Raw genomic sequence first — 450413 nt, 5'->3', positions numbered from 1 at the left:
CCGGCATCGAGCAGGGCCGCGGCTTCGTCGATCTGCGCGGCGCTCGGATAGATGATGGTCATTGCTTCTACTACGAAAAAACTCAATCGAGCGGGATATGCAGCATGCGCGCGCAGTCACGCGCCGCCGTGCGCGCTTCCTCGAGCGTCGCCGCCGTGAAGTTGATGTGGCCCATCTTGCGGCCCCGGCGCGCCTCTTCCTTGCCGTACAGATGCAGCCGCGCCGCCGGCATCGCGGCGACTTCCGCCCACGCGGGCGAACGCGCCTTGTCGCCATCGAACCAGATATCGCCGAGCAGATTCAGCATCGCGGCCGGCGAATGCTGGCGCGTGTCGCCGAGCGGCATGCCGGTCATCGCGCGCACCTGCTGCTCGAATTGACTCGTGGCGCAGGCATCGACGGTGTAGTGGCCGGAATTGTGCGGGCGCGGCGCCATTTCGTTGGCGATGAGCGAGCCGTCTTCCAGCACGAAGAATTCGACGCACAGCACGCCGACGTAACCGAGCTTCGCGGCGATCGTCAGCGCGGCGTCCTGCGCCTGCGCGACGAGCGCATCGGGCGCATCGGGGGCGGGCACGACCGTCCTCGCGAGAATGCCGTTCACATGCACGTTCTGCGCGAGCGGAAACACGGCCGATTTGCCGTCGCCGCCGCGCGCGATCAGCACGGACACTTCGTACTTCAGCGGCATGCGCTTTTCCAGCACGCACGGCACGCCCGACAGCGACGCATGCGCGTTGCGCAATTCCGCGACGTTGCGCACGCTGACCTGCCCCTTGCCGTCATAGCCGAGACGCGCGGTCTTGAGAATGCCCGGCAGCACGGCCGCGATCTTCTCGTCGGGCAGCGCGGCGAGCGCTTCCGTCGATTCGATCACGACATGCGGCGCGACCGGCACGCCCGATTCCGCGATGAAGCGTTTCTCCGCGACGCGATCCTGCGCGATCGCCACGCAACTCGCCGCCGGGCTCACGAACGTGCACGACGCGAGAAATTCGAGGCTGGCGGACGGCACGTTCTCGAATTCCGTCGATACTGCCGCGCACAGTCGGCCGAGTTCCGTGAGCGCGGCGCGGTCGTCGTAGGCGGCGCGGATATGGCGATCCGCGACGGCGCCAGCGGGGCTCGTCTCATCCGGATCGAGAACGGCGACGCGATAGCCCATCGATTGCGCGGCGAAGCAGAACATGCGGCCGAGCTGGCCGCCGCCGACCATGCCGAGCCATGCGCCCGGCAGGATGGGAGAGATCGGGGAGTTTTGTGGATTCATCGTTGGGCCAGATTGCGAAGTGGGATCACAGCGGCGGCAGCGTCATGTCCCGCGCCGCCTGATTCTGCTTCACGCGAAAAGCGGCGAGCGCATCGGCGAATTTCGCATCGGTGACGCTCAATATCGATACCGCGAAGAGCGCCGCGTTCGCCGCGCCCGCCTCGCCGATGGCGAACGTCGCGACCGGCACGCCCTTGGGCATCTGCACGATCGAATGCAGCGAATCGACGCCCTTCAGATACTTGCTCGCCACCGGCACGCCGAGCACCGGCACCGTGGTTTTCGCGGCCAGCATGCCCGGCAGATGCGCCGCGCCGCCCGCGCCCGCGATGATCGCGCGCAGGCCGCGCTCGCGCGCGCTTTCCGCGTAGGCGAACATCTCGTCCGGCATCCGGTGCGCCGAGACGACCTGTGCCTCGTACGGCACGCCGAATTCCTGCAGCATCGCGACGGCATGCTTCATCACGTCCCAGTCGGAACTGGAGCCCATCAACACGCCGACGAGCGGCGCTTCGTTCTTGTGTACTTCGTTCGTCATCTTTCTTACTCAGTCGAGCGTCTTGCCGGTCAAACGCTGGAGCGCTTCCTGATACTTCTCCGACGTCTTCGCGATCACGTCGTCGGGCAGCTTGGGCGCGGGCGGTTCCTTCTTCCACGGCTGCGTTTCGAGCCAGTCGCGCACGAACTGCTTGTCGAACGACGGCGGATTCGTGCCCACCTGATAGCCATCGGCGGGCCAGAAGCGCGACGAATCGGCGGTCAGCACTTCGTCCATCAGATAGAGATCGCCCTTGTTGTCGAGGCCGAACTCGAACTTCGTATCCGCGATGATGATGCCGCGCGTCGCCGCGTACTCGGCCGCTTCCTTGTACAACTGGATGGAAATGCGCTTGATCGTCGCGGAAAGCTCCGTGCCGATGCGGCGTTCCATCTCATCGTAGGTGATGTTTTCGTCGTGATGGCCCATTTCGGCCTTGGCCGCAGGCGTGAAAATCGGCTCGGGCAGCTTCTGCGCGTTCTGAAGGCCCGGCGGCAGTTCGACGCCGCACACCGCGCCCGTCGCCTGATAGTCCTTCCAGCCGCTGCCCGCGAGATAACCGCGCACCACGGCTTCGACGAGAATCGGCTCCAGGCGCTTCACGACGACCGCGCGGCCCTTCACCTGCTCGGCTTCGTCCGCTGCGACGACCGTCGCCGGATCGATGCCCGTGTTGTGGTTCGGCACGATGTGGCCGAGCTTCTCGAACCAGAAATCGGCCATCGTGTTGAGCACGCGGCCCTTGTTCGGAATCGGCTCGCCCATGACGACGTCGAATGCGGAAAGCCGGTCGGTCGTCACGATAAGGAGCTTGTCGTCGCCGACGGCGTAGTTGTCGCGGACCTTGCCGCGGCCGAGCAGCGGCAGCGATTTGATCGTGGATTCGTATAGCGTGGACATCGTCATGTACCGGAAAAAAGTGATTCGCCGCTTCGACGTGGGAAGCGGCGAGGAGAAAGACGAACGGGTTCCGAACCCGGAACCCGTTGATTTTACTTTACAAAACCCGGCTGATTCAGATCAGTCTCATTTCACGATCTGAGCCAGCGCGCCGGACTTGTACTTTTCGGCGATCTTGTCGAGCGAAACCGGCTTGATCTTGCCGGCCATGCCCTCGCAGCCGAACTGCATATAGCGCTGGCGGCAGATTTCCTTCGCCGCTTCGCGCGCGGGCTTCAGATAATCGCGCGGATCGAACTTCGACGGATTTTCGAACAGATAGCGGCGGATCGCGCCGGTGATCGCGAGGCGCAGATCGGTGTCGATGTTCACCTTGCGAACGCCGTGCTTGATGCCTTCCTGAATCTCCTCGACCGGCACGCCATAGGTTTCCTTCATGTCGCCGCCGAATTCGCGGATTTCGGCCAGCAATTCCTGCGGTACCGACGACGAACCGTGCATCACGAGGTGCGTGTTCGGAATGCGCTGGTGAATTTCGCGGATGCGGTCGATGGCGAGGATATCGCCCGTCGGCTTCTTCGAGAACTTGTACGCGCCGTGCGACGTACCGATCGCGATCGCCAAAGCATCGCATTGCGTCTGCTTGACGAAATCGGCGGCCTGCTCGACGTCGGTCAGAAGCTGCTCGCGCGTCATCGTGCCTTCGGCGCCGTGGCCGTCTTCCTTGTCGCCCTTCATCGTTTCGAGCGAGCCGAGCACGCCCAGTTCGGCTTCGACCGTTACGCCGATCGAATGCGAGAACTCCACGACCTGCTTCGACACCGCGACGTTGTACTCGTAGGAAGCGACCGTCTTGCCGTCGGCTTCGAGCGAGCCGTCCATCATGACGCTGGTGAAGCCCGAGCGGATCGCGGCCATGCACACCGCGGGCGACTGACCGTGATCCTGATGCATCACGACCGGAATATGCGGATACGACTCGACCGCCGCTTCGATCAGATGACGCAGGAACGCTTCGCCCGCGTACTTACGCGCGCCAGCGGACGCCTGCATGATGACGGGCGCGTTGACTTCGTTCGCCGCCGACATGATCGCCTGCACTTGTTCCAGATTGTTGACGTTGAACGCCGGGAGACCGTAACCGTTTTCCGCAGCGTGATCCAGCAGTTGACGCATTGATACGAGAGGCATTGTGGTGAGACTCCATAAGTGAAACGAATTCTTCAGCGCGCGAACTCGCTCTCGGGCGGTTTTCGGCTTCATCGTCCTGCGCGCTTGACGAAACGAGCGCGGGTGCTGGGACCGCGCTCGCTCCGGACTTGCGACAAATCGCGCGGCGTTTGACCGCGCAGCGTTCTCAAAAACGCTTAGAAGTGATCGCCCACGCGCACGATCTTGAGCGTGTTCGTGCCGCCTGCCTGGCCCATCGGTTCGCCGACCGTCAGCACGACCATATCGCCGCGCGCCGCGTAACCCTTCGACACGACCACTTCCAGCGCCTGATTCAGCGCCGTGTCGCGGTCCATGTTGGTGTCGACGTGCAGCGGCGTCACGTTGCGGTACAGGGACATCGTCCGTTCGCTCGACACGCGCGGCGTCAGCGCGAAGATCGGCACGTGCGTCCAGTGACGCGACATCCACAGCGCGGTCGAACCGGATTCCGTCAACGCGACGACGGCCTTCGCGCCGAGATGGAACGCCGTGAAGAGCGCGCCCATCGCGATCGACTGGTCGATGCGCGTGAACGTGCGGTCGAGGAAATCGCGATCGAGCTGCGATTCTTCCGACTTCTCCGCTTCGATACAGATGGCGGCCATCGTTTCGATCGTCGTCACCGGATACTTGCCGGCCGCGGTTTCGGCGGAAAGCATCACGGCGTCGGTGCCGTCGAGCACGGCGTTCGCCACGTCGGAGACTTCGGCGCGCGTCGGCACGGGCGCGTGGATCATCGATTCCATCATCTGCGTGGCGGTGATCACGAGCTTGTTCGACTCGCGCGCCATGCGGATCATGCGCTTTTGCAGCGCCGGAACCGCCGCGTTGCCGACTTCGACCGCGAGATCGCCGCGCGCGACCATGATGCCGTCCGATGCGTCGAGAATGCCTTGCAGCGCCGGAATGGCTTCGGCGCGCTCGATCTTCGCGATCATCTTCGGCTTGATGCCGTACGGCGCGCCCGCGATGTTCGCGAGCTGACGCGCCATTTCCATGTCGGTCGCGTTCTTCGGGAACGACACCGCGACGAAATCCGCGCCGAGCGACATCGCCGTCTTGATGTCCTCCATGTCTTTCTCGGTCAGCGCGGGCGCGGTGAGACCGCCGCCCTGACGGTTGATGCCCTTGTTGTTCGAGAGCTCGCCGCCGACCTTCACCGTCGTGTGAATCTCTTCGCCGATGACGCGCACCACGTCGAGCACGATGAGGCCGTCGTTGAGCAGGAGCACGTCGCCCGCGCGCAGGTCGCGCGGCAGATCCTTGTAGTCGAGCCCGACGCGCTCGTTGTTGCCGAGCGTGCAGTTCGCATCGAGGATGAACGGATTGCCCGCGACGAGCATCGTCTTGTTGTTCTCGAACTTGCCGACGCGGATCTTCGGGCCCTGCAGGTCCGCCATGATCGCGACTTCCCGGCCCACCTGACGCGCCGCCTCGCGGACGATTTCGGCGCGCTGGCGGTGATCGTCGGCGGTGCCGTGCGAGAAGTTGAAGCGAACGACGTCGAGGCCCGCCTGCAGCATTTGCAGCAGGACGTCCGGGCTCGTTGAAGCCGGGCCGATGGTGGCAACAATCTTGGTAGCGCGATGCATGTCTTTCCTCGTCTCTGTAGGAACGCCCGTGTTGAGGCCGCGAGCACGTTGCGCTTGCAGTGAGGTGTTGCTCACCGGTTGCGCGCGCGCGCCGGTTCGTGCCGGCGTCGCTTTGTCGATTTCATTCAGGGCATGGGCGGGCACGCCGCCGATGATGACCGGAGGCGTTTCCGGAATCACCGATTCGTCTTCGGGCGCCGTCTGATCGGGTTGAGCCGCTTCCGCGATCACCCGCGCTGCTTCGGCGGCCGCGTCGAGCGCGGCGCCGCTTCCCATTTCTTCGGTTTGCGCGCCGCCGGCTGGCGCGCCCTTCTTTCCTGCTTTCGCCGGATTGTTTCGGGCGGCCAACGCCTCAAGCCCCGGCGCGGGATTCGAGCACTTCGACCGCGGGCAGCTTCTTGCCTTCGAGGAATTCCAGGAACGCGCCGCCGCCGGTCGAGATGTAGCTCACCTTGTCGGCGATGTCGTACTTCGCGATGGCCGCGAGCGTGTCGCCGCCGCCGGCGATGGAGAACGCCGACGAATTCGCGATGGCCTGCGCGAGCGTCTTGGTGCCGTTGCCGAACTGGTCGAATTCGAACACGCCGACGGGCCCGTTCCAGACGATCGTGCCGGCCGTTTCGAGTTGCGCGGCGAGCGCCTTCGCGGTGTCCGGGCCGATATCGAGGATGAGGTCGTCGTCGGCGACGTCGGCGACGGGCTTCGTTTCCGCCTTCGCAGTCGCGGCGAATTCCTTCGCGGTGACGACATCGCTCGGAATCGGCACCGATGCGCCGCGCGTGCGCGCCTGTTCGATGATTTCCTTCGCCTCGCCGACGAGATCGGCTTCGGCGAGCGACTTGCCGATCTTCAGGCCCGACGCGAGCATGAACGTGTTGGCGATGCCGCCGCCGACGATCAGCTGATCGACCTTCTCGGCGAGCGACTTGAGAATGGTGAGCTTGGTCGACACCTTCGAGCCCGCGACGATCGCGACGAGCGGACGCTTCGGGTTGCCGAGCGCCTTGCCGAGCGCATCGAGTTCAGCGGCCAAGAGCGGTCCCGCGCACGCGACAGGTGCGTACTTCGCGATGCCGTGCGTCGTGGCTTCGGCGCGGTGCGCGGTGCCGAACGCATCGTTGACGTAGACGTCGCAGAGCTTCGCCATCTTCTGCGCGAGGCCGTCGTCGTTCTTCTTCTCGCCCTTGTTGCAGCGGCAGTTTTCCAACAGCACGACGTTGCCCGGCTGGACCTGAACGCCGTCGACCCAGTCGGCGACGAGCGGCACGTCGCGGCCGAGCAGCTCCGACAGACGCTTCGCGACCGGCGCGAGCGAGTCTTCCGGCTTGAACTGGCCTTCGGTCGGACGGCCGAGGTGCGACGTGACCATCACGGCCGCGCCCGCGTCGAGAGCGGCCTTGATCGCCGGGACCGAGGCGCGCACGCGCGTATCTTCGGTGATGTTGCCGTTATCGTCTTGCGGCACGTTGAGATCCGCGCGGATGAACACACGCTTGCCGGAGACTTTGCCTTCGGCGATCAGATCGGTGAAACGCAGTACTTTCGTCATGGGAGTCAACGTAGATAAAGAAGCGGTTCGGGCGGGAACGGCCGTCGGGGCGGGCCGGTTCGTGGAGTCGCCGCGCGCAGGCCGCCGGGCAGGACGGCTCGCGCGCGGTTCAAGCTGGGGGCGAAGGACGCGCGCTTAAGCCGAACGCGCGCGCGGGATGCGGGAGAAAGGGATGAGACAGATGAATCCGGAGAGGCGCGCAAGCCCTGCCCGGGCGCGGCGATGGAGCCGGGAGCGGCGTGTTGCAAAATGAATTGCAAAACCGTAGCGCGGTGACTGCCGGACACACTTTCGACCTCGCTCACTCGGGAAAGACCCTCATTTTAACCGATCAACCCGGCCGCTTTTAGCGGGCAATCGTTGATGACGCGTATTTGACGCGGCGCGTAGCCATCTCCACGCCGCGGTCAGGCCACGAGCCGCAGCAGCGTGAACACCACCATGCCGACGGCGATCGTGCCCATCATGCCGCGCCGCCACAGGTAATACGCGAGTCCCGCCGCCGATGCCCACAACGCATGGTTCGACAGCCACAGCGAAATGCCCGCGGGCGTTTCGAGCAGATCCGGCACGACGACGCCCGCGAGCGCGGCGGCCGGCGCATACCGCAGCACACGCTGCACGCGCGGCGGCAGCACCATGCGCTCGCCGCCGATCAGAAAGAGCGCGCGCGTCACCGCCGTGACCACGCCCATGCCGATGATCGCGAGCCAGACTTGCAGCGCGCTCATCGGCTGGACCTCGTGGCATCGGATGCGGATTTGGGCGCGGCCCGCTCGGCGACGACATCCGCGAGCGTGCCCGCGATAAGCGCCGCGAACACCGCGAGCGGCAAGCCGAAACGATACGGCAGATCGAATGCCAGCAACGCGACGACGCTCGCCACCGCGACCGCCGCGAGCGTCGAACGCGTCGCGATAGCGGAAACGATGAGCGGGATCAGCGCGAGCGTGCCGGCGAGTTCGAGGCCCCAGTCATCGGGAATCAGGCTCGCGAGCAAGATGCCGAGCACCGACGATGTTTGCCATGACAACCAGCTCGATACCGCCAGTCCCCAGAAGAACGCCTCCTTGCCGGGCTGCCAGCCGGCAGGAAAATTCCGCTTCGAGAACATCAGATAGATGATGTCGCCGTTGAAATAGCCGAGCAGCAGACGCCGCTTCAGCGGCAGCCACGAGAAATGCGGCGCGAGCCCCGCGCTGAAGATCACGAAGCGCAGATTGACCATCGCGGCGGTCAGGAGAATCGTCCAGAGCGGCAGCTTCGCGGCGAAGAGCGGCAGCACCGCGAGCTGCGACGAGCCCGCGTACACCGCGAACGACATGCCGAGCGCCTGCGGCACGGTGAGCACGGACTTCGTCATCGCGACGCCGGTCACGAGACCCCAGGAAAACGTCGCCAGGACGGCGGGAGAAAAGGTACGCACGCCCTCGAAAAACGCGCGGCGATTGGTGTCGGACAGCCGGTCAAGCATGAGCGAATGCGAGGCGATGAAGACCACCCGTGATGCCAATGCGCGGCCTCGAGCGATTGCGCGATGGATCGGGAAAAACCGGGAAAATCGGGAATGGCGGGCTTCGCCGTTTCGTCCCGCTGTTTTCAGCGGACGGCGAAAGGCAAATTATAGCGTCGTGAAAGGCGCTCCAAGATCGGTTTCGTCGCGAAAAGACGCTAAAATGACGGTCTTTCACAGCCTTTGCGCCTCCGATGCGCGCGTTCGCCGGCAATCGCCGATGCACGAACGCGGCGCGAGATGCGCGAGCGCCGCCGCCCGGAAGTCTTTGGCGGCCTGCCCCGAACTCACTTGAACGAGACAGCTAGGAGAACCGTATGTCAATGGCCGACCGCGACGGCAAGATCTGGATGGATGGCAAGCTGATCGACTGGCGTGATGCCAAGATCCACGTTCTGACCCACACGTTGCACTACGGCATGGGTGTCTTCGAAGGCGTGCGCGCGTACAAGACCGCGCAGGGCACGGCCATTTTCCGCCTGAAGGAACACACGAAGCGCCTGCTCAACTCGGCGAAGATCTTCCAGATGGACGTCCCGTTCGATGCCGCGACGCTCGAAGCCGCGCAACTCGAAGTCGTGAAGGCGAACGCGCTCGAGTCGTGCTACATCCGCCCGATCATCTGGGTCGGCTCGGAAAAGCTCGGCGTGTCGGCGAAGGGCAACACCATCCATGTTGCGATCGCCGCGTGGCCGTGGGGCGCGTATCTCGGTGAAGACGGGCTCGCCAAGGGCATCCGCGTGAAGACGTCGTCGTTCACGCGCCATCATGTGAACGTGTCGATGGTCCGCGCGAAGGCGTCCGGCTGGTACGTGAACTCGATTCTCGCCAACCAGGAAGCCGTCGCCGACGGCTACGACGAAGCGCTGCTGCTCGACGTCGACGGCTACGTGTCGGAAGGCTCCGGCGAAAACTTCTTCCTCGTGAACAACGGCAAGATCTACACGCCGGATCTGGCTTCGTGCCTCGACGGCATCACGCGCGACACAGTCATCACGCTGGCGCGCGATTTCGGCATCCCGGTGATCGAAAAGCGCATCACCCGCGACGAGGTCTACACCTGCGACGAAGCGTTCTTCACCGGCACCGCCGCCGAAGTCACGCCGATCCGCGAGCTGGACAACCGCACCATCGGTTCGGGCGCGCGCGGTCCGATCACGGAAAAGCTGCAAAGCGCGTTCTTCGACGTCGTCGGCGGCAAGAACGAGAAGTACGCGAGCTGGCTCGCGAAGGTTTAAACAATCTCATGCGACGCGGCGGGCCGTTCGCTCGCCGCGCGACGTACATCACGAAAAGAGATAGCAATGAGCGACCTGAAGGAAATGCCGCTGGTGGAATTGTCGGCGAAGGATCTGCCCGCCTTCTGCCCGAACCCGAAGATGCAGCGCTGGAGCACGCATCCGCGCGTGTTCATCGACGTGACGCACGGCGAGGCGCGCTGCCCGTATTGCGGCACGCGCTACAAGCTGAAAGACGGCGAAGTGCTCAAGGGCGGTCACTGAAGCCCGCGGGGCGCTGGCCGCGCCCTGGCTCACGCGCGCCGTACGCGGCGCGAAACATACCCACGACAATCGACGGCTCGCCCCAAGGCGGCGGGCCGCGTTCATTTTGAGATCGGATAACAACAGATGCGCCGCGCGCTGGTTATAGCACCGAACTGGATCGGTGACGCATTGATGGCGCAGCCGCTCTTCACGCTCTTGCGCAAGCTTCATCCGCGTATCGCGATCGACGCCGTCGCGCCCACCTGGGTCGCACCCGTGCTCGAGCGCATGCCGGAAATCCGCGATGTCTACGCGACCGACCTCGCCCACGGCAAGCTGCAACTGCTGCGCCGCTGGCAGCTCGCGAGTGATTTGCGCGATGTCGGTTACGACGCCGCCTATGTGCTGCCCAACTCCGTCAAATCCGCGCTGATTCCGTGGATGGCGGGCATCAACCTGCGCATCGGCTACAAGGGCGAGAGCCGCTACGGGCTCTTGAACGTGCGCCACGCGAATCCGCCGAAGACCGACCGTCCGCCGATGACCGCGCATTACGCGGCGCTCGCCTATGCGCCGGGCGCGAAGCTGCCGTTCGTCGACCGGTTCGCGCAGCCGGAAGCCGCCGCGCTTCCCGACGCGCAGACGCTGCCCGTGCCGCGCCTCGAAGCCGATCCGAACGAAGCCGCGCGCGTCTCGACGCGCTTCAACCTCGACACGCGCGCGCCGCTCGTCGTGTTCTGCCCCGGCGCGGAATACGGTCCGGCCAAGCGCTGGCCGCCGGAGCATTTCGCTTCGCTCGCCCAGTTCATCGCGCAGTCGTTTCCGTATGCGCGCATGATCGCGCTCGGTTCGAAGAAGGATGCGCCGATCGCGCAGGCCATCGCGGAGCGCGCGCCGATGGTGCGCAACCTGTGCGGCCAGACTTCGCTCGGTGAGGCGTGCGCGCTGATTTCGCGGGCGAGCGCCGTCGTCACGAACGATTCGGGGCTGATGCACGTCGCGGCCGCCTCGCGCCGGCCGCTCGTCGCGGTCTACGGCTCGACCGATCCGCGCCACACGCCGCCCTTGTCCGATCTCGCAAAGGTACAATGGCTGCATCTTGAATGCAGTCCGTGCTTTGCCCGCGAGTGTCCGCTCGGCCATCTGAACTGCCTTCGCGAACTCTCGGCCGAACAGGTCTTCGCCGATGTGCGCGGCATGCTGCTCGCGCATCGTTGATGTTGCGCTCACGCGTCGAAACGCGTGTTCGTACCGGCGGTTTCCGGCCGTGTGTGCGGGTGCGGACACGCGAATGTCTCCGAACGGGGGCATGCTTTGACCAATGACCGTTGCAGCGCGCCGTTTCGTTGGCGTGAAGCATCGAATGCCAGAGACCCACGAGCCATGCCACGTTTCGCCCGCCTCTTCGAAGCCGCCGCCGATACCCTCAACGCTTACTATCAGGCAGTCGCGGACAACAGCATCGACACGGTGATGTCGTTGTGGATCGACGAGGAGTTCGCCACCTGCGTGTGCGCGGACGGCACGCATCTGCACGGGCTGGAAAGCATCCGCGCGGGTCTCGCGAAGCAGTTCGAGACGCAGCCCGTGACCGTCGAGCCGCTCGATATTCGCGTGTACGACAGCCTGGGCACGGTCGTCTATGCGATCGCCGAAGCGCATCAGCCGGCCGAGCCAGCCAGCGCGCCGCGCATGATCTACACGACGTATGTGATGGTTCACGAACGCGGCGAGTGGCGCATCGCGCATATTCACGCAAGCGAGATGCCGATCGAAACCGCGGGCCAGTTCGCCGCGAAGCTGCGTCACGGTCAGGGACCGCTGCACTAAGAAATTCGAAGAAGACGTCTGTCGGGAGGGGCCATGAAGCGCGATCCGTTGTTGAAGCACGATTCGTCGTTCGTGGACAAAGCGCCCGCCGTGGCACTGAAGGAAACCGCGCGCCTGCTTTCGCCGGGCGCCGCCGAATGGCTCTACAGCGCGCCGCGCTGGCTGCCCACGAGCCATGCGCAAACCATCGTCCCGGCGCTCTTCGGCCGCAAGCCCGACGTGCGTTACCGGCGCGAGCGCTGGAATACGCCCGACGGCGATTTCATCGATCTCGACTTTCTCGCGCACGATCCCGCCGATCCCGCCGATCAACCCGCCGCGAACGCCCCGCTCTTCGTGCTCTTCCACGGCCTCGAAGGCAGTTCCGATTCGCACTACGCTCGCACGATGATGGCCGCCGCCCGGGCGCGCGGCTGGCACGGCGTCGTGCCGCATTTCCGCAGTTGCAGCGGCCCGCTCAATCTGCTGCCGCGCTTCTACCATCTCGCGGACAGCGCCGAAGTCGACTGGATTCTGCGGCGGCTCGCGCAAGTGCATCGCGGGCCGATCGTCGCGGCGGGCGTGTCGCTCGGCGGCAACGTGCTGCTGCACTGGCTGTGCCAGCGCGGCACGGACGCGTCGATCATCAGCGCGGCGGCGGCCATTTCCGCGCCGCTCGACGTCCACGCGGGCGGCCTCGCGATCTCGCAAGGCTTCGGCATGGTCTATACGCGCAGCTTCCTGAAGTCGCTCAAAAAGAAGGCGCTCGCGAAGCTCGGGCAGTATCCCGGTCTCTACGACCGCAACGCCGTGCTCGCCGCGCGCACGCTGTACGAGTTCGACAACGTCGTCACCGCGCCGCTGCACGGCTTTCGCGACACCAATCACTACTGGTCGACGGCGACGATCCGCGCGCATCTGAAGCACATCGAAGTGCCCGCGCTGCTGCTGAACGCGCGCAACGATCCGTTCCTGCCCGAGTTCGCGTTGCCGTCGACGGCGGAAGTATCGGCGCGCGTGACGCTCGATCAGCCGAACCACGGCGGGCACGTCGGCTTCATGACGGGACCGTTTCCGGGCCGGATCGACTGGCTGTCGCAGCGCGTGTTCGGTTATCTGGAGAACTTCGTTTCGTGAACCGTCATGGATGACATCGTCAAGCAGGCGCTCGCCAAATGGCCCAACGTTCCGCACTGCACGGGCTGGCTGCTGCTCGACCGGCGCGGTCAGTGGCGTATGCGCGACGACGCCGCGCAAGCCGCCGGCGAACTCGGCACGCCGATCCGGCATGAGGCGCTGCTGGGCTTCATCAACCGCAACTACGAAAGCGATGCCGACGGCCAGTGGTTCTTTCAGAACGGCCCGCAGCGCGTGTATGTTGAGCTCGTGTACACGCCGTGGATCGTGCGTCTGCATGCGGCGGACGGCGCATTGCGGCTGATCGATCAGGGCGGCGCGCCGTTCGAGCCGGCGCATGTCTGGATCGACGACGCAGGCGGCATTCTCCTTTCCGATGACGCCTCGCCCGCACGCATCGCCGCCCTTCACGATCACGATCTCGAACTGTTCGCGGACCACGCGTCGCTCGACGATGCCGGCACACGCGGCGTGTTCCACTGGCGCGACGGCGTCGATCTGACCGTGCAGCCGATCGCCCGCGCCGATGTCGCCGCGCGCTTTGGCTTCGTCGCGAGTCCGGCCGAACGCGCCGCCGCGAAGAAAGACTGAGCTAGCTAGCCGTTCTTCTCCATCTCGCGCTCTTCCTTGTAGCGCGTCTCGAAATCGCGCAGCCGGGCGGAAATCGTCGAAAGATCGTAGAAACTCGCGGTCTTGACGTCGCGCGCTTCCTTCAGTTGCCGGATCGCGGATGCCCACGCGCCATCGAGCGCGAACTTTTCCGCCATCGCCTGATGCTGTTGCAGCGGATCGTTGAGACCCGCGCTTGCCTGCGCGAGATAGAACCACCAGTCGGGGCGCGTCGGCTCGGCGCGTGTTTCGCGGCGCGCGAGCATCTGGGCGTCGGCGAAGCGGCGCGCGGAAAGCAGCGTCTGCAGATGCACGTCGATGGCGGCGTGCGACGCCGGCCAGCGCTTTTGCGCGAGGTCCGCGAGGCGGATCGCATCGTCGTTGCGACCGGCGCGGCGCGCGATGTCGGCGGCGAGCACGTCGAGGCTCGGCGTGCTGCGCAGCGCCGGCGGTGCGGATTGAGGTTTCGCCGGCGGAGCCGATCGGGCTTCGACGCGAACCGGTGGAAGCACGATGTCGCTCTTCGCGCGCAATGCATTGCCGTTGCCGGAGTCTCCGAGATTGAGCGGCGTGCGCGCGTTGTCGAGCGGCGTCGCGATCGTCGACGCATCCGCGTTGCGCAGCGACGGCTCGCCGCTCTTCTTGCGCGGAGCCGGCTGCGTTTGACCAACCGCGCGATCCTCCTTTTGCACTTGCGCCGATGCCGCCGCCGCGCTCGCCTCCTCGCCCTCGAATAGCGCGCGCGCCTTCGCGAGCGCGTCGCTGGCCGCGTCGTGATTGCCCAGCAGCGATTGCGCGAGCGCGATGCCGTACCAGTTGGACGCGGGATTGAGCGCCGTCTGATCCTCGATTTCCGATTTGAGCCGGCTCGCGACCTCGCGATAATCACTCGCGTAATTCACCTGCAGCACGCGCGCCCGGGCGCGCACGAACGCATATTCGGCCGACTGACGCGGCTGCCGGTACGGCACGCGCCGCGCGCGGCCTTCCATGTCGGCGATGCGGTCGATCGTGAGCGGGTGCGTGCGCACGTACGGCGGCACGCCGTTATCGGCCATCGACGCGCGATCGAGACGCTCGAAGAACGCTGCCATCGCGTAAGGATCGTAGCCGGCGGCCGCGAGCATCTGGAAACCGACGCGGTCGGCCTCGTGCTCGGCCGCGCGCGAGAAGCGCAACTGATTGTCGACGGCGAACGCCTGGCCGCCCATCGCGATGCCCATGCCGAGATCGCCGCTATGGGCGAGCAGGCCCGCGAGCAGGCCGGCGAGCATCCCGGCGAGTGCGGCGTAGGAACTCTTTTCCTGCGTGCTGAGCATCCGCGCGATGTGCCGCTGAAGGACGTGCCCCATTTCATGGCCGATGACCGACGCCAGCTCCGATTCCGTTTGCGTCGCGGCAATCAGCCCCGTGTTCACGCCGATAAAGCCGCCCGGCATCGAAAACGCGTTGATCTGCGCGTCGCGCACGGCGAAGAGATCGAAATCCGGCCGATAGCCGCCGAGATACTGCGTCGCCGCCGCCGCTGAAAGCTTCGACGAGATCGAGTCGAGATAGTCGCGCAGCAGCCAGTCGTCGAGATAATCGGGATCGGCGCGCACTTCGCGCATCATCTTCTCGCCGACCTTGCGCTCGGCCTGCGGCGTGAGGGAGCCGCCGGAGCCGTCGCCGAGATCCGGAAGCTGCACCGACGACAGCGGCGCGCGCAAACCGGACATCGTCCCGGGGCGGTTCGCGAAACGGCTTTCCGCGCCGCCGTAGACGCCGAACACGCCTTCCGCGATGTTGCCCGGCACGTCGCCGCTGGCGCTTTCCTGCGACGCGCGCAGTTGCGCGGCCGCGAGCGTGCCGGTCGAGCCCGCGGAAGGCGAGTTCGATTGCGCCAGCGCCGCGGGCGGCATGGCGAGGGCGACGCAAAGGAGGGAGGCGAGCGCGCGGCTCGGACGTGTGAAATGCATGGCGCGAAGCGCCGATAGTCGGCTCGAGAATCGAAACGGGCTTATCGTATCAAGTGTTGCGCGCGGCGCGTCTCAGGTCGGCGGTGCGTCGCGCCGGACCGTGGCGTTCTGCGGAAAATCGCGCGGATTCACGCTGGTATGATAGGCGCCCATTCGAAGGAGACGCTATGTCCGGACTCACCCATTTCGATGCCGCCGGCGAGGCGCATATGGTCGATGTCGGCGCGAAAAACGAAACGCGCCGCGTGGCCGTTGCACGCGGCTCGATCGCGATGCTCGCGCCCACGCTCGCGCTGATCCGCGAAGGCCGAGCGAAAAAAGGCGATGTGCTGGGCGTCGCGCGCATCGCCGCGATTCAGGGTGCGAAGCGCACGGCCGATCTGATTCCGCTGTGTCATCCGCTGGCGCTGACGCGCGTCGCGGTGGATTTCACGATCGATGAAGCGCTACCCGGCGTGCACTGTGAAGTGCGCGTGGAGACGGTCGGGCGCACGGGCGTGGAAATGGAAGCGCTGACCGCCGTGCAGGTCGGATTGCTCACGATCTACGACATGTGCAAGGCGGTGGATCGGGGGATGACCATCACCAATGTGAAAGTGATGGAAAAGCACGGTGGGAAGTCGGGGGATTGGGTGGCGGACGACCAGCCGTCGCCCGCGCCCTGACCGCTCACTCTTCTTCCTCATCCTCCGAAGGCTCCTGATTCGGCAGCGGCACACCATACAGCTTCACCAGATCCGCCTTGAACGACGCCAGCGGCTTGCCCGCTTCGTCCGCCAGATCGTAGACGGCCAAAAGCTGCTTCGGCCAGTCGTGCAACTGCGTCGCGAAGATCTTCAGGCGCGCCATCGTGTCGAGCGCCTCGGCCTTCTGCCCGGCGAGCGCCTGCAACACCGCGTAGCGGCGCAGCACGGTCTCGCCCGGCAACAGCGCAATCGCCTTCCGATGCGCCGCGAGTTTCTCCTCGACGTTCTGCGCGTTGATCGGCAGCAAGGTCGCCGCACCGTATTCGCCCCACGCCGTGAACAGGAAAGACGGATTTTCACGATACTGCTCGGCCGGGCGCGAGCCGTAGTACAGCACTTCCGCGCGGTTGTAGTCGCGTAAGGTCGGATACAACGCCGCGAGCCCGCCGAGCACCAGCACGACATATACGCCATAAGAGAGCGGACGCGGAACCAGCCGCAAGGGACGCGTCTCCAGTAGGCCGATGACGAGCATCGCCGGCATCAGAAAGAACATGTACTGCTGCGGATACTCGACGAGCGCATGCATCATCAGGACGCCGAGCAGCGACAATCCGAAAATGCGCGCCGGCGTCTGCGGCGCGCGCAGCACGCGAATCAGCCAGAAGACGACGCTCGCGACCAGAATCGCGACGCCGAGCGCACCCGTTTTTGCGAGCAGATCGATGAAGATGTCGTGCGCGTTGTTCGCGATCTCGACGCCGCCCAGATCGCGCACGAGGTCGAACTGATAGCGCGGAAACTCGCCCCATCCGACGCCCAGCAGCGGATGCGTCTTGAACATCGTCCAGCCGTACTTCCAGAGCGCGAGGCGCGGCGCGATCTGACTCGCTTCCTGCATGCGCTCCGCCGCCGATTGCGCGAGCCCGAAATCGAAGTGCACGTTCGCCCAGCGCACGGCCGCGTTCACCGCGAAAAAGACGATCGCGAGCAGAATCGGGACGATCCACGCGCGCGCATCGCGGCGGCCGGGGCCGTCGAAGCCTTCCGACGCGACCGGCCGCCCGAGCACGAACGCCATCCAGAAGCCGGCGACGATTATCACCGCCGTCTGCAGCCACGGCCCGCGCGATACGGTCAACGCGAGCCCGAGCGAGTAGATCGCCGACAAGATCAGCCACAGAACGAGCGGCAGCCGACGCGCCTGCACGAAATAAAGCGCGCCCGCCAGCGCGAACGCGATCACGGTCGCGAGGTGATTCGCCTGCGCCATGTTGCCGAACGGGCGCCGTTCGATCATCACGTTGTACGCGACCACGAACGGCGTGAATTTCACTTCGAGATGCAGCAACTGCACGATCTGGCAGAAGACCGCGAACAGTCCGCCGACCATCAGCGCAGCCGCGCCGATACGCAGCGTCTTCTCGCCGAGCCCCGCCCGCACGAGACCGAAGCCCGTATGCACCGCGAGAAACGAAGCGAGCAGATACGCGCCGCCGAGCCAGTTCATCGATGGCTGCGCGATCGGCAACAGCACCGTCTGCGCGACGAGCAACAGGCCGAACGCAAGCGGCATCAATGCGACGACCGGCGATGCGAACGGCACCTTCGGCTCGGAGACGCGCACGAGGAGCGCAACCGTCGCACCGAGCGCCAGATAAAGCGCGAGCGCGCTGTATTCGGCGTAGAAGGTCGGAATCGGATACGTGTGGTTGACGACCGCGAAGGGAAACGTCAACGCAAGGCACAGAACGGCGAAGCAGAGAAAGCGCGCGTATTGGGAAGGCATGAGGAACTGGGAACGTCGGCGACCGGCGCACTATACAAAACTTTGCCCCCGCTGTCCGTCGAACGGCCGGTTTTGCTACCAAATCGCCAACTTTCGCGCAAAAACGACGGCGCGACGGCGCGGCGGCGACGTAAATCCTCCCGCCGCGCTTCGCCTCAGTGCTTACGCGCGGCACTCCGGCGGTGCGAGATTGCCTGGCAATGTCGGTGCCTGCGCAGGCGTCGGACCGGCGCCCGGCGCGGGCAGCGACGACTCGGTCTTCTTGCCCGCGAAGCATTCCCACGTCACCGACCCCGATTGCACGGAACCGCGGCTGAGCGACACGCGCGCCGTAGGTGTATCGGCGTTGTCGGGTGTCGAAGGCACGAGCACGAGCGTGTTCGAACCCGCCGGCGCGACGCGCGTCGTATAGGCGATCGTGATCTGCCCGTTGTCGCTGTCGACGTGAATCGACTCGACGTTGCGCGTGCCCGGCGGCGACGCGAATCCGCCCGCCAGATCCGCGCCGCTCGCCGCGTTCTCCGCCACTGCGAGGCGCGCGGCCGCCGCGAGCGTCATGCCCTCGCCCACGCGGCTTCGGGCAAGATAATCCTGATACGCCGGTATCGCATACGCCGCGACCACGCCGACGATCGCAAGCACGATCATCAGTTCGATCAGTGTGAAGCCGCGTGTCAGCGCATCTTTCGTGCGCCCGAACCACCATGCGCGCCGTTCGCGCGGCACGTCCAAAACCGAAGCCTTCGTCGTCATTGCTACTCCCTGAAAAACAGAAAAGCGCCCTTCCGCGCAATGCGGTCAGGACGCTTCGATCGTATTCAGGGAGCCGCTCCGGCGGCAGTCAGCCGAACGGCCTAGGAGAAATCAACCCGCCGCGCGATTGCCGTCGGCGAGCGCGCGCCGCTTGAGCAGCCAGCCCAACGCGACGACAAGCAACGCGCCCGCCAGACGCGCCGCATATCCGACGAGTTCGGTATTGAGCGCGGGCCATCGGTCGATGAATGGATCGTCGATGATGAGGCCGCCCGCGATCCAGCCGAGCAGACCCGCGCCGAGCAGCACGACGGCGGGCAAGCGGTCGAGCAGCTTCAGCACCAGCGTGCTGCCCCAGACGATGAGCGGAATGCTCACGACCAGGCCGAAGATCACCAGCGTGAGCCTATGACGCGGATCGGCGGCTTCGGCCGCGCCCGCGATCGCGATGACGTTGTCGAGGCTCATGACGGCATCGGCGACGATGATCGTCTTCACCGCCGCCCACAGCCGGTCGGATGCGTCGATCTGATGATCGTCGTGGTCCGGCTGCATCAGCTTTACGCCGATCCACAGCAGCAGCAAGCCACCGAGAAACTTGAGAAACGGAATGTCGAGAAGAAAGACCGCGAACGCGATGAGCACGACGCGCAGGATGATTGCGCCGAGCGTGCCGAACACGATGCCGCGCGTGCGCTGCCGATCCGGCAAATTGCGGCAGGCGAGCGCGATCACGACGGCGTTGTCGCCGCCGAGCAGAATGTCGATCACGATGATCTGAACGACCGCGCCCCAATGGAGCGTCGAAAAGAATTCAAGCATGAGGCTGAAATGAAAAAAGCGAGGAAGCAGCGCTCCCTCGCTTTTCAATGGCTTTTACGAAAGGAATCAGTAAGAGTACCAAACCCTCGCGTAATTTGCCTGCTTCGATCAGAGAACCGACTTCAGCAGACGTGCCATCTCCGACGGATTCTTCGTGACCTTGATGCCGCACGCGTCCATGATTTCGAGCTTGGCGTCAGCCGTGTCCGCACCGCCCGAGATCAGCGCGCCTGCGTGGCCCATGCGCTTGCCCGGAGGCGCCGTCACGCCCGCGATGAAGCCGACGACCGGCTTCTTCATGTTGTCCTTGATCCAGTAAGCGGCGTTCGCTTCGTCCGGACCGCCGATCTCGCCGATCATGATGACGGCGTCCGTTTCCGGATCGTCGTTGAACATCTTCATCACGTCGATGTGCTTCAGACCGTTGATCGGATCGCCGCCGATACCGACCGCCGACGACTGGCCGAGGCCCAGCGCCGTCAACTGGCCGACCGCTTCATACGTCAGCGTGCCCGAACGCGACACGACGCCGATGCGGCCCTTCTTGTGGATGTGACCCGGCATGATGCCGATCTTCAGCTCGTCCGGCGTGATCGTGCCGGGGCAGTTCGGTCCGAGCAGCAGCGTCTTGCGATTTTCGCGGCGCATGCGGTCCTTGATTTCGAGCATGTCGCGAACCGGAATGCCTTCCGTGATGCAGATCGCGAGATCGAGATCGGCCTCGACGGCTTCCCAGATCGCGGCGGCAGCGCCCGCGGGCGGCACGTAGATGACCGAAACGGTCGCGCCGGTTTCGGCCTTCGCTTCCTTCACGGACGCGTAGATGGGAATGCCTTCGAAGTCTTCGCCGGCCTTCTTCGGGTTCACGCCCGCGACGTACGCTTCGCGGCCGTTCGCGTATTCGCGGCAGGCGCGCGTGTGGAACTGGCCGGTCTTGCCGGTGATGCCCTGCGTGATGACCTTCGTGTCTTTGTTGATCAGAATCGACATGTAGTGACCTCTGTTCGTTTGGCGTCGCCATGCAAAAAGCCAGGCGCCGCCATTCGTATCTGGTGGAACGCTCTCTTAAGGCAACAAGCGAACGCGCTTACTTGCCTTCGGCCGCCGCGACGACCTTCTGCGCGGCTTCTTCCATGCTGTCCGCCGAGATGATCGGCAGGCCCGAGTCGGCCAGCATCTTCTTGCCGAGGTCTTCGTTCGTGCCCTTCATGCGCACGACGAGCGGCACCTTCAGGTCCACGGCCTTCGACGCAGCGATCACGCCTTCGGCGATCACGTCGCAACGCATGATGCCGCCGAAGATGTTCACGAGGATCGCCTTCAGGTTCGGGTTCTTCAGCATCAGCTTGAACGCTTCGGTCACTTTCTCGGTCGTCGCACCGCCGCCGACGTCGAGGAAGTTCGCCGGCTCGCCGCCGAACAGCTTGATGGTGTCCATCGTGGCCATCGCGAGGCCTGCGCCGTTCACGAGACAGCCGATGTTGCCGTCGAGCGAGATGTATGCGAGGTCGAACTTCGACGCTTCGACTTCAGCCGGATCTTCTTCGTCCAGATCGCGGTACGCGACGATTTCCGGATGACGGAACAGCGCGTTCGAATCGAAGTTGAACTTGGCGTCGAGCGCGATGACCTTGCCTTCGCCGGTCACGATCAGCGGGTTGATTTCCGCGAGCGATGCGTCGGTTTCGAAGAACGCCTTGTACAGGCCTTGCAGGATCGCGCGCGCTTGCGGGATCGATGCATCGGGAATGCCGATCTTGCGTGCGAGATCATCGGCGTCCGCGTCTTGCAGACCGGTCGACGGCTCGACGGCGAACTTGTGCAGCAGTTCCGGCGTCTTTTCCGCGACTTCTTCGATGTCCATGCCGCCTTCGCTCGACGCCATCACGACGATCTTCTGCGAAACGCGGTCGAGCACGAGGCCGACGTACAGTTCCTTCTTGATGTCCGCGCCTTCTTCGATCAGCAGGCGATTGACCTTCTGGCCTTCGGGGCCGGTCTGGTGCGTGACGAGCTGCATGCCGAGGATCTGGTTCGCGTATTCGCGGACCTGTTCGATCGACTTCGCGACCTTCACGCCGCCGCCCTTACCGCGGCCGCCGGCGTGAATCTGCGCCTTGACGACCCAAACCGGGCCGCCCAGCTCTTCCGCGGCCTTGACCGCATCATCCACCGAGAACACGGGTTTGCCGCGCGGGACCGCGACGCCGAATTTCCGCAGGATTTCCTTACCCTGGTACTCGTGAATCTTCATGCGTGATTCCTTCAGTCTGAGAGTTGGAGTGAACTTCTGTTTGCTTGAACCGCTGATTCTTTTCTTGTTTGAATTCCGTGCGTGAGCGCGAGCGCTGCTTGCGCGCTACGAGGCGGACTTTGTCTCCGGCCTGTCTTGCACCGTTGTTCCGGATCTGGATGGTTCGCCGGGCGCGTGGCCGAACCAGCGCGGGTAGTGTTCCCTGACCGCGGGTCCGTCGAAACGCAGCGCGTGGCATCGGCCGAGCTGAAACGGCGGCTCGTCGCGCTGCGCGTTGGCGTCGGCTTGCTTGAATGGATTGCCGTCCTCGATCTTCCAGACGTCGCCCGCGAATGCCTGAATGGCTGCGGTCGGCAAGACCCCGCACAACTCGGTGAGATGCGTGCAGCCGGCAGTGCCGCGCAGCAGCGTGTTGGCTTCGCGGCGAAAATTCTGGAGGAGATTGAGCCCGATGAGCTTGCGATAGACCGCATTGGACTCGGCGCACAAACCGCCATACGGCGCCCAGTCGGACGACGCTTCGACGTCGACGATGCTGAGTGTGCGATCGATGGTGATGCGCAGCCAGAGTTCATGGATCGGCAGGCCGTGCGGCCGGACGCCCGTCGCGAGCTGGAAGTCGCGCGGCTTCTCATCGGTTAGACAGGCTTCGATATCCCACAGGCCGTCGTCGCGTTCGAACGCTTCCACTCGAATCGCGCGGCTATGACGCAATTGTCGGGGAGCGGGAGGCGAGAGAGGCATGCTGGAGTGAGCCGGTACGGGGAAAACCGTGGAATTTTAGCATATCGGGTATTTCGAGCCGGGCATGTGCCTGACGAATGGAACGCGCGTGCGGATCAAGCCGAACGGGCGCTCAGTCGTCGACGATTTCCTCGCTCCAATCTTCGTCACCGCCCTTCAATATCTTGCCGATCGTACCGCTCGAAAAACCGCGCGCAGCCAGAAAGCGCGCCTGCTTGGCGCGCTCGGCGGGCGTCTCCGGCGGCACGCCGTATTTCTTTTCCCACACCGCCCTGGCGCGCGCGGTTTCGGACTGTGCGAGCTTGTCGGCGGTTTCGCTGATGAGCGTTTCGCCGACGGCATGCCGCTTCAGCTCGCTGATGATCCTGCTGCCGCCCATGCGCGACGCCCGCCGATGCACGACGCTCTCGACGAAGCGCTCGTTCGACAGCCAGCCATCGCGCTCGAGACTGTCCAACAGGGATTCGAGCGGAGCGGCTTCTTCGACGTACGGACGCAGCTTGCGCGACAACTCCGCGCGGCTGTACTCGCGACGCGACAGGAACGCGAGCGCGCGGCCCTTCAACGAGCGTTGCGGACGTTTGGGATTGTTGACTTCGTTTGCCGATGTCTTGCGGGTGCGCTGGCTGGAGCGGCTATAAACCGTTTCGCCGGAAACGGCTGGCGATGGCTCGGAAGGCACGCATTGTTCGAAGGGCTCGAATGGATCGGCGTCTTCGAATGGGTCCGGGGGGTTAGCGGACGGCGGGCTGCGATCGGCGGGGGGCGCCTTCGGCTGCGCTGTCGCCTGCTTCAGTAAGGCGCGAGCTTGTTCCAGGCGGGCCGCGCGATCATTCGCATCTACGCTGCTTTCATCCCTTTTAACAGGCTCGAAAACGCGACGCGCCGACGCGAATGACTTCGCGCCGGCGCGTTCCTTGTTGCTGCGCCTGAAGCCGCCTGACTTCGACGATGCACCGCGCCGCTCGCTGCTTCGCTCGTAGCGATCGACGGAATCGGAATCGTCGCCGGTTCCGTTATCCGCCGGGTCTGCCTTGGATCCGAGCCGGCGCGTCTGCATCTTCCTTCAGGCTCGATGCTTACTCGTCGTCGGCCGCTGCGGCGCTTGCGACGACAGCTTCGCCCAATGCAGCGACGCCCAGCGATTCGCGGATCTTGTTCTCGATCTCGCGCGCGATGTCCGGATTTTCGCGCAGGAATTCCCGCGCGTTGTCCTTGCCCTGACCGATGCGATCGCCGTTGTAGCTGTACCAGGCCCCCGCCTTGTCGACCAGCTTCGCCTGCACGCCCAGATCGATGATTTCACCCTGACGCGAAATGCCTTCGCCATAAAGAATGTCGAAGATGGCTTCGCGGAACGGCGGCGAGACCTTGTTCTTCACAACCTTCACGCGCGTCTCGTTGCCGATGACTTCGTCGTTCTTCTTGATCGAACCGATACGGCGGATATCCAGACGCACCGACGAGTAGAACTTGAGCGCGTTGCCGCCCGTGGTGGTTTCCGGGTTGCCGAACATCACGCCGATCTTCATGCGGATCTGGTTGATGAAGATGACAAGACAATTCGTGCGCTTGATCGTGCCGGTGAGCTTGCGCAGCGCCTGCGACATCAGACGCGCTTGCAGACCCGGCAGCGAGTCGCCCATTTCGCCTTCGATTTCCGCCTTCGGCACGAGCGCCGCGACCGAGTCGATCACGATCATGTCGATGGAGCCGGAGCGCACCAGCGCGTCCGCGATTTCGAGCGCCTGCTCGCCCGTGTCCGGCTGCGAGATCAGCAGTTCGGGCACGTTCACGCCGAGCTTGCCGGCGTACTGCACGTCGAGCGCGTGTTCCGCGTCGATGAACGCCGCCGTGCCGCCGAGCTTCTGCATCTCCGCGATCACCTGCAGCGTGAGCGTGGTTTTACCCGACGACTCCGGACCGTAGATTTCCACGACACGACCGCGCGGCAAGCCGCCGACGCCGAGCGCGATGTCCAGCCCGAGCGAACCGGTGGAAACCACTTGAATGTCTTCGACCGCCTCACCTGCGCCGAGCCGCATGATCGACCCTTTGCCGAATTGCTTTTCGATCTGCGAGAGCGCGGCGGCCAGGGCCTTGCTCTTCTCCGCAGTCATGCCAGCCGGGCCTTTCTTGCTTTCTTCCATGAATCGTCCTTTGCTATGATGAACGGCGTCTGAGGCAGTGTTCACGGGGTTTTTCGCCGCTCGATCGAGCATACGAAACCGCCCTTCCCACTCACGCAGACACTGTATAAAAAAACAGTAGTTTTTGCAAGCCTGTCGCGGCGTGGCGCAGCTTTTTTTCCACGTCGCCCAAGCACGCAAGAACCACGAACACCTGGAGACCGCCGCGCCGGGCGACACACGGTGCCGGCAATGCCGATGCGCTTGATCGCGCATGCATGGCGTACAAAGGCGCACACGACGATGCGAATCCTCATTGCCGAAGACGACAGCATACTCGCGGACGGGCTCGTCCGATCACTCCGCCAATCGGGATACGCCGTCGACCATGTGAAGCATGGCGTCGAAGCGGACACCGCCCTTTCCCTGCAAACTTTCGACCTGCTGATCCTCGATCTCGGCCTGCCGCTGATGCCCGGTCTCGAGGTGCTGCGCCGCCTGCGCGCGCGCAATTCGCAGATGCCCGTGCTGATCCTCACCGCCGCCGATTCCGTCGACGAGCGCGTGAAAGGTCTCGATCTCGGCGCGGACGATTACATGGCGAAGCCCTTCGCGCTCAACGAACTCGAAGCGCGCGTCCGTGCGCTCACGCGCCGCGGCGCGGGCGGCGGTCCGACCGTCGTCCGGCACGGCTCGCTCGCCTTCGATCAGATCGGGCGCATTGCGACGATCGGCGATCAGGTCATCGATCTGTCCGCGCGCGAACTCGGCGTGCTCGAAGTGCTGCTGCAGCGAACCGGCCGGCTCGTATCGAAGGAGCAGCTCGTCAATCACCTGTGCGAGTGGGGCGAGGAAGTCAGCAATAACGCGATCGAGGTCTACGTGCATCGGCTGCGGAAGAAGATCGAGCCGAGCGGCGCGAAGATCATCACGGTACGCGGTCTCGGTTACACGCTGGAGAAAGCGGCCGCCACGACGAACGGCGCGGGCGGGCCGCACGCCGGCGAGTCCGCCAGCCATCACTATAAGTAGGCCGCATGGCGTCGCCCGTTTCCCACGAAACTCAGCGAAACGCACAAGCGAACGACGACTCCGACGCGCTGCGCGACGCGCGCTACGCGAATCCGTTCGCGCCGCCCGACGAGCTCGAGCCCAACGCCGAAACGCATCCACGCTCGCTCTTCGGCGAGATTCTCGACTGGATGCTCGCGCCGCTGCTGCTGCTCTGGCCGATGAGCATCGCGGTGACGTATCTGGTCGCGAAATCGATCGCGAACGGGCCGTTCGACCGCGCGCTCGAAGCCGACGCCTACGTGCTTGCGCGCCAGATTCAGCCGGTAAACGGCGTCGCGGAACTCCGCCTGCCCGACGCGACGCGCGATTTCCTGCGCGCCGATAACGTCGACAGCGTGTTTTTCCAGGTGCTCGGCACGCGCGGCGAACTCGTCGGCGGCGATCGCGACATGCCCTTGCCGCACGACGACGATCGTCCGCAGCCGGGCATCGTCGAGTTTCGCGACGATGTGCTGCGCGGCAACGATATCCGCGTCGCATACACGACGGTCGATCTGCCCGGCCTCGCGCCCGGGCGCGATCCGCACAGCGCGCAGCCGGTGCTCGTGCAGGTTGCGGAGACGCTCGACAAGCGCAGCCAGCTCGCCAACGACATCATCAAGGGCGTGATCCTGCCGCAGTTCGTGATCCTGCCGCTCGCGATCATCCTCGTATGGTTCGGGCTTTCGCGCGGGCTCGCGCCGCTGCACGCGCTGCAGTCGAACATCCGCGCGCGCCGCCCCGACGATCTCTCGCCGCTGCAGGCCGGCAGCGCGCCGCCGGAGATCGCGCCGCTCGTCGCGTCGTTCAACGACCTGCTCACGCGCCTCGAACAGAACATGGAGTTCCAGAAGCGCTTCATCGCCGATGCCGCGCATCAGATGAAAACGCCGCTCGCGGGCCTGCGCATGCAGGCGGAACTCGCGATGCGCCAGGACGTCTCGACGGAAGTGCAGCGCTCGCTAGAACAGATCGCGATGAGTTCCGAGCATGCCGCGCGTCTCGTCACGCAATTGCTCGCGCTCGCGCGCGCCGAGAATCGCGCGACGGGGCAGATATTCACGCGCATCGTCCTGACCGATCTCGCGCGGCTCGCGGTGCGCGACTGGGTTCAGGCGGCACTCGCGAAACGCATGGATCTCGGTTATGAGGAGCCGCCGTTTGCGGTCGAAGTGGAAGGCAATGTCGTGATGCTGCGCGAGATGCTGTCGAACCTGATCGACAACGCGATCCGCTACACGCCGGCGGGCGGGCGCATCACCGTACGCGTGCGGACCGACGACGACGATCTCGATCTCGTGCATCTGGAAGTGGAAGACACGGGACTCGGCATTCCGGCGGCGGAACGCGAGCGCGTGGTCGAGCGCTTCTATCGCATTCTCGGGCGCGACGGCGACGGCAGCGGACTCGGTCTTGCCATCGTCAAGGAGATCGCGGCGATGCACGGCGGCGCGCTCGCCATCGAGGATCACGTGTATCAGGACAGCCCGCGACTCGCCGGAACGCTTGTCCGCGTCAGTCTTCAGCGGGTTTTTCCTGCCCGGGACAAACCCTGAGCGCGAGCGCGGCAGATTCGCATTTCGCGCGCACGAAGCACGAGCATAGACGAATTTAGACGGTCGTTCGCATCACATATGCGCGGCTTAGGCGTAAATCGTCGTTTCGGACGTCGCTCGCGTCCGGACACGCGGCGTCAGAACGCCGTAAGTTTTCGTTCCAATAATCCTTTGCACCGGAGCCGCCTTATCGCGGACCGATGTAATCGAAAATCAGAACAGGAGACGATGCATGGCTACGGTCGAAGGGCGCGTGTCACACGCACCGATGACGGCGGAGGAGAAGAAGGTCATCTTCGCTTCGTCGCTCGGCACGGTGTTCGAATGGTATGACTTCTATCTGGCGGGCTCGCTCGCCGTCTATATCAGCAAGACGTTCTTCTCGGGCGTCAATCCGACGGCCGGCTTCATCTTCACCTTGCTGGGCTTCGCGGCGGGCTTCGCGGTGCGTCCGTTCGGCGCGATCGTGTTCGGGCGGCTCGGCGACATGGTCGGGCGCAAGTACACGTTCCTCGTGACGATCGTCATCATGGGTCTGTCGACGTTCCTGATCGGCTTCCTGCCGGGATACGCGACCATAGGCATCGCGGCGCCGATCATCTTCATCGCAATGCGGTTGTTGCAAGGCCTCGCGCTCGGCGGCGAATACGGCGGCGCGGCGACGTATGTCGCGGAACATGCGCCGTCGAACAAGCGCGGCGCGTGGACGGCGTGGATCCAGACCACGGCGACGCTCGGCCTCTTCATCTCGCTGATCGTGATTCTCGCGGTCCGCACGATCATGGGCGAAGAGCAGTTCGGCGCTTGGGGCTGGCGCATTCCGTTCCTCGTATCGATCCTGCTGCTCGCGATCTCGGTGTGGATTCGGATGAAACTGCATGAATCGCCGGTGTTCGAGCGCATCAAGGCGGAAGGCAAGACCTCGAAGGCGCCGCTCAAGGAAGCGTTCGGCGAGTGGAAGAACCTGAAGATCGTGCTGCTCGCGCTCTTCGGTCTGACGGCGGGACAGGCGGTCGTGTGGTACACGGGCCAGTTCTACTCGCTCTTCTTCCTCACGCAGACGCTCAAGGTCGATGGCACCAGCGCGAACATCATGGTCGCGGTGGCGCTGCTGATCGGTACGCCATTCTTCGTGTTCTTCGGGTCGCTGTCGGATCGTATCGGCCGCAAGCCGATCATCATGGCGGGCTGCCTGATTGCCGCGCTCTCCTTCTTCCCGCTCTTCAAGGCGCTCGCGCACTACACGAATCCGACGCTCGAAGCCGCGACGCAGAAGTCGCCGATCGTCGTCATCGCCGATCCGGGCGAGTGCTCGTTCCAGTTCAATCCGGTGGGCACGGCGAAGTTCACGAGCTCGTGCGATATCGCGAAGAGCGCGCTGTCGAAGGCCGGTCTCAACTATGAGAACGTGGCGGCGCCGGCGGGCACGCAGGCGCAGATCAAGGTCGGCGAAACGGTGGTGAACACGTACGACGGCAAGGCCGCCGACGCGAAGACGCAAGGCGCGGCGTTCGACAAGACGCTCGCCGGCACGCTGAAGAGCGCGGGTTATCCGGCAAAGGCCGATCCGGCGCTGATCAACTGGCCGATGGCGATCGTGGTGCTGACGATCCTCGTGATCTTCGTGACGATGGTCTACGGCCCGATCGCGGCGATGCTGGTCGAGATGTTCCCGGCGCGCATCCGCTATACGTCGATGTCGCTGCCGTATCACATCGGCAATGGCTGGTTCGGCGGCTTCCTGCCGGCGACCGCGTTCGCGATCGTCGCCGCGAAGGGCGATATCTACTCGGGCTTGTGGTATCCGATCGTGATCGCGTTGATCACCTTCGTGATCGGCATGCTGTTCGTGAAGGACACGCGCAAGTCGAATGTGTATCACGAGGATTAATCGACGGGCTTCTGCGCGATTTGTTAAATAAATCGCGCAGAAGGGGTTGACACCCGCTTCGACGCTCGCCATAATCTCGTCTTCTTTCGGCGAATTAGCTCAGTCGGTTAGAGCGACGGAATCATAATCCGCAGGTCCGGGGTTCGAGTCCCTGATTCGCCACCAGCTTCAAGAAAAAGCCGCTGTTCCACAAGGACAGCGGCTTTTTTGTTTTCTGCGCGCGACCGCTCTCCACGTCGCGCTCATGCTTAAATAGCGCGTCCGCTTCCTCAAGCATCCAGAACGTGCCCACCTTCGACCAACTCGCGGCGACGATCCGCGACCGCTTCCCCGATCTGAGCCCGCAATTCCAGGCCGGCGCCGCCTTCCTTCTCGACTATCCCGACGAAGTCGCCGTCCTCTCGATGCGCAAGGTCGCCGAGCGCGCCAAGGTCCAGCCCGCCGCGATGGTCCGTCTCTCCCAGCAACTCGGCTTCCCCGGCTGGAACGAGTTGCGCGAAATCTTCGTGAGCCGCGTACGCACGCGCCCCGAGCCGCTGACGACGCGCGCCCGTTCGCTCGTCAAAGGCGGCGCCGACAATCACCTGAGCCGCGATCTCGCACACGCGCAATCGCACAATCTCGAACTCACGCTCGCGCAAAACGCGCAGAGCGTCGTCGATACGGCGAAGACGCTCAAGAAAGCGCCGCATGTGCACGTCGCGGGCTTTCGGTCGTGCTATCCCGTCGCGTTCGGCCTGCTTTATGGATATCGCCTGTTTCGGCCGTCGGTGAGTTTGATCAGCGGCGAAGCGGGCACGCTCGAAATGCAACTGCGCGGCATCGAGAAAAAGCACGCGGTGGTCGTCGTCAGCTTTGCGCCGTATTCCGTCGAAGCCGTGCGCGTCGCGCAGGCGGCGATCGAGCGCGGCGCGAAACTCATCGCGCTCACTGACAGCGCCGTGTCGCCCATCGCGCTGAACGCCGATCACACGCTGATCTTCGCGCACGAATCGCCGTCGTTCTTTCCGTCGCTCGTCGCGGCGTCGGCGCTGGCGGAGATGCTCGTCGCGCATCTGCTCGCGCTCGAAGGCAAGGACGCCGTCGCCCATCTCGAACAGGCCGAAGCCGCGCTGCACGCGCACGGCGCCTACGCGGCGAGCTAATCGGCCGAGCGTTGCGTCACACGCGATATTGACAACATGTGTTGTTATCACGCTAGAATGCCACATCGCGTGTTGCACGCGCATTCCGCATTCGAAAGGCAGGCACCATGACCACGGTATTTCATCGCGCGCCGCGCGCCACGCTTCCGGTCGCCGTCCGCGGCGACGGCATCGAGATCGTCGATTCGACCGGCAAACGCTACATCGACGCATGCGGCGGCGCAGCCGTCTCGTGTCTCGGACACAGCCATCCGCGCGTGATCGAAGCCATCCAGCGGCAAGTGCAGCAGTTGCCGTACGCGCACACGTCGTTCTTCACGACCGAGCCCGCCGAAGAACTCGCCGACCGGCTCATCGATGCCGCGCCGAAAAATCTCGGCCACGTCTACTTCGTGTCCGGCGGCTCCGAAGCGATGGAAGCCGCGCTCAAGCTCGCGCGCCAGTATTTCGTCGAGAAAGGCGAACCCGCGCGCCGGCATTTCGTCGCGCGCCGGCAGAGCTATCACGGCAACACGCTCGGCGCGCTCGCGATCGGCGGCAACGCGTGGCGGCGCGAGCCCTTCCTGCCGATGCTGATCGAAGCGCATCACGTCACGCCCTGCTTCGCGTATCGCGAACAGCGGGCGGGCGAAACCGACGAAGCCTTCGCGCAACGTCTCGCCGATGAACTCGAAGCGAAGATTCTCGAACTCGGAGCCGAATCGGTGGCGGCGTTCGTCGCGGAAACGGTCGTCGGCGCGACGGCGGGCGCGGTGCCGCCTGTGCGCGAATACTTCCGCAAGATCCGCGCGGTCTGCGACAAATACGGCGTGCTGCTGATCCTCGACGAAGTGATGTCGGGCATGGGCCGCACCGGTCATCTGTTCGCGTGCGAGGAAGACGGCGTGTCGCCCGATATTCTCGCGATCGCGAAGGGTCTCGGCGCGGGCTATCAGCCGATCGGCGCGACGCTCGTCAGCAACGCGATCTTCGATACGATCGTCGGCGGCTCGGGCTTCTTTCAGCACGGCCACACGTATATCGGTCACGCGACGGCGTGCGCCGCGGCGCTCGAAGTGCAGAAAGTCATCGCCGAAGAGAAACTGCTCGACAACGTGAGGGCGCGCGGCGAACAACTGCGCGCGTTGCTGCGCGAGCGGCATGCGGATCATCCGTTCATCGGCGATGTGCGCGGCCGCGGCCTGTTCACCGGCGTCGAACTGGTTCAGGATCGCGCGGGCAAGATGCCGTTCGATCCGAAGCACAGGCTGCACGCGGTCATCAAGAGCGAGGCGATGAAGCGCGGCCTCATGGTGTATCCGATGGGCGGCACCGTCGACGGCCGCATCGGCGATCACGTACTCATCGCGCCGCCGTTCATCACGACAAGCGCGCAAATCGAGACGATCGTAGAGCGGCTCTCCGATGCAATCGATGGCGCGCTTTCCGTCATCCAGTGAGAACAAACATGAAGAAGCGACTTCCCGATTTCGACATCGCGCACGCTTCCGATGCGCAAAAAGCCGTGTTGCAGGACATCCTGAGCGGACCGCGCGGCAATCTCAACGGGCCGTTTCTCGGTTGGATCTTCAGCCCGGAACTCGCGCAGCACGCGCAAAAACTCGGCGCGTTCTGCCGCTACGAGACCGGCCTGCCGCTGCGCCTTTCCGAGCTTGCGATTCTCGTCACCGCGGCGCGCTGGCGCTCGCAGGCGGAATGGCACATTCATCATCCGATCGCGCTCGATGCCGGCCTGCCCGCCGATCTCGCCGAAGCGCTGCGCACGGGAAAGACGCCGACATTCGCCGATGCCGACGACAAGCTCATCTTCGATTTCGCCAGCGAACTCTACGACACGAAGCGCGTGAGCGATGCGACCTACGACGCCGCCGTCGCGCGCTTCGGGCACACGGTCGTCGTGAATCTCGTCGGCTTGCTGGGCTATTACGCGCTCGTCGCGATGACCCTCAACACGTTCGCGATGCGCGCCGAAGGGCAGACGGATCTGCCCTTCGCGGAATGACGCGCGCGCCGTCGCGCTATTCGAACGCCTTGTCGTTCGGTTCGGCGTAGAGCTTCTGCATCGCTTCGCTCATCGGAAAATCGAAGTTGATGTTCTTCGGCGGCACCGGCTTCATGAACCACTTGTCGTACATCGTCTTGATCTCGGGGCTTTTCATCACCTGACTCATGGCGTCGTCGACGAGCTTTTTGAACTCGGGATCGTCGCGACGCATCATGAAGCCGTACGCCTCCGACGACTGCGGCGTGCCGACGAGCACCCAGTCCGACGGCTTCGCCGTCAGCGAGCGCGTGCCGGCGAGCAGCACGTCGTCCATCATGTAGGCCACCGCGCGGCCGGTTTCGAGCGTCGCGCGCCCTTCGCCGTAATCCTTCGCGCTGATGATGCTCATGTTCATCTTCTTCTCTTCGTTCATCTTGCGAAGAATGCGCTCGGACGTCGTGCCCTGATTCGTCACGACGGTCTTGCCCGCGAGATCGGGAAAGTCCTTGATGCCGGAATCCTTTTTCGTCAGCAGACGCGTCGTCGCGACGAAGAACGTGTCCGAAAACGCAACCTGATTCTGCCGCGACGTGAGATTCGTCGTCACGCCGCATTCGAGATCGACCGTGCCGTTCTGCACGAGCGAAATCCGATTCTGCGATGTCACCGGAATGAAGCGCACGCGTAGATCCGGATGCTTCGTTTTCGCCTTGACCGCATCGATCACCTTGTTGCACAAGTCCTGCGAAAAGCCGATGACGTCGTTGTTCGCATCGACGTACGAAAACGGCACCGACGTCTCGCGATGCCCGATCGCGATGAGATTGGCGCTCTGGACCTTGGCAATCGTGGATTGGCCGTAGCTTGCGCCCGCAACCAGAGATAACGCGACAGTCGATGTGAGCAACGACGCAAATTTCATGACGTCCTCTTTGAGAGTGGAATGATACATATGTTGCCATCGACAAAATTAACGCAACATATGTATTCACCCTAGGCCACATCGCACGGCGGCCTCTTGCGACTTTTACTTACAAATGTCACAGCACATGCGTCCACCGCCGTCGTCGCGCGGCGTTATAGCTGGCAGGCATCCGGCGGTTACGCGCCTTAAGACACAGCTAATTTTCCGGTGCGATGATGCTTCCAACGTCAAACGCATCCAACGCATTCCGCGTCCCGGCGCGACAGACAGCACCGGCGTTAAGCGAACACCTTTTTCGGGAGCTCTGCCGTGAAGAAGAAATCGACGAACATGAAATCCGCCCGTCCCGCGATGTCGCCGCTTCTGCGCGCGCTGACCTACAGCCGCGCCGCCCGCGAACCGATGATCGACGCGATGCTGCTGCGCTGCTATGTGGCGCTCGACGCGTTTCATCGCGGACACGGATCGCAGCCGCTCTTCATGACGCTATGCCGTCACATGTTGGTCGCGGAAGAGTTGTGCCAGTTGGGCCACGCGGCGGAATGCGACCACGACATCACGCTCGCGCACGAAGCGCTCGTCGAACTGGACGCGCGTCATTCGGACGAAGGCGTCTGGACGCTCGATGCCGGTCAGCACGCACGTCTGTGCACGGCGCTCGCCGTTTTCGCGGCGCAACTGGAAGAAGCGACGCTCGAGCACATCGCGCAGGCGGAAGCGCGCATGGTCACGCAATCGCTCGTCGCGGCGAACATGCGTTCGGGTATCGGGCGTGTGGAAACGGTGTCGTCGGCCGACTGAAGATCGCTTCGCGGATCGGGACTTCCCCGCAGATGCTTATCAATTTGCGAATGTGTTTGCGAGCGTACATTCTTAGGAATGGCCATTTGCAATACTTTTTCCAGCGCACGGGGGGCAGCAGCAAAACGCGCTGAGAGACCGACAAACAGGATGGGCGGCACTCGATCAGGTCGTGGGTAAAAGCAAAGCGCAAGAATAAAAAAGCAAAGCGCGAGTTTTTGCCAACGGCGCGACGAGTCGCAGGCGAAAGAGGCCAGCGCCCCGACAAAGAAGCTCAAAAGCCGGCATTCGCCGGCTTTTTCTTTGATGCCGTTGGATCGGTCAGCGGACGGCCGCGAACACGGTGCGCGCGCACTCGCTGCACCAATGGCGCGACACCGCATCGGGAGTCGCATCCCAAACGTGACCGTACGCGCATCGCCAGCTCAAGGGCGTCGCGGCATCGACATAGCGGTGCGAAAGCAGCGCGCCGCCGCGCGCTTGCGCGATGTCCTGCAGACGCTTCGTCTCCAATTCGCGCCGCTCGGTCGCGCAATTCATGCAGCGCACGTTCTGCGCGATGTCGAGCGTCTTGTCCCAGCGATGCCCGCGCCCGCAATCCCAGAGCACAAGCTGCTTTGCGCCGGCCTGGCGCGACGCCTGATCGCGATAGCGCGACGCTTCGTCCATCAGGCGAAGGCGCGTGTCGTATGTCACCGAATCACTCATCGTCGTCATGCCCGGAATCAGCGTTGACCGCCGCGGATCGCTTCGGAACGCGACGTCGTCACCACGGTGCCATCCGGTCCGAAGTGCACGTTGAACATGGCGTCCTGATTCACGCCGTCTTCGAGCCAGTGCCAGCTCCAGACGCGCTCCTTCTTCAGCCGATACTCTGCGATTTCGGTCGGCTTGCCGAGCAGTCTGCGCACTTCGTCCATCGTCATGCCGAGGCGCACTTTCGCGAAGTTCTCGGCGGTCAGCATCTGCGTCACGGAAACGAAATGCCCGCGGGGGTCGAGATCGACCATGTAGGTGTTCGTGCCCGCCGGGCCGCGCGGATATTCGAGGCGCTTGCTTCCGTCGGTGAACGTGCGCTCCGTCTCGGGTTCGCCCATTTGGTCGCGGATCTGCGCCTCGGTCGTCACGCCGGGCTGCAGGTTCTTGAGCAGCAAGTTGTCCGGCTTCACTGCATTGAAAAATGCCTTGAGCTTGTTCAACGCTTCCTCGCTCTGCTGCTGCTCGCAGCCGGAAAGCAGCGACGTCAGCGACGCCGCGGTCAGCGCGGCGATCATGATCTTCTTCACCTTTCGGCTCCCTTCCCGCCCGGCCAGGAATCAGCCGCCGGCCGCGCCGAGCAACGGCATCGGATCGACCGCGGTGCCCGACTTTCTCACTTCGAAATGCAGCGCGGGCGTGCCGCCCGGGCCGGTGCCCATGTCGGCGATGGTCGCGCCCTGCTTGACGGAATCGCCTTCCTTCACGAGCAGCTTCTCGTTGTACGCGTAGGCGGTCAGATAATCGTTGCCGTGCTTGACGATGATCATGCGCCCGTAGGAACGCAAGCCGCTTCCCGCATACACGACCTTGCCCGACGCCGCTGCCTTGACTGGCTGCCCGACCTTGCCTTCGATGTCGATGCCCTTGTTGCCGCTCGCGCCGAACTTGCGCACGACGTCGCCGTGCGCGGGCCAGACGAAGGTGCCCTTGGATGCAGTCGCGGTGACTGCGGATGGATGTTCTTCGCTGGCCGCAGCGGCGGGCTTTTCCGCCGCTGGCTTCTGCGCCACAGATTTCTCCGGCGTCGGCAGAAGCGGCGGCTGCGCCATCTTCGATCCGGCGGTCGCCGAACTCACCGTCGTTGACGACGCACCCGGCGGCATCACGCGCAACACCTGCCCGACGTTCACCTGCCTGCTTTCCGGCAACGTGTTCCACTTGGCCAGATCAGCGGGCTTCTGCTTGAAGGTGCGCGAAATGCCGTAAAGCGTGTCGCCCGGCTTAACGCGATAAAAGCCCGGTTCGACGGGCGCGGGTGTCGTCGGCCCGAGCGGCACGACTGGCGCGGGCGTCACGATCGGCGACCCGCTCTGCACCACCGGCGGCGCGCTCAGCGCGGAACTTTCGACGATCGGCGCGGGCTCGCGCGGCGTCGATGAACATCCCGTCAATCCGGCAGCCAACCCCGCTGCGAGCGCCACGCCCGCGATCGCCCCGCGCGGGCCCGATCCGAAACCTTCCTTGTGCATCACCACCAGCTTTCTCATGCTTGTCGTCTTGAACTTTTTCAACCAATTCCGCCAGCATAAAACATTACAGATACAAATTCGCCTCAGTGACCTAAACGACACACTTCGCCCAAGCGCCGACCGAACCTTTTGGCAATCCAAATTTTTGACGTATTTTGCCCCGGCCATGTGTCATCTGTCGTCCGCGCTGTTTGCCGACGCTGCATCGACAATCCTTGACAGTTGACAATCCCCCGCCACGGTCATTTCCGCTACATTGCCCGCGCCCGATTGCAGGTCCCGCCTGCGTCCCGCATCTCTCAATTCGACTGGAGTCTCAACGCATGCAAATCATGCAACACGGAATCATCCTCAGCCTCATCATCGGCGGCGTGGCGGGCTGGCTCGCCGGCCTCATCATGAACGGCAGCGGCTTCGGCGTGATCGTCGACATTCTCGTCGGCATCGTCGGCGGCGTGATCGGCGGATGGCTCTTCAGCACGCTCGGCATCTCATTCGGCGGCGGCATCCTCGGCACGCTGATCACCGCGGTGATCGGCGCGGTCGTGCTGCTTTTCGTGATCCGCCTGTTCCGGCGCCGTTAAGCGGTTTCGCGGCGTGAGCGAGGCCGGCATCCGACGGCCTCGCGCATCCCGCTCTTCCTCAAGCCTTCGAATTGCGACGGCTCATCTTCCATAGCGCGCCGATCGCCACCGGCACGATGGCCGCGCCGATCCCCACCAGCACGATCACGTTCAGATACTGCTTGATGAACGGAATATTGCCGAAGAAATAGCCGAGCAACACGAGCAACAGCACCCAGATGAGCGCGCCCAGAATATTGAAGAGCTGGAAGCGCCCGTGACTCATCGACGACACGCCCGCGACGAACGGCGCGAACGTCCGCACCACCGGCACGAAACGCGCGATCACGATCGTCTTGCCGCCGTGCTTCTCGTAGAAGTTGTGGGTTTTCTGCAGCGCGGCGCGGTCCAGAAAGCGCTCGAGCACGGGAATGTTCGTATCGAAAACTTTCGGCCCGATGGCGCGGCCGATCCAGTAATTCACCGTGTTGCCGGTCACGGCCGCGATGAGCAGGAGCGCGATCAGCGCGAAGAGATCCATTTCGTGCGACGCGGCGAACGCGCCGCCGATGAACAGCAGCGAATCGCCCGGCAGGAACGGAAACACGACGAGCCCGGTTTCGCAGAACACGATCAGGAACAACACCGCGTACACCCAGGCGCCGTAATTCTGGATGAAGACACCGAGCGACTTGTCGATGTGAAGGATGAGTCCCAGGAATTGCAGCAACGTGTCCAAAAATCTTTCCTCAAAAAGTAAGCCGGCGCCGGAAAAGCGGCGCATCGGCAACAAATGCGGGAGTCGCGCCATGATACCGAAGTGGCGCGGCGCCGGGCTCGCTCACACGAATGTTCACCCGGAAGCGCGCGCAACCCGGCGCCCGAAAGCCCCACAGGAAAGATCAGGCTCCGGCCGGGTCGCTAAATTGGCAGCGCCTTGTTATAGGCCGCGATTTTCCCAAAAAATTCCTCCAGCCACTCGAGCGTCGTGCTGCCGACCGGCTGCACGATGCCGATATGATCCACGCCGGCGATCGGAGGATGAACGTACCAGACGCCCTTCTTCGGCGGATGAGCGGGGTTGTCCCCGACGAACTCGTGCGCGTGCCCGATCGGGTACTGCGCCGACGGAACTGGGACGCAACCGTCATTGGGACGCCAGTTCAGGAATCCGCCCGCAAGATCCCTTTCATTGAGGCCGAGCGCCGCGCCGCCGCCGAGGAGCAACGGGTTCATGTTCGACATCGGAACACGCGTGTCGGCGAGGCCGGGCACCGTTCCATCGGCGCAATACGAAGCGTAATAAGTGTGCGGCGACGTCTTTACCCAGATATTCTGCAGTCGGGCCGCGGCGAAGGAAAGATCGTAGATTGCGCTGTCAGTCGTCTTCCAGGCCTTGCTGAGCATGATCTTTTTGGCGTATTCGACCAGATCCTCGCCCTTCTCGCGGTGGATGCCCCACTGCTTCAAGTCGAAGTCGAAAAGCAGATCGCGGTTATCGGCGCCGCACAGGCTCGCCAGGCTCAATAGCAGGTCGGACATCGGCTCGCCGAGATCGTCTGCGACCGGGGTGCCGTTGTTGACGCCAGCGATGGACGTGATGCTATGTACCCATTGCTTGCCGCCCTTGAAGAGTTCGGAGGTGCCGGCTTCTCGCGAACTCGGCGCGAAGGCAATTTCATCCGGATCGCCATGTTCCAGCAATTGCACGAGAGTGCGGATGGTCGGACCGCCCATGCTGTGTCCGATCAGATGAACCTTGTGTTGTTCGCTCCATTCGGGAAATACGCCGGGGTACGAACGTCCATAACGTTCGTGGCCGTAACGCGCCGAATGCACCGCGCCGTAATCCACCACGCCGCCCTTCAAGAAATAATAAAGCTCGCAGGCCCGGTCCCAGTTACTGGATAACGGTCCGACCGCAGCGGTGAAAGTCTGGTAACCCCTATTATTGAGATATTCCTGAATATCGCCTGTGCCGCCGAAATAGTGATAAATCTTGCTCGTCAGCGTTTCGCGACCCCAACCGCAAAACCCATGCACGAGCACATTCGGAAAGTTGTTTCCGCTTTTACCGTTTGCCGCCACACGACTTTTCTGAGTTTTTGCTTCCGCGTTCTTATGACTGGAATGCGCGCCTGCCTGCTGGCCTTTCGTCGGCGGCGCTTCGGTCACGGCATGATTTCCAGTCGGTTTCTTTTTTTCTGAAGCGATACGGGACATGAATTATCCTTTTTCTGAAGTTTCGAAAACATTACCCAATACATTTGGCCTCCGGCGGAATCCCGTGGCTGAATCGCTCCGCATTTGCGGATAACCGGCATGATCAAAATCGTCGCGGCCATACGAAAACTCTTAAACAATTAATGCCCGAAATGATTATTAGGCCGTGACGATTACCCGATTCAACGCTCGCGAACGCGGCATTCGAAACACAAACGAATTCATACTCAGCAGGAATCGCCGCCTCGATGGCAAACAAATTGGCGGTGCGAGCGAAATATTGCGTGAGTGAGATCGACGGATTGATTGCGCGCGGCCCGGCAGAACTCTCTTGCGGCGGCGTAATGCATTGTACGCGTGGACCCGAAAAAAACTCAGTAATGCAAATAAATTGCGGCGCAAGAAAGTCCCGCTCTGGCCCGCGCTCTTGGATACGTGCGCGCCCGGACCGATGCAGCCGGCCACCCGAAGCCCGAACGTTGCGAATCGTTATAATTTCGCCATGTCCGACCTAAACGAAACCTCCGCTGGCGCTTCGACAGCCGATGCCGGGCGCCGTCCGCGCGCCATCGCCCCGCTGCCCGATCAGCTCATCAGCCAGATTGCCGCTGGCGAAGTGGTGGAGCGGCCTGCGTCGGTCGTCAAGGAACTGCTGGAAAACGCACTCGACGCCGGCGCGACGACACTGCGCATCACGCTCGACGAAGGCGGCGTGAAACGCATCGTGATCGCCGACGACGGCTGCGGCATTCCGCCGAACGAGCTTCCGCTCGCGCTGATGCGCCACGCGACCAGCAAGATCCGCTCGCTCGCGGAACTCGAAGCCGTCGCGACGCTCGGGTTTCGCGGCGAGGCGATTGCGTCGATCGCGTCGGTTGCGGAACTGTTCATCACGAGCCGCACCGAAAGCTGCCCGCACGCGACGCGCATCGACGCGCAAACCGGCGCCATCTCGCCCGCCGCGGGCACCGTCGGCACGACAATGGAAGTGCGCGAGCTGTATTTCAACACGCCCGCGCGCCGCAAATTCCTGAAGAGCGAGCAGACCGAGCTCGGGCATTGCCTCGACGTGATTCGCCGCACGGCGCTCGCACGGCCCGACGTCGCGATTTCAGTGATGCACAACGGCAAAGCCGTCGAGCACTGGAACGCGAGCGATCCGCAGACGCGCGTCGCGAAGATTCTCGGCGAGGTGTTCGAAACCGCGCATCTGCCGCTCGACGAACGCGCCGGGCCGCTTGCGGTCTACGGCTGCGCCGGTTTGCCGACCGCGAGCCGCGGGCGCGCCGATCAGCAATATTTCTTCGTGAACGGCCGCTTCGTGCGCGACAAGCTGCTCACGCACGCCGTGCGCGCCGCGTATGAAGATGTGCTGCACGGCAATCGCTATCCGGCGTACGTGCTGTTTCTCGATTTGCCGCCCGAATCCGTCGATGTGAACGTGCATCCGTCGAAGATCGAAGTGCGCTTTCGCGATTCGCGCTCGATTCATCAATACGTCTTTCACGCCGTGCAGCGCGCGCTGGCGCGGCATGCGGGCGCGTCGCCGGAAACGACGGCGGGCGGACACGCGGCGCAATTGCAGCCGACCGGCCCGGCTTCGTTCAGCGCAAAGCCTTTCGCCGGCACGCCGGATTCGCTCACGCTGAAAAGCGAGAACGGCACGAACTGGATGCGCCAGTCGCGCATGACGCAGGGCACGCTGCCCGTCGCGCAGCCGCTCGCGCTTTACGACGCGCTGTTCGGTCGCAAGGACATCGGCGCGGGTACGTCAGGCGCGACGACGACCATCGACACGCCGTATCCGACGATGAACGAGCGCCCTCCCGCGCCGCTGATCGCCAGTGACAGTGCGGACAGTGCGCTCGATCACGCCGATGAACAGCCGCTCGGTTTCGCCGTCGGCCAGATTCACGGCATCTATGTTTTGGCGCAGAACGCGCGCGGCCTCGTGATCGTCGACATGCATGCCGCGCACGAGCGCATTCTTTACGAGCAATTCAAGCACGCGCTCGCCGATCGCGCGATCGCGGTGCAGCCCCTGCTGATTCCCGTGTCGATGACAGCGGAGCCGGTCGAGATCGGCATCGTCGAGGAAGAGCGCGCGACGCTCGATGCGCTCGGCTTCGATCTCGCGGTGTTGTCGCCGACGTCGATCGCGATCCGCGCCGTGCCCGCGTTGCTGAAGGACGCCGACCTGCAATCGCTCGCGCGCGCCGTGCTCGCCGATCTGCACGCGTATGGCGGCTCGCGCGTGCTCACCGAACGTCAGCACGAATTGCTCGGCACGCTCGCGTGTCATAACGCGGTGCGCGCGAATCGCCGGCTCACGCTCGACGAGATGAACGCGCTCCTGCGCCAGATGGAAGCGACCGAGCGCGCCGATCAGTGCAATCACGGCCGTCCGACGTGGTATCAGCTCACGCTCGCCGATCTCGACCGACTCTTCATGCGCGGACAATGAGCGCTTCCGCCTTGCCTGTTGCGTGTCTTCTCGGGCCGACGGCGTCGGGAAAGACCGCGGCCGCGCTGGCGTTCGCGGCGCTGCATCCGGTGGAAATCGTCAGCGTGGATTCGGCGCTCGTCTATCGCGAGATGGATATCGGCACGGCCAAGCCGAACGCCGAGGAGCGCGCGGCGGCGCCGCATCATCTGATCGATATCATCGATCCCGCCGAAACGTATTCCGCCGCGCAGTTTCGTGCGGATGCGCTGCGGCTCGTCGGCGAGATCGTCGCGCGCGGCAACGTGCCGTTGCTGGTCGGCGGGACGATGCTGTACTACAAGGCGCTGACGCAAGGTCTGAACGATCTGCCGACCGCCGATGCCGACGTGCGCGCCGCCCTCGACGCCGACGCCGCCCGCGATGGCTGGCCCGCGCTGCATGCGCGGCTCGCGGCGGTCGATCCGCAAACCGCCGCGCGGCTTGCGCCGAACGACTCCCAGCGCATCCAGCGCGCGCTCGAAATCTTCATGCTGTCCGGCCAGCCGATGTCCGCGCTGCTCGCCGCGCCGCGCGTTCAGGATGCGGATGCGCCGTATCGCTTCGTGCCGGTCGCGCTGGAGCCGTCGGATCGCGCGGTGCTGCATGCGCGCATCGCCGCACGTTTCGATGCGATGCTCGCGCACGGCTTCATCGACGAAGTGCGCGCGTTGCGTGCGCGCGGCGATCTGGATCTTTCGATGCCGTCGATGCGCTGTGTCGGCTATCGGCAAGCGTGGGACTATCTCGACGGCGCGACGGGTTACGACGAGATGCGCGACAAGGGCGTTTTCGCGACGCGGCAGTTGTGCAAGCGGCAGTTGACGTGGCTGCGCGCGATGCCGGAGCGAGTCGTGGTGGAGTGCTGCGCGGGGGACGCGACGGAGCGGGCGGTAGCAGCGATTAGGAAAACTTCGAAAGTCTGAAAAGTCATACTGAAATTTTGCACACGATCGTTCTATAAGCTCAGTATCAAAAGGCTTCGCTGAGCGGCGCCACTGCGCCACGGGCTTGCCAATGTCAGACAGTCACGGCCGCGACCGAAAGCTTCCAAGGCAGGAAGGACACTTTAACGCTCCTGATGCCGCGGCCGTCGTTTCCGTCCGGCGATACAGCGTTGATGCCACCTGGCTCGAAGATGTACGTGCCGCGCTACGAGGCGCTTACGACGTTCCTTCGGGTCGATCTATCCGAAAAATACAGCGACCCACGCACGCTCGATCAATTGAGCGTGTGGTACAAGCGAAAAATCCAATCGTTTGGCGGCCATCGCTACATGTGGGTGCAGGGGACCTCTATCGGGCTGCTCACGGAGAGCGCGAACTGGATCGTCGAATACAACGGCGCGTTGTACAAGGGCGAGTTGCTTACACCCGGATTGCGCCCGCCTTACCTGCCCAACGGCGTTTCGCACGTCGATCCAAGACCGGCCTATAACAAGACAGCTATGGACTTCCTCCTCACGCAACTGGGGCCGAATCCGCAGCAAATTCGGTCGCCTTACATGCGGCCGATGTAATCCCCAAACAAAAAACCCTCGCACTCCGCGAGGGTCTTTCTTATCAGCGCGACAACGGCACTATCAAACCACCACCGTCTGCGCCTCACCTTCCTTGCTCTCGCGCACGACGCCGATCTTCCACACCTGCTCGCCCGCGCCCGACAACAGGCCGGTTGCCGCATCGGCATCTTCCGCCGCAACGATCACCGCCATGCCGATACCGCAGTTGAACACGCGATGCATCTCCGCATCCGCGACGCCGCCGTGCTTCTGCAGCCACGCGAACAGCGGCGGCAGCGGCCACGCGCGATGATCCAGCTCCGCCGTCAGCCCATCGCGCAGCACGCGCGGAATATTCTCGACGAGACCGCCGCCTGTGATATGCGCCATGCCCTTCACCGTGACGCTTTGCATCGCCGACAAGAGCGGCTTCACGTAGATGCGCGTGGGCGCCATCAGCGCGTCGGCAAGCGTTCGGCCGTCGAAATCGGCGTTGAGATCCGGATTCGCGCGCTCGATGATCTTGCGCACCAGCGAATAACCGTTCGAGTGGATGCCGCTCGATGCCAGGCCCAGCACGACATCGCCCGGCTTGATCGTGCTGCCGTCGATGATCTTGCTCTTTTCCACCGCGCCGACCGCGAAGCCCGCGAGGTCGTATTCGCCGTCCGGATACATGCCCGGCATTTCCGCCGTCTCGCCGCCGATCAGCGCGCAGCCCGCCAGCTCGCAGCCCGTGGCGATGCCCTTCACGACGTCCGCCGCGGTGTCGACATCCAGCTTGCCGCACGCGAAGTAATCGAGGAAGAAGAGCGGCTCGGCGCCCTGCACGAGAATGTCGTTGACGCTCATCGCGACGAGATCCTGGCCGACCGTGTCATGCCGGTTCAGCGTGAACGCGAGGCGCAGCTTCGTGCCGACGCCGTCCGTGCCCGATACGAGCACCGGCTCCTTGTACTTCTTCGGCACCTCGAAGAGCGCGCCGAATCCGCCGATGCCGCCCAGCACGCCGTCGCGCAACGTTTTCTTGGCAAACGGCTTGATCCGGTCGACGAGCGCGTCGCCCGCGTCGATGTCCACGCCCGCGTCGCGATACGACAAACCTTGGGCGTCCGGTGCGGATTTCGGTTGATTCATGGAGGGAGGAGCAAGAAGGTCGGTAAAATGCGATTTTACCCGATGATGACCCGTCGACGGTCGGCCAGCCGGATTTTCCCGCGCACGCCAGAATCCGCGAAGGCGCTTTTTTCGAGATCGCAGACAATCTCAGAAGCGCCCGAGCCATTGGCGCGCAAGGCCGTCCGCCGCGGCTTTGCGCGTATACCCGCAGCTCATCCGGCAGTTTTCAAGATTCGCCCGACTCAAGGCCCGACGATACCGATCTCCCGTGCAACGCCAACTGACGCTCGATCTGGGCACGCCGCCGCCCGCCACCTTCGATAACTTTTTCGCCGCCGGCAATCACGAACTGATCGCGCGGCTGCGCGAACTCGAAGGCGCGCTCGCGGCCGGGCCGGTCGCCGACCGCACGTTCTACGTGTGGGGCGAGCCGGGCAGCGGCCGCAGCCACCTGCTGCAGGCGCTCACGCACGAGGCGAACGGCCATGCGCGCTATCTCGGCCCGCAGAGCGCGCTCAACGCATTCGGGTTCGATCCGCGCGTGACGCTTTACGCCGTCGACGATTGCGACCGCCTTTCCCCCGCGCAGCAGATCGCCCTTTTCAATCTCTTCAACGAAGTGCGCGCATATCCGGCGAGCGCGCTCGTGGCCACCGGCAACGACGCGCCGCTCGCGCTCACGGTCCGCGAAGACCTGCGCACGCGGCTCGGCTGGGGCCTCGTGTTCCATCTTCAGCCGCTTTCCGACGAAGCGAAGGCATCGGTGCTGAAGCACGCGGCGCGCGAACGCGGCATCGTGCTCGCCGACGACGTGCCCGCCTATCTGCTCACGCACTTTCGCCGCGACATGCCGAGCCTCATGGCCCTGCTCGACGAACTCGACCGCTTCTCCCTGGAACAAAAGCGCGCGGTGACGCGAGCGCTGCTGCGCACGATGCTCCAGCAAACCGGCCGGGCCGCGCCCCTCGTTCCCGTATCGGCGCCGGAAGAAACGCCCGCCGATCCGAACGGCCCCGAATCCGGCCCCGCCGCGCCGGACAACGATCCGACCCGCTTCAAGTAGAATGCGCTCCCATGAACCTTGCCCTCTTTGATCTCGATCACACGCTCATTCCCACCGACAGCGACCACGAATGGGGCCGCTTCATGGTGAAGCTCGGCATCGTCGAGGCGGAATCCTTCGCGCGTCAGAACGACGCCTTCTACGCCGATTACAAGGCGGGCGTGCTCGACATCAACGCGTATCTGCACGCGATGCTGGCCCCGCTCGCAAAATACTCGCGCGAACAGCTCACCGACTGGCACGCGCAATTCATGCGCGAAGTGATCAACCCGCGCATCGTGCCGGCCGCCGTCACGCTCGTGCGCGAGCATCAGGACGAAGGCGATCTCTGCTGCCTCGTCACCGCGACGAACGCGTTCATCACCGCGCCGATCGCCGAAGCCTTCGGCATCGAAACGCTGATCGCCTGCGAAGTCGAAACGGTCGACGATCATCCGCTCGGCGCGCTCACCGGCCGGCCGATGGGCACGCCGAGTTATCGCGAAGGCAAGATCGTGCGCGTCGAGCAATGGCTCGCGACGCTCGGCAAGACGCTCGACGACTTCAAGCACAGCTATTTCTACAGCGACTCGCACAACGACATCCCGCTGCTCGAGCGCGTCACGGATCCGGTCGCGACCAATCCCGACGACACCCTGCGCGCGCACGCGCAAGCCAAAGGCTGGCGCATCCTGAACCTGTTCGACACTCGTGATTAAAAAACTCATCCGCAAGCTGTTCGGGCAAGAAACCGCCTCTGCCGACGAAGGCCACGACATCCCCGCCGCTGCTTCCGAAGCCGCGCCGAAACCCGCTCGCAAGAGCACGCGCAAGAAAGCCGCCGCGCCCGTGAAGCGCGATCCGAACGTGCCGGTCATCCTGTCGTCGGAGATTCACGGCATCGATCCTTCGCTGATCTCGAAGAACGCGATACGCGTGACCGACGGCCTGCAGCAGGCCGGGCATCGCGCGTTCATCGTCGGCGGCGCGGTGCGCGACCTGCTGCTCGGCGTCGCGCCGAAAGACTTCGACGTCGCCACCGACGCCACGCCCGATCAGGTGCAGAAGCTCTTTCGCCGCGCGCGCATCATCGGCCGGCGCTTCCAGATCGTGCATGTGCAGTTCGGGCAGGAGATCATCGAGACATCGACGTTCCGCGCGCTCATGGACGCGCCGCCGGAGCCTTCCGCCGAACCGCCGCGACGCCTCAAGCGCGGCGAGCTCGATGCGCGCACGCACGCCGTCGATGCGAGCGGCCGCGTGCTGCGCGACAACGTCTGGGGCGAGCAGCACGAAGACGCCACGCGCCGCGACTTCACCATCAACGCGATGTACTACGATCCGGCCACGCAAACGGTGCTGGATTATCACGACGGCATGGCCGACATCCGCGCGCGCCTGTTGCGCATGATCGGCGATCCGGCCACGCGTTATCGCGAAGATCCGGTACGCATGCTGCGCGTCGTGCGTTTCGCGGCGAAGCTCGGCTTCGAGATCGACGAAGCCACGCGCGCGCCGATCAAGGATCTCGCCGACCTGATGAACAACGTGCCGGCCGCGCGTCTCTTCGACGAGATGCTGAAGCTGCTCTTGTCCGGCCATGCGCTCGCGTGTCTCACGCGGCTGCGTCAGGAAGGGCTGCATCACGGCGTGTTGCCTCTGCTCGATGTCGTGCTCGAACAGCCGCACGGCGAGAAGTTCGTCACGCTCGCGCTCACCAGCACCGACGAGCGCGTGCGCGCCGGCAAGGGCGTGTCGCCGGGCTTTCTCTTCGCGACGCTCCTGTGGCACGACGTGCAGACGCGCTGGCAGCAATACACCGCGAACGGCGACTATCCGGTGCCCGCATTGCATCGCGCGATGGACGATGTCCTCGATATGCAGACGGAGAAACTCGCGATCCACAAGCGCTACTCGTCCGACATGCGCGAGATCTGGGGTCTTCAGCATCGGCTGGAAAAACGCGGCCGCAGCGCGCTGAAGCTGCTGGAACACCAAAGATTCAGAGCGGGGTATGATTTCCTGCTGTTGCGTTGCGAATCGGGCGAGCTCGATGCGGCCATCGGCCAATGGTGGAGCGACTTCATCGACGGCGATCACGCCGAGCGCGAAGCACTCCTGTCGCAAGGCGGCAAGGATCGCAACGCACCGAAGAAGCGCCGGCGCCGCAGCAACGCGAAGCGTCGCTCGGGCGAACCCGGCGCGCAGGACGAGCAAGCCGCGCAGGCAGGCAATGACGACGCGGTATCGAGTGCGGCGAACAGGCGCGAAGCCGCCGACGACGAGTAACGCCGGATTTGGTTACAGTAGCGAAGAGCGATCCTGTTCTCCCGCTTTCCGCTGTGACCCACGCGTAGGACTTCTGCCATGACGATTGCTTATCTGGGCCTGGGGGCGAATCTCGGCGATGCGCGCCAGACCCTGAAAGACGCAGTCGTGTGTCTCGCCCAGCAGCACACGATCACCGTGCTCGCGAAATCGAGCGTCTATCGCACCGCGCCGATCGATTCATCGGGCGACGATTACTTCAATTGCGTCGTCAAGCTCGAAACGAGCCTGCCCGCGCGATCGCTGCTGCGCCTGTGTCATCACATCGAGTTGCAGTTCGGGCGCGAGCGGCCGTATCGCAATGCGCCGCGCACGCTCGATCTCGACATCCTGCTGTACGGCGCATCGAGCATCGACGAAGCCGATCTCGTCGTGCCGCATCCGCGCATGACCGAGCGCGCCTTCGTGCTCGTGCCGCTCGTCGAGCTCGAGCCGGATCTCATCCTTCCTCAACGCGGTCGCGCCGATGCGTTCATCGACGGCGTCGCCGATCAGCGCATCGAGAAAGTCGCGACGTGTCAGTGCATGGTCGCGACGCAACCGCGCGGCTCCAACGCAACCGACTCCCCTTCCACGAAGACAGACTGCCGATGAGCGTTCCGCCACTCACCGTCACCGCGCCTCAACTGCGGCCGCCGCATCGTTACATCGCGATCGAAGGGCCGATCGGCGTCGGCAAGACCACGCTCGCGACGCTGCTCGCCGAACGGTGGTCGATGCGCACGCTGTTCGAGCGCCCGCAGGACAATCCGTTTCTCGAGCGCTTCTATCGCGACACCACGCGGCACGCGCTCGCCACGCAGTTGAGCTTCGCGTTGCAGCGCGCATCGCAGACGCAGGAAGCCGCCGATATCGTCACGAGCGGCGCCGCGCTGATGACCGACTTTCTCGCGCAGAAGAGCGAGCTCTTCGCGCGCCTCACCCTGCCCGACGACGAGTTCCAGCTCTACAAGGACATCGCCTCGCGTATTCATGCGAGCGCGCCCGCACCCGATCTCGTCGTCTATCTGCAGGCGAGTCCGGAAGTGCTTTTTTCGCGCATCCAGAAGCGCGCGCTGCCGATGGAGCTGCAAATTTCCGATTCGTATCTGCGCGCGCTCTGCGATGCTTATAACGACTTCTTCTATCACTACGACGCGACGCCGTTGCTCACGGTGAACGCGGAGCACCTGAACCCGCTCGCCTCGGATGACGACCTCGCGCTTCTGATCGAGCGCATCGGCGCCATGCGCGGGCGCAAGGAATTCTTTGTCAAAGGCGTATCGGTCTGAATTCGCAGCCCGGCCACGCTCTCTTCAGTGAAACGACCATGACGTATCTGCAGGAAACGAATCGCGCGACGATCACCGTCCCCAAGCTCCAGACCATGCGCGAAAACGGCGAGCGCATCGCGATGCTCACGTGTTACGACGCGAGCTTCAGCGCGCTGCTCGAACGCGCGGGCGTCGATGTCATGCTGATCGGCGACTCGCTCGGCAATGTGCTGCAAGGCCACAACACGACACTGCCAGTGACGCTCGCGGACATCGCGTATCACACGGCGTCGGTCGCGCGCGGCAATCGCAGCGCGCTGATCGTCGCGGACATGCCGTTCGGCACCATCGGCTCGAAGGAAGACGCCTATGCGAACGCCGTGCAACTGATGCGCGCGGGCGCGCAGATGGTGAAGATCGAAGGCGGCGAATGGCTCGCGGATACCGTGCGCTTTCTCGTCGAGCGCTCGATTCCGGTGTGCGGGCACGTCGGTCTCACGCCGCAATCGGTGCACGCATTCGGCGGCTTCAAGGTGCAGGGCAAGTCCGAAGCGGCGGCCGAGCAGATGAAGCGCGACGCCATCGCGCTGCAGGAAGCCGGCGCGCAACTGCTCGTGATCGAAGCCGTGCCGACGTTGCTCGCGCGCGAAGTGACCGCAGCGCTCGCGATTCCGACGATCGGCATCGGCGCGGGCGTCGACTGTTCCGGACAAGTGCTCGTGCTGCACGACATGCTCGGCATCTTTCACGGCAAGCGGCCGCGCTTCGTCAAGGATTTCATGCAGGGTCAGCCGAACATTTTCGCCGCCGTCGAAGCCTATGTGCGCGCGGTGAAGGACGGCAGTTTTCCCGGGCCGGAGCACACGTTCTGAGCGAATGCGGCCCCGCGCGGGCCGCGCTTCACGATCTGCGTTTTCTCGTACATACTGGCGAGCTTCTTGCGCATACGCTGCCGATAGTCACCAAAAAAGCGAGAACAATCATGTGGCAGGTCCTTCCCGATGAATACGTCCGTGCCCAGCTCGCGGTCGGCTCGCTCGTCGCGCTGGGCGTGGCGCGCGTGGTGGCCGCGGGAATCGGGGCGCAGCGCGGCTGGCGCATCGCGGCCGTGACGCGCTGGTTCATCGGTGCGGCGGTCGTGTTCTGCCTGCCGCAACTGGTCGAAGTGATCTTCGTCGGCGGTTCGCATACGGCGTTCGTCGAGTTGCAGGGCAAGATCATCGGCTGCGCGGTCGCGCTGTTTTGCGCGCCGATCGTCAGTCACAGGCTCGGCTACGAGTAACGCCGCGCGTCGCCGTTTTCATCCCGCGAGCGACGAACCCGGCACGCTGTGCGACAGCACCGCCGCCGCCACGAAGACACCCGCCATCATCAGCGCTTCGACGCGCATCACGTTGATGACCGTATGCGCGTCCATCGTCGATGCCGAGCGCGACAGGCGCGGCAACGCCGACCAGCGGTTGAGCGCGCCGAACGCGAGCGCCGCCGCAACCAGCAGCATCTTCACGATCAACGCATGACCCCACGCGCTCGCGGTCAGCACCGCGGCCGATCCGCCGATGCCGCGCCACGCGTTGAACACGCCCGTCAGCACGACGAACGCGACCGCGACCGACGCCGCTCGCGACATGCGCGCGACCGTGCGGATCAGATATGCGCGCGCAAGCGATGTATCGAGCGCCGGCAACACGAACGCACCCGCGATCACAATGCCGCCCCACGCCGCCGTCGCGAGCAGATGCAGCGTCTGAACCGCTTCGGCGAGCGAGAACGCGCCGGCATCGGCGGCATGGCCGATCGCCGATTTGCCCGCCGCGACGATCAGCGCGGCAACGAGCGCCATGCCGATCCGCGTACCGGAAAGCGCGCCGCCGCCCGCCGACGCGAGCAGCAACAGCACGCTGCCCGCCAGTGCCACCGACCAGCCGATGCCCGCGTGCGTGCCCGTCGCGACGAGCCACAACGCGCCGCCCGCCTGCACGATCGGCGCGCCGCTCATCGCCGCCGCCTGCAGCCACAACGAAGCGAAGTTGCACAGAACGAGCGCGATGGCTGCGATCGGACCGCCGCGCGCCGCCCGCAGCCAGCCGCGCCGCGCGGGCGATACGGTCGCGAACGCCTGTTCGCGCGACAGCCACACGTTCAGCAGCAGCGCGCCGAGTACGCAGGCGAAGGCCAGATCGGCGAGCGCGGCGAAGGCCGTCTGCGCGAGCGAGAGAGGATCGTCGTTCATCATGCGGAACCCGGCGCGGCGTGAACGCGCATTGCTAAAGGGAAGGTCATCGAAGGAATTTTGCGGAGTCTGAATGAAGGTCCACGGTGCAGCACAGCATCGAACACGAGCGAAACGCCTTGAATTTTTGCCGGACGCTTCCGAAACTGCATGAAGCACGTCGATCGGGCGTCTCGCATCGAGTCGAATATTTGTCGAGAGGCAATGAACCACACGCGCCTATGAAGTTCGTCGCGGGTGGTCAATAGCCGCGCGGCATATTGTCGCGAATGCGCTGCAGCGGGACTTAGAGCGAGATTGTGTCAAATAGTCATCATCATGCATCGATGATAGAATGCCGCGTCGCATCAGAGGCTCGTCGAGCCGCTGTGGCCGTGGTCCGCCACCCACCGCCCCCTGCGTGGCCGTGGTTCGCCACCTTCGCACCGAGCCGCACGAAGCTCGGCAGGTCCCCGAATTTCATGGAGTGTCGCGTGTTTTCAAGACGCATTTTTCGTCCGCTGCTCGCTATGGCTTTTGCCTCGGCTCTGGTAGGCAGCGCTGGCGTTTTCAGCTCCGCCGCGCAGGCGCAGAACCAGCCGATCGCACCGGACACGATGGCCGCGCGCGTGCAAGGCTGTACCGCGTGCCACGGCGTTCACGGTGAAGGCACGGACAACGATTACTTCCCGCGTCTTGCCGGCAAGCCTGCCGACTATCTGTACAACCAGCTCCAGAATTTCCGCGAAGGGCGGCGCAAGTACCCGCCGATGAACTACCTCGTCACGTATCTCTCGGACGATTACCTTCATCAGATCGCGACGTACTTCTCGAACCAGCGCCCGCCGTATCCGACGCCCGTGAAGTCGAACGTGTCGGCCACGACGCTCGCGCGCGGCCAGCAGCTCGTGCTGAACGGCGATGCATCGAAGAACATTCCCGCGTGCGCGGCCTGCCACGGCAAGGGTCTGACCGGCATGCAGCCGGCCATCCCGGGTCTCGTCGGCCTGCATTCGGACTACATCAGCGCGCAAGTCGGCGCATGGAAGTCGGGCACGCGTCACGCGAAGGCGCCCGATTGCATGCAGCAGATCGCCTCGCGCCTGACGGACGACGACGTGACCGCCGTCGCCGCATGGCTCTCTACGCAAACCGCACCCGCCAACCCGGTGCCCGCGCCCGCTGGCTCGTTGAAGATGCCGCTCAAGTGCGGCAGCGAACCGCAATAAGGCGTCTGGAGCGACAACACAATGAAACGCAAGTCCCTGTTCGCACTTTCCTCGGCTGTCGTGGTGGCAGCCGTCGCAGCCGGCGCCGTCCTCTGGTCGGGCGGCGACAACCTGCATTCGGGCGGCGCCATCGCGGCGACGCCTGCCGACAAAGCCGCGCTCATCAAACAAGGTGAGTACCTCGCCCGCGCCGGCGACTGTATCGCGTGCCACACGGTTCGCGGCGGCAAGGAATTCGGCGGCGGCCTGCCGATGGCCACGCCGTTCGGCACGATGTTCACGCCGAACATCACGCCGGACGATCAATACGGCATCGGCAAGTGGACCTCCGACGACTTCTATCGCGCGATGCACACGGGCCGCTCGAAAGACGGTTCGCTGCTCTATCCGGGCTTCCCGTTCACGAGCTACACGAAGGTCACGCGCGCGGACTCGGACGCGATCTACGCGTATCTGCGCTCGGTGCCGCCGGTTTCCGAACCGAGCCGTCCGCATGAACTGCGCTTCCCGTTCAACAACCGCAACCTGCTGATCGGCTGGCGCACGCTGTTCTTCTCGGAAGGCGAGTACAAGCCGGATCCGACCAAGTCGGTCGAATGGAACCGCGGCGCGTATCTCGTCGAAGGCCTCGGTCACTGCGGCATGTGCCACACGTCGATCAACGCGATGGGCGGCCCGGTCAGCTCGGCGGCCTTCGCCGGCGGCCTCATCCCGCTGCAGAACTGGTACGCGCCGTCGCTGACGTCGAACAAGGAAGCCGGTCTGGGCGACTGGGACCTGAAGGACATCAACGATCTGCTGAAGACCGGCGTGTCGCAGCGCGGCGCGGTGTTCGGCCCGATGGCGGAAGTGGTTCACAACAGCCTGCAGTACATGACCGACGCGGACATCAACGCGATCTCGACGTATCTCAAGTCGATTCCGCAAAAGAAGGAAGCGCCGGAAGTCATGCAGCTGGAGACGTCCGAGAAGTTCGGCGGCGAACTGCTCACGCTCGGCAAGAAGGTCTACACCGAAAACTGCGCGAAGTGCCACGCGGAGAACGGTCTCGGCAAGCCGCCTGCATACCCGCCGCTCGCGAACAACCAGTCGATCCAGATGCAATCGGCCGTCAACCCGATCCGTATGACGCTGAACGGCGGTTATCCGCCGAGTACGGAAGGCAACCCGATGCCGCACGGTATGCCGCCGTTCGCACAGTCGCTGTCGGATACGGAAGTCGCCGCAGTCGTGACGTACATCCGTATGTCGTGGGGCAACCACGGCACGCCGGTGTCGCCGCAGCAGGTGAGCAACCTGCGTTCGGCGCCGCTCGACTGATGGCTTCATAGGTCCTTCGCCGGGACAGCGTACAATACGCATATGGGGCGCAGCCTTCGTGGCCGCGCCCCTTGTCTTTTGGTGAATTCGATATGCATGTCGGCGAGCGTTTCAACAGCATCAGCCATTTGATCGGCGCGCTGCTGTCGGTTGCGGGTCTGGCTGCGCTCGTCACGATGGGCGCGCTCGACGGTGACGCGTACAAGGTCGTGAGCTTCGCGGTGTACGGCGCGATGCTCTGCGCGCTCTACGTGATCTCCACGCTGTATCACTGCGCGCGCTCGCCGCGCATGAAAGCGATACTGCAGAAGTGCGATCACTCGGCCATCTACTTGTTGATAGCCGGCAGCTACACGCCGTATACACTAGTGACCTTGCGCGGTCCCTGGGGCTGGTCGCTCTTCGGCGTGAGCTGGGGGCTCGCCGCGCTCGGGATCGTGCAGGAACTCACGCTCGGGCGGCGAACCCGCAGCGTTTCGATGGTGCTGTACGTGTTGATGGGATGGCTCGCGCTCGTAGCCATTCATCCGCTCGTGACGGCGCTGCCGCCCGCGGGAACCGCGTGGCTGGTGGCGGGCGGCGTCGTGTACACCGCGGGCATCTGGTTTTTCATCAACGACGAGCGCATCCGGCACGGACATGGCATCTGGCATCTGTTCGTGCTCGCAGGCAGCCTGTGCCAGTTCGTGAGCGTCGCGCGCTATGTCGCGTGAGCGCCGGCTGGAACGGGTGCCGCAGCGTCGAAGTGTCCATCGATGCAACTAAGCGCCAGATGACGTGTCTTGATAGCACGTCGAACCTCGCGGCAACGCCCGGCGATCGCTGATCGCCAACTGGCCCGCCGCCCGATTTTCCTTCGAGCGATGCACATGCGCTCTGCCGGCCGAAACTTTTCGCCGTGGCCCATTCGCATGCGCGCCGTTCGACACAACGAATAAGCATCCAATTTATGTCCTTTGATTCACTCGGCCTGTCCGAACCTCTGCTTCGCGCCGTCAACGAACTCGGCTATTCCAGTCCCACTCCGATCCAGCTTCAGGCGATTCCTGCCGTTCTGAAAGGCGGCGATCTGCTCGCGGGCGCGCAGACCGGCACCGGCAAGACCGCCGGCTTCACGCTGCCTATCCTGCAGCGCCTGTCGCAACTCGCGCCCGTCACGGGTGGCGCCAAGCGTCCGGTGCGCGCGCTCATCCTCACGCCCACGCGCGAACTCGCCGCGCAGGTCGAAGAAAGCGTGCGCGCGTACGGCAAATATCTGAAGCTCAAGTCGACGGTGATGTTCGGCGGCGTCGGCATCAATCCGCAGATCGACGCGTTGAAGCGCGGCGTCGATATCGTCGTGGCGACGCCGGGACGTCTGCTCGATCACATGCAGCAAAAGACGATCGACGTTTCGCAGCTCGAAATTCTCGTGCTCGATGAAGCCGACCGCATGCTCGACATGGGCTTCATCCACGACATCAAGCGCGTGCTCGCGCGCCTGCCGGCGAAGCGCCAGAACCTGCTGTTCTCGGCGACTTTCTCCGACGAGATCAAGGCGCTCGCCGACAGCCTGCTCGATTCGCCCGCGCTGATCGAAGTCGCGCGCCGCAATACGACGGCTGAGACCGTCGATCAGAAGATCCATCCGGTCGATCGCGATCGCAAGCGCGAGTTGCTCACGCATCTGATCCGCGGCAACAACTGGTTCCAGGTGCTCGTGTTCACGCGCACGAAGCACGGCGCGAACCGGCTCGCCGAGCAGCTCACGAAAGACGGCATCAGCGCGCTCGCGATTCACGGCAACAAGAGCCAGTCGGCCCGCACGCGCGCGCTCAGCGAATTCAAGGCCGAGACGCTGCAGGTGCTCGTCGCCACCGATATCGCGGCGCGCGGCATCGACATCGATCAGTTGCCTCACGTCGTCAACTTCGATTTGCCGAACGTGCCGGAAGACTATGTGCATCGCATCGGCCGCACGGGTCGCGCGGGCGCGGAAGGCGAAGCGGTGTCGCTGGTGTGCGTGGACGAGCATCAACTGCTGAAGGACATCGAGCGCCTCATCAAGCGGCCGATTCCGCGCGAAGTGATTCCCGGCTTCGAGCCGGATCCGAACGCGAAGCCGGAGCCGATCCAGCGCCGCAGTCAAGGACGCGGCCAGGGACAAGGTCAAGGTCAGGGACGCCAGAATCCGCGTAACGGCGAGGGACGTTCGAGTGGCGAAGCACGCCGCGAAGGCGGCCGTCCGAACGGCGATGCACGCGGCGCGCGTCCGGCGAAGCCGAACAACGGCGGCGCGCAGCCTTCGCGCGATGCGCGCACTCACAGCAAGCCGAACGTGAACGCGGGTTCCGCGCCGCGTCGTCAGGAGCCGGTTCAGGCCGGTCAGGTCGCGAACTCGCGCAAGCCTGGCGGCAATCCCGGCGCATTGCTCGGCGGACGGCGCGACGCATTGCGATCGGGCGATCGCAGCCGTTGATGCATCTGTCGTGATTCAGGCGGCGACGCTCGCCGCCCGCTTCAGCCAGTCGAGTTGCTCGCGCCAGCGCGCGAGCGCCGATTGCGCTTCGGTCAGTTCGAAGGCAATTCCGTTCGTGAGTCGCGCATATCCCACCCGTTGAACCTCACCGCTCTCGATCGTGCCGACGAAGCACGCGAGCGGCACATCGTCGAGCGGCACGCGACGCACGTCCAGATGCACTTGATAAAACGCCTCATCGGATACGAAGGCGAGTGTCGCGCGTCCGCTCGCGGTGACAGCCTGCGCCGTCCGCGACGACGGCCACAACGCGAACGCGAGTCTGCGCGCATCCGGCGCGTACAGCTCACCGGCGCTCAACAAAGCGGTTCGCACGCGATGAGCCTCATCCGCCGCGCATAGCGAAACGGTGAAGCCGTCGTCGGCGCGAGCGAGCGCGCCGTCGAAGCGCGCGCGCAGCTCGGGCGGCCATTCATCGAAAACGGATTGCGACGAAAGCGACGGTCGGGGCGTGTTGTGATCGGTCATGAAAAGATGCCGGCTTTGCGCCGGCATCGTCGAACAAGGTTAGCGGAAGAATAACTGCGTCATCTTCGACAGCGGATAGTGCACGCCGGGTTGAATGCGCGCGGGCAGATCGAGCGGCTTGAGCAGCATCTTGATGGCCTGATCCGCCGACAGATTGCGCCGCACGAGCGCATTCACTCGCGCGGAGAGCTCGCGGTTGTACTCGACATCCTGCGCGCGCTCCGGGTAACGAATCGCGAAGACGTGCCGCAGCGCGATCTCCGAATCCTCGCTTTTCAGTTCCACGACGCGCCGCACGAGCGCGCCGAGCACGGCCATGCGGCCATTGCCCTCGATCTTGTTCCACTTCTTGAAGAAATGGAAAAAGTGCTTGTAATGCCGCACTTCGTCCGTGCGGATGTTGTCGGTGATTTCCTTCAGCACCGGTTCATCCGAACAATCGTTGATCGCGCGATAAAGCGTGGCCGTTCCCGTCTCGACGACGCAGCGCGCAACCATCTCGAGCGCGCGCTTCTTCTCGAACTCCTCGTATGAACAAGTGAGCGAGTATTCGTCGAAGAAATTCCTGAACGCAGTGTCCCAGTCGAACTCGGGCCAAACGTGGTTGATGTAGGTCTTGAGCGCCCTGCCGTGCTGCATCTCTTCGGGCTCCCATTCGTTGTTGAGCCACGCCGAGATTTCGGGATCGTCGTGAAAATACTTGCTGAGATTGCTCGTATAGAGGTCCGTCCCGCTCTCGATGAACGAGCAGGCGCACAACAACAAGAGAAGGTGCTCGTTGGATGCCGCCTTCTGACGATCGATTCGCGTGAGATCGATGTCTTCGATGCGCCAAGGCATCACATGTGTACTGTCCGTATGCATATATCGCGCTCCCTGGCTGGACTGAACGCGCCATCGGCCGATGAGAAACGGCCGAGGTTCAGGCGACGCCGTGATTGGATCGACCCCGGCGCTGTTGACTTCAAGTGTCAGCGGCTTGTTTTCATCTTAGCCGCCCTGCAATGAGTTTGCAGACATGGGGACAGACTCACCCGCGGCCCGCCAGTTCCATGCGTTCCAAATTCTTACGATCCGGCGCGGTCGAGTCGTCGGTGCGCTGCAGCATTATTCATGCCGGTCGGCTCTGTATATGGTTGCGTCGTGTTCGAAATGCAAAAGGCGGCCGAAGCCGCCTCGATTGTTTCGCGCGATGCCGTCGCGCAGCGCGCCGTTACGTTGCGCGTCGTGCCGCGCGCATGCGCCAGGCGACGATCGCCAGCGAGATTCCCGACAAGACGGCAGCCAGCAACACGTAGTAACTCGGCGCGAGCTTGTCCCCCGTGACATGGATGAAGGCTTCCACGATGGTCGGCGCAAAACCGCCAAACAGCGTGACGCCGAGCGCATAGCCGATGGAAAGACCCGTCGAACGCACGCGAGTCGGGAAGATTTCGGACATAAGCGCGGGCATTGGACCGGAATACGCGGCCTTGAGAATGCCCGCGACCGATTGGAGAACGACCAGCGACGCGACTGTCGGATGCGCTTGCAGCCACGCAAACATCGGATAAATCGTGACGCCCATGAAAATCGATGTACCGAGCATGATGTGGATGCGCCCGAGCCGGTCGGAGAGCGCGCCCATCAACGGAGAGAAGATGAACTGAAGTCCGCCATTGAGCACCACGACGGCGAACGATGCGGTCGCCGGCAGGTGCAACTGCTTGACTGCGTACAGCGGCATATAGAGTTGCAGGACGTACACGCCGACCGTCGATTGCGCGACGATGCCCACGGCCAGCAAAAGATTCAGCCATTGATTCGCGAACGACACGCCTGGCGCGCTCGCCTTCTGCGCGGAGCGCGTCGCGAGAAACTCCGGCGTTTCGTCCAGATGCGAGCGGATGTAATAGCCAACCGGCCCGACGAGCAGACCGAAGACAAACGGAATGCGCCAGCCCCAGCTTTCGAGTTGCGGCTGCGGCAGCCAGGCGCTGAGTACCGAGCCGAACGCCGCGGCCATGATCGCGGCAAGCCCTTGGCTCGCGAACTGCCAGCTCGCGTAGTAGCCGCGCCGCGCTTCGCTGTGCTCGACCATGAACGCGGTCGCGCTGCCGAACTCGCCGCCGACCGCGAAGCCCTGCACGAGACGCGCGAGCAAGATCAAAAGCGGCGCGGCGATTCCGATGTGCTGATACGAAGGCATCACGGCCATGGTGAGCGTGCCGACCATCATCAGCAGAATGGCGAGCGTGAGCGCGGCCTTGCGCCCTTTGCGGTCGCCGTAGATGCCGAGCACGATCGCGCCGAGCGGGCGCATCAGGAACGAGATGCCGAACGTGCCGATGGCAAGCATCGTCGAGAGCCATTCGTCATTCGACGGGAAGAACGCCTTCGCGATGACCGTCGCGAAATAGCCATAGACGAGAAAGTCGAACCACTCGAGCGCGTTGCCGATCGACGACGAGAACACGATGCGGCGGATCATCGCCTTGGATGGCGCCGGGTGCGGCGCGGGCGTTTGCGCCTGCGTCGGAGCAGCGCCTTGATACACGCGTTCGTTCATGATTTCTCCTATCCCGCTTCCATGTCGTGATGTCCGACCGAGGCCACGAGGCGCGGGCGCGCGGCCCCCTCGCCTGCACAATTGCGGCGATCGGATGCGTGGTTTTTTATCGACGGAGACCGGCCGACGGCGCGGCCTCCGATGGCAGCCTCAGAAGCCTGCGGCGAGTCCGTCGCGCCGGCTGTCGCTCGCCGCGACATAGCCGCGCTCCGGATCATTGCGATCCAGCTTCCAGATGTACTGGCCGGAGCCGAAGTCCATGTAGGGATCGTCGATGGACTTGATCGTGTGGCCGAGACCCTCGAGCGCGCGCGCGGTTTCGAGATCGAGCGTGGCTTCGATGTCGATCGTGAAGTCGCGGTTCACCTTCCAGCGCGGCGCGTCGCACGCGGCCTGCGGCTGCTGGCCGTAGTCGAGCATGCGTACGATGGATTGCAGATGGCCTTGCGGCTGCATGTCGCCGCCCATCACGCCGAAGCTCATGACGGCTTCCTGCCTGCCATCGACCTGCTGAGTGAGAAAAGCCGGAATGATGGTATGGAACGGACGCTTGCCGCCTTCCACGACGTTCGCGGACTTCGGATCCATCGAAAAGCCGCAACCGCGGTTCTGCAGCGCGATACCGGTGTCGGGAACGACCACGCCCGAACCGAAGCCCATGTAATTCGACTGGATGAAGCTCACCATCATGCCGCGCTCATCGGCGACGGACATATAGATGGTGCCGCCCGCCTTGGGCATGCCGAAGTCGAAGTGCGTCGCCTTTTTCGGATCGATGAGCTTCGCGCGTTCGGTCAGATAGGCGTCGTCGAGCATGTGTTCCGGCGTGACTTCCATCGAGCGCGGATCGGCGACGTAGCGATAGACATCCGCGAAGGCGAGCTTCATCGCCTCGATTTGCAGATGCTGCGACTCGATGCGATCGACGTTCAAAGCGCTCACGTCGAACTTGTCGAGAATGCCGAGCGCGATGAGCGCCGCGATGCCCTGTCCGTTCGGCGGAATCTCGTGCACCGTGTAGCCGCGATAATCCTTGCTGATCGGCTCGACCCAGTCCGCGCGATAGTTGCGCAGGTCGTCCATCGTCAACGCCGCGCCGCCCGCGCGCGCGAACGCGGCGATGCGCTCGGCGATCTCGCCTTCGTAGAACGCGCGCGGACCTTGCTGCGCGAGCAGGCGCAGCGTTTTTGCGTGGCCGGGGAAGCGCACGAGTTCGCTCACGTCAGGCGCGCGGCCGTGCGGCATGAATACATCGGCGAAACCCGGCATGTCCTTGAGCTCCGGCACCGCCGCCGCCCACTTGTAGGCGACGATGCTCGCCACCGCATGACCGCGCTCGGCGATTTCGATGGCTGGCTCCATCAGATCCGCGAAGGGCAGCGTGCCGAACTTCGCGTGCAACGCTTCCCACCCGGCGATGACACCCGGCACCGTCACGGCGTCCCAGCCGCGCTTGGGCTGGCGCGCGAGACCGTTTTCCTCGCCGTACTTGCGCCGGAAATAATCGACGTTCCACGCCGCCGGCGATACGCCCGAAGCATTCAGCCCGTGCAGCTTCCGACCGTCCCAGACGAGCGCGAAAGCGTCGCCGCCCAGCCCGCATGACACGGGTTCCACCACGGTAATGGCCGCCGCGGCCGCGATGGCTGCATCGACCGCATTGCCCCCCTTCCATAGCATGCGCAGACCGGCCTGCGCGGCGAGCGGATGAGATGTCGAAACGATATTGCGGGCGAACACCGGAAGGCGCGGGGTGGGATACGGGTTTTGCCAGTTGAAGCGAGTCATTGAATGAAGTCCGAAATTCCAGCGGGCAGAACGTGCCGGCCGACCTTGTGGCCGATCCGGGCAAAGGGGGAATATTGCATTGTCCGCTTAATCCAAAACAAATTCATTTATCGTATAAATTAATGCGCATTGCGCATTAACCGGGCGATCAGGCGTCGCTGATTGCGTGTGCTCGCATGCCGATCCTTGTGTGCGCCGCCGCACGAACCTCAAGTGGATTCTTCGAATTCGCGTGAGCGATAAACCGCTTCTGCATTGATAAAAAGTCAAAGCCAAAATTTTCTCGGCAAATTTGGCACTTGTCAGACGCTTGCCTACAATCCCAATTCCCGGCATCCGCAGCACAAAATCGACGCGTTTGCCCGGCAATTTTTCAGTTTTCCCGTACAACGTTTCGAAGCAAAAAGACCCGGCTTACAAGGCCGGTTGCTTATGCCGTTCGGTCGTCATGGAGAACACAATGCTGAGTCCGCACGAATTCGCCACGCTGCTATTGGTTCAGGAAGCGCCTAATCAGGTCGACATGGAACGCGAAGAGCTCGACGCCCTGCTCGAACGTCAGCTCGTCCAACTCGAAAATCTCGCATCGGGACGTCAGCAATGGCGCCTCACCGCCACCGGCGACTCCACAGTCAAGGCTTTCAAGCGTTACTCGTAGCACGCGGCAGGACTCGGGACGCGGTGCAAGGCCGCGTCCGCTTCACTCTCCCTTCACCTAGCGTCAAGTCGCGTCAGCCGGCCCGCAGTGTCGGGTCCACTGCCGCGCGCCAGCTCAGCGCCTGCGCGCGCTGCTCCAGGAAGAACTTCGCCCACGCGCTTTGCGCTTCGGGGCCGGGATTCGCGCGATAAGCACGATACCGTTCTGCAATCGCCGCCTGGAACGCGCAGAAGCGCTCCTTCTGCAACCCGCCGCGCCGTTCGGCCACATAGGCATCGTAGAAGGCTGAATAGACCGATTGCGCGTCCGCGCCGTAGTCGACGGGCGAGGTCCCGCACATGTCCTGCAGCGCGCTGAACGACGGCGCGCCCAATGAGCCGTCCAGGCTGGGCGTGCCCACGCAGCCCGTCAGAAGCGCCGCGCCCAGCACGCCGGAAATCAACAGCATACGCATCGCACTCACCCTTCAATCGGTTTCGTGCCGCCAGTATCGGACGAACACGAACGCCGCGCCACTCGGCCGAATGGCATAGGCCAAATCCGCATTCGAGCGGTCGATGTCGCGCGGCTTATGCCGTTCGGCCAGCTTGTCCGCGTCGCCTCGCTCCGATAGATTGCGCAAACGGACAGCGGCTTTGCTGCCCGAAACGTCGATGTCCGTTCGAACCGGAGGAGACCATGCAGGATCAGTACGTTCTCGCGCTCGATCAGGGCACCACCAGCTCACGGGCCATGCTGTTCGACCGGAACGGCAACATCGTGTCCTTGGCGCAGAAGGAATTCCAGCAGATTTATCCCGAGGCGGGCTGGGTCGAACATGATCCGCGCGAAATCTGGTCGACGCAGGCAGGCGTCGCCGCGGAAGCCGTCACGCGCGCCGGCGCGAGCGCTGCTTCGATCGCGGCAGTCGGCATAGCGAACCAGCGCGAGACTACGATCGTCTGGGATCGCGAGACGGGCGCGCCGATCTATAACGCGATCGTCTGGCAGGACCGCCGCACGGCCGGCTTCTGTGACGAGCTCAAGTCGCGCGGCCTCGAAGCGATGGTTCGCGCGAAAACCGGTTTGCCTATCGACGCATACTTTTCGGCGACGAAAATCCGCTGGATTCTCGATAACATAGAAGGTGCGCGCGACAAGGCGAAGCAAGGGCGGCTCGCGTTCGGCACCGTCGATAGCTGGCTCGTGTGGAATTTCACGCGTCACGGCTTGCATGTCACCGACGTCACGAACGCCTCGCGCACGATGCTCTTCAACATTCACGAACGCCGCTGGGACGACGAACTGCTCGACGCGCTCGACATTCCCCGCAGCATGCTTCCCGAAGTGCGGACGTCGTCGGAACGTTATGGCACGGCGCGAGGCACCGTGTTCAACGCCGATGTCCCGCTTGCAGCGCTTGCCGGCGATCAGCACGCCGCGCTCTTCGGCCAGATGTGCACGGATTCCGGCATGGTGAAGAACACCTACGGCACCGGCTGCTTTCTCGTCATGAACACGGGCGACAAGCCCATCGAGTCGCGCAACAACCTCGTCACCACGATTGCCTGGCAGATCGGCGATCACGCCAGCTATGCGCTCGAAGGCAGCATCTTCATCGCGGGCGCGGTCGTTCAATGGCTGCGCGACGGCCTCGGCCTCATCCGGCGCGCGAGCGAAATCGAGACGCTCGCGCGCGGCGTGCCGCACGGCGACGGCGTCTATCTCGTGCCTGCGTTCGCCGGGCTCGGCGCGCCGCACTGGAACGCGCGCGCACGCGGCACGCTCTTCGGCGTCACGCGCGGAACGACATCGAGTCATGTCGCGCGGGCGGCGCTCGATTCGATCGCCTATCAGTCCCTCGACGTCTTGAAAGCCATGGAAGCGGACTCGGGCATCCGCATCGGCGAATTGCGTGTCGATGGCGGCGCCTGCGCGAACGATCTGCTGATGCAATTCCAGGCCGACATTCTCGGCGTCGATGTCGCGCGTCCGCGCATCGCCGAGACGACGGCGCTCGGCGCGGCTTATCTGGCGGGGCTCGCGGTCGGCTACTGGAAGGACGTCGACGAACTCAAGGCGCAATGGCAACTGGAGCGCCGCTTCACGCCGTCGATGCCGAAACCGGAGATCGATTCCTGCCTCGCCGGGTGGCGCCGCGCGGTCAACGCCGCGAAGGCATGGGCGGACAGCTAACGGCTATGCATGGCGTATCGCACCCTTTCGCGTCATGCGGCGGTGCAAAAACCGCCGGCGTGCGGTATCCTAAAAAAGCTCGCGAGCCTTGCGGCTTGCGGCATCGAGTACGTCTTCAGGGCGGGGTGCAATTCCCCACCGGCGGTATGTGGCGAGGCTTCGCGGCCGGACCACGAGCCCGCGAGCGCCCGCGCAGGATTCACGCGCGGGGTCAGCAGATCTGGTGAGATGCCAGAGCCGACGGTCATAGTCCGGATGAGAGAAGATGTGCAGATGGTCATGTCCGTCCCCTTGGCGATTTCCGCATCGTGCCGAACCGGACGCCGCCGCGCCTCTTGGCGCGTCGCCGTGGGGTGCCGTTCTGTCTGTTTGCAATGCCCTGAAACGTTTTTCGCTTACATTTCCTGCGAGAGCGTTTCACATGTCCCAGTCCCAAGCTGCCAGCCTGTCGTTCGCCACACCGGCCGTCATCGCCGATGACGCTTCTGCCGACCTTCCCCAGCTCGCTTCGTTCGACGTTCCGCCGCGCATCGCCGCCGCGCTCGACGCCATGCGCGAAGGCCGTCCGGTCGTGCTTCAGGACGACGACGATCGCGAGAACGAAGCCGATCTGATCGTCGCCGCCGAAAAACTCACCGACGCCACCATGGCCCTTCTGATCCGCGAATGCAGCGGCATCGTGTGCCTGTGTCTGCCCGACGACAAAGTACGCGCGCTCGAACTCCCGCCGATGGCCGCCGCGAACGGCAGCCGCTACGGCACGGCGTTCACCGTGTCGATCGAAGCGCGGGAAGGCGTGACGACGGGCGTATCGGCGGCGGATCGCGTGACGACGATCCGCGCGGCGATCGCCGAAAACGCGAACCCGGCGGACATCGTGCGGCCCGGCCACGTCTTTCCGCTGCGCGCGATGCCCGGCGGCGTGCTCGCGCGGCGTGGTCACACCGAAGGCACGGTCGACCTGGCGATCCTCGCCGGCCTCAAGCCTGCCGGCGTACTCTGCGAACTGATGAACGCCGACGGCACCATGACGCGCGGCGCGCAAGTCGAGCGTTTCGCGCAGGAGCGCGGCCTGCCGATGCTGACCATCGCGGAACTGGTGGAATTCCGCGCGGCGCTGGCGGCCGCGCGTGAATCCGTCGAGGAAGCGGCGTAAGGATCAGGAGAGCACGTCGCCGAAATCCCCGCGCACGCCCGCCGCGACGAGCGCGGGCAGCTCGTCCATGTGCTCCATGATTCGCGTGATGCCGGTTTCGCGCAGCACTTGCGCGTAGCCGGACGGAATATGACTCGCGCCGACGAACGCGATGGTCTTCATGCCCGCCGCGCGCGCCGCCGTCAGTCCGGCGACGCTGTCCTCGACGACGAGGCAGCGCTCGGGCGCGACATCGAGCGTGCGCGCCGCGAGCAGATACACGTCGGGATAAGGCTTCGGCCGCTCGACTTGCTGCGCGCTGAACACGCGCGCGCCGACGATCTCGGAAAGCCCCGCCCGCCGCACCGACGCGCGCACGCGCTCCATGCGGCTGTTCGACACGACCGCCACCGGCAGGCCGCAGCCTTCCAGCGCGGCGCGCACGCCGGCGATCGGTCCGACCGAGCGCGCGAGTTCCACCGAGACGCGCGCCTCGATCGTATCGACGAAATCGGGCGGCATCACGATGCCGAACTTCGTCTCCAGATGAGTCAGGAAGCGCGAGGTCTGCTGTCCGAAAGCCGTCTTGACGACCGGTCTGAAGTCGATGCCGGGAAACGTCTCGGTGAGCACGTCCAGCATCACGCGATCCGCGATGACTTCGCTATCGACGAGCACGCCGTCGCAATCGCAGATGAGATGATCGATCATGTTGGCTCGAATTACGTTGAGCCAACATGATAAGCGCTCAGCAAGCGTCGGCTGCTTTTATGTCCGAGGTAACGCGCGGGACATCCAGGCGCGCGGCGAACCACGTCACCGCGAGCGCGGCCAGCGCGACCGCCGCCGCGGCCCACGGAAGCGCGTCGAGACCGTGACCGTGCGTCAGCACCGCGCCGCCGAGCCACGCGCCGCCCGCATTGCCGACGTTGAACGCGCCGATATTGAGCGTCGAAGCGAGATTCGGCGCGTCCTTCGCTTTCTCGACGACGCGCGTCTGCAACGGCGGCACCGTCGCGAACGCCGCGATGCCCCAGACGAAAATCGTCAGGATCGCGCCGGTCTGGCTGTGGCTCGTCTTCGCGAACACCGCCATCACGACGGCGAGCGCGAACAGAATGCCCATCAGCGACGGCATCAGCGCGCGGTCCGCGAGCTTGCCGCCGATCGTGTTGCCGATCGTCAGCCCGACGCCGAACAGCACCAGGATCAGCGTGACGGCGCGCGGCGAGAAGCCGCCCACCTGTTCGAGAATCGGCGCGATGTACGTGAACACGACGAACACGCCGCCGAAACCGAGCACCGTCATCGTGAGCGCGAGCCAGACCTGGCCGTCGCGCAGCACGCGCACTTCCCGGCCGAGCGTGCTCGGCGCGGCGTCGTGGCGGTTCGGCACGAGCGCGGTCACGCCGAGCGCGGACAATACGCCCAAGCCCGCGACGATCCAGAACGTCGCGCGCCAGCCGAGCTCCTGCCCGATGAACGTCCCGAACGGCACGCCCAGCACGTTCGCGAGCGTGAGCCCGGTGAACATCAGCGCGATGGCGCTCGCGCGCTTTTCCGCCGGAACGAGCGACGCGGCCACGACCGCGCCGATGCCGAAGAACGAGCCGTGCGCGAACGACGTCACGACGCGCGCGACCATCAGCAGGCCATAGCCCGGCGCGAGCGCGCACAGCACGTTGCCGACGATGAACACGAGCATCAGCAACTGCAGCGCGAGCTTGCGCGGCAGCTTGCTCGTCAGCACGGCGAGCAGCGGTGCGCCGACCGCGACACCGAGCGCGTAGCCCGTGACGAGCAGCCCCGCCGATGGAATCGTCACGGAGAGATCGTGCGCGACGTTGGGCAAGAGGCCCATGATGACGAACTCCGTCGTGCCGATGGCGAATGCGCTGATCGCAAGCGCGAGAAGTGGAAGAGGCATGATGAGATGGAAGGGTTTACACGTAGCGCATTGTGCAAGCCACGCAGCGATTTGAGAATTGGCCTACCCTTTGAATTATTCTCAAACCGGATTTGAAAATGACGATGGATCGGCTCGGCGACATGCGCCTGTTCGTGGAAGCTGCGTCGGCGGGAAGCCTGTCGGCGGCGGGCCGCAAGCTGGGCCTGTCGCCGGCGGCGGCGAGCGCGCGGCTCATCAAGCTGGAAAAAGCGCTGCACACGCGGCTCTTCGAGCGCACGACGCGCCAATTGCGCGTAACCGACGAAGGCCGCGTGTATTTGCAGCATTGCCGGATCGCGCTGCAGGCGATCGACGATGCCGAAGCCGCGCTGCAGGCCGGCCAGAACGTCGTGCGCGGCAAGGTTCGCATTTCGGCGACATCGAATTTCGGTCGCTCCATGCTGAACGGCTGGCTCGACGAATTCAGCGCGCTGCATCCGGACGTGAAATTCGCGCTCACACTATCGGATTCGGTGTCGAATCTTTTGCTGGAAGAGATCGATCTCGCGATCCGCTTCGGCGCCCCGCCCGACAGCGGCCTCGCCGCCCGCGCGCTCGCGCCGAATCGCCGCGTGCTGTGCGCGTCGCCCGCGTATCTCGCGTGCATGGGCGTGCCCGAAACGCCCGCCGATCTGACCGGGCATGACTTCCTCGTCGTCGTTACGGCGAACGGGCCGCTCAACGAGCTCGTCTTCGTGCGCGGCGACGAGCGTTACGCGTACACGATTCCGCTCGCCGACGCCTGGGAAACCAACGACGGCGCGCTGCTGCGCGAATGGGCGCTCGCGGGCCACGGCATCGCGCATAAATCGATCTGGGATATCGCCGCCGACGTGCGCGCCGGCACGCTGCAGATGGTGTTGCCCGACTGGTGTACGCACGAAGCCGCCGTGCACGCGCTTTTTCACGCCAATCGCTACATGGCGCCGCGCGTGCGGGTGCTGCTGGACTTTCTCGTCGAGCGTTTCGAAAAAACGACGAACGACCTGCTCGGCGACCTGGCGTATCCGCCCGACGCGCGCGGGAAGCGTCGGGAATGGCGGCCAGAGCTATAATATTGGGTCAAATACAGTAAAAAGCGGTGCAGATCAGTGTAATTGCGCCGCAAATTCCCTCTTTAATCTCTTTTACAGCGCCCCCAGGTTAACCACTGCGACCGGCGACGATTCATGACCAAGAAAGTTTATGTAAAGACCTTCGGCTGCCAGATGAACGAGTACGACTCCGACAAGATGGTCGACGTGCTCGGCGCGGCGGAAGGACTCATCAAGACGGATACGCCCGAAGACGCGGACGTCATTCTGTTCAATACGTGCTCGGTGCGCGAAAAAGCCCAGGAGAAGGTGTTCTCCGATCTCGGCCGTGTGCGCGAGCTGAAGGAAGCGAACCCGAATCTGCTGATCGGCGTCGGCGGTTGCGTCGCGAGTCAGGAAGGCGCGTCGATCGTCGCGCGTGCGCCGTATGTCGATCTCGTGTTCGGTCCGCAGACGCTGCATCGTCTGCCCGCGATGATCGATCAGCGCCGCGCGACCGGCCGCGCGCAGGTCGACATCACGTTTCCGGAAATCGAGAAGTTCGATCATCTGCCGCCGGCGCGCGTCGATGGCCCGAGCGCGTTCGTGTCGATCATGGAAGGCTGCTCGAAATACTGCAGCTACTGCGTCGTGCCGTACACGCGCGGCGAGGAAGTGTCTCGCCCGCTCGACGACGTGCTCACCGAAGTCGCCGGTCTCGCGGACCAGGGCGTGCGCGAAGTCACGCTGCTCGGCCAGAACGTGAACGCTTATCGCGGCGCGCTGACGCTCGGTTCGAGCGAGATCGCGGATTTCGCGACGCTCATCGAATACGTCGCGGACATTCCGGGCATCGAACGCATCCGCTATACGACGTCGCATCCGAAGGAATTCACGCAGCGCCTGATCGACACTTACGCGAAAGTGCCGAAGCTCGTCTCGCATCTGCATTTGCCGGTGCAGCACGGCTCGGATCGCATTCTGATGGCGATGAAGCGCGGCTACAGCGTGCTCGAATACAAGTCGGTCATCCGCAAGTTGCGCGCGATCCGCCCGGATCTGTCGCTGTCGACGGATTTCATCGTCGGCTTTCCCGGCGAGACCGAAGACGATTTCAACAAGATGATGGCGCTCGTCGACGAGATGAGCTACGACACGAGCTTCTCGTTCATCTACAGCCCGCGCCCCGGCACGCCGGCAGCGAATCTGCACGACGACACGCCGCGCGAAGTCAAGCTGAAGCGTCTGCAGCATTTGCAGGCGACGATCGAGGAAAACGTGCAGCGCATCAGCGAATCGATGGTCGGCAAGGTCGAGCGCATTCTGGTCGAACGCCCGGCGCGCAAGGATCCGAACGAACTCGCGGGACGCACGCAGAACAATCGCGTCGTCAATTTCCCGGCGCCGGCAGAATCGCACGCGCGGCTCATCGGCCAGATGATCGACGTGAAGATCGTGCATGCCTATCCGCACTCGCTGCGCGGCGAACTGGTCATGGCGCCCGAGCTTGCGCACTAAAGACAGGAACTCAAGTTCACTTTGAAGAACGCTCCCACGCAGCATCTGGAATTCACCGCTCCGCGCGACGACAACGCGCGGCTCGCCAACCTCTGCGGCCCGCTCGACGAAAACCTGCGGCAGATCGAGCAGGCGCTCGATGTGACGCTTTCGCGACGCGGCCACAAGATCGCGATTCGCGGACGCGGCGCCAAAGTCGCGCTCGCGGCGCTCGAAAACTTCTACAACCGCGCGCGGGATCCGATTTCCGTCGACGACATTCAGCTCGCGCTCGTCGAAGCGCGTCATGCGACGCGTCGCGCGAAGGATGCGCGCGAAGCTAACGGCGAAGAAGGCGAAATCGATCCGCGTTTTCGTGGCGATCCCGATCATCCGTTCGATGAACCGAGCGCGACGATCGATCTCGGCGAAGACGAAGACCACGGTCCGAAGCTCTACACGCGACGCGCCGATCTGCGCGGACGCACGCCCGCGCAGCGCGAGTATCTGAAGCAGATCATCGCGCACGACGTGACCTTCGGCATCGGGCCGGCGGGCACGGGCAAGACGTATCTCGCGGTCGCGTGCGCGGTCGATGCGCTCGAGCGCGATCAGGTCAAGCGCATCGTGCTGACGCGCCCTGCCGTCGAAGCGGGCGAGCGGCTCGGTTTTCTGCCGGGCGATCTCGCGCAGAAGGTCGATCCGTATCTGCGTCCGCTTTACGACGCGCTTTACGATCTGCTCGGCTTCGACAAGACCGCGAAGATGTTCGAGCGCCAGATGATCGAAATCGCGCCGCTCGCGTACATGCGCGGGCGCACGCTGAATCACGCGTTCATCATCCTCGACGAAGCGCAGAACACCACGCCCGAGCAGATGAAGATGTTCCTGACGCGGATCGGCTTCGGCTCGAAGGCGGTCGTCACCGGCGATACGACGCAGGTCGACTTGCCGCGCGGCCACAAGAGCGGCCTGATCGAGGCGCAGCATGTGCTGTCGGAAGTGCGCGGCATCGCGATCACGCATTTCACGTCGGCGGACGTGGTGCGGCATCCGCTCGTCGCGCGCATCGTCGAGGCTTACGACGCGCAATCGCAGAAAGACGCCGCGCTCGCCGAGGCCGCGCGCGCTGCGCAACAGCAAGCGCAGAAGCCCGAATAATGCCGCGCCTCACGTTGACCCTGCAGTTTCCAGCGGCGAAGGCGTATCCGTCGCACAAGGCGATCCTGCCGCGCGCGACGGTCGCGCGCTGGATCAAGGCGTCGCTGTTCGCGGACGCCGAACTGACCGTGCGCTTCGTCGACGAAGAAGAAGGCCGGATGCTCAACCGCACGTATCGGCAGAAGGATTACGCGACGAACGTGCTGACTTTCGCGTATGCAGAATCGGAGGACGATCCGGTCGCGGGCGATCTGATTCTGTGCTGCCCGGTCGTCGAGCGCGAGGCGGCCGCACAGGGCAAGCCGCTCGCCGCGCATTACGCGCATCTGATCGTCCACGGCACGCTCCATGCGCAGGGCTACGACCATGAAGTCGAGAGCGAAGCGCAAGAGATGGAATCCATCGAGACGGATATCATGCAGTCTCTGGGATTTTCCGATCCTTACGTGCCTTCGACCTGAAGCCGGTCCGATGTCCCCGATGTTCCCAACGCGCCGTGAACGACAAGCTGCCCGAACCCACGCATCCCGAGTCACTTCCTGACATCGCGCCCGAGCCGTGCGCCGGCTATCCGCCCGCGCTCGGCGAATCCGCATTGTGGACGGATGCCGAACTTGCGGCATCGCGCGAGGCGGCGTTCGCGCATTGGGACGGCGAGTCGGACGTGTGGCTCTTCGGCTACGGTTCGCTGATCTGGAACCCCGGGCTGCCGACAGTCGAAGCGGTGCGCGGCAAAGTGCATGGCTATCATCGCGGGCTTTATCTGTGGTCGCGCGTGAATCGGGGCACGCCGCAGCAGCCGGGTCTCGTGCTTGCACTCGATCGCGGCGGCTCGTGCACCGGCATGGCGTTCCGGCTCGCGGGCGTCGGTGCGATCGAGCATCTCGACGTGCTGTGGCGCCGCGAAATGGCGATGGGTTCGTACCGCCCCGCGTGGCTGCCCTGTACGCTCGCGGACGGACGGCGCGTCGATGCGCTCGCGTTCGTCATGCGGCGCGATGCGGCGTCTTATACCGGCAAGCTCGCCGATCCGGTCGTGCGAACGGTGCTCGGCTGCGCGAGCGGCCGATATGGGACGACGCTGGATTACGTCAGCCGGACGGTGGAGGCGCTGCGCGAGAGCGGCATGCCGGATCGGGCGCTGGAGGCGTTGTTGAAGCGTTGCCAGGCGCAGGGCGGACGCTGACGTTGGCGCTTTTTGCCTCCATATGATTTTCGCGCCTGATATCGTCCATTCGGCCAACGCTTTCCGCTGGACATACTTCTCGCACATTTATCGGCTAGCATGGCTGAAGTCATGCGCGCCGCGCCACGCAGCCCGCTTTTTGCCTTGGTGTATGCTTAACTTTCCGCTAACCTGCGCCCGGGAACTCCCGGGCGCTCCGCTATGAACGATCCCTATCCCAGTCGACGCCACACCGACAAACCGCAAGAAAAGCGCTCGCTCCTCGAACGCCTGACCGATTTCATCTCGCACGAGCCGGAATCGCGCGACGAACTTCTCGAAGTGCTTCAGGACGCGCACGAGCGCAACCTGCTCGACGCCGACTCGCTCTCGATGATCGAAGGCGTCTTTCAGGTGTCCGACCTCTGCGCGCGCGACATCATGGTGCCGCGCGCCCAGATGGACGCCATCAACATCGCGGAAACGCCCGCGGAATTCATCCCCTTCGTGCTCGAAAAAGCACACTCGCGCTATCCGGTGTACGAAGGCAATCGCGACAACGTCATCGGCGTGCTGCTCGCGAAAGACCTGCTGCGCTACTACGCCGAAGAAGAATTCGACGTGCGCGGCATGCTGCGCCCCGCCGTCTTCATCCCCGAATCGAAGCGTCTGAACGTACTGCTGCACGACTTTCGCGTGAACCGCAATCACATCGCGATCGTCGTCGATGAATACGGCGGCGTCGCCGGCCTCATCACGATCGAGGACGTGCTCGAACAGATCGTCGGCGACATCGAGGACGAATACGACTTCGACGAGGAAGCCGGCAATATCATCGCGACGCCCGACGGCAAGTATCGCGTGCGCGCGCTCACCGGCATCGAGCAATTCAACGAGGAATTCGGCACCGATTTCTCCGACGAAGAAGTCGACACCATCGGCGGACTCGTCACGCATCGCTTCGGGCGCGTGCCGCATCGCGGCGAAAAAGTACGCATCGACGATTTCGTGTTCGAGATCCTGCGCGGCGACGCCCGCCAGATTCACGTTCTTCTCGTGCGGCGCGTGCCGAATCTCGCGCAGCAACATCACCACGCGGGCGACGACGAAGACGAACTGCGCGACTAAGCGCTTCGCGGGCGCCGCAGCCGAACGGCGCCCGCTGTCAGTCCTACACTCGCTTTTGCCGTTTCATCTCGACCGTCATCAATGGCCGATTCATCGTTTCGCTTTCTCTCCCGTCAACGCGACGTCTCCGTGACACCCGATACGCGTCGCGCATTGCCGTTCTGGCATTACCTCGTCGCCGCCGTGCTCGGCGCGATCAATACGCTCTCCTTCGCGCCGACGCCGCACGGCGGATGGATCGAGCTCGCCGTGTTCGCGTTGTTCTTCTCGTGGCTCTCGCGCACGAACGGCTGGAAAAGCGCCGCCGCGACAGGCTGGGCATTCGGCTTCGGCAACTTCGTGACGGGCGTGTGGTGGCTCTACATCAGCATGCATGTCTACGGCGGCATGGCCGCGCCGCTCGCCGCCGCCGCCGTCGCACTGTTCTCGCTGTATCTCGCGATCTATCCGGCGTTGTCGAGCGTGGTCTGGTCGTTCGTCGCGGGGCGCGCGCGCTTCGGCGATGAAGACGCCGCCACCGCACGCGACATCGAAGCATCGCCGCGCTATGCGCCGACATGGCACGGCGCGTTCGCGTTCGCGAGCGCCTGGGCGCTCGGCGAATGGCTGCGCGGCCTCGTGTTCACCGGCTTTCCCTGGCTCGCGAGCGGTTATGCGCAAGTCGACGGTCCGCTCAAGGGCTTCAGCGCGATCGTCGGCGTGTACGGCGTCGGCTGGGTGCTCGCGCTCGTCGCCGCGCTGATCGTGCAGGCCGTCTATCACTTGCGCAAGACGCGGCGGCTCGCGTTCGCGCCGGGCGTCGTCGCGGTTGCGCTGATCGTCGCGGGCATGCTGCTGTCGCTCGTCCAATGGACGACGCCCGCCAACGCACCGCTCGACGTGCGTCTCTTGCAAGGCAACGTGAAGCAGGAAATGAAGTTCGAGCAGTCGGGCGTCGATGACTCGCTCGCGCTCTACAAGCGCCTCATCACCGAGAAGCCCGCTGATCTGATCGTCACGCCGGAAACCGCGCTGCCGGTGCTGTCGGTGCAGATTCCGCAGGATTTCGCCGTCGCGATCCGCAATTTCGCCGACGACACGAACTCGTCGATTCTCTTCGGCGCGATCGGCGTCACGATTCTGCCCGATGGCCGCGCAACCGATTTCACCAACAGTCTCTTCGGCGTCACGCCGCATGTGAACGGCGTGTATCGCTACGACAAGCATCATCTCGTGCCCTTCGGCGAATTCGTGCCGCCCGGCTTTCACTGGTTCGTGCGCATGATGGGCATTCCGCTCGGCGATCTCGCGCGCGGGCCGATCGCGCAGAAGGCATTCGTCGTGCACAACCAGCCGGTCGCCGTCGATATCTGCTACGAGGACATCTTCGGCGAAGAGATCGCGCGCACGATCCGCGAGCAGGAAACGCCCGCGGGCATTCTCATCAACTCGACGAATCTCGCGTGGTTCGGCAATACCATCGCGCTCGATCAGCACTTGCAGATCGCACGGATGCGGTCGATGGAAACCGGCCGGCCGATGCTGCGCGCGACCAACACCGGCATGACGGCGGCGATCGCGGCCAACGGCGATGTCATCTCGAAGCTGCCGACGTTCGCCACGGGCGTGCTCGAAGCGCGCGTGCAAGGCACGTCGGGCAGCACGCCGTATGTGACGAGCGGGAACATGACGGTGATCGCGGTATCGCTGATTCTGCTGGCGTTCGCGTTTGCATTCGCGCCGAATCGGAAACGTTCGGGCGAGCGTTGAACATCGGCTGAAACAAAGCCGCGTCGCGCGATGCGACGCGGCCCGCCTTCTCCCAAAAAGCCGCACCCGCCCGTCCGTTCGGCTAAAATTCTCCGTTTAAGTACTTCGGCCGAGCCTCCGAGTCGCGTCGTCACGACGATGGCCGCGCCGCGTTCGCCCGCAAAAGGCAATCATGCTCACTTTCCAGCAAATCATTCTGACGCTGCAGTCCTACTGGAACGAAAAGGGCTGCGCGCTCCTCCAGCCGATCGACATGGAAGTCGGCGCAGGCACCTCGCACGTCCACACGTTCCTGCGCGCGATCGGCCCGGAGCCGTGGCGCGCGGCCTACGTTCAACCGTCGCGCCGCCCGAAGGACGGCCGCTATGGCGAGAATCCCAACCGCCTGCAGCACTACTATCAGTATCAGGTCGTGCTGAAGCCCGCGCCGGAAAACATCCTCGATTTGTACCTCGGCTCGCTCGAAGCGCTCGGCTTCGATCTGAAGCAGAACGACGTGCGCTTCGTCGAGGACGACTGGGAGAACCCGACGCTCGGCGCCTGGGGACTCGGCTGGGAAGTGTGGCTCAACGGCATGGAAGTGACGCAGTTCACGTACTTCCAGCAAGCGGGCGGCATCGACTGCAAGCCCGTGCTCGGCGAAATCACCTACGGTCTCGAACGCCTCGCCATGTACCTGCAGAAGGTCGAGAACGTGTACGACCTCATCTGGACCGAATGGGAAGAAGACGGCCCGAACGGCCGCGAACTGCGCCGCCTCACCTACGGCGACGTGTATCACCAGAACGAGGTCGAGCAGTCCACGTACAACTTCGAGCACGCGAACGTCGATCTGCTGTTCACGTTCTTCAAGAGCTACGAAGAAGAAGCGAAGAAGATGATCGATGCGAAGCTCGCGCTACCCGCGTATGAGCTCGTGCTGAAGGCCGGCCATACGTTCAATCTGCTCGATGCGCGCGGCGCCATTTCCGTGACTGAGCGCGCGGCGTATATCGGCCGCATCCGTGCGTTGTCGCGCCTCGTGGCGCAGGCTTATTACGATTCGCGCGAAGCCCTCGGCTTCCCGATGCTCGGCAATCCGGTCAAGGGCGATCGCGATCTCGTCAGCGACGAGCAGGAAGCGCAGCGTCCGGCATGGGCGCCGCCGCTCAAGGTGGAAAGCACGCCGCCGGGCGAACCCAGCAACAACGAACAGGCTTGACGAGGCTCGCTAGAACAATGACGCAATCCAACCACGCTTCGCTCCTCGTCGAGCTGCTCACCGAAGAACTGCCGCCGAAAGCGCTTGCGCGTCTCGGCACCGCTTTCGCCGATGGCATCGTCGAGCGTCTCGCCGCGCGCGATCTCATCGACGGCGCGCCTTCGTTCGAAAAGTACGCGACGCCGCGCCGCCTCGCCGTGCTCATCCGCAATGTGCGCGATGTCGCGCCGGAAAAGCAGGTGCGCGAGAAAGTCTTGCCGGTAACGGTCGCGCTCGATAAGGAAGGCAACCCCACGCCGCCGCTCGCGAAGAAACTCGCGGCGCTCGGCTTCCCCGACTTTCCCATCGCCGAACTCGAACGCGCGCAGGACGGCAAGGCCGAAGCCTTCTTCCTGCGCTACGCCGCGCCCGGCGCGACGCTCGCCGACGGCCTGCAAGCCGCGCTCGACGAAACCCTCGGCAAGCTGCCCATTCCGAAGGTCATGACGTATCAGCGTCCGGACGGCACCAGCGTGCAGTTCGTGCGTCCGGTGCAGCGCCTGATCGCGATGCACGGCCGCGACGTCGTGCCGGTCAGCGCGCTTGGCGTCGATGCGGGCGATACGACCATCGGGCATCGCTTCATGTCGGAAGGCTTCGTCGCGATCGCTCATGCCGACGACTACGCCGACACCCTGCTCGACAAAGGCCGCGTCGTCGCGAACTTCGACGATCGCCGCGAATCGATCCGCACGCAACTGCAGGCGTTTGCGGGCGAAGATCGCGTCGTGATGCCCGAAGCGCTGCTCGACGAAGTGAACGCGCTCGTCGAATGGCCGGTCGTCTACGAATGCCGCTTCGACGAGGAATTCCTGCAGGTGCCGCAGGAATGCCTGATCCTCACGATGCAGACGAACCAGAAATACTTCGCGCTCACGGACCAGAACGGCAAGCTGCGCTCGCGTTTTCTGATCGTGTCGAATATCGATACGAAGACGCCCGGCGAGATCGTCGAAGGCAACGAGCGCGTCGTGCGCCCGCGCCTCGCCGACGCAAAGTTCTTCTTTACGCAGGACAAGAAGAAGCGCCTCGAAGATCGCGTGCCGCTGCTCGCGAACGTCGTCTATCACAACAAGCTCGGCTCGACGCTGCAGCGCGTCGAGCGTCTCGAAGCGCTCGCGGGCGAAATCGCGCCGATGGTCGGGGTCGATCCCGCGCTGACGCGCCGCGCCGCGCGTCTCGCGAAGGCGGATCTGCTGACCGACATGGTCGGTGAATTCCCCGAGCTGCAAGGCACGATGGGCACGTACTACGCGCGTCACGACGGCGAGCCGGAAGAAGTCGCGCTCGCGTGCTCGGAGCACTATCAGCCGCGCTTTTCGGGCGACGAAACGCCGTCGACGGGCGTCGGTGCCGCGGTCGCGCTCGCGGACAAGCTCGAAACGATCGTCGGCATCTGGGGCATCGGGCTCGCGCCGACGGGCGAGAAAGATCCGTTCGCGCTGCGCCGTCACGCGCTGGGCGTGCTGCGCATCCTGCTCGAAAAGAAGCTGCCGGTCGATCTGCGCGATCTCGTCGGCGCGGCGCAACGTCAGTTCGCGGGCATGCCGCAAGTCGCCGATTCGACCGAAGCGGTCTACGCCTTCTTCCTCGATCGTCTGCGCGGACTGTTGCGCGAGCGCGGCTTCGAAGCGAACGATATCGAAGCGGTCCTGAGCCTGAACCCGACGCGCCTCGACGACATCGTCGCGCGCCTCGACGCCGTGCGCGAATTCGCGGCGCTGCCGGAAGCCGCGGCGCTCGCGGCGGCCAACAAGCGCATCTCGAACATTCTGAAGAAGTCGGAGCAAGGCGCGCCTTCGGTGGTCGACAAGGAACTGCTCGTCGAAGCGGCCGAGAAGGATCTGTACGCGCAGATCGAGCAAGTGACGCCGCGCGTGCAAAGCCAGCTCGCCGCGCGCAACTATACGGAGGCGCTCACCGCGCTCGCCGCGTTGCGCGAATCCGTCGATACGTTCTTCAACGACGTGATGGTGAACGCGGAAGACCCGGCGCTGCGCAACAATCGTCTTGCGCTGCTCAACGCGCTGCATCAGCAGATGAACTGCGTCGCCGACATCTCGAAGCTCGCTGCTTAAGAAACGCCGCCCATGGTCATGAACCGCAAACTGGTCATCCTCGATCGCGACGGCGTCATCAACGTCGATTCGGATGCCTTCATCAAGTCGCCGGACGAATGGGTCGCCATTCCCGGCAGTCTCGAAGCGATCGCGCGGCTGAACCAGTCGGGCTATCGCGTGGCGATCGCGTCGAATCAGTCGGGCATCGGGCGCGGTCTATTCGACATGGCCGCACTCAACGCAATGCATCAGAAGATGAATCGCGCGGTCGCGGCCGTCGGCGGGCGCATCGACGCGGTGTTTTTCTGCCCGCACACGGCCGAAGATCAGTGCGATTGCAGAAAGCCCCGGCCCGGCATGCTGCAACAGATCATCGACCGCTTCGAGATCGATCCGGAAGATACGCCGGTCGTCGGCGATTCTTTGCGCGATCTCCAGGCGGGCGCGGCGCTCGGCTTTCCCACGCATCTCGTGCTGACCGGCAAAGGCGAAAAGACGCTCAAGGAAGGCCAGTTGCCCGAAGGCACCCTCGTTCACAAGGACTTGCGCGCATTCGCGCTCGATTTCCTCGCGCGGCATCAGGATCGCGCCGCGGCTCAGTAACAGATATTCCATGCGCTTCATCCGTTCGTTGCTGTTGATGCTTTACTTCGTCGTGTACACGGTGCCGTACGCGATCGCCTGCTTCATCGCGTTTCCGTTCATGCGCGCAGACAAGCGTTACTGGATGGCCGCCGGCTGGTGCAAGTCGACGATCGTCGTGCTGCGGCATCTGATCGGCATTCGCTACACGATCGAAGGCATGGAGAACCTGCCGAATGGTCCGGCCGTGCTGCTGTCGAAGCATCAGTCCGCATGGGAGACGCTCGCGTTTCCCGCGCTGATGCCGCGGCCGCTCTGCTACGTGTTCAAGCGCGAGCTGCTCTATGTGCCGTTCTTCGGCTGGGCGCTCGGACTCCTGAAGATGGTGCACATCGATCGCAAGCAGGGCCGCGACGCCTTCGTCTCCGTCACCAGGCAAGGCCGCGCGCGCATGGACGAAGGCGCGTGGATCATCATGTTCCCCGAAGGCACGCGCACACGCGTCGGCAGCCAGGGCAAGTACAAGACCGGCGGCGCACGCTTCGCGGTTGCAACCGGCGCGCCGGTCGTGCCCATCGCGCACAACGCCGGTCACGTGTGGCCACGCAATTCGTTCATCAAATATCCGGGTATAGTCACGGTGTCGGTCGGCAAGCCGATCGATACGGCCGGTCTCACGCCTGAGGAAGTGAACGCGCGCGTCGAAAGCTGGATCGAGACGGAAATGCGCCGCATCGATCCGCACGCTTACGCCGTGCCGAACGCGCAGCCGGCCAAAGCCGGCGCTGCGGGCGCGGGCCGCTGACGCGGCGGCGTTCGATTCGAGCCGAGGCGTGCCCTACTCTTTCTTCTCGTCATTCCTGCGCCGTGAGCGCAAAGCGGAGCCGATGCAGAAAGCCCCTTCGCGACAGCGCCCCGCCGTCGCGCTCGATACCCTGCAACTCGATCTGCCGTTCGAGCATGCGCCGGCTTACTCCGGCGCGCCGCCCGCGAACGGACCGGCTCCGCTGCGCGGCGATGTTCCCCCCGCCGATCCCGTTCCCGTCCTCACGCCCGCCGCACCGAACGCGCCCACCGCACCGCTGCCCGATGGCGTGCGCCTGCGTCGCATCGTGCTCAAAGCGGGCGCGCTCGAATACCGGTTGCGTCGTTCGTCGCGGCGCACGATCGGCTTTTGCATCGACGGAACCGGGCTCGCGATCACCGCGCCGCGCTGGGTGACGATCGCCGATATCGAAAGCGCGATTCTCGACAAGCAGAACTGGATCGTCAGGAAGCTCACCGAATGGCAGACGCGCGTGGAGCAGCGCGCGCTGCCGCGCATCGAATGGAAGGACGGCGCGCAGTTTCCGTTTCTCGGCAAGACGATCAGCGTGTCGCTCAACTCTGCGAGCGCGCTTTCGTTCGATGACGAAACCAGCGTGCTCACGCTTCCGCTGCCAGCATCCGCCGACGCGCAGCAGATCAAGGATCGCGTGCAAGGCTGGCTGCAAAGCGAAGCGAAGCGCATCTTCGGTGCGCGGCTCGCGGTCTATGCGGCGAAGCTCGGCGTCGAGTACCGCGCGTATGCGCTGTCGTCGGCGGCGACGCGCTGGGGCAGTTGCTCCAGCGACGGCAAGATTCGCCTCAACTGGCGGCTCATCCATTTTCCGATGTCGATCATCGATTACGTCGTCGCGCACGAGCTCGCGCATCTGCGCGAGATGAATCACAGCCCGCGTTTCTGGCAGACGGTGGAATCGATCTTCCCCGAGTTCCGCGAGGCGCGGCATACGCTCAAGCATCATCCGCCGGACTTGCTGCCGGCACTGTGAGCGCGGTCAGCGCGTAAAAGGCGCCGACGGTACAATTTCATTCCTGTCCCCGCAAACCTACAAACAGGAATCCCACCATGCGACTCCTCCACACGATGCTGCGCGTCGGCGACCTGCAGCGTTCCATCGATTTCTACACGCGCATTCTCGGCATGCATGTGCTGCGTCAAAGCGAAAACACCGAGTACAAGTACACGCTCGCGTTCGTCGGCTACGGCCCGGAAAGCGAGAACAGCGTGCTCGAACTGACCTACAACTGGGGCACCGACAAGTACGATCTCGGCACGGCTTACGGTCATATCGCGCTCGAAGTCGATAACGCCGCCGATGCGTGCGAGCGCATCCGTCAGGCGGGCGGCAAGGTGACGCGCGAAGCCGGTCCGGTGAAGGGCGGCACGACGGTGATCGCGTTCGTCGAAGATCCGGACGGCTACAAGGTCGAACTGATCGAAAAGCATTCCTGAACCGCGCTCAATCCACGCTTTCAAAGCGCGCGCCGCACGCTCGTCGCGGCGCGCAATCTCCACGGGCTCGTCCCGACCTTTCGTTCATCGCAGCGGTTCGCTGGCACAATCGACGCTCCAGATCAGTGCACGCTTAACCGACAGCCGATGAGCTCGCCATCCCTCTCCCTGCGCCGCGCCCCCGACGCCACCGCCGTCATCGTGATGATCGCCCTCTGCGGCGCGTGGGGATTCCAGCAAGTCGCGATCAAGGAAGCCAACGCCTCGATTCCGCCGATGCTGCAGGCCGGCATCCGCTCGCTGATCGCGACATTGCTCGTATGGGTCTGGACGCGCACGCGCGGCGTGCCGCTCTTTCAGCGCGACGACACGCTGCCCGCCGGACTGCTCGCGGGCGTGCTGTTCGGCGGCGAATTCGTCTGCATCTTCTTCGGCCTGAGTCTCACGACGGCCACACGCATGGCCGTGTTTCTCTACACCGCGCCCTGTTTCACCGCGCTCGGGCTGCACTGGTTCGTCGCGGGCGAGCGGCTTTCGCGCACGCAGTGGAGCGGCATCGTGCTCGCGTTCTGCGGCATCGCGCTCGCGTTCGCGGACGGCTTTCTGCACGGCAATCCGAATAGCGCATCGACGTTGCAAGGCATCGCTGGCGATGCGCTCGGCATCATGGCCGGCATCTTCTGGGCCGCGACGACGGTCGTCGTGCGCGCGTCCGCGCTCTCCCATGCGAGTGCGAGCAAGACGCTGTTCTATCAGCTGGCGGTATCGGCGGTTCTGCTGCTCGTGCTCGCGGCGGGCATCGGGCAGACGCACGTCGAAGCCGTGTCGCCCATAGCGATCGCGAGTCTCGCGTATCAGGCGATCGTCGTCGCGTTCATCAGCTATCTGACGTGGTTCTGGCTGCTCACGCGCTACATGGCGTCGCGGCTTTCCGTGTTCTCGTTTCTCACGCCGATCTTCGGCGTCACCTTCGGCGTGCTCTTGCTCGGCGAGCATTTCACCGCGCGCTTCATGGTCGCCGCCGCGATGGTCCTCGCGGGCATCGCGCTCGTGAACCGGCCGGCGCGCCGCAGCTAGGGTCGGCTCATTCCGGCGCGGTCGCGCGGATCGTCACCATATCGTGATCGATGTCGTCGTGATCGGCGGGCGCGCGCAAGTGCTCGGGCGGAATCGGCTCGGTCGGATAGCCGTGCTTTTCCCACGCATCGAGCCCGCCCTTCAGCGGCCGCACGTGTCTGAAGCCCTTCGCCCGCAATTGACGCGCGATGGTCTTCGCCGTCGCCTCGTTCGGACACACGCAATACACGACGACCTCGTGCTCCGCATACAACTGATCGACGCGATCCGGCGAATCGAGATCGAGCGCGATCGCGCCCGCGATGCGATACGGCTCGCGACGGCGAATGTCCGCCGGACGCGCGTCGTAGATCACGGGTGGCGTGTCGGAGTGCATCATCGCGTCGAGCTGATCGGGCGTGATGTGATACTTGGCGAGCCACTGACGAAACTGCTCGCGCCGGATCCATCGATACAGCACGAAGCCGAGCGCGATGATCACGAGCACGTCGATCAGCGTCGTGCCGTTCGCGCGCACCAGTTCGATGAGCCGGCCGATCTGCGCCTCGAGCGCCGCGCCGCCGAGCATCCAGAAGCTCGCCCACGCCGTCGCGCCGATCAGATCCCACAACACGAAGACGCGCACTTCGATCTGCGTGGTGCCGAGCAGCGGCGCCGACACGAGCCCGAGCCCCGGCACGAACTTCGACAGCGCGAGCAGCGGCACGCCGAAGCGCTCGAACCATCGGCGCGCGGTGCGCAGCGTGGTATCGATCGACAGTGAGAAGCGCACGAGCGAATTGAGAAAGGTTCGGCCGTAGAGACGGCCCGCGGTGAACCACAAGGAATCGGCGATGAGCACCGCGAGCACTGCGGCCACCAGCATTTGCCAGAACGGCACGTTGCCGGCGGCGACGAGCGTGCCGGCGAGAATGAGCATCGGCGCGGCGGGGACCGGCACGCCGAGCTGCGTCGCGAGGACGCTGACGAACACGGCCCACGCGCCCCAGGACGACGCGAGCGCGGTCGGGACGTGCGGCATTCAAACCTCTCGATGGAGCTTTCGCGAAGACGACGGCCGGCGCATCGATGCCCGGCGCAAAGGGTTACACTGTATCGCGATCCTGACAAACACGCCCAATCCATCCGGGCCGCAAAAGCACAGGATCGCGTGACGCACCGGGGGAATCAACGTGCAAGCGATCATTCAGCCCTTCTTCGACATCAACACCGGCACGATGACGTACGTCGTCTACGAAGCGCCCGGCTCCGCCGCGGCTATCGTCGATCCGGTGCTCGACTACGATCCCAAAGCCGCCCGCACATCGACGAAATCCGCCGATGCGGTCGTCGCGTTCGTGCGGGACCAGCGGCTTTCCGTCGAATGGATTCTGGAGACGCACGCGCACGCCGATCATCTCTCGGCGGCGCCGTATCTGAAACGCACGCTCGGCGGGAAGATCGGAATTGGCGAGTCGATACGCACGGTGCAGGGCGTGTTCAAGAAGATCTTCGATCTCGAGCCCGAGTTCCAGCTCGACGGCTCGCAGTTCGATCATCTGTTCGCCGACGGCGAGCGGTTCATGATCGGCGCGCTCGAAGCAACCGCGCTCTTCGTGCCGGGACATACGCCCGCCGACATGGCGTATCGCGTCGGCGATGCGGTGTTCGTCGGCGACACGCTCTTCATGCCGGATCTGGGCACCGCGCGCTGCGATTTCCCGGGCGGCGACGCCCGCGCGATGTATCGATCGATTCAGCGCCTGCTCGCGCTCGATCCCGACACGCGGCTTTTCGTGTGTCACGACTATCCGCCGGAGACGCGCGCTCCGCAATGGCAAGCCACGGTGCGCGAGCAGCGTGAGAAGAACATCCACGTCGGCGGCGGCAAGACCGAGGACGAGTTCGTCGCGATGCGCGAGGCGCGCGACGCGACGCTCGGCATGCCGACGCTCATCTTGCCCGCCATTCAGGTCAATATCCGCGCGGGCCACTTTCCCGACGCGGCGAGCAACGGCACGACCTATCTGAAGATTCCGCTGAACGCGTTCTAGCCCTCAATCCGGCCGCGTGTCACACCAAGCAGACCGGCCATCGCGCGGCGCGCGCCGTTCGAATCGCGCGCGATGATCGCTTCGAAAACCGCCGTATGTTCCGCGAGCGACGCGTTGTAGACGTCGGCGCGCTTCGCGTTCAGGCGCAACTGGCCTTCGAGCGTGCGCTCGATCAGCGCGCCGAGCGGAATCAGCAATTCGTTGCTGCACGCGGCGAGCACGCCCAGATGGAAGTCGAGATCGGCGCGCACCCATTCATCGACGTTCTGCGCGTCCGCCATCGCCTGATGCGCGCGCGTGAGTCGTTCGCGCGTGCGTTCTTCGTGGTTGTCGGCGGCGAGCGCGGCGGCGTACGGCTCGATCATCTCGCGCATTTCCTGAAGCTTGAGTGCGAATTGCAGCGGCGGCGCGACGCGCGAGTACCAGTCGAGCATGTCGGCATCGAGCAGATTCCACGCGTCTTGCGCGCGCACGCGCGTACCGACTTTCGGCCGCGACTCGATCAATCCTTTCGATGTCAGCGTGCGCAACGACTCGCGCAACACCGTGCGGCTCACGCCAAAGCGCTCCATCAGTTCCGCTTCGCGCGGCAATGGCGAACCCGGCGCAAAGTCGCCGCGCAGGATCGCCATGCCCAGTTCATGCGTCACACGGCCATGCAGATCGCGGTAAATGATGGTCTCCCTTCATATTTTGAGCACGATTATCGGGCATTCGACTGATGTTTCGTAAGTCTTAATCTTTACGCGAATAATACTATTAATATGCCCAGACATCGCCTTTTTGCTACCATGTAAAACCCTTCAGGAGACGCTCAATGAAAATCACGAAACTCGAGACCTTCATCGTTCCGCCGCGCTGGTGCTTCCTCAAGATCGAAACCGACGAGGGCATCACGGGCTGGGGCGAGCCGGTTGTGGAAGGCCGCGCGCATACGGTCGCCGCAGCCGTCGATGAACTCGCCGACTATCTCGTCGGCAAGGACCCGCGCCATATCGAAGACTTGTGGCAGGTCATGTACCGCGCGGGCTTCTATCGCGGCGGGCCGATCGGCATGAGCGCGATCGCGGGCGTCGATCAGGCATTGTGGGACATTCTCGGCAAGCATCACGGCGTGCCGGTGCACGCGCTGCTCGGCGGCCAGGTGCGCGACAAGATCAAGGTGTATTCGTGGATCGGCGGCGACCGTCCGAGCGACGTCGCGAACAACGCGCGGGCGGTGGTCGAGCGCGGCTTCAAGGCCGTGAAGATGAACGGCTCGGAAGAGCTGCAGATCATCGATACCTTCGACAAGGTTCAGGGCGTGATCGACAACGTGCAAGCGGTGCGCGAAGCGGTCGGGCCGAACGTGGGCATCGGCGTCGACTTTCACGGACGCGTGCACAAGCCGATGGCGAAAGTGCTCGCGAAGGAGCTCGATCCGTTCAAGCTGATGTTCATCGAAGAGCCGGTGCTTTCGGAAAACGTCGAGGCGCTGCGCGATATCGTCAACCAGACAAGCACGCCGATCGCGCTCGGCGAGCGGCTCTACTCGCGCTGGGATTTCAAGCACATTCTGGCGGGCGGTTACGTCGACATCATTCAGCCGGACGCGTCGCACGCGGGCGGTCTCACCGAATGCCGCAAGATCGCGACGATGGCCGAAGCCTACGATGTCGCGCTCGCGCTGCACTGCCCGCTCGGTCCGATCGCGCTCGCAACCTGTCTGCAGATCGATGCGGTCAGCTATAACGCGTTCATCCAGGAACAGAGCCTCGGCATTCACTACAACAAGGGCAATGACCTGCTCGATTACATCAGGAATCCGGAAGTCTTCAAGTACGAAGACGGGATGGTGTCGATTCCGCAAGGGCCGGGCTTGGGAATCGAGGTGAACGAGGAGAAAGTGCGCGAAATGGCGAAGGTCGGCCATCGCTGGCGCAATCCGGTGTGGCGTCACGCGGATGGCAGCGTCGCCGAGTGGTGATTCTGGCTAACGCTTGAGGCGCGCTTCGACCGCGCCGCGCAGGGCGTTGCTGATCAGCAGGCTCTGCGCGTTGTCGAGTTCGTTCGGCGTAAGCGCGCGTTCGCGCGCGCCGAGTTCTTCCATCAACACCGCGCGCATCACGCCCGGCAGCACGCCGGCATCGATGGGCGGCGTGAACCACTCGCCGTCGAGCTTCACGAACACGCTCGAGCGGCCGCCCTCGGTCAACTCGCCGCGCTCGTTGACGAACAACATGTCGAACGCGCCTTCGGCTTCGGCGGCTTTCCACGCACGATCGTAATCCGCGCGACGCGTCGTCTTGTGTCTGAGCAGCGGATCGGCCGAGCTTTGCGGCGCGAATCCGCGCTCCGAAGCGAGCAGCACGTTCACCGTATCCGATGGCAACGGCGCAAGCGGCGCGCTCGTCATCGTGATGCGCCCGCTCTTGGCCAGCGCGATACGCATTCGATACGGTTTCTGGCCTTCGAAGTCCGCGATATGTTGCGCGGTCTGCTCGTGCAACGAAGCTTCGTCGAACGTGAAACCGAGATACGCCGCGCTCGCCTTCAACCGCGCGACGTGGCGCGCGTAATGGCGCACGCCTTCATCGCGTGTCGCGTATGTCGTCTCGAACAGTTCGAAGCCGGGATCCGCGCCCGTCAGAAAACGCGCTTTCAACAGACACTCCTCGTATTCGTCGGCGGCGACACTATCGAGCACGATGCCCGCGCCGATGCCGAGCACGCCGCGCCGCGCGGCCGCATCGATGACGAGCGTACGAATCGCCACCGACATGCAGAAGTCGCCGCTCGCATCGAGCCAGCCGATCGCGCCGGTGTAAAGCCCGCGCGGCGTGCTCTCGATTTCGTCGATCAGTTGCATCGTCCGATACTTCGGCGCGCCGGTAATCGAGCCGCACGGAAAGAGCGCGCGCACGATGTCCGCGAACGACGTGCCGGGTATGACGCGCGCTTCGATCGTCGACGTCATCTGCCACACCGATGCGTACGGCTCGACCGAGAACAGCGCGGGTACGTTGACCGAACCCGTGACCGCCACGCGCGACATGTCGTTGCGCAACAAGTCGACGATCATCACGTTCTCGGCGCGATTCTTCGGGTCGAGGCGCAGCGATTCGGGATCGGCATCCCGCGGCGCGGTGCCTTTCATCGGCCGCGCGCGCAACAGATCGCCATGTTTCTCGACGAACAATTCCGGCGAGCACGACACGACCGACCTGCCGTCCGGCAACGCGATGAACGCGCCGAAATGCACGGCTTGCCGCTCGCGCAATCGCCGATACAGCGCGAGCGGCGTGCCGAATACATCGAAATTCAGCCGATACGTGTAGTTGATCTGATACGACTCGCCTTCCTTCAACGCCTCCTGAACCGTGGCGATGGCCTTGTCGAACTCGTCGCGGGTGACGCTCGGCGCAATGCCCGCGACGCCTGCAACGTCGTCATCGGCGAGCCAGGCGCTCACTTCCTTACGCGACAGAAACACGCACGAGCGAAACATCAGCACGCGAAGCGCGTGATCTTCACCACGCCCGATTTCACCGAACTGGAGATTGCGTCCGAACTCGTAATCCGCGACGACAAGCGCATGCAGGCCGCTCTGCAGATCGCGCTCGATTTCGGCGCAAACGGCATCGAGATCGCGCGCGTTCACGCACACGCGTTCGCGCACGAAGTCTGTGTACAAACGACTCGACCGCCTTTCGGCGGTCGCATCGCAATCGTCGAGCAGCGCGAACACCGCGCTGCGCTCTTCGGTTTTCATCGTCATACCTGCCCGACGTACGACGCACTCGACCGCATCAATCGAAGAAGCTCTTCACGCGGTCGAACCAGCTCTTGCTTTGCGGACTATGCCGCGCGCCACCCTCGACGAGCGACTTCTCGAACTGCTTGAGCAAATCGCGCTGCGCGTCGGTGAGCTTGACCGGCGTTTCCACCTGGACATGCACATACAGATCGCCGGCGATGCTCGAACGCAAGCCCTTGATGCCCTTGCCGCGCAAACGGAACGTCTTGCCCGACTGCGTGCCTTCCGGCACCGTGAAGCTCGCGCGGCCCGCGAGCGTCGGCACTTCGATCTCGCCGCCGAGCGCCGCCGTCGTGAACGGAATCGGCATCTGGCAATGCAGGTCGTCGCCGTCACGCTCGAACACCGAATGCTGCTTGATGTGGATTTCCACATACAAGTCGCCGGCCGGACCACCGTTGATGCCCGGCTCGCCATTGCCCGCCGAGCGGATTCGCATTCCGTCGTCGATGCCCGCCGGAATCTTCACTTCCAGCGTCTTCGTTTCCTTCACCTTGCCCGCGCCGTGGCAGTTCGCGCACGGATCGGGGATGTAGCTGCCGCTGCCGTGACACTTCGGGCACGTCTGCTGGATGCTGAAAAACCCTTGCGACATGCGTACCTGGCCCTGACCATGACAGGTCGGGCAGGTTTCGGGCTTCGTGCCCGGCTTCGCACCGGAGCCGTGGCAGACGTTGCAGTTCACCCAGCTCGGCACGCGAATCTGCGTGTCGTAGCCGTGCGCCGCCTGCTCCAGCGTGATTTCCATGCTGTAGCGCAAGTCCGCGCCGCGATACACCTGCGGACCGCTGCGGCCGCGCGCGCCGGCGCCACCCGCCGTCTGTCCGAAGATGTCGCCGAAGATATCGCCGAAGGCATCGGCGAAACCGCCGAAACCTTGCGCGCCCGCGCCCGCCATGTTCGGATCCACGCCCGCGTGGCCGTACTGATCGTAGGCGGCCCGCTTCTGCTGGTCGGAGAGCATTTCGTAGGCTTCCTTCGCCTCCTTGAAATTCTCTTCCGCCTTCTTGTTGTCCGGGTTGCGGTCAGGGTGATACTTCATCGCGAGCTTGCGATACGCCTTCTTGATCTCGTCGTCGCTCGCATTTTTCGCGACGCCCAGAACGTCGTAGTAATCCCGTTTCGCCATGTCGGTTCGATGCCGCCGCGCTTGAGCGCCGCGGTTCCTGTCAGATGCTGCGAGATGCTGCGGATGTCGCTCGCAACCCGCGCGTAAAACTTTTTGCGCCTCGCCAGAAGCAACGCGCCTCTAAAAACAACGTGCCCGGAGAGCCGAAAGGCTCGCCAGGCGCGCTCCACGTCAGACGCCAACGCGTCCCGGTGATACCACCGAAAAGCGCGTGAATGTCGCCACTCACGCGCCCGATTCGGCGTTAGTCCTTCTTCACTTCCTTGAAGTCGGCGTCGACGACGTCATCGTGATGCTGGCTCGCGCCCGCATCCGCCGACGCGCCCGCGCCTGCCGCACCCGCGGCCGCGCTCGCCGCGCCTTGCTGCGCCTGCATGTCGGCGTACATCTTTTCGCCGAGCTTCTGCGAAGCCTGAGCCAGCGCCTCGACCTTTGCTTCGATCGTGGCCTTGTCGCTCGAGCTGCTCTTCAGCGCCTCTTCGAGGTCCTTCAGCGCCGCTTCGATCTTTTCCTTCTCCGAAGCGTCGACCTTGTCACCGTACTCCGCGACCGCCTTCTTCGTGCTGTGAACCAGCGCATCGCCCTGGTTGCGCGCGTCGGCCAGCTCACGCAGCTTGTGATCTTCCTCGGCGTTGGCTTCGGCGTCCTTCACCATCTTGTCGATTTCCGCGTCCGTCAGACCCGAGTTCGCCTTGATGGTGATCTTGTTTTCCTTGCCCGTCGCCTTGTCCTTCGCGCCAACGTGCAGAATGCCGTTCGCGTCGATGTCGAAGGTCACTTCGATCTGCGGCACGCCGCGCGGTGCGGGCGGAATGCCTTCGAGGTTGAACTCGCCGAGCAGCTTGTTGCCGACGGCCATTTCGCGCTCGCCCTGGAACACCTTGATCGTCACGGCGCCCTGGTTGTCGTCCGCCGTCGAATACACTTGCGAGTGCTTCGTCGGGATGGTCGTGTTCTTGTTGATCATCTTCGTCATCACACCGCCGAGCGTCTCGATACCGAGCGACAGCGGCGTCACGTCGAGCAGCAGCACGTCCTTGCGGTCGCCCGACAGAACCTGGCCTTGAATCGCGGCGCCCACGGCGACGGCTTCGTCCGGGTTCACGTCACGGCGCGGATCCTTGCCGAAGAATTCCTTCACCTTCTCCTGCACCTTCGGCATACGCGTCATGCCGCCGACGAGAATCACGTCGTCGATGTCGCCGACCTTCACGCCCGCATCCTTGATCGCGATGCGGCACGGTTCGATCGTGCGCTCGATCAGCTCTTCGACGAGCGCTTCGAGCTTGGCACGCGTGAACTTGAGGTTCAGGTGCTTCGGACCGGACGCGTCCGCCGTGATGTACGGCAGGTTGATGTCGGTCTGAGCCGTCGACGACAGTTCGATCTTCGCCTTTTCAGCGGCTTCCTTCAGGCGTTGCAGCGCGAGCACGTCCTTGGACAGGTCGACGCCCTGCTCCTTCTTGAACTCGCCGATGATGTAATCGATGATGCGCTGGTCGAAGTCTTCACCGCCGAGGAACGTATCGCCGTTCGTCGACAGCACTTCGAACTGCATTTCGCCGTCCACGTCCGCGATCTCGATGATCGAGATGTCGAACGTGCCGCCGCCCAAGTCGAACACGGCGATCTTGCGGTCGCCCTTTTCGGCCTTGTCGAGACCGAACGCGAGCGCGGCCGCGGTCGGCTCGTTGATGATGCGCTTCACTTCCAGACCGGCGATGCGGCCCGCGTCCTTCGTTGCCTGACGCTGGCTGTCGTTGAAGTACGCCGGAACCGTGATGACGGCTTCCGTCACCGGCTCGCCGAGGTAGTCTTCAGCGGTCTTCTTCATCTTGCGCAGGACTTCAGCCGAAACCTGCGACGGCGCGAGGTTCTTGCCGTGCGCTTCGACCCATGCATCGCCGTTGTCGTGCTTGACGATCTTGTAGGGCATCAGGTTGATGTCCTTCTGCACTTCCTTCTCGTCGAAGCGGCGGCCGATCAGGCGCTTGACCGCGTACAGCGTGTTCTTCGGATTGGTGACCGACTGGCGCTTCGCAGGCGCGCCGACGAGGATCTCGTTGTCATCCATGTACGCGATGATCGACGGCGTGGTGCGCGCGCCTTCCGAGTTCTCGATGACCTTGACCTGATTGCCTTCCATCAGCGCCACGCACGAGTTCGTGGTGCCGAGGTCGATACCGATGATTCTGCCCATTTTTTATCCTCTCCTAGCTTTGATCGCAGTGGCGTTGCGGCCGGCCTTTCGATGCCGGCTTTTGCCGATTTACCGGGCCGAACGCCCAAAATTCATACCTGTACGCAAGATAAGAGCGTCAGTTTCGATTTCAAGACCCTGCAAACGATACGGTCTATAAGTTTTTTTGTGCGGCGACCGACACGGCCGGCACGTACGCCGCGAGACCGATTACTTCGGCGCGGCGACGGTCACGAGCGCCGGACGCAGCACGCGGTCGGCGATGACGTAGCCCTTCTGCAGCACCGTGACGACAGTATTCGGGTCTTGTTCCGCCGGAACCATCGAGATGGCCTGATGGCGATGCGGATCGAATTTTTCGCCGACCGGGTTCACCGCGATCACGCGGCCTTTCTCCAACGCGCCCGTCAGTTGACGCAGCGTCAGTTCGACGCCTTCGCGAACCTTGGCGACATCCGTCGACTGGTCGGCGAGCGCGGCTTCCAGGCTGTCGAGCACCGGAAGCAGGTTCTCCGCAAAATTTTCGATGGCGAATTTATGCGCCTTCGCGACATCTTCCTGACTGCGGCGGCGCACGTTCTCGGTTTCGGCCTTCGCGCGCAGGAAGTCTTCCTTGAGCGCGGCGATGGTGGCCTGCGCTTCGGCGAGCGCAGCTTCGGCCTCATTCGGCGCGGCTTGCGGCGCGGCGGCGGCATCAGCCGGTGCGCCTTGGGACGCGGGAGCCGCCGCGCTGGTCGGGTCGGCGGACTGGCGCGCGTTATCGTCGGCGGGCGTTGCGTTCTGGCTCGCTGGATTCTCTTGCGTGTTTTCCATGTCGCTGAATATGTATTGCAGTGAGTTGAATCGGCTGCGAAAGCGGCCAGACCGAAAGTCGGACGCATTTTTCGCACTAACGGCCGAAATGAGGGCGCCGAAAGCTTTTTCAAGCCTTCGAAACGGTTTTTCGGACAAATCTCGACAGCAAGGTGGCGCCGCAATGGCTCGTAATACAGACTTCGCCGCGGCGCGCGATTTTCGGATTGAGGGAAAGCCCTGAGTCGCCTACACTTCAAAAAAGCAGCGCAGGACGCACGTTAACCCTAATCCTACGAATTGCTTCAAACCGCTTTCAGCCCTTGCCCGTTTCCTGATCCGGCCGCCTTCTGACCGGGCAACCCGCTTCCCGGGGATACCATGAAACTGACCTTTGCTATCGCGGTGGTCGCCCTGGTACTCGTCGCGGGAACGACCACCATCTGCATGTCCGGCGTCGTGACCGAACGTACCACCGAGTACGGCGGCGTTCACGCGACCATCGAAAGCTACTTCAATCCGAACGAGAAAATTTGTCGATAGTGCGCCGGTCGCGCTTCGTCGGCCTTCCCTGCAGTTCCGCTGCGGGCTCGCGGAAATTCTTGCGGCGCTCGGCCTCGGCCATGCGTTTCGCACGGCCTTCCCCGGTTTCGGCATAGAGCGTCTGGGCGACCGGCGCCGGGCCGCGCACATCGCATATCCCGAGCACTTCGACCTGCCACACCAGCCGTTCGATATCGATCTCGACGATATCGCCGACGCGCACGTCCTTAGACGGCTTCACATTCGCCCCGCCGATCTTCACGCGGCCTTTCTCGACCGCATCGCTCGCGAGCGAACGCGTCTTGAAGAAACGCGCTGCCCAAAGCCACTTATCGATGCGCAAACGCGCGCCAGGTTCCGTCGAAATCTTGTAGTTCATGGGTGAATGCCTGAAAAAGCCGCGCTCAGGCCACTGCGCTGAGCGGCTGCACAGTCTGCACGGGCCATCCCTGAAGATGTTGCGCGGCGATCTCGCCCAGTGCCTTGATCCACGCGGGCGCTGAGTTCAGGCAGGCAATCCGGTGAAAATGCTTGCCGCCCGCCTTCAGAAATTCGTCGCGCACCTCGATGCCGATTTCCTCGATCGTCTCGAGACAATCCGCCGTGAAGCCGGGACAGAACACGTCCACACGAGAAACGCCGCCCGCGCCGAGCTCCGCGACCGTCGGCGCGGTGTACGGCTGAAGCCACTCCGCCCGCCCAAAGCGCGACTGGAACGTCACGCGGCATTCGACCGGCGTAAGCCCGAGCGCGGCCATGAGCAACGAACCGGTCAGCTGGCACTGGTCGTGATACGGATCGCCGAGATCCATCGTGCGCTTCGGCACGCCGTGGAAGCTCAGCACAAGCTTGTCGCCCGCGGCGAAATCCGGCTGGCCGTGATGCCGCCAATAGTCGCGCACCTGCTCCGCGAGCGCCGCGATATACGCCGGATGATCGGCGTAATGGCGGATCGTGCGGATTTCCGGCTGATTGCGCACGCGCTTGAGCGCGGCGAACGCGTCGTCGAACGCGGTGGCCGTCGTGGACGACGAGTATTGCGGATACATCGGCAACAGGAGAATGCGGTCGGCGCCTTCGAGCTTCAGCTGATTGAGCATCGCGCCGATGCCCGGCGTGCCGTAGCGCATCGCATAGTCGACGATGACGTGATAGTCGTTCGCCGCGAAGAGCCGCCGCAAGCCGTCGACCTGCTTTTCCGTATGCACGCGCAGCGGCGAGCCTTCGGGCATCCACACTTGCGCGTACTTCTTCGCCGATGCGCGCCCGCGAAACGGCAGGATCAGGCCGCGCAGAATGAATTGCCACACGAATGACGGAATTTCGACGACGCGCGGATCGGACAGGAATTGCGCCAGATACTTGCGCACCGCCCGCGGCGTGGGCGCGTCCGGCGTGCCGAGATTGATCAGCAGCACCGCGACGCGATGCGAAGCGCTGGGCTGCGAGGGCAACTCGAGGTCGAAACGCATAAGGGAAGCGAGCCTGAAGATGGTCGTCGGAAAAGTTGAGGACCATTATAGCGGCGCGTTTCCGGACGCATCATTGGCCGAACGGCCTAGTGGCGCGCTCTTTCGCGGCGCGCCAAGATGGCGTCACTGATGACTGAGCGACATCGACAGCAAACGCGCGGTGATATCGACGATCGGAATCACGCGGTTGTACGCCATGCGCGTCGGGCCGATCACGCCGAGCGTGCCGACGATCTTCCCGTTGACCTCGTATGGCGCCGTCACGACGCTCATTTCCTCGATCGGCACGAGATTGCTTTCTCCGCCGATGAAAATCTGCACGCCTTGCGCGTGACTCGATACATCCAGCAATTGCAGGAGGCTCGTCTTTTGGTCGAACAAATCGAAAAGCTTGCGCAGCCGCGCCATGTCGGACGAAAGGTCCGCCACTTCGAGCAGGTTGCGCTCGCCGGAAATCAGCACGGTGTCAGTGGGGTCCGTCTCGGCGGTGCTCGCGACCACGGCCGCCTGCATGAGCGCGGTCATGTCGCCGCGCAACTGGTCGATTTCCTCGCGCAAACGGCGGCGTACTTCGTCGAAGGACAGGCCCGCGAAATGCGCGTTGATGTAATTGGAGGCTTCTACGAGTTGCGAAGGCGAATAGTCGCGTTGCGTGGCCATCATGCGGTTCTGCACGTCGCCTTCGGGCGTCACGATGATGAGCAGAATGCGCTTGTCCGACAGCCGCATGAACTCGATCTGCTTGAACATGTGGCTCCGGCGCGGCGTGAGCACGACGCCCGCGAACGAAGACAGATTGGACAGCACGCTCGCCGCCGCCGCGACGATCTTCTGCGGCTCCTCGCCTTGCAGGCGAGTCTTGACCGCGGTGGTCATGGCCTCGTCTTGCGGTGCTTCTACAGTCAGCATCGTGTCGACGAAGAGCCGGTAGCCGCGCGGCGTGGGAATGCGTCCCGCCGACGTATGCGGGCTCGCGACCAGCCCGAGGTCTTCGAGATCCGACATGACGTTGCGGATGGTCGCGGGGCTCAGTTCGAGGCCGGAATGACGTGATAACGTGCGCGAACCGACCGGCTGACCTTCGGCGATGTAGCGCTCGATCAACGTTTTGAGGAGGGTTTGTGCACGTGGGTCTAGCATGGGGAAATTTTAGCTCAACGTGTCGGATAGCGGCGAGCCGCGCCGGGTGGTCGGCATTCAACGTCCGCTCCATTCTAGCGACAAACGGCGAGCCTGCCCGCGTCATGCCGCACGGTCTCGTCGCGGCGCGCCCGGCGGCCATCGCCCACGGTTCTTTTCGCTCTCTGACTATGGTGTAATGCCGGCATGGAAATTGGCCAATTCAAGACCGTCGCCCTCGTGGGGCGCACCAACACGCCGGGCATCGAGGCGCCGCTGAGATCGCTCGCCGATCTCCTCAGGAGCCAGGGCTTCGAGGTCGTCTTCGAGGCGGGCACCGCGAAGGACGTCGGCGTGACGGAGTTCCCGGCGCTCTCCATCGCGGAGATGGGCGCGCGCGCGGACGTTGCAATCGTGCTCGGCGGCGACGGCACGATGCTCGGCATCGGACGGCAGCTCGCGCCGTATAAAACACCGCTCATCGGCGTGAATCATGGCCGGCTCGGCTTCATCACCGACATTCCGCTCAAGGCGATGCAGGAAATCGTCCCGCAAATGCTCGCCGGCCAGTTCGAGCGCGAGGAACGCAGCCTGCTCGAAGCGCGCATCGTGCGCAACGACAAGCCGATCTACCACGCGCTCGCGTTCAACGACGTCGTGGTGAATCGCAGCGGCTTCTCCGGCATGGCGGAGCTGCGCGTGTCGGTGGACGGCCACTTCATGTACAACCAGCGTTCCGACGGACTGATCGTCGCGACGCCGACCGGCTCGACCGCCTACGCGCTGTCGTCGGCGGGGCCGATCCTGCATCCGCAATTGCAGGGCTTCGTGCTCGTGCCGATCGCGCCGCATTCGCTGTCGAACCGGCCGATCGTGCTGCCCGACGATTCGAAAGTGACCATTCAGATCATCGGCGGTCGCGACGTCAACGTGAACTTCGACATGCAGTCGTTCACCGCCGTCGAACTGAACGACGCGATTGAAGTGCGGCGCTCGAAGCATACGGTGCCGGTGCTGCATCCGGTCGGCTACAGCACGTACGCCACGCTGCGCAAGAAGCTGCACTGGAACGAGCATCCGTCGCAGGATTCGTCCGCTCTCTGATCTGCCAGAACTTCCTTCCCCGAAGCGTCCATGCTCCGTCATCTTTCCATTCGAGATTTCGTCATCGTCGCCACGCTGGATATCGATTTCGATCCAGGCTTCACGGTCTTTTCGGGTGAAACCGGCGCGGGCAAGTCGATCCTCATCGACGCCCTCGCGCTAACGCTCGGCGCGCGCGGCGACGCGAGCGTCGTGCGCGCCGGTCAGGCGCGCGCCGACATCACCGCCGAATTTTCGACGCATCCGCTCGTCGTGCGCTGGCTGGACGAACACGCGCTCACGCAGGATGCCGATTCGGTCATGCTGCGGCGGGTGATCGATTCGGGCGGCCGCTCGCGAGCGTTCATCAATGGCACGCCCGCGACGCTCGCGCAGTTGCGCGAAGTCGGCGAAATGCTCGTCGATATCCACGGCCAGCACGCGCATCAATTGTTGATGCGACCGGACGCGCAACGCGAACTCTTCGACACGCACGCGCAGTTGCTCGACACGGCCGGCGCGGTGAATCGTGCCTGGCGCGCGATGCGCGACGCGCAGCAAGCCGTCGAGACCGCCCAGAATCGCGACCGCGAGCTGCAACTGGAACGCGAGCGTCTCGCGTGGCAACTGAGCGAGTTCGACAAGCTCGCGCCGCAGCCCGGCGAATGGGAAGAAGTGAGCGCGGAGCATCATCGGCTGTCGCATTCGGCGAGTCTCATCGACGGCGTGCAGGGTGCGCTCGGCGCGCTCTCCGAATCCGACGAAGCGATGATCTCGCAGCTCGGCGCTATCATCTCGAAGCTGCGCGGCCTGTCCGATATCGATCCCGCGTTGAACGACGTGCTCGCGTCGCTCGAACCGGCGGAAATCCAGTTGCAGGAAGCGTCGTATTCGCTATCGCACTATGCGCAGCGGCTGGAGCTCGATCCTGACCGGCTCGCGCAAGTCGAAAGACGCATGGAGCAACTGCACTCGACCGCGCGCAAGTTCCGCCTTCAACCCGAAACGCTGCCGGAAGAACACGACGCGCGCCGCCGCCAGCTCGCCGAACTCGATGCCGCCGCCGATCTCGATGCGCTCAACGCCGCCGCCGAGAAAGCGAAGAGCGAATATCTCGCGCAAGCCAAGGTGCTGTCCAAGGCGCGCGCGAAGGCCGCGAAAAATCTGTCGAAAGCGGTCACGGAAGGCATGCAGGAGCTGTCGATGGCAGGCGGCAGCTTCGAGGTCGCGCTCGTGCCGCTCGCCGAAGGCGGCGCGAACGGGCTGGAGCAGATCGAATTCCGCGTCGCGGGACACGCGGGCGTCGCGCTGCGGCCGCTCGCGAAAGTCGCGTCGGGCGGCGAACTGGCGCGCATCAGTCTTGCGCTCGCCGTCATCGCGAGCACGGCGAGTCCGACGCCCACGCTCATCTTCGACGAAGTGGACACGGGCATCGGCGGCGGCGTCGCGGAAGTGGTCGGGCGTCTGTTGCATCAGCTCGGCCGCGACCGTCAGGTGCTGTGCGTCACGCACTTGCCGCAAGTGGCCGCGCGTGGCGATCAGCATTTCCAGGTCGCGAAATCGTCGGACGATGCGGGCGGCACGGTGAGCACGGTAAAGCAACTCGATCGCGCAAAACGCGTGGAAGAAGTCGCGCGCATGCTCGGCGGTCTCGAAATCACCGCGACCACCCGCAAGCACGCGAAGGAAATGCTGGCGGCTTAAGCATCCGCGTCAGCCCGCCGACGCCACTGCGAACACGCGGTCCCACAGCGCCGTCACCGCGTCGCGTTCGGTCTGAACCGTGGCCGGATCGACGCGCGCCTTTTCCATACCGTCGAGCCGCAGCGTGTGCTGCAGCTTGCGGTAATGGCGATACGCCGCGCCGATCGCATCGGCTTCTGCTTCGGCGATCAATCCGCTTTTCGCGGCGATCTTCAACAGCGTGATATTCCCCGCGTTGCGCAGAAACTCGCGATGCTCGCGCGCGTGCAGCAACACCCAGTACTGAACGATGAACTCGATATCGACCATGCCGCCGCGATCGTGCTTCAGATCGAACAGGTCGCTGCGATTCGGATGGCCATCGGCGACGCGCTGGCGCATCGACACGATCTCGCGCGCAAGCGCGGCCGCGTCGCGTTCCATGACGAGCACGTCGGCGCGAATCTGCTCGAACTCCGCGCCGATTTCGGCATCGCCCGCGCTGTAGCGTGCGCGCGAAAGCGCCTGATGCTCCCAGACCCACGCCGTGTTCGCCGCGTCGCCCTCGCGAATCTGATAGCGGCGAAACGATGCGAGGTCGGTCACGAGCAGGCCCGATTCGCCATTCGGCCGCAGACGCAAGTCGACGTCGAAGAGCGTGCCCGCGCCCGTCGCCGACGTGAGCCACGTAATGAGGCGGCGCGTGAACATCGCGTAGATGTCGGAGGCCGCGTCGTCGGGATCGTCGTACAGAAAGATGAGGTCGAGGTCCGACGCGTAGCCCAGTTCCTTGCCGCCGAGCTTTCCGTACGCGATGACCGCAAAGCGCGGCGTCTCGCGATGCCGCTTCGGGAACTGCTTCCACACGGTCTGCACGGTGACGTCGAGCACGGCGTCGGCGAGTTCGGAGAGACGGTCGCTCACGTGCTCGACGCTCAGATGCCCGGCGAGATCGATCAGCAGAATGCGAAATACTTCGGCCTGATGCGCGTGACGCAGCAGATCCATTTGATGTTCCGCGTCCTCGGCGGCATCGAGCCGTGCGATCAGCGAGCGTTTGAACGCGGCCCAGTCGAACGGGCTGGCGATGGCTTCGTCGTCGAGCAATTCATCGAGCAATTGCGGATGGCGGATCAGATAGCCCGCCGCCCAGCGCGACCCCGACAGCACCGAGAGCACGCGCGCGAGCGCCGCCGGATATTCGGTCAGCAGCGCGAGATACGCGCCGCGCTTGGCCGTCGCTTCGAGCAGATCGAAAAGCCGCATGATGGTGTCGGCGCGGCGCGGCGCATCGATCGACTGCACGGCTTCTATCGAGCGTTGAGCGACGATATCGAAGCGTTCGCGGCTCTGCGACGGCAAGCCGGCGTAACGCGCCGAATTCCACACGCCCGTCAGACGTGCGAGCACCGGCGCCGGGTCCGCGAAGCCGAGTTCCATGAGGCGCGCGGCGAGCTCTTCCTGCGCGGAATCGTCGGCGAGCGCGCCGCTCCAGATCCACGACGCCACCGAATCCTCCGCGACGCCGCAGCCGCCCTGCCCGCTCACCTTGTCGGCGAAGATCGCGTCGAACTGCTGCTCGACGAGCTCGCGATGCGCGTCGAGTGTTTCCATCAGCGCGGCGTAGTCCGCGAAGCCGAGCGATTTCGCGAGCAACGCGCGCTCGTCGTCGGCGACGGGCATCGCGTGCGTCTGTGCATCGTTGCGGTATTGCAGCCGGTGCTCGACCGTGCGCAAAAAGAGATAAGCGTCGGACAGCGCCTTGCACACCTGCGGCGCGAGCAGGCCATGCGCAGCGGCGCGTTCGAGCACCGCGAGCGTCGGACGAATGCGGAAATCCGCTGCCTGTCCGCCTCGAATCAACTGAAATACTTGCGCGCTGAATTCGATCTCACGAATGCCGCCGCGTCCGAGCTTGATGTCGTCGGCCTTGTCGGGGCGCATCGACGCGCGCCGCCGCGCTTCCTGCCGAATCTGCTGATGCAGCGAGCGGATCGCGGCGATCACGCCGTAATCGAGATAGCGCCGGTAGATGAAGGGCGTCGCGATGGCTTCGAGCTGCTTCGCGAGACGCTTCGCCGAATCGCTCTTCGTCTCCGAGATGAGCCGGCCCTTGATCCACGCGTAGCGCTCCCATTCGCGGCCCTGCACGTAGAAATACTCTTCGAGCATGCCGAGACTGCACACGAGCGGGCCGGAGTCGCCGTTGGGACGCAGCCGCATGTCGACGCGAAAGACGTAGCCGTCTTGCGTCATTTCCGCGAGCGCGCCGATCAGCCGCCGGCCGAGCCGTGTGAAGAATTCCTGCGTCGGGAGTGCCGAGCGCGTGCCGCCCGAGGTTTCGCCGTCCTCTTCGTAGACGAAGATCAGATCGATATCCGACGATGCGTTCAGCTCGCGCCCGCCCAGCTTGCCCATGCCGACGACGCCGAGCGTGAGCCGCTCGCCGTCCGGTCCGCGCGGCTCGCCGAAGAGCGCTTCGAGATCGGCCGACAGCACCGCCAGCGCGCGCTGCACCGTGACTTCGGCGAGATCGGTCATCGCGCCGGTGACTTCGGCGACATCGGCGGTGCCCGCGAGATCGCGCTCCATCACCGTGCAGAAGACTTCGGTCCGCAAGCGGCGCAACGCGGTCTTGAGCGCGGCTTCATCGAGCACGCCGCTTTCGGTGCAAGGCGTGCAGTGCGCGTCCAGCCGCGCTTCGATCCACCCACGCGTGATGCGCGTCTGCGCCCATTGCGCGACATTCGACGCCAGTTCGGGACGCGCCGAGTACGCGCGCGCCGCATAGTTGGAATAATCGGAACTGAGAAGAGTTGCGTCGGTCATGAAAGGTTAGGTTCGCTCATTGCTTCCGGAAAGGCATCGCGGTATAACACCGCGCCGCAAGTCTTGCCGGGCGCGGCTCAGCGAGCCTCCACGAGTGCGCAGGCAGCGGCCGTCGCCGCAATGCCCGTGTTACATTTCAGCGTCAAACACGCAAAACTACCATATCGCCGAACAGCAGCAGCATGTCCGACAGCAGACGATCCGTCGACCCGACCGAAGTTGGACAAGCCAGGCCCAGCGGCAACGCCGAGCGCGTGCTTGCGCGCGTCTTCAAATTCCTTCTCGTCATTGCGGCCATCGCGTATTTCGCGGTGGCGGGCGTGTATGTCGGCCTGCGCTATATCGTCATGCCGCAGGTCGATTCGTTCCGGCCGCGGATCGAGCAACTCGTCTCATCGCAGATTCACGCCCAGTTGCGCATCGGCAGGATTTCCGCGCGATGGTCCGGGCTCTCGCCGACGATCGATATCGACAACCTGCGCATCGACGCCGCCGATGGCTCGCCGGGCCTCGCCGTGCCGCACGCGAGCGCGAGCATCGCGTGGGGATCGCTGCTGCATCTGCGGCCCAAGCTCGCCGATCTGACCGTCGACGGACCCGATGTCATCATCGCGCGCAACGCCGATGGCGCGGTTACTGTCGCGGGCGTGCCGATTCCCACGCATCGCACCGGTTCGAACGCATTCACGACCTGGCTGCTCGGCCAGGACCGCATTCTTCTGCGCGATGGCACGCTGCGCTGGCGCGACGCGCAGCGCGCCGCGCCCGAGATCGCGTTCAAGCGCCTGCACCTCGCGATCGTCAACGACGGCGCGCGTCATCGGCTTGCGCTCAAGGCGCCCGCCGATGGCGACGTGCTGCACGGCCCGCTCGATTTCCGCGCGGACTTCCGTCATCAACCCTTCTCGGCGATGGGCGCGCCCGCGAACTGGACCGGCCGTCTCTACGTTTCGACCGGTCCCGTCGATCTGCCGACGCTCGCGCGCTACGTGAAGCTGCCGTTCCAGATGTACAGCGGCCGCATCAACAACCAGATCTGGCTGAACTTCGCGGGCGGCCAATTGCAGAACGCGACCGGCGACCTGACCGGCGCGAACGTCGCGCTGCGCACGCGCCCGACGCAGCCGCGCCTCGATCTTCCGATCGCCAGCTTCAACTGGAACATCGACAAAAGCGACAACGCGTACACGCTCGATCTGCGCGACCTGCACGCGGAGTTCGGCCAGTTGCCGCTCGACGACGGCACGCCGGTCGCGCGTCTGCTCGTGTCGCGCGCGCTGACGGCCACGTACCGGCTGCCTTCGGTCGGCAAGGGGCAATTGCTGCGGCTGACGGGCGATAGCGTCGATATCGGCATCCTCGCGGAATTCGCGCGTGCGCTGCCGCTGCCGGCGAAGATCCTCAACGAGCTCGTGCGCTTCAATCCGCGCGGCCAGGTGTCCGATTACACGATCTACACCGAGCGCGCCGCGCCGAAGACCGAGGAAGAAGCGCAGCAGCAGCGCAAGAAAGGCGACGCGCCGCTTCTGCACTACGCGTTCAAGGGCGATCTCAACGGCCTGAGCGTGCAGGCGCAGGAGCCGCCGCCCGGGCTCACGATCAACAACCATCCGCGCGCGGGCATTCCGGGCGTCGAGAATCTGTGGGGCAGCGTCGACGCGAACGAGAAAGGCGGCCACATCACGATCGACACGAAGAACGTCGCCGTCACCGTTCCCGGCGCGTTCGACGATCCGCGCCTCGTCTTCGATTCGCTGCAAGGCCGCGCGCGCTGGACCGTCGCCGATGCGATCGCGCCCGGCGAACTGCGCCGCGCGTTCACGCTGCATCTGGAGACGCTGCGCGTGAAGAACGCGGATGCCGAAGGCGAGGCCACCGCGGACTACTGGAATCAGGGCCACGGGCGCGGCAATCTCGATCTGAAGGCGAAGGTCTCGCATCTGAAAGTGACGAGTCTCGTGCGCTATCTGCCGACGAGCCTCAACGAGCGCGTGCGCGTCTATCTCGGCCATGCGCTGCAGGCGGGCGTCGCGAAGAACGGGACGATCGAAGTGCACGGCGATCTCACGCGCTTTCCGTACGCGAAATTTCCCGATGCGGGCATCTTCCGCATCGAGGCGCCGTTCACCGGCGGCAAGTTCGATCCCACGCCCTTCCCGCCGCGCAAGATGGCCAACGGCCTGCCGAACTTCTGGCCGGCGTTCGAGGGTATCGACGGGACGTTCACGCTCGCGCAGAACAAGCTCGGCTTCGATATCGGCCGCGGGCATTATCGTGGCGTGAAGGTCTCGAAGGTCGTCGGGCGCATCGACGATACGGGCAATCGCGAAACCAAGCTGTGGATCGACGGCAAGGCGCGCGGCCCGCTCGCCGACATGCTGAAGTACGTCGACGACAGCTCGCTCGGCCTGATGGCGAAGCACGCGACCCGCAAGATCGACGCAAAAGGCAACGCGGATCTCGCGCTCACGCTCGGCATTCCGCGCTATCGGCCGCCCGCGCCGCAGCCGCCGATCAAGCCGGAGTACAAAGGCTCGCTCACCTTCGCCGACAACGAAGTCAGGTACGCCAATCTGCCGCCGCTCTCGCATCTGCGCGGCCGTGCCGATTTCGCCGCGAAAACCGTCACGCTCAATGGCCTCTCGGCGCAATTGCTCGGCGGCGATGTGCGCGCCAAGGGCGGCGTGCAGGCGGACGGCAGCTATGCGTTCGACGTGAACGGACGCATCGGCGCGGATGCCGCGGGCCGCCTCAACAAGCCGATGACGCCGCAAGTCGCGGCTTTCATGAAGCGCATCGACGGCGCCGCGCCTTACGAGATGCACGTTCACGGCGCCAAGAACGCGCTGCCGGTCGTGCAGGCGAGTTCGGATCTGACCGGACTCGGCATCGATCTGCCCGCGCCGTTCGGCAAGGCGAAAGGCGCGCCGATGCCGCTCACCTTCAGCTTCCAGCCATCATCGGGCGGCGCGCCGGATCTGCATGACGCGCAGTTGAACGTCGGCCCGGTGGCCGCGCATTACGTGTTTCAGCAGATCGGCAAGGCTCAGGTCAAGATCGATCCGCAGAACGTCGCCGAGCCGATGAACATGCGCGCGCGCGTGAAGGTCGTGCGCGGCGCGATCGGCCTGAACAAGCCGGCGGATTTGCCGGCCGAAGGCGTGAGCGCGACCGCCGATCTGAACGAATTCGATGCCGATGCCTGGCGCAAGACTTTCGCCGAACTCAGCGCCGCGATGCCTGACTCGCCCGCCGACGCGAACGCGCCGCGCGCACCGATGAGCGAGAACGTGAAGCAATTCATCCCAACGCGCGCCGCCATCCATTTCACGACGCTCAATCTGCTCGACCGGCGCTGGGAGAACGTCGCGATTGCCGCGAGTGAAAGCGAGACCGGTCGCACATGGCAAGCGAACATCGCGTCGAATCAGATGTCGGGCGATGTCTCGTGGACGCCCGGCGCGAAGAAGGAAAGCCCGGGCGCGTTGCAGGCGCGCTTCGCGAAGATCGTGATTCCGGAGAAGAAGGAGCACGATGCCGCCGGCAAGCTCGTGATGAAGCCGCCGCGCAACATGCCGACGATCGATCTCATCGTGAACGAGATCGTGTTGCGCGACCACGACCTCGGCCGGCTCGAAGTCGACGCACATAACGAAGTCATCGCCGATGAGCCGATCTGGACGCTCGACAAACTCGAACTCGCGAACCCCGACGCGACGCTCACCGCGAACGCGACGTGGCGCACGCTGCCGGGCGGCGTCGTGCAGGCCGCCGCGCAACCGGACGCGATGCGCAGTCAGGCCGATGACGTCACTCCGCGCCGCACGTCGCTCAACTTCAAGCTCGACGTGAAGAACGGCGGCCAGTTGATCGACCGTTTCGGCGCGCCGCACGTGGTCGGTTCGGGCAGCGGAACCGTGTCGGGTCACGCGGCGTGGAACGGCGGGCCGACTGCCGTCGACGTGAACACGCTCGATGGCAACGTCGCCGTCGATCTGCGTCACGGGCAGATTCTGCGTGCGCCGGGCTCGGCGAAGTGGCTCGGCGTCTTCAGCCTGCGCAGTCTCGCGAGCCTGTTGACGCTGCATTTCGAGGATGTCGTCGGCAAGGGCCTGCCGTTCGAGAAGATCACCGGCAACGCGACGATCGTCGATGGCATCAGCCGCACGGACGACTTCCTGATGGTCACGTCGCCGGCGCGCGTGCAGATGCAGGGCATCGTCGATATGCCGAAGCAGACGCAAGACCTCCACGTCAAGGTGATTCCGACCGTCGGCGCCGGCGCGGTCGCACTGGGCGCGGCGGTCATCAATCCGCTGCTCGGCCTCGGCGCGCTCGCCGCCGATCTCGCGCTGTCGGCGTCGATTCAGAAAGCGTTCGCGCTCGACTATTCGATCACCGGCTCGTGGAGCAAACCCGTCGTTAAGCGGCTCACTGGCGATCAGGGTAAGATCGAAACACCCCCCGCCGCCGTGGCTCCGGCCGCTGCCCGCTGAAAACGGGCGTTCGGCGGCGCGGTTTTCGTCCCCTTTTTAGACAGCGCACCCAAGACATGAGCGAAAGATCGAGCGAAAGCGCGGCCCCGTTTCAGGTCGCCGCGCTGCAGATGGTCAGCGCGCCGGATCGCGACCGGAATCTCGCGGACGCCGGACGGCTTATCGCCCAGGCTGCGCGAAGCGGCGCGCAACTGGTGCTCCTGCCCGAATATTTCTGCTACATGGGCTTCAAGGACACCGATAAGCTCGCGATCCGCGAAACGCCGGGCGACGGGCCGATCCAGCGGTTCCTTTCCGACGCGGCGCGCGAACACGGCGTATGGATCATCGGCGGGACGTTGCCGTTGCAGTCGCCGGAACCGGATCGCGTGATGAACACGACGCTCGTCTTCGATCCGCGCGGACAGCAGGTCGCGCGCTACGACAAGATTCATCTGTTCAATTTCGAAAAGGGCGAGGAATCGTTCGACGAAGCGCGCACGATCTTTCCGGGGAACGAAGTACGCTCATTCGACGCGCCGTTCGGACGCGTGGGATTGTCGGTGTGCTACGACCTGCGCTTTCCGGAGTTGTATCGAAAGCTCGGCGATTGCGCGCTGATGGTCGTGCCATCCGCGTTCACTTACACGACCGGCCGCGCGCACTGGCAGACGCTGCTCACGGCGCGCGCCGTCGAGAATCAGTGTTATGTGCTCGCGGCGGCGCAAGGCGGCAATCACGAGAACGGACGGCGCACGTGGGGTCACAGCATGCTGATCGATCCGTGGGGCGAAATCGTCGATGTGAAGGATGAAGGACCGGGCGTCGTGATCGGCGGCATCGATCTGAAGCGCATCGCCGCCGTGCGACAGAGTTTGCCGGCTTACCGGCATCGCGTGCTCCGTTGAAGCGCGCGCGAACTTGAAGACGCGGGTTTCTCCCCGCACATGATGTGAGCGAATCGGAACGTAGAATAGGCTGCAAATCGTCTGCAAATATCATCGAACTCGTCACAGAACACGCAATAGGCACCGCATGAATATCATCGAACCCGGCATTCGTAACCTGGTCACGGCGAAGGACGTTTTGCTCACGCCCTACGGCCTCGACGAAGGCCTGATCACCCGCACGCTGGCGGAAATCTTCACGCATCGCGTCGATTACGCGGATCTCTATTTCCAGTCCACGCGCAGCGAAGCGTGGAGTCTCGAAGAAGGCATCGTCAAATCGGGCAGTTTCAGCATCGATCAGGGCGTCGGCGTGCGCGCCGTGTCGGGCGAGCGCACCGCGTTCGCGTATTCCGATGACCTCTCGCCCGAATCCATCCGTCAGGCCGCGATCGCCACGCGCGCGATCGCCAAGGCGGGCGGCGGCAAGCACAAGATCAAGCCGGCGAGCACGCTTACGGGCGTGTCGGGCCGCGATCTTTATCTCGCCGCCGATCCGCTGCATTCGCTCGACGCCACCGCCAAGGTGAAATTGCTGGAACGCGTCGAGCAAATGGCGCGGGCGAAAGATCCGCGCATTACGCAAGTGATGGCCGGCATGGCCGGCGAATACGATGTCGTGCTGGTCGCGCGCAGCGACGGCGCGCTCGCGGCGGATGTGCGCCCGCTCGTGCGCGTCTCCGTGACGGTGATCGCCGAGCAGAACGGCCGGCGCGAAATCGGCACCGGCGGCGGCGGCGGACGTTTCGACTACGGCTATTTCACCGACGCGATCCTCCAGAAGTACGTCGACGATGCCGTGCATGCCGCGCTCGTCAATCTCGAAGCGCGCCCTGCTCCGGCCGGCGCGATGACCGTCGTGCTCGGGCCGGGCTGGCCCGGCGTGTTGCTGCACGAGGCGGTCGGACACGGCCTGGAGGGCGATTTCAACCGCAAGGGCTCGTCGGCGTTCGCGGGACGCATCGGCGAGCAGGTCGCGGCGAAGGGCGTCACCGTCGTCGATGACGGCACGCTGCCGAATCGGCGCGGCTCGCTCAATATCGACGACGAAGGCAATCCGACGCAGTGCACGACGCTGATCGAAGACGGCATTCTCAAGGGCTACATTCAGGATTCGCTGAACGCGCGCCTGATGAAGATGCCGGTGACGGGCAACGCGCGCCGCGAATCGTACGCCGCGCTGCCGATGCCGCGCATGACCAACACGTACATGCTCAACGGCGACAAGGATCCGCAGGAGATTCTGGCGTCGGTGAAGAACGGCCTGTATGCGGTGAACTTCGGCGGCGGTCAGGTCGATATCACCAACGGCAAGTTCGTGTTCTCGGCGTCCGAGGCGTACATGATCGAGAACGGCAAGATCACGTATCCGGTGAAGGGCGCAACGCTGATCGGCAGCGGGCCTGAGTCGCTCAAGTACGTGACGATGATCGGCAACGACATGTCGCTGGATAGCGGCGTCGGCGTCTGCGGCAAGGAAGGACAGAGCGTGCCGGTGGGCGTCGGTCAGCCGACGTTGCGTATCGAGAAGATGACGGTCGGCGGCACGGTCTGATGGTTCATGCGGGATTTCCGCATCGGATGCGTGTCTTTGCGGTGTCGCCGCATGATCCGATGCGGATTGTCCGCGTTCTCGTAGCTGCGGGGTTGTCAACGCCGTGCGTTTGAGGTTATAAAAGCAGTCACAACTTTTTTGACACGCCTTCGATCCATCATGTCCGCCAAGTTTTATTTTTATTTTTTTTGGCATCTCAGACCGCTGGCGGATCGAGAGGGTGAGTCGTACACAGGTTGAAAGACCGAATTCCCGAAAAAACCGCCAGCGAGTCTGGCGGTTTTTTTTCGTCTCATAGTTTGATTCGCACGCTGCCGCTGGAGAACCGACATGCCCCCGCACAATACCGATGACGTTCGTATCCGTGAACTGAAAGAGCTGACCCCGCCCGCGCATCTGATCCGCGAATTCCCTTGCGCCGAGCCGGTTTCGGAGCTGATCTATAACGCACGGCAGTCGATGCACCGCATTCTTCATGGGATGGATGACCGGCTGATCGTCATCATCGGGCCTTGCTCGATTCATGATCCCAAGGCCGCTATGGAATACGCGGGGAGGCTGATCGAGCAGCGTCGTCGCTTTGCGGGTGAGCTTGAGATCGTGATGCGCGTGTACTTCGAAAAGCCGCGTACCACCGTTGGATGGAAGGGGCTCATCAACGATCCGTATATGGATAACAGCTTCAAGATTAATGATGGATTGAGGGCTGCGCGGGAATTGCTCATGCATGTCAATGAGCTTGGGCTGCCGGCTGGGACCGAATACCTCGACATGATTAGCCCACAGTACATCGCCGATTTGATTTCGTGGGGGGCGATTGGGGCTAGGACGACGGAATCGCAGGTTCATCGGGAATTGGCTTCGGGGCTGTCGTGTCCTGTTGGGTTCAAGAATGGCACTGACGGAAATGTAAAGATCGCCGTCGACGCGATTAAGGCGGCTTCGCAGCCGCATCATTTTCTTTCAGTGACCAAGGGCGGGCATTCGGCGATCGTTTCTACCGCGGGGAATGAGGATTGCCATATCATTTTGCGCGGAGGGAAAGCGCCTAATTATGATGCTGCGAGTGTGGATGCGGCTTGCTCGGATATCGGGAAGGCGGGGTTGGCGGCGCGTCTGATGATCGATGCGAGTCATGCTAATAGCTCGAAGAAGCATGAGAATCAAATTCCGGTTTGTGAGGATATTGGTAAGCAGCTTGCGGCTGGAGATGAGCGGATTGTCGGCGTGATGGTGGAATCGCATCTCGTTGCCGGGCGGCAGGATTTGAAGGAAGGGTGCGAGTTGACGTACGGGCAGAGTATTACCGATGCCTGTATCGGGTGGGATGAGAGTGTCGGCGTGCTTGAAGGACTGGCGGAAGCGGTCAAGCAGCGGCGGGTTGTGAGGGGTGGAGGAAACTAGTAACTCTACTCTTGCGGAGGTGCGGAAAAAGATAATTCGCACCTCGCCTAAAGATCCTTTTTCAAAACGGGATCTGATGCCTCAATCGCGCCTTAAAGTTAGTTAAATAAATCGCATGATCTTCGTACAGTTTGATTTTTATGCGCGACTCAACTGTCCGGAGAGTTGATTTTCGGCAATCTTGGCAGAGTGCAACATTAATATTTGCCTTCAACGATACAAGGACGAAGAATTTTTCTTGACTGAGCAAGACCCAGCCAATCTGAAAAAACGCTCACTGCCCCGCGAAGCTAACATGCCAAGTATTTCCGCATAGGTGAAACGCAAATCAGCATGCAGTTGATTCGCCCGCTCCGCTTCATGAATCGATAGATGAACTGGTAACGAGGTACGTACATGCTCAAGACCTAGCGCCGCCACAACGCATCCTCGCCACCGTCAGCACGGTTTAAGATCCTCGCCAGTACGAACATCAAATCCGACAACCGATTCACATACCTCCGCGGCGCCTCATTAACCCCAGCAGTTTCAATGCGCCGCAACGCGACAATAGCCCTCTCTGCCCGACGGCAGACAGTGCGCGCAACATGCGCCAGCGCCGCCGCCCTTGACCCACCCGGCAAAATAAATTCCTTGAGCGGCGGCAATGTCGCGTTGTACTCCTCCAGCCACGCGTCTAGTTGAGCGAGATGCGATTCCTGAATCATCGAATGCCCCGGAATCGACAACTCGCCGCCGAGATCGAACAAATCGTTCTGGATCCGAGTTAAAGCATCGCGCACATCTGAAGGCATCGGCTCACAAAGCAAAACGCCGATACACGAATTCAACTCATCCACATCCCCGATTGCAGCAATCCTCGCATCGTCCTTGGAAACGCGGCTTCCATCGCCAAGACCCGTCGTTCCATCATCGCCGGTACGCGTGGCGATCTTGCTCAAGCGGTGACCCATCATCGACTCCTGAAAAGCGGACAAAAACCCCGACCCATTATAGGCACGCGCCTCCGCGCGAAGCCCGCGGCGCCGACCGGCTCCCCGACGGCGTAAAATGAGATACAAAGCCACGCCCAGAACAGAAACCAAAGCCGCACCGCCCGGAGACACGCACGTGAATCACCCGACCGAACATCAGGCGCTTCAGAAACGCCCCTTCCCCGCCGCGCTTCTCGATGCCCTGAAGCAGCAATTCGCCGACCGCGTCTCCACTGCGCAAGCGGTGCGCGAACACCACGGCCGCGACGAATCGCCGTTCGATCCGCAACTTCCCGATGCCGTCGTCTTCGCGCGCAGCACCGACGAAGTGCAAGCCATCGTCAAGCTCTGCGCCGAACACGACGTCCCGATCATCCCCTACGGCAACGGCTCGTCGCTCGAAGGCCATCTCCTCGCGGTGCAAGGCGGCGTCTCCATCGATTTGTCGGAGATGAACCAGGTCGTCTCGATCAACGCCGAAGACCTCACCGTCACCGTGCAGCCCGGCATCTCGCGCAAGCAACTGAACGAAGCGCTCAAAGACACCGGCCTCTTCTTTCCGATCGATCCGGGCGCGGACGCGAGCATCGGCGGCATGTCCGCGACGCGCGCCTCCGGCACCAACGCCGTGCGCTACGGCTCGATGCGCGAAAACGTCCTCGCGCTAACCGTCGTCCTCGCCGATGGCCGCGTCATCAAAACCGGCACGCGCGCGCGCAAATCGTCGGCGGGCTATGACCTCACGCGTCTTTTCGTCGGCTCGGAAGGCACGCTCGGCGTCATCACCGAAATCACCGTGCGCCTCTATCCGCAACCCGAAGCGATTTCGGCGGCCGTGTGCGCGTTTCCGTCGATGGGCGACGCCGTGCGCGCCGTCATCGAAACCATTCAGATGGGCGTGCCGATCGCGCGCGTCGAATTCGTCGACAAGCTCGCCGTGCGCGCCATCAACAAGCATTCGAATCTGACGCTGCGCGAATCGCCGATGCTGTTCTTCGAATTCCACGGCACCGAATCCGGCGTCGCGGAACAGGCGCAGACGGTGCAGGACATCGTCGCGGAAAACAAAGGCGAGGACTTCGAGTGGGCGACGCGCCCCGAAGATCGCAGCCGTCTCTGGAACGCGCGCCATTCCGCCTACTTCGCGATGCTGCAACTGAAGCCCGGCTGCCGCGCCGTCACGACCGACGTCTGCGTGCCGATCTCGCGCCTCGCCGAATGCGTCGAGGAAACGGAGAAGGACCTGCAAGGCTCGTACTTGCCGAGTCCGATCGTCGGGCATGTGGGCGACGGCAATTTCCACGTCGCGATGCTGCTCGATCCGGCCAAGCCCGAAGAGCTCGAAGAAGCCGAGCGCATCAATCGGCTCATCGTCGGACGCGCGCTGAGGATGGGCGGCACCTGCACCGGCGAACACGGCGTCGGGCTGCACAAGATGGGCTTTCTGATCGACGAACACGGCGAGGACGCCGTCGACACGATGCGTGCCATCAAGCAGGCGCTCGATCCGAAGAATCTGATGAATCCGGGGAAAATCTTCGCTTTCGAAGGCTGACGAAGTCGCGCAAGATGCACGCATGAAGACGCGGCGCCGACCGCGCGGTCATCGAACAAGGAGGAGACGTGAACGCACCCGACGAGCTCAAAGCCGAGCAGATGTCGCCGAATCTGCCGCACGAAGACGCGCCCGCGCTGACCGAAGATCAGCTCGCCGCGCGTCAGCGTGAAGTCGTGCAGGCGCTGATGGCCGTGCTGCCGACGCACTGTCTGCTCTTTCGCGAGGAAGACACGGCCGCGTACGAATGCGACGGCCTCGCCGCGTATCGGCGTTTGCCGCTCGCCGTCGCGCTGCCTGAAACTGAAGCGCAGGTGCAGCGCGTCGTGCAGATCTGCGCGCGTCTCGCCGTGCCGATCGTTCCGCGCGGCGCGGGCACTGGCCTCTCCGGCGGCGCGATGCCGATCCGCCACGGCATCGTGCTGTCGCTCGCGCGCTTCCGGAAGATCATCGAGGTCGATCCGTACGCGCGCACGGCGACCGTGCAACCGGGCGTCCGCAATCTCGCCATTTCGGAAGCCGCCGCGCCGTTCGGCCTTTACTACGCGCCCGATCCGTCGTCGCAGATTGCGTGCACGATCGGCGGCAACGTCTCCGAAAACTCGGGCGGCGTGCACTGCCTGAAATACGGGCTCACGGTTCACAACGTCCTGCGCGTGCGCGCGGTGACGATGGACGGCGATGTCATCGAATTCGGCTCGCTCGGCCCCGATGCGCCCGGCCTCGATCTGCTCGCGGTGATGATCGGCAGTGAAGGCATGTTCGCGATCGTCACGGAGATCACCGTCAAGCTGATTCCGAAGCCGCAGACCGCGCAAGTCATCATGGCGAGCTTCGACGATGTCGTGAAAGGCGGCAACGCGGTTGCCGCGATCATCGCGGCGGGCATCATCCCGGCCGGACTCGAAATGATGGACAAGCCCGCGACGCGCGCCGTCGAGGAATTCGTCAACGCGGGCTACGATCTCGACGCCGCCGCGATCCTGCTATGCGAATCCGACGGCACGCACGATGAAGTCGCCGAGGAAATCGTCCGCATGACGGCGGTGCTGCGCGAACACGGCGCATCGCGCATCCAGATCTCGCGTTCAGAAGCCGAGCGCCTCAAGTTCTGGTCGGGCCGCAAGAACGCCTTTCCGGCGGCGGGCCGCATCTCGCCGGACTATTACTGCATGGACGGCACCGTGCCGCGCCGCGCGATCGGGCCGCTGCTCGCGCGCATCGAAGAGATGGAGAAGAAGTACGCGCTGCGTTGCATCAATGTGTTCCATGCGGGCGACGGCAACATGCATCCGCTGATTCTCTTCAACGGCAACGATCTTGACGAGTGGCATCGCGCGGAAGCGTTCGGCTGCGACATCCTGGAGGCGTGCGTCGAACTCGGCGGCACGGTGACGGGCGAGCATGGCGTCGGCATCGAGAAGATCAATTCGATGTGCGTGCAATTCTCGCCCGAAGAGCGCGACGCGTTCTTCGCCGTGAAGCGCGCGTTCGATCCGCCGGGTCTGCTCAACCCCGACAAGGGCATTCCGACGCGCGCGCGCTGCGCCGAATACGGCAAGATGCACGTGCGCGGCGGCCTGTTGCCGCACCCCGAGTTGCCGCGCTTCTAGCCGGGAGAACGCGTTCCGCTATCCACGTTTCCCCGCGTGTGGCGCCGTTAAGCGGCCGGTACAATCGACCGGACTGCCATAGAAAACCAGAATTCGAGAGCGGAACACCCATGGAACAGGACGACGTCGTCGCCGGCTGGTCGGAGAGGATCGCCCGCGCCACAGAAACCGGCACGCTGCTGCGTATCCGCGGCGGCGGCACGAAGGACTGGTACGGTCAGACGCTCCAGGGAGAGATCCTCGACACGCGGGCGTATCGCGGCATCATCGCGTACGATCCGGCGGAGCTCGTCATCACCGCTCGAAGCGGCACGCCGCTCGCCGAAATCGAAGCGGCGCTGCGTGAGCATAATCAGATGCTGCCGTTCGAGCCGCCGCATTTCGGGCGCAACGCGACGCTCGGCGGCTGCATCGCCGCGGGGCTTGCGGGCCCGCGACGCGCATGGACCGGCGCGCCGCGCGACTTCGTGCTCGGCGCGGTCGTCATGAACGGCCACGGACAAGTGCTGCACTTCGGCGGGCAAGTCGTGAAGAATGTCGCGGGCTATGACGTGTCGCGCCTGCTCGCCGGATCGCTCGGCACGCTTGGCCTGATTCTCGAACTGTCGATCAAGGTGCTGCCGCGCCCCGTCGCCGAAGCCACGCTGAAATTCGACATGCACGCGACAGACGGCGTGCGCAAGCTCAACGAATGGGGCGGGCATCCGCTGCCGATCTGCGGCAGCGCGTGGCGCGACGGCACGCTCGCGCTGCGTCTCGCGGGCGCCGAAGCAGCCGTGAAAACCGCGCGCAACACGCTCGGCGGCGAGGTCGTCGATGCGGTCGAAGCCGACCGATTCTGGATCGGCATGCGCGAACAGACCGATCCGTTCTTCGCTGTCATCGAACCGCGTTCGGCGCTGTGGCGGCTCGCTTTGCCGTCGATCGCCGAGCCGCTGCATCTGCCGGGCGCGCAACTGATGGAATGGGGCGGCGCGCAACGCTGGTGGATCACCGACACCGATCCGCAAACCGTGCGCATCAGCGCGAAACAGGCGGGCGGCCACGCGACGATCTTCCGCGCCGGCTCCGCCTACGATCGCAATGCAGGCGTTTTCACGCCGCTGCCCGCGCCGCTCATGAAAATTCACCGTGGATTGAAAGTTGCGTTCGATCCGGCGCGCATCTTCAATCGCGCGCGTTTGTATCCAGACTTCTAGGCGCATCGATGCAAACCAATCTCGCCGATTTCATCCGCGGCACGGCCGATGGCGACGAAGCCGACGCCATTCTGCGCAAGTGCGTGCACTGCGGCTTCTGCACGGCGACCTGCCCGACGTATCAGTTGCTCGGCGACGAGCTCGACGGGCCGCGCGGGCGCATCTATCTGATGAAGCAGATGTTCGAAGGCGCGCCCGTCACGCGCAGCACGCAACTGCATCTGGACCGCTGCCTCACCTGCCGCAATTGCGAAAGCACGTGTCCGTCCGGCGTGCAATACGGCAAGCTCGTCGAGATCGGGCGCAAGGTCGTCGAAGAAAAGGTCGAGCGGCCGATGCGTCAGCGTCTGCAACGGCGTCTGCTCGCAAGCTTCCTGCCGAACAGCACGCTCTTCACGCCCGCGATGAAGCTCGGTCAGCAGTTCCGCGGCATTCTTCCGCGCAAGCTGCGCGCGAAGATTCCGCTGCCCGAGCGCCCGCTCGCCGCGCCGACCAACAAGCACGAACGCAAGATGCTGATGCTCGCCGGATGCGTCCAGCCGGCGATGATGCCCAACGTCAACACCGCGACGGCGCGCGTGTTCGACGCGCTCGGCATCGAGATCGTCACGGCGCCGGGCGCGGGCTGCTGCGGCGCGATCCGCCTGCATCTCGGCTACAACGACGACGCGCTCGACGACGTGCGCAACAACATCGACGCATGGTGGCCGTATGTCGAAAACGGCGTCGAGGCGATCGTGATGAACGCGTCGGGCTGCGGCGCGACCGTCAAGGAATACGCGCATCTGCTGCGCAACGATCCGGCGTACTCGGCGAAGGCGCAAAAGATCGTCGATCTCACGCGCGATCTCGCCGAAATCCTGCCGATGTACGAAGAAGAGCTCGTCGCGCTCGCGCGGCGGCGCGGCGTGCATACGGTCGCATTTCATCCGCCGTGCACGCTGCAGCACGGGCAGCAGATTCGCGGACGCGTCGAGCATCTGCTGACCGCGCTCGGCCTAGAAGTGCGCCTGCCTGCGGACAGCCATCTGTGCTGCGGATCGGCGGGCACGTATTCGGTCTTGCAGCCGAAGCTCTCGTACACGCTGCGCAATCAGAAGCTCGACCGGCTGGAAAAGCTGGAACCGCAGATGATCGTGTCGGCGAATGTCGGCTGCATCGCGCATCTGCAAAGCGGAACGTCGACGCCCGTCACGCACTGGATTCAACTGCTGGAACATCTGCTGTACGGTTGAGGCCGCTTCGTATAATGAGCGGCTCGACCGTCCCGAGCCTCAAGCATGTCCATCGCCCAACATCTCGAAGAAGTCCGGCAACGCATCGCGAAGGCGGCGCACGAAGCGTCGCGCGATGCGGATTCCGTCAAGCTGCTCGCCGTGTCCAAGACCTTTCCCGCCGACGACGTGCGCGCCGCCTTCGAAGCCGGCCAGCGCGCGTTCGGCGAGAACTACGTGCAGGAAGGCATCGCGAAGATCGCCGAGCTCGCGGATCTGCGCGGCGAGATCGAATGGCATTTCATCGGGCCGCTGCAATCGAACAAGACGAAGGTCGTCGCCGAGCAGTTCGACTGGGTGCATTCCATCGATCGCCTGAAGATCGCCGAACGTCTTTCCGCACAACGTCCGCCAAGCGCGCCCGCGCTCAACGTATGCGTGCAGGTGAACGTGAGCGGCGAGGCATCGAAGAGCGGCGTCGAACCGGATGAGGCCGCCGCGCTCGCGCATGCGGTCGCCGCCCTGCCGGGCTTGCGTCTGCGCGGCCTGATGGCGATTCCCGAACCCGCCGAAACACTCGACGCGCAACGCGAACCGCACGCGCGCCTGCGCGAACTGATGAACGCGCTGCGCGCCGACGGCCTCGATCTCGACACGCTCTCGATGGGCATGTCCGCCGATCTCGAAGCGGCCGTGCTCGAAGGCGCGACGATGGTCCGCATCGGCACCGCGATTTTCGGCGCGCGCAATTACACCAACTGACTTCACCATCAACCATGAAAATTGCATTCATCGGCGGCGGCAACATGGCCGCGGCGCTCATCGGCGGTCTCATCAAGCGCGGCACTGCGCCCGCTGACATCTATGCCATCGACATCAACGACGAAGCGCGCGCGCGCACGGCGAAGCAATTCGGCATCGCGACGGGCGCGGCTGTCGACGAAGCGCTCGCCGGCTACGACGCGATCGTGCTCGCGGTGAAGCCGCAAGTGCTCAAGAGCGTGGCCGAAGCGCTCGCGCCGCATCTGTCGAAGCAGACGATCATCAGCATCGCGGCCGGCATTCGCGCGACGGATCTTTCGCGCTGGCTGAACGGCTACGCGCAGATCGTGCGCACGATGCCGAACACGCCCGCGCTGATTGGCATGGGCGTGACGGGGCTCGCCGCGCTGCCTGGCGTCGCCGATGCGGCGAAGGCGCTCGCGTCGCAAGTGCTGGAAGCCGTCGGCACGGCCGTCTGGTTCGACGACGAAGCGAAGCTCGACGCCGTCACCGCGATCTCCGGCAGCGGCCCGGCCTACGTGTTCTATTTCATCGAAGCGATGCAGGAAGCCGCGCGCCAGCTCGGTATGGATGAGGAGCAAGGGCGCGCGCTCGCGGTCGCGACCTTCACCGGCGCGGCGCAACTGGCCGCGCAATCGGGCGAGCCGGCGAGCGCGCTGCGCGAGCGCGTGACGTCGAAGGGCGGCACGACGGCGGCGGCGCTCGCATCGTTCGAGGCGCAAGGCGTGAAGGATGCGATCGTGCGCGGCGCGCTCGCGGCAGAAGCGCGGGCGAGAGAGATGGGGGATGAGTTGGGCGGGGCTTGAGGGCGCCGCGCTCTCAAAGTTTCTGCACGACGAATTCTATGCCGCATTCCGAGAATGCGGTGCGCGTCTGATCGTAGCGCTCCATGCCGTGCAGGAAACTGTGATCCAGAAGCTCGACCTTCTTGATGCTGACTTCGCGCTCGAAACTGCGCAGCAAATCCACAACGTTGATCGAAACGGGCGACCAGCTTTCCCGCTTGTATAGGGTGAACGTGTGCTTGTGGTCGCCGTTGAACGTGGACGGCCACATGCCCTGCTCGTAGAGATCCTCGTCCGGCACGGTGATGACGAGATGGCCGCCCGGCTTGAGCACGCGCAACCAGTGGCGCATCGCGACACGCGGGTCGATCATGTGTTCGAGGCAGTGCCCGGAATAGACGAAATCGAAGCTGTCGTCCTGAACGTTCTCGAGATATTGCGCGTCGCCCTGCTCCCACTCGTAGACCGTCACCCTGTCGATACGCGGAAACAACGATCGATACAGCGCGATGCTGTCATTGCCGCCGCCGATATCGAGCCCATTGCCCACGAGCCAGCGATTGCTGAAACGAGCGTCGAGCAAGCGGCGGTTGAGCGAGATGCAGGTCGTGCCGGGAACGCCTAGGGTGAGCGCGAACGGCTGCGTCTGGTCGCCGGGCAGCACCCATTTTTTCAGCGCGTATTCGCCCCAAGCGCGCGGCCACAGGACCGCGTAGCCCGTATCCTCGGAATGCCAGTGCAGCGTGTGCGAGGAGTCGAACGACGCAAGCAATTCGAGAAACGCCGCTTCCTGATCGAAGCCGTTTTCGGCCCAATCCGGAAGCGTCCCGCAGCTTGTCTGAAACTCGCGCCGGTAGATGCGTACATCGTCCAGCACGATAAGCGCGTCACTGGCCCGCCCGCGCATGAGTTCAAGTTCCGCGAGCAACGGCAGGCGCTCGGTCGGAGAGTGTTCCTGACTCATGTAACTCTTGCCGCCATGGTCCGCGCCCGGATAGTGTGCGTCGAGAAACACGAGGCAGCGCTGTTCGGCGAGCACGCCGGTCACCGAATCGGAGCGCAGGAAGGTGAGACTGTCCGCGTTCACCACATTGAGCCGCTCGCTTTGTTCCGCTTCGGCGAAGAGCGGTTCGAAGATTTCGCAGGACAGCGCTTTCGCGAAACCCGCGCCCAAGGCGGCACGGCACGAGTCGCCTCGTCCATAGCCGGTCTCGATGAGATGCGTGACTCCGTTTCGGGATGCGAGTCCGGCTAGATCGAAGCGAGCGAGAAAACCCATGACTGACACATTGGAAGTAAAGCAAACGAACGAATGCAGCCGCGCGGAAATACCCCGCGGCGTTCGGTTGGCTTGTCGAAGGAAGGCCGGCGCGTTCGCAATCGAATTGCCGGGCGGTGTATAGCGCGTCTTTCAGACGCGCCCAAAGGATTAGCTAGTTGCCTAACTTGGCGAACTTATCAAAAGATAAGACCGCGAGACTTCAATGTGAACAAATTTGTCGTTCTCAGACCATTTCGCAGGCCGGAATAAAACAGCGGGCGGCGCGATGTCGCAACGTGCGTTGCACACGTTGCGGCACCCGATCCACGCGAACGGGATCAGTTCGACAGTGCATACTGCAATGCAATCCCCGCAAACAACATCCCGCCGAGCCAGTTGTTATGCCTGAACGCGGCGAAGCACGCCATGCGCTCACGATTGCGGATCAGCCCGTAGTGATAAACCGCGCAGCCCGCCGCTGCGAGCCAGCCGAGCCAGTAGGGCCAGCGGAAGCCCAGCGCGACGCCGATGCCCACGTAAATCGCGAGCGTTATCGCGTAGCAGAGCATGACGGCAAGCACGTCGTATCGCCCGAAGGTGAGCGCGGACGTGCGAATGCCGATCTTGATGTCGTCGTCGCGATCGACCATCGCGTATTCGGTGTCGTACGCGACCGACCAAAACACGTTCGCCGCGAGCATGATCCACGCGAGCATCGGCACCTGGTTCTGCACGGCGGCGAAGGCCATCGGAATGCCGAAGCCGAACGCGATGCCCAGATACGCCTGCGGGATCGCGAAGAAACGCTTGGTGAACGGATACGAACCCGCCACGAACAGCGCGAACACCGACAGTTCCTTCGTGAGCGTGTTGAGCGGCAGGATCAGCAGGAACGCGACGAGCGAGAGCGCCGCCGCGAGCGCCACGGCTTCCCACGCCTTGATCTTGCCCGATGTGATCGGCCGCTCCGCCGTGCGCTTCACGTAGCGGTCGAAATCGCGATCCGCGTAGTCGTTGATCGCGCAGCCCGCCGAGCGCATCAATATCGTGCCGACGATGAAAATGACGAGCAGCATCGGCGACGGATGGCCGCTCGACGCGATCCACAACGCATTGAGCGTCGGCCACAAGAGCAGCAGGCTGCCGATAGGCTTGTCGAGGCGCACGAGGCGCATGTAGAGCGGAAAACGGGCGAACATGGCGGACCCTGGGAGCGAAATTCACAACGAGCTATTTTAGATCAGCCCGAAAAGCAAAAACCCCGCGTGAAAGCGGGGTTTCGTCATGTCGAGGCCGAGCGCTTCAGGCCAGCATCGCGCGCAGCATCCACGCGGTCTTCTCGTGCGTCTGCATGCGTTGCGTGAGCAGGTCGGCGGTCGGCTCGTCGTTCGCGGCTTCCGTCGCCGGGAAGATCTCGCGCGCGGTGCGGACGACGGCTTCCTGGCCTTCCACGAGTTGGCGGATCATGTCTTCGGCGGCCGGCACGCCGTCCGCTTCCGGAATCGACGACAGCTTCGCGAAGTCCTTGTAGCTGCCCGGCGCGTGCACGCCCAGTGCGCGAATGCGTTCGGCGATCGAATCGACGGCGAGCGCCAGTTCGTTGTACTGGGTCTCGAACATCAGATGCAGCGTGTTGAACATCGGACCCGTGACGTTCCAGTGAAAGTTGTGGGTCTTCAGATACAGCGTGTACGTGTCGGCCAGCAGGCGGGACAGCCCGTCGGCGATCTTCTTGCGGTCTTTGTCGCTGATGCCGATATTGACGGCGGGTGCAATGCCTTTCTTCGCCATGATGACTCCGAGAGAGAGTTGATTCGAAAGGTGCGAACGCCGCGCGCAAGAGCTTGCCGCGCGGCGTTTCGAGCGTTCGACAGTTTATCGTATAAACGGGGAACGATTCATTGCACGGCGACGCTATCACGCGCCCGCGACACCGCCCGCGACGATCAGCCCGTATCCCGCCGCGACGATCCCGAACGCGATCGCGACGCGCACGCCGCGCGATGCCCGAACGCTCGTTGCGTCGATCTGCTCGACGGCCTGTGCGATGTGATGCAACGCCTGAGACATGATGTGTTCTCCCGTGTTTCCGAAAGCGCCGCCGTCAGACGGCTGCGGTGTCCTGCTCTTCGATCGTCTGCCCGAGCTTCGCGAGCGCATCGATCACGCCTTGCGCATACGCCGGATCGATACGGCGGAAATGCCCGATCTGCCGCGCGACGATCTCGTTCGGCACGCCATGAATGTGCCGCGCGATGTTGCCGAAGAAGCGTTCGCGCTGGGCTTCGTCGAAGAGTCTGAAAAGCGCTGCCGGCTGGCTGTAGTAATCGTCGTCCTCGCGATGGTCGTAGCGATGCACCATCCCGCCCGCTTGCGGCGGCTCGTTTGCGTTCACGTCCTGCGCGAATTCGCCGTAACGGTTCGGCTCGTAGTTCACGCGGCCGCCGAGGTTGCCGTCGGTCCGCATCGCGCCATCGCGATGAAACGTGTTCGCGACCGGCGTACGCGGCGCATTCACCGGAATCTGATGATGGTTGACGCCGAGCCGATAGCGCTGCGTGTCGCCATAGGAGAAAAGACGCCCCTGCAACAGCCGGTCCGGCGAAAAGCCAATGCCCGGCACCACGTTCGCCGGCGTGAAGGCGGCCTGCTCGACGTCCGCGAAGTAGTTCTGCGCATTGCGATTCAGCTCGATCACGCCGACGTCGATCAGCGGATAGTCCTTGTGCGACCACACTTTCGTGATGTCGAACGGATTCACCTTCGACTTCGCAGCCTCGTCTTCCGTCATCACCTGAATGCGGAAATTCCAGCGCGGGAAATTGCCTTTGTCGATGTTGTCGACGAGATCGCGCTGCGCGCTCTCGCGATCGGCGGCGATCACGGCGGCGGCTTCGGCGTCGGTATAGTTCTCGAGCGGCTGCTGCGACTTGAAATGGAACTTCACATAGAAGCGCTCACCGTCGGCATTGATGAACGAGAACGTGTGCGATCCGAAGCCGTGCATTTGACGGTAGTTCTTCGGGATGCCGCGGTCGCTCATGAGAATCGTCACCTGATGCAGCGATTCCGGATGACGCGACCAGAAGTCCCACGCCGCGACATTGCTGCGCATATTCGTGTACGGATCGCGCTTTTGCGTGTGGATGAAGTCGGGAAACTTCAGCGGATCGCGGATGAAAAACACCGGCGTGTTGTTGCCGACGACGTCCCAGTTGCCCTCTTCCGTGTAGAACTTGATCGAGAAGCCGCGCACGTCGCGTTCGGCGTCCGCGGCGCCGCGCTCGCCCGCGACTGTGGAAAAGCGCATGAAGATCGGCGTTTCCTTGCCGATGTCGGCGAACAGCTTCGCCTTCGTGTAGCGCGAGATATCGTGGGTGACGCGGAACATGCCGAAAGCGCCCGAGCCCTTCGCGTGCACGCGGCGCTCGGGAATCACTTCGCGGTCGAAGTGCGCGAGCTTTTCGACGAGCCAGAAGTCTTGCAGCGTGACCGGGCCGCGCGGACCTGCGGTCTGCGAGTTCTGGTTGTCGCCGACGGGTGCGCCTGCTGCGGTCGTGAGTCGTTGAGTCGTCATCGTGATGCTCCTGTTTTTGAGGTTTGGCGTGAGATGAATGCGGATCGGCCGCGCGTCATGCGGCGCTCGCGAAATCGGCGAGGATCGAGACCGCCATCTGGCGAAGGTCACTCCAGCGGTCGAAGAAGGTCGCGGCGGTCATGAAATCCTCTCTGTGTCGTCATCTGAGAAGGATCGTAACGCAAGCTATCGGTTTTTATAATTCGATTAAATTTATATATGCGATAGATCAAGCGAAGTGCCGGTTTCGCTTGCGCGCGCTACCGCAAAAAAGAAAACGCCGCGCTCCGTTGCCAGAGCGCGGCGTTTCGTGGGGACAGCCGAGTCAGTTCACGGCGACCGGCATATCGAGCTTTTTCACGCCCGGCAGATCGCAATTGGCGATTGCGTCGCAGATGGCGTCGATCGCGGGCATGCGCGTGAAGCTCTTGCGCCACGCGAGCACGACGCGCCGGTCCGGCACGGGTTCGTCGAACGGTACGTAGCTGAGCAGACCAGAATCGATGCCCGCCGCGTGCGGCTTCACCTCGCTCACCGACATGCGCGGCAACACGGTAATGCCGACGCCGCTCGCGACCATATGGCGGATCGTTTCCAGCGACGAGCCTTCGAACGTCTTCTGGATGCCGTCCGCGTTCTGCGAGAAGCGCATCAGTTCCGGGCACACGCCGAGGACGTGATCGCGGAAGCAATGGCCGCTGCCGAGCAGCAGCATGGTTTCCTGCTTGAGATCGTCCGGATCGATCTTCGCACGGTTCTCCCACGCGTGCCCCGACGGCATCGCGACGACGAACGGCTCGTCGTAGAGCGCGCGCACCATCAGGCCGGTTTCAGGGAACGGCAGCGCCATGATCGCGACATCGATTTCGCCTTGCTTCAGGAGCTCGATCAGTTTGAGCGTGTAGTTCTCCTGGAGCATGAGCGGCATCTGCGGAACCGACTTGATCATCTGCTTGACGAGCGTCGGCAGAAGGTACGGTCCGATCGTATAGATCACGCCCAGACGCAGCGGTCCGACGAGCGGATCCTTGCCCTGCTTGGCGATTTCCTTGATGGCGAGCGTCTGTTCGAGCACGCGCTGCGCCTGCGTCACGATCTGCTCGCCGATCGGCGTTACGCTGACTTCGCTCGTGCCGCGCTCGAAGATCTGCACGTTCAGTTCGTCTTCGAGCTTCTTGATTGCCACCGACAAGGTCGGCTGGCTGACGAAGCACGCCTCGGCCGCGCGGCCGAAATGCCGTTCACGCGCGACCGCGACGATGTACTTCAATTCGGTGAGGGTCATTGGAGGCCAATGAAATACATTGATTCGATAGGTTTGAGTTATACACCCGCCGGCTGCCGTTCGACAACTTTTGCCGATTCGCCGGTCCGCGCAGGTTAAATAGGGACCGACATGGCCCGCGCGAGTTCAGTCAAGCCTTCAAATAGTGCTCCCGCGCGCCGAGCCAGCGCGCCAGATGGCGCGTGACGGCGTCGGGAAACTGCGCAAGCATCTGATCGGCGGCGGCGCGCGCCGGTTCGATCAGCCAGCCGTCGTTTTCAAGACTCGCGAATCGCAGCATCGCTTCGCCCGATTGCCGCGCGCCGAGAAACTCGCCGGGACCGCGAATTTCCAGGTCGCGCCGGGCGATCTCGAAGCCATCGGTCGTTTCGCGCATCGTTTGCAGCCGCGCACGCGCCGTCTGCGACAACGGATTCGAGTACATCAGCACGCAGATGGACGCCGCGCTGCCCCGCCCCACGCGTCCGCGCAACTGATGCAACTGCGCGAGGCCGAAGCGCTCGGCATGCTCGATCACCATCAGCGATGCGTTCGGCACGTCCACGCCGACTTCGATCACCGTCGTCGCGACGAGCAATTGCACTTCGTTGCGCGAGAACGCGTCCATCACGGCGGCTTTTTCGGCGGGTGCGAGCCGGCCATGGACCAGCCCGACGCGCAGTTCCGGCAGCGCGGCGACGAGCGTCTCGTAAGTCTCGACGGCCGTCTGAAGCTGAAGTGTCTCGCTTTCTTCGATCAGCGGACAGACCCAATACACTTGCCTTCCGGTCAGCGCCGCCTCGCGCACGCGGCCGATGATCTCGTCGCGCCGTCCGTCGGACACTACTTTGGTGAGAATCGGCGTGCGGCCGGGCGGCAGTTCGTCGATGGTCGAGACATCGAGATCGGCGTAGTACGTCATGGCGAGCGTGCGCGGGATCGGCGTCGCGGACATCATCAGTTGATGCGGCTGGAAATCGGCTTTTCCGTCAGCCGCGTTCAGCGCCTTCGCGCGCAACGCGAGCCGCTGCGCGACGCCGAAGCGATGCTGCTCGTCGACGATCACGAGCCCGAGGCGCGCGAATTCGACCGCGTCCTGAATGATCGCGTGCGTGCCGATGACGAGTTTCGCCGTGCCGAGCGCCGCTGCTTCGAGCGCGGAACGCTTGTCCTTCGCCTTGAGACTGCCCGCGAGCCACGCGACCGTGACCCCGAGCGGCTCTAGCCAGCCGCGCAGCTTGCGCGCGTGCTGCTCCGCGAGAATTTCGGTCGGCGCCATGAGCGCGGCCTGATAACCCGCGTCGATGGCCTGCGCCGCCGCGAGTGCCGCGACGATCGTCTTGCCGCTGCCGACATCGCCCTGAAGCAGACGCTGCATCGGATGCGCGAGCGTCAGTTCGCCCGCGATTTCCGCGACCACGCGCTGCTGCGCGCCAGTCAGCGCGAACGGCAGCGCGCGCAACAGACGCACGACGAGCGACGCGTCGTCGTCCGGCGCACGGCGCGGCATCGCGGGCGCGGCGCGCGTGCGGCGCTCTTCATGCGCGCGCTTGAGCGACAACTGCTGCGCCAGCAGTTCCTCGAACTTGATGCGCGTCCACGCCGGATGCGTGCCGTCGATCAGCGCGGTTTCGTCGGAATCGGCGCGCGGATGATGGAGCGTCTTCACGGCGTCGAGCAGACCGGGCACGTTGAGCGGCTGCAAATGCGCCTTCGCGATCGGCGCCGGCAGCAGTTCGGGCAGATCGACCCGCGTGATCGCGTTGTCGATCGCCTTGCGCAAATACGCCTGCGAAATTCCCGCCGTCGACGGATAAACCGGCGTCAGCGCTTGCGGCAGCGGCGTGTCGTCATCGACGGGGCGTACCGCCGGATGCACCATCTCCAGCCCGAAAAAGCCGCCGCGCACATCGCCGCGTACGCGCAGACGCACGCCGATCGCCATTTGCTTGACCTGCGAGCCGTAGAAGTTGAGAAAGCGCAGCGTGAGTTCGTCGCCGGAATCGTCGTGGATTTTCACGAGCAACTGACGGCGCGGCCGATACGCGATCTCGTTGTCGAAAACGACGCCTTCGGTCTGCGCGATGTCGCCCGGAATCAGCTCGCCGATGGGCGTGATCTGCGTTTCGTCCTCATAGCGCATCGGCAGATGAAGGACGAGATCGATGTCGGATTTCAGGCCGAGCTTGGCGAGCTTGTCCGCCGTCTTGACGACGGTTTTCGGCTTTTCGTCCGCTTTCGCCTTCTTTTTCGCCGGCGCGGCGGCACGCGGCGCGTCCCTTTCCTCCAGGGTCAGCGGATCGGTCGTGGCGGCGGCGCGGCGGTCGGACAAGGGCATTGACTCTCTTCGCAAGTACAATATGAGGTTTGTTCGGCGCGATTGCACTTCGTTCGCGCCCGTTCGCGCTACGTTCAAGCCATGTTCACGCTTTCCGATTTCGATTTTAATCTGCCGCCCGAGCTGATCGCGCAGAACGCGCTCGCCGAGCGCAGCGCGAGCCGTCTGCTCGAGGTGTCCGATGGCGCGCTCGTCGACCGCCGATTCTCCGAGCTGCCGAACCTGCTCGCACCCGGCGATCTGCTGGTGTTCAACGATACCAAAGTCCTGAAGGCGCGCTTTCCCGGCCAGAAGGCCAGCGGCGGGCGCGTCGAGGTGCTGGTCGAGCGGCTGACCGGCGCGACCACGGCGCTCGCGCAGATCCGCGCGAGCAAGAGCCCGGCCGAAGGCACGACGATCCGCCTCGCGGATGCGTTCGACGTGACCGTCGGCGAACGCGTCGAGCCGTTCTACACGCTGCACTTCCCTGCCGAATGCCTGACGCTCATCGAGCAATACGGGCGCTTGCCGCTGCCGCCGTACATCGAGCACGACGCCGACGCCTACGACGAAACGCGCTATCAGACCGTTTATGCGGCAAATCCGGGCGCGGTCGCCGCGCCGACCGCCGGCCTGCACTTCGACGACGCGCTGTTCGCCGAACTCGAAAAACGCGGCGTCGAGCGCGCGACGCTGACGCTGCACGTCGGCGCGGGCACGTTCCAGCCGGTGCGCGTCGAGAACATCGCGGAGCACAAGATGCATAGCGAGTGGTACGACCTGCCGCAATCGCTCGTCGATCGCATCGCGGCGGTGAAGGCGCGCGGCAACAAGGTGATCGCGGTCGGCACGACGTCGATGCGCGCGCTCGAAGCCGCCGCGCGCGACGCCGCGCAAGCGAACCGCCCGCTCTCGGCGACGCAGGCCGAAACCGATATCTTCATCACGCCGGGCTACGCGTTTCGCGTCGTCGACCGGCTCGTGACGAATTTCCATCTGCCGAAGTCGACGCTGCTGATGCTCGTCTCCGCGTTCGCCGGCATGGATACGATTCGCGATGCATATCGTCACGCAATCGAGCAAAAGTACCGTTTCTTCAGCTACGGCGACGCAATGCTTCTGACTCGCCGCGACTAGTTTTCTCAACCGATGCGCTGGACTGTTTTCCAGTGGCAGGAACTCAAATGACCGCAACCCACACTCCGCCCGACAACGGGCTCAAGTTCGAACTGCTGACGACCGATGGCCAGGCGCGCCGTGGCCGTCTGACGCTCAATCACGGCGTCGTCGAAACGCCGATCTTCATGCCGGTCGGCACTTACGGCACCGTCAAGGCAATCCAGCCGCGCGAACTCGAAGAGATCCGCGCGCAGATCATCCTCGGCAACACATTCCATTTGTGGCTGCGTCCCGGTCTCGAAGTGATCGGCGCGCACGGCGGCCTGCACAAGTTCATGGGATGGAACCGGCCGATCTTGACTGACTCCGGCGGCTTCCAGGTATTTTCGCTCGGCGATCTGCGCAAGATCACCGAAGATGGTGTCACGTTCGCGTCGCCGATCAATGGCGACAAACTCTTCCTGTCGCCGGAAGTATCGATGCAGATTCAGAAGGTGCTGAACTCCGACATCGTCATGCAGTTCGACGAATGCACGCCCTACTCGACCAACGGCATTCCCACCTCGCACAAGGACGCCGCCGATTCCATGCGCATGTCGATGCGCTGGGCGAAGCGCTCCATCGACGAGTTCAACCGGCTAGGCAATCCGAACGCGCTCTTCGGCATCGTGCAGGGCGGCATGTTCGAAGACCTGCGCGACGAATCGCTCGCAGGCCTCTCGGACATCGGTTTCCACGGCCTCGCGATCGGCGGGCTGTCGGTCGGCGAGCCGAAGGAAGACATGATGCGCGTGCTGAATCACATCGGCCCGAAGCTGCCCGCCGACAAGCCGCATTACCTGATGGGCGTCGGCACGCCGGAGGATCTCGTCGCGGGCGTCGCGGCGGGCGTCGACATGTTCGACTGCGTGATGCCCACGCGCAACGCGCGCAACGGCTGGCTCTTCACGCGTTTCGGCGATCTGAAGATCAAGAACGCGACGCACAAGAACTCGATGAAGCCGCTCGACGAATCCTGCGGCTGCTACACGTGCCGGAACTTCACGCGCGGCTATCTGCATCATCTGCATCGCGTCGGCGAGATTCTCGGCGCGCAATTGAACACGATTCACAACCTGCACTATTACCTGCAACTCATTGGCGAAGTGCGCGAATCGATCGAAAATCATACGTTCGAGGCGTTTCGCAAGACGTTCGCGGAGAATCGCGCGCGCGGCGTGGATTGAAAACGCGCGGCTTCGTTGCGCCAAGCTTTACAATCTGCTTTCTACTGCTTGCGATAAGGCCCGCGAATCGTCCGTAACGGCTTGATGGCAAAGCGCATTCGGGCATTTTCGGGCAGGTGCGGGTGGTAGAATGCCGGGCTGACTTCCAGTCAATTATTTCGATGTAACAACGGAGAGACCAACGTGTCGTTCATTTCCAATGCCTTTGCACAAGGCGCAACCGGTGGCGCGGAATCGAGCCTGATGAGCTTCCTGCCGCTGATCCTGATGTTCGCGGTGCTGTACTTCATCATGATCCGTCCGCAGATGAAGCGTCAGAAGGAGCATCGCAACATGCTCGCCGCCATGGCCAAGGGCGACGAAGTGGTGACGAATGGCGGCATCGTCGGCAAGATCACGAAGGTGACGGACGCCTACGTCGGCGTGGAAATCGCCGAAGGCACGGAAATCACCATCCAGAAGGCGGCAGTGACGACCATTCTCCCGAAGGGCACGATCAAGTCGCTGTAAGGCCACTCGTTCCACCGCGTCCGGCGCGGCCTCGCTCACCGAGCCATCCGGGTCTTCAGACCGGCTCGTCGCGCATATCGCCGGACGCCCTCTCCTCCGAAGCCAACTTTCCGGTCGGCCATTCCCATGAATCGTTATCCCCTCTGGAAGTATGTCGTGATGCTGGTGGCGCTCGTCATCGGCCTCGTGTACACGCTCCCCAACTTCTTCGGCGAAGCGCCCGCAGTTCAGGTGTCGAGCGGCAAGGCGACGGTCAAGCTCGACTCGACCACGCTTTCGAACGTCGAAGCCGCGCTCGCCGCGAGCAACATCAAGGCCGACGAAGTCACCTTCGACAATTCGCAGCTGAACGCGAACATCCGCGTGCGTCTGAAAGACACGGACACGCAGCTGCATGTGAAGGATCTGCTTTCGAAGGCGCTGAACACCGATCCGAGCGATCCGCAGTACATCGTCGCGCTGAATCTGCAGAGCGCCTCGCCGCGCTGGCTGACGGCCCTGCACGCACTGCCGATGTACCTCGGTCTCGATCTGCGCGGCGGCGTGCACTTCCTGCTGCAGGTCGACATGGCCGGCGCGCTCAACAAGAAGCTCGACTCCGACGCCGCCGATGCGCGCACCTATCTGCGCGACCGCAATATCCGCGATGGCGGCGTGAACCGGGTCGGGCAATCGGTCGTCGTGAGTTTCTCGGATCAGGCGGGCGCGGACAACGCGCGCACGCTGCTCCAGACGGGCGTGTCCGAACTGCAATGGACGACGCGCCAGGGCGGTGATGGCTTTCAGGTCGTCGGCACGTTCTCGCCCGCCGCGCAGAAAGTCGTCGAGGACAGCGCGCTCAAGCAGAACATCACCACGCTGCATAACCGCGTGAACGAACTCGGCGTCGCGGAGCCGGTGATCCAGCAGCAAGGCTCCGACCGCATCGTGGTCGAGCTGCCGGGCGTGCAGGACACGGCGAAGGCGAAGGACATCATCGGCCGCACGGCGACGCTCGAAGCGCGTCTCGCGGATCCGGTCAACACCTATATCGGCCCGAACGACGCGGTGCCGCCCGGCGACGAAGCGTTCAAGCAGGGCGATCGCATCGTGCTGCTGCGCAAGCAGGTGATCTTCACCGGCGACCGCATCATCGACGCGTCCGCGGGCTTCGACGACCATCAACGACCTTCGGTCAATATCCGTCTGGATTCTGCGGGCGGACGCGCGGTGTCGTCCGTGTCGCGCGACAACATCGGCAAGCCGATGGCGATGGTGCTGTTCGAAAAGGGCAAGGGCGAAGTGCTGACGGTCGCGACCATTCAGTCCGAACTCGGCGACCGCTTCTCGATCACCGGCCAGCCGACGCCGCAAGCCGCAACCGATCTCGCGCTGCTCCTGCGCGCGGGTTCGCTCGCCGCGCCGATGGACATCATCGAGGAACGCACGGTCGGCCCGAGCCTCGGCGCGGACAACATCAAGAAGGGCTTCGATTCGGTCACGTACGGTTTCGCCGCGATCGCCGTCTTCATGATCGCGTACTACCTGCTCTTCGGCGTGTTCTCCATGCTGGCGCTGTCGGTGAACCTGCTGCTGCTCGTCGCCGTGCTGTCGTTGCTTCAGGCGACGCTGACCTTGCCGGGTATCGCGGCTATCGCGCTCGCGCTCGGTATGGCGATCGACGCGAACGTGCTGATCAACGAACGTATCCGCGAGGAACTGCGTAACGGCGCGCCGCCGCAGACCGCGATTCAGGAAGGCTTCAAGCACGCGTGGGCGACGATTCTCGACTCGAACGTCACGACACTGATCGCCGGCCTCGCGCTGCTCGCGTTCGGTTCGGGTCCGGTGCGCGGCTTCGCGGTGGTGCACTGTATCGGCATTCTGACGTCGATGTTCTCGGCGGTGTTCTTCTCGCGCGGCCTCGTGAACCTGTGGTACGGCGGCAAGAAGAAGCTGAAGTCGCTCGCGATCGGTCAGGTGTGGCGTCCGGAAGGCACGAATGCCGAAGCGGCCGCGGCGGCTTATCTCGCGGCGCAACGCGGCGATGAATCGCCCGTCGACGAAATCGTGAAAACGGCCAAGGGCAAGACGAAGACCGCAGTGGCCGCGCCGCGCCAGACCGAACAAGCGCCGGCGCGCACGGGCAAGCCGACGGTGCGCCGTCGTTCGGGCCCCGGCATCGATCAACAGAAACCGGGCGAGTCCCGCTGAATCCGCTGAGTCCGGAGCAATAGACAATGGAATTCTTCCGCATTCGCCGCGATTTGCCGTTCATGGAGCGCGCGTTGATTTTCAACGTGATTTCGCTCGTGACGTTCCTCGTGGCCGTATTTTTCCTCGTGCATCGCGGGCTGCATCTGTCGGTGGAATTCACCGGCGGCACGGTCGTCGAGGTGCAGTATCCGCAAGCCGCGCAACTCGAACCGGTGCGCGCGTCGATGTCGAAGCTCGGCTATCCCGACGCGCAGGTGCAGAACTTCGGCACGTCGCAGGACGTGTTGATCCGTCTGCCGCTCAAGCAGGGTTTGACGTCCGCGCAGCAAAGCGATCAGGTGATGACCGCGCTCAAGGCCGACAACGCTGCCGTGAAGCTGCAGCGCGTCGAGTTCGTCGGTCCGCAGGTCGGCAAGGAACTCGTGACGAACGGCCTGCTCGCGCTCGCGTGCGTGGTTATCGGCATCGTGATTTACCTGTCGTTCCGCTTCGAGTGGAAGTACGCGGTCGCGGGCATCATCGCGAACCTGCACGACGTGGTCATCATTCTCGGCTTCTTCGCCTATTTCCAGTGGGAGTTCTCGCTGTCCGTTCTGGCGGCGATTCTCGCGGTGCTCGGCTATTCGGTGAACGAGTCGGTGGTTATCTTCGACCGGATCCGCGAAACGTTCCGCAAGCAACGCAAGATGAGCGTGAAGGAAGTGATCGACCACGCGATCACGAGCACGATGTCGCGAACCATCATCACCCACGGCTGTACGGAAATGATGGTGCTGTCGATGTTCTTCTTCGGCGGCCCGACGCTGCATTACTTCGCGCTGGCGCTGACCGTCGGTATTCTGTTCGGCATTTACTCGTCGGTGTTCGTCGCGGCGGCGCTCGCGATGTGGTTCGGCGTGAAGCGCGAGGATCTCGTGAAGGACAAGAAAGACAAGTACGATCCGAACGATCCGAATGCGGGTGCGCAGGTTTGAGCGTTGCGGCGCACTGAAAGCTGAAACCAAAACGGGCCGGTCATCGTGACTGGCCCGTTTGCTTTCCGGCTCCCGAATTTCATCAAATTTCGACGCAAGAACAAAAGACAACCTCGACTTCGACTAGGCTCGAATCCGCACGCAATGCGCTGCCGAGCAAATCAGTCCGTTAACCGTACGTTATGTCGTCCTCACAGAAAAACAAAATCGGGATTTTCATCCCGACTTACAATCGCCCGGAATTGCTACGGAGTTGTGTCCTGCAACTGCTCGCCCAAACGCGACGCCCGGATATCATTTGCGTGCATCAGAACGGAGCCGGAGACAACTACGCATGGTGCGTCATGGATCTCGGCGCACCCGTAGTATGGATGTACACGCCCCAGAGCATTCCCCAAAACGACTGGTATCGGATTCCGTTGAATCATCTCATCCAGGAGGACTGCACTCATTTTTTCTGGATGGATCACGACGACATCTATCTCACCAATCACATCGAAACCTGCGTCGCCGAACTCGATAGCGGCTACGACTTCAGGATCTCAAAACATTGCGGCATCCTTATTTCCCGTTCGGAGAAATACGAGTACCTACCGCATGCTTTATTCAAGGACATTCACGCCACGGGCGGAATGAGCGCTTCGATGGCGTTCACCATGCCGTTCGCGACGGCGCTGTCCGCCGACCTGAGCAATCCCGAGTTCAACCACGTCTTTTCGGACGAAGTTCTAGCGCGCCATACCATGCCGCGTTTCCGCTGCCTGCAGTCGACAGAGAGAACAACCATCTACTTTTCTCATGCGATGTCGCTGTCGTCCGCACATTGGGTTCGTGAGGAAACGTCTTTCCCCGAGTATCGAAGCGATGCGTGAAATACGTCGAGCCGATAAGAACGACCGGGCCTGTCTTCGCGGACAGGCCCGTTTTCATTCAGGCGATGAAGCGCTCAGGAGCCTCCGCCCATCGCGCCGCCTCGCGCAATCGATCTTCGCAAAATGAAATGCACAGTTGCGACACCGCGGCGGAAAAGCCGCAGTCAGTCAACGTATCCCTGATATGTTCCGCGCTTACCGTCTCCAAGGCCAGCGCGCACCGATGTAGTCGTAGTCGAGAAATTCCGCGCGCCACGCGGACGAATCGACGACGTAGCCGTCCCACTGAATCAGCACCACCCAAGGCGTGCGGATGTGCTGAATGACTTGTTCCAGCACGAAATCGCTGTACTGTTCGCGCGAAGCAATATGCGGCGTACGCACAATGCGCGCTTTGGTCGCGATCTCTTCATGCGTGAACAACACGACATCGCCGAAGTCGCAGTGCGCGCTCGATATTTCCAGCGCCCGCGCGGCAAGCCGGGGATTGAGTGAATCGACAGCGCAAACGGTTACATCGCGGAGGTCGGGACGCAATTCATGGATCATGTTCGTTTTGGAATGCAGAGCAAATTTTGGAGCGCTTTCGGCTGGCAAGGAGCGGCCGGTCCTGGCGCACGCCAAACTACCATCCTTCAATTGGCAGGCGGCGATTGCCTGCAAAAATTGCCAAACCCAAAACTCGATCCACAAAAAAGGCTTCGCGCATGACACGCGAAGCCTTCTCGAAGCAGCAATGGAGCGCGAGTTACTGCTTCACGCCCTCAGCCTGAATATGCAGCACCGTCGTCAGGCTGAAACCGTACGACTTGCCGTAATCCATCCCGAAGTCGCCGCGATCGAAGGTCGCCGTCGCTTCGACGCCGCACACTTCCTTCTTCATCATCGGGTTCATGAAGCACTTGAAGCTCTCGATCTTCAGGTTCATCGGCTTCGTCACGCCGTGCATCGTCAACGTGCCGATCACTTCGGAAGGCTTGTCGCCGTCGAATTTGATCGACGTGCCCTTGTACTCGGCTGTCGGATACTTCGCGACGTCGAAGAACTCGGCCTTTTGCAGATGCTCGTCCAGCTTCGCATTGCCGGTGTTGACCGAAGCGATGTCGATCGTCACGTTCACCGTGCCGGTCTTCGCCGCGCGGTCGAGCGTGACTTCACCGCTGCTCTTGTTGAACTTGCCGCGCCACGTCGACACGCCACCGAAGTGGTCCGCCTCGAAGCTCGGATAAGTGTGGTTCGGGTCGAGCTTGTACGTGTCGGCGGCGAATGCGCTCACCGAGGCGCCGAACGACAGTCCCAATGCGAGCGCGCTCGCGGCAATGATCGAAAGCTTTTTCAAGTTCTTCTCCTGACTAACCAGATACGCTGACTATGCGTCGTGTGTGACAAAAACGCCGCTCACTTCTTCGCGGCAACGATGTGAAACTTGATGACGACGTCGTCCGCGACGATCGACGTATCTTTCCATTCGCCCGTTCCGACATCGAACTGGGTGCGCTTGATCGGCAGCGCGCCGTCGAAGGTTTCCGTCGCGCCCTGCTGCGTGACCGTCACCGGCACCGTGACCGTCTGCGACTTGCCCTTGATCGTGATCTTGCCGGTCACGTTGTACTTGTTGCCGCCCGCCGGGGCGATCGCGCTGGAGACGAACGTCGCGCTCGGATACTTGCCCGCGTCGAACCATTCCGCGCCGCGCACCTGCTTGTTGTAATCGTCGTCGCCGAGGTCGTAGCTGCCGGTGTCGATCGTGATGTTCGCCGAGCCCGCCGTCGGCTTCGCCGGATCGAACGCAATCTGCGCGCTGAACTTGTTGAACTTGCCGTCGGTGGGCACGTTCATCTGCTTCGACGTGGCTGTCACCGTGCTCTTGCTCATGTCTACCTGCGCATGCGCGCCCGCGATCATCGCGAACGAAGCAGCGGCTGCCATCCAACGGTTGAGTTTCACTTTCATGTGTGCCCTATTCAAACGGTTCGAACGAACAAACCGGTATTGGAAATCATAAGTACGCGATCACAATCAGCCGCCGGGAAACGCCTTGCCAACGGCGGGGAAACAATGACACGCGTTCATCTGAGAAACGGCAGCATGCGGCCGAGCAGGCCGTCGCGATCGACGAAATGATGCTTCAGCGCAGCCAGAACGTGCATCACGACGAAGAACAGCAACGTGTAGTTCAACGCGATGTGCACGATGCGCAGCGTCGCCTTCAGCGCCTTGTCCGGTCCGATGATCGTCGGCAGCGGCAGCACGCCGAGATACACGACCTGAATGCCGGCCGCCGAGCTGTACAGATAACCCGACACGGGAATGACGAGCATCAGCGCGTAAAGCAGAATATGCGTGAGATGCGCCGCGCCCTGTTGCCAGCGCGGCATGCCATCGGGCATCGACGGCGCCTGGTGCGTGGCGCGCCAGACGACGCGCAGCAGCGCGAGCGCGAACACCGTTACGCCGATCCACTTGTGCCACGAGAAGTATTTGAGCTTCGTCGGCGTGAAGCCCGGAATGTCCGTCATGATCCAGCCGAGCCAGAAGCCGCCCACGATCAACAACGCGATCAGCCAGTGCAGACCGATCGCCGTGGCGCTGTATCGTTGCGCCGGCGCGCTCGCCGTGATGCCAGCGGTGCTTTCCATATTGCTCTCACCCAAGTGTTCGATGTCGCACGGCCTGCCGCCGCCTGACGACAAGTGTTCAAGGCCGCCATGCTACCTCAACGATAACGAATTGCCAGCGCGCGCAAAAAGGCCCGCGCCGAACCGGCAAACCCAGTCCCGACGCGGCTTTGCGGGCTTTCGAGCCGGCTCGGCGAGCCTCGTGTGCCGCCCATGCAACGAACTATTCCATGCGTGCAACGGTCGATGAAGGCGCGAACCGCGACCGATTCCGGCATCGATGTATTAACGGGCGGCCAGGCAGTTTAATTCCGCTTGTAAAGAAGCGTTCTGTCCAAATTCGCCCGCCCCGCGCCATTTGATACCATGCTGCTACCAATCTCGCTGGCCCGCCGTTTGCTATGCCCGGTCGGAGCCGGTCTCGCGGCGCCCGACCAATACGCTCGACAAGCCTCGGGCCTCGACCATGAACGCGAATGAACGCGAACGAATCCGATGACCTGATCGCGTGTCACGAATGCGACGCGCTCTTCCATAAACGTGCATTGCCTCGACGCACCTCGGCGAAATGCCCTCGCTGCGGATCGCTGCTCTATCGAAGCATCTCGTCGAACCTCGACAAGATCTCGGCGATGACGCTCGCCGCGCTCTTCACGTTCCTGATCGCGCAAGGCTTTCCCATCGTCGAGCTGGAGGCGAACGGCCTCACGTCGGAGACGACGCTCATCGGCGCGATCCTCGCGTTGTGGAACGAGCAGATGGAAATCATGGCGGTGCTCGTCTTCTGCTCGACCATCCTGTTTCCGTTGTGCGAACTCGTTGCCCTGCTCTACGTGCTGCTTCCGCTGCGTTCCGGTTACGTGCCGCCTGGCTTCAACGCAATCCTGCGGGGCATTCAGCTCGTGCGTCCGTGGGGCATGATCGAAGTCTTCATGCTCGGCGTGCTCGTCACGCTCGTGAAGATGGTGAGCATCGCGCGCGTGATTCCCGAAGCGGCGCTCTTCGCGTTCGGCGCGCTGACGCTTATGTTCGCCGTCGTCGTGAGCTTCGATCCGCGCGCGTTGTGGGACATCGCGGCAAGGCTCGGTCCGCGCGGTTCGAAGCGCGTCACAACCACGGCGAGGCAAAAATCGTGAGCGATTCCATCGATCCGAAAACCGGCGAAGCGGCGCGCGAAACGCAGTTCATCACGGCGTCGCACGCGAATGTCGTGTCGTGTCATGCGTGCGGACTCGTGCAGCCGCTCGCGCACACCGTCGAGAAACAGCGCTGCACGCGCTGCGACGCCGTCGTGCACCGGCGTCATCCGGACAGCATCGCGCGTACGTGGGCACTGCTCATCAGCGCGGCGATTCTCTACATTCCGGCGAACCTCTTTCCGATCATGCATACGTCGTCGATTCTCGGTTCCGAGGACGACACCATCATGAGCGGTGTCGCGCTCTTCTGGAACGACGGCGACTATCCGCTTGCGGCGGTGATTTTCATCGCCAGCATTCTCGTGCCGATGCTCAAGCTCGTCACGCTCGCCTTTCTTACCATCAGCGTGCAGCGGCGCTCCACATGGCAGCCGCGTCAGCGCACGACGCTCTTTCGCATCGTCGAGGGCATCGGGCGCTGGTCGATGCTCGACGTCTTCGTCATCACGCTCACCATCGCGCTCGTGCGCTTCAAGTCGCTCGCCGTCATCACGCCGGGTCCGGGCGCGCTCGCGTTCGCGTCGGTGGTCGTGCTGACGATGATCGCGTCCATGCAATTCGACCCGCGCCTCATGTGGGACAACATCGAACCGTCAGGAAAGAAACATGACTAGTGCCCAAGGTCCGAACGACCCGAAGCAGCCCGCGCCGCCCGCCAGCAACGCCGGCAGCGGTAACGGGGACAAGGGCGGCCTCCCGCCGAACCTCCCCGAACCCGTGATCGAGCCGCGCAGCCGCTGGCTGCCCTCGCTCGTGTGGGTGATTCCGCTCGTCGCGGCGCTGATCGGCGTGATTCTCGTCGTGAAGACGGTGTCGAGCCGCGGACCGACCGTGACGATCAGCTTCGTTTCCGCGGAAGGCCTCGAGCCCGGCAAGACGAAAGTGAAGTTCAAGGACGTGGATATCGGCACGGTGAAGACGATCACGCTGTCGAAGGATCACGCGCGCGTGCTCGTCGACGTGCAGCTCACCAAGGAAGCCACCGATTTCGCCGTCAAGGACACGCGCTTCTGGATCGTGCGTCCGCGCGTTGCGGCAAGCGGCGTGACCGGCCTGTCGACGCTTTTGTCCGGCGCGTATATCGGCGTCGATGCGGGCAAGTCGACCGACGATGAGACTTATTTCGTCGGGCTCGAAACGCCACCCGCCGTCACCGGCGATCAGAAAGGCCATACGTTCACGCTGCACGGCGAATCGCTCGGCTCGCTCGATATCGGCTCGCCCGTCTATTACCGGCGCGTGCAGGTCGGCCAGGTCGTCGCGTTCTCGCTCGACAAGGACGGCACCGGCGTCACGCTGCAGGTATTCGTCACCGCGCCTTACGATCAGTACGTCGGCACCAACTCGCGCTGGTGGCATGCGAGCGGCGTCGATCTGCGGCTCGATTCGAGCGGCTTCACGCTCAACACGCAATCGCTCGCAACGGTCGTGCTCGGCGGCATCGCGTTCCAGACGCCGCCGAACCAGCAATCCGGCCCGCAGGCGCAAAACAACGCGACCTTCCGTCTGGCCGGCGATCAGTCCGACGCGATGCGCGATCCGGACGGCGAGGCCGTGCACGTCGTGATGAACTTCAATCAGTCGCTGCGCGGCCTGTCGGTCGGCGCGCCGGTCGATTTCCGCGGCATCGTGCTGGGGCAGGTCACGGGCATCGGCGTGCAATACGATCAGAAGTCGCATTCGTTCATGATGCCGGTCACGATCGACCTCTACCCGGATCGCCTCGGCAAGCGCGCGCGTCAGGCGCTGCCGGAGCAAGGTTCGGTGGCGAGCCAGGACATGCTGCAACTGCTCGTGAAGCGCGGGCTGCGCGGACAGTTGCGCACCGGCAACCTGCTGACGAGCCAGTTGTATGTCGCGCTCGACTTCTTCCCGAAAGCGCCGCCCGCGAAGGTCAGCGTTGGCAACGATCCGATCGAACTGCCGACCGTGCCGAACACGCTCGACGAGCTGCAGCTGCAGATCGCCGACATCGCGCGCAAGATCGACAAGATTCCGTTCGACGAGATCGGCACGAATCTGAACGGCTCGCTCAAGAACGCCAACGCGCTCTTCGACAGGATGGACAAGGAAGTCCTGCCGGAAATGCGCGACACGCTCACGCAGGCCAAGCAGACGTTCGGTCAGGCGCAATCGACGTTGCAGTCGGATTCGCCGCTTCAGTCGGACGTGCATCAGGCGCTGCAGGAACTCACGCGCACGCTGCAATCGCTCAACTCGCTCGCGGATTATCTGGAGCGCCATCCGGAATCGCTCTTGCGCGGAAAATCGGGAGATAAACCATGAAGTTCGGCTCGTTGATGTTGACTCTGAGCGCAGCGGCGATGCTCGCTGCCTGCGCCTCGCCGACGAGCCGTTTCTACACGCTCGGCGGCGGCGACGCGCGGCCCGTGCCGTCGACGCAGGCTTCGTTCTATTTCGAGCTTGCGCCCGTCGACATGCCGCAGCAGGTCGCGAAGAATCAGTTGGTGGTGCAGACGAGTCCCGCGCAGGTGCGCGTGCTCGAAGAGGAACGCTGGGCGTCGCTGCCGGGCGACGAAGTGCGGCGCGCACTCTCCGCCGATCTCACGCAGCAGCTCGGTGCGATCGACGTCTACGGCACGCCGCATCCGGAATCGGTGCCGGTATATCGCGTGAAGGTGAACGTGCAGCGCTTCGAATCGTGGCCGGGCGCGCAAGCGGTGATCGACGCCGTGTGGAGCGTGCGCGCCGCCGGATCCGATACGGTGCTGACATGCCGGACGCTCGCGCAGGAACGCGTCGGCTCCGGTTACGACGCGCTCGTCGACGGCCATCGCAAGGCGGTCGACGAACTCGCCGCCGCGATCTCCGCAGGTGTGCGCAGCCTCGGTTCCTTGCCGCACGCGACGGCGAGCGCGCCTTCGGCATCCGCGAAGGGCAAGAGCGGCGCCAGTTCCAAACCCGCCGCGGCGCCGGTGCTGCCGTGTCCGCCAATGGGCGCGGCAACCACTGCCAGCGCGCAGTGATCCATGACGCCCGGCGCGCGCCGGGCGCGCTTCATGTTGTCGGCAGGCGACATTGTCGGCCGCCGCTATCTCTAATTCGCCGATGGTTCGCGCGCGCCGGTTAAGATCGTCGACGCCCGCATTTCGAATCAACGTGAAAATTAGATGATGAAACTGATCGGTTCGCACCCCAGCCCATTCGTCCGCAAGGTGCGGATCGTCATGGCGGAAAAGAAGATCGACTGCGAACTGGTGCTCGAAGACGTCTGGGCATCCGATTCGAAGATCCACGACTACAACCCGCTCGGCAAAGTGCCGTGCCTCATTCTCGACGACGGCGAAGCGGTATTCGATTCGCGCGTCATCTGCGAGTTCGTGGACACGCTCACGCCGGTCGGCAAGCTGCTGCCGCAGGAGCGGCGCGAGCGCACCGAAGTGCGCTGCTGGGAAGCGCTCGCCGACGGCATGCTCGACGCCGCCGTGCTGATCCGTCTCGAAGGCGTGTTGCGCGAAGAGGAACATCGCAGCGACAAATGGATCGCGCGGCAACGTCACAAGATCGAAGACGGCTTGCGCGCGATGGCGCGCGGCATCGGCTCGAAGCAATGGTGCTCGGCGAATCGCTTCACGCTTGCGGATATCGCCTGCGGCTGCGCACTGGGCTATCTCGATTTCCGTATGCCCGATCTGAACTGGCGCGACGCACATCCGAATCTCGACAAGTATTACGCGCGTATTTCGCAGCGTCAGTCGTTCGTGGATACCGCGCCGGTCTGATTCCTTTCTTGGACCAAGCTCCCGCGCGCGGCGGGAGCTTCCGGCGCACTCGGAAGCGCAAAGTGAGATCGAAGATTATCTACTGCTAGATAGATCACCGGCGAAGGGCGCGATCGACCGATTCTCTCCCAAACCCCTTTTCTTCCTGAAACCATCGGTCCGCGTGCGGCGACATGGTTCGAACGACGAATCGGGTCAGAGAAATGCTCTATTCCGCCAAAATCTATCTACTCAACGGTAGATAATCAACGCCCAGTTCAGGGGTTTTTCACAAGGTTATCCACAGGCTTATCTACCGCCGAAATGCGTCTGCGACCTCTTCAAGCCGCGACCGCGTCTGAAACAGGCGGCATGCAAGCAAACTCCCCTGAAACGCTGCATACAAGGTGCGTGCCGCCGCTTCAGGCTTTCCGCCAGCGTCGAGCGTGTCTTGCGCTTCGCCTTCGGCCAGAACTTTCGCCAGCCAGGTTTCATTCGCCTTGTAGAACGATTGCACCGCGTGCCGTACTTTCTCCGGCAGCGACTCGATATCCGACGCAAGCATGCCGCACAGACAAATCTGATTGCCGTCGCCGATGATCCTTCCAAATAGCTTCGTATAGCGGTCGAGTTTCTTGTCGGCCGGGGCGGAGCTGTCGATCGCGTAGATCGTCGACATCACGTCGGCGCTATACGCATTGACCGCTTCGAGCGCGAGATCTTCCTTGGTCGGGAAATAATAGTGAATGCTCGACGTTTTCACGCCGACCAGTTCGGACAAATCGCGAAAACTGAAGCCGTTGTACCCGCGCGTCATCAACAGCGTCTGAGCGTGATCCAGTAAAGCGTCGCGTACCGTGTTCTTGTCCATTTCGCGTATCTCTGCAATTGTCCCTGCATTCGGTGTGCGTTAATTATCTACCACTAGATAGACGATCAAGCGACTGTTTCAAAAAAGTTTTTATCGGATCGATAGGAAAAAGCCCCGACCGAAGTCGGAGCTGATCGCTCGTTTGCCGCCGGAGATGCTCAACGCGCCGCAGCGAGCGCCGCAACTTGCGGCGACTCGTGCCCAGCCGCCGCGTGTTCGATGATTCCGCCACCCAGACACACGTCTTCCTGATACAGCACGGCGGATTGTCCCGGCGTCACGGCCCACTGTGCGTCGTCGAAATGAAGCGCGAAACGGCCATCGTCCGCGTTGGCGAAGCGGCACGCCGCATCCTGCTGCCGATAGCGCGTCTTCGCGCCGCACGCCGCGCCCTCTTCCGGCGCGAAACCCGCGACCCAGCTCGTGTTTCCGGCCACGAGCGTCGGCGACAGCAGCCACGGATGATCGTGCCCCTGCACGACATAGAGCGTGTTCGACGCCATGTCCTTGCCCGCGACGAACCACGGTTCGCCGCTGCCGTCTTTCGCGCCGCCGATGCCGATGCCCTTTCTCTGCCCGAATGTGTAGAACGCAAGCCCGATATGCTCGCCGACGATCTTGCCTTCGGCCGTCTTCATGGGGCCGGGCTTTGTCGGCAGATAGCGGTTCAGGAATTCGCGGAACGGCCGCTCGCCGATGAAGCAGATGCCGGTCGAGTCCTTCTTTTTGGCGTTCGGCAGGCCGATTTGCGCGGCGATCTCGCGCACTTTCGTCTTCGGGATTTCGCCGAGCGGAAAGAGCGTCTTCGACAGTTGCGCCTGATTCAATCGATGCAGAAAGTACGACTGATCCTTCGTCGAATCCGTTGCCTTGAGCAACTGGAAAAGTCCATCGCGCTCGCGCACGCGCGCGTAATGTCCCGTCGCGATGGTTTCCGCGCCGAGCGACATCGCGTGATCGAGGAACGCCTTGAACTTGATTTCGGCGTTGCAAAGCACGTCCGGATTGGGCGTGCGGCCGGCCGAATATTCGCGCAGAAACTCGGCGAACACGCGGTCCTTGTATTCGGCGGCGAAGTTGACCGCTTCGACGTCGATGCCGATCAAATCCGCGACGGAAACGACGTCGATCCAGTCCTGACGGGTCGAACAGTATTCGCCGTCGTCGTCGTCTTCCCAGTTCTTCATGAAAAGGCCGACGACGTCGTAGCCCTGTTCCTTCAGAAGCCATGCCGTTACGGACGAATCCACGCCGCCCGACATGCCCACCACTACTCGTTTCTTGCTCATAGGGATATCACGCCCGCACCACCGGCGCGACCGAATGCGTATGGATGAAATCGAGCGGGACGCGCCGCCCGGATAAATAATTGTCGACACACTTCATCACGAGCGGCGTCCGATGCCGGTCGACCGATGCGCGCAATTCGTCCGCGCTGAGCCACATCGCGCGCACGATGCCTTCGTCGAGCGCGCGGCCTGCTTCTTCGCCGAGCGACTTGCCGCAAAACGTGAAACGCAAATACGTGACGTCGCGCCCCGGCCGCGCGAAGTGCGTCATATACGCGCCGACGATTGCCTCCGGCTCGAAGCGATGCGCCGTTTCTTCGAGCGCCTCGCGGACCACGGCATCGACGAGCGTTTCGCCCGCTTCGAGATGACCGGCCGGTTGGTTGATTCGCAGCCCTGCCGACGTGTGCTCCTCGATGACGAGGAAACGACCATCCTTTTCGATGATGGCAGCCACCGTAACGTGGGGGGCCCAAGTGTCTGATTTCATGGTGAGATATTTTACCGTCCTCGCACAGATCTCGCGCACGCGGACTAAGGGAAAGCGCTGACTGTGGCAAAACGGAACGGGTGCCGGATCGGATTCTTGCGCGTGCAATCTTCGGTTACAGTTGAGATAGCCGTCAGTTCCAGCATTTGAAATAAAACTCAGCCTTAAGCCTTCCTAAGCCTTGCCCGGGCGAAAAAGGCAACAAAGACAGGAGGATTACAAGATGCACATTGGAGTGCCTGCTGAAACGCGGGCGAACGAGGCGCGCGTCGCCGCCACGCCCGAAACGGTCAAAAAGCTCGTCACGCAAGGACATCGTGTTTCTGTCCAGAGCGGCGCGGGCTTGCCGGCAAGCTATATCGACGATGCGTTCGCGCAAGCAGGCGCGGACCTTGTCGATGCCGCCACGGCCTTTTCCGCCGAGATCGTCCTCAAGGTGCAATCGCCGAGCGAAAGCGAACTGGCGATGCTCAAGCCGGGCGCCGTGCTCATCGGCATGCTCGATCCTTTCAATACAGAGAACACCGCGCGGCTCGCGTCGGCGGGCGTCACTGCGTTCGCGCTCGAAGCCGCGCCACGCACGACGCGCGCGCAGAGTCTCGACGTGCTGTCTTCGCAGGCGAACATCGCCGGATACAAGGCCGTGCTGATGGCCTGCCAGTATTACCAGCGCTTCATGCCGATGCTGATGACCGCCGCCGGCACCGTGAAAGCGGCGCGCGTGCTCGTGCTCGGCGCAGGCGTCGCGGGCTTGCAGGCAATCGCGACGGCCAAGCGTCTGGGCGCGGTCGTCGAAGCATCCGATGTGCGTCCGGCGGTGAAGGAGCAGATCGAATCGCTCGGCGCGAAGTTCGTCGACGTGCCGTTCGAAACCGATGAGGAACGCGAAGCGGCGGAAGGCGTCGGCGGTTACGCGCGCCCGATGCCGCCGAGCTGGCTCGCGCGGCAATCGGCGCAGGTGCACGAACGTGCGAAGGCGGCGGACATTGTCATCTCGACGGCGCTGATTCCCGGCCGCCCCGCGCCGACGCTGATTTCTGTCGAAACGGTGAAGCACATGAAGCCGGGCTCCGTGATCGTCGATCTCGCCGCCGGACGCGGTCCCGAGTTCGAGGGCAGGAAAGGCGGCAACTGTCCGCTCACCGAAGTCGACACGGTGGTGATGAAGCACGGCGTGCATATCGTCGGCCACACGAATCTCGCTTCGATGGTCGGCGCCGATGCCTCCGCGCTCTACGCCCGCAATCTTCTCGACTTCCTGAAGCTGATCATCACGAAGGAAGGCACGCTCAACATCGATCTCGCGGACGATATCGTCGCGGCCACGCTCCAGTGCCGCGACGGACAACTCGCCCGCGCCACGGCCTGAACGGAGACGCACATGGATGTCATCAATCACACGGTGATCAACCTCATCATCTTCGTGCTGGCCATTTACGTCGGCTACCACGTCGTGTGGAACGTCACGCCCGCGCTGCATACGCCGCTCATGGCCGTGACCAACGCGATTTCGGCGATCGTCATCGTCGGCGCGATGCTGGCTGTCGGCCTGACGGTCGGCGCTGCGGGCAAGTTCTTCGGCACGCTCGCGGTGCTGCTCGCGGCCGTAAACGTGTTCGGCGGCTTTCTCGTCACACGGCGAATGCTCGAGATGTTCAAGAAGAAAGAGCCCAAGAAGATCACGAGCAAGGAGGGCGCGTAAATGAGCCTTAACGTCGTTACTCTCCTGTATCTCATCGCCTCGGTGTGCTTCATTCAGGCGTTGAAGGGCTTGTCGAATCCGAAGACCGCGCGCATCGGCAATACGTTCGGCATGGCGGGCATGGCGATCGCCATTCTCACCACGCTCGCGCTGATCGTGAAGCAGGCCGCGTTTCTCGAAGCGAATCTCGCGCTCGGGCTGTCGCTGCTGTTCGTCGCGCTGATCATCGGCGGCGGCGCGGGCGCGTACATCGCGGCAAAAGTCGAGATGACGAAGATGCCCGAGCTCGTCGCGGCGATGCACTCGCTGATCGGTCTCGCGGCTGTCTGCATCGCCTATGGTGTCGTGGCGGAGCCCGCCGCGTTCGGGCTCGCACCGCTCGGCGAGCCGATTCCGTATGGCAATCGGGTCGAGTTGTTCATCGGCACGTTTGTCGGCGCGATCACGTTCTCGGGCTCGGTCATCGCGTTCGGGAAGCTCTCGGGCAAGTACAAGTTCCGGCTCTTTCAGGGCGCGCCGGTCACGTACTCGGGACAGCATCTGATCAACCTGCTGCTCGCCATCGCGATGATCGGCTTCGGCGTGATCTTCATGCTCACCGAATCGTGGCTGCCGTTCATCATCATGACGATCATCGCGTTCGCGCTGGGCGTGCTCATCATCATTCCGATCGGCGGCGCGGACATGCCCGTGGTCGTGTCGATGCTGAACTCGTACTCGGGCTGGGCGGCGGCGGGCATCGGCTTCTCGCTGAACAATCCGATGCTGATCATCGCGGGTTCGCTCGTCGGCTCGTCGGGTGCGATTCTGTCGTACATCATGTGCAAGGCAATGAACCGCTCGTTCTTCAACGTGATTCTCGGCGGCTTCGGCGGCGAGGCGGGCGGTGCGGCGGCGGGCGGATCGACGGAGCAGCGCCCCGTCAAATCCGGTTCCGCCGATGACGCCGCGTTCATGCTCGGCAACGCGGAAAGCGTGGTGATCGTGCCGGGTTACGGCCTCGCGGTCGCGCGCGCGCAGCACGCGTTGAAGGAGCTGACCGACAAGCTCGTCGAGAAAGGCATCGATGTGCGGTACGCGATTCACCCCGTCGCGGGGCGGATGCCGGGGCACATGAACGTGCTGCTGGCGGAAGCCGAAGTGCCGTACGAGATGGTTCAGGAGATGGAGGACATCAATAGCGAGTTCGGTCAGACGGACGTGGTGCTCGTGCTCGGCGCGAACGACGTCGTCAACCCGGCCGCGAAGACCGATCCGAAATCGCCGATCGCGGGGATGCCGATTCTCGAAGCGTACAAGGCTCGGACGATCATCGTGAACAAACGGTCGATGGCGGCAGGTTACGCCGGCCTCGACAACGAACTGTTCTATATGGACAAGACGATGATGGTGTTCGGGGACGCGAAGAAGGTGGTCGAGGAGATGATGAAGGCGGTGGATTAGGCGCCAAGCCGGTTCGAATCCCCCGAACCGATCGCGCCAGCTTCCGCATTCGAGGAAGCTGGCGCTTTCTTTTTCCGGCAACGAAACCGCACCGCATGCCAGCTGTAACACCCCGCGTACAATACCGCCTTTACACGTCCGAAAAAGCACCACATGGCCTCCCCCCTCTTCGACTGGTTCGTCCCCTGCCCGCGCGGTCTCGAAGCACCGCTTGCCGCCGAGTTGGCGGAGATCGGGGAAAGGCACGTGGCCGACGCGCCCCTTTCCGGCGGCGGATCGCTGATCGTCGGCACGCAAGTGCCCGGCGGCGTGCACTTTCGGGGCGGCTGGGTCGCGGGCATGGCGGCGAATCTGCATTCGCGCATCGCGAGCCGCGTGCTTCTCAAAGTCGCGCAAGGCCCCTATCGCAACGAGCAAGACATCTACGAACTCACGCATCGCCAGCGCTGGGAGCAATGGTTCACGCCCAGCCAGACGATGCGCGTCGATCTCACCGCAATCAAATCGCCGGTGAAAAGCCTCGAATTCACGACGCTGCGCGTGAAGGACGCCGTCTGCGATCGCCTGCGCGACGTGGCCGGCGCGCGGCCGAGCATCGACACCGCCCAGCCCGACGTCCGCGTGTTCGCGTTCCTCACGCTGAACGAGTGCACGCTCTATCTCGATACCTCCGGCGAGCCGCTCTTCAAACGCGGCTGGCGCCTGGACAAGGGCGCCGCGCCGCTGCGCGAGAATCTCGCCGCGGGCATTCTGCGCCTGACCGGATGGACGCCCGGCACGCCGCTCTTCGACCCGATGTGCGGCAGCGGCACCTTCCTCGCCGAAGCCGCACAAACGGCGCTCAACATCGCGCCGGGCAACGATCGGCGCTTCGGCTTCGAAAAGCTGAAGCCGTTCCATCCCGGCATGTGGCAGAAGCTCAAGACGGCCGCGCTCGAACAACGCCGCGCCGCGCGTGCGTCGCAAGCCGAGTTGAGCATCTTCGGCAGCGACATTTCCGGCGACATGCTCGAAAAAGCGCGCGCGAACCTGACCCGCGCGGGCATCACCGACCTTTCGCTCAAGCAAGTCGATGCCCGCAATATGGTCCCGCCGACCGACGCGCCCGGCATTCTGATCGCGAATCCGCCGTACGGCGAGCGTATCGAAGTGCGCGGACGCGGCCCGCGCGGCGAAATTCGCGATACGGCGCGCTCCCGCCGCGAAGACGAGGACGCCTTCGCCCGCGCGCAACCCGATCCGGCCGACACCGAGTTCTTCGTCTCCTTCGGCAACGCGCTCAAACAGCGCTTTCCGGGATGGCGCGCCTACGTGCTCACGTCCGACCGCAAGTTGCCGGGCTTGCTGCGGCTGCGCGAATCGACGAAAACGCCGCTTTTCAACGGCGCGCTCGAATGCCGCCTGTTTCGCTTCGATCTGATCGCGGGCAGCGTGCGCAATCGTCCCGCTGGCGAATGAGTATGCGGCGCGGTCACTCGCCGCGCCACTAGGCCGAATGGCATAGGCAAATTCACGCGTCGCCGTCGTTTTGGCCTATGTCGAATGGCCGAGTGCGCGCATCGTGAAGCCGGCGCTACAATCGGCGCATGAACTCATCGACCGAACTCGCCAGCCCCATCGCCGTCGACATTTTCCGTGCGCGTCGCGAGCGCGTGCTCGCCGCGTTGCGTGCACGCGGCGGCGGCGTCGCCATCGTGCCGACCGCGCCGGAAGTCCTGCGCAACCGCGACACGGACTACCCTTTCCGTCACGACAGCTACTTCTACTATCTGACGGGCTTCAACGAACCCGAAGCGACGCTCGTGCTGAACGCGAGCGCGCAGGACGGCGAGCCCGTGTCGATCCTTTTTTGTCGCGAGAAGAACGCGGAGCGCGAAACCTGGGAAGGCTTTCGCTTCGGCCCCGACGCCGCGCGCGACGCTTTCGGCTTCGACGCCGCGTTTGCCATCGATTCGATCGACCAGGAGATGCCGCGCATGATCGCCGACAAACCCGCGCTTCACTACGCGCTCGGCACATCGGCGGAACTGGATGCCCGGGTGCGCGCCTGGCTCGCCGCCGTGCGCGCGCAAAGCCGCACCGGCGTGCGCGCTCCCGCCCGCGCGGAGAACCTGCTGCCGGTTCTCGACGAGATGCGGCTCGTGAAAGACGCGCACGAAATCTCGATCATGCGCCGCGCGGCATCGATCTCCGCCGAAGCGCACCGTCGCGCGATGCGCGCGTGCCGCCCGGGCATGCGCGAGTACGAAATCGAAGCCGAATTGCTGTACACGTTCCGCCGCCACGGCGCGCAGTCGCCGGCGTATGGATCGATCGTCGCGGCGGGCGCGAACGCCTGCGTGCTGCACTATCCGGCTGGCAACGCGATCGCGCGCGACGGCGACCTGATTCTCATCGACGCCGCGTGCGAGCTGGACGGCTACGCATCCGACATCACGCGCACGTTCCCCGCTAGCGGCCGTTTCACTCCGGCGCAGCGCGAACTGTACGAAATCGTGCTCGCCGCGCAAGCCGCGGCCATCGATGCCACACGCGCCGGCGTCAGCTTCGACGCGCCGCATCAGGCTGCGTTGAAAGTGCTGTCGCAAGGCTTGCTCGATACCGGCATCCTCGACAAGGCGAAGTTCGGCAGCGTCGACGACGTCCTCGCGCAACGTGCCTACGCGCGCTTCTATATGCATCGCACGGGACACTGGATCGGCATGGACGTGCACGACGCGGGCGAATACCGCGAAGCCGACGGCCCGCTCGACGAGCAAGGCGCACGACCATGGCGCGCGCTCGCGCCCGGCATGGCGCTCACGATCGAGCCGGGTCTCTACGTGCGCGCCGCCGAAGACGTGCCGGAACAATATTGGAATATCGGCATTCGCATCGAGGACGACGCCATCGTCACCGAAAACGGCTGCGAGTTGCTCACGCGCGAAGTGCCCGTCGCCGCCGACGAAATCGAAGCGCTGATGCGCGAATCAAACGCAAATTGACCATGAGCGACGTTCAAGGCATCGAACCGCATTTCGATTACGACATCGCCATCGTCGGCGCGGGGCCGGTCGGGCTCGCGCTCGCCGGCTGGCTTGCCCGGCGCAGCGCGACGTCACGGCTGTCCATCGCGCTGATCGATGCGCGCACGCCCGCAGCCGCCGCCAACGATCCGCGCGCGCTCGCGCTTTCGCACGGAAGCCGCGTGATGCTGCAGCCGCTCGGCTTTCCGGGCGATGCCACGCCGATCCGCCGCATCCATGTCTCGCAGCGCGGGCATTTCGGCCGCACGTTGATCGAGCACGACGAGCACGAGTTGCCCGAACTGGGCTACGTGGTGCGCTACGGTTCGCTCGTCGGCGCGCTCGCCGATGCGGTGCGCGCAACGAAGGTCGACTGGCTCACCGACACGTCCGCGCTCGCGCCGCTGCAGGACAACGACGGCGTCACCTTGCCGCTGCAATCGGCGCAAGGCGAGCGCTCCGTCCGCGTGAAAGTGCTCGTGAACGCGGAAGGCGGTCTTTATCAGAAAGGCGAGTCATCCGATGAGCGCCGCGCGCGCGATTACGGGCAAACGGCCATCGTGGGCACGGTAAGCGTGTCCGATCCGCGCGCGAATGTCGCGTGGGAGCGCTTCACGCCGGAAGGGCCGATCGCGCTTTTGCCGTGCGGCGGCCAGCGTCACGCGGATTATTCGCTCGTCTGGTGCTGCTCGCCCGACGAAGCCGCGCGCCGCATGCAGCTCGACGACGACACTTTCCTCGCCGAACTCGGCGCTGCGTTCGGCACGCGCATGGGCCGTTTCACGCGCATCGCGTCACGCGCGGCGTTTCCGCTCGGGCTGACCGCGCTCGACGTGCTCGTCGACCGGCGCACCGTCGCGATCGGCAATGCCGCGCAGACGCTGCATCCGGTTGCCGGACAGGGCCTGAATCTCGGCCTGCGCGACGCGCTCGCGCTCACCGACGCGCTGTCCGCCGACGGTCCCCGGCCGCTCGCGCTCGCCCGTTTCGCGCAGCGCCGTGCGCTGGACCGGCGCCTGACGATCGGCGCCACCGATACGCTCGCGCGCATCTTCACGGTCGATTTCCCGCCGTTTGCGGCGATGCGCGGTCTCGCGCTGACCGCTCTCGAATTCCTTCCGCCGGTAAAAACGGCCCTCGCCCGTCAGATGATGTTCGGTCAAAGGCGCTGATCGAGCACGAAAAAAGGGCAATCGTCCAGGCGAAGTCCGGGAACTTATCCTCTATGGCCGGCCGTTCTTTCATAGAAGATTTAATGACTTGCACGCGATTGCTCTTAATTTCAGCACGCTCTTCGCGTTAAAATAGCTGTTTCCCCTTCAGCAACGTTGCATCCGCCTGACGCGGCTTCTCGCCGGCACCGACAGCGCGGATCGTTTAGCCTTCATGCCCACAATCGGTTCACACGTCCTGCGCAATAACCTGTTCGTCGCACCGATGGCAGGCGTCACCGACCGCCCGTTCCGGCAGCTCTGCAAGCGCATGGGCGCGGGCTACGCGGTGTCGGAGATGGTCGCGTCGAACGCGCAGTTGTGGAAGAGCGAGAAGACCATGCGCCGCGCCAACCATGCGGGCGAGGTCGAGCCGATTTCCGTGCAGATCGCGGGCGCGGATCCGCAGATGCTCGCCGAGGCCGCGCGCCACAACGTCGCGAACGGCGCGCAGATCATCGACATCAATATGGGCTGCCCGGCGAAGAAGGTCTGCAACGTGGCCGCGGGTTCCGCGCTGCTGCAGAACGAGCCGCTGGTCGCGCGCATCGTGGAGGCCGTCGTCCAGGCGGTCGGCGTGGGGCCGGACGCGGTGCCGGTCACGCTCAAGATTCGCACGGGCTGGAATCGCGAGAACAAGAACGCGCTGACCATCGCGCGGATCGCGCAGGAAGCCGGCATTTCGATGCTCACCGTCCACGGCCGCACGCGCGCCGATCTCTACAAGGGCGACGCGGAGTACGAAACCATCGCGGCAGTGAAGGCGTCGGTGAAGATTCCGGTGGTCGCGAACGGCGACATCACCACGCCCGAGAAAGCGCGCGACGTGCTCGCCGCCACGCACGCCGACGCCATCATGATCGGCCGCGCGGCGCAGGGCCGTCCGTGGCTCTTTCGCGAGATCGAACACTTTCTGAATACCGGCGAGCGCCTGCCGCCGCCGCGCATCGACGAGATCCAGCAGGTGATGAACGAGCACCTCGAAGATCACTACGCCTTTTATGGGGAATTCACGGGCGTTCGGACTGCGCGCAAGCATATCGGCTGGTACACTCGCGGCCTTTCCGGCGCCAACACCTTCCGGCACCGGATGAATACGCTGGACACGACCAAAGAACAATTGCTCGCTGTCAACGAATTCTTTGACGCGCAAAAGGCGTTGTCGGACCGTCTCGTCTATGTGGACGAGGCCGGTGACGCCGAGGACGCGGACGGGGAAGAATCGTGCGGCGGGCTCAACAACACGACAGACCGACTGATTGCCGCATGAGCAGACATAACATCGAACAATGCGTCCGCCAGAGCCTCGACAACTATTTTCAGGACCTGGACGGCTCCAACCCGCACGACGTGTACGACATGGTGATTTCGTGCGTGGAAAAACCGATGCTCGAAGTGGTGCTCGAGCAGGCGGGCGGAAACCAATCGCTCGCGGCCGAGTATCTCGGCATCAACCGCAACACCTTACGCAAGAAGCTTCAGCAGCACGGATTGATTTGATTCATCGGACTGAGGCGCGCGCCTTGGTCCGGCCTGGTTTCCCTTTTCGGTTTCAGTGTTCATCATGATCAAGCAAGCGCTCCTCTCCGTTTCCGACAAATCCGGCATCGTCGATTTCGCCAAATCGCTGTCGGCGCTTGGCGTCAAGCTCCTCTCGACCGGCGGCACGGCGAAACTGCTCGCCGACGCGGGCCTGCCCGTGACCGAAGTCGCCGATTACACCGGCTTTCCGGAAATGCTCGACGGGCGCGTGAAGACGCTGCATCCGAAGGTTCACGGCGGCATTCTCGCGCGCCGCGACCTGCCCGAGCACATGGCCGCGCTGGAAAGGCACGACATTCCGACCATCGATCTGCTGGTGGTGAATCTGTATCCGTTCGTGCAGACGGTCTCGAAGGAAGAGTGCTCGCTGGAAGACGCGATCGAGAACATCGACATCGGCGGTCCGACGATGCTGCGCTCGGCGGCGAAGAATCATCGCGACGTGACGGTCGTCGTCGATCCGGCCGATTACTTCGCCGTCCTCGACGAGATGCGCGCGAACGGCAACAACGTCGGCTACAAGACGAATTTCCGTCTCGCTACGAAAGTCTTCGCGCACACCGCGCAGTACGACGGCGCGATCACGAACTATCTGACGAGCCTGACCGAAGAGCTGCAGCATTCGAGCCGCAATACGTATCCGGCGACGTTCAATCTCGCGTTCGAGAAAGTGCAGGATTTGCGTTACGGCGAGAATCCGCATCAGAACGCGGCCTTTTATCGCGATCTGAGCGTGCCGGCCGGCGCGCTCGCGAACTACGAGCAGTTGCAGGGCAAGGAACTGTCGTACAACAACATCGCCGATTCGGACGCCGCGTGGGAATGCGTGAAGACGTTCGACGCGCCGGCGTGCGTCATCATCAAGCACGCGAATCCGTGCGGCGTGGCGCTCGGCGCGAATGCGGCCGAAGCGTATTCGAAGGCGTTCCAGACGGACCCGACTTCGGCGTTCGGCGGCATTATCGCGTTCAATCGTGAAGTGGACGAAGCGGCGGCGCAGGCTGTCGCGAAGCAGTTCGTCGAAGTGCTGATCGCGCCGTCGTTCAGCGAGGCGGCGCGCGCCGTGTTCGCGGCGAAGCAGAACGTGCGCCTATTGCAGATCGCGCTCGGCGACGGCCACAACGCGTTCGATCTGAAGCGCGTCGGCGGCGGTCTGCTCGTGCAATCGCTCGATGCGAAGAACGTGCAGCCGCACGAATTGCGCGTCGTGACGAAGCGTCATCCGACGCCGAAGGAAATGGACGATCTGATGTTCGCGTGGCGCGTCGCGAAGTTCGTGAAGTCGAACGCGATCGTGTTCTGCGCGAACGGCATGACGATGGGCGTCGGCGCAGGCCAGATGAGCCGCGTGGATTCGGCGCGCATCGCGGGCATCAAGGCGCAGAACGCCGGTCTGACGTTGAACGGCTCGGCGGTGGCATCGGATGCGTTCTTCCCGTTCCGCGACGGCCTCGATGTCGTCGTGAACGCGGGCGCCACCTGCGTGATCCAGCCAGGCGGATCGATGCGCGATGACGAAGTGATCGCCGCCGCCGACGAGCACAACATCACGATGATTTTCACGGGCACGCGTCATTTCCGCCATTGATCGCGGCCGCTTCATTTAAGATTGGCCTGTTTGCGCTTCGAACGGCGCAAACAGGCCTTTTTAGTTTCAACGAGCCGCGAAACGCGAACGAATGAGAATCCTTGGCATCGACCCCGGCCTGCGCGTGACGGGCTTCGGCATCATCGAGAAGACGGGGCACACGCTCAACTACGTGACGAGCGGCGTCATCAAGACGGCCGAGGCGGATCTGCCTTCGCGTCTCAACACCATTTTCAGCGGCATCTCGACGCTCATCGCGCAGCACAATCCGGATCAGGCGGCGATCGAAAAAGTCTTCGTCAACGTGAATCCGCAGTCGACGCTGCTCCTCGGGCAGGCGCGCGGCGCGGCCATCTGCGGGCTCGTCGCGAGCGGCGTGCCGGTTGCCGAATACACGGCGCTGCAACTGAAGCAGGCGGTCGTCGGCTACGGACGCGCGACCAAGGAACAGATGCAGCAGATGGTCGTGCGTCTGCTGTCGCTTTCCGGCGTGCCCGGCACCGACGCCGCCGATGCGCTCGGCATGGCGATCTGTCACGCGCACGGCGGCACCGGCCTCGCGGCCCTGGGCGGCATCGCGCCGGGGCTGGCCAAGAAGGGCTTGCGCGTGCGGCGCGGTCGTCTCATCGGCTAATTTCCTCTACGAATACCAAACATGATCGGTCGCATCGCCGGCGTTCTGCTGGAAAAAAATCCGCCGCATTTGCTCGTCGATTGCAACGGCGTCGGCTACGAAATCGACGTGCCGATGAGCACGTTCTACAACCTGCCGAATGCCGGCGAGAAGGTCGTGCTGCTCACGCAGTTGATCGTGCGCGAGGACGCGCATCTGCTGTACGGTTTTCTCACCGCGCAGGAGCGTTCGACGTTCCGCGAGTTGCTGAAGATCAGCGGGATCGGCGCGCGCATGGCGCTCGCGGTGCTTTCGGGCATGAGCGTGCACGAACTCTCGCAAACCGTGACGACGCAGGACGCCGCGCGCCTCACGCGCGTGCCGGGCATCGGCAAGAAGACGGCGGAGCGCCTGCTGCTCGAACTGAAAGGCAAGCTCGGCGCGGATCTCGGCGCGATCGCGGGCACGGTTTCGCAGTCCGATCACGCGTCCGACATTCTCAACGCACTGCTCGCGCTCGGCTATTCGGAGAAGGAAGCGCTCGCCGCGGTCAAGAACGTGCCGGCCGGAACGGGCGTGTCCGAGGGCATCAAGCTGGCGTTGAAGGCGCTTTCGAAGGGCTGATAGCCTAGGCCATTCGGCCAGCTTCGTCGCGCAAAAGCTCGCTGTACAATCGAAAGATGATCGAAACCGACAAACTCGCCGCCGAACGCGTCATCTCGGCCTCGCCCGTCTCGCCGAACGAGGAAGCGTTCGAGCGCGCACTGCGTCCGCACAAGCTCGATGAATACATCGGGCAGGAAAAGGCGCGCGGCCAGCTCGAAATCTTCATCGAGGCGGCGAAGCGCCGTTCCGAAGCGCTCGATCACGTGCTGCTGTTCGGGCCGCCGGGTCTCGGCAAGACGACGCTCGCGCACATCATCGCGCGGGAAATGGGCGTGAATCTGCGGCAGACGTCGGGACCGGTGCTCGAGCGCGCGGGCGATCTCGCCGCGCTGCTCACGAATCTCGAAGCGAACGACGTGCTGTTCATCGACGAAATTCATCGGCTTTCGCCGGTCGTCGAGGAAATCCTGTATCCGGCGCTCGAGGATTATCAGATCGACATCATGATCGGCGAAGGGCCGGCCGCACGCAGCGTGAAACTGGATCTGCAGCCGTTCACGCTAGTCGGCGCGACCACGCGCGCGGGCATGCTGACGAACCCGCTGCGCGACCGCTTCGGCATCGTGTCGCGGCTGGAGTTCTATAACGCGAGCGAACTGGCGCGCATCGTGTCGCGATCCGCGTCGTTGTTGAAGGCGGAGATCGTGCCGGAAGGCGCGCTGGAAATCGCAAAGCGCTCGCGCGGCACGCCGCGTATCGCGAACCGGCTGCTGCGCCGCGTGCGCGATTACGCCGAAGTAAAGGCGAACGGCATGATCACCGCCGACGTCGCCGACAAAGCGCTGAAAATGCTCGACGTCGATCCCGTCGGCTTCGATCTGATGGACCGCAAGCTGCTCGAAGCCATCCTGCACAAGTTCGATGGCGGGCCGGTCGGCGTGGATAACCTCGCTGCGGCTATCGGCGAGGAGCGCGACACGATCGAGGACGTGCTGGAGCCGTATCTGATTCAGCAGGGCTTTTTGCAGCGCACGCCACGCGGACGGGTCGCGACGATGCTCACGTATCGGCACTTCGGTCTTGCTGCGCCGGATGCGGGGCCGATTCGGGATCTTTGGGATACGAACAACGGCTAGGCCCGCTTGCGCAGATTGTCGTCGTCCGTGTCCGTCGACAGATGCGCGATATCGCCCCACGACGCGACCTTCGCGCCGCCATCGGCATAGTCCACCACGTTCACGCTGCAATTGAGCAGCGGCCAGTTGCGCGGCTCCTGCAACGGCAGGTTCATCGCGAACCTGTACACACAATCGAGCACGCCGCCATGCGCGACGACCGCGATGCGCCCGCCCGCGTGCGCCGCGACGATCGGTTCCATCGCATGCACGATGCGGTGATAAAACACGCGCTGCGATTCACCGTCGCCGGGTGGCGAGAAGCCGGGGTCGCGCGTCTGCCATTCGATATATTCGGCGGGAAACTTGTCGTTGATCTCGTCGCTGTCGTGGCCTTGGAACGCGCCATAGAAACGCTCGCGCAAGTTCTCCGATAACCGCACGTCGAGCCCGAGCGCATCCGCGAAAGGACGCGCCGTCTGCTGCGCGCGTTGCAGATCGCTCGAATAGACCGCGTCGATGCGCCCGTCGTGCGCCAGACGCCGGCCGAGCTGTTCCGCCTGCAGAAAGCCATGTTCGGACAACGGGATGTCGATATGCCCTTGAATGCGCTTGATGCGGTTCCAGTCGGTTTCGCCGTGTCGAATAAAGAGAACCTGAGTCGTCATGGTCGTACCTGAAGCCAGAAAGTGACTGGCCCGTCGTTCACGAGCGACACCTGCATTCCCGCGCCGAACTCGCCCGTTTCGACGACGGGATGCTTCGCGCGCGCTTGCGTCACGAAATAATCGAAGAGCCGCTTGCCTTCGTCGGGCGGCGCGGCGGGCGTGAAGCTCGGGCGCAAGCCGCTGTTCGTGTCGGCGGCAAGCGTGAACTGCGAGACGAGCAGCAAGCCGCCGGCAACGCCTTGCACCGAGAGATTCATCTTGCCCGCTGCATCGCTGAACACGCGGTAGCCGAGCATCTTCGCGAGCAGCTTGTCGGCGGCGGCTTCGTTGTCGCCGCGCTCGGCACAGACCAGCGCGAGCAGGCCCGCGTCGATCGCGCCGGTCACGCGCTCGCCCACGCGCACATCGGCGCGCTTCACACGCTGAATGAGCGCGATCATCGGCTTACGCCGTCAGCGTGACGCGCGCGAAGCGGCGCTTGCCCACCTGCACGACGAACTCGCCCGCTTCGACCTTCAGCCCCTTGTCGGAGACCGTCGCGCCGTCGATCTTCACGCCGCCCTGCTCGATGTTGCGCAGCGCTTCGCTCGTCGACGGCACGAGTCCCGCCTGCTTGAGCAGCTGGCCGATCGCGACCGGCGCGCCTGCGAGCGTGACAGTCGGAATGTCGTCGGGCACGCCGCCCTTTGCGCGATGATTGAAGTCTTCGAGCGCCCGCTCGGCATCCGCCGGCGAGTGAAAGCGCGCGACGATTTCCTGCGCCAGCATCACCTTGAAGTCGCGCGGATTGCGGCCGCCTGAGGCTTCGCGCTTGTAGCCTTCGATTTCGCTCATCGGGCGGAATGACAGCAGTTCGAAGTAACGCCACATGAGCACGTCCGAAATGCTCATCAGCTTGCCGAACATCTCGGTCGGCTTCTCGCTGATGCCGACGTAGTTGTTCTTCGACTTCGACATCTTTTCGACGCCGTCGAGACCTTCGAGCAGCGGCATCGTCAGAATGCACTGCTGTTCTTGGCCGTACTGCTTCTGCAACTCGCGGCCGACGAGCAGATTGAACTTCTGGTCCGTGCCGCCGAGTTCGAGATCCGCGTTGAGCGCGACGGAATCGTAGCCCTGCATCAGCGGATAGAGGAATTCGTGGATCGAAATGGGCACGCCGCCCTGGAAGCGCTTCGTGAAGTCCTCGCGCTCAAGAATGCGCGCGACCGTGTAGCGCGATGCGAGCTTGATCATGCCGTCGGCGCCGAGCGGCATCGACCATTCGCTGTTGTAGCGGATTTCGGTCTTTTCGCGATCCAGCACGAGCGCCGCCTGCTCGAAGTACGTCTTCGCGTTCATCTCGATCTGCTCGCGCGTGAGCGGCGGGCGCGTCGCGTTGCGGCCGGACGGATCGCCGATCAGCGACGTGAAATCGCCGATCAGAAAAATGACCTGGTGGCCGAGATCCTGCAACTGGCGCATCTTGTTCAGCACGACCGTATGGCCGATGTGAATGTCGGGCGCGGTCGGATCGAGGCCGAGCTTGATACGCAGCGGCTTGCCCGTCGCGGCGCTTCGCGCGAGCTTCTGCGCGAATTCGTCTTCGATCAGCAGTTCGTCGCAGCCGCGCTTGGCGATGGCGAGCGCGCTTTTGACATCTTCGGTGATCGGGAAGCTGGGCGCGTTGGAATCAGTGGTCATGCTTGCGGCTTGTGAAGTCAAAAGGGTTCGATGACCGGCGATGCGGTGGCGTGGCCTGCGCAGATGCCGCGTCGAGAAGTGGGGCGCGGAAAATGACGAAATCGCGCGCAATTGCTTGTTCAGGCTCACGATTTTACGCGATGACGCGGGCATTCGCGCCCTTTCGTGTTTGATCGCGCGGTTTTGCGCGGCATTCGGCGCTCAGGAGTGTGGAATCGCGTCTTAACGATTCGCCCCGTAACGCGGATAATCGCCGCTGATTGGCAACATCGGCATCGACGAGGAGATCAGCGTGGGAAAGAAAACCGAAGCAATCGAAACCGGCAAGGCGGACGGCGTGTACTTCGGTTTGATGTCCGGAACCAGCATGGACGGCGTCGATGGTGTCGCGGTCCAGTTCGCGACGGGCAAGCCGCCCGTCGTGCTCGGCGAGGCGCATGTCTCCTTTTCCAAAGGCTTGCGCGATGCGCTGTTCGAACTGCAGTCGCCCGGCGACAACGAACTCGAACGCGAAGCGCTCGCCGCGAATGCGCTCGCGACACGCTATGCCGTCTGCTGCCACGAACTGCAGAGCATGAGCGGATGCTCGGCGACGAAGGTGCGCGCGATCGGCGTGCACGGCCAGACGGTGCGGCATCGGCCTGACAAAGGCTACACACGGCAGATCAACAATCCCGCGTTGCTCGCTGAGATGACCAGCATCGACGTGGTCGCCGATTTCCGCAGCCGCGATGTCGCCGCGGGCGGCCAGGGCGCGCCGCTCGTGCCGGCGTTCCACACGACCGTGTTCGGCGAAAAGAACGAGACGCGCGTCGTGTGCAACCTCGGCGGCATCAGCAACATCACGATTCTCGCGGCGAACGGAGACGTGCGCGGCTTCGATTGCGGCCCGGCCAACGCGCTGATCGACGAATGGGCTTTGCGCCACACACAGCGCGCCTATGACGACGGCGGGCAGTTCGCAGCCAAAGGCCGAATCGATCAATCGCTTCTCGACGCGCTGCTCGACGAACCGTTTTTCGACCTCGCGCCGCCGAAGAGCACAGGGCGCGATCTGTTCAATCCGGCGTGGATGGACGCGAAGCTCGCAGCCTTCGCGAACCTCGCTCCCGCCGATGTCCAGGCGACGCTCACGGCCCTCACCGCGACGACCGTCGCGCGCGAGATCGCGCGACACGCGCCGGACACGCGCGCCGTGTACGTGTGCGGCGGCGGCGCACGCAATCCTGTGTTGATGAAGATGCTCCAGCAGGCGCTTGAAGACAGCAGAATCGCAGGCGTTCCCGTGATGACGACCGAGGCGCTCGGCGTGCCGCCGCAACAAGTGGAAGCGCTTGCTTTCGCGTGGCTCGCGATGCGCTGTGTCGCGCGCGAGCCGGGCAATCTGCCCGCGGTGACGGGCGCGGCGGGCGAGCGCGTGCTCGGCGCGATTTATCCGCGTTAACAAAAAACGGAGCCGCTGAGGCTCCGTTTTCTTCAGCCTCAGAAATGCACGCTTAGACCGAGAACGACGAACCGCAACCGCAAGTCGTCGTGGCGTTCGGATTCTTGATGACGAACTGGGCGCCGTTGATGTCGTCCTTATAGTCGATCTCCGCGCCGACGAGATACTGATAGCTCATCGAATCGACGAGCAACTGCACGCCAGCCTTGTCCATGACAGTGTCGTCTTCGTTCACTTCTTCGTCGAACGTGAAACCGTACTGGAAACCCGAGCAGCCGCCGCCTTGCACGAACACGCGCAGCTTCAGATCCGGATTGCCTTCTTCATCGATCAATGACTTGACCTTTTCCGCGGCCGCGTCGGTGAAGACGAACGGCATCGGCATTTCGGTCGTGGGGGTGTCGCTGACAGCGCTCATTCGAATTCTCCAATTAAGCTTCTAGCCGCTATTGTAGGGCTGATCTCAATATCGTGCCGAATGTCCATGGAATCAATGGGCTATATGAAAATTCGACATGGTCCAGCCCAAACGCGCCAAAACGAAAAAAGCCGCCTGCACAGGGCGTGCGGGCGGCTTTTGCAGCTTCGCCGGAACCCGTCCGGCAAGAAGCGCTTAACGCTTCGAGAACTGCTTGCGGCGGCGTGCCTTGTGGAAACCGACCTTCTTACGTTCCACTTCACGCGCGTCACGCGTGACGAAGCCTGCGTTCGACAGTTGCGACTTGAGCGTAGCGTCGTAGTCCATCAGCGCGCGGGTGATGCCGTGGCGAACCGCACCGGCTTGACCCGTCTCACCGCCGCCGTTCACGTTGACCTTGATGTCGAACGTGGTGGCGTGGTTCGTGAGTTCGAGCGGCTGGCGCACGATCATCAGCGACGTTTCACGCGAGAAGTAGTCGGCGATGGGCTTGCCATTGACGATGATTTCGCCCTTGCCCGACTTGATGAAGACACGAGCGACGGCGCTCTTGCGGCGGCCCGTACCGTAGTTCCAGTTACCGATCATGTGGGCTCCCCTTAGATCTCGAGCGCTTTAGGCTGTTGAGCCGTATGCGGATGCGTTGCTTCGGCGTAGACCTTCAGCTTCTTGATCATCGCGTAGCCGAGCGGACCCTTCGGAAGCATGCCCTTGACAGCCTTCTCGAGCGCGCGGCCCGGGAAACGCTCTTGCATCTTGCCGAACGTCGTTTCGTAGATGCCGCCCGGGTAGCCCGAGTGACGATAGTACTTCTTGTCCGTGGTCTTGTTGCCGGTGACCTTCAACTTGCCGGCATTGACGACGATGATGAAATCACCGGTGTCGACGTGCGGAGTGAATTCAGGCTTGTGCTTGCCGCGAAGACGGCGTGCCACTTCGCTGGCGACACGGCCGAGAACCTTATCCGTCGCGTCAATCACGTACCATTCGCGCGTCACCTCTTCGGCTTTTGCGGAAAACGTCTTCATGATCGATCCAAAAAATTGATCTGCCCTTGAACTGTGTCTTGTTCGGCCCTGCTTATATGAGTGCGCTCAGGTCGAAACCGGGCGCGTGCAGGCTCTCACAAGCCTCTCTCCGCGGGCGTGTGGCGAAGAGAACTTTGAATTATAAAGGGAATTTGGTCGCCGCGTCAAAAGAATGCTTCGACAGGCGCGAGGACGAAAAAAAGCCCGAGCAGCTTGGCTCGGGCTTAATCCACCAAAGGAGGAGGTGGAGGAGACAGAAACGAGTATAGGCACGGTCATGCTGCAAAGCAAGAAGATTTGCATCGTGGAAGATGATTCCATAATCTGGAATCTGAGCACAATGGACATGTCCCCCGAAAGCCCTTTATTTTCAGATGCTTACGGGCCGCGGCTGCCTGGACGCCGTCGCGATGAGCCTTTAGAGCCCGTCCTCGACTGGCGCGCTCACGGCCGGCATCAGAATCGCCGCGCCGATTTACGCTTCGTCAACCGGTAGATGCTCGTAAGCAGCGACCGGTGGAAAAATTCCGAACCGCTACAATGTAGCCTCTGTAACGACGCGCTGAACAGCTGGAGCCTGAGCATGGAATGCAAAGTTAGCTGGATGGGACAAGACGGCATGGCCTTCGCCGCCGAAACGGGAAGCGGCCATCTCGTAAACATGGACGGCGCACCGGAAGGCGGCGGCCGCAATCTCGCGCCGCGCCCGATGGAAATGGTGCTGCTCGGCACCGGCGGATGCACCGCCTACGACGTCGTGATGATCCTGAAAAAGAGCCGTCAGGAAATCCAGGGCTGCTCGGTCACGCTGAAGGCCGACCGCGCGAGCGAAGACCCGAAAGTCTTCACGAAGATCCACTTTCACTTCACCGTGACGGGCAAGAACCTGAACCCGGCGACCGTCGAGCGCGCGATCAACCTGTCGCACGACAAATATTGCTCGGCGTCGATCATGCTGGCGAAATCGGCGGAGCTGACGCATTCGTTCGAGATCGTCGAAGCGTAAGTTTCATCGGAAGCAAAAACGAAAAGAGCCGACGTCGCGAGACGCCGGCTCTTCTCTTTTGAATGACGACAAAGCGGGCCGATAAGCCGGATTCTGTGCACGCGCCGCCCGAAAGCGACGCGCGTGGCAATCATTCCTCTAGACGCGTCATTACTGACGCGCTCAAGCTTCCTACCCGCAGACGAACGGGGGCCCCGTCCTGCATCGCGAAGATGCGCGCCTGCCTATTTGGAATTGCTCCGGGTGGAGGTTACCGTGCCGGAACGTCTCGCGACGTCCGCGGTGCGCTCTTACCGCACCGTTTCACCCTTACCTGATCTCCGGACTTGCGCCCGGAGCCATCGGCGGTTTGCTTTCTGTTGCCCTGTTCCGCGTGTCGCCACGGATGGCCGTTAGCCATCACCCTGCCCTGTGGAGTCCGGACTTTCCTCGCCCTCTTCGGCTTTCACCTTGGAGGCCGCGATTGCCTGGCCCGCTTTGCAACTCGTCATTTTAGCATCCGCGCGATCGGCGGCCCGGTCGAAAGACGGAAACGTCGTCGTAGAAATCGGGCGATGCATTCGCGTCCCACCAGCCCGGCACGCCCAGCACCGGCAGCGGCGCGAACGCGCGGCTGTCGATCGGCGCGGCGTTCAGCCGTTCGGACACGCATCCGTCGATGAACGCGCGGCGCGCGGCATCGTCGAGCGAAAAATAGTCGGCGGGAACATCGACGATCCACGCGTGCCCCGTACACGCCTTGTACGGCGCGACGAGCTTTTCCAGCAACGCGTGCCCGAAAATGCGCGCCTCGCAGCGCGTGCCCCACGCCGCGCGCTCGCCGACGAAGAGCGTGCGCCAGCCGAAACCGCGCAGCGCGCGTCCAAGCGATGCATCGGCGCAGGCGAAGAACACCGCGTTTTCATCGAAGAGCGTGAGCGCGTCGCGCACGCCGCCGCGCGTCGGTCCGATGCCGAGCGTATCGATCTGCTCGGCCTGCCGCGCGTTGAGCGCCGCCTTGATGCGCGGATACGCGAACCACATCGAGGCGTTGAAGAAATCGTGGAGATTGTGGCGCGTCGGCACGCAGCCGGTCTGCGCGATGTGACCTTCGTACGACGCACCCGAAGGCAGCGCTTCCTGCGCGATGAATGCAAGCGGCTTGCCGCGGCCCGTGACCTGCGCGGCGGCCGTGGCGTCGTCGTTCAATGTCGCGAGATAGTTGTCGTAACCCGCGAGCGCCGCCGTCTGCCAGCGCCTGCCGCGCGCTTCGATGGACGCGAGCCAAGGCCGCGCCCAGTCGATATCGGCGAAACCCGCGCTCACGTCGGCGTGCTTACTGCGCGTCCACGAAACGCCAGCCGATCGATTCGCCGCCACGCAGCGGCACGACGGTCGAATCGCCGGCGGTGAATTCGGCGGGCAACGTCCACGTACCGCGCTCGATCGTCACCGATTCCTTGCTGCGCGGCAGACCGTAGAAGTCCGCGCCGTGGAAGCTCGCGAAGCCTTCGAGCTTGTCGAGCGCGCCGGCTTTGTCGAAGGTTTCCGCATAGAGTTCGAGCGCGTGCAGCGCCGTGTAGCAACCCGCGCAACCGCACGCGTGCTCCTTCAAGCCCTTCGGATGCGGCGCGCTGTCCGTGCCGAGGAAAAAGCGCGGATTGCCCGACGTCGCCGCTTCGACGAGCGCCACGCGATGCGTCTCGCGCTTCAGCACCGGCAGGCAGTAGTAATGCGGACGCATGCCGCCGACCAGCATGATGTTGCGGTTGTACAGCAGGTGATGCGCGGTGATCGTCGCGCCGATCTCGCCGTCCGCGTCGCGCACGTAATCGGCGGCGTCCTTCGTCGTGATGTGCTCGAACACGACTTTAAGCGCGGGAAAATCGCGGCGCAGCGGCGTCATCACGCGGTCGATGAACACTTTCTCGCGATCGAACACGTCGATGTCGCTATCGGTCACTTCGCCGTGAGTCAGCAAGGGCATGCCGACTTCCTGCATCGCTTCGAGCGTTTTCGCACATTTGCCGAGCAGATCCGTCACGCCTGCGTCGGAATTGGTCGTCGCGCCCGCCGGATACAGCTTCACGCCATGCACGAAGCCGCTTTCCTTCGCGCGGCGGATTTCGTCGGGCGGCGTGTTGTCGGTGAGATAGAGCGTCATCAACGGCTCGAAGCGCGCGCCCTTCGGAAGCGCCGCCAGAATGCGCTCGCGATAGGCCGCGGCCATTTCCGTCGTCGTCACGGGCGGCTTCAGATTCGGCATGATGATTGCGCGGCCGAACTGGCGCGCCGTGTGCGGCAGGACGGCCGCGAGCGTCGCGCCGTCGCGCACGTGCAGATGCCAGTCGTCGGGACGCGCGATCGTGAGCGAATTGGGCGAGGATGAAGTAGCGGACATGGCGAGATGACGGGGAACGTTGGAATGGCGCAAGTCCACGCAAGGACCGGAAAAAATCGCCGTGGAATTTCCACAACGCGCGCATCGACGAGCGTTTGCGCGTTTTTTTCGATTCGGTCTCGGTGATATGCTTGTCGGACGTATTGTAACAACAGGCCAAAAACCGACCGCCTCAGCATCATGTGCCAACTTCTCGGAATGAACTGCGCCGAACCGACCGACGTGACGTTCTCGTTCACCGGTTTCGCGGCGCGCGGCGGCGTCACCGATCATCATGCCGACGGCTGGGGCATCGCGTTTTTCGAGGACAAGGCCTGCCGGCTTTTCATCGATCATCAGTCGTCCGCCAGTTCGCCGCTCGCGGACATGGTGAAGCGCTATCCGATCAAGTCGAAGAACACGATCGCGCATATCCGCAAGGCGACGCAGGGGCATATCCTGCTCGAGAACTGCCATCCGTTCATGCGCGAACTGTGGGGCCGGCACTGGATCTTCGCGCACAACGGCGACCTCAAAGGCCACGCACCCGAACTCACCGGCGTATATCAGCCGGTCGGCACGACGGACAGCGAGCTTGCCTTCTGCGCGCTGCTGCAAGGCTTGCGGCGCGCGTTTCCGTGCTCGCAGCCGCCGCTCGACGAACTGTTCGACGCGCTCGCCGAACTTACCCGCGACATCACGCAATACGGCGTCTTCAACTTTCTGATGTCGAACGGGCAGGCGCTCTTCTCGCACTGCTCGACGCATTTGTACTACCTGGTGCGTAGCTGGCCGTTCTCGACCGCGCATCTGATCGATGCCGACATGTCGATCGATTTCGCCAAGTACACGACGCCGGAAGACCGCGTCGCCGTGATCGCGACGTCGCCGCTCACCGACAACGAAATCTGGACGCGCTTCGCCCCCGGCGATCTCGCGATGTTCCAGTGCGGCGATCTCGCCCGCGCGACGAATATTCCGGTGCCGGAGGAAGTGGCGAGGAAAGCGGCCGAGCCGCTCGCGAAGGCGTGCATCGGATCCGCGCTGAAGATCGACGAGATACGGACGACAGCGGCGATGGAATCGGAACTCGGGATCGAATAAAAAACGGCGCTTCTTTTCGGAAGCGCCGTTTTGCTTTGCCGAGCCGAGACTCAGTGCAGGATCTTCGCGAGGAAATCCTTCGCACGATCCGACTTCGGATTCGCGAAGAACGCTTCCTTCTGATCGTCCTCGACGATGAGCCCGCGATCCATGAAGATCACGCGATTCGCCACCTTCTTCGCAAAGCCCATTTCGTGCGTCACGCACATCATGGTCATGCCTTCCTGCGCGAGTTCGACCATCACGTCGAGCACTTCGTTGATCATCTCCGGATCGAGCGCGGACGTCGGCTCGTCGAAGAGCATCGCGATCGGGTCCATCGACAGCGCGCGCGCAATCGCCACGCGCTGCTGCTGACCGCCGGACAACTGGCCCGGAAACTTGTCCGCATGCGCGCGCAGGCCGACGCGATCCAGCAGCTTCATGCCCTTCTGCGTGGCTTCGTCGCTCGAACGGCCGAGCACCTTGATCTGCGCGAGCGTCAGGTTCTGCGTGATCGTCAGATGCGGAAACAGCTCGAAGTGCTGGAACACCATGCCGACCTTCGAACGCAGCTTCGACAGATTCGTCTTCTTGTCCGTCAGCGACTGGCCGTTGATCGTGATTTCGCCCTTCTGGAACGGCTCCAGGCCGTTCACGGTCTTGATGAGCGTCGACTTGCCCGAACCCGACGGGCCGCACACCACGACGACCTCGCCCTTCTTCACTTCGGTCGTGCAGTCGGTGAGCACCTGGAACTGCCCGTACCACTTGGAAACATTCTTGATAGAGATCATCTTGCGACCTTTTTCTGAAGACTTTTGACGAGCGCCGACGCCACCACGCAAATCACGAAATAGCACGCGCCCGCGAACAGAACCATTTCGACGGACGTGCCGTCTCGATCCCCGATGTTCGTCGCCGTGCGGAAGAAGTCCGCGAGACTGATGACGTAGACGAGCGACGTATCCTGAAACAGGACGATCGCCTGCGTGAGCAAGAGCGGCACCATCGCGCGGAAGGCCTGCGGCAGCACGACGAGCTTCATCGCCTGGCCGTAGGTCATGCCGAGCGCGAACGCCGCGTTCACCTGACCGCGCGGCACCGCTTGAATGCCGGCGCGGATGATTTCCGAATAGTACGCGGCTTCGAAGAGCGAGAACGCGACCATCGCCGAGGCAAGACGGATGTCGATGTCGGCCGACAGTCCGAGCACGTTTTGCAACAGCTGCGGCACGATCAGGAAGAACCACAGCAGCACCATCACGAGCGGAATCGAGCGGAACAGCGTGACGTACGCGCTCGCGAACCATTGCAGCGGCTTCACGCCCGAAAGGCGGAACAGCGCGAGAATCGTGCCCCAGATGATGCCGACCACGATGGCGAGCACGGTGATCTGCAGCGTGATCTTCGCGCCCGTCATCAGCGTGGGCCACGACGCGAGCACACCGCTCCAGTTGAACTGATGCATTTATTTGCCTCCGATGTAGCCAGGCAACCGCGTCTTCGCCTCGACCCAGCGCATCAGTTGCATCACGACGAGGTTGATGAGCATGTAGGCGATCGTCACCGCGATGAACGATTCATACGTCTGCGCCGTGTAATCGACGAGCTGGCGCGCCTGAGCGGACAGATCCAGCAGACCGATGGTCGACGCGACCGCCGAGTTCTTGAACACGTTGAGGAACTCGGACGTGAGCGGCGGCACGATGATGCGGTACGCGACCGGCATCAGCACGTAGCGATACGTCTGCCATTGCGTGAAGCCCATCGCGAGACCCGCGTTGCGCTGTCCGCGCGGCAGCGCGTTGATGCCCGAGCGCACCTGCTCGCACACGCGTGCGCCGGTGAAAAGCCCGAGACAGATGATCGACGACGAAAAGAACTGCGCGGTGGGCGGCAGTTGCTTGAACCAGTTGCCGATGGAAGGCGGCAGCAATTCCGGTATCACGAGATACCAGACGAAGAACTGCACGATCAGCGGAATGTTGCGGAAGATCGCGACGTAGACGGTGCCGATGCCCGCCAGCGTGCGATTCGGGACCGTGCGCAAGATGCCGAACAACGAGCCGACCACGAGCGCGATCACCCAGGCCGCGAGCGACACGGTGATCGTCACCCAGAAGCCGGAAATCAGCCAGCCGAGATAGGTGGTGGGCTCGCCGGTCGAAACCGGACTCAGCAGGATGCCCCAGTTCCAGTGATAAGACATGGACTCACTCCAAAAAGAAACGGAAGAAGCAAGCTCCTTCCGTTTCGTCTGTTCGATTACCGAACCGGTTAGTCGATTGCCTTGTCATTCGGGCTCTTGTAGAGAGCCTTCATGTCTTCACTTTCGGGGAAGTTGAGGTTGAGACCCTTCGGCGGAATCGGGCTTTCGAACCACTTCTTGTAGATCTTGTCCGCTTCGCCCGAGGTTTCGACCTTGGCGATCGCGTCGTCGACGACCTTCTTGAACTCCGGATCGTTCTTGCGGATCATGCAGCCGTACGCTTCATGCGATTGCGGCGCACCGACGATCACGAAATCGTTCGGGTTGTTCGACTTCGCGCGCTCGCCCGCGAGCAGCGCATCGTCCATCATGAACGCGACGGCGCGGCCGGTCGACAGCGTCAGGAACGACTCGCCGTGATCCTTCGCGCTGATGATGTTCATGCCCATGTTCTTGTCCTGATTCATCTTGCGAAGCAGGCGCTCGGACGTGGTGCCGGCGGTCGTCACGACGGTCTTGCCCTTCAGGTCGGCCCAGTCCTTCACGCCCGAATCCTTCTTGGTCATGAGGCGCGTGCCGATCACGAAGATCGTGTTCGAGAAGGAAACTTGCTGCTGACGCTCGGCGTTGTTCGTCGTCGAGCCGCACTCGATATCGACGGTACCGTTCTGCACGAGCGGAATGCGGTTCTGCGAAGTGATCGGCGTGAGCTTCACCTTCAGGTCGGACATGCCGAGCTTCTGCTTGACCGCGTCCACGACCTTCAGCGCGAACTCATGCGAGTAGCCGACGACTTGCTGCTTGTCGTCATAGTAGGAAAACGGAATGGACGATTCGCGATGCCCCAGCGAGATCACGCCCGTGTCCTTGATTTTCTTCAGCGTGCCGGCGTCTTGAGCGTATGCGCCGGTGGCGAGAAACCCGAGCGCGGCGACGAGCAGCGCAGCCTTTTTAACCTTCATGTGTTCGATCTCCTGTGGCGAAAAACCGGGGCAAGTTTAGCAGGGTAATTATTCTGAAAGAATGATTGTTAACCCACGACCGTCTTATTTCTGAGACGCCGTCGCCGTAAGGGTGCAACCCGGTGCGACCGCGCATATTACTGGCGTTTTTGTGACCATGCTTGACCGAATGCAGCGAGTCGGCCGACTTGTCGCTTTCATGCAAATGCGGGCGGCATTCCGAATGAAATGCCGCCCGCAATCAATTAAAGGGCACGACCGCCTGACACCGAATCAGGGATACAGCCCGCGCATCTCGCGCGCCTGCAGAATGCGCGTACACGCGACGATGAACGCCGCCGTGCGCACCGATACCTTGTGCTCGCTCGCGACCTGCCACACGCCTGCGAACGCTTCGCGCATCACGCGCTCGAGACGCTGATTGATCTCGTCCTCGGTCCAGAAGAAGCTCGAGAAGTCCTGCACCCATTCGAAGTACGACACGGTCACGCCGCCCGCATTCGCGATCACGTCCGGGATCACGAGGATACCCTTGTCGTTGAGGATGTCGTCGGCCGCGGTCGTGGTCGGGCCGTTCGCGCCTTCGACGACGATCTTCGTGCGAATCTTCGACGCGTTCTTCTCGGTGATCTGGTTTTCGAGCGCGGCCGGAATGAGGATGTCGCTTTCGATCATCCAGAATTCTTCCGCCTGTACCGGATCCGCGCCCGCGAAGCCGCCCACGCCGCCGTTCTTCGCGACGTGATCGAGCAGCGCGACGGTATCGATGCCCTTCGAGTTATGAATCGTTCCCGTGTGATCCTGCACGGCGATGACCTTCGCGCCCGCTTCCTGGAACAGCTTGGCCGCGATGCCGCCGACGTTGCCGAAGCCCTGCACCGCGATGCGCGCGCCTTCGATCTCCATGCCGATGCGCCGCGCCGCTTCCGTGCCGACGACGAACACGCCGCGCCCCGTCGCTTCCTTGCGGCCGAGCGAGCCGCCGAGCGAAATCGGCTTGCCGGTCACGACGCCGGTTGCCGTCTGGCCCTGGTTCATGGAGTAGGTGTCCATCATCCACGCCATGATCTGCTCGTTCGTGTTCACGTCCGGCGCGGGAATGTCCGTGTTCGGCCCGATGATGATGCCGATCTCGCTCGTATAGCGACGCGTCACGCGTTCCAGTTCGCCACGCGACAGCGTGCGCGGATCGACACGAATGCCGCCCTTCGCGCCGCCGTACGGCACGTTTACCGCCGCGTTCTTCACCGACATCCACGCGGACAGCGCCATCACTTCGGAGAGCGTCACGTCCTGGTGGTAACGCACGCCACCCTTGCCGGGACCGCGCGACGTGTTGTGCTGCACGCGATAACCCTCGAAATGCGCGACGGTGCCGTTATCCAGCTCGATCGGGCAATCGACGACGAGAATGCGCTTCGGGCGCTTGAGGGTTTCGAGCCAGCGGGAGAGAGAACCGAGATACGGGGCAACGCGATCGACCTGTTGCAGATAGTTTCCCCAGGGACCGAGATCATCGGCATGGAGATACGACGGGATAGCGTGTTTTGCGTCCGGCGCTTGCACAGGTTGCTTCGAGGCAGACATTGATGCTCCAGCGGTGAAGGAATTCGCTCATTGTCGAAAAACGTCGTTTCCAAATCCAATGCCGTTTCCTTATCCCGTCATGCAAAAGTTGCATAACGTCGCCGAGCCTTATGCCGCGGGCTTCTCCGGCTGCGCCTTCAGCAATTCCTCACCGACCGCGTCCCATAGCGCGCGCATCAATGCCTGTCGCGGCTCTTCGCCCTGCGCTGCGAGCTTGTCGCGATAAAGGCGGATTTCCATCGTCAGCGTGAACTGGCCGGCGGGCGTGCCGCGCGTGCCGCGATCGAGGCGCACGAGCCGCCCTTCTTCCACTGCATCCTCGACAGCGCTGTGCGGCAGGAACGCGACGCCATGACCGGCGAGCGCCATCGCTTTCAGACCTTCGGCCATGTCGGTTTCATAGACCTTGTCGAGATAGAGGCGCGTCGGCGCGGTCGCGATGATGACTTCCGTCATGCGCCCGAGGTACGCATTAGGCGTGTACGACAGATACGGCACCGGCGATTCGCCCGTCGCGGGCAGCGTGAAGCGCGCGCGTCCGCCTTTGGTCACGGCGGAAAACGGGCTGATCGGTTCGGCGCCGAGCGTGAGCATGTCGTAGCGCGCGGGATCGAGCGCAACCGGATGACTCGGATGGTGATAGCCCATCACGAGATCGACACCGCCTTCGACGAGCGACAGCACCGCATCGTGCACATTGAGCGCGCGCAGCCGCGTGCGGATGCGTCCGAGCCGCGCCTCGATGTGTTCGAGCCAGCGCGGAAAATACGTGAGCGAAAGCGTGTGCGGCACGGCGAATTCGATGGTCGCCGACGGCACGCCGCCTTGTCCGCGCAATAGCGTGCGCGCTTCGTGGAACTGCGAGAGCATCGCGAGCGCCTGCTCGTAGAACACGTTGCCGGCTTGCGTGAGGCGCGTCGGATACACCGACCGGTCGATGAGTTCCGTGCCGAGCCACGCTTCGAGCGCCTGAATGCGTCGCGAGAACGCGGGCTGCGTGATGTGCCGAAGCTCGGCGGATCGACTGAAGCTGCGCGTCTCCGCGAGCGACACGAAGTCTTCCAGCCATTTCAGTTCCATGCGTTTCTCGGGCGCGCGCGGCGCTTCCTTGGCAAAGAACGCATTCTAGCGGGCGCATGAGCCGTGCGAAGGCGCGGCGCACCATTCGCATGCGGTCACGCACGGACGCGGTGCTGTCGGTTTGCGGGACGCGGAACCTCACGCGTGCTCTGATCCCTCGCCGACCCTTGCGCTACCCGGCGCATCGGTAAATATGCATTCCATTGGCATGATGCTTGCAATTTTCGGGGCCGTCGCGTGCTCATTCGGCAGTACGCGCATATACGGAACCCGCAATGTCCAATCTGATCGCATCGCTCAAGAGCGGCAACTGGCGCTCGCTCCTCGCCTGCTTCCTCTACTTCGATACGGGCTTTACCGTCTGGGTACTGTATGGGCCGCTCGCGCCGTTCATCGGACGCGACGTGACGATGTCCGCCGCGCAGCAAGGCTTTCTCGTCGCGGTGCCGGTGCTGGCCGCCGCCATTCTGCGCGTGACGCTCGGCAACCTCTATCAATCGACCGATGGACGGCGCGTCGCGCTGATGGGCGTCCTGCTCTCGTCGATTCCGTCGATCGTGCTGCCGCTCATGCCCGGCGTGCCGTCGTATGCGGTGTTGCTTGTGCTCGGCGTGTTCCTCGGCATGGGCGGCGCGAGCTTCGCCGTCGCGTTGCCGATGGCTGGCAGCAACTATCCGCCGAAGGTGCAGGGCCTCGTGCTCGGACTCGCCGCGGCAGGCAACATCGGCGCGGTGCTCGACGGCTTCCTGTTCCCGCATCTCGCCGATGCCTTCGGCTGGCAGATGTCGACCGCCGCCGCGCTGCCGCTGCTCGCGATTACGGGCGTCGCGCTCTTCGCATGGGCGTCCGATGCCGGCGTGAAAACCGGCAGCACGATGCGCGCGCTGTCGAGCTTCGCGGTGACGCTCGTGAGCCTGATCGTGCTGGTGCTCGCGGTCAACGCGGGCGTGTTCGGCGGCGGCAAGGCGGGCGTGCTGCTCTTGCCGGTGATCGGCGCGCTCATTGCGATCGCGGTGCTGCCGCGGCATTATCGGTCGGTGCTCGGCGAGCGCGATACGTGGGTCATCATGCTCATTTACAGCATCACGTTCGGCGGTTTCGTCGGCATGTCGTCGTATGTGACGCTGCTGCTTACCTCGCTTTATCAGATGCCGAAGCTCGAAGCCGGCCTCTTCATGTCGCTGCTCGCGTTTCTCGGCGCGATCGTGCGTCCGTTCGGCGGTTATGTCGCCGATCGCGTGACCGGCGTGCGTGCGCTGCTCGTGCTGCTCGCGGCCATCGCCATCGGCGACTTCGCGTTCGCGATCTGGATGCCGCCGGTCGCGGGCGGTCTCGCGATTCTCATCTGCCTGTATATCGCGTTCGGCCTGGGCAACGGCTCGACGTTCCAGCTCGTCCCGCATCGCTGGAAGGGCAAGACGGGATTGCTGTCGGGAATCGTCGGCGCAGCGGGCGGTATCGGCGGGTTCTATCTGCCGGTCATCATGGGCATCGCGAAGGAAAGCACGGGCAGCTATCAAATGGGCTTCGCCACGTTCGGCGTGCTCGCAACGTGCGCGTTCGGCGCGCTCTTCGCGCTGCGCGGTCAGTGGCTGCGCTGGTCGTCGACGGCTTCGCAATCGCACGATGGCGTCGCCATCGGCGGCGCGCACGCGATGGAGTGAGGACAGCGCGTCATTCGCCCAGTGTCGCCAGCGCCGCCTCTCCTTCGCCGGAGCTGGCGGCGCGCTGTTGCTGAAGCGCCCACATCTGCGCGAACAGCCCGCCCGCACGCAGCAACTCCGCATGCGTGCCGCGCTCGACGATGCGCCCGTGATCCATCACGATGATCTGCTGCGCATGCACGACCGTCGATAGCCGATGCGCGATGATGAGGGTCGTCCGCTCGCGCGCGATCGAGTCGAGTTCGTGCTGAATCGCGCGCTCGGACTTCGAATCGAGCGCGGACGTGGCTTCGTCGAAGATCAAAATCGGCGGATTCTTGAGCAGCGTGCGCGCGATCGCGACGCGCTGCTTCTCGCCACCCGACAGCTTCAATCCACGCTCGCCGACGGCCGTGTCATAGCCCGCTGGCAACGCCTCGATGAAATCGTGAATATGCGCCGCGCGCGCCGCCGCGATCACTTCGTCGCGGCTCGCCGAAGGACGCCCGTACGCGATGTTGTAATAGATCGAATCGTTGAAGAGCACGGTGTCCTGCGGCACGATGCCGATCGCCGCGCGCAACGAATCCTGTGTGACGTCGCGAATGTCCTGCCCGTCGATGCGAATGCTGCCGCCCTGCGCGCGATCGAGATCGTAGAAGCGAAAGAGCAGCCGGCCGAGCGTCGATTTGCCCGAGCCGCTGTGTCCGACGACCGCCGTCGTCGTGCCCGCGGGAATCGTGAAATCGACGCCATGCAGGATCGGCCGCGCCTTCTCATACGCGAAGCTCACGTTCTCGAAGCGCACTTCGCCGCCGCGCACGGCAAGCGCGGGCGCGTTCGGCGCATCGGGCACTTCGCGGCCCGCGCCGAGCAGCGTGAACATGCGATCCATGTCGGTCAGCGCCTGCTTGAGTTCGCGATACACGACGCCGAGAAAATTCAGCGGAATGTACAACTGCAGCATGAAGGTGTTGATGAGCACGAGATCGCCGAGCGTCAGACGCCCCGCCATCACGCCCTGCGTCGCGCGCCAGAGGATGAAAACGAGCCCCACGCCGATGATCGTCTGCTGCCCGAAGTTCAGCATCGACAGCGAGCGCTGCGACTTGATCGCGGCCGCGCGATAGCGCTGAAGATTTTCATCGTAACGGCGCGTTTCCCACTCTTCGTTGCCGAAGTATTTCACGGTCTCGTAGTTGAGCAGCGAATCGATCGCGCGCGAATTCGCTTTCGAATCGAGATCGTTCATCGTGCGGCGAAAGTGCGTGCGCCACTCCGTCACCTTCACCGTGAACACGATATACGTGACGAGCGCAATGAACGTGACGATCGCGTAATACGCCTCGTACTTCGTCACGAAGAACGCGAGCACGAGTCCGACCTCGACGAGCGTCGGCAGAATGCTGTAGAGCGAATACGAAACGAGCTGCTGGATGCCGCGCGTGCCGCGTTCGATATCGCGCGACATGCCGCCCGTCTGTCGCTCCAGATGAAAGCGCAGCGACAGCGAATGCAGATGCCGGAACACTTGCAGCGCGAGTTGCCGCACGGCGCTTTCCGTGACCTTGGCGAAGAGCAGTTCGCGCAACTCGGTGAAGAGCGACGTAGAAAGCCGCGCGGCCGCATACGCGACGACGAGCAGCCCGATTCCGCCGATCAGCACGATGCCCGGCGAATCGTTCGCGCGTCCGAGCGCGGTGAGATGCTGCACGGAAGCGAGGCCGTCGACGATGCGCTTCATCACGATCGGCACGCCGAGGTTCGCGACCTTCGCGCCGATGAGGCACGTCAGCGCGAACGCGACGCGCCATTTGTACGTCGTGAGATAAGGCAGCAGCGAGCGGATCGTCTGCCAGTCGTTGCGCGGGCCTTGCTGCGCGGGCCCGGGCTCTGCGTTCGGGAAGCGGCGCATGAGTTCGTATCGTTCGAGCGCGTCGCGCGAATGGAGTCGGGCGCGGCGTGGGGAAGGTTTTTATCGTCGAAACGGGCGCAACTTCGTCTGGATGCTTTCCCGTACAATTTGCTGCAAGCCCTGGCGCGACGTCGCGCGCAATCGGGCTCATTCATAAATAGGCATTGTCGCAGAAGGTTCAAGAGGCCGCTCACGCGCGCCAGCCTTCGCGCCGCCTTGCAAACCGGAACGCCTCCCATGACCGACCATCCCAATCTTCCTGAGAAACACGTCGCGCTGCGCGTCGTGCCGCAGCCCGCCGACGCCAACGTCCACGGCGACGTGTTCGGCGGATGGATCATGGCGCAGGTCGATATCGCCGGCTCCATTCCGGCGAGCCGCCGCGCGAACGGCCGCGTCGCGACCGTCGCCGTGAATTCGTTCCTGTTCAAGCACCCGGTTTTCGTCGGCGATCTGCTGAGCTTTTACGCCGACATCGTCAAGACGGGCAACACGTCCATCACGGTGTCGGTCGAAGTCTGGGCGCAGCGCATGAGCCTCGCCGAAGAAGTCGTCAAGGTGACGGAAGCGACGCTCACCTACGTCGCGACTGACCGCGATCGCCGCCCGCGCGTGCTGCCGTCGCTGGACTGATAAGAATCGATCAGTGGGGCAGCACGCCCTGCTGCAAAAGGCCCGGAATCGCCTCGTGCGGCATCGGGCGCGAGAAAAGGTAGCCCTGCATTTCGTCGCAATCGCGCTCGCGCAGGAAATCGTGCTGCGCGTGCGTTTCGACGCCCTCCGCGATCACCTGCATCTCGAGCGAATGCGCGAGCGCGATGATCGCCGACGTGATGGTTTCATCGTCGCCCGACGAGCCGATATCCGCGACGAACGAGCGATCGATCTTCAGCCGATGCACCGGAAAGCGCTTGAGATACGACAGGCTCGAATAGCCGGTGCCGAAGTCGTCGATTGCAATACCGATGCCGAGCGCCGATAGCTCCGAGAGCATCGTGATCGCTTCCTCGGCGTTGCGCATGATCGCGCTTTCGGTGAGTTCGAGTTCGAGATAGCGCGGCGCAAGGCCCGTCTCTTCGAGCACCGAAGTCACGAGCCGGGCGATGTCGCGCTGCTGGAAATGCCGCGCCGACAAGTTCACCGACACGCGCGCCGGCGGCAGCCCCGCATCCTGCCACGCCTTGTTCTGCCGGCACGCTTCGCGCAGCACCCATTCGGAAAGCGGTCCGATCAGCCCGCTCTCCTCCGCCACCGGAATGAACGACGCCGGCGACACGAGCCCTTGCTCGGGGTCGCGCCAGCGCACGAGCGCTTCGATGCCGACGATCTGACGCGTCGACATGTCGACCTGCGGCTGATAGTGCAGCAGGAATTCGCCGTCGCGCAGCGCGCGCCGCAAGCGCCGTTCGAGATTCATGCGCGCGCCGACGCTCGCGTTCATCTCCGGCTGATAAAACTGATAGTTGTTGCGGCCCATGTCCTTCGCGCGATACATCGCGAGGTCGGCCTTCTTCATCACGGTTTCGGCGTCGTCGCCGTCTTGCGGATAAAGACTCGCGCCCATGCTGCAGCCGACATACAGCTCGGTGTCGTCGATCCACACCGGTTCGGAGATCGCCGCGCGCGTGCGCTCCATCCACACGATGAGACCGGCTTCGTCGGTGATGTCCGGCAGCACGACGACGAACTCGTCGCCGCCGTGACGCGCGACCGTATCGCTCGTACGCGCCGAGCGCGCGAGCCGCTCCGCGATCACCGCAAGCAGACGGTCGCCGACGCTGTGGCCGAGACTGTCGTTGACGTTCTTGAAGCCGTCGAGATCCATGAACACGACTGCGATCTTCGCATCGCGCCGCCGCGCCGTTTCTATCGCGTGCTGCAGGCGATCTTTCAGCAGATTGCGATTCGGCAGGCGCGTGAGCGTGTCGTAATTCGCCTGATATTCGAGCTCTTCCTGATAGCGCATCAGATCGGTCACGTCGTTGATGATGCCGATGTGATGCGTGGTCATGCCCTGCGCGTTCGGCACCGGCGCGACGAAGAGCTGGTTCCAGAAGAGCGCGCCGTCCTTGCGATAGTTGCGCACGACGACGCTCGCTTCCATGTTCGCATCGAGGGCGCGGCGGATCGACGTGAGCCCTTCCTGATCTCCGTCCGGGCCGTGCAAAAAGCGGCAATCCTGGCCGATGACCTCGCTCGGGTCATAACCCGTGATGCGCTTGAACGCCGGATTCGCATACTCGATCACATTCGCGCCATCGACGACGCCGGTGATCAGAATCGCGTTCACGCTCGCGTCCAGCGCGCGGCTTTGCAGACGCAGCGCGAGTTCGGCGCGCTTGTGATCGGTGACGTCGTGATACGAACCGAGCACGCCGATGGTCTGCCCTTCGCCGTCGAGCAACGGCAGCTTGCTCGAAACGACGGTGCGCAACTGGTCGCCCATCACGATGTCGCGCTCGTGATGCATCTTCGGCACGGTCGTGACGATGACCTCTTCGTCGTCCGCGCGCACCAGATCCGCGAGCGCGCTCCACGGCAAGTCGAAATCCGTCTTGCCGATGACCTGCTCGTTGTACGCGAGACCCGCATCGCGCGCGAACGCATTGTTGCAGCCGAGATAGCGCAGCTCGCGGTCCTTCCAGAACACGCGCTGCGGAATGTTGTCGATGACCGCTTCGAGCATCTCGTTCGAGCGGCGCGCTTCGGCTTCCGCGTTGATGCGGTCGGTCACGTCGTTCGCCAGCATGAAGATGCCCGGCCGGCTCGAGTAGATGAGCGAGTGATGCGACACGTCCGCGCCCACGATCGATCCGTCCTTGCAGCGATAGCGCCAGACGCCCGCCGAACCTCGTCCCGACTGAGCGCGCTCGCCCCGCTCGCCGCCTTCGCCGCCGCTGCGCGCAAGACGCGCGGCGAAGCTGTCGAAGTCGTCCGCATGATGCAGATCGCGCAGCGTCATGTCCATGAACTCCGGCTCGTTGAAGCCGAAGTGTTCGATCGCGGCCTGATTCACGGCAACGAAGCGCATCGTCTCGCTATCGACGATCCACATCGGCACCGGATGCGCCTCGAACATGCCGCGAAAGCGCTCGTTGCTGCGCTGTCGCGCGCGCGCCGCGCCGAGCTTCTCGCGCGATTGCCGCTCGCGACTCGCGAAGAGCCAGATCAGCACGGCGCTGCCCGCGAGCATCGTGAAGACGAGCAGCAGCATGGCGCCGCTCGACGCCCGCGCGGACTGATCGAGCGCGCCGATCGTCGCGTTGTCGATGCGCGAGCGCACCGCCGCGAGCTCGTCGTCGACGCCTTGCTGATCCTCGCCGAGCGTAACGAACGCCGCATCGGCCCATGCGCGGGACGCGTCGGGGCTCGCGTTCTTCGCGCGCTCGAAGGCGACGTCGGCGTCGTGCCGCATGACGGCGGCGCGGGCGGCGAGCGCATCGAATGCGCCCATCATGCCGGGCTCCATTTCGAACTGCGCGCGCAGGCCGCTTTCGAGCGCGTCGAGATGCGCCACGCGTTCCTGATGGCCCGCTGCGGTTTCCGCGATGCCGGTGGCTTCGAAGCGGCTCAGTTGCGTCAGCGATTCGCCGAGCGTGCTGCGATAGTTCGCGAGGTCGCGCAGCAGGCTCATCGAGCGCAAGGTGCGCGCGTCGCTTTCACGCAGACCGCCGATCCGCTCGCAGGCGACGAACGCGTTGGCGCCGAGCGCGGCCAGCACGACGGCAATGTTGACGAGCAAACCTCTGGAGAGGAATCGAGTCATGAAGAGCGGGCTAATCCCTTTGATGCGCGCACATCGAACGCAATGCGCGGCGTGGCGAACGGCTCCACGCCCGATTAATGGATAACGTCCATTAACGGCGCATCTCGCCCGACATTTAGGGCTCACCCGCAAATAATCTGATTAAAGCGGCTGCTTAACGTTTGCGAGCCGCGTGCTCACTCCGTGAGACCGAACTCTTTCATCGCGGGCAGGAAATCGTGATTGACCTTGTCCGTGTTGCGCGAGAGTTTCGCGAGCGCGTAACGCTGGAAACGATCGAGTTGGCCCCAGCGATCGAGACTCGGCGCGCTGATCCCGGAGAGGCTGCTTTGACGGATCACGGTTTCCGGCACGGCATCGGCGTGCATCCACACCGGATCGGGGTCGCGTTCGATCTTTTCGGGCGCGGCATTGGCGTGCGTCTTCAGCATCTCTTCAAGCGCGAGGTCGAAGTTCTTCTCGAGCTCGGCCTCTTCTTCGATCGGAAAGCGCGCCAGCAACGCGCGATCTTCGTAAGGAAGCTGCTGCCATTGGTCAAGCGAGATGCGCATGCCGAAGCGGTCGAGATTGAAGCGCACGGCAAGCGGAATGAAGCGCAGATTGTCAGAGGATTCGACTTCGAATCCGAAGAGACGCGCGGCGTCGTAAAGTCCCATAGCGAAGCCTCGTTGGATTGAAGCGGGCGGCGCGGCGCGCGATGCCCGCTTAAGTTATTGTAGGGCCTTGGATCTGGCTGGAACCATTGCAATCTAGCCGCTGTTCGCGTCGCGATGCGTGCGGACAGCAACTTTTGGCAGCAAGTCACATACCCGACTTTACTCGAAGTGAGCGGTCAGGAGCATTGAAGTGGAACAACTCGAAACCGACGACCAACCCGGCTTCGTCGAGCGCCAGGTGCGCAGGCATCGCAAGAACGAAGTTGCGATCGCCGCTGACAACGTCGGTCAGGAATGGCCCGTCGCGCTGGTTTTCAACGGCATTTCGCACGCGGTGATGATGTGCACGCCACGCGATCTCGAAGCGTTCGCAGTGGGCTTCTCGATGACGGAAGGCATAGTTGAGCGCGGCAGCGATATCCACGATATCGAGGTTTATTTGCGGGATGACGGCGTCGCGTTGCCGCATGCGGAAGTGCATCTGCAGGTCGTGCAGCGGGCTTTCGCGTCGCTGAAGGACAAGCGGCGCGCGCTCGCCGGGCGCACCGGATGCGGCGTGTGCGGCATCGAAAGCATCGACTTGCTCGATCTTCAGCCGGAACGCGTGCCGGAGACCGGCTTTCTGAATCGTCTCGCGCCCGATGCGATCGAACGCGCCGCGCGCGAATTGCCCGCGCATCAGCAATTGACGAAGCTGACGGGCGGTCTGCACGCCGCCGCGTGGTGCGACGAAAACGGCGCAGTGCGCTACGCCTTCGAGGACGTCGGGCGGCATAACGCGCTCGACAAGCTCATCGGCCAGTTGATCCTGCGCCGCGAGGACACGACGCAAGGTTTCGTGTTCCTGTCGAGCCGCGCGAGCTATGAACTCGTGCGCAAATCGGCGCGCGTCGGCGTGCCGATGATCGCGACGATTTCCGCGCCGACCTCGCTCGCCATTTCGATCGCGATGCAGGCGGGCCTGCGGCTCGTCAGCTTCGCGCGCGAGAACAGCTTCGTCGAATACGATGTCGAGTGAAGCGCGCTATTCGAACTTGCTGAAGTCCGGCTTGCGCTTCTCGAAGAACGCCTGAAACGCCTCGCGCGCTTCGGGCGCGACGAGCATCCGCGAGAAATGCGCGGCTTCGTCTTCCATGCGCGCGGTCACTTCGTGCGCGTGCGCGCCTTTCATCAGCGACTTGGTCACGCGCAGCGACGACGCCGGCAAGAGCGCGAGCCGCTTCGCCTTGTCGAACGCGTAGGCGTCGAGTTCGGCGGCATCGATCGCGCCGTTGAGGAAGCCCATGCCGATCGCTTCGTTCACGTCGAACGCTTCGCCCAGCAAGAGCTTTTCCGCCGCGCGCTGATAACCCGCCGTGCGCGGCAGCAGCAGGCTCGACGCCGCTTCCGGACACAGCCCCAGTTGCGAAAACGGCAGCGAGAACTTCGCGTTCGGGCTCGCGTAGACGATGTCGCAATGCAGGAGCATCGTCGTGCCGATGCCGACCGCCGTGCCCGCGACCGCCGCGACGATCGGCTTCGGAAAGCCGGCGATGCGCCGCAGGAACTGGAAGACGGGCGCGTCGAGTCCCTTCGGCGGATCGTTCAGGAAGTCATCGAGGTCGTTGCCGGCGGAGAACGTCGTGCCGTTCGCGCGGATCAGCACCGCGCGCACGGTCGGGTCCATCTCGGCTTCGTAGAGGCCGTCGGCCATTTCCTGATACATCGCCGCGGTGATCGCGTTCTTCTTTTCCGGACGATTGAGCACGATGCTCAGCACGCCGTCCGCGCGTTCGATCTGAATCTCCATCCGCTGTCTCCTTTGTCGGCCCGCGAGCTTTCGGCACTCGCGGACCGTTTGCATCAAAGCCGCTCGATGATGCCCGCCGCGCCCATGCCGGTGCCGACGCACATCGTCACCATGCCGTACTTCAGGTTGCGGCGACGCAGGCCGTGCACGACCGTCGACGCGCGGATCGCGCCCGTCGCGCCGAGCGGATGGCCGAGCGCGATCGCGCCGCCGAGCGGATTGACCTTGGACGTATCGAGTCCGAGATCGCCGATCACCGCGAGCGCCTGCGCCGCGAACGCTTCGTTCAGCTCGATCCAGTCGAGATCGTCCTGCTTCAGGCCCGCCGCCTTCAACGCGGCCGGAATCGCTTCCTTCGGCCCGATGCCCATGATCTCGGGCGGCACGCCGCGCACCGCGAAGCTCACGAAGCGCGCGAGCGGCGTGAGGTTGAACTGCTTCAGGATCTTTTCCGACACGACGATCAGCGCGCCGGCGCCGTCCGACGTCTGCGAGCTGTTGCCCGCCGTCACCGAGCCTTTGTTCGCGAACACGGGACGCAGCTTCGCGAGACCTTCGACCGACGTATCCGCGCGCGGACCTTCGTCGAGCGCGATCTCGCGCGCGTTCACGCGAACTTCGCCCGATGCGAGATCGGGGAAGCGCTCGTTCAACGTGTATGCGGCGATTTCATCGGCGAATTCGCCCGCTTGCTGCGCGGCCAACGCCTTGCGATGCGACTCCGCGGCGAACGCGTCCTGCGCCTCGCGGCTCACCTTCCAGCGTTCCGCGACGCGCTCCGCCGTCAGCCCCATGCCGTACGCGATGCCGACATCTTCGTTGCGATCGAAGATATGCGGCGACAGCGAAGGCTTGTTGCCCATCATCGGCACCATGCTCATCGACTCGCAGCCGCCGGCGATCATCGCATCGGCTTCGCCGACGCGGATGCGGTCCGCCGCCATCGCGAGCGCCGTCAGGCCCGACGCGCAGAAGCGGTTCACCGTGACGCCGCCGACGGTGTTCGGCAAGCCCGCGAGCAACGCGCCCATGCGCGCGACGTTCAGTCCTTGCTCGGCCTCGGGAATCGCGCAGCCGACGATCGCGTCCTCGATCACGTTCGTATCGAGCCCCGGCACCTGCGCGACGGCCGACCTGATCGCGTGGACGAGCAGCTCGTCCGGGCGCGTGTTCCTGAACACGCCGCGCGGCGCCTTGCCGATCGGCGTGCGGCTCGCGGCGACGATGTATGCGTCTTGAAGTTGTTTGCTCATCTTATGCAGCTCCGCTTAGTTACGCACCGGCTTGCCGGTCTGCAACATGCCCATGATTCGCTCTTGCGTCTTTTGCGTGCCGAGCAGCTCGACGAACGCGCGGCGCTCCAGCGCCAGCAGCCATTCTTCGTCGACGAGACTGCCCGCTTCGACATCGCCGCCGCACACGGCTTCGGCGATACGGCTCGCGATCAGATAGTCGTGATCGCTGATGAAGCGCCCGTCGCGCATGTTGACGAGCGACGCCTTGATCGTCGAGATCGCCGAGCGGCCCGCGACCGGCACCTGCTTCGCGCGCAACGGCGGACGATAGCCCGATGCGCTCAATGCGCGCGCTTCCTTCTTCGCGATGTCGAGCAGTTCGTGCACGTTGAAGACGATCGTGTCGGACGGCTTCAGATAGCCCATCGCGCGGGCATCGAATGCGGAGGACGACACTTTCGCCATCGCCGCGTTTTCGAAGGACTTCTGCAGGAACTTGAGCAGATCGCTGGTCGCGTTGACGGCGCTCGCCGCTTCCGCCGCGCGCAGTGCCGCTTCCTTGAGACCGCCGCCCGCCGGCACGAGACCGACGCCCACTTCGACGAGACCGATATAACTCTCGACATGCGCGACGCGCTTCGCCGAATGCAGCAGCAGCTCGCAACCGCCGCCGAGCGCAATGCCCGAAACCGCCGACACGACCGGCACGTTCGCGTATTTCACGCGCATCATGCCTTGCTGGAACTTTTTCACGAACGGCTCGATGCCCTTCGCGCCGCCCATCATGAACGCGGGCATCGCTTCTTCGAGATTCGCGCCCGCCGAGAACGGACCGCCGGGCGCGCCGAGTTGCAGCGAAGTCGGCTGCCAGATCACGACGCCACGGTATTCCTTCTCCGCGAGTTCGATGGCTTGCGTGAGGCCCTCGATCACGCCCGGACCGATGGTGTTCATCTTCGACTTGAACGACACGATCACGACATCGCTTTGATCGTCGTCGAGCCACGCGCGCACGTTTTCGGTTTCGAAGAGCGTCTTGCCGTAGGTCTTCGGATCGGCGCCCGTCTCACCGACGAGCGGCGCGCGGAACACCTGCTTCTCGTACACGGGCAGCGTCGAGCGCGGCTCGAAACGGCGCGCGGCGGGCGACCACGAACCTTCGTCCGTGTGCACGCCGCTCTTCTCGGCGACGGGACCATCGAGCACCCATGCGGGCAGCGGCGCGTTCGAGAGCGCCTTGCCTGCATCGATGTCTTCCTGGACCCACTTCGCGATCTGCTGCCAGCCCGCGGCTTGCCAGCTTTCGAACGGTCCCTGGTTCCAGCCGAAGCCCCAGCGGATCGCGAGATCGACGTCGCGCGCGTTGTCCGCGATCGATTCCAGATGGACCGCGACGTAATGGAACACGTCGCGGAAGATCGCCCAGAGGAACTGCGCCTGCTTGTTGTCGGTTTCGCGCAAGAGCTTGAAACGCTCGGCTGGCGGACGCTTCAGAATGCGGCCGATGAGTTCGTCGGCTTTCGGGCCGCCCTCGACATAAGAAGCCGTCTTCGGATCGAGAACCTTGATCGCCTTGCCTTCCTTGCGATAGAAACCCGCGCCCGTCTTCTGGCCGAGCGCGCCGTTCTTGACGAGCGCGTCGAGCACGGGCGGCGTCTTGTAGACGGCGAAGAACGGATCGTCGGGCAGGTTGTCCTGCATCGTCTTGATGACGTGCGCCATCGTGTCGAGACCGACGACATCGGCTGTGCGGAACGTCGCGGACTTCGCGCGGCCGAGGCGCGAGCCGGTGAGATCGTCGACTTCGTCGAAGCGCAGGCCGAACTTTTCGGCTTCGGCGATGACCGCGAGAATCGAGAACACACCGACGCGATTCGCGATGAAGTTCGGCGTGTCTTTTGCGCGCACGACGCCCTTGCCGATCACGCTCGTCAGGAACGTTTCGAGTTGATCGAGGATCTCGGGCTTCGTGGATGCGGTCGGGATCAGCTCGACCAGATGCATGTAGCGCGGCGGATTGAAGAAGTGCACGCCGCAGAAGCGCGATTTGAGTTCATCGGAGAAGCCGTTCGACAGCTCCGTGATCGACAGGCCCGACGTGTTGCTCGCGAAGATCGCGTGCGGCGCGATGTGCGGTGCGACCTTCTTGTAGAGATCGTGCTTCCAGTCCATGCGCTCGGCGATGGCTTCGATCACGAGATCACATTCTTTCAGTTTCTCGATGTCGTCGTCGTAGTTCGCGGGTTCGATGTACTGAGCGTCGTCTTTCACGCCGAACGGGGCGGGCGACAGCTTCTTGAGGTTCTCGATGGCCTTCAGCGCAATGGCGTTCTTCGGGCCTTCCTTGGCCGGAAGGTCGAAGAGCATGACCGGGACGCGGGCGTTGATCAGATGGGCGGCGATCTGCGCGCCCATCACTCCCGCGCCGAGCACGGCGACTTTTTTGACGTTCACGGTGGGGTCACTCCGGGGTTCGTGAATGTTTGGGGTTTCGTCTTGCTGCGGCTTTCGCTTTTTTGTTCGCTTTCGCTTTCGCTCGGGTTCGCTTCCGCCTTCGTGCAATCCTGTTTTCGCGTCGGTCCATTAGCACTGCCGCCCCGCACAGGGGCAGAGCTAATAGACCGACACGAAAACGGGATCACCCGAAAGCGAAAGCAGAAGCGAAAGCAAAAACATCAAAACAACGCTTCGTCGTAATCCATCATAGGCTTGGCACCGGCCCGAGCAGCGCGAATCGTAGAAGCGGTCTCAGGCAGCAGCTTGGCGAAATAGAACCGCGCGGTGGCCAGCTTGGCCTTATAGAAAGCATCACCGCCAGAGGCACGATCGAGCGCAACCCTCGCCATCCGCGCCCAGAAATAAGAAAACACGAGATGCCCGACAGTGCGCAGGTAGGGCACAGCAGCAGCCCCGACCTCATCGGGATTCTGCATGGCCTTCATGCCGATCTCCATCGTGAGCTTCTGCACCTTCTCGCCGATATCCGCGAGCGGATTGATGAACTCCTGCATCTCCGGCTTCACGCCTTCCTGCTCGACGAAGTCCGCAACCAGCTTGCCGAAGCGCTTCAGCTTCGCGCCCATGTCGCCGAGAATCTTGCGGCCCAGCAGGTCCAGCGCCTGAATGGAATTCGTGCCCTCGTAGATCATGTTGATGCGCGCATCGCGGACGTATTGCTCCATGCCCCATTCGGAGATGAAGCCATGTCCGCCGTAGATCTGCATCGCCATGTTCGTGCCTTCGAACGCGTTATCGGTCAGGAAAGCCTTGATGACCGGCGTCAGCAGCGCGACAAAATCGGCGGCTTCGGCGCGCACGGCTTCATCCGCATGCGACAGTTCCTTGTCGATATTCAACGCCGCCCAATACGTGAACGCGCGGCCTGCCTCGGCATAGGCCTTCTGCGTGAGCAGCATGCGACGCACATCCGGATGCACGATGATCGGATCGGCGGCCTTCTCCGGCGCCTTCGGGCCGGTCAGCGAGCGCATCTGCAGACGCTCTTTCGCGTACACGAGCGAGTTCTGATACGCGACTTCAGTCAGCCCGAGACCCTGCATGCCAACGCCCAGACGCGCTGCGTTCATCATCACGAACATCGCGTTCAAGCCCTTGTTCGACTCGCCGACGAGCCAGCCCTTCGCGCCGTCGAGGTTCATCACGCAGGTCGCGTTGCCGTGAATGCCCATCTTGTGCTCGATCGAGCCGCACTTGATGTCGTTGCGCGCACCGACCGCACCGTTCGCGTCCGGTACGAACTTCGGCACGATGAAAAGCGAGATGCCCTTGGTGCCCATCGGCGCGCCGGGCAGACGCGCGAGCACCAGATGAACGATGTTCTCGGCCATGTCGTGCTCGCCGCTCGAAATGAAGATCTTCGTGCCGGTGAGCGCGTACGAGCCGTCGGGATTCGGCTCGGCCTTCGTGCGCAGAATGCCGAGGTCCGTTCCGCAATGCGGTTCCGTGAGGCACATCGTGCCGGTCCACTCGCCCGAGACGAGCTTCGAGAGATACGTCGACTTCTGCTCCGGCGTGCCGTGCGCATGCAGGCATTCGTAGGCGCCGTGCGACAGGCCCGGATACATCGTCCAGGCCTGATTCGCCGAGTTGAGCATTTCGTAGAGCGCGTTGTTCACGAACGCGGGCAAGCCCTGGCCGCCGTACTCGGGATCGCATCCGAGCGCGGGCCAGCCTGCATCGATGTACTGCCGATAAGCTTCCTTGAAGCCGGCAGGCGTCTTCACGACGCCATCGCCCTCGTAAGTGCAGCCTTCGCGGTCGCCGCTCTGATTGAGCGGGAACACGACTTCGGAGCAGAACTTCCCGGCTTCCTCGAGCACCTGATTGATGGTGTCGGCGTCGAGGTCGGCATGCTTCGGCATGCTCTTCAATTCGGCTTCCACGTTCAGCACTTCGTGCAGCACGAACTGCATGTCGCGAAGGGGGGCGGCGTACTTTCCCATGAGTCTCTCCAGTTTCTTCAAGCGTCTGGTTGCGCGCCGCCGAACCCTTTGTCGATTCGAACGGCGCCGCTAACGGCTGTCGGTCTGTTGCGATGTCAGATTCGTGGCCGGGATCGGAGTCGGCTGCGCAACGCTTCCATTCGCGCCCGCACTCGACGTCTGATACGACTGAATCGTCTTTTCCAGCGCGTCCCGCGTCAGTTGCACGGCTTCCGGCAGATGCAGGAAGCGCGCGTCGTGATGCAGGCCGAGCGTAAAGCTGTACAGCTCGAACAGCATCAGATGCGGATCGGTTTCCGCCTTCAGATGCCCTTCGTCCTTCGACTGGCGGATCGCGCGCAGCAGCGCCTCGCGCCACATGCTCACGCTATGCACGAGCTGCTCGCGCACGGCGCTCGCGGCGCGGTCGTCGTACTCCACCGCTCCGCTGATATAGATACAACCCGTGGTCACTTCCTGGATGCGTTTCTCCATCCAGCGATTCATCATCGCGCGCAATCGCGGCAGGCCTCGCACCTCACGCAGGCTCGGAAAGAACACCTCATCTTCGAAGCGCCTGTGGTACTCGCGCACCACTTCCACCTGCAAGTCCTCGCGCGACCCGAAATGCGCAAACACACCGCTCTTGCTCATTTGCATCCGTTCGGCCAACAGGCCGATCGTCAGCCCTTCCAGCCCGTCCCGACTTGCCAACTCCAGCGCTGCGTCGAGAATCGCGGCCCGCGTCTGTTCGCCTTTTCGCATGATGTCCCTACCGTTCTTATGTGACCCGTAAAATCGAACGGCCGTTCTATTATTATGGCCGAACGTTGGTGATACAAGCAGATTTTTAGACACGCATTTCTAAAACGCCAAGCCTTGTCTATAGGATAAATCTCAACAATGTCGGGGTTCATTGTCGCGTTTTATGTACGGACTGCCTGTAAGTGACTGCCCGAATTTCCCGATTCGTGGGAAGCCTTCTCCAGCGCTGCTTGTCGGTATGTATTTTTGCGCAATCGCTGCTAAAAGGCAGGTTAATCGTACTGCCCGATGGTGATCACCTTCATCATCAGCCGGTACGTGTTATAAGCCAGCCAATTAAGCGTGCGCTCCGTAACGGGCCGCGCCGCATAGTGTTTTTCATCGATGGGGCGGCCTTCGTCAAAAGCCTGAAGAATGGCGTCGTGCAACCCCGCGATCTCGGAATGATTGACGAGCACCATGTTGGCCTCGTTGTTGAGCACGAGCGAAAGCGCATCGAGATTGGATGAGCCGATGGTCGCCCAGTCCGCGTCCACTACCGCGACCTTGCCGTGAAGCATCGTCTTCTCATACTCGGCGATCCTCACGCCATGCTTGAGCAGATTGCCGTAGAGAAACGGCGTCGCGTAATCGAGCGCGACGAACTCTTTACGACCGATGACGAGGGACACGCGCACGCCGCGCTCCGCCGCGTTGACAAGCGCGCGCCGCAGCTTGCGACCCGGCATGAAGTAAGGATTCGCCAGCAGGACTTCGCTCTCGGCGTTCGCGATCGCCCGCAGATACGCCTTTTCGATCGCGCGCCGGTTGAGCAGATTGTCGCGCGCGACGAAAGCGACGCACGGGCGATCGACCGCGTGAATCTCGCCGAGACGCGCGCGCCGGCGTGCCAGCATGGCGCGACGGGCGTTCCATCGGCCGGGCGCGCGATCGCTCTCTTGCGTTTCACAACCCGGCTGCGACGGCTGACGCGGCTTCACGCCGAGCCGGATGCGCTGCCATTGGAGATCGAACGCTTCGCGCACGTCCTTGACGACGGGGCCTTGCGCCTCCATCGCGAAATCCCAGCGCGGACGCTCCAGACGCGTGCCGTTCTGGTCGTAGTCGTCGACGATATTGATGCCGCCGCAAAACGCAAAGGTCTCGTCGATCAGCGCGAGCTTGCGATGCGTGCGCGACCAGCCTTGCGGACCGAACAGCAGATGCGGGTTATAGATGCGATGCTCGACGCCGCGCGCCTTCCAGAGCTCGAACATCGGCAGATTGCTTTCCGTGCCGATGCCATCCGTGATCACGCGTACCGTGACGCCACGCTCGGCGGCGCGCACGAGCGCATCGGAGACGGCGCGACCGATGTCGTCGTTGGCGAAGATGTAGGTTTCGAGCGACACCGATTTGCGCGCGTTGTCGATCCGCTCGATCAACGCCGGAAAGAACTGCACGCCACCTTTGAAGAGCCTGACGTGATTGCCCGTCGTGAAGCATAAGCGCGGCGGCCGGCGGCCGGAGAACAGCGCCTGGCGCAGCCGCTTGAAACTGCGCCGGGGACGCAGTCCGATCATCGGTTATGCGCCGCGAGGCGCTCGGGCAATTGCAGGATCGCTTCCCGGTTCGACCACGAGAAGCATCGGTCGGCGGCCTCGCGAAACGGCAGCCAGAGATGCGCGGTGTGTTCGCGCGGCGCGAGCGTCACTTCGAGACAATGTGGCACGAGCAGGCTGAACTGATGCTCAGTGTTGCGCATGATCCCTTCCGCGTAGCGATGCCGCCATTGCGGATAAATCTCGTACTGAATGCTGTGATGCCAGTCGAGCAGCGCGTTCTCGGGCACGAGCGCGCTGCCTATCACGATGCCCGTCTCTTCCTGCACCTCGCGCGCGGCGGTCTCGATGAGCGGCTCGTCGATGTGATCCTTCGAGCCCGTCACCGATTGCCAGAAGCCCTTGTGATCCGCGCGTTCGATGATGAGCACGTCGAGCTCGGGCGTATGAATGACGACGAGGACGGATTCGGGAATTTTGGGCGGCTTCTGCATGAGCTTTTGAACGCGCGTTTCTTTATCTGTTTATGCCCAAAGACTGTAACGCAAAAAACGAAAAAGGCGCACCCGGCGCCTTTTTCATCACATCGACAACGAAAGCTGCTTATTGCGCTTTCTGCTCCGGCTGACGCAGACGGATGTGCAACTCGCGCAACTGGCGCTCGTCCACTTCGCTCGGGGCCTGCGTGAGCAGATCCTGCGCGCGCTGCGTCTTCGGGAACGCGATCGTGTCGCGGATCGAATCGGCGCCGGACATCAGCGTGACGATGCGGTCCAGACCGAACGCGATGCCGCCATGCGGCGGCGCGCCGTACTGCAGCGCGTCGAGCAAAAAGCCAAACTTCAGGCGGGCTTCTTCAGCGCCGATCTTCAGCGCGCGGAACACCTTGCTCTGCACGTCTTCCTGGAAGATACGCACGGAACCGCCGCCGATTTCCCAGCCGTTCAGCACCATGTCGTACGCCTTCGCAAGGCAGCGGCCCGGGTCCGTTTCCAGATACTCGAGGTGCTCGTCCTTCGGGCTCGTGAACGGGTGATGCGCGGCCACGTAGCGGTTCTCTTCCTCGTCGTACTCGAACATCGGGAAGTCGATGACCCAGAGCGGCTTCCAGCCGGTTTCCAGCAGGCCGTTCGCCTTGCCGAATTCCGAATGTCCGATCTTGAGACGCAGCGCGCCGAGGCTGTCATTCACGACCTTCGCGCGATCCGCCGCGAAGAAGATGATGTCGCCGTCTTCCGCCGCCGTGCGCTCCATGATCGCCGCGAGCGCCGCGTCATGCAGATTCTTGACGATCGGGCTTTGCAGGCCGTCGCGGCCCTTGGTCTTGTCGTTGACCTTGATCCACGCGAGCCCCTTCGCACCGTAGATGCGCACGAATTCCGTGTAGCCGTCGATGTCGCCGCGCGACAACTCGCCGCCCTTCGGCACGCGCAGCGCCGCGACGCGGCCGTCCTTCGAGTTGGCCGGCATGCTGAACACCTTGAAGTCGACGTCCTTCACGGCATCCGTGAGGTCGGCGAATTCGAGCTTCACGCGCAGATCCGGCTTGTCGGAGCCGAAGCGGCGCATCGCTTCCGAGTACAGCATGACCGGGAATTTCTCGGGCAGCGCGACTTCCATCGTCTCCTTGAAGACGTGGCGGATCATGTTCTCGAACAGATCGCGGATTTCCTGCTCGGTGAGGAACGAGGTTTCGCAGTCGATCTGCGTGAATTCCGGCTGACGGTCGGCGCGCAGGTCTTCGTCGCGGAAGCACTTGGTGATCTGGTAGTAACGGTCGAAGTTCGCGACCATCAACAATTGCTTGAACAATTGCGGCGACTGCGGCAGCGCGAAGAACTGGCCCGCGTTCACGCGCGACGGCACGAGGTAGTCGCGCGCGCCTTCCGGTGTGCTCTTGGTCAGCATCGGCGTTTCGATGTCGATGAAGCCCTGCGCGTCGAGATACTTGCGCACTTCCATCGCGACGCGATAGCGCAGGCGCAGATTCTTCTGCATCTGCGGACGGCGCAGGTCGAGCACGCGATGCGTGAGGCGCGTGGTCTCCGACAGGTTGTCGTCGTCGAGCTGGAACGGCGGCGTCACCGATGCGTTCAGCACCACGAGTTCGTGGCATAGCACTTCGATCTTGCCGCTCGTGAGGTTCGCATTGACGGTGCCTTCCGGACGGTTGCGCACGACGCCCTTCACCTGCACGCAGAACTCGTTGCGCACGCCTTCGGCCACCTTGAACATCTCGGCGCGGTCCGGGTCGCAGACGACTTGAACGAGGCCTTCGCGGTCGCGCAAGTCGATGAAGATAACGCCGCCGTGATCGCGCCGGCGATGCACCCAGCCGCACAGCGAGACGGTTTCGCCCAGTCGGGCCTCGGTCACCAGACCGCAGTATTCAGATCGCATCGACATGATGTTGTGTCTTTCGTTGTTCGTTAATCAACGGCTCGCGCGCTCGGGTCATGCTCTCTCGCGGCTGACTCTCGCTGCGCGCGCGCCGGCATTACATCGGCGGCTCGGTGGGGCGGCGGGCTGGCGCGACCGGTGTCGGTGCGCTCGGCGAAGGGGCCACCACGCCCATCGAGACGATGTATTTCAGTGCGGCGTCGACGGTCATGTCCAGTTCGACGACTTCGCTTTTCGGCATCATCAGGAAGAAGCCGGACGTCGGGTTCGGCGTCGTCGGCACATAGACGCTCACGTGCTCTTCATCGAGATGATTCAGCACGTCGCCGCCCGGAATGCCCGTGAGAAATCCGATGGTGTACGAGCCTTTGCGCGGATACTCGATCAGGAGCGCCTTGCGAAACGCGTTGCCGCTCGAAGACAGCAACGTGTCCGACACCTGTTTCACGCTCGTGTACAACGGGCCGACGACCGGAATGTGACGAAGGATGGCGTCCCACCATTTCACGAGCTTCTGGCCGACGAAGTTCTGCGTCAACAGCCCGACGATGAAAATGAACGCAAGCGTCAGCACCGCGCCCACGCCCGGCAGATGAAAACCGACGATCCGCTCGGGCTGCCACGATTGCGGCAGCAGAAGCAGCGTCTGGTCCATCGTTCCGATCACGAGCCCGAGCACCCACAAGGTGATGGCGAGCGGCACCAGCACGAGCAGGCCGGTGAGGAACACGGTTTTCAGCGTAGTCTTTTTCGTGGTCATTTACACGGGGCGAAGGCTGCGCCGGCTCTCGAGTGCGTCGGAGATTCGGCTTGGCAGGCGGGTCGCGCTCGGCTGAGCGCGGTCTACGAGGTCATCGGCGCGGCATGTGGCCGGCCGCGCCGGCCGTCTGGCGCTCAGGCGGCGCTCGACGATGCGGACGCGCCCGCGGCGGGTTTGGCGGCATCCGAGGATGATGGCGTGCTCGCCGGCGTCGCGCTATCGCTCGAATTCGAGTTGCCGGAACCGGCCGAAGCGGCATCGTCCGATTTCGCCGCCGATGCGTCAGACGCGGCCGCGTTGCTCTTGTTGCCGGCATTGCTGTTTCCGCCACGGAAGTCGGTGACATACCAGCCTGAACCCTTCAACTGGAATCCGGCGGCGGTCACCTGCTTCGAAAAAGTGTCCTTCCCGCAGGCGGGACACTGCGTGAGCGGCGCATCGCTCAGTTTCTGAAGCACGTCTTTTTCGTGGCCGCAGTCGGCGCAACGGTACGCGTAAATCGGCATGGCACTCTTCCTACAATGATCTGTCGACGCTTGCAAAGCCTTGAATTATAGCCGCAAACCGATATTGGCCCGCGATTTTCGGGACCGCGGGCGCAAGATTAACCGCGCAATATTTCGGGGCGTCGGCGGCGAATTTCAAGCCGGCTGGCTCAGATTCGCCGCCACGTCATCCAGCGCTCGCGGCCGGCGAATACGGGTATCGAGTTGCTCACCTCGCGGTCTTCGATCAATTCGAAGTGCGGCGACAGCAGTGCATCCAGTTCGGCGCGCTCGATTCCGAAAGGCGGCCCTTTCGGCGTCGCTCCGATGAAAAAGAAGCCCGCCAGCAGCGCGCCGGGCGCAAGCAACGCCGCCATCCGGCTGGCGTAATCCTGCCAGCGGGTCTTCGGCAGCGCGCAGAGAAACGCGCGCTCGTAGATCCAATCCGGCGAAAACGGCGGCACATACGCAAAAAAATCCGCCTCTTCGACGACGCCCGCATGCGCGCCGAGTTGCGCGCGCGCCGCCTCGACAGCGGCCGGCGAGAAGTCGATTGCGCGGACCGGCCAGCCGCGTTCGGCAAGATGGAGCGCTTCGTACGCGCTGCCACAGCCCGGAATCAGCACACTCTGCGCACTGCGCGACGCGACGAAACTCTTGAACATCTCCGGAACGCCGGCCTGATCCCACGGCGTGAAGTGCTGACCGAAACGTTCATCCCAGAAACCCGGAGAGTTCGGATCGCGGTTTTCGAAATCGGGAACGTTTGAGTTCGTCGGATCGCTCATGCTGCGCGCCCTCAGGGATGGAGCCAGAACTGCGCGATTACGAAGCCCGCGCCCGCCATCGCGACGACACCGGCAACGAGCACCGCGACGAGCAGGCGGTTCGTGCGCTTCTGCTCCGCAAGGAGCATTCGCATCAGTTCGTCGCTGCCGCTTTTCGGCGCGTCGTGGCGCTCCGCCAGAATATGGTGAATCAACCGCGGCAGCTGCGGAATCGTCTTGCTCCACTGCGGCGCTTCCATTTGAAGCCGCTCGTACCAGCCGCGCCAGCCGATCTGCTCGTTCATCCAGCGCTCGAGATACGGCTTGGCCGTTTTCCACAGATCCAGCTCCGGATCGAGCGAGCGCCCGAGTCCTTCGACGTTGAGCATCGTCTTTTGCAGAAGCACGAGTTGAGGCTGAATCTCGACATTGAAGCGTCGCGACGTCGAGAAAAGGCGCATCAGCACCTGCCCGAGCGAAATGTCCTTCAGCGCGCGATCGAAATAGGGCTCGCAGACCGCGCGGATCGCGCTTTCCAGTTCCTCGACGCGCGTGCTCGGCGGCACCCAGCCGGATTCGAGGTGCAGCGTCGCGACGCGGTGATAGTCGCGCTTGAAGAAGGCGAGGAAGTTCTGCGCGAGGTAGTTCTTGTCGAAGTCCGAAAGCGCCCCGACGATGCCGAAATCCAGCGCGATATAGCGCCCGAACGTCGCCGGATCGAGGCTCACCTGAATGTTGCCGGGATGCATGTCGGCGTGAAAGAAGCCGTCGCGGAACACCTGTGTGAAGAAAATCTCGACGCCTTCGCGCGCCAGCTTGGGAATATCGACGCCCGCGGCGCGCAAGGTCTCCACCTGGCTGATCGGCACGCCGACCATGCGCTCCATGACGAGCACCGTCGGCGCGGACAAGTCCCAGTACATCTCCGGCACGAGCAGCAGATCGAGCCCCTGGAAATTGCGGCGCAACTGGCTGCCGTTGGCGGCCTCGCGCATCAGATCGAGCTCGTCGTGCAGATATTTGTCGAACTCCGCGACCACTTCGCGGGGTTTCAGACGCCGGCCGTCCGCCCAGAGGCGCTCGGCCCACGTCGCGATGTCGCGCAGCAGGGCGAGGTCGGAGTCGATCACGGGCAGCATGCCCGGGCGCAACACCTTCACCGCGACGGCCTTTCCCGCGTGCTCGCCGTTCCTGATCTTCGCGAAATGCACCTGCGCGATGGACGCGCTCGCCACCGGCACGCGCTCGAAATCGTCGAACAATTCGTCGATGGGCGCACCGAGCGATTTCTCGATGATCGACACGGCCACCGCCGAATCGAACGGCGGCACCTGATCCTGAAGCTTGGCGAGCTCGTCGGCGACATCGACGGGCAGAAGATCGCGCCGCGTCGACAGCACTTGCCCGAACTTCACGAAGATGGGCCCGAGGCTTTCCAGCGCGAGCCGCAAGCGGATGCCGCGCTCGACGTCGAACCTGCGGCCGAACGTCGTGATACGCATGAGGTAGCGCACGCGACGATCGTCGATGCCGCTCATCACCAGCTCATCGAGACCGAATCGGACGATCGTGAAAAAAATCTTGAGGAAACGCAGAAAACGCATGGTTCGAATTTGCTTCAGCTCGTTATTCGTGCGAGTCGCGCACAGACTCGCCGCCGGATCGCGCTGAGGCGCCGCTCGCCGGCCGGGATTGTTCGGTTTGCCGTTCGATTCTTTCGATGCGCTTTTCGACGCGCGCCAGTGCATCGCGCGCTTTCGAAAGCTCGGCGTTGAATGCGTCGAGCGCGCTCTTGCGCACGAGTTGCGGGCGCTCGTCGAGGAAATACTCGGTGAAGGTGTCAAGAAGATTGCGCCCGGTGCGCTGCGCCTGCTCCTGCACCGCCCGCGCGATGATGCCAACGCGATGCGCGGGCGCGTCGCCGATTACGCGCGCCAGATCCTCTTCCGGATCCCAGCGCAGATGTTCGGCCAGCTTGGCGAGCGTCGTCGCGAATTCGGCGTCGCCCTCGATGCGAACGTGTTTCATCACCGCCGCCTGGCCGCCTTGCACGAACGCGGGCAGCGCGTCGAGCGGCACGGCGATCGTCACGTCGAATGCGCCCGCTTCCGCTTCCGTGGTTGCCGCGAAGAGACCGTCCGGCTGCACGACGAGCGCGATCGAAACCGGCCCGCACGACAGCTTCACGCGCTTGCCTGCATAAGGCTTGAGCCGCTCGAGCGCCCAGGGCTCGCGCACGAGCAGATGGTTCACGGCGGCCGCGAATCCACTGGACGCGGTCTTCAAGGCGGGATTTGCTGCGGGACGGGCGGATTCGTCTGCGTTCGTCATCGGCTGTGAGATGAAAAAACCCGCGCGGGACACTTCTCGCGCGGGTTTCTATTCTACCTTCGCAACCGGCCATCACACCGACGGTTGCCGGCGCCCTGGCCATTCGGCCAAGGGCATGGTCAAGCTCAACTGACCTGCTGAATGCCCGCCAGCAGCCAGCCTTCGTTGCCCGACTTCTGCTTCGACAGGTTCCAGACCTCGACGAACGGTTCCGCCGCCGCCCCTTCCGACTCGCGGATCAGGCCGTGGAAGCGCACGCTCGCGAGATACTCGGACGCACGGTCCTCGACACCGAGCACATCGGCGTTGAGCTGAACCACGTCGGTACGGTTCGGCGCGCTGCCGCGTGCGTCGACGTCGAGTTTCACCTCGGCGAACATCTCGGGCGTCGTGAACTCGCGGATGTCGTTGACGTTGCCGCGATCCCACGCGTCCTGCAAACGCACGAAGTAGACCTTCGCGTTACGCACGAATGCTTCGGTGTCGAAGCCCGCCGGCACGTTGGGATTCGCGACCGCTTGCGTCGCCGGCGATTCGATGTAGTTGGCACCGAAACCGGTCGGCTGCTGCGGCATTTGCGGCGGTTCCTGATTCAGGCTCTGGCGCGCGGCCGCGCCGTACGGCGAACCCGAAGCAGATCCGGCACCCGCGTATGCCGGCGTGTTGTTGCCCTGACGCTTGCGCATGATGAAGCGGAACAGCATGACGGCCGCCAGCACGATCAACGCGATCATGATCATGTTGGCCATCGCGCCGGCGAACGCCTCGCCCAGCCCGAAGTGCGACAGGAGCGCCGCGATGCCGAGACCCGCCGCGAGACCGGCGATCGGCCCGAGCCAGCGATTGCGCGCGGGTTGCGCCGCGGCGGGTGCGGCCGGCGCGGCCGGCGCGCGCTGTGCCTGCGCTGCGTTGTTCTGCTGCATCGATTGAGACTGCGAAGGCGGCGTCGCCTGATGCTGCTGCGTTGCCGTGGCCGACTGACGGCCCATGCTGCGGCCGCCGCCCATGCGCTTGGCTTCCGCCGTTTCCGCGAAGATTGCGCCGGCCGCAATAACGCCAGCCAGCGCCAAGATTCCGGCCTTCCTGAAGAAGAGGTTCAGGAAACCCCGGGATTGGGGTTTGCGCGAATCGAACATATCGAATCCTTAAGAGAGTGGAACATCAAAATTTGGTCCCGACGTGTAACGCTACCACGCCACCTGACAAATTGTAATATTCGACTCGATCCAGGCCCGCTTGTTCCATCATTGTTTTGAGAGTTTCCTGGTCCGGGTGCATGCGGATGGACTCGGCCAAGTACCGATAGCTATCCGCATCTTTGGCCACTTTTTCGCCAAGCCACGGCAAAATCTTGAAACTGTAGACATCGTACGGCTTCTTTAGCGGCTCCCATACTTTCGAAAATTCCAGCACGAGCAGCTTTCCACCATGTTTCAGCACGCGCGTCATTTCGGCCAACGCGCGATCCTTATGCGTCATGTTACGAAGACCGAAGGCAACTGTAACCACATTGAAATAATTGTCCGGGAACGGGATCTTTTCGGCGTCGCAGAGCAGCGCGGGCGTCAGCACGCCTTTGTCGATCAGCCGGTCGCGGCCTACGCGCAGCATCGATTCGTTGATGTCCGTGTGCCAGACTTCGCCGGTCTCGCCGGCCTGCTTGGCAAACGCCATCGCGAGATCGCCCGTGCCGCCGGCGATGTCCAGCACCTTGTAGCCCGGCCGCACCTTGGCCTGCCCGATCGTGAAGTGTTTCCAGATCCGATGCAGTCCGCCGGACATCAGGTCGTTCATCAAGTCGTAGTTGCCCGCGACGGAATGAAACACGCCCGCCACTTTCTTCGCCTTGTCCTGCTCTTCGACCGTTTCGTATCCGAAGTGGGTCTTGCTCATCGCGCGTTTTCCTCGCCTGTTGTTCGTTCTATGTCTGCGCAAAACTCGCGCCGGCTATGCGGCGTTATGCCGCAGCCCTATTGCTCAGTGACAGTGTCCGCCGGATGGTTTTGCGGCCATCGGCGCGTCTCGGTCCACGCCGGCGGCTTCCAGCTTCGCCAGATACTCGCGCCACAGTTCGTCCTGACGCGTCGCCAGGTCGTGCAGGATGTCCCAGGAATAGATGCCGGTATTGTGACCGTCCGAAAAATTGAGTTGCAGCGCATAGTGCCCGACCGGATCGACGCCGATGATCGTCACCTCGCGCTTGCCCGTCTGCAGCGTTTCCTGTCCGGGGCCGTGGCCCTGCACTTCGGCGGACGGCGAATAGACGCGCAGAAGCTCGAACGGCACGCGATACGACTCGTCGCCGTATTGCAGCTCCAGCACGCGCGATTTCGAATGCACGACGACGCCGGTGGGAATCGGCGTCGTGGAAGTGAGTCCGCTCATGATCTCGTCTTATTGATGGCCGAAGGCCTGGTTCAGCTCGTTGCGCACCTGTTCGCGCAAAAGCGTGGCCTGCGCGCGGCGCTTCGATAGCTGCGATTCGGACACCGTGCGCTGGCGCGGCGCCCAGATCGGCAGAGGAAAGCGGGAATCGTTGGAAAAGCGTGGAATGACGTGCCAGTGGACGTGCGGCACCTGATTGCCGAGACTTGCCAGATTGATCTTTTCCGGCACGAGCACGCGGCGCATCGCGCGCTCGACGCCGTTGACGGCGGTCATCACGCGCACGCGGTCGGCATCCGGCAAATCGGACATTTCGGCGACGTGCGCGCCCCAGATCACGCGACACAAGCCCGGCCAGTCGGGCTCATCGGCAAGGACGACGCGCAACGTGTCGTCCGACCACAGCACTTCGCCGCCGTCTTCACGGCAAAACACACAGTCCATCTCATACCTCTAGCGAATCAAACCTCGATTTCGCTATTACACCAGCACGCGCTCGATACCGCCATTGTTCGCGCGTTCGACGTACTGTTCCATCCAGTTTTCGCCGAGCACCTTGCGCGCCATTTCCACGACGATATAGTCCGCCTCGACGTTGGCGTCCTCGTTGTAGCGCGACAGACCTTGCAGGCACGACGGGCAGCTCGTCAGGATTTTCACGTCCGTGCCGTTGGTCTGCGCGCCATCGCCTGCGGAGAGCACCGAACCGGGCGCCGCGCCGGCCGAGCCCGCAGACGCGTTCATCGGATTGATCGCGTTCGAGCCCGCTTCCGCGACGAGCGGAATGCCGCGCAACTTGGCCGCGCCCTTGCGAATCTCTTCTTCCTTGCGGAAGCGCACTTGCGTCGAGATGTCCGGACGCGTGACCGCCAGCGTGCCCGATTCGCCGCAGCATCGATCGTTCTTCTCGATCTTGTAGCCGTCGTTCTGCGAACCCATCAGATCGTTGACGAGCTTGACCGGGTCCATCGTCTTGATCGGCGAGTGACACGGATCGTGATACATGTAGCGCGTGCCGGTCACGCCGTCGAGCTTCATGTTCTTCTCGAGCAGGAACTCGTGAATGTCGATGATCCGGCAGCCCGGGAAGATCTTCTCGAATTCATAGCCCGCGAGCTGGTCGTAGCACGTTCCGCACGACACGACCACGGTCTTGATATCGAGATAGTTCAGCGTATTCGCGACGCGATGGAACAGCACGCGATTGTCGGTGACGATCTTCTCGGCCTTGTCGTACTGGCCGGAACCGCGCTGCGGATAGCCGCAGCACAGATAGCCCGGCGGCAACACGGTCTGAACGCCCGCTTCCCACAACATCGCTTGCGTCGCGAGCCCGACTTGCGAGAAGAGACGTTCCGAGCCGCAGCCGGGGAAATAGAACACGGCTTCCGAATCGACGGTGGTCGTCTGCGGATTGCGGATGATCGGAACGATCTTGTTGTCCTCGATATCCAGCAGCGCGCGCGCCGTCTTCTTCGGCAAATTGCCCGGCATCTTCTTGTTGACGAAGTGGATCACCTGCGTCACGACCGGCGGCTTGCCGACCGTCGCGGGCGGCTGCGCCGTCTGCTTCTTGACGATCTTCTTCAGCACATCGTTGCCGAAACGCTGCGCCTTGTAGCCGAAGTCCATCATCACGTTGCGCGCGAGATTGATGGTCTGCGGATTGGTCGCGTTCAGGAAGAACATGCCCGCCGCGTTGCCGGCGTTGAACTTCTTCTTGCCCATCTTGCGCAGCAGATTGCGCATGTTCATCGACACGTCGCCGAAATCGATCTTCACCGGACACGGCGTCACGCACTTGTGACAGACCGTGCAGTGATCGGCGACGTCGTTGAACTCGTCCCAGTGCTTGATCGACACGCCGCGGCGCGTCTGCTCTTCGTACAGGAACGCTTCGACGAGCAGCGACGTCGCGAGAATCTTGTTGCGCGGGCTGTAGAGCAGGTTCGCGCGCGGCACGTGCGTCGCGCAGACCGGCTTGCACTTGCCGCAGCGCAGGCAGTCCTTGATCGACTCGGAAATCGCGCCGATATCCGACTGCTGCATGATGATCGACTCGTAGCCCATCAGCCCGAACGACGGCGTGTAGGCGTTGCGCAGATCGGCGCCGTCGAACAGCTTGCCCTTGTTGAAGCGGCCATGCGGATCGACGCGCTGCTTGTACGCGCGGAAATCGCCGATTTCGTCTTCGGTCAGGAATTCCAGCTTCGTGATGCCGATGCCGTGCTCGCCCGAGATCACGCCGTCCAGCGAACGCGCGAGCTTCATGATGCGCGCGACCGCGTGATGCGCGTCCTGCAGCATCGCGTAATTGTCGGAGTTGACGGGAATGTTCGTGTGCACGTTGCCATCGCCCGCATGCATGTGCAGCGCGACGAAGACGCGCCCGCGCAGCACTTGCTTGTGGATGGCCTGCGCTTCGTCGAGGATCGGCTTGAACTCGCCGCCGTTGAAGATCTGGCGCAGTTCCGCGCGGATTTCCTGCTTCCACGACACGCGCACCGTACGGTCCTGCGCGACATGGAACACGTTGGCGTCAGGCTGAATGTCGACGCGATCCGCGAACTTTTCCGCGAGCGCTTCGTAGCCGAGATTGACGAGATAGTGCTGCGCCTCGCGCAAGGACATGTCGAGCTTGTCGCCGACGAACGTCCAGCGCTCACGCACGCGCTTCAGCAGATCGAGCGCCTGCTGCACGCGGTCTTCGAGCAGTTCGGCGCTCGGAATTTCGTTCGCGTCGTCGGACTTGCCGAGCGGCAGCTTGCCGTTGCGGAAGAACGCTTCGAGCGCGTCGACGAGTTGCAGCTTGTTCTTCAGCGACAACTCGATGTTGATGCGCTCGATGCCGTCCGTGTACTCGCCCATGCGATTGAGCGGAATCACGACGTCTTCGTTGATCTTGAACGCGTTCGTGTGCTTCGCGATGGCGGCCGTGCGCGAGCGGTCGAGCCAGAAACGCTTGCGCGCCTCGGCGTTCACCGCGACGAAGCCTTCGCCGCTCTTGCCGTTCGCCATGCGCACGACTTCCGATGTCGCGGCGGCGACGGCATCGGCGTCATTGCCGACGATATCGCCGATCAGCACCATCTTCGGAAACGCGTTGCGCTTGCTCTTGGTCGCGTAGCCGACCGCGCGCAGATAGCGTTCGTCGAGATGTTCGAGGCCGGCGAGGATCGCGCCGCCCTGCTTCGACGTCTCGAACAGATAGTCCTTGATTTCGACGATGCTCGGAATCGCATCGCGCGCCTGGCCGAAGAATTCGAGGCAGACGGTGCGCGTATGCGCGGGCATCTTGTGCAAAATCCAGCGCGCGGACGTAATGAGACCGTCGCAGCCTTCCTTCTGCACGCCGGGCAGCCCGGCGAGGAATTTATCGGTGACGTCCTTGCCGAGCCCTTCCTTGCGGAACGTGCGCCCGGCGATGTCGAGGCTTTCGGTGCGCAGCAGCTTCTCGCCCGGCGGACGATTGCCGTCGAACCAGTCGAGCCGGAAACGCGCCACTTCGACGTCGTGAATCTTGCCGCAGTTGTGATCGAGACGCGTGACTTCGAGCCAGTTGCCTTCCGGATCGACCATGCGCCACCACGCGAGGTTGTCGAGCGCCGTGCCCCACAACACCGCCTTCTTGCCGCCCGCGTTCATCGCGACATTGCCGCCGACGCACGACGCATCGAGCGAAGTCGGATCGACGGCGAACACGAAGCCCGCCTGCTCCGCCGCTTCGGTGACGCGCCGCGTGACCACGCCCGCGCCGGAGAAAATCGTCGCGACCTTGTGATCGACGCCCGGCAGATCCGTCATTTCGACGGGACCGAGCTGTTCCAGCTTTTCCGTGTTGATGACCGCCGAAAACGGCGTGAGCGGAATCGCGCCGCCGGTGTAGCCGGTGCCGCCGCCGCGCGGAATAACGGTAAGCCCGAGTTCGAAGCACGCCTTGATGAGTCCGGCGATTTCGGCTTCGGTGTCCGGCGTCAGCACGACGAACGGGTATTCGACGCGCCAGTCGGTTGCATCGGTGACGTGCGCGACGCGCGACAGGCCGTCGAACTTGATGTTGTCCTTCTGCGTTTCCTTGCCCAGAACACGCGACGCGCGGCGGCGCAAGTCGGCCATGCGGCCGAACTCGGCGGCGAAATCATCGACGGCGCGGCGCGCGGCGGCGACCAGCAACTGCACGCGCTCGGCGCGTTCGCGGCTGCCGGCTTCGTCGCTATGCGCGGTGAGATCGGCGCTGCGGCGCTTTTCGATTTCGGCGAGACGGTGATTCAGCGCTTCGACGAGCAGCGCCCGGCGTTTCGGATTGTCGAGCAGGTCGTCCTGCAGATACGGATTGCGCCGCACGACCCAGATGTCGCCGAGCACTTCGTACAGCATGCGCGCCGAACGGCCGGTGCGGCGCTCGTTGCGCAGTTCGTCGAGCACGGCCCAGGCTTCGTCGCCGAGGAGCCGCATGACGATTTCACGATCGGAAAACGACGTGTAGTTATAGGGAATTTCGCGGAGACGCGGCTCGATATCGAGCGCCAAGGCGGCATGGGCGCCGTTCGGATCGAAGGCTTGAGGTGCGTTCATGTTCGACGGTTCGGTGTGCCGGCGCTCGCGCTAGAAAAGCGGAAATGCCGGCGATGCGCGTGGGGGCGCAAATTTTCGAATGAAACTTCTCTTGGCGAAGGCCGCCGGGCTCGTCACAGCGCCTTCGGTGTGCCCTGGATCAACGCCACGATCGCGCGTGGCGCGCATGCCTTTCCGCCGCGGGATGCGACTCGCGGGAAACATGCGCCAGAAAATCGATCCGAAGCTGCCGGTGCATCTGCCGATCCTGATTGCTGATTCGTAAAAGGAAATTCTAACCCATCGGGCAAACGCGCGTTTGCGGGCGCTAGCAGCGAGAAGGGGCTTTTGCGTGCGGATTCGCGACGCGTTCATGTCATTTTCGACGCTTTTTTACACGACCGTCCGGACGGTCGAAGCACACGGCGCGCCCGGAACGCGCGCGGATGGCGCTATCATTGATGCTTTCGCTCTCAAAAACCTGCGCGCATCGCGGCCGCCTGACGATTTCTCGCATGACACATCCCGACTACCTGAAAAAAGTGCTGACCGCGCGCGTGTACGACGTCGCGCGTGAAAGCGAGCTCGAACCCGCGCGCAACCTGTCCGCGCGCCTGCGCAACTCCGTGTTCCTCAAGCGCGAGGACAATCAGCCGGTTTTCTCGTTCAAGATTCGGGGCGCCTATAACAAGATGGCGCAGCTCCCGGCAGACGTGCTCGCACGCGGCGTGATTACGGCGTCGGCGGGCAACCACGCGCAGGGCGTGGCGCTGTCGGCGGCGCGGCTCGGCTGCCGCGCGGTGATCGCCGTGCCGACGACCACGCCTCAAGTGAAGATCGACGCGATTCGCGCGCACGGCGGACCGACGGTCGAAATCGTGCTCGCGGGCGAGTCGTACAGCGACGCCTACGCGCGCGCCGTGCAGCTTCAGGAAGAGCGCGGCCTGACCTTCGTGCATCCGTTCGACGATCCGGACGTGATCGCCGGACAAGGCACGGTGGCGATGGAAATCCTGCGCCAGCATCAGGGTCCGATCCACGCGATCTTCTGCCCGATCGGCGGCGGCGGGCTGGCTGCGGGCGTCGCGGCGTACATCAAGGCGGTGCGCCCGGAGATCAAGGTGATCGGCGTGCAGACCGAGGATTCCTGCGCGATGGCGCAGTCGATCAAGGCGGGCGAGCGCGTGACGCTCTCCGAAGTCGGCCTGTTTTCGGACGGCACGGCGGTGAAGCTCGTCGGCGAGGAAACGTTCCGGCTGTGCAACGAGTTGCTCGATGAAGTCATCACCGTCGATACCGATGCCCTTTGCGCCGCGATCAAGGATGTCTTCCAGGACACGCGGAGCGTGCTCGAACCCGCCGGCTCGCTCGCGGTCGCGGGCGCGAAGCTGTACGCGGAGCGCGAGGGCATCGAGGGCAAGACGCTCATCGCGGTGACGTCGGGCGCGAACATGAACTTCGACCGCATGCGCTTCGTCGCGGAGCGCGCGGAAGTCGGCGAGGCGCGCGAGGCCGTGTTCGCCGTGACGATTCCCGAAGAGCGCGGCAGCTTCCGGCGCTTCTGCGAGCTCGTCGGCACACGCAGCGTGACCGAGTTCAATTACCGCATCGCCGATGAAAGAGCCGCGCATATCTTCGTCGGCGTGCAGATCAAGTCGCGCAAGGAAACCGCGCAGATGATGTCGTCGTTCATCGAGCATGGTTTCGCGACCGTCGACCTTTCGCACGATGAGCTCTCGAAGCAGCACATTCGCTACATGGTCGGCGGACATTCGCCGCTCGCGCGCGACGAACGTCTGTTGCGCTTCGAGTTTCCGGAACGTCCGGGCGCGCTGATGAAGTTCCTTTCGTCGATGGCGCCCGACTGGAACATCAGCCTGTTCCATTACCGGAATCAGGGCGCGGATTACAGCTCGATTCTCGTCGGCATTCAGGTGCCGCAGTCGGACAACGCGGAGTTCGAGCGCTTCCTCGCGACGCTCGGCTATCCGTGGTGGGACGAAGGCGCGAATCCGGTCTACAAGCTGTTTCTGGCGTAAATCGAAATGCCGAAGTTCACGCTCGAAGACAAGCTCGTCGTCGCGATTTCGTCGCGCGCGCTGTTCGATTTCGAGGAAGAGAACCGCGTCTTCGAGACCGGCGATCTCGCGCAATACGAAGCGCTGCAACGCTCGCGGCTCGACACGCCCGCGAAACCCGGCGTCGCGTTCGGGCTGATCCGCAAGCTGCTCGCGCTGAACGCGGATGAACAGCGCGTCGAAGTGGTGATCCTGTCGCGCAGCGATCCGATCAGCGGGCTGCGCGCGTTTCATTCGTGCCGCGAACACGGACTTGCGATCGAGCGCGGCGTGTTCACGCGCGGCCGTTCGCCGTTTGCGTATCTGAAACCCTTGCGGGCGTCGCTGTTTCTATCGGCGAATCCGGACGATGTGCGCGACGCGCTCGCCGCCGGTTTTCCCGCCGCGCGCGTGCTGCCGGAAACGCCGCGCGCCGCGAGCCGTTACGCGGACGAAATCCGCATCGCGTTCGATGGCGACGCCGTGCTCTTTTCCGACGAAGCCGAGCGCGTGTTTCAAAGCGATGGTTTGCATGCGTTCGTCGGGCATGAATTGGACAAACGCGAGTCGCCGCTGCCGGACGGTCCGCTTAAGCCGCTGCTCGCCGCGCTCAACAAATTGCAGCGCATCGCCGACGATCACGACGATCAGCCGATGCACATCCGCACGGCGCTCGTCACCGCGCGGTCCGCGCCGGCGCACGAGCGCGCGATCCGCACGCTGATGGCGTGGAACATCGAAATCGACGAAGCGATGTTTCTCGGCGGACTCGACAAGGGAGAATTCCTGCGCGAATTCGAGCCCGACTTTTTCTTCGACGATCAAATTCGCCACTGCGAATCGGCTCGCGTCGTCACCGCGACGGGGCACGTTCTCAGCGGCATAGCGAACGCATCATGACACCCGATCAATCTCCGCTCGGCAAGCCCGTCCATTACACCGAACAGTACGATGCGTCGCTGCTGTTTCCGATCGACCGCAAGCGCGCGCGCGATGCGATCGCCGTGCCCGCGCGTCTGCCGTTCTTCGGCACGGATATCTGGAACGCGTATGAGCTGTCGTGGCTGAACAAGCGCGGCAAGCCGCAGATCGCGGTCGCGACGTTCTTCGTGCCGGCGGATTCGCCGAACATCGTGGAATCGAAGTCGTTCAAGCTGTATCTCGGCTCGTTCGCGCAGACGCAATTCGATTCGATCGACGACGTGCGCGCGGCAATCAAGCGCGATGTGTCCGCCGTCTGCGGCGCGACCGTTTCGGTGCAACTCGCCGCGCCGGCCGATTTCGGCAAGCTCACGATGGAAGAGTTCGATGGTTTGTCGCTCGACCGGCTCGATCTCGATTGCGATGTTTTCTCGCCGGATCCTTCGTTATTGAAGGCCGCGCACGATGAAGCGCCCGTCGACGAGACGTTGTTTTCGAACCTGTTGAAATCGAATTGCCCGGTTACGGGACAGCCGGACTGGGGCAGCGTGCAGATCCGCTATTACGGCGGGCAGATCGATCACGCGGGATTGCTGCGGTATATCGTGTCTTACCGCGAACATACGGGGTTTCATGAGCAATGCGTCGAGCGCATCTTCATGGACATCATGCGGGAGTGCAAAACGGAACGGCTCGCGGTGTATGCGCGTTATACGAGGCGCGGCGGGCTGGATATCAATCCGTTCAGAACGAATTTCAACTTGCCGATGCCGGATAATGCGCGGCTGGCGCGGCAGTGAATAACGACGCGGCTCTGCTTCACAGGAATCAGAGCCGCGATCGCATGTTCGCCTTCTTACGCCTTCTTATAAGCCACGCAATCCACCTCGACCTTGCAGTCGATCACCATCGACGACACCACGCAAGCCCGCGCCGGCGGATTCGCGCCGAAGTACTCCTTGAACACCTTGTTGAACGACGCGAAATCGCGCGGATCGTCCAGCCACACGCCGCAGCGCACGACGTGCTCGGTGCCGTAACCCGCCTCCTTCAGAATCGCGATGACGTTCTGAATCGCCTTGTGCGATTGCTCGACGATGCCGCCGTTGATCACTTCGCCATCTTCCATCGGCGTCTGGCCCGACACGAACAGCCAGCCATCGGCCTCGACCGCGCGTGCGAACGGCATATGCGCGCCGCCTTGTCCCTTGCCACCTTCCACGCCATAACGCTTCATCTTTCAGACTCCTTTTCCTGACTCGAACCAGTGCTCAAAACGCGCCGGCCGCATCCAGCTTGGATGCCGAACCGCGCGCCACGAAACGTCCCGCTCGCGCGCCGGTCACGGCCTGCTCGCGATACGTCAAAACGCCATTCACCCACACCGCGTCGATGCCGTCCGCCGCCTGCTGCGGATTCGCGAACGTCGCCGAATCGATCACGCGCTCCGGATCGAACACGACCAGATCCGCGTGATAGCCGACCTTCACTTCGCCGCGCTCCGCGATGCTGAAACGCCGCGCCGACAGGCTCGTCATCTTGCGCACGGCTTCTTCTAGCGTCAGCACGCCTTCGTCGCGCGCATAGTGGCCGAGCACGCGCGGAAACGCGCCCCACAAACGCGGATGCGGCAGCGGATCGTTCGGCAAGCCGTCCGAACCGACCATCGTCGCGGGATGCGAAAGAATGCGCCGCACGTCGTCTTCCGACATGTTGTGATACACCGCGCCCGCCGGCTGCAAGCGCTTCGCCGCTTCCTGCTGCGTCACCTTCCATTCGTCGGCGACTTCGCGGATCAGCTTGCCGGCCATCTCCGGATGCGGCGTCGACCAGGTGATCGTGATGTCGATATCGCCCGTCACCTGCTTCAAGTCCAGCGTCGATGAACTGCGGTTATACGGATAACAATCGCATCCGACCGGCTGCCCGTCGCGCGTCGCTTCGATCGACTTGAGCACTTCCGCGCTGCGTCCCCAGTTCGACGGCCCCGCGCACTTCAGATGCGAAATCACCACCGGCACGCGTGCATGACGCCCGACGCGATACGCCTCGTCCATCGCGTCGAGAATGGCGTCGAACTCGGTTCGCATGTGCGTCGTGTAGAGCGCGCCCGCTTTCGCGAGCGGCTCGGCGAGCGCCTGCACTTCCTCGGGCGGCGCGCTGAACGCCGAGCCATACGCCAATCCGCTCGACAATCCGAGCGCGCCGTTACCCAGCGCTTCTTCGAGCTGCGCGCGCATCGCGGCGACTTCATCGGCGGACGCGCCGCGATCCAGCCGGTCCATATGATTGTTGCGCAGCGCCGTATGGCCGATGAGCGCGCCGACATTCACCGTCGGGCGCGCGGCATTCACGGCATCGACGTAAGACGCGAAAGTCGGGTACGCGAACGCGGCGGCGTCACCGAGCAGGTTCATCGGATCGGGCGGATCGCCCTTCAGCGTCACCGGCGACGCGCTGATCCCGCAATTGCCGACGATCACCGTCGTCACGCCCTGCGTGATCTTCGGCATCATCTGCGGCGAGCGGATCACGTGCGTGTCGTCGTGCGTGTGGACGTCGATGAAACCGGGCGCGAGCACTTTGCCTTGCGCGTCGAACACGTCGTCGGCGGTCCAGTCCGCGAGACCGCCCGGCGCCTCGATCGCAACGATGCGTCCGTCGCGCACGGCGACATCGCGTTCGACGGCGGGCGCGCCCGTGCCGTCGATCACGCGCGCGCCGACGATCAGCGTGTCGGCCTTCAACGATTCCATGATCAGTCTCCCAAGGGTTGACGCTCGCCGCCGCCGCGATGCGAATCGAGCGCGTGCTTCATGCGGCGCAACAGTTCGCGGCTGTGATCGGCCTGCTTGACGGCCAGTTCGGTGACGAGCAAATCGAGCGCCATCATCATCGCGTAACGCGACGACGAGGGCTTGTAGATGAAATCCGTTTCGATCGCGATGACCGGAATCAGCCAGTCCGCGAGCGCGCCGAGCGGCGATGCGGGCGCGGTCAGCGCGATCACGCGCGCGCCGTACTGCCTCGCCAGCGCGCAGCTTTCGACGATCTCGGGCGTCTGCCCCGTCACCGAAAGCGCGACGACCACATGTTCCTTCGATAACGTCGACGCCACCATGCGCTGCAACAGCCCGTCCTGATACGACGCGACCGGCCGCCCGAGCCGCACGAGGCGAAAGCGCATTTCGTCGGCGAGCGCCGTGGAGCCGCCGCCCATGCCGAACACGTAGATCATCGACGCGGCCGCGAGCGCATCCGCGGCTTCGGCGATCGGCGCGGCGGCGAGCGCGCCCTGATTCTGCGCGAGCGTCGCCTGCACTTCCTCGAAGATGCGCGCGGCGAGCGAATCGGGCACGGCGTCCGCGTCGCGCCGGAAGAAACGCTGTCCGACGCCCGCCGCCTGCGCGAGCCGCAGCTTCAGTTCGCGCACGTCCTCGCAACCGACGGCTTTCGCGAAACGCGTCACCGTCGCGACGCTGACCTCGGCCTTGTCCGCCAGCGCGCCGATGCTCGCGCGCGACGCGCTCACGATGTCGTCGAGAATCAGCGCGGCTACCTTGCGCTCGGCCCCGCGCAACTCGGGCGCCCGCTCCGCGATGCGTGCGACGATGTCGAAACTGAGCGTGTCGGCGTGGCCGTTCATGGTTTACGATGAGCCCGTGTTACTAAATAACATTTCCTTCCCGGATGCTACTTTGGTTAACATGGCACCGTCAACCTTGACGCACATCGCACTGCGCGCGGGGTTTATTTAAACGGACGATGGAGTGGCAGCACATGAAAGTTACAAACTATCAGAACGCGACGATCGACCCGTTCGGCAAGGGCCTCGGAATGGTGCCCGGCACGGGCATCCAATTGAACGACGCGTCGCGCCTGCAATGGAATCTGCTCGAAGAGGACGTGAGTCTGCCCGCCGCCGTCCTCTATTCGGATCGCATCGAACACAATCTGAAGTGGATGCAGGATTTTGTCGGCGAATACGGTGTGAAGCTCGCGCCGCACGGCAAGACGACGATGGCGCCGCAACTTTTCCGCCGTCAGCTCGACACCGGCGCGTGGGGCATTACGCTCGCGACCGCGCATCAGGTGCGCGCGGCGTATCGCGGCGGCGTGCATCGCGTCCTGATGGCGAATCAGCTCGTCGGCAAACGCAACATGGGCATGATCGCCGAATTGCTCACGGACGCGAGTTTCGAGTTCTTCTGTCTCGTCGATTCAGCCGATGGCGTCGATCAGCTCGGCGAATTTTTCAGCTCGGTGCGCAAGAAGCTGAACGTGCTGATCGAACTCGGGGTGCCGGGCGGACGCACCGGCGTGCGCGATGACGCGCAGCGCGATGCCGTGCTCGCCGCGATCGCGCGCTGGAACGGCACGATCGAACTCGCGGGCATCGAGTTGTATGAAGGCGTGCTGCAGGACGAAACCAAGGTGCGCGAGTTTCTGAAGAGCGCGGTCGATGTCACGCGCAAGCTGATCGGCGAAGGCAAGATCGCGCGCAAGCCGGCGATTCTGTCGGGCGCGGGATCGGCGTGGTACGACGTCGTCGCCGACGAGTTCGCGAAGGCCAACAGCGATGCGATCGAGGTCGTGCTGCGGCCGGGCTGCTATCTGACGCACGACGTCGGCATCTACAAGAAAGCGCAGAACGAGATTTTCGCGCGCAATCCTATCGCGAAGAAGACGGGCCAAGGTCTGAAGCCGGCGCTGCAACTATGGGCGTACGTGCAGTCGATTCCGGAACCGGACCGCGCGATCATCGGTCTGGGCAAGCGCGATTCCGCGTTCGATGCGGGCATGCCGGAGCCGGCGAAGCATTATCGTCCGGGCAACGAAGCGCCGCGTGACGTATCGCCCGACGAAGGCTGGGAGATTTTCGGCCTGATGGATCAGCACGCGTACTTGCGCATCAAGCCGGGCGACGACGTGAAAGTCGGCGACATGATCGCGTTCGATATCTCGCATCCGTGCCTGACGTTCGACAAGTGGCGTCAGATTCTGGTCGTCGACCCGAAGTATCGCGTCACCGAAGTGATCGAAACGTTCTTCTAAGCCTTTTCTTCGAGCGCGGCCGCCGATGCGGCATTCGCGGCCGCCACTTCCTGAAGGCGTCCCTCGAACATGTGCAGCGCGCTCGACAAGGCCTCGATGGCCTCGTCGGGCAGCGAAGCCATCGTGTCGTGAAGGAACGCATTGCGTCGCGGCAAACCATCTTCCGCGATGGCGCGTCCTTGCGCCGTCAGCGCGACATTCGACACGCGATTGTCGCGTGCATCGACGCTGCGCACGATCCAGCCGAGTCCTTCCAGCGTCTTTAGCTGACGCGTCAGCGCGCCCGGGTCGACTTTCAGATGCTCGACGAGCCGCTTCTGCGACAGCACGCCCGCGTGCTCGTGCAACGCGAGCAGAATGCGCCAGCGCGGCATCGGCTGGCCGACGGCCGTCTCGAACGCCGACATGAACGCGCGATATGTGCGCCCGAATTGCTGCACCACGGCGATACGGTCCTGTTCATTCATGCTCTTTCTCTATCATTCGGCGAGGATGACCGGCTCTTGCGGCCCTTTCAGTCGCACCGGCGGAACGCGGCGCGACTGCCACAACGACACCACCGCGATCACCGCCGCGAGCGCGAGACCAATGTGGATCGCGGCGACGAGCGCTTCGCGCGCGGCTTCGAGCAGCATCGCGCCGTTATGCCCCGCCGCGCTCAGTTGCGCAAGCAGCGTCTCCTGACCTTCGCGATTGATGAGGATTTGCGGATCGGAGAGATCAGCGGCCCAATGCATCGCGTGATCTTTTTCCAGCGCGAGATTCACGCCGCTCGCATAGAGATGCGCGACAAGCGTGCCGGTGAGCGCCGTGCCGATCATCCCGCCGATCATGCGCAGCGACTGCAAAAGCGCCGTCGCGATGCCCAGATGCGCGCGGCCCGCGGTCTGTTGCGCGAACACGGTGAGATTCGGCATGACGAAGCCGAGGCCGAGTCCGCCGAGCAGCATGATGACGAGCAGCAGCGAACGCGGCATGTTGTGCGTCGCGACGACGGTGCCGAGACACGACACCGCGAGCAGCGCGAAACCGACGTACAGCATCAGATTGGCGTTCTTCAGGCGCGTGACGATGCGCCCGTTCACGATGCTGCCGATCGTGATGAACACGACGAGCGGCGTAATCATCATGCCCGCGTCCTTCGGCGACATGCCGAAGCCGCCCTGGAACAGCAGCGGCGCATAGAAGAGCAGCGAGAACATCGTGAAACCGCCGAGAATCGCGAGCGTGAAGAGCGCGGCGAGCGCCTTGTTGCGAAACATGTCGATGGGCAGGATCGCGTAATCGCAGCGCATTTCCCACTTCCACAGCGCGAAGCCGGCGGCGACGCTCATCGCGAGCAGCGCGACGGATTCCGCGCCGAAGCCGTGTTTCGGCAGCATTTCGACGAACAATTGCAGCGCGCCGAGCGCCACCGCGATCAGCGCGGCGCCCGGCCAGTCGAGGCGCATCTTGCCTTCATGCGCGACGTGCCGCAGATGCGGCAGGAAGCGCCACACGAAAAAGAGCGACACGATGCCCACCGGCAGATTGACGTAGAAGACCGAACGCCAGCCGTAATACTGCGTGAGGAAGCCGCCGAGCGACGGCCCGACCGCGTTCGCGATGCCGAACGCGGAACTCATCAGCACTTGCCAGCGCAGGCGCACGACGTTATCGGGGAAAAGATCGGCGATGCACGCGAACGCCGTGCCGACGAGCATCCCGCCGCCGATGCCTTGCAAGCCGCGCGCGAGCACGAGGAACATCATGCGGTTGGCGAGCCCGCACAGCACGGAGGCGACGGTGAACACGACGATCGACGCGATCACGAACGGCTTGCGGCCGTAGTAATCGCCGAGGCGTCCGAAAATTGGCACGGTGATGACGGAAGTCAGAAGATACGACGTGGCGACCCACGCGTAGAGATCGAAGCCTTTAAGCTCCGCGACGATCGTCGGCAGCGCGGTGCCGACCACAGTCTGATCGAGCGCGACGAGCATCGTGACGAACGAAACGCCCAGCATCGCCATGAGGGATTCGCGAAAAGGCAGCACCTGCCCGCTGGAATGATGCGCGGCTGTATGAACGGCCATCTTTGTAAGCGCAATGATTGACTAGTCAACGGAAATGGAATCATAGCACGGGCGCGCACTCTAATTCTGCGTGTCAACTTACCTTTTCCCGGATAGAACCCTCGCATGGAACCGACGCCGATCATCACCTCGCCGCTTACGACCGAAGATTTCGCGGCCCTTGCCCGCGCGAAGGAATTGCTGGAAAGCCCGTCGCTGACGATGAAGCTGGCGAGTGTCGTCGGCGCGCCCATCGAAAAGCTGATGGGCCGCTTGCCGGCCGCCGCGCAGGAAAAAGTCGACGACGCGACGCAGCTCGCGCTGAAGAAATGCCTTCAGGTCGCGCTGCGCACGCTCGGCAAGAGCGCGCCCTCCGATTCGCTACTCGCGCCGCCGCCCGACAAGCCGCACAACCTGATGCACAAACTCGCCGTCGCGACGACCGGCGCGGCGGGCGGCGCATTCGGACTGTTCGCGTTGCCTGTCGAGTTGCCCGTTACGACGACGCTGATGTTCCGCTCGATCTGCGATATCGCGCGCAGCGAAGGCGAGGACGTGCATCGAGTCGAGGCGCAATTGCAATGCATGATGGTGCTCGGCATGGGCGGCACCAAAACCGACGACGACAACGCCGATCTCGGCTATTTCATCGTGCGCGGCGCGCTTGCGCAGTCGGTCTCGCGCGCGACAAACGAGATCGCCGCCAAGGGTCTGAGCAGTCACGGATCGACGGCGCTGCTCAAGTTCCTGCAGACGGTCGCATCGCGGTTTTCGGTGCAGGTCAGCGAGCAGGTCGCGGCGAAGTCGATTCCGGCGATCGGCGCGGTGCTCGGCGCGATGGTCAACACCGTGTTCATCGACCATTTCCAGCAGATGGCGCATGGGCACTTCACCGTGCGCAGACTCGAGCGTCGATACGGCGCGTCGGCGGTCGAGCGCGCGTATCAGACGATCGAGGTCATGGGCGGGCGATGAGCATTCGTCGCCGCCGCCGTCGATTCGATGAATGCGGCGGCGTGCGCGAGCGCTTCGCGCGCCTCGGGCATGAACGGCGCCCAGATCTGGAAGATGTGCGGCACGCCGCGCCAGATTTCCATTTCGACGCGCACGCCCGCCGCGCGCGCTTTGGCTGCGACGCGGGTCGCGTCGTCGAGGAGCAATTCCGTATCGCCGGCCTGGACGAAGAGCGGCGGCAAGCCTTCGTAATCCCCGAAAACGGGCGACGCGTAAGGATTGCGCGCGTCCGCCGCGCCGAGATATTGCTCGGCCACTTTGGGAAACGCCGACGCGTGATACATCGGATCGCGGCCGTCGTTGGTTCGCATCGACTCGCCGCTGGACGTCAGATCCGTCCACGGTGAAAACAGCACGGCTGCGGCCGGAAGCGGATCGCCTGCGTCGCGCAGCGAGAGAAGCGTCGCGAGCGCGAGGCCGCCGCCCGCGGAATCGCCCGCGATGACGATCGATTGCGCCGGCACCCCGTTTTCGAGCAACCGACGATAGGCCGCGACGCTATCGTCGAGCGCCGCTGGAAAGCGATGTTCCGGCGCAAGACGATAATCAAGCGAGAAAACGCTGGCATTCGCGCGGGTCGCCAATCCGAACGTAATCGCTCGATGACTGCGGGGCGAGCAAAAGTAATAACCGCCGCCGTGCAGATAAAGAATCGTTGCGCGCGGCGTTGTCGGCGGGATGAGCCATTCGCCGCGCAGCGGTGCATCGCCGATTGTCTCGCGGATGTCGAGCCGCCATCCTTTCGGCACGCGCGGCGACCAGAGCCGGCGCGACGCGTAGTCGCGCGCGAGTTCGACGTCGAGCGTGGGATGCGCGCTGTGCGGACGCACGCGTTTCGCTACGACCCAGCACGCGAAGGCGCTTTGCCAACTCATCGTCGCCGAGCGTCAATCGGCAGGCACCACCTGACCGCGTATCTCGCCGGTCGGGTTCTCCTGCGTGTGAATATTGAAATACCACTGACCCGCCATGAGATCGGTGACTTGCGGGTCCGTCAGCGTCGCTTGTCCTTTCATCGGGCTCGCGAGCGCTTTCTTGTCGACGGGCACTTGCACCTTCGCGTTCTGTCCGACCGGCGCGGGGCCGTGGAAATGCGCCATCGTCACCGGACCCGATAGCTCCGCATAAGTCGCGGTCCAAGTCAGCACTTTAGTGTCGGTGTCGAAAGTGGCGTCGAGGATGCCGTGGCCTTTGCTCACGCGCGGCGGAACTTCGCTCGAAGGCTGGAGGTTCGCTTTTAGCGCGACGGAGTCGGCGTGAGCGGGGCTCGCGGCGAGCGTCGCGAGCAGCAGAATGGGTATCCAGCGGACATGTGGTCGGCATGTCGAGATCATCATTGCTCTCCTGGTCGCGGTCAGTGCGCGTTTTGCTGGGAGGACCGCATCGCCATGGTAGATCAATTCAAATGCGTGACGCATTTCCCTTCGATGAAAGCGGGCGCGCCCATGCGAAAAGGGCGCCTCGCGGCGCCCTTCTCTAGCTAGCTACAACAGCTTGGTACTGCTCTGACCGCTTTAGAAGCGGTGACGGATACCCGTCGTCAGGAGAACCTGACGGCTGCTCGAGGAAGCGTCGCCTGCGCCGCTGATAGCAGCGCGCGGGTACACGCCGTCTCCACCGCCGCTCGCGATCTGCACAACGCCTTCAGCATAGATGTCGGTGCGCTTGGACAATGCATAGTCCGTCTGCAAACCGAACTGGTGACGGCGAACGCGCCTGGACTCATCCAGCGGAACTTCGGTCTTGGCGTACGTGAAGGTGTAAGCCGCACCAACCGACAGTGCCGGGCTAAGTGCGTAGCGGCCGTTGATTTCGTAGTTATTGGTAATCGACGAAGAATCAAGCGCGGCGTTGCTATTGTTGTCGAGGCGGATCTGCGTCCAAACCAGACCGAACGTCATAGCACCGGTCGTGAAACTACCGCCCGCACCGAACGTACGCACGCGTGCTGTGTCTTGATCGGCCGGAGTGAACAGCGTTACCGGAACCTCCGTGATCGCGCCGACGTTGTTCGAGTTGTAACCGTTCGCTTGCGTGTATGCCGCGCCGAACTTGAACGGACCATTCGCATAGCCCGCACCGAGGCTGTATGCCCGGTTTGCGGCGAAGCTGCCCGCGGTGTTCGAGAAGCCGTATGCGCCAGCGAACGACAGGCCGGAATAGTTCGCACTCACGAACTTGATGGAGTTGTTAATGCGGAAAGCGTTACCGTCCAGATTGTCCAGATCGCCCGGGTGCGCGAAGTACGTGCCGCCCCACGAGCCGGTCGCGCTCAACGGGCCGAGATAGTCGGCAACAGCGTCGTTCTGACGACCGAGCGTCAGAGTACCCGCTTGCGCCATCGACAGACCGACGTAAGCCTGACGGCCGAACTGGCGACCATCGCTGGTGCCGTTCGCGATGTTGAAACCGTTTTCCAACGTGAAGACGGCTTTCATGCCACCGCCGAGGTCTTCAGCGCCGCGCAAGCCCCAACGGCTGTTCTGCAGATTGCCGCTGGTCACGCCCCACGCGCTTGCCTTTTCGTAGCCTGCGCCGAACGGAGCTTGCACGTTGTTGACGTACGTCAGGCCCGCATCGACCAGACCATACAGCGTGACGCTGCTTTGCGCGCTTGCAGCAGTTGCGAACGAACCGGCCAGAGCGGCGACGGCCGTTACGATCAGAGTCTTTTTCATGTGTATTCCTTTGAGTCTTGAGACTCGATGGGTTGCTTCAGGCCAAACGCCTGTCGAGTTCGGACTCCCGTCTTCGCTCGTCTTGTTCAGCACCGATATTCGGCACGGCAAAGTTTATTGCCCGCTATTTTTGAGAAACCGCCAAAGGAATCACAAAAACCTTTTCGAATAATTCGAAAAGTTCAATTTCGGGATGGGTTAACGCTTAGGCCGCATGGACTTACGCGTCATCCGATTAGCGCCGTGCGAACGCGCCTATGGACACGAGTTGCGTTCATGCCACAGTGGTCGCATTGAGACATTCGTCTCCGATCAGAACACTCCGATTCCCCAGCATGTCATCGCGCTCTAACATCGCGCACGCGAGGCCGCGCTTTAGCCGCCGGCATTTATCGGCATACTCGAAGCGTTCGAAATGCGCTTCTCACATCGATCGCTCAATGAATCAACTCCAGGCGATGCGCGTCTTCCTGAAAGTGGCGGAAACCGAATCGTTCGGCCGTGCCGCCAACGCGCTCGATCTATCCAACGCCGTGATAACGCGCTACGTCTCGTTGCTCGAGGCGCATCTCAACACGCGCTTGCTGAACCGCACGACGCGCAGCGTGTCGCTAACCGAGGCCGGTCGCGCCTATGCGGACGGCTGCCGTGCAGTGATCGAACAGATCGAGACGATCGAAGCATCAGTGGGGAACAGTTCGGTCGATCCTTCGGGCACGCTCAAGCTCGTCGCGTCGGCATCATTCTCATTGCTCGGACTCACGCCAATGCTGCGCGGATTCCGCGAGCGATACCCGAACGTGAAGTTGCGCTTGACGCTGCTGCATCGTCCGGTCGATCTCGTCGCGGAGGGCTTCGACGTCGGCATCGTCGTGCCGCATCTCGTGAACAGCGGCATGCTGATCAACCGCCCGTTGGTGAGAGTCGCGGCGGTGCTCGTCGCCGCACCGGCTTATCTGGCGCAACGCCGCGCGCCCGTCGGGCCGGCATCGCTGGCGTCACATGAGTTTCTCGCGCCGTCTTCGGATATCCATGGATCGACGTGGTCCTTCATCGGACCGTCGGGAGAGACGGAAAGCGTCGAACTCGATCCGGCATACAGCGTGAACAGTTCGCACATGTTGCGGCAGGCGGCGCTTTCCGGAATGGGAATCGCGGTGCTCCCGGAGAGCTACGTGGCGCAGGATATCGAGGTGGGTTCGCTCGTGCGACTGCTGCCCGGCCATACGCTCAAGGACGCTGACAAGGAAGTGTCCATCGTCTACCCGGGACGCCGGCACGTTTCGGCCAAGACACGCGCGTTCGTCGATTTCGCGCTCGCCTATTTCCGCGATGGCGAACTCGCCGATGCGAGTCCCTGCACACCTACGGAATAAGAACGCGCCCGGTCAGAGAATTGCGGCGCCTTGCGCGTGGATACGGTCCACGAGCTGCTCGCATCGCGCGATCAACGCAAGTCCCTCGCGACGGCGCACGTCGCGCGATTTCACATGCAGATCGCGACGAAACTCCTCCAGCGCGCCGAGCAGCGGCCGATACTGCAACACGCTCGCCGCCCCGACGACGCGATGATGCCAGTCCCGCAGATCATCGACCGTGCCGCGATCGAGCAATTGCCGAAGCGCCACGAGATCCTCGCGGAACGACGACACGAACGCATCCAGCAATGCCTTGACGGTCGCTTCGCTGCCCCATAGTTGCGCCATGGCGCTCAGATCGAGTTCGTCATCGTAGCGGGCCGGCACATCGGTTCCCTGAGCGGAATGTGTCTCGGCTTCGGGCGTGCGTTCATTCGTGATCCACCATCGGTTCAGATGCTCCCGCAACGTAGCGAGCCGGGTCGGCTTCACGAGACAGTGGTCCATGCCCGCCTCACGGCACTTGCGCAATTCGTCGGGCGCCGTGCTCGCCGTGACGCCGAGGATCGGCAAGCGACGCGACGCGCCGGCTTCATCCGAACGGATGCGTCGAGCCAGTTCGTAGCCCGTCATGTTCGGCATGTGGCAATCGGTAATCAGGAATCCGTATCGGGTGTCAGCGAGGGCAGCGTATGCCTCGGCGCCGTCGTGCACGACATCGCACGCGAAACCCAGCAGGGTAAGCTGATTTCGAATCAGCTCCTGATTCACCGGATGATCTTCGGCGACGAGCACGAGCCTGCCGCTGCGCAGCGCGTCTTCCCGGTCGGGCGCCACCATCTTCGCTTCGTGCGAATGCGTGACGCCCGATGCGACCTGCGGCATGCCTGTCAATGCGGCGACGCAGGCCGCGCCGAGGCCGTGCCATGAAATCGGATTGACGCTCACGCGGATGTCGTCTTCGAGAATGCGGTATCCCGTCGGCTTCGGCTTTTCGGTTACGTGGATCACACGCGAAGCGGATGGCGAAGCGTGCTTGTGCGTATCGCTCAGAAAGACGATCTCGATGTCTTCGAGCAACTCGTGTTCTGATCGCGCGAGTTCGTCGGGCGTGTAGCGCAGCAATTGCAGACCAAGCGCCTCGCCATAGTGCACGAGGGCCGCCGCGACGCGATCGTCGTCGATCGCCACGATGCCTCGCTTGCCGCGCAATCCGTCGATCTGATAATGCAAGGTCTCGACGGGCATCGTGAGACGAACGGTCATTGCCGTGCCGACGCCCAGCGCGCTTTCAAGGCTCATCGCGCCGCCCATCAGCGCGACGAGACGATTGCAGATCGTCAGGCCGAGCCCGGTGCCGCCGAAGCGCCGCGTCGTGGAGGTTTCAGCTTGCACGAACGGCTCGAAGAGGCTTCGCTGCGCGTCCGGAGCGATCCCGATGCCCGTGTCTTTCACGCACAGTTCGATCACCTGCGCCGACTCGGTGTGCTCGACCGCGCGAACGTGCAGCGCGACATCGCCCTTGATCGTGAACTTGATCGCGTTGCTCATAAGATTGAAGAGAACCTGCCTGAGCCGCACGCTGTCGCCCCTGACCGCCGCGGCCACTTCGGGCGCCACGTCGACGCGCACGCGCAGGCCCTTTTCGTGCGCTCTTGCGGCGAGCAGGCCCACCGCACTATCGACGAGTTCGCGCAAATCGATCGGCGTGGACTCGATCGTCAGCCTGCCGGCCTCGATCTTCGAATAGTCGAGGAGATCGTCCAGAATCTGCAGGAGCGCGCTCGCCGAATCCTGAATCATGCCGAGCATTTGCGACTGGTCGGGGTTCAGACGCGTATTTTCGAGCACTTCGACGAGCCCGAGCACGCCGTTCATCGGCGTACGGATTTCATGACTCATCATCGCGAGGAAGTCGTCCTTCGCGCGCGATGCGGCTTCGGCGGCGTCGCGCGCGCGGGCGAGTTCGTCGGCGCGGGCGTGCTCGACACTCGCGTCGGCCCAATAGCCGCTCCAGACCACGGCGCCGTCGTCTTCGCGGTGCGCGACGAGATCCGCGCGAATCCAGCGGTGCACGCCTTCCACCGTCGAACGAAACTCGGTGTGCAGCGGCTCGAGTGTCCGCGCCGAAGTTTCGATTTCCGCGAGAAGCCGGGCGCTGTCTTCGTCGTGGACGTGCGTCAGCGCGTGAATCGGATCGTCGGCCAGAGCGGCGACGTCCAGACCGAGCAACTGACGCGTATCGCCATCGATATAAGGAAGGCTGTACGTGCCGTCGCTCGCGCGGCGCAACTGGAACACGACCGCCGGCAGCGATCGCGTCACGTCGTGAAGACGCCGCTCGGTTTGCCGCGCGCGCGTTTCGGCGTCGCGAATATCGGTGATGTCGATCATCGTGCCGACGACGCCCGCTCGCTCCCCGTTCGACGCATTGAACGCGCCCGTCCAGAAAAGCCCGCAGCGCGAGTGATTGCTGTTGTCGGCAAATTCCGCTTCGACTTCCTGACGTTGACCCGTTTTGAGCGTCGTGCTGGTCAACTCGTGAAGCACGCGGCTGTGCGCGTCTCCCCACGCCGTGACTTCGACGCTCGTGCGTCCGAGAACGTCTCCGCGTCGAACGCCGAGCGCTTCTTCGAAGGCACGATTCACCGCGATGTAGCGATTCTGCATGTCCTTCGCGACGAGGGGATACGGCACCACCTCCATCATGGTCTGCTGGAAACTGAGTTGCGTAGCCAGACGCTGCTCGGTCTCCATGCGCCGTCCCATTTCCTGCTGCAATCGGACGAAAGCGCGCAGCGTCACGAACAAGACGGCTGCGATGCCGATGAGCGCAGGCAGCAAGCGCAACGCGGAGATATGCGTGGTCGCGGATGCCGCCTGCCTGGCGACGGCTTGCGTCTCGGCTTGCCTGAACGCCCGCTTGATCAACAGGTCGAGCGGCTGCAAATCGGAATGCATCGCGTAGTTCAAGGTTCCGGGCGGGCTCGGTGCGACGATCATTTCGATTTCGCCGCGTTGAAACGCCGATGCGGCCGTGGGCCAGTCGTTGAATCGCTTCGGCTCGAACGTGACGCCGAGGGACTGTTCGATTTTGGCGAGCGCGACTTCCGGCGGCTGAAGCGGCTGATCCGGACGACCGCGTGACGCTTCTATCAAGCCGACGGCGATCGGACTCAGCGTGCGCAAGTAACCGCGCTCGGGCTCATCGAGTTGGGCGCTGGCCGTTGCGTCGTTTGTATTTTTTCGAAGTCCAGAAGTCGGCTGGGAAGCGTAGGCATGCGGGTCGGCCGCATTGCCGAACGATGGCGCGATCAGGCTGAAAAGGAGCAAACAACGCGCGAACAGAAATCTCAATTCGAATCCTTCGGATGCGGGCCGGCGCGGCAAGGACCGTTGCTGCGCCGTCTGAGCAAGAACTCGATGACGCCGATTCACGGCTTTTGACCGCTACGAGTCGCCGCGCTTCGTGCTTGCCTGTCGAGTGCAAATGTCTTGAGTCTGAGCCGCTGCGTATCAGGATCGAATCAGAACCGTCCCAATTTGCTCCTAAACCGGGCATCGGCGACGGCTACACCACTTCAGACCAGGCCGACTTGCTGAAAGTAGGCGACCAGCTCCTCCTCGCTATCGAGTCCCAGCTTGCGCATGCCGGCACGCTTCTGCGTCGCGATCGTCTTGCGGCTTCGTCCGAAGTGCTCAGCGATCTCATGGACCAGAAGACCGCGAGCGTAGAGCTGGAAGACCTCCCATTCGCGTCGGCTCAGTACGCCCACGCGCGCCGGCGATGTCGCGGGCAAATGGCGCACGGCCGCCTCCACGGTTGGGGAGAGGAAACAGCCGCCGGCTTCAGCGACGGATATCGCGTCGTGCAGGCATTCGAGTCCGTCGCGCTTGTCGATCACGCCGTCTACGCCGAGCTGAACGAGCCCGGCCAGCATTCGCGTTTGGCAGATCATCGTGAGCACGATGATCTTCGGCCGCTTTTCCTGCCAGGTCAGACGCCTGAGAAAGGTGATCGAGCTGCTTTCCCCGTCGATACCGCGCATACCGATGTCGGAGAAGATGAAGTCACACGGCGTGGTATCGATTGCTTCGGCAAGTTCCAGCGTGTCGCACGCGGTGGCGACCACGCGCACCGCGCCATCTCGCTCGAGCAGGGTTTGAATACCCTTGATGACGACCGGATGGTCATCCGCAACGATGGCGCGTTTCGGCGTTCTTGTTCTCATTCTGTTATGCGTTCTTGCTGGCCTCAGGGCTTGCGCGGCGTGCGCGCTATGCGATGCGTCTAGATCAAGCCACTGTCCGCGATAAATCGATACAAATCCGCGTCTGTCGATAAATCGAGCTTTCGCATGGCCGCGCATTTTTGGGCGCTGATCGTCTTCACGCTGCGATCGAGTTCCTTCGCGATCTCGGTGACATTCGCGCCGCGTGCATAGCGCTCGATCACTTCCAGTTCGCGGCTCGTGAGCCGCTGACGAATGAAACGCGCGTGGCTTTCGGAATCCGCGAGCGCGAGCGTGCGGCGTATTGCGGGCCCGAGATAGGTTTCATTGGCGATGACCGAAACAATCGCGACGTAGATCAGTTCGAGCCGGTCTTCCTTGCTTAGAAACGCGTGGGCTCCCGCTTCCAGCGCCTGCTTGACGAGCGCGGCGTCGCCACTGCGCGACAGGACGACGATCCTGACCTCCGGATACTGGTTCGCCACATGCTGAATCAGCTCGACGCCGTCGCCGTAACGTCCGCCCGGCATGAAATAGTCGATGACGACGACGTCGCACTCGCCGCGAGCAAGCGACTCTTCGAGTTGGGTCGAATTAGCGTGACGACTTACCACCTCTACATTGGGAAAATTCCCAGCGAGTCGCTCGACGGCGAGGATGACGAGAGGATGATCATCCGCTATTGCGAGCCTTATCCGTTTAGCGTGCGAGAACACCTGGTTCCCGTTCCAGAACTCCATTGCCTCAAACCCCTTCTAGTCCTGCGGACCAGAATTCACATCCAAAAAAGAGAAGGTCGATCATCCGGCATCGAAAAATTTAGATACATAAGATGCATCCGAAACCATTTCAGTGCGCCAAAAACTCATCCTAATCCGCGTGCGCGTACAAACGCGAATAACCCGGGATCGTTTCTTACGCCTAGCTTATTCATCGCATCACGTTTCTGACGGCTGATCGTGCGAACATCGCGATCGAGTTCTTTTGCTATTTCGGTAATCGAATGGCCTTTGGCAAACAGGCGGACGACTTCGATCTCTCGCACGGACAGGCGCGGCTCCTCCGGCGAAAATTCGGTCTCCGTGCCCGCTTCCGCAAGCGCCGCGACAAACGAGGCGCTCACGAAACGGCGTCCGACGCTCGCATGCCGCACGGCCGTCACCACGAGTTCGATGGGTTCGGCCTTGTTGACGAGGCTCATCGCGCCGGCATTCAGGATGGAGCGCAAAATCGCGACGTTGCTCACGCTGGTGAGCACGACGATGCAGAGGTCGGGGAAATCCTGGCGCACCTTGCGAATGAGACGGAGACCGTCATTTGCATCCGCTCCCGGCTCGGGCATGGCGAAGTCCGTGACCAGCACATCGCACGGCTTGACCGCGAGTTCTGCCAACAAAGTGCTCGCATTATTTGCCTCGCCGACGACCTCTAATCCGTCTGCGGCGGCGAAGATGGCCTTCATCCCAAGGAGAACGAAAGGATGATCGTCAGCCAGTACTATTCGAAGCTTCAAGAGGCCCCCGGTTATTCTTGGTCTCGGTGAAAATGCTTGTGGGCTGCAACGGCGCGCAACGGATTAATCCACGCGGCACGATTAAGCACGGCTTTCCGATTCGCGTTTACCAGAAACACATAAACCGCAAACCTTCAAAAACCTCAATTAGATGACGACAAGCAAATAAAGATTGCGTTTATTTTCTCGGATAATCGCCTCAAAAATAGAATGTGACCAATTTGCAGGCCATAGGATAAATCCGATTAGACTGCGGAATAGTTGGTGTGCACTTGATGGCGTACGAGCGCGACTACCAGGCGCCGAGCGCTGAATAGGCTCCGGCGCGAGCAATAGATCACACCGCAATCAGGAAGCGCCTCGCCGACTCAAAAAAAATGGGCCTCAGGCTGTTTCAGCCAGAGGCCCATCTTCCGATGCGCGAATTGTCGGTGATTCTTTAGAACGGGATATCGTCGTCCATGTCGTCGAAGCCGCCGCCTGCCGGCGCGCTCGGGCGGCTGGAACCGCCGCCTGCTGAGCCGCCGCTCGCACGACCGCCCGCGGGCGCGCGTCCGCCGCCGCCGCCACCGCCGCCCGAACGATCCATCGGCGCGCTGCGGCTGTAGCCGCCATCATCGCCGGCACCGGCGCCGCCGCGACCGCCGAGCATCTGCATCTGATCCGCGACGATTTCGGTCGAATAGCGCTCCTGGCCCGATTGATCGGTCCATTTGCGCGTGCGAATACGCCCTTCGATGTAAACCGACGACCCCTTCTTCAGATATTCGTTGACGATTTCGGCGAGCCGGCCGAAGAACGCCACGCGATGCCACTCCGTGAGTTCCTTGAATTCGCCGGAGGCCTTGTCCTTGTAGCGGTCCGTCGTCGCGAGACGAATATTGGCCACGGCGTCGCCGCTCGGGAGGTAGCGGGTTTCCGGGTCGGCGCCCAGATTGCCCACGAGAATGACCTTGTTGACTGATGCCATGATTTCTCCGGTAGATTCCTTGCTAACTGTCAGCCGAAAGATGCGATTGGACCGATCTCGTCTTCAGACGTGGATTCGGTTGCACCCTGTCGGCTCGATTCGATGATTCCAATTTCTCTCAGGCCGCGCGCTCTGTTCTGCGCGGTGGCGGCTTCATCCATGCAGCGACGATGAGCCACGCCAACACCAGCGCCGAACACGCGAAGAAAACCGCGCTCGGCCCGTCGAGCTTCAGCAGCCAGCCGCCGATCACCCCGCCGAGGGCAAGGCCGATCGACTGCGTCGTGTTGTACACGCCCGCCGCCGCGCCCTTTCTCGTGCCCGGCGCAAGCTTCGACACCAGAGACGGCTGCGACGCCTCCAGCACGTTGAAGCCGAGAAAGTACACGAACAGAATGGCTGCCACGGACCACAGCGTATGGGGAGCCGCGCCCAATAACAACTGGCCGATCAGGATAAGCCCGATCGCACTCAGCATCACGCTCTTCATTTTTCCACGTTTCTCGGCGGCGATGATGGCCGGCACCATGAGCACGAACGCGAGCGCCATCACGGGCAGGTAAATCTTCCAGTGCGATGCGACCGGCAACCCGCCGTCCACCAGAATGCGCGGCACGACGAGGAAAAGCGCGGTCTGCGTCGCGTGGAGCACGAGCACGCCGAAGTTCAAGCGCAACAACTCGACGTTGTGCAGCACTTCCGCGAACGGCGCCTTGACGTGAACCGGATGCGCGGGCGGATCGGGCACGATCCAGAACACCACGCCCACCGCGAGGATCGACAGGACGCCGATCACCGTGAAAAGCCCGCTCATGCCGACCCAGTGGAACACGATCGGCGCGCCGACGATCGCCACCGCGAACGACACGCCGATGCTGCCGCCGACCATCGCCATCGCCTTCGTGCGGTTTTCCTCGTGCGTGAGATCGGCAATGAACGCGATCACCGCGGACGAAACGGCGCCCATGCCCTGGATCACGCGCCCGGCGATGATCCACGTCATCGAATGCCCGGCGGCCGCGACGAAGCTGCCCACCGCGAAGACGAGCAAGCCGAACGCGATGACCGGCTTGCGCCCGAGCTTGTCGGAAATCCAGCCGTAGAAGATGTAGAGCATCGACTGCGTGACGCCGTAGGCGCCAAGCGCAATGCCGACGAGCAGCACGTTGTCGCCGCCGGGGATGGTTTTCGCGTACACCGAAAACACCGGCATGATCATGAAAAGACCGAGCATGCGCAGCGCGAAGATGGCAGCGAGCGACACGGTCGCGCGCAACTCCGGCGCAGACAGACGTGTGGACGTGGCAGACGGATTGGACATCAGAAACGGGAAAAGGATGAGGGTCGCGTCTGGCCTGGCCTGCGGCGCAGCCAGGCGCGGCCGCCTTGTTCTTGCTCGAAACGGCACTATATGGAATCGCACGGCTAAAAGCGCGCCGCTCGATGCGTCGGCGCTCTCGCGTACTTGGCCGGCAAGTCCCCGCGCCGGCCGATCGACGCGCATCCGGCCCTCGGGCTCGGGCGCTGCGCCCTTTAAAAGTCGTTATAGTAGCAGGTTTGGCCCCCTCTCTTTCCGCCCGGCAATGGCTTCGTGGCCCGTCCGGACAGATGAAAGCGCCGCTGAAAACATCCGAAAGCACCCGAAAAACGCCGGAACGAACTCGTGGAAGAAATTCGTATTCGTGGGGCTCGCACCCACAATCTGAAGAACGTCAATCTCGACTTGCCGCGCCATAAGTTGATCGTGATCACGGGGCTGTCGGGGTCGGGCAAGTCGTCGCTCGCGTTCGACACGCTCTATGCGGAAGGCCAGCGCCGTTACGTGGAAAGCCTCTCGGCGTATGCGCGGCAATTTTTGCAGCTGATGGAAAAGCCGGACGTCGATCTGATCGAAGGTTTGTCGCCGGCCATTTCGATCGAGCAGAAGGCCACGTCGCACAATCCACGCTCGACGGTCGGCACCGTCACTGAAATTCACGATTACCTGCGTCTTTTGTACGCGCGCGTCGGCACGCCGTATTGCCCGGATCATCTGATTCCGCTGGAGGCGCAAAGCGTCTCGCAAATGGTCGACGCCGCACTCGCGCTGCCTGAAGAAACCAAGCTGATGATCCTCGCGCCGGTCGTCGCGGATCGGAAGGGCGAGCACGTCGAGCTGTTCGAGGAAATGCAGGCGCAGGGTTTCATCCGCTTTCGCATCCGCTCTGGCGGCGGCACGGCGAACGAAGGCGTCGCGAAAATCTACGAAGTCGATTCGCTGCCGAAGCTCAAGAAGAACGACAAGCACACGATCGACGTCGTGATCGATCGTCTCAAAGTGCGGCCGGACATGAAGCAGCGCCTCGCGGAATCGTTCGAAACCGCGCTGCGTCTCGCCGACGGCCGCGCGATCGCGCTCGAAATGGACACCGAAAAGGAGAAGCTCTTCAGCTCGAAATTCGCGTGTCCGATCTGCTCGTATTCGCTGCCGGAACTGGAGCCGCGTCTTTTCTCGTTCAATAATCCGATGGGCGCGTGCCCGGAATGCGACGGTCTCGGACAGATCACGTTCTTCGATCCGAAGCGCGTGGTCGCGCATCCGTCGCTGTCGCTCGCGGCGGGCGCGGTAAAGGGCTGGGACCGGCGCAATCAGTTCTATTTCCAGATGCTGCAGAGCCTCGCGGCATTCTACGAATTCGAAATCGACGCGCCGTTCGAGGATCTGCCCGAGAAAGTGCGCAAGATTCTTCTGTACGGCTCGGGCAAGCAGGCGATTCCGTTTTCGTACATTAACGAGCGCGGGCGCGCGTCGGTCCGCGAGCATGCGTTCGAAGGCATCATCCCGAATCTGGAGCGGCGCTATCGCGAGACCGATTCGGCGGCGGTGCGCGAAGAACTCGCGAAATACCAGAACAATCAGCCGTGCCCGGCGTGCGAAGGCACGCGTCTGCGGCGCGAAGCGCGCTTCGTGAAAGTCGGCGCAGAAGAACAGGCGCGCGGCATCTATGAAATCAGCGGCTGGCCGCTACGCGATGCGCTCGGCTATTTCCAGACGCTGCGTCTGGAGGGCGCGAAGGGCGAAATCGCCGACAAGGTCATCAAGGAAATCGTCGCGCGGCTCTCGTTTCTGAACAACGTCGGGCTGGATTATCTGTCGCTGGAACGCAGCGCGGAGACGCTTTCGGGCGGGGAGGCGCAGCGCATCCGGCTCGCGTCGCAGATCGGCTCCGGCCTTACGGGCGTGATGTACGTGCTCGACGAGCCGTCGATCGGCCTGCATCAGCGCGACAACGACCGGCTGATCGACACGCTCAAGCATCTGCGCGATATCGGCAATTCGGTGATCGTCGTCGAGCACGATGAGGACATGATCCGCATGGCCGATTACGTCGTCGACATGGGACCGGGCGCGGGCGAGCACGGCGGCGTGATCGTCGCGCAAGGCACGCCGGTGCAGGTGCAAAAGGACGCGAATTCCATTACCGGGCAGTATCTGTCCGGCAAGCGCACGATCAGCTATCCCGCCGAGCGCACCGCGCCGGACGAGCGCATGCTGCGCATCGTCGAGGCGTACGGCAACAATCTGAAGCGCGTGACGCTCGATTTGCCCGTCGGACTTCTGACCTGCGTGACGGGCGTGTCAGGCTCTGGCAAGTCGACGCTCATCAACGACACGCTGCAGCACGCGGTCGCGCAGCATCTGTACGGCTCGGCGACGGAGCCCGCACCGTACGAGTCGATCGAAGGTCTCGAACACTTCGACAAAGTGATCGCCGTCGATCAGTCGCCGATCGGCCGCACGCCGCGCAGCAATCCGGCCACTTACACCGGACTGTTCACGCCCATCCGCGAACTGTTCGCAGGCGTGCCGGCGGCGAAGGAGCGCGGCTACGACCCCGGCCGCTTCTCGTTCAACGTGAAGGGCGGCCGCTGCGAAGCCTGTCAGGGCGACGGCGTTCTGAAGGTAGAAATGCACTTTTTGCCGGATGTCTACGTGCCCTGCGACGTGTGTCACGGCAAGCGCTACAACCGCGAGACGCTGGAAGTCCAGTACAAGGGCAAGAACATCAGCGAAGTGCTGGACCTGACGGTCGAGGCCGCGCACGAGTTCTTCAAGGCGGTGCCGGTGGTGGCGCGCAAGCTGAAAACGCTGCTCGACGTCGGTCTCGGCTATATCCGGCTCGGCCAGTCCGCGACGACGCTATCGGGCGGCGAGGCCCAGCGCGTCAAGCTTTCGCTGGAACTGAGCAAGCGCGATACCGGTCGGACGCTATATATCCTCGACGAGCCGACGACCGGTTTGCACTTCCACGACATCGCGCTTTTGCTCGAAGTGATTCATCGATTGCGCGATCAGGGTAATACTGTCGTAATCATCGAGCATAATCTCGACGTAATCAAAACTGCCGACTGGGTCATCGATCTCGGTCCGGAAGGCGGCGCCGGCGGCGGGCAGATCATCGCCCAGGGGACGCCGGAGCAGGTTGCGAAGTCGAAGGCGAGCTTTACCGGCAGATATCTGGCACCCTTGTTGCAACGAGCCAAATCGGCGGCCTGATTCACGGCGCCGGTCTGGCTGCCGAAGCGCTGTCAGCCGGACCGTCGAAATGCGCCGCGCGCGCCGCGGCACGAATAACCGTCGTACGCAGCAGGGGAAAAGGAACGCAGTCATGGCGAAGCGCAACGAAGCGGCCAACGAGGAAGCGCGTGTACGGGACCTGCCCACGCGCCACGTCAGGCTGACGAGCGACATGAGCTTGCCGAAGCTGTCGGCGGTCGAGATCGGCAGCTACGTCCTTGCGCTGCTGGCGCTGTATCTCACGCTCAGGCTGCAATTGCTCGGCGGCCTGCTCGCCGGCATGCTGGTTTTTCAGCTTACGCACATGATCGCGCCGCTGATCGAGCGGCATGTGGTCAGCCGGGGCGCGCGTCTCATCGCGGTCGGGCTGATTTCGGCGATCATCGTCGGCGGGCTGACGGGTGCGACCATCGCCACCATCGAACATTTCGAGCGCGACTTCCCGAGCGTCCAGAAATTGCTCGATCAGCTGATGAGCATCACGTCGAGCGCGCGGCTGTCCGTGCCCGACTGGCTCGCGAATTACCTGCCCGTGGACACCGTGCAGATGAAGGACAAAGCCACCGAGCTGATGCACAAGCACGCCGAGATGCTCCAGCAAGGCGGCAAGGAGATGGCGCGCGGCTTCGGTCATATCGTAATCGGCATGATCGTCGGCGCGATTATCGCGGTGAGCGCGCCGCGGGCGACGCACCATCGGCTGCCGCTTTCCACCGCGCTCGTCGCGCGCGTGTCGCGCTTTTCCGATGCCTTCCGCCGCATCGTGTTCGCGCAAATCAAGATTTCAGCGATCAACGCAGTCTTCACCGCGCTGTATCTTCTCGTCGCACTGCCGCTCTTTCACGAACGGCTGCCGCTTTCGAAAACGCTCGTGCTCGTCACGTTCATCGTCGGACTGCTGCCGGTTATCGGCAATCTCATTTCGAACACGATCATCGTCGGCATTTCGCTGTCGGTGTCGTTCGGCACCGCGGTCGCGTCGCTCGCGTTCCTGATCCTGATCCACAAGCTCGAATACTTCCTGAACGCGCGCATCATCGGCGGGCAGATCGAGGCGCGCGCGTGGGAACTGCTACTCGCGATGCTCGCAATGGAAGCCGCGTTCGGCATTCCCGGCGTCATCGCCGCGCCGATTTTCTACGGATATATCAAGCGCGAGCTGATTTATCTGCGGCTCGTCTGAGCGTAAAAAAGCCCGCCTGAACCGGCGGGCTTTGTCTTTCCGAAAGCGCGATTTAGCGGAACACGACCGTCTTGTGTCCGTTGAGCAGAATGCGATGCTCGGCATGCCACTTCACCGCGCGCGCGAGCGTCACGCATTCGACGTCGCGGCCGATCGCCGTCAGTTGATCCGGCGTCATGTTGTGATCGACGCGCTCCACTTCCTGCTCGATGATCGGGCCTTCGTCGAGATCGGACGTGACGTAGTGCGCGGTCGCGCCGATCAGCTTCACGCCGCGATCGAACGCCTGATAGTACGGCTTCGCGCCCTTGAAGCTCGGCAGGAACGAGTGATGAATGTTGATCGCGCGTCCCGACAGCTTCGCGCACAAATCCGGCGACAGAATCTGCATGTAGCGCGCGAGCACGACGAGATCGGTGTCGTGCTGATCGACGATTTCCATCACGCGCGCTTCCTGCGCGGCCTTCGCTTCGGACGTCGCGTTGAGCAGCGGAAGATGATGGAACGGGATGTCATAGCTCGCCGCGAGCTGATAAAAATCCTTGTGATTCGAGATGATCGCCGGAATCTCGATCTGCAATTGCCCGGTGCGATAGCGGAACAGCAGATCGTTCAGGCAATGGCCAATCTTCGACACCATGATGACGACGCGCGGCTTGACCGATGCGTCGTGCAGTTCCCAGCGCATGCCGAATTCATCGGCGAGATCGCTGAACGACTTGCGCAGCGCGTCGAGGCCCGGATCGCCGCCGACTTGCTGGAAATGCACGCGCATGAAGAACTCGCCGGTGCGGCTGTCGCCGAACTGCGCGGAATCGAGGATATTGGCGCCGAGATTGAACAGGAAGCCCGACACGGCATGCACGATTCCCGGCCGGTCCGGGCACGACAACTTCAGATAAAAACTATGTTCGGTCGACATGACCTTTCCTCGTTCGGTTCTTTCAAATTTGCGGCGCTTCGAACAGCGCGTCGATGCCTTCGCACGCGTCTTCGTCGATCCACTGATGACGCAGCATGCAATCGAGCGTCGCGAGACTCGCATCGACGGTGAGCTTGCCCTCTTCGATCCAGCGCGCGACGTCCTCGATGCGCGCAAGGCGATGCTCGCCGACTTCGCCGTCCTGATTGTGCGGCGCGAAATCGGGCGGCAGGGAGACGTCGTACACGAAGATCTGCTCGGCCTGCGTGCCTTCCGGAAGCGACTGAAGCACATGAAACGTGCGGCCGGGCGTCGCCGTCGAGGCGAGTTCGGCGCTCATGCCCGCCTCTTCCCAGCATTCCTTCACGAGCGTCGGCATGAGTGCGAAACCCCAGCCGATGCCGCCCGCGACGACGTTGTCGAGCATGCCGGGATCGGTCGCCTTGGTGTCGCTGCGGCGCGCGATCCACAACTGCGGCGCCTTATCCCGGTATTTTACGATGCCGTTCAGATGCACCGCGTAGGTCATCGTGCCGAAGAAGCGCGACGCCGCACGCTCGATGAACGCGAGCGGCGCGGCGTCGAAGCCGTTGCGGATCGCGTAGGTTTCGTCGCGCCAACCGGGAATCTTGCCTTCGGCGAAAAGCGCGCCGATGACCGCGCCGAGCGCGGCGCTGCGCGCGTTCACATCGGCGAGCGCTGCGTGCAGGCGAACCGAAGCGGCGTCGATCACGAAGACGTCCGGCCAGCGGCGCAGCGCGTCGACGTCGGATCGGCGAGTCCAGCCGACGCGTTCATCGCCGATAAAGAACGGTAGGTGCGCGGCGGCGTCGAAGCGGCGTGCGGCAACGATCGAAGCGAGCGGCATCTCTCAGTCCTTGAGCGCGACGCGAATGCCGAGCGCGATGAACGTGACACCCGCGAGCCGGTCGAGCCACACGCCCACGCGCGGACGGCGCTTCAGCCACGCGCCGATCATTCCCGCGCCGATGCCGAAAAGCGAAAACACGACGACCGTCTGCAGCATGAAGAGCGCGCCGAGTTCGAACATCTGCAGCATCACGCTTTGCGCGCCGTGCGGATCGACGAACTGCGGCAGGAACACGATGAAGAACAGCGTCACTTTCGGATTCAACATGTTGCCGATCACGCTCTGGCGGAACACGGTCGTAAGCGGCTGGCTCGGGCGCGCGTGCGCGGTCGCGAGGCCGTGGCTGCGCAGCGCCTTGATGCCGATCCACACGAGATACGCCGCGCCCGCCAGTTTCACCGCCTGAAACGCCATCGGCGACGAACGCAGCAGTGCTGCAACCCCGAGCGCCGCGAGCGTCGTATGGAAGATCACGCCGAATGCGAACCCGCACGCCGCGACCACGCCCGCGAGCCGTCCTTGCGAAATGCCGCGCGCGAGCACCTGAAGATTGTCCGGCCCCGGCGCGACGGTGATCGCGACGGAAGCCGCGAGAAAGAGCAGAAAGTTGGGCATGTCAATGTCCGGCGAATTCGCAAACGGTATAAAGCGGCACGCCATTTTCGCGCAGCAGCTTCGAGCCGCCGAGATCCGGCAGATCGATGATCGCCGCCGCCTCGACTACTTGCGCGCCGAGCCGCTCCAGCAGAATCTTGCCGGCCATCATGGTGCCGCCGGTCGCGACGAGATCGTCGACGATCACGACGCGGTCGCCCGGCTTGCACGCATCCTCGTGAATCTCGACGGTCGCGCGGCCGTATTCCAGCTCGTACGACTGTTCGAGCGTCTTGTACGGCAGCTTGCCCTTCTTGCGGATCGGCACGAAACCGAGGCTCAGCTCGTACGCGAGAATCGGCCCGATGATGAAGCCGCGCGCGTCCATGCCGGCGATCACGTTCACGTTTTCGTCGATATAGCGCTGCACGAACAGGTCGATCAGCATGCGCAGCGCCTTGCGGTCTTGCAGGATGGTCGTGATATCGCGGAACTGCACGCCGGGCTGCGGCCAGTTATCGACGGTGCGCACGCGCTCCTTGATGAAACGCGCGGCGTCGAGCTGGGCGTGCGAGGGGGTAATGGACATGACTTCTCCGGAGTCCGCGCCGTGAGGCCGCGCGTTCGCCTTGGTGACAAAAGAGGGAAGCTAGGCTGCCCGGCGATTGCGCGAGAGCCGTTCCTCGGCTTGCGCCAGCACTTCGGGCAGGCCGCGCAGCACGACGATATCGTTCGCGCGCAGCTTGGTTTCGGGGTCCGGTGCGACGCCCCGGATGCCGTGGCGCCGGATCGCGGTCACTTCGACACCGTTGCCGACGAGTCCGAGATCGTCGAGCGAATGCCCGACGGCTTCGGAATTTGCGTCGATGGGTACGGATTGTAGCCGGACCTGCTCGTGGCCATCGTCGTCGTCGACGTCGTCGGCGCCGTGGAAATAGCCGCGCAGCAGGCTGTAGCGCGCATCGCGCATTTCCTCCACGCGCCGCACGACGCGGCGCATCGGCACGCCCATCAGGACGAGCGTGTGCGATGCGAGCATCAGGCTGCCCTCGACGATCTCCGGAATCACTTCCGTCGCGCCCGCCGCGGTGAGCTTTTCGAGATCGGCGTCGTCGACGGTGCGCACGATCACCGGCAAAGTCGGCGCGAGTTCGTGGATGTTGTGCAGCACGCGCATCGCGGACGGCGTGTTCGCGTACGTGATCGCGACCGTCGCCGCGCGATGAAGGCCCGCCGCGAGCAGCGATTCGCGCCGTCCGGCATCGCCGAACACGACCGATTCGCCCGCCGCCGCTGCCGCCGCCACGCGATCCGGGTCGAGATCGAGCGCGACATACGAAATGCCCTCTTGCTCCAGCATGCGCGCGAGGTTCTGTCCGGCGCGGCCGTATCCGCAGATGATGACGTGGCCGCTCTGCTTCAGGCTCTGCGTCGCGATTTTCGTCATTTGCAGCGATTGCAGCATCCATTCCGTCGACGAGAGCCGCAGCACGATCCGGTCCGCGTTCTGGATGATGAACGGGGCGGCGAGCATCGAGAGCAGCATCGCGGAAAGAATGGCTTGCAGGATCGTGGAATCGACGAGATGCGAATCCAGAATCAGATTCAGCAGCACGAAGCCGAACTCGCCCGCCTGCGCGAGACCGAGGCCCGTACGCATCGCGACGCCCGGCGTCGCACCGAAGGCGCGCGCGAGACCGGTGATCATCACCGCCTTGAGCAGGATCGGCACGACGAAAAAGCCGAGCACGAGAAACGGATGCTCCCAGATCACGCGCGGATTCAGCAGCATGCCGGTCGTCACGAAGAACAGACCGAGCAGCACGTCGCGGAAAGGCTTGATGTCCTCTTCCACCTGATGCCGATACGGCGTCTCCGCGATCAGCATGCCCGCGATGAACGCGCCGAGCGCAAGCGACAGACCGAACTTGTCGGTGATGAACGCCGCGCCCAGCGTCACGAGCAGCAGGTTCAGCATGAACAGCTCTTGCGAGCGGCGCCGCGCGACGAGGTCGAACCAGCGCGTCATGAACTTCTGGCCGATGAAAAGCAGCACCGTCAACGCGATGACGATTTTCACCGCGGCGATGCCGAGCCACATCGCGAGCTGCGACGACTGGCCGTTGCCGAACGCCGCGATGATGATGAGCAGCGGCACGACCGCCAGATCCTGAAACAGCAGCACGCCGAAGATGTTGCGGCCGTGCTCGGATTCGAGCTCGAGCCGCTCGGCGAGCAGCTTGCTGACGATGGCGGTCGAGGACATGGACATCGCGCCGCCGAGCGCGAAGCTCGCCTGCCACGACATGCCGATCCAGAAATTGGCGATCCAGCCGAAGATCATCGCGAGCGCGATGGTCGCACCGACCTGGCTCGCGCCGAGTCCGAACACGATGCGCCGCATCGAGCGCAGCTTCGAGAGCGAAAACTCGAGCCCGATGGAGAACATCAGGAACACGACGCCGAATTCGGCGAGATGCTGCGCGCGGTCGGTGTCCGGCGCGATGCCCGCCGCGTGCGGCCCGACGATGATGCCGACCGTCAAATAGCCGAGCATCGGCGGCAGGTTGAAATAGCGAAATACGACGACGCCTGCCACGGAGCAGAGCAGCAGCAACAGCGTCATTTCGAGCGGAGAAATCGGCATCCGACTAGCGTCCTCGTTCGTCAGCGTTCCGAGGCGCGTGAATCGGGCGCTCCGGCATCTTAAAAAGGCCCCTGACGACAGGGCTTGCGGGGGCGGATAGACGGCGGCGCACCGGGCTCCGTACGGGGCGGCCCGGAATCGCCTTTGCTATACTCCGCGCATGATAGCGAAAATCAATGGCGACCGGGCGCTGGCGCTGGCTCGCAACGTAATTCAGATCGAAGCCGACGCCGTTCGCGGGCTCTCCGAACTCCTCGACGACAACTTCACGAACGCGGTCGAAACGCTGCTCGGCTGCCGCGGCCGCGTGGTCGTCTCGGGCATCGGCAAGTCGGGCCACGTCGCGCGCAAGTTCGCCGCGACGCTCGCCTCCACCGGCACGCCGGCGTTCTTCGTGCATCCGGCCGAAGCGAGCCACGGCGACCTCGGCATGGTCACCGCCGACGACATCTTCATCGCGCTGTCGAACTCGGGCGAAACCGAGGAACTCGTCGCCATTCTGCCGCTCATCAAGCGGCTTGGGGCAAAGCTGATCGCGATCACCGGCCGTCCCGAATCGAGTCTCGCGCAACTGGCGGACATGCATCTGAATGCACGCGTCGAAAAGGAAGCGTGTCCGATGAATCTCGCGCCGACGGCCAGCACGACCGCCGCCATGGCGCTCGGCGATGCGCTCGCCGTCGCCGTGCTCGACGCGCGCGGCTTCGGTCCCGACGACTTCGCGCGCTCGCATCCGGGCGGCGCGCTCGGGCGGCGCCTGCTCACCTATGTGCGCGACGTGATGCGCGTAGGCGACGAAGTGCCGGTCGTTTCGCTCGACGCAACCGTTGCGGACGCGCTCTTCCAGATCACCGACAAGCGCATGGGCATGACCGCGGTCATCGACGAAAATCGTCACGTCCACGGCATTTTCACCGATGGCGACCTGCGCCGCATCCTGCAGCGCGACGGCGATTTCCGCGCGTTGAAACTCGCCGATGTCATGACCCGTAATCCGCGCACGATTGCGCCGGATCATCTCGCGGTCGAAGCCGTGGAACTGATGGAGCGCTTTCGCATCAATCAGATGCTGGTCGTGGACGCCGATGCGACGCTGATCGGCGCACTGAACATGCACGACCTCTTCTCCAAGAAGGTAATTTGATGGCGCAGAAGCCTCTCACCGCCGCCGAACGCGCGAGCCGTCTGAAGCTGATGGTGTTCGACGTCGACGGCGTTTTCACCGACGGCAGTCTCTATTTCACCGCCGAAGGCGACGCGATGAAGTCGTTCAATTCGCTCGACGGCCACGGCGTGAAGATGCTGCAGTCGGTCGGCGTGCAGACGGCGATCATCACGGGACGGCAATCGGGCATCGTCGCGGCGCGCGCGCGCGAACTGGGCATCACCCATCTCTATCAGGGCGTCGGCGATAAAACCGTCGCGCTCGCCGAACTTCTCGAAGCCACCGGCATTCCGGCCGACGAATGCGGCTACATGGGCGACGACTGGCCGGATCTCGCGGTGATGCGCCGCTGCGGCTTTGCGGCCGCGCCCGCGAACGCGCATCCCGAAGTAATTCAGCGCGTGCACTGGGTCGCGGAAGCGCGCGGCGGCCACGGCGCCGTGCGCGAAGTCTGCGACGCGATCCTGCGCGCGCAACATCGCTACGACGAACTGCTCGCCGCAGCGCTCGGAGGCTGAGGCCATGCCGCGCCCCGGAAAGCTCGCCTCGCTCCTGCCGCTTCTCGCGGTGGCGGCGCTGGCCGGCATCACCTACTGGCTGCTGCAGGCCACGCTGCCTCCAGCACAGCAGGCGCCCGCGCCCGAGAAGCGCCACACGCCCGACTACTTCGCCAACAACTTTTCGGTTTCCGAGCTCGACGCCACCGGCACGACGCAATATCGTCTGACGGCGAAGTCGATGGTGCATTACGAAGACGACGAGATCAGCGAGCTCACGCTGCCCGCGATGCGAATGTTCCAGCCGATGAAGCCGACCGTCACGGCGACGGCCCAGCGCGGCACGGTCAATGGCGACGTCTCGATCGTCGATCTCTACGACGACGCGCGCATCGTGCGCGCGGCCGGTTACGGAGATCCGCAGATGCAGGCGGATTCCCAGCATTTTCGCGTGCTGGTGAACGACGATGTCATCGAAACGGAAAAACCGGTTAGACTTCAGCGCGGCCCGTCGGTGATGACGGCCTCTGGCATGAACTACAACAACGTGACCCGGGTGATGAAGCTGTTCGGTAACGTGCGCGGCGCGATCGCAGCCACGGATATCAACGGCGGTTCGTCCAAGTAATCCCGGCACTCCCATCCGAATTGTGACTGCATGAACGAAAGGTTCCCTCGTCCCGATGGCGGCCCTGCGCGCGCAATGCTCGCGCGCCGTGCCACGCACGCCGTGCGGGCCGGGCTCGCTGCCGCCCTGACCATCGCGGTCGCGCTGGCCGCGCTGCCGGCGCACGCCGAAAAGGCCGACCGCGACAAGCCGCTCAACATCGAAGCGGACAACATGTCGTACGACGATCTCAATCAGAAGAACATCTTCACCGGTCACGTAGTCGCGACGAAAGGCACGATCGTGATCAAGGCCGACCGCGTTGAGGTGACGCAAGACCCGCAGGGTTATCAGTACGCCACCGGCACGTCGACCGGCAACAATCTCTCGTATTTCCGTCAGAAGCGTGACGGTCTGAACGAGTACATCGACGGCAACGCGGTGCGAATCGATTACGACGGCAAGAACGACTTCACGAAGCTCACGACGCGCGCGGTCGTGCGCCGCCTGCAAGGCCTGACGACCGTGCAGGACGAAGTGCACGGCAGCGTGATCACCTATGACGGCCAGAAGGACTTCTACACGGCGAGCGCGGGCAAGGACCAGGCCGGACCCGGCAATCCGAGCGGCCGCGTGCGCGCGATGCTCGCGCCGCGTTCAGGCGGCGCCGCGCCGCTGAACGGTTCGCCTGCCACGCTTTCTCCGTCGAATACCATTCAAGGAACGCCGCAGCAGTGAATTCGCCCGCCATGCCCCACCGTAAGCCGGAAGGCGAGTCGAGTTCGCTCGTCGTCCGCAATCTGAAGAAGCGTTACGGCTCGCGCACCGTGGTGAAGGACGTGTCGCTCGATGTGAAGAGCGGCGAAGTGGTCGGGTTGCTCGGCCCTAACGGCGCGGGCAAGACCACGTCGTTCTATATGATCGTCGGTCTCGTGCCGCTCGATGCCGGCGAAATCGATCTCGACGGCAACTCGATCAGCCTTCTGCCCATCCACCAGCGCGCGCACCTCGGCCTGTCGTATCTGCCGCAGGAAGCATCGGTGTTTCGCAAGCTCACTGTCGAGCAGAACATCCGCGCGGTGCTGGAACTGCAAACCGATGCGTCGGGCAAACGCCTGTCAAAAGACGCCATAACACAGCGCGCCGAAGCCTTGCTCGACGAGTTGCAGATCGCGCATCTTCGCGAGAATCCGGCGCTGTCGCTGTCGGGCGGAGAGCGCCGTCGCGTCGAGATCGCGCGGGCGCTCGCGACCAACCCGAGCTTCATCCTGCTCGACGAACCCTTCGCGGGCGTCGATCCGATCGCGGTGCTGGAAATCCAGAAAATCGTGAAGTTTCTGAAGCAGCGCAACATCGGCGTTTTGATTACCGACCATAACGTGCGCGAGACGCTCGGCATTTGCGATCACGCGTACATCATCAGCGACGGCACCGTGCTCGCGGCGGGCGCGCCGAGCGAAATCATCGAGAACGAAAGCGTGCGCCGCGTCTATCTCGGCGAGCATTTCCGCATGTGAGCGCACCGTCGCAAAGGCCGCATTGATAGTGCGCCGCATCATGCGAAAGTTGCAAAACTTACGTGCCGCCCCCGTGGGCGGCATGCGCTTTTTTGGAATCCCCGCGAGGTTTCGCGCGCGTGGCAAACTCTCTACAATGATTAAAACTTTGCCATGAAAGCCAGCCTCCAACTCCGCCTCTCGCAGCATCTTGCGCTGACCCCGCAACTTCAGCAGTCGATCCGGCTGCTGCAGTTGTCGACGCTCGAACTGCAGCAGGAAGTCGCGATGGCCATCGCTCAGAATCCGCTGCTCGAGAACGACGACGACTGGATTGCGAGCCCTTTGCGCGTCGCCGCGGACGGTTCGCTGATCGCGGCGCCGGCCACATCGAGCGCGCCGCCCGATTCGATGATGAGCAACGGCTCCACGTCGAGCAGTTCCAGTTCCGAGCGTTCGGAAAACAGCGAGCCGCAAGGCGTCGACGAGTACAACGGCCTGGGCTCGGACAGCGGTCAGGACTCGAGTTCATGGAATCTGGAAGACTACGGCCGTTCTAACAACGCTTCCGACGACGACGATCTGCCGCCGCTGCAAATCCACGAATCGACCACGACGCTGCGCGACCATCTGACGGCGCAGTTGCGCATGACCGCGGCGAATCAGCGCGATCGGGCGCTCGTCACGTTTCTGATCGAGTCGCTGGACGAGGACGGGTATCTCACGGCATCGCTCGACGAAGTCCAAACCGATCTTCCCGAAGAACTCGAAGTCGATCTCGACGAACTGAGCGCGGCACTCGCGTTGCTGCAGAGTTTCGATCCGCCCGGCGTGGGCGGACGCTCGGCATCGGAATGCTTGAAACTGCAGTTGCTGCGGCTCGATGGCTCGCCAACGCGCACGCTGGCGCTCGAGATCGTCACGAATCATCTGGAATTGCTCGCCGCGCGCGACTTCACGCGCCTGCGCAAACAGTTGAAGGCAAGCGACGACGCCCTCCGGGACGCACATTTGCTGATCAAGTCGCTGGAGCCGTTTCCGGGCGCGGCGTATGGCAAGAGCGAAGCAGACTACGTCGTTCCGGACATTCTCGTGCGCAAGACGTCGGGCGGCTGGACGGCTGAACTCAACCCGGAGATCGTGCCGAAGCTGCGCATCAACCATTTGTACGCGAACATCCTGCGCAACAATCGCGGCGATCCGGGCAGCGGTTCGTTGCGTCAGCAGCTTCAGGAAGCGCGCTGGCTCATCAAGAACATTCAGCAGAGGTTTGAGACGATCCTGCGTGTCGCGCAGGCAATTGTCGAGCGTCAGAAGAACTTTTTTGCACATGGCGAAATCGCCATGCGCCCCTTGGTTTTGCGGGAGATTGCTGATACGCTGGGTTTACACGAGTCGACGGTTTCTCGTGTGACCACGGGCAAGTACATGCTCACCCCATTCGGGACGCTTGAATTTAAGTACTTCTTTGGATCGCACGTTTCGACCGACACAGGAGGCGCGGCATCGTCAACGGCGATCCGGGCCCTCATCAAGCAACTGATAGGAGCGGAAGACCCCAAAACTCCTCTTTCAGACAGCCGCATCGCCGAACTGCTGGCGGAACAAGGATTCGTGGTAGCGCGGCGCACCGTAGCCAAGTACCGCGAAGCCCTCAAGATCCCGGCAGTGAATCTGCGCAAGTCTCTATGACCCGTCTCTGTAGTCCATCGCGTGTTGCGATGGGCGTTTACCGGCCGCAACGCGAAAGCGCGGACGTGCCGGCCGATGCGCCCCGTTTGTCAAGCGCGCCAGGATGACGCGCCGGCGGGACACATTGCCGACCGGTATCGGACGAGCCGACGTGGCCTAGCGGCCATTAGCTTGGAGAGCAACTATGAATCTGAAGATCAGTGGACACCACCTCGAATTGACGCCTGCGTTGCGCGAGTATGTGATCACGAAACTGGACAGGGTGCTCCGTCATTTCGATCAAGTGATCGACGGCAACGTGGTCCTCTCGGTCGACAATCATAGGGAAAAGGAAAAGAGGCAGAAGGCGGAAATCAACCTGCACCTGAAGGGCAAGGACATTTTCATCGAGAGTTGTGACGCTGATATGTACGCGGCCATCGACCTGATGGTCGACAAGCTGGATCGGCAGGTCATCAAGCACAAGGACAAGATCCAGGGCCACGCCCATGAATCCGTGAAGTACCGCGGCGAGTCGCATGAGATGGAAGCGCCGTCGCCGTGAGCATGAAGCACGGCATGCACGAAGTCTGATCGCCGGATGACAGCAAAACCCGCCGCCACAGGACGGCGGGACTGATTGGAGGGAGTCCTCGAATATCCGGAAACGATGGATCGGCGCATGCACCGAACCGAAGCCGCCCCGACTGGCGGCTTTTTTGTTGGATTTCTGCCGCTAGGTGATACAAGCCATTGATTTTCAGGGCTTTGTCCTGCACATTGAATTGAAAACCGTGCCATTGCGCGGCGCACCATCGGGCAGTGCCCTGTTCTATAATGGTCCGGTAATTTTCGGGGTCGCACGACAGGCACGCTGCAGGCAACGCCGCCAGCGCACTTTCCGTTTCACCATCGCCGTGAGCGCTTTCAGACAGCGGCCACGATGAGGAGCTATCAGGCCACGCTTTCGCCTGCCAACATGAATCGTTTAGCCAAATTTCTTCCCATCGAGAACGTGGTTCTCGGACTGTCCGTTACCAGCAAGAAACGCGTATTCGAGCAAGCGGGCCTGATTTTCGAGAACCAGAACGGCATCGCTCGCAGCACCGTCACCGACAACCTCTTCGCGCGTGAGCGCCTCGGCTCGACCGGCCTCGGCGAAGGCGTCGCCATTCCGCACGGCCGCATCAAGGGGCTGAAGCAACCGCTCGCCGCCTTCGTGCGTCTCGCCGAACCCGTCGCGTTCGAATCCCCCGACGGCCAGCCGGTCTCTCTGCTCATCTTCCTGCTTGTGCCCGAACAGGCGACGCAGCAGCATCTTGAAATTCTGTCCGAGATCGCCCAACTGCTCTCCGACACCGAGGCGCGCGAGCGTCTGCACAAGGAAGAAGATCGTGACGCGCTCTATCAGGTGCTCACGCAATGGCAACCGTAATAGCCACCCGAACATAGCGTTGCGCGTCCGTGCCGCCTCCGCGCCGGGCGCGCCTCGCTTACGCAAGGCTTCTGGGGCACAATCGGTCAAACGCAGCGCCATGCAGCGTATCGAAGCGACCCGCTTCGTCGTGACGCAAAGGCTGCTCCCGGCTTCCAACGGAGTTCCGGTCTCATGGATACGTCCAGCATCAACGCCCAAAGCATTTTCGACGACAACGCCGCCGCTCTTAAGCTCAGCTGGCTCACCGGGCATGAAGGCTGGGAACGCGGCTTTTCGAGCGAGACGGTCGCCAACGCGACGTCGAGCGCCGACCTCGTCGGTCACCTGAACCTGATTCACCCGAACCGTATCCAGGTGCTCGGCGACGCCGAGATCAACTACTACCAGCGCCAGTCCGACGAAGACCGATCGCGCCACATGGCCGAGCTGATCGCGCTCGAGCCGCCGTTTCTAGTCGTCGCGGGCGAAGTGGGCGCGCCGCCGGAGCTCGTTCTGCGCTGCACGCGCTCGTCGACGCCGCTCTTCACGACGCGCATGTCGGCGGCGGCCGTTATCGACAGCCTGCGCGCGTACATGTCGCGCATTCTCGCGCCGCGCGCGACGCTGCACGGCGTGTTCATCGACATCCTCGGGATGGGCGTGCTGCTCACCGGCGACTCCGGTCTCGGCAAGAGCGAGCTCGGTCTGGAGCTCATCAGCCGCGGCCACGGACTCGTCGCCGACGACGCCGTCGATTTCGTGCGCCTCGGCCCCGATTTCGTCGAAGGCCGCTGTCCGCCGCTGCTGCAAAATCTGCTCGAAGTGCGCGGCCTCGGACTGCTCGACATCAAGACGATCTTCGGTGAAACCGCCGTGCGCCGGAAGATGAAGCTCAAGTTGATCGTGCAACTCGTGCGCCGGCCGGACGGCGAATTCCAGCGCCTGCCGCTGGAAAGCCAGACCGTCGACGTGCTCGGCCTGCCGATCAGCAAGGTGACGATTCAGGTCGCCGCGGGCCGCAACCTCGCCGTGCTGGTCGAGGCCGCGGTGCGCAACACGATTCTGCAACTGCGCGGCATCGATACCTTGCGCGACTTCATGGATCGCCAACGCCTTGCGATGCAGGATCCCGACAGCCAGTTTCCCGGCAAGCTGATCTGAGCGCGCGCCGAAACGAATCGGGCGCAGGTGCTAAGCTTAGGAAAAGCGAATTTCCCGAGACCCATGCGTATCATCCTGATCACCGGCATCTCCGGTTCCGGCAAGTCCGTTGCGCTGAACGCGCTTGAAGACGGCGGCTACTATTGCGTCGACAACCTGCCGCCGCGCTTTCTGCCCGAACTCGCCGACTATCTCGCGAAAGAAGGCCAGACGCGCCTCGCCGTCGCGATCGACGCGCGTTCGAGTCTCTCGCTCGATGAAGTGCCGTCCATCATCGACAAGCTCTCGAAGGACTTCGATCTGCGCGTGCTGTTCCTCAACGCGAGCACGCAGTCGCTGATCCAGCGTTTCTCCGAGACGCGCCGGCGTCATCCGCTGTCGGGCCCGCCGATGCGCGAAGCCGATGTCGGCGTGCTGAACTCGCTCGCCGAAGCGATCGAACGCGAGCGCGAACTGGTCGCGGGCCTCGCGGAATACGGCCATCAGATCGACACGAGCAATTTGCGCGCGAACGTTCTGCGCGCGTGGGTCAAGCGCTTCGTCGAAACCGACGCCGCCGACCTCACGCTGATGTTCGAATCGTTCGGCTTCAAGCGCGGCGTGCCGCTCGACGCCGATCTCGTCTTCGACGTCCGGACGCTGCCCAATCCGTACTACGACCGCGAATTGCGCCCGTTCACGGGCCTCGACAAACCGATCATCGATTTCCTCACCGCGCAGCCGCTGGTCGGCGAGATGATCGACGATATCGGCGCGTTCGTCGGCAAATGGCTGCCGCGTTTTCGCGACGACAACCGCAGCTATCTCACTGTCGCGATCGGCTGCACGGGCGGCCAGCATCGCTCGGTGTTCATCGCGGAGGCGCTCGCCGCGCGCTTTTGCGAGACGGCAAATGTGATCGTGCGGCATCGTGACGCGCCCATCCCCGCCGGGTAGCGCGATCCACACGCGAACCTGATCGCCCGCGCCGGCGGTCCATCCTGGAGGGACGCGATGTCCGCGAATCCTGTTCTGGCCGACTTGCCGCTGTTTCCGCTTCACACCGTGCTTTTTCCCGGCGGCCTGCTGCCGCTCAAGATATTCGAGGCACGCTATCTGGACATGGCGCGCGAGTGTCTGCGCGAGCAGACGCCGTTCGGCGTGTGCCTGCTCAAGAGCGGGCACGAAGTCGCCTCGCCGGGCGATCCGTCGGTGCCGGAAAGCATCGGCTGCCTGGCTGAAATCGCGGAATGCGATGTCGATACCTTCGGTCTCCTGCTCGTGCAGGCACGCGGAACCGATCGTTTCCGGCTCACCGATCATCGTGTCGAGCCGAGCAATCTGATCGTCGGCACGGCCGAGTTGCTGGGTGAAGATCAGCCGCTGCAGGGCGCCGAGGCGCTCGCGAAATTCGGCGCGTGCGCAGAAGTGCTGGAGCGCATCATCGACACGATCAAGGAACGCGAGCCGCAGAATCTGCCCTTCGTCGAGCCCTTTCTATACGACGATCCCACCTGGGTCTCCAACCGCCTCGCCGAAATCCTGCCGATCCCGATGCGCGCACGCCAGAAGCTCATGGAGTTGATGGACGCCGGCGCGCGCATCGACGTCGTGCATCACTACATGCAGCATCATCAACTGCTTTAGAGAAGCGTGCCTGTCAGCGCGTCGAGCAGCTTGCGCACCGGCGCGGGCACGCCATAGGCGTCGATCTTCGCGAGCGACGCCCAGACGGTTTCGAGGTCCATCAAGTCGCGCGGCGCCTGGCGCGCCTCGCCGAGCCGCGGCTCGATATCCAGCTTGAAGTGCGTGAATGCGTGCGACATCGGCGCGAGTCGCTGCAGATGTTCATCGGCGCCGAGACGCTGCGCGACTTGCGCTAGCGCGGCTTCGTCCGCCGCTTCGGGCAGGCTCCACAATCCGCCCCATATTCCGATCGACGGACGCTTCTGCAGCAGGATCGAATCGCCGTCCCTCAGGACCAGCATCCATGTCTTGCGCGTCGGCACGGCTTTCTTCGGGCGCGCGGCGGGCAACTCGCGCTGACGCCCTTCGACCTTCGCCACGCAATCCGATGCGAACGGACAGCGCGCGCAGTCCGGCTTGCCGCGCACGCACAGCGTCGCGCCGAGGTCCATCAGGCCTTGCGTGTAAGCGGTCACATCGTTGTTGTTCGCGGCTTCCGGCAAGAGCGATTCCGCGAGCGTCCACATCGCCTTCTCGACTTTCTTCTCGCCCGGAAAACCTTCGACGCCGAATACGCGCGCGAGCACGCGCTTCACATTGCCGTCGAGGATCGTCGCGCGTGCGCCGAACGCGAACGACGCGATCGCCGCTGCCGTCGATCGTCCGATGCCCGGCAGCAGCGCGAGTTCGTCGACGGTCTGCGGAAACGCGCCACCGTGCTCGTGCGCGACGGCCTGCGCGCAGCGGTGCAGATTGCGCGCGCGCGAGTAGTAACCGAGCCCGGCCCAGAGCGCCATGACGTCGTCGATGGGCGCATCGGCGAGCGCCGATACCGTCGGAAAGCGTTCGAGAAATCGCGCGTAGTACGGAATGACGGTGGAAACCTGCGTCTGCTGCAGCATGATCTCCGACAGCCAGATGCGGTAAGCATCGCGCGTGTTCTGCCACGGCAGGTCGTGACGGCCGTGAATGCGTTGCCACGCGATGAGGCGCGACGAAAAATCGGTGAGAGCGAGCATCGGATATTAGCGTTGGCAGCGCGGGCAGAAGTACGTCGAGCGCTGTCCCTGGACGATTTGCCTGATCGCCGTGCCGCAGACGTGGCACGGCAGGCCCGCGCGATCATAGACGAAATAGTCGAGCTGGAAGTAGCCCGACTCGCCGTTGCTGCCGACGAAATCGCGCAGCGTGCTGCCGCCCTTGTCGATGGCGGCGGCGAGCGTCACGCGCACGGCGTCCGCGAGCAGGTCATAGCGCACGAGAGAGATGCGCCCGACGGCGGTCGTCGGCCGGATGCCCGCGCGAAAGAGGCTCTCCGACGCATAGATATTGCCGACGCCCACCACGATCCCGCCCGCGAGCAGCGCCTGTTTCACCGACACCTTGCGCCCGCGCGTCTCGCGGAACAGCAGCGCGCCCGAAAACTCCGGCGAAAACGGCTCGACGCCGAGGCTCGCGAGCAGCGGATGTTCGAGCACGTCGCCGTCCGAGCGCGGATGCCAGAGAATCGCACCGAATCGGCGCGGATCGCGAAAACGGAGAATGAAATCGTCGAATACGATATCGACGTGATCGTGCTTCGCCGCCTCGGGCGGCTGCGGCACATGCCGCAGCACCCGCAGCGTGCCGGTCATGCCGAGATGGACGATCAGCCAGCCTTCGACGGTTTCGAACAGCAGATACTTCCCGCGCCGCTCTACTTTGTCGATTTTCAGATGGCCGAGCGTCTTCGGAAGATGCTTCGGGATGGGCCAGCGCAGCGCGGGCGTACGCACGTCGACGTGCTCGACGCGCCGTCCGGCGACATAGGGTTCGATTCCGCGGCGAGTGACTTCGACTTCCGGCAGTTCGGGCATTTTTCTGGAGAGAGACTTGCTCTGGCGTTTGTGCCGGTATTTTAGCGACCGCGTTACAATCGACTGAAACATCGTCTGGATTTCCATGAACTCGTTCGTCATGAAGCTGTTTGCGAAGCGTCAGTCCAGTTCGACGCATTCGTTCGCCGTGCCAATGTCGCGAATCGCCGGCGCCGTTGCGCTCGCGATGGCCGCGCTCGCGTTCGCGCCCGCGCACGCCCAGGCGCAGAACGCCACGCCCGTTCCGAGCGCCGACGATCAGGCCGACGCGCAAAACGCCGCCGATCTGCTGACCGCGCCCGTCAGCGGCGCGGAGACACAGGATCTGCCGAATGTGACAATGTCGAGCCAGATCGTGTTCCAGGTTCTGGCGGCCGAAGTCGCATTGCAGCGCGGCCAGCCCGCGCCCGCATTCCAGACCTATCTCGCGCTGGCCCGCGACACGCACGATCCGCGTTTCGCGCAGCGCGCGACTGAAATCGCGATCGCCGCGCAAAGCCCGAACGACGCGCTCACGTCGGCGCAGCTCTGGCAGCAGTTCGCGCCGCATTCCGATCGCGCGGCGCAGTTGAGCGCATCGCTGCTAATCGTCGGCGGCAAGCCCGAAGACGCGAAGCCGACGCTCGAACGCGAACTCGCGAAGGTGGCACCGGACCAGCGCGGCGACGCCATACTTTCTCTTCAGACCTTACTCGCGCGCGGGCCGAATCGTGTCGGTGGCCTGAACGTGCTCAAGGACCTGACGCAAAACGATCAGAACCGGCCCGAAGCGCAACTCGCGCTCGCACGTCAGCAGCTCGTCGCGGATGATCCGCCGGGCGCGAAGGCATCGCTCGAAAAGGCGTTGCAACTCAAGCCGGACTACCTGCCCGCCGCGCTGACGCTTGCGCGCATGGGTCCGGAAGAGCGCAAGGAAGGCATCGCGTCGTTCGAGAAATACGTCGACAAGAATCCGAAATCGCATGACGCGCGGCTCGCGCTCGCGCAGTTGTATCTGTCCGCCGACAGGCTCGACGACGCGCAGAAGCAGTTCGAGATCATGCGCAAGAACGACCCGAAGGACCTGACGCCGTTGATGGCGCTCGCGCTCATCAACATCCAGAAAAAGCAGTTCGACAAGGCGCAGGACTTCTTGAACCAATACGCGAAGGCGGCGGAAAACACGCCGGGCGCGGATCCTGGTCAGGCCTATATCTATCTCGCGCAACTGGCGCTGGAACAAAAGAACGACGACGCCGCGAGCCAGTGGCTCGACAAGATTCCGCGCACGAGCCAGCAGTATTTGCCTGCGCAGATCACGCGCGCGCAACTGCTCGCGAAGCAAGGCAAGGTCGACGATGCACGCGCGCTGATCGGCAATCTGCAAAGCTCGGATCCGCGCGATCTGGCGCTGCTCGCACGCACCGATTCGGCGATTCTTTTCGAGGCGCATCGCTACAAGGAAGCGGAGGCGAATCTCGCGAAGGCGGTCGCCGCGTTCCCCGACGATCCCGATCTGACGTACGACTACGCAATGGCCGCCGAGAAGAACGGTCACTACGACGTCATGGAAACGCAGCTTCGCACTTTGATGCGGACGCAGCCGAACAACCCGCAAGCGTACAACGCGCTGGGCTATTCGCTCGTCGATCGCAATCAGCGGCTCGACGAAGCGGTGAAGCTGATCGAACGAGCGGTTTCGCTCGCCCCGAACGACGCGTTCATCATGGATAGTCTCGGCTGGGCGCGCTTCCGTCAGGGCAATGCGGCCGAGGCGGAGAAGATCCTCAAGAACGCCTACAACCTTCAGCCGAACGCCGAAATCGGCGCGCATCTGGGCGAGGTGCAGTGGAAGTCAGGGCAGCAGGATCAGGCGCGCGCCACATGGCGGCAAGCGCAGAAGCTCGAACCTGACAACGACACGCTCGTCAAAACGCTGAAACGACTTCAGGTGAACGACCTTTGATCGCATTCGATTCATTCGCCGGCGCATCGCTTCGACGCGGCGCGCTCGGCATCGCGGCGGCCGCCGCGCTGGTAATGTCCGGTTGCGCGCTGGAACCGCGCGTTCCCACGACGACGAACGCATCCACGTCGCTCGCGACGCAGACGAGCCGCATGTATCACGGACGCTTCGCCGTGCAGTACAACGACCAGAACGGCACGCCGCGCAACGCCTACGGCAATTTCGACTGGCAGGAGACGGGCGACACCGTCACGCTGCAGTTGCGCAATCCGCTCGGCCAGACGATGGCGATCGTGACTTCATCGCCGTCGCTCGCGACGCTCGAATTGCCGAACCGGCAACCCGTCAGCGCCGACAACGTATCTCAACTCATGCAGAACACGCTCGGCTTCGCGCTGCCGGTCGAAGGGTTGCGCTACTGGCTCCAGCCGTCGGCCGCGCCTAGCTCGCGTGCACAGACCACGCTTGATCCGGGCGCGGACAACGGCCGTCCGAAAGAAATCAAGCAGGACGGATGGACGATCGACTATCTCGCCTATGCCGACGCGCCGGGAACCGGCGTGAAGCGCGTGAATCTCACGCGCAGCGAACCGCCGCTCGACATCAAGCTCGTGCTCGATCAATAACTCAGCCGCTTTCGGTTCAAAGCATCACGCATGTCCTCATCGAACGAAACGCTTCGTGACTGCCTCGCGCCCGCGAAGCTGAATCTTTTTCTTCACATCACGGGCCGCCGTCCGGATGGCTACCATTCGCTGCAGACCGTTTTCCAGTTGCTCGACTGGGGCGACCATCTGCACTTCAGGCGTCGCGACGACGGCGTCATCATGCGCAAGACCGACGTGCCGGGCGTGCCCGAAGAACACGATCTCGTCGTGCGGGCCGCACGTTTGCTCCAGCAGCACACGCGGACGAAGTTCGGCGCGGAGATCGAGATCGACAAGCGTTTGCCAATGGGCGCGGGCCTCGGCGGAGGCAGTTCCGACGCGGCGACAACTCTTTTAGCGTTAAATCGTCTCTGGGGTGTTGATCTTTCGCGTGAGATTCTGCAGAATCTCGGCCTGCAACTCGGCGCGGACGTGCCGTTTTTTGTCTTCGGGCAAAATGCTTTCGCAGAAGGTGTAGGTGAGGCGCTCCAGGCAGTCGATCTGCCGAAACGTTTCTTCCTCGTAGTAACGCCTGATGCTCACGTCCCCACCGCGGCGATTTTCTCCGAAAAAAGCTTGACACGGGATACGAAAGTCGTCACAATGATGGACTTTCTTGCACAGCAAAGGTCAGACACAAACTGGCCAGACAGCTTCGGTCGAAACGACATGCAGGCTGTGGTTGCAGGAAAGTACGCGGAAGTTGCAAAGGTGCTCGAGTGGTTTTCCAATCTCGCACCGGCGCGAATGACCGGATCTGGAGCAAGCGTGTTTGCCGCTTTCGCCAGCCGAGCCGAAGCAGAAATGGCGCAAGCCAAACTGCCGGCAAGCTGGAAGAGTGTGGTAACGGCAAGTCTGGATTCTCATCCTCTCTTCGCTTTCGCGTCATAGGTTTCGTTTTGCCGGGTATGTCCTACACTTCCCGGCGAGACTCAGAGTTGTGTAGGGGAGTCGCCAAGTTGGTCAAGGCACCGGATTTTGATTCCGGCATGCGAGGGTTCGAGTCCTTCCTCCCCTGCCATTCCTTTTCTCGCGTTTTTCCTCTCGCCTCCAGCCGCAGACAGGTGCACGATGAGCAGTGACGGCCTGATGGTTTTTACTGGCAACGCTAATCCCGCGCTTGCACAGGAAGTCGTCAAAATCCTTGGTATTCCTCTCGGCAAAGCGATGGTCAGCCGCTTCTCAGACGGCGAGATCATGGTCGAGATTCAGGAAAACGTTCGGGGCAAAGACGTATTCGTTCTGCAGTCCACCTGCGCTCCCACGAACGACAACCTGATGGAACTGATGATCATGGTCGATGCGCTCAAGCGCGCATCCGCAGGCCGGATCACCGCAGCCATCCCCTACTTCGGCTATGCGCGCCAGGACCGCCGTCCGCGTTCCGCGCGAGTGGCCATCTCGGCGAAGGTCGTCGCGAACATGCTGGAAATTGCCGGCGTCGATCGCGTGATCACCATGGACCTTCACGCCGACCAGATTCAAGGCTTCTTCGACATCCCCGTCGACAACATCTACGCAACACCCGTTCTTCTCGGCGATCTGCGCAAGCAGAACCATGACCATCTGCTGGTCGTGTCGCCGGACGTCGGCGGCGTGGTGCGCGCGCGCGCGCTCGCCAAGCAGTTGAACACGGACCTCGCGATCATCGACAAGCGCCGTCCGAAGGCGAATGTCGCTGAAGTGATGAACATCATCGGTGAAGTGGAAGGCCGCACCTGCGTCATCATGGATGACATGGTCGACACCGCCGGCACGCTGTGCAAGGCCGCGCAAGTATTGAAGGATCGTGGCGCGAAACAGGTTTTCGCATACGCGACGCACCCCGTTCTGTCGGGCGGCGCGGCGGCGCGCATCACGGCGTCGGAGCTGGACGAACTCGTCGTCACGGACACGATTCCCCTTTCGGCCGAATCGCTCGCGTGCGCGAAGATCCGTCCGCTGTCGAGCGCGGGTTTGCTCGCGGAGACGTTCTCCCGAATCCGGCGCGGCGACTCGGTGATGTCGCTCTTCGCCGAAGGTTAATTAGAATCGAGCAAGGAACGCGAAGCAGAGGCTTCGCGTTTTTGCATGATCGGCGCGAACGGACGAAGGTTCGCGTCGCTTGTTGTGGGATCACACGTTTTCGATGATCCCGGTTTCCCTGCCTGGTCGCGGGCAGATATAGGAGTCGAATATGAAAGTCGTCGCTTTCGAGCGTAGCAAGCAAGGTACGGGTGCGAGCCGCCGCCTGCGTAACTCGGGCAAGACCCCGGGTATCGTGTACGGCGGTGAAACGGACGTTCAACTGGTCGAACTCGACCACAACGCCCTGTGGCACGCCCTGAAGAAAGAAGTTTTCCACTCGTCGATTCTCGACCTGGAAGTGGCCGGCAAGTCGCAACAAGTTCTGCTGCGCGACGTGCAATACCACCCGTTCAAGCAGCTCGTGCTGCACGTGGACTTCCAGCGCGTCGACGCGAAGAAGAAGCTGCACACCAAGGTGCCGCTGCATTTCATGAACCAGGAAACCAACCCGGCCGTGAAGCTGTCGGGCGCGGTGATCTCGCACGTCGTGACGGAACTGGAAGTGGAATGCCTGCCGGCAGACCTGCCTGAGTTCCTGGAAATCGATCTGGCGAAGATCGAAGCCGGCCAGACGATGCACGCGAAGGACATCCCGCTGCCGAAGGGCGTGAGCCTGACGATCTCCGTCGAGGCGGAAAATCCGGTGGTGGCTTCGGCGACCATTCCGGCTGCCGTCGTGTCGGAAGGGACTGGCGAAGCTGAAGGCGACAAGCCGGCAGCCGAGTAAGCACGCGGAATATCGCTATCCTCTCGATCCGTTCGCAAGAACGGTCGACGTGACCCGCCGGCGCGCAAGCCCCGGCGGGTTTTTTTTCGTTCTACAAGACTCGACATGATCAAGCTGATCGTCGGCCTGGGCAATCCGGGCGCCGAATACACGGCGACGCGGCATAACGCGGGCTTCTGGTTCGTCGACCAGTTCGCACGCGACGCCGGCGCCACGTTGCGCGAAGAGCGCCGTTTCCACGGTTTCTACGGCAAGGGACGTCTGCACGGCCACGAAGTGCATCTGCTCGAACCGCAGACGTTCATGAATCGCTCAGGGCAATCGGTCGTTGCGCTCGCGCAGTTCTTCAAGATTCTCCCCGACGAAATTCTCGTCGCGCACGACGAACTCGATCTTCCGCCCGGCACCGTCAAGATGAAGCTCGGCGGCGGCAGCGGCGGACACAACGGCCTGAAGGACATCTCCGCGCATCTTTCGTCGCAGCAGTACTGGCGGCTGCGCATCGGGATCGGGCATCCGCGTGATCTGATTCCCGAAGGCGCGCGCGCGGGCGCGAAACCCGATGTCGCGAACTTCGTCCTCAAGCCGCCGCGCCGCGAGGAACAGGACGTGATCGATCAGTCGATCGAGCGCGCGCTCGCCGTGATGCCGTTCGTCGTCGCAGGCGAAACCGAGCGTGCGATGATGAACCTGCACCGCAATTCTTGATTTGGAGCCGACAGTGAGCCGTTTCTGGAGCGATATCGTCCATCGTCTGACGCCGTATGTGCCGGGCGAGCAGCCCGCGCTGGCGCATCCCGTCAAGCTGAACACCAACGAGAATCCGTATCCGCCGTCGCCGCGCGTCGTCGATGCAATCCGCCACGAGCTCGGCGCGCACGGCGCGTCGCTGCGCAAATATCCGGATCCGACCGCGCGTGCATTGCGCGAGGCCGTCGCGAACCATCACGGATTGCGCATCGAGCAGGTTTTCGCGGGCAACGGTTCGGATGAAGTGCTCGCGCACGCGTTCCAGGCGCTGCTCAAGCACGACAAGCCGATCCGCTTTCCCGACATAACCTACAGCTTTTATCCCGTGTACGCGCAGCTTTACGGCGTCGAATACGAGACCGTGCCGCTGAACGCCGATTTCGCCATCGATGTCGACGATTACCGCGCGCCATGCGGCGGCGTGCTGCTGCCGAATCCGAATGCGCCGACGGGCCGCGCCCTGCCGCTGTCGGAAATCGAAGTGCTGCTGAAGGCGAATCCGGATGCACCCGTCATCATCGATGAAGCGTATGTGGACTTCGGCGCGGAATCGGCCGTGAATCTGATCGACGCCTATCCGAACCTGCTCGTCGTGCAGACGACGTCGAAAGCGCGTTCGCTGGCGGGTATGCGCGTCGGCTTTGCGTTCGGCGATCCGGCGCTCATCGAGGCGCTCACGCGCGTGAAGGACAGCTTCAATTCGTATCCGCTCGACCGCCTCGCGCAAGTCGCGGCAATCGCGTCGTACGAAGATCAGGCGTGGTTCGAGGAAGGTTGCGCGAAGGTGATCGCGAGCCGCGAGAAGTTGAGCGCGCAGCTACAGACGCTTGGATTCGATGTCGTTCCGTCCGCAGCCAACTTCGTCTTCGCGAAACATCCCGCGCACGATGCCGCGACGCTCGCCGCGGCGCTAAAGTCGAAGGAAATTTTCGTGCGCCATTTCAAACTGCCGCGCATCGATCAGCATCTGCGCATTTCCATCGGCACGCCGGCCGAATGCGATGCGCTCGTCGCTGCATTGACGGAGATCGTCGCTTAGGAATTGCCCTTCGCGGCCATCAGCGCGTGGTACTTGGCCATCAACTGTTCGGGCGATTCGGCGTGCGCCGGATCGCGCGGAATGCATTCCACCGGGCACACTTGCTGGCACTGCGGCTCGTCGAAATGGCCGACGCATTCCGTACATTTGTTCGGGTCGATGACGTAAATCTCGGGACCCATCGAAATTGCGTCGTTCGGGCACTCGGGCTCGCAAACGTCGCAGTTGATGCACTCGTCGGTAATGATCAGGGACATGCTTCACTCTCTTCTTGCCGGATGGCTTCCGGCATAAACCCGCGCACCTTCGCAGATAAGTGCGCGGGCCCGGCGTCTCAAGGCGCCGCCGGATCTTTCTGCGTCTGCTCGCCGACCTTGTCCATCAACCGCTTTTCCACCGACGGGAACACGAACTTGCTCACGTCGCCGCCAAGCTGCGCGATCTCGCGCACGATGGTGCCGGAGATGAACTGATATTGATCGGACGGCGTCATGAACATCGTCTCGACATCGGGCAGCAGATAGCGGTTCATCCCGGCCATCTGGAATTCATACTCGAAATCGGAGACGGCGCGCAATCCGCGCACGATCACGCGCGCGTTGTTCTTACGCACGAAATCCTTCAATAGCCCGGTGAAACTGCTCACCTGCACGTTCGGATAATGCCCGAGGACCTCGTGCGCGATATCGAGCCGTTCCTGCAGCGAGAAAAACGGCTTCTTCGCGCGGCTGTCCGCGACGCCCACGACGAGCTGATCGAAAATGCTCGATGCGCGCCGCACGATGTCTTCATGCCCGCGGGTGAGCGGGTCGAACGTACCCGGATACACGGCGACAACCATGAGCTTCTCCTCTTCTATTTACACTGGGCCGCGTGGCTGCGACGACCAGCTCTGCCTCGTTTCCCGCGAAATCGGCTGCGTCGAAATCGGGAACGCGCATTATTCCTCATTTTCGCGGCGCAGCAAATGATAGCGGACGGCGCCCGCCTTGCCCTCGCGCACGACGCTCCAGCCGGCGAGCGCATCGATGCCGGACATGTCCAGCGCATCGCCGCATTCGACGTAAATCGCGCCATCGGGCGAAGCGAGCGGCGCCGTCAGCTCGAGCGCCCGCAATAGCAACGCGTGATCGCCGAAAGGCGGATCGAGAAAGATCACGTCGAACGAACCGGGCGCGAGGCTCGCGACGAGCCGCAGCGCATCGGCCTCCGCGATCTCGATGTTGCGCGCGCCGAGCTTGGCCTGATTTGCGCGGATCTGAGCGGCCGCCTTCGCGCTTCGTTCGATCATCAGCACGCGCGCCGCGCCGCGCGACGCGGCTTCGAAACCGAGCGCGCCGCTACCGGCGAACATGTCGAGACAACGCTGTCCGGAGAGATCCTGGCCGAGCCAGTTGAAGAGGGTCTCACGCACGCGATCCGGCGTGGGCCGAAGGCCATCGAGATCGAGCACGGGCAGCGGCGTGCGCTTCCAGTCTCCGCCGATGATGCGGATCGTGTGCGGTTTGCCGCCGCGCGATGGCGTGTGGCTGGTCAGGGCGGAGCGGGTAGCGGACGAGCGAGGCATAAAAGGAAGGTGGGAGTCGGGCGCGCCGGCGTGTTTTTGCTTGAGATCGGATGGCGCGAGCAATGAAAGCCAACGTTACCACACGCACGCCATGACGGGAGCCGCACGGGCGCGCACGGCAGCGCCTGATAAAATATGCCGCTTCCATCCCATCGCGCGGGCCTCGCGCAAAAACGACTCGAAAGCGCGCACAGGGCCATCGGATCACGCGCGCATCATCGTCACACATCCATGTTCAGCTTCTTCAAGAAATTCAAAAAGCCGGCTGATGCGCCGCTCGACGCGCCTCAGGACGAATCCGTCGAGGCGGCCGAAGACGAAGAAATCTCCGACGCCGAGCTGGAACGTCAGGCGCTTTCCGCCGAAACGCCGTCGGAGGAAGTGCAGCCGGAGGAACCGGCGCCCGCGGAACCCGTCGCTCCCGCTGCGCCCACGCCGCCCGCCGCACCGCCCTCGGAGGAATCGAAGGAATACTGGCAAGGGCGCACGCAATCGCAATGGGCGCGCGGCCCAGAGACGGATCAGGCGAGCGAGGAAGTCGTGCCGCCGCCGACGCTCGATGCGGCCGCGAAAAAATCGTGGATCTCGCGTCTGCGGCACGGTCTTTCGAAGACGAGCTCCAATCTGACGGGGATTTTCGTCAGCGCGAAGATCGACGAGGATCTCTACGAAGAGCTCGAAACCGCGCTGCTCATGTCCGACGCCGGCGTCGATGCAACGGAATTCCTGCTCGAATCACTGCGCGAGAAGGTGCGCGCGGAACGCCTGACGGACGCCTCGCAGGTCAAGAAGGCGCTGCGCGAACTGCTCGTCGATCTGCTGCGCCCGCTCGAGAAATCGCTGATGCTCGGACGCGCGCAACCGCTCGTCATCATGATCGCGGGCGTGAACGGCGTCGGCAAGACGACGAGCATCGGCAAGCTGGCGAAGCATTTGCAGCGCTTCAATCAGTCGGTGATGCTCGCCGCCGGCGACACGTTCCGCGCCGCCGCGCGCGAACAGCTGACGGTCTGGGGCGAGCGCAACAACGTGACGGTGATCGCGCAGGAAAGCGGCGACGCCGCCGCCGTGATCTACGACGCGGTCGGCGCGGCGCGCGCACGCAAGATCGACGTGATGATGGCCGACACCGCCGGACGTCTGCCGACGCAATTGCATCTGATGGAAGAGCTGCGCAAGGTGCGCCGCGTGATCGCGAAGGCAATGCCCGATGCGCCGCACGAAGTGCTGCTCGTCATCGACGCGAACACGGGTCAGAACGCGCTCACGCAGGTCAAGGCGTTCGACGACGCGCTCGGTCTCACCGGCCTCGTCGTCACGAAACTCGACGGCACCGCGAAGGGCGGCATTCTCGCGGCCATCGCGCGTCAGCGGCCGGTGCCGGTGTATTTCATCGGCGTGGGAGAGAAAGTCGAGGACTTGCAGCCGTTCAGCGCCGAAGAATTCGCCGACGCGTTGCTCGGCTGAACGTGAAACGAGCGCCCGCGTGGCGCTCTTTTTTATCGCGCGAAGAGCAAGGAAGCCGCGATCCACCACATCACGCAGCCGACGATCACATCGAGCACGCGCCACGACACGTCTTTCTCGAACCACGGTTCCAGAAGACGCGCGCCGTAGCCGAGCGCCGTGAACCAGACGATCGACGAAGACATCGCGCCGGCCGCGAACCACGCGTCGCCCGGCCAGCCGCGTTGCGCGCCGATGCCGCCGAGCAGCACGACGGTATCGAGATAAACGTGCGGATTGAGCAGCGACAAGGCGAGCACCGTGGATGCCGCGCCCACCGCCGTCTGCGAATCGCCATCCGATGCGTCCAGATGCCCCGGCCCGCGCCACGCCGCGATGAACGCGCGCAAGCCGTACAGGAACACGAAGATCGCGCCGGCCCAGCGGATCACGTCGAGCAGGACGGGCGCACGCGAAATGAGCGCCCCCATGCCGCCGACGCCGAGCCCGATCAACATCACGTCGATGAACGCGCAGATCGACACGACGATTCCTACGTGACGTCGCTTCAAACCCTGCCGCAACACGAAGGCGTTCTGCGCGCCGATCGCGACGATCAGGCTCGCGCCCAATCCCGCCCCCGACAGAAAGCTCGGGAAATCGGCCGTCATTCGGCGTCCGGTTGCTGCGCGGGAGCGGCCCGCGCGAAGGCGTCGATCGTGCTGGCGTGATCGGCGATGCGCGAAATCGTCGGATAAGCGCTCACGTCGATGCCGAAGCGCCGCGCGTTGAACACCTGCGGCACGATGCACAGGTCGGCAACGGTCGGCGTGTCGCCGAACGTGAGCGCGCCGACGCGCCTGTCGGCGGCCAGCCGCGTTTCGAGCGACGTGAAACCCATCTCGACCCAATGCCGATACCACGCGTCCTTCACGTCATCCGGCACCTTCACCTGATGCTTCAGGTACTTGAGCACGCGCAAATTGTCGAGCGGATGAATCTCGCACGCGACCTGCATCGCGACCGAACGCACGAACGCGCGATCGGACGGATTCTTCGGCAGGAGCGCCGGCTCGGGATGCGTCTCCTCGAGATACTCGATGATCGCGAGCGACTGCGTGAGAACGTCGTCGCCATCGACGAGCGCCGGCACAATGCCGTCCGGATTCACCGCGCGATATTCGGGCTTCAACTGCTGGCCGCCGTCGCGCAGCAAATGCACGCCCTCGTACTCGTAATCGAGCCCCTTCAGATTCAGCGCGATACGCACGCGATACGCCGCCGAGCTGCGGAAATAGCTGTAGAGCTTCATGGTCGCGGACTCAGACGACGCGCACGGAGAATTCGCCGATGCCGTCGACGCCGCCCTTCAGCACGTCCCCCTTCACGACCGCGCCGACGCCTTCGGGCGTGCCGGTGAAGATGAGATCGCCGGGGAAGAGTTCGAAGAGCGTCGACAGATACGCGACCGTCTCGCCGACCGACCAGATCAGTTGCGAGATGTCCGAGCGCTGCTTTTCCTCGCCGTTGACCGTCAGCCAGATCGCGCTCTTTTCCAGATGCCCGACCTTCGATACGGGATGAATCGGGCCGATCGGCGCGGAGCGGTCGAAACCCTTCGCCGTGTCCCACGGACGGCCGAGCTTCTTCGCTTCGGCTTGCAGGTCACGGCGCGTCATGTCGAGCCCGAGCGCGTAGCCGTAGACGTAGTCCAGCGCCTTATCGGCGGGAATGTCCTTGCCCTGCTTGCCGATCGCGGCGACGAGTTCCATCTCGAAGTGCAGATTCTTCGTCTGCGACGGATACGGGAATTCCGCAGTCGAGCCCGGCGCAACGTTCAGCACGGCATCGGCGGGCTTGCTGAAGAAGAACGGCGGCTCGCGATCCGGATCGTGGCCCATTTCGCGCGCATGGGCTTCGTAGTTTCGCCCGACGCAGTAGATGCGGCGCACGGGAAACTGCTCGTTCGAACCATCGACGGGCACGGCTGCTGCCGGCGCCGGAGGAAACACATAACTCATCCCGCTCTCCTGATGCTGTTTTGATTTGCAGATTTCCGGACGAATGCGTCGGCGTTCACGGCCGGCGAGAACAAGGAGTGTAACGTGCGCGCACAAATCGTGGCGAAGCTTGTCGGGCTTGGCTCAGCGAGCTTTCGACCGGCCTTCGGAGCTGCGGCTGGCGCGGTGGTTTTAGTAAGCATCGGCGGAAAAGCGCGCGAAACGTTCGATGGGCAAACCTTGCCAGCGCTCCTCAAATGCGGTACTCAATAGCATTCCTGCACCTTAAAAAGCGCAACGGCATCGCTCAGATTACGGAATTGAGCGCCCGATCGCGCACCTCTCCGATGACCGACTCCGCTTCCCCCACTTTCGCCTGCGCACGCTACATCAAGGAAATCGGCCGCGGGCCGAATGGCGCGCGCGCACTTTCGCACGAGGATACTTACGCGCTCTACGAAGCGATGCTCGACGATCGCGTGCCCGAACTCGAACTGGGCGCGGTGCTGCTGGCCTATCGCGTCAAGGGCGAAACCGCCGCCGAGCTTGCCGCGATGCTTTCCGCCGCGCATCGCTCGTTCGAGCCGCTGCATGTCCAGGATGGCCGCGAGCACGCACGGCCCGTCTCGATCCCGAGCTACAACGGCGCACGCAAGACGCCCAATCTCGTGCCGCTCCTGTCGCTGCTGCTCGCGCGCGAAGGCGTACCGGTCCTGGTGCACGGTGTCACCGGCGATCCCGGCCGCGTGACGAGCGCCGAAATCTTCGCCGAACTGGGCATCGCGCACGCGGCTTCGCACGATGAAATCGAAGACAGCCTCGCCTCGCGCCGCCTCTCCTTCGCGCCGATCACCGTGCTCGCGCCGAAGCTCGCGCGATTGCTCACGCTCAGACGCCGCATGGGCGTGCGCAATTCGACACATACGCTCGTGAAGATCCTTCAACCGTTCGCGGACCCGGGCCTGCGGCTCGTCAACTACACGCATCCCGAATATCGCGAGAGTCTCACCGGGCTTTTCACCGCGCATCCGGACGCGGCGGCGGGCGGCGCACTGCTCGCGCGCGGCACGGAAGGCGAAGCCGTCGCGGACACGCGCCGCCAGGTGCAGGTCGACTGGTTTCACGACGGCCACGCCGAAACGCTGATCGCGCCCGAGCATTCGCAGCCGGACGCCCCGCGTGTCGAGCTGCCCGAGACGCTCGACGCCGCGACCACCGCGCGCTGGATCGAATCCGTGCTGCGCGGCGATGTGCCGGTGCCGCCCGCGGTCGCGCGCCAGGTTGAAGTCATCGCCAATGTGGTGCGCAAGCCGGTCGCCGGTCAGGAAAATCCCGTTTGACACACTATTCAACGCTGGTTTAAAGTCGAACGCATGCGCTTGACCCAGTTTTCCTCCCTCCGAATTATTTCGGGCCGCCTAGCGCGGCCCCTATCGCTACGTCTAGCGTAAGTCGCCAGACGTAGCGCCGTGCGTTCGCAAGTCGCGCGGTCCTCCAGAAGTTTCCCGCAGTACCTTTTCTTACCAACCGTAGTCGTCAGCTTTTCGTTCGCGCATCCCGCGAAACGGAAACGCGAGGGTCACATGCACGCTGCTTCGCGCACGTTCACGTTGGTCGCAGGCGTCACCATCGCCCGTGATTCGTGTGAACGCGCGCGCCGCCCGGTCTTACGTGCATGCCGCCACGCCCGGCCAGCCGCCGGACACGGCCTCTCTCGCAGACGCTACGCAAACCGTCCGAAGAGAGATCGACGATCATGATGCCGAACCCCGCCGAGAAATACCGTCCGTTTCCGCAAGTCCGTCTGAATGGCCGCCGCTGGCCGAACCGCACGATCGAAAAAGCGCCCGTCTGGATGAGCACCGATCTGCGCGACGGCAACCAGTCGCTCATCGAGCCGATGAGCATCGCAGCGAAGCTCGAGTTCTTCGAGATGCTGGTGAAAATCGGGTTCAAGGAAATCGAGGTGGGCTTCCCGTCGGCATCGCAGACGGATTTCGACTTCGTGCGCAAGCTGATCGACGAAAAGCGCATTCCGGACGACGTGACCATCGAAGTGCTCGTGCAGTCGCGCCGCGAACTGATCGAGCGCACGTTCGAAGCGGTGGAAGGTGCGAGCAAGGTGATCGTGCATCTCTATAACGCGATCGCGCCGTCGTTCCGCAAGATCGTGTTCAACCAGTCGAAGGACGAAGTGAAGGCGCTGGCGGTCGAAGGCACGCGCATCATCAAGGAATGCGCGGCGGCGCGGCCGGACACGCACTGGATCTATCAGTACTCGCCCGAAACCTTCAGCATGACGGAGCTGTCGTTCGCGCGCGAAGTCTGCGATGCCGTCGCGCAAATGTGGCGTCCGACGCCCGATCACAAAATGATCGTGAATCTGCCCGCGACCGTCGAAGCGGCAACGCCCAACGTCTTCGCCGATCAGATCGAGTGGATGGACCGCAACATGGGCTTTCGCGACAGCATCGTGCTGTCGGTGCATCCGCATAACGATCGCGGCACGGCCGTCGCGGCGGCGGAAATGGCGTTGCTCGCTGGCGCGGATCGCATCGAAGGCTGCCTCTTCGGCAACGGCGAGCGCACCGGCAATGTCGATCTCGTGACGCTCGCGATGAATCTCTACACGCAAGGCGTGGATCCGGGCCTCGATTTTTCCGATATCGACGCCGTGCGCCGCGTCGTCGAGCGCTGCAATCAGATTCCGGTGCATCCACGCCATCCGTACGCGGGCGATCTCGTGTTCACCGCGTTTTCGGGTTCGCATCAGGACGCGATCCGCAAGGGCTTCGCGCAGCGCGTGCCGGGCACGGTGTGGGAAGTGCCCTATCTGCCGATCGATCCGGCTGATCTCGGCCGCAGCTACGACGCCGTGATCCGCGTGAACAGCCAGTCCGGAAAGGGCGGTTCGACGTATCTGCTCGAACGCGGTCTCGGCTTCACGCCGCCGCGCCGCGTGCAGATCGAATTCAGCCACGCCGTCCAGAAAGTCACCGATGCATCCGGCGCGGAAATCAGCGGCGAAGCGATCTGCGAGCTCTTCAAGCGCGAGTATTTCGATGCGGGCGGGCCGGTATCGCGCATCGACGTTTCGACGCTTACGGTATTCGAAAGGCGCGTCGCATTACCGGCCGTAGTGGCTGCGACGAGCGGCGACGCTCACGCGCAGGCGGTCGCCGCCGCGCTCGGCGTGGACGCGAGCGTGAACTGGTTCGAGACGTCCGTGACGGCGAACGGCGACACGGCGGCGTTCGTCGGCTGTCGTGTCGGAGACGGGCCGACGCGCTTCGGCGTCGCGGTGCATGCGAATCCGGCGCTCGCGGTCGCCGATGCCGTCGTGAGCGCGGTCAACCGCTCCGGGCGCGTCGTGGACAACCTGCGGCAAGACGAAGCCGTGGAAGCGTGATGGGCGGCGCGCGTGGCTATTCGAGCGCCACGCGCGTCGCCTGCAGGGCCAGCAGCTGCCATTGGCCTTCGGTCTGCACATGGACGGCGGTGTAGGCGATCGGAAACAGCAGCGCGCCGTTCTTCGATTCCATCTCGATCAGCGCACGGCCCGACACGAGGCACGTATCGCGGCCGGCGGGCAGCACATCCTGCGACTGAATTTCGATCTGCCGATAGCGGCGGCGGCCCGCGGTGATCGCGTCGATGAACTGGCGCTTCGTCTCCCGCTTGCCGTTCGTGTGGACGTAGCTGACGTTCTCGGCCAGCAGCGCGTCCAGCGCCGGGCCGTCGCCCTCGACCATGGCACGGAAGCGATCGCGCTCGAGGCCGCGGATGGCCTCAATGGTTTTTGCCGGCATCTGTCGATTCCCCTTGTGTCGAGGAACCGATGCGCCGGCGCCTCGTCAGAAGTTGTATTGCAGATATAGCTGGCTGAAATTTATACCAGGATTCGGCTCTTTGATACCGCCGTTCGACAGATGCTGAAAGCGAAATCCCGCTTGATAGCTCTGCTTCGACCCGAAGATCATGCCGACGCCCACCATGTCCGCGAACTGGAACGCCGACCCGACGCTGAAATCCTCGGTGATGCGCGTGTGCGAGAGCAGCCGCACGCCGACGCCCGCCTCGATGAACGGCCGGAAGTAGCCCGAGCTCTTCACGAAGCGCAGCACTGGCGTAATGCCGAATTCCCATATGTTCGGATGCACGGCGTTGTCCTCGGTCGTGTGCCAGTAGGACACGTGACCTTCGCCGATGAGCGTGAAGTGAAAACCGCCGATCTCCCACCAGGTGAGGCCCGGATCCCAGGACAGGCCGAGATCGGCCTTCTTGATGTCGTGGTCGGCGACGCCGCCGGCGATCTGGACACCGAATCGGTCGGCATGAGCCGCCGCCGACGCGAGACCCAATGCAGTACAAACCGCCACGCGCGCTAGCGGGCGGGGCCACGAACTCTTGTTTTTATGCATTTGCACCCCAATTTGCTCGGATAGCGGGTGTGTTTCGTAAATTGCTGTCGCTTGGCGATTCTAGTGACGTTTTAAAACATTTGCAGAAATCGCATCAGCGCGCCCCCGTTTGTAGAATTTCTGATCGCGACAGTGGGCAAGTAAGGTAAATGATGCGAAAACGTTTCAGCCTCCGGTAGTTTCTTCCGCTGCTCGCGCAACAGTCCGTCCTATTGGACCCGCAAATTCGATAGTTTTTGTGGGAACTCCCACATTCCCCTCTGCTCTAACACTTAGCACTCGATGGACTGGAGTGCTAATATCGTGTCTGACTTGCCGCGGTCGTTAAGCGGCACGTGAATTGTTGATAAGGAGCTTATGAGCGTGACCAATGCGATGACCCTTCCGAATGTTGTGAGCTCGGCACCTGCCAAGGCATCTTCGGCAGGCGCGCTGACGTACGCGCAGTCGTCGATGCTGACCGGCCAGATCGGCAACATCGATTCATACATACAAGCAGTGAACCGTATTCCGATGCTTTCGCAGGCGGAGGAACGACAGTACGCCACCGAATTCCGCGAGCAGGGCAACCTGAACGCCGCGCGCCAGCTGGTGCTTTCGCACCTGCGCCTCGTCGTGTCGATCGCCCGTAACTATCTCGGTTACGGCTTGCCGCACGCCGACCTGATCCAGGAAGGCAACATCGGTCTGATGAAAGCGGTGAAGCGCTTCGACCCAGAGCAAAACGTGCGCCTGGTGTCGTATGCGATGCACTGGATCAAGGCCGAGATTCACGAGTACATCCTGCGCAACTGGCGCATGGTGAAGGTCGCGACGACCAAGGCGCAGCGCAAGCTGTTCTTCAATCTGCGCAGTCACAAGACCAGCCATTCCGCGTTCACGCCGGACGAGATCGAAGGTCTCGCGAGCGAGCTGAACGTAAAGCGCGAGGAAGTCGCGGAGATGGAAACGCGCTTGTCGGGCGGCGATATCGCGCTCGAAGGCCAGGTCGAGGATGGCGAGGAAGCGTACGCGCCCATCGCCTATCTGGCCGACTCGCACAACGAGCCGACTAACGTCATCGCCGCGCGGCAGCACGACAGGCTGCAAAGCGACGGCCTCGCCGATGCACTCGAATCGCTCGACGAACGCAGCCGCCGCATCATCAAGGCGCGCTGGCTCGACGTGCAGGACGACGGCTCGGGCGGCAAGACGCTGCATGAACTGGCCGACGAGTTCGGCGTCTCGGCGGAGCGCATTCGCCAGATCGAGGCGAGCGCGATGAAGAAGATGCGCTCGGCGTTGCATGACTACGCGTAACAATTGACTGTGCCATTGCAGAAATTGCAAAGCCCGCCGTCGACGAGACGGCGGGCTTTTTCTTTGGCACTTCGCTGAAAACACAAACGGCGCCCGCGGGCGCCGTTTGTTATCGAGCTTCGATTACCGCTTCAGGCAGGCATCGGTGCAGCGCCGCCGCCGTTGCCGGACAAGCGCGTGGACAGTTGCGCCGCATAGCGCTGCGCCGCCGCGCCCACGACGATGTGGAACGTATCCGCCGACACCCACGCCACATCCAGCGACGACAAACGCTGACGATCCACCGACGACGGATCGCGCACGACCACGCGCAGGCGCGTCTGCGCAACCGCGTCGAGCGATACCACGTTGGTCGCGCCGCCGAACACCGCGAGCCAGCGGAACGGGTCCGGATCGAGCGGGCCGGGCGTCTGGTCGCCGCTCACCGCTGCCGCGACCGGTTGCGCCGGCGTCGACGATGCGGGCGTTGCGCCGCGCGTCGACGAATGCTCGAGTTCGCTGCGGATTTCATCGGCGATCAGATCGGCTTCCGGCCCGATGATCACCTGGACGTTGGTCGCGCCGCGCTTCAACACGCCGCGCGCGCCGATGCTCTTCAACTGCGGCTCCGACACCTTCTCCGAATCCACGACCGACAGACGCAGACGCGTCGTGCAGGCATCGACGAGCGTCAGATTCGATGCGCCGCCGAGCGCCGCGACGTACTTCGCAGCGCGCGTGTTCGACACGGCTGCTGCCGCGCCGGGCACGGGCGGAATCAGGCCGCCATCGACGGTTTGCGCCACGTCGGTTTCGGCGTCGGTCGTGGCCGGCTCGCGGCCCGGCGTCGCCATGTTGAACTTGCGGATAAAGAAGCGGAACAGGCCGTAATAGATGACGAAGTACACCGCACCGACCACGAGCGCCAGCCAGCCGCGCTGCGACAGACCGTAGTTCAGCACGTAGTCGATCGCGCCCGCCGAGAACGTGAAGCCCAGATGGATGCCGAGCGCCGAGCAGATGGCGAGCGACAGGCCCGTCAGCACTGCGTGGATGCCGTAGAGCACCGGAGCCAGGAACATGAACGAGTATTCGATCGGCTCGGTCACGCCCGTCAGGAATGCGGTCAGGGCCATGGAGAACAGCAGGCCGCCGACGATCGCGCGGCGCTCCTTCGGCGCTTCATGGAACATCGCGAGGCACGCGGCCGGGAGACCGAACATCATCACCGGGAAGAAGCCCGTCATGAAGCCGCCCGCCGTCTTGTCGCCCGCGAAGAAGCGATGCAGGTCGCCGTGCACGATCGCGCCGCCGTCGGGCGGCGTGAACGAGCCGAACACGAACCACGCGAGCGAGTTGATGATGTGATGCAGACCCGTAACCAGCAGGATGCGGTTCAGCACGCCGAACACGAAGGTGCCGAGCGCGCCGGCGGTCGTCAGCCAGTTGCCCGCGCCGTCGATGGCCGCCTGCACCGGCTGCCAGATGTAGCCGAAGACGATGCCGAGCACCAGACACGCGACGCCTGTCACGATCGGCACGAAGCGCTTGCCGCCGAAGAATGCCAGATACTCGGGCAGCTTGATGTCCTTGTATCGGTTATACAGATAGCCGGCCACCATACCGGCGATGATCCCCGACAGCACGCCCATGTTGAGCTTGTCGTTGATGTCCTTCATCACGGCCACTTCGATGAGGTAGCCGATCGCGCCGGCGAGACCCGCCGTGCCGTTGTTGTCCTTCGCGAAGCCCACCGCCACGCCGATCGCGAACAAGAGCGGCAGATTGGTGAAGATCGCGTCGCCGGCGTCCGCGATCATCTTGATGTTGAAGACATCGGGCTGGCCGAGACGCAAAAGCAGGCCGGCCACCGGTAGTACGGCGATCGGCAGCATCAGCGCGCGGCCTAGTCGCTGCATCTTTGCAAACGGGTTGGCGTCCATCGGGTTCTCCAAAAAATATAGGTCTTGTCTTTGCTGCTTCGGGGATTGCTGAAAAGGCATCCGTGAAGCTGGCTGCAGGGAAGACGTTCAGTCCTGCGGCCAGATTTCGCGGCTTGCCGCTCTTACTGCCTGAGCCGATTCGAGCGCGAGGCAATCCTCGGCGCGCTGACGGCACAGTTGGTAATCGAGATTGCGCACGCGTGCCTTGATGCCGGGCACCGACACCGGATCGACCGACAATTCCGTCACGCCGAGTCCGATGAGCAAGGGCGCCGCGACCGGATCGCCGCCGAGCGCGCCGCACACGCCGACCCACTTGCCGTGCTTCTCCGCGCCCTGCACCGCCGCCTTGATGAGACGCAGCACGGCCGGATGCAGGCCGTCGGATTGCGCGGCGAGATCGGGCTGGCAACGGTCCATCGCGAGCGTGTACTGCGTGAGATCGTTGGTGCCGATCGAGAGGAAATCGCCGTATTTCGCCAGTTGGTCGGCAAGCAGCGCCGCCGACGGCACTTCGATCATCACGCCCACGTCGACCGGATCGGTGCGGCCCGCTTCGCGCGCCAGTTCGTCGATGCGCGCACGCAAGCGCTGCAGTTCGCCGGAATCGGTGACCATCGGCAACAGGATTCGCAGCGCGCCCGCCGGCTTCACGGCGAGCAGGCCGCGCAACTGGTCATCGAGCAGATCGGGGCGCACTTGCGCGAGCCGGATGCCGCGCAGCCCGAGCGCCGGATTTTCCTCGGGCGGCAGCGTCAGATAATCGACTTCCTTGTCCGCGCCGACATCGAGCGTGCGGATGATCGCGGTGCGGCCCTGCAAGGCATCGACGATGCCCTGATAGCTTTGCGCGTGCTCCGCGACCGTCGGCGCCGACTGGCGATGAATGAACAGCAGTTCGGTGCGCAACAGGCCGACCGCATCGGCGCCGTTTTCGACGGCGGCTTTCGCGTCGTCGAGCGTCGCGATGTTCGCGGCGACTTCGATCGCGCGGCCATCCTTCGTCGATGCCGCTTCGCGCGACAGCTTGCGGTTCGCTTCACGCACGCCCGCGAGCCGCTCGCGCTCGTTGCGTGCGCGCTCGACGTCGAGCGCGGTCGGCGCATGCTCGATGCGTCCCGCCGATGCATCGACGACGACTTGCGTGCCTTCGGGAATCGCGTGCAGCGCATCGCCGATCGCGACGAGCGCCGGAATGCCGATCTGCCGCGCGATGATCGCCGCGTGCGAGGTCGCGCCGCCGCGCGCCATCACGAGCGCGGTGACGCGCGTGCGGTCGAGCGACGACAGATCGGACGGCGTGAATTCCGTGGCGGCGAGCACGGCTTCCTGAGGCAACTCGAGCGCCGCCGTGTTGTTGAGGCCGAGCGCGCGCAACACGCGCTTTTCGATGTCGCGAAGATCGGCCGCGCGCTCGGCGAGCAGTTCGTCCTGCACGTTCGAGAGCAGCGCGATCTGCGCGCGGATCGCCTCGCGCCATGCGAAGCCCGCGCTCTTGCCGAGGCTGATGAGATCGCGCGCGGCGTCGAGAAGCGTCGGATCTTCGAGCAGCACGCGATGCACCGCGAAAATGCCCGCTTCGCCGACCGCGCCGCGCTGCGACGCGGTACGCACGGTTTCGCCGAGTTCGGCATCGACCTGGGCGATGGCTTTATCGAGCGCGCGGCTTTCCGCCGCCGACGCGCCGCTCGCCTGTTCCGGCGGCACGATTTCCTGATCGTCCCAGCGCACCAGCTTGCCGATCGCGATGCCCGGCGCCGCGCACACGCCCGCGAGCGTGTTCGGCGGCAACGGCTCGCCCGTTCGCGTGGCTTGCACGACCGGCGCGGGCGACTTCTCGCGCGCGGGCGATTCTTCGACTTCGCCTTGCGCCGCGCGCACCAATTCCACCGCGACCGCTTCGACCGCCTGTTGCGCCTGCACGCCGATGCCGACGAGCTCGATGGTCGCGCCCTCGCCCGCACCGAGGCCGAGCAGGCCAACGACGCTTTCCACTGGCGCCTTCTTGCCTTCGTAGCGCACTTCGACCTTCGCGTCGAAACCGCGGGAAGCTTCGCGTGCCCGCGCCGCCGGACGCGCATGGAGGCCGCCCGCATGGGAGAGCGTCAGGCTGCGGCGCGCTTCGTCGAGAACGACCGCGCCCGCGCGCGCCGTCTCGGCTTTCTCGCCGTCCTTGGCGCGCAGAACCAGCAGGCGCGAGCCCGCTTTCAGCACGCCGCGGCCGGCGCGATCGATGATATCGAAGGCATCGCCGTTGGCGATCGCGATTACCGAAACGAGGCTCGGCGCGTGCTGCGCGACGAAATCCGCATCGAACTCGATCAGCGGCTCGCCCGCGCGCACCGTCGCGCCTTGCTGGATCTTCGGCGTGAAGCCCTTGCCGCCCAGCTCGACCGTGTCGATGCCGATATGCACGAGAATCTCGGCGCCTTCCTTCGTGCGCAGCGTCACGGCGTGATGCGTGCGCGCCAGATGCGTGATGGTGCCGTCGCAGGGCGAGACGAGCACGTTATCGAGCGGATCGATGCCGATGCCGTCGCCGAACATGCCCTCGGCGAACACGGGATCCGGCACGTCGGCGAGCGGCACGACGGGACCGGTGAACGGCGCGAGCAGCACGACGTCGTTCGGGTTATCGATGGAATGGTTCAACAGTGACTCCTCGGCACGGCGCATCGGCTATCTCACTCAATGGGTTTCGGTGACCTTGTTCAGGTGGCGCGGCGCGTCGGGATTGCGCCCGCGCGCGGCGGCCAGACCCGCGGCCATCACGTAGAACGAAAGAATCGCGGCGATCGGATCGAGCGCAGGATGGTCCGTGGCGACGAGCGGCAGTTCCGCTTCGGCGACGTCGGCTGGGGCTGCGAGCAGCACGCGCGCGCCGCGGGCACGCATATCGGCGGCAAGCTGGATGAGACCCGCCTGCTCCGGCCCGCGCGGCGCGAACACGAGCAGCGGATAGTCGCGGTCGATGATCTCCATCGGACCGTGACGCACTTCTGCGCTGGAAAACGCTTCGGCCTGAATGCCCGACGTTTCCTTCAGCTTGAGCGCGGCTTCCTGCGCGATGGCGAGGCCGAGGCCGCGCCCGATCACGATCATGCGATCGACGCTCTTCAGTTCGTCGACGGCGCGCGTCCAGTCGAGCTTGCCGGCGGCGCGCAGCTTCTCGGGCAGCGAATCGAGCGCCTTCAGCAATTCGACGTCGCGCTGAACGTGCGCGATCACGATCGCGGAAAGCGACAGCATCGCGATATAGCTCTTGGTCGCGGCAACCGACAGTTCGGGACCGGCGAGCAGCGGCAGGAAGTATTCGCACGCGCTTTCGAGCGGCGAACCGGAGACGTTGACGGCCGCGACGGTGAACGCCCCCGCGTCGCGCAGCGCCTGCATGGTGCCGACGAGATCGGGGCTCTTGCCCGACTGCGAGAACGCGACGGCCAGTTGGCCCGAGACACGCAGCGGCGCCTGCTGCAACGTCGCGACGGACATCGGCAGCGATGCGACCGGCACGCCGATGCGGCTCATCGTCAGGCTTGCGAAATAACTGGCGGCGTGGTCGGAACTGCCACGCGCGACCGTGAGCGCGACATTGCGCGGCTGTTCCTTGAGCTTTTCCGCGAGTTCTTCGATGCGCGAGGTATCGGCGAGCTGGGCCGCGACGACGTCGGCGGACTCGAGCGCCTCATTAAGCATATTCGACAATTGATTCTCCTTCGACGTACGTGGCGGTCAGCGCGTGCTCCCGGTCGAGCACGACGAGATCGGCCCAAGCGCCGCGCGCGATGCGGCCGCGGTCTTCGAGTCCGAGATAGTCGGCGGGGAAACGCGACAGGCGATTCGAGACGTCCGCGAGCGGAATGCCTAGCGAGACGAGATTGCGCAGCGCCTGATCCATCGTCAGGGTGCTGCCGGCGAGCGTGCCGTCCGCGAGGCGCACACCGCCCATGCATTTGGTGACGTGCTGGCTGCCGAGGCGATATTCGCCGTCGGGCATACCGGCCGCCGAGGTGCTGTCGGTCACGACGTAGAGACGCGGAATCGCGCGCATCGCGGCCCGAATCGCGCCCGGATGAACGTGCAGCAGATCAGGAATCAGTTCCGCGTATTCGGCATGCGCGAGCGCCGCGCCGACCATGCCCGGGTCACGGTGATGCAGCGGCGACATTGCGTTGAACAGATGCGTGAAGCCGCGCGCGCCGTGCTTGAGCGCGTTCACGGCGTCGTCGTATGTGCCGAGCGAATGGCCGAGCTGCACACGCACGCCGCGCGCCGCGAGGTCCGAAATAATGTCGAGATGACCGGAGATTTCCGGCGCGATCGTGACGACGCGGATCGGCGCGAGATCGAGATACTTCAGCACTTCGTCGCGCACCGCGACGGCGGCCGCGTCCGGCTGCGCGCCGAGCTTGCCGGGATTGATGTACGGACCTTCCAGGTGCACGCCGAGCATGCGCGCGCCGCCCGCCGCGCGGTGTTTGGCCTGTTCGCCGAGACCCGCGACGACGCTCATGAGTTCGTCGCGCGGCGCGGTCATCGTGGTGGCGAGCAGGCTCGTCGTGCCGTGCTGCGCGTGCTGGCGGGCAACGGTGTCCGCCGCGTCGCCGCCTTCCATGATGTCGCGCCCGCCGCCGCCGTGAACGTGCAGATCGATAAAGCCCGGCAGGATGTAGGGCGCGTCGTTGGCGAGCGGATCGGCGATATGTCCTTCGAGCGCCGTCACGCGGCCGTTCTCGAAGCGGACCGTGCCGTGGATCCAGCCATCGGTCGTGAGTATGTTTCCTTTCAGCATGAATTTCTCTGGAAGTACGCGATGCATGGATGAGGTTCAGTGCCGTCCGCGCCGTGCTGCGAGCAGGCTTTCGTCGCGAAAGAAGCGAACGGCGTCCTTGGGTCCTCTCGTTCTCTGTTTGCTCTCTTGATGCGTCCGGATTAAGCGCGTCTGTGCCGACGCTTATCGATGCAGTTCCGCGACGAAGTCGTAGTAGTCGTCGCGACAGTAGGTGTCCGTCAATTCGATCGCGCGTTGATCCGCCGAATAGCCGATGCGCGTGATCACGAGCAGCGCTGCACGCGGCGCGACGCCCATGAGCCGCGCGATCTCCGCGCCGGCGTTCACCGCGCGAAAGTGCTGCAACGCACGCACCACCGACAGCCCGCGCGCCTCCAGATACCGGTAGAGCGAAGCGCCGATCGCGAGTGGATCGGGCACCGCGGCGACCGGCAACGTTGAATGCTCGACCGCCATCACGATGCCGTCCGCGCGCCGCAACCGCTTCAGGCTTGCAACAGCCGCGCCCGGCGCCAGACCGAGGCGCACGGTTTCATCGCGATTCGCTGCGCGCAGTCCGCGTTCTAGCCAGATCGAATCGGGCGTGAAGCCGCGCTGCTCCATCTTTCGCGTGAAACCGGTGAGACGGGAAAGCGGATCTTCGACGCGCGGCGTGATGAAACTGCCCGCGCCTCGTACGCGCCGGATCAGACCTTGCTCGACCAGCAGCGCGATGGCCTTTCTCGCGGTGATCCGCGACACGCCCACACCTTCCGACAACGTGCGCTCGGACGGCAGCGCCTCGCCAGCCGACCAGTTGCCCGCGTGGATCGCCGTGGCGAGGCGCGACGCCAACTGAAGATAGAGCGGCGTGTCGCTCCGCGCGTCGGGTGTCAGGTCCTGCCAGCGATGCTCCATCGAAAGCTCTCACCTCAAAAGTGGAGCCCATTATATAACCAACATAATACCAGTCAACGCTAAAGCGGCGTCTCAGGACGAACGTCAAATTTCTCGCTAAATCAATGAGTTAAAAAATGTTTAGCGGCTCGATTCGGAACATGTCTGCTATTGGGACTTACCCGTACACGTAGTCCACTTGCCGAATTGGTTCCTTAATTGCCTGATAACCCATTTTTCGGGCATTTTCGTATTCGCACGGTCGTTCTTCTTTGGCACAATGCATGTATTAATTCGGATTCACAATTAATTTCAACAAAACGAGAGACTAGAGCGATGGGCAGTTCCGATCCGAGCCGGGCCGTCGAAGCGGTGCGCCGTTTCAACCGTTTTTATGCACGCCATACCGGCGCACTCCACGAGCGGCTCCATAAAAGCTGCTTTTCGTTAACTGAAGTTCGCATCCTGCATGAGTTGGCGCAGGACCGGGCTGCCACGGCGGCCGATTTATCGCGCAACCTTGGACTTGATACGGGCTATCTCAGTCGCCTGATCAACAATTTCCAGAAGAACGGCCTCGTGGTACGGCGAAAGAACGAATCGGACGGCAGAGCGCATCTGCTTCATATCACGCCCGAAGCGAAAGCCCAGGTCGATGAGATCGATCTGCACGTATCGGCCGAGGCCGCCGCGCTGCTCAAGCGGCTGACCGCTGCCGAAATCGATCAGCTCTGCACGGCAATGGCGGACGTCGAGCGTCTGCTCTCGCCGCCGAACGCCGAAGGAGAAACGCGACTGCGCGGCCCGCGCGCCGGAGACTTCGGCTGGATGATCGAGCGCCAGGCGCATCTATATAGCGGCGAGCGGCCGAAGCTGGTCAGCGAGGCATGGGCGGCGAACATGGTCGCGAACTTTCTCGCGGAGATGCAGGCGAACACCCCGCGCATCGCGTGTTGGGTGGCGGAGCAGAACAACGCGACGCGCGTCGGTGCCGCGATACTTACTGCGGACTCCGAAAGCCGCGCACGCATCGACATGTTGTTCGTCGAACCGGGCGCGCGGCGTCGCGGACTCGGCGAGCGGCTCGTCGCGGCGTGCACGAACTTCGCGCACGGCGCTCGCTACGAACAGGTGATCTGCCGGCTGGACGAGCCCTACGAAGATTTCTGCGGACTCTTCATGCGAACCGGTTTCACGCCGGTGCAGGAGGGGAGCACGGGCATTCTTTGGCAGCGGCAGTTGCAGCAGATTTGCGTCGACTGATTGCGCCAAGGAAAACGGCGTCCCGCAGGACGCCGTTTCGAAACTCAAGCGATGACATTCAGAACGAAGGCACGACCGAGCCTTTGAACTCGCTCTTCAGGAACTGGCGGACATCTTCCGACTGGTAAGCCGCAACCAGCTTCTTCACCCACGGCTGATCCTTGTCCTTCGCGCGCACCGCGATCAGGTTCGCGTACGGGCTATGCACGTCTTCGAGCGCGATTGCGTCCTTCGTCGGCTGCAGGCCCGCGGCAAGCGCGAAGTTCGTGTTGATCGCGGCGGCATCGACGTCGGCGAGCGTGCGCGGCAATTGCGCGGCGTCGAGTTCGACGAGCTTGATCTTCTTCGGATTCTCCGCCACGTCGAGCGCCGTCGCGTTGTTGCCGTTCGCGCCCGCGCCCGCCTTCAGCTTGATGACGCCTTGCGCTTGCAGCAGCAACAGCGCGCGATTCTCGTTCGACGGATCGTTTGGCACCGCGACCTTCGCGCCTTGCTGCAGATCCTTGAGCGACTTCAGTTTCTTCGAATAGACCCCGAGCGGCGAGATATACGTCAGCCCTGCGTTGACGATCTTGTAGCCGCGCTGCTTGATCTGACTGTCGAGATACGGCTGATGCTGGAAACTGTTTGCGTCGAGATCGCCGGCGTCGAGCGCTGCGTTCGGCTGCACGTAGTCGTTGAACTCGATCACTTTCACGTTGAGCCCTTCGCGCTTCGCGACCTTCTGCACGACTTGCCAGATTTGCGCGTCCGGGCCGCTGATGGTGCCGACCTTGATCACCTTGTCGTCGGCGTGAGCGGCGAGGCTCGTGAACAACGCGGCGGAGGCCGCGACTGCGGTAATGGCTTTAAGCAAATTTCTGCGCTGCATGGTGTTCCTGTTTCGATGATGCGTGCTTGCTGGATTGCCTGATTCGTCTCCGATCGATGATCAGACCGGGTGACGGATGTTCGCACAGCATTGGTGCGACGTGAAATACAGATTGCTCATGTGAATATCCGCTGCCACGGGGTACGGCTAGAATCAACAACAGAACATCACAAATCTCGCGAGCCGGAGGCGCATCTCACCATGTACGTCATCAATCTTCGCTACACAGGCGCGCTTGCCGAGATCGACGACGCGCTCGACGCGCATCGCGCCTATCTCGAGCGCTATTTCGCGGCGGGCGTCTTCGTGATGGCGGGACCGAAGGTGCCGCGGGATGGCGGCGTCATCGTGGCGTCAGGCATCGAGCGCGATCGGCTAGATGCGATCGTCGCGGAAGATCCGTTCGCGCAGCAAGGGCTCGCGCACTACGACATCATCGAATTCAAGGCGACGCGGCTCGCGCCGGGTCTGAATCTGCCTGAGCCGTCGCTGGACGGCTGAAAAAAGAAGTGGCCCGTTCGGGCCACTTTCGCGATCAGTCGATCAAGATTTTCAGGTCGTGAACCCACGGCTCGACGCCCTGCCCGTCGCGCGCGAAGAGACGCAGCTTGCCGTCCTTGTCGAACACGTAGCTCGCGGCGGTGTGATCCATCGTGTAGTCGTCGGGCGTCTTGCCCTGCGACTTCGCATAGTAGACGCGGAAGTCCTTGGCGAGCTTCGCGAGTTGCGCATCGTCGGCGGGCCGCAGACCGACATACGACGAGTTGAACGCCGCCACGTACTGACCGAGCAGATCGGGCGTGTCGCGCGCCGGGTCGACGGTGACCATCAGCACCTGCACGTCTTTCGCTTTGTCGCCGAGTTGCTGCATCGCTTGGGAGAGCTCGGCGAGCGTCGTCGGGCACACGTCGGGGCAATGCGTATAGCCGAAGAACAGCACCACGGCCTTGCCCTTGAAGTCCGCGAGCGTGCGCGTCTTGCCGTGCGTATCGGGCAAGGCGAAATCGCTGCCGAATTGCTTGTTCCCGGTGATGTCGAGATTCTTGAAATCCGGGGCTTTCTCGCACGCCGAAAGCAGCGCCGCGAAAAACAGCAGCGCGAAGATGCGACGAAGAATGGCCGTCATGCGCCGATCACCGTACGCACGTAGTGATCGACGAGCAGCGCGCCGAACAGCAGCGACAGGTACACGATCGAATAGCGGAAGGTCTTGCGCGCGAGCGCATCGGAATAGTCGCGATACATCTTCCACGCGTAGCCGATGAAACCCGCGCCGAGGGCGATCGCGCTCGCCAGATACACGACGCCGCTCATGCCGGAGATATACGGCATCAGCGTCACGGCGAACAGCACGAGCGTGTAGAGGAAGATGTTGAGCAGCGTGTACTTCTCGCCGTGGGTGATCGGCAACATCGGCAGGCCGGCGTTCTCGTAATCCTTGCGGCGATACAGCGCGAGCGCCCAGAAATGCGGCGGCGTCCACACGAAGATGATCAGCACGAGAATCCATGCGTCGCCGGGCACGTGTCCCGTGACCGCGGCCCAGCCGAGCGCCGGCGGCATTGCGCCCGACGCACCGCCGATCACGATGTTCTGCGGCGTGTAAGGCTTGAGCAGCAGCGTGTAGATGACCGCGTAGCCGACGAACGTGGCAATGGTGAGCCACATCGTAAGCGGATTGGTGAACGTGTAGAGCGTCCACATGCCGATGCCGCCGAGCAACGCGGAGAACGTCAAAATCTGCGTGGACGTGATCTGGCCGCGCGCGGACGGTCGCCACGCGGTGCGGCGCATTTTTGCATCGACTTTTTGCTCGACGAGACAATTGATTGCAAATGCCGCGCCGGCCAGCAACCAGATGCCGACGGCGCCGCCGATCAGCTTGTCCCACGGCACCATGCCGGGCGTGGACAGAAACATGCCGATGACGGCACAGAAAACGGCGAGCTGCGTGACGCGCGGCTTGGTCAGCGCGAGATACTGCGATGCGCGGCTGCCGAGTGGGGAGTTGAGTGTCGTGCTATCCATGATGTGGAGTCACGCTGAAACGACGTCGCGCGCGGGAACTGCGGCGCGGCCGGGACGGCTGGAAGAGATTCGAAAGTTTAGCATAACGAGTAGCAGCAACAGGATCGCGGCTCCGCCGTTGTGCGCCACCGCGACCGGCAACGGCCACTGCAGCACGATGTTCGACATGCCCGTCAGGAACTGAAGGACGATCATCAACAATACGCCGTTTGCGGGCTTTCGCAGCGATTCGAAACGTCGCAGTCTCAGCGCGAGCCACAGCAGATAAATCACGACGACGACCGCGAACGTGCGATGCGTCCAGTGAATCGCCACCAACGCGTCCTGCGAGATCACGTCACCGTCGCCGGTCATGCCGAGCGCGCGCCAGAGATGAAAGCCGTGCTCAAAATTCATTGGCGGAACCCACTGGCCGTTGCACAGCGGAAAGTCCGTGCACGCGAGCACCGCGTAATTCGTGCTGACCCAGCCGCCGAGCGCGATCTGCACGACGAGCACCAGCAAGCCGAATGCCGCGGCCGGCATCCAGCGCGCGGCGGCGGCATTCGAAACCGAGTCGAGCGATGGAATCGGCGTCATGCGCGCCGCCAGCCAGCCGAGCACGCCGAGCAGCGCGAGTCCGAGCAGCAGGTGCGTCGTGACGATCACCGGTTGCAGCTTCAGTGTGACGGTCCACGCGCCGAACGCGCCTTGCAGCAGGATAAGCAGCAGAATGCCCGTCGGCCACCACGGCGACACGTGCAGCGGACGCTTCTTGATGCGCGCCGTCCACGCGATGATCACCTGCGCGATGATGAGCACGCCGATCGCCATCGCGAAATAGCGATGCAGCATCTCGATCCACGCCTTCACCATGCTGACGGGACCGGTCGGCATCGCCTGATACGCGGCTGAAATCTGCGCATGGGCGATGAACGGCGACGACGTCCCGTAGCAGCCGGGCCAGTCCGGGCAGCCGAGGCCGGAATCGGTCAGACGCGTGAAGCCGCCGAACATGATGAGATCGAGCGTCAGGAAAGTGGTCAGCCAGACGAGTTTCCTGAACTTGTCGTCATCGGCCTTCACCCATACGTACGAGAGCGGCAGCAGCGCGATGCAGATGCCGATCAGGCCCAGTTGCAATACATAACTCATGTTTAACCTTCAAACCGCGTATTAGCCGCGCTTTAGCCGATGCGCGACCACTTCAGGAGCTTTGCCACATCCCCGTTGATCTTCTTCGGATCGGGATTTTTCGGGAAGCGCATCATCAGATTGCCGTTCGGATCGACGAGAAAGATGTGATCCGTGAGCTTTGTGCCGTCATTCACCGGCAGCCACGCCGCGATCGCCTTCTCGTCGGCGACGAGCATGCGCGTGTCCGGCTGCGGATACGCGGACTTGATGACGTCGGCGACCGGCTTGTCATCGGTGCGCAGCCACACGTTCACGACGCGCTCGCGCTCGGCGTTCTGCAACACGCGCACTTGCCGCATGAAATAGAGGCGCGTCGCGCATTGCTCGTCGCAGTCGCTGCCGTTGACGGTGATCATCAGCCATTTGCCTTCGAGCGACTTGAACGGCAGGGTCTGCCCTTTTTCATCGGTGACGACGAGCCGCGCCGGAATCGGGCGCTGCGGATCGATCAGCGTGCCGTAGCTCGATGTGCCGCCCGCGGGCTTGAACACGTAGTACATCAGATACGACGCGATCACCGGCGCTGCGCACACGAGCGCGAGCAGCAAAAGCATCCAGCGGCCGCTGATCCAGGAGCCTTTCTTCGCGTTTCCTTGCTGCGTGCGTGTCTTGTCGGTGGCAGCGGAGCGTTGTGATTGCATCGGTGAAAATGTGTCTCTGTTCGTCAGTGTTCAGGCGTGATGCTCGGCTTCATCGTCGGATTCGCCGCCTATGTCGGTTGCATCGCGCTTCTTCCCGGCGCGGCGCGCGGCGTACAGGCCAAACCCGATGGCCGCCGCCGCCATGCCCCACCACTGGAACATGTAGCCGTAATTGCGCTCGACGCCGAGCGTCGGCGCGGGCCAGTCGCGCACGAGCCTGTCGCCGGTATCGTTCGTCTGCTGGATCACGAACGGCTGAAACGCCAGCCCGGTTTCGGCCGCGTACGATCTGATATCCAGGTTCTGGCGGATCTCCTTGTGCGCAGCCGATCCGCCGCTGCCCAGTTCGAACGCCTGCGACGCATTCGCGCGCGCGATCCCCTTCACCTCGACGACGCCTTTCGGCGTCTCATACGGCTCGATGCCCGTGCGGTCCGCCATGTTGCGCGGCAGCCATCCGCGATTGACGAGCACATAGCCGCCGCCCTCGAGTTTAAGCGGCATCACGACATAAAAGCCTGGCTGGTCGTTATAGGGACGATTGTCCAGATACACGACGCGCTCCGGCATGAACTCGCCGCGCGCCTCCACGCGATGGAACTCGATCGACTTGAGCGGCATCGGCTCGACGCCGACTTCGCGCGCGGGCGCATTCTCGAACGCGACGATCTGCGCGTTGAGCGCTTCCTTCTGATGCGCGCGGTCGCGCTGCCAGAAGCCGAGGCGCACCGTGATCGCGACGACGATCAGAATCAGGAGCGCGGGCCAGAACCGGATCTTCATGCCGAACGCCTAACCGTCGGCATCCGGCCGGCCGCTACACGCCGGGTTCCGTCGAGTGAGATAATGAGATAGTCCAAATTCATACTGCTCACCGTCGTTCCTGAGCAAAATCGCTGGCTGGTTTCATGCACATCTTCGTTGCTATCGCATTCATCCTTATCATCGGCAGCCTGGGCTCGGCGCTCTATTTCATGATGACCGACCGGGGCAGGACGAAGCGGATGGTGTGGTCGCTCGCCGCGCGCGTCGGGCTGTCCATCTCGCTCTTCCTTTTCATCCTGTTCGCTCACTGGATGGGCTGGCTTCAAACGTCGGGCGTTCCCATCGGACGCTGATCGCGACGATACGCGCAACGCGCGCCTCGCCCCGCGAGGCGAATTGTCGCGCGCGGCGCTAAAACGCACCGCCTCTTCAAACGACAACGCCGCCCCTTGAGACATCGAGGGCGGCGTGTTGATCACTGCTTCTATGCTCTCGGACCGGCGTCGCCGCCGGCCTTGCATCGCCGACGGCGCATCGCGCGCGCCCGCGTCGATATTCCTTACAGCCAGTAGACGACGACGTACAGACCCAGCCACACGACGTCGACGAAGTGCCAGTACCACGCGGCGCCCTCGAACGCGAAGTGGTGCTCCGCCGTGAAGTGACCGCGAATCAGCCGGAACATCACCACTGCCAGCATCGTGCCGCCGAGGAACACGTGGAAACCGTGGAAGCCCGTCAGCAGGAAGAACGTCGAGCCGTACACGCCGGAGTTGAGCGTCAGGTTGAGTTCGTTGTACGCGTGGAAATACTCGTAGCCCTGGCAGAACAGGAAGATGATACCGAGCAGAACAGTCGCGCCCAGCCAGATGATCGCCTTCTTGCGATGATCTTCGCGCAGCGCGTGGTGCGCCACCGTCAGCGTCGCGCCGGAAGACAGCAGAAGCGCCGTGTTGATGGTCGGCAGGGGCCACGGCACCATCGCGCGGAAATGCGGCACGAGCGCGGCGGGGCCGTTGTTCGGCCACACAGCGGTGAAGTCCGGCCAGATCAGCTTGTAGTCGAGGCTGCCGAGTTCGTGCATCGCGATGGCGCGCGCGTAGAACAGCGCGCCGAAGAACGCCGCGAAGAACATCACTTCGGAGAAGATGAACCAGCTCATGCTCCAGCGGTACGACACATCGACACGCTTGCCGTACATGCCGCCTTCGGATTCGGAGATGGCGTCGCCGAACCAGTGCCACAGCACGAACAGCACGAACAGCAAGCCGATAAACGTGCCGGCGGGCCCGAAGCTATGGCCGTTCACCCACGACGCCAGCGAGGCGAGCATGATCAGCAAGCCAGTTGCAGCCATCACCGGATGCCGCGACGGATGCGGCACGAAATAGTACGGGCTCTCGTTTTGACCGCTCATTGTTGATTCTCCACTTCGATCCAGTTGCTTGAATTTTCTTTTGCCGCCGGCAGCAGCGCTTCGCGCGACGCCCGGCGTTTTCCGTCTATCCCACTACCGCGCGCACGATCAGCAACAACACGACGATGAACAGCACCGCCCCGATGATGCCCGCCGCGATCAGATGCAGCGGATTCAACTGCGCGGCGTCGCTCTCCAGGTCGGCCCGGCGGCGCACGCCGAAAAACGACCAGCACACCGCCTTGATGAGCTTGAAGAAACCGCCCTTTTTCGGCGTATCCGCGCTCATGGCCGTCACGAGCCCTTCGCCACCGACTTCGGCGTGTTCAGCTCGAAGAACGTGTACGACAGCGTGATCGTCTTCACATCCTTCGGCAGCTTCGGATCGACGACGAACACGACCGGCATGCGCTTGGTCTCGTTCGGCGCGAGCGTCTGCTGCGTGAAACAGAAGCATTCGATCTTCTTGAAATACTCGGTGGCCTGCTTCGGCGCATAGCTCGGAATCGCCTGCGCGTTCACCGTGCGATTCTGCTCGTTGGTCACGTCGTACATGACCGTCATCACTTCGCCGGGATGGATGTCCAGCGAGTTCTGCTCCGGCTTGAACTTCAGCGGGCCGCGCGCGTTCGCATCGAATTCGATCGAGATCGAGCGGCTCATGTCCACTTGCGTGTTCTTCGCCTCGCGCGCGCCGACGTCCTTCTGCACGAGGTTGTTGATGCCGGTGATCTGGCAGATCGCGCGGTACATCGGCACGAGCGCAAAGCCGAAGCCGAACATCAGCGCGGCGACGACGAAGAGCTTGACCAGCATCGACCGGTTGAACGACCGGTCGACATGCGAATTTTCCTGCTGAGTGGACACGTTGCTTTCCTACCCTCGCGACAACAGGTATTGCCTGACGACGATACCCAGAAAGAAGACGGCGGCAACCAACACCATGATGATTCCGAGCCGCTTGTTACCCGCGCGTATTTCCTCGGGCGTGCGTCTTTTTTGTGGATTCGGGGCCATGCTTTCTCTTGCTTGCCGGCTGCAAGACTTCCGTGGCGGAAGCCTTGCAAACCTCGATGCTATTTATTCGACCGTCGGCGGATTTTCAAACGTATGGAACGGCGCCGGGCTCGGCACGGTCCATTCGAGGCCTTCCGCGCCATCCCACGGCTTGTCGGATGCCTTCTCCAGCTCGCCGCCGCCACGATACGTCGGCAGCGCGACCGCGAACAGGAAGTACACCTGTGCGAGGCCGAAGCCGAATGCGCCGATCGTCGCGACCTGGTTGAAGTCCGTGAACTGCGCCGGGTAGTCCGCATAACGGCGCGGCATGCCGGCGAGACCCAGGAAGTGCATCGGGAAGAACGTGATGTTGAAGAAGATCATCGACGCCCAGAAGTGGATCTTCCCGCGCATCTCGTTGTACATCCAGCCGGTCCACTTCGGCGCCCAGTAGTACCAGCCTGCGAACAACGCGAAGAGCGAACCCGCCACCAGCACGTAGTGGAAGTGCGCCACGACGTAATAGGTGCCGTGCATCTGGATGTCGAGCGGCGCCATCGACAGGATCAGGCCCGTGAAGCCGCCCATCGTGAACACGAACAGGAAGCCGATCGCGAACAGCATCGGGGTTTCGAACGACAGCGCGCCGCGCCACATCGTCGCCACCCAGTTGAACACCTTCACGCCCGTCGGGACCGCGATCAGCATCGTCGCGTACATGAAGAAGAGCTGGCCCGTCACCGGCATGCCGGTCGCGAACATGTGGTGCGCCCACACCATGAACGACAGGATCGCGATCGATGCCGTCGCGTACACCATCGAGCTATAGCCGAACAGCGGCTTGCGCGAGAACGCCGGAATCACCTGCGACACGATCCCGAACGCCGGCAAGATCATGATGTACACCTCGGGGTGACCGAAGAACCAGAAGATGTGCTGGTACATCACCGGATCGCCGCCGCCCGCCGCGTTGAAGAACGACGTGCCGAAGTGACGGTCGAACAGCACCATCGTGATCGCGCCCGCCAGGACCGGCATCACGGCGATCAGCAGGTACGCGGTGATGAGCCACGTCCACGCGAACATCGGCATCTTCATGAGCGTCATGCCCGGCGCGCGCATGTTCAAAATCGTCACGACGATGTTGATGCCGCCCATGATCGACGACGCGCCCATGATGTGGACCGCGAAAATCGCGAAGTCCATGCCGGGGCCCATTTGCGTGGAGAGCGGCGCGTACAGCGTCCAGCCCGCGGCGGTTGCGCCGCCCGGCACGAAGAACGAGCCGACGAGCAGCACCGCGGCAGCCGGCAGCAGCCAGAAGCTGAAGTTGTTCATCCGCGCGAACGCCATGTCCGATGCGCCGATCTGCAGCGGCACCATCCAGTTCGCGAAACCGACGAACGCCGGCATGATCGCGCCGAACACCATGATGAGGCCGTGCATGGTGGTCAGCTGATTGAAGAACTCGGGACGCATGATCTGCAGGCCCGGCTCGAACAGCTCGGCACGGATGCCGAGCGCCATCACGCCTCCGGAGAGGAACATGATGAAGGAGAACAACAGGTACAGCGTACCGATGTCCTTGTGGTTGGTAGCGAAGAGCCACCGGCGCCAGCCATGCGGCGTCTCGTGCGCATGGTCGTGCGCGTGGTCGTGACCTGCGCCTACATCGTGTCCGATGCTAGACATGACAATCATCTCCTAAAGCGAATACTCGGGGCACTTGGCAATGACGCGTGGGACTTTCCGTTGCCGTCCGGCGAAGGAAAGCGCCACGCTCGGCACGTCAAGCAGCCGGACTGATTTCCACGCGACGCGCTTCCTTGTTATCGGCGCCGCCCGTGATGGTTTCCGGTTTCTTCAACACGATGCGGTCTTCCGACACGCCCGCTGCCTTCAGCGCGTCGCGCACGGCTTGCGCGCGGCGCTTGGCGAGATCGGCGTTCTGGTCGGCGTTGCCGGTCGCATCGGTGAATCCCGACAACGCGATCTTCGCGTCCGGATGCGCCTTTGCGTAGGCCGCCGCGGCGTCCACCGCACTCTTCGCGTCGGCGGGCAGCGAATCCTTGCCCGTCTCGAAATAGATGCTGGCGGGCAGACCGGCGGCTTGCGACGCCTGCGCACCCGATGCAGCCGGCGCGCTCGCTTCGGCCGCCGCGGGCGCGGCGCTCGCCGCTTCCGGCGCCGATGCCGCCGCCGCATTGCCGCCGCCTTCGGGCATCTTGCCCGCCTTGGCGTCGATGACCTGCTTCGGTTGCAGCAGATCGCCGGTGTGGTTGCTCCAGCTATTACGCTCGAACGTGACGACCGACGCGATCTCGACGTCGTTCAACACACCTTGCCACGGCGGCATCGCGGCCTTGCCGTGCAGCACGATATTCAGATGCTCGGCGATGGAACCGTTCGCGATCTTCGAGCCGTCGAGCGCCGGGAACTGGCCCGCGCCCTTGCCGGTCGGCTGGTGGCAGACCGCGCAGTTCGACGTGTAAACCTGCTGGCCGCGCGCCATCAGTTCGTCCTTGGTGTACGTCTTGAGCGGATCGTCCTGGCCGGCGGCCATCTTCTTCTTTTGCCCGTCGACCCACTTTGCGTAGTCATCGGCCGACAGCACTTCGACGACCACCGGCATGTACGCGTGCTCCTTGCCGCACAGTTCCGTACAGAATCCGCGATACGTGCCCACCTTCTCGGCCTTGAACCACGTGTCGCGCACGAAGCCCGGAATCGCATCCTGCTTCACGCCGAATGCCGGGACGTACCACGAGTGAACGACATCGTTCGCCGTCGTGATGATGCGGATCTTCTTGTCGACCGGCACGACGAGCGGGTTGTCGACTTCCTGCAGATACAGCGTCGAGATCGGCTTCTGACCGTTCACTTCGCTGCGCGGCGTGGAGAGCGTCGAGAGGAAGCTGATGCCTTCGCCCGGACCCTTCACGTAGTCGTAGCCCCACTTCCACTGATAGCCCGTGACCTTGACGGTGAGATCGGCGTTGGACGTGTCCTTCATCGCGACGACGGCCTTGGTTGCCGGCAGCGCCATCAGAATGACGATGATGAACGGCACGATCGTCCAGATGATTTCGACCGTGGTGCTTTCGTGGAAGTTGGCCGGCTTGAAGCCTTTCGACTTGCGATGCTTGAAGAGCGAATAGAACATCACCCCGAACACGCCAATGAAGATGACGGTGCAGATGATGAGCATGAAGATATGGAGGCCGTAGAGCTCCTCGGCGATCTTCGTCACAGGCTGCTGGAAGTTGATCTCGTTGACAGCGGGACCGCCTGGACTGTTTTCGACCGCCAGGGCTGCACCGGCGGAAAGCAGTGCGCCTGCCGCCAGCACGCCCGAGAGGGCTCGCTTGATTGTTTTCATAGCATCCTTACCCAAATTTTCCATTCAAACCCTCGACCCCCGTGGCATCGCACCCGCCGGCTCCTCTCATAGACGTCTCAGCGACGCCTGTAACTCGGCAGCAAATTGTTTGCGACGATGCTGTGCAAGGTGTTGTCCGATTTTCACCGATTGACCGCGCGATACGATCGTGAGCGGCTCTCTCGGCGTCGCGCCCGCTTCGACCCGCACCCAACGCGGATTGAACTCGAACTGCGTCAGCTCTTCGGCGTTCATCTGTTCGATCAACAACCGGTTTTGATACAGCCGGATCCGTTCGTAGTCGACCGCATGGCGCGCGTAGATCAGAAACGCGATGCCCACGACCGCCAACTCGATTCCGGTGAACGGCAGCACCAGCCAGGCGCCGTTCAGAAACAGCGGCGTTGCGATTGCCAGCGAAAACAGCGCAAGCGACACATAGAAGCCCACGAACTGACGCGGCGAGACCGAGCAGTTTCGCTTCATCAGCCAGTCCTTGATGACCGGCTCGGACTCCGTCAGCGTCTGGCTGGCTTGCATCGCTGCCTCCATCAATCCGCACGCAATCACACACATTTGCTCGGATTTCGCCCAAATTTGTGTCGGTCCGGGCGACAAACTGACGCATTATAGGCGTCTTGGGTGGCATCCACAAGCAAGGGTCGTAACCTCGCAAAGCCAAGCGCCACAAGCTTCTGCGCCTTTTTGACGCACCTTTTTGCGCGCTTTTCTTGCGCAAATTTCAGACATAACAACTGTGCTCTTTACCGATTCAGCGTTTCGGTCTCGAGCCTCGTCCAATGTCTTGAAGACGGACGATGCCGTGCCCGTCCGCTGTCGTGCGCGGCACTGCCTTCCACGCATGCCCGTAGATCACTTCGAAGGTCAGCGGGATCGTGCCGTCGTCGCGGCGCAGCGCTTCGAGCGCCTGATGCACCGCGCCGCGCACGGCCTTGGCGTCCGCATGGCCTTCGTCGAACGCGCGCTCGAACGGATACGCGCCCCAGCGCGTCACGTCCGCGAACAGCGATTCAGGCGATTTGTACGTGATCGTCAGCACTTCCTGATCCATCACCGGAATTTCGAAGCCGCTTTCGACGAGCATGTCGCCGAGATCGTGCATGTCGACGAAATCGATCGTATGCGCTTGCGGCGCGAGCCCGAGCGTCCGCTCCGCTTCGCGATACGCGGCGCGAAGCTCGCGCAGCGTATCGGGGCCGAACGTGCTGAACATCAGCAAGCCGTTCACCTTGAGCACGCGCTGCCATTCGGGAAAAACGAGGTCGGGCCGCGCATGCCAGTGCAGCGCGAGATTCGACCACAATAGTTCGAACGCGCCCGATGCGAACGGCAGCGCGGAAAAATCCGCCTGCGCGAGTTGCGGGCCGCGTGCGCCGAACGCCTTCGCGAGCGTCGAAGGAAGAAAGCGGCGCCATCCCGCGCCGTTGTCCGCGTCCGTGGCTTCGGCGGCGCGCGCGCGCGCGAGCATCGCGGACGAGATGTCGATGCCGGTCACCGACGCCTCTGCAAAGCGTTCCCGCAAACCGGCCAGGTCCGCCCCGGCGCCGCACGCCGCATCGAGGACGCGCATCGGCGCAACCTTGATGTATTCGAGCCGCTCGCGCATGCGCTCCGCGATCTCGCGTGGCAGGAACGCGACCTCGTCGAAGGCGGCGGCGCGACCGTCGAAGATCGCGCGCAAACGGCGCGGATCATAGGCCGGACGGCTAGTTTTAGGGGATGTCGGGGACATGTCGATCTTTTTGCGGAGAGTGCGAAGTATACTCGGTCGTCTCGAAAACGACCCATGCGAAGTGCTGATACGAGGCATAAACGCTTCGTGAGGCGCAATGAATGCGCGTGTTTAGCGCATCGAGCCGCGATTTTTCCGATTCAGCAGTCATGAAAGCCGACAGCATTCGCCTTCCCTTCCGGACGCCCGTCACGGCACGCGCTCGCGGATTCGCGTCGGCGGCAAAACGGCTCGTCGCGTGCGCGCTGCCGAGCCAGTGCGCGTTATGCGGCAATTTGTCGCAAGCACTGCTGTGCGATGGTTGCGACGCGCAGTACTGGAATGAGCCGCGCTTGCGCTGTGCGACGTGCGCGCTGCCGTTGGCGGCATCCGCGATGCGACGCGAGCGCGAAGACCTGCGCGTGCACTGCGCCGCGTGCCTCGAAGCGCCGCCCGCGTTCAACGACACGCTCGCGCTCGCCGACTATCGCGCGCCCCTCGACACGCTCGCCGTCGAGTTGAAGTTTCGTGCGCGGCTCGCCGCGGGCGAGGCATTCGCGCGGCATCTGCATGCGCGTTTCGAGGACAGCGATCTGCCCGCGCCGGATGTGATCGTGCCGATGCCTCTCTCGCGCGAACGGCTCATCGCGCGTGGCTACAACCAGGCGTGGGCCATCGCGCGTCCGCTCGCACGCATGATGCGCGTGCCCGCCCACGCATCGATGATCGCGCGGGTCCGGCATACGTCGGCGCAATCGCGGCTCGATCGCGAAACGCGCCGCCGCAATGTTGCGAGCGCGTTCGCCGTCTCGCGCGATGTGCGCGGCACGCATGTCGGCGTCGTCGACGATGTGATGACATCGGGCGCGACGCTCGACGCGCTTGCTCGCACGCTGAAGCTCGCCGGCGCGCGGCGTGTCAGCAATTTCGTGGCGCTGCGCACGCCTAAAGATTAATCACCTTTATTAGAAGCAATCCATGTTCAACGTCGTACTCGTCGAACCCGAAATCCCGCCGAACACCGGCAACGTGATCCGCCTGTGCGCGAACACGGGCGCGCGTCTGCATCTGATCGAGCCGCTCGGCTTTCCGCTCGACGACGCGAAGATGCGCCGCGCCGGCCTCGACTATCACGAGTACGCCGAAATGAACGTGCATGCGGACTGGGATGCCTTCATCGCGAAGGAAACACCCGACGCCACGCGCATGTTCGCGTTCACGACGCGCGGCTCGACGCCGTTCTTCGATCACGCGTTCAGGCCGGGCGACTGGTTCGTGTTCGGCGCGGAGACGCGCGGCCTCGCGCCCGAATTGCTGGCGCACTTTGCGACGGAACAGCGCGTGCGCCTGCCGATGCGGCCGGGTAATCGCAGCCTGAATTTGTCGAATACGGTGGCGATCGTGACGTTCGAGGCGTGGCGTCAGGCGGGATTCGAAGGCGGCGCTTAAGCCTTTGCCGCTTCGAGTTCGGTTCGATAGAGCGCGAGCATGTCGTCCTGAAAGCATGCAAAGACGACACGCTGAACGGCGGGCGTGGAAGGCAAGGTGTCGATGACCGTGCGCACCGCGATCTTCACGGCTTCATCGTGAGGAAAGTGATAGATGCCGCAACTGATGGCCGGGAACGCAATCGACTCGCAGCCCGCTTCCTGAGCGAGTTCGAGCGAGCGCCGGTAACAGCTCGCGAGCAATTCGGGCTCGTTCTTCTTGCCGCCGCTCCAGCGCGGCCCGACCGCATGAATGACGTGCTTCGCGGGAAGATCGTAGCCGCGCGTGATTTTCGCGTCGCCGGTTTCGCAGCCGCCGAGCGTCTCGCACTCGCGCAGCAGGCCTTTGCCGGCCTTGCGATGAATCGCCCCGTCGACTCCGCCGCCGCCGAGCAGCGATTTGTTCGCCGCGTTGACGATGGCATCGACTTCGAGCGTGGTGATATCGACTTTCAGCGCTTCGAGCTTGGGCCTACGCACACACGCCTCCGATTACTCTGCTTTTGCGTCCCGACTGAGCAGCGCCTGCACGGCATCGCGCGGCGTCACGTTATCGAAGAGCACGCGGCATACCGCCTGCGTGATCGGCATCTCGATTCCGCGCGAATGCGCGAGCCCGAGCACGGCGCGCGCGCATCGCACGCCTTCCGCGACATGGCCGAGCGCCGCGAGAATCTCCTCGAGCGTGCGTCCGCTGGCGAGTTGCATGCCGACAGTGCGATTGCGCGACAGATCGCCCGTCGCGGTGAGGATGAGATCGCCGAGGCCGGTTAGCCCGGTGAAAGTCTCCGCGCGGCCGCCGAGCGCGACGCCTAAGCGCGACATCTCCGCGAGCCCGCGCGTGATGAGCGCGGCGCGGGCGTTCAGGCCGAGACCGAGGCCGTCGGAAATGCCCGTCGCGATTGCGAGCACGTTTTTCACCGCGCCGCCGACTTCGACGCCGATGACATCGTCGCCGGTATAGATACGCATCGCGCCATGATGGAACGCCGCGACCGTGCGCGCGCCCAGTTCCGCCGATGCGCTCGCGACCGTCAGCGCGACCGGCAAGCCTTGTCCCACTTCGCGCGCGAAGCTCGGTCCGGACAGCGTTCCGTTGCTGCGATGCTCGGGCAATTCGGCCGCGACGACCTCGTTGGGCAGACACTGCGTATCCGCCTCGAAGCCTTTGCACAGCCAGACGATATGCGCCGGTACGACGCCGGCGTCGCGCATCGAACGGCACAGCGCGCGCAGGCCCGCGACCGGCGTCGCGACGACGCACAGCGCTTCATCCGCCGATGCATGCGCGAGCGCCGCGGCGAAATCGGTCTCGAATGCGAGCGCGTGCGGCAGCGTCACGCCTTCGAGATAGCGCGTGTTTTCGTGCGTGCGGGAAAGTGATTCGATGAGCGCGGAGTCGCGCGCCCAGAGCTTCGTGTCGTGCCGGGTCGCGAGGTGGCCCGCGAGCGCGGTGCCCCATGCGCCGGCGCCGAGAACGGCTACTTTCATGCTCGGCTCCGGTCCGGCAGAGTCAGGTCAGTGCGTCGCGCCGTTCGCCGCGCCTTCCTGGGCGCTCGCGAGTTGGGCGATACGCTGCTCGTACAGCGCCTGGAAGTTGATCTCCGCGAGGTGGATCGGCGGGAAACCGGCGCGCGTGATCGCGTCGGCGATGTTCGAGCGCAGGTACGGGAACAGAATGGTCGGGCACGCGATGCCGACGAGCGGATCGATCTGCTCCGCCGGAATGTTGCGGATGTCGAAGATGCCTGCCTGCTTGGCTTCGATCAGGAATGCGACCTTGTCGGTGACTTTCGCCGTGACCGTGCCCGTGACCAGCACTTCGAAGACGATTTCCGCGAGGCGGTCGGCCTTCACGTCGACTTCGACTTCGACCGACGGCATTTCCTGCTCGAGGAAGATAGCCGGCGAATTCGGCTGCTCCAGCGACATGTCCTTCAAATAGATGCGCTGGATGTTGAAAAACGGCTGGTTGTTCTCGTCAGACATTTTGATTTCCTAGGTAATCCGGTATGCGGCGCGCGTTCGTGTCGAATCGCGCGCCGCGAGTATGCATGTGTCAGGCCGATTCGAGCAGCGGCACGAGGCCGCCCTTTCGATCGAGCGCGGACAGATCGTCGTAGCCGCCGACGTGCGTCTCGCCGATGTACACCTGCGGCACGGTCCGCCGTCCGGTGCGCGTCATCATTTCCTCGCGCCGGCCCGGCTCGCGATCGATCAGGATCTTCTCGATCGTTTCGACGCCGCGGGACTTTAAAAGACGTTCGGCCATCTGGCAATACGGGCACACGACCGTGCTGTACATCACCACTTTTTTCACTTGACTGCTCCTTGTTTCACCACCGGCATGCCGGCTTTTTGCCAGGCGTCCACTCCGCCTTGCAAAACGTGGACCTCGGCGTAACCCGCCTCGGACACGGTGCGGCTCGCACGCTGCGATTCTTGACCGGTTTGGCAAACGAGCACGACCGGATTGCTCTTATTCTTCGCGATCTGGCCGATTTTTGCTTGAAGCTCCGTGGCTTCGATATTTCGTGCAGACGGCAGATGTCCCTTCGCGAATTCCGCGGCGGGCCGCAAATCGACGACCACGGCGTTGCGCCGGTTGATGAGCGTCGTGGCTTCGGCGGCCGAAATGCCGCCGCGCCCGCGCCGCGTGACGGCGGGCCAAAGGAGCAGTGCGCCGGAAACCAGCGCGATGACGATAAGTGCAATATTCGTGTAATCAGTGAAAAACTTCACGTCGAGGGCCGCCGAAATTTAGTAGGAAAGGAAGAAAGGGAAATGGGCGCAATCGGGGCATTATAAAATAACCGTTTCCCGCGATGGCCTCTGCCGTCCGGCCGATGGCGACACCCCGCCCGTTCGGGCAGCATGACGGGGTGCGATCGGCGCACCGCTTTTCCAACTGACCGACCGAAATCATGTACAAGCTAGTGCTCATCCGCCACGGCGAATCGACGTGGAACAAGGAAAACCGCTTCACCGGCTGGGTCGACGTCGACCTGACCGAGCAGGGCAACCGTGAGGCGCGCCAGGCAGGCGTGCTGCTGAAGGAGGCGGGCTACCAGTTCGACATCGCGTATACGTCGGTGTTGAAGCGCGCCATCCGCACGCTGTGGCACGTCCAGGACGAGATGGATCAGATGTATATACCGGTTGTGCATTCGTGGCGCCTGAACGAACGCCACTACGGCGCGCTCGCGGGCCTGAACAAAGCAGAAACCGCGAAGAAGTACGGCGACGATCAGGTGCTCGTCTGGCGCCGCAGCTACGACACGCCGCCGCCCGCGCTCGAACCGGGCGACGAGCGTGCGTCGTACAACGATCCGCGTTACGCGAAGGTGCCGCGCGAACAGTTGCCGCTCACCGAATGCCTGAAAGACACGGTCGCGCGCGTCCTGCCGATCTGGAACGAATCGATCGCACCCGCCATCAAGTCCGGCAAACAGGTCGTGATTTCGGCGCACGGCAACTCGATCCGCGCGCTGGTCAAGTATCTGGACAACATCTCCGATCAGGACATCGTCGGGCTGAACATCCCGAACGGCGTGCCGCTTGTGTACGAACTCGATGAAAACCTGAAGCCCATCCAGCACTACTATCTGGGCGATCCCGAAGCCATCGCGGCCGCGCAGGCCGCTGTCGCCAAGCAAGGCAAAGCGGGCTGATTCCGGCTGTCCGGCAGATGTTTCGCCTCACGAGGGCGCCATAACGGGCGCCCCTCGCGGCGTTCATGGCGCCCGGCTGACGAACCGCGAGCGGCATCGACAGGATCGCGTCGAAACGTGCGCGAGCCATCGCTTCAACGGATGAAAGCCTCAGGCATTTAAGTTGCGTTTAAGTCGCCAATCAAGGCGAGCGGGTATACTGGCCCGTCACCAACGATGCAGCCCATCCGATTCCGACCGCACTCTCTATGCGAAAGAACCTGAAAAACTTCGGCCTGGTAGCCGTTGGCGTTGCTGCCGGCGCACTCGCCACCCTGCAGATCTCCGCATCCGCACAGCAAGCTGCTTCCTCGCCTCTGCCGCTCGAACAATTGCGGCTTTTCGCCGAAGTTTTCGGTCAGATCAAGCACGAATACGTCGAACCGGTCGACGACAAAAAGCTCCTCACCGCCGCCATCAAGGGCATGGTGTCGAGCCTCGACCCGCACTCGTCCTATCTCGACAAGACCGATTACGAAGAACTGCAGGAACAGACCAAGGGCCGATTCGCGGGCCTCGGCATCGAGATTTCTTCGGAAGACGGCCTCATCAAGGTCATTTCGCCGATCGAAGACACGCCAGCGTTCCGCGCCGGTATTCGTCCGGGCGACCTCATCACGCGCATCAACGACAAGCCGGTGCGCGGCATGACGCTGGATAAAGCCGTGAAGCAGATGCGCGGCGAGCCGGGCACGAAGGTCACGCTCACGATCTTCCGCAAGAGCGACGACCGCACGTTCCCGCTCACCGTGACGCGCGCCGTGATCCGCGTGCAGTCGGTGAAGATGAAGGTGCCGGAGCCGGGCTACGGCTACATCCGCATCACGAGCTTCCAGGAGCGCACGGTGCCGGATCTCGCGTCGAAGCTGCAGGATCTCGCGCGCCAGCAACCGAATCTGAAGGGCCTCGTGCTCGATCTGCGCAACAACGGCGGCGGCTTGCTGCAAAGCGCGGTCGGCGTCGCGGGCGCGTTCCTGCCGGATAACGCCGTCGTCGTGTCGACCAACGGCCAGATCGCGGACGCGAAGCAGACGTTCCGCGACACCTACGACAACTATCGCCTGCCGTCCTTCGATTCCGATCCGCTGAAGAGCGTGCCGGAAATCTTCAAGAAGGTGCCGATGGTCGTGCTGACCAACGCGTATTCGGCGTCGGCCTCCGAGATCGTCGCGGGTGCGCTGCAGGATCATCATCGCGCGCTGATCGTCGGCAAGACCACGTTCGGCAAGGGCTCGGTGCAGACCGTGCGTCCGATGACCGCCGACAGCGCCCTGCGCCTGACGACGGCCTATTACTACACGCCGAGCGGCAAGTCGATCCAGAATCAGGGCGTGCGCCCCGACGTGCCGGTCGATCAATACGCGGACGGCGATCCGGACGACGCGCTCGTCACGCGCGAAGTCGATTACTCGAACCACCTCGCGAACACGCAGGATCCGAACGAGAAGAAGGAACAGGAGCAGCGCGAGGCGGATCGTCTGGAGCAACTGCGCATTCTCGAAGAGCAGAACGACAAGAAGACGCCCGAGCAGCGCCGCAAGGACCGCGAGCGCAAGCCGGTCGAGTTCGGCAGCGCGGACGACTTCATGCTCCAGCAAGGTCTGAACAAGCTGGAAGGCAAGCAGGTCGTGGAGTCCAAGTCGTACAGCGAACGCAAGCTCGCGCAGAACAAGCCGGCACGTTCGGCGTCCGCTCCGGTGGTTGCACCGCCTGCGCTGCCGGCCACGCCGGGTTCCGCGCCGGCGTCGGGCGCGCAGCCGGCATCGGCGCCTACCGCGCAGCAGTCGAAGTAACTTTTCCGTAGTCCCCGCAAAGGCTTCGCAGCGTAACGTTGCGAAGCCTTTCTTCTTTTCGCGCTTAGAATGCTTCGTTCGAGCAAGCCGATTCTTTCCGCGATGAACGACGACCAACTCCTTCGCTATTCCCGCCACATCCTCGTCGATGAAATCGGCATCGAGGCGCAGCAGCGCTTTCTCGACGCGCACGCCGTCATCATCGGCGCGGGCGGACTCGGCGCGCCCGCGGCGATGTATCTCGCGGCGTCAGGTGTCGGAAAAATCACGCTCGTCGATGCCGATACTGTCGATCTCACGAATCTCCAGCGGCAGATCGTGCACATGACGCGATCGGTCGGAGCGCCCAAGGTGGAATCGGCACGCGAGACGTTGAGCGCGCTGAATCCGGACATCGACGTCATCGCGGTGAACGCGCGCGCCGACGCCGCGTGGCTCGACATCAACATGCCCGGTAAAACCGTGGTGCTCGATTGCAGTGACAACTTCGCGACGCGTCACGCGATCAACGCGGCCTGCGTCACGCATCGCGTGCCGCTCGTGTCGGGCGCGGCGCTGCGTTTCGACGGGCAGATCAGCACCTTCGACTTCCGCGCACCCGATTCGCCCTGCTACGCGTGCGTGTTCCCGCCGGATCAGCCGTTCGAGGAAGTCGCGTGTTCGACGATGGGCGTGTTCGCGCCGACGGTCGGCATCATCGGTGCGATGCAGGCGGCGGAGGCGCTGCGCGTGATCGGCGGTTTCGGCGAGACGCTCGCGGGCCGGCTGATGATGCTCGACTCGCTGCGCATGGAATGGAACACGATGCGAATCGCGCGGCAGCCGGATTGCGCTGTCTGCGGAAACACCGGAAGCCGCGAAGCAGCGCGCTAAATCGGTCGCGTCTTACGCCGTCGACCGGACGGTCCGCTTAAGCTCATCGATTCTTCAATCGCAGGGCGGATCGTTCTTTGAGCACCATCACTTCGCCGGCGAGCGCGCAACGCGGGCTCACGCAAAGCGCGTTCGCGCGGCCGTCGCTTCCGCGAATCCCCCGCACACGGAGTTCCGCACGCCGTATCGCGTGATCAATTTCCACGCATGCAATAGTTGCTTCAACGACACGACGTGCGACTTCGACAACCGCGATTTTCTGTGGTGTCCGCGCCGGCGCGGCAAGCCCAGCCGCTTTCGATGCACTTCGGCGATCTCACCCGAGCAGGTCATCGCTCGGGTGGATCGACTGATTGCGGATCACGGCTTGGCCTAGACCTTCTGCAACGCCGTGAGCGCGGCCTGCAATTCAGCGGGTTCGTAGGCCGCAAGCACATCCGCGACCGGCTTTTCCAGCGCCTTCAGGTTCGAGCGCAGAATTTCCTGCTTCACGATCAGCAACTGGCTCGGATGCATCGAAAACTCGGTGAGCCCGAGGCCGAGTAACAGACGCGTGACGGCGGGATCGCCCGCCATTTCCCCGCACACCGACACCGGCACGCCCGCGCGCTTCGCCTCGCGCAACGTGAACGCGATCAGGTTCAGCACCGCCGGATGCAGCGGATCGTAAAGATGCGCGACGCTGTTATCGGCGCGATCGATCGCGAGCGTGTACTGGATCAGATCGTTCGTGCCGATCGACAGAAAATCGAGCCGGCTCAGGAACAGCCGCACGGCGATGGCTGCCGCCGGAATCTCGATCATCGCGCCGACCTGAACCTGACGGTCGTACGCCACGCCTTCGTCGTCGAGTTGACGCTTCGCCTCGCGGATCAGATCGAGCGTCTGGTCGATTTCCTGTGCGTGCGCGAGCATCGGAATGAGAATCTTGGTCGGCCCGAACGCCGACGCCCGCAGAATGGCGCGCAGTTGCGTGATGAACATCTGCGGCTCGGACAGGCTCCAGCGGATCGCGCGCAAGCCCAGCGCGGGATTCGGCGCGGTTTCGTAGCCATCGCTTCCGGTCATGGAATCGAGCGGCTTGTCCGCGCCGACATCGATCGTGCGGATCGTCACCGGCTTGCCGTTCATCAACTCGACGGCGCGCTTGTATGCCTCGAACTGCTCCTCTTCCTCCGGCAACTGGTCCTTGTGATTCATGAAGAGGAATTCGGTGCGGAACAGGCCGACGCCCATCGCGCCCGCTTCGACGGCGACTTGCGCGTCTTCCGGCAATTCGATGTTCGCGCACAGTTCGATCTTCGTACCGCAGAGCGTCTGCGTCGGCGAGAATTTCAGGCGCTGGAGCTTGCGCTGTTCCAGCAGTTTCTCGCTCTGACGATACGAATACTCTTCGAGAACGATCGGCGCCGGATCGACGATCACGATGCCATGATCGCCGTCGACGATGATGAGATCGTTCTGGCGGATCAGCACGCTCGCCTGCTGCACGCCGACGGACGCCGGAATGCCGAGACTGCGCGCGACGATCGCCGTATGCGAGGTGCGGCCGCCGAGGTCGGTGACGAAGCCCTTGAACGCCTGCGTCTTGAACTGAAGCATGTCCGCCGGCGCGATATCGTGGGCGACGACGATCATTTCGTTGTGCCCGTTGCTGGCGGCCGTATGCACGACGAGCGACGCGGCCGTCGGCGCGCCGGCCAACGCTTTCAAAAGACGCTCGACGACCTGCTCGACATCCGCCTTGCGTTCGCGCAGATATTCGTCTTCGATCTCGTCGAAATAACCGCCGAGGATTTCCAGTTGCTCGGTGAGCGCCCACTCGACGTTGTAGCGGCGCGTGCGAATCAGGTCGATGGTTTCCTGCACGAGCATGGCGTCGTTCAGGATCATCGTATGGACGTTGATGAACGCGCCCATTTCGCTCGGCGCATCGGCGGAAAGGTCTTCGCGCAGCGCTTCGAGTTCGGCGAGGACGGCCGCCTGCGCCGCGTGGAATCGGGCGATTTCCGCGTCGATCTGATCCGGCTCGATCAGATAGTGGTCTACGTCGAGCGCCGCCGGCGCGATCAGATACGCGCGCCCAATGGCGATGCCGCGCGAGACGGGAATTCCATGCAGCGTGAAGGACACGCGCCCTCCTCTAGTTCTTTGAATGTCGCGGTCTGCCAGGCGCCCCCTCGACGGGCACAAACCGCGCGTCCATTATATGTTCGATCGTGCTCACAAGTCCCTGAACACCCGGTGACGACAGGGCCGGAACGGTTGCACGACGTTACGCGAAAGCGTGATGCGGATACGAAAAAGCCGCGTCGATGCGCGGCTTTTCACTGACGGACACTGCGGCGAAACGCTTACTGCCCTTCTCCGAATTTATCGGCGATGAGCGCGAGAATGGCTTGCATCGCTTCGGCTTCGTCTGCGCCTTCGGTTTCGATCGTCACCGTGCTGCCGATGCCCGCCGCCAGCATCATCACGCCCATGATGCTTTTCGCGTTGATCCGGCGCCCGTTGCGGCTCATCCAGATCTCGCATTGAAAATTGCCCGCCAGTTGTGTGAGCTTGGCCGAAGCGCGTGCGTGGAGCCCCAGCTTGTTCACGATTGTTGTTTCTTGTTGCAGCATGATGCTCCGAAGCGCTAGATGGATGAAATGAGCGGCGTCAGTGGCTGGCGGCCTTCGCGCTGATGAGATCGGCGCTCGCCGAGCATGCCGGATCGGGCGAGCCGGCGGCCTTCGTCGCGAGGGCGCAGGGGTTGAGCGGCGTGGACGAATCCAGTTCCTGGATGCCCTTCGAGCCGCCCTGAAGAATCTTTTCGGCGAGCGTGTCGAGCGGCGTCGCGCGGTAGCAGACGGCGCGCACGAGCATCGGCAGATTGCAGCCGGCGAGCACGCGCACATCGGTGTCGTGCAGGCTCGCCGCGATGTTCGCGGGCGTCGCGCCGAACACGTCGGTGAGCACGATCGCGCCGTTTTCTTCTTTCAGGCGATCGATTTCGGAGCGCGCGAACGCGCGAACTTCGACCGGATCGCAGTCGGGCATCACGTCGATGACGCCGATGCGCGCCGGCAAGCCACCGTAAATATGTGCGATGCACTCGCGTAGCGCGGTGGCGAAAGGTGCGTGCGCGATGATCAGAATGCCAGCCATGTCAGGAAATTGCCTCAGCGACAAATCAACGACGAAAAATCGGACAAATACGTCGGAGTTCGCTCGAAAGCGCGCGAGCGGCGCGGAACACAACTCTAAAGTGGATGCCGTTACAACGAAATCAACCGCCTTCCAGCTTCATTACCCCAAGCCTGCGCGTCGATGCTTAAGCGAACTTTAAGCGCACTTTTAGACGCGATCGCGCCCCAGAAACGCGGGCGCGGGAAAGTCAATTCTAACAGTCCCGCCGAGGTGAGTTTGGCGCGCTGTCCGCGCGCGTTTCGTTGGCTGGCAGACTCAGTGCGCCGCGCGCTCGAGCGCGTCGATAAACATGCCCGCAACGTCGAAGCCGGTCTGATCCATGATTTCGCGAAAGCACGTCGGACTCGTGACGTTGACTTCGGTGAGATAGTCGCCGATCGCATCCAGCCCGGCGAGCAGCAGGCCGCGCGCCTGCAGCACCGGCCCGAGCGTCTCGGCGATTTCGCGATCGCGCGCCGACAGCGGCTGCGCGCGCCCGAGCCCGCCCGCCGCGAGATTGCCGCGCACTTCGCTGCCCTGCGGAACGCGCGCCAGCGAATACGGCACCGGCTGACCGCCGATGACGAGAATGCGCTTGTCGCCATCCTTGATTTCGGGGATGAACTTTTGCGCCATCACCGTGCGCGCGCCGTCCTCGGACAACATCTCGACGATCGAGCCGAGATTCATCCCGTCCGCCTTCACGCGGAACACGCCCATGCCGCCCATGCCGTCGAGCGGCTTCAGGATCACGTCGCCGTGCTCGGCGTGGAAAGCGCGCAGGCGCGCGGCATCGCGCGTGACGAGCGTCGGCGTGACGAACTGCGGCCATTCCGCGATGGCGAGCTTCTCGGAATGATCGCGGATCGCCTGCGGCTTGTTGAAGATGCGCGCGCCGTTGCGCTCGGCGATCTCCAGCAGCCACGTCGCGTTCACGTATTCCAGATCGAACGGCGGATCCTTGCGCATCAGCACGGCGTCGAAATGCGTGAGCGGCAGATGCTCGGCCTGCTCGGCGGCATACCACGGCCAGCGGTCACTGTTGGCCTCGTCGCCGACGATCGCGATGCGCCGCGCGCTCGCCTCGACCTTCGTTCCGGTCCACGCGAGATGCTGCGGCTCGCACGCATAGAGCACGTGGCCGCGCCGCGCGGCTTCGGCCATCATCGCGTAGGTCGTGTCCTTGTAGATCTTGAAGCGATCGAGCGGGTCGGCGATAAAGAGGATGTTCATGACGATTTGCTAGTTCGGTGCGCGGCCTGCGAGCTTACCGCAAGCCGCGAACTCACACCTGAATGGCTTCAGGATCGGTCTTTTCGAGCTCGACCGATGCCGCCAGCAGCGCCAGCCGCGCCACCACGCCGTACATGTAGAAGCGGTTCGGCGGCGCGGCGCCGGGCTTCGCGTGCGTGTCGGGCAACGCCGTGTGCTCGAAGCCGAGCGGCACGAAATGCATGCCCGGCGCGTTGAGGTTCTGATCGCGCTCGCGCGAATCGTGCACGCGGTAAAACCCGCCGACGACATACCGGTCGATCATGTACACGACCGGCTCCGCGACCGCATTTTCCACGCGCTCGAACGTATGCACGCCTTCCTGCACGATCACGTCGTGAACTTGCAGGCCTTCCTTGGCGTCGTTCATCTTCGTGCGTTCGCGCTTGGTCAGCGCGGCGACTTCGCTCGCGTCGTGGACGGTCATCACGCCCTTTCCGTACGTGCCGGCATCCGCCTTGATGACGACATACGGACGCTCGCTGATGCCGTAGTCGCGATACTTCTTCGCGATCTTCTTGAGCACGCCGTCGATGGCTTCCGCGAGCGCTTGTTCGCCCGTGCGCGCTTCGTAATCGACGCCTTCCACATGCGCGAAGTACGGATTCACCATCCACGGATCGATCTCGACGAGCTTCGAGAACTTCTTAGCGACGTCGTCATAGCAGGAGAAATGGGTCGACTTGCGGCGCACCGCCCAGCCGGCGTGCAGCGGCGGCAGCAGATACTGCTCGTGCAGATTTTCCAGCACGGGCGGAATGCCGGCCGAAAGATCGTTGTTGAGCAGGATCGAGCAGGGATCGAAGTTCTTCAGGCCGAGGCGCCGCGGCGTGCGTTCGAGCGGCTCCAGCACGATTTTCTGGCCATCGGCGAGCGCGATGGTTACAGGACCGTGGATATTCTCGTCCAGCGTGCCGAAGCGGATGTTGAGCCCCGCTTGCCGCATGATGAGCGCGAGGCGCGCGACGTTCTCGAGATAGAACGCGTTGCGCGTATGGCGCTCGGGAATGACGAGCAGATTCTTCGCGTCCGGGCAGATTTTTTCGATGGACGCCATCGCTGCCTGCACCGCGAGCGGCAACACTTCCTGCGGCAGATTGTTGAAACCGCCGGGAAAGAGATTGGTGTCGACGGGCGCGAGCTTGAACCCCGCGTTGCGCAGATCGACGGAACAGTAGAACGGCGGCGTGTGCTCCTGCCATTCGAGCCGGAACCAGCGCTCGATGGCGGGCATGGCCTCGAGGATTTTCCGCTCGAGATCGAGCAGCGGGCCACTTAACGCCGTAACAAGGTGCGGAACCATGTATTACTCGCGGAAGAAGACAAAAGATTGTAGAGCAATTGCTTTGCCTAAATGGGTATCAACCGCCAATTGACAAGGTTTTGCGGCCCGCGCCGCGCCGCTTCCACGCACTTTTCCGCCTGTCGCTTCAATAGGTTTGGGCGCCGCCTTCGACGAAACCCGGACGGAAATGGCGCACCAAAAAAAATGCCCGCCATAAGGCGGGCGAAGTCGCTGCGCTCGTTCCTTGCTCGCAGCCTACGCGCTCTCGCGGCGCGCCGGTTGCGGCGTAAGACTTACTCGACGTGCTCGCCGTGCAGCGTGACGTCGAGACCTTCGCGTTCCTGTTCTTCCGTGACGCGCAGGCCCATGGTCATGTCGATGATCTTCAGCAAAACGAAGCTGACGACGCCGCTGTAGACGAGCGTGACGAGCACGCCCTTCGCCTGCACGAGCACGCTGCCGTCGAAGCCGCCGATGTCCTTCACCGCGAACACGCCCGTCAGCAGCGCGCCGATGATCCCGCCCACGCCGTGCACGCCGAACGCGTCGAGCGAGTCGTCGTAGTTGAACTTGTGCTTGAGCCACGTCGCCGACCAGAAGCAGACCACGCCCGCGACAATGCCGATCACGATCGCGCCCGTCACGCCGACGAAGCCCGACGCCGGCGTCACCGCCACCAGACCCGCAACCGCGCCCGAGATGATGCCGAGCACCGACGGCTTGCCCTTCGTGATCCACTCCGCGAACATCCAGCCGAATGCGGCGAACGCGGTGGCGATCTGCGTCGTGAGCATCGCGAAACCGGCACGGCCGTCAGCCGCCACTGCCGAACCCGCATTGAAGCCGAACCAGCCCACCCACAGCATCGATGCGCCGATCAGCGAGAGCACGAGGTTGTGCGGCGCCATCACTTCGCGGCCATAGCCGACGCGCTTGCCGAGCACGAGACAGCACATCAGACCCGCGATACCGGCGTTGATGTGAACCACCGTGCCGCCCGCGAAGTCGAGCACGCCAGCCGATGCGAGCCAGCCGGTAGGTTCCCAGACCATGTGCGCGATCGGCGAGTAGACGATCAGCGACCACAGCGCCATGAACACGAGCATCGCCGAGAACTTCATGCGATCCGCGAACGCGCCGGTAATGAGCGCCGGCGTGATGATCGCGAACGTCAGCTGGAATGCGAAATAGACCGACTCGGGGATCGTCACGGCCAGATGGCTGACGGTAAGCGTCGTCGCCTTGTCGCCCTTGATGTAGGCCATGCCGTGCAGGAACACGCGCGAGAAGCCGCCGAGGAACGAGCCGCCCGGCGTGAACGCGATGCTGTAGCCGACGACCGTCCAGAGGATCGTCACGAGACAGCAGATCGCGAAGCTCTGCATGACCGTCGCGAGCACGTTCTTCTTGCGGACCATGCCCGCGTAGAAGAGCGCGAGGCCGGGAATCGTCATGAACAGCACGAGCGCCACCGAAGTCAGCATCCACGCGGTGTCGCCGGAGCTGATCTTCGACGAATCGACCATGACCGGCTCGGTCGGTGCGGCCGGCGCGGCATCGGACGCGGCGGATGCGGCTTCTGCCGCCGATGCCGCCTGAGCCGACGACGCCATCGCCGTGTTGGCGCTTTCGGGCGCGCTTGCAGCGGGTGCCGAGGCTGCGGCCGGAGCGGACGCATCCTGGGCGAGAGCGGTGCCGACATTCGCGCCGATCAGCGCGCCCGCCACCAACAGTGACATCAAAAAGTTACGCATTCTTCTGGTTCCTCTTATCGCCAATTTCTTGTTAGAGCGCGTCGGCGCCGGTCTCGCCGGTGCGGATGCGGATCACCTGTTCGATTGAGGTGACGAAGATCTTTCCGTCACCGATTTTTCCCGTGCGTGCGGCGCGTTCGACGGCTTCGATCGCCTGATCGACGATGTCGTCCGAGACGGCCGCCTCGATCTTCACTTTCGGCAGAAAGTCGACGACGTACTCCGCGCCCCGATACAGCTCGGTGTGCCCCTTCTGTCGGCCAAAGCCTTTCACCTCGGTCACGGTGATGCCCGAGACGCCGATGGCCGAGAGCGCTTCACGCGCTTCGTCCAGCTTGAACGGCTTGATGATTGCGGTAATGAGCTTCATGTATCCCTCGCTGTGGTGTGCTGATCCTTCGATGCCGTCCATTGAAGCGTGCAGAAAAGGTCGCGCCACTTATGCAACTCGTATGCCATGCGAGCATCCATGCGGCTTTGCGCGATTTCGCGAAACAATCGCACGAAGGGTCGGCCGAACGGCTAACGCGGGCCGCGCGTGCTGGCGTCGGGGTAGGTTCATTGCTAGAGTGGTCCAGAGGTCCCGCAAAAAGGGGCATGGGCGGACAACGCGAGCGCGCGGCGGCGCTAAAATCGCGGCGCCTCAAAGGTGCTTCGACGCGCGTTCGCGCATTCGGCGGCGCGCACCAATATCGAACATTCGATAATTCGGGGCACTGACCTAACAATGAATGCACTTTTTTTGTGCAAGAAGGGAGAAACGATGAAGCAGCCCAACGACGTTTTCAACGATTTGCAGCAGAAGATGAGCGATCTCTTCAAGAATTCGCCCGCGAAAGACGTCGAACGGAATATGAAGGCGATGCTCTCGCAAGGCTTTTCGAAGCTCGATCTCGTGACGCGCGAGGAATTCGACACGCAGACGCAAGTGCTCGTCCGCACGCGCGCTCGTCTCGAAGAACTCGAAAAGCGCGTCGCGCAGCTGGAGCAGCGTCTCGCGGGCGGAAATACGGCCGCGCAGGACTGAGGCGCCAGCACTGCCTATCGCGTACCTCGGCTAGCGAGCCGTGAGTTTCTAGTTTTATTGCCGGCGCGGTCCATGCGCCGTTTCAGGTGAAATCATGTCGCTTGCCGTGGTACGCAGCCGCGCGCCCGCTCCTGGGCGCGCGCCCGAAGTCGTCGTCGAAGTCCATCTCGCCAACGGGTTGCCGTCGTTTTCCATCGTCGGTCTGCCCGATCTCGAAGTCCGCGAAAGCCGCGAGCGCGTGCGCGCCGCGCTGCAGAACTGCGGCTTCGATTTCCCCGTCCGCAGAATCACCGTCAATCTCGCACCCGCCGATCTACCGAAGGAAAGCGGCCGCTTCGATCTGCCGATCGCGCTCGGCATTCTGGCCGCGAGCGGACAGATTCCGGCTGCAGCGCTCGAACATCGCGAGTTCGCGGGCGAGCTTTCGCTGACCGGCGCGCTGCGTCCGATGCGCGGCGCGTTCGCAATGGTCTGCGGCGCGGCGCGCCACTATGCATCGATGCGCGATGCAGCCCCGCCAATCCCCGAAATCTACGTGCCGCTCGCAAGCGCGGCGGAAGCGGCGCTCGTGCCGGGCATCGAGGTCTTCGGCGCGGCGGACTTGCCCACGCTCTGCGCGCATCTGAACGATGTCCCCGGCGCCCGTCTGCGACCCGTGCAAGCCGCTCCGCTTCCCTCGACAGCCGCGCCGTCCGCGGATCTCGCCGATGTCATCGGCCATCCCGCCGCCCGCCGCGCGCTCGAAGTGGCGGCTGCGGGTGGTCATCATCTGCTGATGGTCGGTCCGCCCGGCGCGGGCAAGTCGATGCTCGCCGCGCGCCTGGCCGGCCTGCTCCCGCCGATGAACGACGACGAAGCGCTCACCTCCGCCGCGATCCTTTCGGCGAGTTCGCTCGGCTTTACGCCCGAGCAGTGGCGGCGACGGCCGTTCCGCGCGCCGCATCATTCGGCGAGCGCGGCGGCGCTCGTCGGCGGGCGCAATCCGCCGCAGCCAGGCGAGATCACGCTCGCGCATCTCGGCGTCCTGTTTCTCGACGAGCTGCCCGAATTCGACCGAAAAGTGCTGGAAACCCTGCGTGAGCCGCTCGAAGTCGGCCAGATCACGATTTCGCGCGCCGCACAGCAGGCGGAATTTCCGGCGGCCTGCCAGCTCGTCGCCGCGATGAATCCATGTCCGTGCGGCTGGCGCGGCGACCCGAGCGCGCGCTGCCGCTGCTCGCCCGATGTCGCCGCGCGTTATCTGCGCAAGCTGTCGGGTCCGCTGATGGATCGCATCGACATTCAGATCGAGTTGCCGGCGCTCTCGCCCGCGGAACTGTCGGCGCGCGGCACCGAGCGCGGCGAGTCGAGCGCCGTCGTCGCGGCGCGGGTCGCGGCGGCCCGCGACATACAGACGCAGCGTCAGGGCAAGATCAACCGCGATCTCGACGGCCGCGAAGCCGACGCCGTCTGCCGCCCCGATTCCGCCGGCGAAGCCTTGCTGCGCGCTGCGGGCGAGCGCTTCGGCTGGTCCGCGCGCGCGTACTACCGCGTGCTGAAGGTCGTGCGGACGATCGCGGATCTCGCCGGCGCCGATATGCCCGACGCGTCCCATGTCGCGGAAGCCGTTCAGTACCGCCGGGCGCTGTCGATCGCCTGAAGCCAGCGCGGACGCGGGGTGGTCCACGCGATGCTAAGCGGAAAATTACTTGTCAAGACTTGACTTATGCACACTGAAGCGATCCGGGGCGGTCCTTCGTCTGATCAAACCCCGGTTTTGGCCACATTTCACAGACCATTGATTTTATTGAATTATTTAACTTGCCGCGAACGAAGGCAAACTAACGTAAACCGCATGAGTCGGGCTTTTGAGCGCTACCACACACTGTTTTCCACAAAGTTATCCACAGACATTGTGGATAGCGCAAAAAGTCCATATGAATCCGAGAATTAGCGCGTAAACTTCTGAAGGAACTTCGGCTATTTCCGACACACTAAGACACTTCTTAAGTTAGTGCCTGCAGAATTCGAGGCCTTCCTCTAAAACAGTTTGAAGGACGAAAAGAACTGCTCGGCCTGCTCGGTCGGCGTCGTCTTGTCTGACACGATCGCCAGTTGATAGACGTGCGCGCCGCGCGCCACGAAGCGCGCGTGAATCGTCCGCGACTCGCGCTTCTCCCCCCCTTCGCCCTTCACCTCGATCTCGCTGCCCAACACGCGTCCGCCCGCCGCGAGGTCGATCTGCGTCGCACGCGCCTCGGGCTTCGCATTCACGTTGCGCGCGAGACCTTGCTGGAGGAAATCGAGTGTCGCGCGCTGCAATTGCGGATCGGCGCTCGGCAGCACGACCGTGCCGACGGCGAACACGGCGTCGCCGGCTTCTGCGGTCTGCATGCGCATCGTCATCGACCGGCCTGCGATGTCGATCTTGCGCTCCTCGGAACGCGGCTTCGCGGGCAGCGTCACTTCGTAGCCGTCGTCGTTGTTCGTCACGGTGCGCCAGTCGTATGAGGGCGTGCACGCGAGCAATGCGCCGCATGTGACAGTTGCGCACATCAGCTTGTTGGCGGAAGCAATATTCGGAAGAAAGCGCGCGGCCGCGCGCCGCAAACGGACAGGAAACACGGGGAAAACTCGTTTCATGAGGAATCGCTGCGTGAAAACCATCATTATCGCGCTGCGATGCCGGGCTTATCGGCGCGTCACGAACGCATCCCGAAATTGGCGCTAAAATACGCAGCAGTCTCCGTTCCGTTCGCCGGAGCGCCATCCGAGGTTCCCATGTCCCAAGCCACGCAAGAAACATCCACGCGCGCGAAGAGTCCGCTGCGTTACATCGTGATGGCGCTCGTCGCGGGCGTGATCGCCTGCACCGGGTATTTCGCCTTCGGCGGCCAGCAGAAAGTGCCGGACGCGACCTTCACGCTGCTTTCGGGACAGAAGATTTCGACGTCGGGCGATCTGAAGGGCAAGGTCTATCTCGTCAATTTTTGGGCGACGAGCTGCGAGACATGCATGAAGGAAATGCCGCAGATGATCGACACGTACAACAAATTCAAGGGCCGCGGCCTGGAGTTCGTCGCGGTCGCGATGAACTACGACGCGCCGATGTACGTCAACAACTACGCGCAGACGCGCAAGTTGCCGTTCAAGGTCGCGATGGACGACGGCAGCGCCGCCAAGCAGTTCGGCAACGTGCAACTGACGCCGACGACCTTCGTCATCGACAAGAACGGGAAGATTTTGAAGCGCTATGTCGGCGAGCCGACGTTCGCGGAACTGGATCAACTGCTCGACAAGGCGCTCGGTTCGGCCTGAACGCCTTTACGCAAACACGCAGCCCGCTGGCGACAACCAGCGGGCTTTTTTATCGCTCGGACGAATCGCCTTTCACGACGATTCCGTATCGCTTGATCTTCTCGTACAGCGTCGCCTTGCCGAGCTGCAGCCGATCCGCCGCCACCGCGACCGCGCCGCCGCACTGCTCCAGCGCCTGCCCGATCACCGCGCGCTCGAACTGCTCGGTGCGTTCCTTGAGCGATTGCGTCGATGTGTCGAGCGCCGCCGCCGCACCGCTGTCGTCGAGAATGCCGAGCACCATGCGATCCGCCGCGTTGCGCAACTCGCGCACGTTGCCCGGCCAGTCGCGCTGCATCAGTTCGGCGCGCTGACGATCCGTGATGAGCGGCGCGGGCCGCTCGTAGCGCACGGCCGCATCGAGCAGAAAATGCTCGAAGAGCGGCACGATATCTTCGCGCCGCTCGTTGAGCGGCGGCAGCGTGATCGTCACCACGTTCAGCCGATACAGCAAGTCGCGTCGGAACGTGCCATCGGCGACGAGTTCGTTCATGTCGCCCTTCGCCGCCGCGACGACGCGCAGATTCGCGCGCACCGGCTGATTCGAGCCGAGCCGCTCCAGCACGCCGTCCTGCAATACGCGCAGCAGTTTCACTTGCAATGACAGCGGCATGCTCTCGATTTCATCGAGAAAGAGCGTGCCGCCCGACGCGTGTTCCAGCTTGCCGATACGCCGCTTCTGCGCGCCCGTAAACGCGCCTGCCTCGTAGCCGAACATCTCCGATTCGAACATCTGCTCCGGCAGCGCGCCGCAATTCACCGCGATGAACGGCTTGTCGCGACGCGGCGACATGTCGTGCAGGCTGCGCGCGATGAGTTCCTTGCCCGCGCCCGTATCGCCGTTGATGAGCACGGAGGCATCCGTCGGCGCGATGTTCGCGATCAGCCGGCGCACCTGCTCGATCGCGAGACTGCGCCCGATGATGCGGCTCTGCCCCGCGCCCGCCAGCTCGCGCCGCAGCGCCTGGTTCTCGAGCACGAGCGTGCGGCGCTCCAGCGCGCGGCGCACCGCTTCGATCAGGCGCTCGGACGCGAACGGCTTTTCGATGAAGTCGTAGGCGCCGTCGCGCATCGCCTGCACGGCCATGGAGATGTCGCCGTGGCCGGTGACGAGAATTACCGGCACTTCGGGCGCACGCTCGCGGCATTGCGCGAGCAGATCGAGGCCGCTCGCGCCGGGCAAGCGGATATCGCTCACGATCACGCCGGGGAAACTCGCGTCGATCGCGCGCGCGGCGGATTCGACGCTGCCGTGCCCGATCACGTCGAAGCCCGCGAGTTGCAGGCTCTGCACGCTCGCGCGGCGCACGAGTTCGTCGTCCTCGATGAAGATCACCTGCAAACCGGTGGTCATGTGTTGCTCCAACTGTGTTTTCAAGCGCGCCGCAAAGTCAGCACGAACTCCGCGCCGTGCGAATGATCGGCGTCCGCCTGCGTGCCGCCTTCGGGACCGTCCGCGACGATCGGCGCCTCGCGATTGCGCGCGACGAGCGTGCCGCCGTAATCGCGCGCGATCGCCGATGAAATCGCAAGCCCGAGGCCCAGTCCCTGCCCCATTTCCTTCGTCGTGAAGAACGGCTCGAAGAGTTTCGGCAGCGCATCGACGGGAATGCCGGGACCATTGTCGCGCACGATGAGCTCGATCGTATCCGCGTGGCCATTCAGTTCGATGACGATGCGCGGCCTGTCGCACGACGCGACCGCATCGAGCGCGTTGCCGATCAGGTTGATGAGCACCTGCTCCAGCCGCAAGTCCTCGCAACGCACGAAGATCGGCGCGCTGCCTTCGGCGAGTTCCGGCGCGATATCGATGACGACGTTCTTCATGCGCGGACGCAGCATCGAGAACACTTGGCGCAGCGCCCGCGCGACGTCGGCGCGCGCATTCTTCGGCCGCGCCTTCGTGACGAACAACTTCAGCTGATTCGTGATGTTGCCCATGCGCTCGGTCAGCGACGCGATCGCTTCGAGATTCTCGCGCGCCGCCGCCTGATCGCCGCGATCGATCAGCACGCGAGTGTTGTCGGAAAAACTGCGCAACGCGGCGAGCGGCTGATTCAGTTCATGCGTGATGCCCGCCGCCATCTGGCCGAGCGCGGCGAGCTTGCTCGCCTGAATGAGCTCGTCGTGCGCGGCGCGCAGATCCTGTTCGGCGCGCGTGCGCTCGTTCACTTCCTTCGTGAGTTGCGCGTTCGCTTCCGATAAATCCGCCGTGCGCTCCGCGACGCGTTGATTCAATTCGGCATACGCGGTCTGCAACATCTCCCGGCTGCGGATCATCTCGCGCACGCGCGCGCGCCGCATGCGCCAGTAGAACGCGAGCAGGCACAGCGAGACGAATACGAGCGCGGTGACGATGACCGCGATCTGCGCGCCGCTCTCGACGGGATCGAGCGCGGCCATCGTGATCAGTTGCCAGTCGGGTTCGCCGATGGAGCGATGCGTCGCGAGAAACGCCGGCGCATGGTGTCCGTCTCGCCCGCCGCCGCCGACGCGCACGATCTGCGCGCCGCCCTCGAGCGTCTTTACGACAGTCATCGGCAGCGGCGTGATCGCCTGTTGCGCGTATTGGCGCGTCGCATAGACGGACGCCTCGACGTTCTGCGGCAGCGGCCGCACCGTGTGATATTTCCACGCGGGCACGGACGAGAGAAAGATGACGCCGTGATCGTCGGTGACGATGAGCGGCTCGGATGCATCCGCGCCTTGCAGCCATTCGAGATTCAGCTTCACGACCGCGACGCCGATGATCTCTTTCGTGCCCTCGCGATAGACCGGTTGCGAGATGTAGTAGCCGGGCTCGGTCGAGATCGTCCCGATGCCGAAGAAACGGCCGGTGCTGCCCTTCATCGCGTCGATGAAATACGGCCGGAAGTTGTAGTCCACGCCGACGAAACTGTCCGTCGCGTTCCAGTTGCTCGCGGCAACCGCGATGCCGTTTGCGCGGATCAGATACGTGACGGTGGCGTGCGAGCGCGCGTTGAGGTCTTCGAGATAACGGTTCGCGCGCTCGACGTTCGCACGATCCGGATGATCGAGCGCGTCCTGCACGACCGGATGCCGCGACAGCAGATAAGGCAGATATTCGTAGCGGTCGAGCGTGCTCTTGAGCGTGTTCGTCGTGCGATCGACGCGCGCGGCGGCGTTGAGCCTCAACTCGTCGATGCCGCTTTGCCACGCGAGATGCCACGTGAGCGCGCAGCACGCCACGAGCGCGGCGAAAAGCGCGAAGAACACGACGATGCGGCGCGACACGTGAGCAGATTCCCGCGAAAGAGGATCTGCCATTGTGTCATAGGCTTGTGGCGAATCAGGCGCCGGAAACGACTGCGGCGAAGCACTCGCGGACTGAGGCTTCGCCGCTTGCATGATCGCTTCCGGCTTCAGTGCGGATTCAGACCGACTTCGCTTCTTCGGCGTCGGTCACGTCGACGTCGCGCGACAACGCCGCCTTCAGCTTGCTGCGATCCAGCTCCTTCTCCCATGCCGACACGACGACCGTCGCCACGCCGTTACCGACGATGTTCGTCAGCGCGCGGCATTCCGACATGAAGCGGTCGATGCCGAGAATCAGCACCATGCCCGCGAGCGGAATCGTCGGCACGACGGCGAGCGTCGCGGCCAGTGTGATGAAGCCTGCGCCGGTCACGCCGGAAGCGCCCTTCGACGTGAGCATCGTCACGGCCAGCAGCGTCAGTTGCTGGCCCCACGAGAGATCGGTGTTGGTCGCCTGCGCGATGAACAGCACGGCCATCGTCATGTAGATGTTGGTGCCGTCGAGGTTGAACGAGTAGCCTGTCGGCACGACGAGACCCACGACCGAACGCGAGCAGCCGAGCTTTTCGAGCTTGAGCATCAGTTGCGGCAGCGCGGCTTCCGACGACGACGTGCCGAGCACGATCAGCATTTCTTCCTTGATGTACGCGATGAACTTCAGGATGTTGAAGCCCACCATGCGCGCAATCGCACCGAGCACCACGACGACGAAGACGATCGACGTCAGATAGAACGTGCCGATGAGCTTGAGCATCGGCAGCAGCGAACCGATGCCGTACTTGCCGATGGTAAACGCCATCGCGCCGAACGCACCGATCGGCGCGAGCTTCGTGATGATGCCGACCATGCCGAACAGGATGCTCGACAGACCTTCGATGAACGTCGTCACGACCTTGCCGCGCTCGCCGATATGCGCGAGCACCGCGCCGAACAGGAGCGCGATCAGCAGGATCTGGAGGATTTCGCCCTGCGCGAACGCCGACACCAGCGTGTCCGGGATGATGTGCAGGAAGAAATCGACCGTGCTCTGGCCGTGCGCCTTCGTCGCGAAGGAATCGACGGCCTTGTGGTCGAGCGTCGAAGGATCGACGTTGAAGCCGACGCCCGGCCGCAGGAGGTGCGTCGCGGCGAGACCGAGGATCAGCGCGAACGTCGACACGACTTCGAAGTACAGCAGCGCCTTGCCGCCGACGCGGCCGACCTTCTTCATGTCTTCCATGCCGGCGATGCCGGTCACGACGGTACAGAAGATGATCGGGCCGATGACCATCTTGATGAGTTTGATGAACCCGTCGCCGAGCGGCTTCATGTCGGTGGCGAGCGAGGGATAGAAGTGCCCGAGCGCGATGCCGATGATGATCGCGACGATCACCTGCACGTACAGGACTTTATGGATGGGTTTTTTCACGATGTTTCCAGGCGATAACAAGCAGTTGGCGGAAGTACGGCCAGCGGCGAGCGTTGACGCGGGGCGGGCGTGTGTGGGCACGTCTGAACGCGTCGATGGGCGATAGCCGCTTCGTCGACGGATCAGGGACGTTTGGATGCGAGAGGGGTCATCGGCTTGTCTCCTTGACTTTTATGGGCGGCTCATGGGCCGTGCCGTTTGTATCGCAAGGGCAATGCCAGGTTTAAGTTTCGCTTAAGCCGATGATTCTATGGGAGTTTTCTGAGCGGCTGGCGGCTTCGAATCCGGGATTCCGGAAATCCGGAATGCGGGCGTCCGGGGTTCTGGACGGTTAGCGCCTCGATTACGAGAAACAAAAAACCCACCGTCTCCGGTGGGCTTTCTCTCAGCGGAAGGGCGAAACCGGCGTCAAACCACGCCCGCCCCATGCGCCTGCACATCCGCGTGATAGCTCGAGCGCACCATCGCGCCGACCGCCGCGTGCGTGAAGCCCATCTTGTACGCCTCTTCCTCGTACATCTTGAAGGTATCCGGATGCACGTACGCCCGCACCGGCAGATGATGCTCCGAAGGCTGCAGATACTGCCCGATCGTCAGCATGTCGACGTCGTGGGCGCGCAGGTCGCGCATCACCTGAAGAATTTCCTCTTCCGTTTCGCCGAGACCCACCATCAGGCCCGATTTCGTCGCGACTTCCGGATGCAGCGCCTTGAAGTCCTTCAGCAGCTTCAGCGAATGGTGATAATCCGAACCCGGGCGCGCTTCCTTGTAGAGACGCGGCACCGTTTCGAGGTTGTGGTTCATCACATCGGGCGGCGCGGCGGTCAGAATGCCGATCGCGCGATCCAGACGCCCGCGGAAGTCCGGCGTCAGAATTTCGATGCGCGTTTCCGGCGAATGCTCGCGAACCTGCCTGATGCACTCGACGAAGTGCGCGGCGCCGCCATCGCGCAGATCGTCGCGATCGACGGACGTGATCACCACGTATTTCAGCTTCAGCGCGCCGATGGTGCGCGCGAGATTCAGCGGCTCGTCGGCGTCCAGCGGATCGGGGCGGCCGTGTCCGACATCGCAGAACGGGCAGCGGCGCGTGCACTTGTCGCCCATGATCATGAACGTCGCGGTGCCCTTGCCGAAGCATTCGCCGATGTTCGGGCAGCTCGCTTCCTCGCAAACCGTATGAAGACTGTGCTCGCGCAGGATCTTCTTGATCTCGTTGAAGCGCGAGTTGCCCGTCGCGGTGCGTACGCGAATCCACTCCGGCTTCTTCAGCTTCTCGATCGGAATGACCTTGATAGGAATGCGCGATGTCTTCGCCTGTGCCTTCTGCTTTGCAGTGGCGTCGTAAGCGGTGGGCGACGAAGCAGAAGCGGCGGTGTCGCCAGCCAGGTTTGCGGTTGCGTCAGTCATTCGGTCGATCCGGTTGTTGCAGCGGCAATTGCGGGGAGGCCGCCGATTTGAAGTGCCAGCCGTTCGGCCAGCACGAGAGCTACGTCGCGCCAGTCGGCCGCGACGCCGAGCGTCGCCATGTCGACCGTTTCGAGCCCCGCGTAGCCGCACGGGTTGATTGCGAGGAACGGCTGCAGGTCCATTCGCACATTGAGGCTCACGCCGTGATAACTGCAGCCGTTGCGAATCTTGAGTCCGAGCGCGGCGATCTTCGCGCCTTCATGCGCCTGCGTACGATCGTTCGCGCCTTGAGGATGCCGCGCCACGTAAATGCCCGGCGCGCCGGCCTTGCGGTCGGTCGCGAGATTATACGTCGCGAGGGTTTCGATAACGGCCTCTTCGATGCGCCGCACTAGCTCGCGCACCATGAGCTTGCGGCGGCGCAGGTCGATCAGCAGATAAGCGACGATCTGCCCCGGCCCGTGATACGTGATCTGTCCGCCCCGATCCACCTTGACGAGCGGAATGCCGCTTTCGGCGAGCAGCAGATGCGCCGGATCGCCCGCGAGACCGAGCGTGAAGACGGGCGGATGCTCGACGAGCCAGATTTCGTCCTGTGTTTCGGGCGTGCGGGCGTCGGTGAAGGCGCGCATCGCGTCGAAGCTCTGGCTGTACGGTTCGAGACCGCGCCAGCGCAACGCGACCGGAAAGTCACCGGAACTGAGCACGGTGGCGGGCGCGTCGTGGATTGCTTGTGGGATGGCGAGCGGTGTAGCGGACATGGTGCCGGTAGTTTACCGAAATAGCCCCATGCCCGCCGATGGTGAATTCGCATGCCTTCGATGGCAAATGCGAATACTTGAGGGTCAGACGGTTCTCCATCCGGAGCGCAACCGCTGCGCGAGACGCTCGATGCGCGTCGAAACCCAGTGCATCGCGCGTTCGTCGCAGCGCGGCAGGATCGTGAAGACGACATAGGCCGGACGGTCGCCCTCGACGGAAAGCCAGAGCCGCTCGCGCTCGCGCAGCTTGAGATTGTCGCCGGGCACGAGCCAGTAATCCTCGATGTCGTTGCTTCGCGTCGCCCAGACGGGACTGCCGTGGACCATGAGACGCGTGCCGCGCGCAATTCTCATCGGCACGGTTTCGCCGGGCTTGATTTCGAAGGTGACGCTTGTTGATATTTCTCGCATGATCCACTCCGCCAAGGGAACGTTTCGATGACTACAATCCTAGGCGTGACAAGGCATCAGGCAAAACGATCAATTTTCACTGCTATGTGAGCTGTATTGACAACGACACCGCCGACAATCCATATGGACCTCCGCCAGCTTCCCGCCCTGAACGCGCTGCGCGCCTTCGAAGCCGCCGCCCGTCACGAGAGCTTTTCCCGCGCCGCCGACGAGCTTTTCGTCACGCACGGCGCGGTCAGTCATCAGATTCGCGCGCTGGAGTCGGAGCTCGGCGTGTCGCTGTTCGCGCGCGACGGCAAACGCGTGCGTCTCACCGATCGCGGCCGGCAGTACGCGGCGGAAGTGCGCTCGGCGCTCGTCGCGCTGGCGGAATCGACGCGCCGCATCCGCTCCGGCGATCGCGACCGGCGGCTGATCGTATCGACGATTCCGTCGTTTTCCGCCCGCTGGCTGACGCCGCGCGTCGGCAGATTCATCGAGCAGCATCCGGATATCGATCTCGAACTGCTGACGACCGCCTCGCTCATCGATTTCAACCGCGACGACGCGGACGTGGCGCTGCGTTTCGGCTACGGAAAGTACGCGGGTCTGCACACCGAGGAATTGCTCGACGAGGTTTTTTTCCCGGCGTGCTCACCGAACTTTCGCGGCGGCGCGCTGCCCCGCGTGCCGCGCGATCTGGAAAAGCTGCCGCTTCTGCGCTCGGACGACGAGCTCTGGCGCCCGTGGTTCGACGCCGCGGGACTCACCGATCTGCCCGAACCGAAGCGCGGCGTCTTGTATGAGGATTCGTCGAATTTGCTGCAGGCGGCGATCGACGGTCAGGGCATCGCGCTCGTGCGCCGCTCGCTCGCGATGCAGGAAATCATCGCGGGACGGCTCGTGCGGCTTTTCAATGTCGAAGGGCCGAGTCCGTGGAAGTATTACTTCGTGTGCCCGACCGCGCTGCTTCAGACGAAGCGCGTCCACGCGTTCAGGGAGTGGGTTTTCGAGGAAGCGGAGCAGTTCAGGCTGCTCTACGAGCGCACGCCGGCGGTGTGCGATGCGCCCGCGGGCAAGATCAAAGCACTACCTTGACCATCGGATGGCCGGTGAGCGCGCGATAGATATCGTCGAGATGCGCGCGATTCTGCGCGCGCACGGTGCAGGTGAGACCGGTGTAGTTGCCGCCCGAAGACGGGCGCGACTCCACACGCGACGCGTCGAAATCCTTGTCGAAAGCCTTGAGCACATCGACGATCGTGTCGTGGAATTCCGGATGCGTCTTGCCCATCACCTTGATCGGGAAATCGCAGGGAAAATCGAACAGCTCGTCGGCGCTGTGCTTGGCGCTGTCGGTCGGATCGGTGGCTTGTGGCTTGTCAGTCATGACTTTCTCCTTCACTTGCCGCGCTTGGCCTCTTCGGCGAACTCGCGCGCTTTGGCCCGCTGGTAGGCGTCGTACAGTGCAGCATAGACCGGTCCGGGGCGGCCGTCGCCGACGCTCTTGCCGTCGAGCGTCGTGACCGGCATGACTTCTTTCGTCGCCGAGCTGATCATGACTTCGTTCGCCGAACGCAATTCTGCTTCGGTGATGTCGCGCTCCTCGAACGCGATACCCGCCTCGCGCGCCAGTTCCTCGATGAGCCCGTAGCGGATGCCTTCGAGAATGCGCGGTCCGCGCGGCGCGCCCAGCAGCGTGCCGCCCTTCACGATCCACACATTTGAGGACGAACCCTCGGTAAGCAAGCCGTCGCGCAACTGAATGGTTTCGAGCGCGTCGTTTTCGGCGGCGTGCTGCGCCATCAGCACGTTGCCGAGCAACGACACCGATTTGATGTCGCAATGCAGCCAGCGTTTGTCTTCGGCGGTGACGGCGACCGCGCCGCGCGCGCGATCCGCCGCGCTCGGGAACACGAGCTGGCCGAGCATGACGAACACGGTCGGCACGATTCCCGCCGGGAACGCGTGCCCGCGCCGTTTGGCGACGCCGCGCGTCACCTGGATGTAGACGAGCGCATCGCCCGCGCCGGCGTTCTCCGCGATGACGCGATCGATCAGCGCGCGCCAGCCGGCGTCATCGAACGGATTGCCGATGCGAATCTTGCCGAGACTGCGATCGAGCCGCGCGAGATGCTGCTTCAGGCGGAACGGCAGACGCGCGCCGTCGGCTTGCGCGTAGAGCGGCACGACTTCGTACACGCCGTCGCCGAAGATGAAACCGCGATCGAGCACGGGAATGCGCGCTTCGGAAAGCGGTCCCCACTCGCCGTTCAGATAGACCGTCGGATCGAATGCTTCGGCTTGGCTCATCACAGGCTCCTTACTTACGCTTTTGCCACCAGAGCAGCGCCGAATCCCACAGGCGGCCGAAGATGCCCGCTTCCGGCACATCCTGCAACGCGACGAGCGGGAACTGCGCGACTTCCTTGCCATCGGCCATCATCTTGACGCTGCCGATCTGCTGGCCCTTCTTGATCGGCGCGACGATCAGATTGTCGTGCGTGACCGTTGGCTTGACCTTCTCGCCCAGGCCCTTCGGCACGGTGATGTACTGATCCGTCGTGACGCCCGCCTGCACGTTGTCGGCCGCGCCCTTGTACACGCGCGGCGAATCGATCACCTGATTCGCCTTGTACAGACGCAGCGCGTCGTACGCGGTGTAGCCGTAGTTCAGCATCTTCAGGCTGTCCTGCACGCGGTTGTGCTCTTTCGGCTCGCCCATCATCACGGCGACGAGGCGGCGGCTCGCGTCGGGCACGCCGACGAGCGAACGCTTCGCGGTCGCGATCAGGCAGTAGCCGGCGGCCTTCGTGTGGCCGGTCTTGAGGCCGTCGACGGTCGGATCGAGCCACAGCAGGCGATTGCGGTTCGGCTGCTTGATCTTGTTGTACGTGAAGTCCTTCACCGAGAAGATGCTGTAGTACTCGGGGAAGTCGCGGATCAGGCGCGTCGACAGCACGGCGAGATCGCCCGCGGTCGTGTAGTGCTGCGGATCGGGCATGCCGTTCACATCGGCGAAATTCGTGTGCGTCATGCCGATGCGCTTCGCCGCCGCGTTCATCAGCGTGACGAAGTTGCCTTCGCTGCCGCCGACGAGTTCCGCGAGCGCGATGGCCGCGTCGTTGCCCGACTGCACGATCATGCCGTACACGAGATCGTGCACGGTGACGGGCTTGTTCGCCTCGATGAACATGCGCGACTCGTCGGTGCGCACGCGGCGCACGGCCTCGCTCGGCATGACGGTCTGATCCATGTTGATCTTCTTCGACTTCAACGCATCGAAGACGAGATACGCGGTCATCAGCTTGGTGAGCGATGCCGGCTCGACGCGCTCATCGGGATTGCCCGAGGCGAGCACCTGATTGCTGGTGGCGTCGACGAGCACCCACGAACGGGCCGTCACGTCGGGCGGCGGAACCTGGGCGAAAGCGCTCGCCGCCGCCAGCACGGCGGGCAGAACGAAAACGGCTTTTGCGGAAACGGAAACGGAAGGAAAAGACAGGCCGGAAGGGACAAAGCGCATAGGATCGATCGGCGGAAAAAGCACGCTGCGACGATGACGATCGAGGATCGGATGATCGGCGAAGCACGGGTTGAACAGGCTGACCGTCGCTGTCGGTCGGGCATTTCGCCAGGACAGCGGCACGCGCGGCGCCGCGGCGAAAAGCGCTCGTTCGACAGACGGACGCAAAAACGGTTCTCAGAAGCCGGGGTTTCGACGGCCGCGATACGTCGAATGCAACGTCGCGCGGCCGGAATCCGTGAAAAAATTCTGCGCCATTATACGCGCGGGCCGCTTCCGTTTTCCTTGGAATCTGCGCGGTTGCCGCTCGTTTTAACGTTTTTCAGGCTGCGCTTAGCCGCTTTTGCCGATCGATGACGAGCGATGCGCTCAACGCCACGCGTCGACGATCACGCGCTTCAGGATATGCAGCTTGCGATGGAAGAAATGCTCGCCGCCCGGAATCACGACGACGGGCAGTTCCTGCGGCCGCGCCCAGTCGTAGACGGATTGAATCGGCACGGTGTCGTCGACTTCGCCGTGGATCACGAGCGTCGTGTCGGGCACGGGCGCGACTTCCCAGCGGCTCGCCGCCGTGCCGACGAACACCATGCGCTCGATGTCCTTGCCGGCATCACGCATGCGCTTCGCGACGTGCGACAGCACGAAGGTGCCGAACGAAAAGCCCGCGAGCACGATCGGCACGTCCGCCTGACCCGGCTGCGCGCGCATGTGATCGATCAGCGCGAGCAGATCGTCCTGTTCGCCGATGCCGTTGTCATGCTCGCCGCCCGTCTGCCCGACGCCGCGAAAGTTCGAACGATACGTCGTGTAGCCGAGCTGGACGAACGTGCGCGCGAGCGTCTGCGCGACCTTGTTGTCCATCGTGCCGCCGAAAAGCGGATGCGGATGCGCGACGAGCGCGATGCCGCGCGGCGCGCTGTCGGTCTTGTCGAGCGCGCATTCGATCTTGCCGACCGGACCGTCGATGAGAAACTTTTCGGTTTGCGCGTTCATGCGGGTTGATCGATCAGAAGACGTTCGACGATTTTGCCGTTGGCGAGATGCGAATCGACGATCTCGTCGATGTCGGTTTCATCGACATACGTGTACCAGGTGCCTTCCGGATACACGACCACGACCGGCCCGAGTTCGCAGCGGTCAAGACAGCCGGCCTTGTTGATCCGCACGTTGCCTTCGCCCGCGAGACCCAGTTTTTTCACGCGCTTTTTAGCGTATTCCTGCATGGCCTGCGCGTTGCAGTTCGCGCAGCTCGGACGCGCCGCATCGGCTTCGCGCTGGTTCAGGCAGAAGAACACGTGGTACTTGTAGAAGGAATCCATGAGCGGGTGCGATGAGAGTGTCGGTCGATTATAGCCAGCGATGTTCGTGCCCGCCGTATCAGGCCGAGCGCCCCGCCTTGCGCGCGCGCCGCCGCGCGAGCCACGCGCGCTCCGCCGCCGAAGCGAGCCAGCCGAGCGCCGCGTACGGCCACACCCACGCGAGCCAGTGCGCAAGCCCGTTGAAATGCAGATAGCGGCCCTGCCGCCAGTCGGCGAGCACGATGTCGAAATACGGATTCACCGGCAGCAGATTGATGAGCGCGAGCGAGATCACGAGCGCCCCGCCCGCGAGCGCCGCGCGCAAGCCGCGCGGCAACGCGACCGACAGCACGCCCGCGATCGTCGCGATGGCGATGCCTTCCAGCGCGCCGTCCGTCGCCCAGTCGAAGGTCAGGCCCGCGCGCGACTGCAGAAAGCTTGCGCCCGCTTTCGCGAAGATCGTCATCGCGATCAGGCCGAGCATCAGCCGGATGCGTGGCGCGCGCTGCCGCGTGAGCAGCGTCGCGAGCACGAGCGCGGCGAACAGGCTCGTCGATGTGATCAGCGCTTCCCAGGCGTCGTCCGGCAGAAGCGCGCCGAGCCGGTCCGGCCAGCTTTCGATGTCCCACGCGGCGGGCGTCCACGCGAGAATCGCGTCCTGCATCGCCGGGTCGAGCTCGTCCCACAGCACGCGCGGAAGATCGCCGCCGCCGAAGAGATACGGCGCGGGGAACATCGCCGCGAACGGCCAGAACGCCGTCAGCCCGAGCACATACGCCGCGTCGCGCTCGAACCACGTAAAGCGGATGCGCCGCAACAGGCCGCGATCGAGAAGCGCGCTCGTCGCGGGCGCGATCAGCATGCCGCCGACGAGCGCGCCGAACGCGTTCGCGGCGAGATCGAGGTTCGAGGCGACGCGCGTCGGCAGATACGTCTGGATCGCTTCCATCGCGCCGGAGAGCAGCGCGCCGCCGATGAGCGCCGCGCCGACCGCGAATGTGCCGCGCAGACGCGGATAGAGCGCGAGCACGATCAGCGCGCCGAGCGGCATGTAGCCGAGCACGTTGGTCACGACATCGAAAACGGTCAGATATTGCGGCAGCGGATCGGTGAGATACGCGAACGGGCTCAATCCGAGCGAGCGCCAGCCGGAAAACGGATAAAGCGAACCGTAGACGACGAGCGCCGCATACGCGGCGAGCGCCTGCCGGGAGAACGCCGACGGGCGACGCTGCCATTGCTTGATCGTCATGAGCCGCCCGGACGCTTCGATGCTGGGCGGAAGATCATCGTGACGCGGAGAGCGGCTGCGCGGCGAGCCACGCGGAAAGTTGCGCGATCACATCGTCCGATGCAGCCGCGAGCGCCCGCGCGCCGCCGGGGGCATCGGCGCTCGGCGCGGGCGCGCTCGCGGCGAAGCTGCGCTGGCCGACGACGCGGCCTTGCTGCGTGAGCGTCGCGCGCACCGACACGAGGCCGCGGCTTTGCTCGGGCGCATCGAAGACCTGTTCGAAGCTCGTCAGCTCGACTTCGAGCAGCGGCACGGCGCGCACAGGATCGGCGCCCGACAGAACCGGGCCGCGCGCCGCGAGCGCATCGCGCAGGCGTTGCGTCAGCAACTGCGCGGGCGGCATCGTCCAGTGGCTGTTCGAATAGTTGCCGGTGCGCTGTGCATCGACATAGCTCAGCCGATACGCGAACGAATCGGTTTCGAGACTGCGCGGCGCGCCCACCGCGAGCACTTTGACCGGCGGCATCGGCGCGGCGCTGGCGCTTGCGTCGGCAGCCGGTATCGCGCCGAGGTCGTAATGCGCGTTCGGCATCGCGGTCGACGTCGATCCGCAACCTGCGAGCAACGCGGCGCAGCCGAGCGCGAATGCCGCGACCGCTCCTTTCATGTCGATGTCCGTCATATCTTTTCCCCGATCAATGCGCCGCTTTCGCCGGCCACGCGAAGCCCGGCTCGCCCGGTCCCGGCTCCTTCTGCGGCGCGCCGAAGAGCACGCTGCGCGGATTGGTGCTGAACGCGTCGGCGGCGCGATCGACGGAACGCGCCGCCGCGCTCACGTCGTCGCTGAACGAATAGAAGCGCGGCAACGCCTCGAAACCGACGCGCGCCGTGATGAAACGCAGCGATTCGTTCATGTCCGCGAGCGCCGCGCCCGCGTCTTCGGCGGCCTTGCCCGCCTTGTTCAAGTTGGACACGAGCGGGCCGTCCGGGCGATTCAGGTTCTGCACGAGCTGATGCGTCGAGGCGAGCGTCGTGTTGATCTGCCTGAGCGTCTGCGGCAACTGCGCCGTCGCGGGCTCCACCTGGCTCGCGAGCGTCGCGATGCCGTCGGCGGCGGTTTGCAGGCTCTTCGTCGTCGCCATGAGCTGATTGCGCACGTCGTCGGAGAGGAACTTGTCGGCGTCGTCGGAAAGGCGCTCGAACTTCTTCAGGATGATGTCGCCGCGCTGCTGCAACTGCTCGAAGAGACCGGGACGCATCGGCACTTCGGCGACGTGCTGCGGCGACGAAGCCAGCGCGGCCGTATCGGTGCCGGTGTCGTCGAGCTGCACGAACGCGATGCCCGTCACGCCCTGAAAGCCGAGCGTCGCGTACGTGGAATGCGTCATCGGCGCGTTCTTGTCGACGACAATGCGGATGCGGATCTGCCCCGGATGCGACTTGTCGAAGCTGATCGACTGCACCTTGCCGACGCCCAGGCCGCGATAGCGCACGGCCGCGTCCGTGAAGAGGCCGGTCACGTTGGTGCGCGCGATCAGATCGTACGGCACGCGCACGGTGCGATCGACGTTGAAGAAGAACACGGCGAACGCGATGGCCAGCACGAGCACGATCGTGAAAAGCCCGGTCCAGAACGCGTGTGATTTGTTTTCCATCGGCAGGTTCCTTTGGCGCTCGCTTCGCGCTTACTTGTTCACGGCGATCGGCGCATCTTCGAGCGCGGCCGGCGGCAGCTTCGCGCGGCGCTCGGACGGCAATGCCTGCAACGCGCGGCGGCCGCGTCGCCCCAGAAAGTACTCGCGGATGAACGGATGATCCACCGCGCACGCCTCTTCCACCGGCGCCGCGACGAGCACGCGATGATCCGCCAGCACCGCGACGCGCGTGGACAGCGCGACCATGGTGTCGAGATCGTGCGTGACCATCACGACCGTCAGACCGAGCGCGCGATGCAGCGTCGCGATCAGATCGACGAATTCGTCCGATGCCTTCGGATCGAGACCGGCCGTGGGTTCGTCGAGGAACAGCAGTTCGGGCTCGAGCGCGATCGCCCGCGCGATGCCGACGCGCTTCACCATTCCGCCCGACAACGCGGACGGCATCTTGCTCGCGTGCTTGCACGACAGGCCGACCATTTCGAGCTTCAGCATCACGAATTCGCGGATCAGGTCCTCGGGAATCTTGCCGAGTTCGCGAAACGGCTGCGCGATGTTGTCATATACCGTCAGCGACGAAAACAGCGCGCCTTGCTGAAACATCATGCCGGAGCGCGTGCGCAGCATCTTCGCGGTTTCGTCGTCCATTTGCGCCCATTCCTCGCCGAGCACGCGAATGGTGCCCGATGTCGGCGACTCGAGGCCGAGAATCTGCCGCACGAGCGTGGTCTTGCCCGAGCCCGAACCGCCGAGCAACGCGACGATCTCGCCGCGCCGCACATCCAGATTCAGATGCTCGTGAATCACCGTGCGCCCGTACCGCTTGGTGAGATCGCGCACTTCGATCACCGGTTCCGCGATGACGGGCGGCGGCTGATGACGAACGGCGGTGGCGAGCGTGGTCGACATGGCGGTCAGAGTCCGACGTTCTGGAACAGGATCGCGAAGACGGCGTCCGCGAGAATCACGATGGTGATCGACGTCACCACGGACGTCGTCGTGCCTTCGCCGAGACTCTGCGAATTCGCCTTGATGCGAAAGCCGAAGTGACACGCGGCGAGCGCAATCAGCATGCCGAACACGACGCCCTTGCCGAGCCCGATCCACAGATTCGCGATCGGCACGACCGACGGCAGCGAGCGAATGAAGAAGTTCATGTCGATGGACAGCACGAGCTTCGCCGCGAGCGCGCCGCCCGTCAGCGCGATGATGTTGGTCCACATGACGAGCAGCGGCATTGCGATGCCGAGCGCGATCACGCGCGGCAGCACGAGGCGCAGGCTATGCGGAATGCCCATGACCTGCATCGCGTCGAGTTCTTCGGTGACGCGCATCACGCCGATCTGCGCGGTGATCGCCGAACCCGAGCGGCCCGCGACGAGAATCGCGGAAAGCACCGGCCCGAGCTCGCGGATCACGGAAAGCCCGAGAATATTGACGATGTACTGGTTCGCACCGAACGCCTGCAACTGCTGCGCGGACAAGTAGCTCAACACGATGCCGATCAGGAACGCGACGAGCGCGGTGATCGCGAGCGCCTGCGCGCCGGCGCTGTAGATGTTCGCGGAGATTTCCGTCCACGGAATGCGCTGTGGGCGCCGCACCAGCCCGATGAGATCGAGCACGAAGGCGCCGAACATCGCGAGGCCGCCGTACAGGTGATCGAAGAAACCGAAGATGAGCTGGCCGAGCCGCGTGACCGGATCGACGCGATCGACGGCTTCGGGTTCCTCGCGTTCGGCGTCGAGCAGCGCGACGCGCTCGAAGATTTCGCGCTGCGTGTCGGACAGCGCGATGGTCGCGGGCATCTTGCGTCCCCACACGCGCCAGAGCGCCTGGCCGCCGACGTGATCGAGCCGCTCGACGGAAAGCAAATCCCACTGGCTGATCGCCTCGCGCCCGATGGCGCGCAGACGCCGCGTGACGCCGCTCTTCGCGCGATCGCGAGCGAGCGCGAGCGCGGTCCACTGGCCCGATAGCCGGACCACCTTGCCCTGCAGACCGGCTTCCACTCTTAGGCGCGGCGGCGTGTCGAAGTCCAAGGATCGATGGCGCGATGAGACGCGGTTAAAGGGGAGAGGACATTGTAGCGAAGAGTGTCGGGGGGACGCGGGGATGGTGGCAGGCGGGTTTCGGCTGGAAGGCGCAAGGATCGGAATTTCCGTGTTGCGGTGCACTTGAGTCGCTGACCTATCATGGTTTCGACAACTCTGGTGCAACCGCAATGGACAAACGACTCGATCCGCTTATTTCCGAACTCGATTCGCTCGAAGAGGCTGAACTGTATGACGCCTGGTTCCGCGCGGAGGTAGAAGCGTCACTTGCGGACCCGGAGCCGTCGATTCCCAACGATCAAGTATTCGCGGAAATGGATGCGCTCGTGGCGGCCAAGCGAAAGGCACGGAATGCTCGTTGATTGGCGGCCGCGCGCACGGAGACAACTCAGGGAAATCTACGAATACATTGAAGAGCGCGATCCGCAAGCGGCCGACAATCTACTTTCGATGAACAGGGAAGCAGTCCGGACGTTAGCGGATGTTCCATACATCTATCGTCACGGAAGGGTCTCGAATACCAGAGAGATGGTGGTTCATCCGAATTACTTGGTGGTTTACCGTGCGACGGACCGCGTCACCGTACTGGACTCGCTGCATGCACGGCGGCGGTATCCGAGCGACAAGACGCGCTGAAGCGGAGTTTCACGGGCTTCGAACACGCATCCCACGGCTACAATACCCGCCATGACCCCCTCTCCTATCGCTCCCTTCGCCCCCGACGCGCCCTGGCGCATCGACCGCTCGCGGCTTGCGACGCTTGCCGAGCGGCCCGCTCGCGACTGGACCATCGACATCGTCGACGAAACGGGCTCCACCAACGCCGACGTTTTGGAGCAGTTGCGCGCCTCGCGACGCGACGGCACGCCTGCACCCGTCGTCCGCGTCGCGTACTCGCAATCCGCCGGTCGCGGGCGGCGCGGGCGCGCGTGGCTCGCCGAACCGGGCAATGCGCTGCTGATGTCGGTCGGCTGCGTGCTGCGGCGGCCGATCGAAGGGCTGTCGGGTCTGAGTCTCGCCATCGGCACCGCCGTCCTCGATGCGCTCGCGCGTCTGCCGCTCACGCCATCCGCGCGTCCTGCGCTGAAATGGCCGAACGACGTCCTGCTCGACGACGGCAAGCTCGCCGGGATTCTCATCGAAACCGCGTGGAACACGCCTGACGCGACCGCGGTCGTGATCGGCATCGGCATGAATCTGCACGGCGCGGAACAACTCGCCGCGCAGGTCGACGAAGCCAACCGGCTCGCCGCGCAATCCGCGCCCGGCGCCGCGCCGGCAGCGCTCGCGCGGGCATGGCCCGACGCCAATCTCACCGACACTCTCGCCGCGCTCCTCAACGCGCTCGACGCAGCGCTGCCGCGCTTCGAAGCCGAGGGCTTCAGGCCGTTCCGCCAGCGCTGGCTCGACGCGCACGCGTGGGCCGGACGTGAAGTCGCGCTGATCGACCAGGGCATGGAAGTGACGCGCGGCATCGCATCGGGCGTCGACGAGGGCGGCCAGTTGCTGATCGACGCGCCCGAAGGCCCGCGCGCCGTCACGACCGGCGAACTCACGCTGCGCCTTGCGAAGGAACGTCCGTGAACGCGTCGGGAACCGAGGCGCCGTATCTGCTCATCGATGCGGGTAACAGCCGCATCAAATGGTCGCTCGTCGATGAAGCCGGCGCGTCGCTCGCGAACGGCGCATTCGAGCACGCGCATCACTCGACCGTCGCCGACGACGCCGCGCTCGACGATTGGTCCGAACTTCCCGCGCCGGCGAGCGCGTGGATTTCGAACGTCGCGGGCATGCCGGTACAGAACCGCATCCAGCGCCTGCTCGACGCGCGCTGGCCGACGCTGCCGCGCACCGTGGTCCGCGCGCGCGCCGAGCAGTGCGGCGTGATCAACACCTATGCCGATCCGGCCCGACTCGGCAGCGACCGCTGGGCCGGCATGATCGCAGCGCGCGCGGCGTATCCGGGCGAGCATCTGCTGGTCGCGACCTTCGGCACGGCGACGACGCTCGAAGCACTGCGCGCCGACGGCGTGTTCACCGGCGGCCTCATCGCGCCCGGCTGGTCGCTGATGATGGAATCGCTCGGCAGCCATACGGCACAATTGCCGACGCTCGACGCGGCATCGGCGCGTGAGGCGCTGAGTCAGACGCGCAGTCTTTTCGCCACCGACACCGCCGCCGCGCTATCCGCCGGATGCCTGCTCGCGCAGGCGAGCCTGATTGAGCGTGCGTGGCGCGACCTCAAGGCCGACTGGCGCGCCGACGTCCGGCTCGTGCTGGGCGGCGGCGCGGCAAATGAAATTGCGGGCGCGCTCGACGTGCCGCACACCCGACACGATTCCCTCGTGCTGTCCGGCCTCGCGCTCATCGCGCGCGACGCGACGGCGCGCCACTCATCCTGACTTTTCTGATTTGATTGACGGACGGAGCCCAAGAATGCTGCGCTGGCTGATCGCCCTTCTGATTCTCGCCAACTTGCTGATGTTCGCGGTCATGCGCGGCATGTTCGGCCCGCTTCCCGCGGCCGGCGTGCGCGAACCGCATCACTTATTGCAGCAGGTTCATCCCGAGGCGCTCGCGACGCGCCCGCTGAGTCCCGAAGAAGCGTTCGATCAGCCGCGCGTCGGCGGACCGGCGCCTGCCGCCAACGTGCAGACCGCGCCGCTCGGGCAGTGACCGCGCGCGTGCGAATCAGCTCTGCGCGCGGACTTTCTTGAGGAGCGCGGTCGTCGATCGATCGTGCTCGAACGCGATGGCGAGCGCCTTGCCGCCCCAGCCGCGCACGAGTGCCGATTCGGCCAGCTTGTCCATGTCGTAGTCGCCGCCCTTCACGAGCACGTCGGGGTGCACGGCTTCGATCAATTGCAGCGGCGTCGTTTCCTCGAACTTCACGACCCAGTCGACGCTCTCCAGCGCGGCGAGCAGCGCCATGCGGTCATCTTCCCGATTGATCGGGCGATCGTCGCCCTTGCCTAGCGTGCGTACCGACGCATCGCTGTTCACGCCGACGATGAGCGTCGCGCCGAGCGCTTTGGCATCAGCGAGATAGGTCACGTGGCCGCGATGAAGGATGTCGAAGACGCCGTTGGTGAAAACGACGGGACCGGCGAGCGTCGGACGGCGCGCGGCGAGCGCTTCGCGCGTGATGATCTTGCGTTCGAAAATAGCGGGCATGACGGCGCTCGTTGCGATGTGCTGAAAGCGCGCATTGTGCCACGGCGCTTCGCACGGGAAAAATGCAAAACGGCTCGCCGGTGCTGACCGGCGAGCCGTCCGTTCATCGAAGCCGAAACTCAGGCCGGCTGTTCAGCCCCGCCGCCCGGCGCGGCCTGCAGGCGCTGCGTCACTTCCTTGCGATAGCGATTCAGTTCCTGCGCGGTCACGAACGAACGCTCGAACAGAATCGACAGGTTGTGCAGAATGCGCTCGACGACCTTCTTCTCCCAACTGTCGTCGAAGCGGATCTGGTCGTCCAGCCAGCGCTCGAGCCATTCGGGATCGGGCAAACGCGACTGCACGGTATCGCGCGGGAAGAGCGCCTGATTCACATGCAGGTTGGTCGGATGCAGCGGCTTTTCCGTACGGCGCGCGGACGCCATGAGCACGCCGATCTTCGCGAACGCCGCACGCGCGGTGTCGCCGGCGTTGACGAGCGCCTTCTTCATGTAACGCAGATACGCGCCGCCGTGACGGGCTTCGTCGCGCGAAATGGTTTCATAAATGTGCTTGATGACGGGTTCCGTGTGCCACTCGGCCGCGCGGCGATACCAGTGATTCAGGCGGATTTCGCCGCAGAAATGCAGCATCAGCGTTTCGAGCGGCGGCGCCGGATCGAACTCGAAGCGCACCGCGTGCAGCTCTTCTTCGCTCGGCACCATGTCGGGCTTGAAGCGCCGCAGATACTCCATCAGCACCAGCGAATGCTTCTGCTCCTCGAAAAACCACACGCTCATGAACGCGGAGAAATCGCTGTCGTGGTGGTTGTCACGCAGGAACATTTCGGTTGCGGGAAGAGCGGACCATTCGGTGATCGCGTTCATCTTGATGGTTTTGGCCTGCTCGTCGGTGAGCAGGGAAGCATCGAATTTGTCCCAGGGAATGTCCTTCTCCATATCCCAGCGGACGGATTCCAGCGATTTATAAAGTTCCGGATAAAGCATGGTGTTCATAGTCCACCCCTGATGCCACTTATGCGACGTTATATCTGTATTGACTTTCGGCCGGAACGTGCAGACATGCTTTGCACGCGAGCAGCCAAGCTTTCAATTTTACGCGGGATTCGGTCGGCCGAAGACGAAATGCGACAACGAAGCGCGACATTTGGCGCTGCGGCAACGCGTCGCGTCCCGCGTAAACACTGCACTCCCCGTGCAAATGTTGCTGTTGTGCGTCTTGTTCTACCGTGGGTGAGGAGCGAAACCTGTGCCTGAGGTATGTTCAAGTGGCGCCGAACTGCCGCCGGAACCGCGCCGGCCGCGCAGTATGACGTGCGCGCATGACAACGATGCGATGCGCGCTTGATGCGGATTTCCGCGCCAATGCCCGACGTTTCGGGCGTCGTCGATCATAGCACGGTGGATTGACGCCAATCCGCGACGGTCTCATCGATCGGGGTCAACCCCGCGATGTGATGCACGCCGTCGTCGAACTTGCGGCGCAGCGCCGGGCTGCTGCCGCCAACCCAGATGCGGACGTGCGGCGGCAGCAGGTTGCGCAGGTCGGTCAGCCCGTTCGAAATGGACTGCGCCGGCAGCACCGCCGTGAACGACAGCGCGACGATATCGATCTTGTGCACCGACACGGCATCGACGATATCGTGCAGCGGCGTCTGCAATCCCAGTTGCACGCATTCGCACTCGGATAGCGTGAACATCGCCTCGGCCATCAGGATGCCGAGGCCGTGACCTTCGCCGGAAAGCGTCGTGAGCAGCACGCGCGGACGGCCGTTGCGCCCGCGCACGGCATCCGAGAGCGGACGTATCAGCGTGCGCAGCGTCGACTGGATCGCCTCGCTGAACAGATGTTCGTGATAGACCTGCAACGTGCCCGCCGCCCACGCATTGCCGATGCGCGCCGACAGCGGCGCCGCGACATCCAGCACGAAGCGTTCGAGGCCGTCGCGCGTTGCGCGCTTCAGCAGGCCGAAGCGGAAATCGTCATAAGCGCCCGCGCGCAGCAGCGAGATCAGATGGTCGAGCTCGGCGTCCGGCGCGTCCTGGCCGACGCCCGAGCTTTCGGCCAGTTGCTGCAGCGCGTCGATCGATTGCCCGAGCACTTTGCTCGGCCGATGTCCCGCGTCGAGCAATCGCTTCACGAGCCGCAGCTTCGTCACCTGTTCCTGCGGATACAGCCGCTCCCCGCCGGAAGTGCGCATCGGCTGCGGAAATCCATACCGGCGCTCCCAGACACGCAAAGTGTCCTTCGTCAGACCAATCTCCTGAGCGATGGCGCCGATGCCTATGCCGGTCGCGCCCGCCGTTGCGGCGCTTGGCGGCACGGGTTCCGGACGCTCGGGGCCATCGGAGATCGAATCCGAATCGAAATCTTGTTCTGATGAGTTTGTCATGGACAGATCGGTTCGAACGAAATATCGCATTCGATGCAGATTGCGTGCCCAACGCCGATGGATGGACAAAGATTCCGCACCGTCAAGCTTTCATCATAGACAAAATCGAAATGTGCGTCGGTGCTGAGATGCGTTTCGGCTACGGAAATGTGCGCGTCGAGGGGAATTGGCGAGCGCGGCGGCGCTATGCGCGCCGCCGGTCGTAGTGAGGGAAGTGAGCGCGCCGGAACGCGCGTAGTCAGCCGGGTTTCTTGCGCGGCGCCGTCTTGCGCGCGGCCGCCTTCTTCGCGGCCGCCGCGTCGGGCCTTTCATCGGCGTCGTTGGCGGGCTGCTCCGCGGCGTTCTCACCAGCGGCGGCCGGCTGCGCGCCCGCGGCGCCCATCGGGTTGAGCGGGCCGCTCATGCCGGGCTGAATCATCGCGAGATGCGCAAGCTGATTGAACTGCGATTGCAGCACGTTCCACCAGCCGGTCGGATCGAAGCCGGGCGGCGGCGCTGAAGTCTGCCCCGAAGCGTCTTCGCCTTCAGCCGATGCCTCGCTCGCGGGCGCGGCGCCCGACGCTTCCTGCTTCGGGGCATCGGTCTTCGCCGCGCCGCCCATCGGCCATCCGGCTGACGCGGCCTTCGCATTCTCCGCCGCCGCGGTGTGCGCGCTCTCGACGGACGTCTGAGCGAACGCGCCGAACGCGCGCAGCGTCGCGAGCGTCGCGCGCTGCACTTCGAGCGCCTGAATCGCCGATTGCAGCATGTTGAGATTGAGCTTCAGCCAGTGCTCGACGGCGCGCATGTCGGTCACGCGCTTGTCGAGTTCTTCGATGTTGGTGAGCGGAGCGAGCATGTCGGACATCATCGAGAGGGAGGGGCCCATGCCCTGCCCGCCGCCGGGCATCGCGGCGGCGAACGGATTCAGGCGCATCAGTTCCCACATCTTGCCCATCATGTCGGCCTGGCCGAATCCGGGAAAACCGGGAATCGTGTAGGGCGGCGTGCCGCCGGCGTTATCGGTCATTCGACTCTCCTTGTTTTCGTGTGAGGTTCGCGCGGTTCAGAACGGCGCGCCGCCCGGGAAATCCGGCGCGCGCCGTTCGCGCAGCGAGCGCATGCCTTCGTGCACGTCCGGCCCCGCGAAGCCCATGAATTCGAGCGCGAGCGACGTATCGAAAGTCGGCCCCGCCGAGCGCAGCCAGTTGTTGAGCGCGTACTTGGTCCAGCGAATCGCGGTCTGCGAACCTTGCGCCAGACGGTTCGCCACTTCGATTGCCTTCGGCATGAGTTCGTTCTCGTCGACGGCGAGCGACACCAGCCCGATGCGTTCCGCCTCCTCGCCGCTCACCGGCTCGCACAGCAGCAGATAGTACTTGGCCTTCGCCATGCCGCACAGCAGCGGCCAGACGATCGCCGCGTGATCGCCCGCCGCGACGCCGAGCCGCGTATGCCCATCGATGATGCGCGCCGACTTCGACGCGATCGAAATATCGGCGAGCAAGCCCGCGACCAGCCCCGCGCCGACCGCCGGACCGTGCATCGCGGAGACGATCGGCTTGCCGCAGTTGATCACGTTATAGACGAGATCGCGCGCCTCGCGCCACACGCGCGCGCGCACGTCGAAATCGTTCGCCATCTCTTCGACGAGCCCGAGATCGCCGCCCGCCGAAAAGCCCTTGCCTTCGCCGCGAATGAGCGCGACGCGCGTGTCCGGATCGCGATCGATGTCGCGCCAGATATCCGCGAGCTCGCGATGCATGTTGGCGTCGGCGGTGGACAGGCCGCTCTTGTTCGCCCCCGCGCCGGGCATGACGACTTCGAGCACGCCATGCGGATGGCGGCGCAGTTCGAGCGACTTATAGCCCGAATACATGGATAGATCGCTCATGGTCTCGTCGATTGAAGGTTAGCGCGGCTGATAGACCCACTTGCCGTCGCGGATCTCGACCATCACGCGCGCGCGCTGATCGAGGCCGATGTGATCGTTGGGCGACATGTTGACCTGCCCGTTGGTGTCGGAGAAATTCTTCGTGCCTTCGAGCGCATCGCGCAGCGCAGCGCGAAACGCCGGCGTGCCGGGCGCGCCCGCTTTCATCGCGATAGGCACCGCGCGATTGAGCAGCATGCCCGCGTCCCACGCATAGGAGCCGAACGCCGAGACCGTGCCCGCGCCCTGCTTCGCCTCGTACAGTTTGATGTATTCGAGTGCGAGCCGCTTGGCCGGATGGTCGTCGGGCAACTGCGCGGCGACGAGCACCGGGCTCGCGGGCAGGAACGTGCCGTTGCAATCCGCGCCGCACACGCGCAGGAAGTCGCGGTTGCCGACGCCGTGATTGTGATAGACCTTGCCTTTGAAGCCGCGCTGCGCGAGCGTTTTCGGCGGCAGCGCGGCGGGCGTGCCGGCCGCGCCGACGACCACCGCATCGGGCTTGGCCGCGAGAATCTTCAGGATCTGCCCGGTCACGCTCGGATCGGTGCGATTGAAGCGTTCATTCGCGACCACTTCGATCTTGTGCAGCTGCGCGAACTTCGCGACTTCGGCGTAGAAGGTCTCGCCGAGCGCGTCCGCCTGGCCGATGTACGCAAGCGTCTTCACGCCATGATTGCTCGCATGCGCGATGATCGCGGAGGCCATCATCGCGTCGGTTTGCGGCGTCTTGAAGACCCAGCGGCGCTTGTCGTCGACAGGCTCGATGATCTTCGCCGACGACGCCAGCGAGATCATCGGCGTTTGGCCTTGCGCGACGACATCGATCATCGCGAGCGAGTTCGGCGTGATCGACGAGCCGATGATCGCATCGACCTGATCCTCGCTGATGAGCTTCTTCGTGCTTTGCACGGCCTGCGTGGTGTCGGAGGCGTCGTCGAGCACGATGTAGTCGACGGGCTTGCCACCCATTTCCTTCGGCAAGAGCGCGACGGTATCGCGCGCGGGAATGCCGAGCGACGCGGCCGGCCCCGTAAGCGACAGCACGAGACCGATCTTCACGTGCTGCGCCGTCTGCGCGAATGCCGCCGTTGCCACCGTCGCGGCGGTGAGCGCGAATGCCGCGCCCGCCAGAAATTTCCACTTGCCTGCCGCCATCGAAGTCTCCTTTTTTTGATCGTTCTTGTGCTGCCCGAAGAGCAGCCCGGCAAAGTGTAAGGCGAGGCTTGGGCGCGCCGCATCGGGCGAAACCCGTTCAATGCTCCGGTTGCACGACCGCCTGATCGATTGCGCCGAAGATCGACTTGCCTTCTTCGTCGAACATTTCGATCTTCACGCTGTCGCCGAATTTCATGAACTCTGTCTGCGGCGCGCCGTGCTCGATCGTCTCCAGACAGCGCTTCTCGGCGATGCAGCAGTAGCCGCGCTTCGTGTCCTTGTTCGAGATCGTGCCCGAGCCGACGATCGAGCCCGCGCGCAGATTGCGCGTCTTCGCCGCGTGCGCGATGAGCTGGCCGAAGTGGAACACCATGTCGGTGCCGCAGTCCGGCTGACCGACTTTCCTGCCGTTCCAGTGCACGATCATCGGGCGATGCACGCGGCCTTCGCGCCACGCGTCGCCGAGTTCGTCGGGCGTCACGACAACCGGCGAGAACGCGGTCGCGGGCTTGCTCTGGAAAAAGCCGAAGCCCTTCGCAAGTTCGGCGGGAATGAGATTGCGCAGCGAGACGTCGTTGACGAGCATCAGCAGGCGCACGCTGCGAAGCGCTTCGTCGGGCATCGCGGCCATGTGTACGTCGGACGTGATGACGGCGACTTCCGCTTCGAAGTCGATGCCATACGATTCCGTCGCGCACACGATGTCGTCCGTCGGGCCGATGAAGTCGTCGCTGCCGCCTTGATACATCAGCGGATCGGTCCAGAATTCGGGCGGCATTTCCGCTTTGCGCGCCTTTCGCACGAGCTCGACGTGATTCACGTACGAGGAGCCGTCCGCCCACTGGAACGCGCGCGGCAACGGCGCCATGCAGGCTTTCGGATCGAACGAAAAGCTGTTGCGCGCGCGGCCGGCGTTCAGCGCTTCGTAGACTTCCATGAGTTGCGGCGCGTAAAAGGTCCAGTCGTCGAGCGCGCGTTGCAGCGTCGAGACGATTCCATCGGCGATTGCGGCCGTGCGCAGGTCGCGCGAGACGACGATCAGCTGGCCGTCGCGCGTGCCGTCCTTCAAGGTTGCAAGTTTCATGGAGCAGTGCCGGGTGAGCGTGGTGACGCGGGTGACGTTAAAGGAAATGTATTTTACGATGGTGAATCCGCCGCCGGCACTCGGCCGAACGGCATAGGCCTTTTCGCACATGCAACCCACCTCTCTCACCGACGACGAAGACACCAGCGACGCCGCCGAAGAAAAAACGCGCTCCGGCATTCAGTCGATCGAAGTCGGCTTCCGGCTGCTCGACGTCCTCACCAACGAGCCGCGCGCGATGATGCTGCGCGATCTCGCCCAACGCGCGGGCATGAGCCCGGCAAAGGCGCATCGCTATCTGGTGAGTTTTTTGCGGCTCGGTGTCGCATCGCAGGATCCGGTTTCCGGGCGCTACGAACTCGGCGGTTTCGCGTTGCAAATGGGCCTCGCGCGGCTTGCGCGCGTCGATGGCGTGCGGCTGGCGCGCATCGCGCTCGCGGAACTGCGCGACCGGCTGGATCAGACGGTCGGCATCGCGGTGTGGGGCAATCAGGGGCCGACCGTCGTGCACTGGATGGAATCGAGCCATCCGGCGAAGGCATCGCTCAAGCTGGGCGACGTGATGCCGCTGCTTTCATCCGCGACGGGTCTGCTTTTCGCCGCGTATCTGCCGCACAGCAAGACGCAGCCGATCCTTGATCGCGAGCTCGCCGCAATGAAGCAGACGATGGCCGATGTCGAGCCGCTTCTCGCCGAGGTGCGCGAGCACGGCGCGGCGCGCGTCGAAGGCATGCTGCTGCCGACGATCCACGCGTTCTGCACGCCGGTCTTCGATTCGACGGGCGAACTCGCGCTCGGTCTCATCGCGCTCGGGCACGAAGGCACATTCGACACGCGCTGGGGCGGCGAAATCGACTCTGCCTTGCGCGAGTGCGCGCGCGGCCTGTCGTACGAATTGGGGCACAAGGCGAGCGAGCGCTGAAAATGTCCGTCGAAGGGGCCAGGAACATCGTTTCCCTCGCGCATGTCTTATGCCTTTCGCCCGATCGTCCGTAACACGCGCTTTTCACGCTTTCCACGATGTCACTGTTTCAATTCCGCCGTCCTCGCCCCGCGTCCGGCGAGCCGCCCGATGCCGCTATCGAATCCGCCGCGCCCCGCCGCTGGGGACGCTGGGTGCTGGCCGTGCTCGTCGTTGCGGGCCTGCATCTGAGCGCGATGCGGTGGATCGAGCACAATCGTCAGCCGGCGAACGCGCCGCCCGAAACGCCGCCCGTGCAGGTGGAATTGCTGACGCCCGAGCCGATCGCGCCGCCCGCGCCGACGCCGCCCGCGCCGCCGAAACCGGCCGCGCCGCCGAAACCGGCCGCGTCTCCGAAGCCCGCCGCGCCTGCGCCGAAGCCTTCGCCCGCTCCGGTGTCGAGCGCTGCGACGCCAGAGCCCGACGCGCCCGCAGCCGCTTCCGCTCCCGCGCAAATGCCGCAGGCTCAAGCGCCGTCGCCCGCTTCGCAGACCGCGCCGCAACCCAGCGCTGCATCGGGCGACAAGTTCAGCGTCCCGCCCACGGGCGATTTACGTTACGACACGCTCGTGAACGGCATGATGAATCAGACCGGCACGATCCACTGGAGCAACGACGGCCAGCATTACGAAATGATCGTCTCGATCCCGCTGCCTTTCGTCGGTCCGTATGTGTATTCGAGCAAAGGCCATATCGACGGCTTCGGCATCGCGCCGGAACAGTATTCGGAACAGCGCGGCCGCCGTGCCGCCGATATCGCCATCTTCAATCGCGAAACGAAGCAGATCGTCTACACGAAAACGCCGCAAAGCCAGCCGCTCGCGGACGGCGCGCAGGACCGCTTCAGCGTCGTCATGCAGTTGGCGAGCCTCGTGCGCGGCGCGCCGGACAAGTACAAGCCGGGCGTCACGCGGCAATTCAGCGTCGCGGATAACGACAGCAACGAAATCTGGCCGATAGAAACCGTCGGCGACGAAACCGTGGAGGCGCGCGGCGGCTTTACGACGGCGCGCCACTTCACGCGCCTGCCGCGCAAGGAAGGCGACCGCCGCAAGCTCGATATCTGGCTCGCGCCGTCGATCGGCTGGCTGCCCGTGCGGATTCTGCAAACCGAGCCGAACGGAATGCAAATCGAACTGCTCTGGGCAGGCAAGCTCGCCGCGCCGCCGGCGGCGGCACAGGATGTCACCTCGGGCACGCAAGCTGCGTCTGATGAATCCGCGCCCGCCATGCCGAGCACGCCCGCCGCGGACAAACCGTAACGGGGCCGTCACACTCCGTCATGTCAGGCACGAGCGCATTCTTTACGGAGCCGATATGCAGTTGACGATCAATCGCATCGATACACGCTATGTTCTCGACAACGAAGGCGGCGGTCCCTGGCTCGTCTTCATCCATCAGCTCGCCGGCGATCTTTCGATCTGGGATCAGATGGCCGGCTACTTCCGCGACGACTTCACCGTGTTGCGCTACGACCTGCGCGGACACGGCGAAACGACCGTGTCGCCGGATTCGTTCACGATCGACGATCTCGCCGACGATCTCGCGCAACTGCTCGACAAACTCGGCGCGCCTTCGGCACATGTGGTCGGGCTGTCGATAGGCGGCATGGTCGCGCAGAAGTTCGCGATCAACCATGCCGACAAAGTGGATTCGCTGACGGTCGTGGGCGCGCCCGCCTTTATTCCCGAGGACGCGCGTCCGACATTCGCGCAACGTGCAGCATCCGTGCGCGAACACGGGACAGCGAGTATCGTGGAAGCCACGCTCGAACGCTGGCTCACGCCGGAGTTCCGCAAGGCGCACCCTGAAGTGACCGAGCCGATCGCGGACACGATCGCGCGCACGCCCGTCGAGGGTTTCGCGCGCGCGGCGGAGGCGATCAGCCGTTTCGATGCGCGAGACAAACTGGCTTCCGTGAAGCAGCGCACGCTCGTCGTCGCGGGTGAAAAGGATGTTGGCACGCCGCATGCTGCTTCAAAGGTTGTCGCAGACACGGTGCCGGGCGCACGCTTCGAATTACTTAACGCCGCGCACCTTACACCGGTGGAGGAATCGCAGCGCTTCTCCGCTTTATTGGGGAACTTCTTGCGCGGTTCGAGTTGATTCTTCCTGTTTTTGTTGCAAAAGAAAGCCTCGATACAACCGGCATCACGTCGAGGCCACCCCTTGAATTCCAACCCAATCGCTCCAACTACGATTCAGGATTGCCACGGAGCAAACAAGGAATAAGGAGTGTCGCCATGCAAATGATCTACAACAGCCCCAACTATTGCGTCGTCGAATTTCCGCCGCAAGACAACCACCTCGCCATGAAGGCGGGCGGCTACGAGATCGTCGACAAGAACACGCAGCGGGAGATCTTCATCGACGGCGCGCTCGCGGCGAAGTTTCGCGAGCACGTGCAACAGTTGATCGCTGAAGAGCCGTCGCTCGAGGATGTCGATGAATTCCTCGGCCAGTTCGATATCTTGATGAATCAACCCGTCGTGCTTCACTGATGCATGCACGCGCGCGTGCGGCGCCATGCCGCTGGCGCCCGCCGCCGCCCGGACCAGCGGCACAGGCGACACTCGCCACTTCCCAAAGACCCCGCCCGCGCCAGGCGGGGTTCTTTTTTTGCCCGCCCGGAATCGCGCACGCGCCCGCCCATCGGGAGCGACCGTTGCGCGCTGCGGCTACAATGTCAGGCTATTTCACATTTGGTGCAGGCCTCGTCCGTCATGACCCAGAACGCCATTCCGAAAGCCCCCGCGCGCGCCTATACGCGCGGCGCCGCGCTGCCCGCGCTGCTGCAAAAGCGCATCCTGATTCTCGACGGCGCGATGGGCACGATGATCCAGCGCTACAAGCTCGACGAAGCCGCGTATCGCGGCGAGCGCTTCAAGGACTACGGCCGCGACATCAAGGGCAATAACGAACTGCTGTCGATCACGCAGCCGCAGGTGATCCGCGAGATTCACGAGCAGTATCTGGCTGCGGGCGCGGACATCCTCGAAACGAACACGTTCGGCGCGACGCGTGTCGCGCAGGCCGATTACGGCATGGAAGACCTCGCCGCCGAGATGAACATCGAGTCGGCGAAGCTTGCGCGCGAAGCCTGCGACAAATACTCGACGCCCGACAAGCCGCGTTTCGTCGCGGGCGCGATCGGACCGACGCCGAAGACCGCGAGCATTTCGCCCGACGTGAACGATCCGGGCGCGCGCAACGTGACCTTCGACGAACTGCGCGACGCGTACTACGAGCAGGCGAAGGCGCTGCTCGATGCGGGCTGCGATCTGTTCCTCGTCGAAACGATCTTCGACACGCTCAATGCAAAGGCCGCGCTGTTCGCGCTCGATCAACTGTTCGAGGACACCGGCGAACTCGTGCCGATCATGATCTCCGGCACCGTCACCGATGCATCGGGCCGCATTCTCTCCGGGCAAACGGTCGAGGCGTTCTGGAACTCGCTGCGTCACGCGAAGCCGCTCACGTTCGGCCTGAACTGCGCGCTCGGCGCGGCGCTGATGCGTCCGTACATCGCCGAGCTGGCGAAGCTGTGCGATACCTACGTGTCCTGCTACCCGAACGCGGGCCTACCGAATCCGATGAGCGACACCGGCTTCGACGAGACGCCGGACGTAACGTCCGGATTGCTGAAGGAATTCGCGTCCGCCGGGCTCGTCAACGTCGCGGGCGGCTGCTGCGGCACGACGCCGGAGCACATCGCGGAAATCGCGAAGGCGCTCGCCGAAGTGAAGCCGCGCGCTTTCCCCTCGCAATACCGCGACGCCGCCTGAATCAGAGAAGAGAACAAGACATGACCGATCACACGATGCGTCTTTCCGGCCTCGAGCCGTTCAACGTCACCGACGGCTCGCTTTTCATCAACGTCGGCGAGCGCACGAACGTGACCGGCTCGAAGGCGTTCGCGCGCATGATCCTGAACGGCCAGTTCGACGAAGCGCTCGCCGTCGCGCGCCAGCAGGTCGAGAACGGCGCGCAGGTCATCGACATCAACATGGACGAAGCGATGCTCGATTCGAAAGCCGCGATGGTGCGCTTTCTGAATCTGATCGCGTCGGAGCCGGATATCGCGCGCGTGCCGATCATGATCGACTCGTCGAAGTGGGACGTGATCGAAGCGGGCCTGAAATGCGTGCAAGGCAAGGCGATCGTCAATTCGATCTCGCTGAAGGAAGGCAAGGAGCAGTTCGTTCATCACGCGAAGCTGATTCGCCGCTACGGCGCGGCATCGGTGGTGATGGCCTTCGACGAGCAAGGCCAGGCCGACACGTTTCAGCGCAAGACGGAAATCTGCAAACGCTCTTACGACATTCTCGTGAACGAAGTCGGCTTCGAGCCCGAAGACATCATCTTCGATCCGAACATCTTCGCAATCGCGACGGGCATCGAAGAGCACAACAACTACGCGGTCGATTTCATCGAAGCGACACGCTGGATCAAGCAGAACCTGCCGCACGCGAAAGTGAGCGGCGGCGTGTCGAACGTGTCGTTCTCGTTTCGCGGCAACGATCCGGTGCGCGAGGCGATTCATACCGTGTTTCTGTATCACGCGATTCAGGCTGGCATGGACATGGGCATCGTCAACGCGGGCCAGCTCGGCGTGTATGCCGATCTCGACGCCGAGTTGCGCGAGCGCGTGGAAGACGTCGTGCTGAATCGTCGTGAGGACGGCACCGACCGTCTGCTCGAAATCGCGGACAAGTTCAAGACCGGCGCCGCGAAGAAGGAAGAAAACCTCGAATGGCGCAATCAGCCGGTCGAGGCGCGTCTGTCGCATGCGCTCGTGCACGGCATCACGAACTTCATCGTCGAAGATACGGAAGAAGTGCGGCAGAAGATCGACAAGGCCGGCGGTCGTCCGATCAACGTGATCGAAGGCCCGCTGATGGACGGCATGAACATCGTCGGCGACCTGTTCGGCGCGGGCAAGATGTTCCTGCCGCAAGTCGTGAAGTCGGCGCGCGTGATGAAGCAGGCGGTCGCGCATCTGATCCCGTTCATCGAAGAAGAGAAGAAGCGTCTCGCCGATGCCGGCGCGGACGTGCGGCCGAAGGGCAAGATCGTCATCGCGACCGTGAAGGGCGATGTGCACGACATCGGCAAGAACATCGTGTCGGTCGTGCTCCAGTGCAACAACTTCGAAGTGGTCAACATGGGCGTGATGGTGCCCTGCGCGACCATCCTGCAGAAGGCGAAGGAAGAAGGCGCGGACATCATCGGGCTGTCGGGACTGATCACGCCGAGCCTCGAAGAGATGGCTTATGTCGCGTCCGAAATGCAGCGCGACGAATACTTCCGCGGCAAGCAGACGCCGCTGCTCATCGGCGGCGCGACGACTTCGCGCGTGCATACCGCCGTGAAGATCGCGCCGCATTACGAAGGGCCGGTCGTGTACGTGCCGGATGCGTCGCGTTCGGTGTCGGTGGCGTCGAGCCTGTTGTCGGACGAAGGCGCGGCGAAGTATCTCGACGAACTCAAGAGCGACTACGAGCGCATCCGCACGCAGCACGCGAACCGCAAAGCGCAGCCGATGGTCACGTACGACGAAGCGCGCGCCAACAAGACGAAGATCGACTGGAGCGCCTACGCGCCGAAGAAGCCGAGCTTCATCGGGCGGCGCGTGTTCAAGAACTACGACCTCGCGGAACTGGCGAATTACATCGACTGGGGTCCGTTCTTTCAGACGTGGGATCTCGCCGGTCCCTATCCCGCGATTCTCAATGACGAGATCGTCGGCGAGTCGGCGCGGCGCGTGTTCTCCGACGGCAAGTCGATGCTCTCGCGCCTCATTCAGGGCCGCTGGCTGACGGCGAACGGCGTCATCACGCTTTTGCCCGCCAACACCGTGAACGACGACGACATCGAGATCTACACGGACGAATCGCGCTCGCAAGTGGCGATGACGTGGCGCAATCTGCGTCAACAAAGCGTGCGTCCGGTCGTCGATGGCGTGATGCGCCCGAACCGCTCGCTCGCCGATTTCATCGCGCCGAAGGATTCGGGCGTGAAGGACTACATCGGCATGTTCGCGGTGACGGCGGGCATCGGTGTCGATAAAAAGGAACAACAGTTCGAAGCCGATCACGACGACTACAGCGCGATCATGCTGAAGGCGCTCGCCGACCGTTTCGCGGAAGCCTTCGCCGAAGCGCTTCATGCGCGCGTGCGCCGCGAATTGTGGGGCTACGCCGCGAACGAGACGCTCGACAACGATGCGCTGATCGCGGAGAAGTACGTCGGCATTCGTCCGGCGCCGGGTTATCCGGCGTGCCCGGATCACCTCGTCAAGCGCGACATGTTCGAAGTGCTTCAGGCGAACGAGATCGGCATGAGCGTGACCGAATCGCTCGCGATGCTGCCGGCCGCGAGCGTCTCGGGCTTCTATATCGCGCATCCGGACAGCACGTACTTTTCGGTGGGCAAGATCGGCGACGATCAGCTCGCGAGCTACGCCGAACGCATGGCGATCTCGACCTCCGACGCCGAACGCGCGCTCGCGCCGTTGCGCTAAGGCATCGTGAAAACGACATATCGCGCAACTGATAGCCGGAATATGCACGGAACAGGCGGGAAATTTTTGAATTCCGTAGACTTGTCAGCGCGATAAGCCGTCGACATGACGGCCAACGCATTCTTTTCGTCAACGGAGAAAGTCGCATGAAGAAGATGACGTCCGCCGTAACTGTAGCGATCACCGCGGCTTTGCTCGCCGCGTCGAGTACCGCCGCTTTCGCGCAGGCGAGCAGCACCGAGGCTTCGTCGTACTCGCCGCCGCAAACCGAGCACAAGAAGAAACCGAAGAAGCCGAAGAAGCAACATCCGCCCGCGAAACCCGCCGGGCCGGAAGGCGGCCAGTCGCAGTAACACGCCGCAGCGCGACTGAAGCCGTCAGACGTTTTCGTCGGAAGAAAAAAACCCGCATCGGAAATGAACTGACCCCGCAAAGTTGGACAGGTTTGGGCTAAGGCCGTGAGGGCTGAGTTCTGTACATTACAGGACTCAGCCCTTTTAGCTTCAGCTTGATGCGGTGATGATTGTAGTAGTGAATGTAGTGTCTGATGCCGGCCTGAAGGGCTTCGATGCTCTCGAAGCGATTCGGGTAGAAGAACTCCGACTTCAAGGTACCGAAGAAGCTTTCCATGGTGGCGTTGTCGTGGCAGTTGCCCTTGCGTGACATGCTTTGCGTCAGGGCTCGTTGCGAGACCAACGCCTGATAAGCGTCCATCTGGTAGTGCCAGCCTTGATCTGAGTGAACCACGGGGCGATCGTCAACGCCCAGCCTCCTGAACGCCTTTTTGATCATGCGTGCGACCATCGCGAAGGCCGGACGAGTGGCTGTTTCGTAAGCGACAATCTCACCGTTATACAAATCTAGCACCGGCGACAAATAGAGCTTTCGCTCGCCCACCCGGAATTCGGTGATATCGGTGACCCACTTCTGATTTGGCGCGTCGGCATCGAACTGTCTTTGCAGTACGTTCGGCGCAATACGTCCCACCGTCCCCCGGAATGCCCGAAACTTCTTCGGTCGCACCAGCGACTTCAGTTTCATAAGCTGCATCAACCGCTGGACAGTTTTGTGATTCACGCGCGTGCCCAGATGCCGGATCGCGCTGGTGATGCGCCGATAGCCATAACGCCCTTTGTGCTGCTCGAAGACAGAACGGATACGCGCCTTGAGCTGCGCGTGTTTGTCCGCCTTCTGCGAGGCCTTGCATTGGTAATAGAACGTGCTGCGCGCAAGGCCCGCCACTTTCAGCAAGCCGTCGAGCGGAAACTCATGCCTTAACCCGGCCACTATTTGCGCTTTTTGCGCTGCGCTGTGGGGCTTTCCGAGCGGATCAAGGCATCGAGTTTTTTTAGGTACGCATTCTCCATGCGCAGATAGTTCAGCTCCTTCAGGAGCTCTTCCTTCGTGCGCGCCTCGTCGGATTTCGACGACACAGGCGGCGCAGATGACTTGGGTTGCTTCACGGAGCGTCCTCGGGGGCGCGGCTCAAGGGCCTGCATACCTCCCGCATCATACCGGCGCTTCCAGACACTGATCACGCTCGGATTGCGGATATCGAAGATTGCAGCCGTCTCTCGACACGACAGTGCCTTCGTGTGCATGAACTGCAGCACCTTCAGCTTGAATTGGCCGTCGTAGCGACTGTACTTCTTCTGCAACGCCGCCTCGCCGTGCGCGCGCCATGCCGCCACCCAAATCCGCACTGTACCGTGGTCTACACCATGCCGATACGCCACTGCTCCACTACCACCATATTTGCCTGACAGATAGTCTTCGACGACGGCTCGCTTAAATTGCGCGCTGTGCTTGCTCATAAAAAACACCCCAAGTCGTTGGACGGTTGTCCAACTTTTGGGGTGCAGTTCAAAACGATGCGGGTTTTTCTTTGTGTCGCTGCGAATCGCGGGGATCAGACGCCCCAGAGAATGTCTTTGTCGTGCTTTTGCGCTAGGCGAAGCATGTCGAGGAAAGGAAACGCGCGCTGCGCGAGCCCGATGGGAAGCTCGTGCGGCTCATGTCCTTCTTCGCCTTCATGAAAACGGCCGTCGTGCTCGGCGCGCTCTCTCTTGTCGGTGACGACGGCCGCTTCGAGCTTCTGAATGGCGGCGGGAATTTCATCGTGCGTGATGACGCCCCGCGCCGTGAGCTGCTTGCCGATGATGCCGAGCAAGTACTCCGCGAGGTTCTCGAGCATGATGACATCCGGTGCGGCCGGGGATTTGAATGTGATCAGCATGGCATGGTCCTTTTGTTTATGTTGGGTCATAGGCGGTTTGCAAACGAAACGCGCAGACGAGCCGGTCTCCCTGACAACATGACGACACCCTGATTCGACATATTAGCACCTGCTAAAATCCCCACTTTATGTGGTGGCCGGTTCCGTTCGCCTGCGAACACCACATGCGGGGCCAACGCGTCGCGAAGACGTCCTTCCGAGCCGGCATGCACGCCGGAACGCGCCCCGTCAGCCCTCGCTCCACTGGATCACATTCAGCATGCTGCCCGCACATAAACACACTCTCGAAACGCTCATCACCGACGCGGTCAAGCAGGTCGCGCAAGCCACGCAAGGCGCCAGCGAAGCGGCCTTCGTCACGCCCACGATCGTCCTCGAACGACCGAAGGTCGCGGCGCACGGCGACGTGGCGTCGAATGTCGCGATGCAGCTCGCCAAGCCGCTGCGCGCGAATCCGCGTCAGCTCGCGCAGCAGATCGTCGATGCGGTGCTCGGCCTGCCGGCCGCGAAGGGTCTCGTCGAGAGCGCCGAAGTGGCGGGTCCGGGCTTCATCAATCTGCGTCTTTCGGCGACGGCCAAGCAAGACGTGATCCCGGCCGTGCTCGGCGAAGCCGCCGCGTTCGGCCGTTCGACGCGCGACGCCGGCAGGCACGTGCTCGTCGAATTCGTATCGGCGAACCCGACGGGCCCGCTGCATGTCGGCCACGGCCGTCAGGCGGCGCTCGGCGATGCGCTCTCGAACCTGCTCGAAACGCAGGGCTACGACGTGCATCGCGAGTTCTACTACAACGACGCAGGCGTGCAGATCGGCAATCTCGCCACGTCCACGCAACTGCGCGCGCGCGGCCTCAAGCCGGGCGACGAGCAGTGGCCGGAAGCGGCGTACAACGGCGAGTACATCGCCGATATCGCGCGCGACTACATGGCGGGCGAAACCGTCGCGGCGAAGGACGGCGAACCGGTGAAGGGCAAAGGCGACGTCGAGGACCTCGAAGCCATCCGTCATTTCGCGGTCGCGTATCTGCGTCACGAGCAGGACATGGATCTCACCGCGTTCGGCGTGAAGTTCGACCAGTTCTATCTGGAGTCGTCGCTGTACAAGGAAGGCCGTGTCGAGAAGACGGTCGCGGCGCTCGTCGATGCCGGCAAGACGTACGAGCAGGACGGCGCGCTGTGGCTGCGCACCACCGACGACGGCGACGACAAGGACCGCGTCATGAAGAAGTCCGACGGCACGTACACGTACTTCGTGCCGGACGTGGCGTATCACGTGACCAAGTGGGAACGCGGCTACACGAAGGTCATCAACATCCAGGGCTCGGACCATCACGGCACGATCGCGCGCGTGCGCGCCGGCTTGCAGGGACTCGGCATCGGCATTCCGAAGGGCTATCCCGACTACGTGCTGCACAAGATGGTCACCGTCATGCGCGACGGCCAGGAAGTGAAAATCTCCAAACGCGCGGGCAGCTACGTGACGGTGCGCGATCTGATCGAATGGTCGGGCGGACTCACGCCGGGCCACGAAACCGCGCCCGATCAGATCGACGAGGACACCATCCGCCGCGGCCGCGATGCCGTGCGCTTCTTCCTCATTTCGCGCAAGGCCGACACCGAATTCGTGTTCGACATCGACCTCGCGCTCAAGCAGAACGACGAGAATCCGGTCTATTACGTGCAATACGCGCACGCGCGCATTTGCACGATCCTGAACGACTGGAAGGAGAAGTTCGGCGGCGACATTTCGAAGGCAGCGCAGGCCGATCTCTCGCCGCTGTCGAGCGACCGCGCAATGGCGCTGCTCAACAAGCTCGCCGAATTCCCCGAAATGCTCGCGCACGCCGCCGACGAACTCGCGCCGCACGCCGTCGCGTTCTATCTGCGCGATCTCGCTGGCGAATTTCACTCGTTCTACAATGCGGAGCGCGTGCTCGTGGACGACGAAAAGGAACGCACCGCGCGCATCGCGCTGCTCGCGGCGACGCGTCAGGTTCTCGAAAACGGTCTCGCGACCATCGGCGTTTCCGCTCCTCAAAAGATGTGACCCTTCTGCCGCGCACGCACGAATTCAGAATTTTCGGCGTGCGCAAGCAGATGCCTGGCGCGGGCTTGTCTTGAGCCGCCGCTATAATCGTCGCCCAACCAGAAGACTTTCTCGCAGGTGATTCATACGATGGCAAAACCACGCCGCACATCGAAGCAGTCGAAGCAAACGGGGGGAACGTTTATCGGTATCGTGCTGGGCCTGATCGTCGGCCTCGCGATTGCCGTAATCGTCGCGCTGTACATCACGCGTGCGCCCACGCCATTCGTGGCGAAGGTCGCGCCGCCGCCGTCCGAGGCCAACTCCGCGCCTGCCGCCGCGCAACCGTACGATCCGAATCGTCCGCTGCAAGGCAAGACGCCGGGCCAGGCGGTGCCGCAAGCCGCGCAGCCCACGCCGCCCAACACCGCGCCGGGCCAGACCAACAATCAGACGCAGTCGTCGGGCATGCTCGACGAGCCGCAGATCGTCGAAGTACCGCCGTCGGGCGCAACGGCATCGGCGCCGAAGACCGCGAGCACGGCGCCCGCGAAGAAGCCCGAAGCCGCACCGGGCGCGCCCGCCGCGACGAGCAACGCGAACGCCACGCCGCCGAAGGGCGGCTCGGCGCCCACGACGGCGAAGACCACGCCGCCCGCGCCCGGCGAGCCGAACACGGGCTACTTCCTGCAAGTCGGCGCGTACAAGACGCAGGCGGATGCCGAACAGCAGCGCGCGCGTCTCGGCTTCCAGGGCTTCGAATCGAAGGTCACGCAGCGCGATGCAGGCGGCGTCACGTACTATCGCGTGCGGATCGGGCCGTTCGCGAAGTTCGAGGACATGAACACCGCGCGCCAGCGTCTGTCCGATGCGGGCGTCGATACCGCCGTCATCCGTTTCTCGAAGCAATAACGAAGCAATAACGAAGCAATAACGAAGCAATAACGCAGCAAACGAAGTCGAAGCGCCGCGACGCTTAAGCGTGGCTTAAGCGTCGTATGTCCCACTTATGGGCCTGCTTTTGTTCCGTCGCGTTTCCATTGCGTATCTCTTCAATCATGAAAAAAATCTTTAGCGCGTTGGCTCTCTCCCTCGGCATCGCAGCCGCATCCCTGAGCGTCGCGAATTCCGCGATGGCCGCGCCCACCGCCGGCAAGGATTACACCGTGCTGCAGGCGGCTCAGCCGATCGCCGCGCCTGCGGGCAAGGTCGAGGTCATCGAGTTCTTCTGGTACGGCTGCCCGCATTGCAACGAGTTCGAGCCGTACATCGAGGCATGGGCGAAGAAGCAAGGTCCGGACGTCGTGTTCAAGCGCGTGCCGGTGGCATTCCGCGACGACTTCATTCCGCACTCGAAGATGTATCACGCGCTCGACGCGCTCGGCGTCGCGGAAAAGGTCACGCCGGCCGTGTTCAACGAAATCCACGTGAAGAAGAACTATCTGCTGACGCCGCAGGCGCAGGCGGACTTCCTCAAGACGCAGGGCGTCGATCCGAAGAAGTACATGGACGCGTATAACTCGTTCTCGACGCAAAGCGCCGTGCAGCGCGACGCCAAGCTCCTGCAGGACTACAAGATCGACGGCGTGCCGACGGTCGTCGTGCAGGGCAAGTACGAAACCGGCCCGGCGATGACCAACAGCCTGCCGGGGACGACGCAGGTCATGGACTTCCTCGTCCAGCAAGTCCGCGACAAGAAGCTGTAAGCACCGACGCTCCGCATGACCGCAGTTCGTTTGAAGGTCTTTATCACCGGGGCGTCGAGCGGCATCGGCCTTGCAATGGCCGAAGAGTATGTGAAGCGCGGGGCCATCCTCGGCCTCGTCGCCCGCCGCGCCGATTCCCTCGCCGCATTCGCGGCCCGTCATCCGCAAAGCTCCATCTCGATCTATCCCGCCGATGTGCGCGACCCCGACGCGCTCGCCGATGCCGCGCGCCGCTTCATCGCGCAGCACGGCACGGCGGATGTCGTCATCGCGAACGCGGGCATGAGCCGCGGCGCGCTGACGGGCCACGGCGATCTCGACACCTTCCGTGCAGTGATGGACGTGAACTATTTCGGCATGGTCGCGACGTTCGAGCCGTTCGTCGCGTCGATGACGGCCGCGCGGCGCGGCACGCTCGTCGGCATTGCAAGCGTCGCGGGTGTGCGCGGGCTGCCCGGCGGCGGCGCGTACAGCGCGTCGAAATCGGCGGTGGCGAAATATCTGGAATCGTTGCGCGTGGAGATGCGCCCGCTCGGCGTGGCCGTCGTCACGATCGCGCCGGGCTACGTGCGCTCGGAGATGACCGCGCACAATCCGTATCGCATGCCGTTCCTGATGGACGCCGACCGCTTCGCCGCGAAAGCCGCCGACGCGATCGAACGCAAGGTGCGCTACGCGACGTTTCCATGGCAGATGCGCGTCGCGGGCATGCTGATGCACGTCCTGCCGCGCTGGCTCTACGACGCGCTCGCCGAACGCGCGCCACGCAAACCACGCGCGGACGAATGACGTAAAAAAACCGGCTGCGCGCAAACGCAGCCGGTTTTTTATCGGGCGAACGTCCGAACGGTCAGAACGCCACGTAGGCCGAGCTGTTCGGCAACTGGTATCCGACGTAGACATGCCGGCCGAAGAAGAACGGCAAGCCGAAGTCGAAGAAGTTCGACATGCCCAACTGACCGCCGAGACTGTTGAAGGCGAACTTGTTCTTGCCTTGTGTCAGCGTGCTCGCGTTGGCGAGCAGGAACGGCACGGTGGCGCTGTTGCCTTCGCTGCCTTTGATCGTGGTCGACAGCGACTGCGTCGCGCTCGGGCAATAGAACGCCGACGATCCGTTGCACAGCGGAAAACTATCCTGGAAGAAGTTGCCGTTCGACCCGGTGTCGAAGAACGTCTTGTACGTCTTGCCCTTGTACGTGCCGGTCAGGTCGCCATAGGGATCGGTGCCGTACTTCGTCACGTTGCTGATCCCGTTGTTGCTCTGCGTGCCGATGCCGAATATCAGCACGCCGGTCGCGGTGGCCGCGCCGTTATCGGCAACCGGCGGCAATTGCACGATCACGCCGTTGTTGTTGACCGCGAACTTGGTGACCGGATTCGTCACTTGCTGCGCCAGCGGCACCGCGACACCCGAGCAATTCGCGCCGTTGGTGCACGAGAAGTACATCGCGTTGAGCGCCGTGCTCGCGCAGCCGTCGCCGCAGTCGTACGCCTGCGGGCCGATGCCGAGAATGCCGTTCGCGCCGATGTCGGCGGTCGAATTTTCGTCGCTGCCGGACGGACAGCCGTTGTCGCCGGTCGGCGCCGCGGATGCACTCAGATCGCCGATGATCTGAATCGGCACGCCCGACGCCACTTCCGTGCCCATCTTCACGTCGGCCGTGCGGACGGTGCCCCACGTGTAGCCGTCGGCGAAACCGGCGCATTCGGCGAGCTGCCCGCCGTTCGACGCGCGCGAGGTCGGCAGGCTGCCGAGCACGTTCTGCGCCGCCGATCCGAGAATGCGCAGGCCGAAGGACGCCGTGTCGACCTGAATGTTGTCGATCGTCTGACACACCGACGAGCCCGGCGCGCACACCGTCACCGATACGTTCGGAATGTTGACGAAGCCCGCGGCGCCGGAGTTGACGTTGATCGCCACCGCGTTCGTGCCGTTGGGCGCGATCGGCTGCGCGTTCGCGGTGCTCGTGGTCGAGCCGCCGCCGCTGGAACCGCCCGAGCCGCCGGAGCCGCCCGACGAACCGCCGCCGCTGCTGGAACTGGAGTCGTCGCCGCCGCCACCGCCGCAGGCCGCGAGCATGACGGAAAGGCAGAGCACGCCGAGCCAGCGGGCAAGGCCGCCGCGCCGGGACGAAGAGAGAGCGGGATGGCCGAGTGTCGTTCTATGCATACTGAGTCTCCCGTCGCTTACTGGATGTCGCTGGCGGACACGCCGGCAGGCAACGATTGCGGCAAATACGCGCTGCCCGCGAACGAGCCCATGTGACCGCCCGAATCCACGACGAGTCCGGAATCCTGCACGCTGACCGGCCCGCGGCCGCCGCGCGCGGCGCGTTGCGCCTTCAGGCCCTGCTGATACTGCGGGAAATAGCTGCCGAGCAGGCTGGCGAGATCCGGCATGCGGGGACCGTGCCACGCGATGCCGAACACGACGCCTTCCGTCGACAAATATTCGTTGATGACCGTTCCGCTCGCGAGCGTGGTCGTGCGAACGGTGTAGTTCGACGCCGATGTCGTCGATGCGCTCGATGCGCCGCTTGCGACGGCCGCACGCGCGACCGCGGCCGTGGATGATTCCGCCGTGGCGCCTTGCGGCGCTGCCATCGGCTGGCCGCCGAGCACGGCGTAGGCGGGCGCTGCCGCGCTCACGCCGAGCGCGCCGGCAACGATTGCCAACGCGCTCATGAGATGCCCATGACGGGATTGCTTCGGTGCCTTCACTGGGCCTCCTATCGGTTATCCGCCGGCCCCGCCACTTGATTCAGAGACCGGTGCTTGACGATTGAGTGACAGATGCGCCACCGCCTTTCGCCCCAAAATCGTGCGGGCGCGAACATCGTCAGTATGCCAGCCAGGTGGAACCGTCCTAACGTTCGCAAGCGCACGAAATAAAAAACGCGAAGCGCAATGGTATGCGCTTCGCGTCATCTCGCAACTTCGATGCCGGCCTAAGTTACGAAGGCTTACAAAATCACCCTCAAAATCCCAGGCTGGCGAGCAGATCGTCCACTTGTGACTGATCCTGCACGACGTCGCTGCGTCCTTCAGGATTGATTTGCGGACCGTTCAGCAGGCTTTCCGGACTGCCGGTCGACACTGCCGACATCAGCGCCGCCGCCGATGCAGCGAACTGCTCGCGTCGTTCCGGCGCGATGTTCTCGAGCAAAACGCCCAGCAATTGCTGCTCGATGAGATACACGACGTCCGTAATCTTTTTGATGACCTGGCCGGTCAGATCCTGGAAATCCTGCGCGAGCATGATTTCGAGCAATTGGGCATTGGTCGCCTGGGTGCGCTCCGGCACGCTCTGCAGGAACGAGCGCGTCTGCGCGAGCAGTTCCCCCGCCTCGCCCTGCGCGAGCGGCGCGCCGTACCACTTCGCCCAGCGCGCGTCGAGCGCCTGCGCTTCGGTTTGCAGCGATTCCTGCATCGGCTTGGCAAGCTCGATCGCGTTGAGCGCGCGCTCGGCGGCCTGCTCGGTCATCGTCGCGACATATTTCAGGCGGTCGCGCGCGTCGGGCACGGCTTGCGCGGCGGCTTCGACCTGCTTGTCGAGGCCGAGCTCGCGCATCGAATCGCGCAGCGTGCGCGTCAGTTGGCCGATGCGCGCGAGAATGCGGTCGCTCGACGGATCGCCTTCGCTTTCGGCAACCGCGGCGACCGCGGCTGCGAGTTCAGTGGTCAGATCGTTCAAGATCAGCTCCCCGCTTTGGCCATCTTCTCGAGAATCTTGGTGAGCTTCTCGTCGAGCGTGGCGGCCGTGAAAGGCTTCACCACGTAACCGTTCGCGCCCGCTTGCGCCGCCGCGATGATGTTTTCCTTCTTCGACTCGGCCGTCACCATCAGCACCGGCAGATGCGAGAGCGTCGCGTCCGCGCGGATCTGCTGAAGCATCGACAGGCCGTCGAGGTTCGGCATGTTCCAGTCGGTGATCACGAAGTCGAAGCCGCCGCCGCGCAGACGCGCGAGGCCCGCCGCGCCGTCTTCGGCTTCGTCGACGTTGCCGTAGCCCAGCTCCTTGAGCAGGTTACGCACGATACGGCGCATCGTCGGAAAATCGTCGACGACGAGGATCTTCATGTTCTTGTCCATCATGACTCCAGTGTGTTCTCAATGCGGCGGCGCCGCTTAAATCCAAAGTTCAGACGCGCTGTACGCGTTCGCCCATCGAGGCAAGCCGCGCCATCACGCGCCGGCTCATTTCAGAGAGCGGCGCGATTTCGCTCGCACCGCCCATTGCAATCGCTTCGCGCGGCATGCCGAACACCACGCAACTCGCTTCGTCCTGCGCGAGCGTGTAAGCGCCCGCCTGCTGCATGTCCAGAAGACCGGCGGCGCCGTCGCGGCCCATGCCGGTCAGGATCACGCCGATCGCGTTCTTGCCCGCGTGCTGCGCCGCCGAACGGAACAGCACGTCGACCGAAGGCCGATGCCGGTTCACGGGCGGCGCATCCGACAGATGCGCGACATAGTTCGCACCGCTCCTCGCGAGCACCAGATGCGCGTGGCCGGGCGCGATGTACGCGTGGCCCGGCAACACGCGCTCGCCGTGCTCGGCTTCCTTCACGGTGATGCGGCACAGCCCGTTCAGGCGCTGCGCGAACGACTTCGTGAAGCCCGGCGGCATGTGCTGCGCGATGAGCACCGCGGGCGCATCGGGCGGCAGCGGCACGAGCACTTCGCGGATCGCTTCCGTTCCGCCCGTCGAAGCGCCGACGATCACGAGCTTTTCCGTCGACACGAGCGGATTGTTGAAATGCGGCGCGGGCTTGTGCGTCGCCGCGTTCGCCGGCGCGCTCGCCGCGTGCGTCGTCTGCTTCACGCGTGCCCGCGATGCGGCGCGCACCTTGTCGGCGAGCTTTTCCGCGTAATCGAGCATGCCGTCGCGAATGCCGACTTTCGGCTTCGTGACGAAATCGACCGCGCCGAGTTCCAGCGCGCGCAGCGTGATTTCGTTGCCGCGCTCGGTCAGCGACGACACCATCACGACCGGCATCGGTCGCAGGCGCATCAGCTTTTCCAGGAAGTCGAGGCCGTCCATGCGCGGCATTTCGACGTCGAGCGTGAGCACGTCCGGGTTATGCAGCTTGATGAGCTCGCGCGCGACGAGCGGATCGGGCGCGGTCGCGCAGATGTGCATGTCGGGCTGCGCGTTGATGATCTCGGTCATCAGGCTGCGCACGAGCGCCGAATCGTCGACGCACAGCACTTTGATCTTTGGCGCTGTGTTCATGCTTCCTCCACGGTCTTGAGACGCGACGTGAACAACTCGACGCGCGGGCGCTTCGCCGCCGATGCATTCGTCGTGAACGACTCCGCACGCGGTTTCGCGTTCGACTGAAACAGCTCGACGCGCGCACGCGCTTTCGCGAGCCGCTCCGCGCGCTCTTCCGGCGTGCGCTGCACGAGCGCCTGCTCGCGCTCGACGACCACCGGGTCATGCGCCGTCTTCAGCTTCTTGACCATCACCTGACCCGAGCGCGGCATGAACGCGACCTTGCGCGGATGCGCGCCCTGCAAGTCCTCGGCGACGATGCGAATCTTTTCCAGCGCGAGATAACGCCGCACGAACTCCGAATTGCGATCGCCGATGTTGATGGTCGTCATGCCCGCGAGCACCGCGCCGCCGCCGAACACCTTCGCTTCGAAGCGCTCGCGCCGTCCGCCGCGCTTGATGAGCTCGTTGATGAGCACTTCCATCGCGTACGCGCCGTAGCGCATCGAATCCGACGATGCGTGCGACGCGTCGCAACCGTCATCGGGCAGCATGAAGTGATTCATGCCGCCGATGCCCGCCGTGCGATCGTGGATGCACGCCGCCACGCACGAACCCAGCACCGTGACGAGCACCATGTCTTCGCTCGTCATGTAGAACTCGTTCGGCAGGAGCTTCACGCCCTGCTTCTTGAAGTGATTGTCGAAATAGAGATTCGACGCCATTGGCAGACCGCTCATGCCGGCTCTCCCGCGAGCGCGCGCTTCGATCCGCTCGCAACCTTCGTATCGCGCGTGAGTTCGTACACGGTCTGGCCGCGCAGCCTGAACGCCTGCGACACATACGTGAAGTTCTCCGAATGCCCCGCGAAGAGCAGCGCGCCCGGCTTCATCAGCGGCTCGAAGCGCGTGAGCACCTGGCCCTGCGTCGGCTTGTCGAAGTAGATCATCACGTTGCGGCAGAAGATCGCGTCGAACGGGCCTTTCACGTCGTAGCGCGCTTCGGTCAGATTCACGCGGCCGAAGTTCACCATCGCGCGCAACTCGGGGCGCACTTTCACGAGACCCGCGTGCGCGCCCGTGCCCTTCAGGAAGAAGCGCTTGAGACGCTCGACGGGCAATGCCTTCACCTGATCGAGCGAATACACGCCCGCTTCGGCTTTCGCGAGCACTTGACTGTCGATGTCGCTCGCGAACACCGTGCACTGGCGCGCGGCGTGTTCGCCCAACGCTTCGACGAGCGTCATCGCGATGGAATACGGCTCCTCGCCGGTCGACGCCGCCGAGCACCACACCGAGAACGGCTGCTGCCGGCGCTTCACGAAGTCCGCGAGAATCGGAAAGTGATGCGACTCGCGGAAAAACGCCGTCAGGTTCGTGGTCAGCGCGTTGACGAACGCTTCCCATTCGGCGTTGTCGTCGTTGGTTTCGAGACGGTCGAGATACTGCTTGAACGTATCGATGCCGCAGGCGCGCAGCCGGCGCGCGAGGCGGCTGTACGCCATGTCGCGTTTGTGGTCCGACAGCGAGATGCCTGCGCGGCGATGAATCAGCTCGCGAATGCGGGCGAAATCCGCCGATGTGAATTCGAAATCGCGCTCGACTTCCGTGCCGCGCACATTGGCGGGCAAGTCGACGCGCGCGTTGCGCGTTGCCATCATGATGTTTCGTGCTTCCTTGACGTCGTCCCCGACGTCCGATGTGGCGTGTTCGTCGCGCTCGACCATGCGGACTCGCGCATTTCCTGCGTGTCGATCGTGGTGCGCGATGCCTGCATGGCCGTTTTCGTTCCGGTCCGGTTAAAAGGTTTCCCAGTCGCCGTCGTCGGCGGTCGTCGCTTTCGCACGCGGTGCCGCAGCGGGCTTGGCAACGCTCGCCGGCTTGATCGCCGGCTTGACTGTTTCCTTGACTGCTTCCTTATTAACGGCCGCTTCCGGCGCAACTTTTGGCGTCTCGACAGCTTTCGCTTTCGCTGCAACCGAAGACGTCGACGGTTCGACGCGCGCCGCCGGCGCAAGACGCGCCACGGCCGTCGATGCGCTCGTGCGCGCCGGCGCTGCCGCCGCGCCTTGCACGCGCCATTGCGCGACCACGTCCTTCAGCTGACGCGTCTGCTCTTCGAGCGATGCCGCAGCGGCGGCCGCCTGCTCGACGAGCGCGGCGTTCTGCTGCGTCACGCTGTCCATCTGCGTGACGGCGCGATTGACCTGCTCGATGCCATCGGACTGTTCCTCCGACGCCGCGCTGATCTCGCCCATGATGTCGGTCACGCGGCGCACCGCCTGCACGATCTCGCTCATCGTCTGACCGGCGCGCGCGACGAGTTCCGTGCCGCTGTCGACCTTCGCGGCCGAATCGCCGATGAGCGCCTTGATTTCCTTCGCCGCCGCCGCGCTGCGTTGCGCGAGCGAGCGCACTTCGCCCGCCACGACCGCGAATCCCCGCCCTTCCTCGCCCGCGCGCGCCGCTTCCACGGCCGCGTTCAACGCGAGAATGTTGGTCTGGAACGCGATGCCTTCGATCACGCCGATGATGTCCACGACCTTGTTCGAGCTCGATGCAATGGCGTGCATCGTCTCGACGACCTGCTCGACGACTTCACCGCCGCGCGAAGCGATATCCGACGCGTTCACCGCGAGCTGGCTCGCCTGGCGCGCGTTGTCGGCGTTCTGCTTCACCGTGCTCGTGAGCTCTTCCATGCTCGACGCCGTTTCCTGCAGCGACGCCGCCTGCTCTTCCGTGCGCTGCGACAGATCCGTGTTGCCGCTCGCGATTTCATGCGCGCCGACATCGATCGATTCCGCGCCGCGATGCACCGCGCCGACCATCGTCGTCAGATTGCCGCGCATGCGCTCGATACCCGCGAACAGGCGGCCGATTTCGTTGCCGCTTTCGCTCTGCGCGGACTGCGTGAGATCGCCGCGCGAGATGCGGTCGAAGTGATCGACGGCCTCGTTGATCGGCTTCACGATCAGGCTGGAGAGCGCCATGCGCGTGCCGATCAGCATCAGCACCGCGAGCACGAGCACCGCGCCGATCGTCATGTTGAGCGCCGCGATATTCGACGACGTGCTGGCGCGCGAGCTTTCCGCGTGCGCCTGATGCGACGCGACCGCAGCCGTCACGGCCTGATCGAACGCGACGAACATCGGGCTGATCTTCGTGTCCGCGATCGCGTGATACGCGGCCAGGTCGTTCGCCCGGATCGCGGTGAATTCCGGCTCCACGCCGGTCTTCACGAGCGTCTCGTGCTGGGCGACGAGCGCATCGAGCGTGTCCTTCGGGAGCATCGGCTTCGGCGTATCGAGATAGAGCTTCCAGTTCTCGTTGCTCTTGTCGAGCAGATACTGGCCGCGATCGATCGCCTTCTTCGCTTCTTCCGTATTGCCCGCTTCGGCGAGCGAACGCACGCGGTCGAGCGTCACGCGCGAGCGCAGCAGATACGACGACGTTTCTGAAAGCGCGCGCATCGCGACCATGTCTTCCTGCGCGAGCGACGCGAGCGACGCATTGGCCGAGTTCAGTCCGACGAGCGCGAGTGCGCCGATGAGCGCCGCGCAACCGACGAACAACAAGCCGACGAGCGTGAGCGTCGTGCGGATCGACAACTTCTTCAGCATGGCTTCTTCCTGCTTCCTGAATACGTTTTTATGCGCCGACGGAGTCGATCAACTCCATCTCGCGGCTCGTCATGAGCTTCTCGATGTCCATCAGGATCAGCATGCGGCCGTCGACCGTGCCGAGGCCCGTCAGATATTCGGTCGCGAGCGTGCCGCCGAATTCCGGCGCGGGCATCACCTGTTCCTGCGTGAGCGTGAGCACGTCCGACACGCCGTCGACGACCATGCCGACCACGCGATGCGCGACGTTCAGGATGATGACGACCGTCTGGTTGTCGTACTCGACGCGGCCCAGATTGAACTTGATGCGCATGTCGACGATCGGCACGATGATGCCGCGCAGATTGATCACGCCCTTGATGAACCCGGGCGCATTCGCGATGCGTGTAACGTTGTCGTAGCCGCGGATCTCCTGCACTTTCAGGATGTCGATGCCGTATTCCTCGGCGCCGAGCGTGAACACGAGGAATTCCTGTCCGGCTGCTTCCGTGTTTTGCGTGTCACGACGCGAAGGCGCAGCGGTTTGAATCGATTGAACGTCTGCCATGAAAGACTCCTTCGGTATTAGTGAGCGTGCGCGCCGTGCTGTGCGCGCGATTCGCGGTTGAGCGCGGCCACGTCGACGATCAGCGCGACGCTGCCGTCGCCCAGGATGGTCGCGGCGGAAATGCCGTGCACCTTGCGGTAATTCGTTTCGAGGTTCTTGACGACGACTTGCTGCTGGCCGACGAGCTCGTCGATCAGCATCGCGAAGCGGCGTCCTTCCGTCTGCATGATCGTGACGATGCCCTGCGTCGGCTCCGTGCGCGCGCCTTCGACATCGAACACGCGATGCAGCGCGACGAGCGGCAGATATTCGCCGCGCACGCGCACGACGCGCTCGCCGTTCGCGACCGTGTAGATGTCCTCGGCGACCGGTTGCAGCGACTCCATCACGAAGTTGAGCGGCAGAATGAAGATCTCGTTGCCGACCTTCACCGACATGCCGTCGAGAATCGCGAGCGTGAGCGGCAGCACGATCTTTGTCGTCGTGCCCGCGCCCTGGCGCGACATGATTTCGACGTGGCCGCCCATCGACTGGATGTTGCGCTTCACCACGTCCATGCCGACGCCGCGGCCGGAAATGTCCGTCACTTGTTCGGCGGTCGAGAAGCCCGGCATGAAGATGAGTTGCCAGACTTCTTCGTCGCTCATCGATTCGGAAACCTGCATGCCCTGCTTCTGCGCCTTCGCGAGAATCTTGTCGCGGCGCAGGCCCGCGCCGTCGTCGCTCACTTCGATCACGATGTTGCCGCCGTGATGCGCCGCCGAGAGCACGAGCTGGCCGGTCGTCGACTTGCCCGCCGCGCGGCGCGCTTCCACGGTCTCGATGCCGTGATCGAGCGAGTTGCGCACGAGGTGCGTGAGCGGATCGATGATGCGCTCGATCAGGCTCTTGTCGAGTTCGGTCGCCTGACCGAACGTGACGAGTTCCACTTCCTTGCCGAGCTTGCCGGCGATGTCGCGCACGAGGCGCGGGAAGCGGCTGAAAACGTAATCCATCGGCATCATGCGGATGGACATGACGGCCTCTTGCAGATCGCGCGCGTTGCGCTCGAGCTGCGCCATGCCGTTGAACAGGCGGTCGTGCAACGCGGGATCGAACGTGCTCGTGGTTTCCGCGAGCATCGCCTGCGTGATGACGAGTTCGCCCACCAGGTTGATGAGCTGATCGACCTTCTCCACGCCGACGCGAATCGAGCTGCCTTCCGCCGATGCCGCAGCCTGGGGGCGCGCTTTCTTGTCGGCGTCGCTTGCTGCGGACTTTGCCGGCTGAGCGGCGGACGGGTCTTTCGAGCCCGCCGCCGTCGCCGCTTCTTCCTTCACTGCTTCCTTGCCAGCGGCGGATGCGGGCGCCGCGTGCGCCTGCGATTGCTTCGGCTCTTCGTGTATCGTGGGTTGCGCAATCTGCGTGGCCGTCGCTTCCAGGCGCGCCGGCTGGGCTTCTGCGGATTGCGCCGCTGCATCGCCGCGGCCGATCGTGATCTGCTTTTCATCGATCACGAAGCAGCACACAGCGACGATATCGTCGGCGGGGACGTCCGAGTCGAGCCATACCACGTACTCGGCGTCCGCTTTCTTTTCTCCGACGATGCTTCCCAGGTTCCCCAGCTCCTCGATCAGAGTCGCCAGGTCCTTCTCGCCCACCCCCCGTAGCGTAATTTTCAGGTGGGGTCCAACTTCCGCGTGCGGCGCGCCGGTGTGTCCCGGCGTCGCGGCAGCGGTTCCTGCATTCGTTCCATCGGCGAGCTCGAACGCGCCGTCCCAGTTTCCGTCGTCCTCGATCGCGTCCATCGCCTGCGAAAGCACGTGAGCGGGCGGCGCATTCGGGCCGTCGTAGGCCGGCGCGGCGTTCGCGCTCGCGGCGGCGCCCGGCAGCGCGGGCGGCTCGATCCGGCCGGACGGTGCGCCTTCGGCCTGTTCGTTCTTCAGACGCTCGAGCTTCGCGCAGATCGCGGCGGCCGCGGCCGCATCCGGCTCCGCGCTCGCGCGATACGCGGCGAGCTGATCCGACAGCACGTCCTTCGTCGCGAGGAACGTGTCGATCATGTCGCGGCGCAGGACGAGTTCGTTGTTGCGCGCGCGGTCCAGCAGCGATTCGAGAATGTGCGTCGTTTCGGTGAGCGCGGTGAAACCGAACGTCGCCGCGCCGCCCTTGATCGAGTGCGCCGCGCGGAAGATCGCCGCGAGGTCTTCCGGATCGGGATTCGCGATGTCCAGAACGAGCAGCAGTTGCTCCATCTGCGCGAGCAGTTCGTCTGCTTCGTCGAAGAAGGTCTGGTAGAACTGGGTAATGTCGAGTGTCATGCTTGAGTCACCATCGGCGCGTGCGTGCGCGAGTTGTCTTGTGCGTTCGCTTTAGTGCTGCGTTTCTTCGGAGAGCGCGGCGACCAGTTCCGTCAGCAGGTCCGGATCGAGCGGCTTCTCGATCCAGCCGGTCGCGCCCGCCGAGCGCGCCGCGTCCTTGAACGGCTCGCCGCCTTCGGTCGTCAGCACGAGAATCGGCGTCGCCTTGTATGCGGGATTTCCGCGCAGCGCCACGATCAGATCGAGCCCGCTTCTGCCCGGCATGTGCTGATCGGTCAGAACCAGATCGAAGCGCTCCGCGAGCGCCCACTCCAGCCCCTCGTCGCCGTCCGACGCAACGGTCACTTGGTAACCCGCCGCCGCCAGCGTCGCCGAGAGGATTTGCCGCATCGCGGCTGAATCGTCGATTGCCAGAATGTGTTTGATCATGTTTGTCTCTTGCCGGGATGACGGTCGAAACGTGTCGACACTTGAGCGTCTTTTTCGAGGTTTTTGCTCACTTCGCCGCGGGTCTCACCGCGACGCCGGGAATGAGCTGGCCGAGCGCCGACGACGGATTGCCGTTCGCGTCCGTGCCGTTGTCGAGCGTCGCGCCGCGTGAGCCGTCGTCGCGCAGCATCGACAGCTCCGTCTTGCGATTGAGCACGATCACGCTGATGCGCCGGTTCTCCGGATCGAGCGGATCTTTCTTGTTCAGGTTTTGCGTCGATGCGAGTCCGAGCACGCGCATCACCTTTCCTTCGTCCATGCCGCCCGCGACCAGCTCGCGCCGCGACGCGTTCGCGCGGTCCGCGGACAGCTCCCAGTTGCTGTAGCCCTTGTCGCCGCCCGCGTACTTCACGGCGTCTGTGTGTCCCTGCACGACGATGTGATTCGGCACGTCGTTGAGCGAGCGGCCGATCTCGCGCAGGATGTCGCGCATGTACGGCTGCACGGCGTCGCTGGAGAGCGCGAACATCGGGCGCTTCTGGGTATCGACGATTTCGATGCGCAAGCCCTGTTGCGTCGATTCGATGCGGATCTGCTGCTTGAACTGGCGCAGCGTCGGATTGGCCTCGATCGCGGCCATGAGCTTCACCTGAAGATCGTGCAGGCGCACCTGCTCGCGCCGTTCGAGCTCGCCCTGCGCGGACTTGAGCAGTTCCTCGTCGGTGTCGGACGAGGCGCGCTGCGCGAGCTGCGTGGCGCCATCGGTCTTGCGCGCGGCGCCTGCGTCGGTGCTGGAAATGTCGCGGCCGCCGCCCATGATGATGCTGTTGTCCATGCCGACGGTCTTGCCGCCGACCATCGCGGCCTTGAGCGGCATCTGAAAATATTCGGCGATGCCGCGCCGCTGCACCGGCGACGTCGACGAAAGCAGCCACATCAGCAGGAAGAACGCCATCATCGCGGTCATGAAGTCCGCGTAGGCGAGTTTCCACGCGCCGCCGTGATGGCCTTTCTTGCCCGCGACGACGCGCTTGATGAATATCGGGCGATCGGTATCGTTGCTCATCGCTGTGTCTCGACTATGGCGGAAGTCACTTCGACTTGACCTTGCGCACGTGTTCTTCCAGCTCGGAGAACGACGGGCGCTCCGTCGAGAACAGCACCTTGCGGCCGAATTCCACCGCGATCGCGGGGGCGTAGCCATTCAGGCTCGCGAGGATCGTCACCTTGATGCACTGGAACATCTTGGTCTGCTCCGCGACGCGCTGTTCCGCGACGTTCGCGAGCGGTCCGATGAAGCCGTACGAAAGCAGAATGCCGAGGAAGGTGCCGACGAGCGCCTGCGCGATCATCTCGCCGAGAATCGCGGGCGGCTGATCGGCGGAGGCCATCGTGTGCACGACGCCCATCACCGCCGCGACGATGCCGAACGCGGGCATCGCGTCGCCGACCTTGGTGAGCGCGTGCGCCGGCGCTTCGCCTTCGACGTGATGCGTCTCGATTTCCTCGTCCATGAGGCTTTCGATCTCGAACGCGTTCATATTGCCGCTCACCATGAGGCGCAGGTAATCCGTCAGGAATTCGACGATGTGATGGTCCGCGAGAATCTTCGGGTACTGGCTGAACACCGGGCTCTTCGCCGGATCTTCGATATCCGCTTCGAGCGCGAGCGTGCCTTCCTTGCGCGCTTTCGCGAGCAGCACGTAGAGCAGGCCCATCAGCTCCATGTACATGCTCTTGTCGTACTTCGCGCCCTTGAAGAGCGTCGGCAGCACCTGAATCGTCGCCTTGATGGTCTTGACGTTGTTGCCGAGGATGAACGCGCCGACGCCCGCGCCCGCGATCATCAGAATTTCGACCGGCTGCATGAGCGCGCCAAGGTGGCCGCCTTCGATGGCATAGCCGCCGAAGACGGACAGCAATGTCACGAGCGATCCAATGAAAATCAGCACAGTCGAGTCCTCACGTTTGATGCGGTAAGACCGCCGTTAAGTGGTTTACGGCACTCGACTGGAAAACTTTGGGGCACGGTCAAACCGCTGTACGTTCCGTGCGGTTTGCCGCGCGGCCTTCTCGCTGTTTCGCAAAATCTGCGTCTCAATCGCTGATTTACGGCAACGAAATATCGAACTTTTCCTAGCCGTGAAACAAAATTTTCCCGTTCGATACGAAACATCACATTTCCTGCCGATAATACGAACGCGCGTTCAGTTTTGTTGGAGACGCGAAGTCGTGAAATCGGAGAGAACGATGACAAGAGCAATGAAACAGGCCAGCGCGCTCGCGCTGACAGTGACCGCGAGTTCATTCGCGCATGCGGGTTTCGACTGCAGCGGTTCGCGCGGCGGCTGGCGTATGCAGACATCGGATAGCTGGACCGGCTCCGACAAACTTGCCCACGTGGCCGCGTCCGCGCCGTTCGGCGCGCTCGGCGCCTATTTGACGCGCGGCTCGGACCATCCGGTCGTCTACGGCACGTTGATCGGCACTGCGCCGGGCTTGGTGAAGGAAATCGTCGACGGAACCTGCCGCACGGACGGCTTCTCCTACAAGGATCTGGCCGCCGACGCGCTCGGTGCGTGGATCGGCGCATCGGCGACGCATTGGGCGATCATGTATCAGCGCACGCCGCACGGGATGACCGTCGGGCTTTCGTACCACGATCGCTTTTAGACGGACGCGGGCGTGGATCAGGCGGCGATCCGCCCCGCTTCGCGGTCCGCGCCCGCCTTGCGCGTCTTGCCCGCGCGCGATGGCGGCTGGCAGAGGCCGCACACGTAACCGGCGCGCAGTTCGTACGCATGTGCGACGAAACGTCCGCGGCAGCGCGTGCAGACGTTGGTCTGGAGCATGCCGGATTCGAAGTAGCGCACGAGCGTCCACGCGCGCGTGAGCGACAGCACGGGTTCGTCGCCGTACAGCGCCGCGTGTTCGAGATAGAGGCGGTAGCTTTTCACGATCGCGTGAATCGTCGGCTGGCTCTTGTCGTTGGCCGCCATGAAGCGATAAATGCCGTGAAACAGCGACGAATGGATGTTCGGCTGCCACGTCATGAACCAGTCCGTCGAGAACGGCAGCATGCCCTTGGGCGGCGACACGCCTTTCAGTTCCTTATAGAGCTTGATGAGACGGTCGCGCGACAGGCTCGTTTCCGCTTCGAGCAGTTGCAGGCGCGCGCCGAGCTCGATCAGCTCGATCGCCAAAGTGATTTCGCGGACCTCCGCGACCACGCTTTTCGTCGCCATCGGGCTTCGCGCGCGGCGTCAGCCGATCTGCTCGACGGGACTGTCCGCCAGCACAATCGCCGCGTGGGCGTGCGCGAGCGCCGCGCTGCGGTCCTTGTCGGCGAGCGACGAAAGGATCGCGTGGTCATCGAAACGAAAGCGGCACAGCAAATGGCTCGACGACGCCACTTTCACTGCCTGCGCGAGCGTCAGCGAAGCCAGAACTTGCGCAACCTGCTCCGAAAGGCCCAGGCGATACATCGCCGAGATGCGGTCTTCCTGAAGAAGCCGCTGAGCGAGGAGCAAGTACGACAGGTTCACCTCGCGGATTTCCGCGAGCGTACTCGTAGTGCTGGTCGTCATCTTTTTCCCCGAATCGAAACGTGGCTGGTCAGGCCCGGCGGGAACGTTTGCTCGAATTCGCAAAGAAACGCGAATGCGGCCCCGCCCGTGTTGTCTGTTGTCGATTCGATTGTCGCCGATGCCCGCGGCCGCGCCTGTCGGACAAAGCATCCGACGCTGCGACGGAGTTTCGCGAAGAATCGTGTAGGAAAATTTCTTACAAGCCGGCCGCTTCGATGCCGCTCGGCAGACATGCGTTATCGGCACGTATTCGTCTGACTTAATAGCCGCGCCCCGTATTTTTACGACGGGCGCGCGCTGTCGCGCCTTTCAGGCCGCAGGACCGTGAATTGCTCATTCATGCCGCCCGGCGCGTCCGACGCTTCAAATCCGCCCTCATCGCCGCCATCGATGCAATTTCTGACTTCGTAACAGCACATGTATCGCGCTGTAACAACGATAAGCGATTGAAAAATGAAGTGAAATGCCGGTCTCGATCCCGATAATGATCGGTAAGGGATAACCCGGTCGCGATGTTTTTCATCTCCGGGCCTGTCTCGGGCGGCGTCCAACCACACGCGGCCCGCCCGAATGGCATGCGTTGAGCGCTCGACCGGAGCGTGACTGCAATGCCTTACCTACATGGAGAGTCACGTTATGCGAATCGCACAAATTGCACCGTTGCACGAAGCAGTTCCTCCGAAGTTTTACGGCGGCACTGAGCGCGTCGTGTCTTATCTGACGGATGCGCTCGTCGAACTCGGCCACGATGTAACGTTGTTTGCCAGCGGCGATTCGCAAACCAAGGCGACGCTCGAACCCGTGTGGCCGCGTGCATTGCGTCTAGATCCGACCGTGCGCGACGCGCTCGCGCCGCACATGCTGCTGCTCGAAACCGTCCGCCAGCGCGCGCACGAGTTCGACGTGCTGCACTTCCACCTCGATTACATGCCGTTCCCGCTGTTCACGCAGATGGACACGCCGTTCGTGACGACGCTGCACGGCCGGCTCGATCTGCCGGAACTGCAGCCGATCTTCAACACGTTCACGAAGGCGAACGTCATTTCGATCTCGGACAATCAGCGCGGGCCGCTGCCGCAGGCGAACTGGCTGAACACCGTTTATCACGGTCTGCCGAGCCAGTTGCTGACGCCGCAGCCCCACAAGAAGCCGGAATATCTGGCGTTCCTGGGCCGCATCTGCCCGGAAAAGCGCGCCGATCTCGCAATCAAGATCGCGGCCCAGAGCGGTCTGCCGCTGAAGATCGCCGCCAAGGTGGACAAGGTCGACCAGGAATACTTCAAGTCGACGATCGAACCGCTGCTTTCGCAGGCGCACGTCGAGTTCATCGGCGAGATCAATGAAGCGCAGAAGCCGGAATTTCTGTCGGGCGCGAAGGCGCTGCTCTTCCCGATCGATTGGAACGAGCCGTTCGGCCTCGTGATGATCGAGGCGATGGCCTGCGGCACGCCGGTGATCGCGTTCAATCGCGGTTCGGTGCCGGAAGTCATCGACCACGGCGTGACGGGCTTCATCTGCGAGGACGTGCAAGGCGCGGTCGGCGCGCTGCAACGTCTCGACGAGCTGTCGCGCACGGAAATCCGCGCGCAGTTCGAGCGCCGCTTCAGCGCGCAGACGATGGCGCAGAACTACGTCGAAAGCTACACGGCGATGCTTCAGGCCGCGAAGCGCCCGGTGTTGCGTCAGGTCGCGGTGGGCTGATTGCCTTCCTGACCAGATTTGCTGGAACTGCCGCCCGCTTGCCGGGCGGCATTTTTTTGCGCGCCTGTTAAGACATTCGCTAAGGAATGATCCGAAGTTTCGGTGCAATGCCCGTGAATTGAGAGCCGATCGACCATTTTTGACAGTTCGCCAAAGACACCGCGCTTAAACTGCGCTGCGCAAAAGCGCGTCACGCGTTCTTGTTTGAAATCAACGGCTTTTCATCTTTTTCACGAAGGCAGAATCATGCATTTGTCGAAGCGTCTCGGCGCTGAAATTTTCGGTACTTTCTGGCTCGTGCTGGGCGGCTGCGGAAGCGCCGTGCTCGCCGCGGCCTTTCCTGAACTCGGCATCGGATTCGCCGGCGTTTCGCTGGCGTTCGGTCTCACCGTCCTGACGATGGCCTACGCCATCGGCCACGTCTCGGGCTGCCACCTGAACCCGGCCGTGAGCATCGGGCTTGCGACGGCGGGCCGCTTTCCGGTGCGCGATCTCGTGCCGTACATCGCGGCGCAAGTGATCGGCGCGACGCTCGGCGCGTGGGTAATCTATCTGATCGCCACGGGCAATCCGAGCTTCGACTTCGCGTCGAGCGCATTCGCCGCGAACGGTTTCGGCGAGCACTCGCCGGGGCATTTCTCGATGGCCGCCGCGCTCATCGCCGAAATCGCGATGACGTTCTTCTTCCTCTTCGTGATCCTCGGCGCCACCGACGAGCGCGCGCCGAAAGGCTTCGCGCCGCTCGCCATCGGCCTGTGCCTGACGCTCATCCATCTGATCTCGATTCCGGTCACGAATACGTCGGTGAATCCGGCGCGCTCGTCGAGCCAGGCGTTCTTCGTCGGCGGCTGGGCGCTCGATCAGCTGTGGCTGTTCTGGATTGCGCCGATCGTCGGCGCGATTCTCGCGGGCGTGCTTTATCCGTTGCTGACGCGTCAGAAGTAAGTCACGGCGGCAGCAAACGGCGGCAAGCAAAACGGGCGCGAAATGCGCCCGTTTTTGTTTTTGCGCCACAGCGCGCATACGAAAGATTAAACGCGCGCGACAAATGTAATGCCGAATTACGCAGCCTGCTTATGAATTTCCGTCACGCGATGCCAAGGATCATTTCCCGCGCCGCCGAAGGCTTGAAGGATAAGGCTTCCAGCGATGTCGACGGCGCCGCCGCGCTTGCGAACTCCCTTACGCCGTCCTTGCACACGGTAACAAGTCCTCGAAGCATGTAAGACGGCGGGCGCTTAAATTGGACTCATGCGACACACGTCGCCTTAAAGGAGAAACACAATGAAGCGCATCGTCACCCACATGCTTGTCGCGACTGGTCTTGCTATCGGTGCTGTCGGCGCGGCTCAGGCTCACAGCGATCTGCACATCGGCGTCTCGCTCGGCGCGCCGGCTTATGTGGCGCCGGCTCCGGTGTATGTGCGTCCGGCGGTTCCGGCGTATCGCGCGCCGTACTATCGCCACGAAGCGCCGCGCTGGTATGGCCGCGATCATCGCGACTATGGCCGATACGACCGCGCGGGCTGGAACCACGGCGGCTACGGCAACAACTGGGGCCATCGCGGATAAGCGGGACCGGCCGCGGATCGAGGTCCGCGGCCCGCCGTGACGGATATCAGTCGGGCGTCTGTCCCGGCGACGCGAGTTCGTCGCGAATGTCGAACAGCTTGCGCAGCTGATGCGCGACACCCGCCTCGAAGTTGTACCCAATACGCGGCACGTTCGGCAGGCGCTTGATCAGATCGGGGTTCGCGTTGTTCATCATGAACGGATGCCCGGCGGTTTCGAGCAGATCGATATCGTTCATGTTGTCGCCGAACGCGACGCATTGCGCGGTATCGACATCGAGCCGCTCCAGCACGAAACGCAGCGCGCGCCCTTTCGATACGTCCGACGTCATCACTTCCAGACAGTCCGGCAGCGAATACGTGACGTAGAGCGAATCGCCGAACTCCCGTTCGAGGTTCGCGGCGGTCACCTTCAGATCGGCCGGATCGCCGATATACAGCACTTTCGCGATGTTCTCGCCATCATGCTCGCGCAGATCCATCACTTCGTACTTGAAGCCGGAATCCTGGTGGAAGACCAGCAACTCGGGCGCGTGACGGTCGATGAGCCAGGCGTCGTCGGCAAAAAGATTGACGATGACGCGCTCGCTGCCCGCGATCTCGGGCTGCACGAGACGGCGCACGGCGGCGGGCTCGAGGTCGCGCGAATAAATGCGCTCGTCGGCCGGCGTATGCACGCGCGCGCCGTTGGACGTGATGAGATACGCGTCGACGCCGAGCACATCGCGAATGCCGGCGACGTCGCGATAATGCCGGCCCGTCGCGATGACGATAGGCACGCCGCGCGCCGCGAGCGCGCGCACGGTTTCGGCGGTGAAGGGATCGAGCTGGTGGTCGCTGTTGAGAAGCGTACCGTCGAGATCAGTAGCGATAACCGAATACATGACTGCCTTTGTGGTGCCGCGAAGGTCGGTATTTTATCGCGCCGCACCGTCCGCAGCCGCGAAAGCGGACGCCGCGCGTCGCGCCAGTTCGAGCGCGCCCGCTGCGGAATCGGCGCGCGGCGCACGCATGCGTTCGCGCAACATGGCCGGCACGAATGGCTCGTAAGGCGCGGCCAGCCCGCCGCACAGCGCGACGGGCAGCACGCCGGCGGAATCGAGCGCCGCGACGAATTTCGCGATTTCCTGCCCCGCCTGATCCAGCAGACGCGCGGCCTCGGGATGGTCGCGGAACTCGAACACGGTGGGCGCAAGCGTCGCATAAGCGGTTTGATTCGCGGCGCACAGCCAGACGACGAGACTGTCGCGATCCGTCGCGCCAGTGTGGGCGAGCATCGCGCGCGACCAGCCATCTTCGGGCGCGCGGCCGTCGAGCACGCGCTGCAGATGCACCACCGCGCGCAGGCCGAGCCACGCGCCGCTGGCTTCATCGCCGCTCGGAAAGCCGTAGCCGCCCGCGATTCGGCAAACGCCCGATTCGTCCAGCGACGCCGCGATGCTGCCCGTGCCGAGCGCGACGATCACGCCGGATTCCCCGCCGTGCGCGCCGAGCACGGTCGTATAGGCGTCGCTTTCCACGCTCAACGCGCGCACGTCCGGCGCCGCGCCGAGAAACGCGGTGAGCCAGTCGGCGTTGTTGACGCCCGCCAGGCCACAGCCGAGTGCGCAGTTGCGCCAGTCGAACGGCAGCGCGGCGGCCTCGAATGCGCGCGCGCACGCGTCGCCGATCGATTGCCACGCGCGCGCCACCCCGAGCCCGAGCCCCGAAGGTCCGCCGCTCGCGCGCGCCAGTTCGTTGCCGTGCGCGTCGGCGAGAATCACGCGCGTGCCGCTCCCGCCGCCGTCGATGCCGAGCAGGAAGCCGTCAAATGCCGAAGTCGAAGATGTAGTCATGGGCGCAAGCTTACCGGCGGCCGCGACGCGCGCCAATTGGCCGAATGGCATAGATGGCGCGATACGGGCGATCCGTTATGCTGACGCGATTCAAAATAATGATGAGGACTCGCAATGGCAGACGCCGAACACACCCGCTGCGCCTGGGCCACGACCGACGCGATGATCGAATATCACGACGGCGAATGGGGCGTGCCGTCGCACGACGACCGGCATCTGTTCGAAATGCTGGTGCTGGAAGGCGCGCAGGCGGGCCTTTCCTGGTCGACGATCCTCAACAAGCGCGAGGGCTATCGCGCGCTCTTCGCGGGCTTCGACATCGACAAGGTGGCGCGCTTCACCGAGAAGGACGTCGAGCGGATCGTGCAGGACGCGCGCATCGTGCGTAACCGGGCGAAGATCGAATCGGCGGTGCTCAATGCACGCGCCGTGAAGCAGATCCAGCAGGAGCACGGCTCGTTCGCGGATTTCGTCTGGTCCTTCGTCGACGGCAAAACGATCGACACGCCGCGCGATGCGAAAAATCCCACGCCCGCGTCCACGCCGGAATCGGACGCGCTCAGCAAGGCGCTCAAGAAATACGGCTGCAAGTTCGTCGGCACGACCATTTGCTACGCGTTCATGCAGGCCACCGGCATGGTCAACGATCACGCCGTGGGTTGCATGTCGCGAGAAAAACCTAAGACAAAACGGAAGACCGTTGCAAAAACCCCGCTTTGATCGATTCCTATGCGGAAAAATTTTGCCTTTTGACAACATCGTATAGCGTAATTTACGCGATCTAGGGTAAATCCTTATGGATGACGTTTTTTTTGCAGTGAAGCACGCGCAATTGCCCGAACTGCAAGGCTTTTGGCCGGGTTTTCCGCACTGCACGAACGTACGAGCCGTGTAAAAATGGCTTCCTCGCGTGCGCTGGCGCACCTTTTTACCGTTCCGAACCGTTATAACTGACGGTGTACGGATCGTCACTGAGTGTAGAAATCCGACGCGAGCACACAGGGCGCAGTCAGACCACACGCCCAGGCCGGGAAAACCGCCGTGCTCGGAGCAGAGGCCGGGCGGCGAGCGTCGATTCTGTTGCGCCATATTTGCAACGACGCTGCCGCTTTCGGTAAGCAGGTGCAGGTTCTCGAATACTTAAACGTATGGCCGCTGCGCAGGGGCGCAGGGGAGAAGATCATGAAAAGCTTGAACTTCCTGACGCATCAGGAGATTTTCAACAGCGCAGTCCAGCATCTTTTCGGACAAGGGCAAGCGGCTTTGCTGCCGCGGGGCGGCGGTGCCTATCGCGGATACTGCGGCGGCTGCCCTGTCGGGAGCTTCATCAAGCCGCGCGACTATGTCACCGCGATGGAAGGCGTGCCCATTCGCTTCATCGCGAAGCCGCCCGAGCAGGTGCCGGCGTACATTGATGTCGGCGTCGTGGCGCTGAAGCGCGCGCTGCTCCGTTCGCGCATCAACGTGTTCGATCCCAACACCGTCGAGCTGCTGTCGTGCCTGCAGAACGTGCATGACGTCTTCGGCAAATGGGAATGGCGCGAGCGTTTGACGTCGATCGCGCGTCAGTTCGGGTTGTCAGCCGAACTTCTTAAAACGGCCGCGTGATATTGCAGGTGCTGTGATGTTGAGCCCTATTACGATGTTGAGCCCGAAGGACATTTACGAGCGCGTCAGCGAGCACTTGCTGACGCAGCGCGCGGTCTCGGAAGACGACAACGGTTCGTGCAGGCTTCGCAGTCCGGAAGGCCGCAAATGCGCGATCGGGTCGCTCGTGCGCGACGATGTGTACGAGCCGGAGCTGGAAGGCGTCGGCATTTCCTACTATCGGCATGCGCGGGACGGCGGTCTGCTGCGGGCGCTCTACGCATCGAACGTGAATGCCTACGATCCGAACATCATCGATCTGCTGATCGAGCTGGAGGAAGTTCACGACTACGCCGAAATCGAAGAGTGGCCGGCGTTGCTCGCGGCGCTTGGCAGGCGTCACGCGTTCGTCTGAACGCCCTCGCTAAAAAAGGCAATAGAAACGAAAACGGCGGTGCGCCCTTACGGGTCGCACCGCCGTTTTGCCGTTCGGCGCGAGGATCCGAAAACCCTCGCCCGAACAAGACGCTTAGTGCATCTTCTTCGGCAGCATCTGGCTGCGCAGGCGCTTGCGCAGGCGCGCGACAGCGGCGGCCTTCTTGCGCTTGCGCTCGGTGGTCGGCTTTTCGTACGACTGGCGCTCGCGCAGTTCGGCGATCAGGCCATTGCGCTCGATGGTGCGGCGGAAACGCCGAATCGCGACATCGAACGGCTCGTTTTCTTTGAGGACGATAGTGGTCATGTAAATCCTGGTTTGCTAAACGTATTTTCAAGCGCGCGACGACTGCGAGTTGCCGCGCCCCGGCACTCCGATCGTCCGCCGGACGTGAGAACGGCGCGACGGACACGAGCAAAGCGGCCACGGAGGCCGGAAAAGAGAGCGTTGAGATTCAGCCGCGGAAGCGGCAGGCGCTTTCGAAAGAACCACACGAAGGCGCGTTTCAGAGCCGTTCGCCGCTGTTGGTTGACGTTGTCATTTTCAGCGGCGAAGGCAGGAAATCGGGCACATTTCTCGATTCGGGCGCGATGTTACCAGAACACCGCGCCATTGCCAACTCCCGCGCGCCGGCCAACTCATTGATGCAACAGAACTATTTCTGCCACGCGCTGGCTTCGTCGAGCAGATGGATATCGTCGGCTGCGAGTTGCAGGCGCGTCGCGGCGGCCAAGCTCTCCAGTTGCGCGACCGACGTGGCGCTGGCGATCGGCGCCGTCACGCTCGGGCGCGCGATCATCCACGCGAGCGCGACCGTCGCGGGCGTCGTGTCGTTGCGTTTCGCGACTTCGTCGAGCGCGTCGAGAATCTCGAGGCCGCGCGGCGTCAGATACTTTTCGACGCGCGAGCCGCGCGCCTTGTGCTGCGTGTCCGCCTTCGACCGATATTTGCCCGACAGAAAGCCGCTCGCGAGCGCGTAATACGGCACGACGGCGATCTTGTGCTGTTCTGCCACCGGTTCGAGACCGGTCTCGTAGCCCTCGCGGTCGTAGAGGTTGTATTCGGGTTGCAGAATCTGATACGCCGGCAAGCCCGAATCCTTCGCGACTTTCAACGCCTCTTCGAGCCGCTCGCCCGTGTAGTTCGACGCGCCGATCACCCGCACCTTCCCCGCCTTGATGAGCGTCTGATACGCGTCGAGGGTTTCGTCGAGCGGCGTGGTTTCGTCGTCGTAATGGGAGAAATAGACGTCGATGTAATCGGTCTTGAGACGCCGCAGCGAATCGTCGACGGCCGCCGCGATGTTCGCCGCCGAGAGCCCGGCGCGCGTGGACAGCTTGCCGACTTTCGTCGCGAGCACGACCTGGTGGCGCTTGCCGCTTTCCCTGAACCACTTGCCGATGATCGTCTCCGATTCGCCGCCCTGATGCCCGTCGACCCAGGCGGAATAGACGTCGGCCGTATCGATGAAATTCAGGCCGTGGTCGACGAACGCGTCGAGGATCGAGAACGACGCGCGCTCGTTGGCAGTCCAGCCGAACACGTTGCCGCCGAAGGCGAGCGGCGCAACTTTCAGTTCCGATGTGCCGATATTGCGTGTCTGCACGTGGGCTCCAAATGGGCGAGGCCAGCCGGACAGAATACGCGGGAAGGCCGTGCCTTGCCGGCGTCGATCTTCGTCGCGCGACGGCCCGGCGACGACTCTAAAGTTTCCCCGCGACACGCCGTCAACCAGCAAGAAGGCCCGCTCGCACCGGCCGGATCGGCAAAAACTTCAGCGGTTCCGAAGGCGGCGAGAACGCAGAAATATCCGGATCGTCCAGCCGGACAGGCAACAGACGTATCCACGACAGATCAACCCGGACCGGCTTGCCGGCTTCATGGAGCGCACATGCAATCCTTTCCTCAATTCGACGAATCCTGGAAGAACTGGCTCGACGAGAACATTCGCCGGGGCTGCTCGCATCAATCGATGATCGACGCTATGGTCGCCAATGCTTTCGACCCGAACACGGCGCACTCGATTCTTTCCCGTCGTATCGCAGGAGAGGAAGTGGACGCGGCCGCGGTCTCATCGTCCGCCAGCTACGTGTATGGCAAGCAAATGCTGCCGCAAGGTCCGGTCATCAAGGCAAACGATTGCCGGGCCCGTGTGCTGTTCAGCAGCAGCCAGCCCGTCGTGGCCCTGCTGGGCGATGTCCTCACGGAAGAAGAGTGCGAACGGCTGATCGAAATCGGCCGTCAGAGCGTGAAGCAGTCGGCGGTGGTCGATCCGGCATCGGGCGCCGAAATCATCATCAGGGAGCGCACCAGCCAGGGCGCGTTCGTGAACGGCTCGGTCGACCCGCTGGTCGCAAAGATCGACCGGCGTCTCGCCGAACTGACCAACATTCCGCTCGAAAACGGCGAAGACCTGCACCTGCTGCGCTATGGCATCGGCGGCGAGTATCGCCCGCATTTCGACTATTTCCCGGAAGAGCTCGCCGGCAGCCGTCACCATCTTCAACGAGGCGGCCAGCGCATTGCGACCGTGATCCTCTATCTGAACGAGGTCGAACTCGGCGGCGAGACGACCTTTCCGAACGTCGGCCTGAGCGTGCGCCCGCAGCGCGGCAGCGCGCTGTACTTCGAATACGGCAACGAGCTCGGTCAGGTCGACCCGAAAACGCTCCACGCAGGCAACCCTGTCGAGCAGGGCGAGAAGTGGATCGCCACCAAGTGGATTCGCCGCAGCCGTTTCCAGCCGCTGCCGCAAGACGCCTGAACGCCGCGTTGCGCATCGTGCGCGCGTCCGAGCCACATCACTGACCACACCACAGCATGAACCTGATCGATAACAACTGGCGCGGCTGGATTGCCGAGAACCTGCTTCTCAGCAATTCACCCAACTCTATCGTCCACACGTTGATCCAGCACGGCTTCGACCCCGAGAACGCGCGGGTCGAGGTCGCAGAAGCGGAGGCGAGCCCGTATCTGCGCGGCTTCAGCCGCCTCAGCAACCGCCTGAAGAAGCGCGACTGGATGTTGGGTGTGTACGCCGAGCTGCACCGCATGCGCGGAGGCACTGAAGTCCCGCGCCGCGAAAAACTCTCGGTCGACGAGTTCTTCGAAGAGTATTACTGCCAAAACCGGCCGGTCATCATCACCGGGATGATGGAAGACTGGCCCTCGCGCGAACGCTGGACTTTCAAGTATCTGAAGGACAAGTGCGGGGACCTCGAGGTCGAAGTACAACTGGGCCGCAATTCGGATCCCAATTTCGAGATCAACCAGGAAAACCTGCGTCATCGCCTGACGTTCGCCGAGTTCGTCGATCGCGTCGCGGCCGCGGGCAATTCGAACGATCTCTATATGACGGCGAACAACAACTCGAAGAACCGCCAGGTGCTCGAGCGACTGCGCGGCGAGATCGGCCAGTTGCCCTATCTGACGACGGACGAGAACGCCGGGTTCTTCTGGTTCGGGCCGGCTGGCACGAAAACGCCGCTGCACCACGATCTGACCAACAATTTCATGGCACAGGTCGTGGGCAGCAAGCGGCTCAATCTGATCCCGTTCTTCGATACGCCGAATGTCTACAACCATCGTCACTGCTATTCGGACATGTTCGGCGATTCGTTCGACACCGTGCGTTTCCCGCGCACGGCAAAGATGCAGCACGTCGAAGTGAACCTGAACGCCGGCGAAGTGCTGTTCCTGCCGATCGGCTGGTGGCACTACGTCGAAGGGACGAGCGTGTCCATCACGATGACCTACACCAACTTCGTGAGGCACAACCACTTCTTTCAAGGCTACGAAACCTTTCACGAGGTCTGAGCAGCGCCACGGCGATGTCACCCGAGCAAGAGCAGCACTGAGCCGGCACATGCAGTCAGCGCCGGCGCGACTGAAAAATTGAAGTATCCGCAACGCGGCTCTGTCTAAAGTTTTCCTCAGACAAGCCGAAATCACAAACAAGCGGCCGGCGATTCGGACGCGGTCCACCAAAGTCGAAAGTCAAGTTCGACGTAGTATCCAAGGAGATCTTAAAATGATCGGCATCAACAGCAACATCAACTCCCTCGTTGCTCAGCAAAACCTGAACAACACGCAAAGCGCGTTGTCCTCGGCCATCACCCGCCTGTCGTCGGGCAAGCGCATCAACAGCGCGGCAGACGACGCAGCAGGCCAGGCAATCGCTTCGCGTATGACCTCGCAGATCAACGGCCTGAACCAGGGCGTCTCGAACGCCAACGACGGCGTGTCGATGACCCAGACGGCATCGAGCGGCCTGAACCAGATCGCCGACAACCTCCAGCGTATCCGCCAGCTTGCCGTGCAGGCTTCGAGCGGCTCGCTGTCGACGGACGACCAGAAGGCGCTTCAGCAAGAAGTGTCGCAGCGTATCTCGGAAGTGAACCGTATTTCGTCGCAGACGACGTACAACGGCAAGAACGTGCTCGACGGATCGGCTGGCCAGATCAGCTTCCAGATCGGCGCGAACGTCGGTCAGTCGATCAGCATCGACCTCGGCTCGAGCGCGAACATGTCGGCTGCCAAACTTGGCGGCGGCAACCCGGCGAGCGGCACGACCCTGGCGACGATCGACGGCCTCAGCCTCGACTCGACCGGCGCGTACGCGGCTTCGGGTGCATCGATCACGAGCATCAACATCATCGCTGACGGTAAGGGCGGCTACACGTACACCGATCAGAACAACCAGACGCTCGGCACGACGGCCGCTCCGACGCCGACGCCTGCTCCGACGCCGACGCCGACGCCGACGCCGACGCCGACGCCGACTCCGACGCCCACGCCGACGCCGACCCCCACGCCGACGCCAACCCCGACGCCGACGCCCACGCCGACCCCGGCTCCGTCGTTCTCCGTGTCGAACGTGTTCTCGATCGACTCGACGACGGGTGCATTCACGCTGGCTTCGACCGCGCTGCCCACGACCGGCGAAACCTCGCAGCAGACCGACGAACTGAGCGCGCTGAACGCCAACCGCACGCCGCCGACCGTCGCGAACATCGATCTGTCGACGGCCAACGGCGCGTCGCAGGCAATCGAGTCGATCGACAACGCGCTGCAAAACGTAAGCTCGCTGCAGGCAACGCTGGGCGCGGTGCAAAACCGTTTCTCGTCGGTCGCTTCGACGCAGACGGCTCAGTCGACCAACCTGTCGTCCGCTCAGTCGCAGATCACCGACGCGAATTTCGCGCAGGAAACCGCGAACCTGTCGAAGGCTCAGGTGCTGCAACAAGCTGGTATCTCGGTGCTGGCTCAAGCCAACTCGATGCCGCAGCAGGTTCTGAAGCTCCTCGGCTAAGCATCGAAGCCTGGGCTGTAACCGGCGCGCATCAGCCAGTACAATGCGCGCCGGATGTAATAAAGCATCAAAGCAGTCAGCGCACCGGGAGCTTCGTCTCCCTGTGCGCGTTTGCGGGAGATGACGACTCCCGCTCAATTCCACACGCTCGCGAAGCACACGACCGGAGTACACATGACCACCGTAGCGACGACATCGGCTTCCACTGTCGATCCGACGAGCGCCGTACAACAGGCAGCACAGTCGATCATCAGCGGTTCCACGAACTCGACGATGGACGTGAACTCGCTCGTCACCGCGATCGTCAACGCGAAGGTCGCAGGACAAACCGACGCGCTCAACAACAAGAAGACCGCCGACAACACGCAGTTGACGGCGATCGGCACGCTCAAATCCGTGCTGTCGCTGATGCAGAGCTCGCTCACGAATCTCTCGAACGGCACCGCGCTCGGCGCCTTCGCCGCCAGCGCGGATGGAAAAGGCATCACGGCCACCGCCGACACGAGCGCCGTGGCCGGCAGCTACTCCGTGAGCGTGAGCAATATCGCGTCGTCGCAGTCGCTTACGTCGGGCCTGATCCCGTCGGGCTCGCTCGGAACCGGCTCGATCACGCTGAACCTCAACGGCAAATCCAGCACGATCAAGATCGACGACAGCAACAACACGCTCTCCGGCATCGCGTCGGCGATCAACTCGGCATCCGACAATCCGGGCATCGCGGCGACTGTGGTCAATGGCGCGGATGGCCAGCACCTCGTGCTGCGCTCCACGTCGACCGGACTCGCCAACGCCATCAATGTGACCGTCGATTCGAGCGACAGCGCGCTCAGCTCGCTCGGTGTGACTTCCGGCACGTCGACGACCGATCCGAACGATCCGAACAAGACGGTCACCGCCTACACCACGATCGCGACCGGCGGCAGCAACTGGACCCAGACCAGTTCGGGTCAGGACGCGCATCTGACGATCGCGGGCACGGCGGTCACGAGCGCAAGCAACACGATCAAGAACGCGGTCTCGGGCGTGAGCATGACGCTGACCGCGGACTCAGTGAGCTCGTCGCCGCAAACGCTGACGATCAGCCAGGACACCGACAACCTGAAGACCGCGATCACGTCGTTCGTGACGGCGTACAACAACTTCATCAGCACGGCGTCTACGTTGACGTCGTACGACTCGACGGCCAGCTCGCAAGGCGCGCTGCTCGGCGACTCGATGATGAACACGATCAAGAACACGATTTCGAGCCTCGTCAGCAAGGGCATCGGCTCGGGCGCGACCAAGGTGAATCTGGCGTCGATCGGCATCACGCTGCAGCCGGACGGCTCGCTTTCGACCGACGAAAACGCGCTCACCGACGCGCTCACCAACAAGAGCAGCACGGTCGCCTCGCTCTTCAACACGACCGACGGCGTCGCGGCGCAAATGAACAACAACCTGACGTCGTTTCTGGCGACGGGCGGGATCATCGACACGCGCACGACCGCGCTCAACGACGACCTCAGCAGCATCGCCGACCAGCAGACGCAACTCACCGCGTACACGGCGCAGCTGACGACCGACTACAACGCTCAGTTCACCGCGCTGAACACGCTGATGTCGAGCATGTCGACGCAATCGAGTTATCTGACCGCCCTCTTCGGCGGCACGAACAGCGCGGGCGCGCTGGCGACCAACAAGTCGTAAGGACGGGACATGAACCAGCAAGAAGCGATTCAAAACGCCTGGGCGCTGACCGAGGCGATCGAAGCAGCAGTAAGCCAGAACGACTGGGCGCGCGCCGCCGAGCTCGACGCAGCGCGCGCGCCGCTCGTGATGTCGCTGCAGGGGAACCAGCCGGCCGAGGCGCTCGCGGTGATCAAGCAGGTTCAGGCAAGCATGGAAGCCGTCGCCGCGCGCGCAAAAGATGCGCAGGCGGCGCTCTCGACGACCTATCGCCGCTCGATGGACGGCGCGAAGGCTGTCAGCCGATATCATCAGGCCGCGCGGTTCTAAAGTTTCTCGCGCACCCGCCGATATCCCTTATAAGAACAACAAGAACGACGCGCCGGTTTCATGGGCGCGCTGCTTCGCTCTTCGATGCCCGCCTCGTGCGGGCATTCTTCTTTGTGCCGCAGCTTTGTCAGCGCCCGAGCGTCAACGCGAGATAGGCCGCGTATAGCACGCCGTTGCCGAGAAGCGCCCACAGCACGACGCCGTTCTCCTTCGCATTGAAGCGCAGCCACGCCGCCGCCGCGAGCGTGATGAGCACGCCCGTCAGCACTTCGATACGCGGCTCCCACGGCGTCAGCATGATGCCGATGGCCGGCAGCAACGTCCCTTGAAACACCATCGCGCCGGTGATGTTGCCGAACGCGAGCGTGTCCTTTCCTCGGCGCGCCCACAGAATGCTGTTCACTTTCTCGGGCAGTTCCGTCGCGATCGGAATGATGATGAGCGACAGCAGCAGCGCCGAAATTCCCAGCGCATGCGACACGCCCTCGACGCCGTGAATGAAGCCCTTCGCGCCGCCGACGAGCAGCACGATGCCGAAGAAAAACTGCAGCATGATCGTGCCGAGCGACGTTTTCAAACCGAGACGCGAAGCGAACAAGGCCTCGGGCGCTTCCGTTCCGTGTCCGCCCTCGACGAGCTTCGCCGAAGCCTTGAACGTCGAAATCACATAAACGATATAGAGCGCGACGAGCCCGACCGCGAACAACGCGCGCACTTGCCACGCGTGATGCGGCACGAACATCGCGGCGCACGCGATGAGAAACGCGACCAGAAAGAAGTTCAGATCGCGCACGAAGCCGCTGCGCTCCGGCACGATGCGCCCGCTCATGCCGCGCGACTTGAGGATCGCGAACGTCATCAGACACGTCGAAAGCGTCGCGAGCATAAGCGGCGCGCCGAGAATCGCGCCGACGCCGATCTCTTCGTTGACCGCACGGCTCGTCGTGCCGCCGAGCAGCGCGATGATCGGCACCGTCGTCTCGGGCAATGCCGTGCCGACCGCCGCGAACAGCGATCCGGTCACGCCTTCGGAAATGCCGAGCCGTTCGCCGAGATGTTCGAGCGCATTCGTGAATAGCTCCGCCGCGACCAGGATGATCGCGAGCATCAGCGCGAGTTCGAGAAAGAGCATCGTCATGCGGCACCTCGCATCGAAACATGCGACGGGTGCGCGAGCGTGCGCGGGAAACGGGGATGTTGTAGTTGTGGGGACACGATGATTCCACGGCCGGACGTCGAGCGAACCACGATGCGCCACGCGCCGTCCGGCCAGGAACGACATAGCGCATCGATGGTCTCGCCAAACCGTTCCGGTCGAACGCGCCACGGCAGCAGGGCCGAGGATGTTGACGCGTTCTCCTTCGCTCGCGAAGGAAGGCTACTCCCCAAAGAAGGCGCAAGTTTAGCCCGATGCGCCCCGTTTCGGCAACCCGCGGAATAAGCGTATGCCGATCGGATCGTTGTCGCCGACGGATGCATCCGCTAATCTGGCCGCGCCGGGCGCGTCGCTTGCTGCGCGTGCTCAAGCTCATCCACGAACAAAAATGAAGATCACGGGAGATCTCATGCGTCTGAAACTCTTCGCCGCGGCCGCCGCGATGGCCATGCTCGCCGCGCCGATGCTCGCGATGTCCAAGCCGCTCACCGTCTGCACCGAATCGAGCCCGGACGGCTTCGATGTCGTGCAATTCAATTCGCTCGTAACGACCAACGCATCGGCGGATGTCATCTTCAATACGCTCGTCTCCTACGACGAAGCCGCGAAGAAGGTCGTGCCCTCGCTCGCGGAAAAGTGGGACGTGACGAGCGACGGGCTCACGTACACATTCCATCTGCGTCCGAACGTTCAGTTTCAGACGACCGATTACTTCAAGCCGACGCGTCCGCTCAGTGCCGACGACGTCGTGTTCACGTTCTCGCGCATGCTCTCGGACGACAATCCGTGGCACAAGATCGCTGGCGCGAGCGGCTTTCCGCACGCGCAGTCGATGGGCCTCGTGAAGCTCATCAAGGCCGTATCGAAAGTCGATGACCATACCGTGAAGTTCGAGCTCAACGAGCCGAACGCGACCTTCGTGCCGATCCTCACGATGGGCTTCGCATCGATCTATTCGGCCGAATATGCGGACAAGCTGCTGAAGGCGAACCAGCAGGTCGATCTGAACAGCAAGCCGATCGGCACCGGCCCGTTCGTGCTGAAGAGCTACACGAAAGATTCGGTCATCCGCTACGACGTGAATCCGTCGTACTGGGGCGCGAAACCGAAGATCGACCGGCTGATCTACGCGATCACGCCCGACGCCGCCGTGCGCGCGCAGAAGATCAAGGCGGGCGAATGCCAGATCGCGCTGTCGCCGAAGCCGCAGGACGTCATCGACGCGAAGAAGGACAAGTCGCTGAAGGTGAGCGAAGCGCCCGCATTCATGACGGCGTTCGTCGCGCTCAACACGCAGAAGAAGCCGCTCGACAATCCGAAGGTGCGTCAGGCGATCAACATGGCCTTCGATCGCACGACCTACATGAAGACCGTGTTCGACAACACGGCGACGCAAGCGGTGAATCCGTATCCGCCGAATACGTGGAGTTACGACAAGAGCATCGAGGCGTACAAATATTCATCCGCCGATGCGAAGAAGCTGCTCGCCGATGCCGGCTTTCCGAACGGCTTCGACACGACGATCTGGGTACGCCCGAACGGCAGCGTGCTCAATCCGAATCCGAAGGCGGGCGCGGAATTGCTGCAAGCCGATCTCGCGAAAATCGGCGTGAAGGCGCAGGTGAAAGTGATCGAATGGGGCGAACTCATCAAGCAGGCGAAGCAGGGTCAGCACGACATGCTGTTCATGGGCTGGGCCGGCGACAACGGCGACCCGGACAACTACATGTCGCCGCTTTTCAGTTGCAACGCGGTGAAGTCAGGCATCAACTTCGCGCGCTATTGCGATCCGCAACTGGACAAGCTCATCGCCGATGGGAAGTCGACCGCCGATGCCGCCAAACGCACGAAGTCGTATGTCGATGCGCAGAAGATCATCCACGATCAGGCGCTGTGGATTCCGCTCGTCTATCCGACGGCGGCGGCGCTCACGCGCGCGAACGTCAGCGGCTATAACGTGAGTCCGTTCGGGCGCGTGAATTTCGGCGCTGTTTCCGTGCAGTAAGCGAAGTCAGGCCGGCGTGAAGCGGATCACGCCGTCAGCGCCGGTCTGACGTTTCAGCGTGCCATCGAGCCAAAGCAGGTTCAGATGCGCGAGCGCTTCGCCGAGCGCGAACGTCATCTGATGGATATCGAGCTTGCGCTTGAACATGAGCGGGACGATGTCTGCGGCGCTGCATGGCTTTTGAGCGCACGCGTCGCGCACTTCCGCCAGCCGCGCGCGATGATGCTCGCGCAATTGCCCGATGCGCGTTTGCACGCCGCGAAACGGCTTGCCGTGTGAGGGCAACGCGAGCGTATCGGCGGGCATGGTTTCGTAGCGGCCGAGCGATTCCAGATACAGCGCAAGCGGATTGCCTTCCGGCTCGACCGCGAACACCGACACGTTTGTCGAAATGCGCGGCAACACCATGTCGCCGGAAATGAGCAACTTGTCGGCGGCGCAGAAAAGCGCGCTGTGCTCCGGCGAATGGCCGTAGCCCGACACCACCTCCCAATTGCGCGCGCCGATACGCATGACATCGCCATCGCGGATACGCCGATATTCCGCCGGAATCGACGGCACGAGCGTCGGGTAATAGCTATCGCGCTTGCGCAGCGCATCGAGCGACGCTTCGTCGGACAGGCCGTGCGCCGCGAAATGCGCCGCCGCTCGCTCGCCGCCCGCGTTCGAGCCGTCGCCGGCGGCCATCACGCGGCCCATCGCGTATTCGCCGAGCGACATCCACAGGCGCACGTTCCATCGATTCTTGTCGCCGCCCGTGCAGATCCAGTCGGCAAGTCCCAGATGATCCGGATGACAATGCGTGACGATCACACGCAGCACCGGCTTTCCATCGAGCACGGAATCGAACACGCGCTCCCAGTTCGCGCGGATCGTATCGCTCGAAATGCCGCAATCGACGACGGTCCAGCCTTTCACACCGTCGATTTCATCGGCGAGCAGCCACAGATTGATGTGATCGAGCGCGAACGGCAGCGGCATGCGCAGCCAGAACACGCCCGGCGCCACTTCCATGACGCCGCCCGATTCGGGCAGCCGGTCCGCGAAAACATAGTCGAGCTGGTGTTCGAGTGCGTTCATTCGGTGCCTGTCTCCGGGTTTGCGCCGCGTTGCAATTTGGCCAAGTTGACGATAACGTAAACGTCCATTCTAACGTTGCGCGCGCATTTGCGCTGCCGGCCGGCAATGACCCAACCGACGCATTACACGATCACCGAACTGGCGCGCGAGTTCGACATTACGCCGCGCGCCATTCGCTTTTACGAAGATCAGGGGCTGCTCGCGCCGAAGCGCGAAGGCTCGAACGGCCTGCGGCGTGTGTATTCGGCGCGCGATCGCACGCGCCTCAAGCTCACGCTGCGCGGCAAGCGGCTCGGTTTCACGCTGTCGGAAATCCGCACGCTGCTCGATCTGTATGACTCGCCTACCGGCACCGCGACGCAGCTACAGGCTTTCGTCGATACGATCGCGGCGCATCGCGAAGTGCTGCAGCGTCAGCTCGAAGACTTGAACACGACGCTCGCCGAACTTTCCGCGTATGAGGAACAGGGCCGCGCGCTGCTCGCGGCGGGCGCGGAAAAGCGTGCGCGCAAACCCAAAGCGGCATAACGCGTGACTCCCGCACAGGAAGCGCAGGGTCGATATGAATCATTTCCCCAAGCTGCTCTCGTCGCAAATCGGCTTCGATGTCGCCAAGACGATACTCGAAGGCTTCGAGCATCATTACCGCGTGTTCCGCGAAGCCGCGATCAAAGCGAAGGAGCTATTCGAGCGCGGCGACTGGCTCGCGTTGCAACAACTGGCGCGCGATCGCATCGCGTCGTATGACGATCGCGTCACGGAATGCGTGACGGCGCTCGAAGACGAATACGACGCGGAGAATATCGAGGACGACGTGTGGCAGCAGATCAAGCTGCATTACATCGGCTTGCTGACGACGCATCGTCAGCCGGAATGCGCGGAAACGTTCTTCAATTCCGTGTGCTGCAAGATCCTGCATCGCTCGTACTTCAACAATGACTTCATCTTTGTGCGGCCGGCCATTTCGACGGAATACATCGAGAACGACGAGCCCGCCGCGAAGCCGACGTATCGCGCGTATTACCCGGAAAAGGACGGCCTCGCCGCGACGCTCGAACGCATCGTCACGAACTTTCAGTTGGAACCGCCGTTCGAGCATTTGCCGCGCGACGTGCAATGCGTGATGCAGGCGCTGCGCGAAGCCTTCGGCGATATCACGCCGGCGCCGAACTTTCAGATTCATGTGCTTTCGTCGCTGTTCTTTCGCAACAAGGCGGCGTATGTCGTCGGGCGGATCATCAACGGCGATGCGCTGCTGCCCTTCGCCATCGCGATCCGGCATACGAAGCCCGGCTTGCTCGCGCTCGATACCGTGCTGCTCTCGCGCGAGCAGGTGCTCATCATCTTCAGCTTCTCGCATTCGTACTTTCTCGTCGATATGGAAGTGCCGTCGGCGTTCGTGCAATTTCTGAGCACGATCATGCCGCGCAAGCCGAAGGCCGAAATCTATACGTCGGTCGGTTTGCAGAAGCAGGGCAAGAACGATTTCTATCGCGACTTGCTGCATCATCTGTCGCATTCGAGCGATAAGTTCATCGTCGCGCCGGGCATCAAGGGACTCGTGATGATCGTCTTCACGCTGCCGTCGTTTCCTTACGTGTTCAAGCTCATCAAGGACGCGTTTCCGCCGCCGAAGGAAACCACGCGGCAGAAGATTCAGGACAAGTATCAGCTCGTGAAGCGGCACGATCGCGTTGGCCGAATGGCCGATACGCTCGAATATTCGAGCGTCGCGCTGCCGGTCGCGCGCCTCGACGACGCGCTCATCCGCGAACTCGAAAAGGAAGCGCCTTCGATGATCGAATACGAAGGCGACAAGCTCGTCATCCGGCATTTGTATATCGAGCGCCGCATGGTGCCGCTCAATCTCTTCCTGCAGAACGGCAACGCCGACGACGTCGATCACGGCATCAAGGAATATGGCGACGCGATCAAACAGCTGATTCAGGCGAACATCTTCCCCGGCGACATGCTGTACAAGAACTTCGGCGTGACGCGGCACGGTCGCGTGGTGTTCTACGACTACGATGAAATCGAGTATCTGACCGATTGCAACGTGCGCCGCGTCCCTGCGCCGCGCACGGAAGAGGACGAGCTGTCCGGCGAACCGTGGTATACCGTCGGGCCGCACGATATCTTTCCCGAAACGTACGGCACATTTTTGCTCGGCGATCCGCGCGTGCGCGAAGCGTTCATGCGTCATCACGCGGATTTTTTCGATCCCGCGTTCTGGCAGCATCACAAGGAACAACTGCTGCGCGGCGAACTCGCCGATTTCTTTCCCTATGACCGGGACGTCCGATTCTGCATCCGTTATCCGGAGCGTTTCGACGAGCCCGGCCGATCGGACGCGCGCGCCGCGTGAAGCGCGCGGTCCGGCTTTTGACTTTCGAACATGAACCACATTGACGATAAAACGCCGCTTGCTCACCTGTTCGCAAACAATCAGGAATGGGTCGAACGCAAGCTCGCCGAAGACGCCGCTTTCTTCGAGCGCCTCGCGCATCAGCAGACGCCCGAATATCTGTGGATCGGCTGCGCGGACTCGCGCGTGCCGGCCAACGAGATCATCGGCTTGCCGCCGGGCGAAGTCTTCGTGCACAGAAACATCGCGAACGTCGTCGTGCACTCCGATCTCAATTGTCTGTCGGTGATCCAGTTCGCCGTCGATCTGCTGAAGGTGAAGCACATCATGGTCGTCGGCCATTACGGCTGCTCGGGCGTGGGCGCGGCGCTCGTCGGGCGGCGCGTCGGTCTCGCCGATAACTGGCTGCGCCATGTCGAAGACGTGCGCGAAAAGCACGGCGCGCTGCTCGACGAATGGCCGATGGGCGACGCGCGCCATCGCCGTCTCGTGGAGCTGAACACGATCGAGCAGACCATCAACGTGTGCCGCACGACCGTCGTTCAGGACGCATGGGCGCGCGGACAGGAGCTCACCGTGCACGGCTGGACCTACGGCGTGCACGACGGCCGCCTGCGCAACATGGGCATGATGATCGGCGCACCGGCCGAGATCGATCCGGTTTATCAGTCGTGCGTTGCCGCGATGACTCGCAGCGGCGCGCATTCCGCGGAAAACGACGTCCTCGCGTCAGATGCGGCACTTGCCGAACGCTTGGGCGACGTTCCCGAAGTGATCAAGGGCGTCATCAAGGAGCTAAAACATGAGTGAGACAAGGAACGATCCGATCGTCATCGTGTCAGCGGCGCGCACGCCGATGGCCGCGTTTCAGGGCGATTTCGCGTCGCTGACCGCGCCGCAGCTTGGCGCTGCTGCGGTGAAGGCGGCGGTCGAACGCGCGGGATTGAAACCCGAGCAGATCGACGAAGCCATCATGGGCTGCGTGCTGCCCGCCGGTCAGGGTCAGGCGCCCGCGCGTCAGGCGGCGCTCGGCGCGGGCTTGCCGCTATCCACCGGCTGCACGACGATCAACAAGATGTGCGGCTCGGGCATGCGCGCGGCGATGTTCGCGCACGACATGCTGCTGGCCGGATCGGTCGACGTGATCGTCGCGGGCGGCACGGAAAGCATGACGAACGCGCCGTATCTGCTGCCGAAAGCGCGCGGCGGCATGCGCATGGGTCACGGTCAGGTTCTCGATCACATGTTCCTCGACGGCCTCGAAGACGCTTACGAAAAAGGCCGTCTGATGGGCGCGTTCGCGGAGCAATGCGCTTCGTCGTATGCGTTCTCGCGCGAGTCGCAGGATGCGTTCGCGGTCGAATCGCTGCGGCGCGCGCAGCGAGCGAACGACGATGGCTCGCTCGACTGGGAAATCGCGCCCGTGACGGTACAGGGCAGGAAGGGCGATACGGTGATCGGGCGCGACGAGCAGCCGTTCAAGGCGAACATCGAGAAGATTCCGTCGCTCAAGCCCGCGTTCGCGAAGGACGGCACGGTGACGGCCGCGAATTCGTCGTCGATTTCCGATGGCGCGGCGGCGCTCGTGATGATGCGCGAATCGACCGCGATTCGGCTCGGCGTCACGCCGATCGCGCGTATCGCCGGACACAGCACGTTCGCGCAACAACCGGCCTTGTTCACGACGGCGCCCGTCGGCGCGATCAGCAAGCTCTTCGAGAAAAACGGCTGGCGCGCGGGCGATGTCGATCTGTATGAAATCAACGAAGCGTTCGCCGTCGTGACGATGGCCGCGATGCGTGAGCACGATCTGCCGCATGACAAGGTCAATGTGAACGGCGGCGCGTGCGCGCTCGGGCATCCGATCGGTGCGTCGGGCGCGCGGATTCTTGTGACGCTGCTCGGTGCGTTGAAGGCGCGTGGGCTGAAGCGCGGGGTGGCGAGCTTATGTATCGGCGGTGGGGAGGCGACGGCGATGGGGGTGGAGTTGGTTTGAGTGTTCCGGGCCGGTCCGGCGCGAGCCGGGCCGCATTCATTCCTATTCGAAGGGATTCAGCATCTCGACGCCCATTCGCTCGAAGTCTCTGACGTTGCGCGTGACCACCGTCAATCCGTGGAAAATGGCCGTTGCGCCTATGAGCTTGTCCAAAGCGGGTTCAGGGTGCGGCGCGCGCAGGTTTCCCCATAGCCTGCCGATCTCCTTGCCCGCCGGCAGGATTCTCGTGTCGTATTCTCGCAGGACGTTGTTCACCCACGATTCGAGCTTTTCGGCCTGCCGTTTATCGCCTCTTCGGCGCACCCGCTCGACGCCCTGTCGAAGTTCCGCGACAGTCACGACGGAGAGATGAACGCATCTCTTATCGAGCTTGGCTTGCCGGAACAACACGCGAACGCCTTCATTGGCGCGTTCTTCGAGTCTCGTTTCACTGATCACGTTCGTATCAGCCAGATACATCGGAGGCTTCTCGTTTCGGATGACGATCGAAGAAGTCGTCCTCCACGTCGAGTTTCGGAAAGTTCAGCAGATGATCGATGAAACGGCTGTTGTACTCGGGACTGTCGATGTATTCCTCGGCCGTCCCTTTGCGGCTTTCCATCTCGAGCTTGCGACGGATGGCAGCCTGTTCCGCGTATTCGCGAATCTCCTCGGCGGTTATATTCCAAGGTAACTCGGCCTTGATGATCTTGAACATCCTCGGCTCCTTATCGATGTTGGACAGTCGTCACTCTATCGAATTCAATAAGCACGACTAGTCATCCAAACGAAATAAGCGAAATCTCACTCACCCCGCCAGCGACATCGCCACGGCCCGCTTGAACGGCGTCAGCTTCTCTCCGATCCGCAGCATCGCATCGCGCGCGATCCGCGCCGGCAGCGAGTCGCGCGTATAAACCTCCGTGATGAATCGCGTGATCAGATAAAGCGGACGCGTTTCCTGCCGATGCTTCGCTTCATATCGCGCGAGCAGCCCATCGCCGGCGATGTCGAGCCCCGCCGCCTGCGCGTCGCGAATCGCGCGCGTGAGCGTCTCGATGCCGGCCAGCCCGAAGTTGAACCCGTGCGCCGTGACCGGATGCATGCCGACCGCCGCATCGCCGACCGTCGCAAAACGCTTCGCCACGAAGCGCTTCGGATAAACCGACACCAGCGGATAAACATGCCGCGTCGTGCGCTGCGCCATCGTTCCGAGTCTGCGCTCGAAGCGGCGTTCGATCTCGCGATTGAACGCATCCTCGTCGAGCTTGCTCAGGCGCTCGATGTCGCGCGCCTCGAGCGTCACCACGTCCGACGACCGATGCGCGCCCGTCTCCGGATCGGGATTCATCGGCAAGAGCGCGAGCGTCTGCCGGTGGCCGAACCATTCCCACGCCGCGTGATCGTGGGGCACGTCGTGCGTCATGCAGCAGACCAACATCGACTTGCCGAAATCGTGCATGTCGGCGGCGATGCCCATCATGCGGCGCGTCGCGGAGAACCGGCTGTCCGCCGCAACCACGAGCCGCGCCGCGATCGTCTCGCCGCTTTCGAGCCGCACGCGCGCGCCACATGCGTCGGTATCGAGGTCGGTCACGCGTTCGGACGTCATGATGCGGACGTCCGCGCTCACTGCTTCGAACGCGGCGCGCCGGATCAGATGATTCGACACGAGCCAACCGAGCTCGTCGTGACCGGAAAGCGCATGACCGATTTTCATCGCGAACGGCGACGATCCGTTGAAAACGCGCGCATCGGCCAATTGCGATTTCGCGTGCGCGTCGATGCGCTCCCACACGCCGAGCGTCTTGAGAAACGCGACGGATTTCTGCGTCAACGCGATCTCGCGGCCGTCGAAGGCGGGCTCGCGCAGCGCGTCGTGGCTTTGCTGCTCGACGAACACGATCGACAAACCCGCGCCGCTCAGCGCGTTCGCGAGACACAAGCCCGCCGGCCCCGCGCCGACGATCACGACATCGGTTTGCATCATCTTTCCGGTCCTGCTGTTTGAAAGCGCACAACGATAGCCGAAAGGCCGAACGGCGATCCGCGACAGCGGGTCGCGCGTTATATTCACGAAGTCTGTTCACACAAGGAACATGTCGCTCATGAAAACGGTTCTGATCGTCGGCGCGTCGCGCGGCCTCGGCCACGAATTCGCACGCGAATATTGTCGCGACGGCTGGCGCGTGCTCGCCACGGCCCGCGATAAAACCTCGCTGTCCGCGCTCGACGCGATGGGTGCGCAAACCTTCCCGCTCGACGTCACGCAGCCCGAGCAGATCGCCGCGCTCGCCTGGCAACTGGACGAGGAAAAGCTGAATATCGCGATCGTCGTGTCGGGCGTGTATGGACCGCGCACCGAAGGCGTCGAGACGATCGGCGCGGAGGACTTCGATCAGGTCATGCACACCAACGTGCGTGGTCCGATGCAACTGATTCCCGTGCTCCTGCCGCTGACCGACGCCGCGAACGGCGTGCTCGCGGTCGTGTCGAGCAAGATGGGCAGCATCGCCGAGACGAGCGGCACGACCGGCTGGCTGTATCGCGCGAGCAAGGCGGCGCTCAATTCCGCGCTGAAGGCGGCGTCGCTGGAATCGCGGCATTCGGCGTGCATCGCGCTGCATCCGGGCTGGGTTCGCACGGAAATGGGCGGGCCATCGGCGGCGATCGACGTCGCGCGCAGCGTCGCCGGCATGCGCGCGGTGATCGCCGAAGCGGGCGCGCTGCGCGAGGAATTCAACGGGACTTTCGTGCAGTACGACGGCACGAAGATCGAATGGTGAACAAGGAGTGAATGTGACCTATCAGGTACACGGCGTTTCGGCATCGGGCAACTGTCACAAGGTTCGCCTCGTCCTCGAACAGCTCGGCCAGCCTTATGTCTGGCACGAAGTCGACATGATGAACGGCGCAACGCGCACCGACGAATTCAAAAAGCTGAATCCGAACGGCAAGGTGCCGGTGCTCGTCATCGACGAGAACACGACGCTCTCCGAATCCGACGCGATTCTCTGCTATCTCGCCGACGGCACGCCGCTCATGCCCGACGACCGGCTCGAACGCGCGCAAGTGCTGCAGTGGATGTTCTTCGAGCAGTACAGCCACGAGCCGTATGTCGCGGTGGCGCGCTTCATCCTGCAGTTTCAGAAGAATCCCGGCGACGCGCGTCTGCCGGAGAAGATCGCCGGTTCGTATCGCGCGCTCGACGTGATGGAACGGCATTTGTCGACGCGCACCTTTTTAGTCGGCGAGCGCTACACCGTCGCCGATATCGCGCTGTACGCGTACACGCATGTCGCGGATCAGGCGAATCTCGATCTGTCGCGCTATCCGGCGATCCGCGCGTGGCTCGAACGCGTGCGCAGCCAGCCGCGCCATGTCGTCATGCCGGGTGTCGATCAATGAAGTTCGTGGAATGTCCGTGCGGCGGCGCCGCGCCCGGCCAGCGGCCTGACGCGCGCGCGCCGCGTTACGACGCGTGTTGCGGACGATTCATCGAAGGCGGCGAAAAGCCCGCGAACGCAATGGAACTGATGCGCTCGCGCTACACCGCCTACGTGCTCGGCGACACCGCGTATCTGCGCGCGACCTGGGCCGAAGCGACCTGCCCGCCCGATCTCGACGCCTCCGACGCCGGCACGCGCTGGCTCGGCTTGCAGATCAAACGCCACACGCCGACCGACGCGAATCACGAGGAAGTCGAGTTCGTCGCGCGCTACAAGGTCGGCGGGCGCGCGCATCGTTTGCACGAAGCCAGCCGCTTCACGCGAGACAGCGCCGGAAACTGGATCTATGTCGATGGTCAGATTAAAGAAAACTAAATATTCCTTTAAGAAATATGCTGTGGCACGCGGTATTAATTTCCTAAGAATTTCCTTACAGATTAAACAGTTACGGGGTTTCTCTTATTGTGCAGTGCAATTTTGAACGGTTAATCTGTGTTCACGTCAGGGCGCTGTCATTCCCGTGCCCGGACACTCGCAGCGAAGCCCCGTTTTGAAGCCAATTGTCATGCCTTTTCAGGGCATGACTCCCGGAACCCGCAGCCGATACTGCTCTCATCGAGCAGCGCGATAGGTTTGTGACTTCAAAAAGACGTTCCGGGCTCGCCGTATCAACGTCCTTTGGAAGCGCAGTCGGAGTTCACGGATGGCGATCAGAACCTGGTTGGTCGGATGCAGCATGGTGTGCGCGCTCGCGGCATCGCTCGTCACGTCCGCCGTGCGTGCCGAACCGGTCGGCGGCGTGCGTCAATCCGAAGGTCTGCAGGCGCCCGCATTCGGCCAGACGCTCTCGCAGATTCCCGATTCGCTCGATGCCGGCCTGCCTGTCGTCGCGATCGGACTGAACGAAAGCGTCATCGAGATTCCCGAAGCCGACATCTCGCTCGAAACCACCGTGTTCAAGCCGGACGGCGCCGGCCCGTTCCCGATGATCGTCTTCAATCACGGCAAGCTCCCCGGCGATTCGCACGCGCAACCGCGCAATCGCCCGGTCGCGCTCGCGCGTGAATTCGTGCGCCACGGGTATGTCGTCGTCGTGCCGAACCGGCGCGGCTTCGCTGGCTCGGGCGGCGATTACACCGGCCACGGCTGCGACGTCGAGGCGAACGGGTTCGCGCAAGCGCAGGACGTCGCCGCGACCATCGCCTATATGAGCCAGCAAGCGTATGTCGACAAGACGCATATCGTCGTCGCGGGCACGTCGCACGGCGGTTTGACGACCATCGCCTACGGCGCGCGCGACGCCGTCGCGGCGCCCGGCGTGCGCGGTCTCATCAATTTCTCGGGCGGGCTGCGTCAGGACGAATGCGGCGACTGGCGGAAGAATCTCGTCAATGCGTTCGGCGATTACGGGCAGAACGTGCGCCTGCCGTCGCTGTGGCTCTACGGCGACAACGATTCGGTCTGGGACGGCGACTTGTCCGCGCAGATGTACACCGCGTTCACCGCGCACGGCGCGCGCGCCAACATGGTCGATTTCGGCAGCTACAAGAACGACGCGCATCGGCTCGTCGGCGACCGCGACGGCGTGCAGATCTGGTGGCCGCGCGTGAAGGCCTTCCTCGCGCAGATCGGCATGCCGACCGCCGTGCAATATCAGGTGGCCGAGCCGCGCATGCCGAACGCGACGCACTTCGCGGACCTCGATTCCGTGCAGGCCGTGCCGTTCGTCGATGAAAACGGCCGCGCCGGTTATCGCAACTTCCTTTCGCAGTATTCGAGCCGCGCGTTCGCCGTGTCCGATTCGGGCGCGTGGTCGTGGGCCGAAGGCGGCGACGATCCGATGGCCGTCGCCATCGCGAGCTGCCAGAAGCAGAGCGCCGATCCGTGCCGGCTGTACGCGGTGAATAATCGCGTCGTCTGGAACGATCAGGCCGCCGAGACGCAGACGGCGTCACGCTAGAACACCTTTTCCGCCTGTCGGGAACGCCGGCCTTCGCGCCGGCGTTTTTGCGTCGATCGCACGTTAAGCGACCCATTTGGCCGACGTTGCACGCGATAGCGCGTTTTCGCATTTCCATTGCGCGCGCACGCATGTCCAAAAAACCTTCCGAATACGGAAGGTCGGCCATGTTTTAGGGATAATTGACTCGCGCAGTTTTCACGCAGTTTCCCCGTAACGCAGGCGCCTGGCGCTTGCCCGATGTATCCGGCCCGCATCGCGCGCGCGGGCCTGGGAGCCGTTTTTGAACACAGAAGCCAATCAGGACTGGGTTGCCCGCTCGCTTGCGGCCGTGTGGCATCCATGCACCCAGATGAAACATCACGAGCGCGTGCCGCTCGTGCCGATCGCGCGCGGCAAGGGCGCGTGGCTCTACGACCACGAAGGCCACCGCTATCTCGATGCGATCAGTTCGTGGTGGGTCAATCTCTTCGGCCACGCGAACGACGACATCAACCGCGCGCTCAAGGATCAACTCGACACGCTCGAACACGCGATGCTCGCGGGCTGCACGCACGCGCCGGCCGTCGAACTGGCCGAGCGTCTTTGCGCGCTCACCGATCGCACGCTCGGCCATGCGTTTTTCGCGTCCGATGGCGCGTCGGCGGTCGAGATCGCGCTGAAGATGAGCTTTCACTTCTGGCGCAATCGCGGCGCAAGCGAGAAGCGCGAATTCGCGTGTCTCGCGAACAGCTATCACGGCGAAACGATCGGCGCGCTCGGCGTGACGGACGTCGCCATTTTCAAGGACGCTTACGATCCGCTGATCCGTCACGCGCATGTGGTCGCGTCGCCGGCGGCGGTCGGCGTCGACGAAGCCATCGCCGCGATGCGCGCGCTCTTCGGGCAGCGCGCGTCGCAGCTTGCGGCCGTGATCGTCGAGCCGCTCGTGCAGTGCGCGGCCGGCATGTCGATGTACGACGCGTCGTATCTCACGCGTTTGCGCGCGCTGTGCGACGAATTCGGCGTGCATCTGATCGCCGATGAAATCGCGGTCGGCTGCGGGCGCACCGGCACTTTTTTCGCGTGCGAGCAGGCGGGCATCTGGCCTGATTTCATCTGCTTGTCGAAGGGCATCAGCGGCGGATACTTGCCGCTTTCGATCGTGCTCACGCGCGAGGACATCTACGCCGCGTTCTACGACGACGACGTCACGCGCGGCTTTCTGCATTCGCATTCGTACACGGGCAATCCGCTCGCGTGCCGCGCCGCGCTGGCGACGCTCGATCTGTTCGACAGCGCGAACGTGCTCGCGGAAAACAAACGCAAATCGGCGTTGCTGGGCGAGGCGTTGCGCGCGCGCGTCGGCGAGCACGGACGCGTGAAGAATCTGCGCAATTGCGGCACTATCTTCGCGTTCGATGTCGATATCGACGACAAGACGTTCTCGCGCCGCTTCTTCGCAAACGCGTTGCAGCGCGAACTGCTGATGCGCCCCATCGGCACGACGGTCTACATGATGCCGCCGTACATCCTCTCCGACGACGAACTGCTGCTCCTCGCGCAACGCACGCGCGAAACGCTCGACGCCACGCTCGCGGGGGTCGCAGCATGAGCACGACAGCGAGAGCGTTGTACGAAACGCTCGAACAGGGCTTGAACGATATCGATGCGCGCGGCCTGCGGCGTCGCCGCAAGACGATCGACGGCGCCTGTTCCGCGCACATGACCGTCGATGGCCGCGCGATCGTCGGCTTCGCGAGCAACGATTATCTCGGCCTCGCCGCGCACGATGCGATTCGCGCGGCGCTCGCCGAAGGCGCGTCGCTTTTCGGCGCGGGCAGCGGCGGCTCGCATCTGCTGGGCGGCCATTCACGCGCGCACGCGCAACTCGAAGACGATCTCGCCGCGTTCTCGGGCGGTTTCGTCGACAACCCGCGCGCGCTTTACTTCAGCACCGGCTACATGGCGAACCTCGCGGTCGTCACGGCGCTCGCCGGACGCGGCACGCTCGTGTTTTCGGACGCGCTCAATCACGCATCGCTGATCGACGGCGTGCGCCTGTCGCGCGCGCAAACGCAGATTTATCCGCACGCCGACATCGACGCGCTCGACGCGATGCTCGACGCCTCCCGCGACGAAACAGCGACGAAGCTCATCGTCACCGACACGGTGTTCAGCATGGACGGCGATATCGCGCCGCTCGCGCGTCTCGTCGAGCTTGCGGAGAAGTACGGCGCGTGGCTCGTCGTCGACGACGCGCACGGCTTCGGCGTGCTCGGCCCGCAAGGACGCGGCGCGCTGGCGCATTACGCACTGCGCTCGCCGCATCTCGTCTATGTCGGCACGCTCGGCAAGGCGGCGGGCGTGTCGGGCGCGTTCGTCGCGGCGGATGAAACCGTCATCGAATGGCTCATTCAGCGCGCGCGTCCGTATATCTTCACGACGGCGTCCGCGCCGGCGGTCGCGCATGCGGTGTCGAAGAGCATCGAAATCATCGCGGGCGATGAAGGCGACGCGCGCCGCGCGCACCTCGCGTCGCTGATCGACACCACGCGCGCGATGCTGAAACGCACGCGCTGGATGCCGGTCGATTCGCATACCGCCGTGCAGCCGCTCGTGATCGGCGGCAACGACGAAACGCTGGAAATCGCCGCCGCGCTCGACAAGCAAGGCCTTTGGGTTCCGGCGATTCGTCCGCCGACGGTTCCGGCGGGCACGTCGCGCCTGCGCATTTCCCTTTCCGCCGCGCACAGCGAGGACGATCTCGCGCGGCTCGATCACGCGTTAAACGCTTTGAATACGCTATGACCGCTTTATCCCTGTTCGTCGCCGGAACCGATACGGAAATCGGCAAGACGCTCGTCTCTTGCGCGCTGCTGCACGGCTTCGCGCGCGCGGGCCTTTCCGCCGCCGCGATGAAGCCGATCGCGTCGGGCGCGGTCGAGCGCGACGGCGTGCTGCACAACGAAGACGCCGATCAGCTCGACGCCGCCGCGAACGTCGCGCTGCCGAACGACATCCGCACGCCGTTCATGATGCGCGAGCCGATCGCGCCGCATATCGCTGGGGCGCGCGAAGGCGTGGCGCTCGACATCGGGCGCATTGTGCGAGCGCATCAGTTCGCGATGACGAAAGCGGATATCGTCGTCGTGGAAGGCGTCGGTGGTTTTCGCGTGCCGCTCACCGACACGCACGACACCGCCGATCTCGCCGTCGCGCTGAATCTGCCGGTCGTGCTCGTCGTCGGCATGCGGCTCGGCTGCATCAGCCATGCGTTGCTGACGGTCGAAGCCATCGCGTCGCGCGGCCTGAAGCTCGCCGGCTGGGTGGCGAATCGCGTCGATCCGAATATGCTGTATCCCGACGAAAACATCGCAACACTGAAACAACGCATCAAGGCGCCGCTCATCGGCGTGATTCCGCATCTCGCGGCACCCGATGCAACGCGCGCCGCCGATTCGCTCGATATCGGCGCTCTGACCGACTCGCTTCATCAAAAGGATTGAATACATGACACAGCAAATCGCCACTGAGACCACCTCGAAAACCACGCCGCAACCGATGCAGCGCTGGCGCGTCGCCGATGTCGTCGCGCTGTACGAACTGCCGTTCAACGATCTGCTCTTCCGCGCGCAGACCGTGCATCGCGAACACTTCGATCCGAACGCGGTGCAGTTGTCCACGCTGCTGTCGATCAAGACGGGCGGCTGCGAGGAAGATTGCGCGTACTGTCCGCAGTCGGTGCATCACGACACCGGCCTCAAGGCCGAAAAGCTGATGGACGTCGATGAAGTCCTGAAGGCAGCCGAAGTCGCGAAGTCGAACGGTGCGACGCGCTTTTGCATGGGCGCGGCGTGGCGCAATCCGAAGGATCGCCATCTCGAGCCGATCAAAGACATGATTCGCGGCGTGAAGGCGATGGGCCTCGAAACCTGCGTGACGCTCGGCATGCTCGAAGCGCATCAGGCGCAAGGCTTGCGCGACGCCGGCCTCGATTACTACAACCACAATCTCGACACGTCGCCGGAGTTCTACGGCCAGATCATTTCGACGCGCACGTATCAGGATCGCCTCGATACGCTCGAACACGTTCGCGACGCGGGCATCAACGTGTGCTGTGGCGGGATCGTCGGCATGGGCGAATCGCGACGCGAACGCGCGGGACTGATCTCGCAGCTCGCGAACATGGAGCCGTATCCGGAATCGGTGCCGATCAACAATCTCGTGCAGGTCGCGGGCACGCCGCTCACCGGCGTCGACGCGCTCGATCCGTTCGAGTTCGTGAGGACGATCGCGGTCGCGCGCATCACGATGCCGAAGGCGATGGTGCGTCTGTCCGCCGGACGCGAGCAGATGGATGAAGCGTTGCAGGCGCTGTGCTTCGCGGCGGGCGCAAACTCGATCTTCTACGGCGATCAGCTTCTGACGACGAGCAACCCGCAAGCCGAAGCCGACCGCAAGCTGATCGAGCGCCTCGGCATGCGCGCGGAAGCCGCGCAGAACGCCGGCGCGCAGGAAGCCGAACGCGGTTGCGGACACAAGCACGCGAACTAAACGGAAAACGGACGCGGCCATGAAAATCATCTTCTACGAGAAGGGCGCCGATATCGACGCGTGGCTCGGCGGCCTGAAACGCGAGTTGCCCGATGCGGACCTGCGCGTATGGGAGCCGGGCGACACCGCGAGCGCCGACTACGCGATCGTGTGGCGCGCGCCGCGCGAGCTCTTTGCCAATCGTCCCGATCTTCAGGCCGTGTTCAATCTCGGCGCGGGCGTCGATGCGATTCTCGATGTCGAGCGCCGCGAACCCGGCACGCTGCCGCCGAACGCGAAGCTCGTGCGTCTCGAAGACACCGGCATGGCGCAGCAGATGGTCGAATACGCGACGTACTGCGTGCTGCGCTACCTGCGCCGCTTCGACGAATACGACGCCCTGCAACGCGAAGGCCGCTGGGAAAAACTGCCGCAGCACGCGCGCGAATCGTTCACTGTCGGCGTGCTCGGGCTCGGCGTGCTCGGCGCGGAAGTCGCGAAGGGTTTGCTGAAACTCGGCGTCCCCGTGCGCGGATACAGCCGCACGCCGAAGACGATCGAAGGCGTCCACGTTCACGCGGGCGCGGACGAATTCGACGCGTTTCTCGACGGCGTAAAAGTGCTCATCAATCTGTTGCCGCACACGCCGGACACCGAAGGCATTCTGAACGCGCGCACGTTCGGCAAGCTCGCGCGCGGCGCGTATCTGGTGAACGTGGCGCGCGGCCCGCATCTCGTCGATGCCGATCTCATCGCCGCGCTCGACAGCGGCCAGATCGCCGCCGCGACGCTCGATGTCTTCCACACCGAGCCGCTGCCGCAGGAACATCCGTTCTGGACGCATCCGCGCGTGTCGGTGACGCCGCATATTTCGGCGGAAACGCTGCGCGTGGAAAGCATCGTGCAGATCGCCGGCAAGATCAAAGCGCTCGCGCGCGGCGAGCCGATCAGCGGCATCGTCGATTTCAAGCGCGGGTACTGAGACCACATCGAAAGGAGACAGAGACATGATTCCGTCAAAAGTGAAAATCGTCGAAGTCGGGCCGCGCGACGGCCTGCAGAACGAAAAGGAATTCGTGCCCACCGAAACCAAGATCGAGCTCGTGAACCGGCTCGCGCGGGCGGGCATCGTGAACGTGGAATCGACATCGTTCGTGTCGCCGAAATGGGTGCCGCAAATGTCCGACGCCGCCGCACTCATGGCCGGCATCGAGCGCCGTCCGGGCACGATCTACTCCGTGCTCACGCCGAACATGCGCGGCTTCGAAGGCGCGCTCGAAGCCAAAGCCGATGAAATCGTGATCTTCGGCGCGGCGAGCGAGGCGTTCTCGCAGAAGAACATCAATTGCAGCATCGCGGAGAGCATCGCGCGCTTCGAGCCGGTCGCGAAAGCCGCGAAGGACGCCGGCATGCGGCTGCGCGGATCCATCTCGTGCGCGCTCGGCTGTCCGTATCAGGGCGAAGTGAGCATCGAATCGGTCGTGGATGTCGTCGAACGCATGAAAGCGCTCGGCTGCGACGAGATCGATATCGCCGATACCATCGGCGTCGGCACGCCCAAACGCACGCGCGAAGTGCTCGCGGCAGCGCAGAAAGCGTTTCCGCGCGAGCGCCTTTCCGGACATTTCCACGACACGTACGGGCAAGCCATCGGCAACATTTATGCGGCGCTGCTCGAAGGCATCGAGATCTTCCACGCGTCGGTGGCGGGGCTCGGCGGCTGTCCATATGCGAAGGGCGCGACCGGGAATGTCGCGACCGAAGACGTCGTGTATCTGATGAACGGGCTCGGCATCGAGACCGGCGTCGATCTGGATCAGCTCGTCGATATCGGCGATTTCATTTCGCGCGCGATCGGCAAGCCGAGTTCGTCGCGTGCAGGAAAGGCGATCTTCACGAAGAAACGCGACGGCGCCGCCGCCTGCGTCTGAACAACAAAGGACAAAGATGATCGATCAATTGCCCGATTCCGCGCGCCGCGTCGCGCTTTTGTTGAAGGAACGCGGCCATCCGCATGACGTCGTGATGCTGCCGGAAACCGGCAAGACATCGGCGGAAGCGGCGGCCGGCCTCGGCTGCGAGGTCGCGCAGATCGCCAAGTCGATTCTGTTTCGCCGCAAGGAAGACGACGCGCCCGTGCTCGTGATCGCGAGCGGCGCGAATCGCGTCGATGAAGCGAAGGTCGCGGCGCGCGTCGGCGCTCTGGCGCGCGCGGACGCGAAGTTCGTGCGCGAGAAGACCGGCTACGCGATCGGCGGCGTGTGCCCGATCGGCCATGCGGTCACGCCGGTCACGCTCATCGACGAAGACCTGCTCGCGCTCGACAGCCTGTGGGCGGCGGCCGGGCATCCGCACGCGGTGTTCAATCTGTCGCCGCAGGAATTGATCGAGCTGACGGGCGCGCCGGTCGCGGACGTCGCGTTGCGCGAGACGGCGGAATCGTGACGAATGTGACGGACGTTGCGTCGCCGTGCGTCGATGTATGCCGCATGAATCCGGAGACCGGTTTCTGCGACGGCTGCTTTCGCAACATCGACGAAATCGCCGCGTGGTCGTCCCATGACGATGAGGCGAAACGCGCGGTGCTCGCGCGCGTCGAGAGCCGTCGTCAGGGCGCGCGCGTGGTGACGCTCGGCGAATCGTTCGACGCGACGCTCGCGCTGCCGCCCGATTCGATCAAGCACTTCGCGACGGTCGTCAACGATCTCAACCCGCTGCATCACGACGACGCCTACGCGCGCGCAAGCCGTTTCGGTGCGCTGATCGCATCGGGCACGCAGCCGACCGCGCATCTGATGGCGATGCTCGCCACGCACTTCTCGCAATACGCGCAGCCGCTCGGACTCGAATTCGGCATCAGGCTGACGCGCGCGGTGAAGGCGAACGACGTGCTCGCGATGTCCTGGCGCGTGACCGAAGCGAAGTGGAAAGCGAGTCTGAACGGGGATCTCGTGAAGCTGGAAGGCGACGCGCGCAATCAGCTCGGCGAAACGGTGATGAAGGCGACGGCGACCATCGTCGTGATGCCGCTGGAGACACGCGCGTGAGAACGCTGCCGGAGTCGATGACGGTCATCGAGCGCGGCTGGCTCTCGTCGAACAACGTGCTGTTCAGAAGCGCCGAAGGCACCGCGATCGTCGACACGGGCTATGTATCCCACGCGCCGCAAACGCTCGCGCTGGTCAAACAAAAGCTCGGCGCGCGCAAGCTCGATCTGATCGTCAACACGCATCTGCATTCGGATCATTGCGGCGGCAACGCGCTGCTCCAGCGCACGTACGCCTGCGACACGCTGATTCCCGCAAGCGAAGCGCACGCCGTGCGCGCATGGGACGAAGACGCGCTCACGTTTCGCGCGACCGGCCAGCGCTGCGATCGCTTCGATTTCACGGGCACGATCGCGCACGGCGGGACGCTCGCGCTCGGCGGCTTCGACTGGAACGTGCTCGGCGCGCCGGGCCACGATCCGCATTCGCTGATGCTCCATTGCCCCGAGACGCGCGTGCTCATCAGCGCGGACGCGTTGTGGGAAAACGGCTTCGGCGTGATCTTTCCCGAACTCGAAGGCGACAGCGGTTTCGCGGAAGAACGCGCGGTGCTCGAACTCATATCGACGCTCGACGTCGATATCGTGATTCCCGGCCACGGCGCGCCGTTCACGGACGTTGCGCGCGCGCTCGAGGTCGCTTCGTCGCGACTCGATTACTTGCAGGCCGATCCCGCGCGCAACGCGAAGAACGCGCTCAAGGTGCTGATCGTCTTCAAGTTGATGGAAGTGCGCACGATGACGCTCGATGCGCTCGTCACGATGACGCAAGACGCCCGCGCGATGCGCGCCGCCGCCGATGCGCTCGCGCCATCGGGCGAATGTCATACGCTCGTCGAGAAAATCGTCGGGGAACTGGCGCGCGGCGGCTCGGTGAACGTGAGCGGCGAAACCGTGTCGGTGGCCTGAACCGCCCGAGTGCACAAAAAGAAAGCCGCTTGTCAGCTACGGCAAGCGGCAGAATCATATGGACGTGATCAACGTCCCAAGTATCGTATCGCGACACTATTTCACGTGCATCGGTGCTTTCCCTACAAAATTGTAACGACACCTGAATTCACGTAAAGCCCAATGCCGGCGCGGGTTTCAGGGCGCATCTGCCTCGAAGAACGCGAGCATTTCCGCGAGCAGCATGTCGGGCTGTTCCTCGGGAATGTAGTGCCCGCACGGCAGCGCGCGGCCGCTCACGTCGCGTGCGACGCGCCGCCATTCGTCGAGCGCGTCGAAGCGCCGTCCGATGACGCCTTGCTCGCCCCACAGCACGCGTAGCGGACAGGCGATCTTCATGCCGCGTTCGAGATCGGCGCGTTCGTGTTCGAGGTCGATGCCCGCCGACGCGCGATAGTCCTCGCACGTCGCGAAGATCGCACCCGGCGCGGCAAACGCGTCGCGATACGCCCGCAACGCATGCGGCGCGAAGGGCGCAAATCCCGCTTGGCCACTGCCCAATAGCCGATCGATATATGCGTCCGGGTTGCCGCCGATCAGCAATTCCGGCAGCGGCGACGGCTGGATCAGCATGAACCAGTGGAAGTTTGCAGTCGCGAATTCGCGGTCGGTAGCGTCGTACATCGCGAGCGTCGGCGCGATGTCGAGCAGCATCAGACGATCGACGGCGTCGGGGAAATCCATCGCCATGCGATGCGCGACCCGCGCGCCGCGATCGTGCGCGCAGACGAGAAACTGTTCGAAGCCGAAGTGACGCATGACCGCGACCTGATCGCCGGCCATCGCGCGCTTCGAATACGGCGTGTGATGCGTGTCGCTTTCCGGCTTTCCCGACGCGCCGTAGCCGCGCAGATCGGTGGCGATCACCGTGAAGTGCTTCGCAAGCTCGCCGGCGCACTTGTGCCAGATCTCGTGCGTTTGCGGATGTCCGTGCAGGAGCAAGAGCGGCGGCCGGTCGCCGCCTTTCATCCCGGCGATCTCGACGCCGCCCGCATCGACGCGAAACGGCTCGTAGTCTTTGAACGACATTGTGTTTTCTTGTTCGTGGCGTTGCGGACCATTGTAGGCGCGCTCGCGCAGTCGCCGATGCCGTGGCGAGCGTGGAAACGCCGAAATCGAATACTTCTTCGGGAAATGGCGGATGTTTCGGCGGCGATGTCGTGCATATAATCGAACGATCGTTCGCTGGCCACGCGTGCCTTCCGGAAAATGATCGTGCGTGCCGGATCGCGCGCCAGTTCTCTAGAATGGTTTAACGCTGCTCGGACACACTCAGGAGATTCGTGCCATGGCTCTGCCCGCCATCTTGCAGCACCTCAGCTTGCCCGTCGTCGGCTCGCCGATGTTCATCGTCAGTTATCCCGAGCTCGTGCTTGCGCAATGCAAGGCGGGCATCGTCGGCTCTTTTCCGGCGTTGAACGCGCGTCCCGCCGAACTGCTCGACGAATGGCTCACGCAGATTCAAAGCGAGCTCGCCGCGCACAAGGCCGCGAATCCCGATGCCGTGATCGGGCCGATCGCGGTCAATCAGATCGTTCATCAGTCGAATGCGCGGCTCGAACAGGACGTGCGCGTGTGCGTCGAGCATGAGGTGCCGATCTTCATCACGAGCCTGCGCGCGCCGGTCAAGGAGATGATCGACGCCGTGCATTCGTACGGCGGCATCGTGCTGCACGACGTCATCAACTTGCGGCACGCGCAGAAAGCGCTCGAAGCGGGCGTCGACGGCCTCATTCTCGTCGCGGCGGGCGCGGGCGGTCACGCGGGGACGACGTCGCCGTTCGCGCTCGTCGGCGAAGTGCGGCGCATGTTCGACGGCCCGATCGTGCTGTCGGGCGCGATCGCCAATGGCGGCTCGATCCTCGCGGCGCAAGCGATGGGCGCGGACCTCGCCTACATGGGCACGCGCTTCATCGCGACGAAGGAAGCGCACGCGCTCGAGGAATACAAGCGCGCGATCGTCGATGCAACCGCCGCCGACATCATCTACACGAATCTCTTCACGGGCGTGCATGGCAACTACATCCGCGAGAGCATCGTCAATGCGGGACTCGATCCCGATGCGCTGCCCGTCTCCGACAAGAACGCGATGAACTTCGCCGAAGGCACGAGCAAGGCGAAGGCGTGGAAGGAAATCTGGGGCGCGGGCCAGGGCGTCGGGCTGATGGAGGACGTGCCGAGCGTCGCGGAACTGGTCGAGCGTCTGAAGCGCGAATACGACGACGCGAAGGCGCGCCTCGCGATCGGCTGATTTTTTGTGCCGTAGAAAGCAAAACACCGCGCCCTTGAGCGCGGTGTTTTCGTTCGATGCGAAACGCTTTAGAACTTCGCGCGGAGACCGACGCCGAAGGTATCGCCCGTCGACATACCCGTGTACTTGTCGTTCAGGTACGCGGCGTAGACGTCGGTGCGCTTCGACAGCGGATAGTCGTAGCCGAGCGCCCAGCTCTTGTGCGTCTGATCGAGACCGCCGTTGCTGCGCGAGTACGCATACGACGCCATCACCGTGCCCGGGCCGAGCGGAACCGTCACACCGCCTTGTCCGGTGTTGACGTGGAACGTGCCGGGGCCTTCGTAGTCGTTCTTCGTGTACATGTACTGCGCGAAGAACTTGACGTACTTCATGTCGTACGACGCGCCCAACTGGCCGACGCTCTGGCTCTTGTAGCCCGGCGAAGCGAAGCCGTCCACCGACGTCAGATCGCCCGGGGTGTTGTTGAAGTTCACGTACTGATAGACGCCCGTCGCCGCGAACGGACCGTGGAAGTACAGGAACTGCGCGCTGTACTTCTTCGAGCGGCCGTCGCCGGCGGTGTTGCCGAAGCTGTACATCACGCTGCCCGACAGACCGTTGAAGTCAGGCGACGTGTACTGGACCGAGTTGTTCCAGCCCGAATCGCCGATCGCGCCCTGATCCGTGCGGTACGTCGGGAATGTGCCCGCGCCGAGGAACACGTGATAGACCATCGGCGAGAAGACGTACGAATCGACGAACGGGTTGAACAGGATCGTCGAGACGAAGAGTTGCGTCGTCAGGCGGCCCGCGGTGAACGTGCCGATCGGACCTTGAATGCCGACGTATGAGTTGCGCGCGAAGAAGGTGTCGCCCTGGAAGCGTCCGTACTGACCGTTCTGCGCGCGGAAGAAGCTTTCCAACGTGAAGATGGCCTTGTAGCCGCCGCCGAGATCCTCGGCGCCCTTCAAGCCCCAGTACGACGTCGACATGCCGCCGCCGCTCACGTTCCAGGCGCGATCGCCGCCGGGAAATTTCTGCGCGCCGACCCATTCGTCGACTTGTCCATATAGCGAAACGCTCGATTGCGCGTGCGCCGTGCCCGCGGCGAAGAGGCCGAACATCGCTGCGGCGACCGCGGTGGCCTTGACCGTTGTTTTCACCGTAGTCATTGCACGGTTGACGGTTGACTTCATGAACTCTCCTGTTCTTTGTCGAAAATTGAAATCTTTGCGGGCGAGTTGCGTTGCGCTCGCCTCGTCTGACCGGCATAACGGTTTAGTGGGCGAAGAGGCATCGCGTGTGGAGCGGCACCATCTTTACGGACCATTTTTCCGGTCAAAAATGTTTTTGGTTATTGCGGGTATAGCGGTTCGAATACTTCCCGCCCCGCCTGCGCGCAGGAAGGGACGCTTTGCCTCAGGCTCGCGATGGCCGGATCGACAACCGGCGAGATGCGCAGCGAGTACCGGCGCGCCTCTCCAAGCGTCGAAAGGCGTTTGAAATAAAGAATTTCGGACATTTTCCCGCGCAGGCCGCATTGTCCTTGCGCGGAAAAAAGAGCGGAACGTCTGGGGGAAATTCGATGCGCAACTGTGGCGAGATTACGTCATCGTGACAGCGAAGCTAGACGCGCAAACAGTTTTGCGCTCCGCGCGGTGAACGCGGCGAAACGGAGGTCAGCTCAGGAAGACTGCGGAGCGTTCAGTTGCGGTAGTTCGCGTTCGTCGGCGCGCGACCGTCGTCGGCCGGACGGCCGGGGGGGCGCGGCAGGCTGCGCTCTTCGTTGTAGCGCGTGATGTCGGCGCGAATCGAGCCCGCGCCACGCAGCGGCACCGTTTGATCGCCCCGCGGGCCCGGACGCACTTCGGCGCTAACGGGCGTCAAGCCGTCTTTGGCGGCGACCGGCGTGTAATGCAGCGATTGCCTGCTGGCGCCGGAATCGGTGAGGACTGTCGACGGCAGCCACTCGACGCGCGGCCCGGCAAGCGCGAGCGAACCCGCCACCGCGAGCGCGCCAAGCGCTGCGGATGCGAAAAGCCGGGTAGTGTTGCGAATGCCTGTGAGCGCCATGTCGAAACAGCCTGCGTCCGACCGATATTTCCGTCCGTGAATGGAAAGCGGAGACTTTCGCTTCAGGCGGACAACCGGCGGCAGTCGGAACATTCGGGGCCTTGCATCGAGCGATGCATAAACCCGCCAACCGGTGTATTCAACAATTTATTTCGCGCCGCGAAAGCAGTCGAGCCAAAAAGTGTTAGGCCCGCTCGATGGTTGTAACACCATGTTACGTCAGAGTTTTTCGCTGCCGCCTAGCATTTCGGACGACCAAACATATGAAGAACAAATGTGCTGGACAAAAGAATCTGAAAGCCGCGAAATTGGCTCGCGCGCGGCCCGAGTTTTGCTGTAGCGGTCATTCGGCCTGCCTCGTGCACAGGTCGTTTCATGTGGACGTGTCATCAATCGATCCAGTAAATGAATTTGCCAATTTAATCGGGTGCGAGCGAAAATCATGGTTTTTCCTGACTTGACGCAAAAAACGCCCCGCCCAGCGGCCGGCGTGTCCAAGTACGAGACTCTTTGATGGCACGGCCCAAACTTCTTCCCGACAACTTCACGCTGGCGCTCGTCGGCACCGTCATCGTCGCGAGCTTTCTGCCCTGCCGCGGCGGCGCGGCGGTCGCATTCAACTGGATCACCGATATCGCCATCGGCCTCTTGTTCTTCCTGCATGGCGCGAAGCTTTCCCGCGAGGCGATCATCGCCGGCGCGACGCACTGGCGGCTGCATCTCGTCGTGCTGCTCAGCACCTTCGCGCTCTTTCCACTACTCGGGCTCGCGCTCAAACCGGTGCTGACGCCGCTCGTGACGCCGGCGCTCTACACCGGCATCCTGTTTCTGTGCACGCTGCCGTCCACGGTGCAGTCGTCGATTGCGTTCACGTCGATGGCAAAGGGCAACGTGCCGGCCGCCGTGTGCAGCGCGTCCGCGTCGAGCCTGCTCGGCATTTTCATCACGCCGGCGCTCGTCGGGATCGTCGTGAGCAATCACGGCGCGACGACCGGCTCGCCGTGGCACACCGTCGGCAACATCACGCTGCAACTGCTCGTGCCGTTCATTGCCGGGCAATTGCTGCGGCCGGCCATCGGCAAGTGGATCGACAGGCATCGCGCGATGCTCAAGTTCGTCGATCAGGGCTCGATTCTGCTCGTCGTGTACGTCGCGTTCAGCGAAGCCGTGAACGAAGGCATCTGGCATTCGATTTCGCTCGGGACGCTCGCGGGGCTGCTCGCGGTCAATATCCTGTTGCTGGCGGCGGCGCTGTTCATCACGGCGTTCACGGCCAAGCGCCTCGGCTTCTCGCGCGCCGACCAGATCACGATCATCTTCTGCGGTTCGAAGAAGAGTCTCGCCTCCGGCATTCCGATGGCGAAGGTGATTTTCGCGTCGCACGCGGTCGGTGCGGTCGTGCTTCCGCTCATGCTTTTCCACCAGATTCAATTGATGGTGTGCGCGGTGCTCGCGCAGCGCTGGGGCGCACGCAAAACTGCGCCCGAAGCCGCGCGCGAGAACAAGGCCGTCGGAGCGCCCGCCCGCCGCTGATTCACGCCCGTCCGCGAACGGCGCCCGCTGGTTCGCCATATTCGATCCCCTTCCAGAAGGCCGCCGCGTGCGGCCTTTTGCGTCATTTGAACCCGGCCACGCTCAAGCGACCATTCAGCCAAGCGGCATAAGCCAGAAAGCCTGACTTTTCACATCGATTCGTCGGAACGCGTTGCCGCGCGTCCGGCACTTTGGCCTACGTCTTTCGGCTGAATGGTGCTCGGGCATGTCCCTTGCCACACTCTTGTTCAAACCGGGCAGAAACGGACACGGCGCGCCATGTGGACACAACGCATCAAACTTAAACAGCGGATGGACCGATGAACTGCGTCGAACAGCATGCGACGGCCTCCGCCTTGCGCGACTTTCTCGGCAAGTTGCCGTTTCAACGCGGCAACGCCGAAGAAACAGGCCGCGCGCTTCATGCGCTGACCGGCGCGGGTCTCGATCGCCTTCCCTTGCCGGGCCGGGGAAACACGGCTGAGCGCTGGCGCGCGTTGGGCGCGGTCGCAGCCTTCGACCTCTCTTTGGTCAAGCTCTACGAAGGCCACACGGACGCGCTCGCCATCCTCGCCGAACTGGGCGGCCCGCCACCCGACGACGGCAGCGCGTGGGCCGTCTGGGCAGCCGAACCGCCGAGTGCGCGCTTGTTGGCGCTGGGTGACGCCGGCTCACAGATCGTCGCGCTGGACGGCACGAAGGCATGGTGCTCCGGAGCGGCATCGGTCACGCATGCGCTCGTAACCGCGTGGAACGAGCGCGACGAACCGGTTCTCGCCGCCGTCGATCTGCGGCAGAACGGCGTGAAAGTCACCGGTTCCGGCTGGCAAGCGGTCGGCATGGAGGCGAGCGCGAGCGTCGACGTGCGCTTCGAGCGAGTACGCGCGCAGTTGGTCGGTCCGCCGCGTGGTTATCTCGAGCGCCCTGGTTTCTGGCAGGGCGGCGCGGGCATTGCCGCGTGCTGGTTCGGCGCGGCATCGGGCATTGCAGCGTTCGTCGCGCGCGATACAAAGCATCGCGCGGGGCCGCACAAGCTCGCGCATCTCGGTGCGATCGATACGGCGCTATCCGCGACGGCCGCGTTGCTGCGCGAGACGGCGGCGTTCATCGACCGCGAGCCGCAGGCCGACGCCATGGTGCCGACGATGCGTGCGCGCCTCGCGGCCGAACATGTGGCAACGCTGGTCGTGGAGCGCGCGGGCCGCGCGCTGGGCGCCGGCCCGCTGTGCCGCGACGCGCACTTCGCGCAGTTGATGGCCGATCTGCCGGTTTTCGTTCGACAAAGCCACGCCGAGCGTGACGAAGCATCGCTCGCGGAGCACGTCATAGAGGAGGAAGGGATTTCATGGCAAGTGTGACCACGCAAGCGCCTACCGACGAAACGGCCACTGACCGCGCCATACGCGGCGAAGGCACGCCCGAAGCCGCATGGCAGGGATGGGCGCGTCTGAATGCGCTGCCCGAAGTCGATCCGGCGGAACTGGTGCCGCTCGGCAGCCGGGCCGTCGTCGTTGCGCCACACCCCGACGATGAAATCCTCGGCACCGGCGGCCTGCTCGCTCGACTGTCGGAGATCAGCCGGCACATTCTCATCATCGCCGCAACGGACGGCACGGCAAGTCACCCGAAGTCATCCGAATGGCCGCCGGAACGTCTTGCACGCGTACGTCCGCAGGAAACGAGGGCTGCGCTGCAACGGCTGCATCTGCGTCAGGTCCAGGTAGTCCGGCTCGGGCTCCAGGACGGCGATCCTGACCAGATCGAATCGAGTTTGTCAGGATGCCTGTCGGAGTACCTTCAACCGGGCGACATAGTTTTCACGACATGGCGCTATGATGGTCACCCCGACCACGAGGCGGCCGGGCGCGCCGTTCAGTCCGCGGCACAAGCGCTCGATCTGCCTTGTGTGGAGGTGCCGCTCTGGACCTGGCACTGGGCGTCGCCGGACGATACGCGCGTGCCATGGAGCCGTGCTCGCCGCATCGTGCTCGACGGCGCCACGCATGCCCGGAAGCTCCGGGCCGTGCAGGCTTTTCGGAGCCAGCTCGACCCCGACGCCACCACCGGACAAGCGCCAGTGCTGCCCGAGCATGTGCTGGCAAGGCTTACACGGCCTTTCGAAGTCGTACTCATATGAACAACACCAACAACAATACTAAGCAGTACTTCGATACTCTTTATCGAGATAACGACGATCCCTGGAAAATCAGGCATCGATGGTATGAACGGCGCAAACGCGCGCTCCTGCTCGCCTCGCTTCCGCACGAACGCTATGCGCGCGCATTCGAGCCAGGCTGCGGCAACGGCGAACTGACGGCGCTGCTCGCGCCACGCTGCGACGAGCTGATCGCAACCGACATCGCCGAGGACGCCGTCGCGCTCACGCGGCAACGCGTCGCGGAATATCGGAACGTCGATGTCCGGCAGATGCTGCTGCCCGACTGCTGGCCCACCGGCAAGTTCGATCTCGTCGTGATCAGCGAGATCGGCTATTACCTCGACGAGCCGCAGCTATGGCACATCGTCGAGCATATACACCAAAGCTTGTCGCATGACGGCGCGGTCGTCGCGTGTCACTGGCGTCGGCCGATCGAAGGCTGGCTTCAGAACGGCGACGAAGTCCACGCAAAGCTGCGCGGCCGCATGAGTCTGCCGCTGCTAAGCCACTATTGGGACGACGATCTGATCCTCGACGTATGGACGCCCGACAAGCGCTCGGTTCACGACCGCGAAGCCGCGGCGTAATGTTTCCGTATTTTTACTAAACAAATAACTCGCAAGGAATCGCATATATAACAACGGCCTACTGGTTTTCTCCAATCTTCGCATACGGTAGGTTCGAGACTTTTTACTATACAATCGCCTCGAACAAGTGAACCGGCCGAGCGCGCGCAACATCGCGCCTGAGCGGAAAACAGCCGAGAAAAGCGGAGACAGAGAACACCACGATGGCCACCACCATTCGCGATGTCGCGCGCGCGGCAAGCGTCTCGATCGGGACGGTTTCGCGCGCGCTCAAGAATCAACCAGGCTTGTCCGAGGCGACGCGCGTGCGCGTCGTCGAAGTGGCGCAGCAACTCGGCTACGATTCGGCTCAGTTGCGCACGCGCATTCGTCGCGTGACCTTTCTGCTGCATCGGCAGCACAACAATTTCGCCGTCAGCCCTTTCTTTTCCCATGTGCTGAACGGTTTCGAGGAAGCGTGCCGCGAGCGGCGGCTCGTGCCATCCGTGCTCACGGCCGGTCCGACGCACGATCTCGCGCAGCAGATGCGCCTGCACGCGCCGGACGCTATCGCGGTCGCGGGTTTCGTCGAGCCGGAACTGCTCGCGCATCTGCATTCGCTCGCGCGGCCCACCGTGCTGATCGACCTGCGCGCGCCGGGATTCCGCTCCGTCAACATCGACAATGTGACCGGCGCGTCGCTCGCGATGCAGCATCTGTTCGCGCAAGGGCGGCGGCGCATCGCGTTCATCGGCGGATCGCTCGCGCATTACAGCATCGCGCAACGCGCGCTCGGCTATCGGAAAGCATATTTCGATGCCGGCCAGCTTTTCGATCCGACGCTCGAGGTCATGACGCAGCCGGGCCTGACCGCCGATCAGGCCGCCGCCGACGCGATGGAACGCCTCATCGCGGAAGCCCGTGCGCAATCCGGTCCCCTGCCCGACGCCGTTTTCGCCTATAACGATGCAGCGGCCCTCGCCGCGATGCGCGTCTGTCTCGCGCACGGCTTGCGCGTGCCGGACGACATCGCGTTCGTCGGTTTCGACGACATTCCGGCCGCCGCCCAAAGCACGCCGCCGCTCTCGACCGTGACCGTCGACAAGGAAGCGCTCGGGCGCCGCGGTGTCGAATTGCTGTTGGAAGATCAATCGAGCCCGCCGAGCCAGGCCGACACGCTCGTCGCCGTCAATTTCGTTCCTCGCGCGAGCTCGGGCACGAAACAGGACATCAGCACGCCATGAACATGACCGCCTCACCTGCCCTCGCGGAACCGGCGCCAGCAGAACGCGCGATCGATTTCCGCAGCCGCGACTTCCTGCTCTCCCACGTACGCGACACGCTCGCGTTCTACGCGCCGAACGCGCGCGATCCGTCCGGCGGTTTCTTTCATTTCTTCAAGGACGACGGCAGCGTCTATAACCGCACGACGCGCCATCTCGTCAGCAGCACGCGCTTCGTCTTCAACTACGCGATGGCCTTCCGCCACTTCGGCGACGCGCGCTATCGGGACGACGCGCATCACGCGTTCAGATTCCTGCGCGACGCCCACTGGGACGCCGCGAACGAAGGTTACGACTGGGAAATCGAGTGGCACGACGGCCAGAAGCGCACGCTCGACGGCACGCGCCACTGCTACGGCACGGCGTTCGTGCTGCTCGCATGCGCGCACGCGGCGATGGCGGGCATCGACGAAGCCAGGCCGATGATCGACGAAACCTTCGCGCTGATGGAAAAGCGTTTCTGGGACGCCGACGCCGGCCTCTACGCCGACGAAGCCACGCCCGACTGGCGGCTTTCGGACTATCGCGGGCAGAACGCGAACATGCACGCGACCGAGGCGCTGCTCGCGGCTTACGAGGCGACGGGTCACGTCATCTATCTGGATCGCGCGGAAAAGATCGCGGGCAACATCACGCTGCGGCAGGCGAAGCTGTCGCACGGCATGGTGTGGGAGCATTTTCATCGCGACTGGTCGGTCGACTGGCATTACAACGAATCGGACAGTTCGAACATCTTCCGTCCGTGGGGTTTTCAGCCGGGTCATCAGATCGAATGGGCGAAGCTGCTGCTGATTCTGGAGCGGCATCGCGCGCTGCCGTGGCTCTCGGCGCGCGCCGTCGAACTGTTCGACGCCGGCTTCAACCGCGCGTGGGACAGCCGTCACGGCGGCCTCTACTACGGCTTCGGCCCGGACGACACCATCTGCGACCACGACAAGTATTTCTGGGTGCAGGCCGAAGGCTTCGCGGCGGCGGCGCTGCTCGGCGCGCGCACGGGACGCGAGCGTTTCTGGGATTGCTATGACGAACTCTGGCGCTATAGCTGGGAGCACTTCGTCGATCACGAATACGGCGCGTGGTATCGCATTCTGACGTGCGACAACCGCAAGTACGGCGACGAGAAAAGTCCCGCCGGCAAGACCGACTATCACACGATGGGCGCGTGCTACGAAGTGCTGAACGCGCTGGCCCCGACTTCGACTCAACGGTGACAAGCATGGCAAGCGAGCAAACCACTTTTCCGCAATTCGTTTCCGCGGGCGACATCCTCACCGACATGATCCGCACGGACGTGTCGAGCTGGCTTTCGCGTCCGGGCGGCGCGGGCTGGAACGTCGCGCGCGCGGTCGCGCGGCTCGGCCTGCCGACGGCCTGCGCCGGCTCGCTCGGCACGGACAATTTCTCCGACGATCTGTGGGACGCGAGCGTCGCTTCGGGCCTCGACATGCGCTTCATGCAGCGCGTCGAGCGTCCGCCCTTGCTCGCGATCGTCCACAAGACGCAGCCGCCCACGTACTACTTCATGGGCGAGAACGGCGCTGATCTCGCGTTCGATCCGTCGCGGCTGCCGCAAGGCTGGATGGAGCGCGTGAAGTGGGCGCATTTCGGCTGCATCAGCCTCGTGCGTCAGCCGCTCGGCGCGACGCTTGCCGCGCTCGCCCGTCAGTTGCGCGAACACGGCGTGAAGATCAGCTTCGATCCGAACTATCGCAATTTGATGGAGCACGGCTACGAGCCGATCCTGCGCAACATGGCGGGCCTCGCCGATCTCATCAAGGTGTCCGACGAAGATCTGCACATGCTGTTCAAAGGCATGCCCGAAGCCGACGCGCTCGCGAAAATCCGCGCGATGAACCGCCAAGCCACCGTGCTCGTCACGCGCGGCTCGTCGGAAGCCACGCTCTATGCCGGCGACGAGCAGTACAGCGCGCGTCCGCCGAGCGTCGAAGTGGCCGATACGGTCGGCGCGGGCGATGCGTCCATCGGCGGATTGCTCTATAGCTTGATGGCGCGTCACGGCGAATGGCCCGAACATCTGAAGTTCGCGCTCGCGGCGGGCGCGGCGGCGTGCCGTCATTCGGGCGCGCATTCGCCGTCGCTGGATGAGGTCGAGGCGTTGCTGAAATAAGCGTCGCACGCGTTACATATCAGCGTGCTAGCATGGATTCGTCCTTGCCTGGAGGCGAATCCATCATGGAAGACACCACCTACACGAAAGGCATCTACACCGCGACGATCGGCGTGCGCGCCATCGACGGCGGTCAGTACCAGGGCCTCGTCTCGCTCGCACGCGACGACGGCGAAGATACCGAAGCGACGCTCTACGAAGTGGAAGCCGCGTCGGGCAACGAAGAAGAAGCGCTCAACGAAGCGCGCGCGCTCGCGCACCGCATCCTCGGGGAAATCGAGTTGTAGCCACGCTGCATGGCCGCATCGGAGGACAACATGCCGGAGCAGATCTTCCTTTATGGCGTCTACGCCATCCACGTGAGGCCGGTCGAGCTGCAGGGCTCGCGCTGGGACGCGGAGTACGAGATCCGTCATCACGACAAGGCGGTGCAGACGTGGACGACCGTCGGCGGCGACGACGGTCTCGCCGATCGCGCCGAAGCCGTCGAGCTGGCGCATCGGCGCGCGGTGTCGGATATCGAAGCCGGCGCGGGCATTCCCAAGCCGCGCGCGTTTCCCTAACTCTCGCTCGACGAATGCACGACGCCCGCGTGGCTGTTCAGCGCCAGCCGCTCGGCCTCGCGATGATCGATCGCTGACGCGCGCTCGTAGCCCTCGCGCCCGAGCGCGCGTTCGACGTAATCGAAAAGCACGCCCTGCGGCTCGATCAGCTTCGCCCTGAACGCGATCTGCAGCGTGCTCGCCGCGAGAATGTCCGCGGCGGTGAATTGCTCGCCGAGCAGCCACGGCCCCTCTTCCAGCGCGTTTTCGATCGCGTGCTCGACGCGCGCGAGATCGCCCCATCCGAAACTCACCGTGTTGCCTTGCGCGCCGGTCACGCGTTCGGCCATCGCGGGTTCGAGACACGAACCGGTGAAAAACATCCACTGCAGAAAGCGCCCGCGCGACGGATCGTGCAGCGGCACGCCGAGCGTCGTTTCCGGATAGCGATCCGCCAGATACAGCAGCACCGCGCCCGATTCGGCCACGCGCACGCTGCCGTCTTCCAGCGCGGGCAGCTTCGACATCGGATTGACGCGGCAGAAGTTCGGATCGTTCTGCGCGCCGGCTCGGATGTTCACGAACTCCAGTTGATACGGCACGCGCATTTCTTCGAGCATCCACAGCGCGCGAAAGGCGCGCGTCTTCGGCCAGTAAAAGAGCTTCATCGGCTGCAATCGGGTTGGCTGTCGAGGCATTCAGGTTAGCCCTTTCGCGCGCCGACGCCCGATCCGGGTTTACGCGAAGCACGGACAGATCGAGGAAATTTCTCTCGCGTATCTCGAAAATCAGCCCGATGTTTCTCGGCGCGACGGTATTCGCTGCGAGTAAGCAAAAACATTCCGCCTTTGTCGGCAAAGAATGTCGCATTGCCTCGCATACCTACAAGACACGGAGATCTCATGAACGCGCGCGTCCCCGCCGATGCCTTTTTTCCTCCCGCGCTGTCGGACTATCAACTCGGCGACAACCTCTCCGCCACGAAAGGCCGGATCTTCCTCACCGGCACGCAGGCGCTCGTGCGTCTCGTTTTGATGCAGCGCGAACTCGACCGCGCCGCCGGCCTGAACACCGCTGGCTTCATCAGCGGATATCGCGGCTCGCCGCTCGGCATGGTCGATCAGCAACTGTGGAAAGCGAAGAAACCGCTCGCGTCGCACGATGTGCGCTTCTTGCCCGCGATCAACGAGGAACTCGGCGGCACGGCCGTGCTCGGCACGCAGCGCGTGGAATCGGACGCGGAACGCACCGTCGATGGCGTGTTCGCGATGTGGTACGGCAAAGGCCCGGGCGTCGATCGAGCAGGCGATGCGCTCAAGCACGGCAACGCGTACGGCTCGTCGCCGCACGGCGGCGTGCTCGTCGTCGCGGGCGATGACCACGGCTGCGTGTCGTCGTCGATGCCCCATCAGAGCGATCAGACGATGATCTCCTGGCACATGCCGGTGGTGAATCCGTCGAACGTCGCTGACATGCTGGAGTTCGGCATCTACGGCTGGGCGCTGTCGCGCTTTTCGGGCGCGTGGATCGGCTTCAAGGCGATTTCGGAGACGGTCGAATCCGGCTCGACCGTCGATCTCGATGCGCTCAGGCTCGACTGGCAAGCGCCGCAAGATTTCACGCCGCCGGCGGGCGGCCTGCACAACCGCTGGCCCGATCTGCCGAGCCTCACGATCGAAGCGCGTCTCGCCGCGAAGATCGAGGCCGTGCGCCACTTCGCGCGCACGAACAGCATCGACAAGTGGATCGCGCCGAGCCCGCGTGCGAACGTCGGCATCTTGACGTGCGGCAAGGCGCATCTCGATCTGATGGAAGCGCTGCGCCGCCTCGATCTCACCGTCGACGATCTCGACCGCGCGGGCGTGCGGATCTACAAGGTCGGGCTGTCATATCCGCTCGAAACGACGCGGCTCGAGACCTTCGTCGAAGGTCTGAGCGAAGTGCTCGTCATCGAGGAGAAGGGCCCGGTCATCGAGCAGCAGATCAAGGATCATCTGTATAACCGCGTCGACGGCGCGCGGCCGATCGTCATCGGCAAGAACGCTCGCGACGGCGCGCAACTGCTTTCCGCGCTCGGCGAATTGCGTCCGTCGCGCGTGTTGCCGGTGTTCGCGGACTGGCTCGCGCGTCACAAGCCGGCGCTCGATCGCCGCGACAAAGTGGTCGATCTGGTCGCGCCGCAAATCCTGTCGAATGTCGCCGATGCCGTGAAGCGCACGCCCTATTTCTGCTCGGGCTGCCCGCACAACACCTCGACGAAAGTGCCGGAAGGCTCGGTCGCGCAGGCGGGCATCGGCTGTCACTTCATGGCGTCGTGGATGGAGCGCGACACGACCGGTCTCATCCAGATGGGCGGCGAAGGCGTCGACTGGGCGTCGCACTCGATGTTCACGAAAACGCCGCACGTCTTTCAGAATCTCGGCGACGGCACGTACTTTCATTCCGGCATTCTCGCGATTCGTCAGGCCGTGGCCGCGAAGGCGAACATCACGTACAAGATTCTGTATAACGACGCCGTCGCGATGACGGGCGGCCAGCCCGTCGACGGCAGCATTTCCGTGCCGCAGATCGCGCGTCAAGTGGAAGCGGAAGGCATCGCGCTGCTCGTCGTCGTGAGCGACGAGCCGGAGAAATACATTGGTCACGAAGATCAGTTTCCGCGCGGCACGACGTTTCATCATCGCGGCGAGCTCGACGACGTGCAGCGCCGTCTGCGCGACACGCCGGGCGTCACCGTCCTCATCTACGATCAGACGTGCGCCGCCGAAAAGCGCCGCCGCCGCAAGAAAGGCGAGTTTCCCGATCCGGACAAGCGGCTTTTCATCAACGAAGCCGTCTGCGAAGGCTGCGGCGATTGCGGCGTGCAATCGAATTGCCTGTCGGTCGAGCCTGTGGAAACGGAACTGGGACGCAAGCGCCGCATCGATCAGTCGTCGTGCAACAAGGATTATTCGTGCGTGAACGGCTTCTGCCCGAGCTTTGTCACGGTCGAAGGCGCGAAGCTCAAGAAGGCCGAAGGCCACGCGTTCGATCCCGCCGAACTCGCGCGCCGCGTCGATGCCTTGCCGCTGCCGCAAGACCAGCTCGATAACGCGCCGTACGACATCCTCGTGACGGGCGTCGGCGGCACGGGCGTCGTGACGGTCGGCGCGCTTATCAGCATGGCGGCGCATCTGGAAGGCAAGAGCGCGTCGGTGCTCGATTTCATGGGCTTCGCGCAGAAAGGCGGCTCGGTGCTCTCGTTCGTGCGCTTCGCCGCGACCGATGCGCTGCTCAATCAGGTACGCATCGACACGCAACAGGCGGACTTGCTGCTCGCGTGCGACATGGTCGTCGGCGCGAGCCCGGAAGCGCTGCAGACGGTGCGGCACGATCGCACGAAGATCGTCGTGAACACGCACGCGATTCCGAACGCGAGCTTCGTGCAGAACCCCGAAGCGAATCTTCACGCGGATGCGCTGCTCGACAAGATGCGTCACGCCGCCGGCCCCGCCGCGCACGACGCGATGCGCAGTTGCGACGCGCAAGCGCTCGCCCAGCGTTTTCTCGGCGACACCATCGGCGCGAACATTCTGATGCTCGGCTTCGCGTGGCAGCTCGGCCTCGTGCCGCTGTCGCTCGCAGCGTTGATGCGCGCGCTCGAACTGAACAACGTCGCGGTCGCGGCGAACAAGCTGGCGTTTTCGATCGGCCGTCTCGCCGCGCACGACATGAAAGCGCTCGAATCGCTGACCGCTTGGACGCAGCCGAAGCGCATCGTCATGGCGGATATGCCGCTCGCGGAACTCATCGGCGATCGCGAAGCGCGCTTGCTCGCGTATGGCGGCAAGAAGTTCGTCGGGCGCTATCGGTCGCTGCTCGCGAAGGCATCGGCGAATGAGGACGTGAAGCGCGCCATCGCGATTTCGTTCTACAAGCTGCTCGCCGTGAAGGACGAATACGAAGTCGCGCGCCTGCACGCGGACCCGGCGTTCCGCGCCGCGCTCGGCGCGCAGTTCGAAGGCACGGCAGGCTCGGATTACGCGGTGAAGTTCAACTTCGCGCCGCCGGTTCTGTCACACGGCGCGCCGAAGAAGAAAGTGTTCGGCCAGTGGATGTGGCCGGTGCTCGGCGGTCTCGCGAAGTTTCGCGCCCTGCGAGGCACCGCGCTCGACGTCTTCGGACGCACGCTCGAACGCCGCATGGAGCGTCAGCTCGCCGACGACTTCGAGATCACCATGACGCGCGCCTTGTCCCGCCTGAACGCCGACAACGCGAAGGACGTGCAAGCGCTCGCCGCGCTGTTCGAAAAAGTGCGCGGCTACGGACACGTCAAGCTCGCGAACGTCGCGATGGTCAAGCGCAGCGAACGCGACATCGCGGCGCGCATCGACATCGAAGCGGCGACGGGCGACGCGGTGCGCGCCTCCATCGATTCGATGAAGGGCGCGGCATCGCTGAAGGGGATTCCGGTCGTCGTGGCGAAGTAATCAGTCGATATCGTCGGGCAGCCAGTCGATATCGCCGCACAGCACGCAGCGCTTGCCCTGCGCGCGCGTCTCCACGGAGAGCGTGACGCAGGGCATCGCTTCGTTGATCGACAGATACGGCTTCGTCACGTGCACGCGCTCGGGATCGCCGAGCGCCGCGCGGAAGTACGGACGGCGCAGCCAGTTCGCGCCCTGCGCATCGATGAGCGGCAGAAAGCGCGCTTCGTGCGCGGCGCGGTCGGCGCGCAGCACGACGTTGCGGCCGGCCTGCTTGCCGTTCTGATCGAGCAGAAAACAGCGCGCGGCGTTATCGAGCGCGAGGAAATTCCAGCAGACTTCTTCGAGCGGCTCCCCCGCCGCGAGCCGCTCGGCCGCGCGCTCGAACGCGCGGATATACGGCTGAAGCCTCGTCGCGACGCGCCGTTCGCGCGCTTCGGTCTGCAGTCGGTAACGCTCGGTCAGCTCGCCGATCACGTTTTGCGCGTGCGCGCTGTCCGCGAGACCCGGATGCGGCCGCGCGAAGAAAAAGCCCTGCACGAAATCCGCGCCGCTCGCGAGCGCGAGTTGCGCCTCGTGCTCGGTCTCGACGCCTTCGATCAGCACGAGCTTGCCCGCCTGATGCAGCAACGACACGATGCCCGACAGCACCGCCTCCATGTTCTGCCGCTGCTTGAGCGAGCGAGCGGACAGCGGCGCGTGCACGTTGTGGCCGGCGTGCGAAAGCATGACGCGATCGAGTTTGACGATGTCCGGATCGAGCTGCCAGATCCGTTCGATGTTCGTATGTCCCGCGCCGAAATCGTCGAGCGCGATGAGAAAGCCGTGGTCGCGGAACTGCTGCACCGCGAGCGCGAGCCGCTCGATATCCTCGGCGCTTTGCTCGAGCACTTCCAGCACGACGCGGCGCGGCTCGAGATTCAGGCGCTTCAGATTCGCGAGCAGCGCGGCGGCGTGATACGGCTCGGTCAGCGCGCCGGGATGCACGTTGAGAAAGAGCCATTCGTCCTTCGCGCCGAGCATCCTGAAGTTTTCCAGATGCAGCGCCTGCGCGAGCCGGTCGATCTGCAACGCCTCGCCGACGCGCGATGCCTGCCCGAACACATCGAGCGGCGACACCGGGCGATCGAGCGCATCATGCGCGCGCAGCAAGCCCTCGTATCCGACGGCGCGCATGTGCGACAGACTGAACACCGGCTGAAAGACGCTCGATAACGTCAACTCGCCGTGTTCGACCGAATAGCGATCGAAGCCCGATGTCACGCCTAGCTCGAAGCTGCGCGCGGAAACCGTCGTCTTCTCGGGATTTGCGATCATCATGCCGATGCCCTCGCCTGAACGCCGTGGCGAAACGCACTCGGCTGCGTGATGCCCCATACCATTGTCATAAGAACTGCCCTCGGTGATCTCGCCGGGAGTCTCTCTGTCCCGTGGCTTTCGGTAAAGCAAGCTCCATGCGCAGAGCGCGCTGCGCGCAGCCGGTGTTTTGCGTCCCGCGTGCACCGTCAGCAGGCGATTTCAGGTGCACGCGCACCGTCGCGGTGCGAAAGCCGGCGGCGCGTCCGCTGCCCGCATCGCGAGCAAACGCTAAACTTTGCGCTCATCGAAACAATGCTAGACGCCGCGCGCACAGCCGTTCGTGCGTCTGGTGCAGTAGCGCACACATGGAAATCGTTTTTACCGTTCTCATTCTTCTGCTGGCTGTCGCGCTTTCGGGATTCGGACTGAGCCTGCTTCCGATCAAGCTGCCGCTGCCGCTCATCCAGATCGCGATCGGCGCGTGCCTCGCGTGGCCGGGCTTCGCGCTGCACGTCACGTTCGATCCTGAACTTTTCATGCTGCTCTTCATTCCGCCGCTGCTGTTCGCGGACGGCTGGCGCATACCGAAGCGCGAGCTGTACATGCAGCGCCGCGCGATCCTGATGCTTGCGCTCGGGCTCGTGTTCATCACCGTCGGCGTGCTCGGCTATTTCCTGCACGCGATGATTCCGTCGATGCCGCTGCCCATCGCGTTCGCGCTCGCCGCCGTGCTTTCGCCGACCGATGCCGTCGCGCTGACGGGCATCGCCGGGCGCAACCGGATTCCCGCGAACCTGATGCACGTTCTCGAAGGCGAGGCGCTGATGAACGACGCGTCGGGCCTCGTCGCACTCAAGTTCGCGATCGCGGCCGCGCTGACGGGCGTGTTCTCGCTGCGCGACGCGACGGTCAGCTTTTTCATCATCGCGGCGGGCGGGTTGGCGATCGGCGCGGCGATCAGTTGGGCCGTCACCGAGATTCCGTCGCGCCTGCTGAAATTCTCCGACGACGACGATCCCGCCGCGGGCGTCATCCTCACGATCCTGATTCCGTTCGCGTCGTACGTGATGGCCGAGCACGTTGGCTGCTCGGGCATTCTGGCGGCGGTGTCGGCGGGCATGATGATGAACATTCAGAGCTTGCGTGAAGGCATTCCGAGCGCGGTGCGCGTGCGCATGACGAGCACCTGGACGATGATCGAATTCGTCTTCAACGGCATGGTGTTCATCCTGCTCGGGCTGCAGTTTCCACACATCATCGGGCAGGCGCTGATCGAGGCGCATCACGACGGCAACGCGCAGGTGGGGCTGTTGATCGGCTATGTGTTCGCGACGCTGATCGCGCTTTATGCGTTGCGTTTCGTGTGGGTGTATTCGCTGCGCTGGGTCGCCGCGCGCCGTACGGCGAAGCAGGGCCTCGACAGCGCCGCGCCCGGTTTTCGCACGCTGGCGCTGACGACGATCGGCGGCGTGCGCGGTGCCGTGACGCTGGCGGGCGTGCTGTCGCTGCCCGTGACGCTCGCCGGGCGCGATCTGGCGATTTTCATCGCGTCGGCGGTGATTCTGGCGTCGCTCCTGATCGCCGTCGTCGGCTTGCCGCTGATGCTGCGCGGCATCGAGCGCGAGAAGAATCCGCATGCGGTGGAGGAGCGCATGGCGCGTCGCCGCGCGGCGCAGGCCGCGATTCGCGCGATCGACGATACGCATGATGAGCTCATCGAACAGATGGACGAAGCCGCGTCCGCGCGTTGCGCCGATTCGACCGCGCGCGTGATGAGCATGTATCGCAGACGGCTGGAATCGCTCGGCGACGAAGAAGCGTCGCGCAAGGCCGCGAAAAAGAGCGAAATGGTGGAGACGCGGTTGAAGATGGCGGCGTTGCGGGCCGAGCGAGCGGAATTGCTGAAGCTGCGCTCGTTGCAGCATATCAACGATGAAACGCTCAATAAGCTGATGCGGGAGGTGGATCTTTCGGAGACTGCTATTGTGAATCGGAAGCGGGGGAGTGGTGGGTAGGGGCTTTGAGGTTTTTGCCGTGGTCTTGATTCTTGGTGTGTATTGGCCTCGTTCCTGTGTTAAGACTATCTCGCCTCGCCTGAACGCGCAAAAACAACACTGATTCTCCCGTCCGGCGTATCGACTGATTTTCGCAAGAGCGGCGCGTCAAAATTCACACACTTATTAAACGGCTTGCACGATATTCTTCGCATGGCTAACTTAGGCGCGGCTCTTTCGCTCGATGCCCACGACAACAGACGACATACCTGACGCCATCAAGACGCTTGTCACTGCCGAGCCGACGCCGGTCAAGCGCCTGAAGCACATGTGGATAAGCGGTCTGTCCAAACCCGACGGGCACGTGATGCGCGCAGCGGTGAAGGACAGCGAGCCGGAATTGACCTTGCTCGACCTCGATCATGCAATCGGCCTTCCCGGACCGGCCAGCCCGCTGCTGACGCAAGCACTCGCGGCTGAATTGATGCGGTACGGGCAAGGTCCGCAGGTCGTAGTCACGCCTGCCGCCGAAGGTGTCCGGCTGAATTTGATCGGCAAGGACTATGCCCCGCTCGCGCGCCGTCGAGCCGAACCTGAGCCTGATTCGAATGTCGACTTCATACGGCTTCGTTTGCCTGACCGTGTTGCTGCTGATCCTGGGCGAAGCGGGCGAGTTCGGCCCTGGCTAGTTTTGGAGTATCGCGGCCGCGGGGCTAGGCTTTCTGTTGATAATTCAGCCCGCTGCGCAGATCTTCAAGCGGCGCGCAGCGACTCAGGAGTTCTACGAGCGAGCGCGTTCGGGGGGATGAAATCGATCAGGAAGAGCGGATGGATCGGCTGAGGTGGCGACGCGCGCTGTGGCGCGTCGATCGCTGAGCCAGCGCGTCTGCGACGGACGCGCTTGCGCGGTTTGAGGGACGTCATCCACCGATGCCGCCCCGTACGAGCGCAATGTCCTCAAACCCAAGAAATTGAAACCGAGCGGCAAAAACCCTCAAACCACCCCCGCCCCCCGCCGCCGCAACAGCGCATAAAAGATGATAGCGCCGAACGTAGCCGTCCCGATGCCACCGAGAGCGAACCCACCGAGCTTCAGCGTGAAATCCCCGGTCCCGAGCACGAGCGTCACCGCCGCAACGATCAGATTCCGGTTATCCGAAAAATTCACCTTGTTTACGACCCAAATGCGCGCGCCCGTCACCGCGATAAGCCCGAACACGACGATCGACACACCGCCGAGCACCGGCCCCGGAATCGTCTGAATCAGCGCGCCGAACTTCGGCGAAAACCCGAGCACGATCGCGAACAGCGCCGCGATCACGAACACGAGCGTCGAATAGATCTTCGTGACGGCCATCACGCCGATGTTCTCGGCATACGTCGTCACACCGGTGCCCCCGGCAAAGCCCGATGCAATCGTCGCCAGCCCGTCGCCGATGAACGCGCGTCCGATGTACTTGTCGAGACTCTTGCCGGTCATCGCGCCGACAGCCTTGATGTGCCCGAGATTCTCCGCGACGAGAATGATCGCGACCGGCGCGATCAGCGTCATCGCCGGGGCTTCGAAGACAGGCGCGGTGAAGTGCGGCATGCCGAACCACGCAGCGTTCGCGACGATCGAAAAGTCGATCGGCTTGCCCATGCCCATCCCGTTCGTGAGCGCCGCATAAATGATGTACGCGATCGCGAGGCCGATCAGGATCAGCAGCCGCTGCGCCATCCCGCGCGCGAACACCGCGACGCCGCCCACGCACAGCACGGTGACGAGCGCCATCCACGATTCGAAGCTGCTGCCCATCACGCCTTTCACCGCGATTGGCGCGAGATTCAGCCCGATCACGCAGACGATCGCGCCCGTCACGACCGGCGGCATCAGCGCTTCGATCCACTTCGTGCCGACCGCCGCAACGATCAATCCGATGATCGTGTAAGCCACGCCGCACGCAATGATCCCGCCGAGCGCCACCGGTATGTTCAGGTTCGGGCCGTGACCGCTGTATCCCGTCACCGCGATCACGAGGCCAATGAACGCGAAGCTCGAACCGAGATAACTCGGCACGCGCCCGCCGACCAGCACGAAAAACAGCAACGTGCCGATGCCCGACATGAAGATGCACAGATTGGGATCGAAGCCCATCAAGAGCGGCGCGAGCACGGTCGAGCCGAACATCGCGACGACGTGCTGAACGCCCATCGCGATCATCTGCGGCCAGGCGAGGCGCTGGTCGGGCCCGACGACGCGACCCTCCTGGGCGTCCGGCTGGACCGGCCAGCGCGGGAAATAGGAATCGGACATCGGCGGGGCTCCTTGGCGGCGGTGAGGCGCCGCTCCGTGCGGCGCGCTCGATCTGAAAAAATCAGGCGCGAGTGTACGGAGCGGGCTCTCGGGTGGCAAGCGAGCCGATATTACGACCGTTTGGCCGTCGCATGCCCGCGACGCGTCACACTTTTCCCGCGCCGGAGACGTCGCGCTCCAGCTCGAAAACCGCGACCGCGCTCTTCAATTGCTCGGCCTGATCGGCCATCGCGCCCGCCGCGGCGGCGGCCTGTTCGACGAGCGCCGCGTTCTGCTGCGTCACCTCGTCCATCTGCGCGACCGCACGATTCACCTGCTCGATGCCCGCGCTCTGCTCATGCGATGCCGACGAAATCTGCGCCATGATGTCCGTCACGCGCTGCACGGCCTGCGTGACTTCGGCCATCGTCGCGCCGGCACGCTCGGCGAGCGCCGCGCCGCTGTCCACGCGCGCCGTCGACGCTTCGATCAGCTCCTTGATTTCCTTCGCCGACGTCGCGCTCCGCTGCGCGAGCGAGCGCACTTCGCCCGCGACCACCGCGAAGCCGCGCCCTTCCTCGCCGGCGCGCGCCGCTTCCACGGCCGCGTTCAGCGCGAGTATGTTCGTCTGGAACGCGATGCCTTCGATCACCGCGATGATGTCCGTCATGCGCTTCGAGCCCGACGCCAGTTCGCGCATGTTGTCGACGACCTCGCCCACGAGCTCGCTGCCGCGCGCCGATACATCCGACGCGCCGCGCGCGAGCCCGCTCGCTTCGTCCGCGTTGCTCGCGTTCTGCCGCACGGTCTGCGTGAGCTGCTCCATGCTCGACGCGGTTTCTTCCAGCGACGCCGCCTGCTCTTCCGTGCGCTGCGACAGATCGGTGTTGCCCTGCGCGATTTCGCGCGATGCGTACAGGATCGAATCGCTCGAATGCCGAATCCCGCCGACGATGTCCGCGAGCTTCGCGCTCATGTTGCCGAGGCTCGCGAGCATGCTGCTGTCGTCACCGGGACGCGTCACGACGCGCGTCGCCAGATCGCCGCGCGCGATGCGGTCGGCGATATCCGCCGCGTACGCCGGCTCGCCGCCGAGTTGCGCCGACAGACGCCGCCCGATCAGCACCGCGAGCAACGCGCCCGCGACCATCGCGCCGAACACGAGCGCGAGCATCACGACGCGCATCGTTTCATACTCCGATGCCGCGCTGCTGCGCGCCTCGGTCGCGCGCTTGCGCTTGAAGTCGGCGAGACGCTCAAGCGATTCGCGCGCCTTCTCGCTCGCGGCGATCGCGCGCGCGATGAGGCCCATCTGATCGACGTCGACGGGCATCGCTTTCTTGCCCATCTGCATCAGCACGATGTCTTCCCACGCGGCGACGGACTTGCTGGCCGCATCGTAGAGCGCGAGGCTTTCTGCCGAGCGCATCGTCGGGCGCATGCGCTCGAACGCGCGGTGCATGCTGTCGAGCGATCCGGCCATGCCTTCCTTCAGCTTTTCCTTGCCGGCATCGTCGGCGAAAGTGAGGTTGGCGGCGGCGAGGTCCGTGTTGAGCTTGTGCTTGTTGATTTCCTCGACCCAATAGAGGCCGTCCATGTGACGGTCGCCGATTTCCTCGATCAGGAAGTTCATCTTCGCGAGCGAAACCACGCCGGTGGCGCCCACGCACGCAGTGAACAGAATCACGACCGCGAAAGACAGCAAAAGCTTGCTGAGCACGGACAGGCGGTCAAACCATTTCATCGAAGTCTCCTCTTTCACGCCCCGCGGACGACGCCCGCGGACGGCGCGGCGCAAACTTCGGTTCGCGCACAGAGTGGCTTTACGGCGCTCGCTGCAAAATTCTTGAGCGCGTATGAAGGAGATAACGCCGGCGAAATGGACGCTGAAACGAGGACGAAAGAACCGCGAAAGCTCGTCCGAAAGAAATCCGCAAATTGCTGCTAAGTAGCAGACAACCTAAGCAAATTCCTAATTGGGAATTTTCTGATTTGGGCGTCCAACGCTGCAACGTATGCTTTGTCCATGCGTGTTCCATGTACGCGCATGTCGTTGCAACTCTCCGATTTCCGCCCTTGGCACCCGGCTTGGGCGGTTCTTTTTTTGGGCGCCCGTTTTCGTCGATGCGATTTTCGAACGCATCGATATCGAATCGACGCCGAGCTTCCTCGGGCGTCATCCGCCTTACTGCCGCACCGGTTTCTTCGCCAATTTGCGCTGCAGCGTGCGCCGATGCATGTTGAGCGCGCGCGCCGTCGCGGAAATATTGCCGTTGTTCTCCGCCAGCGCGCGCTGGATGTGCTCCCATTCGAGCCGAGCAACCGAAAGCAGCGTCGGGTTCTCGATCGCCTCTTCGGCCGTCTGCTCGCTCGCCTGCTCGTGCAGCGCGGAAAGAATCGACTCGACGTTCGCCGGCTTCGCGAGATAGTTGTCCGCGCCGTCCTTCACCGCCTGCACGGCCGTCGCGATGCTCGCGTAGCCGGTCAGCACGAGAATGCGCGCGTCCGGTTGCAGGTCGCGCAGCGGCGCGACGAGGCGCAGGCCGGAATCGTTGCCCAAGTGAAGATCGACGGTGATCATGCCGAATTTGTGCTGGTTGGCGAGCTTCAGCGCTTCGTCCGCATTGTGTGCCTGATGCGGCGTGAAACCGCGCCGTGTCAGGCCGCGGGCGAGAATGCCGGCAAAGACTTCATCGTCGTCGATGATCAGGAAGTTGGTATCGCTCATGTGTTTCTTCTCCAAAATGCCGCTCGCGTGCGCCTGAGTTCGAGTTCAGGCCGCGCCGCTTCGTTCAGTTCTTGCCGTCTGCGCGGGCGCCGCCACCGCGCCGCGATTCGGCAGGCGCAACACGGCGCACGTGCCGCGCGGCTTGCCGTCGATCAGTTCGATCGAACCTGCGAGCCGCGCCGCCGCCGCGAACGCCAGATATAACCCGACGCCGTGTCCGCCCTGCGTGCTGTCCACCGGTCCGGCGCCCAGCGTGCCGCGCAGCGCGGCAGGAATGCCCGGACCGCGGTCGCACACGTCGAAGCGCACGTAATCCAGTTCGTCGACGGTTTCCGCCGACGCCTGCAGCGTCACCGATTCGCTGCTCGCGCGCGCGGCGTTGTCGAGCAGGATCGTCAAAATCTGTCCGACGGCGACGGCATCGTCGATCGATGCATCCGCGGGCGTCCGGTCGATTTGCGCGAATTTCACCTGCGGATGCCGCAGACGCCATTGCTCGATGAAACTCGACAGCCACTCGTCGAGCGCCTGGCGGCTCGACGGCCCGGTCGCGCGGCTGCGCAGGCGCGCGAGCGCGGACGTGCACAAAGCCATCTGCTGTTCGAGCAATTCGAAATCGGCCGCGTAGGGCGCGAGGTTCTTGTCGTGCGCGGCGGAATCGCGCAATTCCTCCGACAGCATCGCGATGGTCGAAAGCGGCGTGCCCATTTCGTGCGCGACGGTCGCCGCCTGCACGCCGAGCGCGACGGCCCGTTCATCGCGAAGATGACGCTGCTGCGCGTCGGCGAGCGCGGCGTCGCGCACGCGCAGCGCCCGCGACATGCGCGCGACGAACCAGCCGATCAGCACAACGCTCACCATGAAGTTGACCCACAGGCCCGTGCGGAAATAATCAAACAGATTGGCCGGATTCTCGATGTTGAGCGGCACATAGTTGTAACTAAGCAGCGCGTAACAGGTGACGGCGAAGAGCGCGAGGCAGGTCATCATCGTCCACGGCAGGACGGCGGCGGCGATCGCGAGCGACGGCAGATAAAGCGTGACGAACGGATTGGTCGCGCCGCCGGACAGGAACAGCAGCGCCGACAGCGCGCCGAGGTCGACGAGCATCTGCCCGAACAGTTCGAGATTGGTTTCCGGACGCGCCCGCGCGACGCGCATCCAAGTGAGGCCGTTGAAGACCATTTCGAGCGCGATGACGAGCAGCATCGCGGGCAGCGGAAGCTTCGCGCCGAAGAATATCTGGACGACGGCGATGGTCGTCAGCTGGCCGATGATCGCGAGCGAGCGAAGCCAGAAAAGATGACCGAGATTGACCCGTCCGGTGTTGGTTATGCGATGCATCTGATTGAGTGCGTGTTAGCGCGTGCGCGCTCCGTGCGACATTATCCCGTTTGCATCCCGCCTGCTGCGACATCTGGCGCGATTTGTCGCACCTCGGCACGCGCTCTGCTAACTGGAAGTCGTGCCGCGCCCGGCTTCCGTTGTGAGACACGCGGGACACAGACAACGAATGCCGGGCCGCAATCGATCCAGCGGCAACGCGGGCAGCGACGCGCACCAGCACGACGCATCGCCCGCGAGCGCGCCGCAGCGAAACGTCGCGCCGCAGCGTTCGCAAACCTGCGCGCCCGGCGCTTCGCGTTCGTTCGTTTCCGTGGATGGGTTCATCATCTTGTCATCAATGCCGAAACGATGATCGCACGCCGGAACGCCCGCCGGAAAACGTGGCGCGACCGCGGCAATTCGTCCTGCCGCGGAGCGTCGGTCCTGTACAATTCGGCGTGTTTAAACGCTCCTCGCCTCATTTGCCGCCATGTCCGAGCTACCCGACCTCACGCAAATCGCGCCGACCCTGAAGGCTGAAATCCTGGCCGAGGCGCTGCCCTACATCCGTCAGTATCACGGCAAGACGGTCGTGATCAAATACGGCGGCAATGCCATGACCGAAGAGCGCCTTAAGCAGGGCTTCGCGCGCGACGTCATTCTGCTGAAGCTCGTCGGCATCAATCCGGTGATCGTGCATGGCGGCGGCCCTCAGATCGATCAGGCGCTGAAGAAGATCGGCAAGCAGGGCACGTTCATTCAAGGCATGCGCGTCACCGACGAAGAGACGATGGAAGTCGTCGAGTGGGTGCTCGGCGGCGAAGTGCAGCAGGATATCGTCACGCTGATCAATCACTTCGGCGGCCACGCGGTCGGTCTGACCGGCAAGGACGGCGGCCTGATCCACGCGCGCAAGCTGATGATGCCGGACCGCGACAATCCGGGCCAGTTCATCGACATCGGTCAGGTCGGCGAGGTCGAGGCGATCAATCCGGCGGTCGTCAAGGCGCTGCAGGACGACGCGTTCATCCCGGTCATTTCACCGATCGGCTTCGGCGAAGACGGCCTCTCGTACAACATCAACGCGGACCTCGTCGCGGGCAAGCTCGCCGTCGTGCTGAACGCGGAGAAGCTCGTCATGATGACGAACATCCCCGGCGTGATGGACAAGGAAGGCAATCTGCTCACCGATCTCTCCGCGCGCGAGATCGACGCCCTCTTCGCCGACGGCACCATCTCCGGCGGCATGCTGCCGAAGATTTCGTCCGCGCTGGATGCCGCGAAGAGCGGCGTGCGCTCGGTGCACATCATCGATGGCCGCATCGAACATTCGGTGCTGCTCGAAATCCTGACCGAGCAGCCGTTCGGCACGATGATCCGCTCGCATTGAGCTTGTTCCCTTGCTAAAGACGCCCGCCTTCGCGCGGGCGTTCTTACGATAACGGCGCACGATGACCGCGCAACGCATTTCCCGCCGACGCCGCGTCAAGACGCGCGGCCCCGTCTGGCTCTTCGATCTCGACAACACGCTGCATCACGCGTCGCACGCGGTGTTTCCGGCGATCAATCGCGGCATGACGCAGTACATCATGGATCGCCTGAACGTCGACGTCGACGAGGCGAACCGGCTGCGCGTCGGCTATACCGTGCGTTACGGCGCGACGCTGCTCGGGCTCGTGCGGCATCACGGCGTCGATGCCGCCGACTTCCTGCACGAGGTGCACACGTTTCCCGATCTTGCGTCGATGCTGCGCGCCGAACGCGGCCTCACGCGCATGCTGCGCGCGCTGCCCGGACGCAAGATCGTGCTCACCAACGCGCCGACGCTCTACGCGCGCACGGTGCTCGCGGAACTGGGCATCGCGAAGCTGTTCGAGCGCGTGATTGCCATCGAAGACATGCGCAGCGGCCACCATTGGCGCGCCAAGCCGGATGCGCCGATGCTCCGCCACGCGATGCGCCGCGCGCACGTGCGTCTCGAGGACGCGATTCTCGTCGAGGACACGCGCGGGCATCTGAAGTCGTATCGGCGGCTCGGGATTCGCACCGTGTGGATCGTCGGACATCTGCCGGTCGCGAAAACGTCGAACGGCGGGCTGTCGATTCGCAAGCCCGGTTCCGGGCGGCCGCACTATGTGGATCGCACGGTGCGCTCGCTGCGCGCGCTGACGCAATCGCGCCGATTGCCGCTACATCCGAAATAAGCGGCGCGCGAGTATGTCTTCGAGGTCCGAGCGTGCATCGACGACGAGATGCACGTAAATCGTGTCGCCATCGACCTTGTAGATGATGCGGTTCGTGCCGCTCGGCACTTCGTAATAGCCCGACATGCGAAAGTCGACGAGCTCGGGCGGCGTCGAGCCGTTGCGCGGCGCGGCTTCGATCTCGGCAATGGTTTCCGCGAACTTGTTGCGCGTAGCGGCCCACGCCGTGCCGCCGAACTTGTTGATGACATAGCGCCGGAAATCCTGCAGATCCCGACGCACCGGATCCAGGAAAACGGTCTTCATTTGAAGCCTTCCTCGCGGTCCATGCGCTCGATCTCGGCGAAGACATCGCCGGCGCTCACGCAGTGGCCGGCTTCGATGGTCTTCTGTCCCATCGCGAGAATCTTCAGCAAGGCAAGCGTCTGATGCAGGTCTTCATAGGACTGCACATCCTGCACGACAACCCTGCCTTCACCGTTCTGCGTGATGAGCATCGGCTCGCGGCTCTCGACGATATTGCGGATCATCTCGGCCGCGCGGCTCTTCAGGTGACTGAGCGGTCTGACCCGGCTCGGTTTCATGTCCTTTCCTCGGGACGACGAGGCGATTAGACAATATAGACGCTAAAGCGGGCCGCATCCAAGGCGCGGCAGATGGCGGCATTATTGACGGCGTTATGACGTTTTCCGCTATACTTCCCCGCTAACGAGATTTTCTCGAACATGAACAGTGCGCCGATTTGCTGACTCGATTGCGGGCGCGCGAACCTCAGTGATCTTTCGCGGGGTTCACTATAAATGCGGCTAAAGAGGTCGTCAGCCGCGCTCGATTTCTCAGGCAGCGCATCGCCGACACCGTTTAGCCGCCAGGTCAAAGGCGGAATGAATGGAATCGATCGGCATCGTCACTCCCCAAACAATGCGCTTCACCGAGCCGCTGCGGATGCAGAACGGCTCGTCGCTCGGCGACTACGAACTCGTCGTCGAAACCTATGGCGAACTGAACGCCGCGCGCTCGAACGCCGTGCTCGTGTGCCATGCGCTGAACGCGTCGCATCACGTCGCCGGCATTCACGCCGATAACCCGAAGAACGTCGGCTGGTGGGACAACATGGTCGGCCCCGGCAAGCCGCTCGACACGAACCGCTTCTTCGTCATCGGCGTGAACAATCTCGGCTCGTGTTTCGGCTCGACCGGACCGATGAGCATCGACGGCGCGACCGGAAAACCGTATGGCGCGAGCTTTCCCGTCGTCACCGTCGAGGACTGGGTGAACGCGCAGGCGCGTCTCGCGGACCGCTTCGGTATCGAGCGCTTCGCGGCCGTGATGGGCGGCAGCTTGGGCGGCATGCAGGCGCTCGCGTGGAGCATGATGTATCCGGAGCGGCTCGCGCATTGCATCGTGGTGGCGTCGACGCCGAAGCTGTCCGCACAGAACATCGCGTTCAACGAGACGGCGCGCTCCGCGATCCTCTCGGACCCCGACTTCCACGGCGGCGATTACTACGCGCACGGCGTGAAGCCGCGCCGCGGCTTGCGCGTCGCGCGGATGATCGGCCACATCACGTATCTGTCGGACGACGACATGGCCGTGAAATTCGGCCGCGCGCTGCGCCGTGCCGAAGGCGCGCTCGACGCGTACAACTTCAATTTCGATGTCGAATTCGAAGTGGAGTCGTATCTGCGCTATCAGGCCGACAAGTTCGCCGAATACTTCGATGCGAACACGTATCTGCTCATCACGCGCGCGCTCGATTATTTCGATCCCGCGAAAGCCTTCGACGGCGATCTAACGAAAGCGCTTGCCAATACATCGGCGAAATATCTCATCACCAGCTTTACGACCGACTGGCGTTTCGCGCCGGCGCGCTCGCGCGAGATCGTGAAGGCGCTGCTCGACAACAAGCGCACGGTGAGCTACGCGGAAATCGACGCGCCGCACGGCCACGACGCCTTCCTGCTCGACGACGCGCGCTATCACAATCTGATGCGCGCCTACTACGAACGCATTGCCACGGAGATCGGCGCATGAACCAGCACACTCTCGATTCCCTCGCGCTGCGCTCGGACTTTCGCGCGATCGCCCGCTGGGTCGAACCGCGCTCGACGGTGCTCGATCTCGGCTGCGGCGACGGTTCGCTGCTGTCGCTGCTCGGTGAAGAACTGGAAGTGAAGGGCTACGGCATCGAAATCAACGATGCCGGCGTGCTCGCGTGCGCGCAAAAAGGCGTGAACGTGATCCAGCAGAATCTCGAAGACGGCTTGCGTCTCTTCGAAGACGACAGCTTCGACTTCGCGATCCTCTCGCAGACGCTGCAGACGATCCATCAGACCGCCGCGATCCTGCGCGAAACGGTGCGCGTCGGACGCGAATGCATTGTGTCGTTTCCGAATTTCGGTTACTGGCAGCATCGGCTTTCGGTGATTCAGGGACGCATGCCGGTGTCGAAATCGCTGCCTTATCAATGGCACAACACGCCGAACGTGCGCGTGCTCACGATCAAGGACTTCGAGGCGCTCGCGCCGGAAGTGGGCATCGAGATTCTGGATCGCGTGGTGCTGCACGGCGGGCAGTCGGTCCGTTGGGGCGCGAACTGGCGTGGTAGTCTTGCGGTCTATCGCGTGAAGCGCCGGTAACATCGACCGGCGGGTTCCCGCATCGACAACTGCCCGTTATCTGACATGCCCGATACGCCACACGAGGCGCCCGCTCTAACTGCTCACGAAGATCATCCCGGATGGCGCGCGTTCCTCAACAAGCGCATCCTCATTTGCGTCTTTCTCGGCTTTACGTCCGGATTGCCGCTCTTCACGCTTTATAGCCTGTTGCAGGCGTGGCTCACGACCGCGCACATCAACGTCAAGGAGATCGGTCTCTTCGCGCTGATCGGACTTCCGTACACGTGGAAATTCGTCTGGTCGCCGCTGATGGACCGTTTCATTCCGCGCTTTCCCGGCTGGAGTCCGGGCAGGCGGCGCGGCTGGATGTTCGTCACGCAAGTGCTCGTGATGATCGCGATCGGCTCGTTCGGCTTCTTCTCGCCCGAGCAGAATCTCTGGGCCGTCGCCGCGATCGCCGCGCTCGTCGCGTTCTTCAGCGCGAGTCAGGATATCGTCATCGATGCCTATCGCCGCGAGCTCCTCGCCGACACCGAACAAGGGCTCGGCAACGCGGTGCACGTCAACGCATATAAGGTCGCGGGACTCGTGCCCGGTTCGCTGTCGCTGATTCTCGCGACCGTCCTGCCGTGGAAAAGCGTCTTTCTGATCACCGCCGCGTTCATGCTGCCGGGGCTCATCATGACGCTCGTCGTGAAGGAGCCGCAGATTCATGGCGCGCCGCCGAAAAATCTGCGCGAGGCGATCGTCGAGCCGTTTCACGAGTTCGTCACGCGTGACGGCTGGCGCGCGGCGCTGCTCGTGCTCAGTTTCATCTTCCTGTACAAGCTCGGCGATACGATGGCCACCGCGCTCGCGACGAAGTTCTTCATCGACGTCGGATTCTCGCTCGCGCAGATCGGCGTGATCGCGAAAGCGGTCGCGTTCTGGGCGAGCATCGCGGGCGGCTTGCTCGGCGGCATCGCGCTCGTGAAGATCGGCATTGCGCGCGGATTGTGGATCTTCGGCATTCTGCAGATCGTCGCGACGCTCGGCTTCGCATGGCTCGCGAAGATCGGGCCGTCGCCGTTCGCGCTCGGCGTGCTGTACGGCTTCGAAACCTTCGCGACGGGTCTCACGCTCGCGACGTTCACGGCGTATATCGCGAGCACGACCGACCCGCGCTACACCGCGACCCAATTCGCGCTCTTCACGAGCCTCGCGGCCGTGCCGCGCACCTTCGCGGCGGCGGGCAGCGGCTACATCGTGAATGAAACCGGCTGGTTTCCGTACTTCATGATCTGCGTCGCGCTGTCCATTCCGGGCATGTTACTGTTGCCCAAGATCGCGCCCTGGAGAATTCGACGATGACGGTTTCTTTCAAGCTTCGCGCCTTGGTTTGCGCATGGACATGGGCGTCGCTCGCCCCTTCGTCCGCGTATGCCCAGGACGAACAAAAGACGCCGCCGCCGTACTCCGCACCGAACAACCAGATCCGTTTCGGCAATACGGCGCTGTTTCGCAACCTGATTGCGCCCGCGACGCTCGAAGCGCAGGCCGCCGACGAATACGCGCAGGTCATCCACGATGCCGAGCGCAACAAGACGCTGCTCCCCGATACCAACCCGCTCGTCAAACGCGTGCGCGATATCGCGAATCACGAGATTCCGTTCGCGCTCAAGTGGAACGATCGCGCGAAGAGCTGGACGTGGGAGATCAACGTCATCAAGTCGGCCGACGAGCGCATGGTCTGCCTGCCGGGCGGGAAGATCGTCGTGTACAGCGGGCTGATCGACAAGCTGCATCTGAACGACAACGAGATCGGCATGATGATCGGCCATGAAATCGCGCACGCGTTGCGCGAGCATGCGCGCGAGCGGCTCGGGCGGCAGCAGGCGGCGCAGCTCTCGTCGAACGGCATGCCGCAGCTTTTCGGCTTTTCGAATTACGCGTCGCAGCAGCCCGATATCGGCGATGAACTGCTGACGATGCGCTATTCCCCCGCCGACGAAACCGAAGCCGACGTGATCGGCAGCGAGATCGCGTCGCGCGCGGGCTACGATCCGCGCGCTGCCGTCACGTTGTGGAACAAGATCGATTCGGGCACGCGCCGCGCGGACGATGGCTTCATCTGGCTGCATCCGTACGGGCCGGATCGCCGGCAGGATCTGCTCAAACGCATGCCGGACATGATGCCGCTCTATGCGAAGGCGGTCGGCAAGACCATCGATCAGTTGCCGAATTACGCCGGGATGGGGCGGTTCAAGAAGAGCGGGCGCTAGCTCACTTCTTCTTCGCGATCTTCCAGTCGTAATCGATCGTCAGCGGCGCGTGGTCGCTGAACTTGATATCCCGGAAAATCGACGTCTTCTTCGCGGTCGCGGCGACTTCCTTCGTCGCGATCTGATAATCGATACGCCACCCGACGTTCTTCGCATACGCCTGGCCGCGATTGCTCCACCACGTATATTGCTCGGGACGCTGATCGAGCGTGCGGAATACATCGACATAACCGACGTCGTCGAAAAGCTTCGTGAGCCACGCGCGTTCTTCGGGCAAACAACCGGAATTCTTCTGGTTGCTCTTCCAGTTCTTGATGTCGATTTCCTTGTGCACGATATTTACATCGCCGCACAGGATGACTTCGCGCTCCTTCGAAAGCGCGTCCAGATGCGGCATGAACTCGTCCATGAAGCGATACTTCGCCTGCTGACGCTCGTCGCCGCTCGAACCCGACGGCACATACACCGACACGACCGACAACTTGCCGAAACGCGCTTCGACATAGCGCCCTTCCGGATCGAACTCTTCCGAACCGAAGCCGATGATCACGTCATCCGGTTCGTGGCGCGTGTACAGACCGGCGCCGCTGTAGCCCTTCTTCACCGCGTGCTGGAAATAGCCCTGGAAACCGTGCGGCGCGAGAAATTCCGGCGTCAGATCGTCCTGCGAGCATTTGATTTCCTGAACGCACACGACGTCGGATTTCTGCTCTCCGAACCAGTCGAAGAAACCTTTCTTGGCGGCCGAACGGATGCCGTTGAGATTGGCGGTTATCACGCGAAACATGTTCTTCCTTTTTGATCTTGATTATTCGACCTTCACGCCCTTCAGCGATTCTTTCGCCGGCGGGAATTCGAGCTTCATGTCCTGCATCGTGCGCAACAGCAGCTCTGCGACCATCACGTTGCGATGCGTCTTCGAATTGCCCGGAATGATGTACCAAGGCGCGTAATCCGTCGATGTCGCCGCGAGCGCGTCGGCGTATGCGCCCTGATAGTCGTCCCATTGCTTGCGCGCTTCGAGGTCGGAGACGTCGAACTTCCAGTGTTTCGTCGGATCGTCGATGCGCGCCTGCAGTCGCTCGCGCTGCTCGTCCTTCGAAATGTGCAGGAAGCATTTGACGATGGTCGTGCCGCTGTCAGCGAGCAGCGCCTCGAATTCGCGAATATGCCGATAACGCCGTTCGCATTCGTCGGCATCGATCGACTTCAACACGCGCGGCACGAGCACGTCTTCGTAGTGACTGCGGTTGAAGATCGCGAATTCGCCGGCCATCGGCGCCTGCGCGTGCACGCGCCACAGAAAATCGTGCGCGGCCTCGCGCTCGGACGGCGCGCGAAACGGCACGATGCGCAAGCCGAGCGGATCGACATCGTGAAACACCGCGCGCACCGTGCCGTCCTTGCCGCTCGTGTCCATGCCCTGCAGCACGAGCAGCACGCGCCGGCGGCGCTGCGCGTGCAGTTTCTCCTGAAGATCGTCGAGCTGCACGCCGATCGCCGTGAGACGCTCGCGGTCGATGTCCTTCGTGCCGCTGGAAAACGGCTTCGCGGACGGATCGATCGCGCTCAGGTCGAATGGCTTGCGCTTCTTGCCGGCGTCGAAGAAAGGCACACGGAAGTCGTCGAGTTCGGGTTTTTTTGCCATATTTTTGTGATCACCAAAAAGAAAGGCCGTCGCCTAGCTTAACCGGCAACGGCCCTGTCTTTCACGCACCGAAACAATCAGCCGAGTTTCTTCTTCAAAAGCTCGTTCACCTGCTGCGGATTCGCCTTGCCCTTGGTCGCCTTCATCGCCTGACCGATCAGCGCGTTGAACGCCTTCTCCTTGCCCGCGCGGAATTCCTCGACCGACTTCTGGTTTGCAGCAAGCACCTCGTCGATGATCGCTTCGAGCGCGCCGGTGTCGGAAATCTGCTTCAAACCCTTCGCGTCGATGATGCGATCCGCGGCGGCATCGTCGGTCGCCTTCTCTTCCCAGATCGTCTGGAAAATGTCCTTCGCGATCTTGTTGGAGATGGTGCCATCGGCGATGCGCTGAATGATGAGCGCGAGCTGCGCAGCCGATACCGGCGATTCGCTGATATCGAGCGATTCGCGATTCAGTTGCGCGGAGACGTCGCCCATCATCCAGTTCGCGGCGATCTTCGCCTGGGCCGCGCCCGCCTTCTGCACGAGCGCTTCGAAGTAGGACGCCATCGCCTTCGACGAAGTCAGCACGCCCGCGTCATACGGCGTCAAACCGTACGTGTCGACGAAACGCTTCTGCATGTCCGCCGGCAGCTCGGGCATCTCGCCCTTCACGCGATCGATCCACGATGCATCGATCACGAGCGGCATCAGATCGGGATCGGGAAAATAGCGGTAATCGTGCGCGTCTTCCTTGCTGCGCATCGAACGCGTTTCGCGCTTGTCCGGGTCATAAAGACGCGTTTCCTGAACCACCGTGCCGCCGTCTTCGATCAGCTCGATCTGACGGCGCACTTCGTACTGGATCGCTTCTTCGAGAAAGCGGAACGAGTTCAAGTTCTTGATCTCGGCGCGCGTGCCGAATTCCTTCTGGCCGACCGGGCGCACCGAGACGTTCGCGTCGCAACGGAACGAGCCTTCCTGCATGTTGCCGTCGCAGATGCCGAGCCACACGACGAGACCGTGCAGTGCCTTCGCATACGCGACCGCTTCCGCGGCGCTGCGCATTTCCGGCTCAGTGACGATTTCGAGCAGCGGCGTGCCCGCGCGGTTCAGGTCGATGCCCGTCATGCCCGCGAAGTCTTCGTGCAGCGACTTGCCTGCGTCCTCTTCGAGGTGCGCGCGCGTCAGGTTGATGGTCTTCTCGTACGCTTCCTTGCCCGCCTTCTCGTTGGCCGGCACCTGAATCGTGATCTGCCCGCCCTGCACGACCGGAATCTCGTACTGGCTGATCTGATAGCCCTTCGGAAGATCCGGATAGAAGTAGTTCTTGCGCGCGAAGATGCTGCGCGGCGCGATGTGTGAACCGATCGCGAGACCGAAGCGGATCGCGCGCTCGACGGCGCCGCGGTTCATCACAGGCAACACGCCGGGCAACGCGAGATCGACGGGACTCGCCTGCGAATTCGGGCTCGCGCCGAACTGCGTGGGCGCGCCGGAAAAAATCTTGGAGACGGTGGAAAGCTGCGCGTGCGTTTCCAGACCGATGACGACTTCCCACTGCATGTTCACACTCCCGATGCCAATGTCGATGCAGGTGCCTTGCGGTGCCAGTCGGTCGCGCGCTGATAAGCGTCGGCGACCTGGAGCATCCGGGCTTCGTTGAAATAGTTGCCGATGATCTGCAGACCGACCGGCCGATTCGCATTCGCGCCCGCGCCGAAACCGCACGGCACGCTCATGCCGGGCAGGCCCGCGAGGCTCACGGAAAGCGTGTAGATATCGGCGAGATACATCTGCACGGGATCGTCGGCCTTCTCGCCGAGATTCCACGCGACCGACGGCGCGACCGGTCCCATGATGACGTCGCACTGCTTGAACGCTTCCTGGAAATCGCGCGCGATGATGCGGCGAATCTTCTGCGCCTGCAGGTAGTACGCGTCGTAATAACCGTGCGACAACACGTACGTGCCGACGAGAATCCGCCGCTTCACTTCCGGCCCGAAGCCTTCCGCGCGCGACTTCTTGTACATGTCGAGCAGATCGCGGTACTCGGCCGCGCGATGCCCGTAGCGCACGCCATCGAAGCGCGACAGATTCGACGATGCCTCCGCCGGCGCGATGATGTAGTACACGGGAATCGAAAGCTCGGTCTTCGGCAGCGACACTTCGACGAGCGTCGCGCCGAGCGCTTCGTATTGCTTCAATGCGGCGTCGATGGACGCGCGCACGTCGTCGGCGAGACCCGTGCCGAAATACTCCTTCGGCATGCCGATGCGCAGGCCCTTCAGCGGCTTGCCGGCATCATCGCTGCCGTTCCACGTCTTGCCGAGATAGCGCGTGTAGTCTTCGTTCTCGCGTTGAAGGCTCGTGGAATCGCGCTCGTCGAAGCCGCCCATCGCGTTCAGCAGCAGCGCGCAGTCGTGCGCCGTTTGCGCCATCGGGCCGCCCTGATCCAGCGACGACGCGAACGCGATCATTCCATAACGCGAAACGCGGCCATACGTCGGTTTGATGCCGGTGATGCCGGTGAACGAAGCGGGCTGGCGGATGGAGCCGCCGGTGTCCGTGCCGGTCGCGGCGGGCGCGAGACGCGCGGCCACGGCAGCAGCCGAACCGCCCGACGAACCGCCCGGCACGGCCTTCATATCCCACGGATTCTTCACCGCGCCGAAGTACGAATTCTCGTTGGACGAGCCCATCGCGAACTCGTCCATGTTGGTCTTGCCGAGCGTGACCATACCGGCTTTCGCGAGGCGATCGACGACGGTCGCATCGAACGGACTCGAATAGTTTTCGAGCATGTGCGAGCCGGCGGTCGATGTCCAGCCGCGCGTGACGAAGACGTCCTTGTGCGCGATCGGCAAGCCGGTGAGCGCGCCCGCGCGGCCTTCGCCGATGAGCGCGTCGGCGGCTTTCGCCTGTTCGAGCGTGAGCGCGGCGTCGACGCCGATGAACGCGTTCAGTTCCTTCGCGCCCTCGATGCGCCGCAGATACGACTGCGCCAGTTCGACCGCGGATACTTCCTTCGAGTCAAGCGCGGCGCGCAGTTCGGTCAAGCTTTTCTGATGCATTGCAGTTTCCTGATGAGCGCGGTGTGAATCACGCGCTGACGCTGAATGTTTGATGCTTATTCGATGACTTTGGGCACGAGATAGAGCCCGTCTTGCACGGCGGGCGCGCAACGCTGGAACTCTTCGCGTTCGACACGCTCTGAGACAGCGTCGTCACGCAGACGCAGCGCGACTTCCTCGATCTGCTCGATCGGGTGCGCGAGCGGTTCGATGCCGGTCGTGTCGACGGCCTGCATCTGCTCGACGAGACCGAAAAAATCGTTGAGCCGCGTGAGCGTGGGCTCGGCTTCGTGGTCGGGCAATTCGAGCCGCGCGAGGTGCGCGATGCGTTTTACGTCGGTCAGGGTCAAAGACATAAATTCACCGGAGAAAGCGTGGACAGCCTCAATCTCGAAAACTTTCGCTGCAGCAGCCAGTTGCGATCTTGAAAGGAGCCCTCGGAAACAGGTCTGGCGATGGCAAAAACTGCCATCCTTTTCCTATAGATACCCACAAATTATAAGGTATCATTACACGTTCGACTCACCTCTGGAACGGCTTGTCGGCGGCTTTCTCCCGCATTTGATGGATTCCGAGAAACGTTTGCGTCCAGCGTTCCGTTCTGCAGTAGATTTCTTCCCGGATTTGCCCTTCCCGGCGAGCGTTCGCCGCCCCGGCAAACCGTTATTTTTTCCGCTGCCGTCCCCGGCGCTCCTCGCGACGAACGGCCACCCAGCGAGACAGGATTTTTGAATGTTCGGTTTTTTGCGCAGCTATTTCTCCAACGACCTGGCGATTGACCTCGGCACCGCCAACACGCTGATCTACATGCGCGGCAAGGGCATCGTCCTCGACGAACCCTCGGTCGTTTCGATTCGCCAGGAAGGCGGCCCCAACGGCAAGAAGACCATTCAGGCGGTCGGCAAGGAAGCCAAGCAGATGCTCGGTAAAGTGCCGGGCAACATCGAGGCCATTCGCCCGATGAAGGACGGCGTGATCGCCGACTTCACCGTCACCGAGCAGATGATCAAGCAGTTCATCAAGACCGCTCACGAATCCCGCATGTTCTCGCCGTCGCCGCGCATCATCATCTGCGTGCCGTGCGGCTCCACTCAAGTCGAGCGCCGCGCGATCAAGGAAGCGGCACACGGCGCGGGCGCCTCGCAGGTCTATCTGATCGAAGAGCCGATGGCCGCGGCAATCGGCGCGGGCCTGCCGGTTTCGGAAGCAACGGGCTCGATGGTCGTCGACATCGGCGGCGGCACGACGGAAGTCGGCGTCATCTCGCTGGGCGGCATCGTGTACAAGGGCTCGGTGCGCGTCGGCGGCGACAAGTTCGACGAGGCCATCGTCAACTACATCCGCCGCAACTACGGCATGCTGATCGGCGAGCAAACAGCCGAAGCCATCAAGAAGGAAATCGGCTCGGCGTTCCCCGGCTCCGAAGTGAAGGAAATGGAAGTCAAGGGCCGCAATCTGTCGGAAGGCATTCCGCGCAGCTTCACCATTTCGAGCAATGAAATTCTCGAAGCGCTGACCGACCCGCTGAACCAGATCGTGTCGTCGGTGAAGATCGCGCTCGAACAGACGCCGCCGGAACTCGGCGCGGACATCGCGGAGCGCGGCATGATGCTGACGGGCGGCGGCGCGCTCCTGCGCGACCTCGACCGCCTGCTCGCGGAAGAAACCGGCCTGCCGGTGCTCGTCGCCGAAGATCCGCTGACTTGCGTGGTGCGTGGCTCGGGCATGGCGCTCGAGCGCATGGACAAGCTCGGCAGCATCTTCTCGTACGAGTGATCTGCTGCTTCGGGCGTCCGGATATCGACGCAACCCCGAAGCACGCTTGCAAGCACCCGCGTAACGCGACGCGCGCATGGCCCGGCCTCTGTCCGGGCCGTTGTCGGAACAGCGTAGGGCAGGTTTCGCCGCCGGCGAAGTGACCTGCAGCATCGATCCATCCGTTCACGCCCTCGGCGCCGACCATGGAATACAGTCCGCCGCCCCTTTTCAAGCAAGGCCCTTCCGCGCTCGCGCGCCTGATTTTCTTCGTGGTGCTCGCCATCGCGCTGCTCATCTCGGACGCTCGCTTCAGCACGCTGGAAATCGTTCGCGGGATGCTCGGCGCCGGGCTGTATCCGTTGCAGCGCGCGGCGCTGGTGCCGCGCGACATCTTCATGGGCGCCGCCGATCTCGCCGTGACCAGCGCGACGCTGCGCAGCGAAAACCGCAAGCTCAGCGACAAGAATCTGGAGCTTTCCGTCAAGGCGGGCGACGCGGCCCAGCTCGCCATCGAGAACGCGCATCTGCGCGCGCTGCTGAATCTGCAATCCCGCGCAACGACCGAAGAAACGCCCGCCGAAATTCAATACGACACGCGCGATCCGTTCACGCAGAAAGTCGTGATCGGCAAGGGTTCGCAGCAGAATATCCAGGACGGCGCGCCCGTCGTCACCGAAGACGGCGTGATCGGTCAGGTGACGCGCGTGTTTCCGCTGCAATCCGAAGTCACGCTGCTCACCGATAAAGACCAGGCCGTGCCCGTCCAGATCTCGCGCACCGGCTTGCGCAGCGTGATTTACGGCACGCCGAAGGGCGACACGCTCGATCTTCGCTTCGTGCCGATCAGCGCCGACGTCCAAGCCGGCGACGAACTCGTGACGAGCGGCCTCGACGGCATCTATCCGCCGGGACTGCCGGTCGCGAAGGTGCTGCGCGTCGACAAGCAGGCGGATACGGCGTTCGCGCGCGTCGTCTGCGTGCCGATCGCGGCCGTGCGCGGCGCGCGCCAGTTGCTCGTGCTGCACTACAACTTGAATCAGCCGCCGAATCCGGTCGAAGTCGAAGCAGCTGCGGCCGCCAAGGAAGCGAAGGAAAACAAGGGCAAGAAGAAGCCCGCGCCGAAGGCTGCCGCCGCAGCGGGCGCGAGCGGCGCTTCCGCTCCGGTGCCGGGTTCTGCGCCAGCGGCTGCAACACCGGCAGCGCCCGCGCCCGCGAAGCCGTCGGAGAAGGCGGCCGAGCCGAAAGCTGCATCGGGCGCGGCGGCGAAACCGTCGAAGAAGGCGCATGCGCCGAAACCCGCATCATCGGGAGCCGCGCGATGAACCGTCCGCAATACATCCTGCAGCCGGTCAATCCGTACTTCATCACGTTCAGCCTGGCCGCCGCGTTCCTGCTGAACCTCATGCCGTGGGGACGGCTCATCGGCGTGCCGGATTTCGTCGCGCTCGTGCTGCTGTTCTGGAACGTGCATCAACCGCGCAAGGTCGGCATGGGCATCGCGTTCATGCTCGGCATCCTGATGGACGTGCACAACGCGAATCTCCTTGGCGAACACGCGCTGGCCTACACGCTGCTTTCGTACGGCGCGATCACGATTCATCGCCGCGTGCTGTGGATGACACTGCCCGTGCAGATGTTCGTCGTCGCGCCGCTGCTGGTGGGCGCGCATCTCGTGCCTTTCATCATCCGCCTCATGACGGGCGCCGCGTTCCCCGGCTGGAGCTATCTCATCAACGGATTCGTCGAAGCGCTGCTCTGGCCGATCGCGAGCTTCCTCCTGCTGATGCCGCAACGCCGCGCCGCCGACCCGGACGATACGCGTCCAATCTGAGTCTTGCCGCGCGGCGCCGGGTCGGCGAAAAAACCGCCGCGCGCGAACTACACTTGAATCGCGAGCACACCGCGAAAGCTGCATGACCGAAATCAAGAACACCGAGCAACAGTTGTCGAAGTTCCGCCTGCGCGTCGCGGCGGCGGGACTGTTCGTGTTCATCTGCTTCGGGCTGATCGGGCTGCGCTTCCTCTATCTGCAGGTCTGGCATTTCAGCAAATACTCGTTGCAGGCAAACGAGAACCGCATTTCGGTCGCGCCGATCGTGCCGAATCGCGGCATCATCACCGACCGCAACGGGGTCGTGCTGGCGAAGAACTATTCGGCGTACACGCTCGAAATCACGCGCTCCAAGATCAACGGCACGCTCGACGAAACCATCGACGAGCTGTCGCAAGTCATTCCGATCGACGCGCGCGACCGCCGCCGTTTTAAGAAGCTTCTCGAGGACTCGAAGAATTTCGAAAGCCTGCCGATTCGCACGCGTCTCACCGACGAGGAGGTCGCCAAGTTCACGGCGCAGCGTTTCCGCTTTCCCGGCGTCGAAGTGCGCGCGCGCCTGTTCCGCCAATATCCGCTCGGCACGACCGCAGCGCATGTGATCGGCTATATCGGGCGCATTTCGCAGCGCGATCAGGAGCGCATCGACGACGCGAGCGACGCCAACGACGAAAGCTCGGATCACTACGATCCGCGCCTCGACGCCAACAATTACAAGGGCACGGATTACGTCGGCAAGATCGGCGTCGAGCAGAGCTACGAAACGGAGCTGCACGGCCTGACCGGTTTCGAGGAAGTGGAAGTGACCGCGGGCGGCCGTCCGGTACGCACGATGTCGCGCACGCAGGCGACGCCGGGCAACAATTTGCAGTTGTCGCTGGATATCGGCTTGCAGCAGGTCGCGGAGCAGGCATTCGCGGGCAAGCGCGGCGCGCTCGTCGCGATCGAGCCATCGACCGGCGACGTGCTCGCATTCGTCTCCGCGCCGAGTTTCGATCCGAATTCGTTCGTCGACGGCATCGATCAGCAAACCTGGGACGCGCTCAACAATTCGCCGGATCATCCGCTCTTGAATCGTCCGCTGCACGGCACGTATCCGCCGGGCTCGACTTACAAGCCGTTCATGGCGCTCGCCGCGTTGTCGCTGCACAAGCGCACGCCGGGCTGGGGCTTCCAGGATCCGGGCTACTTCACGTTCGGCGGCCACACGTTCCGCAACGACGTGCGCTCGGGTCAGGGCTGGGTGGACATGAACCGCGCGATCGTCGTGTCGAACGACACGTACTTCTACATGCTCGCGCGCGATCTCGGCGTCAATGCGATGGCCGGCTTCATGAAGCCGTGGGGCTTCGGCCAGATCACCGGCATCGATATCGCGGGCGAGGCGAAGGGCATTCTTCCGTCGACGGAATGGAAGCGCAAGGCGTACCGCAAGCCCGAGCAGCAGAAATGGTACGAAGGCGAGACGATCAGTCTCGGCATCGGGCAGGGCTACAACTCGTTCACGATCCTGCAACTCGCGCACGCGACGGCGACGCTCGCGAATAACGGCGTCGTGATGAAGCCGCACCTCGTGCGCAACATCGAGAATCCGATCAACAAGGACCTGCGCGCGGTCGTGCGCGATCCGAGCAACAAGATTCCGGTGCAGCAGAAGGACATCGACGTCATCAAGCACGCAATGGAAGGCGTCGTGACGAACGGCACGGCAGCGAAGGTTTTCGCGGGTGCGCCCTATCTCGCGGCGGGCAAGACGGGCACGGCACAGGTCTATTCGCTGCAGGGCGCGAACTATCGGGGCCACGGCGGAACGGCCGAGCATCTGCGGGACCATGCGTTGTTCATCGCGTTCGCGCCGGCGGAGCAGCCGAAGATCGCGATCGCGCTGATCGTCGAAAACGGCGGCTGGGGCGCGGAGTCCGCCGGTCCGATCGCGCGCAAGGTGCTCGACTATTACCTCGTCGACCGTCTCAAGCCGGGCGCGGAAGCGGCGGCGGTCGCAGCGGCGGCTTCGGCCACGACCGAAGCGACCGTGCCGGTCATCGGCGGCACGCAACCGCCCGCCGCCGTCGCGCTGCCCGCGTCGGTCGCGAATTCGTCGCCGGCGTTTTCGCCGCAAGCGGCGTCGAATCCGGATGTCGCGAAGGCGGCGTCGGCGCCTGCGGCATCCGCTCCGAAAGTCTCGAAACCGCGCGCTGCGTCGGCGCCGCCCGCTGCGCCTGCGGCTGCGGTGCCTGCATCGACGCCCGGCCGATCGCCCGCGCCGAAGAAGCGCCCGAGCGAGCCGACGCCCACCATGGTGCGCAGCAACGAAAACGACGGGGTGCGCGTTCTCGCGCCGTCCGGCGGCATCGACGAGTAAAGGAAACCGCCATGCAACTGCACGTCCAATTCGACAAGCGCGAGCTGCTGGACCGCGCCAAGCGCATGTTCGCGGGCTTCGACAAGCCGCTCGCGCTGATCGTGTTCCTGCTGCTCGGCGTCGGAATCGTGACGCTCTATAGCGCCAGCCTCGACATGCCGGGCCGCGTCGAAGACCAGTTGCGCAACATCATGCTGACCTTCGGCCTGATGTGGATACTCGCCAACATTCCGCCGCAAACGCTGATGCGCTTCGCCGTGCCGCTCTATACGGTCGGCGTCGCGTTGCTGATCGCGGTCGCCGCGTTCGGCCTGACGCGCAAGGGCGCGAAGCGCTGGCTCAATGTCGGCGTGGTGATCCAGCCATCGGAAATCATGAAGATCGCGATGCCGCTGATGCTCGCGTGGTACTACCAGAAGCGCGAAAGCAACATTCGCTGGTGGGATTACATCGTCGGCTTTCTCATTCTGATGCTGCCCGTCGGCCTGATCGCGAAGCAGCCGGACCTCGGCACCGCCGTGCTCGTGTTCGCGGCGGGCATGTTCGTCATCTATTTCGCGGGGCTGAGTTTCAAGCTGATCCTGCCGGTGCTGATCGCGGGCGTCATCGCGGTGGCGGGCGTCGCGACGTTCCAGGAAAAGATTTGTCAGCCCGAAGTCGTCTGGCCGATGATGCACGACTACCAGAAGCATCGCATCTGCACGCTGCTCGATCCGACTTCCGATCCGCTCGGCAAAGGCTTCCACACGATTCAGGCGGTGATCGCGATCGGCTCCGGCGGCACGCTCGGCAAGGGCTGGCTGAAGGGCACGCAGGCGCACCTCGAGTTCATCCCCGAGAAACACACCGACTTCATTTTCGCCGTGTTCTCCGAAGAGTTCGGGCTCGCGGGCGGGCTCGTGCTGCTCTTTCTTTATATGGCGCTCATCGCGCGCGGACTGTTCATCGCGGCGAACGGAGCGACCTTCTTCGGGCGATTATTGGCGGGATCGCTCACGCTCGCGTTCTTTACTTACGCGTTCGTCAACATCGGCATGGTGAGCGGGATCCTGCCGGTGGTCGGCGTGCCGCTGCCCTTCATGAGTTACGGCGGAACCGCGCTGACGACGCTCGGCGTCGCGGCCGGGCTCATCATGAGCGTCGCGCGGCAAAAGCGGTTGATGCAGAGTTAGCGGGCTATCTTCCGCCACATGAGCCGCGGCTTCGACCGCGGTTTTTTTTATCGACGCGCGCCGTCACTGCGGCTTCTGCTGCTCGAGTTCGGTGCTGAGCTGCAGATACTTGAGCTTCGCCGCCGGATCGCCCTGCGCGGCCGCTGCCGCGTAATAAGCCCGCGCGACATTCAGATTGCGTTCGACGCCATCGCCGCCGCGCTCGTAGAACGATCCCGCGACGTATTGCGCCGTCATGTCGCCGCCTTCCGCAGCCTTCTTGTACCAGGTGAACGCCTGCGTGTTGTCGCGCGCGGTGCCGCGTCCGTCGAGGAACTGGTTGGCGAGCGCGAGTTCGGCCTGTACGTGACCCTGATTCGCCGCGCGCAGGAACCAGCGATGCGCCTCCGCCGGATCTTTCTCGACGAACTGGCCGTCGTCGTACATCTTGCCGTACACGTATTGCGCGTGCGTCATGTTGGCGTCGGCGGCGCGGCGCAGCCATTTCTTGCCTTCGGGCACATCCGCCGGGCCGCCCTCGCCGTTGAGCAGCATCATCGCGTAGTTGAATTCGGCGAGGCGGCTGCCTCTTTGCGCCGCACGCCGAAACTCCGAGCGCGCCGCGACGAAATTGCCCGCGTTGTAATCGGCGACGGCGTTTTGCGTCGCGATGTCGGTCGGCTTCGGCGCGTTGTCGGCGCGGGCCGCACCGGCGAGCGCCAGCGCGATGATCGCAGCGGCGGCGGCTTTCATGATCTCGCCTCCTGCAACGCCTGACGCGTCGCCTTCAACAGCCACATTACATCCGCGCCGATCGCGACGAGCTTGATGCCCGCCTGCGCGTACTGCTTCGCGCTCGCGGCATCGAGTGCGAAGATGCCGCTCGCGATGCCCGCGCGATTCGCCGCGTCGACGATCTTCGTGATCGCCGCCTGCACATCCGGATGCTTGCCGTCGCCGAGATGACCGAGGCTCGCGGCCAGATCCGCCGGCCCGATGAACAGGCAATCGACGCCCGGCGTCGCGGCAATTTCATCGACGGCTTCGAGCGCCGCGACCGATTCGATCTGCACGATCGTCGCAATCTGCGCATTCGCGCTCGCCATGTAATCGCGACGCATACCGTATGCCGCCGCGCGCACCGCGCCCGCCACGCCGCGCAGGCCGTGCAGCGCCGCTTCGGTCGGATATTGCGTCAGCCTCACGATGCGCGCCGCCTCTTCCGCCGATTGCACGTTCGGGAACATCAGCGTGCGCGCGCCTGCGTCGAGCGCGCGCTTGACGAGCCAGCCTTCGTTCGCCGGCACGCGCACGATCGGCTCGCTCGGCAGATGCGCGGCGGCGATCGCGCGCAACTGGGCGACGACGTCGGCGCTATCGTTCGGCGAGTGCTCCATGTCGATGCAGAGCCAGTCGAAGCCCGCGTGCGCGAGCGCTTCGGCGGCATCGGCGCTGCCGAGCGACAGCCACAGGCCGAACAACGTGCCCGGTTCGGAGAAGCGCTGCTTGAGGGGATTGGTGAAGGTGCTCATCGCGCGTCTCCTTCGAGCGTTTGAAGGACGGCCACGCGCGGCCACTGGAAAAACGGATGAAGTGACGGCATGCGTGCGCTCCGTGTCTCGCCGCCTCGGAGGATGGGCGACTCATCGGACGATCATACCGTGACAAAAGCACGCGCGCCGGAGGTGCTTCCGGCCGCGCGCACGCCTGAAATCAGCCGCGCGCGACGTCGGCCCAGCAGTTCGGCGTTTCGTACAGACGCACGCGCTTCAGCTTGAGATTGACGCCGTAGTGCGCGTCATAGACTTCCGCGAGAATGTTGAACGCGACGGCCGCGAGGTTCTCGACGGTCGGAATGCGATCGAGCACGACGGTCTTGTGATCCGACAGCGTCTGCAGAAATTCGCGCACCTTGACATCGCCCTCGTAGACGATGAACGCGTGATCCCATTTGTTGACGAGATGCTCCATCGCGAGCGCTTTCACGTCGGCGAAGTCCATCACCATGCCGCGATCGGGCGCGCCTTCCACATCGACGAGATCGCCTTGCAGCGTGATTTCGAGCACGTAGCGATGCCCGTGCAGATTGCGGCACTGGCTGCGGTGATCGGGAATGCGGTGGCCCGCATCGAATTCGAGTTTTCGGGTAATCGTCTGCACGGCGTTCAGGGGATATTCAGGTATTTGTGCGTCTGCATCGACAGGCGCCACTTCGGATGCCGCTTGCACCAGTCGATCGCGAGCTTCGTGTTGATGTCGCGCGATGCGTTGTCCATCGGTTGCACGAGAAAGTATTCGAAGTCGAGCTTTTCGTACTCGGCAAGACGCTGGTTGTCCTGCGGCACCACGACTTTCAGCTCGTTGCCTTTCGTCACGACAAGCGGCGCGTCGGCTTTCGGACTCACGCAAATCCAGTCGATGCTCTCGAGCACCGGCAGCGAACCGTTCGTTTCGATCGCCATTTCGAAGCCGGCTTCGTGCAGCGCATCGACGAACGGCTGGTCGATCTGCAGCATCGGCTCGCCGCCCGTGCACACGACGAATTTGTGCGCCTCGCCTTCCGGCCACAGCGATGCGATCTTCGCGACGAGTTCCGCAGGCGTTTTGTACTTGCCACCGTTTTCGCCATCGGTGCCGACGAAATCGGTGTCGCAAAACTGGCAGACGGCGTCCGCGCGATCTTCCTCGCGCCCCGACCACAGATTGCAGCCCGCGAAACGGCAGAACACGGCCGGACGCCCGGCATTGGCGCCTTCGCCCTGCAACGTGTAGAAAATTTCCTTTACCGCGTACGTCATGACTGCTCTGTGAACCTCTAAAAAAAATCAGACCGGCGCGGTATCGACCTGCTCGCCCGCGCGATACGCCTCATAACCACGTTTGCGCAGTTTGCATGCCGGGCATTGGCCGCAGCCGAAGCCCCAGTCGTGCAATTCCGCGCGCTCGCCGACATAGCAAGTGTGCGTCTCGACGCGCACCAGTTCGACGAGCGCCTCGCCGCCGAGCGTTTCCGCGAGCCGCCAGGTATCGGCCTTGTCGAGCCACATCAGCGGCGTTTCGAGCGCGTAGCGCGTTTCCATGCCGAGATTGAGCGCGACTTGCAGCGCTTTCATCGTGTCGTCGCGGCAATCCGGATAGCCGGAGAAGTCTGTCTCGCACATGCCGCCGACCAGCACCTTCAGCCCGCGCCGATACGCCACTGCTGCAGCAATCGTCATGAACAGCAGATTGCGGCCCGGCACGAACGTGTTGGGCAGGCCGTTCGCGGTCGCCTGAATCTCGATCTCGCGCGTCATCGCGGTATCGCTGATCGCGCCGAGCACGGACAGATCGATCATGTGATCTTCGCCCAGCCGTTCGGCCCATTGCGGAAACTCGCGCACGATCGCGGCGCGAAAGCCTTCGCGGCACTCGAGTTCCACGCGATGGCGCTGTCCGTAATCGAAACCGAGCGTCTCTACCGTCTTGTAACGTTCGAGCGCCCAGGCGAGGCACGTGGCCGAGTCCTGGCCGCCGGAGAACAGCACGAGCGCGCTGTCTTTAGCGTCTATCCGAGTCACCGTGAAAACTCCGTACTCCGTGAATTTGATGGCGTCGCACGCCGCACAGGCAGTCGGAGTGACCGGACTTCGCGACGAGCGGCGCGGGCAAGACGCCCGCGAGTCCAGTATAGGCCGGCGGCCTTCGCCCGGAAGCGCACGCCTTTTATGCCGCCGATAGCGGAATGCGAGACGGATGACCAGCGCCGGACGAATGTTCCGGCGCGTCGCACGAGCAATTCGGAGCGCCGAAAAGAAAAGGACTTGCGGGGTCCGAGGACGAGGCAAGTCCTTAATTCGGCGCGAATTTTAACACGGAGGGCGGTTGTTCGCCGAGCTCGGCGCGCTGGCGCGCGGGGAACCGGTAATTCGTGCCATCATCGGAAGAAATAAGTCGGCAATTCCGACGAATTCTCTAAACCCGCCAACACGCGCGCCGTTATACATGTAACAAATTGGCGCGGCCTCGTTACAGTTTCAGGTATTTTTTTCGTTTCGTTGCAGGACACTGGCGCGCCATCAAAGCCCCGTCGACTGACGGCCGCCGTTAATTCGCACTTCGAAATTACTCGGCTTGAAACCCTCCCGCAGGGTTAAGCGGGACCGCAGGTCCGTTTCCGATCCGCCCTTTCGGCTCACGGCGCTCCTGAAGACGTACCTACTTCACCGATACACAACATCTCCATCAGTAGTACATACAATGAAAAAATACATTCAGACCAGCTTGCGCGTCATTGACGCATTACGGGCACCCAAGGCGAGCCTTATCACCGCTGCCGTGGCAACCAGCGTGTTGCTGGCAGCGTGCGGAGGCGGCGGCAACGACGCGCTCGACACCGCATCGACCACAGCCGCGGCGAGCCGCAAGGCGGCGGCCGCGACAACCACGAGCACGATCTTCTACGGCGCCAACGGTCACAACAACGAAGGCGGCGCGTACGACATCTCCAGCCCGGCAGTGCAGCTCTCGCAGTTGCAGGATCTCGGCGTGAAGCTGTATCGGAACGAGGTGTACAACCAGTCATCGGCGAACAAGCTGGCAGGCATCGCGAAGACGATGGCAGCGGGCGGCGTGACCGTGTATCCCGTCATGCTGATGAGCATCGACTTCAACACCGAGACCGACGCGTATAACGCCGGCTATCAGTTGGGCGTCTGGACGGCCACCGCCTACAAGTACCCGTACTACGAAGTGTCGAACGAACTCGACGCGATGACGATTTACAACAACGTCGACGGCGTCTATCCGCAGCAGTTCGACAACGCGAAATTCCAGATCGCGCGCGGCGTCATTCGCGGCATGATCGCCGGCGTGAAGTCGGTCGATACGAACGGCAAGATCATCATGGGCGGCGGTACGTGGATGCATTACGCCGTGGATCAGATGCTCGCGGCCGGCACGCAGCCGGACGGCACGACGGGGCACCCGGTCGTGAACTGGGACATCACCGCGTGGCACTGGTATTCGGATATGGGCGACATCACCAACGCGTGCGGCGGCACGGGTTGCCATGACGTACTCGGAACACTGCAGCAGTTCGGCAAGCCGATCTGGCTCAACGAATACGGCGTGCGTCCGTGGTATGGCTCGGATCAGCAGATCGCGTCGTATCTCGTCGGCAACAAGATGATGGCGCAGTTCGTCGCGCTGGCGTCGAAGTACAACATCCAGGCGATTCAGACGTACCAGTTGTATGACGATCCCGCAGGCGGCGAAGGCGCGTACGGCCTGCTGAAGAACGACGGCAAAACGCAGAAGGCGTCTTACACCGCGTTCAAGAATTTCGTCGCGGCCAATCCGAAGTAAGCGCCGGATCGCTGAAAAAAGAACGCGCAGTCGGCTTACACGGACTGCGCGTTTTTCACATGCGGAAAATGAAAAAGCCCGAGAGCGATAACACTCTCGGGCTTCTTGCATTCTGGTGGCCTGGGACGGAATCGAACCATCGACACGCGGATTTTCAATCCGCTGCTCTACCAACTGAGCTACCGGGCCAACGAAGAGGTGAAACTATAGCAGAGACTATCCCGCGCCTCAAGCCCCTTTGCGCATTTTTCTGAAAATGTCCGGGGCCGCGCTCACACCTCGTTCTTGTTCTTCCCAAGATCGACGCCGAGCTGCTTCAACTTGCGATACAGGTGCGTGCGCTCCAGCCCCGTCTTTTCGGCGACGCGCGTCATGCTGCCGTTCTCGCGCGCAAGGTGATATTCGAAGTACGCGCGTTCGAACGCATCGCGGGCGTCGCGCAACGGAATATCGAACGAGATCGACGCCGTCTGCCCGGACTGATTCTGCGCCGCGCCGCTCGCCGCCGCATCGTTCGATGCATTCAGCGCCGATGCCGTCGGCAGCGCAGCCGCGACCGGCACGCCCGATGCGTTCACGCTCGACGGAGACTTCGCCGCCGTCGCCGCGGGCGCCGCCGCAGTGCCGTGCGCGAGTCCCTGCTCGACGGCCTTCAGCAGTTTCTGCAGCGCGATCGGCTTTTCGAGGAAGTTGAGCGCGCCGATCTTCGTCGCCTCGACGGCCGTGTCGATAGTCGCATGCCCCGACATCATGATGACCGGCATCGTGAGCTTGCCCTGCGCGGCCCATTCCTTGAGGAGCGTTACGCCGTCGGTATCGGGCATCCAGATGTCGAGCAAAACGAGATCGGGC

General features: G+C 63.5%; 432 protein-coding genes, 3 tRNA genes, 1 other RNA gene and 2 riboswitches (2 of these 438 cut by a window edge). Of the genes, 208 read left to right on the top strand and 228 right to left on the bottom strand.

Going from position 1 to position 450413, the window contains the following annotated elements:
- The 4 genes in view from BG60_RS05845 to BG60_RS05830 are tightly spaced (at most 25 nt apart) and all read right to left on the bottom strand, a layout consistent with a single transcriptional unit that may run on beyond the window.
- Positions 1-62, bottom strand: partial view of an L-threonylcarbamoyladenylate synthase gene (locus BG60_RS05845; RefSeq protein WP_034470722.1) — the 5' portion only. 958 nt of this gene lie to the left of the window's left edge; only the first 62 of its 1020 coding nucleotides appear in the window; the start codon lies at positions 60-62; its stop codon lies off the left edge, out of view.
- Positions 63-82: 20 nt separating this feature from the next.
- Complete coding sequence (locus BG60_RS05840; RefSeq protein WP_008351320.1) at positions 83-1270, bottom strand: 5-(carboxyamino)imidazole ribonucleotide synthase; 1188 nt, start codon at positions 1268-1270, stop codon at positions 83-85.
- A gap of 25 nt (positions 1271-1295) precedes the next feature.
- Entirely contained in the window at positions 1296-1808 is a 513-nt protein-coding gene (gene purE, locus BG60_RS05835; RefSeq protein ID WP_008351321.1) for a 5-(carboxyamino)imidazole ribonucleotide mutase, read from the bottom strand.
- Between the two features lie 9 nt (positions 1809-1817).
- A complete protein-coding gene (locus BG60_RS05830) occupies positions 1818-2708 on the bottom strand; it encodes a phosphoribosylaminoimidazolesuccinocarboxamide synthase (protein WP_034470824.1) in 891 nt (296 codons plus the stop codon).
- Between BG60_RS05830 and BG60_RS38675 the strand changes: the two genes are divergently transcribed.
- Positions 2701-2850 carry a hypothetical protein gene (locus BG60_RS38675; RefSeq protein ID WP_160172878.1) on the top strand — a complete coding sequence of 50 codons (150 nt, stop codon included), beginning with the start codon at positions 2701-2703 and terminating at the stop codon, positions 2848-2850. The two genes, BG60_RS05830 and BG60_RS38675, sit on opposite strands and share 8 nt — an antisense overlap.
- On the opposite strand, the gene fba is transcribed toward BG60_RS38675, so the two are convergent.
- From fba to BG60_RS05805, 5 genes are all read right to left on the bottom strand, one after another.
- Positions 2835-3899 (bottom strand): class II fructose-bisphosphate aldolase, encoded by a 1065-nt coding sequence (fba, locus tag BG60_RS05825; protein WP_008351323.1) that lies wholly within the window; start codon positions 3897-3899, stop codon positions 2835-2837. The genes BG60_RS38675 and fba overlap by 16 nt on opposite strands.
- Before the next feature lie 176 nt (positions 3900-4075).
- Complete coding sequence (gene pyk / locus BG60_RS05820) at positions 4076-5512, bottom strand: pyruvate kinase (protein ID WP_008351324.1); 1437 nt, start codon at positions 5510-5512, stop codon at positions 4076-4078.
- Between the two features lie 352 nt (positions 5513-5864).
- The gene (locus BG60_RS05815) at positions 5865-7061 is read right to left on the bottom strand and encodes a phosphoglycerate kinase (protein WP_008351325.1); all 1197 of its coding nucleotides are present in this window, start codon (positions 7059-7061) and stop codon (positions 5865-5867) included.
- A 407-nt stretch (positions 7062-7468) separates the two neighbouring features.
- Entirely contained in the window at positions 7469-7792 is a 324-nt protein-coding gene (locus BG60_RS05810; protein WP_008351327.1) for an AzlD domain-containing protein, read from the bottom strand.
- Positions 7789-8535, bottom strand: a complete 747-nt coding sequence (locus BG60_RS05805; protein ID WP_034470821.1) for an AzlC family ABC transporter permease — start codon at positions 8533-8535, stop codon at positions 7789-7791. Before BG60_RS05805 ends, BG60_RS05810 begins: the two co-directional genes overlap by 4 nt.
- A 356-nt stretch (positions 8536-8891) precedes the next feature.
- Between BG60_RS05805 and BG60_RS05800 the strand changes: the two genes are divergently transcribed.
- From BG60_RS05800 to BG60_RS05775, 6 genes are all read left to right on the top strand, one after another.
- Entirely contained in the window at positions 8892-9812 is a 921-nt protein-coding gene (locus tag BG60_RS05800; protein ID WP_008351330.1) for a branched-chain amino acid transaminase, read from the top strand.
- Positions 9813-9878: 66 nt separating this feature from the next.
- Positions 9879-10076 carry a zinc-finger domain-containing protein gene (locus tag BG60_RS05795; RefSeq protein ID WP_008351333.1) on the top strand — a complete coding sequence of 66 codons (198 nt, stop codon included), beginning with the start codon at positions 9879-9881 and terminating at the stop codon, positions 10074-10076.
- Between the two features lie 126 nt (positions 10077-10202).
- Entirely contained in the window at positions 10203-11276 is a 1074-nt protein-coding gene (waaF, locus tag BG60_RS05790; RefSeq protein ID WP_008351335.1) for a lipopolysaccharide heptosyltransferase II, read from the top strand.
- 165 nt (positions 11277-11441) lie between these two features.
- Positions 11442-11888, top strand: coding sequence for a nuclear transport factor 2 family protein (locus BG60_RS05785; protein ID WP_008351336.1), 447 nt, complete (start codon positions 11442-11444; stop codon positions 11886-11888).
- Between the two features lie 33 nt (positions 11889-11921).
- Positions 11922-13004: a YheT family hydrolase gene (locus BG60_RS05780; protein WP_034470719.1), complete on the top strand. Its 1083-nt coding sequence runs from the start codon at positions 11922-11924 to the stop codon at positions 13002-13004.
- A gap of 6 nt (positions 13005-13010) precedes the next feature.
- Complete coding sequence (locus BG60_RS05775) at positions 13011-13595, top strand: DUF2946 family protein (RefSeq protein ID WP_008351340.1); 585 nt, start codon at positions 13011-13013, stop codon at positions 13593-13595.
- 5 nt (positions 13596-13600) lie between these two features.
- Here BG60_RS05775 and BG60_RS05770 read toward each other — a convergent pair whose 3' ends face one another.
- The gene (locus BG60_RS05770; protein ID WP_034470717.1) at positions 13601-15571 is read right to left on the bottom strand and encodes a M48 family metalloprotease; all 1971 of its coding nucleotides are present in this window, start codon (positions 15569-15571) and stop codon (positions 13601-13603) included.
- 167 nt (positions 15572-15738) lie between these two features.
- Between BG60_RS05770 and moaC the strand changes: the two genes are divergently transcribed.
- On the top strand, positions 15739-16236 hold the full coding sequence (moaC, locus tag BG60_RS05765) for a cyclic pyranopterin monophosphate synthase MoaC (protein WP_008351343.1): 498 nt from the start codon (positions 15739-15741) through the stop codon (positions 16234-16236).
- Positions 16237-16240: 4 nt separating this feature from the next.
- Here the strand turns inward: moaC and BG60_RS05760 are convergent, their stop codons facing one another.
- The 8 genes from BG60_RS05760 to recA form a co-directional block, all read right to left on the bottom strand.
- Positions 16241-18046, bottom strand: a complete 1806-nt coding sequence (locus BG60_RS05760) for a PglL family O-oligosaccharyltransferase (RefSeq protein ID WP_034470715.1) — start codon at positions 18044-18046, stop codon at positions 16241-16243.
- A 162-nt stretch (positions 18047-18208) separates the two neighbouring features.
- Positions 18209-18799, bottom strand: a complete 591-nt coding sequence (locus BG60_RS05755; RefSeq protein ID WP_008351347.1) for a pilin — start codon at positions 18797-18799, stop codon at positions 18209-18211.
- 111 nt (positions 18800-18910) lie between these two features.
- Complete coding sequence (locus BG60_RS05750) at positions 18911-19621, bottom strand: TerC family protein (RefSeq protein WP_008351349.1); 711 nt, start codon at positions 19619-19621, stop codon at positions 18911-18913.
- A gap of 108 nt (positions 19622-19729) precedes the next feature.
- Positions 19730-20611: a succinate--CoA ligase subunit alpha gene (sucD, locus tag BG60_RS05745; RefSeq protein WP_008351350.1), complete on the bottom strand. Its 882-nt coding sequence runs from the start codon at positions 20609-20611 to the stop codon at positions 19730-19732.
- A 97-nt stretch (positions 20612-20708) separates the two neighbouring features.
- On the bottom strand, positions 20709-21875 hold the full coding sequence (gene sucC / locus BG60_RS05740; protein ID WP_008351353.1) for an ADP-forming succinate--CoA ligase subunit beta: 1167 nt from the start codon (positions 21873-21875) through the stop codon (positions 20709-20711).
- Between the two features lie 105 nt (positions 21876-21980).
- The gene (locus BG60_RS05735) at positions 21981-22619 is read right to left on the bottom strand and encodes a DUF2889 domain-containing protein (protein WP_034470713.1); all 639 of its coding nucleotides are present in this window, start codon (positions 22617-22619) and stop codon (positions 21981-21983) included.
- 112 nt (positions 22620-22731) lie between these two features.
- On the bottom strand, positions 22732-23679 hold the full coding sequence (gene recX / locus BG60_RS05730; RefSeq protein WP_008351358.1) for a recombination regulator RecX: 948 nt from the start codon (positions 23677-23679) through the stop codon (positions 22732-22734).
- 19 nt (positions 23680-23698) lie between these two features.
- Positions 23699-24769 carry a recombinase RecA gene (recA, locus tag BG60_RS05725; RefSeq protein WP_008351360.1) on the bottom strand — a complete coding sequence of 357 codons (1071 nt, stop codon included), beginning with the start codon at positions 24767-24769 and terminating at the stop codon, positions 23699-23701.
- Positions 24770-25051: 282 nt separating this feature from the next.
- Here recA and BG60_RS05720 point away from each other — a divergent pair, with 282 nt between their 5' ends.
- The 7 genes from BG60_RS05720 to BG60_RS05690 all read left to right on the top strand — a co-directional run bounded on the left by BG60_RS05720 (position 25052) and on the right by BG60_RS05690 (position 32395).
- Positions 25052-25780, top strand: a complete 729-nt coding sequence (locus tag BG60_RS05720) for a response regulator transcription factor (protein WP_034470819.1) — start codon at positions 25052-25054, stop codon at positions 25778-25780.
- A gap of 5 nt (positions 25781-25785) precedes the next feature.
- On the top strand, positions 25786-27357 hold the full coding sequence (locus tag BG60_RS05715) for a sensor histidine kinase (protein WP_034470710.1): 1572 nt from the start codon (positions 25786-25788) through the stop codon (positions 27355-27357).
- Between the two features lie 232 nt (positions 27358-27589).
- Positions 27590-29248, top strand: coding sequence for an MFS transporter (locus BG60_RS05710; RefSeq protein ID WP_008351365.1), 1659 nt, complete (start codon positions 27590-27592; stop codon positions 29246-29248).
- Positions 29249-29336: 88 nt separating this feature from the next.
- Positions 29337-29413, top strand: a tRNA-Met gene (locus BG60_RS05705).
- Between the two features lie 119 nt (positions 29414-29532).
- Positions 29533-30393: a MurR/RpiR family transcriptional regulator gene (locus BG60_RS05700; protein WP_008351367.1), complete on the top strand. Its 861-nt coding sequence runs from the start codon at positions 29533-29535 to the stop codon at positions 30391-30393.
- Positions 30394-30500: 107 nt separating this feature from the next.
- Positions 30501-31832 carry an aspartate aminotransferase family protein gene (locus BG60_RS05695; protein ID WP_034470709.1) on the top strand — a complete coding sequence of 444 codons (1332 nt, stop codon included), beginning with the start codon at positions 30501-30503 and terminating at the stop codon, positions 31830-31832.
- A gap of 8 nt (positions 31833-31840) precedes the next feature.
- Complete coding sequence (locus BG60_RS05690; RefSeq protein ID WP_034470707.1) at positions 31841-32395, top strand: carboxymuconolactone decarboxylase family protein; 555 nt, start codon at positions 31841-31843, stop codon at positions 32393-32395.
- Positions 32396-32411: 16 nt separating this feature from the next.
- Here BG60_RS05690 and BG60_RS05685 read toward each other — a convergent pair whose 3' ends face one another.
- Positions 32412-33299, bottom strand: a complete 888-nt coding sequence (locus BG60_RS05685; protein ID WP_034470816.1) for a glutamate/aspartate ABC transporter substrate-binding protein — start codon at positions 33297-33299, stop codon at positions 32412-32414.
- Between the two features lie 312 nt (positions 33300-33611).
- Here BG60_RS05685 and BG60_RS05680 point away from each other — a divergent pair, with 312 nt between their 5' ends.
- Positions 33612-34103: a hypothetical protein gene (locus tag BG60_RS05680; protein WP_008351375.1), complete on the top strand. Its 492-nt coding sequence runs from the start codon at positions 33612-33614 to the stop codon at positions 34101-34103.
- 321 nt (positions 34104-34424) lie between these two features.
- Here the strand turns inward: BG60_RS05680 and BG60_RS05675 are convergent, their stop codons facing one another.
- Genes BG60_RS05675 through BG60_RS05665 form a run of 3 tightly spaced genes read right to left on the bottom strand, consistent with a single transcriptional unit; the run spans position 34425 to position 36349 of the window.
- A complete protein-coding gene (locus BG60_RS05675) occupies positions 34425-34820 on the bottom strand; it encodes a hypothetical protein (protein WP_008351376.1) in 396 nt (131 codons plus the stop codon).
- An 8-nt stretch (positions 34821-34828) separates the two neighbouring features.
- Complete coding sequence (locus BG60_RS05670) at positions 34829-35377, bottom strand: lipoprotein (RefSeq protein WP_034470814.1); 549 nt, start codon at positions 35375-35377, stop codon at positions 34829-34831.
- Positions 35378-35419: 42 nt separating this feature from the next.
- Entirely contained in the window at positions 35420-36349 is a 930-nt protein-coding gene (locus BG60_RS05665; protein WP_034470705.1) for a peptidoglycan DD-metalloendopeptidase family protein, read from the bottom strand.
- 314 nt (positions 36350-36663) lie between these two features.
- Between BG60_RS05665 and BG60_RS05655 the strand changes: the two genes are divergently transcribed.
- Positions 36664-36915: a GlsB/YeaQ/YmgE family stress response membrane protein gene (locus BG60_RS05655; protein ID WP_008351379.1), complete on the top strand. Its 252-nt coding sequence runs from the start codon at positions 36664-36666 to the stop codon at positions 36913-36915.
- Between the two features lie 58 nt (positions 36916-36973).
- On the opposite strand, the gene BG60_RS05650 is transcribed toward BG60_RS05655, so the two are convergent.
- Together BG60_RS05650 and BG60_RS05645 are read right to left on the bottom strand one after the other, a co-directional pair.
- Positions 36974-37633 (bottom strand): DedA family protein, encoded by a 660-nt coding sequence (locus tag BG60_RS05650; protein ID WP_008351380.1) that lies wholly within the window; start codon positions 37631-37633, stop codon positions 36974-36976.
- Positions 37634-37815: 182 nt separating this feature from the next.
- Complete coding sequence (locus tag BG60_RS05645) at positions 37816-39117, bottom strand: esterase/lipase family protein (RefSeq protein ID WP_152563179.1); 1302 nt, start codon at positions 39115-39117, stop codon at positions 37816-37818.
- Positions 39118-39619: 502 nt separating this feature from the next.
- Here BG60_RS05645 and mutL point away from each other — a divergent pair.
- The 3 genes from mutL to BG60_RS05630 all read left to right on the top strand — a co-directional run bounded on the left by mutL (position 39620) and on the right by BG60_RS05630 (position 43118).
- A complete protein-coding gene (gene mutL, locus BG60_RS05640; RefSeq protein ID WP_034470703.1) occupies positions 39620-41581 on the top strand; it encodes a DNA mismatch repair endonuclease MutL in 1962 nt (653 codons plus the stop codon).
- A complete protein-coding gene (miaA, locus tag BG60_RS05635; RefSeq protein WP_034470700.1) occupies positions 41578-42525 on the top strand; it encodes a tRNA (adenosine(37)-N6)-dimethylallyltransferase MiaA in 948 nt (315 codons plus the stop codon). Before mutL ends, miaA begins: the two co-directional genes overlap by 4 nt.
- Positions 42526-42743: 218 nt before the next feature.
- The gene (locus BG60_RS05630; RefSeq protein ID WP_152563178.1) at positions 42744-43118 is read left to right on the top strand and encodes a hypothetical protein; all 375 of its coding nucleotides are present in this window, start codon (positions 42744-42746) and stop codon (positions 43116-43118) included.
- 63 nt (positions 43119-43181) lie between these two features.
- Here the strand turns inward: BG60_RS05630 and purM are convergent, their stop codons facing one another.
- Positions 43182-44237 (bottom strand): phosphoribosylformylglycinamidine cyclo-ligase, encoded by a 1056-nt coding sequence (gene purM / locus BG60_RS05625; protein WP_008351388.1) that lies wholly within the window; start codon positions 44235-44237, stop codon positions 43182-43184.
- Between the two features lie 250 nt (positions 44238-44487).
- On the opposite strand from purM, the gene hda reads away from it, so the two are divergent.
- The 7 genes from hda to BG60_RS05590 all read left to right on the top strand — a co-directional run bounded on the left by hda (position 44488) and on the right by BG60_RS05590 (position 50124).
- On the top strand, positions 44488-45282 hold the full coding sequence (gene hda, locus BG60_RS05620; protein WP_008351391.1) for a DnaA regulatory inactivator Hda: 795 nt from the start codon (positions 44488-44490) through the stop codon (positions 45280-45282).
- 11 nt (positions 45283-45293) lie between these two features.
- Positions 45294-45980, top strand: a complete 687-nt coding sequence (locus BG60_RS05615) for a histidinol-phosphatase (protein WP_034470695.1) — start codon at positions 45294-45296, stop codon at positions 45978-45980.
- On the top strand, positions 45973-47550 hold the full coding sequence (gene pcnB / locus BG60_RS05610) for a polynucleotide adenylyltransferase PcnB (RefSeq protein WP_034470693.1): 1578 nt from the start codon (positions 45973-45975) through the stop codon (positions 47548-47550). Before BG60_RS05615 ends, pcnB begins: the two co-directional genes overlap by 8 nt.
- Positions 47551-47628: 78 nt before the next feature.
- Positions 47629-48183, top strand: coding sequence for a 2-amino-4-hydroxy-6-hydroxymethyldihydropteridine diphosphokinase (gene folK / locus BG60_RS05605; RefSeq protein WP_008351396.1), 555 nt, complete (start codon positions 47629-47631; stop codon positions 48181-48183).
- Complete coding sequence (locus BG60_RS05600; protein ID WP_034470691.1) at positions 48180-48860, top strand: deoxynucleoside kinase; 681 nt, start codon at positions 48180-48182, stop codon at positions 48858-48860. Before folK ends, BG60_RS05600 begins: the two co-directional genes overlap by 4 nt.
- 38 nt (positions 48861-48898) lie before the next feature.
- The gene (gene panB / locus BG60_RS05595) at positions 48899-49714 is read left to right on the top strand and encodes a 3-methyl-2-oxobutanoate hydroxymethyltransferase (protein WP_034470688.1); all 816 of its coding nucleotides are present in this window, start codon (positions 48899-48901) and stop codon (positions 49712-49714) included.
- Between the two features lie 110 nt (positions 49715-49824).
- Positions 49825-50124 carry a hypothetical protein gene (locus BG60_RS05590; protein WP_008351402.1) on the top strand — a complete coding sequence of 100 codons (300 nt, stop codon included), beginning with the start codon at positions 49825-49827 and terminating at the stop codon, positions 50122-50124.
- Between the two features lie 18 nt (positions 50125-50142).
- Here the strand turns inward: BG60_RS05590 and BG60_RS05585 are convergent, their stop codons facing one another.
- Complete coding sequence (locus BG60_RS05585; protein ID WP_033536571.1) at positions 50143-51075, bottom strand: copper resistance D family protein; 933 nt, start codon at positions 51073-51075, stop codon at positions 50143-50145.
- Positions 51076-51536: 461 nt separating this feature from the next.
- On the opposite strand from BG60_RS05585, the gene BG60_RS05580 reads away from it, so the two are divergent.
- From BG60_RS05580 to BG60_RS05565, 4 genes are all read left to right on the top strand, one after another.
- Positions 51537-52283: a c-type cytochrome gene (locus BG60_RS05580; protein WP_008351405.1), complete on the top strand. Its 747-nt coding sequence runs from the start codon at positions 51537-51539 to the stop codon at positions 52281-52283.
- 21 nt (positions 52284-52304) lie between these two features.
- Positions 52305-53603: a c-type cytochrome gene (locus tag BG60_RS05575; protein WP_008351407.1), complete on the top strand. Its 1299-nt coding sequence runs from the start codon at positions 52305-52307 to the stop codon at positions 53601-53603.
- A 92-nt stretch (positions 53604-53695) separates the two neighbouring features.
- Entirely contained in the window at positions 53696-54316 is a 621-nt protein-coding gene (gene trhA, locus BG60_RS05570) for a PAQR family membrane homeostasis protein TrhA (protein ID WP_008351409.1), read from the top strand.
- 236 nt (positions 54317-54552) lie between these two features.
- Positions 54553-56061 carry a DEAD/DEAH box helicase gene (locus BG60_RS05565; RefSeq protein ID WP_008351412.1) on the top strand — a complete coding sequence of 503 codons (1509 nt, stop codon included), beginning with the start codon at positions 54553-54555 and terminating at the stop codon, positions 56059-56061.
- Positions 56062-56076: 15 nt separating this feature from the next.
- On the opposite strand, the gene BG60_RS05560 is transcribed toward BG60_RS05565, so the two are convergent.
- From BG60_RS05560 to ggt, 4 genes are all read right to left on the bottom strand, one after another.
- Complete coding sequence (locus tag BG60_RS05560; RefSeq protein ID WP_033536572.1) at positions 56077-56589, bottom strand: PNPOx family protein; 513 nt, start codon at positions 56587-56589, stop codon at positions 56077-56079.
- A gap of 39 nt (positions 56590-56628) precedes the next feature.
- Positions 56629-57453 (bottom strand): ferritin-like domain-containing protein, encoded by an 825-nt coding sequence (locus BG60_RS05555; protein ID WP_008351417.1) that lies wholly within the window; start codon positions 57451-57453, stop codon positions 56629-56631.
- 349 nt (positions 57454-57802) lie between these two features.
- Positions 57803-59137 (bottom strand): MFS transporter, encoded by a 1335-nt coding sequence (locus BG60_RS05550; protein ID WP_034470686.1) that lies wholly within the window; start codon positions 59135-59137, stop codon positions 57803-57805.
- 150 nt (positions 59138-59287) lie between these two features.
- Positions 59288-60925 (bottom strand): gamma-glutamyltransferase, encoded by a 1638-nt coding sequence (gene ggt / locus BG60_RS05545; RefSeq protein ID WP_034470684.1) that lies wholly within the window; start codon positions 60923-60925, stop codon positions 59288-59290.
- Positions 60926-61385: 460 nt separating this feature from the next.
- Here ggt and BG60_RS05540 point away from each other — a divergent pair, with 460 nt between their 5' ends.
- Positions 61386-61583 (top strand): hypothetical protein, encoded by a 198-nt coding sequence (locus BG60_RS05540; protein ID WP_008351420.1) that lies wholly within the window; start codon positions 61386-61388, stop codon positions 61581-61583.
- Between the two features lie 73 nt (positions 61584-61656).
- Here the strand turns inward: BG60_RS05540 and BG60_RS05535 are convergent, their stop codons facing one another.
- A complete protein-coding gene (locus BG60_RS05535) occupies positions 61657-62037 on the bottom strand; it encodes a hypothetical protein (RefSeq protein ID WP_034470682.1) in 381 nt (126 codons plus the stop codon).
- Between the two features lie 224 nt (positions 62038-62261).
- Here BG60_RS05535 and glpK point away from each other — a divergent pair, with 224 nt between their 5' ends.
- Positions 62262-63758, top strand: coding sequence for a glycerol kinase GlpK (glpK, locus tag BG60_RS05530; protein ID WP_034470681.1), 1497 nt, complete (start codon positions 62262-62264; stop codon positions 63756-63758).
- Positions 63759-63865: 107 nt separating this feature from the next.
- A riboswitch (FMN riboswitch) is annotated at positions 63866-64029 on the top strand.
- A gap of 174 nt (positions 64030-64203) precedes the next feature.
- Positions 64204-64914, top strand: coding sequence for a 3,4-dihydroxy-2-butanone-4-phosphate synthase (gene ribB, locus BG60_RS05525; RefSeq protein WP_034470809.1), 711 nt, complete (start codon positions 64204-64206; stop codon positions 64912-64914).
- A gap of 3 nt (positions 64915-64917) precedes the next feature.
- On the opposite strand, the gene BG60_RS05520 is transcribed toward ribB, so the two are convergent.
- Positions 64918-65604 carry an HAD family hydrolase gene (locus tag BG60_RS05520; protein ID WP_008351424.1) on the bottom strand — a complete coding sequence of 229 codons (687 nt, stop codon included), beginning with the start codon at positions 65602-65604 and terminating at the stop codon, positions 64918-64920.
- A gap of 37 nt (positions 65605-65641) precedes the next feature.
- Positions 65642-66820 (bottom strand): MFS transporter, encoded by a 1179-nt coding sequence (locus BG60_RS05515; RefSeq protein ID WP_034470678.1) that lies wholly within the window; start codon positions 66818-66820, stop codon positions 65642-65644.
- A gap of 104 nt (positions 66821-66924) precedes the next feature.
- On the opposite strand from BG60_RS05515, the gene BG60_RS05510 reads away from it, so the two are divergent.
- The 14 genes from BG60_RS05510 to BG60_RS05445 all read left to right on the top strand — a co-directional run bounded on the left by BG60_RS05510 (position 66925) and on the right by BG60_RS05445 (position 81791).
- Entirely contained in the window at positions 66925-67896 is a 972-nt protein-coding gene (locus tag BG60_RS05510) for a LysR family transcriptional regulator (RefSeq protein ID WP_206540324.1), read from the top strand.
- A gap of 114 nt (positions 67897-68010) precedes the next feature.
- Positions 68011-69372 carry a tRNA (N6-isopentenyl adenosine(37)-C2)-methylthiotransferase MiaB gene (miaB, locus tag BG60_RS05505; protein WP_008351429.1) on the top strand — a complete coding sequence of 454 codons (1362 nt, stop codon included), beginning with the start codon at positions 68011-68013 and terminating at the stop codon, positions 69370-69372.
- 21 nt (positions 69373-69393) lie between these two features.
- Entirely contained in the window at positions 69394-70512 is a 1119-nt protein-coding gene (locus BG60_RS05500; RefSeq protein ID WP_008351431.1) for a PhoH family protein, read from the top strand.
- Positions 70512-70973, top strand: coding sequence for an rRNA maturation RNase YbeY (gene ybeY, locus BG60_RS05495; protein ID WP_034470671.1), 462 nt, complete (start codon positions 70512-70514; stop codon positions 70971-70973). The genes BG60_RS05500 and ybeY overlap by 1 nt, the downstream gene beginning before the upstream one ends.
- 35 nt (positions 70974-71008) lie before the next feature.
- On the top strand, positions 71009-71698 hold the full coding sequence (locus BG60_RS05490; protein ID WP_034470668.1) for a gamma-glutamylcyclotransferase: 690 nt from the start codon (positions 71009-71011) through the stop codon (positions 71696-71698).
- Between the two features lie 201 nt (positions 71699-71899).
- Entirely contained in the window at positions 71900-72805 is a 906-nt protein-coding gene (locus BG60_RS05485) for an HlyC/CorC family transporter (RefSeq protein ID WP_008351437.1), read from the top strand.
- Between the two features lie 81 nt (positions 72806-72886).
- Positions 72887-74554, top strand: a complete 1668-nt coding sequence (gene lnt / locus BG60_RS05480; RefSeq protein ID WP_008351439.1) for an apolipoprotein N-acyltransferase — start codon at positions 72887-72889, stop codon at positions 74552-74554.
- A 172-nt stretch (positions 74555-74726) separates the two neighbouring features.
- A complete protein-coding gene (glyQ, locus tag BG60_RS05475) occupies positions 74727-75755 on the top strand; it encodes a glycine--tRNA ligase subunit alpha (RefSeq protein ID WP_075583488.1) in 1029 nt (342 codons plus the stop codon).
- A 17-nt stretch (positions 75756-75772) separates the two neighbouring features.
- Positions 75773-77872 carry a glycine--tRNA ligase subunit beta gene (gene glyS, locus BG60_RS05470; RefSeq protein WP_034470666.1) on the top strand — a complete coding sequence of 700 codons (2100 nt, stop codon included), beginning with the start codon at positions 75773-75775 and terminating at the stop codon, positions 77870-77872.
- A gap of 12 nt (positions 77873-77884) precedes the next feature.
- Positions 77885-78457, top strand: a complete 573-nt coding sequence (gmhB, locus tag BG60_RS05465) for a D-glycero-beta-D-manno-heptose 1,7-bisphosphate 7-phosphatase (RefSeq protein WP_008351447.1) — start codon at positions 77885-77887, stop codon at positions 78455-78457.
- A gap of 10 nt (positions 78458-78467) precedes the next feature.
- Positions 78468-79241 carry a lysophospholipid acyltransferase family protein gene (locus tag BG60_RS05460; RefSeq protein WP_008351449.1) on the top strand — a complete coding sequence of 258 codons (774 nt, stop codon included), beginning with the start codon at positions 78468-78470 and terminating at the stop codon, positions 79239-79241.
- Positions 79242-79323: 82 nt separating this feature from the next.
- A complete protein-coding gene (locus tag BG60_RS05455) occupies positions 79324-80250 on the top strand; it encodes a M48 family metallopeptidase (protein ID WP_034470804.1) in 927 nt (308 codons plus the stop codon).
- 77 nt (positions 80251-80327) lie between these two features.
- Complete coding sequence (gene gloA, locus BG60_RS05450; RefSeq protein ID WP_008351454.1) at positions 80328-80714, top strand: lactoylglutathione lyase; 387 nt, start codon at positions 80328-80330, stop codon at positions 80712-80714.
- A 147-nt stretch (positions 80715-80861) separates the two neighbouring features.
- The gene (locus BG60_RS05445) at positions 80862-81791 is read left to right on the top strand and encodes a DMT family transporter (protein WP_008351457.1); all 930 of its coding nucleotides are present in this window, start codon (positions 80862-80864) and stop codon (positions 81789-81791) included.
- 7 nt (positions 81792-81798) lie between these two features.
- Here the strand turns inward: BG60_RS05445 and BG60_RS05440 are convergent, their stop codons facing one another.
- Positions 81799-82812 (bottom strand): DedA family protein/thiosulfate sulfurtransferase GlpE, encoded by a 1014-nt coding sequence (locus BG60_RS05440; RefSeq protein ID WP_008351458.1) that lies wholly within the window; start codon positions 82810-82812, stop codon positions 81799-81801.
- 151 nt (positions 82813-82963) lie between these two features.
- Here BG60_RS05440 and BG60_RS05435 point away from each other — a divergent pair, with 151 nt between their 5' ends.
- Entirely contained in the window at positions 82964-83824 is an 861-nt protein-coding gene (locus BG60_RS05435; protein WP_034470664.1) for an MBL fold metallo-hydrolase, read from the top strand.
- Here BG60_RS05435 and BG60_RS05430 read toward each other — a convergent pair.
- Positions 83821-84501 carry a FadR/GntR family transcriptional regulator gene (locus BG60_RS05430; protein ID WP_033536533.1) on the bottom strand — a complete coding sequence of 227 codons (681 nt, stop codon included), beginning with the start codon at positions 84499-84501 and terminating at the stop codon, positions 83821-83823. The two genes, BG60_RS05435 and BG60_RS05430, sit on opposite strands and share 4 nt — an antisense overlap.
- A 140-nt stretch (positions 84502-84641) precedes the next feature.
- Here BG60_RS05430 and dgoD point away from each other — a divergent pair, with 140 nt between their 5' ends.
- The gene (gene dgoD / locus BG60_RS05425) at positions 84642-85790 is read left to right on the top strand and encodes a galactonate dehydratase (RefSeq protein ID WP_008351463.1); all 1149 of its coding nucleotides are present in this window, start codon (positions 84642-84644) and stop codon (positions 85788-85790) included.
- Between the two features lie 6 nt (positions 85791-85796).
- Here the strand turns inward: dgoD and pabB are convergent, their stop codons facing one another.
- The 4 genes from pabB to grpE form a co-directional block, all read right to left on the bottom strand.
- A complete protein-coding gene (gene pabB / locus BG60_RS05420; protein ID WP_034470802.1) occupies positions 85797-87575 on the bottom strand; it encodes an aminodeoxychorismate synthase component I in 1779 nt (592 codons plus the stop codon).
- Positions 87576-87612: 37 nt separating this feature from the next.
- Positions 87613-88749 (bottom strand): molecular chaperone DnaJ, encoded by a 1137-nt coding sequence (dnaJ, locus tag BG60_RS05415; protein WP_008351467.1) that lies wholly within the window; start codon positions 88747-88749, stop codon positions 87613-87615.
- A gap of 244 nt (positions 88750-88993) precedes the next feature.
- The gene (gene dnaK / locus BG60_RS05410) at positions 88994-90949 is read right to left on the bottom strand and encodes a molecular chaperone DnaK (RefSeq protein WP_008351469.1); all 1956 of its coding nucleotides are present in this window, start codon (positions 90947-90949) and stop codon (positions 88994-88996) included.
- Positions 90950-91159: 210 nt separating this feature from the next.
- Positions 91160-91762 (bottom strand): nucleotide exchange factor GrpE, encoded by a 603-nt coding sequence (gene grpE / locus BG60_RS05405; RefSeq protein WP_008351471.1) that lies wholly within the window; start codon positions 91760-91762, stop codon positions 91160-91162.
- A 360-nt stretch (positions 91763-92122) separates the two neighbouring features.
- Here grpE and BG60_RS38950 point away from each other — a divergent pair, with 360 nt between their 5' ends.
- On the top strand, positions 92123-92284 hold the full coding sequence (locus BG60_RS38950; protein ID WP_008351472.1) for a hypothetical protein: 162 nt from the start codon (positions 92123-92125) through the stop codon (positions 92282-92284).
- On the opposite strand, the gene BG60_RS05400 is transcribed toward BG60_RS38950, so the two are convergent.
- The 3 genes from BG60_RS05400 to hrcA all read right to left on the bottom strand — a co-directional run bounded on the left by BG60_RS05400 (position 92256) and on the right by hrcA (position 94896).
- A complete protein-coding gene (locus tag BG60_RS05400) occupies positions 92256-92663 on the bottom strand; it encodes an RNA-binding S4 domain-containing protein (protein WP_008351473.1) in 408 nt (135 codons plus the stop codon). The genes BG60_RS38950 and BG60_RS05400 overlap by 29 nt on opposite strands.
- 25 nt (positions 92664-92688) lie before the next feature.
- Positions 92689-93756, bottom strand: coding sequence for a ferrochelatase (gene hemH / locus BG60_RS05395; protein WP_008351474.1), 1068 nt, complete (start codon positions 93754-93756; stop codon positions 92689-92691).
- 123 nt (positions 93757-93879) lie between these two features.
- Positions 93880-94896, bottom strand: coding sequence for a heat-inducible transcriptional repressor HrcA (gene hrcA, locus BG60_RS05390; RefSeq protein ID WP_008351475.1), 1017 nt, complete (start codon positions 94894-94896; stop codon positions 93880-93882).
- Between the two features lie 186 nt (positions 94897-95082).
- Between hrcA and BG60_RS05385 the strand changes: the two genes are divergently transcribed.
- On the top strand, positions 95083-95979 hold the full coding sequence (locus tag BG60_RS05385) for an NAD kinase (RefSeq protein ID WP_008351476.1): 897 nt from the start codon (positions 95083-95085) through the stop codon (positions 95977-95979).
- Positions 95980-96009: 30 nt separating this feature from the next.
- On the top strand, positions 96010-97662 hold the full coding sequence (recN, locus tag BG60_RS05380; protein ID WP_034470661.1) for a DNA repair protein RecN: 1653 nt from the start codon (positions 96010-96012) through the stop codon (positions 97660-97662).
- Between the two features lie 9 nt (positions 97663-97671).
- Here recN and glnE read toward each other — a convergent pair whose 3' ends face one another.
- Positions 97672-100470 carry a bifunctional [glutamate--ammonia ligase]-adenylyl-L-tyrosine phosphorylase/[glutamate--ammonia-ligase] adenylyltransferase gene (glnE, locus tag BG60_RS05375; protein WP_034470659.1) on the bottom strand — a complete coding sequence of 933 codons (2799 nt, stop codon included), beginning with the start codon at positions 100468-100470 and terminating at the stop codon, positions 97672-97674.
- A 182-nt stretch (positions 100471-100652) separates the two neighbouring features.
- Between glnE and BG60_RS05370 the strand changes: the two genes are divergently transcribed.
- The 4 genes from BG60_RS05370 (at position 100653) to aroG (ending at position 108851) form a co-directional block, all read left to right on the top strand.
- A complete protein-coding gene (locus BG60_RS05370) occupies positions 100653-104966 on the top strand; it encodes a YhdP family phospholipid transporter (protein WP_034470656.1) in 4314 nt (1437 codons plus the stop codon).
- Between the two features lie 56 nt (positions 104967-105022).
- On the top strand, positions 105023-105853 hold the full coding sequence (locus BG60_RS05365) for a carbon-nitrogen hydrolase family protein (RefSeq protein WP_034470653.1): 831 nt from the start codon (positions 105023-105025) through the stop codon (positions 105851-105853).
- Positions 105854-105980: 127 nt separating this feature from the next.
- Positions 105981-107447 (top strand): metalloprotease TldD, encoded by a 1467-nt coding sequence (gene tldD, locus BG60_RS05360; RefSeq protein WP_008351481.1) that lies wholly within the window; start codon positions 105981-105983, stop codon positions 107445-107447.
- A 330-nt stretch (positions 107448-107777) separates the two neighbouring features.
- Positions 107778-108851 (top strand): 3-deoxy-7-phosphoheptulonate synthase AroG, encoded by a 1074-nt coding sequence (gene aroG, locus BG60_RS05355; protein ID WP_034470648.1) that lies wholly within the window; start codon positions 107778-107780, stop codon positions 108849-108851.
- Between the two features lie 407 nt (positions 108852-109258).
- Here the strand turns inward: aroG and BG60_RS05350 are convergent, their stop codons facing one another.
- Positions 109259-109804 carry a cob(I)yrinic acid a,c-diamide adenosyltransferase gene (locus tag BG60_RS05350; protein ID WP_034470800.1) on the bottom strand — a complete coding sequence of 182 codons (546 nt, stop codon included), beginning with the start codon at positions 109802-109804 and terminating at the stop codon, positions 109259-109261.
- Between the two features lie 157 nt (positions 109805-109961).
- Here BG60_RS05350 and BG60_RS05345 point away from each other — a divergent pair, with 157 nt between their 5' ends.
- The 6 genes from BG60_RS05345 (at position 109962) to proC (ending at position 116995) form a co-directional block, all read left to right on the top strand.
- Positions 109962-111380 carry an FAD-binding oxidoreductase gene (locus BG60_RS05345; protein ID WP_034470645.1) on the top strand — a complete coding sequence of 473 codons (1419 nt, stop codon included), beginning with the start codon at positions 109962-109964 and terminating at the stop codon, positions 111378-111380.
- Positions 111381-111481: 101 nt separating this feature from the next.
- A complete protein-coding gene (locus BG60_RS05340; RefSeq protein WP_033536577.1) occupies positions 111482-112993 on the top strand; it encodes an FAD-linked oxidase C-terminal domain-containing protein in 1512 nt (503 codons plus the stop codon).
- A 110-nt stretch (positions 112994-113103) separates the two neighbouring features.
- Complete coding sequence (glcE, locus tag BG60_RS05335) at positions 113104-114192, top strand: glycolate oxidase subunit GlcE (RefSeq protein ID WP_008351489.1); 1089 nt, start codon at positions 113104-113106, stop codon at positions 114190-114192.
- A gap of 8 nt (positions 114193-114200) precedes the next feature.
- Positions 114201-115427, top strand: coding sequence for a glycolate oxidase subunit GlcF (glcF, locus tag BG60_RS05330; protein ID WP_008351491.1), 1227 nt, complete (start codon positions 114201-114203; stop codon positions 115425-115427).
- Positions 115428-115472: 45 nt separating this feature from the next.
- Positions 115473-116168: a YggS family pyridoxal phosphate-dependent enzyme gene (locus BG60_RS05325; RefSeq protein ID WP_034470643.1), complete on the top strand. Its 696-nt coding sequence runs from the start codon at positions 115473-115475 to the stop codon at positions 116166-116168.
- Positions 116169-116182: 14 nt separating this feature from the next.
- Entirely contained in the window at positions 116183-116995 is an 813-nt protein-coding gene (proC, locus tag BG60_RS05320; RefSeq protein WP_008351495.1) for a pyrroline-5-carboxylate reductase, read from the top strand.
- 13 nt (positions 116996-117008) lie between these two features.
- Here the strand turns inward: proC and BG60_RS39225 are convergent, their stop codons facing one another.
- From BG60_RS39225 to recG, 7 genes are all read right to left on the bottom strand, one after another.
- On the bottom strand, positions 117009-118253 hold the full coding sequence (locus BG60_RS39225; RefSeq protein ID WP_174447709.1) for a methyltransferase domain-containing protein: 1245 nt from the start codon (positions 118251-118253) through the stop codon (positions 117009-117011).
- Between the two features lie 320 nt (positions 118254-118573).
- The gene (gene ubiA, locus BG60_RS05310; RefSeq protein ID WP_008351498.1) at positions 118574-119434 is read right to left on the bottom strand and encodes a 4-hydroxybenzoate octaprenyltransferase; all 861 of its coding nucleotides are present in this window, start codon (positions 119432-119434) and stop codon (positions 118574-118576) included.
- Positions 119435-119537: 103 nt separating this feature from the next.
- Positions 119538-120026 (bottom strand): Dps family protein, encoded by a 489-nt coding sequence (locus tag BG60_RS05305; protein ID WP_008351500.1) that lies wholly within the window; start codon positions 120024-120026, stop codon positions 119538-119540.
- Between the two features lie 126 nt (positions 120027-120152).
- The gene (locus tag BG60_RS38670; protein WP_160172877.1) at positions 120153-120305 is read right to left on the bottom strand and encodes a hypothetical protein; all 153 of its coding nucleotides are present in this window, start codon (positions 120303-120305) and stop codon (positions 120153-120155) included.
- Between the two features lie 34 nt (positions 120306-120339).
- Positions 120340-121812, bottom strand: coding sequence for a catalase (locus tag BG60_RS05300; RefSeq protein ID WP_034470640.1), 1473 nt, complete (start codon positions 121810-121812; stop codon positions 120340-120342).
- A gap of 325 nt (positions 121813-122137) precedes the next feature.
- Positions 122138-123097, bottom strand: a complete 960-nt coding sequence (locus BG60_RS05295; RefSeq protein ID WP_008351503.1) for a hydrogen peroxide-inducible genes activator — start codon at positions 123095-123097, stop codon at positions 122138-122140.
- 130 nt (positions 123098-123227) lie between these two features.
- Positions 123228-125414: an ATP-dependent DNA helicase RecG gene (gene recG, locus BG60_RS05290; RefSeq protein WP_034470637.1), complete on the bottom strand. Its 2187-nt coding sequence runs from the start codon at positions 125412-125414 to the stop codon at positions 123228-123230.
- 81 nt (positions 125415-125495) lie between these two features.
- Between recG and queA the strand changes: the two genes are divergently transcribed.
- From queA to BG60_RS05260, 6 genes are all read left to right on the top strand, one after another.
- The gene (queA, locus tag BG60_RS05285; RefSeq protein WP_034470633.1) at positions 125496-126530 is read left to right on the top strand and encodes a tRNA preQ1(34) S-adenosylmethionine ribosyltransferase-isomerase QueA; all 1035 of its coding nucleotides are present in this window, start codon (positions 125496-125498) and stop codon (positions 126528-126530) included.
- 47 nt (positions 126531-126577) lie between these two features.
- Positions 126578-127738: a tRNA guanosine(34) transglycosylase Tgt gene (gene tgt / locus BG60_RS05280; protein WP_034470631.1), complete on the top strand. Its 1161-nt coding sequence runs from the start codon at positions 126578-126580 to the stop codon at positions 127736-127738.
- A gap of 183 nt (positions 127739-127921) precedes the next feature.
- Complete coding sequence (yajC, locus tag BG60_RS05275) at positions 127922-128248, top strand: preprotein translocase subunit YajC (RefSeq protein ID WP_008351510.1); 327 nt, start codon at positions 127922-127924, stop codon at positions 128246-128248.
- A gap of 126 nt (positions 128249-128374) precedes the next feature.
- Positions 128375-130441 carry a protein translocase subunit SecD gene (gene secD, locus BG60_RS05270; protein WP_008351512.1) on the top strand — a complete coding sequence of 689 codons (2067 nt, stop codon included), beginning with the start codon at positions 128375-128377 and terminating at the stop codon, positions 130439-130441.
- A 26-nt stretch (positions 130442-130467) separates the two neighbouring features.
- Complete coding sequence (gene secF, locus BG60_RS05265) at positions 130468-131418, top strand: protein translocase subunit SecF (RefSeq protein WP_008351514.1); 951 nt, start codon at positions 130468-130470, stop codon at positions 131416-131418.
- A gap of 344 nt (positions 131419-131762) precedes the next feature.
- Positions 131763-132290 (top strand): hypothetical protein, encoded by a 528-nt coding sequence (locus BG60_RS05260; protein ID WP_152563176.1) that lies wholly within the window; start codon positions 131763-131765, stop codon positions 132288-132290.
- A gap of 195 nt (positions 132291-132485) precedes the next feature.
- On the opposite strand, the gene BG60_RS05255 is transcribed toward BG60_RS05260, so the two are convergent.
- The 4 genes from BG60_RS05255 to BG60_RS05240 form a co-directional block, all read right to left on the bottom strand.
- Positions 132486-132983, bottom strand: coding sequence for a DUF5672 family protein (locus tag BG60_RS05255; RefSeq protein WP_152563175.1), 498 nt, complete (start codon positions 132981-132983; stop codon positions 132486-132488).
- 55 nt (positions 132984-133038) lie between these two features.
- Positions 133039-133629, bottom strand: a complete 591-nt coding sequence (locus BG60_RS05250; RefSeq protein ID WP_008351520.1) for a YceI family protein — start codon at positions 133627-133629, stop codon at positions 133039-133041.
- Positions 133630-133688: 59 nt separating this feature from the next.
- Positions 133689-134243 carry a YceI family protein gene (locus BG60_RS05245; protein ID WP_008351522.1) on the bottom strand — a complete coding sequence of 185 codons (555 nt, stop codon included), beginning with the start codon at positions 134241-134243 and terminating at the stop codon, positions 133689-133691.
- Between the two features lie 116 nt (positions 134244-134359).
- Positions 134360-134929, bottom strand: coding sequence for a cytochrome b (locus BG60_RS05240; RefSeq protein WP_008351524.1), 570 nt, complete (start codon positions 134927-134929; stop codon positions 134360-134362).
- 455 nt (positions 134930-135384) lie between these two features.
- Here BG60_RS05240 and BG60_RS05235 point away from each other — a divergent pair, with 455 nt between their 5' ends.
- The 5 genes from BG60_RS05235 to BG60_RS05215 all read left to right on the top strand — a co-directional run bounded on the left by BG60_RS05235 (position 135385) and on the right by BG60_RS05215 (position 139850).
- Positions 135385-136044, top strand: coding sequence for a paraquat-inducible protein A (locus BG60_RS05235; protein ID WP_034470626.1), 660 nt, complete (start codon positions 135385-135387; stop codon positions 136042-136044).
- Positions 136041-136721 carry a paraquat-inducible protein A gene (locus BG60_RS05230; RefSeq protein WP_008351528.1) on the top strand — a complete coding sequence of 227 codons (681 nt, stop codon included), beginning with the start codon at positions 136041-136043 and terminating at the stop codon, positions 136719-136721. The genes BG60_RS05235 and BG60_RS05230 overlap by 4 nt, the downstream gene beginning before the upstream one ends.
- Positions 136714-138393: a PqiB family protein gene (locus BG60_RS05225; RefSeq protein ID WP_008351531.1), complete on the top strand. Its 1680-nt coding sequence runs from the start codon at positions 136714-136716 to the stop codon at positions 138391-138393. Before BG60_RS05230 ends, BG60_RS05225 begins: the two co-directional genes overlap by 8 nt.
- Entirely contained in the window at positions 138390-139094 is a 705-nt protein-coding gene (locus tag BG60_RS05220) for a PqiC family protein (RefSeq protein WP_008351532.1), read from the top strand. The genes BG60_RS05225 and BG60_RS05220 overlap by 4 nt, the downstream gene beginning before the upstream one ends.
- 144 nt (positions 139095-139238) lie before the next feature.
- Entirely contained in the window at positions 139239-139850 is a 612-nt protein-coding gene (locus BG60_RS05215; RefSeq protein WP_174447708.1) for a glutathione S-transferase C-terminal domain-containing protein, read from the top strand.
- 292 nt (positions 139851-140142) lie between these two features.
- Here the strand turns inward: BG60_RS05215 and BG60_RS05210 are convergent, their stop codons facing one another.
- From BG60_RS05210 to BG60_RS05200, 3 genes are all read right to left on the bottom strand, one after another.
- Positions 140143-140700 carry a TetR/AcrR family transcriptional regulator gene (locus tag BG60_RS05210; protein WP_034470623.1) on the bottom strand — a complete coding sequence of 186 codons (558 nt, stop codon included), beginning with the start codon at positions 140698-140700 and terminating at the stop codon, positions 140143-140145.
- 158 nt (positions 140701-140858) lie between these two features.
- Entirely contained in the window at positions 140859-141989 is a 1131-nt protein-coding gene (mnmA, locus tag BG60_RS05205; protein ID WP_008351536.1) for a tRNA 2-thiouridine(34) synthase MnmA, read from the bottom strand.
- Between the two features lie 7 nt (positions 141990-141996).
- On the bottom strand, positions 141997-142479 hold the full coding sequence (locus BG60_RS05200; protein ID WP_034470621.1) for an NUDIX hydrolase: 483 nt from the start codon (positions 142477-142479) through the stop codon (positions 141997-141999).
- 223 nt (positions 142480-142702) lie between these two features.
- Here BG60_RS05200 and BG60_RS05195 point away from each other — a divergent pair, with 223 nt between their 5' ends.
- From BG60_RS05195 to ruvB, 12 genes are all read left to right on the top strand, one after another.
- Positions 142703-143848 carry a Re/Si-specific NAD(P)(+) transhydrogenase subunit alpha gene (locus tag BG60_RS05195; RefSeq protein WP_034470619.1) on the top strand — a complete coding sequence of 382 codons (1146 nt, stop codon included), beginning with the start codon at positions 142703-142705 and terminating at the stop codon, positions 143846-143848.
- Between the two features lie 12 nt (positions 143849-143860).
- Entirely contained in the window at positions 143861-144181 is a 321-nt protein-coding gene (locus BG60_RS05190) for an NAD(P) transhydrogenase subunit alpha part 2 (RefSeq protein WP_008351539.1), read from the top strand.
- Positions 144182-145624, top strand: coding sequence for an NAD(P)(+) transhydrogenase (Re/Si-specific) subunit beta (locus BG60_RS05185; RefSeq protein WP_008351540.1), 1443 nt, complete (start codon positions 144182-144184; stop codon positions 145622-145624).
- Between the two features lie 153 nt (positions 145625-145777).
- On the top strand, positions 145778-147082 hold the full coding sequence (locus tag BG60_RS05180) for a THUMP domain-containing class I SAM-dependent RNA methyltransferase (protein ID WP_033536536.1): 1305 nt from the start codon (positions 145778-145780) through the stop codon (positions 147080-147082).
- 128 nt (positions 147083-147210) lie between these two features.
- Positions 147211-148608, top strand: a complete 1398-nt coding sequence (locus BG60_RS05175) for an aminopeptidase P N-terminal domain-containing protein (protein ID WP_034470617.1) — start codon at positions 147211-147213, stop codon at positions 148606-148608.
- Between the two features lie 2 nt (positions 148609-148610).
- The gene (locus tag BG60_RS05170; protein ID WP_008351543.1) at positions 148611-149801 is read left to right on the top strand and encodes a UbiH/UbiF/VisC/COQ6 family ubiquinone biosynthesis hydroxylase; all 1191 of its coding nucleotides are present in this window, start codon (positions 148611-148613) and stop codon (positions 149799-149801) included.
- A gap of 214 nt (positions 149802-150015) precedes the next feature.
- Positions 150016-151110 (top strand): tRNA dihydrouridine synthase DusB, encoded by a 1095-nt coding sequence (dusB, locus tag BG60_RS05165; RefSeq protein WP_034470615.1) that lies wholly within the window; start codon positions 150016-150018, stop codon positions 151108-151110.
- Complete coding sequence (locus BG60_RS05160; protein WP_008351548.1) at positions 151107-151340, top strand: Fis family transcriptional regulator; 234 nt, start codon at positions 151107-151109, stop codon at positions 151338-151340. The genes dusB and BG60_RS05160 overlap by 4 nt, the downstream gene beginning before the upstream one ends.
- A gap of 64 nt (positions 151341-151404) precedes the next feature.
- Complete coding sequence (purH, locus tag BG60_RS05155) at positions 151405-152970, top strand: bifunctional phosphoribosylaminoimidazolecarboxamide formyltransferase/IMP cyclohydrolase (RefSeq protein ID WP_034470614.1); 1566 nt, start codon at positions 151405-151407, stop codon at positions 152968-152970.
- 91 nt (positions 152971-153061) lie between these two features.
- The gene (gene ruvC / locus BG60_RS05150) at positions 153062-153604 is read left to right on the top strand and encodes a crossover junction endodeoxyribonuclease RuvC (protein ID WP_008351552.1); all 543 of its coding nucleotides are present in this window, start codon (positions 153062-153064) and stop codon (positions 153602-153604) included.
- A gap of 21 nt (positions 153605-153625) precedes the next feature.
- Positions 153626-154207 (top strand): Holliday junction branch migration protein RuvA, encoded by a 582-nt coding sequence (gene ruvA / locus BG60_RS05145; RefSeq protein ID WP_008351554.1) that lies wholly within the window; start codon positions 153626-153628, stop codon positions 154205-154207.
- Between the two features lie 56 nt (positions 154208-154263).
- A complete protein-coding gene (gene ruvB, locus BG60_RS05140; protein ID WP_008351556.1) occupies positions 154264-155325 on the top strand; it encodes a Holliday junction branch migration DNA helicase RuvB in 1062 nt (353 codons plus the stop codon).
- Here the strand turns inward: ruvB and BG60_RS05135 are convergent.
- The 3 genes from BG60_RS05135 to tyrS are packed head-to-tail and all read right to left on the bottom strand — an operon-like array spanning position 155322 to position 157655.
- Positions 155322-155972 carry a histidine phosphatase family protein gene (locus BG60_RS05135; RefSeq protein ID WP_034470613.1) on the bottom strand — a complete coding sequence of 217 codons (651 nt, stop codon included), beginning with the start codon at positions 155970-155972 and terminating at the stop codon, positions 155322-155324. The genes ruvB and BG60_RS05135 overlap by 4 nt on opposite strands.
- Positions 155969-156412 carry a D-aminoacyl-tRNA deacylase gene (dtd, locus tag BG60_RS05130; RefSeq protein ID WP_034470612.1) on the bottom strand — a complete coding sequence of 148 codons (444 nt, stop codon included), beginning with the start codon at positions 156410-156412 and terminating at the stop codon, positions 155969-155971. Before dtd ends, BG60_RS05135 begins: the two co-directional genes overlap by 4 nt.
- A 4-nt stretch (positions 156413-156416) precedes the next feature.
- Positions 156417-157655: a tyrosine--tRNA ligase gene (tyrS, locus tag BG60_RS05125; RefSeq protein WP_034470608.1), complete on the bottom strand. Its 1239-nt coding sequence runs from the start codon at positions 157653-157655 to the stop codon at positions 156417-156419.
- 313 nt (positions 157656-157968) lie between these two features.
- On the opposite strand from tyrS, the gene BG60_RS05115 reads away from it, so the two are divergent.
- Positions 157969-159099, top strand: coding sequence for an anhydro-N-acetylmuramic acid kinase (locus BG60_RS05115; protein WP_034470794.1), 1131 nt, complete (start codon positions 157969-157971; stop codon positions 159097-159099).
- 52 nt (positions 159100-159151) lie between these two features.
- Here BG60_RS05115 and erpA read toward each other — a convergent pair whose 3' ends face one another.
- The 3 genes from erpA to rplM all read right to left on the bottom strand — a co-directional run bounded on the left by erpA (position 159152) and on the right by rplM (position 160545).
- Entirely contained in the window at positions 159152-159517 is a 366-nt protein-coding gene (gene erpA / locus BG60_RS05110; protein WP_008351567.1) for an iron-sulfur cluster insertion protein ErpA, read from the bottom strand.
- Positions 159518-159712: 195 nt separating this feature from the next.
- Entirely contained in the window at positions 159713-160105 is a 393-nt protein-coding gene (gene rpsI / locus BG60_RS05105) for a 30S ribosomal protein S9 (RefSeq protein ID WP_008351569.1), read from the bottom strand.
- An 11-nt stretch (positions 160106-160116) separates the two neighbouring features.
- Entirely contained in the window at positions 160117-160545 is a 429-nt protein-coding gene (gene rplM, locus BG60_RS05100) for a 50S ribosomal protein L13 (RefSeq protein WP_008351572.1), read from the bottom strand.
- A gap of 583 nt (positions 160546-161128) precedes the next feature.
- On the opposite strand from rplM, the gene BG60_RS05095 reads away from it, so the two are divergent.
- Positions 161129-161551 carry an OsmC family protein gene (locus BG60_RS05095; RefSeq protein ID WP_014190403.1) on the top strand — a complete coding sequence of 141 codons (423 nt, stop codon included), beginning with the start codon at positions 161129-161131 and terminating at the stop codon, positions 161549-161551.
- Between the two features lie 66 nt (positions 161552-161617).
- Here BG60_RS05095 and rnpB read toward each other — a convergent pair.
- The 3 genes from rnpB to pyrC all read right to left on the bottom strand — a co-directional run bounded on the left by rnpB (position 161618) and on the right by pyrC (position 163931).
- Positions 161618-162030, bottom strand: an RNA gene (gene rnpB / locus BG60_RS36255) — RNase P RNA component class A.
- A 13-nt stretch (positions 162031-162043) separates the two neighbouring features.
- Positions 162044-162856: a DUF3025 domain-containing protein gene (locus tag BG60_RS05090; protein ID WP_033536582.1), complete on the bottom strand. Its 813-nt coding sequence runs from the start codon at positions 162854-162856 to the stop codon at positions 162044-162046.
- A 10-nt stretch (positions 162857-162866) separates the two neighbouring features.
- Positions 162867-163931 carry a dihydroorotase gene (gene pyrC / locus BG60_RS05085; protein ID WP_034470601.1) on the bottom strand — a complete coding sequence of 355 codons (1065 nt, stop codon included), beginning with the start codon at positions 163929-163931 and terminating at the stop codon, positions 162867-162869.
- Positions 163932-164111: 180 nt separating this feature from the next.
- On the opposite strand from pyrC, the gene BG60_RS05080 reads away from it, so the two are divergent.
- A complete protein-coding gene (locus tag BG60_RS05080; RefSeq protein WP_075583487.1) occupies positions 164112-165014 on the top strand; it encodes a class II glutamine amidotransferase in 903 nt (300 codons plus the stop codon).
- Positions 165015-165064: 50 nt separating this feature from the next.
- Here BG60_RS05080 and BG60_RS05075 read toward each other — a convergent pair whose 3' ends face one another.
- The 6 genes from BG60_RS05075 to BG60_RS05050 all read right to left on the bottom strand — a co-directional run bounded on the left by BG60_RS05075 (position 165065) and on the right by BG60_RS05050 (position 170834).
- Positions 165065-165790 (bottom strand): amino acid ABC transporter ATP-binding protein, encoded by a 726-nt coding sequence (locus tag BG60_RS05075; RefSeq protein ID WP_033536539.1) that lies wholly within the window; start codon positions 165788-165790, stop codon positions 165065-165067.
- Complete coding sequence (gltK, locus tag BG60_RS05070) at positions 165787-166464, bottom strand: glutamate/aspartate ABC transporter permease GltK (RefSeq protein ID WP_008351586.1); 678 nt, start codon at positions 166462-166464, stop codon at positions 165787-165789. Before gltK ends, BG60_RS05075 begins: the two co-directional genes overlap by 4 nt.
- Positions 166465-167205: an amino acid ABC transporter permease gene (locus BG60_RS05065; protein ID WP_008351587.1), complete on the bottom strand. Its 741-nt coding sequence runs from the start codon at positions 167203-167205 to the stop codon at positions 166465-166467.
- Positions 167206-167273: 68 nt separating this feature from the next.
- Positions 167274-168167, bottom strand: coding sequence for a glutamate/aspartate ABC transporter substrate-binding protein (locus BG60_RS05060; protein ID WP_008351588.1), 894 nt, complete (start codon positions 168165-168167; stop codon positions 167274-167276).
- Between the two features lie 273 nt (positions 168168-168440).
- The gene (locus BG60_RS05055) at positions 168441-169754 is read right to left on the bottom strand and encodes a Glu/Leu/Phe/Val family dehydrogenase (protein WP_008351589.1); all 1314 of its coding nucleotides are present in this window, start codon (positions 169752-169754) and stop codon (positions 168441-168443) included.
- A 108-nt stretch (positions 169755-169862) separates the two neighbouring features.
- A complete protein-coding gene (locus BG60_RS05050) occupies positions 169863-170834 on the bottom strand; it encodes a LysR family transcriptional regulator (protein ID WP_034470598.1) in 972 nt (323 codons plus the stop codon).
- 275 nt (positions 170835-171109) lie between these two features.
- On the opposite strand from BG60_RS05050, the gene BG60_RS05045 reads away from it, so the two are divergent.
- Complete coding sequence (locus BG60_RS05045; protein ID WP_034470596.1) at positions 171110-172498, top strand: MFS transporter; 1389 nt, start codon at positions 171110-171112, stop codon at positions 172496-172498.
- A gap of 10 nt (positions 172499-172508) precedes the next feature.
- Here BG60_RS05045 and BG60_RS05040 read toward each other — a convergent pair whose 3' ends face one another.
- Entirely contained in the window at positions 172509-174392 is a 1884-nt protein-coding gene (locus tag BG60_RS05040) for an ABCB family ABC transporter ATP-binding protein/permease (protein ID WP_008351592.1), read from the bottom strand.
- A gap of 237 nt (positions 174393-174629) precedes the next feature.
- Between BG60_RS05040 and BG60_RS05035 the strand changes: the two genes are divergently transcribed.
- Complete coding sequence (locus BG60_RS05035; RefSeq protein ID WP_008351593.1) at positions 174630-175025, top strand: acyl-CoA thioesterase; 396 nt, start codon at positions 174630-174632, stop codon at positions 175023-175025.
- Positions 175026-175035: 10 nt separating this feature from the next.
- Here the strand turns inward: BG60_RS05035 and BG60_RS05030 are convergent, their stop codons facing one another.
- Together BG60_RS05030 and BG60_RS05025 are read right to left on the bottom strand one after the other, a co-directional pair.
- The gene (locus tag BG60_RS05030) at positions 175036-178158 is read right to left on the bottom strand and encodes a sensor domain-containing protein (protein WP_034470593.1); all 3123 of its coding nucleotides are present in this window, start codon (positions 178156-178158) and stop codon (positions 175036-175038) included.
- A 176-nt stretch (positions 178159-178334) separates the two neighbouring features.
- Positions 178335-178814: a nitrate reductase associated protein gene (locus BG60_RS05025; RefSeq protein ID WP_008351596.1), complete on the bottom strand. Its 480-nt coding sequence runs from the start codon at positions 178812-178814 to the stop codon at positions 178335-178337.
- A 190-nt stretch (positions 178815-179004) separates the two neighbouring features.
- Here BG60_RS05025 and fdhD point away from each other — a divergent pair, with 190 nt between their 5' ends.
- Positions 179005-179832 carry a formate dehydrogenase accessory sulfurtransferase FdhD gene (fdhD, locus tag BG60_RS05020; protein ID WP_034470591.1) on the top strand — a complete coding sequence of 276 codons (828 nt, stop codon included), beginning with the start codon at positions 179005-179007 and terminating at the stop codon, positions 179830-179832.
- Positions 179833-179838: 6 nt separating this feature from the next.
- Here fdhD and BG60_RS05015 read toward each other — a convergent pair whose 3' ends face one another.
- The 18 genes from BG60_RS05015 to BG60_RS04930 form a co-directional block, all read right to left on the bottom strand.
- Entirely contained in the window at positions 179839-180603 is a 765-nt protein-coding gene (locus BG60_RS05015) for an enoyl-CoA hydratase (protein ID WP_008351601.1), read from the bottom strand.
- Positions 180604-180656: 53 nt separating this feature from the next.
- Positions 180657-181856, bottom strand: coding sequence for an acetyl-CoA C-acyltransferase (locus BG60_RS05010; RefSeq protein ID WP_034470589.1), 1200 nt, complete (start codon positions 181854-181856; stop codon positions 180657-180659).
- Between the two features lie 15 nt (positions 181857-181871).
- Positions 181872-184292, bottom strand: a complete 2421-nt coding sequence (locus tag BG60_RS05005) for a 3-hydroxyacyl-CoA dehydrogenase/enoyl-CoA hydratase family protein (RefSeq protein ID WP_034470587.1) — start codon at positions 184290-184292, stop codon at positions 181872-181874.
- Positions 184293-184513: 221 nt separating this feature from the next.
- A complete protein-coding gene (locus tag BG60_RS05000) occupies positions 184514-186301 on the bottom strand; it encodes an acyl-CoA dehydrogenase C-terminal domain-containing protein (protein ID WP_034470792.1) in 1788 nt (595 codons plus the stop codon).
- Positions 186302-186370: 69 nt separating this feature from the next.
- A complete protein-coding gene (locus tag BG60_RS04995; RefSeq protein ID WP_008351607.1) occupies positions 186371-187045 on the bottom strand; it encodes a TetR/AcrR family transcriptional regulator in 675 nt (224 codons plus the stop codon).
- Between the two features lie 272 nt (positions 187046-187317).
- A complete protein-coding gene (locus BG60_RS04990) occupies positions 187318-188607 on the bottom strand; it encodes a phospholipase D-like domain-containing protein (RefSeq protein ID WP_034470584.1) in 1290 nt (429 codons plus the stop codon).
- Positions 188604-189080 (bottom strand): dihydroneopterin triphosphate diphosphatase, encoded by a 477-nt coding sequence (gene nudB, locus BG60_RS04985; protein WP_008351611.1) that lies wholly within the window; start codon positions 189078-189080, stop codon positions 188604-188606. Before nudB ends, BG60_RS04990 begins: the two co-directional genes overlap by 4 nt.
- A gap of 109 nt (positions 189081-189189) precedes the next feature.
- Complete coding sequence (gene aspS, locus BG60_RS04980; protein WP_008351612.1) at positions 189190-190992, bottom strand: aspartate--tRNA ligase; 1803 nt, start codon at positions 190990-190992, stop codon at positions 189190-189192.
- A 91-nt stretch (positions 190993-191083) separates the two neighbouring features.
- Positions 191084-191746, bottom strand: a complete 663-nt coding sequence (locus BG60_RS04975; protein ID WP_008351614.1) for a DUF502 domain-containing protein — start codon at positions 191744-191746, stop codon at positions 191084-191086.
- A 134-nt stretch (positions 191747-191880) separates the two neighbouring features.
- Positions 191881-192252, bottom strand: a complete 372-nt coding sequence (locus BG60_RS04970; RefSeq protein ID WP_008351617.1) for an FmdB family zinc ribbon protein — start codon at positions 192250-192252, stop codon at positions 191881-191883.
- Between the two features lie 149 nt (positions 192253-192401).
- On the bottom strand, positions 192402-193019 hold the full coding sequence (locus tag BG60_RS04965) for a methyltransferase (protein ID WP_034470581.1): 618 nt from the start codon (positions 193017-193019) through the stop codon (positions 192402-192404).
- 11 nt (positions 193020-193030) lie between these two features.
- Positions 193031-194602, bottom strand: a complete 1572-nt coding sequence (ubiB, locus tag BG60_RS04960) for a ubiquinone biosynthesis regulatory protein kinase UbiB (protein WP_008351622.1) — start codon at positions 194600-194602, stop codon at positions 193031-193033.
- Positions 194603-194624: 22 nt separating this feature from the next.
- Positions 194625-195329, bottom strand: coding sequence for a ubiquinone biosynthesis accessory factor UbiJ (locus BG60_RS04955; RefSeq protein WP_051996412.1), 705 nt, complete (start codon positions 195327-195329; stop codon positions 194625-194627).
- 125 nt (positions 195330-195454) lie between these two features.
- Complete coding sequence (locus tag BG60_RS04950; protein ID WP_008351625.1) at positions 195455-196465, bottom strand: Tim44 domain-containing protein; 1011 nt, start codon at positions 196463-196465, stop codon at positions 195455-195457.
- 25 nt (positions 196466-196490) lie between these two features.
- Positions 196491-197222, bottom strand: a complete 732-nt coding sequence (gene ubiE, locus BG60_RS04945; protein WP_034470578.1) for a bifunctional demethylmenaquinone methyltransferase/2-methoxy-6-polyprenyl-1,4-benzoquinol methylase UbiE — start codon at positions 197220-197222, stop codon at positions 196491-196493.
- 84 nt (positions 197223-197306) lie between these two features.
- Positions 197307-197714, bottom strand: coding sequence for a gamma-butyrobetaine hydroxylase family protein (locus tag BG60_RS04940; protein ID WP_008351631.1), 408 nt, complete (start codon positions 197712-197714; stop codon positions 197307-197309).
- Between the two features lie 9 nt (positions 197715-197723).
- Positions 197724-198158, bottom strand: a complete 435-nt coding sequence (locus BG60_RS04935; RefSeq protein ID WP_008351633.1) for an HIT family protein — start codon at positions 198156-198158, stop codon at positions 197724-197726.
- 36 nt (positions 198159-198194) lie between these two features.
- Positions 198195-202289: a DUF3683 domain-containing protein gene (locus BG60_RS04930; protein ID WP_034470575.1), complete on the bottom strand. Its 4095-nt coding sequence runs from the start codon at positions 202287-202289 to the stop codon at positions 198195-198197.
- Positions 202290-202783: 494 nt separating this feature from the next.
- On the opposite strand from BG60_RS04930, the gene ilvA reads away from it, so the two are divergent.
- Genes ilvA through queF form a run of 3 tightly spaced genes read left to right on the top strand, consistent with a single transcriptional unit; the run spans position 202784 to position 206046 of the window.
- Complete coding sequence (gene ilvA, locus BG60_RS04925; RefSeq protein WP_008351636.1) at positions 202784-204307, top strand: threonine ammonia-lyase, biosynthetic; 1524 nt, start codon at positions 202784-202786, stop codon at positions 204305-204307.
- A 6-nt stretch (positions 204308-204313) separates the two neighbouring features.
- Positions 204314-205225, top strand: a complete 912-nt coding sequence (locus BG60_RS04920; protein WP_008351638.1) for a 5'-nucleotidase — start codon at positions 204314-204316, stop codon at positions 205223-205225.
- Positions 205222-206046, top strand: a complete 825-nt coding sequence (queF, locus tag BG60_RS04915) for an NADPH-dependent 7-cyano-7-deazaguanine reductase QueF (RefSeq protein WP_034470572.1) — start codon at positions 205222-205224, stop codon at positions 206044-206046. Before BG60_RS04920 ends, queF begins: the two co-directional genes overlap by 4 nt.
- Positions 206047-206102: 56 nt before the next feature.
- Here the strand turns inward: queF and BG60_RS04910 are convergent, their stop codons facing one another.
- From BG60_RS04910 to BG60_RS04900, 3 genes are read right to left on the bottom strand one after another with little or no spacing between them, the layout of a single operon-like run.
- Complete coding sequence (locus BG60_RS04910; RefSeq protein ID WP_008351642.1) at positions 206103-206483, bottom strand: RidA family protein; 381 nt, start codon at positions 206481-206483, stop codon at positions 206103-206105.
- Positions 206484-206517: 34 nt separating this feature from the next.
- Positions 206518-208002, bottom strand: a complete 1485-nt coding sequence (locus BG60_RS04905; protein WP_034470570.1) for an N-acyl-D-amino-acid deacylase family protein — start codon at positions 208000-208002, stop codon at positions 206518-206520.
- Between the two features lie 2 nt (positions 208003-208004).
- Complete coding sequence (locus tag BG60_RS04900; RefSeq protein ID WP_034470568.1) at positions 208005-208892, bottom strand: MurR/RpiR family transcriptional regulator; 888 nt, start codon at positions 208890-208892, stop codon at positions 208005-208007.
- Between the two features lie 134 nt (positions 208893-209026).
- On the opposite strand from BG60_RS04900, the gene BG60_RS04895 reads away from it, so the two are divergent.
- A complete protein-coding gene (locus BG60_RS04895) occupies positions 209027-210301 on the top strand; it encodes an amino acid deaminase (protein ID WP_034470788.1) in 1275 nt (424 codons plus the stop codon).
- On the opposite strand, the gene BG60_RS04890 is transcribed toward BG60_RS04895, so the two are convergent.
- On the bottom strand, positions 210298-210768 hold the full coding sequence (locus tag BG60_RS04890) for a MarR family winged helix-turn-helix transcriptional regulator (protein WP_008351651.1): 471 nt from the start codon (positions 210766-210768) through the stop codon (positions 210298-210300). The genes BG60_RS04895 and BG60_RS04890 overlap by 4 nt on opposite strands.
- Before the next feature lie 12 nt (positions 210769-210780).
- Positions 210781-212376: an MFS transporter gene (locus BG60_RS04885; RefSeq protein WP_034470566.1), complete on the bottom strand. Its 1596-nt coding sequence runs from the start codon at positions 212374-212376 to the stop codon at positions 210781-210783.
- A 105-nt stretch (positions 212377-212481) separates the two neighbouring features.
- On the opposite strand from BG60_RS04885, the gene BG60_RS04880 reads away from it, so the two are divergent.
- Positions 212482-213330, top strand: a complete 849-nt coding sequence (locus tag BG60_RS04880; protein ID WP_008351653.1) for an EcsC family protein — start codon at positions 212482-212484, stop codon at positions 213328-213330.
- On the opposite strand, the gene BG60_RS04875 is transcribed toward BG60_RS04880, so the two are convergent.
- The 3 genes from BG60_RS04875 to BG60_RS04865 all read right to left on the bottom strand — a co-directional run bounded on the left by BG60_RS04875 (position 213300) and on the right by BG60_RS04865 (position 216047).
- Positions 213300-214244, bottom strand: a complete 945-nt coding sequence (locus tag BG60_RS04875; RefSeq protein WP_034470564.1) for an alpha/beta hydrolase — start codon at positions 214242-214244, stop codon at positions 213300-213302. The two genes, BG60_RS04880 and BG60_RS04875, sit on opposite strands and share 31 nt — an antisense overlap.
- A 12-nt stretch (positions 214245-214256) precedes the next feature.
- Complete coding sequence (locus BG60_RS04870) at positions 214257-214703, bottom strand: CHRD domain-containing protein (RefSeq protein ID WP_008351655.1); 447 nt, start codon at positions 214701-214703, stop codon at positions 214257-214259.
- Positions 214704-214883: 180 nt separating this feature from the next.
- The gene (locus tag BG60_RS04865; protein ID WP_034470561.1) at positions 214884-216047 is read right to left on the bottom strand and encodes a porin; all 1164 of its coding nucleotides are present in this window, start codon (positions 216045-216047) and stop codon (positions 214884-214886) included.
- A gap of 440 nt (positions 216048-216487) precedes the next feature.
- On the opposite strand from BG60_RS04865, the gene BG60_RS04860 reads away from it, so the two are divergent.
- On the top strand, positions 216488-217423 hold the full coding sequence (locus tag BG60_RS04860; RefSeq protein WP_008351657.1) for a LysR family transcriptional regulator: 936 nt from the start codon (positions 216488-216490) through the stop codon (positions 217421-217423).
- Between the two features lie 12 nt (positions 217424-217435).
- On the opposite strand, the gene BG60_RS04855 is transcribed toward BG60_RS04860, so the two are convergent.
- Positions 217436-220594 carry an ATP-binding protein gene (locus BG60_RS04855; protein ID WP_034470558.1) on the bottom strand — a complete coding sequence of 1053 codons (3159 nt, stop codon included), beginning with the start codon at positions 220592-220594 and terminating at the stop codon, positions 217436-217438.
- Positions 220595-220684: 90 nt separating this feature from the next.
- On the opposite strand from BG60_RS04855, the gene BG60_RS38660 reads away from it, so the two are divergent.
- Positions 220685-220852, top strand: a complete 168-nt coding sequence (locus BG60_RS38660; RefSeq protein ID WP_160172875.1) for a hypothetical protein — start codon at positions 220685-220687, stop codon at positions 220850-220852.
- 134 nt (positions 220853-220986) lie between these two features.
- On the opposite strand, the gene BG60_RS04850 is transcribed toward BG60_RS38660, so the two are convergent.
- The 5 genes from BG60_RS04850 to BG60_RS04830 form a co-directional block, all read right to left on the bottom strand.
- Positions 220987-221637, bottom strand: coding sequence for a response regulator (locus BG60_RS04850; protein ID WP_008351659.1), 651 nt, complete (start codon positions 221635-221637; stop codon positions 220987-220989).
- A gap of 59 nt (positions 221638-221696) precedes the next feature.
- The gene (locus BG60_RS04845) at positions 221697-222377 is read right to left on the bottom strand and encodes a response regulator (RefSeq protein WP_034470554.1); all 681 of its coding nucleotides are present in this window, start codon (positions 222375-222377) and stop codon (positions 221697-221699) included.
- Positions 222378-222502: 125 nt separating this feature from the next.
- On the bottom strand, positions 222503-223150 hold the full coding sequence (locus tag BG60_RS04840; protein WP_034470552.1) for a response regulator: 648 nt from the start codon (positions 223148-223150) through the stop codon (positions 222503-222505).
- A 439-nt stretch (positions 223151-223589) separates the two neighbouring features.
- Complete coding sequence (locus BG60_RS04835; RefSeq protein WP_008351662.1) at positions 223590-224120, bottom strand: single-stranded DNA-binding protein; 531 nt, start codon at positions 224118-224120, stop codon at positions 223590-223592.
- A gap of 118 nt (positions 224121-224238) precedes the next feature.
- Positions 224239-225441 (bottom strand): MFS transporter, encoded by a 1203-nt coding sequence (locus BG60_RS04830; RefSeq protein WP_075583486.1) that lies wholly within the window; start codon positions 225439-225441, stop codon positions 224239-224241.
- A gap of 342 nt (positions 225442-225783) precedes the next feature.
- Here BG60_RS04830 and uvrA point away from each other — a divergent pair, with 342 nt between their 5' ends.
- Together uvrA and BG60_RS04820 are read left to right on the top strand one after the other, a co-directional pair.
- On the top strand, positions 225784-228657 hold the full coding sequence (gene uvrA, locus BG60_RS04825; protein ID WP_034470549.1) for an excinuclease ABC subunit UvrA: 2874 nt from the start codon (positions 225784-225786) through the stop codon (positions 228655-228657).
- A 112-nt stretch (positions 228658-228769) separates the two neighbouring features.
- Positions 228770-229861, top strand: a complete 1092-nt coding sequence (locus tag BG60_RS04820; protein ID WP_008351668.1) for an AI-2E family transporter — start codon at positions 228770-228772, stop codon at positions 229859-229861.
- Positions 229862-229913: 52 nt separating this feature from the next.
- Here BG60_RS04820 and purU read toward each other — a convergent pair whose 3' ends face one another.
- Genes purU through BG60_RS04795 form a run of 5 tightly spaced genes read right to left on the bottom strand, consistent with a single transcriptional unit; the run spans position 229914 to position 234895 of the window.
- Positions 229914-230783 carry a formyltetrahydrofolate deformylase gene (purU, locus tag BG60_RS04815; RefSeq protein WP_008351670.1) on the bottom strand — a complete coding sequence of 290 codons (870 nt, stop codon included), beginning with the start codon at positions 230781-230783 and terminating at the stop codon, positions 229914-229916.
- A gap of 22 nt (positions 230784-230805) precedes the next feature.
- On the bottom strand, positions 230806-231651 hold the full coding sequence (locus BG60_RS04810; RefSeq protein ID WP_034470547.1) for an NUDIX hydrolase: 846 nt from the start codon (positions 231649-231651) through the stop codon (positions 230806-230808).
- Between the two features lie 3 nt (positions 231652-231654).
- On the bottom strand, positions 231655-232269 hold the full coding sequence (locus BG60_RS04805; RefSeq protein WP_008351673.1) for a LysE family translocator: 615 nt from the start codon (positions 232267-232269) through the stop codon (positions 231655-231657).
- Position 232270: 1 nt separating this feature from the next.
- Positions 232271-232837, bottom strand: coding sequence for an adenine phosphoribosyltransferase (locus tag BG60_RS04800; RefSeq protein WP_008351675.1), 567 nt, complete (start codon positions 232835-232837; stop codon positions 232271-232273).
- 60 nt (positions 232838-232897) lie between these two features.
- A complete protein-coding gene (locus tag BG60_RS04795) occupies positions 232898-234895 on the bottom strand; it encodes a monovalent cation:proton antiporter family protein (protein WP_008351676.1) in 1998 nt (665 codons plus the stop codon).
- A gap of 160 nt (positions 234896-235055) precedes the next feature.
- On the opposite strand from BG60_RS04795, the gene kdsD reads away from it, so the two are divergent.
- The 11 genes from kdsD (at position 235056) to BG60_RS04740 (ending at position 244535) form a co-directional block, all read left to right on the top strand.
- Positions 235056-236039 (top strand): arabinose 5-phosphate isomerase KdsD, encoded by a 984-nt coding sequence (gene kdsD, locus BG60_RS04790; RefSeq protein ID WP_008351678.1) that lies wholly within the window; start codon positions 235056-235058, stop codon positions 236037-236039.
- The gene (locus BG60_RS04785) at positions 236039-236578 is read left to right on the top strand and encodes a KdsC family phosphatase (RefSeq protein WP_034470545.1); all 540 of its coding nucleotides are present in this window, start codon (positions 236039-236041) and stop codon (positions 236576-236578) included. Before kdsD ends, BG60_RS04785 begins: the two co-directional genes overlap by 1 nt.
- A 4-nt stretch (positions 236579-236582) precedes the next feature.
- The gene (lptC, locus tag BG60_RS04780; RefSeq protein WP_008351682.1) at positions 236583-237185 is read left to right on the top strand and encodes an LPS export ABC transporter periplasmic protein LptC; all 603 of its coding nucleotides are present in this window, start codon (positions 236583-236585) and stop codon (positions 237183-237185) included.
- A gap of 30 nt (positions 237186-237215) precedes the next feature.
- A complete protein-coding gene (gene lptA / locus BG60_RS04775; RefSeq protein WP_033536543.1) occupies positions 237216-237902 on the top strand; it encodes a lipopolysaccharide transport periplasmic protein LptA in 687 nt (228 codons plus the stop codon).
- A gap of 11 nt (positions 237903-237913) precedes the next feature.
- Positions 237914-238681 carry an LPS export ABC transporter ATP-binding protein gene (lptB, locus tag BG60_RS04770; RefSeq protein WP_085955336.1) on the top strand — a complete coding sequence of 256 codons (768 nt, stop codon included), beginning with the start codon at positions 237914-237916 and terminating at the stop codon, positions 238679-238681.
- A gap of 153 nt (positions 238682-238834) precedes the next feature.
- Positions 238835-240352, top strand: a complete 1518-nt coding sequence (locus BG60_RS04765; RefSeq protein ID WP_034470542.1) for an RNA polymerase factor sigma-54 — start codon at positions 238835-238837, stop codon at positions 240350-240352.
- A gap of 184 nt (positions 240353-240536) precedes the next feature.
- Positions 240537-240896 carry a ribosome hibernation-promoting factor, HPF/YfiA family gene (gene hpf / locus BG60_RS04760; RefSeq protein ID WP_008351690.1) on the top strand — a complete coding sequence of 120 codons (360 nt, stop codon included), beginning with the start codon at positions 240537-240539 and terminating at the stop codon, positions 240894-240896.
- Between the two features lie 414 nt (positions 240897-241310).
- Positions 241311-241766 (top strand): PTS IIA-like nitrogen regulatory protein PtsN, encoded by a 456-nt coding sequence (gene ptsN / locus BG60_RS04755; RefSeq protein WP_008351691.1) that lies wholly within the window; start codon positions 241311-241313, stop codon positions 241764-241766.
- 174 nt (positions 241767-241940) lie between these two features.
- The gene (gene hprK / locus BG60_RS04750; protein ID WP_008351692.1) at positions 241941-242909 is read left to right on the top strand and encodes an HPr(Ser) kinase/phosphatase; all 969 of its coding nucleotides are present in this window, start codon (positions 241941-241943) and stop codon (positions 242907-242909) included.
- A gap of 63 nt (positions 242910-242972) precedes the next feature.
- A complete protein-coding gene (gene rapZ / locus BG60_RS04745) occupies positions 242973-243845 on the top strand; it encodes an RNase adapter RapZ (RefSeq protein ID WP_008351693.1) in 873 nt (290 codons plus the stop codon).
- A gap of 57 nt (positions 243846-243902) precedes the next feature.
- Complete coding sequence (locus BG60_RS04740) at positions 243903-244535, top strand: LON peptidase substrate-binding domain-containing protein (protein ID WP_008351694.1); 633 nt, start codon at positions 243903-243905, stop codon at positions 244533-244535.
- On the opposite strand, the gene mutY is transcribed toward BG60_RS04740, so the two are convergent.
- Positions 244532-245593, bottom strand: a complete 1062-nt coding sequence (gene mutY / locus BG60_RS04735; protein ID WP_034470540.1) for an A/G-specific adenine glycosylase — start codon at positions 245591-245593, stop codon at positions 244532-244534. The two genes, BG60_RS04740 and mutY, sit on opposite strands and share 4 nt — an antisense overlap.
- A 6-nt stretch (positions 245594-245599) precedes the next feature.
- Positions 245600-246430 carry a bifunctional DNA-formamidopyrimidine glycosylase/DNA-(apurinic or apyrimidinic site) lyase gene (gene mutM / locus BG60_RS04730; RefSeq protein ID WP_034470538.1) on the bottom strand — a complete coding sequence of 277 codons (831 nt, stop codon included), beginning with the start codon at positions 246428-246430 and terminating at the stop codon, positions 245600-245602.
- 85 nt (positions 246431-246515) lie between these two features.
- On the opposite strand from mutM, the gene BG60_RS04725 reads away from it, so the two are divergent.
- The 8 genes from BG60_RS04725 to hisC all read left to right on the top strand — a co-directional run bounded on the left by BG60_RS04725 (position 246516) and on the right by hisC (position 253605).
- Complete coding sequence (locus BG60_RS04725; RefSeq protein WP_008351697.1) at positions 246516-248375, top strand: tetratricopeptide repeat protein; 1860 nt, start codon at positions 246516-246518, stop codon at positions 248373-248375.
- Positions 248372-249001 carry a lipoprotein insertase outer membrane protein LolB gene (gene lolB, locus BG60_RS04720; RefSeq protein WP_008351698.1) on the top strand — a complete coding sequence of 210 codons (630 nt, stop codon included), beginning with the start codon at positions 248372-248374 and terminating at the stop codon, positions 248999-249001. The genes BG60_RS04725 and lolB overlap by 4 nt, the downstream gene beginning before the upstream one ends.
- Positions 249002-249031: 30 nt before the next feature.
- Positions 249032-249913, top strand: a complete 882-nt coding sequence (gene ispE, locus BG60_RS04715; protein WP_034470535.1) for a 4-(cytidine 5'-diphospho)-2-C-methyl-D-erythritol kinase — start codon at positions 249032-249034, stop codon at positions 249911-249913.
- A gap of 53 nt (positions 249914-249966) precedes the next feature.
- Positions 249967-250043 (top strand) — tRNA-Gln (locus BG60_RS04710).
- Positions 250044-250093: 50 nt separating this feature from the next.
- The gene (locus tag BG60_RS04705; protein WP_008351701.1) at positions 250094-251047 is read left to right on the top strand and encodes a ribose-phosphate pyrophosphokinase; all 954 of its coding nucleotides are present in this window, start codon (positions 250094-250096) and stop codon (positions 251045-251047) included.
- Positions 251048-251198: 151 nt separating this feature from the next.
- On the top strand, positions 251199-251816 hold the full coding sequence (locus BG60_RS04700; protein ID WP_034470532.1) for a 50S ribosomal protein L25/general stress protein Ctc: 618 nt from the start codon (positions 251199-251201) through the stop codon (positions 251814-251816).
- A gap of 105 nt (positions 251817-251921) precedes the next feature.
- Positions 251922-252524, top strand: a complete 603-nt coding sequence (gene pth / locus BG60_RS04695) for an aminoacyl-tRNA hydrolase (RefSeq protein WP_008351704.1) — start codon at positions 251922-251924, stop codon at positions 252522-252524.
- A gap of 13 nt (positions 252525-252537) precedes the next feature.
- Positions 252538-253605 carry a histidinol-phosphate transaminase gene (hisC, locus tag BG60_RS04690; protein ID WP_034470786.1) on the top strand — a complete coding sequence of 356 codons (1068 nt, stop codon included), beginning with the start codon at positions 252538-252540 and terminating at the stop codon, positions 253603-253605.
- Here hisC and BG60_RS04685 read toward each other — a convergent pair.
- The 3 genes from BG60_RS04685 to rsmD form a co-directional block, all read right to left on the bottom strand.
- Positions 253602-253862, bottom strand: coding sequence for a YfhL family 4Fe-4S dicluster ferredoxin (locus BG60_RS04685; RefSeq protein WP_008351708.1), 261 nt, complete (start codon positions 253860-253862; stop codon positions 253602-253604). The two genes, hisC and BG60_RS04685, sit on opposite strands and share 4 nt — an antisense overlap.
- A gap of 77 nt (positions 253863-253939) precedes the next feature.
- Entirely contained in the window at positions 253940-254446 is a 507-nt protein-coding gene (gene coaD, locus BG60_RS04680; protein ID WP_008351711.1) for a pantetheine-phosphate adenylyltransferase, read from the bottom strand.
- Between the two features lie 99 nt (positions 254447-254545).
- Positions 254546-255172, bottom strand: a complete 627-nt coding sequence (gene rsmD, locus BG60_RS04675; RefSeq protein ID WP_034470529.1) for a 16S rRNA (guanine(966)-N(2))-methyltransferase RsmD — start codon at positions 255170-255172, stop codon at positions 254546-254548.
- Positions 255173-255403: 231 nt separating this feature from the next.
- On the opposite strand from rsmD, the gene ftsY reads away from it, so the two are divergent.
- Positions 255404-256639, top strand: a complete 1236-nt coding sequence (ftsY, locus tag BG60_RS04670; protein ID WP_034470527.1) for a signal recognition particle-docking protein FtsY — start codon at positions 255404-255406, stop codon at positions 256637-256639.
- 32 nt (positions 256640-256671) lie between these two features.
- Here the strand turns inward: ftsY and BG60_RS04665 are convergent, their stop codons facing one another.
- From BG60_RS04665 to BG60_RS04655, 3 genes are read right to left on the bottom strand one after another with little or no spacing between them, the layout of a single operon-like run.
- Positions 256672-257289, bottom strand: coding sequence for a LysE/ArgO family amino acid transporter (locus tag BG60_RS04665; RefSeq protein ID WP_008351716.1), 618 nt, complete (start codon positions 257287-257289; stop codon positions 256672-256674).
- A complete protein-coding gene (gene maiA, locus BG60_RS04660; protein WP_008351718.1) occupies positions 257286-257930 on the bottom strand; it encodes a maleylacetoacetate isomerase in 645 nt (214 codons plus the stop codon). Before maiA ends, BG60_RS04665 begins: the two co-directional genes overlap by 4 nt.
- Positions 257931-257940: 10 nt before the next feature.
- Positions 257941-258639, bottom strand: a complete 699-nt coding sequence (locus tag BG60_RS04655) for a fumarylacetoacetate hydrolase family protein (RefSeq protein ID WP_008351720.1) — start codon at positions 258637-258639, stop codon at positions 257941-257943.
- A gap of 326 nt (positions 258640-258965) precedes the next feature.
- Here BG60_RS04655 and ybiB point away from each other — a divergent pair, with 326 nt between their 5' ends.
- Together ybiB and leuA are read left to right on the top strand one after the other, a co-directional pair.
- Positions 258966-259958, top strand: coding sequence for a DNA-binding protein YbiB (ybiB, locus tag BG60_RS04650; RefSeq protein WP_034470525.1), 993 nt, complete (start codon positions 258966-258968; stop codon positions 259956-259958).
- Positions 259959-260374: 416 nt separating this feature from the next.
- On the top strand, positions 260375-262027 hold the full coding sequence (gene leuA / locus BG60_RS04645) for a 2-isopropylmalate synthase (RefSeq protein WP_008351725.1): 1653 nt from the start codon (positions 260375-260377) through the stop codon (positions 262025-262027).
- A 16-nt stretch (positions 262028-262043) separates the two neighbouring features.
- Here leuA and BG60_RS04640 read toward each other — a convergent pair whose 3' ends face one another.
- Together BG60_RS04640 and BG60_RS04635 are read right to left on the bottom strand one after the other, a co-directional pair.
- A complete protein-coding gene (locus BG60_RS04640; protein WP_008351729.1) occupies positions 262044-262427 on the bottom strand; it encodes a nuclear transport factor 2 family protein in 384 nt (127 codons plus the stop codon).
- A gap of 45 nt (positions 262428-262472) precedes the next feature.
- Positions 262473-263039, bottom strand: a complete 567-nt coding sequence (locus tag BG60_RS04635; RefSeq protein ID WP_034470522.1) for an acyloxyacyl hydrolase — start codon at positions 263037-263039, stop codon at positions 262473-262475.
- Positions 263040-263402: 363 nt separating this feature from the next.
- On the opposite strand from BG60_RS04635, the gene rpoH reads away from it, so the two are divergent.
- Positions 263403-264338 carry an RNA polymerase sigma factor RpoH gene (rpoH, locus tag BG60_RS04630; RefSeq protein WP_008351733.1) on the top strand — a complete coding sequence of 312 codons (936 nt, stop codon included), beginning with the start codon at positions 263403-263405 and terminating at the stop codon, positions 264336-264338.
- 131 nt (positions 264339-264469) lie between these two features.
- On the opposite strand, the gene nagE is transcribed toward rpoH, so the two are convergent.
- The 5 genes from nagE to BG60_RS04605 form a co-directional block, all read right to left on the bottom strand.
- Positions 264470-266260, bottom strand: coding sequence for an N-acetylglucosamine-specific PTS transporter subunit IIBC (nagE, locus tag BG60_RS04625; protein ID WP_034470518.1), 1791 nt, complete (start codon positions 266258-266260; stop codon positions 264470-264472).
- An 87-nt stretch (positions 266261-266347) separates the two neighbouring features.
- On the bottom strand, positions 266348-268936 hold the full coding sequence (gene ptsP, locus BG60_RS04620) for a phosphoenolpyruvate--protein phosphotransferase (RefSeq protein ID WP_167561842.1): 2589 nt from the start codon (positions 268934-268936) through the stop codon (positions 266348-266350).
- A gap of 12 nt (positions 268937-268948) precedes the next feature.
- Positions 268949-269956 (bottom strand): SIS domain-containing protein, encoded by a 1008-nt coding sequence (locus BG60_RS04615; RefSeq protein ID WP_008351738.1) that lies wholly within the window; start codon positions 269954-269956, stop codon positions 268949-268951.
- Entirely contained in the window at positions 269949-271052 is a 1104-nt protein-coding gene (gene nagA / locus BG60_RS04610) for an N-acetylglucosamine-6-phosphate deacetylase (RefSeq protein ID WP_008351739.1), read from the bottom strand. Before nagA ends, BG60_RS04615 begins: the two co-directional genes overlap by 8 nt.
- Before the next feature lie 162 nt (positions 271053-271214).
- On the bottom strand, positions 271215-271949 hold the full coding sequence (locus BG60_RS04605; protein ID WP_008351740.1) for a GntR family transcriptional regulator: 735 nt from the start codon (positions 271947-271949) through the stop codon (positions 271215-271217).
- 315 nt (positions 271950-272264) lie between these two features.
- Here BG60_RS04605 and BG60_RS04600 point away from each other — a divergent pair, with 315 nt between their 5' ends.
- Positions 272265-273191, top strand: a complete 927-nt coding sequence (locus BG60_RS04600) for a bifunctional helix-turn-helix transcriptional regulator/GNAT family N-acetyltransferase (RefSeq protein WP_008351741.1) — start codon at positions 272265-272267, stop codon at positions 273189-273191.
- A gap of 58 nt (positions 273192-273249) precedes the next feature.
- Here BG60_RS04600 and BG60_RS04595 read toward each other — a convergent pair whose 3' ends face one another.
- Positions 273250-274062 carry a MetQ/NlpA family ABC transporter substrate-binding protein gene (locus BG60_RS04595; protein ID WP_034470515.1) on the bottom strand — a complete coding sequence of 271 codons (813 nt, stop codon included), beginning with the start codon at positions 274060-274062 and terminating at the stop codon, positions 273250-273252.
- A 201-nt stretch (positions 274063-274263) separates the two neighbouring features.
- Between BG60_RS04595 and BG60_RS04590 the strand changes: the two genes are divergently transcribed.
- On the top strand, positions 274264-274563 hold the full coding sequence (locus BG60_RS04590; protein WP_034470513.1) for a YciI family protein: 300 nt from the start codon (positions 274264-274266) through the stop codon (positions 274561-274563).
- A 34-nt stretch (positions 274564-274597) separates the two neighbouring features.
- On the opposite strand, the gene BG60_RS04585 is transcribed toward BG60_RS04590, so the two are convergent.
- Genes BG60_RS04585 through BG60_RS04565 form a run of 5 tightly spaced genes read right to left on the bottom strand, consistent with a single transcriptional unit; the run spans position 274598 to position 278690 of the window.
- A complete protein-coding gene (locus BG60_RS04585) occupies positions 274598-275188 on the bottom strand; it encodes an SCO family protein (protein WP_008351744.1) in 591 nt (196 codons plus the stop codon).
- Complete coding sequence (gene cyoE / locus BG60_RS04580) at positions 275185-276090, bottom strand: heme o synthase (protein WP_008351745.1); 906 nt, start codon at positions 276088-276090, stop codon at positions 275185-275187. Before cyoE ends, BG60_RS04585 begins: the two co-directional genes overlap by 4 nt.
- 9 nt (positions 276091-276099) lie before the next feature.
- Positions 276100-277224, bottom strand: coding sequence for a COX15/CtaA family protein (locus BG60_RS04575; RefSeq protein ID WP_008351746.1), 1125 nt, complete (start codon positions 277222-277224; stop codon positions 276100-276102).
- A 32-nt stretch (positions 277225-277256) separates the two neighbouring features.
- Positions 277257-277907 (bottom strand): SCO family protein, encoded by a 651-nt coding sequence (locus BG60_RS04570; RefSeq protein ID WP_034470511.1) that lies wholly within the window; start codon positions 277905-277907, stop codon positions 277257-277259.
- A gap of 30 nt (positions 277908-277937) precedes the next feature.
- Positions 277938-278690, bottom strand: a complete 753-nt coding sequence (locus tag BG60_RS04565; RefSeq protein ID WP_034470509.1) for an SURF1 family protein — start codon at positions 278688-278690, stop codon at positions 277938-277940.
- 125 nt (positions 278691-278815) lie between these two features.
- Between BG60_RS04565 and BG60_RS04560 the strand changes: the two genes are divergently transcribed.
- Entirely contained in the window at positions 278816-279025 is a 210-nt protein-coding gene (locus BG60_RS04560; protein ID WP_034470507.1) for a twin transmembrane helix small protein, read from the top strand.
- Between the two features lie 206 nt (positions 279026-279231).
- On the opposite strand, the gene BG60_RS04555 is transcribed toward BG60_RS04560, so the two are convergent.
- From BG60_RS04555 to BG60_RS04525, 8 genes are all read right to left on the bottom strand, one after another.
- Complete coding sequence (locus tag BG60_RS04555) at positions 279232-280089, bottom strand: cytochrome c oxidase subunit 3 (RefSeq protein WP_008351755.1); 858 nt, start codon at positions 280087-280089, stop codon at positions 279232-279234.
- A gap of 85 nt (positions 280090-280174) precedes the next feature.
- Positions 280175-280378 (bottom strand): DUF2970 domain-containing protein, encoded by a 204-nt coding sequence (locus BG60_RS04550; RefSeq protein ID WP_008351758.1) that lies wholly within the window; start codon positions 280376-280378, stop codon positions 280175-280177.
- A gap of 5 nt (positions 280379-280383) precedes the next feature.
- Positions 280384-280956 carry a cytochrome c oxidase assembly protein gene (locus BG60_RS04545; RefSeq protein WP_008351760.1) on the bottom strand — a complete coding sequence of 191 codons (573 nt, stop codon included), beginning with the start codon at positions 280954-280956 and terminating at the stop codon, positions 280384-280386.
- A gap of 9 nt (positions 280957-280965) precedes the next feature.
- Positions 280966-281106: a cytochrome oxidase small assembly protein gene (locus BG60_RS39485; protein WP_008351762.1), complete on the bottom strand. Its 141-nt coding sequence runs from the start codon at positions 281104-281106 to the stop codon at positions 280966-280968.
- A gap of 63 nt (positions 281107-281169) precedes the next feature.
- On the bottom strand, positions 281170-282780 hold the full coding sequence (gene ctaD, locus BG60_RS04540) for a cytochrome c oxidase subunit I (RefSeq protein WP_008351764.1): 1611 nt from the start codon (positions 282778-282780) through the stop codon (positions 281170-281172).
- Positions 282781-282877: 97 nt separating this feature from the next.
- Positions 282878-284491: a cytochrome c oxidase subunit II gene (gene coxB, locus BG60_RS04535; RefSeq protein WP_008351767.1), complete on the bottom strand. Its 1614-nt coding sequence runs from the start codon at positions 284489-284491 to the stop codon at positions 282878-282880.
- A gap of 42 nt (positions 284492-284533) precedes the next feature.
- Positions 284534-285007 carry a DUF2244 domain-containing protein gene (locus BG60_RS04530; RefSeq protein WP_008351769.1) on the bottom strand — a complete coding sequence of 158 codons (474 nt, stop codon included), beginning with the start codon at positions 285005-285007 and terminating at the stop codon, positions 284534-284536.
- A 232-nt stretch (positions 285008-285239) separates the two neighbouring features.
- Positions 285240-286220, bottom strand: coding sequence for a methyltransferase domain-containing protein (locus tag BG60_RS04525; protein ID WP_034470505.1), 981 nt, complete (start codon positions 286218-286220; stop codon positions 285240-285242).
- 149 nt (positions 286221-286369) lie between these two features.
- On the opposite strand from BG60_RS04525, the gene BG60_RS04520 reads away from it, so the two are divergent.
- Together BG60_RS04520 and trmL are read left to right on the top strand one after the other, a co-directional pair.
- Entirely contained in the window at positions 286370-287155 is a 786-nt protein-coding gene (locus BG60_RS04520) for a ComF family protein (protein WP_034470781.1), read from the top strand.
- Positions 287156-287177: 22 nt separating this feature from the next.
- The gene (trmL, locus tag BG60_RS04515; protein WP_008351775.1) at positions 287178-287648 is read left to right on the top strand and encodes a tRNA (uridine(34)/cytosine(34)/5-carboxymethylaminomethyluridine(34)-2'-O)-methyltransferase TrmL; all 471 of its coding nucleotides are present in this window, start codon (positions 287178-287180) and stop codon (positions 287646-287648) included.
- On the opposite strand, the gene BG60_RS04510 is transcribed toward trmL, so the two are convergent.
- The 5 genes from BG60_RS04510 to BG60_RS04490 form a co-directional block, all read right to left on the bottom strand.
- A complete protein-coding gene (locus BG60_RS04510; protein ID WP_034470502.1) occupies positions 287645-288166 on the bottom strand; it encodes an O-acetyl-ADP-ribose deacetylase in 522 nt (173 codons plus the stop codon). The genes trmL and BG60_RS04510 overlap by 4 nt on opposite strands.
- A gap of 12 nt (positions 288167-288178) precedes the next feature.
- Positions 288179-289177: an NAD(P)H-dependent glycerol-3-phosphate dehydrogenase gene (locus tag BG60_RS04505; protein WP_034470500.1), complete on the bottom strand. Its 999-nt coding sequence runs from the start codon at positions 289175-289177 to the stop codon at positions 288179-288181.
- A 27-nt stretch (positions 289178-289204) separates the two neighbouring features.
- Complete coding sequence (gene secB, locus BG60_RS04500; RefSeq protein WP_034470498.1) at positions 289205-289675, bottom strand: protein-export chaperone SecB; 471 nt, start codon at positions 289673-289675, stop codon at positions 289205-289207.
- 70 nt (positions 289676-289745) lie between these two features.
- The gene (gene grxC, locus BG60_RS04495; RefSeq protein ID WP_008351780.1) at positions 289746-290006 is read right to left on the bottom strand and encodes a glutaredoxin 3; all 261 of its coding nucleotides are present in this window, start codon (positions 290004-290006) and stop codon (positions 289746-289748) included.
- Positions 290003-290428 carry a rhodanese-like domain-containing protein gene (locus tag BG60_RS04490; protein WP_008351781.1) on the bottom strand — a complete coding sequence of 142 codons (426 nt, stop codon included), beginning with the start codon at positions 290426-290428 and terminating at the stop codon, positions 290003-290005. Before BG60_RS04490 ends, grxC begins: the two co-directional genes overlap by 4 nt.
- A gap of 182 nt (positions 290429-290610) precedes the next feature.
- Here BG60_RS04490 and gpmA point away from each other — a divergent pair, with 182 nt between their 5' ends.
- The 3 genes from gpmA to BG60_RS04475 all read left to right on the top strand — a co-directional run bounded on the left by gpmA (position 290611) and on the right by BG60_RS04475 (position 294062).
- Positions 290611-291357 (top strand): 2,3-diphosphoglycerate-dependent phosphoglycerate mutase, encoded by a 747-nt coding sequence (gpmA, locus tag BG60_RS04485; protein ID WP_008351782.1) that lies wholly within the window; start codon positions 290611-290613, stop codon positions 291355-291357.
- Positions 291358-291605: 248 nt separating this feature from the next.
- Positions 291606-293189, top strand: coding sequence for a S41 family peptidase (locus BG60_RS04480; RefSeq protein WP_008351783.1), 1584 nt, complete (start codon positions 291606-291608; stop codon positions 293187-293189).
- A 102-nt stretch (positions 293190-293291) separates the two neighbouring features.
- Positions 293292-294062, top strand: a complete 771-nt coding sequence (locus BG60_RS04475; protein WP_034470779.1) for a HesA/MoeB/ThiF family protein — start codon at positions 293292-293294, stop codon at positions 294060-294062.
- 372 nt (positions 294063-294434) lie between these two features.
- On the opposite strand, the gene ptsP (BG60_RS04465) is transcribed toward BG60_RS04475, so the two are convergent.
- From ptsP (BG60_RS04465) to BG60_RS04435, 7 genes are all read right to left on the bottom strand, one after another.
- The gene (gene ptsP / locus BG60_RS04465; protein ID WP_008351786.1) at positions 294435-296195 is read right to left on the bottom strand and encodes a phosphoenolpyruvate--protein phosphotransferase; all 1761 of its coding nucleotides are present in this window, start codon (positions 296193-296195) and stop codon (positions 294435-294437) included.
- 221 nt (positions 296196-296416) lie between these two features.
- Entirely contained in the window at positions 296417-296686 is a 270-nt protein-coding gene (locus BG60_RS04460) for an HPr family phosphocarrier protein (RefSeq protein ID WP_008351787.1), read from the bottom strand.
- Positions 296687-296723: 37 nt separating this feature from the next.
- Positions 296724-297212, bottom strand: a complete 489-nt coding sequence (locus BG60_RS04455) for a PTS sugar transporter subunit IIA (RefSeq protein WP_008351788.1) — start codon at positions 297210-297212, stop codon at positions 296724-296726.
- 297 nt (positions 297213-297509) lie between these two features.
- Positions 297510-298466: a glutathione synthase gene (gene gshB / locus BG60_RS04450; RefSeq protein WP_008351790.1), complete on the bottom strand. Its 957-nt coding sequence runs from the start codon at positions 298464-298466 to the stop codon at positions 297510-297512.
- Between the two features lie 52 nt (positions 298467-298518).
- Positions 298519-299808 (bottom strand): glutamate--cysteine ligase, encoded by a 1290-nt coding sequence (gene gshA, locus BG60_RS04445; protein ID WP_034470493.1) that lies wholly within the window; start codon positions 299806-299808, stop codon positions 298519-298521.
- A 275-nt stretch (positions 299809-300083) separates the two neighbouring features.
- Entirely contained in the window at positions 300084-301544 is a 1461-nt protein-coding gene (locus BG60_RS04440) for an ammonium transporter (protein ID WP_034470490.1), read from the bottom strand.
- Between the two features lie 31 nt (positions 301545-301575).
- Positions 301576-301914 carry a P-II family nitrogen regulator gene (locus tag BG60_RS04435; protein ID WP_008351794.1) on the bottom strand — a complete coding sequence of 113 codons (339 nt, stop codon included), beginning with the start codon at positions 301912-301914 and terminating at the stop codon, positions 301576-301578.
- Positions 301915-302307: 393 nt separating this feature from the next.
- Between BG60_RS04435 and BG60_RS04430 the strand changes: the two genes are divergently transcribed.
- Together BG60_RS04430 and BG60_RS04425 are read left to right on the top strand one after the other, a co-directional pair.
- Positions 302308-302571: an accessory factor UbiK family protein gene (locus BG60_RS04430; RefSeq protein WP_008351796.1), complete on the top strand. Its 264-nt coding sequence runs from the start codon at positions 302308-302310 to the stop codon at positions 302569-302571.
- Positions 302572-302665: 94 nt separating this feature from the next.
- Complete coding sequence (locus tag BG60_RS04425) at positions 302666-304210, top strand: YifB family Mg chelatase-like AAA ATPase (protein ID WP_034470488.1); 1545 nt, start codon at positions 302666-302668, stop codon at positions 304208-304210.
- A gap of 380 nt (positions 304211-304590) precedes the next feature.
- Here the strand turns inward: BG60_RS04425 and BG60_RS04420 are convergent, their stop codons facing one another.
- Positions 304591-305193, bottom strand: a complete 603-nt coding sequence (locus tag BG60_RS04420) for a hypothetical protein (protein WP_034470777.1) — start codon at positions 305191-305193, stop codon at positions 304591-304593.
- A gap of 138 nt (positions 305194-305331) precedes the next feature.
- Here BG60_RS04420 and BG60_RS04415 point away from each other — a divergent pair, with 138 nt between their 5' ends.
- A complete protein-coding gene (locus BG60_RS04415; protein ID WP_008351800.1) occupies positions 305332-305868 on the top strand; it encodes a peroxiredoxin family protein in 537 nt (178 codons plus the stop codon).
- Positions 305869-305917: 49 nt separating this feature from the next.
- Here BG60_RS04415 and BG60_RS04410 read toward each other — a convergent pair whose 3' ends face one another.
- From BG60_RS04410 to BG60_RS04385, 6 genes are all read right to left on the bottom strand, one after another.
- On the bottom strand, positions 305918-307261 hold the full coding sequence (locus BG60_RS04410; protein WP_008351801.1) for a sigma-54-dependent transcriptional regulator: 1344 nt from the start codon (positions 307259-307261) through the stop codon (positions 305918-305920).
- A 20-nt stretch (positions 307262-307281) separates the two neighbouring features.
- Positions 307282-309276 (bottom strand): sensor histidine kinase, encoded by a 1995-nt coding sequence (locus BG60_RS04405; RefSeq protein WP_034470486.1) that lies wholly within the window; start codon positions 309274-309276, stop codon positions 307282-307284.
- 25 nt (positions 309277-309301) lie between these two features.
- The gene (locus BG60_RS04400; RefSeq protein ID WP_008351804.1) at positions 309302-310591 is read right to left on the bottom strand and encodes a dicarboxylate/amino acid:cation symporter; all 1290 of its coding nucleotides are present in this window, start codon (positions 310589-310591) and stop codon (positions 309302-309304) included.
- A gap of 408 nt (positions 310592-310999) precedes the next feature.
- Positions 311000-312001, bottom strand: coding sequence for a lipoyl synthase (lipA, locus tag BG60_RS04395; RefSeq protein WP_008351805.1), 1002 nt, complete (start codon positions 311999-312001; stop codon positions 311000-311002).
- Positions 311998-312762, bottom strand: coding sequence for a lipoyl(octanoyl) transferase LipB (lipB, locus tag BG60_RS04390; RefSeq protein WP_075583485.1), 765 nt, complete (start codon positions 312760-312762; stop codon positions 311998-312000). Before lipB ends, lipA begins: the two co-directional genes overlap by 4 nt.
- Before the next feature lie 84 nt (positions 312763-312846).
- The gene (locus BG60_RS04385; RefSeq protein WP_033536549.1) at positions 312847-313173 is read right to left on the bottom strand and encodes a DUF2917 domain-containing protein; all 327 of its coding nucleotides are present in this window, start codon (positions 313171-313173) and stop codon (positions 312847-312849) included.
- A gap of 123 nt (positions 313174-313296) precedes the next feature.
- On the opposite strand from BG60_RS04385, the gene BG60_RS04380 reads away from it, so the two are divergent.
- The gene (locus BG60_RS04380; RefSeq protein WP_008351810.1) at positions 313297-314250 is read left to right on the top strand and encodes a transcriptional regulator GcvA; all 954 of its coding nucleotides are present in this window, start codon (positions 313297-313299) and stop codon (positions 314248-314250) included.
- Here BG60_RS04380 and BG60_RS04375 read toward each other — a convergent pair.
- The 3 genes from BG60_RS04375 to BG60_RS04365 are packed head-to-tail and all read right to left on the bottom strand — an operon-like array spanning position 314234 to position 316678.
- Positions 314234-314542, bottom strand: coding sequence for a DUF493 family protein (locus BG60_RS04375; RefSeq protein WP_034470775.1), 309 nt, complete (start codon positions 314540-314542; stop codon positions 314234-314236). The genes BG60_RS04380 and BG60_RS04375 overlap by 17 nt on opposite strands.
- Positions 314543-314553: 11 nt before the next feature.
- A complete protein-coding gene (locus tag BG60_RS04370) occupies positions 314554-315465 on the bottom strand; it encodes a D-amino acid aminotransferase (protein WP_081851816.1) in 912 nt (303 codons plus the stop codon).
- A gap of 10 nt (positions 315466-315475) precedes the next feature.
- Positions 315476-316678, bottom strand: coding sequence for a D-alanyl-D-alanine carboxypeptidase family protein (locus tag BG60_RS04365; RefSeq protein WP_033536586.1), 1203 nt, complete (start codon positions 316676-316678; stop codon positions 315476-315478).
- 33 nt (positions 316679-316711) lie between these two features.
- Between BG60_RS04365 and BG60_RS38125 the strand changes: the two genes are divergently transcribed.
- On the top strand, positions 316712-317035 hold the full coding sequence (locus BG60_RS38125) for a hypothetical protein (protein ID WP_144403732.1): 324 nt from the start codon (positions 316712-316714) through the stop codon (positions 317033-317035).
- Between the two features lie 12 nt (positions 317036-317047).
- Here BG60_RS38125 and BG60_RS04360 read toward each other — a convergent pair whose 3' ends face one another.
- Genes BG60_RS04360 through BG60_RS04330 form a run of 7 tightly spaced genes read right to left on the bottom strand, consistent with a single transcriptional unit; the run spans position 317048 to position 322907 of the window.
- Positions 317048-317674, bottom strand: a complete 627-nt coding sequence (locus BG60_RS04360) for an alpha/beta hydrolase (RefSeq protein WP_008351815.1) — start codon at positions 317672-317674, stop codon at positions 317048-317050.
- Positions 317671-318000 carry a (2Fe-2S) ferredoxin domain-containing protein gene (locus tag BG60_RS04355; protein ID WP_008351817.1) on the bottom strand — a complete coding sequence of 110 codons (330 nt, stop codon included), beginning with the start codon at positions 317998-318000 and terminating at the stop codon, positions 317671-317673. Before BG60_RS04355 ends, BG60_RS04360 begins: the two co-directional genes overlap by 4 nt.
- Positions 318001-318058: 58 nt before the next feature.
- Positions 318059-319231, bottom strand: coding sequence for a VanZ family protein (locus BG60_RS04350; protein WP_034470477.1), 1173 nt, complete (start codon positions 319229-319231; stop codon positions 318059-318061).
- A gap of 34 nt (positions 319232-319265) precedes the next feature.
- A complete protein-coding gene (locus BG60_RS04345; RefSeq protein WP_034470474.1) occupies positions 319266-319892 on the bottom strand; it encodes an ABC-type transport auxiliary lipoprotein family protein in 627 nt (208 codons plus the stop codon).
- Positions 319893-319905: 13 nt separating this feature from the next.
- Positions 319906-320865, bottom strand: coding sequence for an MlaD family protein (locus tag BG60_RS04340; protein WP_034470471.1), 960 nt, complete (start codon positions 320863-320865; stop codon positions 319906-319908).
- A gap of 30 nt (positions 320866-320895) precedes the next feature.
- Complete coding sequence (locus BG60_RS04335) at positions 320896-321774, bottom strand: ABC transporter ATP-binding protein (protein WP_008351823.1); 879 nt, start codon at positions 321772-321774, stop codon at positions 320896-320898.
- 5 nt (positions 321775-321779) lie between these two features.
- Entirely contained in the window at positions 321780-322907 is a 1128-nt protein-coding gene (locus BG60_RS04330; protein WP_008351824.1) for an MlaE family ABC transporter permease, read from the bottom strand.
- Positions 322908-323089: 182 nt separating this feature from the next.
- Between BG60_RS04330 and relB the strand changes: the two genes are divergently transcribed.
- Genes relB through BG60_RS04305 form a run of 5 tightly spaced genes read left to right on the top strand, consistent with a single transcriptional unit; the run spans position 323090 to position 325595 of the window.
- Positions 323090-323281, top strand: coding sequence for a type II toxin-antitoxin system RelB family antitoxin (gene relB, locus BG60_RS04325; protein ID WP_008351825.1), 192 nt, complete (start codon positions 323090-323092; stop codon positions 323279-323281).
- Complete coding sequence (locus BG60_RS04320) at positions 323238-323555, top strand: type II toxin-antitoxin system RelE/ParE family toxin (protein ID WP_309779193.1); 318 nt, start codon at positions 323238-323240, stop codon at positions 323553-323555. Before relB ends, BG60_RS04320 begins: the two co-directional genes overlap by 44 nt.
- Before the next feature lie 51 nt (positions 323556-323606).
- The gene (locus BG60_RS04315) at positions 323607-324503 is read left to right on the top strand and encodes a biotin--[acetyl-CoA-carboxylase] ligase (RefSeq protein WP_034470465.1); all 897 of its coding nucleotides are present in this window, start codon (positions 323607-323609) and stop codon (positions 324501-324503) included.
- Positions 324500-325321, top strand: coding sequence for a type III pantothenate kinase (locus BG60_RS04310; protein ID WP_008351830.1), 822 nt, complete (start codon positions 324500-324502; stop codon positions 325319-325321). The genes BG60_RS04315 and BG60_RS04310 overlap by 4 nt, the downstream gene beginning before the upstream one ends.
- A gap of 34 nt (positions 325322-325355) precedes the next feature.
- Complete coding sequence (locus BG60_RS04305; protein ID WP_008351832.1) at positions 325356-325595, top strand: hypothetical protein; 240 nt, start codon at positions 325356-325358, stop codon at positions 325593-325595.
- A gap of 15 nt (positions 325596-325610) precedes the next feature.
- Here the strand turns inward: BG60_RS04305 and rfaE2 are convergent, their stop codons facing one another.
- The 7 genes from rfaE2 to BG60_RS04270 all read right to left on the bottom strand — a co-directional run bounded on the left by rfaE2 (position 325611) and on the right by BG60_RS04270 (position 332639).
- On the bottom strand, positions 325611-326093 hold the full coding sequence (rfaE2, locus tag BG60_RS04300) for a D-glycero-beta-D-manno-heptose 1-phosphate adenylyltransferase (protein WP_034470462.1): 483 nt from the start codon (positions 326091-326093) through the stop codon (positions 325611-325613).
- 119 nt (positions 326094-326212) lie between these two features.
- Positions 326213-327088, bottom strand: coding sequence for a ferritin family protein (locus tag BG60_RS04295; protein ID WP_033536551.1), 876 nt, complete (start codon positions 327086-327088; stop codon positions 326213-326215).
- A 395-nt stretch (positions 327089-327483) separates the two neighbouring features.
- Entirely contained in the window at positions 327484-328485 is a 1002-nt protein-coding gene (locus tag BG60_RS04290; RefSeq protein WP_239294312.1) for a MerR family transcriptional regulator, read from the bottom strand.
- 238 nt (positions 328486-328723) lie between these two features.
- Complete coding sequence (locus tag BG60_RS04285) at positions 328724-329494, bottom strand: PhaM family polyhydroxyalkanoate granule multifunctional regulatory protein (protein WP_008351840.1); 771 nt, start codon at positions 329492-329494, stop codon at positions 328724-328726.
- Positions 329495-329530: 36 nt separating this feature from the next.
- Entirely contained in the window at positions 329531-330358 is an 828-nt protein-coding gene (locus BG60_RS04280; RefSeq protein ID WP_008351843.1) for an enoyl-CoA hydratase/isomerase family protein, read from the bottom strand.
- A gap of 18 nt (positions 330359-330376) precedes the next feature.
- Positions 330377-331555, bottom strand: a complete 1179-nt coding sequence (locus BG60_RS04275; protein ID WP_034470460.1) for an ABC transporter substrate-binding protein — start codon at positions 331553-331555, stop codon at positions 330377-330379.
- Positions 331556-331652: 97 nt separating this feature from the next.
- Positions 331653-332639, bottom strand: coding sequence for a fumarylacetoacetate hydrolase family protein (locus BG60_RS04270; RefSeq protein WP_034470773.1), 987 nt, complete (start codon positions 332637-332639; stop codon positions 331653-331655).
- A 109-nt stretch (positions 332640-332748) separates the two neighbouring features.
- Between BG60_RS04270 and BG60_RS04265 the strand changes: the two genes are divergently transcribed.
- From BG60_RS04265 to BG60_RS04235, 7 genes are all read left to right on the top strand, one after another.
- Positions 332749-333561, top strand: a complete 813-nt coding sequence (locus BG60_RS04265) for an IclR family transcriptional regulator (RefSeq protein WP_034470459.1) — start codon at positions 332749-332751, stop codon at positions 333559-333561.
- Positions 333562-333659: 98 nt separating this feature from the next.
- Entirely contained in the window at positions 333660-334862 is a 1203-nt protein-coding gene (locus tag BG60_RS04260; protein ID WP_034470456.1) for a DUF3108 domain-containing protein, read from the top strand.
- A 55-nt stretch (positions 334863-334917) separates the two neighbouring features.
- Positions 334918-335706 carry an alpha/beta fold hydrolase gene (locus tag BG60_RS04255; RefSeq protein ID WP_034470453.1) on the top strand — a complete coding sequence of 263 codons (789 nt, stop codon included), beginning with the start codon at positions 334918-334920 and terminating at the stop codon, positions 335704-335706.
- A gap of 137 nt (positions 335707-335843) precedes the next feature.
- A complete protein-coding gene (locus BG60_RS04250; protein WP_008351849.1) occupies positions 335844-336101 on the top strand; it encodes a BTH_I0359 family protein in 258 nt (85 codons plus the stop codon).
- A gap of 222 nt (positions 336102-336323) precedes the next feature.
- Entirely contained in the window at positions 336324-337385 is a 1062-nt protein-coding gene (locus BG60_RS04245) for a homocysteine S-methyltransferase family protein (RefSeq protein WP_008351850.1), read from the top strand.
- Positions 337382-340123, top strand: a complete 2742-nt coding sequence (gene metH, locus BG60_RS04240) for a methionine synthase (protein ID WP_275445841.1) — start codon at positions 337382-337384, stop codon at positions 340121-340123. The genes BG60_RS04245 and metH overlap by 4 nt, the downstream gene beginning before the upstream one ends.
- Before the next feature lie 146 nt (positions 340124-340269).
- A complete protein-coding gene (locus tag BG60_RS04235) occupies positions 340270-340476 on the top strand; it encodes a hypothetical protein (protein WP_008351852.1) in 207 nt (68 codons plus the stop codon).
- Positions 340477-340573: 97 nt separating this feature from the next.
- Here the strand turns inward: BG60_RS04235 and BG60_RS37810 are convergent.
- Positions 340574-341937 (bottom strand): IS3 family transposase gene (locus tag BG60_RS37810; protein WP_152563173.1). Its coding sequence is split into 2 segments (ribosomal slippage): positions 340574-341437 and positions 341440-341937, totalling 1362 coding nucleotides; the frame shifts between segments, so codons are not numbered across the junction.
- Positions 341938-342032: 95 nt separating this feature from the next.
- Positions 342033-342359, bottom strand: a complete 327-nt coding sequence (locus BG60_RS04220) for a DUF1840 domain-containing protein (protein ID WP_008351853.1) — start codon at positions 342357-342359, stop codon at positions 342033-342035.
- A 259-nt stretch (positions 342360-342618) separates the two neighbouring features.
- On the opposite strand from BG60_RS04220, the gene argS reads away from it, so the two are divergent.
- The 4 genes from argS to BG60_RS04200 all read left to right on the top strand — a co-directional run bounded on the left by argS (position 342619) and on the right by BG60_RS04200 (position 346877).
- Positions 342619-344403: an arginine--tRNA ligase gene (argS, locus tag BG60_RS04215; protein ID WP_034470443.1), complete on the top strand. Its 1785-nt coding sequence runs from the start codon at positions 342619-342621 to the stop codon at positions 344401-344403.
- A gap of 129 nt (positions 344404-344532) precedes the next feature.
- Positions 344533-345294, top strand: coding sequence for an SPOR domain-containing protein (locus tag BG60_RS04210; protein WP_008351857.1), 762 nt, complete (start codon positions 344533-344535; stop codon positions 345292-345294).
- A 146-nt stretch (positions 345295-345440) separates the two neighbouring features.
- The gene (locus BG60_RS04205; protein WP_034470441.1) at positions 345441-346088 is read left to right on the top strand and encodes a thiol:disulfide interchange protein DsbA/DsbL; all 648 of its coding nucleotides are present in this window, start codon (positions 345441-345443) and stop codon (positions 346086-346088) included.
- A 15-nt stretch (positions 346089-346103) separates the two neighbouring features.
- Entirely contained in the window at positions 346104-346877 is a 774-nt protein-coding gene (locus BG60_RS04200; protein ID WP_034470438.1) for an SDR family oxidoreductase, read from the top strand.
- 61 nt (positions 346878-346938) lie between these two features.
- Here the strand turns inward: BG60_RS04200 and BG60_RS04195 are convergent, their stop codons facing one another.
- The 13 genes from BG60_RS04195 to motA all read right to left on the bottom strand — a co-directional run bounded on the left by BG60_RS04195 (position 346939) and on the right by motA (position 360150).
- Entirely contained in the window at positions 346939-348258 is a 1320-nt protein-coding gene (locus BG60_RS04195) for a DUF3443 domain-containing protein (protein ID WP_034470435.1), read from the bottom strand.
- Between the two features lie 17 nt (positions 348259-348275).
- Positions 348276-348809, bottom strand: a complete 534-nt coding sequence (locus tag BG60_RS04190) for a DUF2844 domain-containing protein (RefSeq protein WP_239294313.1) — start codon at positions 348807-348809, stop codon at positions 348276-348278.
- Positions 348810-349065: 256 nt separating this feature from the next.
- A complete protein-coding gene (gene cheZ, locus BG60_RS04185; RefSeq protein WP_008351868.1) occupies positions 349066-349782 on the bottom strand; it encodes a protein phosphatase CheZ in 717 nt (238 codons plus the stop codon).
- Between the two features lie 2 nt (positions 349783-349784).
- The gene (gene cheY / locus BG60_RS04180) at positions 349785-350180 is read right to left on the bottom strand and encodes a chemotaxis response regulator CheY (RefSeq protein ID WP_008351870.1); all 396 of its coding nucleotides are present in this window, start codon (positions 350178-350180) and stop codon (positions 349785-349787) included.
- A gap of 49 nt (positions 350181-350229) precedes the next feature.
- Positions 350230-351321, bottom strand: a complete 1092-nt coding sequence (locus BG60_RS04175; RefSeq protein ID WP_034470433.1) for a protein-glutamate methylesterase/protein-glutamine glutaminase — start codon at positions 351319-351321, stop codon at positions 350230-350232.
- A complete protein-coding gene (gene cheD / locus BG60_RS04170) occupies positions 351318-352043 on the bottom strand; it encodes a chemoreceptor glutamine deamidase CheD (RefSeq protein ID WP_034470431.1) in 726 nt (241 codons plus the stop codon). Before cheD ends, BG60_RS04175 begins: the two co-directional genes overlap by 4 nt.
- A complete protein-coding gene (locus BG60_RS04165; protein WP_033536589.1) occupies positions 352040-352963 on the bottom strand; it encodes a CheR family methyltransferase in 924 nt (307 codons plus the stop codon). The genes cheD and BG60_RS04165 overlap by 4 nt, the downstream gene beginning before the upstream one ends.
- Positions 352964-353101: 138 nt before the next feature.
- On the bottom strand, positions 353102-354922 hold the full coding sequence (locus BG60_RS04160) for a methyl-accepting chemotaxis protein (protein WP_034470429.1): 1821 nt from the start codon (positions 354920-354922) through the stop codon (positions 353102-353104).
- Between the two features lie 28 nt (positions 354923-354950).
- Positions 354951-355469, bottom strand: a complete 519-nt coding sequence (cheW, locus tag BG60_RS04155; RefSeq protein ID WP_008351879.1) for a chemotaxis protein CheW — start codon at positions 355467-355469, stop codon at positions 354951-354953.
- A gap of 17 nt (positions 355470-355486) precedes the next feature.
- Complete coding sequence (gene cheA / locus BG60_RS04150; protein ID WP_034470426.1) at positions 355487-357769, bottom strand: chemotaxis protein CheA; 2283 nt, start codon at positions 357767-357769, stop codon at positions 355487-355489.
- Between the two features lie 51 nt (positions 357770-357820).
- Entirely contained in the window at positions 357821-358198 is a 378-nt protein-coding gene (locus tag BG60_RS04145) for a response regulator (protein ID WP_008351883.1), read from the bottom strand.
- Between the two features lie 67 nt (positions 358199-358265).
- Positions 358266-359264: a flagellar motor protein MotB gene (motB, locus tag BG60_RS04140; protein ID WP_008351884.1), complete on the bottom strand. Its 999-nt coding sequence runs from the start codon at positions 359262-359264 to the stop codon at positions 358266-358268.
- 25 nt (positions 359265-359289) lie between these two features.
- Positions 359290-360150, bottom strand: a complete 861-nt coding sequence (motA, locus tag BG60_RS04135; protein ID WP_008351887.1) for a flagellar motor stator protein MotA — start codon at positions 360148-360150, stop codon at positions 359290-359292.
- Positions 360151-360460: 310 nt separating this feature from the next.
- Here motA and BG60_RS04130 point away from each other — a divergent pair, with 310 nt between their 5' ends.
- Entirely contained in the window at positions 360461-360871 is a 411-nt protein-coding gene (locus BG60_RS04130) for a hypothetical protein (protein ID WP_420912048.1), read from the top strand.
- 17 nt (positions 360872-360888) lie between these two features.
- Here the strand turns inward: BG60_RS04130 and flhC are convergent, their stop codons facing one another.
- Together flhC and flhD are read right to left on the bottom strand one after the other, a co-directional pair.
- Positions 360889-361443: a flagellar transcriptional regulator FlhC gene (gene flhC / locus BG60_RS04125; RefSeq protein WP_008351890.1), complete on the bottom strand. Its 555-nt coding sequence runs from the start codon at positions 361441-361443 to the stop codon at positions 360889-360891.
- 18 nt (positions 361444-361461) lie between these two features.
- A complete protein-coding gene (flhD, locus tag BG60_RS04120) occupies positions 361462-361785 on the bottom strand; it encodes a flagellar transcriptional regulator FlhD (RefSeq protein ID WP_008351892.1) in 324 nt (107 codons plus the stop codon).
- A gap of 636 nt (positions 361786-362421) precedes the next feature.
- Between flhD and BG60_RS04115 the strand changes: the two genes are divergently transcribed.
- The 3 genes from BG60_RS04115 (at position 362422) to BG60_RS04105 (ending at position 365058) form a co-directional block, all read left to right on the top strand.
- On the top strand, positions 362422-363486 hold the full coding sequence (locus tag BG60_RS04115; protein WP_008351894.1) for a glycosyltransferase family 4 protein: 1065 nt from the start codon (positions 362422-362424) through the stop codon (positions 363484-363486).
- A 246-nt stretch (positions 363487-363732) separates the two neighbouring features.
- Complete coding sequence (aqpZ, locus tag BG60_RS04110; protein ID WP_008351895.1) at positions 363733-364431, top strand: aquaporin Z; 699 nt, start codon at positions 363733-363735, stop codon at positions 364429-364431.
- Positions 364432-364770: 339 nt separating this feature from the next.
- Positions 364771-365058: a hypothetical protein gene (locus BG60_RS04105; protein ID WP_008351896.1), complete on the top strand. Its 288-nt coding sequence runs from the start codon at positions 364771-364773 to the stop codon at positions 365056-365058.
- Positions 365059-365104: 46 nt separating this feature from the next.
- Here the strand turns inward: BG60_RS04105 and BG60_RS04100 are convergent, their stop codons facing one another.
- Together BG60_RS04100 and BG60_RS04095 are read right to left on the bottom strand one after the other, a co-directional pair.
- Entirely contained in the window at positions 365105-365941 is an 837-nt protein-coding gene (locus BG60_RS04100) for a Cof-type HAD-IIB family hydrolase (RefSeq protein WP_008351897.1), read from the bottom strand.
- A gap of 33 nt (positions 365942-365974) precedes the next feature.
- Positions 365975-366892 (bottom strand): glucosamine kinase nucleotide-binding domain-containing protein, encoded by a 918-nt coding sequence (locus BG60_RS04095; protein ID WP_034470768.1) that lies wholly within the window; start codon positions 366890-366892, stop codon positions 365975-365977.
- Positions 366893-367006: 114 nt separating this feature from the next.
- On the opposite strand from BG60_RS04095, the gene BG60_RS04090 reads away from it, so the two are divergent.
- From BG60_RS04090 to BG60_RS04080, 3 genes are all read left to right on the top strand, one after another.
- Positions 367007-367612 (top strand): DNA-3-methyladenine glycosylase I, encoded by a 606-nt coding sequence (locus BG60_RS04090; protein ID WP_034470421.1) that lies wholly within the window; start codon positions 367007-367009, stop codon positions 367610-367612.
- A gap of 462 nt (positions 367613-368074) precedes the next feature.
- Positions 368075-368500 carry a hypothetical protein gene (locus BG60_RS04085; protein WP_034470766.1) on the top strand — a complete coding sequence of 142 codons (426 nt, stop codon included), beginning with the start codon at positions 368075-368077 and terminating at the stop codon, positions 368498-368500.
- 16 nt (positions 368501-368516) lie between these two features.
- Positions 368517-368894, top strand: coding sequence for a hypothetical protein (locus tag BG60_RS04080; protein ID WP_239294315.1), 378 nt, complete (start codon positions 368517-368519; stop codon positions 368892-368894).
- 114 nt (positions 368895-369008) lie between these two features.
- Here the strand turns inward: BG60_RS04080 and rpsU are convergent, their stop codons facing one another.
- The gene (gene rpsU, locus BG60_RS04075; protein WP_008351904.1) at positions 369009-369221 is read right to left on the bottom strand and encodes a 30S ribosomal protein S21; all 213 of its coding nucleotides are present in this window, start codon (positions 369219-369221) and stop codon (positions 369009-369011) included.
- A 349-nt stretch (positions 369222-369570) separates the two neighbouring features.
- Positions 369571-370521 carry an aldo/keto reductase gene (locus BG60_RS04070; protein WP_034470416.1) on the bottom strand — a complete coding sequence of 317 codons (951 nt, stop codon included), beginning with the start codon at positions 370519-370521 and terminating at the stop codon, positions 369571-369573.
- 54 nt (positions 370522-370575) lie between these two features.
- Between BG60_RS04070 and BG60_RS04065 the strand changes: the two genes are divergently transcribed.
- From BG60_RS04065 to fliT, 5 genes are all read left to right on the top strand, one after another.
- Positions 370576-371679 (top strand): 2OG-Fe(II) oxygenase, encoded by a 1104-nt coding sequence (locus BG60_RS04065; RefSeq protein WP_239294316.1) that lies wholly within the window; start codon positions 370576-370578, stop codon positions 371677-371679.
- Positions 371680-371735: 56 nt separating this feature from the next.
- Positions 371736-372731 (top strand): cupin-like domain-containing protein, encoded by a 996-nt coding sequence (locus tag BG60_RS04060; RefSeq protein ID WP_174447707.1) that lies wholly within the window; start codon positions 371736-371738, stop codon positions 372729-372731.
- A gap of 214 nt (positions 372732-372945) precedes the next feature.
- On the top strand, positions 372946-374226 hold the full coding sequence (locus BG60_RS04055; protein WP_034470410.1) for a flagellin: 1281 nt from the start codon (positions 372946-372948) through the stop codon (positions 374224-374226).
- A gap of 174 nt (positions 374227-374400) precedes the next feature.
- Entirely contained in the window at positions 374401-375912 is a 1512-nt protein-coding gene (fliD, locus tag BG60_RS04050; protein ID WP_034470407.1) for a flagellar filament capping protein FliD, read from the top strand.
- 9 nt (positions 375913-375921) lie between these two features.
- Positions 375922-376221: a flagellar protein FliT gene (fliT, locus tag BG60_RS04045; protein WP_034470404.1), complete on the top strand. Its 300-nt coding sequence runs from the start codon at positions 375922-375924 to the stop codon at positions 376219-376221.
- A gap of 127 nt (positions 376222-376348) precedes the next feature.
- On the opposite strand, the gene BG60_RS04040 is transcribed toward fliT, so the two are convergent.
- Positions 376349-377359 carry a sodium:calcium antiporter gene (locus tag BG60_RS04040; RefSeq protein ID WP_034470401.1) on the bottom strand — a complete coding sequence of 337 codons (1011 nt, stop codon included), beginning with the start codon at positions 377357-377359 and terminating at the stop codon, positions 376349-376351.
- Between the two features lie 88 nt (positions 377360-377447).
- Positions 377448-377623: riboswitch (yybP-ykoY riboswitch) on the bottom strand.
- Positions 377624-377786: 163 nt separating this feature from the next.
- On the opposite strand from BG60_RS04040, the gene BG60_RS04035 reads away from it, so the two are divergent.
- Positions 377787-379382 carry an ABC transporter substrate-binding protein gene (locus BG60_RS04035; RefSeq protein ID WP_034470762.1) on the top strand — a complete coding sequence of 532 codons (1596 nt, stop codon included), beginning with the start codon at positions 377787-377789 and terminating at the stop codon, positions 379380-379382.
- Positions 379383-379388: 6 nt separating this feature from the next.
- Here the strand turns inward: BG60_RS04035 and BG60_RS04030 are convergent, their stop codons facing one another.
- On the bottom strand, positions 379389-380462 hold the full coding sequence (locus tag BG60_RS04030; protein ID WP_034470398.1) for an MBL fold metallo-hydrolase: 1074 nt from the start codon (positions 380460-380462) through the stop codon (positions 379389-379391).
- Positions 380463-380567: 105 nt separating this feature from the next.
- Between BG60_RS04030 and BG60_RS04025 the strand changes: the two genes are divergently transcribed.
- The 4 genes from BG60_RS04025 to BG60_RS04010 are packed head-to-tail and all read left to right on the top strand — an operon-like array spanning position 380568 to position 384823.
- A complete protein-coding gene (locus tag BG60_RS04025) occupies positions 380568-380990 on the top strand; it encodes a MerR family transcriptional regulator (protein ID WP_008351922.1) in 423 nt (140 codons plus the stop codon).
- A gap of 34 nt (positions 380991-381024) precedes the next feature.
- On the top strand, positions 381025-382827 hold the full coding sequence (aceK, locus tag BG60_RS04020; protein WP_034470395.1) for a bifunctional isocitrate dehydrogenase kinase/phosphatase: 1803 nt from the start codon (positions 381025-381027) through the stop codon (positions 382825-382827).
- A gap of 30 nt (positions 382828-382857) precedes the next feature.
- On the top strand, positions 382858-383637 hold the full coding sequence (gene can / locus BG60_RS04015) for a carbonate dehydratase (protein ID WP_008351926.1): 780 nt from the start codon (positions 382858-382860) through the stop codon (positions 383635-383637).
- Positions 383630-384823, top strand: coding sequence for an acetyl-CoA C-acetyltransferase (locus tag BG60_RS04010; RefSeq protein WP_034470392.1), 1194 nt, complete (start codon positions 383630-383632; stop codon positions 384821-384823). Before can ends, BG60_RS04010 begins: the two co-directional genes overlap by 8 nt.
- A gap of 42 nt (positions 384824-384865) precedes the next feature.
- Here BG60_RS04010 and BG60_RS04005 read toward each other — a convergent pair whose 3' ends face one another.
- The 3 genes from BG60_RS04005 to ubiM form a co-directional block, all read right to left on the bottom strand.
- The gene (locus BG60_RS04005; RefSeq protein ID WP_034470390.1) at positions 384866-385282 is read right to left on the bottom strand and encodes a type II toxin-antitoxin system VapC family toxin; all 417 of its coding nucleotides are present in this window, start codon (positions 385280-385282) and stop codon (positions 384866-384868) included.
- Positions 385269-385520, bottom strand: coding sequence for a hypothetical protein (locus BG60_RS04000; protein WP_034470388.1), 252 nt, complete (start codon positions 385518-385520; stop codon positions 385269-385271). Before BG60_RS04000 ends, BG60_RS04005 begins: the two co-directional genes overlap by 14 nt.
- A gap of 90 nt (positions 385521-385610) precedes the next feature.
- Complete coding sequence (gene ubiM, locus BG60_RS03995) at positions 385611-386792, bottom strand: 5-demethoxyubiquinol-8 5-hydroxylase UbiM (RefSeq protein WP_239294317.1); 1182 nt, start codon at positions 386790-386792, stop codon at positions 385611-385613.
- A 118-nt stretch (positions 386793-386910) separates the two neighbouring features.
- Here ubiM and BG60_RS03990 point away from each other — a divergent pair, with 118 nt between their 5' ends.
- The 13 genes from BG60_RS03990 (at position 386911) to BG60_RS03930 (ending at position 398681) form a co-directional block, all read left to right on the top strand.
- Positions 386911-387588 (top strand): SDR family oxidoreductase, encoded by a 678-nt coding sequence (locus BG60_RS03990; RefSeq protein ID WP_034470758.1) that lies wholly within the window; start codon positions 386911-386913, stop codon positions 387586-387588.
- Positions 387589-387601: 13 nt separating this feature from the next.
- On the top strand, positions 387602-388210 hold the full coding sequence (locus tag BG60_RS03985) for a glutathione S-transferase family protein (protein WP_008351936.1): 609 nt from the start codon (positions 387602-387604) through the stop codon (positions 388208-388210).
- Positions 388207-388626: a YchJ family protein gene (locus tag BG60_RS03980; RefSeq protein ID WP_034470386.1), complete on the top strand. Its 420-nt coding sequence runs from the start codon at positions 388207-388209 to the stop codon at positions 388624-388626. The genes BG60_RS03985 and BG60_RS03980 overlap by 4 nt, the downstream gene beginning before the upstream one ends.
- A gap of 328 nt (positions 388627-388954) precedes the next feature.
- Positions 388955-390211: a dienelactone hydrolase family protein gene (locus BG60_RS03975; protein WP_034470383.1), complete on the top strand. Its 1257-nt coding sequence runs from the start codon at positions 388955-388957 to the stop codon at positions 390209-390211.
- 283 nt (positions 390212-390494) lie between these two features.
- Entirely contained in the window at positions 390495-391805 is a 1311-nt protein-coding gene (locus BG60_RS03970; protein ID WP_034470380.1) for an adenosylmethionine--8-amino-7-oxononanoate transaminase, read from the top strand.
- Positions 391802-393001, top strand: a complete 1200-nt coding sequence (gene bioF, locus BG60_RS03965) for an 8-amino-7-oxononanoate synthase (RefSeq protein WP_034470377.1) — start codon at positions 391802-391804, stop codon at positions 392999-393001. The genes BG60_RS03970 and bioF overlap by 4 nt, the downstream gene beginning before the upstream one ends.
- Positions 392998-393699, top strand: coding sequence for a dethiobiotin synthase (gene bioD, locus BG60_RS03960; RefSeq protein WP_034470374.1), 702 nt, complete (start codon positions 392998-393000; stop codon positions 393697-393699). The genes bioF and bioD overlap by 4 nt, the downstream gene beginning before the upstream one ends.
- Positions 393700-393703: 4 nt before the next feature.
- Positions 393704-394747: a biotin synthase BioB gene (gene bioB, locus BG60_RS03955; RefSeq protein ID WP_008351947.1), complete on the top strand. Its 1044-nt coding sequence runs from the start codon at positions 393704-393706 to the stop codon at positions 394745-394747.
- Positions 394748-394766: 19 nt separating this feature from the next.
- Positions 394767-395708 (top strand): 2-hydroxyacid dehydrogenase, encoded by a 942-nt coding sequence (locus BG60_RS03950; protein ID WP_034470372.1) that lies wholly within the window; start codon positions 394767-394769, stop codon positions 395706-395708.
- A 25-nt stretch (positions 395709-395733) separates the two neighbouring features.
- On the top strand, positions 395734-396657 hold the full coding sequence (locus BG60_RS03945) for a hydroxymethylglutaryl-CoA lyase (RefSeq protein ID WP_008351950.1): 924 nt from the start codon (positions 395734-395736) through the stop codon (positions 396655-396657).
- Between the two features lie 16 nt (positions 396658-396673).
- Positions 396674-397171: a YbaK/EbsC family protein gene (locus tag BG60_RS03940; protein WP_008351951.1), complete on the top strand. Its 498-nt coding sequence runs from the start codon at positions 396674-396676 to the stop codon at positions 397169-397171.
- A gap of 44 nt (positions 397172-397215) precedes the next feature.
- On the top strand, positions 397216-397773 hold the full coding sequence (locus tag BG60_RS03935) for a DUF1289 domain-containing protein (RefSeq protein WP_239294384.1): 558 nt from the start codon (positions 397216-397218) through the stop codon (positions 397771-397773).
- Entirely contained in the window at positions 397770-398681 is a 912-nt protein-coding gene (locus BG60_RS03930) for an MBL fold metallo-hydrolase (protein WP_034470370.1), read from the top strand. Before BG60_RS03935 ends, BG60_RS03930 begins: the two co-directional genes overlap by 4 nt.
- A gap of 177 nt (positions 398682-398858) precedes the next feature.
- Here BG60_RS03930 and BG60_RS03925 read toward each other — a convergent pair whose 3' ends face one another.
- Positions 398859-399749 (bottom strand): alpha/beta fold hydrolase, encoded by an 891-nt coding sequence (locus BG60_RS03925; RefSeq protein ID WP_034470367.1) that lies wholly within the window; start codon positions 399747-399749, stop codon positions 398859-398861.
- Between the two features lie 259 nt (positions 399750-400008).
- On the opposite strand from BG60_RS03925, the gene BG60_RS03920 reads away from it, so the two are divergent.
- Positions 400009-400971 (top strand): NAD(P)H-dependent flavin oxidoreductase, encoded by a 963-nt coding sequence (locus BG60_RS03920; RefSeq protein WP_008351955.1) that lies wholly within the window; start codon positions 400009-400011, stop codon positions 400969-400971.
- A 68-nt stretch (positions 400972-401039) separates the two neighbouring features.
- On the opposite strand, the gene BG60_RS03915 is transcribed toward BG60_RS03920, so the two are convergent.
- Positions 401040-402149 carry a porin gene (locus tag BG60_RS03915; RefSeq protein WP_034470364.1) on the bottom strand — a complete coding sequence of 370 codons (1110 nt, stop codon included), beginning with the start codon at positions 402147-402149 and terminating at the stop codon, positions 401040-401042.
- A 508-nt stretch (positions 402150-402657) separates the two neighbouring features.
- Positions 402658-403026, bottom strand: a complete 369-nt coding sequence (locus tag BG60_RS03910) for a hypothetical protein (protein WP_034470363.1) — start codon at positions 403024-403026, stop codon at positions 402658-402660.
- A gap of 513 nt (positions 403027-403539) precedes the next feature.
- On the opposite strand from BG60_RS03910, the gene BG60_RS03905 reads away from it, so the two are divergent.
- From BG60_RS03905 to BG60_RS03865, 9 genes are all read left to right on the top strand, one after another.
- On the top strand, positions 403540-404559 hold the full coding sequence (locus tag BG60_RS03905; protein ID WP_033536558.1) for a bile acid:sodium symporter family protein: 1020 nt from the start codon (positions 403540-403542) through the stop codon (positions 404557-404559).
- Between the two features lie 320 nt (positions 404560-404879).
- Positions 404880-405917, top strand: a complete 1038-nt coding sequence (locus BG60_RS03900; RefSeq protein ID WP_034470360.1) for an acyl-CoA/acyl-ACP dehydrogenase — start codon at positions 404880-404882, stop codon at positions 405915-405917.
- Complete coding sequence (locus BG60_RS03895) at positions 405905-406696, top strand: PIG-L deacetylase family protein (protein ID WP_034470357.1); 792 nt, start codon at positions 405905-405907, stop codon at positions 406694-406696. The genes BG60_RS03900 and BG60_RS03895 overlap by 13 nt, the downstream gene beginning before the upstream one ends.
- Positions 406693-407304 carry a class I SAM-dependent methyltransferase gene (locus BG60_RS03890; RefSeq protein ID WP_034470354.1) on the top strand — a complete coding sequence of 204 codons (612 nt, stop codon included), beginning with the start codon at positions 406693-406695 and terminating at the stop codon, positions 407302-407304. Before BG60_RS03895 ends, BG60_RS03890 begins: the two co-directional genes overlap by 4 nt.
- Before the next feature lie 203 nt (positions 407305-407507).
- Positions 407508-408527: a LacI family DNA-binding transcriptional regulator gene (locus tag BG60_RS03885; RefSeq protein WP_008351968.1), complete on the top strand. Its 1020-nt coding sequence runs from the start codon at positions 407508-407510 to the stop codon at positions 408525-408527.
- The gene (locus tag BG60_RS03880; RefSeq protein WP_034470352.1) at positions 408524-409777 is read left to right on the top strand and encodes an AGE family epimerase/isomerase; all 1254 of its coding nucleotides are present in this window, start codon (positions 408524-408526) and stop codon (positions 409775-409777) included. The genes BG60_RS03885 and BG60_RS03880 overlap by 4 nt, the downstream gene beginning before the upstream one ends.
- Before the next feature lie 5 nt (positions 409778-409782).
- Entirely contained in the window at positions 409783-410694 is a 912-nt protein-coding gene (locus BG60_RS03875; protein WP_008351973.1) for a carbohydrate kinase family protein, read from the top strand.
- Between the two features lie 65 nt (positions 410695-410759).
- Positions 410760-410981, top strand: a complete 222-nt coding sequence (locus BG60_RS03870; protein WP_008351974.1) for a hypothetical protein — start codon at positions 410760-410762, stop codon at positions 410979-410981.
- Positions 410982-411011: 30 nt separating this feature from the next.
- Positions 411012-411257: a hypothetical protein gene (locus BG60_RS03865; protein ID WP_008351976.1), complete on the top strand. Its 246-nt coding sequence runs from the start codon at positions 411012-411014 to the stop codon at positions 411255-411257.
- On the opposite strand, the gene BG60_RS03860 is transcribed toward BG60_RS03865, so the two are convergent.
- Complete coding sequence (locus BG60_RS03860) at positions 411254-411904, bottom strand: glutathione S-transferase family protein (protein WP_034470349.1); 651 nt, start codon at positions 411902-411904, stop codon at positions 411254-411256. The genes BG60_RS03865 and BG60_RS03860 overlap by 4 nt on opposite strands.
- A 234-nt stretch (positions 411905-412138) precedes the next feature.
- Between BG60_RS03860 and BG60_RS03855 the strand changes: the two genes are divergently transcribed.
- A complete protein-coding gene (locus BG60_RS03855) occupies positions 412139-415705 on the top strand; it encodes an indolepyruvate ferredoxin oxidoreductase family protein (protein ID WP_034470347.1) in 3567 nt (1188 codons plus the stop codon).
- On the opposite strand, the gene BG60_RS03850 is transcribed toward BG60_RS03855, so the two are convergent.
- Positions 415706-417022 (bottom strand): EAL domain-containing protein, encoded by a 1317-nt coding sequence (locus BG60_RS03850; RefSeq protein ID WP_008351986.1) that lies wholly within the window; start codon positions 417020-417022, stop codon positions 415706-415708.
- A gap of 344 nt (positions 417023-417366) precedes the next feature.
- On the opposite strand from BG60_RS03850, the gene BG60_RS03845 reads away from it, so the two are divergent.
- Together BG60_RS03845 and BG60_RS03840 are read left to right on the top strand one after the other, a co-directional pair.
- Complete coding sequence (locus BG60_RS03845) at positions 417367-419016, top strand: Na+/H+ antiporter (RefSeq protein ID WP_008351988.1); 1650 nt, start codon at positions 417367-417369, stop codon at positions 419014-419016.
- A 223-nt stretch (positions 419017-419239) separates the two neighbouring features.
- Positions 419240-419836 carry a hypothetical protein gene (locus tag BG60_RS03840; RefSeq protein ID WP_034470345.1) on the top strand — a complete coding sequence of 199 codons (597 nt, stop codon included), beginning with the start codon at positions 419240-419242 and terminating at the stop codon, positions 419834-419836.
- Positions 419837-419989: 153 nt separating this feature from the next.
- Here BG60_RS03840 and BG60_RS03835 read toward each other — a convergent pair whose 3' ends face one another.
- From BG60_RS03835 to BG60_RS03815, 5 genes are all read right to left on the bottom strand, one after another.
- The gene (locus tag BG60_RS03835) at positions 419990-421291 is read right to left on the bottom strand and encodes a solute carrier family 23 protein (protein ID WP_034470340.1); all 1302 of its coding nucleotides are present in this window, start codon (positions 421289-421291) and stop codon (positions 419990-419992) included.
- 145 nt (positions 421292-421436) lie between these two features.
- A complete protein-coding gene (locus BG60_RS03830; RefSeq protein ID WP_034470753.1) occupies positions 421437-423014 on the bottom strand; it encodes a methyl-accepting chemotaxis protein in 1578 nt (525 codons plus the stop codon).
- A gap of 441 nt (positions 423015-423455) precedes the next feature.
- Positions 423456-423998, bottom strand: a complete 543-nt coding sequence (locus BG60_RS03825) for a response regulator transcription factor (protein ID WP_008351997.1) — start codon at positions 423996-423998, stop codon at positions 423456-423458.
- 45 nt (positions 423999-424043) lie between these two features.
- On the bottom strand, positions 424044-425342 hold the full coding sequence (locus BG60_RS03820) for an ATP-binding protein (RefSeq protein ID WP_008351999.1): 1299 nt from the start codon (positions 425340-425342) through the stop codon (positions 424044-424046).
- Between the two features lie 108 nt (positions 425343-425450).
- Complete coding sequence (locus tag BG60_RS03815; protein ID WP_008352000.1) at positions 425451-425672, bottom strand: cysteine-rich CWC family protein; 222 nt, start codon at positions 425670-425672, stop codon at positions 425451-425453.
- Between the two features lie 142 nt (positions 425673-425814).
- Here BG60_RS03815 and argB point away from each other — a divergent pair, with 142 nt between their 5' ends.
- Entirely contained in the window at positions 425815-426714 is a 900-nt protein-coding gene (argB, locus tag BG60_RS03810; RefSeq protein WP_008352001.1) for an acetylglutamate kinase, read from the top strand.
- A 61-nt stretch (positions 426715-426775) separates the two neighbouring features.
- The gene (locus tag BG60_RS03805) at positions 426776-427528 is read left to right on the top strand and encodes a pyrimidine 5'-nucleotidase (protein ID WP_008352002.1); all 753 of its coding nucleotides are present in this window, start codon (positions 426776-426778) and stop codon (positions 427526-427528) included.
- On the opposite strand, the gene BG60_RS03800 is transcribed toward BG60_RS03805, so the two are convergent.
- Together BG60_RS03800 and BG60_RS03795 are read right to left on the bottom strand one after the other, a co-directional pair.
- Positions 427514-427834: a type II toxin-antitoxin system RelE/ParE family toxin gene (locus BG60_RS03800; protein WP_008352003.1), complete on the bottom strand. Its 321-nt coding sequence runs from the start codon at positions 427832-427834 to the stop codon at positions 427514-427516. The two genes, BG60_RS03805 and BG60_RS03800, sit on opposite strands and share 15 nt — an antisense overlap.
- Positions 427831-428112 carry a type II toxin-antitoxin system Phd/YefM family antitoxin gene (locus BG60_RS03795; RefSeq protein ID WP_034470337.1) on the bottom strand — a complete coding sequence of 94 codons (282 nt, stop codon included), beginning with the start codon at positions 428110-428112 and terminating at the stop codon, positions 427831-427833. The genes BG60_RS03800 and BG60_RS03795 overlap by 4 nt, the downstream gene beginning before the upstream one ends.
- A gap of 304 nt (positions 428113-428416) precedes the next feature.
- Between BG60_RS03795 and metX the strand changes: the two genes are divergently transcribed.
- The 4 genes from metX to BG60_RS03770 are packed head-to-tail and all read left to right on the top strand — an operon-like array spanning position 428417 to position 432410.
- Positions 428417-429562 carry a homoserine O-succinyltransferase MetX gene (metX, locus tag BG60_RS03785; protein WP_008352005.1) on the top strand — a complete coding sequence of 382 codons (1146 nt, stop codon included), beginning with the start codon at positions 428417-428419 and terminating at the stop codon, positions 429560-429562.
- On the top strand, positions 429559-430167 hold the full coding sequence (gene metW / locus BG60_RS03780; RefSeq protein ID WP_008352006.1) for a methionine biosynthesis protein MetW: 609 nt from the start codon (positions 429559-429561) through the stop codon (positions 430165-430167). Before metX ends, metW begins: the two co-directional genes overlap by 4 nt.
- A 45-nt stretch (positions 430168-430212) precedes the next feature.
- A complete protein-coding gene (locus BG60_RS03775) occupies positions 430213-431499 on the top strand; it encodes an AmpG family muropeptide MFS transporter (protein WP_008352007.1) in 1287 nt (428 codons plus the stop codon).
- Positions 431496-432410 (top strand): M48 family metallopeptidase, encoded by a 915-nt coding sequence (locus BG60_RS03770; protein ID WP_034470335.1) that lies wholly within the window; start codon positions 431496-431498, stop codon positions 432408-432410. Before BG60_RS03775 ends, BG60_RS03770 begins: the two co-directional genes overlap by 4 nt.
- Position 432411: 1 nt before the next feature.
- Here the strand turns inward: BG60_RS03770 and BG60_RS03765 are convergent, their stop codons facing one another.
- The 5 genes from BG60_RS03765 to gatC all read right to left on the bottom strand — a co-directional run bounded on the left by BG60_RS03765 (position 432412) and on the right by gatC (position 437469).
- On the bottom strand, positions 432412-433197 hold the full coding sequence (locus tag BG60_RS03765) for an exodeoxyribonuclease III (protein WP_008352012.1): 786 nt from the start codon (positions 433195-433197) through the stop codon (positions 432412-432414).
- A gap of 21 nt (positions 433198-433218) precedes the next feature.
- Positions 433219-434058, bottom strand: coding sequence for a PPK2 family polyphosphate kinase (locus BG60_RS03760; protein WP_034470333.1), 840 nt, complete (start codon positions 434056-434058; stop codon positions 433219-433221).
- Between the two features lie 77 nt (positions 434059-434135).
- Positions 434136-435605 (bottom strand): Asp-tRNA(Asn)/Glu-tRNA(Gln) amidotransferase subunit GatB, encoded by a 1470-nt coding sequence (gatB, locus tag BG60_RS03755; protein WP_008352016.1) that lies wholly within the window; start codon positions 435603-435605, stop codon positions 434136-434138.
- A gap of 2 nt (positions 435606-435607) precedes the next feature.
- Positions 435608-437113, bottom strand: a complete 1506-nt coding sequence (gatA, locus tag BG60_RS03750; RefSeq protein ID WP_008352018.1) for an Asp-tRNA(Asn)/Glu-tRNA(Gln) amidotransferase subunit GatA — start codon at positions 437111-437113, stop codon at positions 435608-435610.
- A gap of 56 nt (positions 437114-437169) precedes the next feature.
- Positions 437170-437469: an Asp-tRNA(Asn)/Glu-tRNA(Gln) amidotransferase subunit GatC gene (gene gatC / locus BG60_RS03745; RefSeq protein ID WP_008352020.1), complete on the bottom strand. Its 300-nt coding sequence runs from the start codon at positions 437467-437469 to the stop codon at positions 437170-437172.
- Positions 437470-437845: 376 nt separating this feature from the next.
- Between gatC and BG60_RS03740 the strand changes: the two genes are divergently transcribed.
- The 5 genes from BG60_RS03740 to rodA all read left to right on the top strand — a co-directional run bounded on the left by BG60_RS03740 (position 437846) and on the right by rodA (position 444236).
- Positions 437846-438889: a rod shape-determining protein gene (locus BG60_RS03740; RefSeq protein WP_004189550.1), complete on the top strand. Its 1044-nt coding sequence runs from the start codon at positions 437846-437848 to the stop codon at positions 438887-438889.
- A 185-nt stretch (positions 438890-439074) separates the two neighbouring features.
- Positions 439075-440193, top strand: coding sequence for a rod shape-determining protein MreC (gene mreC / locus BG60_RS03735; RefSeq protein WP_034470331.1), 1119 nt, complete (start codon positions 439075-439077; stop codon positions 440191-440193).
- Entirely contained in the window at positions 440190-440702 is a 513-nt protein-coding gene (gene mreD / locus BG60_RS03730; RefSeq protein WP_008352165.1) for a rod shape-determining protein MreD, read from the top strand. The genes mreC and mreD overlap by 4 nt, the downstream gene beginning before the upstream one ends.
- Before the next feature lie 82 nt (positions 440703-440784).
- On the top strand, positions 440785-443064 hold the full coding sequence (gene mrdA / locus BG60_RS03725) for a penicillin-binding protein 2 (RefSeq protein WP_008352166.1): 2280 nt from the start codon (positions 440785-440787) through the stop codon (positions 443062-443064).
- An 11-nt stretch (positions 443065-443075) separates the two neighbouring features.
- Positions 443076-444236, top strand: a complete 1161-nt coding sequence (gene rodA / locus BG60_RS03720; RefSeq protein WP_008352167.1) for a rod shape-determining protein RodA — start codon at positions 443076-443078, stop codon at positions 444234-444236.
- 63 nt (positions 444237-444299) lie between these two features.
- Here the strand turns inward: rodA and BG60_RS03715 are convergent, their stop codons facing one another.
- The 5 genes from BG60_RS03715 to queC form a co-directional block, all read right to left on the bottom strand.
- Positions 444300-444968 carry a tetratricopeptide repeat protein gene (locus tag BG60_RS03715; RefSeq protein ID WP_034470327.1) on the bottom strand — a complete coding sequence of 223 codons (669 nt, stop codon included), beginning with the start codon at positions 444966-444968 and terminating at the stop codon, positions 444300-444302.
- Entirely contained in the window at positions 444965-445747 is a 783-nt protein-coding gene (locus BG60_RS03710; RefSeq protein ID WP_008352171.1) for an HpcH/HpaI aldolase family protein, read from the bottom strand. Before BG60_RS03710 ends, BG60_RS03715 begins: the two co-directional genes overlap by 4 nt.
- Before the next feature lie 181 nt (positions 445748-445928).
- Entirely contained in the window at positions 445929-446375 is a 447-nt protein-coding gene (gene queD / locus BG60_RS03705; RefSeq protein ID WP_008352173.1) for a 6-carboxytetrahydropterin synthase QueD, read from the bottom strand.
- A 5-nt stretch (positions 446376-446380) separates the two neighbouring features.
- Positions 446381-447013, bottom strand: a complete 633-nt coding sequence (gene queE, locus BG60_RS03700) for a 7-carboxy-7-deazaguanine synthase (RefSeq protein ID WP_008352174.1) — start codon at positions 447011-447013, stop codon at positions 446381-446383.
- Between the two features lie 27 nt (positions 447014-447040).
- A complete protein-coding gene (gene queC, locus BG60_RS03695; protein WP_008352176.1) occupies positions 447041-447775 on the bottom strand; it encodes a 7-cyano-7-deazaguanine synthase QueC in 735 nt (244 codons plus the stop codon).
- Positions 447776-448454: 679 nt separating this feature from the next.
- Here queC and BG60_RS03690 point away from each other — a divergent pair.
- Entirely contained in the window at positions 448455-449561 is a 1107-nt protein-coding gene (locus tag BG60_RS03690; RefSeq protein ID WP_144403735.1) for a glycoside hydrolase family protein, read from the top strand.
- 113 nt (positions 449562-449674) lie between these two features.
- Here BG60_RS03690 and BG60_RS03685 read toward each other — a convergent pair.
- Together BG60_RS03685 and esaR are read right to left on the bottom strand one after the other, a co-directional pair.
- Positions 449675-449750 (bottom strand) — tRNA-Phe (locus BG60_RS03685).
- Between the two features lie 83 nt (positions 449751-449833).
- Positions 449834-450413, bottom strand: partial view of a response regulator transcription factor EsaR gene (esaR, locus tag BG60_RS03680; RefSeq protein ID WP_034470324.1) — the 3' portion only. Its footprint extends 134 nt past the window's final position; 580 of the gene's 714 nt are visible here — the last part of the coding sequence; the start codon falls outside the window, past its right edge; it ends in the stop codon at positions 449834-449836.

Origin of the sequence: Caballeronia zhejiangensis (assembly GCF_000698575.1) — a bacterium.
Lineage (GTDB): Bacteria > Pseudomonadota > Gammaproteobacteria > Burkholderiales > Burkholderiaceae > Caballeronia > Caballeronia zhejiangensis.
Note: the sequence above shows the minus strand (reverse complement) of the source record. Positions and strands in the feature narration are given on the sequence as shown.

What these genes read in the sequence shown, in the direction of transcription:
- sucC (WP_008351353.1), bottom strand. Translation starts at nt 21,875, where the DNA reads ATGAAGATTCACGAGTACCAGGGTAAGGAAATCCTGCGGAAATTCGGC.
- BG60_RS03850 (WP_008351986.1), bottom strand. Translation starts at nt 417,022, where the DNA reads ATGATGATCGCAAATCCCGAGAAGACGACGGTTTCCGCGCGCAGCTTC.
- metX (WP_008352005.1), top strand. Translation starts at nt 428,417, where the DNA reads ATGGAATCGATCGGCATCGTCACTCCCCAAACAATGCGCTTCACCGAG.
- ubiB (WP_008351622.1), bottom strand. Translation starts at nt 194,602, where the DNA reads ATGCGTTTTCTGCGTTTCCTCAAGATTTTTTTCACGATCGTCCGATTC.
- BG60_RS05350 (WP_034470800.1), bottom strand. Translation starts at nt 109,804, where the DNA reads ATGGGTCACCGCTTGAGCAAGATCGCCACGCGTACCGGCGATGATGGA.
- erpA (WP_008351567.1), bottom strand. Translation starts at nt 159,517, where the DNA reads ATGAGCGCTGTCAGCGACACCCCCACGACCGAAATGCCGATGCCGTTC.
- BG60_RS04260 (WP_034470456.1), top strand. Translation starts at nt 333,660, where the DNA reads ATGTCACTGTTTCAATTCCGCCGTCCTCGCCCCGCGTCCGGCGAGCCG.
- BG60_RS05510 (WP_206540324.1), top strand. Translation starts at nt 66,925, where the DNA reads ATGGATCGGCTCGGCGACATGCGCCTGTTCGTGGAAGCTGCGTCGGCG.
- cheY (WP_008351870.1), bottom strand. Translation starts at nt 350,180, where the DNA reads ATGGACAAGAACATGAAGATCCTCGTCGTCGACGATTTTCCGACGATG.
- ilvA (WP_008351636.1), top strand. Translation starts at nt 202,784, where the DNA reads ATGACACATCCCGACTACCTGAAAAAAGTGCTGACCGCGCGCGTGTAC.
- BG60_RS05095 (WP_014190403.1), top strand. Translation starts at nt 161,129, where the DNA reads ATGGAATGCAAAGTTAGCTGGATGGGACAAGACGGCATGGCCTTCGCC.
- BG60_RS05135 (WP_034470613.1), bottom strand. Translation starts at nt 155,972, where the DNA reads ATGACGACTCAGGTTCTCTTTATTCGACACGGCGAAACCGACTGGAAC.
- BG60_RS04035 (WP_034470762.1), top strand. Translation starts at nt 377,787, where the DNA reads ATGCGTCTGAAACTCTTCGCCGCGGCCGCCGCGATGGCCATGCTCGCC.
- BG60_RS05770 (WP_034470717.1), bottom strand. Translation starts at nt 15,571, where the DNA reads ATGCATTTCACACGTCCGAGCCGCGCGCTCGCCTCCCTCCTTTGCGTC.
- recN (WP_034470661.1), top strand. Translation starts at nt 96,010, where the DNA reads ATGCTCCGTCATCTTTCCATTCGAGATTTCGTCATCGTCGCCACGCTG.
- gltK (WP_008351586.1), bottom strand. Translation starts at nt 166,464, where the DNA reads ATGCATCAGTTCAACTGGAGCGGTGTGCTCGCGTCGTGGCCCACGCTG.
- queF (WP_034470572.1), top strand. Translation starts at nt 205,222, where the DNA reads ATGACACCCGATCAATCTCCGCTCGGCAAGCCCGTCCATTACACCGAA.
- glnE (WP_034470659.1), bottom strand. Translation starts at nt 100,470, where the DNA reads ATGACCGACGCAACTCTTCTCAGTTCCGATTATTCCAACTATGCGGCG.
- ptsP (WP_167561842.1), bottom strand. Translation starts at nt 268,936, where the DNA reads ATGCGCCGTGCCGAGGAGTCACTGTTGAACCATTCCATCGATAACCCG.
- mreC (WP_034470331.1), top strand. Translation starts at nt 439,075, where the DNA reads ATGGAATACAGTCCGCCGCCCCTTTTCAAGCAAGGCCCTTCCGCGCTC.
- BG60_RS04705 (WP_008351701.1), top strand. Translation starts at nt 250,094, where the DNA reads ATGAGCAGTGACGGCCTGATGGTTTTTACTGGCAACGCTAATCCCGCG.
- BG60_RS05050 (WP_034470598.1), bottom strand. Translation starts at nt 170,834, where the DNA reads ATGGAACTGAAATGGCTGGAAGACTTCGTGTCGCTCGCGGAGACGCGC.
- bioB (WP_008351947.1), top strand. Translation starts at nt 393,704, where the DNA reads ATGACACAGCAAATCGCCACTGAGACCACCTCGAAAACCACGCCGCAA.
- ruvB (WP_008351556.1), top strand. Translation starts at nt 154,264, where the DNA reads ATGATCGAAACCGACAAACTCGCCGCCGAACGCGTCATCTCGGCCTCG.
- BG60_RS05170 (WP_008351543.1), top strand. Translation starts at nt 148,611, where the DNA reads ATGAGCGACGTTCAAGGCATCGAACCGCATTTCGATTACGACATCGCC.
- mreD (WP_008352165.1), top strand. Translation starts at nt 440,190, where the DNA reads ATGAACCGTCCGCAATACATCCTGCAGCCGGTCAATCCGTACTTCATC.
- maiA (WP_008351718.1), bottom strand. Translation starts at nt 257,930, where the DNA reads ATGAAGCTCTACAGCTATTTCCGCAGCTCGGCGGCGTATCGCGTGCGT.
- cyoE (WP_008351745.1), bottom strand. Translation starts at nt 276,090, where the DNA reads ATGGATAGCACGACACTCAACTCCCCACTCGGCAGCCGCGCATCGCAG.
- BG60_RS05665 (WP_034470705.1), bottom strand. Translation starts at nt 36,349, where the DNA reads ATGAGAAAGCTGGTGGTGATGCACAAGGAAGGTTTCGGATCGGGCCCG.
- BG60_RS05190 (WP_008351539.1), top strand. Translation starts at nt 143,861, where the DNA reads ATGGATGTCATCAATCACACGGTGATCAACCTCATCATCTTCGTGCTG.
- lipA (WP_008351805.1), bottom strand. Translation starts at nt 312,001, where the DNA reads ATGACTGACGCAACCGCAAACCTGGCTGGCGACACCGCCGCTTCTGCT.
- BG60_RS04935 (WP_008351633.1), bottom strand. Translation starts at nt 198,158, where the DNA reads ATGGACTGTGTGTTTTGCCGTGAAGACGGCGGCGAAGTGCTGTGGTCG.
- BG60_RS05385 (WP_008351476.1), top strand. Translation starts at nt 95,083, where the DNA reads ATGGAAATTGGCCAATTCAAGACCGTCGCCCTCGTGGGGCGCACCAAC.
- BG60_RS05440 (WP_008351458.1), bottom strand. Translation starts at nt 82,812, where the DNA reads ATGCCGCACGTCCCGACCGCGCTCGCGTCGTCCTGGGGCGCGTGGGCC.
- BG60_RS05045 (WP_034470596.1), top strand. Translation starts at nt 171,110, where the DNA reads ATGTCCAATCTGATCGCATCGCTCAAGAGCGGCAACTGGCGCTCGCTC.
- BG60_RS38125 (WP_144403732.1), top strand. Translation starts at nt 316,712, where the DNA reads ATGACGATCGAGGATCGGATGATCGGCGAAGCACGGGTTGAACAGGCT.
- gatB (WP_008352016.1), bottom strand. Translation starts at nt 435,605, where the DNA reads ATGCAGTGGGAAGTCGTCATCGGTCTGGAAACGCACGCGCAGCTTTCC.
- dnaJ (WP_008351467.1), bottom strand. Translation starts at nt 88,749, where the DNA reads ATGGCGAAACGGGATTACTACGACGTTCTGGGCGTCGCGAAAAATGCG.
- BG60_RS04340 (WP_034470471.1), bottom strand. Translation starts at nt 320,865, where the DNA reads ATGGAAAACAAATCACACGCGTTCTGGACCGGGCTTTTCACGATCGTG.
- BG60_RS04295 (WP_033536551.1), bottom strand. Translation starts at nt 327,088, where the DNA reads ATGAACACCATGCTTTATCCGGAACTTTATAAATCGCTGGAATCCGTC.
- panB (WP_034470688.1), top strand. Translation starts at nt 48,899, where the DNA reads ATGACGTATCTGCAGGAAACGAATCGCGCGACGATCACCGTCCCCAAG.
- BG60_RS05675 (WP_008351376.1), bottom strand. Translation starts at nt 34,820, where the DNA reads ATGACGACGATGAGTGATTCGGTGACATACGACACGCGCCTTCGCCTG.
- BG60_RS05060 (WP_008351588.1), bottom strand. Translation starts at nt 168,167, where the DNA reads ATGAAGGTTAAAAAGGCTGCGCTGCTCGTCGCCGCGCTCGGGTTTCTC.
- secB (WP_034470498.1), bottom strand. Translation starts at nt 289,675, where the DNA reads ATGTCTGACGAGAACAACCAGCCGTTTTTCAACATCCAGCGCATCTAT.
- BG60_RS05840 (WP_008351320.1), bottom strand. Translation starts at nt 1,270, where the DNA reads ATGAATCCACAAAACTCCCCGATCTCTCCCATCCTGCCGGGCGCATGG.
- recX (WP_008351358.1), bottom strand. Translation starts at nt 23,679, where the DNA reads ATGCAGACGCGCCGGCTCGGATCCAAGGCAGACCCGGCGGATAACGGA.
- BG60_RS04640 (WP_008351729.1), bottom strand. Translation starts at nt 262,427, where the DNA reads ATGCCGGCAAAAACCATTGAGGCCATCCGCGGCCTCGAGCGCGATCGC.
- BG60_RS05460 (WP_008351449.1), top strand. Translation starts at nt 78,468, where the DNA reads ATGCGCTTCATCCGTTCGTTGCTGTTGATGCTTTACTTCGTCGTGTAC.
- BG60_RS05690 (WP_034470707.1), top strand. Translation starts at nt 31,841, where the DNA reads ATGAAGAAGCGACTTCCCGATTTCGACATCGCGCACGCTTCCGATGCG.
- BG60_RS04910 (WP_008351642.1), bottom strand. Translation starts at nt 206,483, where the DNA reads ATGAAGCGTTATGGCGTGGAAGGTGGCAAGGGACAAGGCGGCGCGCAT.
- ubiM (WP_239294317.1), bottom strand. Translation starts at nt 386,792, where the DNA reads ATGATGCAAACCGATGTCGTGATCGTCGGCGCGGGGCCGGCGGGCTTG.
- fba (WP_008351323.1), bottom strand. Translation starts at nt 3,899, where the DNA reads ATGCCTCTCGTATCAATGCGTCAACTGCTGGATCACGCTGCGGAAAAC.
- BG60_RS05035 (WP_008351593.1), top strand. Translation starts at nt 174,630, where the DNA reads ATGACCGACCATCCCAATCTTCCTGAGAAACACGTCGCGCTGCGCGTC.
- BG60_RS05010 (WP_034470589.1), bottom strand. Translation starts at nt 181,856, where the DNA reads ATGAGCAAACAACTTCAAGACGCATACATCGTCGCCGCGAGCCGCACG.
- glyS (WP_034470666.1), top strand. Translation starts at nt 75,773, where the DNA reads ATGACGCAATCCAACCACGCTTCGCTCCTCGTCGAGCTGCTCACCGAA.
- BG60_RS04830 (WP_075583486.1), bottom strand. Translation starts at nt 225,441, where the DNA reads ATGTCCAATCCGTCTGCCACGTCCACACGTCTGTCTGCGCCGGAGTTG.
- BG60_RS05215 (WP_174447708.1), top strand. Translation starts at nt 139,239, where the DNA reads ATGATGAAACTGATCGGTTCGCACCCCAGCCCATTCGTCCGCAAGGTG.
- BG60_RS05645 (WP_152563179.1), bottom strand. Translation starts at nt 39,117, where the DNA reads ATGTCCCGTATCGCTTCAGAAAAAAAGAAACCGACTGGAAATCATGCC.
- BG60_RS04940 (WP_008351631.1), bottom strand. Translation starts at nt 197,714, where the DNA reads ATGAGCGGACTCACTTCCACGACGCCGATTCCCACCGGCGTCGTCGTG.
- rfaE2 (WP_034470462.1), bottom strand. Translation starts at nt 326,093, where the DNA reads ATGCCCGCTATTTTCGAACGCAAGATCATCACGCGCGAAGCGCTCGCC.
- BG60_RS04200 (WP_034470438.1), top strand. Translation starts at nt 346,104, where the DNA reads ATGACCGCAGTTCGTTTGAAGGTCTTTATCACCGGGGCGTCGAGCGGC.
- ispE (WP_034470535.1), top strand. Translation starts at nt 249,032, where the DNA reads ATGTCCTCATCGAACGAAACGCTTCGTGACTGCCTCGCGCCCGCGAAG.
- bioD (WP_034470374.1), top strand. Translation starts at nt 392,998, where the DNA reads ATGACCGCTTTATCCCTGTTCGTCGCCGGAACCGATACGGAAATCGGC.
- BG60_RS05030 (WP_034470593.1), bottom strand. Translation starts at nt 178,158, where the DNA reads ATGACTCGATTCCTCTCCAGAGGTTTGCTCGTCAACATTGCCGTCGTG.
- BG60_RS05220 (WP_008351532.1), top strand. Translation starts at nt 138,390, where the DNA reads ATGAAGTTCGGCTCGTTGATGTTGACTCTGAGCGCAGCGGCGATGCTC.
- ybeY (WP_034470671.1), top strand. Translation starts at nt 70,512, where the DNA reads ATGCCGCGCCTCACGTTGACCCTGCAGTTTCCAGCGGCGAAGGCGTAT.
- BG60_RS05755 (WP_008351347.1), bottom strand. Translation starts at nt 18,799, where the DNA reads ATGACGACGAAGGCTTCGGTTTTGGACGTGCCGCGCGAACGGCGCGCA.
- metW (WP_008352006.1), top strand. Translation starts at nt 429,559, where the DNA reads ATGAACCAGCACACTCTCGATTCCCTCGCGCTGCGCTCGGACTTTCGC.
- BG60_RS05025 (WP_008351596.1), bottom strand. Translation starts at nt 178,814, where the DNA reads ATGGGACTTTACGACGCCGCGCGTCTCTTCGGATTCGAAGTCGAATCC.
- aqpZ (WP_008351895.1), top strand. Translation starts at nt 363,733, where the DNA reads ATGCATTTGTCGAAGCGTCTCGGCGCTGAAATTTTCGGTACTTTCTGG.
- BG60_RS04085 (WP_034470766.1), top strand. Translation starts at nt 368,075, where the DNA reads ATGAAAAGCTTGAACTTCCTGACGCATCAGGAGATTTTCAACAGCGCA.
- BG60_RS04635 (WP_034470522.1), bottom strand. Translation starts at nt 263,039, where the DNA reads ATGCATAAAAACAAGAGTTCGTGGCCCCGCCCGCTAGCGCGCGTGGCG.
- BG60_RS04365 (WP_033536586.1), bottom strand. Translation starts at nt 316,678, where the DNA reads ATGCGCTTTGTCCCTTCCGGCCTGTCTTTTCCTTCCGTTTCCGTTTCC.
- BG60_RS04280 (WP_008351843.1), bottom strand. Translation starts at nt 330,358, where the DNA reads ATGAGCGATCTATCCATGTATTCGGGCTATAAGTCGCTCGAACTGCGC.
- BG60_RS05795 (WP_008351333.1), top strand. Translation starts at nt 9,879, where the DNA reads ATGAGCGACCTGAAGGAAATGCCGCTGGTGGAATTGTCGGCGAAGGAT.
- BG60_RS04570 (WP_034470511.1), bottom strand. Translation starts at nt 277,907, where the DNA reads ATGCAATCACAACGCTCCGCTGCCACCGACAAGACACGCACGCAGCAA.
- BG60_RS04475 (WP_034470779.1), top strand. Translation starts at nt 293,292, where the DNA reads ATGAACGACGACCAACTCCTTCGCTATTCCCGCCACATCCTCGTCGAT.
- BG60_RS05080 (WP_075583487.1), top strand. Translation starts at nt 164,112, where the DNA reads ATGTGCCAACTTCTCGGAATGAACTGCGCCGAACCGACCGACGTGACG.
- glcE (WP_008351489.1), top strand. Translation starts at nt 113,104, where the DNA reads ATGGAACAGGACGACGTCGTCGCCGGCTGGTCGGAGAGGATCGCCCGC.
- BG60_RS05185 (WP_008351540.1), top strand. Translation starts at nt 144,182, where the DNA reads ATGAGCCTTAACGTCGTTACTCTCCTGTATCTCATCGCCTCGGTGTGC.
- BG60_RS03800 (WP_008352003.1), bottom strand. Translation starts at nt 427,834, where the DNA reads ATGAAGACCGTTTTCCTGGATCCGGTGCGTCGGGATCTGCAGGATTTC.
- tyrS (WP_034470608.1), bottom strand. Translation starts at nt 157,655, where the DNA reads ATGACCACTGATTCCAACGCGCCCAGCTTCCCGATCACCGAAGATGTC.
- BG60_RS04380 (WP_008351810.1), top strand. Translation starts at nt 313,297, where the DNA reads ATGGACCTCCGCCAGCTTCCCGCCCTGAACGCGCTGCGCGCCTTCGAA.
- BG60_RS05555 (WP_008351417.1), bottom strand. Translation starts at nt 57,453, where the DNA reads ATGCATACGGACAGTACACATGTGATGCCTTGGCGCATCGAAGACATC.
- BG60_RS04950 (WP_008351625.1), bottom strand. Translation starts at nt 196,465, where the DNA reads ATGTTCGATTCGCGCAAACCCCAATCCCGGGGTTTCCTGAACCTCTTC.
- BG60_RS04345 (WP_034470474.1), bottom strand. Translation starts at nt 319,892, where the DNA reads ATGACGGACATCGACATGAAAGGAGCGGTCGCGGCATTCGCGCTCGGC.
- BG60_RS05075 (WP_033536539.1), bottom strand. Translation starts at nt 165,790, where the DNA reads ATGATCTCTATCAAGAATGTTTCCAAGTGGTACGGGCAGTTCCAGGTG.
- BG60_RS05600 (WP_034470691.1), top strand. Translation starts at nt 48,180, where the DNA reads ATGAGCGTTCCGCCACTCACCGTCACCGCGCCTCAACTGCGGCCGCCG.
- miaA (WP_034470700.1), top strand. Translation starts at nt 41,578, where the DNA reads ATGAGCGCTTCCGCCTTGCCTGTTGCGTGTCTTCTCGGGCCGACGGCG.
- BG60_RS04090 (WP_034470421.1), top strand. Translation starts at nt 367,007, where the DNA reads ATGGCAGACGCCGAACACACCCGCTGCGCCTGGGCCACGACCGACGCG.
- ruvC (WP_008351552.1), top strand. Translation starts at nt 153,062, where the DNA reads ATGAGAATCCTTGGCATCGACCCCGGCCTGCGCGTGACGGGCTTCGGC.
- BG60_RS04765 (WP_034470542.1), top strand. Translation starts at nt 238,835, where the DNA reads ATGAAAGCCAGCCTCCAACTCCGCCTCTCGCAGCATCTTGCGCTGACC.
- tgt (WP_034470631.1), top strand. Translation starts at nt 126,578, where the DNA reads ATGACCGCAACCCACACTCCGCCCGACAACGGGCTCAAGTTCGAACTG.
- BG60_RS05305 (WP_008351500.1), bottom strand. Translation starts at nt 120,026, where the DNA reads ATGGCGAAGAAAGGCATTGCACCCGCCGTCAATATCGGCATCAGCGAC.
- BG60_RS03980 (WP_034470386.1), top strand. Translation starts at nt 388,207, where the DNA reads ATGAAGTTCGTGGAATGTCCGTGCGGCGGCGCCGCGCCCGGCCAGCGG.
- BG60_RS04025 (WP_008351922.1), top strand. Translation starts at nt 380,568, where the DNA reads ATGACCCAACCGACGCATTACACGATCACCGAACTGGCGCGCGAGTTC.
- gpmA (WP_008351782.1), top strand. Translation starts at nt 290,611, where the DNA reads ATGTACAAGCTAGTGCTCATCCGCCACGGCGAATCGACGTGGAACAAG.
- BG60_RS04700 (WP_034470532.1), top strand. Translation starts at nt 251,199, where the DNA reads ATGAAAGTCGTCGCTTTCGAGCGTAGCAAGCAAGGTACGGGTGCGAGC.
- BG60_RS04685 (WP_008351708.1), bottom strand. Translation starts at nt 253,862, where the DNA reads ATGTCCCTGATCATTACCGACGAGTGCATCAACTGCGACGTTTGCGAG.
- BG60_RS04095 (WP_034470768.1), bottom strand. Translation starts at nt 366,892, where the DNA reads ATGACTACATCTTCGACTTCGGCATTTGACGGCTTCCTGCTCGGCATC.
- BG60_RS04460 (WP_008351787.1), bottom strand. Translation starts at nt 296,686, where the DNA reads ATGCTGCAACAAGAAACAACAATCGTGAACAAGCTGGGGCTCCACGCA.
- BG60_RS04865 (WP_034470561.1), bottom strand. Translation starts at nt 216,047, where the DNA reads ATGAAAAAGACTCTGATCGTAACGGCCGTCGCCGCTCTGGCCGGTTCG.
- gatC (WP_008352020.1), bottom strand. Translation starts at nt 437,469, where the DNA reads ATGTCTTTGACCCTGACCGACGTAAAACGCATCGCGCACCTCGCGCGG.
- BG60_RS04040 (WP_034470401.1), bottom strand. Translation starts at nt 377,359, where the DNA reads ATGACGATGCTCTTTCTCGAACTCGCGCTGATGCTCGCGATCATCCTG.
- bioF (WP_034470377.1), top strand. Translation starts at nt 391,802, where the DNA reads ATGAGCACGACAGCGAGAGCGTTGTACGAAACGCTCGAACAGGGCTTG.
- BG60_RS04270 (WP_034470773.1), bottom strand. Translation starts at nt 332,639, where the DNA reads ATGAAACTTGCAACCTTGAAGGACGGCACGCGCGACGGCCAGCTGATC.
- BG60_RS05565 (WP_008351412.1), top strand. Translation starts at nt 54,553, where the DNA reads ATGTCCTTTGATTCACTCGGCCTGTCCGAACCTCTGCTTCGCGCCGTC.
- BG60_RS04360 (WP_008351815.1), bottom strand. Translation starts at nt 317,674, where the DNA reads ATGAACGCGCAAACCGAAAAGTTTCTCATCGACGGTCCGGTCGGCAAG.
- BG60_RS05800 (WP_008351330.1), top strand. Translation starts at nt 8,892, where the DNA reads ATGTCAATGGCCGACCGCGACGGCAAGATCTGGATGGATGGCAAGCTG.
- BG60_RS04900 (WP_034470568.1), bottom strand. Translation starts at nt 208,892, where the DNA reads ATGAACGGCCACGCCGACACGCTCAGTTTCGACATCGTCGCACGCATC.
- BG60_RS04595 (WP_034470515.1), bottom strand. Translation starts at nt 274,062, where the DNA reads ATGCAGCGCAGAAATTTGCTTAAAGCCATTACCGCAGTCGCGGCCTCC.
- BG60_RS04860 (WP_008351657.1), top strand. Translation starts at nt 216,488, where the DNA reads ATGAATCAACTCCAGGCGATGCGCGTCTTCCTGAAAGTGGCGGAAACC.
- hpf (WP_008351690.1), top strand. Translation starts at nt 240,537, where the DNA reads ATGAATCTGAAGATCAGTGGACACCACCTCGAATTGACGCCTGCGTTG.
- BG60_RS04000 (WP_034470388.1), bottom strand. Translation starts at nt 385,520, where the DNA reads ATGTTCAAGATCATCAAGGCCGAGTTACCTTGGAATATAACCGCCGAG.
- recA (WP_008351360.1), bottom strand. Translation starts at nt 24,769, where the DNA reads ATGGAAGAAAGCAAGAAAGGCCCGGCTGGCATGACTGCGGAGAAGAGC.
- BG60_RS05000 (WP_034470792.1), bottom strand. Translation starts at nt 186,301, where the DNA reads ATGGGAAAGTACGCCGCCCCCCTTCGCGACATGCAGTTCGTGCTGCAC.
- BG60_RS03875 (WP_008351973.1), top strand. Translation starts at nt 409,783, where the DNA reads ATGGCAAGCGAGCAAACCACTTTTCCGCAATTCGTTTCCGCGGGCGAC.
- queA (WP_034470633.1), top strand. Translation starts at nt 125,496, where the DNA reads ATGTTCACGCTTTCCGATTTCGATTTTAATCTGCCGCCCGAGCTGATC.
- glyQ (WP_075583488.1), top strand. Translation starts at nt 74,727, where the DNA reads ATGCTCACTTTCCAGCAAATCATTCTGACGCTGCAGTCCTACTGGAAC.
- BG60_RS03895 (WP_034470357.1), top strand. Translation starts at nt 405,905, where the DNA reads ATGGCAAGTGTGACCACGCAAGCGCCTACCGACGAAACGGCCACTGAC.
- BG60_RS04655 (WP_008351720.1), bottom strand. Translation starts at nt 258,639, where the DNA reads ATGAGTTATGTGTTTCCTCCGGCGCCGGCAGCAGCCGTGCCCGTCGAT.
- BG60_RS04145 (WP_008351883.1), bottom strand. Translation starts at nt 358,198, where the DNA reads ATGATCAAACACATTCTGGCAATCGACGATTCAGCCGCGATGCGGCAA.
- BG60_RS03770 (WP_034470335.1), top strand. Translation starts at nt 431,496, where the DNA reads ATGACGGTTTCTTTCAAGCTTCGCGCCTTGGTTTGCGCATGGACATGG.
- ptsN (WP_008351691.1), top strand. Translation starts at nt 241,311, where the DNA reads ATGAATCGTTTAGCCAAATTTCTTCCCATCGAGAACGTGGTTCTCGGA.
- queE (WP_008352174.1), bottom strand. Translation starts at nt 447,013, where the DNA reads ATGACGTACGCGGTAAAGGAAATTTTCTACACGTTGCAGGGCGAAGGC.
- BG60_RS04350 (WP_034470477.1), bottom strand. Translation starts at nt 319,231, where the DNA reads ATGACGATCAAGCAATGGCAGCGTCGCCCGTCGGCGTTCTCCCGGCAG.
- BG60_RS04305 (WP_008351832.1), top strand. Translation starts at nt 325,356, where the DNA reads ATGCTGCGCTGGCTGATCGCCCTTCTGATTCTCGCCAACTTGCTGATG.
- BG60_RS05710 (WP_008351365.1), top strand. Translation starts at nt 27,590, where the DNA reads ATGGCTACGGTCGAAGGGCGCGTGTCACACGCACCGATGACGGCGGAG.
- BG60_RS04430 (WP_008351796.1), top strand. Translation starts at nt 302,308, where the DNA reads ATGAAGCAGCCCAACGACGTTTTCAACGATTTGCAGCAGAAGATGAGC.
- BG60_RS04105 (WP_008351896.1), top strand. Translation starts at nt 364,771, where the DNA reads ATGAAGCGCATCGTCACCCACATGCTTGTCGCGACTGGTCTTGCTATC.
- BG60_RS04505 (WP_034470500.1), bottom strand. Translation starts at nt 289,177, where the DNA reads ATGAAAGTAGCCGTTCTCGGCGCCGGCGCATGGGGCACCGCGCTCGCG.
- BG60_RS05175 (WP_034470617.1), top strand. Translation starts at nt 147,211, where the DNA reads ATGAACTCATCGACCGAACTCGCCAGCCCCATCGCCGTCGACATTTTC.
- BG60_RS04525 (WP_034470505.1), bottom strand. Translation starts at nt 286,220, where the DNA reads ATGTCCCCGACATCCCCTAAAACTAGCCGTCCGGCCTATGATCCGCGC.
- BG60_RS05225 (WP_008351531.1), top strand. Translation starts at nt 136,714, where the DNA reads ATGACTAGTGCCCAAGGTCCGAACGACCCGAAGCAGCCCGCGCCGCCC.
- BG60_RS04285 (WP_008351840.1), bottom strand. Translation starts at nt 329,494, where the DNA reads ATGACCGATAACGCCGGCGGCACGCCGCCCTACACGATTCCCGGTTTT.
- BG60_RS05540 (WP_008351420.1), top strand. Translation starts at nt 61,386, where the DNA reads ATGCTGAGTCCGCACGAATTCGCCACGCTGCTATTGGTTCAGGAAGCG.
- nudB (WP_008351611.1), bottom strand. Translation starts at nt 189,080, where the DNA reads ATGCAGAAGCCGCCCAAAATTCCCGAATCCGTCCTCGTCGTCATTCAT.
- BG60_RS05260 (WP_152563176.1), top strand. Translation starts at nt 131,763, where the DNA reads ATGGATCTCGGCGCACCCGTAGTATGGATGTACACGCCCCAGAGCATT.
- BG60_RS03715 (WP_034470327.1), bottom strand. Translation starts at nt 444,968, where the DNA reads ATGAAAGCCGCCGCCGCTGCGATCATCGCGCTGGCGCTCGCCGGTGCG.
- BG60_RS05780 (WP_034470719.1), top strand. Translation starts at nt 11,922, where the DNA reads ATGAAGCGCGATCCGTTGTTGAAGCACGATTCGTCGTTCGTGGACAAA.
- mutL (WP_034470703.1), top strand. Translation starts at nt 39,620, where the DNA reads ATGTCCGACCTAAACGAAACCTCCGCTGGCGCTTCGACAGCCGATGCC.
- motB (WP_008351884.1), bottom strand. Translation starts at nt 359,264, where the DNA reads ATGAGCAACGATACCGATCGCCCGATATTCATCAAGCGCGTCGTCGCG.
- BG60_RS04195 (WP_034470435.1), bottom strand. Translation starts at nt 348,258, where the DNA reads ATGCATAGAACGACACTCGGCCATCCCGCTCTCTCTTCGTCCCGGCGC.
- BG60_RS04030 (WP_034470398.1), bottom strand. Translation starts at nt 380,462, where the DNA reads ATGAACGCACTCGAACACCAGCTCGACTATGTTTTCGCGGACCGGCTG.
- BG60_RS04810 (WP_034470547.1), bottom strand. Translation starts at nt 231,651, where the DNA reads ATGCCGCTCGCTTCGATCGTTGCCGCACGCCGCTTCGACGCCGCCGCG.
- BG60_RS04965 (WP_034470581.1), bottom strand. Translation starts at nt 193,019, where the DNA reads ATGAGCGATCCGACGAACTCAAACGTTCCCGATTTCGAAAACCGCGAT.
- BG60_RS04130 (WP_420912048.1), top strand. Translation starts at nt 360,461, where the DNA reads ATGAAACAGGCCAGCGCGCTCGCGCTGACAGTGACCGCGAGTTCATTC.
- rplM (WP_008351572.1), bottom strand. Translation starts at nt 160,545, where the DNA reads ATGAAGACGTTTTCCGCAAAAGCCGAAGAGGTGACGCGCGAATGGTAC.
- kdsD (WP_008351678.1), top strand. Translation starts at nt 235,056, where the DNA reads ATGATAGCGAAAATCAATGGCGACCGGGCGCTGGCGCTGGCTCGCAAC.
- BG60_RS04970 (WP_008351617.1), bottom strand. Translation starts at nt 192,252, where the DNA reads ATGCCGATTTACGCGTACCGTTGCGCCGACTGCGGCCACGAAAAAGAC.
- glpK (WP_034470681.1), top strand. Translation starts at nt 62,262, where the DNA reads ATGCAGGATCAGTACGTTCTCGCGCTCGATCAGGGCACCACCAGCTCA.
- BG60_RS03830 (WP_034470753.1), bottom strand. Translation starts at nt 423,014, where the DNA reads ATGAAATGGTTTGACCGCCTGTCCGTGCTCAGCAAGCTTTTGCTGTCT.
- purU (WP_008351670.1), bottom strand. Translation starts at nt 230,783, where the DNA reads ATGTCGACCGAACATAGTTTTTATCTGAAGTTGTCGTGCCCGGACCGG.
- BG60_RS04355 (WP_008351817.1), bottom strand. Translation starts at nt 318,000, where the DNA reads ATGGATTCCTTCTACAAGTACCACGTGTTCTTCTGCCTGAACCAGCGC.
- BG60_RS05560 (WP_033536572.1), bottom strand. Translation starts at nt 56,589, where the DNA reads ATGACCGATCACAACACGCCCCGACCGTCGCTTTCGTCGCAATCCGTT.
- sucD (WP_008351350.1), bottom strand. Translation starts at nt 20,611, where the DNA reads ATGTCGATTCTGATCAACAAAGACACGAAGGTCATCACGCAGGGCATC.
- BG60_RS03885 (WP_008351968.1), top strand. Translation starts at nt 407,508, where the DNA reads ATGGCCACCACCATTCGCGATGTCGCGCGCGCGGCAAGCGTCTCGATC.
- BG60_RS04055 (WP_034470410.1), top strand. Translation starts at nt 372,946, where the DNA reads ATGATCGGCATCAACAGCAACATCAACTCCCTCGTTGCTCAGCAAAAC.
- BG60_RS04895 (WP_034470788.1), top strand. Translation starts at nt 209,027, where the DNA reads ATGAAAGTTACAAACTATCAGAACGCGACGATCGACCCGTTCGGCAAG.
- fliD (WP_034470407.1), top strand. Translation starts at nt 374,401, where the DNA reads ATGACCACCGTAGCGACGACATCGGCTTCCACTGTCGATCCGACGAGC.
- dtd (WP_034470612.1), bottom strand. Translation starts at nt 156,412, where the DNA reads ATGATCGCGCTCATTCAGCGTGTGAAGCGCGCCGATGTGCGCGTGGGC.
- BG60_RS03865 (WP_008351976.1), top strand. Translation starts at nt 411,012, where the DNA reads ATGCCGGAGCAGATCTTCCTTTATGGCGTCTACGCCATCCACGTGAGG.
- proC (WP_008351495.1), top strand. Translation starts at nt 116,183, where the DNA reads ATGAAAATTGCATTCATCGGCGGCGGCAACATGGCCGCGGCGCTCATC.
- nagE (WP_034470518.1), bottom strand. Translation starts at nt 266,260, where the DNA reads ATGGACGCCAACCCGTTTGCAAAGATGCAGCGACTAGGCCGCGCGCTG.
- ubiA (WP_008351498.1), bottom strand. Translation starts at nt 119,434, where the DNA reads ATGTTCGCCCGTTTTCCGCTCTACATGCGCCTCGTGCGCCTCGACAAG.
- BG60_RS04005 (WP_034470390.1), bottom strand. Translation starts at nt 385,282, where the DNA reads ATGTATCTGGCTGATACGAACGTGATCAGTGAAACGAGACTCGAAGAA.
- BG60_RS04565 (WP_034470509.1), bottom strand. Translation starts at nt 278,690, where the DNA reads ATGAAGATCCGGTTCTGGCCCGCGCTCCTGATTCTGATCGTCGTCGCG.
- BG60_RS04665 (WP_008351716.1), bottom strand. Translation starts at nt 257,289, where the DNA reads ATGACGGCCGATTTCCCGAGCTTTCTGTCGGGGGCGGGATTGGGCGCG.
- BG60_RS04590 (WP_034470513.1), top strand. Translation starts at nt 274,264, where the DNA reads ATGTACGTCATCAATCTTCGCTACACAGGCGCGCTTGCCGAGATCGAC.
- BG60_RS05065 (WP_008351587.1), bottom strand. Translation starts at nt 167,205, where the DNA reads ATGTCTTATCACTGGAACTGGGGCATCCTGCTGAGTCCGGTTTCGACC.
- BG60_RS03950 (WP_034470372.1), top strand. Translation starts at nt 394,767, where the DNA reads ATGAAAATCATCTTCTACGAGAAGGGCGCCGATATCGACGCGTGGCTC.
- BG60_RS04425 (WP_034470488.1), top strand. Translation starts at nt 302,666, where the DNA reads ATGTCGCTTGCCGTGGTACGCAGCCGCGCGCCCGCTCCTGGGCGCGCG.
- BG60_RS05180 (WP_033536536.1), top strand. Translation starts at nt 145,778, where the DNA reads ATGGCCTCCCCCCTCTTCGACTGGTTCGTCCCCTGCCCGCGCGGTCTC.
- BG60_RS04575 (WP_008351746.1), bottom strand. Translation starts at nt 277,224, where the DNA reads ATGAGTTATGTATTGCAACTGGGCCTGATCGGCATCTGCATCGCGCTG.
- recG (WP_034470637.1), bottom strand. Translation starts at nt 125,414, where the DNA reads ATGCCCTTGTCCGACCGCCGCGCCGCCGCCACGACCGATCCGCTGACC.
- BG60_RS05240 (WP_008351524.1), bottom strand. Translation starts at nt 134,929, where the DNA reads ATGGAAAGCACCGCTGGCATCACGGCGAGCGCGCCGGCGCAACGATAC.
- BG60_RS04175 (WP_034470433.1), bottom strand. Translation starts at nt 351,321, where the DNA reads ATGAACACAGCGCCAAAGATCAAAGTGCTGTGCGTCGACGATTCGGCG.
- BG60_RS05055 (WP_008351589.1), bottom strand. Translation starts at nt 169,754, where the DNA reads ATGTCTGCCTCGAAGCAACCTGTGCAAGCGCCGGACGCAAAACACGCT.
- argB (WP_008352001.1), top strand. Translation starts at nt 425,815, where the DNA reads ATGTCCGAGCTACCCGACCTCACGCAAATCGCGCCGACCCTGAAGGCT.
- BG60_RS03820 (WP_008351999.1), bottom strand. Translation starts at nt 425,342, where the DNA reads ATGCATCGCATAACCAACACCGGACGGGTCAATCTCGGTCATCTTTTC.
- BG60_RS04795 (WP_008351676.1), bottom strand. Translation starts at nt 234,895, where the DNA reads ATGCCGATTTCTCCGCTCGAAATGACGCTGTTGCTGCTGCTCTGCTCC.
- BG60_RS05210 (WP_034470623.1), bottom strand. Translation starts at nt 140,700, where the DNA reads ATGGACAAGAACACGGTACGCGACGCTTTACTGGATCACGCTCAGACG.
- BG60_RS05750 (WP_008351349.1), bottom strand. Translation starts at nt 19,621, where the DNA reads ATGCTTGAATTCTTTTCGACGCTCCATTGGGGCGCGGTCGTTCAGATC.
- BG60_RS04555 (WP_008351755.1), bottom strand. Translation starts at nt 280,089, where the DNA reads ATGAGCGGTCAAAACGAGAGCCCGTACTATTTCGTGCCGCATCCGTCG.
- BG60_RS04335 (WP_008351823.1), bottom strand. Translation starts at nt 321,774, where the DNA reads ATGTCGACCACGCTCGCCACCGCCGTTCGTCATCAGCCGCCGCCCGTC.
- BG60_RS05400 (WP_008351473.1), bottom strand. Translation starts at nt 92,663, where the DNA reads ATGAACTACAAGATTTCGACGGAACCTGGCGCGCGTTTGCGCATCGAT.
- mutM (WP_034470538.1), bottom strand. Translation starts at nt 246,430, where the DNA reads ATGCCCGAACTGCCGGAAGTCGAAGTCACTCGCCGCGGAATCGAACCC.
- BG60_RS04805 (WP_008351673.1), bottom strand. Translation starts at nt 232,269, where the DNA reads ATGCCCAACTTTCTGCTCTTTCTCGCGGCTTCCGTCGCGATCACCGTC.
- glcF (WP_008351491.1), top strand. Translation starts at nt 114,201, where the DNA reads ATGCAAACCAATCTCGCCGATTTCATCCGCGGCACGGCCGATGGCGAC.
- BG60_RS04905 (WP_034470570.1), bottom strand. Translation starts at nt 208,002, where the DNA reads ATGGAATCGTTGAAGGCCGACACGCTGATCGTCGGCGCGCGCGTGATC.
- pth (WP_008351704.1), top strand. Translation starts at nt 251,922, where the DNA reads ATGATCAAGCTGATCGTCGGCCTGGGCAATCCGGGCGCCGAATACACG.
- BG60_RS05485 (WP_008351437.1), top strand. Translation starts at nt 71,900, where the DNA reads ATGAACGATCCCTATCCCAGTCGACGCCACACCGACAAACCGCAAGAA.
- gshA (WP_034470493.1), bottom strand. Translation starts at nt 299,808, where the DNA reads ATGGTTCCGCACCTTGTTACGGCGTTAAGTGGCCCGCTGCTCGATCTC.
- BG60_RS03990 (WP_034470758.1), top strand. Translation starts at nt 386,911, where the DNA reads ATGAAAACGGTTCTGATCGTCGGCGCGTCGCGCGGCCTCGGCCACGAA.
- BG60_RS04740 (WP_008351694.1), top strand. Translation starts at nt 243,903, where the DNA reads ATGTCCGCGAATCCTGTTCTGGCCGACTTGCCGCTGTTTCCGCTTCAC.
- BG60_RS04375 (WP_034470775.1), bottom strand. Translation starts at nt 314,542, where the DNA reads ATGACTGACAAGCCACAAGCCACCGATCCGACCGACAGCGCCAAGCAC.
- BG60_RS04455 (WP_008351788.1), bottom strand. Translation starts at nt 297,212, where the DNA reads ATGGCTGGCATTCTGATCATCGCGCACGCACCTTTCGCCACCGCGCTA.
- lptB (WP_085955336.1), top strand. Translation starts at nt 237,914, where the DNA reads ATGCCCCACCGTAAGCCGGAAGGCGAGTCGAGTTCGCTCGTCGTCCGC.
- BG60_RS03900 (WP_034470360.1), top strand. Translation starts at nt 404,880, where the DNA reads ATGAACTGCGTCGAACAGCATGCGACGGCCTCCGCCTTGCGCGACTTT.
- pyrC (WP_034470601.1), bottom strand. Translation starts at nt 163,931, where the DNA reads ATGTCCGCTACTTCATCCTCGCCCAATTCGCTCACGATCGCGCGTCCC.
- rpsU (WP_008351904.1), bottom strand. Translation starts at nt 369,221, where the DNA reads ATGACCACTATCGTCCTCAAAGAAAACGAGCCGTTCGATGTCGCGATT.
- hprK (WP_008351692.1), top strand. Translation starts at nt 241,941, where the DNA reads ATGGATACGTCCAGCATCAACGCCCAAAGCATTTTCGACGACAACGCC.
- BG60_RS04845 (WP_034470554.1), bottom strand. Translation starts at nt 222,377, where the DNA reads ATGGAGTTCTGGAACGGGAACCAGGTGTTCTCGCACGCTAAACGGATA.
- BG60_RS04115 (WP_008351894.1), top strand. Translation starts at nt 362,422, where the DNA reads ATGCGAATCGCACAAATTGCACCGTTGCACGAAGCAGTTCCTCCGAAG.
- BG60_RS04550 (WP_008351758.1), bottom strand. Translation starts at nt 280,378, where the DNA reads ATGAGCGCGGATACGCCGAAAAAGGGCGGTTTCTTCAAGCTCATCAAG.
- BG60_RS03845 (WP_008351988.1), top strand. Translation starts at nt 417,367, where the DNA reads ATGGAAATCGTTTTTACCGTTCTCATTCTTCTGCTGGCTGTCGCGCTT.
- BG60_RS03840 (WP_034470345.1), top strand. Translation starts at nt 419,240, where the DNA reads ATGCCCACGACAACAGACGACATACCTGACGCCATCAAGACGCTTGTC.
- BG60_RS05160 (WP_008351548.1), top strand. Translation starts at nt 151,107, where the DNA reads ATGAGCAGACATAACATCGAACAATGCGTCCGCCAGAGCCTCGACAAC.
- BG60_RS03935 (WP_239294384.1), top strand. Translation starts at nt 397,216, where the DNA reads ATGAATCCGGAGACCGGTTTCTGCGACGGCTGCTTTCGCAACATCGAC.
- BG60_RS04100 (WP_008351897.1), bottom strand. Translation starts at nt 365,941, where the DNA reads ATGTATTCGGTTATCGCTACTGATCTCGACGGTACGCTTCTCAACAGC.
- BG60_RS05735 (WP_034470713.1), bottom strand. Translation starts at nt 22,619, where the DNA reads ATGCCTCTCTCGCCTCCCGCTCCCCGACAATTGCGTCATAGCCGCGCG.
- pyk (WP_008351324.1), bottom strand. Translation starts at nt 5,512, where the DNA reads ATGCATCGCGCTACCAAGATTGTTGCCACCATCGGCCCGGCTTCAACG.
- cheA (WP_034470426.1), bottom strand. Translation starts at nt 357,769, where the DNA reads ATGACACTCGACATTACCCAGTTCTACCAGACCTTCTTCGACGAAGCA.
- miaB (WP_008351429.1), top strand. Translation starts at nt 68,011, where the DNA reads ATGACCAAGAAAGTTTATGTAAAGACCTTCGGCTGCCAGATGAACGAG.
- BG60_RS04440 (WP_034470490.1), bottom strand. Translation starts at nt 301,544, where the DNA reads ATGCGTAACTTTTTGATGTCACTGTTGGTGGCGGGCGCGCTGATCGGC.
- BG60_RS04265 (WP_034470459.1), top strand. Translation starts at nt 332,749, where the DNA reads ATGCAACCCACCTCTCTCACCGACGACGAAGACACCAGCGACGCCGCC.
- BG60_RS05015 (WP_008351601.1), bottom strand. Translation starts at nt 180,603, where the DNA reads ATGGAGATTCAGATCGAACGCGCGGACGGCGTGCTGAGCATCGTGCTC.
- BG60_RS04785 (WP_034470545.1), top strand. Translation starts at nt 236,039, where the DNA reads ATGGCGCAGAAGCCTCTCACCGCCGCCGAACGCGCGAGCCGTCTGAAG.
- nagA (WP_008351739.1), bottom strand. Translation starts at nt 271,052, where the DNA reads ATGCTGAAAGGAAACATACTCACGACCGATGGCTGGATCCACGGCACG.
- BG60_RS04560 (WP_034470507.1), top strand. Translation starts at nt 278,816, where the DNA reads ATGCACATCTTCGTTGCTATCGCATTCATCCTTATCATCGGCAGCCTG.
- BG60_RS05340 (WP_033536577.1), top strand. Translation starts at nt 111,482, where the DNA reads ATGTCGCCGAATCTGCCGCACGAAGACGCGCCCGCGCTGACCGAAGAT.
- BG60_RS05655 (WP_008351379.1), top strand. Translation starts at nt 36,664, where the DNA reads ATGCAACACGGAATCATCCTCAGCCTCATCATCGGCGGCGTGGCGGGC.
- BG60_RS05370 (WP_034470656.1), top strand. Translation starts at nt 100,653, where the DNA reads ATGTCCGACAGCAGACGATCCGTCGACCCGACCGAAGTTGGACAAGCC.
- BG60_RS05585 (WP_033536571.1), bottom strand. Translation starts at nt 51,075, where the DNA reads ATGAACGACGATCCTCTCTCGCTCGCGCAGACGGCCTTCGCCGCGCTC.
- BG60_RS39225 (WP_174447709.1), bottom strand. Translation starts at nt 118,253, where the DNA reads ATGGGTTTTCTCGCTCGCTTCGATCTAGCCGGACTCGCATCCCGAAAC.
- gshB (WP_008351790.1), bottom strand. Translation starts at nt 298,466, where the DNA reads ATGAACATCCTCTTTATCGCCGACCCGCTCGATCGCTTCAAGATCTAC.
- BG60_RS05775 (WP_008351340.1), top strand. Translation starts at nt 13,011, where the DNA reads ATGGATGACATCGTCAAGCAGGCGCTCGCCAAATGGCCCAACGTTCCG.
- mutY (WP_034470540.1), bottom strand. Translation starts at nt 245,593, where the DNA reads ATGCTCGCTCTCACCGATTTTTCGTCGCGCCTCATCGCGTGGCAACGC.
- ubiE (WP_034470578.1), bottom strand. Translation starts at nt 197,222, where the DNA reads ATGAGCAAGACCCACTTCGGATACGAAACGGTCGAAGAGCAGGACAAG.
- can (WP_008351926.1), top strand. Translation starts at nt 382,858, where the DNA reads ATGAACCACATTGACGATAAAACGCCGCTTGCTCACCTGTTCGCAAAC.
- ybiB (WP_034470525.1), top strand. Translation starts at nt 258,966, where the DNA reads ATGACCGACTCCGCTTCCCCCACTTTCGCCTGCGCACGCTACATCAAG.
- BG60_RS04880 (WP_008351653.1), top strand. Translation starts at nt 212,482, where the DNA reads ATGGAACCGACGCCGATCATCACCTCGCCGCTTACGACCGAAGATTTC.
- BG60_RS04850 (WP_008351659.1), bottom strand. Translation starts at nt 221,637, where the DNA reads ATGAGAACAAGAACGCCGAAACGCGCCATCGTTGCGGATGACCATCCG.
- folK (WP_008351396.1), top strand. Translation starts at nt 47,629, where the DNA reads ATGACGATTGCTTATCTGGGCCTGGGGGCGAATCTCGGCGATGCGCGC.
- BG60_RS03920 (WP_008351955.1), top strand. Translation starts at nt 400,009, where the DNA reads ATGGCTCTGCCCGCCATCTTGCAGCACCTCAGCTTGCCCGTCGTCGGC.
- BG60_RS05365 (WP_034470653.1), top strand. Translation starts at nt 105,023, where the DNA reads ATGAGCGAAAGATCGAGCGAAAGCGCGGCCCCGTTTCAGGTCGCCGCG.
- BG60_RS04480 (WP_008351783.1), top strand. Translation starts at nt 291,606, where the DNA reads ATGCGAAAGAACCTGAAAAACTTCGGCCTGGTAGCCGTTGGCGTTGCT.
- BG60_RS04370 (WP_081851816.1), bottom strand. Translation starts at nt 315,465, where the DNA reads ATGAGCCAAGCCGAAGCATTCGATCCGACGGTCTATCTGAACGGCGAG.
- leuA (WP_008351725.1), top strand. Translation starts at nt 260,375, where the DNA reads ATGATGCCGAACCCCGCCGAGAAATACCGTCCGTTTCCGCAAGTCCGT.
- BG60_RS05235 (WP_034470626.1), top strand. Translation starts at nt 135,385, where the DNA reads ATGAACGCGAACGAATCCGATGACCTGATCGCGTGTCACGAATGCGAC.
- BG60_RS05830 (WP_034470824.1), bottom strand. Translation starts at nt 2,708, where the DNA reads ATGTCCACGCTATACGAATCCACGATCAAATCGCTGCCGCTGCTCGGC.
- BG60_RS04205 (WP_034470441.1), top strand. Translation starts at nt 345,441, where the DNA reads ATGAAAAAAATCTTTAGCGCGTTGGCTCTCTCCCTCGGCATCGCAGCC.
- BG60_RS05805 (WP_034470821.1), bottom strand. Translation starts at nt 8,535, where the DNA reads ATGCTTGACCGGCTGTCCGACACCAATCGCCGCGCGTTTTTCGAGGGC.
- rsmD (WP_034470529.1), bottom strand. Translation starts at nt 255,172, where the DNA reads ATGCCTCGCTCGTCCGCTACCCGCTCCGCCCTGACCAGCCACACGCCA.
- BG60_RS04415 (WP_008351800.1), top strand. Translation starts at nt 305,332, where the DNA reads ATGTCCCAAGCCACGCAAGAAACATCCACGCGCGCGAAGAGTCCGCTG.
- cheD (WP_034470431.1), bottom strand. Translation starts at nt 352,043, where the DNA reads ATGAGCGGTCTGCCAATGGCGTCGAATCTCTATTTCGACAATCACTTC.
- BG60_RS03910 (WP_034470363.1), bottom strand. Translation starts at nt 403,026, where the DNA reads ATGGCGCTCACAGGCATTCGCAACACTACCCGGCTTTTCGCATCCGCA.
- BG60_RS04410 (WP_008351801.1), bottom strand. Translation starts at nt 307,261, where the DNA reads ATGACCACCGGTTTGCAGGTGATCTTCATCGAGGACGACGAACTCGTG.
- BG60_RS04725 (WP_008351697.1), top strand. Translation starts at nt 246,516, where the DNA reads ATGAACTCGTTCGTCATGAAGCTGTTTGCGAAGCGTCAGTCCAGTTCG.
- BG60_RS03890 (WP_034470354.1), top strand. Translation starts at nt 406,693, where the DNA reads ATGAACAACACCAACAACAATACTAAGCAGTACTTCGATACTCTTTAT.
- BG60_RS04385 (WP_033536549.1), bottom strand. Translation starts at nt 313,173, where the DNA reads ATGCGAGAAATATCAACAAGCGTCACCTTCGAAATCAAGCCCGGCGAA.
- BG60_RS04615 (WP_008351738.1), bottom strand. Translation starts at nt 269,956, where the DNA reads ATGCTTAATGAGGCGCTCGAGTCCGCCGACGTCGTCGCGGCCCAGCTC.
- BG60_RS04405 (WP_034470486.1), bottom strand. Translation starts at nt 309,276, where the DNA reads ATGCAAGCGGCGAAGCCTCAGTCCGCGAGTGCTTCGCCGCAGTCGTTT.
- BG60_RS05515 (WP_034470678.1), bottom strand. Translation starts at nt 66,820, where the DNA reads ATGCCTCTTCCACTTCTCGCGCTTGCGATCAGCGCATTCGCCATCGGC.
- lptA (WP_033536543.1), top strand. Translation starts at nt 237,216, where the DNA reads ATGAACGAAAGGTTCCCTCGTCCCGATGGCGGCCCTGCGCGCGCAATG.
- moaC (WP_008351343.1), top strand. Translation starts at nt 15,739, where the DNA reads ATGTCCGGACTCACCCATTTCGATGCCGCCGGCGAGGCGCATATGGTC.
- dgoD (WP_008351463.1), top strand. Translation starts at nt 84,642, where the DNA reads ATGAAAATCACGAAACTCGAGACCTTCATCGTTCCGCCGCGCTGGTGC.
- BG60_RS04920 (WP_008351638.1), top strand. Translation starts at nt 204,314, where the DNA reads ATGCCGAAGTTCACGCTCGAAGACAAGCTCGTCGTCGCGATTTCGTCG.
- fliT (WP_034470404.1), top strand. Translation starts at nt 375,922, where the DNA reads ATGAACCAGCAAGAAGCGATTCAAAACGCCTGGGCGCTGACCGAGGCG.
- BG60_RS05785 (WP_008351336.1), top strand. Translation starts at nt 11,442, where the DNA reads ATGCCACGTTTCGCCCGCCTCTTCGAAGCCGCCGCCGATACCCTCAAC.
- BG60_RS05245 (WP_008351522.1), bottom strand. Translation starts at nt 134,243, where the DNA reads ATGAAAGTGAAACTCAACCGTTGGATGGCAGCCGCTGCTTCGTTCGCG.
- trhA (WP_008351409.1), top strand. Translation starts at nt 53,696, where the DNA reads ATGCATGTCGGCGAGCGTTTCAACAGCATCAGCCATTTGATCGGCGCG.
- BG60_RS05590 (WP_008351402.1), top strand. Translation starts at nt 49,825, where the DNA reads ATGTGGCAGGTCCTTCCCGATGAATACGTCCGTGCCCAGCTCGCGGTC.
- BG60_RS04250 (WP_008351849.1), top strand. Translation starts at nt 335,844, where the DNA reads ATGCAAATGATCTACAACAGCCCCAACTATTGCGTCGTCGAATTTCCG.
- BG60_RS03765 (WP_008352012.1), bottom strand. Translation starts at nt 433,197, where the DNA reads ATGTTTCGCGTGATAACCGCCAATCTCAACGGCATCCGTTCGGCCGCC.
- purE (WP_008351321.1), bottom strand. Translation starts at nt 1,808, where the DNA reads ATGACGAACGAAGTACACAAGAACGAAGCGCCGCTCGTCGGCGTGTTG.
- gatA (WP_008352018.1), bottom strand. Translation starts at nt 437,113, where the DNA reads ATGCATCAGAAAAGCTTGACCGAACTGCGCGCCGCGCTTGACTCGAAG.
- BG60_RS04315 (WP_034470465.1), top strand. Translation starts at nt 323,607, where the DNA reads ATGACCCCCTCTCCTATCGCTCCCTTCGCCCCCGACGCGCCCTGGCGC.
- aroG (WP_034470648.1), top strand. Translation starts at nt 107,778, where the DNA reads ATGCCCCCGCACAATACCGATGACGTTCGTATCCGTGAACTGAAAGAG.
- BG60_RS04585 (WP_008351744.1), bottom strand. Translation starts at nt 275,188, where the DNA reads ATGACGGCCATTCTTCGTCGCATCTTCGCGCTGCTGTTTTTCGCGGCG.
- BG60_RS38660 (WP_160172875.1), top strand. Translation starts at nt 220,685, where the DNA reads ATGCGGGTCGGCCGCATTGCCGAACGATGGCGCGATCAGGCTGAAAAG.
- ruvA (WP_008351554.1), top strand. Translation starts at nt 153,626, where the DNA reads ATGATCGGTCGCATCGCCGGCGTTCTGCTGGAAAAAAATCCGCCGCAT.
- BG60_RS03915 (WP_034470364.1), bottom strand. Translation starts at nt 402,149, where the DNA reads ATGAAGTCAACCGTCAACCGTGCAATGACTACGGTGAAAACAACGGTC.
- BG60_RS05575 (WP_008351407.1), top strand. Translation starts at nt 52,305, where the DNA reads ATGAAACGCAAGTCCCTGTTCGCACTTTCCTCGGCTGTCGTGGTGGCA.
- BG60_RS04210 (WP_008351857.1), top strand. Translation starts at nt 344,533, where the DNA reads ATGGCAAAACCACGCCGCACATCGAAGCAGTCGAAGCAAACGGGGGGA.
- BG60_RS05195 (WP_034470619.1), top strand. Translation starts at nt 142,703, where the DNA reads ATGCACATTGGAGTGCCTGCTGAAACGCGGGCGAACGAGGCGCGCGTC.
- BG60_RS03945 (WP_008351950.1), top strand. Translation starts at nt 395,734, where the DNA reads ATGATTCCGTCAAAAGTGAAAATCGTCGAAGTCGGGCCGCGCGACGGC.
- cheW (WP_008351879.1), bottom strand. Translation starts at nt 355,469, where the DNA reads ATGGCAGACGTTCAATCGATTCAAACCGCTGCGCCTTCGCGTCGTGAC.
- BG60_RS04235 (WP_008351852.1), top strand. Translation starts at nt 340,270, where the DNA reads ATGAAGAAGATGACGTCCGCCGTAACTGTAGCGATCACCGCGGCTTTG.
- BG60_RS04255 (WP_034470453.1), top strand. Translation starts at nt 334,918, where the DNA reads ATGCAGTTGACGATCAATCGCATCGATACACGCTATGTTCTCGACAAC.
- secF (WP_008351514.1), top strand. Translation starts at nt 130,468, where the DNA reads ATGGAATTCTTCCGCATTCGCCGCGATTTGCCGTTCATGGAGCGCGCG.
- BG60_RS04060 (WP_174447707.1), top strand. Translation starts at nt 371,736, where the DNA reads ATGAACCTGATCGATAACAACTGGCGCGGCTGGATTGCCGAGAACCTG.
- BG60_RS05295 (WP_008351503.1), bottom strand. Translation starts at nt 123,097, where the DNA reads ATGACCCTCACCGAATTGAAGTACATCGTCGCGGTCGCGCGTGAACGG.
- flhD (WP_008351892.1), bottom strand. Translation starts at nt 361,785, where the DNA reads ATGACGACCAGCACTACGAGTACGCTCGCGGAAATCCGCGAGGTGAAC.
- ggt (WP_034470684.1), bottom strand. Translation starts at nt 60,925, where the DNA reads ATGACTCGCTTCAACTGGCAAAACCCGTATCCCACCCCGCGCCTTCCG.
- gmhB (WP_008351447.1), top strand. Translation starts at nt 77,885, where the DNA reads ATGGTCATGAACCGCAAACTGGTCATCCTCGATCGCGACGGCGTCATC.
- BG60_RS04010 (WP_034470392.1), top strand. Translation starts at nt 383,630, where the DNA reads ATGAGTGAGACAAGGAACGATCCGATCGTCATCGTGTCAGCGGCGCGC.
- aceK (WP_034470395.1), top strand. Translation starts at nt 381,025, where the DNA reads ATGAATCATTTCCCCAAGCTGCTCTCGTCGCAAATCGGCTTCGATGTC.
- BG60_RS05670 (WP_034470814.1), bottom strand. Translation starts at nt 35,377, where the DNA reads ATGATCGCCGCGCTGACCGCGGCGTCGCTGACGTCGCTGCTTTCCGGC.
- hemH (WP_008351474.1), bottom strand. Translation starts at nt 93,756, where the DNA reads ATGCGTTTCGACCTCGAGTTGCCCTCGCAGCCCAGCGCTTCGCATCGC.
- BG60_RS05720 (WP_034470819.1), top strand. Translation starts at nt 25,052, where the DNA reads ATGCGAATCCTCATTGCCGAAGACGACAGCATACTCGCGGACGGGCTC.
- BG60_RS05550 (WP_034470686.1), bottom strand. Translation starts at nt 59,137, where the DNA reads ATGAACGAACGCGTGTATCAAGGCGCTGCTCCGACGCAGGCGCAAACG.
- coxB (WP_008351767.1), bottom strand. Translation starts at nt 284,491, where the DNA reads ATGGAAAATTTGGGTAAGGATGCTATGAAAACAATCAAGCGAGCCCTC.
- BG60_RS04420 (WP_034470777.1), bottom strand. Translation starts at nt 305,193, where the DNA reads ATGAAACGAGTTTTCCCCGTGTTTCCTGTCCGTTTGCGGCGCGCGGCC.
- dnaK (WP_008351469.1), bottom strand. Translation starts at nt 90,949, where the DNA reads ATGGGCAGAATCATCGGTATCGACCTCGGCACCACGAACTCGTGCGTG.
- BG60_RS04530 (WP_008351769.1), bottom strand. Translation starts at nt 285,007, where the DNA reads ATGCAAGCCAGCCAGACGCTGACGGAGTCCGAGCCGGTCATCAAGGAC.
- lipB (WP_075583485.1), bottom strand. Translation starts at nt 312,762, where the DNA reads ATGTCCGCTACACCGCTCGCCATCCCACAAGCAATCCACGACGCGCCC.
- lnt (WP_008351439.1), top strand. Translation starts at nt 72,887, where the DNA reads ATGGCCGATTCATCGTTTCGCTTTCTCTCCCGTCAACGCGACGTCTCC.
- BG60_RS04875 (WP_034470564.1), bottom strand. Translation starts at nt 214,244, where the DNA reads ATGAGTTGGCAAAGCGCCTTCGCGTGCTGGGTCGTAGCGAAACGCGTG.
- BG60_RS04890 (WP_008351651.1), bottom strand. Translation starts at nt 210,768, where the DNA reads ATGAATGAACAGGACCGTATCGCCGTGGTGCAGCAATTCGGGCGCACA.
- BG60_RS05535 (WP_034470682.1), bottom strand. Translation starts at nt 62,037, where the DNA reads ATGCGTATGCTGTTGATTTCCGGCGTGCTGGGCGCGGCGCTTCTGACG.
- BG60_RS04975 (WP_008351614.1), bottom strand. Translation starts at nt 191,746, where the DNA reads ATGACCACGAAAAAGACTACGCTGAAAACCGTGTTCCTCACCGGCCTG.
- BG60_RS05040 (WP_008351592.1), bottom strand. Translation starts at nt 174,392, where the DNA reads ATGCGCCGCTTCCCGAACGCAGAGCCCGGGCCCGCGCAGCAAGGCCCG.
- BG60_RS04520 (WP_034470781.1), top strand. Translation starts at nt 286,370, where the DNA reads ATGAAAGCCGACAGCATTCGCCTTCCCTTCCGGACGCCCGTCACGGCA.
- rodA (WP_008352167.1), top strand. Translation starts at nt 443,076, where the DNA reads ATGCAACTGCACGTCCAATTCGACAAGCGCGAGCTGCTGGACCGCGCC.
- BG60_RS04835 (WP_008351662.1), bottom strand. Translation starts at nt 224,120, where the DNA reads ATGGCATCAGTCAACAAGGTCATTCTCGTGGGCAATCTGGGCGCCGAC.
- BG60_RS05695 (WP_034470709.1), top strand. Translation starts at nt 30,501, where the DNA reads ATGACCACGGTATTTCATCGCGCGCCGCGCGCCACGCTTCCGGTCGCC.
- BG60_RS03795 (WP_034470337.1), bottom strand. Translation starts at nt 428,112, where the DNA reads ATGAAACCGAGCCGGGTCAGACCGCTCAGTCACCTGAAGAGCCGCGCG.
- rapZ (WP_008351693.1), top strand. Translation starts at nt 242,973, where the DNA reads ATGCGTATCATCCTGATCACCGGCATCTCCGGTTCCGGCAAGTCCGTT.
- BG60_RS04605 (WP_008351740.1), bottom strand. Translation starts at nt 271,949, where the DNA reads ATGGAGCATCGCTGGCAGGACCTGACACCCGACGCGCGGAGCGACACG.
- BG60_RS38950 (WP_008351472.1), top strand. Translation starts at nt 92,123, where the DNA reads ATGAAACTGACCTTTGCTATCGCGGTGGTCGCCCTGGTACTCGTCGCG.
- BG60_RS03825 (WP_008351997.1), bottom strand. Translation starts at nt 423,998, where the DNA reads ATGAGCGATACCAACTTCCTGATCATCGACGACGATGAAGTCTTTGCC.
- BG60_RS03775 (WP_008352007.1), top strand. Translation starts at nt 430,213, where the DNA reads ATGCCCGATACGCCACACGAGGCGCCCGCTCTAACTGCTCACGAAGAT.
- BG60_RS04995 (WP_008351607.1), bottom strand. Translation starts at nt 187,045, where the DNA reads ATGCGAAAAGGCGAACAGACGCGGGCCGCGATTCTCGACGCAGCGCTG.
- BG60_RS04320 (WP_309779193.1), top strand. Translation starts at nt 323,238, where the DNA reads ATGCGCTCGTGGCGGCCAAGCGAAAGGCACGGAATGCTCGTTGATTGG.
- BG60_RS05810 (WP_008351327.1), bottom strand. Translation starts at nt 7,792, where the DNA reads ATGAGCGCGCTGCAAGTCTGGCTCGCGATCATCGGCATGGGCGTGGTC.
- flhC (WP_008351890.1), bottom strand. Translation starts at nt 361,443, where the DNA reads ATGGCGACGAAAAGCGTGGTCGCGGAGGTCCGCGAAATCACTTTGGCG.
- BG60_RS04220 (WP_008351853.1), bottom strand. Translation starts at nt 342,359, where the DNA reads ATGCTGATCACATTCAAATCCCCGGCCGCACCGGATGTCATCATGCTC.
- BG60_RS03870 (WP_008351974.1), top strand. Translation starts at nt 410,760, where the DNA reads ATGGAAGACACCACCTACACGAAAGGCATCTACACCGCGACGATCGGC.
- BG60_RS04930 (WP_034470575.1), bottom strand. Translation starts at nt 202,289, where the DNA reads ATGAACGCACCTCAAGCCTTCGATCCGAACGGCGCCCATGCCGCCTTG.
- BG60_RS03855 (WP_034470347.1), top strand. Translation starts at nt 412,139, where the DNA reads ATGAACGCGCGCGTCCCCGCCGATGCCTTTTTTCCTCCCGCGCTGTCG.
- BG60_RS03925 (WP_034470367.1), bottom strand. Translation starts at nt 399,749, where the DNA reads ATGTCGTTCAAAGACTACGAGCCGTTTCGCGTCGATGCGGGCGGCGTC.
- BG60_RS05760 (WP_034470715.1), bottom strand. Translation starts at nt 18,046, where the DNA reads ATGCCTTCCCAATACGCGCGCTTTCTCTGCTTCGCCGTTCTGTGCCTT.
- rpsI (WP_008351569.1), bottom strand. Translation starts at nt 160,105, where the DNA reads ATGATCGGTAACTGGAACTACGGTACGGGCCGCCGCAAGAGCGCCGTC.
- BG60_RS04870 (WP_008351655.1), bottom strand. Translation starts at nt 214,703, where the DNA reads ATGATCTCGACATGCCGACCACATGTCCGCTGGATACCCATTCTGCTG.
- BG60_RS38670 (WP_160172877.1), bottom strand. Translation starts at nt 120,305, where the DNA reads ATGTCTCAGGCGTTGCATCACATCGCACAGGCCGTCGAGCAGATCGAC.
- BG60_RS05615 (WP_034470695.1), top strand. Translation starts at nt 45,294, where the DNA reads ATGAACCTTGCCCTCTTTGATCTCGATCACACGCTCATTCCCACCGAC.
- trmL (WP_008351775.1), top strand. Translation starts at nt 287,178, where the DNA reads ATGTTCAACGTCGTACTCGTCGAACCCGAAATCCCGCCGAACACCGGC.
- BG60_RS05445 (WP_008351457.1), top strand. Translation starts at nt 80,862, where the DNA reads ATGAGCTCGCCATCCCTCTCCCTGCGCCGCGCCCCCGACGCCACCGCC.
- ftsY (WP_034470527.1), top strand. Translation starts at nt 255,404, where the DNA reads ATGTTCAGCTTCTTCAAGAAATTCAAAAAGCCGGCTGATGCGCCGCTC.
- waaF (WP_008351335.1), top strand. Translation starts at nt 10,203, where the DNA reads ATGCGCCGCGCGCTGGTTATAGCACCGAACTGGATCGGTGACGCATTG.
- BG60_RS04820 (WP_008351668.1), top strand. Translation starts at nt 228,770, where the DNA reads ATGGCGAAGCGCAACGAAGCGGCCAACGAGGAAGCGCGTGTACGGGAC.
- mrdA (WP_008352166.1), top strand. Translation starts at nt 440,785, where the DNA reads ATGACCGAAATCAAGAACACCGAGCAACAGTTGTCGAAGTTCCGCCTG.
- BG60_RS39485 (WP_008351762.1), bottom strand. Translation starts at nt 281,106, where the DNA reads ATGGCCCCGAATCCACAAAAAAGACGCACGCCCGAGGAAATACGCGCG.
- BG60_RS04275 (WP_034470460.1), bottom strand. Translation starts at nt 331,555, where the DNA reads ATGGCGGCAGGCAAGTGGAAATTTCTGGCGGGCGCGGCATTCGCGCTC.
- BG60_RS05520 (WP_008351424.1), bottom strand. Translation starts at nt 65,604, where the DNA reads ATGATCGATCATCTCATCTGCGATTGCGACGGCGTGCTCGTCGATAGC.
- purH (WP_034470614.1), top strand. Translation starts at nt 151,405, where the DNA reads ATGATCAAGCAAGCGCTCCTCTCCGTTTCCGACAAATCCGGCATCGTC.
- BG60_RS03835 (WP_034470340.1), bottom strand. Translation starts at nt 421,291, where the DNA reads ATGTCCGATTCCTATTTCCCGCGCTGGCCGGTCCAGCCGGACGCCCAG.
- aspS (WP_008351612.1), bottom strand. Translation starts at nt 190,992, where the DNA reads ATGTCGATGCGATCTGAATACTGCGGTCTGGTGACCGAGGCCCGACTG.
- argS (WP_034470443.1), top strand. Translation starts at nt 342,619, where the DNA reads ATGCTGCCCGCACATAAACACACTCTCGAAACGCTCATCACCGACGCG.
- BG60_RS04435 (WP_008351794.1), bottom strand. Translation starts at nt 301,914, where the DNA reads ATGAAGCTCATTACCGCAATCATCAAGCCGTTCAAGCTGGACGAAGCG.
- BG60_RS03860 (WP_034470349.1), bottom strand. Translation starts at nt 411,904, where the DNA reads ATGAAGCTCTTTTACTGGCCGAAGACGCGCGCCTTTCGCGCGCTGTGG.
- BG60_RS03975 (WP_034470383.1), top strand. Translation starts at nt 388,955, where the DNA reads ATGGCGATCAGAACCTGGTTGGTCGGATGCAGCATGGTGTGCGCGCTC.
- BG60_RS04290 (WP_239294312.1), bottom strand. Translation starts at nt 328,485, where the DNA reads ATGACAAACTCATCAGAACAAGATTTCGATTCGGATTCGATCTCCGAT.
- pabB (WP_034470802.1), bottom strand. Translation starts at nt 87,575, where the DNA reads ATGAAAACCGAAGAGCGCAGCGCGGTGTTCGCGCTGCTCGACGATTGC.
- BG60_RS05715 (WP_034470710.1), top strand. Translation starts at nt 25,786, where the DNA reads ATGGCGTCGCCCGTTTCCCACGAAACTCAGCGAAACGCACAAGCGAAC.
- BG60_RS05325 (WP_034470643.1), top strand. Translation starts at nt 115,473, where the DNA reads ATGTCCATCGCCCAACATCTCGAAGAAGTCCGGCAACGCATCGCGAAG.
- grpE (WP_008351471.1), bottom strand. Translation starts at nt 91,762, where the DNA reads ATGGAAAACACGCAAGAGAATCCAGCGAGCCAGAACGCAACGCCCGCC.
- BG60_RS04885 (WP_034470566.1), bottom strand. Translation starts at nt 212,376, where the DNA reads ATGGCCGTTCATACAGCCGCGCATCATTCCAGCGGGCAGGTGCTGCCT.
- secD (WP_008351512.1), top strand. Translation starts at nt 128,375, where the DNA reads ATGAATCGTTATCCCCTCTGGAAGTATGTCGTGATGCTGGTGGCGCTC.
- mnmA (WP_008351536.1), bottom strand. Translation starts at nt 141,989, where the DNA reads ATGAGCAAGAAACGAGTAGTGGTGGGCATGTCGGGCGGCGTGGATTCG.
- BG60_RS03690 (WP_144403735.1), top strand. Translation starts at nt 448,455, where the DNA reads ATGAAAAAATACATTCAGACCAGCTTGCGCGTCATTGACGCATTACGG.
- dusB (WP_034470615.1), top strand. Translation starts at nt 150,016, where the DNA reads ATGCCCACAATCGGTTCACACGTCCTGCGCAATAACCTGTTCGTCGCA.
- BG60_RS05685 (WP_034470816.1), bottom strand. Translation starts at nt 33,299, where the DNA reads ATGAAATTTGCGTCGTTGCTCACATCGACTGTCGCGTTATCTCTGGTT.
- BG60_RS04600 (WP_008351741.1), top strand. Translation starts at nt 272,265, where the DNA reads ATGGGCAGTTCCGATCCGAGCCGGGCCGTCGAAGCGGTGCGCCGTTTC.
- BG60_RS04955 (WP_051996412.1), bottom strand. Translation starts at nt 195,329, where the DNA reads ATGACGAACGCAGACGAATCCGCCCGTCCCGCAGCAAATCCCGCCTTG.
- ctaD (WP_008351764.1), bottom strand. Translation starts at nt 282,780, where the DNA reads ATGTCTAGCATCGGACACGATGTAGGCGCAGGTCACGACCACGCGCAC.
- BG60_RS04165 (WP_033536589.1), bottom strand. Translation starts at nt 352,963, where the DNA reads ATGATGGCAACGCGCAACGCGCGCGTCGACTTGCCCGCCAATGTGCGC.
- BG60_RS05580 (WP_008351405.1), top strand. Translation starts at nt 51,537, where the DNA reads ATGGAGTGTCGCGTGTTTTCAAGACGCATTTTTCGTCCGCTGCTCGCT.
- BG60_RS04800 (WP_008351675.1), bottom strand. Translation starts at nt 232,837, where the DNA reads ATGTCCATTACCCCCTCGCACGCCCAGCTCGACGCCGCGCGTTTCATC.
- BG60_RS05455 (WP_034470804.1), top strand. Translation starts at nt 79,324, where the DNA reads ATGCAGAAAGCCCCTTCGCGACAGCGCCCCGCCGTCGCGCTCGATACC.
- hrcA (WP_008351475.1), bottom strand. Translation starts at nt 94,896, where the DNA reads ATGCTAGACCCACGTGCACAAACCCTCCTCAAAACGTTGATCGAGCGC.
- BG60_RS03815 (WP_008352000.1), bottom strand. Translation starts at nt 425,672, where the DNA reads ATGATGAACCCATCCACGGAAACGAACGAACGCGAAGCGCCGGGCGCG.
- BG60_RS03905 (WP_033536558.1), top strand. Translation starts at nt 403,540, where the DNA reads ATGGCACGGCCCAAACTTCTTCCCGACAACTTCACGCTGGCGCTCGTC.
- BG60_RS03710 (WP_008352171.1), bottom strand. Translation starts at nt 445,747, where the DNA reads ATGAGCACCTTCACCAATCCCCTCAAGCAGCGCTTCTCCGAACCGGGC.
- BG60_RS05200 (WP_034470621.1), bottom strand. Translation starts at nt 142,479, where the DNA reads ATGAAATCAGACACTTGGGCCCCCCACGTTACGGTGGCTGCCATCATC.
- BG60_RS04080 (WP_239294315.1), top strand. Translation starts at nt 368,517, where the DNA reads ATGTTGAGCCCTATTACGATGTTGAGCCCGAAGGACATTTACGAGCGC.
- BG60_RS03740 (WP_004189550.1), top strand. Translation starts at nt 437,846, where the DNA reads ATGTTCGGTTTTTTGCGCAGCTATTTCTCCAACGACCTGGCGATTGAC.
- coaD (WP_008351711.1), bottom strand. Translation starts at nt 254,446, where the DNA reads ATGGTTGTCGCCGTGTATCCGGGTACGTTCGACCCGCTCACCCGCGGG.
- BG60_RS05300 (WP_034470640.1), bottom strand. Translation starts at nt 121,812, where the DNA reads ATGACGACTCAACGACTCACGACCGCAGCAGGCGCACCCGTCGGCGAC.
- BG60_RS05815 (WP_008351325.1), bottom strand. Translation starts at nt 7,061, where the DNA reads ATGACGAAAGTACTGCGTTTCACCGATCTGATCGCCGAAGGCAAAGTC.
- tldD (WP_008351481.1), top strand. Translation starts at nt 105,981, where the DNA reads ATGAATATCATCGAACCCGGCATTCGTAACCTGGTCACGGCGAAGGAC.
- lptC (WP_008351682.1), top strand. Translation starts at nt 236,583, where the DNA reads ATGCCGCGCCCCGGAAAGCTCGCCTCGCTCCTGCCGCTTCTCGCGGTG.
- purM (WP_008351388.1), bottom strand. Translation starts at nt 44,237, where the DNA reads ATGAATCAACCGAAATCCGCACCGGACGCCCAAGGTTTGTCGTATCGC.
- relB (WP_008351825.1), top strand. Translation starts at nt 323,090, where the DNA reads ATGGACAAACGACTCGATCCGCTTATTTCCGAACTCGATTCGCTCGAA.
- BG60_RS04990 (WP_034470584.1), bottom strand. Translation starts at nt 188,607, where the DNA reads ATGATCGGACTGCGTCCCCGGCGCAGTTTCAAGCGGCTGCGCCAGGCG.
- BG60_RS03760 (WP_034470333.1), bottom strand. Translation starts at nt 434,058, where the DNA reads ATGGCAAAAAAACCCGAACTCGACGACTTCCGTGTGCCTTTCTTCGAC.
- BG60_RS04245 (WP_008351850.1), top strand. Translation starts at nt 336,324, where the DNA reads ATGACCCAGAACGCCATTCCGAAAGCCCCCGCGCGCGCCTATACGCGC.
- gloA (WP_008351454.1), top strand. Translation starts at nt 80,328, where the DNA reads ATGCGACTCCTCCACACGATGCTGCGCGTCGGCGACCTGCAGCGTTCC.
- BG60_RS03940 (WP_008351951.1), top strand. Translation starts at nt 396,674, where the DNA reads ATGATCGATCAATTGCCCGATTCCGCGCGCCGCGTCGCGCTTTTGTTG.
- BG60_RS03880 (WP_034470352.1), top strand. Translation starts at nt 408,524, where the DNA reads ATGAACATGACCGCCTCACCTGCCCTCGCGGAACCGGCGCCAGCAGAA.
- BG60_RS04160 (WP_034470429.1), bottom strand. Translation starts at nt 354,922, where the DNA reads ATGCTGAAGAAGTTGTCGATCCGCACGACGCTCACGCTCGTCGGCTTG.
- BG60_RS03805 (WP_008352002.1), top strand. Translation starts at nt 426,776, where the DNA reads ATGACCGCGCAACGCATTTCCCGCCGACGCCGCGTCAAGACGCGCGGC.